The organism is Carnobacterium divergens (assembly GCF_900258435.1).
Classification (GTDB): Bacteria; Bacillota; Bacilli; order Lactobacillales; family Carnobacteriaceae; genus Carnobacterium; species Carnobacterium divergens_A.
The window spans coordinates 1,574,286-1,957,889 of the sequence record NZ_LT992558.1; the positions used below are offsets into that span (position 1 = coordinate 1,574,286).

At 35.9% G+C, this 383,604-nt stretch carries 361 protein-coding genes, 1 other RNA gene, 3 riboswitches and 3 other annotated features (1 of these 368 cut by a window edge); of the genes, 90 read left to right on the plus strand and 272 right to left on the minus strand.

Annotated features, from left to right (window positions below):
• The 11 genes from CDIMF43_RS07985 to addA form a co-directional block, all read left to right on the plus strand.
• On the plus strand, positions 1 to 94 hold the 3' portion of the coding sequence (locus CDIMF43_RS07985; RefSeq protein WP_074402793.1) for a hypothetical protein. It extends 140 nt beyond the left edge of the window; only the last 94 of its 234 coding nucleotides appear in the window; its start codon lies beyond the left edge, outside the window; its stop codon occupies positions 92 to 94.
• Positions 95 to 109: 15 nt separating this feature from the next.
• Complete coding sequence (locus tag CDIMF43_RS07990; protein WP_074402792.1) at positions 110 to 829, plus strand: DUF1003 domain-containing protein; 720 nt, start codon at positions 110 to 112, stop codon at positions 827 to 829.
• Positions 830 to 1,056: 227 nt separating this feature from the next.
• On the plus strand, positions 1,057 to 1,623 hold the full coding sequence (locus CDIMF43_RS07995; RefSeq protein WP_109841699.1) for a hypothetical protein: 567 nt from the start codon (positions 1,057 to 1,059) through the stop codon (positions 1,621 to 1,623).
• Between the two features lie 29 nt (positions 1,624 to 1,652).
• Positions 1,653 to 3,131: a glucosaminidase domain-containing protein gene (locus tag CDIMF43_RS08000; protein ID WP_109841700.1), complete on the plus strand. Its 1,479-nt coding sequence runs from the start codon at positions 1,653 to 1,655 to the stop codon at positions 3,129 to 3,131.
• 343 nt (positions 3,132 to 3,474) lie between these two features.
• Entirely contained in the window at positions 3,475 to 4,176 is a 702-nt protein-coding gene (locus tag CDIMF43_RS08010) for a tRNA (adenine(22)-N(1))-methyltransferase (protein ID WP_109841701.1), read from the plus strand.
• Positions 4,173 to 5,297: a Nif3-like dinuclear metal center hexameric protein gene (locus CDIMF43_RS08015; RefSeq protein ID WP_109841702.1), complete on the plus strand. Its 1,125-nt coding sequence runs from the start codon at positions 4,173 to 4,175 to the stop codon at positions 5,295 to 5,297. Before CDIMF43_RS08010 ends, CDIMF43_RS08015 begins: the two co-directional genes overlap by 4 nt.
• A gap of 25 nt (positions 5,298 to 5,322) precedes the next feature.
• Complete coding sequence (gene pepT / locus CDIMF43_RS08020) at positions 5,323 to 6,549, plus strand: peptidase T (RefSeq protein ID WP_109841703.1); 1,227 nt, start codon at positions 5,323 to 5,325, stop codon at positions 6,547 to 6,549.
• A complete protein-coding gene (locus CDIMF43_RS08025) occupies positions 6,546 to 6,836 on the plus strand; it encodes a DUF1294 domain-containing protein (protein WP_311778080.1) in 291 nt (96 codons plus the stop codon). The genes pepT and CDIMF43_RS08025 overlap by 4 nt, the downstream gene beginning before the upstream one ends.
• Positions 6,837 to 6,868: 32 nt before the next feature.
• Positions 6,869 to 7,411, plus strand: coding sequence for a DUF1697 domain-containing protein (locus CDIMF43_RS08030; protein WP_109841704.1), 543 nt, complete (start codon positions 6,869 to 6,871; stop codon positions 7,409 to 7,411).
• 95 nt (positions 7,412 to 7,506) lie between these two features.
• Positions 7,507 to 11,121, plus strand: coding sequence for a helicase-exonuclease AddAB subunit AddB (gene addB / locus CDIMF43_RS08035; RefSeq protein ID WP_109842357.1), 3,615 nt, complete (start codon positions 7,507 to 7,509; stop codon positions 11,119 to 11,121).
• Positions 11,114 to 14,908: a helicase-exonuclease AddAB subunit AddA gene (addA, locus tag CDIMF43_RS08040; RefSeq protein ID WP_109841705.1), complete on the plus strand. Its 3,795-nt coding sequence runs from the start codon at positions 11,114 to 11,116 to the stop codon at positions 14,906 to 14,908. Before addB ends, addA begins: the two co-directional genes overlap by 8 nt.
• 87 nt (positions 14,909 to 14,995) lie before the next feature.
• Here addA and CDIMF43_RS08045 read toward each other — a convergent pair whose 3' ends face one another.
• Positions 14,996 to 15,751 (minus strand): C39 family peptidase, encoded by a 756-nt coding sequence (locus tag CDIMF43_RS08045; RefSeq protein WP_109841706.1) that lies wholly within the window; start codon positions 15,749 to 15,751, stop codon positions 14,996 to 14,998.
• Between the two features lie 189 nt (positions 15,752 to 15,940).
• On the minus strand, positions 15,941 to 17,407 hold the full coding sequence (locus CDIMF43_RS08050) for a peptide MFS transporter (RefSeq protein WP_438356982.1): 1,467 nt from the start codon (positions 17,405 to 17,407) through the stop codon (positions 15,941 to 15,943).
• A 286-nt stretch (positions 17,408 to 17,693) separates the two neighbouring features.
• Here CDIMF43_RS08050 and CDIMF43_RS08055 point away from each other — a divergent pair, with 286 nt between their 5' ends.
• From CDIMF43_RS08055 to CDIMF43_RS08085, 7 genes are all read left to right on the plus strand, one after another.
• Positions 17,694 to 17,993, plus strand: a complete 300-nt coding sequence (locus tag CDIMF43_RS08055) for a hypothetical protein (protein WP_109841707.1) — start codon at positions 17,694 to 17,696, stop codon at positions 17,991 to 17,993.
• Between the two features lie 90 nt (positions 17,994 to 18,083).
• Positions 18,084 to 19,064, plus strand: coding sequence for a LacI family DNA-binding transcriptional regulator (locus tag CDIMF43_RS08060; protein WP_074402779.1), 981 nt, complete (start codon positions 18,084 to 18,086; stop codon positions 19,062 to 19,064).
• Positions 19,061 to 19,966 carry a ribokinase gene (gene rbsK, locus CDIMF43_RS08065; protein WP_109841708.1) on the plus strand — a complete coding sequence of 302 codons (906 nt, stop codon included), beginning with the start codon at positions 19,061 to 19,063 and terminating at the stop codon, positions 19,964 to 19,966. The genes CDIMF43_RS08060 and rbsK overlap by 4 nt, the downstream gene beginning before the upstream one ends.
• The gene (gene rbsD, locus CDIMF43_RS08070) at positions 19,941 to 20,336 is read left to right on the plus strand and encodes a D-ribose pyranase (protein WP_074402777.1); all 396 of its coding nucleotides are present in this window, start codon (positions 19,941 to 19,943) and stop codon (positions 20,334 to 20,336) included. The genes rbsK and rbsD overlap by 26 nt, the downstream gene beginning before the upstream one ends.
• An 11-nt stretch (positions 20,337 to 20,347) precedes the next feature.
• Positions 20,348 to 21,829, plus strand: a complete 1,482-nt coding sequence (locus CDIMF43_RS08075) for a sugar ABC transporter ATP-binding protein (RefSeq protein WP_109841709.1) — start codon at positions 20,348 to 20,350, stop codon at positions 21,827 to 21,829.
• A gap of 1 nt (position 21,830) precedes the next feature.
• The gene (locus CDIMF43_RS08080) at positions 21,831 to 22,781 is read left to right on the plus strand and encodes an ABC transporter permease subunit (RefSeq protein WP_109841710.1); all 951 of its coding nucleotides are present in this window, start codon (positions 21,831 to 21,833) and stop codon (positions 22,779 to 22,781) included.
• Between the two features lie 14 nt (positions 22,782 to 22,795).
• On the plus strand, positions 22,796 to 23,728 hold the full coding sequence (locus tag CDIMF43_RS08085) for a D-ribose ABC transporter substrate-binding protein (RefSeq protein WP_074402774.1): 933 nt from the start codon (positions 22,796 to 22,798) through the stop codon (positions 23,726 to 23,728).
• Positions 23,729 to 23,746: 18 nt separating this feature from the next.
• On the opposite strand, the gene CDIMF43_RS08090 is transcribed toward CDIMF43_RS08085, so the two are convergent.
• Complete coding sequence (locus CDIMF43_RS08090) at positions 23,747 to 24,616, minus strand: alpha/beta hydrolase (RefSeq protein ID WP_109841711.1); 870 nt, start codon at positions 24,614 to 24,616, stop codon at positions 23,747 to 23,749.
• Between the two features lie 218 nt (positions 24,617 to 24,834).
• Here CDIMF43_RS08090 and allC point away from each other — a divergent pair, with 218 nt between their 5' ends.
• The 9 genes from allC to arcC all read left to right on the plus strand — a co-directional run bounded on the left by allC (position 24,835) and on the right by arcC (position 35,309).
• Positions 24,835 to 26,064 (plus strand): allantoate deiminase, encoded by a 1,230-nt coding sequence (gene allC / locus CDIMF43_RS08095; protein ID WP_109842358.1) that lies wholly within the window; start codon positions 24,835 to 24,837, stop codon positions 26,062 to 26,064.
• Positions 26,065 to 26,078: 14 nt separating this feature from the next.
• The gene (locus CDIMF43_RS08100; protein ID WP_074402772.1) at positions 26,079 to 27,332 is read left to right on the plus strand and encodes an MFS transporter; all 1,254 of its coding nucleotides are present in this window, start codon (positions 26,079 to 26,081) and stop codon (positions 27,330 to 27,332) included.
• A gap of 67 nt (positions 27,333 to 27,399) precedes the next feature.
• Positions 27,400 to 28,185 (plus strand): (S)-ureidoglycine aminohydrolase, encoded by a 786-nt coding sequence (gene allE / locus CDIMF43_RS08105; protein WP_109841712.1) that lies wholly within the window; start codon positions 27,400 to 27,402, stop codon positions 28,183 to 28,185.
• 22 nt (positions 28,186 to 28,207) lie between these two features.
• Positions 28,208 to 29,284 carry an ureidoglycolate dehydrogenase gene (gene allD, locus CDIMF43_RS08110; RefSeq protein WP_109841713.1) on the plus strand — a complete coding sequence of 359 codons (1,077 nt, stop codon included), beginning with the start codon at positions 28,208 to 28,210 and terminating at the stop codon, positions 29,282 to 29,284.
• 21 nt (positions 29,285 to 29,305) lie between these two features.
• Positions 29,306 to 30,355, plus strand: coding sequence for an ureidoglycolate dehydrogenase (allD, locus tag CDIMF43_RS08115; RefSeq protein WP_109841714.1), 1,050 nt, complete (start codon positions 29,306 to 29,308; stop codon positions 30,353 to 30,355).
• A gap of 40 nt (positions 30,356 to 30,395) precedes the next feature.
• Complete coding sequence (gene fdrA, locus CDIMF43_RS08120) at positions 30,396 to 32,150, plus strand: acyl-CoA synthetase FdrA (RefSeq protein WP_109841715.1); 1,755 nt, start codon at positions 30,396 to 30,398, stop codon at positions 32,148 to 32,150.
• A gap of 58 nt (positions 32,151 to 32,208) precedes the next feature.
• A complete protein-coding gene (locus CDIMF43_RS08125) occupies positions 32,209 to 33,471 on the plus strand; it encodes a YlbE family protein (RefSeq protein ID WP_074403102.1) in 1,263 nt (420 codons plus the stop codon).
• Between the two features lie 18 nt (positions 33,472 to 33,489).
• A complete protein-coding gene (locus tag CDIMF43_RS08130) occupies positions 33,490 to 34,365 on the plus strand; it encodes an oxamate carbamoyltransferase subunit AllH family protein (protein WP_074402767.1) in 876 nt (291 codons plus the stop codon).
• Positions 34,365 to 35,309 (plus strand): carbamate kinase, encoded by a 945-nt coding sequence (gene arcC, locus CDIMF43_RS08135; RefSeq protein ID WP_074402766.1) that lies wholly within the window; start codon positions 34,365 to 34,367, stop codon positions 35,307 to 35,309. Before CDIMF43_RS08130 ends, arcC begins: the two co-directional genes overlap by 1 nt.
• 50 nt (positions 35,310 to 35,359) lie before the next feature.
• On the opposite strand, the gene CDIMF43_RS08140 is transcribed toward arcC, so the two are convergent.
• Complete coding sequence (locus tag CDIMF43_RS08140) at positions 35,360 to 36,985, minus strand: PucR family transcriptional regulator (RefSeq protein WP_074402765.1); 1,626 nt, start codon at positions 36,983 to 36,985, stop codon at positions 35,360 to 35,362.
• A gap of 191 nt (positions 36,986 to 37,176) precedes the next feature.
• Here CDIMF43_RS08140 and CDIMF43_RS08145 point away from each other — a divergent pair, with 191 nt between their 5' ends.
• Positions 37,177 to 38,388 (plus strand): pyridoxal-phosphate-dependent aminotransferase family protein, encoded by a 1,212-nt coding sequence (locus tag CDIMF43_RS08145; protein WP_074402764.1) that lies wholly within the window; start codon positions 37,177 to 37,179, stop codon positions 38,386 to 38,388.
• A 75-nt stretch (positions 38,389 to 38,463) separates the two neighbouring features.
• Here CDIMF43_RS08145 and allB read toward each other — a convergent pair whose 3' ends face one another.
• From allB to CDIMF43_RS08160, 3 genes are all read right to left on the minus strand, one after another.
• Positions 38,464 to 39,816 carry an allantoinase AllB gene (allB, locus tag CDIMF43_RS08150; RefSeq protein WP_109841716.1) on the minus strand — a complete coding sequence of 451 codons (1,353 nt, stop codon included), beginning with the start codon at positions 39,814 to 39,816 and terminating at the stop codon, positions 38,464 to 38,466.
• On the minus strand, positions 39,813 to 41,279 hold the full coding sequence (locus CDIMF43_RS08155; protein WP_109841717.1) for an allantoin transporter: 1,467 nt from the start codon (positions 41,277 to 41,279) through the stop codon (positions 39,813 to 39,815). The genes allB and CDIMF43_RS08155 overlap by 4 nt, the downstream gene beginning before the upstream one ends.
• A 199-nt stretch (positions 41,280 to 41,478) precedes the next feature.
• Positions 41,479 to 42,297 carry an LssY C-terminal domain-containing protein gene (locus CDIMF43_RS08160; RefSeq protein ID WP_227001164.1) on the minus strand — a complete coding sequence of 273 codons (819 nt, stop codon included), beginning with the start codon at positions 42,295 to 42,297 and terminating at the stop codon, positions 41,479 to 41,481.
• Positions 42,298 to 42,537: 240 nt separating this feature from the next.
• Between CDIMF43_RS08160 and lspA the strand changes: the two genes are divergently transcribed.
• From lspA to CDIMF43_RS08225, 13 genes are all read left to right on the plus strand, one after another.
• Positions 42,538 to 42,996 (plus strand): signal peptidase II, encoded by a 459-nt coding sequence (lspA, locus tag CDIMF43_RS08165; RefSeq protein WP_074402760.1) that lies wholly within the window; start codon positions 42,538 to 42,540, stop codon positions 42,994 to 42,996.
• Positions 42,997 to 43,017: 21 nt separating this feature from the next.
• A complete protein-coding gene (locus tag CDIMF43_RS08170; protein WP_074402759.1) occupies positions 43,018 to 43,926 on the plus strand; it encodes an RluA family pseudouridine synthase in 909 nt (302 codons plus the stop codon).
• Between the two features lie 186 nt (positions 43,927 to 44,112).
• Complete coding sequence (gene pyrR, locus CDIMF43_RS08175) at positions 44,113 to 44,664, plus strand: bifunctional pyr operon transcriptional regulator/uracil phosphoribosyltransferase PyrR (RefSeq protein WP_034569745.1); 552 nt, start codon at positions 44,113 to 44,115, stop codon at positions 44,662 to 44,664.
• A gap of 237 nt (positions 44,665 to 44,901) precedes the next feature.
• Positions 44,902 to 46,203 carry a uracil permease gene (gene uraA, locus CDIMF43_RS08180; RefSeq protein ID WP_074402758.1) on the plus strand — a complete coding sequence of 434 codons (1,302 nt, stop codon included), beginning with the start codon at positions 44,902 to 44,904 and terminating at the stop codon, positions 46,201 to 46,203.
• 45 nt (positions 46,204 to 46,248) lie between these two features.
• Positions 46,249 to 47,160 carry an aspartate carbamoyltransferase catalytic subunit gene (locus CDIMF43_RS08185; protein ID WP_109841718.1) on the plus strand — a complete coding sequence of 304 codons (912 nt, stop codon included), beginning with the start codon at positions 46,249 to 46,251 and terminating at the stop codon, positions 47,158 to 47,160.
• Positions 47,161 to 47,250: 90 nt separating this feature from the next.
• Positions 47,251 to 48,537: a dihydroorotase gene (locus CDIMF43_RS08190; protein WP_109842360.1), complete on the plus strand. Its 1,287-nt coding sequence runs from the start codon at positions 47,251 to 47,253 to the stop codon at positions 48,535 to 48,537.
• 3 nt (positions 48,538 to 48,540) lie between these two features.
• Positions 48,541 to 49,629, plus strand: a complete 1,089-nt coding sequence (locus CDIMF43_RS08195) for a carbamoyl phosphate synthase small subunit (RefSeq protein WP_109841719.1) — start codon at positions 48,541 to 48,543, stop codon at positions 49,627 to 49,629.
• Positions 49,622 to 52,804: a carbamoyl-phosphate synthase large subunit gene (carB, locus tag CDIMF43_RS08200; protein WP_109841720.1), complete on the plus strand. Its 3,183-nt coding sequence runs from the start codon at positions 49,622 to 49,624 to the stop codon at positions 52,802 to 52,804. The genes CDIMF43_RS08195 and carB overlap by 8 nt, the downstream gene beginning before the upstream one ends.
• 23 nt (positions 52,805 to 52,827) lie before the next feature.
• Positions 52,828 to 53,601, plus strand: coding sequence for a dihydroorotate dehydrogenase electron transfer subunit (locus CDIMF43_RS08205; protein ID WP_109841721.1), 774 nt, complete (start codon positions 52,828 to 52,830; stop codon positions 53,599 to 53,601).
• Positions 53,601 to 54,518, plus strand: a complete 918-nt coding sequence (locus tag CDIMF43_RS08210) for a dihydroorotate dehydrogenase (protein WP_109841722.1) — start codon at positions 53,601 to 53,603, stop codon at positions 54,516 to 54,518. Before CDIMF43_RS08205 ends, CDIMF43_RS08210 begins: the two co-directional genes overlap by 1 nt.
• A gap of 1 nt (position 54,519) precedes the next feature.
• On the plus strand, positions 54,520 to 55,236 hold the full coding sequence (gene pyrF / locus CDIMF43_RS08215) for an orotidine-5'-phosphate decarboxylase (protein WP_109841723.1): 717 nt from the start codon (positions 54,520 to 54,522) through the stop codon (positions 55,234 to 55,236).
• Positions 55,237 to 55,866 carry an orotate phosphoribosyltransferase gene (gene pyrE, locus CDIMF43_RS08220; RefSeq protein ID WP_109841724.1) on the plus strand — a complete coding sequence of 210 codons (630 nt, stop codon included), beginning with the start codon at positions 55,237 to 55,239 and terminating at the stop codon, positions 55,864 to 55,866.
• Between the two features lie 204 nt (positions 55,867 to 56,070).
• Positions 56,071 to 57,258, plus strand: coding sequence for a multidrug effflux MFS transporter (locus tag CDIMF43_RS08225; protein WP_074402751.1), 1,188 nt, complete (start codon positions 56,071 to 56,073; stop codon positions 57,256 to 57,258).
• A 68-nt stretch (positions 57,259 to 57,326) separates the two neighbouring features.
• Here CDIMF43_RS08225 and CDIMF43_RS08230 read toward each other — a convergent pair whose 3' ends face one another.
• Positions 57,327 to 58,079 carry a glycerophosphodiester phosphodiesterase family protein gene (locus CDIMF43_RS08230; RefSeq protein ID WP_162532927.1) on the minus strand — a complete coding sequence of 251 codons (753 nt, stop codon included), beginning with the start codon at positions 58,077 to 58,079 and terminating at the stop codon, positions 57,327 to 57,329.
• Between the two features lie 314 nt (positions 58,080 to 58,393).
• Here CDIMF43_RS08230 and CDIMF43_RS08235 point away from each other — a divergent pair, with 314 nt between their 5' ends.
• Positions 58,394 to 58,975: a GyrI-like domain-containing protein gene (locus CDIMF43_RS08235; protein WP_152877031.1), complete on the plus strand. Its 582-nt coding sequence runs from the start codon at positions 58,394 to 58,396 to the stop codon at positions 58,973 to 58,975.
• Between the two features lie 23 nt (positions 58,976 to 58,998).
• On the opposite strand, the gene CDIMF43_RS08240 is transcribed toward CDIMF43_RS08235, so the two are convergent.
• The gene (locus tag CDIMF43_RS08240) at positions 58,999 to 60,705 is read right to left on the minus strand and encodes an NFACT RNA binding domain-containing protein (protein WP_074402748.1); all 1,707 of its coding nucleotides are present in this window, start codon (positions 60,703 to 60,705) and stop codon (positions 58,999 to 59,001) included.
• A gap of 232 nt (positions 60,706 to 60,937) precedes the next feature.
• Between CDIMF43_RS08240 and CDIMF43_RS08245 the strand changes: the two genes are divergently transcribed.
• The 10 genes from CDIMF43_RS08245 (at position 60,938) to CDIMF43_RS08290 (ending at position 69,285) form a co-directional block, all read left to right on the plus strand.
• On the plus strand, positions 60,938 to 61,645 hold the full coding sequence (locus CDIMF43_RS08245; protein ID WP_109841726.1) for a carbonic anhydrase family protein: 708 nt from the start codon (positions 60,938 to 60,940) through the stop codon (positions 61,643 to 61,645).
• A 449-nt stretch (positions 61,646 to 62,094) separates the two neighbouring features.
• Complete coding sequence (trpX, locus tag CDIMF43_RS08250) at positions 62,095 to 63,078, plus strand: tryptophan ABC transporter substrate-binding protein (RefSeq protein ID WP_109841727.1); 984 nt, start codon at positions 62,095 to 62,097, stop codon at positions 63,076 to 63,078.
• Positions 63,079 to 63,099: 21 nt separating this feature from the next.
• Entirely contained in the window at positions 63,100 to 63,990 is an 891-nt protein-coding gene (locus CDIMF43_RS08255) for an ABC transporter permease (RefSeq protein WP_109841728.1), read from the plus strand.
• Positions 63,990 to 64,799: an ABC transporter ATP-binding protein gene (locus tag CDIMF43_RS08260; RefSeq protein WP_109841729.1), complete on the plus strand. Its 810-nt coding sequence runs from the start codon at positions 63,990 to 63,992 to the stop codon at positions 64,797 to 64,799. Before CDIMF43_RS08255 ends, CDIMF43_RS08260 begins: the two co-directional genes overlap by 1 nt.
• 93 nt (positions 64,800 to 64,892) lie before the next feature.
• Positions 64,893 to 65,321 (plus strand): MarR family winged helix-turn-helix transcriptional regulator, encoded by a 429-nt coding sequence (locus CDIMF43_RS08265; RefSeq protein WP_109841730.1) that lies wholly within the window; start codon positions 64,893 to 64,895, stop codon positions 65,319 to 65,321.
• A gap of 120 nt (positions 65,322 to 65,441) precedes the next feature.
• Positions 65,442 to 66,371, plus strand: coding sequence for an LCP family protein (locus CDIMF43_RS08270; protein WP_109841731.1), 930 nt, complete (start codon positions 65,442 to 65,444; stop codon positions 66,369 to 66,371).
• Positions 66,372 to 66,497: 126 nt separating this feature from the next.
• On the plus strand, positions 66,498 to 67,016 hold the full coding sequence (locus CDIMF43_RS08275; RefSeq protein ID WP_109841732.1) for a type 1 glutamine amidotransferase domain-containing protein: 519 nt from the start codon (positions 66,498 to 66,500) through the stop codon (positions 67,014 to 67,016).
• An 87-nt stretch (positions 67,017 to 67,103) separates the two neighbouring features.
• Entirely contained in the window at positions 67,104 to 67,964 is an 861-nt protein-coding gene (locus CDIMF43_RS08280) for an LD-carboxypeptidase (protein ID WP_109841733.1), read from the plus strand.
• Between the two features lie 51 nt (positions 67,965 to 68,015).
• Entirely contained in the window at positions 68,016 to 68,612 is a 597-nt protein-coding gene (locus CDIMF43_RS08285; RefSeq protein ID WP_074402740.1) for an ECF transporter S component, read from the plus strand.
• 85 nt (positions 68,613 to 68,697) lie between these two features.
• Complete coding sequence (locus CDIMF43_RS08290) at positions 68,698 to 69,285, plus strand: ECF transporter S component (protein ID WP_109841734.1); 588 nt, start codon at positions 68,698 to 68,700, stop codon at positions 69,283 to 69,285.
• A 124-nt stretch (positions 69,286 to 69,409) separates the two neighbouring features.
• Here CDIMF43_RS08290 and CDIMF43_RS08295 read toward each other — a convergent pair whose 3' ends face one another.
• Positions 69,410 to 69,817, minus strand: coding sequence for a VOC family protein (locus CDIMF43_RS08295; RefSeq protein WP_109841735.1), 408 nt, complete (start codon positions 69,815 to 69,817; stop codon positions 69,410 to 69,412).
• Positions 69,818 to 70,196: 379 nt separating this feature from the next.
• Between CDIMF43_RS08295 and CDIMF43_RS08300 the strand changes: the two genes are divergently transcribed.
• The gene (locus CDIMF43_RS08300) at positions 70,197 to 70,796 is read left to right on the plus strand and encodes a disulfide bond formation protein B (protein WP_074402737.1); all 600 of its coding nucleotides are present in this window, start codon (positions 70,197 to 70,199) and stop codon (positions 70,794 to 70,796) included.
• Positions 70,797 to 71,132: 336 nt separating this feature from the next.
• Here CDIMF43_RS08300 and CDIMF43_RS08305 read toward each other — a convergent pair whose 3' ends face one another.
• From CDIMF43_RS08305 to parE, 12 genes are all read right to left on the minus strand, one after another.
• The gene (locus CDIMF43_RS08305; RefSeq protein WP_109841736.1) at positions 71,133 to 72,101 is read right to left on the minus strand and encodes a SpaA isopeptide-forming pilin-related protein; all 969 of its coding nucleotides are present in this window, start codon (positions 72,099 to 72,101) and stop codon (positions 71,133 to 71,135) included.
• A 453-nt stretch (positions 72,102 to 72,554) separates the two neighbouring features.
• Entirely contained in the window at positions 72,555 to 73,484 is a 930-nt protein-coding gene (locus CDIMF43_RS08310) for a hypothetical protein (RefSeq protein ID WP_109841737.1), read from the minus strand.
• 181 nt (positions 73,485 to 73,665) lie between these two features.
• Positions 73,666 to 74,349, minus strand: coding sequence for an antiholin-like protein LrgB (gene lrgB / locus CDIMF43_RS08315; RefSeq protein ID WP_109841738.1), 684 nt, complete (start codon positions 74,347 to 74,349; stop codon positions 73,666 to 73,668).
• A gap of 1 nt (position 74,350) precedes the next feature.
• On the minus strand, positions 74,351 to 74,794 hold the full coding sequence (gene lrgA, locus CDIMF43_RS08320; protein WP_109841739.1) for an antiholin-like murein hydrolase modulator LrgA: 444 nt from the start codon (positions 74,792 to 74,794) through the stop codon (positions 74,351 to 74,353).
• A 165-nt stretch (positions 74,795 to 74,959) separates the two neighbouring features.
• The gene (locus CDIMF43_RS08325; RefSeq protein WP_109841740.1) at positions 74,960 to 75,691 is read right to left on the minus strand and encodes a LytTR family transcriptional regulator DNA-binding domain-containing protein; all 732 of its coding nucleotides are present in this window, start codon (positions 75,689 to 75,691) and stop codon (positions 74,960 to 74,962) included.
• A gap of 4 nt (positions 75,692 to 75,695) precedes the next feature.
• A complete protein-coding gene (locus tag CDIMF43_RS08330) occupies positions 75,696 to 77,444 on the minus strand; it encodes a sensor histidine kinase (RefSeq protein ID WP_109841741.1) in 1,749 nt (582 codons plus the stop codon).
• Positions 77,445 to 77,580: 136 nt separating this feature from the next.
• A complete protein-coding gene (locus CDIMF43_RS08335; RefSeq protein ID WP_109841742.1) occupies positions 77,581 to 78,495 on the minus strand; it encodes a manganese-dependent inorganic pyrophosphatase in 915 nt (304 codons plus the stop codon).
• Between the two features lie 53 nt (positions 78,496 to 78,548).
• Positions 78,549 to 79,502 (minus strand): LysR family transcriptional regulator, encoded by a 954-nt coding sequence (locus tag CDIMF43_RS08340; protein WP_074402731.1) that lies wholly within the window; start codon positions 79,500 to 79,502, stop codon positions 78,549 to 78,551.
• A gap of 106 nt (positions 79,503 to 79,608) precedes the next feature.
• Positions 79,609 to 80,367: a pyruvate formate-lyase-activating protein gene (gene pflA, locus CDIMF43_RS08345; protein WP_074402730.1), complete on the minus strand. Its 759-nt coding sequence runs from the start codon at positions 80,365 to 80,367 to the stop codon at positions 79,609 to 79,611.
• A gap of 64 nt (positions 80,368 to 80,431) precedes the next feature.
• Positions 80,432 to 82,678 (minus strand): formate C-acetyltransferase, encoded by a 2,247-nt coding sequence (gene pflB / locus CDIMF43_RS08350; protein ID WP_074402729.1) that lies wholly within the window; start codon positions 82,676 to 82,678, stop codon positions 80,432 to 80,434.
• Between the two features lie 419 nt (positions 82,679 to 83,097).
• On the minus strand, positions 83,098 to 85,566 hold the full coding sequence (parC, locus tag CDIMF43_RS08355; protein WP_074402728.1) for a DNA topoisomerase IV subunit A: 2,469 nt from the start codon (positions 85,564 to 85,566) through the stop codon (positions 83,098 to 83,100).
• Positions 85,556 to 87,583, minus strand: coding sequence for a DNA topoisomerase IV subunit B (gene parE, locus CDIMF43_RS08360; RefSeq protein ID WP_034569676.1), 2,028 nt, complete (start codon positions 87,581 to 87,583; stop codon positions 85,556 to 85,558). Before parE ends, parC begins: the two co-directional genes overlap by 11 nt.
• 387 nt (positions 87,584 to 87,970) lie before the next feature.
• Between parE and plsY the strand changes: the two genes are divergently transcribed.
• A complete protein-coding gene (gene plsY / locus CDIMF43_RS08365; RefSeq protein ID WP_269845361.1) occupies positions 87,971 to 88,579 on the plus strand; it encodes a glycerol-3-phosphate 1-O-acyltransferase PlsY in 609 nt (202 codons plus the stop codon).
• 48 nt (positions 88,580 to 88,627) lie between these two features.
• On the opposite strand, the gene CDIMF43_RS08370 is transcribed toward plsY, so the two are convergent.
• The 19 genes from CDIMF43_RS08370 to CDIMF43_RS08460 all read right to left on the minus strand — a co-directional run bounded on the left by CDIMF43_RS08370 (position 88,628) and on the right by CDIMF43_RS08460 (position 106,633).
• Entirely contained in the window at positions 88,628 to 89,506 is an 879-nt protein-coding gene (locus CDIMF43_RS08370; protein WP_109842361.1) for an aldose 1-epimerase family protein, read from the minus strand.
• Between the two features lie 133 nt (positions 89,507 to 89,639).
• On the minus strand, positions 89,640 to 90,437 hold the full coding sequence (codY, locus tag CDIMF43_RS08375) for a GTP-sensing pleiotropic transcriptional regulator CodY (protein ID WP_074402725.1): 798 nt from the start codon (positions 90,435 to 90,437) through the stop codon (positions 89,640 to 89,642).
• An 18-nt stretch (positions 90,438 to 90,455) separates the two neighbouring features.
• Entirely contained in the window at positions 90,456 to 91,874 is a 1,419-nt protein-coding gene (gene hslU / locus CDIMF43_RS08380; protein ID WP_109841743.1) for an ATP-dependent protease ATPase subunit HslU, read from the minus strand.
• Positions 91,875 to 91,889: 15 nt separating this feature from the next.
• On the minus strand, positions 91,890 to 92,432 hold the full coding sequence (hslV, locus tag CDIMF43_RS08385; protein WP_074402723.1) for an ATP-dependent protease subunit HslV: 543 nt from the start codon (positions 92,430 to 92,432) through the stop codon (positions 91,890 to 91,892).
• Positions 92,433 to 92,470: 38 nt separating this feature from the next.
• Positions 92,471 to 93,370: a tyrosine recombinase XerC gene (gene xerC / locus CDIMF43_RS08390; protein ID WP_074402722.1), complete on the minus strand. Its 900-nt coding sequence runs from the start codon at positions 93,368 to 93,370 to the stop codon at positions 92,471 to 92,473.
• 64 nt (positions 93,371 to 93,434) lie between these two features.
• On the minus strand, positions 93,435 to 94,757 hold the full coding sequence (gene trmFO / locus CDIMF43_RS08395) for an FADH(2)-oxidizing methylenetetrahydrofolate--tRNA-(uracil(54)-C(5))-methyltransferase TrmFO (RefSeq protein ID WP_109841744.1): 1,323 nt from the start codon (positions 94,755 to 94,757) through the stop codon (positions 93,435 to 93,437).
• Between the two features lie 74 nt (positions 94,758 to 94,831).
• Entirely contained in the window at positions 94,832 to 96,910 is a 2,079-nt protein-coding gene (gene topA / locus CDIMF43_RS08400; RefSeq protein WP_109841745.1) for a type I DNA topoisomerase, read from the minus strand.
• A 223-nt stretch (positions 96,911 to 97,133) separates the two neighbouring features.
• Positions 97,134 to 97,997 (minus strand): DNA-processing protein DprA, encoded by an 864-nt coding sequence (gene dprA, locus CDIMF43_RS08405; RefSeq protein ID WP_074402719.1) that lies wholly within the window; start codon positions 97,995 to 97,997, stop codon positions 97,134 to 97,136.
• Positions 97,998 to 98,085: 88 nt separating this feature from the next.
• Complete coding sequence (locus CDIMF43_RS08410) at positions 98,086 to 98,868, minus strand: ribonuclease HII (protein ID WP_109841746.1); 783 nt, start codon at positions 98,866 to 98,868, stop codon at positions 98,086 to 98,088.
• A gap of 2 nt (positions 98,869 to 98,870) precedes the next feature.
• Positions 98,871 to 99,734, minus strand: a complete 864-nt coding sequence (gene ylqF, locus CDIMF43_RS08415; protein WP_074402717.1) for a ribosome biogenesis GTPase YlqF — start codon at positions 99,732 to 99,734, stop codon at positions 98,871 to 98,873.
• A gap of 86 nt (positions 99,735 to 99,820) precedes the next feature.
• Positions 99,821 to 100,477: a signal peptidase I gene (lepB, locus tag CDIMF43_RS08420; protein ID WP_109841747.1), complete on the minus strand. Its 657-nt coding sequence runs from the start codon at positions 100,475 to 100,477 to the stop codon at positions 99,821 to 99,823.
• 27 nt (positions 100,478 to 100,504) lie between these two features.
• On the minus strand, positions 100,505 to 101,044 hold the full coding sequence (gene lepB, locus CDIMF43_RS08425; protein ID WP_074402715.1) for a signal peptidase I: 540 nt from the start codon (positions 101,042 to 101,044) through the stop codon (positions 100,505 to 100,507).
• Between the two features lie 157 nt (positions 101,045 to 101,201).
• Positions 101,202 to 102,668 (minus strand): S41 family peptidase, encoded by a 1,467-nt coding sequence (locus CDIMF43_RS08430; RefSeq protein WP_109841748.1) that lies wholly within the window; start codon positions 102,666 to 102,668, stop codon positions 101,202 to 101,204.
• Between the two features lie 21 nt (positions 102,669 to 102,689).
• Positions 102,690 to 103,400, minus strand: a complete 711-nt coding sequence (deoD, locus tag CDIMF43_RS08435; RefSeq protein ID WP_109841749.1) for a purine-nucleoside phosphorylase — start codon at positions 103,398 to 103,400, stop codon at positions 102,690 to 102,692.
• 15 nt (positions 103,401 to 103,415) lie between these two features.
• Positions 103,416 to 103,655: a YozE family protein gene (locus CDIMF43_RS08440; RefSeq protein WP_074402712.1), complete on the minus strand. Its 240-nt coding sequence runs from the start codon at positions 103,653 to 103,655 to the stop codon at positions 103,416 to 103,418.
• Between the two features lies 1 nt (position 103,656).
• The gene (gene msrA / locus CDIMF43_RS08445) at positions 103,657 to 104,169 is read right to left on the minus strand and encodes a peptide-methionine (S)-S-oxide reductase MsrA (protein ID WP_109841750.1); all 513 of its coding nucleotides are present in this window, start codon (positions 104,167 to 104,169) and stop codon (positions 103,657 to 103,659) included.
• A gap of 13 nt (positions 104,170 to 104,182) precedes the next feature.
• Positions 104,183 to 104,812: a YpmS family protein gene (locus CDIMF43_RS08450; RefSeq protein WP_074402710.1), complete on the minus strand. Its 630-nt coding sequence runs from the start codon at positions 104,810 to 104,812 to the stop codon at positions 104,183 to 104,185.
• A 27-nt stretch (positions 104,813 to 104,839) separates the two neighbouring features.
• Positions 104,840 to 105,709 carry an SGNH/GDSL hydrolase family protein gene (locus CDIMF43_RS08455; protein ID WP_109841751.1) on the minus strand — a complete coding sequence of 290 codons (870 nt, stop codon included), beginning with the start codon at positions 105,707 to 105,709 and terminating at the stop codon, positions 104,840 to 104,842.
• 81 nt (positions 105,710 to 105,790) lie between these two features.
• Entirely contained in the window at positions 105,791 to 106,633 is an 843-nt protein-coding gene (locus CDIMF43_RS08460) for a DegV family protein (protein ID WP_109841752.1), read from the minus strand.
• A 195-nt stretch (positions 106,634 to 106,828) separates the two neighbouring features.
• Here CDIMF43_RS08460 and trhA point away from each other — a divergent pair, with 195 nt between their 5' ends.
• A complete protein-coding gene (gene trhA, locus CDIMF43_RS08465) occupies positions 106,829 to 107,488 on the plus strand; it encodes a PAQR family membrane homeostasis protein TrhA (protein ID WP_109841753.1) in 660 nt (219 codons plus the stop codon).
• 55 nt (positions 107,489 to 107,543) lie between these two features.
• Here trhA and CDIMF43_RS08470 read toward each other — a convergent pair whose 3' ends face one another.
• The 5 genes from CDIMF43_RS08470 to CDIMF43_RS08490 all read right to left on the minus strand — a co-directional run bounded on the left by CDIMF43_RS08470 (position 107,544) and on the right by CDIMF43_RS08490 (position 113,405).
• Entirely contained in the window at positions 107,544 to 108,032 is a 489-nt protein-coding gene (locus CDIMF43_RS08470) for a dihydrofolate reductase (RefSeq protein ID WP_074402707.1), read from the minus strand.
• A gap of 24 nt (positions 108,033 to 108,056) precedes the next feature.
• Positions 108,057 to 109,004: a thymidylate synthase gene (locus CDIMF43_RS08475; protein WP_109841754.1), complete on the minus strand. Its 948-nt coding sequence runs from the start codon at positions 109,002 to 109,004 to the stop codon at positions 108,057 to 108,059.
• Positions 109,005 to 109,036: 32 nt separating this feature from the next.
• Positions 109,037 to 110,923: an ABC-F family ATP-binding cassette domain-containing protein gene (locus CDIMF43_RS08480; protein ID WP_109841755.1), complete on the minus strand. Its 1,887-nt coding sequence runs from the start codon at positions 110,921 to 110,923 to the stop codon at positions 109,037 to 109,039.
• 103 nt (positions 110,924 to 111,026) lie between these two features.
• Entirely contained in the window at positions 111,027 to 111,671 is a 645-nt protein-coding gene (locus CDIMF43_RS08485) for a uracil-DNA glycosylase (protein ID WP_109841756.1), read from the minus strand.
• Positions 111,672 to 111,728: 57 nt separating this feature from the next.
• Positions 111,729 to 113,405: a formate--tetrahydrofolate ligase gene (locus CDIMF43_RS08490; protein WP_109841757.1), complete on the minus strand. Its 1,677-nt coding sequence runs from the start codon at positions 113,403 to 113,405 to the stop codon at positions 111,729 to 111,731.
• 233 nt (positions 113,406 to 113,638) lie between these two features.
• Between CDIMF43_RS08490 and CDIMF43_RS08495 the strand changes: the two genes are divergently transcribed.
• Complete coding sequence (locus CDIMF43_RS08495; protein ID WP_074402702.1) at positions 113,639 to 113,839, plus strand: cold-shock protein; 201 nt, start codon at positions 113,639 to 113,641, stop codon at positions 113,837 to 113,839.
• Between the two features lie 40 nt (positions 113,840 to 113,879).
• On the opposite strand, the gene CDIMF43_RS08500 is transcribed toward CDIMF43_RS08495, so the two are convergent.
• Positions 113,880 to 114,359, minus strand: a complete 480-nt coding sequence (locus tag CDIMF43_RS08500) for an EbsA family protein (protein WP_074402701.1) — start codon at positions 114,357 to 114,359, stop codon at positions 113,880 to 113,882.
• 103 nt (positions 114,360 to 114,462) lie between these two features.
• Here CDIMF43_RS08500 and CDIMF43_RS08505 point away from each other — a divergent pair, with 103 nt between their 5' ends.
• Complete coding sequence (locus CDIMF43_RS08505; protein WP_109841758.1) at positions 114,463 to 114,876, plus strand: ribonuclease HI family protein; 414 nt, start codon at positions 114,463 to 114,465, stop codon at positions 114,874 to 114,876.
• Positions 114,877 to 114,912: 36 nt separating this feature from the next.
• Here CDIMF43_RS08505 and nagA read toward each other — a convergent pair whose 3' ends face one another.
• The 7 genes from nagA to CDIMF43_RS08540 all read right to left on the minus strand — a co-directional run bounded on the left by nagA (position 114,913) and on the right by CDIMF43_RS08540 (position 121,190).
• Positions 114,913 to 116,052 carry an N-acetylglucosamine-6-phosphate deacetylase gene (nagA, locus tag CDIMF43_RS08510; protein ID WP_233218307.1) on the minus strand — a complete coding sequence of 380 codons (1,140 nt, stop codon included), beginning with the start codon at positions 116,050 to 116,052 and terminating at the stop codon, positions 114,913 to 114,915.
• 5 nt (positions 116,053 to 116,057) lie between these two features.
• Complete coding sequence (locus tag CDIMF43_RS08515; protein WP_074402698.1) at positions 116,058 to 116,819, minus strand: DeoR/GlpR family DNA-binding transcription regulator; 762 nt, start codon at positions 116,817 to 116,819, stop codon at positions 116,058 to 116,060.
• A 144-nt stretch (positions 116,820 to 116,963) separates the two neighbouring features.
• Positions 116,964 to 118,463: a carboxypeptidase M32 gene (locus CDIMF43_RS08520; protein WP_109841759.1), complete on the minus strand. Its 1,500-nt coding sequence runs from the start codon at positions 118,461 to 118,463 to the stop codon at positions 116,964 to 116,966.
• A 14-nt stretch (positions 118,464 to 118,477) separates the two neighbouring features.
• Positions 118,478 to 119,623: a THUMP domain-containing class I SAM-dependent RNA methyltransferase gene (locus tag CDIMF43_RS08525; protein WP_074402696.1), complete on the minus strand. Its 1,146-nt coding sequence runs from the start codon at positions 119,621 to 119,623 to the stop codon at positions 118,478 to 118,480.
• Between the two features lie 198 nt (positions 119,624 to 119,821).
• An RNA gene (gene rnpB, locus CDIMF43_RS08530) (RNase P RNA component class B) lies at positions 119,822 to 120,201 on the minus strand.
• A 22-nt stretch (positions 120,202 to 120,223) separates the two neighbouring features.
• Positions 120,224 to 120,553, minus strand: coding sequence for a cell division regulator GpsB (gene gpsB, locus CDIMF43_RS08535; RefSeq protein ID WP_074402695.1), 330 nt, complete (start codon positions 120,551 to 120,553; stop codon positions 120,224 to 120,226).
• Positions 120,554 to 120,653: 100 nt separating this feature from the next.
• Positions 120,654 to 121,190, minus strand: coding sequence for an SLOG family protein (locus CDIMF43_RS08540; RefSeq protein WP_109841760.1), 537 nt, complete (start codon positions 121,188 to 121,190; stop codon positions 120,654 to 120,656).
• 72 nt (positions 121,191 to 121,262) lie between these two features.
• Between CDIMF43_RS08540 and recU the strand changes: the two genes are divergently transcribed.
• Positions 121,263 to 121,910 carry a Holliday junction resolvase RecU gene (gene recU / locus CDIMF43_RS08545; protein ID WP_109841761.1) on the plus strand — a complete coding sequence of 216 codons (648 nt, stop codon included), beginning with the start codon at positions 121,263 to 121,265 and terminating at the stop codon, positions 121,908 to 121,910.
• A complete protein-coding gene (locus tag CDIMF43_RS08550; RefSeq protein ID WP_109841762.1) occupies positions 121,897 to 124,494 on the plus strand; it encodes a transglycosylase domain-containing protein in 2,598 nt (865 codons plus the stop codon). Before recU ends, CDIMF43_RS08550 begins: the two co-directional genes overlap by 14 nt.
• A gap of 66 nt (positions 124,495 to 124,560) precedes the next feature.
• Here CDIMF43_RS08550 and nth read toward each other — a convergent pair whose 3' ends face one another.
• The 22 genes from nth to CDIMF43_RS08660 all read right to left on the minus strand — a co-directional run bounded on the left by nth (position 124,561) and on the right by CDIMF43_RS08660 (position 146,861).
• Positions 124,561 to 125,205, minus strand: a complete 645-nt coding sequence (gene nth, locus CDIMF43_RS08555) for an endonuclease III (protein ID WP_074402692.1) — start codon at positions 125,203 to 125,205, stop codon at positions 124,561 to 124,563.
• Between the two features lie 21 nt (positions 125,206 to 125,226).
• Positions 125,227 to 125,946 carry a DnaD domain-containing protein gene (locus CDIMF43_RS08560; RefSeq protein WP_109841763.1) on the minus strand — a complete coding sequence of 240 codons (720 nt, stop codon included), beginning with the start codon at positions 125,944 to 125,946 and terminating at the stop codon, positions 125,227 to 125,229.
• Positions 125,947 to 126,080: 134 nt separating this feature from the next.
• The gene (asnS, locus tag CDIMF43_RS08565; RefSeq protein ID WP_074402690.1) at positions 126,081 to 127,379 is read right to left on the minus strand and encodes an asparagine--tRNA ligase; all 1,299 of its coding nucleotides are present in this window, start codon (positions 127,377 to 127,379) and stop codon (positions 126,081 to 126,083) included.
• Between the two features lie 32 nt (positions 127,380 to 127,411).
• Positions 127,412 to 128,605 carry a pyridoxal phosphate-dependent aminotransferase gene (locus CDIMF43_RS08570; RefSeq protein ID WP_109841764.1) on the minus strand — a complete coding sequence of 398 codons (1,194 nt, stop codon included), beginning with the start codon at positions 128,603 to 128,605 and terminating at the stop codon, positions 127,412 to 127,414.
• A gap of 15 nt (positions 128,606 to 128,620) precedes the next feature.
• A complete protein-coding gene (locus CDIMF43_RS08575) occupies positions 128,621 to 129,097 on the minus strand; it encodes a cell wall elongation regulator TseB-like domain-containing protein (RefSeq protein WP_109841765.1) in 477 nt (158 codons plus the stop codon).
• A gap of 101 nt (positions 129,098 to 129,198) precedes the next feature.
• Positions 129,199 to 132,000, minus strand: a complete 2,802-nt coding sequence (gene dinG / locus CDIMF43_RS08580) for an ATP-dependent DNA helicase DinG (protein WP_233218308.1) — start codon at positions 131,998 to 132,000, stop codon at positions 129,199 to 129,201.
• Between the two features lie 135 nt (positions 132,001 to 132,135).
• On the minus strand, positions 132,136 to 132,609 hold the full coding sequence (locus CDIMF43_RS08585) for a hypothetical protein (RefSeq protein ID WP_034569586.1): 474 nt from the start codon (positions 132,607 to 132,609) through the stop codon (positions 132,136 to 132,138).
• Between the two features lie 182 nt (positions 132,610 to 132,791).
• On the minus strand, positions 132,792 to 133,391 hold the full coding sequence (locus CDIMF43_RS08590) for a nitroreductase family protein (RefSeq protein ID WP_074402687.1): 600 nt from the start codon (positions 133,389 to 133,391) through the stop codon (positions 132,792 to 132,794).
• A gap of 203 nt (positions 133,392 to 133,594) precedes the next feature.
• Complete coding sequence (locus CDIMF43_RS08595; RefSeq protein ID WP_074402686.1) at positions 133,595 to 133,957, minus strand: thioesterase family protein; 363 nt, start codon at positions 133,955 to 133,957, stop codon at positions 133,595 to 133,597.
• A complete protein-coding gene (locus tag CDIMF43_RS08600) occupies positions 133,954 to 135,165 on the minus strand; it encodes a CCA tRNA nucleotidyltransferase (protein ID WP_109841767.1) in 1,212 nt (403 codons plus the stop codon). The genes CDIMF43_RS08595 and CDIMF43_RS08600 overlap by 4 nt, the downstream gene beginning before the upstream one ends.
• Entirely contained in the window at positions 135,162 to 135,953 is a 792-nt protein-coding gene (gene dapB, locus CDIMF43_RS08605; RefSeq protein WP_109841768.1) for a 4-hydroxy-tetrahydrodipicolinate reductase, read from the minus strand. Before dapB ends, CDIMF43_RS08600 begins: the two co-directional genes overlap by 4 nt.
• Complete coding sequence (locus CDIMF43_RS08610) at positions 135,946 to 136,284, minus strand: nucleotide pyrophosphohydrolase (RefSeq protein ID WP_109841769.1); 339 nt, start codon at positions 136,282 to 136,284, stop codon at positions 135,946 to 135,948. Before CDIMF43_RS08610 ends, dapB begins: the two co-directional genes overlap by 8 nt.
• A 128-nt stretch (positions 136,285 to 136,412) precedes the next feature.
• Entirely contained in the window at positions 136,413 to 136,970 is a 558-nt protein-coding gene (locus CDIMF43_RS08615) for a ReoY family proteolytic degradation factor (protein WP_074402682.1), read from the minus strand.
• A gap of 74 nt (positions 136,971 to 137,044) precedes the next feature.
• Entirely contained in the window at positions 137,045 to 138,310 is a 1,266-nt protein-coding gene (locus CDIMF43_RS08620) for a tetratricopeptide repeat protein (RefSeq protein WP_109841770.1), read from the minus strand.
• Positions 138,307 to 139,362, minus strand: coding sequence for a dehydroquinate synthase/iron-containing alcohol dehydrogenase family protein (locus CDIMF43_RS08625; RefSeq protein ID WP_109841771.1), 1,056 nt, complete (start codon positions 139,360 to 139,362; stop codon positions 138,307 to 138,309). Before CDIMF43_RS08625 ends, CDIMF43_RS08620 begins: the two co-directional genes overlap by 4 nt.
• 103 nt (positions 139,363 to 139,465) lie before the next feature.
• Positions 139,466 to 139,741 carry an HU family DNA-binding protein gene (locus tag CDIMF43_RS08630; protein ID WP_074402679.1) on the minus strand — a complete coding sequence of 92 codons (276 nt, stop codon included), beginning with the start codon at positions 139,739 to 139,741 and terminating at the stop codon, positions 139,466 to 139,468.
• A gap of 262 nt (positions 139,742 to 140,003) precedes the next feature.
• Positions 140,004 to 141,317 (minus strand): ribosome biogenesis GTPase Der, encoded by a 1,314-nt coding sequence (gene der, locus CDIMF43_RS08635; RefSeq protein ID WP_034569559.1) that lies wholly within the window; start codon positions 141,315 to 141,317, stop codon positions 140,004 to 140,006.
• Positions 141,318 to 141,600: 283 nt separating this feature from the next.
• On the minus strand, positions 141,601 to 142,821 hold the full coding sequence (rpsA, locus tag CDIMF43_RS08640; RefSeq protein ID WP_109841772.1) for a 30S ribosomal protein S1: 1,221 nt from the start codon (positions 142,819 to 142,821) through the stop codon (positions 141,601 to 141,603).
• 105 nt (positions 142,822 to 142,926) lie between these two features.
• Entirely contained in the window at positions 142,927 to 143,601 is a 675-nt protein-coding gene (gene cmk, locus CDIMF43_RS08645; protein ID WP_109841773.1) for a (d)CMP kinase, read from the minus strand.
• Positions 143,602 to 143,674: 73 nt separating this feature from the next.
• Entirely contained in the window at positions 143,675 to 144,283 is a 609-nt protein-coding gene (locus tag CDIMF43_RS08650) for an SAG1386/EF1546 family surface-associated protein (RefSeq protein WP_109841774.1), read from the minus strand.
• A 48-nt stretch (positions 144,284 to 144,331) separates the two neighbouring features.
• Positions 144,332 to 145,792 (minus strand): RecQ family ATP-dependent DNA helicase, encoded by a 1,461-nt coding sequence (locus CDIMF43_RS08655; RefSeq protein WP_109841775.1) that lies wholly within the window; start codon positions 145,790 to 145,792, stop codon positions 144,332 to 144,334.
• Positions 145,785 to 146,861 (minus strand): YpbB family protein, encoded by a 1,077-nt coding sequence (locus CDIMF43_RS08660; protein WP_109841776.1) that lies wholly within the window; start codon positions 146,859 to 146,861, stop codon positions 145,785 to 145,787. Before CDIMF43_RS08660 ends, CDIMF43_RS08655 begins: the two co-directional genes overlap by 8 nt.
• Positions 146,862 to 146,893: 32 nt before the next feature.
• Between CDIMF43_RS08660 and CDIMF43_RS08665 the strand changes: the two genes are divergently transcribed.
• Positions 146,894 to 147,124, plus strand: a complete 231-nt coding sequence (locus CDIMF43_RS08665; protein ID WP_074402673.1) for a ferredoxin — start codon at positions 146,894 to 146,896, stop codon at positions 147,122 to 147,124.
• A gap of 115 nt (positions 147,125 to 147,239) precedes the next feature.
• On the opposite strand, the gene CDIMF43_RS08670 is transcribed toward CDIMF43_RS08665, so the two are convergent.
• The 15 genes from CDIMF43_RS08670 to dnaE form a co-directional block, all read right to left on the minus strand.
• Positions 147,240 to 147,815: an ECF transporter S component gene (locus CDIMF43_RS08670; protein WP_074402672.1), complete on the minus strand. Its 576-nt coding sequence runs from the start codon at positions 147,813 to 147,815 to the stop codon at positions 147,240 to 147,242.
• Between the two features lie 123 nt (positions 147,816 to 147,938).
• Positions 147,939 to 148,064: riboswitch (FMN riboswitch) on the minus strand.
• Positions 148,065 to 148,188: 124 nt separating this feature from the next.
• Entirely contained in the window at positions 148,189 to 150,012 is a 1,824-nt protein-coding gene (locus CDIMF43_RS08675) for a HAMP domain-containing sensor histidine kinase (protein WP_109841777.1), read from the minus strand.
• A 7-nt stretch (positions 150,013 to 150,019) separates the two neighbouring features.
• Complete coding sequence (locus CDIMF43_RS08680) at positions 150,020 to 150,742, minus strand: response regulator transcription factor (protein WP_109841778.1); 723 nt, start codon at positions 150,740 to 150,742, stop codon at positions 150,020 to 150,022.
• A gap of 100 nt (positions 150,743 to 150,842) precedes the next feature.
• Positions 150,843 to 151,580: a pseudouridine synthase gene (locus tag CDIMF43_RS08685; RefSeq protein WP_074402669.1), complete on the minus strand. Its 738-nt coding sequence runs from the start codon at positions 151,578 to 151,580 to the stop codon at positions 150,843 to 150,845.
• Between the two features lie 13 nt (positions 151,581 to 151,593).
• Positions 151,594 to 152,181: an SMC-Scp complex subunit ScpB gene (gene scpB / locus CDIMF43_RS08690; protein WP_074402668.1), complete on the minus strand. Its 588-nt coding sequence runs from the start codon at positions 152,179 to 152,181 to the stop codon at positions 151,594 to 151,596.
• Complete coding sequence (locus CDIMF43_RS08695; protein ID WP_074402667.1) at positions 152,174 to 152,956, minus strand: segregation/condensation protein A; 783 nt, start codon at positions 152,954 to 152,956, stop codon at positions 152,174 to 152,176. The genes scpB and CDIMF43_RS08695 overlap by 8 nt, the downstream gene beginning before the upstream one ends.
• 28 nt (positions 152,957 to 152,984) lie before the next feature.
• Complete coding sequence (locus CDIMF43_RS08700) at positions 152,985 to 153,347, minus strand: GNAT family N-acetyltransferase (RefSeq protein ID WP_074402666.1); 363 nt, start codon at positions 153,345 to 153,347, stop codon at positions 152,985 to 152,987.
• A 20-nt stretch (positions 153,348 to 153,367) separates the two neighbouring features.
• A complete protein-coding gene (gene lysA, locus CDIMF43_RS08705; RefSeq protein WP_109841779.1) occupies positions 153,368 to 154,687 on the minus strand; it encodes a diaminopimelate decarboxylase in 1,320 nt (439 codons plus the stop codon).
• Between the two features lie 113 nt (positions 154,688 to 154,800).
• Entirely contained in the window at positions 154,801 to 155,691 is an 891-nt protein-coding gene (gene xerD, locus CDIMF43_RS08710) for a site-specific tyrosine recombinase XerD (RefSeq protein WP_109841780.1), read from the minus strand.
• Between the two features lie 83 nt (positions 155,692 to 155,774).
• Positions 155,775 to 156,233, minus strand: coding sequence for a ferric iron uptake transcriptional regulator (gene fur / locus CDIMF43_RS08715; protein ID WP_074402663.1), 459 nt, complete (start codon positions 156,231 to 156,233; stop codon positions 155,775 to 155,777).
• A gap of 121 nt (positions 156,234 to 156,354) precedes the next feature.
• Positions 156,355 to 157,242, minus strand: coding sequence for a CvfB family protein (locus CDIMF43_RS08720; RefSeq protein ID WP_109841781.1), 888 nt, complete (start codon positions 157,240 to 157,242; stop codon positions 156,355 to 156,357).
• A gap of 85 nt (positions 157,243 to 157,327) precedes the next feature.
• On the minus strand, positions 157,328 to 157,786 hold the full coding sequence (locus tag CDIMF43_RS08725; protein ID WP_074402661.1) for a DUF441 domain-containing protein: 459 nt from the start codon (positions 157,784 to 157,786) through the stop codon (positions 157,328 to 157,330).
• A 162-nt stretch (positions 157,787 to 157,948) separates the two neighbouring features.
• Positions 157,949 to 159,706, minus strand: coding sequence for a pyruvate kinase (gene pyk, locus CDIMF43_RS08730; RefSeq protein WP_034569508.1), 1,758 nt, complete (start codon positions 159,704 to 159,706; stop codon positions 157,949 to 157,951).
• A 72-nt stretch (positions 159,707 to 159,778) separates the two neighbouring features.
• On the minus strand, positions 159,779 to 160,741 hold the full coding sequence (gene pfkA, locus CDIMF43_RS08735) for a 6-phosphofructokinase (protein WP_074402660.1): 963 nt from the start codon (positions 160,739 to 160,741) through the stop codon (positions 159,779 to 159,781).
• Positions 160,742 to 160,978: 237 nt separating this feature from the next.
• Positions 160,979 to 164,320: a DNA polymerase III subunit alpha gene (gene dnaE, locus CDIMF43_RS08740; RefSeq protein WP_109841782.1), complete on the minus strand. Its 3,342-nt coding sequence runs from the start codon at positions 164,318 to 164,320 to the stop codon at positions 160,979 to 160,981.
• Between the two features lie 124 nt (positions 164,321 to 164,444).
• On the opposite strand from dnaE, the gene CDIMF43_RS08745 reads away from it, so the two are divergent.
• Positions 164,445 to 164,663 carry a YjzD family protein gene (locus CDIMF43_RS08745; RefSeq protein WP_404989835.1) on the plus strand — a complete coding sequence of 73 codons (219 nt, stop codon included), beginning with the start codon at positions 164,445 to 164,447 and terminating at the stop codon, positions 164,661 to 164,663.
• A 40-nt stretch (positions 164,664 to 164,703) separates the two neighbouring features.
• Here the strand turns inward: CDIMF43_RS08745 and clpB are convergent, their stop codons facing one another.
• The 3 genes from clpB to CDIMF43_RS08760 all read right to left on the minus strand — a co-directional run bounded on the left by clpB (position 164,704) and on the right by CDIMF43_RS08760 (position 169,443).
• Complete coding sequence (clpB, locus tag CDIMF43_RS08750) at positions 164,704 to 167,337, minus strand: ATP-dependent chaperone ClpB (RefSeq protein ID WP_109841783.1); 2,634 nt, start codon at positions 167,335 to 167,337, stop codon at positions 164,704 to 164,706.
• Positions 167,338 to 167,492: 155 nt separating this feature from the next.
• Entirely contained in the window at positions 167,493 to 168,374 is an 882-nt protein-coding gene (locus tag CDIMF43_RS08755) for a YitT family protein (RefSeq protein ID WP_051915630.1), read from the minus strand.
• A gap of 205 nt (positions 168,375 to 168,579) precedes the next feature.
• Positions 168,580 to 169,443, minus strand: a complete 864-nt coding sequence (locus CDIMF43_RS08760) for an SPFH domain-containing protein (RefSeq protein ID WP_074402656.1) — start codon at positions 169,441 to 169,443, stop codon at positions 168,580 to 168,582.
• A 210-nt stretch (positions 169,444 to 169,653) separates the two neighbouring features.
• On the opposite strand from CDIMF43_RS08760, the gene CDIMF43_RS08765 reads away from it, so the two are divergent.
• Both CDIMF43_RS08765 and CDIMF43_RS08770 read left to right on the plus strand, forming a co-directional pair.
• On the plus strand, positions 169,654 to 170,655 hold the full coding sequence (locus tag CDIMF43_RS08765; protein WP_109841784.1) for an exonuclease domain-containing protein: 1,002 nt from the start codon (positions 169,654 to 169,656) through the stop codon (positions 170,653 to 170,655).
• Complete coding sequence (locus tag CDIMF43_RS08770) at positions 170,652 to 170,972, plus strand: hypothetical protein (RefSeq protein WP_109841785.1); 321 nt, start codon at positions 170,652 to 170,654, stop codon at positions 170,970 to 170,972. The genes CDIMF43_RS08765 and CDIMF43_RS08770 overlap by 4 nt, the downstream gene beginning before the upstream one ends.
• Positions 170,973 to 171,287: 315 nt before the next feature.
• Here the strand turns inward: CDIMF43_RS08770 and CDIMF43_RS08775 are convergent, their stop codons facing one another.
• The 8 genes from CDIMF43_RS08775 to CDIMF43_RS08810 all read right to left on the minus strand — a co-directional run bounded on the left by CDIMF43_RS08775 (position 171,288) and on the right by CDIMF43_RS08810 (position 177,265).
• Positions 171,288 to 171,995, minus strand: coding sequence for an MBL fold metallo-hydrolase (locus CDIMF43_RS08775; RefSeq protein WP_109841786.1), 708 nt, complete (start codon positions 171,993 to 171,995; stop codon positions 171,288 to 171,290).
• A 95-nt stretch (positions 171,996 to 172,090) separates the two neighbouring features.
• Entirely contained in the window at positions 172,091 to 172,459 is a 369-nt protein-coding gene (locus tag CDIMF43_RS08780; protein WP_109841787.1) for a VOC family protein, read from the minus strand.
• Positions 172,460 to 172,479: 20 nt separating this feature from the next.
• The gene (locus CDIMF43_RS08785) at positions 172,480 to 173,562 is read right to left on the minus strand and encodes an L-dopachrome tautomerase-related protein (protein ID WP_109841788.1); all 1,083 of its coding nucleotides are present in this window, start codon (positions 173,560 to 173,562) and stop codon (positions 172,480 to 172,482) included.
• Positions 173,563 to 173,646: 84 nt separating this feature from the next.
• Positions 173,647 to 174,399, minus strand: a complete 753-nt coding sequence (locus tag CDIMF43_RS08790; protein ID WP_109841789.1) for an SDR family oxidoreductase — start codon at positions 174,397 to 174,399, stop codon at positions 173,647 to 173,649.
• A gap of 79 nt (positions 174,400 to 174,478) precedes the next feature.
• Entirely contained in the window at positions 174,479 to 175,129 is a 651-nt protein-coding gene (locus CDIMF43_RS08795) for an SDR family NAD(P)-dependent oxidoreductase (RefSeq protein ID WP_109841790.1), read from the minus strand.
• A gap of 49 nt (positions 175,130 to 175,178) precedes the next feature.
• A complete protein-coding gene (locus CDIMF43_RS08800) occupies positions 175,179 to 175,613 on the minus strand; it encodes a MerR family transcriptional regulator (RefSeq protein ID WP_074402650.1) in 435 nt (144 codons plus the stop codon).
• Between the two features lie 42 nt (positions 175,614 to 175,655).
• Positions 175,656 to 175,886 (minus strand): alkylphosphonate utilization protein, encoded by a 231-nt coding sequence (locus tag CDIMF43_RS08805; RefSeq protein ID WP_109841791.1) that lies wholly within the window; start codon positions 175,884 to 175,886, stop codon positions 175,656 to 175,658.
• Between the two features lie 62 nt (positions 175,887 to 175,948).
• Positions 175,949 to 177,265, minus strand: a complete 1,317-nt coding sequence (locus tag CDIMF43_RS08810) for an MFS transporter (RefSeq protein ID WP_109841792.1) — start codon at positions 177,263 to 177,265, stop codon at positions 175,949 to 175,951.
• 364 nt (positions 177,266 to 177,629) lie between these two features.
• Between CDIMF43_RS08810 and CDIMF43_RS08815 the strand changes: the two genes are divergently transcribed.
• On the plus strand, positions 177,630 to 178,016 hold the full coding sequence (locus CDIMF43_RS08815; protein ID WP_109841793.1) for a hypothetical protein: 387 nt from the start codon (positions 177,630 to 177,632) through the stop codon (positions 178,014 to 178,016).
• A gap of 166 nt (positions 178,017 to 178,182) precedes the next feature.
• On the opposite strand, the gene CDIMF43_RS08820 is transcribed toward CDIMF43_RS08815, so the two are convergent.
• The 3 genes from CDIMF43_RS08820 to CDIMF43_RS08835 all read right to left on the minus strand — a co-directional run bounded on the left by CDIMF43_RS08820 (position 178,183) and on the right by CDIMF43_RS08835 (position 180,415).
• Positions 178,183 to 178,485, minus strand: coding sequence for a hypothetical protein (locus tag CDIMF43_RS08820; protein WP_109841794.1), 303 nt, complete (start codon positions 178,483 to 178,485; stop codon positions 178,183 to 178,185).
• A gap of 749 nt (positions 178,486 to 179,234) precedes the next feature.
• Positions 179,235 to 179,576, minus strand: a complete 342-nt coding sequence (locus CDIMF43_RS08830) for a metal-sulfur cluster assembly factor (protein ID WP_034569488.1) — start codon at positions 179,574 to 179,576, stop codon at positions 179,235 to 179,237.
• Between the two features lie 77 nt (positions 179,577 to 179,653).
• Complete coding sequence (locus CDIMF43_RS08835; protein WP_109841796.1) at positions 179,654 to 180,415, minus strand: prolyl oligopeptidase family serine peptidase; 762 nt, start codon at positions 180,413 to 180,415, stop codon at positions 179,654 to 179,656.
• Positions 180,416 to 180,549: 134 nt separating this feature from the next.
• On the opposite strand from CDIMF43_RS08835, the gene CDIMF43_RS08840 reads away from it, so the two are divergent.
• On the plus strand, positions 180,550 to 181,362 hold the full coding sequence (locus CDIMF43_RS08840) for a Cof-type HAD-IIB family hydrolase (protein ID WP_109841797.1): 813 nt from the start codon (positions 180,550 to 180,552) through the stop codon (positions 181,360 to 181,362).
• 57 nt (positions 181,363 to 181,419) lie between these two features.
• On the opposite strand, the gene CDIMF43_RS08845 is transcribed toward CDIMF43_RS08840, so the two are convergent.
• On the minus strand, positions 181,420 to 182,316 hold the full coding sequence (locus CDIMF43_RS08845; protein WP_233218309.1) for a YitT family protein: 897 nt from the start codon (positions 182,314 to 182,316) through the stop codon (positions 181,420 to 181,422).
• Positions 182,317 to 182,489: 173 nt separating this feature from the next.
• Here CDIMF43_RS08845 and CDIMF43_RS08850 point away from each other — a divergent pair, with 173 nt between their 5' ends.
• Positions 182,490 to 182,981 (plus strand): YajQ family cyclic di-GMP-binding protein, encoded by a 492-nt coding sequence (locus tag CDIMF43_RS08850; protein WP_109841798.1) that lies wholly within the window; start codon positions 182,490 to 182,492, stop codon positions 182,979 to 182,981.
• A gap of 39 nt (positions 182,982 to 183,020) precedes the next feature.
• On the opposite strand, the gene CDIMF43_RS08855 is transcribed toward CDIMF43_RS08850, so the two are convergent.
• The 3 genes from CDIMF43_RS08855 to CDIMF43_RS08865 all read right to left on the minus strand — a co-directional run bounded on the left by CDIMF43_RS08855 (position 183,021) and on the right by CDIMF43_RS08865 (position 184,301).
• Positions 183,021 to 183,443, minus strand: coding sequence for an OsmC family protein (locus CDIMF43_RS08855; protein ID WP_074402641.1), 423 nt, complete (start codon positions 183,441 to 183,443; stop codon positions 183,021 to 183,023).
• A 13-nt stretch (positions 183,444 to 183,456) separates the two neighbouring features.
• Complete coding sequence (locus tag CDIMF43_RS08860) at positions 183,457 to 183,876, minus strand: hypothetical protein (RefSeq protein ID WP_074402640.1); 420 nt, start codon at positions 183,874 to 183,876, stop codon at positions 183,457 to 183,459.
• Between the two features lie 80 nt (positions 183,877 to 183,956).
• The gene (locus tag CDIMF43_RS08865; RefSeq protein WP_074402639.1) at positions 183,957 to 184,301 is read right to left on the minus strand and encodes a hypothetical protein; all 345 of its coding nucleotides are present in this window, start codon (positions 184,299 to 184,301) and stop codon (positions 183,957 to 183,959) included.
• A gap of 306 nt (positions 184,302 to 184,607) precedes the next feature.
• Here CDIMF43_RS08865 and CDIMF43_RS08870 point away from each other — a divergent pair, with 306 nt between their 5' ends.
• Positions 184,608 to 185,141, plus strand: a complete 534-nt coding sequence (locus CDIMF43_RS08870; RefSeq protein ID WP_109841799.1) for a hypothetical protein — start codon at positions 184,608 to 184,610, stop codon at positions 185,139 to 185,141.
• Between the two features lie 49 nt (positions 185,142 to 185,190).
• On the opposite strand, the gene CDIMF43_RS08875 is transcribed toward CDIMF43_RS08870, so the two are convergent.
• From CDIMF43_RS08875 to CDIMF43_RS08980, 22 genes are all read right to left on the minus strand, one after another.
• Complete coding sequence (locus CDIMF43_RS08875) at positions 185,191 to 185,589, minus strand: DUF1801 domain-containing protein (RefSeq protein WP_074402637.1); 399 nt, start codon at positions 185,587 to 185,589, stop codon at positions 185,191 to 185,193.
• A gap of 79 nt (positions 185,590 to 185,668) precedes the next feature.
• A complete protein-coding gene (locus CDIMF43_RS08880; RefSeq protein WP_109841800.1) occupies positions 185,669 to 186,586 on the minus strand; it encodes a helix-turn-helix transcriptional regulator in 918 nt (305 codons plus the stop codon).
• A 109-nt stretch (positions 186,587 to 186,695) separates the two neighbouring features.
• Positions 186,696 to 187,043 carry a 50S ribosomal protein L19 gene (gene rplS, locus CDIMF43_RS08885; RefSeq protein WP_034573490.1) on the minus strand — a complete coding sequence of 116 codons (348 nt, stop codon included), beginning with the start codon at positions 187,041 to 187,043 and terminating at the stop codon, positions 186,696 to 186,698.
• Positions 187,044 to 187,198: 155 nt separating this feature from the next.
• Positions 187,199 to 187,633 (minus strand): VOC family protein, encoded by a 435-nt coding sequence (locus tag CDIMF43_RS08890; protein ID WP_074402602.1) that lies wholly within the window; start codon positions 187,631 to 187,633, stop codon positions 187,199 to 187,201.
• Between the two features lie 295 nt (positions 187,634 to 187,928).
• Positions 187,929 to 189,026, minus strand: a complete 1,098-nt coding sequence (locus CDIMF43_RS08895) for a family 20 glycosylhydrolase (RefSeq protein WP_109841801.1) — start codon at positions 189,024 to 189,026, stop codon at positions 187,929 to 187,931.
• A gap of 177 nt (positions 189,027 to 189,203) precedes the next feature.
• The gene (gene trmD, locus CDIMF43_RS08900) at positions 189,204 to 189,941 is read right to left on the minus strand and encodes a tRNA (guanosine(37)-N1)-methyltransferase TrmD (protein WP_109841802.1); all 738 of its coding nucleotides are present in this window, start codon (positions 189,939 to 189,941) and stop codon (positions 189,204 to 189,206) included.
• Positions 189,941 to 190,456: a ribosome maturation factor RimM gene (gene rimM, locus CDIMF43_RS08905; protein WP_074402599.1), complete on the minus strand. Its 516-nt coding sequence runs from the start codon at positions 190,454 to 190,456 to the stop codon at positions 189,941 to 189,943. Before rimM ends, trmD begins: the two co-directional genes overlap by 1 nt.
• 150 nt (positions 190,457 to 190,606) lie before the next feature.
• A complete protein-coding gene (locus CDIMF43_RS08910; protein ID WP_034569457.1) occupies positions 190,607 to 190,846 on the minus strand; it encodes a KH domain-containing protein in 240 nt (79 codons plus the stop codon).
• A gap of 14 nt (positions 190,847 to 190,860) precedes the next feature.
• Positions 190,861 to 191,133 carry a 30S ribosomal protein S16 gene (rpsP, locus tag CDIMF43_RS08915; RefSeq protein ID WP_034569454.1) on the minus strand — a complete coding sequence of 91 codons (273 nt, stop codon included), beginning with the start codon at positions 191,131 to 191,133 and terminating at the stop codon, positions 190,861 to 190,863.
• A 139-nt stretch (positions 191,134 to 191,272) separates the two neighbouring features.
• Entirely contained in the window at positions 191,273 to 192,691 is a 1,419-nt protein-coding gene (ffh, locus tag CDIMF43_RS08920) for a signal recognition particle protein (protein ID WP_074402598.1), read from the minus strand.
• A 17-nt stretch (positions 192,692 to 192,708) separates the two neighbouring features.
• On the minus strand, positions 192,709 to 193,053 hold the full coding sequence (locus tag CDIMF43_RS08925) for a putative DNA-binding protein (protein ID WP_034569450.1): 345 nt from the start codon (positions 193,051 to 193,053) through the stop codon (positions 192,709 to 192,711).
• Between the two features lie 212 nt (positions 193,054 to 193,265).
• Positions 193,266 to 194,267 carry a signal recognition particle-docking protein FtsY gene (ftsY, locus tag CDIMF43_RS08930; protein WP_074402597.1) on the minus strand — a complete coding sequence of 334 codons (1,002 nt, stop codon included), beginning with the start codon at positions 194,265 to 194,267 and terminating at the stop codon, positions 193,266 to 193,268.
• A 63-nt stretch (positions 194,268 to 194,330) separates the two neighbouring features.
• Positions 194,331 to 195,161, minus strand: a complete 831-nt coding sequence (yidA, locus tag CDIMF43_RS08935) for a sugar-phosphatase (RefSeq protein WP_109841803.1) — start codon at positions 195,159 to 195,161, stop codon at positions 194,331 to 194,333.
• Positions 195,162 to 195,271: 110 nt separating this feature from the next.
• On the minus strand, positions 195,272 to 198,850 hold the full coding sequence (gene smc, locus CDIMF43_RS08940) for a chromosome segregation protein SMC (protein WP_109841804.1): 3,579 nt from the start codon (positions 198,848 to 198,850) through the stop codon (positions 195,272 to 195,274).
• A gap of 19 nt (positions 198,851 to 198,869) precedes the next feature.
• Complete coding sequence (gene rnc / locus CDIMF43_RS08945; RefSeq protein WP_034569440.1) at positions 198,870 to 199,565, minus strand: ribonuclease III; 696 nt, start codon at positions 199,563 to 199,565, stop codon at positions 198,870 to 198,872.
• Between the two features lie 207 nt (positions 199,566 to 199,772).
• Positions 199,773 to 200,030 carry an acyl carrier protein gene (gene acpP / locus CDIMF43_RS08950; RefSeq protein ID WP_051915626.1) on the minus strand — a complete coding sequence of 86 codons (258 nt, stop codon included), beginning with the start codon at positions 200,028 to 200,030 and terminating at the stop codon, positions 199,773 to 199,775.
• A 113-nt stretch (positions 200,031 to 200,143) separates the two neighbouring features.
• Complete coding sequence (plsX, locus tag CDIMF43_RS08955; RefSeq protein WP_109841805.1) at positions 200,144 to 201,157, minus strand: phosphate acyltransferase PlsX; 1,014 nt, start codon at positions 201,155 to 201,157, stop codon at positions 200,144 to 200,146.
• Positions 201,158 to 201,262: 105 nt separating this feature from the next.
• A complete protein-coding gene (recG, locus tag CDIMF43_RS08960; RefSeq protein ID WP_109841806.1) occupies positions 201,263 to 203,311 on the minus strand; it encodes an ATP-dependent DNA helicase RecG in 2,049 nt (682 codons plus the stop codon).
• Positions 203,312 to 203,314: 3 nt separating this feature from the next.
• The gene (gene sdaAA, locus CDIMF43_RS08965) at positions 203,315 to 204,187 is read right to left on the minus strand and encodes an L-serine ammonia-lyase, iron-sulfur-dependent, subunit alpha (protein ID WP_074402592.1); all 873 of its coding nucleotides are present in this window, start codon (positions 204,185 to 204,187) and stop codon (positions 203,315 to 203,317) included.
• Positions 204,188 to 204,263: 76 nt separating this feature from the next.
• A complete protein-coding gene (gene sdaAB, locus CDIMF43_RS08970; RefSeq protein ID WP_034569430.1) occupies positions 204,264 to 204,929 on the minus strand; it encodes an L-serine ammonia-lyase, iron-sulfur-dependent subunit beta in 666 nt (221 codons plus the stop codon).
• Positions 204,930 to 204,955: 26 nt separating this feature from the next.
• Positions 204,956 to 206,590, minus strand: coding sequence for a DAK2 domain-containing protein (locus CDIMF43_RS08975; RefSeq protein ID WP_376711512.1), 1,635 nt, complete (start codon positions 206,588 to 206,590; stop codon positions 204,956 to 204,958).
• 95 nt (positions 206,591 to 206,685) lie between these two features.
• On the minus strand, positions 206,686 to 207,048 hold the full coding sequence (locus tag CDIMF43_RS08980; protein WP_034569426.1) for an Asp23/Gls24 family envelope stress response protein: 363 nt from the start codon (positions 207,046 to 207,048) through the stop codon (positions 206,686 to 206,688).
• 320 nt (positions 207,049 to 207,368) lie between these two features.
• Between CDIMF43_RS08980 and rpmB the strand changes: the two genes are divergently transcribed.
• Complete coding sequence (gene rpmB, locus CDIMF43_RS08985) at positions 207,369 to 207,557, plus strand: 50S ribosomal protein L28 (protein ID WP_034569423.1); 189 nt, start codon at positions 207,369 to 207,371, stop codon at positions 207,555 to 207,557.
• Between the two features lie 92 nt (positions 207,558 to 207,649).
• Here rpmB and CDIMF43_RS08990 read toward each other — a convergent pair whose 3' ends face one another.
• The 17 genes from CDIMF43_RS08990 to CDIMF43_RS09070 all read right to left on the minus strand — a co-directional run bounded on the left by CDIMF43_RS08990 (position 207,650) and on the right by CDIMF43_RS09070 (position 225,174).
• Positions 207,650 to 208,303, minus strand: coding sequence for a thiamine diphosphokinase (locus CDIMF43_RS08990; protein WP_109841807.1), 654 nt, complete (start codon positions 208,301 to 208,303; stop codon positions 207,650 to 207,652).
• Positions 208,300 to 208,953 carry a ribulose-phosphate 3-epimerase gene (gene rpe / locus CDIMF43_RS08995; protein WP_109841808.1) on the minus strand — a complete coding sequence of 218 codons (654 nt, stop codon included), beginning with the start codon at positions 208,951 to 208,953 and terminating at the stop codon, positions 208,300 to 208,302. Before rpe ends, CDIMF43_RS08990 begins: the two co-directional genes overlap by 4 nt.
• Before the next feature lie 14 nt (positions 208,954 to 208,967).
• Positions 208,968 to 209,864 (minus strand): ribosome small subunit-dependent GTPase A, encoded by an 897-nt coding sequence (gene rsgA, locus CDIMF43_RS09000; protein ID WP_109841809.1) that lies wholly within the window; start codon positions 209,862 to 209,864, stop codon positions 208,968 to 208,970.
• A 139-nt stretch (positions 209,865 to 210,003) separates the two neighbouring features.
• Positions 210,004 to 212,004, minus strand: a complete 2,001-nt coding sequence (gene pknB / locus CDIMF43_RS09005) for a Stk1 family PASTA domain-containing Ser/Thr kinase (protein WP_109841810.1) — start codon at positions 212,002 to 212,004, stop codon at positions 210,004 to 210,006.
• Positions 212,005 to 212,009: 5 nt separating this feature from the next.
• Positions 212,010 to 212,753: a Stp1/IreP family PP2C-type Ser/Thr phosphatase gene (locus CDIMF43_RS09010; RefSeq protein ID WP_074402586.1), complete on the minus strand. Its 744-nt coding sequence runs from the start codon at positions 212,751 to 212,753 to the stop codon at positions 212,010 to 212,012.
• A gap of 31 nt (positions 212,754 to 212,784) precedes the next feature.
• Complete coding sequence (gene rsmB, locus CDIMF43_RS09015) at positions 212,785 to 214,164, minus strand: 16S rRNA (cytosine(967)-C(5))-methyltransferase RsmB (RefSeq protein WP_109841811.1); 1,380 nt, start codon at positions 214,162 to 214,164, stop codon at positions 212,785 to 212,787.
• Positions 214,157 to 215,107, minus strand: coding sequence for a methionyl-tRNA formyltransferase (gene fmt, locus CDIMF43_RS09020; RefSeq protein WP_109841812.1), 951 nt, complete (start codon positions 215,105 to 215,107; stop codon positions 214,157 to 214,159). The genes rsmB and fmt overlap by 8 nt, the downstream gene beginning before the upstream one ends.
• A gap of 1 nt (position 215,108) precedes the next feature.
• The gene (gene def / locus CDIMF43_RS09025; protein WP_109841813.1) at positions 215,109 to 215,600 is read right to left on the minus strand and encodes a peptide deformylase; all 492 of its coding nucleotides are present in this window, start codon (positions 215,598 to 215,600) and stop codon (positions 215,109 to 215,111) included.
• Between the two features lie 29 nt (positions 215,601 to 215,629).
• A complete protein-coding gene (gene priA, locus CDIMF43_RS09030) occupies positions 215,630 to 218,044 on the minus strand; it encodes a primosomal protein N' (RefSeq protein WP_109841814.1) in 2,415 nt (804 codons plus the stop codon).
• Between the two features lie 15 nt (positions 218,045 to 218,059).
• The gene (coaBC, locus tag CDIMF43_RS09035) at positions 218,060 to 219,265 is read right to left on the minus strand and encodes a bifunctional phosphopantothenoylcysteine decarboxylase/phosphopantothenate--cysteine ligase CoaBC (RefSeq protein WP_074402581.1); all 1,206 of its coding nucleotides are present in this window, start codon (positions 219,263 to 219,265) and stop codon (positions 218,060 to 218,062) included.
• A gap of 181 nt (positions 219,266 to 219,446) precedes the next feature.
• Positions 219,447 to 219,662 carry a DNA-directed RNA polymerase subunit omega gene (rpoZ, locus tag CDIMF43_RS09040; RefSeq protein ID WP_034569396.1) on the minus strand — a complete coding sequence of 72 codons (216 nt, stop codon included), beginning with the start codon at positions 219,660 to 219,662 and terminating at the stop codon, positions 219,447 to 219,449.
• Positions 219,663 to 219,668: 6 nt separating this feature from the next.
• On the minus strand, positions 219,669 to 220,283 hold the full coding sequence (gene gmk, locus CDIMF43_RS09045; RefSeq protein WP_034569395.1) for a guanylate kinase: 615 nt from the start codon (positions 220,281 to 220,283) through the stop codon (positions 219,669 to 219,671).
• Positions 220,284 to 220,322: 39 nt separating this feature from the next.
• Positions 220,323 to 221,204 (minus strand): YicC/YloC family endoribonuclease, encoded by an 882-nt coding sequence (locus CDIMF43_RS09050; protein ID WP_074402580.1) that lies wholly within the window; start codon positions 221,202 to 221,204, stop codon positions 220,323 to 220,325.
• A gap of 17 nt (positions 221,205 to 221,221) precedes the next feature.
• Positions 221,222 to 221,440, minus strand: a complete 219-nt coding sequence (locus tag CDIMF43_RS09055; RefSeq protein WP_034569391.1) for a YdbC family protein — start codon at positions 221,438 to 221,440, stop codon at positions 221,222 to 221,224.
• A 77-nt stretch (positions 221,441 to 221,517) separates the two neighbouring features.
• The gene (locus CDIMF43_RS09060) at positions 221,518 to 222,879 is read right to left on the minus strand and encodes a patatin-like phospholipase family protein (RefSeq protein WP_109841815.1); all 1,362 of its coding nucleotides are present in this window, start codon (positions 222,877 to 222,879) and stop codon (positions 221,518 to 221,520) included.
• Positions 222,880 to 222,906: 27 nt separating this feature from the next.
• Positions 222,907 to 224,268 (minus strand): TrkH family potassium uptake protein, encoded by a 1,362-nt coding sequence (locus CDIMF43_RS09065; protein ID WP_074402578.1) that lies wholly within the window; start codon positions 224,266 to 224,268, stop codon positions 222,907 to 222,909.
• A 33-nt stretch (positions 224,269 to 224,301) separates the two neighbouring features.
• On the minus strand, positions 224,302 to 225,174 hold the full coding sequence (locus CDIMF43_RS09070) for a DegV family protein (protein WP_109841816.1): 873 nt from the start codon (positions 225,172 to 225,174) through the stop codon (positions 224,302 to 224,304).
• Positions 225,175 to 225,331: 157 nt separating this feature from the next.
• Between CDIMF43_RS09070 and CDIMF43_RS09075 the strand changes: the two genes are divergently transcribed.
• A complete protein-coding gene (locus tag CDIMF43_RS09075) occupies positions 225,332 to 225,658 on the plus strand; it encodes a hypothetical protein (RefSeq protein WP_034569382.1) in 327 nt (108 codons plus the stop codon).
• An 80-nt stretch (positions 225,659 to 225,738) separates the two neighbouring features.
• Here the strand turns inward: CDIMF43_RS09075 and CDIMF43_RS09080 are convergent, their stop codons facing one another.
• The 16 genes from CDIMF43_RS09080 to CDIMF43_RS09155 all read right to left on the minus strand — a co-directional run bounded on the left by CDIMF43_RS09080 (position 225,739) and on the right by CDIMF43_RS09155 (position 242,507).
• Entirely contained in the window at positions 225,739 to 226,653 is a 915-nt protein-coding gene (locus tag CDIMF43_RS09080) for an osmoprotectant ABC transporter substrate-binding protein (RefSeq protein WP_109841817.1), read from the minus strand.
• 85 nt (positions 226,654 to 226,738) lie between these two features.
• Entirely contained in the window at positions 226,739 to 227,404 is a 666-nt protein-coding gene (locus CDIMF43_RS09085; RefSeq protein ID WP_034569378.1) for an ABC transporter permease, read from the minus strand.
• 4 nt (positions 227,405 to 227,408) lie between these two features.
• Positions 227,409 to 228,332, minus strand: coding sequence for an osmoprotectant ABC transporter substrate-binding protein (locus CDIMF43_RS09090; RefSeq protein WP_109842364.1), 924 nt, complete (start codon positions 228,330 to 228,332; stop codon positions 227,409 to 227,411).
• 23 nt (positions 228,333 to 228,355) lie between these two features.
• Positions 228,356 to 228,991 (minus strand): ABC transporter permease, encoded by a 636-nt coding sequence (locus CDIMF43_RS09095; RefSeq protein ID WP_034569376.1) that lies wholly within the window; start codon positions 228,989 to 228,991, stop codon positions 228,356 to 228,358.
• 16 nt (positions 228,992 to 229,007) lie between these two features.
• On the minus strand, positions 229,008 to 230,198 hold the full coding sequence (locus tag CDIMF43_RS09100; RefSeq protein ID WP_176713121.1) for a betaine/proline/choline family ABC transporter ATP-binding protein: 1,191 nt from the start codon (positions 230,196 to 230,198) through the stop codon (positions 229,008 to 229,010).
• Positions 230,199 to 230,389: 191 nt separating this feature from the next.
• The gene (gene cls / locus CDIMF43_RS09105) at positions 230,390 to 231,838 is read right to left on the minus strand and encodes a cardiolipin synthase (protein WP_074402574.1); all 1,449 of its coding nucleotides are present in this window, start codon (positions 231,836 to 231,838) and stop codon (positions 230,390 to 230,392) included.
• A 142-nt stretch (positions 231,839 to 231,980) separates the two neighbouring features.
• A complete protein-coding gene (gene thiT, locus CDIMF43_RS09110; protein WP_074402573.1) occupies positions 231,981 to 232,562 on the minus strand; it encodes an energy-coupled thiamine transporter ThiT in 582 nt (193 codons plus the stop codon).
• Positions 232,563 to 232,634: 72 nt separating this feature from the next.
• Positions 232,635 to 232,741, minus strand: a riboswitch (TPP riboswitch).
• A gap of 66 nt (positions 232,742 to 232,807) precedes the next feature.
• Entirely contained in the window at positions 232,808 to 233,320 is a 513-nt protein-coding gene (locus CDIMF43_RS09115; RefSeq protein ID WP_109841818.1) for a phosphoribosylanthranilate isomerase, read from the minus strand.
• A gap of 14 nt (positions 233,321 to 233,334) precedes the next feature.
• Positions 233,335 to 233,754: a hypothetical protein gene (locus CDIMF43_RS09120; protein ID WP_109841819.1), complete on the minus strand. Its 420-nt coding sequence runs from the start codon at positions 233,752 to 233,754 to the stop codon at positions 233,335 to 233,337.
• An 82-nt stretch (positions 233,755 to 233,836) separates the two neighbouring features.
• A complete protein-coding gene (locus CDIMF43_RS09125; protein ID WP_233218344.1) occupies positions 233,837 to 234,685 on the minus strand; it encodes an alpha/beta hydrolase in 849 nt (282 codons plus the stop codon).
• 32 nt (positions 234,686 to 234,717) lie between these two features.
• Entirely contained in the window at positions 234,718 to 235,743 is a 1,026-nt protein-coding gene (locus CDIMF43_RS09130) for a nucleoid-associated protein (protein WP_034569364.1), read from the minus strand.
• 137 nt (positions 235,744 to 235,880) lie between these two features.
• A complete protein-coding gene (locus CDIMF43_RS09135) occupies positions 235,881 to 237,926 on the minus strand; it encodes a heavy metal translocating P-type ATPase (RefSeq protein WP_109841821.1) in 2,046 nt (681 codons plus the stop codon).
• Positions 237,927 to 238,063: 137 nt separating this feature from the next.
• Positions 238,064 to 238,543, minus strand: coding sequence for a GNAT family N-acetyltransferase (locus CDIMF43_RS09140; protein ID WP_034569361.1), 480 nt, complete (start codon positions 238,541 to 238,543; stop codon positions 238,064 to 238,066).
• A gap of 112 nt (positions 238,544 to 238,655) precedes the next feature.
• A complete protein-coding gene (locus tag CDIMF43_RS09145) occupies positions 238,656 to 239,993 on the minus strand; it encodes a M20 family metallopeptidase (RefSeq protein WP_109841822.1) in 1,338 nt (445 codons plus the stop codon).
• A 39-nt stretch (positions 239,994 to 240,032) separates the two neighbouring features.
• A complete protein-coding gene (locus tag CDIMF43_RS09150) occupies positions 240,033 to 241,502 on the minus strand; it encodes a YfcC family protein (RefSeq protein ID WP_109842365.1) in 1,470 nt (489 codons plus the stop codon).
• Between the two features lie 342 nt (positions 241,503 to 241,844).
• Entirely contained in the window at positions 241,845 to 242,507 is a 663-nt protein-coding gene (locus CDIMF43_RS09155) for an HD domain-containing protein (RefSeq protein ID WP_074402566.1), read from the minus strand.
• 426 nt (positions 242,508 to 242,933) lie between these two features.
• Here CDIMF43_RS09155 and CDIMF43_RS09160 point away from each other — a divergent pair, with 426 nt between their 5' ends.
• Genes CDIMF43_RS09160 through CDIMF43_RS09170 form a run of 3 tightly spaced genes read left to right on the plus strand, consistent with a single transcriptional unit; the run spans position 242,934 to position 245,869 of the window.
• Positions 242,934 to 244,127 carry a quaternary amine ABC transporter ATP-binding protein gene (locus tag CDIMF43_RS09160; protein ID WP_074402565.1) on the plus strand — a complete coding sequence of 398 codons (1,194 nt, stop codon included), beginning with the start codon at positions 242,934 to 242,936 and terminating at the stop codon, positions 244,125 to 244,127.
• The gene (locus CDIMF43_RS09165; RefSeq protein ID WP_074402564.1) at positions 244,120 to 244,968 is read left to right on the plus strand and encodes an ABC transporter permease; all 849 of its coding nucleotides are present in this window, start codon (positions 244,120 to 244,122) and stop codon (positions 244,966 to 244,968) included. Before CDIMF43_RS09160 ends, CDIMF43_RS09165 begins: the two co-directional genes overlap by 8 nt.
• Positions 244,969 to 244,981: 13 nt before the next feature.
• On the plus strand, positions 244,982 to 245,869 hold the full coding sequence (locus tag CDIMF43_RS09170; RefSeq protein WP_109841823.1) for a glycine betaine ABC transporter substrate-binding protein: 888 nt from the start codon (positions 244,982 to 244,984) through the stop codon (positions 245,867 to 245,869).
• A 61-nt stretch (positions 245,870 to 245,930) separates the two neighbouring features.
• Here CDIMF43_RS09170 and CDIMF43_RS09175 read toward each other — a convergent pair whose 3' ends face one another.
• From CDIMF43_RS09175 to CDIMF43_RS09200, 6 genes are all read right to left on the minus strand, one after another.
• A complete protein-coding gene (locus CDIMF43_RS09175; protein WP_109841824.1) occupies positions 245,931 to 246,461 on the minus strand; it encodes a PadR family transcriptional regulator in 531 nt (176 codons plus the stop codon).
• 15 nt (positions 246,462 to 246,476) lie between these two features.
• Positions 246,477 to 247,325 (minus strand): sialate O-acetylesterase, encoded by an 849-nt coding sequence (locus tag CDIMF43_RS09180; RefSeq protein WP_109841825.1) that lies wholly within the window; start codon positions 247,323 to 247,325, stop codon positions 246,477 to 246,479.
• 191 nt (positions 247,326 to 247,516) lie between these two features.
• Positions 247,517 to 248,839: an immunoglobulin-like domain-containing protein gene (locus tag CDIMF43_RS09185; RefSeq protein WP_109841826.1), complete on the minus strand. Its 1,323-nt coding sequence runs from the start codon at positions 248,837 to 248,839 to the stop codon at positions 247,517 to 247,519.
• 150 nt (positions 248,840 to 248,989) lie between these two features.
• Positions 248,990 to 250,672 (minus strand): ribonuclease J, encoded by a 1,683-nt coding sequence (locus CDIMF43_RS09190; RefSeq protein WP_109841827.1) that lies wholly within the window; start codon positions 250,670 to 250,672, stop codon positions 248,990 to 248,992.
• A gap of 37 nt (positions 250,673 to 250,709) precedes the next feature.
• Positions 250,710 to 251,582, minus strand: coding sequence for a 4-hydroxy-tetrahydrodipicolinate synthase (dapA, locus tag CDIMF43_RS09195; protein ID WP_109841828.1), 873 nt, complete (start codon positions 251,580 to 251,582; stop codon positions 250,710 to 250,712).
• Between the two features lie 53 nt (positions 251,583 to 251,635).
• Positions 251,636 to 252,679, minus strand: a complete 1,044-nt coding sequence (locus CDIMF43_RS09200) for an aspartate-semialdehyde dehydrogenase (protein WP_109841829.1) — start codon at positions 252,677 to 252,679, stop codon at positions 251,636 to 251,638.
• Between the two features lie 225 nt (positions 252,680 to 252,904).
• On the opposite strand from CDIMF43_RS09200, the gene CDIMF43_RS09205 reads away from it, so the two are divergent.
• Positions 252,905 to 253,657: an alpha/beta hydrolase gene (locus CDIMF43_RS09205; protein WP_376711528.1), complete on the plus strand. Its 753-nt coding sequence runs from the start codon at positions 252,905 to 252,907 to the stop codon at positions 253,655 to 253,657.
• Between the two features lie 17 nt (positions 253,658 to 253,674).
• Here CDIMF43_RS09205 and CDIMF43_RS09210 read toward each other — a convergent pair whose 3' ends face one another.
• Positions 253,675 to 254,496: a Cof-type HAD-IIB family hydrolase gene (locus tag CDIMF43_RS09210; protein WP_109841830.1), complete on the minus strand. Its 822-nt coding sequence runs from the start codon at positions 254,494 to 254,496 to the stop codon at positions 253,675 to 253,677.
• 140 nt (positions 254,497 to 254,636) lie between these two features.
• Between CDIMF43_RS09210 and CDIMF43_RS09215 the strand changes: the two genes are divergently transcribed.
• Positions 254,637 to 255,629: a biotin--[acetyl-CoA-carboxylase] ligase gene (locus CDIMF43_RS09215; RefSeq protein WP_109841831.1), complete on the plus strand. Its 993-nt coding sequence runs from the start codon at positions 254,637 to 254,639 to the stop codon at positions 255,627 to 255,629.
• Positions 255,630 to 255,676: 47 nt separating this feature from the next.
• On the opposite strand, the gene pnp is transcribed toward CDIMF43_RS09215, so the two are convergent.
• From pnp to CDIMF43_RS09305, 18 genes are all read right to left on the minus strand, one after another.
• Positions 255,677 to 257,809, minus strand: coding sequence for a polyribonucleotide nucleotidyltransferase (pnp, locus tag CDIMF43_RS09220; RefSeq protein ID WP_109841832.1), 2,133 nt, complete (start codon positions 257,807 to 257,809; stop codon positions 255,677 to 255,679).
• Between the two features lie 224 nt (positions 257,810 to 258,033).
• Positions 258,034 to 258,303 carry a 30S ribosomal protein S15 gene (rpsO, locus tag CDIMF43_RS09225; protein WP_010054155.1) on the minus strand — a complete coding sequence of 90 codons (270 nt, stop codon included), beginning with the start codon at positions 258,301 to 258,303 and terminating at the stop codon, positions 258,034 to 258,036.
• A 153-nt stretch (positions 258,304 to 258,456) separates the two neighbouring features.
• Complete coding sequence (locus CDIMF43_RS09230) at positions 258,457 to 258,984, minus strand: GNAT family N-acetyltransferase (RefSeq protein WP_109841833.1); 528 nt, start codon at positions 258,982 to 258,984, stop codon at positions 258,457 to 258,459.
• 62 nt (positions 258,985 to 259,046) lie between these two features.
• Positions 259,047 to 261,131 (minus strand): HTH domain-containing protein, encoded by a 2,085-nt coding sequence (locus CDIMF43_RS09235; protein WP_109841834.1) that lies wholly within the window; start codon positions 261,129 to 261,131, stop codon positions 259,047 to 259,049.
• Between the two features lie 101 nt (positions 261,132 to 261,232).
• The gene (locus CDIMF43_RS09240; protein WP_109841835.1) at positions 261,233 to 261,952 is read right to left on the minus strand and encodes an L-ribulose-5-phosphate 4-epimerase; all 720 of its coding nucleotides are present in this window, start codon (positions 261,950 to 261,952) and stop codon (positions 261,233 to 261,235) included.
• A complete protein-coding gene (locus CDIMF43_RS09245) occupies positions 261,942 to 262,808 on the minus strand; it encodes an L-ribulose-5-phosphate 3-epimerase (RefSeq protein ID WP_074402551.1) in 867 nt (288 codons plus the stop codon). Before CDIMF43_RS09245 ends, CDIMF43_RS09240 begins: the two co-directional genes overlap by 11 nt.
• A gap of 1 nt (position 262,809) precedes the next feature.
• Entirely contained in the window at positions 262,810 to 263,451 is a 642-nt protein-coding gene (locus CDIMF43_RS09250; protein ID WP_109841836.1) for a 3-keto-L-gulonate-6-phosphate decarboxylase UlaD, read from the minus strand.
• Between the two features lie 16 nt (positions 263,452 to 263,467).
• A complete protein-coding gene (locus tag CDIMF43_RS09255; RefSeq protein ID WP_074402549.1) occupies positions 263,468 to 263,935 on the minus strand; it encodes a PTS sugar transporter subunit IIA in 468 nt (155 codons plus the stop codon).
• A 33-nt stretch (positions 263,936 to 263,968) separates the two neighbouring features.
• The gene (locus CDIMF43_RS09260) at positions 263,969 to 264,250 is read right to left on the minus strand and encodes a PTS sugar transporter subunit IIB (protein ID WP_109841837.1); all 282 of its coding nucleotides are present in this window, start codon (positions 264,248 to 264,250) and stop codon (positions 263,969 to 263,971) included.
• 24 nt (positions 264,251 to 264,274) lie between these two features.
• A complete protein-coding gene (locus tag CDIMF43_RS09265; RefSeq protein WP_074402547.1) occupies positions 264,275 to 265,699 on the minus strand; it encodes a PTS ascorbate transporter subunit IIC in 1,425 nt (474 codons plus the stop codon).
• A gap of 74 nt (positions 265,700 to 265,773) precedes the next feature.
• Positions 265,774 to 266,838 (minus strand): L-ascorbate 6-phosphate lactonase, encoded by a 1,065-nt coding sequence (gene ulaG / locus CDIMF43_RS09270; RefSeq protein WP_074402546.1) that lies wholly within the window; start codon positions 266,836 to 266,838, stop codon positions 265,774 to 265,776.
• A 159-nt stretch (positions 266,839 to 266,997) separates the two neighbouring features.
• A complete protein-coding gene (gene uvrB, locus CDIMF43_RS09275) occupies positions 266,998 to 268,980 on the minus strand; it encodes an excinuclease ABC subunit UvrB (protein ID WP_109841838.1) in 1,983 nt (660 codons plus the stop codon).
• 42 nt (positions 268,981 to 269,022) lie between these two features.
• Complete coding sequence (gene proC, locus CDIMF43_RS09280) at positions 269,023 to 269,811, minus strand: pyrroline-5-carboxylate reductase (protein ID WP_074403090.1); 789 nt, start codon at positions 269,809 to 269,811, stop codon at positions 269,023 to 269,025.
• A 175-nt stretch (positions 269,812 to 269,986) separates the two neighbouring features.
• Positions 269,987 to 270,241 (minus strand): 30S ribosomal protein S20, encoded by a 255-nt coding sequence (rpsT, locus tag CDIMF43_RS09285; RefSeq protein ID WP_034569326.1) that lies wholly within the window; start codon positions 270,239 to 270,241, stop codon positions 269,987 to 269,989.
• A gap of 181 nt (positions 270,242 to 270,422) precedes the next feature.
• Positions 270,423 to 271,448 (minus strand): DNA polymerase III subunit delta, encoded by a 1,026-nt coding sequence (gene holA, locus CDIMF43_RS09290; RefSeq protein ID WP_109841839.1) that lies wholly within the window; start codon positions 271,446 to 271,448, stop codon positions 270,423 to 270,425.
• A 71-nt stretch (positions 271,449 to 271,519) separates the two neighbouring features.
• The gene (locus tag CDIMF43_RS09295; RefSeq protein WP_109841840.1) at positions 271,520 to 273,853 is read right to left on the minus strand and encodes a DNA internalization-related competence protein ComEC/Rec2; all 2,334 of its coding nucleotides are present in this window, start codon (positions 273,851 to 273,853) and stop codon (positions 271,520 to 271,522) included.
• An 11-nt stretch (positions 273,854 to 273,864) separates the two neighbouring features.
• The gene (locus CDIMF43_RS09300) at positions 273,865 to 274,362 is read right to left on the minus strand and encodes a ComE operon protein 2 (RefSeq protein ID WP_074402543.1); all 498 of its coding nucleotides are present in this window, start codon (positions 274,360 to 274,362) and stop codon (positions 273,865 to 273,867) included.
• A 63-nt stretch (positions 274,363 to 274,425) separates the two neighbouring features.
• Complete coding sequence (locus tag CDIMF43_RS09305) at positions 274,426 to 275,109, minus strand: helix-hairpin-helix domain-containing protein (RefSeq protein WP_109841841.1); 684 nt, start codon at positions 275,107 to 275,109, stop codon at positions 274,426 to 274,428.
• 160 nt (positions 275,110 to 275,269) lie between these two features.
• Between CDIMF43_RS09305 and CDIMF43_RS09310 the strand changes: the two genes are divergently transcribed.
• The gene (locus tag CDIMF43_RS09310) at positions 275,270 to 276,031 is read left to right on the plus strand and encodes a TspO/MBR family protein (protein ID WP_074402541.1); all 762 of its coding nucleotides are present in this window, start codon (positions 275,270 to 275,272) and stop codon (positions 276,029 to 276,031) included.
• Between the two features lie 46 nt (positions 276,032 to 276,077).
• On the opposite strand, the gene CDIMF43_RS09315 is transcribed toward CDIMF43_RS09310, so the two are convergent.
• From CDIMF43_RS09315 to gdhA, 22 genes are all read right to left on the minus strand, one after another.
• Positions 276,078 to 277,112 (minus strand): SepM family pheromone-processing serine protease, encoded by a 1,035-nt coding sequence (locus CDIMF43_RS09315; RefSeq protein ID WP_074402540.1) that lies wholly within the window; start codon positions 277,110 to 277,112, stop codon positions 276,078 to 276,080.
• 22 nt (positions 277,113 to 277,134) lie between these two features.
• Positions 277,135 to 277,620, minus strand: coding sequence for a pantetheine-phosphate adenylyltransferase (gene coaD, locus CDIMF43_RS09320; RefSeq protein ID WP_109841842.1), 486 nt, complete (start codon positions 277,618 to 277,620; stop codon positions 277,135 to 277,137).
• Positions 277,617 to 278,183 (minus strand): 16S rRNA (guanine(966)-N(2))-methyltransferase RsmD, encoded by a 567-nt coding sequence (rsmD, locus tag CDIMF43_RS09325; protein WP_074402538.1) that lies wholly within the window; start codon positions 278,181 to 278,183, stop codon positions 277,617 to 277,619. Before rsmD ends, coaD begins: the two co-directional genes overlap by 4 nt.
• A 151-nt stretch (positions 278,184 to 278,334) precedes the next feature.
• Positions 278,335 to 278,679 carry a YlbG family protein gene (locus CDIMF43_RS09330; protein ID WP_074402537.1) on the minus strand — a complete coding sequence of 115 codons (345 nt, stop codon included), beginning with the start codon at positions 278,677 to 278,679 and terminating at the stop codon, positions 278,335 to 278,337.
• An 11-nt stretch (positions 278,680 to 278,690) separates the two neighbouring features.
• Complete coding sequence (locus tag CDIMF43_RS09335; protein ID WP_074402536.1) at positions 278,691 to 279,125, minus strand: YlbF/YmcA family competence regulator; 435 nt, start codon at positions 279,123 to 279,125, stop codon at positions 278,691 to 278,693.
• 53 nt (positions 279,126 to 279,178) lie between these two features.
• Positions 279,179 to 280,237, minus strand: a complete 1,059-nt coding sequence (locus CDIMF43_RS09340) for a CAP-associated domain-containing protein (RefSeq protein WP_074402535.1) — start codon at positions 280,235 to 280,237, stop codon at positions 279,179 to 279,181.
• A 46-nt stretch (positions 280,238 to 280,283) separates the two neighbouring features.
• A complete protein-coding gene (locus CDIMF43_RS09345) occupies positions 280,284 to 283,715 on the minus strand; it encodes a pyruvate carboxylase (RefSeq protein WP_074402534.1) in 3,432 nt (1,143 codons plus the stop codon).
• A gap of 137 nt (positions 283,716 to 283,852) precedes the next feature.
• Positions 283,853 to 285,028 carry an FtsW/RodA/SpoVE family cell cycle protein gene (locus CDIMF43_RS09350; RefSeq protein WP_109841843.1) on the minus strand — a complete coding sequence of 392 codons (1,176 nt, stop codon included), beginning with the start codon at positions 285,026 to 285,028 and terminating at the stop codon, positions 283,853 to 283,855.
• Positions 285,029 to 285,071: 43 nt separating this feature from the next.
• Complete coding sequence (locus CDIMF43_RS09355; protein WP_074402532.1) at positions 285,072 to 285,359, minus strand: Fpa/YlaN family protein; 288 nt, start codon at positions 285,357 to 285,359, stop codon at positions 285,072 to 285,074.
• A gap of 141 nt (positions 285,360 to 285,500) precedes the next feature.
• A complete protein-coding gene (gene typA, locus CDIMF43_RS09360) occupies positions 285,501 to 287,345 on the minus strand; it encodes a translational GTPase TypA (RefSeq protein ID WP_034569297.1) in 1,845 nt (614 codons plus the stop codon).
• Between the two features lie 382 nt (positions 287,346 to 287,727).
• A complete protein-coding gene (gene icd / locus CDIMF43_RS09365; RefSeq protein WP_074402531.1) occupies positions 287,728 to 289,011 on the minus strand; it encodes an NADP-dependent isocitrate dehydrogenase in 1,284 nt (427 codons plus the stop codon).
• The gene (locus CDIMF43_RS09370) at positions 289,011 to 290,150 is read right to left on the minus strand and encodes a citrate/2-methylcitrate synthase (RefSeq protein ID WP_109841844.1); all 1,140 of its coding nucleotides are present in this window, start codon (positions 290,148 to 290,150) and stop codon (positions 289,011 to 289,013) included. Before CDIMF43_RS09370 ends, icd begins: the two co-directional genes overlap by 1 nt.
• A gap of 23 nt (positions 290,151 to 290,173) precedes the next feature.
• Positions 290,174 to 292,876 (minus strand): aconitate hydratase AcnA, encoded by a 2,703-nt coding sequence (gene acnA, locus CDIMF43_RS09375; protein ID WP_109841845.1) that lies wholly within the window; start codon positions 292,874 to 292,876, stop codon positions 290,174 to 290,176.
• A 354-nt stretch (positions 292,877 to 293,230) separates the two neighbouring features.
• The gene (locus tag CDIMF43_RS09380; RefSeq protein WP_109841846.1) at positions 293,231 to 294,010 is read right to left on the minus strand and encodes an inositol monophosphatase family protein; all 780 of its coding nucleotides are present in this window, start codon (positions 294,008 to 294,010) and stop codon (positions 293,231 to 293,233) included.
• Between the two features lie 126 nt (positions 294,011 to 294,136).
• Positions 294,137 to 294,409 carry a UPF0223 family protein gene (locus CDIMF43_RS09385; RefSeq protein ID WP_074402527.1) on the minus strand — a complete coding sequence of 91 codons (273 nt, stop codon included), beginning with the start codon at positions 294,407 to 294,409 and terminating at the stop codon, positions 294,137 to 294,139.
• A 23-nt stretch (positions 294,410 to 294,432) separates the two neighbouring features.
• Positions 294,433 to 295,380 (minus strand): lactate/malate family dehydrogenase, encoded by a 948-nt coding sequence (locus CDIMF43_RS09390; protein ID WP_074402526.1) that lies wholly within the window; start codon positions 295,378 to 295,380, stop codon positions 294,433 to 294,435.
• Between the two features lie 324 nt (positions 295,381 to 295,704).
• A complete protein-coding gene (gene lpdA, locus CDIMF43_RS09395) occupies positions 295,705 to 297,111 on the minus strand; it encodes a dihydrolipoyl dehydrogenase (RefSeq protein ID WP_074402525.1) in 1,407 nt (468 codons plus the stop codon).
• A 7-nt stretch (positions 297,112 to 297,118) separates the two neighbouring features.
• On the minus strand, positions 297,119 to 298,762 hold the full coding sequence (locus CDIMF43_RS09400) for a dihydrolipoyllysine-residue acetyltransferase (protein WP_109841847.1): 1,644 nt from the start codon (positions 298,760 to 298,762) through the stop codon (positions 297,119 to 297,121).
• A gap of 138 nt (positions 298,763 to 298,900) precedes the next feature.
• On the minus strand, positions 298,901 to 299,878 hold the full coding sequence (locus tag CDIMF43_RS09405; RefSeq protein WP_034569284.1) for an alpha-ketoacid dehydrogenase subunit beta: 978 nt from the start codon (positions 299,876 to 299,878) through the stop codon (positions 298,901 to 298,903).
• 2 nt (positions 299,879 to 299,880) lie between these two features.
• The gene (gene pdhA, locus CDIMF43_RS09410) at positions 299,881 to 300,993 is read right to left on the minus strand and encodes a pyruvate dehydrogenase (acetyl-transferring) E1 component subunit alpha (RefSeq protein ID WP_074402522.1); all 1,113 of its coding nucleotides are present in this window, start codon (positions 300,991 to 300,993) and stop codon (positions 299,881 to 299,883) included.
• 598 nt (positions 300,994 to 301,591) lie between these two features.
• Positions 301,592 to 304,219, minus strand: coding sequence for a magnesium-translocating P-type ATPase (gene mgtA / locus CDIMF43_RS09415; RefSeq protein WP_289847131.1), 2,628 nt, complete (start codon positions 304,217 to 304,219; stop codon positions 301,592 to 301,594).
• Positions 304,220 to 304,555: 336 nt separating this feature from the next.
• Positions 304,556 to 304,721, minus strand: a riboswitch (M-box (ykoK) riboswitch).
• A 214-nt stretch (positions 304,722 to 304,935) separates the two neighbouring features.
• Positions 304,936 to 306,282, minus strand: coding sequence for an NADP-specific glutamate dehydrogenase (gene gdhA, locus CDIMF43_RS09425; protein WP_109841848.1), 1,347 nt, complete (start codon positions 306,280 to 306,282; stop codon positions 304,936 to 304,938).
• Positions 306,283 to 306,536: 254 nt separating this feature from the next.
• Between gdhA and def (CDIMF43_RS09430) the strand changes: the two genes are divergently transcribed.
• The 3 genes from def (CDIMF43_RS09430) (at position 306,537) to CDIMF43_RS09440 (ending at position 309,103) form a co-directional block, all read left to right on the plus strand.
• On the plus strand, positions 306,537 to 307,097 hold the full coding sequence (gene def / locus CDIMF43_RS09430) for a peptide deformylase (RefSeq protein ID WP_074402519.1): 561 nt from the start codon (positions 306,537 to 306,539) through the stop codon (positions 307,095 to 307,097).
• A 282-nt stretch (positions 307,098 to 307,379) separates the two neighbouring features.
• Positions 307,380 to 308,231, plus strand: a complete 852-nt coding sequence (locus tag CDIMF43_RS09435) for a glycosyltransferase family 8 protein (protein WP_109841849.1) — start codon at positions 307,380 to 307,382, stop codon at positions 308,229 to 308,231.
• The gene (locus tag CDIMF43_RS09440; RefSeq protein WP_074402517.1) at positions 308,228 to 309,103 is read left to right on the plus strand and encodes a glycosyltransferase family 8 protein; all 876 of its coding nucleotides are present in this window, start codon (positions 308,228 to 308,230) and stop codon (positions 309,101 to 309,103) included. The genes CDIMF43_RS09435 and CDIMF43_RS09440 overlap by 4 nt, the downstream gene beginning before the upstream one ends.
• Positions 309,104 to 309,200: 97 nt before the next feature.
• Here CDIMF43_RS09440 and CDIMF43_RS09445 read toward each other — a convergent pair whose 3' ends face one another.
• From CDIMF43_RS09445 to CDIMF43_RS09460, 4 genes are all read right to left on the minus strand, one after another.
• Positions 309,201 to 309,980 carry a Cof-type HAD-IIB family hydrolase gene (locus tag CDIMF43_RS09445; RefSeq protein WP_074402516.1) on the minus strand — a complete coding sequence of 260 codons (780 nt, stop codon included), beginning with the start codon at positions 309,978 to 309,980 and terminating at the stop codon, positions 309,201 to 309,203.
• A gap of 114 nt (positions 309,981 to 310,094) precedes the next feature.
• Positions 310,095 to 310,274, minus strand: coding sequence for a hypothetical protein (locus tag CDIMF43_RS09450; RefSeq protein ID WP_074402515.1), 180 nt, complete (start codon positions 310,272 to 310,274; stop codon positions 310,095 to 310,097).
• Positions 310,275 to 310,381: 107 nt separating this feature from the next.
• On the minus strand, positions 310,382 to 312,160 hold the full coding sequence (locus CDIMF43_RS09455; protein WP_074402514.1) for an ABC transporter ATP-binding protein: 1,779 nt from the start codon (positions 312,158 to 312,160) through the stop codon (positions 310,382 to 310,384).
• Positions 312,157 to 313,887 (minus strand): ABC transporter ATP-binding protein, encoded by a 1,731-nt coding sequence (locus CDIMF43_RS09460; RefSeq protein ID WP_074402513.1) that lies wholly within the window; start codon positions 313,885 to 313,887, stop codon positions 312,157 to 312,159. The genes CDIMF43_RS09455 and CDIMF43_RS09460 overlap by 4 nt, the downstream gene beginning before the upstream one ends.
• Before the next feature lie 591 nt (positions 313,888 to 314,478).
• Between CDIMF43_RS09460 and CDIMF43_RS09465 the strand changes: the two genes are divergently transcribed.
• The 4 genes from CDIMF43_RS09465 to CDIMF43_RS09480 all read left to right on the plus strand — a co-directional run bounded on the left by CDIMF43_RS09465 (position 314,479) and on the right by CDIMF43_RS09480 (position 318,363).
• Positions 314,479 to 314,691 carry a DNA-directed RNA polymerase subunit epsilon gene (locus tag CDIMF43_RS09465; protein ID WP_074402512.1) on the plus strand — a complete coding sequence of 71 codons (213 nt, stop codon included), beginning with the start codon at positions 314,479 to 314,481 and terminating at the stop codon, positions 314,689 to 314,691.
• A 3-nt stretch (positions 314,692 to 314,694) separates the two neighbouring features.
• Entirely contained in the window at positions 314,695 to 316,365 is a 1,671-nt protein-coding gene (rnjA, locus tag CDIMF43_RS09470) for a ribonuclease J1 (protein WP_034569261.1), read from the plus strand.
• 344 nt (positions 316,366 to 316,709) lie between these two features.
• On the plus strand, positions 316,710 to 318,008 hold the full coding sequence (locus CDIMF43_RS09475; protein WP_162532929.1) for a Y-family DNA polymerase: 1,299 nt from the start codon (positions 316,710 to 316,712) through the stop codon (positions 318,006 to 318,008).
• Entirely contained in the window at positions 317,998 to 318,363 is a 366-nt protein-coding gene (locus CDIMF43_RS09480) for a hypothetical protein (RefSeq protein ID WP_074402511.1), read from the plus strand. The genes CDIMF43_RS09475 and CDIMF43_RS09480 overlap by 11 nt, the downstream gene beginning before the upstream one ends.
• A 180-nt stretch (positions 318,364 to 318,543) precedes the next feature.
• On the opposite strand, the gene CDIMF43_RS09485 is transcribed toward CDIMF43_RS09480, so the two are convergent.
• The 16 genes from CDIMF43_RS09485 to CDIMF43_RS09560 form a co-directional block, all read right to left on the minus strand.
• Positions 318,544 to 318,831, minus strand: a complete 288-nt coding sequence (locus CDIMF43_RS09485; RefSeq protein ID WP_074402510.1) for a HesB/YadR/YfhF family protein — start codon at positions 318,829 to 318,831, stop codon at positions 318,544 to 318,546.
• Between the two features lie 108 nt (positions 318,832 to 318,939).
• Complete coding sequence (locus tag CDIMF43_RS09490) at positions 318,940 to 319,599, minus strand: potassium channel family protein (protein WP_034569249.1); 660 nt, start codon at positions 319,597 to 319,599, stop codon at positions 318,940 to 318,942.
• Between the two features lie 105 nt (positions 319,600 to 319,704).
• Entirely contained in the window at positions 319,705 to 320,337 is a 633-nt protein-coding gene (locus tag CDIMF43_RS09495) for a response regulator transcription factor (protein WP_034569248.1), read from the minus strand.
• A complete protein-coding gene (locus CDIMF43_RS09500; RefSeq protein WP_109841850.1) occupies positions 320,315 to 321,403 on the minus strand; it encodes a sensor histidine kinase in 1,089 nt (362 codons plus the stop codon). The genes CDIMF43_RS09495 and CDIMF43_RS09500 overlap by 23 nt, the downstream gene beginning before the upstream one ends.
• Positions 321,400 to 322,143 carry a cell wall-active antibiotics response protein LiaF gene (liaF, locus tag CDIMF43_RS09505; protein WP_074402508.1) on the minus strand — a complete coding sequence of 248 codons (744 nt, stop codon included), beginning with the start codon at positions 322,141 to 322,143 and terminating at the stop codon, positions 321,400 to 321,402. The genes CDIMF43_RS09500 and liaF overlap by 4 nt, the downstream gene beginning before the upstream one ends.
• Positions 322,144 to 322,318: 175 nt before the next feature.
• Complete coding sequence (gene greA, locus CDIMF43_RS09510) at positions 322,319 to 322,792, minus strand: transcription elongation factor GreA (RefSeq protein WP_074402507.1); 474 nt, start codon at positions 322,790 to 322,792, stop codon at positions 322,319 to 322,321.
• Between the two features lie 156 nt (positions 322,793 to 322,948).
• Positions 322,949 to 323,578, minus strand: a complete 630-nt coding sequence (gene udk, locus CDIMF43_RS09515) for a uridine kinase (RefSeq protein WP_074402506.1) — start codon at positions 323,576 to 323,578, stop codon at positions 322,949 to 322,951.
• Positions 323,579 to 323,649: 71 nt separating this feature from the next.
• On the minus strand, positions 323,650 to 324,801 hold the full coding sequence (gene mltG, locus CDIMF43_RS09520) for an endolytic transglycosylase MltG (protein WP_109841851.1): 1,152 nt from the start codon (positions 324,799 to 324,801) through the stop codon (positions 323,650 to 323,652).
• Positions 324,802 to 325,025: 224 nt separating this feature from the next.
• On the minus strand, positions 325,026 to 325,334 hold the full coding sequence (locus tag CDIMF43_RS09525; RefSeq protein WP_034569232.1) for a DUF1292 domain-containing protein: 309 nt from the start codon (positions 325,332 to 325,334) through the stop codon (positions 325,026 to 325,028).
• Between the two features lie 65 nt (positions 325,335 to 325,399).
• Positions 325,400 to 325,822 (minus strand): Holliday junction resolvase RuvX, encoded by a 423-nt coding sequence (gene ruvX, locus CDIMF43_RS09530; protein ID WP_074402504.1) that lies wholly within the window; start codon positions 325,820 to 325,822, stop codon positions 325,400 to 325,402.
• The gene (locus CDIMF43_RS09535; protein ID WP_034569227.1) at positions 325,819 to 326,088 is read right to left on the minus strand and encodes an IreB family regulatory phosphoprotein; all 270 of its coding nucleotides are present in this window, start codon (positions 326,086 to 326,088) and stop codon (positions 325,819 to 325,821) included. Before CDIMF43_RS09535 ends, ruvX begins: the two co-directional genes overlap by 4 nt.
• A 205-nt stretch (positions 326,089 to 326,293) precedes the next feature.
• Positions 326,294 to 328,942 carry an alanine--tRNA ligase gene (gene alaS, locus CDIMF43_RS09540; protein ID WP_109841852.1) on the minus strand — a complete coding sequence of 883 codons (2,649 nt, stop codon included), beginning with the start codon at positions 328,940 to 328,942 and terminating at the stop codon, positions 326,294 to 326,296.
• A 410-nt stretch (positions 328,943 to 329,352) separates the two neighbouring features.
• Positions 329,353 to 329,835, minus strand: coding sequence for a tetratricopeptide repeat protein (locus tag CDIMF43_RS09545; RefSeq protein WP_109841853.1), 483 nt, complete (start codon positions 329,833 to 329,835; stop codon positions 329,353 to 329,355).
• 122 nt (positions 329,836 to 329,957) lie between these two features.
• Positions 329,958 to 330,794, minus strand: a complete 837-nt coding sequence (locus CDIMF43_RS09550) for a YitT family protein (RefSeq protein WP_176713132.1) — start codon at positions 330,792 to 330,794, stop codon at positions 329,958 to 329,960.
• Positions 330,795 to 330,967: 173 nt separating this feature from the next.
• Positions 330,968 to 332,818, minus strand: coding sequence for an FtsX-like permease family protein (locus CDIMF43_RS09555; RefSeq protein WP_109841854.1), 1,851 nt, complete (start codon positions 332,816 to 332,818; stop codon positions 330,968 to 330,970).
• Positions 332,819 to 332,836: 18 nt separating this feature from the next.
• The gene (locus tag CDIMF43_RS09560) at positions 332,837 to 333,595 is read right to left on the minus strand and encodes an ABC transporter ATP-binding protein (protein ID WP_034569217.1); all 759 of its coding nucleotides are present in this window, start codon (positions 333,593 to 333,595) and stop codon (positions 332,837 to 332,839) included.
• 320 nt (positions 333,596 to 333,915) lie between these two features.
• On the opposite strand from CDIMF43_RS09560, the gene CDIMF43_RS09565 reads away from it, so the two are divergent.
• Positions 333,916 to 334,323 (plus strand): hypothetical protein, encoded by a 408-nt coding sequence (locus CDIMF43_RS09565; RefSeq protein ID WP_074402499.1) that lies wholly within the window; start codon positions 333,916 to 333,918, stop codon positions 334,321 to 334,323.
• A 71-nt stretch (positions 334,324 to 334,394) separates the two neighbouring features.
• Here the strand turns inward: CDIMF43_RS09565 and CDIMF43_RS09570 are convergent, their stop codons facing one another.
• Positions 334,395 to 335,795, minus strand: coding sequence for a glutamate decarboxylase (locus CDIMF43_RS09570; RefSeq protein WP_109841855.1), 1,401 nt, complete (start codon positions 335,793 to 335,795; stop codon positions 334,395 to 334,397).
• Positions 335,796 to 335,953: 158 nt separating this feature from the next.
• On the opposite strand from CDIMF43_RS09570, the gene CDIMF43_RS09575 reads away from it, so the two are divergent.
• Complete coding sequence (locus CDIMF43_RS09575; protein WP_109841856.1) at positions 335,954 to 336,904, plus strand: diacylglycerol/lipid kinase family protein; 951 nt, start codon at positions 335,954 to 335,956, stop codon at positions 336,902 to 336,904.
• A 52-nt stretch (positions 336,905 to 336,956) separates the two neighbouring features.
• Here CDIMF43_RS09575 and recD2 read toward each other — a convergent pair whose 3' ends face one another.
• From recD2 to CDIMF43_RS09640, 13 genes are all read right to left on the minus strand, one after another.
• Complete coding sequence (recD2, locus tag CDIMF43_RS09580; RefSeq protein ID WP_109841857.1) at positions 336,957 to 339,485, minus strand: SF1B family DNA helicase RecD2; 2,529 nt, start codon at positions 339,483 to 339,485, stop codon at positions 336,957 to 336,959.
• Between the two features lie 36 nt (positions 339,486 to 339,521).
• Positions 339,522 to 340,202: a tetratricopeptide repeat protein gene (locus CDIMF43_RS09585; protein ID WP_109841858.1), complete on the minus strand. Its 681-nt coding sequence runs from the start codon at positions 340,200 to 340,202 to the stop codon at positions 339,522 to 339,524.
• An 80-nt stretch (positions 340,203 to 340,282) separates the two neighbouring features.
• A complete protein-coding gene (locus CDIMF43_RS09590) occupies positions 340,283 to 340,909 on the minus strand; it encodes a histidine phosphatase family protein (RefSeq protein WP_109841859.1) in 627 nt (208 codons plus the stop codon).
• 121 nt (positions 340,910 to 341,030) lie between these two features.
• The gene (gene mnmA / locus CDIMF43_RS09595) at positions 341,031 to 342,167 is read right to left on the minus strand and encodes a tRNA 2-thiouridine(34) synthase MnmA (RefSeq protein WP_109842369.1); all 1,137 of its coding nucleotides are present in this window, start codon (positions 342,165 to 342,167) and stop codon (positions 341,031 to 341,033) included.
• 211 nt (positions 342,168 to 342,378) lie between these two features.
• Entirely contained in the window at positions 342,379 to 343,665 is a 1,287-nt protein-coding gene (locus tag CDIMF43_RS09600; RefSeq protein WP_109841860.1) for a sensor histidine kinase, read from the minus strand.
• A complete protein-coding gene (locus CDIMF43_RS09605; protein ID WP_074402492.1) occupies positions 343,662 to 344,345 on the minus strand; it encodes a response regulator transcription factor in 684 nt (227 codons plus the stop codon). The genes CDIMF43_RS09600 and CDIMF43_RS09605 overlap by 4 nt, the downstream gene beginning before the upstream one ends.
• A 138-nt stretch (positions 344,346 to 344,483) precedes the next feature.
• Positions 344,484 to 344,828 carry a DUF1831 domain-containing protein gene (locus tag CDIMF43_RS09610; protein ID WP_034569195.1) on the minus strand — a complete coding sequence of 115 codons (345 nt, stop codon included), beginning with the start codon at positions 344,826 to 344,828 and terminating at the stop codon, positions 344,484 to 344,486.
• A 366-nt stretch (positions 344,829 to 345,194) separates the two neighbouring features.
• Complete coding sequence (locus CDIMF43_RS09615; RefSeq protein WP_109841861.1) at positions 345,195 to 346,340, minus strand: cysteine desulfurase family protein; 1,146 nt, start codon at positions 346,338 to 346,340, stop codon at positions 345,195 to 345,197.
• 140 nt (positions 346,341 to 346,480) lie between these two features.
• On the minus strand, positions 346,481 to 348,784 hold the full coding sequence (gene gshAB / locus CDIMF43_RS09620; protein WP_109841862.1) for a bifunctional glutamate--cysteine ligase GshA/glutathione synthetase GshB: 2,304 nt from the start codon (positions 348,782 to 348,784) through the stop codon (positions 346,481 to 346,483).
• A gap of 12 nt (positions 348,785 to 348,796) precedes the next feature.
• Positions 348,797 to 349,309 (minus strand): pyrophosphohydrolase domain-containing protein, encoded by a 513-nt coding sequence (locus CDIMF43_RS09625; protein ID WP_109841863.1) that lies wholly within the window; start codon positions 349,307 to 349,309, stop codon positions 348,797 to 348,799.
• 196 nt (positions 349,310 to 349,505) lie between these two features.
• Positions 349,506 to 350,819 carry a V-type ATP synthase subunit I domain-containing protein gene (locus tag CDIMF43_RS09630; RefSeq protein ID WP_074402488.1) on the minus strand — a complete coding sequence of 438 codons (1,314 nt, stop codon included), beginning with the start codon at positions 350,817 to 350,819 and terminating at the stop codon, positions 349,506 to 349,508.
• 253 nt (positions 350,820 to 351,072) lie between these two features.
• Positions 351,073 to 351,789 carry an LrgB family protein gene (locus tag CDIMF43_RS09635; protein ID WP_162532930.1) on the minus strand — a complete coding sequence of 239 codons (717 nt, stop codon included), beginning with the start codon at positions 351,787 to 351,789 and terminating at the stop codon, positions 351,073 to 351,075.
• Positions 351,755 to 352,168, minus strand: a complete 414-nt coding sequence (locus tag CDIMF43_RS09640) for a CidA/LrgA family protein (protein ID WP_074402486.1) — start codon at positions 352,166 to 352,168, stop codon at positions 351,755 to 351,757. The genes CDIMF43_RS09635 and CDIMF43_RS09640 overlap by 35 nt, the downstream gene beginning before the upstream one ends.
• Before the next feature lie 190 nt (positions 352,169 to 352,358).
• On the opposite strand from CDIMF43_RS09640, the gene CDIMF43_RS09645 reads away from it, so the two are divergent.
• Positions 352,359 to 353,636 (plus strand): replication-associated recombination protein A, encoded by a 1,278-nt coding sequence (locus CDIMF43_RS09645; protein WP_109841865.1) that lies wholly within the window; start codon positions 352,359 to 352,361, stop codon positions 353,634 to 353,636.
• A 383-nt stretch (positions 353,637 to 354,019) separates the two neighbouring features.
• On the opposite strand, the gene CDIMF43_RS09655 is transcribed toward CDIMF43_RS09645, so the two are convergent.
• Positions 354,020 to 355,321, minus strand: a complete 1,302-nt coding sequence (locus tag CDIMF43_RS09655; RefSeq protein WP_074402484.1) for an Nramp family divalent metal transporter — start codon at positions 355,319 to 355,321, stop codon at positions 354,020 to 354,022.
• 148 nt (positions 355,322 to 355,469) lie between these two features.
• Here CDIMF43_RS09655 and CDIMF43_RS09660 point away from each other — a divergent pair, with 148 nt between their 5' ends.
• The gene (locus tag CDIMF43_RS09660; RefSeq protein ID WP_074402483.1) at positions 355,470 to 355,748 is read left to right on the plus strand and encodes a hypothetical protein; all 279 of its coding nucleotides are present in this window, start codon (positions 355,470 to 355,472) and stop codon (positions 355,746 to 355,748) included.
• A 32-nt stretch (positions 355,749 to 355,780) separates the two neighbouring features.
• On the opposite strand, the gene CDIMF43_RS09665 is transcribed toward CDIMF43_RS09660, so the two are convergent.
• Positions 355,781 to 356,026 carry a hypothetical protein gene (locus CDIMF43_RS09665; protein WP_109841866.1) on the minus strand — a complete coding sequence of 82 codons (246 nt, stop codon included), beginning with the start codon at positions 356,024 to 356,026 and terminating at the stop codon, positions 355,781 to 355,783.
• Between the two features lie 139 nt (positions 356,027 to 356,165).
• Here CDIMF43_RS09665 and CDIMF43_RS09670 point away from each other — a divergent pair, with 139 nt between their 5' ends.
• The gene (locus CDIMF43_RS09670) at positions 356,166 to 356,639 is read left to right on the plus strand and encodes a universal stress protein (protein WP_074402481.1); all 474 of its coding nucleotides are present in this window, start codon (positions 356,166 to 356,168) and stop codon (positions 356,637 to 356,639) included.
• Between the two features lie 86 nt (positions 356,640 to 356,725).
• Here CDIMF43_RS09670 and CDIMF43_RS09675 read toward each other — a convergent pair whose 3' ends face one another.
• The 25 genes from CDIMF43_RS09675 to CDIMF43_RS09795 all read right to left on the minus strand — a co-directional run bounded on the left by CDIMF43_RS09675 (position 356,726) and on the right by CDIMF43_RS09795 (position 381,418).
• Positions 356,726 to 357,916 carry an acetate/propionate family kinase gene (locus CDIMF43_RS09675; protein ID WP_034569171.1) on the minus strand — a complete coding sequence of 397 codons (1,191 nt, stop codon included), beginning with the start codon at positions 357,914 to 357,916 and terminating at the stop codon, positions 356,726 to 356,728.
• A 26-nt stretch (positions 357,917 to 357,942) separates the two neighbouring features.
• Entirely contained in the window at positions 357,943 to 358,950 is a 1,008-nt protein-coding gene (locus CDIMF43_RS09680) for a class I SAM-dependent methyltransferase (protein WP_074402480.1), read from the minus strand.
• Between the two features lie 229 nt (positions 358,951 to 359,179).
• Entirely contained in the window at positions 359,180 to 359,512 is a 333-nt protein-coding gene (locus tag CDIMF43_RS09685) for a hypothetical protein (RefSeq protein WP_109841867.1), read from the minus strand.
• Between the two features lie 68 nt (positions 359,513 to 359,580).
• Positions 359,581 to 359,868: a 50S ribosomal protein L27 gene (gene rpmA / locus CDIMF43_RS09690; protein WP_034569165.1), complete on the minus strand. Its 288-nt coding sequence runs from the start codon at positions 359,866 to 359,868 to the stop codon at positions 359,581 to 359,583.
• A gap of 33 nt (positions 359,869 to 359,901) precedes the next feature.
• Positions 359,902 to 360,234 (minus strand): ribosomal-processing cysteine protease Prp, encoded by a 333-nt coding sequence (locus tag CDIMF43_RS09695; protein WP_034569163.1) that lies wholly within the window; start codon positions 360,232 to 360,234, stop codon positions 359,902 to 359,904.
• Between the two features lie 17 nt (positions 360,235 to 360,251).
• Positions 360,252 to 360,560, minus strand: coding sequence for a 50S ribosomal protein L21 (gene rplU / locus CDIMF43_RS09700; RefSeq protein ID WP_034558575.1), 309 nt, complete (start codon positions 360,558 to 360,560; stop codon positions 360,252 to 360,254).
• Between the two features lie 15 nt (positions 360,561 to 360,575).
• Positions 360,576 to 360,651, minus strand: a sequence feature (ribosomal protein L21 leader region).
• Positions 360,652 to 360,703: 52 nt separating this feature from the next.
• On the minus strand, positions 360,704 to 361,402 hold the full coding sequence (locus CDIMF43_RS09705) for an amino acid ABC transporter ATP-binding protein (RefSeq protein WP_074402478.1): 699 nt from the start codon (positions 361,400 to 361,402) through the stop codon (positions 360,704 to 360,706).
• Positions 361,403 to 361,417: 15 nt separating this feature from the next.
• Complete coding sequence (locus tag CDIMF43_RS09710) at positions 361,418 to 362,053, minus strand: amino acid ABC transporter permease (protein ID WP_074402477.1); 636 nt, start codon at positions 362,051 to 362,053, stop codon at positions 361,418 to 361,420.
• Positions 362,054 to 362,066: 13 nt separating this feature from the next.
• The gene (locus CDIMF43_RS09715; RefSeq protein WP_109841868.1) at positions 362,067 to 362,864 is read right to left on the minus strand and encodes an amino acid ABC transporter substrate-binding protein; all 798 of its coding nucleotides are present in this window, start codon (positions 362,862 to 362,864) and stop codon (positions 362,067 to 362,069) included.
• A 94-nt stretch (positions 362,865 to 362,958) separates the two neighbouring features.
• Positions 362,959 to 363,215 (minus strand) — a binding site (T-box leader).
• Between the two features lie 29 nt (positions 363,216 to 363,244).
• Positions 363,245 to 364,033, minus strand: a complete 789-nt coding sequence (gene minD / locus CDIMF43_RS09720) for a septum site-determining protein MinD (protein ID WP_034569156.1) — start codon at positions 364,031 to 364,033, stop codon at positions 363,245 to 363,247.
• Complete coding sequence (locus CDIMF43_RS09725) at positions 364,033 to 364,725, minus strand: septum site-determining protein MinC (RefSeq protein WP_074402475.1); 693 nt, start codon at positions 364,723 to 364,725, stop codon at positions 364,033 to 364,035. The genes minD and CDIMF43_RS09725 overlap by 1 nt, the downstream gene beginning before the upstream one ends.
• A gap of 63 nt (positions 364,726 to 364,788) precedes the next feature.
• A complete protein-coding gene (mreD, locus tag CDIMF43_RS09730) occupies positions 364,789 to 365,310 on the minus strand; it encodes a rod shape-determining protein MreD (RefSeq protein WP_109841869.1) in 522 nt (173 codons plus the stop codon).
• On the minus strand, positions 365,311 to 366,162 hold the full coding sequence (mreC, locus tag CDIMF43_RS09735; RefSeq protein ID WP_074402473.1) for a rod shape-determining protein MreC: 852 nt from the start codon (positions 366,160 to 366,162) through the stop codon (positions 365,311 to 365,313). It lies immediately after the preceding gene.
• Positions 366,163 to 366,343: 181 nt separating this feature from the next.
• Entirely contained in the window at positions 366,344 to 367,357 is a 1,014-nt protein-coding gene (locus tag CDIMF43_RS09740; RefSeq protein WP_074402472.1) for a rod shape-determining protein, read from the minus strand.
• A gap of 314 nt (positions 367,358 to 367,671) precedes the next feature.
• The gene (locus CDIMF43_RS09745) at positions 367,672 to 367,872 is read right to left on the minus strand and encodes a cold-shock protein (RefSeq protein ID WP_034571318.1); all 201 of its coding nucleotides are present in this window, start codon (positions 367,870 to 367,872) and stop codon (positions 367,672 to 367,674) included.
• 167 nt (positions 367,873 to 368,039) lie between these two features.
• On the minus strand, positions 368,040 to 368,729 hold the full coding sequence (gene radC / locus CDIMF43_RS09750) for a RadC family protein (RefSeq protein ID WP_109841870.1): 690 nt from the start codon (positions 368,727 to 368,729) through the stop codon (positions 368,040 to 368,042).
• A 57-nt stretch (positions 368,730 to 368,786) separates the two neighbouring features.
• Positions 368,787 to 369,452: an HAD family hydrolase gene (locus CDIMF43_RS09755; RefSeq protein WP_074403129.1), complete on the minus strand. Its 666-nt coding sequence runs from the start codon at positions 369,450 to 369,452 to the stop codon at positions 368,787 to 368,789.
• 14 nt (positions 369,453 to 369,466) lie between these two features.
• Positions 369,467 to 370,774: a bifunctional folylpolyglutamate synthase/dihydrofolate synthase gene (locus CDIMF43_RS09760; protein ID WP_109841871.1), complete on the minus strand. Its 1,308-nt coding sequence runs from the start codon at positions 370,772 to 370,774 to the stop codon at positions 369,467 to 369,469.
• Positions 370,775 to 370,921: 147 nt separating this feature from the next.
• Positions 370,922 to 373,567: a valine--tRNA ligase gene (locus CDIMF43_RS09765; protein WP_109841872.1), complete on the minus strand. Its 2,646-nt coding sequence runs from the start codon at positions 373,565 to 373,567 to the stop codon at positions 370,922 to 370,924.
• A gap of 95 nt (positions 373,568 to 373,662) precedes the next feature.
• Positions 373,663 to 373,889: a binding site (T-box leader), on the minus strand.
• A 58-nt stretch (positions 373,890 to 373,947) separates the two neighbouring features.
• Complete coding sequence (gene tpx, locus CDIMF43_RS09770; RefSeq protein ID WP_109841873.1) at positions 373,948 to 374,448, minus strand: thiol peroxidase; 501 nt, start codon at positions 374,446 to 374,448, stop codon at positions 373,948 to 373,950.
• 92 nt (positions 374,449 to 374,540) lie between these two features.
• The gene (locus CDIMF43_RS09775; RefSeq protein WP_074403401.1) at positions 374,541 to 375,197 is read right to left on the minus strand and encodes a redox-sensing transcriptional repressor Rex; all 657 of its coding nucleotides are present in this window, start codon (positions 375,195 to 375,197) and stop codon (positions 374,541 to 374,543) included.
• Between the two features lie 138 nt (positions 375,198 to 375,335).
• Positions 375,336 to 376,940 carry an amidohydrolase gene (locus CDIMF43_RS09780; RefSeq protein ID WP_109841874.1) on the minus strand — a complete coding sequence of 535 codons (1,605 nt, stop codon included), beginning with the start codon at positions 376,938 to 376,940 and terminating at the stop codon, positions 375,336 to 375,338.
• Positions 376,941 to 377,119: 179 nt separating this feature from the next.
• Positions 377,120 to 378,337, minus strand: coding sequence for a tRNA uracil 4-sulfurtransferase ThiI (thiI, locus tag CDIMF43_RS09785; RefSeq protein ID WP_074403134.1), 1,218 nt, complete (start codon positions 378,335 to 378,337; stop codon positions 377,120 to 377,122).
• A 32-nt stretch (positions 378,338 to 378,369) separates the two neighbouring features.
• Positions 378,370 to 379,509, minus strand: coding sequence for a cysteine desulfurase family protein (locus CDIMF43_RS09790; protein ID WP_074403135.1), 1,140 nt, complete (start codon positions 379,507 to 379,509; stop codon positions 378,370 to 378,372).
• A gap of 193 nt (positions 379,510 to 379,702) precedes the next feature.
• Positions 379,703 to 381,418 (minus strand): septation ring formation regulator EzrA, encoded by a 1,716-nt coding sequence (locus CDIMF43_RS09795; RefSeq protein WP_109841875.1) that lies wholly within the window; start codon positions 381,416 to 381,418, stop codon positions 379,703 to 379,705.
• 249 nt (positions 381,419 to 381,667) lie between these two features.
• On the opposite strand from CDIMF43_RS09795, the gene CDIMF43_RS09800 reads away from it, so the two are divergent.
• From CDIMF43_RS09800 to rpsD, 3 genes are all read left to right on the plus strand, one after another.
• Positions 381,668 to 382,150 carry a hypothetical protein gene (locus CDIMF43_RS09800; protein WP_109841876.1) on the plus strand — a complete coding sequence of 161 codons (483 nt, stop codon included), beginning with the start codon at positions 381,668 to 381,670 and terminating at the stop codon, positions 382,148 to 382,150.
• A 13-nt stretch (positions 382,151 to 382,163) separates the two neighbouring features.
• On the plus strand, positions 382,164 to 382,631 hold the full coding sequence (locus CDIMF43_RS09805) for a GAF domain-containing protein (RefSeq protein WP_109841877.1): 468 nt from the start codon (positions 382,164 to 382,166) through the stop codon (positions 382,629 to 382,631).
• A gap of 286 nt (positions 382,632 to 382,917) precedes the next feature.
• Positions 382,918 to 383,523, plus strand: a complete 606-nt coding sequence (gene rpsD, locus CDIMF43_RS09810) for a 30S ribosomal protein S4 (protein WP_074403139.1) — start codon at positions 382,918 to 382,920, stop codon at positions 383,521 to 383,523.
• Positions 383,524 to 383,604: the final 81 nt, after the last annotated feature.

Consider the following 383,604-nt stretch of genomic DNA (forward strand, 5'->3'; position numbering starts at 1 on the left):
GATTATTTATTTAAATCCAAGTCAGATTGTAAAGATTGCGTTTACCTCTAAAGAAGATACAAGTGCATTTAAAATTGATTTATCAAATTCATAAGAGGTGGGAAATAAGATGAATGAAAAAGATCAGCGATGTTTTGTTTGTCAAAAAAAATATGCTTCAAATGAAGGGACGCAAATCAGAAATATTGAAGAAAAACTGAGACAATTTATTTTAAAAGAGCATCCAACATTAAAAGAAAAAGATTTTATTTGTTATCACGATTTAGTAGAATATCGATTAAGTTCAATAGAAAAAATGATTCAAAATGATTCTAAGGAAATGGATTTGTTGAATGCAAAAGTAGTCAAAAGTATTAAAGAAGGCCAAACAGTTTCAGAAAATATCAATCAGCAACTAAGTAGTAAATTAACCTTAGGACAGAAAGTAGCAGATTCGATTGCAAGATTTGGTGGTAGCTGGATATTTATTTTTTCTTTTATTGGCGTTTTAGTTATTTGGATTATTGTTAATTCAATTGCGCTATTTAAACCTACTTTTGATCCATACCCGTTTATTTTGTTAAATTTAGTGTTGTCTTGTTTAGCCGCAATTCAAGCACCAGTCATTATGATGAGCCAAAATCGACAAGAATCCCGCGACCGTGCGCAATCAAACAGTGATTATCAAGTCAATTTAAAATCTGAAATAGAAATCAGATTGTTGCATGAGAAAATGGATTATATGCTAAATGAACAATGGCAACATCTCCTTGAAATTCAAACGGTACAAGTAGATCTTTTAAATGAATTGCATGATCGAATTGATGAACTTGAAAAAATTAAATCTTAAAATCCTAATCTGCGATGGGTTAGGTTTTTTTTTTACCTTAAAAAAAGAAAAAATAAGAATAGAAGTAACGTTTATTATTTAAAAATTTATGGTATAATAAAGAAGGTATAATTTATAGAGATCATTAAAATAACTGTTAATTTATTATCTTCATAAGTTGAAAAAAGTACATAAGATTATGTAAGGTCTATAGATTCACAGTTTGTTTAAGGGAGTGGACCGTCACTATGTCAGATTTCTCAGTGGATAAAATAACAATATTAGAAAAAGAAAATCGTAAAGTAAGACAGCAATTAAAAATTCTGAATGAAAGATATAAAGCATTAAAACTAAAAAATGCTCAAATGGAAGAAGAGAGTTATAAAGAAAAAGCATTACCATCACATTATCAAACCATTGAACAGGATTATTTTCAACTGCAGGAACGTGCTCAACAATTAATTCATGAAAACCGTCAATTAAAAGAACAAAATCCAAATCTTAGAGATACTAGTACCCTTGAGTTAGAAAAAAAACTTAAATTAAGTCAAAAAAAGATTCAAGAACTAGAAAAACAAAATCAAAAAATGCACGTAGACTTAAGAAATTCAAAAACAGAAATTGCGGAAGTTTTGATTGATGCCAGACGAAGAGTAAGGCAAAATAGCGAGGATGTAGCTGTAAATCATACCCAATTGGAAGAACGTTTAAAAAAAGAACTATCAGATTTAAGACACGGGCTACAAATTTCAAAACAACAGATAGATTCTTTAGTAAACCAGCTGAGTGTTGCAATTGATTCAACGGTAAATTAAAAAAACATAAAGTACTAGGGGGAAGTAAAATGAAAAGTAGAAAGACAAGAATTTTAAAAGAAAAAAAAGCACAACAATTAAAAATCATCAAAAAAAGTTCAGGATTATTGAATACATCGATTGTTGTCGCATCCCTTGCGCTACCAAGTTTCTCGGTTTTAGCAAGTGCGGAAGAAAATGCATCTGCTAGTCAACGAGCGATTGAAGAAATGCTAGATCAACCAAACACATCTAAATCAGCTTCATCTGAAGACGTTAGCGTTAGCACTACAGATAGCGAACAACTGGTAGAACCAACGGAACCAGTGGCACCACCAGTTGAAGAACAACCAACGGAAAAACCCCAACCAGAGCCGGAGCCTGTATTGCCACCAGTTGAAGTAGCACCTCCTGTTGTAGAAACACCGGCACCTGCTCCAAAAACTGAAGTTGAAACAACTCGCCCATTTACGAAAGAAGAAGTTATCAACCAAAATATTGTAGAAGTTCAAGTACCTGAAGCGAATCGCGAAAAAGCGGAAAAAATTATGTTTGTAAAAAATCAATCCACTCAAGAATTTATTGATAAAATTTCAGAATCAGCTTCAGAAATTGGCGCCGAACAAGATTTATATGCTTCTGTAATGATTGCACAGGCTATTTTGGAAAGTGGGTCAGGAAACAGTTCTCTTTCTAGCGAACCAAACTATAACTTATTTGGAATAAAAGGTACATTTGAATCGGATTCAGTTGCAATGTTAACGTTAGAAGATGATGGTTCTGGGAATTATTATCAAATTACCGGTCAATTCAGAAAATACCCTTCATATAAAGAATCATTAGAAGATTACGCAAAACTTCTAAAGGGAGGCACTTCTTTCAACGAAACTTTTTATGCAGGAACTTGGAAATCAAAGACAACCTCTTTTCATGAGGCTACTCAATTTTTAACAGGAAAATACGCAACAGATACACGTTATGCAGAAAAATTGGATCAATTGATTGAAACCTATGATTTAACTCAATACGATGATGGTGTTGTTAAAAAGTCAACTGAAAAAGAAGTTGATGTGATGCATACTATTGCTAAAGGGGACACGTTATGGGATTTAGCCAATACGTATGACGTTACAGTTGCTGAATTAATGGAATGGAACGAACTAACATCGGATATTATATTTGTTAATCAAGAACTAATTGCTAAAAAAGGAATGGCGACCGAAGTAGTGGTTGAACCAACTGGAAATACTCTAAATGGCGATAGTACTAACGTAGCCACAGATGAACAACCCTCAAAGTTTCAACAAATTCAACAGGGGTCACTTGCTTTTGATGAAGCAGCCTCGTCGGTAAGTATTGCTCAAAGTAGCAAAGCAACTACAACCATTCATTATCAAGTAGCGGAAGGAGATTCTCTTCATAGTATTGCTTTAAAACATCATGTTTCACCCATTGAAATCAAAAAATGGAATGGTATGAAACAAAACTTATTATATATCGGTCAACAATTAACGATTCAAAGTGTTTAATTTTTAATACCAAAAGACAAAGAGTGCTCCTTCTTTGTCTTTTTTTTGTGTTCCTCGTGTGATAGGGGGATGAAGATAAAAAGCCAAGGTTCTAATGATTATAAGTAGAACGTTTAAAATAGCACTATTGCCACTGAAAAGTTCAACCTTAAAAAAAGCGAAGAAAACATTAAATTCAATGACTAGAATCGACATACCTATAATGGACGAGATCCTTAAAGCCGAATCAAAAGAAAGAGTAAATCAAGCCAACTTTAAAGAAACTTCTCTTTTAAACTAGAAGAAAAATAAATGGATTTGTTGTATAATAGAAAAGAAGTCTGAAAGGAATGATAGCGAATTTATGGATGAAAAACAATTATCGATGCGGTTAGCAAAAGCAGCTGCATATGTACCTAAAAAAGCGAGATTAGCAGATATTGGTTCAGATCATGCCTATTTACCTTGTGCATTGACTTTAAATCATCAAATTGATTTTGCAATTGCTGGGGAAGTTGTAATAGGACCGTTTCAAACAGCCAAAGAACAAGTAGAACGATTAAAATTAACGAATACAATTGATGTACGGTTAGGGAATGGTCTAGACGTATTGACTTTAGAAGATAAGATTACCGCCATTACTATTTGTGGAATGGGAGGTTCATTAATTGCTTCTATATTGGAAAATGGTATTCAAAAAAAGCAACTTTCAGGAAAAGAGCGCTTAATTTTACAACCAAATATTGGGGAATATACGTTACGAAACTGGTTGATGAATCATAGTTATCAAATTATTGCAGAAGAGTTAATTGAAGAAGATCAAAAAAAATATGAAATTATTATTGCTGAAAAAAGCGAACAAGTACAAACTTATACCGATCAAGAGTTAAAATATGGTGTCTTTTTAAAAAACACGCCTTCCACTATTTTTATTGACAAATGGCAAAGTGAGTTAGAAAAAAAACAAACTATATTAGCAAGTTTAAAAAAATCATCCACAGACCAAAGTGAAAAAATTCAGCGAGTCGAAAGAGAAATGAAGGAAATTGAGGAGTTGATCCAATGAGTATAGTGACGGGGAAAGAATTTATAGCAAAATTTGAAGAATTTGCACCTGTGGAATTAGCGGAAGCAGGAGATCCAGTAGGCTTGCAGATCGGAACGTTAGACAAGCCAATCAAAAAAATACTGGTGACATTAGATATCCGCCCGGAAGTCGTTGAAGAAGCCATTTCCCAAGGGGTTGATTTGATTTTTGCTCATCATCCAATTATGTTTAGACCAGCGAAAAATTTAATCACTGATAATCCTCAAAATAAAATGTATGCTGATTTATTAAAACACGACATTGCAGTCTATGGCGCCCATACTAACCTAGACGTTGCAACGAATGGATTAAATGATTGGCTAGGACAAGCCATTGGGATAGAAAATACAGAAATTATGCATATTACCAATCAAACAGGGTATAAAAAATTAGCTGTTTACGTTCCTAAGTCAGATGAAGAACGCGTTCGAGTGGCGTTAACCGAAGCAGGAGCAGGTAAAATTGGTCCGAATTACGAAAATTGTAGTTACACACTTGAAGGAACTGGAAGATTTACACCCATTAACGGTGCAATGCCAACAATTGGAACATTAAATCAAACAGAAGAAGTTGAAGAAGCTCGTATTGAAGTGATTTTTCCTGAACATAAAACAGCTAAAATTGAACGTGCTTTATTTGAAAGCCATCCATATGAAGAGCCTGGATATGATTTATATACCATTGAGAATTTTGTCGATGCTTATGGATTAGGAAGAGTTGGAGATTTACCAGAACCGATTTCAGTGAATGATTTTTCAGAAAAAATAAAAACTATTTTTCAACTAGAGGGGTTGCGACTTGTTACAACAGATCCTTCAAAAATGATTCAACGGGTGGCTATTTGTGGAGGAGATGCTGGCAAGTACTATCCAAGTGCTTTAAAAAAACAAGCGGATGTCTATATTACGGGGGATGTGTATTACCATACAGCTCATGATATGTTAGCAGACGGCTTGACAGTGATTGACCCCGGGCATCATATCGAAAGCATTTGTAAAGAAGGATTAGCTGATCTATTTACTCAATGGAAAGCTAGCGAATCCTGGGAAATTGAGATTATTCAGTCCGACTTAAATACTGATCCGTACCGTTTTAAATAAACCAAATTTGAGAGGAAGTTTTCTTATGTATCAAAATTTAGTGCCACGTTTTATAAGCTATGTTCAAACCGAAACTCGTTCAGATGAAACCAGTACAACTGTTCCTTCAACGCAAACACAAGTAGCGTTTGCAAAAGTTTTAGTAAAGGAACTACAAGATATTGGCATGAGTGATGTTGCTTATAATGACCAAAATGGTTTTGTAACAGCGACACTGCCAAGTAATATCGAAAAAGAAGTTCCAACCATTGGGTTTATTGCGCATATGGATACAGCAGATTTTAATGCTGAAAATGTTTCGCCACAATTTCATGAAAATTACGATGGCTCAGAGATTAAGTTAAATGAGGCTGAAAATATTGTTCTTTCGCCAATTGATTTTCCTAATTTAAAAAATTATCTTGGTCAAACTTTAATTACAACAGATGGAACAACCCTATTAGGTGCTGATGATAAAGCAGGTATTGCTGAAATTATGACAGCAATGGAAATTTTAATGAAGGATTCCTCCATTCCTCACGGCACAATTCGCGTAGCTTTTGGACCAGATGAAGAGATTGGTGTTGGAGCAGATCGTTTTGATGTTGCAGGCTTTCATGCAGATTTTGCATATACGATGGATGGCGGTCCTGTGGGTGAATTGGAATATGAAAGTTTTAATGCAGCACAAGCAATCGTGACGATTCAAGGGAAAAATGTACATCCGGGAACAGCCAAAAATACCATGGTTAATGCGTTGAAAATTGCGTTAGCATTCGATGCTGCTTTGCCACAAAATGAAGTACCTGAGGAAACGGATGGAAGTGAAGGGTTCTATCATTTATATGATTTAAGTGGAGAAGTAGAAGAAGCTAAAATGGTTTATATTATTCGTGACCACGATCATGATAAATTTATAGCACGTAAAGAAATGATTCAAGGAATAGCAACGAAACTTAATGAAAAATATCAAACAGAACGCGTAACAGTTGAATTAAAAGATCAATATTATAACATGAAAGATATTATTGAAAAAGATTTATCAATTGTTACTTTAGCGAAAACAGCCATGGAAAATCTTTCTATTAAACCTATTATTGAACCAATTCGTGGTGGAACAGATGGATCAAAATTATCCTTTATGGGTCTGCCAACACCAAATATTTTTGCAGGTGGCGAAAATTTCCACGGTCGATATGAATTTGTTGCGGTTGAAAGCATGGAGAAAGCGACAAATGTAATTGTTGAAATCGCTAAGTTAAATGCCCAATGATGATGGAAGATCGTTTAATCGCACTTCTCTATTTTGGATCGGTCAATGCAATTTTATTTGTTTTAATGGGCATTGATAAATACCGTGCAAAGAAAAAAATGTGGCGTATACCTGAAAAAACATTGCTTTCATTTGGTATTTTAGGCGGCGGTTTAGGTGGTATTTTAGGAATGGTTCTCTTCCATCATAAAATCCGAGTGACAAAATTTAAAGTTATTTATTTATTAGGGTTAGTCCTAATGTTAGGCATGCTTTATTTTTTATTTGACCGTCTTACTTTTAGATAAGGGCTTGTGATTGAGTTTAAGGATGTGTTTTTTTGGAGAATTATGTCGTTTTATTACGAGGAATCAATGTCGGGAAAGCTCATCAGCTTAAAATGAGCGATTTGAAAGAAGCACTTGAAACATTGGGTTTCAAATCTGTCAAAACAGTATTGCGCAGCGGAAATGTTGTGATGCAAGGAGAACTGCAAGAAGTTAAGGGGATTGCCAAAAAAATTGAAGAAAAATTAGCAACGATTGTTGATTTTCCTATTCCAGTGATGGTAGTAGAAGCACAAACTTTTATTCGGAATTTAGAAAAGTGTTCTTTTGATACGTTTGAACTAAAAGCTCATGAAGAAATACTTATGGTGTATCGGAAATCACCATTTTCAATAGACGAACTGCCCAATTTTCAATCGCCTAATGAACAGTGGGAAATAATCGGAAATTGTTTATTTATTCAAATTTATGGCAATCAATTAACGTCTCCGTTGTTAAAGAAATTAACGCCATACTTAAACAAAGAGCAGGCTACTACGAGAAACTGGCGAACAGCGACAAAATTAAGAACGTTACTTGATGAATGGACAAAATAAAACGTGATTTGGGATAAAAGGAGAAGAGGTAAGTTGCTTCCTTTTATCCTCTTTTTTAGAAAAGACATTTTTAAAGAAAGGATGTGATGATTGCGATGCGTTTACAGTTTGTGTTAGGAAGAGGCAATACAGCAAAACAAAGCTATTTACTAGACGAGATTGGTGAAACGTTAACAGCAGATCCCACAGCCAAGCTACTTTATTTGATTCCAGAGCATATGTCTTTTCAAACAGAAATGTCTGTACTTGAAGGATTAGGTAAAATGCCTGCTTTTCAAGATCAAAAATTAATCGGGATGATGAATTTACAAGTCTTTAGCTTTAGACGTTTAGCTTGGTATTTTTTACAAGATTCATCCCTTTACCACAAGCCTCAATTGACGAATACAGGATTAACGATGCTTGTCCGAAAGTTACTGTTACAATATGAAAATGAGTTAACCATTTATCGTGGAGAAGTCAAAAAAAGTGGTTTTGTAGAAAAATTAACGGAATTATTTTTGGAATTACGAAGTGGGAAAATTACGGAATCTGATTTACAAGAGTTATTAAAACAGCCAGGAAATTCACCAAAAGAAGCAGATTTAAAATTAAAATTGCAGGATATTGTGTTACTGTATCATGCTTTTGAGAATGCACTATTAGGTAAATACTTGGAAAAAGAAGATATTTTAACGGCTTTAGCAACTAAAATTGAAACGGTTGATTTATCAAATACATCCATTTATATTGACGGGTACACAAGGTTTAATGCTCAAGAGCAAGCATTAATAGTAGCTTTAATGAAAGCTTCTAAAAAAGTGACCATCGCTTTGACTTTAGATAAAGGCTATCCAACTGAAAAACCGTCTATGTTTGAACTTTTTCAAGCAACGGGAGAAACTTACTATCAACTTTATCAAGCTGCCAGAGGACATGGGATTCAAGTGGAACACGATAAGATTTTAAAAGAGTCAGATGCCCGCTACAGTGAAGAAATCAATCAATTAGAAGATTTTTGGATTGAAACAAGTAAACTCTTACCGATAGATTACCGAAAAAAACAAGAACGAATTCCGATGGCTAATTGTGTGGAGGTTTGGCAAGCGAGCAACAAGCAAGTTGAAGTGACACATATTGCTAAAGAAATCCGTCGTTTGATTGCTTCAAAAGAATATCGTTATCAGGATATATTAGTATTGGCAAGAGATATGAGTGAATACCAATCTATTTTGGAACCTATTTTTAAAGAAAATGAATTAGAAGTATTTACAGATGATGCGGCGGTGATGAGTCATCACCCTTTAGCTGAATTTTTAGTAGCGATGCTAGCAATTAAGAAAAACAATTGGCGTTACCAAGACGTGATGCGCTTACTTCGAACTGAACTATTGTTGCCATTTCAACAAGTAGAAGAATCAGTGGACCGTACAACTAGGGTATTGATGAAACAAAACCACATAAACAACTTTCGAAATAAGATTGATATTACTGAAAATGTGGTTTTAATGTATGGTTACGAAGGTTTTTATTGGACGCAAAAAAAACCATGGCATTATAGTCGCTTTGTACAAGAAGAAACAGCAGGACAAACGACGGAAGATCAACGGATTGAAGGCATTGCCAATGAAGTTAGAGATTTTTTACAAAAAACCTTATTGCCGTTTTTTAAAAAATTGGATCAAGCAACAAATGGCTTAAGCTTTGCTAAAGAGCTTTATGAATTTTTAGAAAAAAGTGGCGTTAGCCAACAGCTTTCTTTTTGGCGTGACCAAGAAATTGAAAAAAATAATTTAGAAGTAGCCAAACAGCATGAGCAAACATGGGATGTTTTACTACAATTATTAGATGAATACGTTGAAATTTTAGGTACTGAATCTGTCGATTTAGATGCCTTTAATGACATTTTAATTGCTGGATTTGAGGGAGCAAGTTACCATCTAGTCCCCCCTACAATTGACCAAATCATGTTCTCTTCTTTTGATACAACCAGAAGAAATGCAACCAAAATCACCTTTATTTTAGGAATGACGGATAAGAATTTACCAGCAAAAATTGAGAATAAAAGTGTTTTAACGCAAGAAGATCGCACTTATTTTTCTGAATTTTTACCAGAAGATAAATTTTTAGCGCCATCGGTTGAGTCTTTAACAGCAACAGAACCGCTGCAAGCTTATCTTGCCTTTCTTTCATCAACAGAGCGCTTGATTTTTTCTTATTCAAAAAATGACGATTCAAAACAGAGTGCGCAACTGTCTTCTTATATTCAACGAATTGTCACAGGCTTAGACATTCCTATTCAAACGAAAGTAGAAGATAGTACAACTGTTTTAGAAGAGCAAGAAGAAGCCTTAACGTTTATTGGTTCAAAAAGAAGTACCTTAAGTCAGTTGTTAGTTGTTTTAAGAAAATCTCAAGAAGATAATAGTCCTTTAAATCATTTTTGGTATGGCATCTATCACTATTTAATGGGCTCTGAAGGAATGAAAGAGCTAACCAAACAGGTGTTAAAAAGTTTAACGTATAAAAATGTTCCTAAACCGTTAAAGCCAGAAATTGTCTCGGAGTTATACGGAAAAGAGCTCTATACATCTGTTTCACGAATGGAAAATTTTTATTCTTGTCACTATAAACATTTTGTCACGTATGGATTAGGTTTAAAAGAGCGTGAAGTTTTTGGACTCTCGCCAGCAGGAACTGGGGAATTTTTCCATGATGCGTTAGACCAACTTTTTAAATCCCTTCATAGTCAAAACCTATTGTTAAGTGAATTAACAGAAGAAACTCTAAGTAAAGTTACCGATGATGTGTTGCAAGTGATTTATGGAAAACCAAAATTTTCGATTTTAACTGTTTCTAACCGAATGAATTACATTCGATACCAACTCAGCCAAACGATTCAACGGGTGGCTTGGGCGTTATCCAATCAAAGTCGGAAGACCGGTATGTCTACAATTGAAACGGAAGTTTTATTTGGTCAGATTGCCAGTCAAAAAGGAATTGAAGGATTAGAAATACCACTAAAAAATGATGGGAAACTTCATGTACGTGGGAAAATTGACCGAGTTGATGGTATGGAAGTTGATGGCAATCATTATTTAAGCGTTGTTGATTATAAATCAAGTGCCCATACATTTGATTACCGTGATGCGTATTATGGTTTAGCAATGCAAATGATTACTTATTTAGATACTGCATTAATGAATGCAGCAAGTTTAGTCGGTCACGAAGCAAAACCAGCAGGAGCGTTTTATTTACATGTAAAAAATCCATTTATTACTGACGAGGATGCCATTGATGAGGAACACTACCAAGACGCTCTTTTAAAAAACTTTAAGTTAGATGGCATTTTATTAGAAGACGATCCCATGTTGCGAAAATTAGATCAGTCATTAGAGCCAACGAATAGTTCTCTGGTCTATCCTTACCGAGAATTAAAGGATGAAACTTTAAAATCAGCTAAATTTGTAACAAACGATGAGATGGCAGCTTTAAGAAATCATAACAAACGTTTGTTTAAAAAAGCAGGAGATAAAATGATTAGTGGGGACACCGATTTAAATCCCTATTACAAAGACAAACAGCGAATTGCGTGTGGAATGTGTCCGTTTCGTTCGATTTGTGAATTTGATGTGATGTTACCAGAAAATAATTACCACCGTGTCGATCCTTTAAGTCAAAAAGATGCTTTGGAACGGATGTTAAAAGAAGAAGGTGAAAAAGATGAATAATGATTTACCTGTCAAGCCATTAAACAGTCGTTTTACAGATGGTCAATGGCAAGCTGTCTATGAAGAGGGACACAATATTTTAGTTTCGGCTTCCGCTGGCTCAGGAAAAACCACTGTCTTAGTGCAACGAGTGATTGAAAAAATTAAAAGTGGAGTGAATGTAGATGAACTTTTAATTGTCACCTATACGGAAAGCGCTGCAAGAGAAATGAAAGAACGTATTCAAATAGCGATTCAAAAAGCCATTACACAAGAAGGCGAAGCGGAATTAAAACGTCACTTGGTTAAACAGGTTTCCTTACTTTCACAGGCTTCTATCAGCACGTTACATGCTTTTTGTTTACAAGTAATTAGACGCTATTACTATCTAATTGATTTAGATCCGGTGTTTCGTTTGCTAACGGATGAAACAGAAATGTTGTTATTGAAGGAAGATGTTTGGGAAGAACTTAGAGAAGAACTTTACGGAGAAGAAAAAAATGCTTTTTATGAGCTAACAGCGAATTATTCTGGAGATCGAAATGATGATGGGTTAACAAAGTTGATTTTTTCTTTATATGAATTTTCAAGAGCAAATCCAAACCCAGCTTTATGGTTAACTCAATTATCTGATTTGTATCGGATCACTTCAACTGATATTGGAGAATCTAAACTTTTCTTAGAATTACTAAAGCCACAAATTCTTGAAATTCTTAAAAGCTTGATTCAAGTAAGCCGTTCAGCGGTCGTTTTAGCCGATGGAACGGAAGAATTAAAAAAACATTACGACTTAGTAGCAAGTGAAGCAGTCTTTTTTGAAGAGTTAGTTGAATTAGTTGATACCAATAACTATAATGCTGCGTTTCAATTTATCTCTGACTTTAGTTTTGGTCGGATTCCTACTGTTAAAAAATCAGCAGATGAGGCGATTAAAGAAGTTGGGAAAGAGATAAAAATATTACGGGATCAGTATAAAAAAAGGTTTGGCGAATTAAAAGAGAGCTATTTTTACACAAAACCGATTAATATGTTGGAGATTATGGCAAGTGCAGCACCGTTAGTTGATGAAATGGCACGAGTAACCCAACTATTTACAGATGCCTATCGCAAAGAAAAAGCGAAACGAAATGTACTGGATTTCAATGATTTGGAACATTTAACACATCAAATTTTAGCGACATTTACGGATGAACAGTGGACAGGGACAACAGCTTCTGATTATTACCGTGAGAAATTTCAAGAAGTCTTAGTAGACGAATATCAAGATGTCAATAAGTTACAAGAAAGTATTGTTTATTGGTTGACGAAGCATGGCGAGGAAGATGCGGGAAATTTATTTATGGTAGGAGACGTTAAACAATCGATTTATTCCTTCCGATTAGCAGATCCGTCCTTGTTTTTAACTAAATATGAACAGTTTGGTCAACATCAAAATGGAGAGCGGATTATTCTAGCAGAAAATTTTCGTTCACGAGGAGAAGTACTGCATTTTACCAATTTGATTTTTCAACAATTAATGGATAAAAGCGTTGGTCAAATGGTTTACGATGAAGCTGCAAAATTAATTCACGGTTTTCCAAATTTTCCTGAAAGCACGATTCATCAACCAGAGGTATTAATTTTTGAAAAAGGCGCAAGTACATCAGAAGAAGAGGAAACAGAAGTTGAATCCCTTGAATGGAACATGCGAATTGATGATAAAACAGAAGGGGAACTATTAATGGTTGGACAAAAAATCCAGCAATTAATTGCTAGTGAATTTCCAATCTATGATAAAGAGTTAAAACAAAATCGCCCAATTCATTACCACGATATTGTTCTGTTAACCCCAACGAAAAAAAATAATTTAGTATTACTTGATATTTTTAAGCGTTTAGCGATTCCTATTCATGTCAATGATACACAAAATTATTTTCAAACAACTGAAATCAAGATTATGATGTCTTTACTAAAAGTGATTGACAATCCTTATCAAGATATTCCACTGGCGGCTGTTTTAAGATCACCAATTGTGGGGCTAGATGAAAATGAATTGGCGTCCATCCGGATTACCAAGAAAACAGGCGAGTATTATGAAGCGTTAGAATCTTTTTATCAACAGTATGAAGGACGAGATAAAGCTAGTCATTTTACGACTGAACTTTATGAAAAAATTGCGAAGTTTCGTAGCCAATTGCTAAGCTGGCGAGAGATGGCGAGACGAGAAGAATTGGTTCGCTTAATTTGGCGTATTTATGAAGAAACTGGCTTTTTAGATTACGTTGGTGGGATGAGTGCCGGAAAACAAAGACAAGCCAATCTTCATGCTTTGTATGAGCGGGCAAGTCGTTATGAGGCAAGTAGTTTTAAAGGACTCTTTCAATTTGTCCGTTTTATTGAAAAAATGCAAGAAAAAGATAAAGATTTAGCGGAGCCGACGGCTGTTGCACCAGATGAAAAAGCAGTTCGTGTGATGACGATTCATGCAAGTAAAGGGTTAGAATTTCCCGTTGTATTTGTCTTAGATTTAACCAAACGTTTTAATTTACAAGATACAAGAAGCGCTTATGTATTCAATGAGGAATACGGTGTTGGGACGAATTATAAAGATTTAGAAAAACGCATCACCTATCGAACCTTGCCAGAAGTCGCTTTGAAAATAGAAAAAAAGAAAAAGCTTTTAGCAGAAGAAATGCGCAAGTTATATGTAGCCTTAACAAGAGCTGAAGAAAAATTATTTCTGGTGGGTTCGTACGCGAGTCAAGAGGCCGCTTGGAAAGAATGGGGAGCGGTCAGTAGCCATAAGGAAACGGTTTTACCTGGGGATATGAGATTGACTGCCAGTCATATGATGAAATGGATTGGTTCAGCGCTTGTTCGCCATCCCAATAGTCAAAATGATTACGTAACAGAGATAGCCCCCATTGGAGATATTAGCCAGCATCCAGCCTCTTTTTCGATTGAATTCAAAAATGAAGAGCAAATTCAAGCCTCAATGAATCAAAAGGAAAATGAATCTGAAGGGAATATTTTAATCGAGTTGGCCAACCAAACGTATAAAAGTCAAGAAGGTGATGAGGATCAAAAACTCCAAACTGCCATCCAATTAATGGCGTTCAATTATCCATATGAAAGCGCAACTAGGACAACTAGTTACCAATCAGTTTCAGAAATCAAACGACTATTTGAAGAACCAGAGGACACTCGAATGGTTAAAATTGATATTAACCAACCACGAAATCGATTTGTCGAACAAAAATTGGCTCGTCCTAAATTTATGCAAGAGTTAACAGAACCAACAGCAGCTGAAATCGGAACTGCGACACATTTAGTGATGCAATCAATTGATTTGACGGAAAAACCAACAATTCAATCTTTAGAACTGCTCATTAAAAAATTAGTTAAGGAAGAGTTGCTAACGCCTCAACTTGAGCAAAAGCTATCGCTTAATCAACTGGTGCAATTTTTTGAGACGGATCTGGGACAGCAATTAATTACACATCATGATTTGGTGCGACGCGAACAACCTTTTTCATTGCTAATGAAAGCAGAAGATATCTTCCAGGATATGGAAGAACACGGGGAGGACAATATTTTAATTCACGGAATCGTCGATGGATTTATTGAATTTCCTGACTATATTGTATTGTATGATTTTAAAACAGATTCCGTTCCTAAAAATGGAACGGAAAAAATAATTCAAAAATACCGGGGTCAGTTAAATTTGTATCAAGAAGCGTTAGCTTCAATTTTAGGAAAACCCGTTAAGGAAAGCTACATCTGTTTGTTATCAATTGGAGAAGTTTTTCAAATTAAAAAGAGTGTTTGAAAACTTTTGAGCGATTACTAGGATGTCTGTACTAAAAATTTCAGAAGAAAAAAAGCCTAAAAATCAATTGATTTTTAGGCTTTTGGTTTATAAATCAAAATAAACGGCTTGGCTTCCCATTTGCTCGTAGGCAGCAACAAATGTTTCTCGATCCATTGCTGAATCTTTTTCACCATAGGGGTCATTGAAATAAATCATTTCACTATCATAACCAGTAATTGCAACGCTATGCATACTGTAAGTCACATCTAAGTCACCTTCTGTTGTGTCCCATGTTACAAAGTCATCAACCGGCCCAAAGCTAGCTGTTGTAATCGTCCATACAGGGTGGCCACTAGATAATGCTGCAAGAACTTCGTTAAAGTCACTGCCACTTAAATCAATTATCTTATCTTTTGCTACATATTTTTTTGCAAGTTTCACAATTGGCTCGTGGTAAACACCTAAGCCTGGTTCTTCGCCACTGATACTTCCAACAAATCCCTTATGAGGATTGCCATACTCATCCTCGTCGTTTAATAAAGGAACTGTTTTAATCTCATCAGCTAATTCGTTTTTGGTGACGTCTATATCATAGTAATTTAAAATCATTGCTAATGAAGTCACCTCACATCCATTATAAAGACTAGGCTCATCAAACTGGTACAATAAAGGAACATCCAGCTGGATAGATTCTTTTATCGGTACAGCTAAAGCCGATGGCTTCTTTTTTTGAAGGGACTCATTTTCAAGAACATCGTTTTTTTGATCTGCCTTGATGTAACGTTCATTGATAAATAAGATTCCAATAATGAGTGTTGCTAATAGTAAACCTAACTTTATCCATCTTTTGCTAAAAGGCATATTTATTCCTAACTTTCTGTAAGTATTTTTTTAACTATAACACGCTAGAAATGTAAATAGGGGGATTGGTAGAAACTTTAATGTTTTATTAACGGAACTGTTACTTTGTAATGATTACATAATTTAATTATGGTAAACTAAATAATCAAGTAAAAAAAGAGACCTTATTAAAAGGCCCTCTTTTTTTACTTAATTTAACCCACGCATTAATGTTTTGATTCTCGGATTCATAAAGGATAACAATAATCCAACTACTACCGTAAAGCCACCCACAGCTGCAAAGTAGACAATTTCATTGTTTGGATTATAGAGTGATACGATTTGAGCATTAATTGCTTGCGCTGCAGCATCTCCAAGGAACCACATGCTCATCATTTGAGATTGGAAAGCACGAGGAGCTAATTTAGTAGTAACACTTAAACCGACAGGAGAAAGGCACATTTCCCCGATAATAACTAAGAAGAAACTTAAAACTAACCACATTGGATTTACACGTGTATCAACGCCATGCATCATAGCAGGAATCACCATAACGACGAATGACAGTCCGGCAAAAACAATCCCTACTGAAAATTTAATTGTCGTAGAAGGTTGACGTCTACCCAACTTGGTCCATAACCATGCGAAGATAGGTGACATTAAAATAACAAATAATGGATTTAACGATTGGAACCAGCTTGACATTAAGTGAACACCCATAAAGTCTAAGTTTGTACGTTTATCTGCATAAATTGCTAAAATAACTGATCCTTGTTCTTCAATTGACCAAAAGAAAATACTGGCAATGAATAGTGGGATATAAGCCCATATTCTTGAACGCTCTGTATCGTCAACATCTTTACTGCGAATCATCTTCGTAAAGTAAAAGACAGGTAAAGCAACACCCATAATACTTAGTAATAAGATAACGAATTCAATCGTAAGTTGTCCCGTTAAGAACGCTATAACAAAGACTGCAACTACCACAATCCCGCCAATAACAAGATTTTTAAAAAGTTGTTTCTTTTCGTTTTCATTGATAGGATTCGTTGGTTTCATTCCTAACTCACCAAGATATTTTTTTCCTTGGAAATGGAATTGAATCAATCCTACAAACATTCCGACTGCAGCAATGGAAAAACCTAGATGATAATTATACGTTTGACCGATTGTTCCTACAATATAAGGAGCTAAAAATGATCCGATATTGATCCCCATTACAAAGATACTAAAACCTGCATCACGGCGATTGTCTTTTTTATCGTAAAGACCGCCAACAATCTCTGAAACATTTGGTTTTAACATCCCGGTTCCAAGAACGATAATGGCGATTGAGGCAAACAAAGCACCGGCACCAAATGGCGTTGCTAAGACAATATGACCAACCATAATTAACACACCGCCATAAAAGATGGTCTTACGGCTACCTAGAAGTCGATCGCTTACCCAACCTCCAATGACACTGGACATATAAACTAACGACCCATAAATGGCCATAATCGAAGCAGCTAGTGTTTGAGAAAACCCAAGTCCACCATTTGCAACAGTATCGTAAATATAATAGATTAAAATTGCACGCATGCCATAATAACTAAATCGTTCCCACATTTCAGTAAAGAAGAGAGTGGATAATCCTCTTGGTTGACCAAAGAAGGTCTTTTCTTTTTTCACTTGAATTCATCCTCCAATATCGCTTGAATTTGAAATATTCTAACAATTCATTCTTATCAAATCTAAGCGTTCTATAAAGTAAGATTATACTCTAAAATTTCAATAATTGAATAGTAAAACAACGATTGATAGCGTTTTCCACATAATAAATTAATAATTCGAGATTATTTTAATTTTTTTTTAATCTAAAGTATTAAATTTACTTCAAGATTTTCTTAAATTTGTAAAGTTGTATCATTTGAAATGGTATACTTAACAGGATTTGGAATGCAATGTTAGGAGTTGTTTTATTTTGAAAAAAGATTTAAATGTGAGCCAATTTTCAACTGCCACTTTTAAAGTACGAAAAATTGAATCAGTAAGCGAAGAAACAATGAATATGCGTGTTAATTTTTATCATAAAAGTATTGTAGATGAAAACAATGAAGGAAGCGTACGTTTGACGATTCCTATAGATTATTTAGAAGAAATAGAAGAAATTGCCATCGATCAATTAATAGAATGTTATTTTGAAGAAGGGCCTTTGCTCACGACACGCTCTTATCCATGCCAAGTGATTAATAAATTGATGGGTATTCAATTACAAGATTGATTTTATAAAAAAACTTGCTAATCAAAAATATGCGTGTTACTATAGTTGTGTAATCGGTTACATGTTTTTGATAGAAAGGAGAATCCAATGATGACAACCATTAAAGATGTTGCAAAATTAGCAGGGGTTTCAGTCGCGACTGTATCAAGAGCCATCAATCAAAGTGGCTATGTCGGAGTTGACTCGGCAAAAAAAATTGAAAAAGCCATCAAACAATTGGATTTTCACCCAAGCGAAGTAGCTCGGTCTCTCTATCAAAAAAAATCGAAATTAGTTGGATTGTTGTTGCCAGATATCTCCAATCCTTTTTTTCCATTATTAGCAAAAGGCGTAGAAGATAAAATGAATGAAGCTGGCTATCATTTAATTCTAGGAAATGTTCAAGAAGACATGGCAAAAGAACAAGATTATTTAAAGGCGTTTATGCAAAATAATGTGGCGGGTATCTTATCGGCTGTTGACGGAGGGGCAAGTAACTTAAAAGAAATCCCTTTTGTTTTACTTGATCGCGTAGCAACAAAAAAGGAATATGTCGTTCATGGCAATGATTTTGAAGGAGGAATTCTTGCAGCAAAAGCGATTGCGGAAGGGAACCCAAAAGAAATCGTTTTATTAGTAGGACCAAAGTCAATCAAAGGGTCTTTAGAACGATTAAGAGGCAGTGTTTCTATTTTGAACGAGAAGAATTTAACGTATCATCTACTACAAACAGACTCTTTTCAATTTGATTCAGCTAAAAAAGCTTCTTTAGAATTATTTGAGCAGTTTCCAGCTGTTGATAGCGTGATTGCTTCAAATGATGTTCATGGGTTAGCTATTTTAAAAGAAGCTTTACGTCGTGGAATTAGGGTTCCAGAAGAACTTCAAATTATTGGATATGATGATATTCCCTTTAGTCAAATGGTTTATCCCAGTTTAACTACAATTGCTCAGCCAGCCTATGAGATGGGCTACCAAGGTGCTGAATTATTATGCCGTTGTATGGAAAATCAACCAATAGACAAAAAAATCATTCAATTACCAGTTTTATTAAAAGAAAGAGAAACTTTAAGAAAGAAGGAATCATTGTGAAACGAATCGTTGTTATTGGAAGTGCCTCAACCGATTTTGTTGTAAAAACCGAAATACGTCCCAAAAGTGGCGAAACCTTAATAGGACAAGACTTTCAAACTACATTTGGAGGGAAAGGAGCGAATCAGGCTGTTGCTGCTGCAAGATTAGGCGCAAATGTTAAGATGATTGGAGCCGTTGGAATAGATAGTTATGGAAATGATATAATTGCTAATTTAATCAATGAAAAAATTGATGTATCAAATGTGGAACGGGTTACACATTTAGGAACAGGATCGGCTCACATTACGTTAGCTGAAGGGGACAATAGCATTGTTGTAATTCCTGGTGCTAACAATGGGGTGAATGAACAGATGATTCAGCCCTTGCTTGCTACAATTCATAAGGAAGATATCGTGATAGTACAACAAGAAATTCCTAGTCAAACAGTGGAGATTATTATAGATTATTGTTTTGATCATGAGATTCAAACCATTTTAAATCCAGCTCCTGCTCGCCAAATTGCAAAAAAAACGATTGAAAAAGTCACCTATCTTACACCCAATGAACATGAATTTGATTTACTATTTCCTAATCAGACTCTTGAAGCAGGGTTGGCAAAGTATCCCAATAAATTACTGGTTACGTTAGGAAGTAAAGGGGTTGCGTACAACAATGGGGAAGAACAACTAATAGTTCCAGGTTATCAAGTTACTCCAACAGATACAACCGGTGCGGGGGACACATTTAACGGGGCATTTGTAGTGGGATTGATTAATCAACTGTCGATTAAAGAAAGCATTCGTTTTGGAAATTTGGCAGCATCATTATCAATTCAAAAATTTGGTGCACAAGGTGGAATGCCTACGTTAGAAGAGTTGAAAGGAAGTGAACATTATGAAAAAGAATGGGATTTTAAATAGCGAGATTGCCAAAGTATTGGCCGATTTAGGGCACACCGATCAAATTGTGATTGCCGATGCAGGACTTCCGATTCCTAAAGGAGTTGCTAAAATAGATTTAGCTCTTAGTCTACAAGACCCTCCTTTTCAAAAAATACTGGCGCTTCTTCTTCAAGAAATGGAGGTGGAATCAGCTATTTTAGCAGATGAGATTCAACAAATGAATGTGCCACAGTTAAAGTCAATCCATGCTTTAATGTTAGACCGACCACTGACATTTGTAAGCCATGAAGCGTTTAAAGAACGAACTAAAGAAGCAAAAGTCATTATCAGAACTGGTGAAGCCACACCATATTCAAATATCATACTAGAAGCAGGGGTTATTTTTTAGGAGGAATCAGAATGAATATTTTATTACAAGGAATATCAAAAGCATTTGGAGAAAATAAGGTACTTGTCAATGTTGATTTTGATTGTGTTGGCGGAGAAGTCCATGCGCTGATGGGAGAAAATGGCGCAGGAAAATCCACATTAATGAATATTCTAACAGGACTGCATAAAAAAGATCAAGGGACTATTTTTATAGATGGCAAGGAGCGTTACTTTAGTAATCCTAAAGAAGCAGAGGAATACGGCATTAGTTTTATCCATCAAGAGATGAACACATGGTCAGAGATGACCGTTTTAGAAAATCTTTTTATTGGAAAAGAGTTAAAAAATAAATTTGGAATCATTCAAAACAAGAAAATGGAAGCGTTAGCAAAATCTATTTTTGAAGAATTAACCATCGAATTAGATTTGTCAGAAAATGTCAGCGAGTTATCTGTCGGTCAACAGCAAATGATTGAAATTGCTAAGGCCTTAATGACAGATGCTAAAGTACTCATTATGGATGAGCCAACTGCTGCTTTAACGGAACGAGAGATTCTTGCTTTATTTAAAATGATTGAGTTGCTAAAACAAAAAAATGTCGCAATTGTTTATATTTCTCATAGAATGGAAGAAATTTTTCAAATTAGCGATCGCATCACAGTGATGCGAGATGGTTTGACAGTTGGCACAATGCGAGTGGCAGAAACGGACGTTGACGATGTGGTGCGTAAAATGGTTGGTCGTGAGTTAAGTGACTATTATCCCCAAAAAAATGCACGAATTGGCGAAGTTCGATTTGAAGTTAAAAATATCTCTAGTAAAGGGAAATTCGATCAGATTTCTTTTGCTGTAAGATCAGGTGAAATAGTAGGGTTTTCCGGTTTAATGGGAGCGGGACGAACTGAAATTATGCGAGGTATATTTGGGATTGATCCCATCGACTCAGGAAAAATTTATATTGAAAGAAAAGAAGTCGCATTGAAGAATCCAAGCACGGCTATTTTAAATGGCGTTGGCTTTTTAACGGAAGATCGTAAATCAGAAGGGTTAATTTTAGATTTTTCAATAGAAGACAATATTAGTTTACCAAGTATTGACGGTTTTACGGTGAAGGGAATTATTGACGAAAAAGCGGAAGATGAATTTACAGAGTTACTAATGAAGCGATTAACGGTAAAAGCACAAAATAAAGACATCTCTGTAGGAAGTTTATCTGGTGGGAATCAACAAAAAGTGGTATTAGCCAAATGGATTGGCATCGGTCCTAAAATATTGATTTTAGATGAACCTACTCGTGGCGTGGATGTGGGAGCTAAACGCGAGATTTATCAGTTAATGAATGAACTAGCAGAACGTGGTGTTGCCATTGTGATGGTATCCAGCGATTTACCTGAAATACTGGGTGTAAGTGATCGCGTTATTGTGATTCATGAAGGGAAAATTGCCGGAGAATACCCAAAATCAGAAGCGACTCAAGAAAATATTATGAAACTTGCAACTGGAGGCTATTAAAATGGAAAATACAATGAAAAAAAATCAGTTAAAAGAGTTATTAGGAAAACTAGGTCCGGTTCTTGCACTACTTGTTTTAATGGTCATTGTCACCATTTTAAACCCGAATTTTATAGCACCTATTAACTTGTTGAATTTATTACGACAAGTATCGGTAAATGCGTTGATTGCTTTTGGTATGACCTTTGTCATCTTGACAGGAGGGATTGATTTATCTGTTGGGTCAACATTAGCATTAAGTGGAGCATTAGTGGCTGGCATGATTGCCAGCGGTTTAGATCCGATATTAGCGATGATTATTGGAGTAGTTATAGGTGGCGTTTTAGGTGCAGTCAATGGCTTGTTAATTACTAAAGGCAAAATGGCTCCTTTTATTGCAACGTTAGCAACAATGACGATTTACCGTGGGGCAACACTAGTCTATACCGACGGAAACCCAATTACGGGAATTGGCGATAGCTTTATTTTCAAATTTATTGGACGTGGTTACTTATTTAATATCCCAGTTCCTGTTATTTTAATGGCAATTGCTTTTATTCTATTATATGTCTTATTACACAAAATGACATTCGGTCGTAAAACCTATGCAATCGGTGGGAATGAAAAAGCTTCTTATATTGCGGGAATTAAAATTGATAAAGTTAAAACATTGATTTATTCATTATCAGGAATGATGGCTTCAGTTGCTGGAATTATCATCACATCACGTTTAAACTCAGCCCAGCCTACTGCGGGACAAGCCTATGAAATGGATGCTATTGCTGCAGTCGTATTAGGAGGAACCAGTCTTTCTGGCGGGAAGGGACGTATTTTTGGGACATTGATCGGTGCGTTGATTATTGGAACGTTAAATAATGGTCTGAATTTGTTAGGTGTTTCTAGCTTTTACCAACAAATTGTTAAAGGTATTGTGATTATCATCGCGGTTTTATTGGATAGAAAGAAAAAATAACGGAGGGATAACAAATGAAAAAAACAATCGCATTATTCCTTGTCAGTATGCTGGTTTTGTCAGGTTGTAAAATAGCAACCTTAGAAGGCGAAAATGTGAAGGAGCTTAAACCTGTAAAGAAAGCTGAAAATCAATTGGTTGTGGGGGTTTCTTTATCAACCTTGAATAATCCGTTTTTCGTTTCTGTTAAAGAAGGGATTAGTGACTTGGCAAAGGAACATGATACGACAGTAAAAATAGTCGATGCCCAAGATGACTCAGTTAAACAAAGCAACGATATTACCGATTTGATTCAACAAAATGTAGATGTCCTTTTGATTAATCCCGTAGATTCTTTTGCAATTGCTCCAGCTGTTGAATCTGCGAATCAAGCCAATATTCCTGTCATTGCTATTGATCGAAGCAGTGAATCAGGCAAGTTGTTAAGTCTTGTGGCTTCGAATAATAGCGAAGGCGGCAAGATGGCTGGGGAGTATCTTGAAAGAGTGAGTGGCAAAAAAGCATTAGTTGGAGAATTACAGGGCGTGCCAGGAGCTTCAGCGACCAGAGAGCGAGGCAAAGGGTTTGAAGATTATGCAAAAGAACATTTAACCGTTGTTGCCAAACAAACAGCTAACTTTGACCGAGCAAAAGGGTTAACGGTTATGGAAAATATGCTCCAATCAAATCCTGAAGTAACGGCTATTTTTGCTCAAAATGATGAAATGGCGCTAGGAGCAATCGAGGCGATTGAAGCAGCAGGAAAAAAAGAGATTAAAGTGATTGGTTTTGATGGAACAGAAGATGGTTTAAAAGCCATTAAATCTGGAAAATTAGATGCGACCGTCGCTCAAAAGCCAACTGAAATGGGGCGTCTTGCCTTGCAAACGGCCTATGATTTCTTTAATTTAAAAGACGTTCAAGCAAAAGTAGACTCACCGCTTGAATTAATTGAAAAAAGTAAATAAGATTCAAAAGGATTCTATTCAGTTAGAATCCTTTTTTATTTCATGAGAGGTTAACCATTGAATCAACTGATGATAAACCGCTAATGCTTTTGAATTTTTAGGGTTTTTATCAAAATCATGAGGTTCATTTTCAACAGATACAAATTGATTTATTGGGATTTTTTTAGCTAAGGATTCTCCAATTTCATAAGGAACATCCTCGTCAGTAGTACTTTGAGCTAAAAAGGTCGGAGGCAATGACAGAAGATCCGTATCGGTTAGAGAATAGTTTTTTGCTTGTAAAATTGCTGGTAAAACCATGTCTAACCAACGACCAGACTGTCTTGCGTACATATAAATTCCATAACGCTCTTCAATTGCACCAAAAGCAAGAGGTTTATTTCCAATAATTGCATTTTTTAGTTCCACTGAAACTGTAGGGAAATGCAAATAGTACGGGCTTGGTTTTGAGTAAAAAGAAGCATTAATTGATTCATACCCGTAAAAACTAATTAACGTTTTAGGCTGAGGGAGCGTTTGATCTTTGCAAACTAAAAAAGCTAGATAAGCGCCGGCTGAGCGACCGAATAAATGAAAATCCGAAAAAGAAAGCTTTAACTCTGAAGCTGCAACCTTATGGAACCATTGAATTCCTTGCTTGATGGAGGCTACTATTTCAGGTAAAGTGGTTTCAGGTGCCAATGGATAGTCAAAAGTTAAAAAATTGTATCCAGCTTTATGAAAAAGGTCGATATAATCAGCAGGCAAATCCTTGCGACTGCCCCAAACAAGCCCACCACCATGAATGTAAAGAATGGTTTGACTGTCTTTAGAATGTGTTGCTGGGTAGAAAGTAGCCATTAAAGGAAGTCCTTGTAAGGTACTATACGTAAATTCTTGATAATCCATTTATTTTCCTCCTTAAGAATCATTCTATCTTTATTGTAAAGGATGGGAGAAAAGGAATGATATAGCAACAATATCTAAAAAAGAGAAGATAATTGTTTGTTATGAACAAAAAGACATAAGACTATTTAGCGTGTTTATACAATGTAATTCAATTGATAAGCGCTTACAATAAGAAGTGTAGTAAGAAAGCTTATAAAAGAAAGGATAGATGATAGATGATGGATTTAACAAAAGAAGTGGCAGAAAATGTTAAATGGCTTTCAAATATAGGAGCAGATCCAACTGGAGGAACCACGCGCTTGTTGTATTCTGATTTCTGGTTAGAAGCTCAAAATGGTGTAAAACAAAAGCTTTCTGATATTGGAATGGTCACAAGTTTTGATGCAATAGGCAATCTTTTCGGTCGTTTGGAAGGAAGCAAGTATCCAAATGAAACCATTTTAACAGGCTCACATATTGACACTGTGGTAAATGGTGGGAAATTAGATGGACAATTTGGTGTGATTTCTTCTTATTTGGCAGTTAAGTATTTAAAAGAACAATACGGAACACCTCTTCGTTCGCTTGAAGTGATTTCAATGGCAGAAGAAGAAGGAAGCCGTTTTCCATTTGCTTTTTGGGGAAGTAAAAATTTGATGGGTCTTGCAAAAAAAGAAGACGTATCTGAAATAGCCGATTTTAATGGAGTGAAATTTGTTGAGGCTATGAGAAACGCTGGTTTTGATTTTAAAGATGAAGAAGAAACGCTTCGTAAAGATATTAAAGCCTTCTTGGAAATTCATATCGAACAAGGAAATGTATTAGAATTAGAAAATAAATCAGTCGGCGTGGTGACAAGCATCGTCGGTCAAAAGCGCTATACAATGATTTTAAAAGGTCAAGCAAATCATGCCGGAACCACTCCAATGAAGTATCGAAAAGACGCGATTTATGGATTTAGTAAAATCTGTTCCCAATCCATTGATAAAGCACGATTAGTTGGAGAACCATTGGTACTGACTTTTGGAAAAGTAGAGCCAAAACCCAATACTGTGAATGTTGTTCCTGGAGAAGTTTTGTTCACAATGGATTGCCGTCATACAGATCAAAACGTTCTAAATGACTTTACAGCGGAGATTGAAGAAGATATGCACCAAATTGCTGATGAATTAGGTTTAGAGTTAACCGTGGATTTATGGATGGACGAAACACCGATTCCAATGGATAAAAAAATGATTGAGGTTATTAAAAAGGTAGCTGAAAAAGAAGGCATCAATTATCGTATGATGCACAGTGGCGCGGGTCATGATTCTCAAATTATTGCCCCTCAAATACCAACAGGTATGATTTTTGTACCAAGTATTGATGGCATTAGTCACAATCCAGCAGAAGACACGAAATTAGAAGATTTAGTTGAAGGTGTTAAAACAATGGCGTTAGCTTTGTATGAGCTAGCTTACGTAGATTAAAAGGAGTGAAGGGTATGGAGAATAGTCAAGCAATCAAACAAAAAGGAATGGAATACTGGAAACAAATCATTGTCATGTTGTGTTTAGGGTGGGCCATTATTTGGGTATATCGTTCAGCACTATCCCCAATTTTCCCAGAGTTAAATGCTTCATTAGGTGGTGGAATTAGTGATGCTTCACTAGGAGCCATCTCAAGTTTTTATTTCTTTGGCTATACAGGAATGCAAATTCCAGCTGGGATTTTAGTTGATAAATTTGGTAAGAAAATGGTCTTGATTCCAGGGTTTACGTTATTTGCTTTAGCAGCTATTTTAATAGCAAATGCCAATGGGATTACGATGGTTTATGCAGGTAGTTTGTTAGCTGGGATTGGTTGTGGCTCTTACTATGGGTCAGCATACTCGTTATCATCAGAAAGTATCCCCGCAGAACGTCGTGGTCTTTCAACCGCAATTATTAATAGTGGTTCAGCAATCGGAATGGGTATTGGTTTAATTTTATCAAGTTTACTAGTAAAACAATTGCATTTGCCTTGGCAAATTATGATGTATTTAGTGGCTGGTCTTGTTATTTTAATTATGATTGCCTTTGTTAAAGTCATTCGTTCAACACCAGATGAGGTAATTCAAAAAAGTTCTAAAACAAAAATTGAACATGCACCAGAAGACAAAGTTTCAATGAAACGTCTATTTGCACCTAATATGATTGCTTCTTATATTTTATATTTTGCAACTTGTTATGGTTACTATATGGTTGTTACCTGGTTGCCATCTTTCTTACAACAAGAGCGCGGATTCCAAGGCGTTGCAATTGGTTTTTCAGCAGCATTAGTGGCTTTTTCAGCAATTCCAGGAGCGCTATTTTTCAGTCGCCTATCCGATAAGTTTCAATCTAAAAAAATTCATTTTATTGTTGTGTTGGAGTTATTAGCTGCAGTTATGCTTGTTTTAACTGTTTTAGCACCAACTTCAGGGATTTTATTAGTGGGCTTAATTTTGTATGGATTACTTGGAAAATTAGCTGTAGAACCCATTATTATTTCGTATATTGCGGATACAGCACCTAAAAAAGGCTATGGAACAACTTTTGGCGTCTTCAACTTCTTCGGAATGAGTTCATCTGTACTAGCTCCTTGGGTAACAGGATTGATTTCGGATGCTACTGGATCTAAAGTAAATGGATTTTATTTATCAGCCTTAATCATGGTTGTAGGAACTGTTTTATTCTTAGTAGCTAATTTAATGATGCGTAATAAAGAAAATGCTTAACTGGAATGGATGACTAAAAATAGTCGTCCATTTCCTAATCAAAAAATAACAAAGTGAGGTTTTTAAAGTGGGTTATAAAAATAATCGGATTGGTTATAGTGATGAATTATTAGCATCACGTTCAATTATTAGAAGAGGAAATTTTGCATTGATTCCACCAGACGGACTAGTAAAAAATACAGTTCCTGGTTTTGAAGACTGTGAGTTATCTATTCTTTCAACACCAAAATTAGGCGCAACCTTTGTAGACTATATTGTAACAATGTTGCCAAATGGTAGAAATGAACTAGGATTTGGAGAAGAAGGTGTTGAAACCTTTGTTTACGTGTTAGATGGAAAAGTTAAAATAAGCGATGGTGAAACCGAATACATTCATACAACTGGTGGTTATGTTTATCTACCAGCGGGTAAAAAAATGTATTTAGAAAACGTAAATGGAGCAAATAGTGAATTATTTTTATATAAAAAGCGTTACGAAGCGATTGCTGGTCATACAGCCCATGTGGTGAGTGGCAATACAAATGAAATGGCAGCAGAACATTATGAAGGAATGTCAGATGTTTTATTAACGGATTTATTGCCAAAAGAGTTAGGTTTTGATATGAATTTCCATATTCTTTCATTTAAACCAGGAGCAAGTCATGGTTATATTGAAACGCATGTTCAAGAACATGGCGCATATATGTTATCAGGTTCAGGTGTTTATGTACTGGATAATGAATGGATTCCAATTCAAAAAGGCGATTATTTATTTATGGGCGCATACGTGCCACAAGCAACATATGCAGTAGGACGTGACGAAAGCTTTAGTTATTTATACTCAAAAGATTGCAATCGTGATGCACAAATTTAATTAAAGAAGGCGGATTTTTGACATGACAGAATTAGAAATGGTAAAAATAACAAAAGAGGAACTTCACCAGTTGATTCAAAAAAAATTAGAAAAAGCAGGCTTATCCAGTATTCATGCGGATACTGTAGCAGATACACTAGCTTTCGCTGATTCAAGAGGAATCCATTCTCATGGCGCAGTTCGTGTCGATTATTATGCAGAACGCATTGCAAAAGGTGGGACGAATTTAGCGCCTAAATTTAAATTTAATCAAACCGGACCAAGTGTCGGTGTTTTTGAAGCAGATAATGGAGTCGGTCATTTTGCAGCAAATGAGGCTTTAAAAGAAGCGATTACTCTTGCAAAAGAAACAGGTATCGGAGTTGTCGGTGTCCATCAAATGGGACATAGTGGGGCCTTAGCTTATTTTGTTAAACAAGCTGCTGAACAAGACATGATTGCCCTATCTGTTTGTCAATCCGATCCGATGGTGGTTCCTTTTGGCGGGGCAGAGCCGTATTTTGGAACAAATCCGATTGCATTTGCAACGCCGCGCTTTGGTCATTCACCAGTCGTATTTGATATGGCGACAACCGTTCAAGCGTGGGGTAAAATTTTAGATGCTCGTTCAAGAAATGTTGATATTCCAGATACGTGGGCAGTGGACGGTGAAGGAAATGCGACAACAAATCCACATGAAGTGAAAGCGCTATTGCCAATTGCTGGACCAAAAGGCTATGGCTTGATGATGATGGTGGATATTTTATCGGGTACATTATTAGGTTTGCCATTTGGGAAACATGTTTCGTCGATGTATACCGATATTACCGCGGGTAGAAACTTAGGTCAACTCCATATTGTAATCAATCCAAGCTTTTTCACTGACTTAGAGCAATTTAAAAAAGACATTAATCAAATGGTGGAAGAACTTCACGAATCAAAACCAGCTAATGGTTTTGATCAAGTGCTTTATCCAGGTGAATTGTCAGAAATTATTGAAGCTAAATATGAAAAAGAAGGCATTCCAATCGTTAAATCGATTTATGATTATTTACAAAGTGATACGATTCATTTTGATCAATACAACAAAGCAAGTGCTTTTGGTGAAAAAGTCCAATAAAAGGACTAAAGGAGGGTTTCTTTGAAACTATCAAAAAAAGAACTACATCAATTGATTCAAACTAAAATTCAACGAGCGGGTTTAAGTAAAGAACAGGCTGAAATTGTTAGTGATGTTTTAACCTTTGCAGATGCTAGAGGCATTCATTCTCATGGAGCAGTTCGGGTGGAATATTATGCGGAACGCATTGCAAAAGGTGGGATTACCAATCAACCTCATTTTGAATTCAAAAAAATAGCTCCGAGTTGTGGGATTTTTGAAGCAGACAACGGCTCAGGTCATGTAGCTGCTACTAAAGCAATGAGTGAAGCAATGAAGATGGCAAAAGAAACTGGCATAGGTGCAGTTGGTATTCGTAATATGTCTCATAGTGGGGCCTTGGCTTACTTTGTTGAAATGGCGGCTCAAGAAGATTTAGTTGCTTTGTCAGTCTGTCAGTCAGATCCAATGGTGGTTCCTTTTGGTGGTAGTGAAGCCTACTACGGGACTAATCCAATTGCATTTGCAGCACCATCAGCAGATGAACGGATGATTACTTTTGATATGGCGACAACGGTTCAAGCATGGGGAAAAGTGTTACATGCTCGATCTAAAAAAGAACCGATACCCAATACGTGGGCAGTAGATGAAACTGGCGAACCAACCACAGATCCAACCAAAGTCAATGCTTTGCTTCCAATTGCTGGACCAAAAGGATCTGGCTTAATGATGATGGTAGATATTTTATCAGGTGTTTTATTGGGTTTACCTTTTGGCAAACATGTTTCATCAATGTATCATGACTTATCCAAAGGGCGTGAATTAGGACAACTGCATATAGTGTTCAATCCAGCATTTTTTACTGATTTAACAGAATTTAAGCAAAATATCTCACAGATGTTAGATGAATTAAAAGAAATCCCTCCTGCTAATGGCTTTACTGAGGTGAATTTCCCAGGAGAACGTGGTCGTTTAAGAGAAGCGCGCTATGAAGAGTTGGGAATTGAATTAGTAGATGACATTTACACTTATTTAATCAGTAACACAATCCATGAGAATAAATACGACCATAAAAATAAATTTGCTGAGTAACTCACTCAATTAAAATGATAAGATTGCGAGGAAATAGGATATGTTACACACAATAATTAAAGAAAATGCTTATCAAGATTCAGTTGTATTAATGCTATTAACGAACAAAATCAATACGATGGACGGAATCAACCGTGTGTCCATAATGATGGCAACACCAGCGAATAAAGATATTTTTGGTGGCAGCGGTCTTAGAACCCCAGAATTAGAAGCAGCATCGGCTAACGATATGGCAATTGTATTAGACATTGAAAGTGAAGAAATTGTTCCTACTGTTTTAGAGGAAATCGATGCCTTCCTACTTTCTCAAGCAACTTCAAGCAATGAGGCTGCAGAAGAAACGATTCATACATGGGATAAAGCCATGAAAATTGGTAAGGATGCAACTATCGCAATGCTTTCTATTCCTGGAACCTATGCTGCTCTTGAAGCAGAAACCGCTCTTGATGAAGGACTAAACGTTTTTATTTTCAGTGATAATGTATCGATTGAAGATGAATTGCATTTAAAACAAAAAGCCCATGAAAAAGGCCTACTTGTTATGGGGCCAGATTGTGGTACAGGAATTATCAATGGTGTACCAATGGCATTTACAAATATTGTTCGACCAGGAAAAATCGGGATTGTTGGTGCTTCAGGAACAGGTATACAAGAAGTATCTACTTTAATTGATAAATTAGGTGCAGGTGTTACAAATGCAATCGGAACAGGTGGACGCGATTTATCAGAAAAAATTGGCGGCATCACGATGTTAGATAGCATTGCAGCTTTAGAAAAAGATGCTAATACTGAAGTAATCGTAGTTATTTCAAAACCGCCTGCAAAAGCTGTTCGTGATAAAGTTTTAGCAGCCCTTCGTAATGTGACAAAGCCTGTTGTAACGATTTTCTTAGGTGAAAAACCAACGTATCATGAAGAAAATTTATATCATGCTTATACATTAGAAGAGACCGCAAGAATTGCTGTGGACCTCTTAAATCATCAACCAATCGAAGTGATGTCTGAAGAAATTGAAATTCCAACGGTTCACTTACAGGATAGTCAAAAACACATTAAAGGGTATTATTCAGGTGGAACATTGGCTAGTGAAACCGCAATGTTGATTGCAGATGCAATGAAATTAGAAAATGGCTTAATTAAAAAAGATGGTTTTGTATTAAAAACGGATGGAAATGAAGTCATTGATTTAGGAGATGATATGTACACTCAAGGGAAACCCCATCCAATGATTGATCCAGAAAAACGAATTGAAATGATTCAGCAAGCAGCCGATGATGAAACAACTGCGATTATTTTGCTAGATGTTGTTTTAGGCTATGGTGCTCATGACGATATGGCGACAGCCTTAGCACCGACCATCAAAGAAACAATTGCAAAGGCGAAAGCAAAAGGTAGAGAATTAATTGTAATTGGTACTGTTGTGGGTACTACAAGTGATCCACAAAATTTCTTCCATCAAAAACAACTCTTAGAAGAAGCTGGCGTTTTGGTATGTGATAGCAACAATCAAGCTGTTCGTACGGCACTTGGCATCTTAGGCTTAAAAATTAATGATAGTCATAAAGAAATAAAAACAATAGAAAAAGAAACAACAAGTGAAGAATATACGCCATCTGAAAGAGTGTTAGACATGTTATCTGAAAAACCATATGTTATCAACTTGGGTTTAAAGAGCTTTTCAGATGCAATTCGTGAAAAAGGTGGGCAAGCACTTCAATTTAATTGGAAACCAGTTGCTGGTGGCGATCTTAAATTACAAAAAGTATTATACTTCTTAAATCATTACCATGCATAAGAAAAAGAAACAATCAAAAATGAATCTAGGTTAAATTATTTAGGAGGTAAAGGATATGATGACTTATCAAACAATTGACGAAGCAAATAAAGCAGTTGCTGCTAAAGTAGTGGCATCTTCTCCCTTTTTATTAGATGTGGTACCAGCAAAAGAAGTGATTCCTGTATTAAATGGGAAAGTATTGTTACACGCAGGGCCACCAATTAAATGGGGAAATATGCCAGATCCAATGAAGGGTTCTTGTATTGGAGCTGTTTTATTTGAAGAATGGGCAACAACGGAAGACGCAGCTCGCACCCTATTAGAAAGCGGACAGATTGAATTTATTCCGTGTCATCATGTGGACGCAGTAGGACCAATGGGGGGAATTACTTCTGGAAATATGCCCGTTTTTGTAGTCGAAAATAAAACGGATCATAATGTTGCATATTGTACGATGAATGAAGGCATCGGAGCTGTTTTACGTTTTGGCGCGTATTCAGATGAAGTAATTACTCGTTTACGTTGGATGCGCGATGTGTTAGGTCCGATTTTAGGCAAAGCCATTCGCACTATTGACAACGGAATGAATTTAAATGTTTTAATCGCTAAAGCGATTGCAATGGGAGATGAATTCCATCAACGTAATATTGCTGCATCCCTTGCCTTCCTTAAAGAAATGGCGCCGATTATTGTCGGTTTAGAGATTGATGAAAAAGAACGTCAAGAAGTCATCAAGTTTTTAGCAGATACGGATCAATTTTTCTTAAATATCATGATGGCTGCTAGTAAAGCAATTATGGATGGTGCCCGAATGATTCAAGAAGGTACGATTGTAACAGCGATGTGCCGAAATGGTGAAAATTTTGGTATCCGAATTAGTGGTATGGGAGATGAATGGTTTACAGGACCTGTTAATACCCCGCAAGGTCTCTACTTCACTGGTTTTTCAGGAGAAGATGCCAGCCCTGATATGGGAGATAGTGCGATTACTGAAACATTTGGAGTAGGAGGAATGGCAATGATTGCTGCTCCAGCAGTAACTCGTTTTGTCGGAACAGGTGGTTTTAACGACGCATTGGCCATCAGTAATGAAATGTTGGAAATTGTGATTGACCAAAACCCTAATTTCCCAGTACCAACTTGGGATTTCCAAGGGATTTGTCTCGGAATCGATGCTAGAAAAGTTGTTGAAACAGGGATTACTCCTGTAATTAATACAGGCATTGCAAATATTAAAGCTGGAGCAGGTCAGATTGGAGCGGGTACCGTTCATCCACCCGTTGAATGTTTTGAAAAAGCAATAGTTGCCTATGCTAAAAAACTTGGGATGGAAATTTAAAAAAGCGAGGTTCTTTAGATGAATGTAGTTTACCCACAAAAAAAATCAAGTTATCTAGGAACGTTCTTACATGAACCCTCCGTTTGGTATGTTCATAGTCTGTTTAAAAATGGTGTTAATCTATCAAATGGGACGGATCTCCTTTTTATTGGAACGGATAAAAATGGAGAATTGCCCTTTGCAGTTCATTTGAGCCAGTTTCAACTTCAAAATTTGATCCCTAAACTACGTTTAAACCAAGCTTTTACATTTCAGCAGAATGAATGGTTTAGTGAAGATCAGACCATTAGAATTTCCTTAGATTTTGCCATTGATTTTTGCTCGACAGGTACAGTACAGCCCTTCTTTAGTTCCAAGCGGTTCACTGAGTTGATGGGTAAAGCAACATTATTGACAGCGTTTAATGGTTTTGAATGTCCTCTTCCTGACACTAAAGAATTAACAGGCTACAATCAAACTTTTATCCATGCGTTTAAGCAGCTACAAACAAATGAAGAAAAGGAAATAGAATCAGGTTTACGTTATTTTATAGGTCGTGGTAAAGGGGAAACGCCATCTGGAGATGATTTGTTAGTGGGATTATTAAGTGTTGATACCGCATACCCAATCTTATCCACTAAGGTTAGAAGGATGCTAATGAAACTAATCATGAATGAAAACCTAACGACGGATATTAGCAACGCCTATTTAAAGGTGGCGTTATCTCATCAATTTAGCACCTCAATAAATGGCTTGCTAAAAGAATTGACAAAAAACAAAACAACAACATCTGAAATGGGACATTTCCTAACGGCGTTATCTAAAACAGGACATACCTCTGGTTTGGATACACTTACAGGAATGATCCTTGGTTTATTTATTAAAGAAAAACAAGTATCTGAGGAGGAAAAATAGTGGGGAAACGCGTAGTCATCGCTCTTGGAGGAAATGCTATTTTACGTCCGAATCAAGAAGCAACTTATGAAAATCAGTTAAAAAATGTACAGATTAGTTCAGATTTAATTGCAAAAGTTAAAAAAGCAGGACATAAGGTAATCGTGACTCATGGAAATGGTCCACAAGTTGGGAATATTTTGCGCCAAAATGAAGAAGCAAAAGAAGTTGTTCCTGCGCTACCAATTGATGTATGTAGTGCTGAATCCCAGGGGTTTATCGGATATATGATGGAGCAAACATTGAAGAATGCATTGCAATCAAGTGGTGAAACGGCTGGGGTTGTAACGCTGGTTACTGAAACAGAAGTGGATCCTAAAGATCCGGCATTTAATGATCCAACGAAACCGATTGGAGTCTTTTTTACAAAAGAAGAAAGCAAGCGATTAATCGCAGAAAAAAATTGGGTTATGGGAGAAGATGCGGGTCGAGGGTATCGTCGTTTAGTTCCTTCACCTAAACCAATGACTATTCATGGGGTTGAGGCCATCAAAACACTTGTTGAGCAGAATCAAATTGTTATTTGTGCAGGTGGCGGTGGAATTCCAGTAATTCGCAATCAAGATCATTTACTGGAAGGTGTCGAGGCAGTGATAGATAAAGATCGTTCTGCATTGACCTTGTCTCAACAAACCAATGCAGATGTATTTATGATTTTAACCGATGTTCCAAATGTTTATTTACATTATGGAAAGCCAAATCAATTGAAATTAGAAGAAGTAACGTTAGCAGATGCGGAAACGTATATGAGCGAAGGGCATTTTGCAGATGGCAGTATGGGACCTAAGATGGAAGCAGCGATTGCATTTGCTGCTAGTGGAAAAGAAGCCATTATTTGTTCCTTAGATGAGGCAGTTGCAGCATTAGCAGGAAATGCGGGAACTCGAATTTTACCAATTAAATAAACGTTAAAACCTCCATCATCTTTAATGGAGGTTTTAACATTTTTCTAGAACTACTCATTTTTAGGTTCAGATAAGACGAGAGCAAGACGCACCTTTAAGGAAAAGTCAGGATCATTAATCGGCATTTGAAACAAATCTTCACATTTAGCAATGCGATATTTAACAGTATTTCGATGAATAAATAAACGTTTTGAGGTTTCCGTAATTTCACATTGACATTCTAAATAAATCTTTAAGGTTTTTCGTAGTTCAATCAAGGTGTCTTCCTTAGGGAAAGCCAGAGTCTTCAAGTAAATAGTACAAAAATGGTCAATTTCATTTTTGGGAACATAGTCTAACAACTTATTGATTCCTTTTAATTGATAATAGTTCAATATGGAAGAATGTGGTCGTGCCCCGTCCTGTTGTTGAAAAATTTCTAATGCTTCGTTGTAAGAAAAATGGAGTGCGTTTAGATCAGAGACAGTATTGCCAATAAAGAAATGAAGCTCTAGAGGCAAGAGTTTTTTTAAGTGATAGTGAATTTCTTCTAGTTGCTTTGTTAGTAGATTCGTGGAGTCTTGTAAGAGAATTCCATAATAATTAGAATTTTTAATAGGAAATAAAAGTGCATTAGGAATGAGGTTTGAAAGTTGTTTTTCTAACCATTCATAAGCTAAATAGGACTGATTTTTTAGTGGCGTCTGGTTTTCAAGCGTTAGTTGAAGCGTAGCTAGTACGACTTGGTAGGCATTCGAGTCCTTAAGACCGTAATCATTTCCATAGTCTAATACATTTAAGCGTTTCTCCTCAGAAGTGGCTTCAAGAAGTTGCTGAAAAAAGTCTTCCCGCAATAGAAGGTTGCCTTCTAATAATTTTTGGTTTTTATATAACGTGTAAGATAGTACGATATTGGCTTGTTCGATTGCAAACTGAGAAAAAGGATAAGGGATTTGGTCGGCCTTAAAAATCACTAGCAAATAAGGAAAATAAGAACCCGTTTGAACAGGAAAGACTGAGACTAACAGTTGTTGTTCGGCATCGCTCTCTAAAATAAATGAGTATTCTTTTCCTAATTTTTGAGCTTCTTTAAGCTTTGGAATCATTTTCTCAAAATGAGCCGCCAAAATATGAGGCTGTTGTTTTAAATGTCTTGATTCTGCAACAACTTCCATAAAAGAGTCTACCAATAAAACCGGACGCTTTAAAATGGAGCCTAAATGTCGAATTAAAGAAGACAGCGTGGCATCTTTAATCATCATATTTGCAAATTTCTTTTGAATATCTAAGGCATAATTCAGCTTTTCTGTTTGTTGATCCCAAATGTAAGACAGCAGTTGATGGGAAATCGTTCCCAACGTAACCGTACTTGGAATTTGAAGAATTGGAAATTGAAGGTTGTCTGCAAAGGCTAAGACCATTGGATCAATATCATCTAGAAAACGACCTAATTTAATTCCAATTCCAGCAGCAGGAAGATCGTGTAGGCTTTGAATCATCTCACATAGACCAACAGGGTCATTTTCAAAGACCATTGCGGTTGTAAGTAAAAAAGAATTTTTAGGTAAAAAAAGCGCCACATCCGGCGTTTCTGAAATTTCAATGGTATCCACTACTTTGGATAAATCGGCTTGTTTATTTAATGTATGAATGGTTGAAAAACGTGGAATCGTCAAAATTTCTCCAAGAGTCGTCATAAAAGTAGTCCTCCAATCGTAAATGAATCCGTAATTTCATTCTAGCGATAGTAAATTAAAATGTCAATCGTTATTTAGTTGTTTTGAATATAATGAACACGATTGATTGTATACTTTGAATAAAGAATCACAAAGTAGGTTGTTTTATAATAGAAAGTAGTTAATCTTGTCTAAAATCGGGAGGTAGAACAATGATGAATGAAATTACAGTACCAAAAAGGACCATTATGACACCAGGTCCTGTTGAAGCAGAGCCAAGAGTTTTAAGAGCGCTTGCAACACCAATTTTAGGGCAATACGACCCTGCTTTTTTTGAAATTATGGGGGAAGTATCCACATTATTAAAATATCCTTTTGAAACTAAAAATAAACAAGCCTTTGTTGTAGATGGCACTTCAAGATCTGGTTTGGAAGCAGCGATGTTTGGCTTAATTGAAAAAGGAGACCGCGTATTGATTCCAGCATATGGTCGTTTTGGCTATTTATTTGTAGAATTGGCGGAACGCGCTGGGGCTGAGATTCAACTGATTGAAAAGGAATGGGGAGAAACCTTTGAACCCATTGAAGTTATTGAAGCCATTAAAACATTTAAGCCTAAGATTGTGGCGATGGTTCATGGGGAAACGTCAACAGGTCAAATTCAAGAATTAAAGGAAATAGGTCACTTTTGTCGAAAACAGGGCTGTCTGTTTTTAGTAGACGCAGTTGCCACCTTTGCAGGAGCGCCTGTTAAGGTAGACGAATGGTGTATCGATGTTGCCATCGGGGGTACGCAAAAATGTTTAAGTGTTCCATCAGGAATGGCTCCTATTACCTATAATAAACGAGTGGAAGCATGTTTAACTAAGCGTTATCAAATGGAACTGGGGTTGTCAGACCAATTTAGAAATGATCATTTTATTCAAAGTAATTATTTGGATTTAAGCCAAATTCAACGGTATTGGGGAGCAGAACGAATCAACCATCATACAGAAATGACTTCTATGATTTATGGGATTCATGAAGGCTTGCGAATTGTACAACAAGAAGGTCTTACTCAACGTTATGCACGACATCAATTAAATGAAAGAGCGATGATGGAGGGCTTGGTTGCAATGGGGCTTACTTTATTTGGCAACCCGAAAACGAAGATGGTCACTGTGACTTGTGTGGAAATTCCTTTTGGAGTCGATGGGGAAGCAGTTAGGGAAACGTTACTAACAGATTTTGGTGTTGAAATTGCCAGTTCGTTTGGTTCATTAAAAGGAAAAATTTGGCGGATTGGCAATATGGGTTACAGCAGTCAAAAAGCTAATGTACTTCAAACGCTAGGAGCCCTTGAAGCAGCAATTCTTTTACACGGGGGCAAGATTGAGGTCGGAAAAGCAGTTGCAAAAGCATTAGAAGTTTATCACCAATCGTAATAAAAGAAGAGCCTTTTTAAGGCTTTTTTTTTTGAAAAAAAGAAACACTTTATAAAAAGTATTTCTTTTTAACTCTTATTTTAATAGAAAATGACCAGTCGCTTCTTTAAATTCTTTTGTTTGTTTGTCATAAATGGTTTCACCCCGTAAAATGGTACGTACTACTTGGCAACCAATTTCTCGTCCAATATAAGGACTGATTTTATTCTTATATTCCAAGTCTGATTCCTTTAAGGTATACGGTGCTTTTGGTTTAATAAAAGCAAAGTCGGCGTCTTTTCCAATGGCGATGCTGCCTTTTGTTTTCAGTTGATACAAAGCTGCAGGAGCTGTCGCAATTAAATCAGCAAATTGCGTTAAAGACATCCCTCGCTTTTGTACTGCTTCATCAAAAAGGATGTCTACATTGTTTTGTAGACCAGAGATTCCGCCCCAAGCAGTAAAGGCATTTCCTATTTTCATTTCAGGAGGACAAGGGGAGTGATCCGAAGTAACAAAATCAATTTCTCCATTAAAAAGCTTTTCCCAAAGCAATTCTTGATTGGTTTGATCTCTTAATGGAGGGGCGCATTTAGCACTCATTCCAATTTCAGCAAATTGTGCTTGATTAAGAGCAAAATAGTGAGTGCAAGATTCACAAGTGACACGTTGTCCCGCTTGTTTGGCTTTTGTAACTTTGGAAATGGCTTCAGGGGTACTTAGATGACAAATATGAATTTGACAATCAGCAATTTTGGCTAAATAAATTGCTCTACGAACAGCTTCAACTTCAGTAAAAGGAGGTCTTGAAGCTACATAATCATCTGTTGAAGTTTGTCCCTGTTCTTGTAAAACTTTCCCCAACTCATCACAGATTAAGGCATTTTCTGCATGAATAGCCAATAAACTATCCATTTTTGCAATTTTTTTCATTCCTGCAAAGAAGGAATAATCGTCGACATTTTGAAAATCTGTTGGTTCATCAGGAAAGCCGCAAGTTGCTAGAAAACATTTAAAAGCAACAACGCCTTCTTCATTTAAATCCTCCAAGTCGTCTAAATTATAAGGGACAAGACCTCCAAATAACGCAACATCCATTGAGAGTTTGCCTTTTGCTGCATCAAACTTTAACTGCAAGGTATCACGACTAGTTGTTGCCGGCAATTGATTTAAGGGCATTTCAATAAAGGTAGTCACGCCTCCTTTTGCAGCAGCTTTAGTTCCTGTTCGATAACCTTCCCAGTGAGTTCTACCTGGTTCTGAAATATGAACATGCGCGTCGACCATGCCAGGAGAGACAATTAACGTTCGTGCATCAATCGTTTCTCTTGCTTGCGACAAATCGGCTCCGATGGCAGCAATTTTACCATCTTTAACGGCAATAGTTGTTACAATTGCTTGGTCTTCTAAAATAACCGTTCCATTTTTGATTAATAAGTCATAATTCATTTTGTTTCCTCCTTTAGAGTAGATGATGATTTAAATAATAAAAATGCTAAACAATAAAGAATAAAGGCAGAGAAGCTGCCAATCATCCATGAAAAACCAGATAGAACAGCTAAGCTTGGTATTAATTTTCCAATAAATGATAACAGTGTAGCAACTAAGGTTACGGCTAAAGCGAACCAATTCACGCCATTTTTGTAATAGCCTGTTTTTCCTTTTGCAAGATATAATTTATCAAGAGACAGTGTCTGTTTCATTGCTACGAAGTAATGAGCCAACATCACACCTAAAACAGGTCCTAAAATTCCACCGATAATTTCTAAAAAAGTATAAATACTTACTTGATTTTCCATTAATTTCCATGGACAAATTAGAAAGCTGAGTACACTTGCAATTAAAACACCTTGCTTATACGAAATTTTTTTGGGAAAAGTTGCCGCTAATTGGTAACCTGCTGGAATAATATTACCAGTTGCATTTGTTGAAATCGTCGTCAATAGCAAGACAAGTGTCGCAAATGCAGTTGCAGCTAGATGATCCCATTTTGTAACGATATCTAAAATATTCCACGTATCCACACCATAATGAATGCTTGCACCCGCTAAAATTGTCACACTTGAAAAGGCAAATAGACTATAAGAAAGAACTAAGCCAGTAAATTGCCCCAGCGCTTGACTTTTAAAATTTTTAGCATGTTGAGTAAAATCCGATGCACTTACCCCAGGTGCTGCCCAAACGGCCAAATTCGCATTGACAATCATAAAGAAAACAATCAAAGAAGAATGTTCGTTTGAAATTTGTTGTGGAAGATACATTAAAATAGCCCGTAATCCACCACCAATTGACAATGCCCAAATCGTCATCCCACCAAACAAAATATAAATCAATGGATTAAGCAGAGCCGTAAATTTAGTTAAAATGGAACCCCCACCTAAACCGATTAGTAAATTTAAGACCCAAAAAATAATAAAAGCAATCAACCCTGGTAAGGAAATGCCTAGAAACTGAAAATTACCACCGATGTGAAGAGAAGCAGGCCAAATTTTTCCAATTAAAATCAATAAAGCAAGAGAACCTGTGTAAGTTTGCAATCCATACCACATAATTGCTGCGATACATCCTCTTAAAATTCCTGGTAGTAGAGCTCCTTTTTCTCCATAAGAAGCACGAAGCGACATAGCAAATGGAATGCCATAACGAGAACCCGCTTTCCCATTTAAAATCATTATTCCTGCAATCATAATTGAGCTAAAGAAAATGGCCAATAGAATATATTGAGGAGCAATTCCTAAAAAGAAAAAGCCGCCGACTGCAACATAATTTGGGACATTATGTACGGATCCCATCCATAATGTAAAATAATTAAAGGTTCCCCATGTTTGTTGTTTTTTCGTTTTAGGTAGTAAATCTGCTTGATAGCCTCGATCTTTAAAACGTTGCAACTGTTTATCTTGTTCAATTGACATAGCATCCCTCCTAAGTAAGCGTTATCATCCTAAATATAGCATGCTAAATCGCTGAATTCTTTAGATGAAGCGAACAAAAGAAAAAAAACACTTTAGTTAGAATGAATAGTTTTTATAAAAAGAAGAGGTAGGTATAAAAGGTTAGTGACGTATCCATAAAAAAAGCCCCTAACTGAATAGGGGCAAAGTTATACGCTAATCACACACTAGAGGAGTCAACTTGTTTAGAGGCAACGGTAACAAAAGGCAATGCGCCATCGGTATGAATTCGATCGCCACCACCATTACGAGCATGATAACTACTTGTAAAGTGAGGAACGATATCTACCTTTTGAACAAAAGAGCCTTTCTGCAATTCAGCAATCACAAAATCTCTTTCATGATCGACATCTGCATCAATTTTATGGGTAATTTGACCTGTAAACAAAGACAAACCAACGTGCTTGTCATACGTAGCAGCAGCTAACCAATCTGTTCTTCTACCACCTGGTAAATGCCAACCATCAGGTGTTTGCCAAATACGAATATGATGTCTTTTACGAGGATTTCCATCAATTTCCATTTCAAATGCAAGATCTTGCTTCCTTGAAAATAAAAACAAAGAACTAACAGGTGCAGTGGGGTACGATTTTCCAAAGACACTTGAATAGGTGATTTTCCACGAGCTATTTAAGGAAAGAGGATCCGCAATATGCCAACCACATTCTTTAAAAGCGTTTATAAGAGCTTCTTTAGATCCGTCGAAAGCTAAATTAATGGGATCACCTAATAGACCATCATTTGTTTTAGTCCGGCCAATAAAATAATCTGGGACATAAAATTTGGTTAACAATCGATTTAACCAAGGTAAGAAGAAATAGGCGGTAAACACCCAAAAGACAATGTAAATAAAAAAATGGATTTTTTTCGTAAAGATAGTTGCAAATAAATTTTGATAAATCAAAAAAGCCAGCACACATACAAGCATAAATTTAATTGCTCTAAGGCAACTATTTAGACTATTTTCAGACCATTTCAATTTGAAAACCTCCTATGGAATTGTCGTCTTGTTATCATTTAGTATACCTCATTCTACGAAGCATTTAAAAGCAATAGCCCATCACGCATTTTGACTGAAACTTAAAAAGGCCACAAAGAAACTAAGAATTTTAATCTCTTCCTGATAAAAAACTATCCCTAAGGCAATTAATAAGGTAGAATAAGGAGGATAGAAACAAATTAACGTTTTAAATGAGCGCTTATAAAGTGAGGTTAAAAAATGATTTATTATTATCTATTAGCCCTTGTGGTCCTGATAGTAGATCAAGTGACAAAATATTTGGTCGTACAAAACATTGAATTATACCAAGTAAAAGCTTTTTTACCCGGTGTTTTATCTTGGATGTACATTCAAAATACAGGAGCTGCATGGAGTATTTTAGAAGGACAAATGTGGTTTTTTTACGTGATTACAACCGTCGTGATCATTGGTGTTCTCTATATCATGCAAAAGTACGCTAAAGAAAGTCGCTTATTTTCAATGGGATTAGCCTTGATATTAGCAGGCGCTTTAGGAAACTTTATTGACCGCATTCGATTAGGATACGTAGTGGACATGGTTCGTATTGAACTAATTGATTTTCCGATTTTTAATGTAGCGGATATGTCGCTTAGTATTGGAGTAGCCTTGATTATCGTCTATGTTTTATTAGATGAGAAAAATAAAAAATTAGCTTAATGGAATGAGGAAAAGAAGCACATGACACAAATTTATACATTTACAATTAACGAAGAAAAAGGTAGAATCGATAAAGTTTTAGCAGAATTACTTCCCACTCATAGTCGTTCACAAATCCAACAATGGGTAAAAGAGGGAGCCGTTTATGTAAATGATGAAGCGGTAAAACAGAATTATAAAGTCAAATCAGGGGACCTTATTCAAGCAACAGAGCCAGATGCGGTTCCTTTAGAGATTATTGCAGAAGATATTCCTCTTGATATTGTCTATGAAGACGAAGATGTGATGGTTGTGAACAAACCTCAAGGAATGGTGGTTCACCCATCAGCAGGCCACATGACAGGAACCTTAGTAAACGCCTTGATGTATCACGTAAAAGACTTGTCTGGAATCAATGGTGTGATTCGTCCAGGGATTGTCCACCGTATTGACAAGGATACCTCTGGCTTGTTAATGGTTGCTAAAAACGATCAAGCTCATGAAAAATTAGCTGCACAATTAAAAGATAAAACTTCTCTGAGAGAATACGTAGCGTTGGTTCATGGCGAAATTCCACATGAAAAAGGAACCATTGATGCACCCATTGGCAGAGCAAAGGAAGATCGTAAAAAGCAGGCAATAATTGACGATGGCAGACCAGCTGTGACCCATTTTACAGTTATTGAACAATTTAGTGATTTTACTTTAGTCACATTGAAATTGGAAACAGGAAGAACCCATCAAATTCGTGTTCATATGCGTTATATTGGGTACCCTATTGCAGGAGATCCAACTTATGGGCCAAAGAAAACCTTAAAAGGGAACGGGCAGTTTTTACATGCGAAAACATTAGGCTTTAAACACCCTACAACAGGTGAATTTTTAACCTTTGAAGCACCGCTACCAACAATATTTGAAAATACTTTAGAAGAATTAAGAAATAACAATTGACATCTCCTTTAAAATTAGGTATTCTTAATTCAGTTAAAAATTTAATACTTTCCTTTAACAATAGTCCTGTGAGGCTAAGAAGGAGCATAAGTAAAACTAGGAATAGTTTTACACCTCAAAGATAACATTGTGCCCTCTTACTCTAACTAGGTAAGAGGTTTTTTTTTGGGAAAAATTAAGGAGGCGATGAACGTGATTCAAAAGGAAGTTGAAGTAGTAGATGAAGCAGCGATGAAACGGGCCTTAACTCGTATCACCTATGAAATCATCGAACGGAACAAAGGAATAGAAGATTTGGTTTTAGTCGGAATCAAAACAAGAGGGATTTATGTGGCTAAACGCATTGCAAGTCGATTAAAACAACTGGAAGGCGTGGAAATTCCAGTCGGAGAACTAGACATCTCATTATATAGAGACGATGTTCACACAAGCGATGGACGAGATCCAGAGCTAAATGGCTCACACATTCCGGTTTCAATTGAAGGCAAGCAAGTCATTCTAGTTGACGATGTTTTGTTTACTGGTCGTACGATACGCGCCGCTTTAGACGCACTGATGGATATCGCAAGACCACAAAAAATCTCATTAGCAGTCCTTGTAGACAGAGGACACAGAGAATTACCGATTCGAGCTGATTTTGTTGGGAAAAATATTCCAACCTCATTAGACGAACAAATTAAAGTCGAAGTCGAAGAAATCGATGGATTAGATAAAGTATCCATTAAAAAAATTAACTAACAAATCGAATAAAAAAGAATCGTGAAACTTTAACTGAGTCCAGAGAGGCACAGAAGGTCACCATAATGAATTGAATGTTTTGGAATCTCTCGTTTTAGATGAAAACAGGGAAACTTTAGCAAATTCAATGATTTAAAGAACCTGGAAGTCTCACATAGACTTTCAGGTTCTTTTTCTTTACAAAAAATGCATTGAAGTCACTTAATGTTGACTTTTAAAAACGAGGAGCAATTAAAAATGTCAGTTAAAGAAGTTAAAAGAAATCCAGATGTTGTCTTAGATATTCATGAAAAACCACCGGGGATTCAATGGTTTGGGTTAAGTTTGCAACACTTGTTTACCATGTTCGGAGCAACCGTATTAGTGCCCATCTTAGTTGGCTTAAATCCAGGAATTGCTTTAGTAACATCAGGATTAGGAACGTTACTTTATATCGGAATCACAAAAGGAAAAATTCCTGCCTATTTGGGAAGTAGCTTTGCTTTTATTACACCTATGCTTATGGTAATTAAAAATGGAGGGGGCTATCCTGCAGCCTTCCAAGGAGCCCTTTATGCTGGACTCGTTTACTGGATTGTTGCTTTAGTCATCAAAATGATCGGATCGGATTGGTTAGACAAAGTTCTACCACCAATCGTTGTAGGCCCTGTTGTGATGGTAATCGGATTAAGTCTTTCAGGTACAGCGGCAAACCAAGCCATGTATATTGGAGCCACAGCTGCTCCTGAAAATTATAGTGTGACTTACATTTTAGTCGCACTTGCAACACTAGCGATTACCATTATTTGCAACATGTATTTAAAAGGATTTCTAAGTTTAATTCCGATTTTAATCGGTATTGTTTCAGGCTACGTCATCTCGTTAATGGTTGGAATTGTCGACTTATCAGGAGTCGAAGCAGCCGCATGGTTCCAAGTTCCAAATTTCCAAATCCCATTTGTTTCATATAAACCAGCCTTTTCACTAGCTGCTCTAGCTACGATGGCGCCAATCGCCTTTGTCACAATGAGTGAACATATCGGTCATCTGATGGTATTAAATAAAATCACCACACGCAACTTTTTTAAGAAACCAGGATTATCAAGAACGATCTTTGCTGACGGTTCTGCAACAATTCTAGCTTCACTACTTGGTGGACCACCTGCAACGAGTTATGGAGAAAACATTGGTGTCTTAGCATTAACAAGAGTGCACAGTGTCTTCGTTATCGGAGGAGCTGCAACTTTAGCCATCCTCTTTGGATTTATCGGCAAGGTTAGCGCCGTTATCTTAAGTATACCGGGGCCAGTTATTGGCGGCATCAGCTTCCTATTATTCGGAGTCATCGCTTCAAGCGGCTTAAGAATCTTGATTGACAACAAAATTGATTTTGATAAAAAACGCAACTTGATTATCGCTTCAGTTATCTTAGTCATTGGAATTGGCGGTGCGTTCCTAGAATTTGGTTCGCTAACCCTTTCTGGTATGAGTTTAGCAACAGTCGTAGGAATTATTTTAAACTTAGTATTGCCACATCAAGCAAAAAGTGAAACCAATTAATACAGTCTAACAGCAAGCAAAACATTTAATGGAGGGGAAAATCATATGACAACAACTATTCAAAAATTACATTTAGAGAATCTTGTATCTGTTGAAGCACTATCAAATAAAGAGGTAATGGCCTTAATCAAACGCGCTGGAGAATTTAAAAAAGGTGCCGTATACGCGCCGCCAGAGCAAAAATATGCAGTCAACCTTTTTTTTGAAAATAGTACCCGAACCCATAAAAGTTTTGAAATGGCTGAAAAAAAATTAGGCATCGATATCATTGATTTTGAAGTTTCTACTAGTAGTGTGAATAAAGGAGAAACGCTGTATGATACCGTCTTAACAATGGATGCCTTAGGAGTGGACGTCGCTGTTATTCGACACGGAGACGAAGCTTATTACGAAGAATTGATTGCTAGTACTGGAATTAAATTAGCCGTCGTAAACGGCGGTGATGGAAGTGGACAACACCCAAGCCAGTGTCTACTAGATTTGATGACAATTTATGAAGAATTCGGTCGTTTTGAAGGATTAAAAGTAGCCATCGTAGGCGATTTAACGCATTCAAGAGTAGCCAATTCTAACATGCAAATGTTAAAACGACTAGGAGCAGAAGTCTATTTTTCAGGTCCAGAAGAATGGTATGATCCAGCTTTTGACGAATTTGGCACCTATCTTCCAATAGATGAACTTGCACCACTTGTTGACGTCATGATGTTGTTACGTGTTCAACACGAACGCCATGAATATTATGGCAACTTTTCAAAAGAAAAATACCTTGCAATGCACGGATTAACAGAAGAAAGAGAACAAAAAATGAAAGAAATGGCGATTATCATGCACCCAGCGCCTGTTAATCGCGATGTTGAACTGCAAGGAACGTTAGTCGAGTGTGAGCGTTCACGTATTGTTCAACAAATGACTAATGGTGTATACACAAGAATGGCAATTTTAGAAGCAGTTTTATAAAGAGATGAATCAGCAACAGGTTCGATGGTTGAATTTGTTGCTGATTTTATGCGAATAAAAAAATTTGGAATGGAAAGAGGCGGTTTAAAAATGATCACATGGATAAAAAATGCAAAAATGCTAACTCATAAGGATACATTAGAACCTATTGAATTGCTAATTAAAGACACTAAAATCGAGGCAATCGGGCTAGAGTTAGAAAAAATAGGCTTAACAGCCGATAAAATCATTGACGCTAAGGGAAGTCTAGTGACGCCCGGCTTAGTAGACGTCCATGTTCATTTAAGAGAACCAGGATTCACGTATAAAGAAACCGTTGCCTCAGGAAGTTTAGCGGCTGCACGAGGAGGATTTACAACGGTGTGTGCCATGCCGAATACCAATCCGGTTCCAGATACACCAGGAAAATTCGCTGCCATACAACAAAAAATTAAAGACGATGCGGTCATAAAGGTGTTGCAATATGCACCCATTACAACCGGTTTAAAAAGTGAAGAGCTTGTAGACCAAGCAGCATTAATTAAAGAAGGCGCATTTGCCTTTACAAATGATGGCGTTGGAGTTCAAACGGCAGGTACAATGTATTTAGCCATGCAAGAAGCCGCCAAAAATAACGTAGCCATTGTCGCTCACACAGAAGATGATTCCTTATTATTTGGAGGCGTCATGCATCAAGGTGGCATGTCTGAAAAACTAAATTTACCAGGGATTTTAAGCATTACTGAAGCGTCTCAAATTGCTCGAGATGTGTTATTAAGTGAAGCAACTGGGGCTCATTATCATGTCTGTCATGTTTCAACAAAAGAAAGTGTGCGGGTTATTCGCGATGCTAAACGAGCAGGAATTCACGTAACTGCAGAGGTTACTCCTCATCATTTACTACTCTGTGAAGACGATATCCCTGGAGACACTGGCATTTATAAAATGAATCCACCACTGAGAGGTGAAGACGATCAAGCAGCTTTACTTGAAGGATTATTAGATGGAACACTTGATTTTATTGCAACGGACCATGCCCCCCACGGCAAGGAAGAAAAAGAAGCTTCTATGTTAACTTCCCCCTTTGGAATTGTCGGTATCGAAACGGCTTTTGCTTTAATGTATACCCATTTTGTAAAAACGGGAATTGTAACCTTCACTCAACTGATTGAATGGATGAGCACCAAACCAAGCGACGTTTTCCAATTAAATTCAGGAAGAATCGCTGTTGGCGAAACAGCCGACTTGGCCTTTTTCAATCTTGAAGAAGAAGAAGTCATCGATGCAGCTGATTTTAAATCACTAGCAAGCAACACACCATTTATTGGATGGACGGTATCAGGCTTAACAGAAATGACCATAGTTGACGGAAAACTAGTCTATTCGAAAGGGGCATAATCAATGGATCGCTTATTATTACTAGAAGATGGCACAATATTTAAAGGCAAAGGATTTGGAGCACCGCAAGAAGTAACCGGAGAAGTAGTCTTTACAACCGGGATGACAGGTTACCAAGAAACGATTACGGATCAGTCCTACAATGGTCAAATGATTGCTTTTACATTTCCACTTGTAGGCAATTACGGCATTAATCGGGACGATTTCGAGTCCATTGAACCTACTTGTAAAGGTGTTATTGTAAAGGAGCATGCGCGAGTTGCATCGAATTGGCGTAACCAAATGACCCTAGACGAATTTCTAAAAAAACGCAACATCCCAGGGATATCTGGAATTGATACAAGAAAATTAACCCGACTTCTAAGAGATAAAGGAACGATTAAGGGCATGATTACGAATGATACAAAAGACCTAGAACATGCTTTTGATCAGTTAAGAGCGATTGTCTTGCCAACGAATCAAGTCGCTCAAGTGTCAACTACAAAAGCATACCCAAGTCCAGGGAACGGTCGAAATATTGTTGTAATTGATTTTGGCCTAAAGCACAGTATTTTAAGAGAATTAAGCAACCGAAATTGTCACTTAACGGTTTTACCCTACGATACAGACAGCCAAACTATTTTAGATTTACAACCGGATGGCGTGATGTTAACAAACGGTCCTGGAGATCCAAAAGATGTCCCAACAGCGCTAGAGATGATTCGAGGGATTCAAGGAAAGGTGCCGATTTTCGGTATCTGTTTAGGGCACCAACTGATTGCACTGGCAAATGGAGCCGATACGTTTAAATTAAAATTTGGTCATCGTGGTTTTAATCATCCAGTAAAAGAGATTGCGACTGGACGCATTGACTTCACCTCTCAAAATCATGGGTACGCAGTAGATCATAAAACAATAGCGGGAACCGATTTAATTGTGACTCATACTGAATTAAACGATGGAACCGTTGAAGGAATCAAACACCGGGATCATCCAGTTTTCAGTGTTCAATTTCATCCAGATGCAGCACCGGGCCCACATGATGCGGTTCATTTATTTGATCAATTTATGGAATTAATCGACGCTGGAAAGGAGCAACAATCGGATGCCTAAAAGAAGTGATTTAAAGAAAATATTAGTAATCGGTTCCGGACCAATTGTCATTGGACAAGCGGCCGAATTTGATTATGCCGGCACACAAGCCTGTTTAGCATTAAAAGAAGAGGGATATGAAGTTGTTTTAATCAACTCAAATCCAGCAACTATTATGACGGATCAAGAGATTGCAGATAAAGTTTACATTGAACCGATTACCTTGGAATTTGTATCTAGTATCCTTAGAAAAGAGTTGCCTGACGCAATCGTACCAACCTTAGGAGGGCAAACGGGCTTAAATATGGCCATGGAATTAGCCAACTCTGGCATCTTAGAAGAGTTGTCCATCGAATTGTTGGGGACAAAATTAAGTGCAATTGACCAAGCGGAAGACCGCGATTTATTTAGGCAATTAATGCATCAACTTGGCGAGCCCGTTCCTGAAAGTGACATTGTTCATACGGTTGCTGAAGCGGTTAAATTTTCAGAACAAGTTGGATTTCCATTAATTGTTCGACCTGCTTTTACCTTAGGGGGAACAGGTGGCGGAATTTGTGACAACTTAAAAGAACTGGAAGAAATCGTAGCTAATGGATTAAAGCTTTCACCTGCTAATCAATGTTTAGTCGAAATGAGCATTGCAGGCTTTAAAGAAATCGAATATGAAGTGATGCGAGACAGTCATGACAATGCGATGGTTGTGTGCAACATGGAAAATTTTGATCCAGTTGGGATTCACACAGGGGATTCGATTGTGGTTGCTCCAAGTCAAACGTTATCTGATGTCGAGTACCAGATGTTACGAGATTCTTCCCTAAAAATTATTCGTGCCTTGGGAATTGAGGGAGGATGTAATGTTCAGTTAGCCCTTGATCCAAATAGCTTCCAATATTATATTATCGAAGTTAATCCAAGAGTGAGTCGTTCTTCCGCACTTGCAAGTAAAGCTACGGGTTACCCAATTGCTAAGCTAGCAGCCAAAATTGCAGTTGGCTTAACATTGGATGAAATGAAAAACCCAGTGACTGGAACAACCTATGCGCAATTTGAACCGGCTTTAGATTATGTGGTAACCAAAATCCCAAGATGGCCTTTTGATAAATTTGAAAATGGCGATCGTAAACTAGGAACCCAAATGAAAGCAACTGGCGAGGTAATGGCGATTGGTCGAACAATTGAAGAGTCCCTTTTAAAAGCCGTGCGCTCTTTAGAAATTGGAGCCCTTCATGTTTCAATCCCTGCTGCCAAAAAAGTCAGTGATGAAGCATTAGTTGAAAAAATGATTAAAGCTCAAGACGATCGTTTGTTTTATTTAGTAGAAGGAATTAGACGAGGCTACACAATTGAAGAATTAGCCGAATTAACAAAAATTGATTTGTTTTTCTTAGACAAATTGTTGCATATTGTAGAAATTGAAAACGAACTACAAGCCCAACCAGAAAATATCGCTACTTTGAAAATGGCAAAAGAGTATGGTTTTTCAGATAGCGTCATTGCAGAGTTATGGCAGAAAAAAACGAATGAAGTAGCCGAATTACGCTACCAAAATGAGATTGTTCCTGTTTACAAAATGGTTGATACTTGTGCAGCGGAGTTTGAATCTACAACGCCTTATTTTTACAGCACCTACGAAGAAGAAAATGAGAGCATCGTTACTGAAAAAGAATCCATTTTGATTATTGGATCAGGTCCCATTCGAATTGGGCAAGGAGTTGAATTTGACTACGCTACCGTTCATTCGGTTAAAGCTATCCAGAAATTAGGCTATGAAGCCATTATTATGAATAGCAATCCCGAAACCGTTTCAACAGATTTCTCAATTTCAGATAAATTGTATTTTGAACCCTTAACAGTCGAAGACGTGATGCATGTTATTCGGTTGGAAAAACCAAAAGGCGTTATCGTTCAATTTGGCGGACAAACGGCCATTAATCTTGCTGAACCCTTAACCAAATTAGGCATTCATATTTTAGGAACAAGTGTGGAAGATCTAGATCGAGCTGAAAATCGAGATTTATTCGAGCAAGCCCTACAAGAACTAAACATACCACAACCACTTGGTGCAACTGCCTTAAGTACAACGGAAGCTGTCACGATAGCCAATGAAATTGGGTATCCTGTTTTGGTTCGACCAAGCTACGTCTTAGGTGGACGAGGAATGGAAATTGTTGAAAATCAAAAAGACTTAGAAAACTATATGGGAAATGCTGTAAAATCTTCTCCCGAGCATCCCGTTTTAATCGACCGTTATTTACTTGGAAAAGAATGCGAAGTCGATGCCATTAGTGATGGAACAGACGTATTGATTCCAGGAATTATGGAGCATATCGAGCGAGCTGGCGTCCATTCTGGAGATTCGATGGCCGTTTACCCGCCACAACAATTAAGCGAAGAGCTAAAACAAAAAATCGTTGATTATACCAAGCGATTGGCACTTGGATTAAATTGTATCGGCATGATGAATATCCAATTTGTTATTTTTGAAGAAGAAGTTTATGTCATAGAAGTAAACCCACGAGCAAGCCGAACCGTGCCTTTCTTAAGTAAAGTCACAGGTATTCCGATGGCACAAGTAGCAACCCATTGTATCTTAGGAGAGTCCTTAGCTAAACAAGGCTACCAAAGCGGTTTATACCCAGAATCGAATCGCGTCCATGTAAAAGCGCCTGTCTTCTCATTCGCCAAATTGCTTAGTGTGGATACAAACTTAGGACCTGAAATGAAATCTACTGGCGAAGTAATGGGAACAGATAAAACACTAGAAAAAGCCTTGTACAAAGCTTTTGAGGGAAGCAACCTTCATTTAGCTGATTACGGAACCGTCCTATTCACCATTGCGGATGAAGACAAAGAAGAAGCTGTCTTATTAGCCAAACGTTTTAATGCAATTGGGTACCAAATTATGGCAACTACAGGAACTGCTAATTATTTCAAACACAAAGGCATTCAAGTAAAAGAAGTGGATAAAATCTCAGCAAATGAAGACGAAAAAAATGTGTTAAATGCCATCAGACAAAATCGTTTGCAAGTGGTTGTAAACACAATGGGACGGGATAAAGAAGTGCAAACCGACGGATTTTTAATTCGCCGTGAAGCAGTTGAACATGGTGTACCGTTGTTCACCTCGTTAGATACAGCGAATGCGATTTTAAAAGTCTTAGAATCACGCTCATTCGATACAGCACCCTTATAGTCAAACTTGTTAGGAGGAATTTTATGTTACAAGAACTCATGACGGTTGTTGATCAAAAACAACTTGCACCTAAGATTTTTGAAATGCGTTTAACAGGTGATCTCGTTAAAGAAATGCATATTCCTGGTCAATTTTTGCATATTTTAGTTCCACAAGCTGACCTTCTCCTTAGAAGACCCATCAGCATTGCAGAAATTGTACCTGAACGAAATGAATGTTCCATTATTTACCGAATTGAAGGGGCTGGGACAGAAAAGTTAAGTCTTTTAAAAGGTGGCGATTCCCTTGATGTAATGGGACCACTTGGCAATGGCTTTTCATTGGAAACTGTTGAAAAAGGACAAACAGCTTATATTATTGGTGGGGGAATTGGCGTTCCTCCTTTATATGAACTTTCAAAACAACTTGTTAAAAAAGGCGTGGAAGTGAAACATATTTTTGGTTTTGCAACTAAAGACGTCATTTTTTACGAAAAAGAATTTTCTAAATTAGGCGACATTCATTTAGCAACAGATGATGGTTCTAAGGGGAAACATGGACATGTGGGTCACTTATTGGATACCTTGCAAGAAAAACCGAATGCTGTCTATGCTTGCGGTTCAAGAGGCTTATTAATGGCTGTTGAAAATCGTTATGAGAATCAGAATGCCTTTTTATCCTTAGAAGCGCGCATGGCTTGCGGGATGGGGGCATGCTATGCTTGTGTTTGCCCTAAAAAATCAGATCCTACTGGTCAATCAAGTTTTAAAGTATGTGACGAAGGACCCGTTTTTAAAGTGGGAGAGGTGGTTTTATAATGAATCGTTTAGCTATTAGCTTACCTGGGTTAGAGTTAAAAAATCCAATTATGCCGGCAAGTGGATGTTTTGGTTTTGGTGAAGAATATGCCAAATATTTCGATTTAAATCAATTAGGCTCTATCATGGTGAAAGCTTGTACCCTAGAACCTCGTTTTGGTAATCCAACGCCGCGTGTTGCTGAAACGACAAGTGGCATGTTAAATGCCATCGGCCTCCAAAATCCAGGATTAGAGGTGATTTTAACAGAGAAACTCCCTAAACTAGAGCAATACGATGTCCCGATTATTGCCAATGTGGCAGGATCAACAAAAGAAGATTATGTAGAAGTATGTCGAGAAATTTCAAAAGCACCGAATGTAACGGCAATTGAACTAAATGTATCTTGTCCTAATGTAAAACATGGGGGGATTGCCTTTGGAACAGATGAAAAAGTCATCTTTGATTTGACTCAAGCAGTTAAAGCAGTATCCAGTGTGCCAATTTATGTCAAACTCTCACCAAATGTAACCGACATTGTACCAATTGCAAAAGCAGTAGAAGCAGCTGGAGCTGATGGGATTTCAATGATTAACACATTATTAGGCATGCGCATCGATTTAAAAACAAAGCAACCCATTTTAGCAAATAAGACAGGCGGTTTATCAGGACCAGCCATCAAACCTGTTGCCATTCGCTTGATTCATCAAGTGAGTCACAGCGTGAACATTCCTATAATCGGAATGGGAGGCATTTATACAGTTGATGACGTGCTAGAAATGTTTATGGCGGGAGCAAGTGCAGTGGCTGTTGGAACAGCCAACTTTACAGATCCTATGATTTGCCCTAAACTGATTGAAGAGCTGCCAAGACGAATGGATGAACTTGGAATATCTTCGCTAGAAGCACTCATTAAAGAAGTAAGGGAAGGAAGATAACATGCAAACAAAACCAATTATCGCATTGGATTTTTCAACAAGCGAAGAAATAAAAAATTTTTTAACCCATTTTAAGGATGAACAACTATTTGTTAAAGTTGGAATGGAATTGTATTACCAGAACGGACCAGAAGTCGTTAAATGGATGAAAAGCTTAGGTCATCAAATTTTCTTAGATTTAAAATTACATGATATTCCAAATACAGTTGAACGTTCAATGAAAGGTTTGGCCGCATTGGATGTCGATATGATTAATGTCCATGCTGCTGGAGGAAAACAAATGATGGAAGCTGCTATGAGTGGGATAATAGCTGGTACGCCGACTGGAAGCCAACGCCCTAGTTTGATTGCCGTAACACAATTAACCTCTACGACACAAGAAGCTATGCGGACAGAACAATTAATTCAAGTACCCTTGCTTCAAAGCGTGATTCATTATGCTAAATTAACTCAAAGTGCAGGACTCGATGGCGTGGTTTGTTCAGCTTTAGAAGCTCAACTGATTAAAGAAAATACATCAAATGAATTCTTATGTGTAACACCTGGAATTCGTCCAAGTGGGGATGAAAAAGGCGATCAAAAACGTGTTGCAACACCAAGTCGTGCAAGGGAAGCAGGTTCGAGTTTTATCGTGGTAGGTCGCCCTATTACCCAAGCAGCAGATCCTGTTAAAAGCTATCATACAATAAAAAATCAATGGAATGGAGTCGAAGCATAAATGTCGATTGAAAAAAAGATTGCCCAAGATTTATTAGAAATAAAAGCAGTAAGTTTAAGTCCAAATGAACCATATACATGGGCAAGTGGGATTAAAAGCCCTATTTATTGCGATAACCGAATTACGATGAGCTACCCAAGCGTACGACGTGAAATTGCAAGGGGCTTAGCAGAACTGATTAAGCGTGATTATCCTGAAGCAGAAGTAATTGCTGGTACGGCTACAGCTGGAATTCCTCACGCTGCATGGGTTGCAGAGCTATTAGATTTGCCAATGGTGTACATTCGTGGCAAAGCAAAAGACCACGGCAAAGGCAATCAAATCGAGGGACGCATTACTAAAAACCAAAAAATGGTCATCATTGAAGACTTGATTTCCACTGGTGGAAGTGTGATTGATGCGGCTGTGGCTGCAAAAAATGAAGGTGCAGATGTAATAGGGGCAGCCGCCATCTTTACATACGAATTGCCAAAAGGGATTGAAAATTTTAAAAAGCATCAATTATCCTTTGCAACCTTAACCAATTATTCTACTCTGATTGACGTTGCGTTAGAGCTTGGAACGATTGAAGCGAATGACTTAAATTTATTAAAAGAGTGGAAGCAAGATCCAACTAATTGGAAAAAATAAGAAGAGCCCGTCACTTAAATTAGTTGAGATACTAGATTGTTCCTGATGAAAAAATATGGTAAACTAGCTAATAATTAAAATAAAAAGAGCAAAGAGGTGAGTGAGATGATGAATACCTATAAGTTAATATTAATTATGCTCCCGCCGCTTCCCGCAGTGAGATGTTTTTTTTCAACCCTTTAATCATTATTAGGAGGAGTTATTTTGAAAAAAAGCATCACAACTCAAGCACCATCTTTATTATTACTCATTGTTTTAGTTGGTTTTCCACAAATCAGCGAAACGATTTTTACACCTTCCTTGCCAGACATCGCAAGTGATTTTGAGACGACACTAGGAACGGTACAGCTAACCTTAAGTATTTATTTTTTAGCTTTTGCCTTAGGAGTCTTTTGCTGGGGAATTGTTTCTGATTTTATTGGACGTCGCCCTGCAATTCTATATGGTGTGATTCTTTACGGAATTGGTAGTTTGCTATGTTTTCAAGCAAAATCAATTGAATTCTTATTAGCTGCCCGTTTTATACAAGCTTTTGGAGCAAGCACAGGTTCAGTTGTTACCCAAACCATTTTAAGAGAAAGCACAAATGGTTTGAGACGACATACTTTATTTGCTCAAATTTCTGCAGCACTAGCCTTTACACCTGCTATTGGTCCTTTAATTGGTGGAGTAGTAGACCAATTTTGGGGATTTCGAGCTGTCTTTTTTGGATTGGTTATAATGAGTCTTTTCGTTTTTAGCTATGCTTATTTTCGCTTAGGCGAGACCTATGATGTTAAGCAACGATCAAAAGTGAAATTGCTTCCTATTGTAAAACGCTTTTTAAAAAACCAACACGTTTTGATTTATGGTTTTTTGATTGGAACAATCAATGGCATTTTATTTAGTTACTATGCAGAAGCGCCATTTATTTTTATTGAGTATTTTCATTTTTCAACAGCTAGCTATGGCTTCCTTGGAATGATTGTCGCAGTAGCAAGTATTTTAGGTTCACTTTTGTCAAAGCGTTTAGTCACAAGTAGACAACCAGAAAAAATTATTTTAGATGGAATCAAAATAATGCTGGTAGGCATAAGTATTCTTTTAGCTGTTAGTGTGTCAACTTTTTTTGTTCCAGAATGGCAATGGATCATGTTGCTAGTGGGGATTTTTATCACGTTACTTGGAACAGGAACGGCTTTACCTAATTGTTTAAGTCTTGCGTTAGTGGATTTTCAGGATGTCATTGGATCTGCTGGTGGATTGTTTAGTTTAGGATACTATCTATTGGTCAGTATGGTTACGTTTGGCATGAGCTTTGTTCACAATGGAACGCTCTGGGCAATGCCTTGCTATTTTTTGCTAATTGGTCTCATGATGTTGAAATTAGCAAAAAAGTTGACTAGCAAGTAGTTTAGATTATGTTTTAAGAATAACTAAAAAACGATCGAAATCACCTAAGATTTTGATCGTTTTTTCTATCATATTTCATTTTTTTGAATCACATCAATATAAGAAGTCATCATAGCATTCATCGTCCCTCGCTGTTCCATCGAATTAGCCATCAACGCATTGTCTGTAATGATGCCATGGGCCGTAGTTGATAAATACTGATTAAATTCAGCTGGTTCGTCAACAGTCCACAAAAAGATCGGTTGTTTGCTTTCAAAAAATTCAGGAGCTGCCATAGTATGTTTTAAGGTTAAAAATTGGAAAGCTGGATATTCTTTACTAGGTAACATTGAAACAATCATGCCAACTTGTATATCGTGATTGACTTCTTTAACCTGATTCAAAAAAGCTTCATTGGTGGATTGGATCAAATAGGAATCAACAACGTCTTTTTCTGCCAATAAATCAGCTAATTGTTTAGGCATATCTAAACTGTCTTGTTTACTTGTTTTAATATCTAATAAAAGAGGTTGCTTCGCAGTTTTAGCTAAGTCAATTGCTTCTTCCAATGTTGCAATCGGCGCTTGAAAATTATTTTGTTTCAACGTCAGTTTATTTAATTCTGCAAGTGTTAATTGATGAACTTTTTTCTTTTTACGCGCTAACCGTTTCAAACTTGCATCATGCATTAAAATAAAATGTTCATCTTTTGTTTGCCGAACATCTAATTCAATATAGGCAGGCTTATAAGGGAGGGCTGCTTGAATGGATGAAAGTGTATTTTCAACGCCTCCAGCTTTGTAGCCCCTGTGGGCAATTATTTTCGAATTGGATTTAGGCACGCCCAATACTCCTTGTGGAAAGCTAAGTGGGGCAGTGTTGGACGGAATCCGAGATTCAATTTTGACATTTTTCGATCTAGGACCATCTAGAGGTGAAAAAAAGAAACATAAGAAAAAAAATAAAAAGAGTAGCTTTAAAATAACAAGCCCCCAAGTGTAAAATAAGACTTTCATTTGATCACCTTCCATTAGAATAGTGTAACAAAAAAAAGATAAAAAAAGAAGTTACTGTTTTTTAAATAAAAGTTAAGTATACTGGTAAGAGTTATTCTTCGATAAGAAATAACCCATTTAACCAAAAAGGAGACGATAAAGTGACCTACTACGACTGGCGTAAGGTAGAAAAACAATTTTATTTCCCAACAACGGATCCCTATATTCTAAAAAAACCTGCTTTTCAATATTTGATAATTAAGCGATCAAACCCACTTCAAAAAGAAAGCTTTATTGAAGAAATGGAATGGGTGCTTGCCGTTTCAAAAGCAATCAAATTGAAATCAAATCAAACAAATAAAAATCCAGATTATCAACTTTTTCCAATTGAATGTCGTTGGATTCAATCGGATGTTGGCGAACAAATTGATTTTCAATTGATGATTCGTCAACCTCGGTTTATCAATGAAAAACTACTTCAGCAAGCCGTGTTAAGTAAAAATAATTTAACGCATCAGTTCTTTTTAGAACAACCCGAACCCACGTTACGTGTTTTTTGTCTACATAAAGGTTCTTACCACACAGAAGAAGATTGTTTAAACAAAATGACACACTATTGTCAAAGTAAAGGATACCAACGAGTTGGAAAAGATTACGAAGAGATTTATGTAGCTGATTTTAGAAATCATACTCCTGAACAATTAAAAACCGTTCTATCTTTTGAAATAGAAAAAACGACCTAATTTAACTAATTAGGTCGTTTTTTTTAATTTACACGCAATGATTCAACCAGTTCCTTATCAGGCGTTACATAGACCGTCTTTTGACCTTCGTAAATCACAAAGCCAGGTTTGGCTCCATTTGGTTTCCGAATGGCTTTAACGGGTACGTAATCGACTGGTACAAGTGCTGAAAGTTGTGACTTCGAATAGTAAGCCGCAATATTGGCAGCTTCAAGAATGGTTTCTTCACTAGGGTCTGCATGTTGAATAATGACATGAGAACCGGGAATGTTTTTTGTGTGAAGCCAAATATCACTTTTTCTTGCCAATTTAAGTGTTAATTCGTCATTTTGTAAATTGTTTTTCCCGACTAAAATGACGGTTCCATCTGTTGCATGGTATTTTTCAGGCTTGCTTTTTTGTGCTTTCATTTGTTTTTTCTTAGTTTTTTTCTTTTTAAGATAACCAACCTGCGTCAATTCTTCCTTAATTTCAGCCACATCTTTTGGCGTTGCTAAAGATAACTGAGTAGAAACCGATTCTAAATAATCAATTTCTCCCATCGTTAAATCAATTTGCTCGGTCACATAAGCAATGGCATTTTTAAGTTTTTGATATTTTGCAAAATATTTTTGTGCATTTTGAGAAGGATTTTTTCGAATATCCAATTTGATTGTAATAGGAGCATCTTCTTCATAGAAGTTGGGCAGTTTAATCTCTGGTGCCCCGCGTTTAAATTCATGAAGATAGGCGGTTAAAATTTCACCTTTAATTCGATAATCATCTGCCAATTCCGTTTCAGCCATTGTTTTATGCAATTTTTCTAACTTTTTCACATTTTTTTGCAATTCATTGTTTACCAATCGAATCAATTCAGATCCTTGCTGGTGAACACGATCCTTTTCAGCTTTCCCGCCATAGTAAGCATCTAATAATTCACTTAGTAACGGAAAGGTTTTTTGTTCCCCCTCCAAACTTAAAAATGGGGTAGGGGTAAAGAAATCTTTTTGTGTGTTAGTCGTTAATGTTGGTGTTGCATTGCCATCTTTAACTTCGCTAATTAAACTTACAAAAACCTCCGGTAATAAAGCTAGATTACTTTCACTTCGAAAAATTATTTCAGCGGCTGTATCTCCGCCAATTCCTTGATACGTCGTTTGAAGTTGTCTTTGAATGGACAATTCTGAAGCTGAATCTAACGTTTCGCTAATTTCTTGTTTCGTAACGGTAAAAGGGTTTAATTTATCTTGATGAGGTGGATTTAGATAGGTAGCACCCGGCATAACAGATCGGTAGCTATTTAAGCTTGCTGGGACATGTTTAATACAGTCAATAATACGTTTTGATTCTTGGTCGATTAAGAAAATATTACTATGGCGTCCCATTAACTCAACAATTAAAACAACGTTATGGATATCGCCAATTTCATCCCGACTTTTAAAGGTAAAATGAATAATCCGGTCATTGCCAATTTGCTGGATATCCTCTAAAATTGCTCCTTCTAATTGCTTTCTCAATAACATACAAAAATTAGGCGGTGTATTTGGGTTTTCATATGGAATCTGTGTAACTTGTATTCTTGCGTAACTTGGATGAGCAGACAATAACACACGGTGGTTTTTACCGTTTGCGCGCATCACTAAAATAATTTCACTTTGATAAGGTTGATGAATTTTTGACAAGCGTCCGTTTTTTAACAAACTCTTTAATTCATCGACCATGGCATGAGTGAAAATTCCATCAAATGACATAGGATTTCCTCACTTTCATTAATTGAATAGGCATAAATAACAATCAAAAAAAATTTCTTTTTTTGTCGCCAACACTCTTATTATAACGTTTATTTCACTAAAAGTATATGGAGGATAAAAATGCCTTACTTCTTATGATAAAGAAAAAATAAGAGAGTCTTCAAACAATATTAGTTGACTTTTTTTTTGTAAAAAAGGTAAAATAAACGAAAGTTTGTGTATTTTAGGAGGAATGATTTTGGATTGGTTCTACGAAGAAGGCCCCAGAGGTCCTGAAAATTGGAAAAATATCTGTGCGATTTTTCATAAAGCTGAAAATGAAAGTTTACAATCGCCTATTAATTTAAAAGAAGCAGAGGTTACAGCTGCGATGGATGGAAATCTACTTGATTTTGATTACCACGCAACAAATTTTAGATCCTCCTTTTTTAATCATACGGTCCATTTAAATCCTGTGGCAGGAGAAAAAATCAATCACGTAGTCTTTAATCATAAACGTTATACATTAGAAGATATCCATTTTCATCTACCTAGCGAACATTTGATTAACAGTCAGCAATTTCCTTTAGAAATGCACCTTGTTCATCGTTCAGCAAAAAACGAGTTGCTCGTTATTGGCGTCGTAGCAGAACCTACTCAAGTGCCCTTAAATAAAAAATTAGCGAAAATTGATAACATTGCATTAAATCCAAGAAATGCAGCTAGAGGATTTATAGTTCCTATTCTGTTAACACAATTGTTGCCTGAAAAACGTACTTTTTTTAATTATAGTGGGTCCCTTACAACACCGCCAACAGAAGGTCCCGTTGAATGGCTTGTATTTAAAATGCCCGTTTACATGCGCCAAGGACTTTTAAAAGCTTTTGAGGAGCAGATTGGCAAAACCAATCGTCCTGTTCAAGAAAGAAAAGGGCGGCCCGTTTATTTAGCAGACAACTAGCCTTAATTAGTGAAATCTGCTTGACAAATAAGATTGAAACATAGTAAGATTGATTTATCAAAGAAAACAAAGGAGTGCCACACATGAAAACAACACCAACGAATCTAAAACAATTAAATCGCAATTGGCAAAGCCAAAATAGATAGGTTGGATTTCATGAGAGTACTCATAGATGCAGCCTTCAGACAGACTTTCTGAACTTGTATCTATGTTGGTTTATTTGAGAATTTACATTAAAATTCCACCGCATAGAAACGGATACCCTGATTCTATGTGGTTTTTGTTTTGCTAAAAACAGCTTCCACAATGGTTCTATTCATTGGGAAGCTGTTTTTTTATTCATAAAATAGGTAGAGGAGTTTTATAAATGAGACAATGGACTAGTCAACGATGGCAAAGCAAAAAGACGATATCAAACAATGAAATAATAATTTATTGGAGGAAAAACAATGAAAAAAATGATTGGTTTTATTACCGTATTGGTTATTCTGTTAAGCGTTGCGTTTGTAACAGAAACTAAAAAACAAGCAACAAAAGAAAAAGAGATTCCAATTGTAGGAATTTTACAACTAACGAGCCATCCAGCACTGGATAAGATTTATGAAGGCATCATGGATGCTCTAAAAGAAGAAGGGTTTGTCGATAAAAAAAATATCAAAATTGATTTTCAAAATGCACAAGGAGATCAAAGCAATTTAAAAACAATGAGTGAACGTTTTGCCAATGAACAAGCTGCTGTAATGGTAGGAATTGCTACACCTTCAGCACAAGCATTAGCAAATGCTTCAAAAGAAATCCCAATTGTTTTAGGTGCTGTAACAGATCCAAAAGGTGCAGGATTAGTGGCAGACAATCAGCATCCAGGAGGTAACATTACTGGTGTAAGTGATTTAACGCCAATCAAAGCACAGTTTAACTTAATCAAAACCCTTCTTCCAAACGCTAAAAAAATAGGCATTATCTATTCATCAAGTGAAGATAATTCAGTTGTTCAAGGCAAACAAGCAGAAGAAGAAGCCAAAAAATCGGGTTTAGAACCTATTACAGCAACGGTTTCTTCAACTAATGATGTTAATCAAGTAGCCACTAACTTAGCTGAAAAAGTTGATGCTATCTATGTTCCCGCTGATAATACCGTGGCTAGTGCCATGAATACTTTAATTTCAGTCACAGATGCCAAAGGAATTCCTGTATTTCCAGCTGTCGATACAATGGTAGCTGAAGGTGGGTTAGCAACCGTTGGATTAAACCAATACGAACTAGGAAAAATGACGGGGAAAATGACGGCTGATTTATTAAAAGGGAAGAAAAAAGCAGCAACTACACCGATTGAATATTTAAAACATGGAGATACCATTATTAATCCTAAAAAAGCAGAAAAACTAGGCATCACCATTCCGAAAGAAATGTTAGATCACGCAATCATCAATTAATGAGTATTGGAGGAAGAATAAATGAATTTAATCGTTACAGCAACTTCACAAGGATTATTATGGGGCGTAATGGCGCTAGGAATTTTTATTACCTTTAGAATTTTAGATTTACCTGATATGACAGCAGAAGGGTCCTTTCCTTTAGGTGCTGCCGTTTGTACCAAGTTAATATTATCAGGTGTTCATCCAATAGTGGCAACACTAGTCGCATTTATTAGTGGCATGTTGGCAGGGGCCATCACAGGATTTTTAATTACAAAATGCAACATTCCAGGATTACTAGCTGGAATTTTAACGATGACGGGTTTGTATTCCATTAATCTTCGAATTATGGGACGTGCTAATTTAAGCCTACTTGGCAAGGAAAAGCTTAATGATCTGCTTCGCCCCTTACAGTTACCAGCGCAATTTGATACGATTTTAATTGGTTTGATTATCGTAGTGGTCGTTATTCTTTTATTGATCCTCTTTTTTAACACAGAATTAGGTCAAGCCTTAATTGCTACTGGAGACAATGAAATCATGGCTCGTTCACTAGGTGTTTCTACAAATAAAACTAAAATTTTAGCGTTAATGTTATCCAACGGCATGATTGCTTTTGCTGGCGGGTTAATCACACAAGATAACGGCTATGCAGATATCAGCATGGGGATTGGGACCATAGTTATTGGATTAGCTTCAGTTATCATCGGAGAAGTCGTTTTTGGCAACCTCTCATTAGGAAATCGATTGATTTGTGTGATTCTTGGAGCGATTATCTACCGTTTGATTATTACTTTCGTGTTAGTTATTGGCTTACAACCAAATGATTTGAAACTCTTTTCAGCTATCATTTTAGCTGTTTGTTTGGCACTCCCAAGCCTACGCTTAAAACTAAACTTAAATTTCTTTGCTAAAAAGGAGGAAGCCTAATGACTCAAGAAATTCTAACCTTATCACATATCGAAAAAACATTTAATAAAGGAACGATTAATCAAAATCAAGTTTTAAAAGGCATTGATTTAACTGTTAATGAAGGCGACTTTATCACCATTATCGGTGGAAACGGTGCTGGTAAATCCACACTGCTTAATAGTATCGCTGGAAATTTTTTACCTGACGCAGGACGCATTTCTATCGAAGGCAATGATGTAACAAAATTAAAAGAGCACCAACGAGCAGCATTGGTTGGTAGAGTATTCCAAGACCCAAGAATGGGGACAGCTTCGCGAATGACGGTTGGAGAAAATATGTCGATGGCTTACCGCAGAGGTCAAAAAAGAACGTTGCGTAAAGGCAATACTCAAAAAGAGCGAACTTATTTTAAAGAGCAACTAGCCCAATTAGGATTAGGTTTAGAAAATAGAATTGATAGTGAAATCGGATTGCTTTCAGGTGGGCAACGACAGGCGATTACGTTATTGATGGCTACTTTGAAAAAACCAGCTATTTTACTATTAGATGAACACACAGCCGCATTAGATCCAAAGACAGCAAAAGTAGTACTGGACTTAACGAATCAACGCATTCAAAATGAGGGGTTAACTACGCTGATGATTACGCATAATATGAAAGACGCGTTGACCTATGGCAATCGTTTAATTATGTTAGACTATGGCAAAGTAGTTGTGGATATTACTGGGGATAAAAAATCCCAACTTTCTGTAAATGATGTGATGAACCTGTTCCAAACGGCGACGAAAGATGGGCATTTAAAAGACGATATGCTTTTAGGAAGTTAAAAAAATTGTATTTAAAGAGGTTTTAGAATATAGTTGCATAATACAACGGATATCGTTGTGTTATGCAACTATATTTTTATTAGGAGGAATTTCATGCCAAATCAATCTCAAAATAATGAAATTAAAGCGCAATTGGAAGATTTTCATACGCTCTATAAACAATTTGAAACAAACGTGTTAAAAAAGCATATTCTAACAAAATCATCCCTTTCATTGCTGAATCACCTAGATAGTAATCCAAAAACAATTAAAGAACTCTCTCATGACACAAATTTAGATAAATCAACTTTAAGCCGTCAAGTAGACACTTTAATCAAAAAAAATTTAGCGATGGAGATTGAACATCTTGATCGTCGTTTAAGGACTGTTCAAATAAGTGATTATGGTCAAGAATTACAAAAGCAAATCCATCAACAATTGGATGAAAAATGGGACACTCTCTTTCAGTTATGGTCTAATGAAGAAAAACAATTATTAATGGTTTTATTAGGCAGAATGAACCGGTCTTTTCAGTTAAATTAAGAGTCATTGTAAAATATTTTAATTTCCTTTAAGATTCCTTAATCTCTTTATGTTTTAATAAGAAAGGATTATGAAAAGAAACTACTTATAAAAACAAAAAAAGATGAAAGAAGGCAAACTATGAGAAATCAACACAAGAAAAAACGCCATATTTTTCGAAATAGCGTACTTATCCTACTAATTTTATTGATAGCAGGAGGCGGCTTTGCTTATGCAAGCTATCGCAATAGCTTGAAAGAAGCTCGATCTGATCAAAATTTACCTGATAAATCGGATATTACTTTTAATGGAGAAAAAGCAGAAGATTTAAATGACGTCAATATTTTATTTATTGGGAGTGATTCTAGGGGCGATGACCAAGGTCGTTCTGATTCTTTAATGATTGCCCATTACGATTCAAAATCAAAGCAACCCAAATTAATTTCTCTAATGAGAGATATGTATGTAGATATCCCCGGTCACGATAAAGATAAAATCAACGCTGCCTATTCATACGGCGGACCTGAATTATTAAGAAAAACTATCAGCGAAAACTTTGGCATTGGGATTGAGTATTTTGTAATTGTTGATTTTGATAGTTTCCCCAAAATTATTGATACATTACTACCAGACGGTGTTCAAATTGACGCCGAAAAAGATATGTCTGAATATATCGAAGCTTCTATTAAAAAAGGACCTCAAAAAATGGATGGCGAAACCTTACTTCAATACGCTCGCTTTAGACATGATGCTGAGAGTGACTTTGGACGTGTAAGAAGACAACAACAAGTATTGAATGCTGTTGCTGAACAAGGTGTTAAAGTCACAAATCTTACTAAGTTACCAAGTGTGTTAGGGAAAATCGAAGGCTATTCGGTTACTAACTTGCCAAGTAGCTTGTTGCTATCTGCAGGAACAGACTTTGTATTAGGGAAAACAAAACCGATTGAAACCTTAACCTTACCTGTTGAAGGATCATGGGAAAATGGCTACTACGAACATGCAGGAAGCGTTCTTGAAATTAATACAGCCAAAAATAAAACAGAATTAAATAAATTTTTAGAAGATTAAAAAGTTCCTTGCACTGTTAGAAATTAGTCTAATAGCTGCAAGGCTTTTTTTATAAAAGCAAATAAGTTTACAGAGGAATCCATTCACTGTTAAACTGAGGGTAATCTATTTTAGGAGGGCATCCCATTGACAGTAAAAAATAAAATAATTATTGCGTTAGTTAGTGATGATTTTGAAGATTTAGAATTATGGTATCCGGTTATGCGTGTGAGAGAGGCCGGTGGAATCGTGCATTTGGTTGGAGAAGAAAAAAACCACACCTATATCGGAAAATATGGCGTTCCAGCAACTAGTGATTACGCATTTGAAGAAATTGACTTAGCGGACTATGCTGGAATTTTAGTTCCAGGTGGTTGGGCACCTGATAAATTGAGACGTTTTCCAAAAGTAATTGAATTCGTCCAACATTTTAATACGAAACAACAACCAATTGGACAAATTTGTCATGCGGGATGGGTGCTTGCTTCAGCAGGGATTCTAACAGGCATCAATGTTACCAGCACACCTGGTATTAAGGACGATTTAACGAATGCAGGGGCAATTTGGCACGATACTCCGGCAATTACCGACGGACATATCATTTCAAGCCGTAGACCACCTGATTTGCCAGAATACATGATTCATTTCTTAGCAGCATTTGACTAAAAAAAAGTCTCAGTTAAACTGGGGCTTTTTTTTTATAGGAAGAAAACCATAAAAATGGTAAAATGAACAATAGAAGTAGGTGAGAAGATGTTAAAAATTGGCGATTCAATCGGATTAATTGCTTGTTCAAATGGGAAATCACAAGCAGAGCGTCCATTAATTGAAGCTTTAAAAACAAAATTAAACCATCAATTCGGTATTCAAACGATAGAAGCGAGTACACTTTACCAAAAACCCTCTTCGCTCTTTAGTGGTACCAAACAAGAACGAAGCAACGCATTAATGAAGCTCTACATGGATTCGACTGTTAAAATGATTTTTGATTTATCAGGTGGAGACGTAGCAAACGAATTGCTGCCTTTATTAGATTTTAACTGCATTCAAAAATCAAATAAACCCTTTGTTGGTTACAGTGACTTAACTGTTTTAATAAATGCAATTTTTCATAAAACTGGTGTACCTGGTTATAACTATCAATTATTAAACCTAGTAGGCAAAGAGGCTGATTTACAAGAAGAGTATTTTTCACAAGTATTTATTGAAAATAAATCAGTTGGGATAAATTTAACCTGGGGAACAGTCGACAAAATAGCGCTAGATGAATCCTTGATTGGTGGAAATATTCGCTGTTTATTAAAATTAGCTGGCACACCCTTTTTACCTTCCGTCAAAGGCACATGGTTATTGCTAGAAGCTCGTAGTGGCGACATCACTACTATTAGCAGTTATTTTGCACAATTAGAACAAATTGGTTATTTAGAAGATTGTAAAGGCCTATTGTTAGGCGAGTTTACTGAGCTAAAGGAAAAACAACAACTTTATCAATTGAAAGAATTGATTTTATCGTATATGTCTCACTATTCTTTTTTTGTTGCCCAAACTGAAGAAGTGGGGCATTCTAGCATTTCAAAGCCTATTTTCATTGGAACACGATCAAAAGCGTTGTGAATCTCTTTAAAACATGCTATTCTTTAAAAAATAAAAGAGAGTAGGAAGACTATGTTAAATCAATCAAAAAAAACCTATCAAATTGCAATTTTAGGGATGCTAACAGCTATTGTGCTGATTCAAAATTTTGTGCCGGTTGTAGGCTATATTCCGATTCCGCCAATTAATCCTACGATTATCCACATTACCGTTATTATTGCGGCGTTAACATTGGGGTATAAAAACGGGATGATTTTAGGTCTAGTGTGGGGCGTTGCTTGTATTATTCGTGCCTTTACAACACCTACAAGCCCATTAGATATTTTATTTTTCACAAATCCTGTTATTGCGATTGTTCCTAGAATATTAGTGGGTTTTGTTGCTGGATATGTGTATCAGTTACTCAAAAAAACGAAATTATTGGATAGCTTCTCAATGATTATTTCATCCGTATTAGCCTCATTAACGAATACCATTTTTGTATTGTTGTTCATTTACCTATTTTACCGTGGGGAATACGCAAGTTTCCTAAATGTTGATCAAGGGAAGTTAATTGGTATTATGGGAATTATTATCATTACTAGCGGATTAGCGGAAGCTGTTGCTGCAGGGATTATTGCTCCTATCGTTGCAAAAGCACTAAAACGATTTGTTCCTACTAAAAATTAATTTGTCAGAAATAAAAAAGCATGCTATTCTTTTAAAAGCATCTTGCTCGTCGAGATGTAATTGATATTCGGAGAGTGAACCTTTTATGCAAAATCGTCCCAATAAAACTTATCGTATTGCAATTTTAGGAATTTTAACAGGAATTATATTGATTCAAAATTTTGTGCCATTTTTAGGTTATATCCCAATTCCACCTTTAAATCCTACCATTATCCATATTACAGTAATTGTAGCAGCCTTAACTCTAGGAGTAAAAGATGGTATGATTGTCGGAGCAGTGTGGGGTGTTATTCGTTTGATAAAAGCCTTTATTATGCCAAGTAGCCCATTAGATTTATTACTTTTTACCAATCCGGTGATTTCAATCGTACCAAGAATTTTAGTCGGTTTTGTAGCAGGGTATGTTTTCTTTAAGCTGAAGAAGCGTTTGAAAACAACAACAGCCATGACGATTGCCTCTGTTTTAGCTTCGTTAACGAATACAATTTTAGTGTTGTTTTTCATTTATGTTTTTTATAAAGAAGACTACGCTACTGCAATGAAAGTGGATATGTCAAATTTAGTTAAGTTCTTAGGTACCATTGTTTTAACAAATGGGGTAGCAGAAGCCATTGCTGCGGGTGTGATTGCTCCTTTTATTGCTAAATCTTTAAAAAAGTTTAGCCGAAATTAAAACTAAATAAATTTAGAAATAAAAAAACACCTCCATTCAATTCATGTAAAATGAAGAAAATGGAGGTGTTTTTTTATGGTTATTTTATGGTTAAATGAATGGAACGTCGGAAAATTTAATCAACTTATGACCATACAAGTTGCCAAGTAAGGCCAAATTGATCGGTAATCCAAGCAACTTTTCGCATTGGAGGAACAGCTTCTGGACCCATCATTACAGATCCTTTATTAGAGAGTGAGCTAAAAAGAGAATCAAATTGCGCCTCATCATTGCATAAAATAAGTAAAGACATTGCCCAACTAAAATCTGGTGGGTATTGAGGATCCATATCCATTACCATCAATGAATGTCCTTTTATTTCGAATGTCCCGTTCAATACTTTTCCAAGAGGGCCATTTTGACCTTCTTCAAATTTAACAAGCGAATGGATTTTCGCATCATTTGGAAAGAGAGAAACATAAAAATTCATTGCTTCTTCAGCATTTCCTTTAAAAGTTAAAAAAGTTGCCAGTTTATTCTTTTGTTCCATCATCTTCAATCACTCCTTTCAGATAGCTAAACGATACAAGAAGCAACGTCAAAAGTCCATTAAAACGCTTTCTCACATGGTTATAAAATTAAAATAAAAGGAAATAATAAAAATGAACGAATGAGAAATTACAAATATAATTAAAATATTTCAAAAAACATAATTATTTATGTTATATTTGTAATTATGAAAGGAGTGATCTTTTGGATATTCTAATTACATTGCTGATTTTAATCTTATTTTTCTTACTCATTGTGAAAAAAATAACAAATTTTAAGATTATAGGATTATGGGCCATTATTTGTCTACTGTGTGTAGTACTTTATTTCCTACATGCTACAAACGCACTAAACATATCATTATAAGATAAGGAGAGAATAATATGATTCAGAATTTATTAAAGAAATACGGTTCATTGCTAGGCTTATTAGCGAATACAGCAGTTGTAGGAGCCTTTCTCCTTGTTTTATGGGGAAGTTTAAGTGCACAATTTTTATTACATGAGTTGCCTTGTCCGTTATGTGTATTGCAACGTTATTCAATGTTATTAGTTTGTTTAGGTCCTATTTACATTCTTATAAATAGAGAAAGAGGGGAGTTAGATCTCCAAAAATATATGATTGGACATGGTATCTCAATCATCAGCGCCCTTTTAGGAATGGTATTTTCAGCAAGACAAATATTGCTGCATATTGGTCCCAACGACACTGGATACGGTGGAGTATTTCTAGGTTACCATTTTTATACATGGTCATTTATTACCTTTGTCATCGTCATTATCTACGCAGCTATCATGTTGCTATTTTCAGATAACTTAATGCCACTTAATACTAAACCGAACAAAATAATTGATTTTGGAATCAAAATTGTCTTATATGTATTTTTATTTACGGTTGCAGTTATTTTCTTAGCAATTGTTGCTGAATTAGGTTTTAATTTTAAACTACCAGATGACCCAATTTATTATGAGTTGTTTAGATAATTCCAAAAAGAACTAAATTCCGAATGGAATTTAGTTCTTTTTTTATGTTTTAGACCGAATAAGGATGTGACTAATCTGAGAAATCATTTTATTTAAAACTCAAACAAGGTAAGGACGCGATTCCTTACCTTGCAAAAAGTTTTTAATTCTAGTTTACATAATATATATTATTCAAAGTATTATCAAGATAACAAAATCATCTCACAAGCTTAAAACTTGCCCTTTTCTAATCTTTTATTATAAAACAGTACAAAACTAGTCAAAAATAATTCCTATCGTGGTTGCTTTAAAAATTTTTTCATTTTTACTCTCACCTGTTTTAGGAAGATTATTTTTTTATTTTTTTGACTTAATTGATTGTTTCTGATTTTCAGCTTTACTAACATCAACTAGTTGTATTGGTTTTGTTGGATTCACTGGTTTAGCTGGACCAATTGGTTCTAATGGTTTAACTGGATTTACTGGATCAATTGGTTTAATTGGATCTACGGGCTTAACTGGTATTTCTTTCTCATTATACATCATGAGCTTAATTGCTACTGTTTGACCTTCTGATACCGAAAAATCATTTGGTTTTGGATCTAGGACATAACCTTCAGGAGCTCTAGTTTCAATAAATGAATAGTTCCCAGGTTTTAACAAACCAGCACGAACTATTCCGTTAGAGTCAGTAACTAAGTTATCGACAATTAAGTTGCCAAAACTGTCAACAATTTTAAAATGTGCTCCCTCTAGTGGATTGTTGTTTTCTTTATCAAGTTTTTGTAATTCGGCAGATCCAGAAATTAAAGTAGTGGCATCATTACTATATATGTCAGTACCTGCATAGGTATAACTAGCTTTATTCACTACAGATGGACCAATTTGTGCATTAGAATCATCGTAATCAACGGTGAACTCAATATCTCTGCTCTCTCCAGGAGGAATATCTTTTAATAACGTGTAAGAAATGGTATTTTTTATCAAATCATAGGTAGCATCTGAAAAATCATCGTGTTTCTGAGTTGCTAAATAACTTGTATTCACGGGCAATGGATCTGTCACAATTGTACCAGCTTTTAATTCTCCAAAATTATTAGTTTCTGGTTTATCCTTAGACATAATGTATTGTTTTTCATTGTTTACGGTTACGGATGAAGAATTACTATACTTAGTAAATATAGGTTTCCCAGTTATATGAGGAATTGTAATTGAAGGAGATAAATCCTCACTAACAATCTCACCATTAACGTTTAAATTTACTTTAAAATCTAAATTCTCAGGTACTTTGGAATGATCCGTAAACAATGGCGTTCTAAATTTCACTGTAAAAGTATACCCATTAGCTTCAGTAGGGTTAATTTTTGAACTATCATAGTTGATAGTTATCTTTTATGGAATTTTTTTTCTGTAATCAAAAATATAAAAATCAAAAATCCACTGAACTATCTTATATAGTTCAGTGGATTTTGTATAAAAAAACTTAACACAATAATGGATAAAGGATCACTATATCTCTATGTAAGGGCAATACCTACCTGGGACTCCTAATGTGTGTCCACTTTTTCCTAAATCCTCCCATCTTCTCTCCGCATCGTTCCCAAATTAATTGTACTTTTTAGCACTAAAATTTATCATTTTAACTATTTCTTTGGTTTCAATTAAAAAAACATCGCTTCTCCAATTCGTTTTAATCGAATTCAACGAGCGATGTTTTTGTGTGGTCACACTTTTCTAGGTTAGTTTTCTACAGTTAACTAGTCAGTTATTTTTCTTATGTTAATTCGTGTATGTTGTAAGAATTTCTTTTAACTTTTGTTGTGCGTCTTTATCCTCAGATACTTTAAAGGATTTTTGAGTATTAGGTTCATATAGTGCAGTCAGATTACCCGTATTATCTGCAACGTAAAAGCAGTCAGAAAAGGCTCCATTACTAGCAGTTTCATAGACTACCCCGTTATCGCCTAAGAGATATTTAATGATGGGTTTTTCACCATTGGCAACTACACTAAATCCAGTTGCAGTAGATGGGTTATTTTCAGGATTATCAACTTCATTCGTATTTCCAGTTGTACCAAAATTTGAATAATAAAAAATAACTCCTCCTAAAGAATGAATTGGAAAATGATCATATCCTGGTTTGCCTTCTAAATCTTGTTGTTGTACTTGAATGTACCCATCAGGTGAAATTGCATACCAATCCCCAATCCCACTAGCTCCATGATTAAAATAATTTCCATTAACTGCCATACCACCAATTTTCGCGCGCCCGTCTGCCCACTCAATAAATTGATTGCCTATGCTTTGTTTTTCTGCTTCTGTATAGACTTTCCCTGAGCTCTTACTACTACTTGAAGAATTAGAATTTTCTTTTTTCTGAACACTTTCATTCGATGACTTCGTTATATCAGACTCATTTTTTGATTCGCTGGATGTTGATTCATTTGCTACTGAATCAGACGCAGCATTCTTTTTGCCATCTTTTTTATTATTTTTTGATGTTTTTGATTTTTCAAAGGATACTTTTTTTTGTTGACTACTACTTTTTTCAGTGCTTGTTTTATTACTATCACTGCTACTTTGTCCAGTATATAAATTGATGATAATTGCTCCAAGTGCCACAACCACAATTGCCAATCCTAGGTAAATAAATTGTTTCTTAGTACGTTTTGTTTTCTTTTCCACTCTCGACTTTTCTTTTTTTTTCATGAGCATTTTTCTCCTTTTTATTACTAAATTTTCAGATGGAAATAACAGTATAAGTTTAAAGGGAATATAAATAGAATATACTTACTTTAATCTATATAACGCCCTTTAAGTATACTCTATTTATGCAAGTTACTCTATATTTTATTTAATAATTAAATGAACTAATTTCTATTCAAGACCATTATAGTCCAATAAAAACAGCAAATGCGGGTACAACAATAACTGTTACAACCCCTACTACAACAACCGCAATACTTGCCATCGCAGCTTCAACTTCACCCAATTCAATTCCAACAGCAACTCCTAAAGCATGTCCACTTGCTCCTAATGCCAAACCTCGTGCAATCGGATTTTTAATGTTGAATTTTTCTAATAAAAAACGTCCTAAGGCATAGACAATTACCGCGTTAAAAATAACAGCAAAAGATGTAATTGCAGCAATGCCTCCAATTGATTCTGATAAAGGGACTGCAATTGCTGTAGTTGACGCTTCTGGCAACAGTGAGGCCATAATGGAATGATCGACATGAATGACACCTGATAAAAGATACACAACAACTACGGAACCAAATGAACCGACAATGATTGCTGAAACAATTTGTACCCAATATTTTTTCAACACATCTACTTGTTTATATAGAGGAATTGCAAAAGCGATGGTTGCAGGCTCTAAAAAGAAACTGATCATTTTTCCTCCGCTGCTATACTCTTCATAACTAAAATGACCTACTTTTAAAAAGAGAATCCCTAACACCATTGCTACAAATAATGGCGTAAATAAAAAGAATCCTTTTGATTTTTTAAATAAAAAAGTACCTATTCCAAATGCACCCATTGAGACAATAATACCAAAATAAGGAGTCATTCTAATTCACCTCTTCTAATTTTTTAGAGTGTTTCTTAACGGAAAGACGCCGTTTCAATCCGTTCCAAGAAAATGTTTGTTTCTTTTTTAAATTCAATAACGCAGTTGCTGTCCAACCAGTAATGGCTAATAAAATCGTAGTTGCAATAATAATAATCAAAACAATCTGTAGTCCATATTGACCCATAATTCCCAAAGAATTTATAACAGAAATACCAGATGGAACAAACAAAAAGCTAATCAATCCAGTTAAACTAGTTCCTAATGCCTCTACTTGTTCTAATTTAACAATTTTTAAACAGAGTGCAATAAATAATAAAATTAACCCCATGACTGAAGCCGGCATTGGAAATGGTAACACTCCCACAATAAAGTTGGCTAGTAACATAATAAGTGCAAAAACAAAAGCTTGTTGTAAAAAGGAATAAATTTTCTTAGTTTCCATATCTTATCGCTCCCTCACGTTCTTTTGATAGGTTTATTATACTAATTTCAAAGGTTTGTGTACGCTTTCAACGCTGAAATGACAGTATGTTAAGCTGAGTTACCAAAATCACTAGCTGACTGACCGTAAACAAAAAAGAGAAGTCCAATTGACTTCTCTTTTGATTTAACTTAATCCAATTTGCTCCTTAAGCTGTTTAACATAAGATCGACTTACGGGAATCTTATCCCCATTCTTAACCGTAATCTGATACGTATGATTAAACCAAGGTTGAATTTCTTGAATAGCTTCACGATTTACAATAAAGCTACGATGCGTTTTAAAGAAACGATTGGAGTCCAATCTATTGGCCAAATGAGTCAATGTTTCACTTGTATCATACTGTTGATCTGTTGTAAAAATATGGCTAGCCCCATTGTCTACACTTACATATAAAATATCCGCCACGCTCAGGATAAAAATACGCTCCTCTACCTGTACAGCTAACGTTTCCCTCCCCTCTTTTTCCTGTAAATGTGTTGTTTCTTTTGTTGAATTGGTTAATTTTAAACACGCCTTTTCTACTGCTTGCTCCACACGTTCTGCTTCAAACGGTTTTAAAATATAATCAATCGCATCTACTTCAAACGCTTTTAATGCATACTCATCATATGCTGTTGCAAATACAATTTGTGGAGGATGCTGCATTCTTTTGAATTTTTCAGCCAAGTCAAATCCACTTTCGTCTGTCAAATGAATATCAAGAAAGACTAAATCCGGTTTTTGATTGACCATTTTTTCTAAAGCTTCTTCAATCGATTCTGCTTTGTCAATTGATTCTACATGACCGTGTAGTTCAACTAAGTAGGCTAACTCATCGCGAGCTAATGGTTCATCATCAACAATTAATATACGCATCTTTTTACCGCTCCTCTTCAATGGGAATAGTTAATAACACGGTTGTACCACCTGTTTCATTTTGAAAAAAATGCAACTGTGATGCTGAACCAAATAAGCCAACCAAACGTTTATTTAAGTTGTCTAAGGCCGTTCCAGTTCCCTTTTCTGACTCGATTGCCTCTTTCCCAATTTTTTCTAAACGATCTGCTGAAATTCCAATTCCATTATCGCGAACCTCGATTGCCACAGTATGGACTTGCTTTGTTAACTGCACCACTATTTGGTTATCTACTTTTCGATTTCCAAATGCATGATGAATCGCATTTTCGACTAAAACTTGTAGCAAAAATGGAGGCAATAACAAGGCATCTAAATCCGAATCAATCTTAAAATTTACTTGGTAGCGTTGTGGAAAACGTGCTTGTTCTAGTGATAGATAGGCTTCCACATGTTTTAATTCAGCGGTTAAGGGAATTAACACTTGTCTAGCTCCTTGTAAATTCGCTCTAAAATAGGTGCTTAATTGAAGTAGTAAGACCCTAGCCTGTTCTGAATTTTGTCTCATTAGAGCGGAGATCGTATTCATGGCATTAAAGAAAAAATGTGGGTTCACTTGAGCTTGCAACGATTTAATTTCAGCATCTTTTAATAATTTTGATTGAATTTCTGCTTCACCTAGCTCCAATTGACTTGAAAAAATAGCACCTAGTCCCTCTGCCAACTGTTCTTCCACATGGGTTAATTTTGTTGGATCCGTAAAGTACATTTTTAAGGTGCCTACAACCTCCTCTTTTGAGGTTAATGGAATAACAATTGCCGCACTTAACTGACAAGTAGGATTGCTACAGCCTATTTGATTTTTTGATTTGGCAATGGCCAGTTGGCCAGTTTTTAAAACATCTCTTGAAAGTTCGGTGATTACTTCTAATTCAGGAATATGGTGATCACTTCCAGCACCTACATGAGCTAAAATTTGATGCGTATCTGTCATACTAATAGCGGCTACTTTTGTGTATTTTTTTATAATCTTGGCTACTTCACGACACGAATTTTCTGTTAGCCCTTCTCTGAAATAAGGGAGCGTTTTTGCTGCCAATTCGAGAACATCATGGGTTTGAACTGCCCTCATTTGTTCTTCTTGTTTAAGTGTCGAGGTAATAATAGATAAGAAAATAAAGGTCCCTATGCTGTTTAACAAAACCATTGGAAAGGCAATAAATTTTACTAATAGCCATCCTTCAGCAACTGTTCCGCTAAAAATAAAAACAAAAAGCATTTGAACTAACTCCATTAGTGCCCCAATCCCGGCTGCTTGTAAAGGAGAAGGAAATTGATTTTCCCTTGAAAAATGAGCACCTACTAAGCCGGAAAAAATACCAACTAAACTAGATGAGAACAAATAAAATAAGGAAGTTCCCCCACCCTGTATGACGCGATGCATCCCAGCAATCAATCCGACTCCTATTCCAACAAACGGCCCTCCAATCAATCCTGAAACGCCAATCGCTAATGTTCGAGTGTTGGCAATGGAAGCATTATCCGATAGAACCGTCAAAAAATCAGTAGAAATAATTTTATTTTCTGTGATTTCAACACCTGTAAAATTAGAAATAATAGCAAATAAAGTAAAAACAGCCATTAATTGAAACTTGGAACTCAACCATTCTCGATTCAATAAAATTGTTTTAAAGTATCTCACATTTACTAATAAATAAGCAAGTAAAATAATTAAACCTACTCGTTCCATCATCATAATAAATAAATTAAACATCGATTACGTCCTTTCATAAAGCGTTCTATTTAGTTTATCATGATTTATAAGAAATAAGCAATTGTACGATTACTTATATAATTACCTCTTAACTAAAAAGAAGTCCCTACTAAAAACTAGTAGGGACTTTTTTTAATTAACTTAAAGCTTCTGTTAATTGAGGAACAACTTGTTTTTTACGTGATACAACACCTTTTAATAGAGCTTTATTATTTTCTAAAGTAACATTAAAGGCTTTTTCAACAGCGGAAATAGGCTCCCCAACTGCTAAGATAACCGAATCGCTATCTAAAATATTGGTTACCACTAAGATAAATAAGTCAAAATCTTCTTTTTTCATAGCGGCTTCTAAATCTGGTTGTTTGATAAAAACATCATTGATATCGACTGTATTGACTTGCGCGATACGAACATTTTTATCCCCCATTGGGAAACTTTTAGCATCCATATTTAATAAGTCAGCTGCTGATTTATCTGCTAAGTTAGTTCCTGCTTTTAATAAATCCAAGCCATAGGTTTCTAAATCGATCTCAGCGATCGTAGCAAGCTCTTTAGCAGCTGCAATATCTTCTTGGGTACAAGTAGGGGATTTAAACAATAAGCTGTCTGAAATGATCGCAGAAGCCATTAAACCAGCAATTTCTTTTGGAATAGTGATTTGATGTTCTTTGTACATTTTCAAAATGATTGTATTGGTACAGCCAACTGGCTCAGCACGGTAATACAAAGGGTTTGCTGTTTCAAAGTTTGCGATACGGTGGTGATCTACTACTGCCAACACTTCAACTTCACGAATATCTGAGACACTTTGTTGAAACTCATTGTGATCCACTAACATTACTTGATTGGTTTCATTTGCAACGGTTTCAACTACTCGTGGTGCTGCTACATTAAAATAGTTTAAAGCAAAGGCTGTTTCTTCACTAACATTTCCTAGCACAACGGCTTCAGCTTCCACACCTAATTGCTTTTGTAAATACGCAAATGAAATTGCGGATGTGATGGCATCTGTATCTGGATTCAAATGCCCAAAAATTAACACATTACTCATATAAAAAATCTCCTTTAAATTCATTAATAGCACTACTTCTTAAATTTAACCGATTAGTCCTCTGATTTCAAGCGTGAATTGTAATCAGATTCAATTAAGTGGGCATCAAAACTGCTTAAAAAGTTTTCAATACGTGGAATTTGATCCTTATCGCTTCGATAAACAAAGGCCATTTTAAACTTAATCGCTGGATCAAAAGGGATGGCTTGAAGCTCTGCCTCACGCTCATGAGCTTTAACGTAAGAATTTGGTAAGGCTGTGTAACATTCAGTCGCATTACTAAATTTATAAAGCTGAGAAGGTGTTGTGTATTGGCCCGCAACTTCAGGTAAATCAGCTAATTGATTTTTGTAACTTTCTTTAATGACTTCATTCATATAGTAAGATTCAGGATAAGTCACCCAACGATTTCCTGTTGTATCTTTCATTTTGATTTTTTTCTTTTTTGAAAGAGCTTCATCATGATGTAAGAAAAGGATTTCTTCTTCCATAATTTTTTTAGATTTATAGGGTTTCCAATTTTTAATGCTTTCATCAGGTAAGTACATAATTGCAAGATCAATTTTGTTGTTTTCTAATTTTTCCCATATTTCTTTACGAGATAGCATTAACAGTGTTATTTCCACGTCGGGATTTTCATGATAGTAATCAATAATAAAGTTAGTGAATACTTTATCTTCAATAGATGACAATAAGCCAATTCTGATTTTTCCGATGGTTGCGCTGGTTGTCTGTTGAATCTCATCCGTTGCGGCATTTAAAATATCATAGACTTCATGTGTCGTACGCAACATGGTTTTCCCAGCATCCGATAAATGTAATTTTTTTCCAACTGAATAAAATAGAGGTGCTCCAGCAATACGTTCTAATTTTTTAATCTGTTGCGTTAAAGCAGGTTGAGTAATTCCAAGTAATTGAGCTGCTTGCGTATAATTCATCGTTTCAGCAAGCTGTAGAAAGTAATTTAAAGTTTTGGATGAAAAAATATTATCCGACTTTGTTTTCATAAAGTATTCTCCTTTAGGATTAATGATAATAACTAATCTTATCATAATCAAAAAATAGAAAAAGAGCAACAAAAAGTTGCTCTCTTCATTATTTTTTACTTATATGTTAATTTAAATAGCCTGTATAGTCCGCTGTTTGTAAAATTTTCTTCGCGTTTTCTACTCGTTCTGTTGCAGGCGTTTCAATTCCTTCTAATGGATAAGGAATGCCTAATTCTTGATACTTATATAACCCCATTGTGTGATAAGGCAATACTTCGACTTTTTGAACATTAGAAAGTGTTTTAATAAAATCAGATAAACGAATTAAATACTCATCATAATCGGTTCTTTGCGGAACCAAAACGTGTCTGATCCAAACAGGTTGATTAATTTCAGATAGATACTTCGCCATTTCTAAAATATTAGAATTTCCTAAACTAGTTAGCACTTTATGTTGTTCATCGTCAATATGCTTAATATCAAATAAAATTAAATCAGTATACTTCATCAGTTCTTCAAATTGGCTAAAGAAAGGTTCTTCACGGGTAAAAGGTTTTCCGCATGAATCAAGGGTTGTATGCACACCTGCTGCTTTGGCTTTTTTAAACAAATCAATTAAAAATTCCATTTGCAATAACGGTTCTCCACCACTGACTGTTATACCGCCATCTTTTCCCCAGTACGTTTTATAACGTAAAGCTTCTGCAAGAATATCGTCTGTCGAACGTTCTTTGCCACCGCCAATTTTCCAAGTATCCGGATTGTGACAAAATTGACAACGCATCCGACACCCTTGTGTAAAGACGATAAAACGAACACCGGGTCCATCCACCGTACCAAAATTTTCAGTTGAATGAATATTACCTATTACAGCTTGTGTCATAACTGCTCCTCATTTCTTTGAATAAAAAGAGATGACGACTGCCACCTCTTTTTATCTAATTTAATTATAGATGATCGTGTGAAGTTCTTGCAATAACATCCGCTTGTTGTTCTGGAGTTAAGTCACGGAATTTAACCGCATAACCAGATACACGAATGGTTAAGTTTGGATATTTTTCTGGATGCGCTTGAGCATCTAATAATAATTCATTTGTAAATACGTTCACGTTTAAATGGTAGCCGCTGTTATCGAAGTACCCATCCATTACGTTACGTAAGTTGTCAATTCTAGTTTCTTCATCTTTACCTAAACCAGTTGGGTTGATTGTTTGAGTATTTGAAATCCCATCTAATGCACAACCATAGTTTAAGCGAGCTGTTGAATTAAGTGAAGCTAATAATCCGTTCTTTTCACCTAAGAATGCGCCATCTTGATAAGATGGATTTGCTCCTGGTGCTAAAGGTTTACCAGCACGACGTCCATCTGGAGTATTCCCAGTAGCTTTACCATAAACAACGTTTGAAGTAATTGTTAACAATGATGTTGTTGGTGTTGAGTTACGGTAAGTGTGTTGACGTTTGATTTGTGTCATGAAGTAATCAAGAATCCAGTTAGCTGTTGCATCTGCTTCTTCTTGATCGTTTCCGTAAGTTGGGAACTCTTGAGTTGGTTTGTAATCAATTGCTAACCCATTTTCATCACGGATAACTTCAACGTTACCATGTTTGATTGCCATTAAGCTATCAGCAGCATGAGAAATACCTGCAATACCAGTTGCAAAAGTACGTTTCAAGTTGCTATCCATTAAAGCTAATTGAGGTGCTTCATAAGCATATTTATCATGCATGTAGTGGATAACGTTTAATGTATTTACATACAATTCTGCTAACCAATCCATAATATCTTTATAACGATCAATAAATTCGTTGTAGTCTAATTTATCACCAGTCATTGGTCTAAATTTAGGTCCAACTTGTGCTTTAGTCATTTCATCTACGCCACCATTGATTGCGTAAAGAACCGCTTTAGCTAAGTTTGCACGAGCTCCAAAGAATTGCATGTCTTTACCAACTACTGTTGCAGATACACAACATGCGATTGCACAGTCATCTGATCCCCAGTTAGCACGTAACAAATCATCATTTTCAAATTGGATTGAAGAACTTTCTTTTGCAATTTTAGCTGCAAATGTTCTGAATCCAACTGGTTCTTTAGAAGAATATAAAACAGTTAAGTTAGGTTCTGGAGAAGGTCCCATATTTGTTAATGTATGAAGAATACGGAAGTCATTTTTAGTAACTAATGAACGGCCATCTAATCCCATACCAGCAATTGATAATGTTGCCCAGATTGGGTAACCAGAGAACAATTGGTTGTAATCAGGTGTACGAGCAAATTTAACCATACGTAATTTCATAATTAAGTGGTCAATTAATTCTTGTGCTTCAAATTCAGTAATTAAGCCAGCTTCTAAATCACGTTGGATATAGATATCTAAGAATGCTGAGATACGTCCAATTGACATTGCTGCTCCATTTTGAGATTTGATTGCTGCAAGGTAACCAAAGTATAACCATTGGATGGCTTCTCTAGCATTTTTTGCTGGTTTAGAGATATCAAAACCATATGAAGCTGCCATTTCTTTAAGTTGACCTAATGCTCTGTATTGTTCTGAAATTTCTTCACGTAAACGAATAACGTCATCTGTCATTACTTTATTCCCAGTATTTGCATGATCCTTAGCTTTTTCTTTCATTAAGAAATCAATACCGTATAAAGCGATACGACGGTAGTCACCGATGATACGGCCACGGCCATAAGCATCTGGTAAACCCGTAATGATTTTGTTTTTACGAGCGGCACGCATTTCAGGAGTGTAAGCATCGAATACACCTTGGTTATGCGTTTTACGCCAATCAGTAAAGATATTTGTCATTTCGTCGTCAACTTCGTATCCATTTGCTTTCAATGCGTTGTTGGCCATGTTGATTCCGCCAAAAGGCATGAATGCTTGTTTCAAAGGTACATCTGTTTGTAATCCAACGATTTTTTCTTCTTCTTTAATTAAATAGCCTGGTTTGTGTGAGGTAATTGTTGCAGGAATATTGCGATCCATGTCGTAAACACCGTTTTTTTCGTGTTGCACATCGAATAATTCTTGCAATTTAGTCCATAGTTTGTCAGTACTTGGTGCGATTGGCTCTAAAAATGAATCGTCGCCTGTGTACTCTGTGTAGTTTGCTTGGATGAAATCTCTTGTGTTAACCGATGTTCTCCATTTTTCGCCTTTAAATCCATTCCATTGTTCCATAATAAAATGAGCCTCCTATGATAACTGTTTTTTTGTTTTTTAATGAACTTTTAACTAAATGTAACAGTTCTTACAAAGACAGTATAACACGCCGATTTAAAAAAACAAGGTTTTTATTCGTATTTATTTTACAAACTTTCGTTTTATCTAGTTAAAATACGTATAAATGTTAATTTAACAACGTTATAAGTATGTGAAATAGTTATTTAACTTTCTGTTTATTTTATAATTCTCCCTCTTTTTTTTGTTCTCTGTTACACTTAACACTCTTTATCTGTACTATAATAGAGCGCGTTTATCCTCATATAATAAAGAAAAAATAATACAGATGAGTCGATCAAGTTCATCTTTGAACTAATTTTTATACAAAAAAAAAGCGCCAAACTCAGAATTTCTTCTTAATTTGACACTTTCTATTTTTATTTTGGCGCATCTTTTGATACTACTGGATACGGTAAGACTACTTGAACAAGCACAGGCTCCCCATCCACTGATTCATCCAAAACAAATGAGCCATTTGAGTAGCGATCACTTACTTGATAGTTTTGACTACTTAATAAAATCTCTTTATCTTTTGTCGTCTGGATAACAATTTCAGTTTCTTTCGTTACTTCAACCATTGCAACAAGACGATGGGGCATTTTCTTAAGTTCTCTTAGAACCATCAGCCCACGTTTTGCTCGACCTAATGTGTCAAAATCGCTAAGATTCATTTTCTTCACACTGCCACGTTGAGTAATCATCATGACGTCAGTTTTAGCTTGATTACGATTAATCAGCAATCCGCCTATTACGCTATCTCCGTCTTTAAGATTAATGGCTTTAACCCCCGCTGCTTTTGCACCTACAACAGGAACTTCAGTAACTGGGTATCTTAAACCAAAACCACGGTTCGTTGCTAGGAAAACATCTTGATTGGCAGTGTCCGTTGAGTAAATAACATTCACTAATTCATCTGTTGCTTGTTTTAACTTAATCGCAACGGAAGCTTTCGTTTTATAACCACGGCCAGCAATAAAGTCTTTGGCTGCTGTTTGTTTGATCATTCCATCTTTGGTAATAAAAGTAAAGGTTGCTTCTGGAAGAAAGTCCACTAATCCAACGGTTTTAACGATAGTTTCGTCAACCGCTAAACCAATTGTTTGAGAAATATGCTCCCCAATATCTTTCCAACGTAAATCTGTGATTTCATGGACTGGACGATAAATCAAGTTTCCTTTGCTTGTAAACATTAAAACGTGATTTAAGGTGTTCATTTGCTTCACAAAGATAGGGAAGTCAGTATCCTTAATACCTAGTTCTTCTGGCTTCGAAGCACTGTAAGAACGTAAACTACTGCGTTTTAAATAGCCTTCTTTTGTAACAGAGACCATTACTTCTTCTTGCGCCACTAAAACTTCGGTATCAATTTTCAGTTCTTCAATTTCATTTTGAATAACTGTTTTTCTAGGATTCGCGAATTTTGTCTTGATTTCCGTTAATTCTTCTTTCATGACACGAGCCATTTCAGAAGGGTCTTTTAAAATTTTTGTCAATTGGCTAATGGTTGTTGCTAATTCTTTCGCTTCTTTTTCAAGTGCGGTAATATCTGTATTCGTCAAACGGTATAACTGCAAGGAAACAATCGCTTCAGCTTGTAATTCTGAAAAATCAAAAGCTGTGATTAAATTTTCTTTCGCATTTTTTTTATCCGTACTGCTACGAATCGTTTCAATTACTTTATCTAGAATTGAAAGAGCTTTGATTAAACCTTCAACAATGTGTTGTCTTGATTGAGCTTTGTTTAAATTGAAAGTCGTTCTTCTAGTTAAGACTTCAATTTGATGATCAATATACGCTGTAAGCATACGAACAATTCCCACTTGTTGTGGGCGTTTTTTATCGATTGCTACCATATTAAAGTTATAAGAAACTTGTAAATCGGTATTTTTTAAGAGATAGTTTAAAATTCCCTCAGCATTTGCTTCTTTTTTTAATTCAACAACAATTTGCAAGCCTGTTCGATCGGATTCATCACGAACTTCTGCAATGCCATCAATTTTTTTATTTAAACGAATTTCGTCCATTTTTTTCACAAGGACAGCTTTATTCACTTCATAAGGGATTTCGCTAATAACAATTTGTTGTTTGCCACCACGCAAATCTTCAAAATGTGTTTTAGAGCGCACAATCACTTTGCCTTTACCCGTTTCATAAGCTTGTTTGATACCATCCAAACCTTGTAAAATTCCACCAGTTGCAAAATCAGGGCCTTTTAAATACTTCATTAAATCTGCCACACTTGCTGAGCGATTATCAATCAAATGAATAGTTGCGTCAATTACTTCACCTAAGTTATGAGAAGGAATATCCGTTGCATATCCGGCTGAAATACCAGTAGCTCCATTAACCAAAAGGTTTGGGTAACGAGCCGGTAAAACAGTTGGCTCTTCGTCCGTGTCATCAAAGTTTAATACAAAATCTACCGTCTCTTTGTCAATATCTTTTAAAAGTTCCGCCGAAATTTTAGAAAGACGGGCTTCTGTATAACGCATCGCAGCTGGAGGATCGCCATCCATACTTCCGTTATTCCCGTGCATTTCAATTAAAACTTCGCGTAATTTCCAATCTTGACTTAAGCGAACCATTGCTTCATAAACACTAGAATCTCCATGTGGATGATAATTCCCAATAACATTTCCGACTGTTTTAGCAGATTTTCTAAACCCTTTTTCTGCAGTATTGCCTTCAACATTCATCGCGTATAAAATTCGTCTTTGAACGGGTTTTAAACCGTCGCGAATGTCTGGGAGTGCACGTTCTTGGATAATATATTTAGAGTACCTACCAAAACGATCCCCCATCACTTCTTCCAGGGTTAATTCCTGAATATCCGATCTAATCTCCATTTTCGCCACTTCCTTCTAGCTCATCTAATAATTCAACTTGCTCAATTTCTGGTTCAAGTGAATCCATCATTTGATTATTTTCTAAGATACTTCCGCCTTCTTCTAATGAGAATTCAACGTGGGATTCAATCCACTTACGACGTGGTTCTACTTTGTCTCCCATCAAGGTGGAAACACGACGTTCTGCTTGAGCAGCGTCGTCAATTCGAACACGAATTAAAGTTCTTGTTTCTGGATCCATCGTCGTTTCCCATAATTGGTCAGCGTTCATTTCACCAAGTCCTTTGTAACGTTGTAAAATATATCCTTTACCAAAGGTTTTGGTCTTAGCTTCTAATTCTTCATCTGTCCAAGCGTATTCAATCACTTCTTTTTTACCGGTTCCTTTTGACAGTTTGTATAAAGGCGGTAATGCGATATAGACTTTTCCAGCTTCAATCAGCGGTTTCATATAACGATAAAAGAACGTCAATAACAGCACTTGAATATGAGCACCATCAGTATCCGCATCGGTCATAATGATGACTTTGTCATAGTTACAGTCTGCTAAATCAAATTCAGGACCAACACCTGCACCGATTGTATAGATCATGGTATTGATTTCTTCATTTTTTAGAATGTCTTGTAGCTTCGCTTTTTCAGTATTAATTACTTTTCCACGTAAAGGTAAAATCGCTTGGAATTTACGATCACGGCCTTGTTTAGCAGAACCTCCGGCTGAGTCTCCTTCGACTAGGTAGATTTCATTCCGTTTTGGATTTTTGCTTTGTGCAGGCGTTAATTTCCCTGATAAAAGTGATTCATTCTTTTTACGTTTTTTCCCGTTACGACTTTCTTCTCTGGCTTTTCTCGCCGCGTCTCTGGCTTCTCTCGCCTTAATGGCTTTACGAACCAACATTTGACTGACTTCGCCATTTTCAATTAAATAGAAACCAAGTTGTTCCCCAATCACGGCATCAACAGCAGCTCTAGCTTGCGGAGTACCTAGCTTGCCCTTTGTTTGTCCTTCAAATTGAAGAAGATCTTCAGGGATACGCACAGAAATGATGGCCGCTAAGCCTTCTCTAAAGTCGCTTCCTTCTAAGTTTTTATCTTTTTCTTTTAATAAACTTACTTTGCGAGCATATTCATTAAAGGCTTTTGTTAAAGATGCTTTCATACCCGATTCGTGAGTCCCACCATCTTTTGTACGCACATTATTAACGAAGGACAAGATATTTTCTGAATAGCCATCATTGTATTGAAAAGCAAATTCAACTTCGATTTGGTTGTTTTCGCCAGAAAAATAAGCAACTGGATTTAATGTATCTTTTTCTTCATTTAAATACTCAACAAATTCTTTGATGCCTTCTTCGTAATGGAAAATCTCTTGTTTTTCAGTGCGCTCATCAATTAGTTCAATTTTTAAACCTTTTAATAAGAATGCAGATTCTCTTAAACGTTCAGATAAAATATCGTATGAATACTTAACTGTCGAGAAAATAGTTTCATCTGGTTTAAAATGTACGATTGTTCCATTTTTTTCTTTTGTGGTTTTAACTTTTTTTAATGTATCTGCGGGAATTCCGCCATTTTTAAATTTTTGTTGATACATCACACCATCACGAACGATGGTAACAGTTAGCCATTCTGATAGAGCATTTACAACGCTGGCACCCACACCGTGAAGTCCACCTGACGTTTTATAACCACCTTGTCCAAACTTTCCTCCCGCATGTAGTACAGTAAAAATTACTTGTACGGTTGGGATGCCTGAAGCATGCATTCCAACTGGCATGCCACGTCCATTATCCTTAACGCTGACACTATTGTCCTTGTGTAACGTCACAGTAATTTCAGTTCCATAACCGGATAAAGCTTCGTCTACTGAATTGTCTACAATTTCATAGACTAAGTGATGCAACCCTCTACTATCGGTTGAACCGATGTACATACCTGGGCGTTTTCTGACCGCTTCCAGTCCTTCTAGAACTTGGATTGCTTCGTCGTTGTATTCCATATTTATTTTTTTGGGCATTCTCAAAACTCCTTAGACCATAGAAAATAGGCGCATATTACTTGTATAAGTGGCGCATCTACACAATGATACTCTATCTTTCAAGCAATGGAAAGCGAAAATCATCTTTTTTACTAAACTATCGAAAATACGTTCGCTTTATTTGAGAAAACTTTTATTTTCAGTTTTTATGTAATTTGATTTAAATTTCCATTTCAAAATAAGGATAAAGCACAGTGTTTTTATACGTTCATCTAACATGAACTGCTTCTTTAATCTAACGCATTCTTTTGAAAAAAGCAAATCTAAATCGTGAATTTCAGTAATTTAACTAGTAAAGACTACGCTAAAATGCTAAAATATTGCGAGTGAAGGATATTTTGAAGTTATAAGGAGCGAATTCATTTGCTGAAAATCATAATTATGTTTGTTATCGCCTATTTATTAGGTTCGATTCCGTCTGGTGTCTGGATTGGAAAATTATTTTATAAAAAAGACATTCGCCAATTTGGTAGTGGCAATTCTGGAACAACGAATACGTACCGCGTTTTAGGGAAAACGGCTGGAACAATCGTTTTAGCGATGGATATTTTAAAAGGAACGTTGGCTGCAAGTTTGCCTTATTTCTTTCATAGTGACATTAACCCATTGATTATTGGACTAGGCGCCATTATTGGTCATACATTTCCAATTTTTGCTGAATTTAAAGGTGGCAAAGCCGTTGCGACAAGCGCTGGTACATTGCTAGCTTATAATCCACAATATTTTATTATCTGTGCTTGCCTATTTGTCACACTGATTTACCTGACTCGAATGGTGAGCCTATCAAGTATGTTAGGAATGTTGATTATTGCCCCACTTAGTCTCGTATATCACGATTGGATTTTAACAACCATTGCTTTTATTTTATTATTTTTCATTACGTATCGGCATAAAGACAATATTAAACGCATTAAAAATGGCACTGAAAATAAAGTACCTTTTGGCTTAGGCTATAAGAAAACAACTAAAAACTAGCAAAAACCTCTTATCGATTGAACCATTCAATCGATAAGAGGTTTTTTATTAATTTACAGTTATTTCAAAAGCTGCTTCAAATGATTTTTGAGGAGCCAATGTTTGCATGCCTAATTTTTCTTCAATCTTTCCGGTAGCATTCATATCATCTGCAATTCCAAACCATGGTTCGATGCAAACAAAAGGAGCGTCCGTTTGAGGTGGCGACCAAATGCCCACATACGGAAAGTCAACGAATCGAACAGCTACAGAATGTTCTGTTTTTTCAGATTTAATGGTAAAAATATTTTCACCTTTCGTTTCATAAATCATTGCATCATTATCGAATAAACTACGGGTCAACGCAATATCGGTATTCGTTTGAGCCAATGTTTTACATGGTGTATTTAAATATGCTCCTGACAACGGAATCGTTGTTCTGGTTTTTCTTGGTGAAAAAGAAAAATAATAGTCTTCAAATATCGTATCCGTTGTTAATGGAATATTAAATCCAGGGTGTGCGCCAATTGAAAAATAAAGCGACTTATCAGAAGCAGGATTTTCAACGCGATAGGCTGTTGTCACAGTATTGTCAGCTAAAGTATACGTAATCAGCAAATGAAACGCATAGGGGTAGCGCTCTTTAGTACTTGGACTATCTGACAATTTCAATGTCACGGTGCTAGCTGTTTGATGCATTATTTCAAATTCACAATCTCGTGCAAATCCGTGTTGACCCATTGGGTATGTTTTTCCATCCACTTCGTAGCGGTCTTCTTTTAAACGTCCAACAAATGGGAAAAGAACAGGAGCATGTCTCCCCCAGTATTTGGGATCTGCTTGCCATAAATACTCAATCTTGTTGTCTTTTCTTTTAATACTGGTAAGTTCTGCGCCTTTAGTTAAAATAGTAACGGTTAATGTCTCATTTTCAAGTTTGATCATGATTCTTTCCCTCCTTCTAATGCATTCAATAAAGTTGATTATATCATATTTTAAGTCTTTATTTGAAACCATTTTCAGCTTTTAGGTAAATTTAAATAAAAATGATTTCGATAAACTTTATCGAAATCATTTTTGTTTAATAAACAGATTCTTTAGCAAGGGCTTCTATAAATTTCGGATTGTTCACCCGAATATAGGTCCCTTTCATTCCAAGTGAACGAGATTCAATAATCCCACCTGATTCAAGTTTTCTTAACGCGTTAACAATAACTGAACGAGTGATGCCAATTTTATCGGCAATACTAGACGCTGTTAGACGTCCTTCTAAGCCATCTAGCTCATCAAATATCGCTTTAACAGCTTTTAACTCACTATATGAAAGGGTTTTAATCGCCATTTGAACAATTGCCAAACTTCTTGTTTCTTCTTCAATTTGATTTGATTTGTGGTATAAAATTTCCATCCCCACCACAGTTGCACTGTATTCTGCTAAAACTAAATCTCCATCGTCAAAGGCAGAATGCAAACGTGCTAATATAATGGTTCCTAATCGTTCACCCGCAGCACGTATTGGAACAATCGTTGTCAGCCCTTCAGCAAATAAGTCGCGATTTTCAATTGGAAAAGCAGTATAATCACTTTCTACACCTATATTCGCTTTGGTTTCCGTGATACCTAGCATGTTTGCTGTATAGTCTGCTGGAAATCTTTCATCAACAAGCATTTGTTTCACTCGTTCATTGTTAATCCCATGTTTTTCGTTGTATCCAAGCAATACCCCATTTTCACTAATCAAATAGGTATTCGCATCTAATGTGTCCCCTAGTATCTCTGCCATGTTGTTAAATGGCAACCGATCAGAAACCGACGCTACACCGCCTTTTTGTTGCAGCATACTGCTGATTTTACGCATTTTAAGAAGTAAATTGTTCACTCGTTTTTCCTCCAGCTCTTATAAGATATAACGACTTAAGTCTTTATCTTGGACAATATAGTCAATTTTATCGTTCACATAGTTTTCTGTAATTGTAATTTCTCCCATATGCATATCTGGAGCTTCAAATAACAAATCTTCTAATAATTTTTCTAAAATTGTATGCAGACGGCGTGCGCCAATATTATCGGTTTCGTGATTCACCTTAAAGGCAATCTCTGCTAAACGCTCAATTGCTTCAAAGGTAAAGGTTACTTTGATATTTTCCGTTCCAAGCATTGCAATATATTGTTTAATCAATGCGTTATTAGGTTCTGTTAAAATCTTAACAAAATCACTTGCATCTAAATCATTCAGTTCTACACGAATTGGAAATCGTCCTTGCAGTTCTGGAATCAAATCACTTGGTTTAGACACGTGGAACGCACCTGAAGCAATAAATAGAATATGATCTGTTTGGATTGTGCCATATTTTGTGTTGACTTGTGATCCTTCAACAATGGGTAAAATATCGCGCTGCACACCCTCACGAGAAACTTCTCCAGACTGACTTGCTTTAGAAGTTATTTTATCAATCTCATCAATAAAGATAATCCCTGTATTTTGAGCAAGTTTAATGGCTTGTGAATAAATGTCTTCTGGGTTAACGAGCTTTTCAGATTCTTCTTGGATAAAGATTTTAATTGCTTCTTGAACAGTCACTGTTCGTTTGATTTTACGTTTTGGAGTTAAGGCTCCTAAGGTATCATTCAAATCAATCCCCATTTGCTCTAGACCCGCTCCCATTGGAGAATTGACTGTTTTTTTACTTTCATTCACTTCAATCGTTAATTCTCTTTGATCTAGCAAGCCATCGCGAATTTGTTGTTTCATTGTTTCACGGTTAGATGAAATCGTTTCGGTCACTTCTTCTTCGACTTCTTCTTGGTTAAATTGAGACATATCAACGCCCATATTTTGAAACATATTTTCAAAAGGATTTAAATTAGCCGCTTTTTTCTTTTCTTTTTTTATTCCTGGAACAAGTAATTTAGCTACTCGATCGATTGCACGTTTTTCTGCTTGTGAGTAAACATTCGAATACTGTTGCTTTTGAACAATTTGAATACTAACTTCAACTAAATCACGAACCATCGACTCGACATCACGTCCAACGTAACCTACTTCGGTAAATTTTGTTGCTTCTACCTTGATAAAAGGTGCGTTAACAATTTTTGCCAAGCGACGCGCAATTTCTGTTTTACCAACACCTGTTGGTCCAATCATTAACATGTTTTTAGGGGTAATTTCTTGTTGCATTTCTTCTTCTAACTGTAGCCGACGGTAACGATTACGTAAAGCTACCGCAACTGATTTTTTAGCTTCATTTTGTCCAATAATGTATTTATCAAGTTCTTGAACGATTTCTCTAGGAGTCATATTAATAGTTGTATTCATTGTAGACACTTCCTTTTAAAGTTTTTCAACGATAATATTGTGATTGGTAAAGACACAGATATCGGCTGCAACAGTTAAACTTTCTTTAGCAATTTCACTTGCACTTAAATGTTGACCGTGTTTTTTTAATGCGCGACCTGCTGATAGGGCATAATTCCCACCTGATCCAATCGCTAAGATGCCATCATCTGGTTCAATCACTTCACCACCACCACTCACCATTAACATTTCATCTTTATTCATGACAATTAATAAGGCTTCCAGCTTTTGCATCGCACGATCTGTACGCCATTCTTGAGCTAATTCTACAGCAGCTCGTTTTAAATTGCCTTTGTACTCATTTAATTTCGCTTCAAATTTTTCTTCTAATGTAAAAGCATCCGCTACACTTCCAGCAAAACCAACTAGCACTTCACCGTTATAAATACGACGAACTTTGCGCGCTGTGCCTTTCATGATAACAGATTCTCCCATCGTTACCTGACCATCGCCAGCCATCGCACATTCTCCTTTGTGGCTCACAGCAAAAATCGTTGTTGCATGAAAAGTTGTTGTCATTGTTTATTCCTCCTATTAATTCATTTCTTCTTAAAGCTCTAGGCTCTTGGATGAAATTGTCGGTAATTTTTTTGTAAATGCTCCTTTGTTACATGAGCATAAATTTGTGTTGAAGAAAGACTTGCATGACCTAATAATTCCTGAACTGTTCGCATATCTGCCCCGTTGTTCAATAAATGAGTGGCAAAGGTATGACGCAACATGTGTGGGTGAATATTCGAGGTTAAGCTGCTTTTTTTAATTACCTGATTTAATACATATTCAATTCCAGTTGGCGTAATTTGATCGCCATAATGATTTACAATTAAATAAGGATGTTCTTTATGGTAGGTTGTCATTAAAGGTGTGCGGCATTTTTCAAGGTACTCGGTGATTGCAATTGCCGCATAGTGCCCAAATGGAACATACCGCTCTTTATTGCCTTTTCCATGTACCAGCAATACACCTAATTCAAAATCTAAATCTTTAAGTTGGATATTGCTACATTCGCTGACCCGAATGCCGGTTCCATACAGCACTTCTAATAATGCTTCATTTCGAAAATCTAACGGTTTATCCCCTTTTACAGCTGTAAACAGTGCGTCCATTTCCTTTTCATAAAAAAAACGTGGCAGTCTCAGTGATTTCTTTTTCAAATGAATGTATGAAAAAGGATTGTCCTCTACTAGTTGATCTTTCAATAAAAATTGATAAAATGCTCGCATACTTGATATTTTTCTTGAAACCGAGTTGCGGCTTAATTGTTTTTCATTTAACAAACCTAGATAAATTCGAACATCCGCAAGCGTCACCGTTTTAAAAGAGGCTTCTCCAGTTGCTTCAAGAAATTTTTTGAATTCTAGAATATCTTCTTCATAGGCTTTTTTTGTTAATTCAGAGTAATGTCTTTCAATCATTAAATACTGTAAAAAAATAGACATCCATTGTGACTCCTCCAAAAAAATCCCCCCTGTTAATACGACAAAGATACTTTATCATATCAACAAAGAGAATTCAATCTATTCAGGTCTCTATTGAAAGAATTTTCTTTAAATTTAAAATACTTTCTAACGCCCGATTTGCATAGGCTTCGTTTCGAAGTTTCTTGTCTCTAATTTTTTCTGGTAAGGGTGGAAATAACCCAAAGTTTGCATTCATTGGTTGAAAATAGTTGCTATCGGCATGGGTAATGTAATAAGCCATACTGCCAAGTGTCGTTTCTAAAGGAAAAGTAACCAGTTCTTCGCCTAAAACAAGCTTAGCCGCATTCATTCCCGCAATTAAACCACTGGCGGCACTTTCTACATATCCTTCTACGCCAGTCATTTGTCCTGCAAAAAATAAATCCGAACGTTTTTTTGACTGATAGGTTGCTTTTAATACGTCAGGTGATTTAATAAACGTATTTCGATGCATAACCCCATATCGAACAATCTCTGCTTGCTCTAAACCTGGAATCAATTGCAAAATTCGTTTTTGCTCTCCCCATTTTAAATGCGTCTGAAAACCTACTAAATTATAAAGAGAACCTGCCGCGTTATCTTGTCTTAATTGCACAACTGCAAACGGACGCTTATCAGTCTTAGGATCTTCTAATCCAACGGGTTTTAACGGACCAAATAACAGTGTCTTACGTCCACGCTTAGCCATCACTTCAACAGGCATACACCCCTCAAAGAATTTTTCTTTTTCAAATGATTTTAACGGTGCTACTTCGGCTTCAATTAATTCATCGTAAAAGCGATTAAATTCTTCTTCATTCATTGGACAATTCAAATAAGCCGCTTCACCGTTATCATATCTAGATTTTAAATAGACTTTATCAAAATCAATGCTATTCTTTTCAATGATTGGTGCTGCTGCATCATAGAAATAAAGACCATCTGATTCCGTAAATGTGGCAATCTCTTTTGCTAAGGGAGCTGACGTTAAGGGACCGGTTGCAATAATCGTTGGTCCATTCGGTAACGCTACCATTTCCTTAGAAAAAATTTTTATGAATGGATGATTTTTAATTCTTTCTGTTACACCTTGTGAAAATTTATCTCGGTCAACAGCTAATGCACCACCTGCAGGTATTGAATGTCGATCTGCTTCACTAATAATAAGTGAAGAAAATTGTCGCATTTCTTCTTTTAATAAACCAGCAGCGTTTGTTACTTGATTCGCTCTTAATGAATTGCTACAAACCAACTCTGCAAAATCTGACGTATGATGAGCTTCTGTATTTTTTGCGGGACGCATTTCGTATAGATGAACGTTTATTCCTCTTTCAGCAATTTGAAAGGCTGCTTCACTACCTGCTAATCCGGCTCCGATAACGGTTACAAAATTTGTTTTACTCAATAAATTCCCCTTCTTTCTTTGTATATCATTAAAAAATTAAAGAAAAAAGGAGAATACCCCCTTTTTCTTTTGTCTTATTTTTGAACGGCTTCTTGGTAATCACAATTGCTACAAACAACTTGTTTGCCGCCTTTTAATTTTTTCTCAACTAAATAATGTTCACATTTAGGACAATCGCGTCCAACTGGTTTATCCCATGAAACAAATTCGCACTCTGGGTACTTGTCACACCCATAGAACAAACGATTTTTCTTCGATTTACGTTCTATGACATTGCCTTTTTTACATGTAGGACAAGTTACGCCAATTTCCTTAACGATGGCTTTTGTGTTTCGACATTCAGGGAAATTACTACATGCATAAAATTTTCCATATCTGCCTAATTTAATCACCATCGGATGTCCACATAATTCACAATCAAATCCTGCTGGTTCATCTTTGATTTGAATTTTTTCAATTCCTTCTTCTGCTTTTTCGACTTCAATCGCAAAAGGTTTATAAAATCGATCAATTACGCCAACCCAGTTTTCTTTGCCTTCTTCTACATAATCTAGCTGTTGCTCCATTTCAGCAGTGAAATGAATGTCCACAATTTGTGGGAAAAATTCCACAATCATAGTATTAACAATATCTCCTAGTTCAGTTGGCTCAAAACGTTTGCTTTGTAATTTTACATAGTAGCGTCGTTGAATCGTTTCTAAGGTAGGGGCATAAGTAGACGGTCTTCCTACTCCGTTTTCTTCAAGAGAGCGGATCAAGGTTGCTTCAGTAAAGCGTGCAGGGGGTTGAGTAAAGTGTTGTTTTGGCTCAATATCAACCGATTTAACCGTGTCGCCTTTTTCCATTTCAGGAAGAATATTGTCTTTTTCTTCTTTGCCTTCGTCATTTCCTTCAATGTACACTTTAGTGAATCCTGCAAATTTAATTTTTTGACCATTTGCTCTAAATAAGACATCATTTTGAACCAAGTCAACTTTCATAGTGTCAAAAACTGCTGGTGTCATTTGACTAGCTACAAATCGTGACCAAATTAACTTATAAAGTTTTAATTGATCTTTTGAAAGATGCTTTTCTAATTCTGTAGGTGTTCTAAGCACGCTTGAAGGACGAATCGCTTCATGGGCATCTTGGGCACCTTGAGCATTTTTTGATTTTTTAAATTTGGTTGCAGAATATTCCTCACCATATTCTTTTACGATAAATTCAGCTGCTTCGGCTTTAGCACTATCTGCAATCCGGGTTGAATCGGTTCTCATGTAAGTAATTAAACCGACCGCACCACCACGACCAAGGGAAATTCCTTCGTATAATTGTTGGGCAACCATCATCGTTTTTCTTGTTCTAAAGTTCAATTTACGTGCAGCTTCTTGTTGTAAGCTACTTGTTGTAAATGGAAGTGCTGCATTTCGTTTGCGTTCTTTTTTTGTAACATTCGTAACTTCAAAATCAGGACCATCTAATCTTTTAATGACTTCTTGCACTTCTTCTGTATTTTTCAAGGCAACTTTTTTGTTTTTTAAGCCATAAAAATTCGCTTTAAACTTTTTCGTTCCTTTTTTGAAATTCCCACCAATCGTCCAGTATTCTTCTGGTTTAAAAGCGATAATTTCTTTTTCACGGTCAATAATCAACTTCAATGCAACCGATTGAACACGACCTGCACTAAGTCCTTTTTTTACTTTTTTCCATAAAATAGGGCTGATTGTATAACCTACTAGTCGATCTAAGATACGTCTAGCTTGTTGTGAATCGACTAAATCCATATTAATCGAACGCGGTTCTTTAAAGGCTCCTTTAACCGCCTCTTTAGTGATTTCATTGAAAACCACTCTATTTTTATCTTCAATATCCAGATTTAGTAAGTGTGAAAGGTGCCACGCAATGGCTTCCCCTTCTCTATCTGGATCGGCTGCGAGATAAACTTTATCTGCTTTTTTAGCAAACTTTTTTAATTCCTTGATTAAGTCACCTTTACCTCGAATTGAGATATAGTGAGGTTCATAGTTATTTTCAACGTCAACACCCATTTTACTTTTTGGAAGATCTCTAATATGCCCTAAACTAGCGACTACTTTATAATTTTTTCCTAGGTATTTTTCAATGGTTTTTGCTTTTGCGGGTGATTCAACAATCACCAAATATTTATAGGCCACAAAGTTGCTCCTTTCGAATGAGCTTTTATTTAATGATAAATCAAAAACTGAAATCGTTTATCATCTTATGCCATCTGGTAGCACTTTGTCAACTAACTGTTCTAAAATTTTGCTATTTATATAGTAGGAAAAATTAAAAATAAAGAGGTTCTAATAGATAACAACGTTGATATTAAAGTGTTTCTAGTCAATTTTTAATTTTAAAAAATTTTTTTAATTATTTTTATAAATCTTCTAAAATTTGATCTGCATCTACAACACATTTTGCACCATTTAGCAGAAGTTCATTCGTTCCTTTTGAATAAGAACTTAAAATACTTCCGGGAACTGAAAAAACTTCGCGCCCTTCTTGCAAAGCTAAGTTAGCAGTTATTAAACTGCCACTTCTCTTTCTTGCCTCCACAACTAATGTTCCTAAACTTATCCCAGCGATTATTCGATTTCTTAATGGAAAATGATGTCTTTTTGGCTGTGCTCCTATTGGATACTCTGATAGCAATAAATGATTCTTTGCAATCTCACACTGTAAGTCTTTATTGATTTTTGGATAAACTAAATCCAATCCTGTTCCAATAATCCCAATTGTTTTTCCTTGTAGGTGAATTGTTTTTTCATGGACTTCCGCATCAATTCCTTTAGCCAATCCACTTACCGTAACCACTTGCTGCTGAATCAATTTGGGTAAAAGAGCATTTAAAACAGCACTTCCATAGGCCGTTTTTAAACGGGATCCTACAATTGCTAATAACCTTTCTTTTAATAAAGTCTTATCTCCTTGATAAAAAAGTAACGCTGGTGGGTTATAAATTTCTTTTAAAAAACTTGGATAATCAGAATCTAAGATGGTAATCCAGTTAATTTTTTTCTCTTTATAGTGATTTAGAGCTGCTTGACGATCTATTTTTTCATAACTTTCATAAAATAATTTTGTGTTTTTTGTACTTAGGTTTGTAGTAAAAGCTAAATCAAATAAGGATAAAGAGGGGTTGTCAATTAATTCTGCAATCATTCGAATCCGACTACTTGCTCCGACTCCCTGGCAATGCGCCAAATGAAATAGCCATTCATTTAATTCTGTAAGATTCATTTGTCTATCTCCTTTTGTTCGTTAGGGTTAGTATGACTATCCGCAAAAAGGATGGATTTCATGAAAAAAAGATAAAGAGAATTTCTCTTTATCTTTTTTTCATGATTTGATCTTTAACTGGAGCAAAGGTTTTTCGATGAATTGGAGTCACGCCGTATTTTTCTAATCCTTCTAAATGAACTTTTGTTCCATAACCCGCATTTTTAACAAAGCCATAGCCGGGATATTGCTTGTCGTAATCTTTCATCATTCGATCTCTGGTCACTTTTGCAACAATACTCGCAGCTGCAATTGATAAACTTTTTGCATCCCCTTTAATGATGCTTGTTTGTGGAATATCTAATTCTAATTTCATCGCATCAATCAATAGGTGTTGGGGATCAATTGATAAATTTTCAACTGCTTCAATCATTGCCAATTTAGTAGCTTGATAGATGTTCACCTGATCAATGATAGATTCGTCTTTAATGCCTACCCCAATTGCTAATGCTTCCTTTTTAATTTTATCAAATAGCGCATCGCGTTTTGCTTCCGATAATTGCTTGGAATCATTGATTTCTAAGACATGGAAATCTTTAGGTAAAATCACAGCCGCCGCAACAACCGGACCTGCTAATGGACCACGCCCTACTTCATCGATTCCTGCAATATACACACAGTTTTGTTGCCACAATTTTTCTTCAAACTGTAGCATTTCTTGATGTTTTTGCTCTAATTTAAGGGCATCTGCTTGTTTTTTATGCCAAGCTTTAATTGCGGTTTGCACCCCTTTACGTTCATCCATTTTTATTTGTTCAAATGCAGGGTCATCAATAGAATGGATGGATTTTAAGCGTTCTTTTACTTCTATAATCGTTAATTTTTTATCCATATTTACGCCTCTTCTGTTGTTTCAAGGTGGATTGGAGCGTGATCCAATGTGTACCGCCCTACTTTACCACTTCTAATTTCATAAACAACCATTTCACTTGCTCTAGAATAGTCATCTCTAAAACCTCGTTTTTCGCTGATAAGCATCAATAGTTCTGGCAATCCCAACGTTAATTCTTCTGAATTGATTTTAAATCGTTTCATTAATTGTTGTGGATAATAGGTTCTCATAATGTCTAGACCGTATAGTGCTATGTCATCCATTTGTAACAAATTGTCTTTAATGGCTCCTGTTAAAGCTAATTTTTTACCGATTTCAGGATCTTCAAATTTAGGCCAAAGAATTCCTGGTGTGTCTAACAATTCCAATTCTTTTCCTAATTTCAACCATTGTTGCCCTTTTGTGACTCCTGGTTTATTCCCTGTCTTTGCAATATTTTTTTTGATAAAACGATTGATTAATGTTGATTTCCCAACGTTTGGAATTCCAATACTCATTGCACGAATCGCTCTTGGATTAATCCCTTTGCTTTTCATGCGATCAAATTTTTCTTTTAATAACAATTTTGCTTCCGCCATTACTTTTTGCATGCCTTTTCCTTCTTGCGCAATAATGGGAACAGCAGAAATCCCTTGTTCTTTAAAATACAAAACCCATGCTTTCGTTTGTCTTTCGTCAGCTAAATCACTTTTATTCAAAATAATAACCCGCGGTTTTTGTCCGATTAATTCATCTAAAATCGGATTCCGACTTGAAAGTGGCAGTCTAGCATCTACTAGCTCAAAAACCACGTCTACTAACTTTAATTTTTCAGATACTTCTCTTCTTGCTTTGGCCATATGACCAGGAAACCATTGGATTGTCATGTTGTTGCTCCTCTTTACTTAAAATTTATCAGTTAACGAACATCAGTAAAAGAAATGACCTAAAAGCTGTCATTTCATTCACTAAATTATTCAGTTTTTAGTGTTCCAAAATGAGTGAAAGGCCAAATACGAAGATCTGTCGTTCCAGAAATCGTATCAATGTGAACAAAACCAAAAATACGACTATCTTTTGAATTGCCACGATTATCTCCCATTACAAAATATTCGTTTTCTGGGACTTTTGCAACACCGGTTTTCCCCATTAATGTGAAATCGCCTGTCAACAATTGTCCCTTGGCTTTCAATTTTGCTTTATATTTATCAAGATAAGGTTCTTCCACTGCTTTGCCATTTAAGTAAAGTACATCATCTTGCATTGAAATTTCATCTCCCGGCAAGCCAATCACACGTTTGATGTACTGTTTATCAGGAGCATCTGGTGCTGGAAATACAATAATATCAAAACGATCTACTTTTTCAATTTTATTTAAAATTAAACGGTCGTGATTTTCTAGTGTTGGCATCATTGACTCACCATCTACACTTACAGGTGCAAATAAAAATTGACGGATTAACAAACAAATAGCCAATGCTACCACGACATATACAAAGGTACTTAGAATTTCATTTTTTTTGCCTTTTTTTGATTTCTTTTTCCGCGTTTTAGAGTGATGCGCTTTACTTCGTGGCTCAAAAACTTCTGCTGATTCATCTCGTCCATCTGAATAATTTGTTCTACTCATATTCTTTCCTACTTTCTTTTATCATCGTTAATAAACATTTATTCTGTTAAATGGAAAATAAACTAAAATCGTTTTCCCAATGATCTCCTCTTTAGCAACGGATCCAAAAACACGACTGTCGTTGCTTGATCGACGGTTGTCACCTAAAACAAAATACTCGTTAGCAGGAACGGTTTCTTCTCCTGTTAATTGCTGCAAGTCAAAATCGGATGTCCATGTTTCCCCTGCTTGCATTACTAATTTATTTTTTAAGAAAGGTTCGCTTATTTTATGATTATCAATATAAAGTTGATCGTTGCGGTAAGCAATTGATTCGCCAGGCAGTCCAATAATTCTCTTCACTAAGGTTCGGTTAGATGCGTCCTTAAAAACAACAATATCAAAACGTTGGATTTTTGAAAAGGATTCAACCACCATTTGATCGCCTTGATGAAGTGTTGGAATCATAGACGATCCTTGTACATTCATTGGGATAAAAATAAAATTTCTTAAGATAGCGGTGAGGACAATCGCTAAGACAGCGGCTTTAAACCAGTCCCATAAATGATCTCTCCAAGATTTTTCCATGTCCTTTCGCTCCAAACTTGTAAACTATACTACCTTCTATCATACAAGAAAATGACTGAAATAACTATTATTTTGCTAAATTTCATTTAATTTTTTTTTAATCCACAAAAAAAGACCTTATTTTCTAGAAATTAAGTAGAAAATAAGGTCTTTTTGATTAGTTTGTTTGTAAATAAGAAACAGCTTTTTCATATTGTGTGTCATTTTGTTTCATTCGTTCTCGTAAGGCTTCAATTAATGCGGTAGAGGTTTTATCTGTCACAATGCCATCAACAGGCAAATTATGGGCAGTTTGAAAGGCCTTAACCGCTTCGGTTGTTCCTGTTCCAAAGTATCCATTTGCGTCATTAGAAGTAAAATCTAGCGCATTTAAAACGCTTTGTAAGTTCTTCACTTCATCTGACACATCATTTTGTTGATAGGTTTTCTTTGGATCAATTAGCAATAATTTTGTATACGCTGGTAGATCAACGGCAATTGTTGGTTCAATTCCTTTTTTATTGATCCATTGTCCTGAAGGCGTTAACCATTTGGCAATTGTCATTTTCAATTCACTCTTATCATCAAACGTTGCTACAGTTTGAACAGTGCCTTTACCAAATGTTTTTGTTCCAATGATAGTGGTGTTTGCAGATTCTTTTAAAGCACCTGCTAAAATTTCAGAAGCACTGGCGCTTCCTTCATCTACTAACAATGTGATAGGCTCTGTTACTTTAAAGTCACCTAACGTTGCATCAGCTTTCATAATATCGGCTTTTTTATCTCGTTCTTTTGTTTGCATTAAGACTTTGCCATCTTCTACAAACATGTTAGAAATTTTTAATGCTTGATCTAATAGCCCACCTGGATTTCCACGAACATCTAGGATAAAGGATTTTGCACCTTTTTCACGTAAATCTTTGACTGCTTTTTCAACTTCAGAAGCAGTTGGTTGTGAAAAATTCGTAATTTGGATATATCCAATTGTTGGATCTGTTTCATCCAGACGACTTTTTACTGTTTCAACTGGAATCGTATCACGTTTTAACGTTACATCAAAGGTAGTGGTTCCTCTTTGGATTTTCAAGACAACATCGGTCCCTTTTTCGCCACGAATATACGAAACTGCTTTATTTAAAGTCAGACCAGCCATGTCATGATCGTCTACTTTTAAAATAACATCATTTGGCAAAAGTCCTGCTTTTTCAGCTGGCGAACCCGCAATTGGAGAAACAATGGTGATGGCGTCATTTTGATTCATTACTTCCGCACCAATTCCTTCAAAAGAAGCTGAAATCGTGCTGTCTAAATCCGTTGCCTCTGCAACATCTAGGTATTGCGTATAAGGATCCCCTGTCGCATTTACCATGCCAGATAAGGCTCCTTCTAATAATTTAGTACTATCAACTTTTTTATAAAATTGAGTTGATAATTTTGAATAGACTTCTTGTAATTTGTTGAAATTTTGATCGACTTTAGCTGTGTTAGAAGAATCAACGGCTACTTGATTTTGATTTTTTGAAGTCAGCAGATAGGTTCCGCCAATAGCGAATACCGCGACCGCGATCAGTGATGCGATATACACACTTAAAGTAACGTTCTTTTTAGTTTTCTTAGATTTTAAATCATCCGGTTCTTGATTCAAAGGAACACCTCCACTATTCTATTATTTTTGTCTAAGAGCTGTTTCCAATGCTACGATCATCATGTCACTAAATGTACGTTCACGCTCGTCTGAAGAAGTTTCTTCACCTGTGAAAATATGGTCACTAATTGTTAGAATCGCTAACGCTTTGCGGTTGTATTTTGCTGCTAAAGTATATAACCCTGCTGCTTCCATTTCAACAGCCAAAATGCCGTAATCCGCTAATTTTACTTTATCAAGTTCAGCGTTATAGAAGCGATCGGCTGATAAAATATTCCCTACTTTAACCGATAGACCTTTTTGCGTACTAATATCATAAGCTGTTTTTAAAAGATCAAAATTAGCCAAGGGTGCAAAATCTACTTTCCCATCAAATGCTTGACGGTTAATAAAAGAATCCGTTGTTGCCCCTTGTCCTAAAACGATATCTCGTACTTTAACGTCTGCTTGCATTCCACCAGCCGTGCCTACACGGATTAGATTTTGAACATTGTAACTATTCATTAGCTCATCCGCATAAATCATCATCGACGGAATGCCCATCCCCGTACCTTGAACAGAAATACGTTCGCCTTTGTATAAGCCTGTGTAACCAAACATATTTCTAATGCGGTTGTATTGCTCTACATCTGTTAAAAAAGTTTCTGCAATGTATTTTGCACGTAATGGATCCCCTGGTAATAACACTGTTTCTGCAATTTGTCCTTGTGACGCTTCAATATGAATACTCATTTTTTTATTTCCTCCCTAATTTGAACTGCTTAATGTTTGATTTCGTTCAAGATATCGCTCCCACGCGTGGTCAAAAATACTCATTGAACTTAAATAGTCCCCATAAAACTCTAAATAATCACTTACTTCTTGATAATTTTCTGATTGTTTTGGAAAGCTGACATCCAGGTAAACATCATTTGCAAACTTTGTGACTTCGTCATTTTTATGAGGATCTCGTTCGGTCATTAAAAAGTGAAAGAAAGACTGCCTCATTTTAATTCAGCTCCTTTGATTGATAACGTTTGCGTTCTTCTTGTTCTGCCTGATAACGCTCTGGATTTTTTTGATAAAAACCTTGATGTTCTTCTTCTGCAGGATAAAAAGGCATCGCCAATTGAATTTGCGTTACAATCGGCTTTGAATAGACTTTACTTTTGATTAATTGTTGCTTTGAAGCCTCGGCTATTTTCCGTTGGGACTCATCCTTAACAAAAATAACAGGTCGGTAATTATCTCCACGATCTTGAAATTGTCCCATTGCATCTGTAGGATCGGTTTGATTCCAATAAATAGCCACTAACTCTTCATAACTAATAAGGGATGTATCAAACGTAATTTCAACTGCTTCGGTATGCCCAGTTGTTTTTGTTAAAACTTCCTCATAGGTAGGATTTTCAACATGTCCACCGGTATACCCCGAAATGACTTTTTCAATTCCTTTCATCTGATCAAAAGGCGCTACCATGCACCAAAAGCAGCCCCCAGCAAAAATCGCTGTTTCCTTCATGTAACAATCCCCCTTATTTCTTAACAAGCTCTTCTAATGGCAAATAGACACTAAAACGAATGTCGTCATTTTTTAAATCGAATTTTTTAGCTTTTATTTTCAAGCCATTTTCTAACTTATACTCATCCAAGTTTAAAACAATTAATTGTTTTTTACTATCGATTTGTACCCATTTAGGTAAGTTGTATTGTTTAGCAATTAAATTCATCACATAACCAATAGGTAAATTCAATTTCCCGATGCTTATATTTGTCGCTTTTAACTGAACGTTGCCATTTTCCATTACAAAAGGATCTAAATAGAGGTAAAAATGAACATCGTGATTAAAGAGTTTAAAGGTGCCAATGACTTCAGCTTGTTCATTGAATACTAACTGATATTGGATATCTCCTTTTTTTATAAAACGATCAATTCCATGTGCGACAATTTCATTAACCTCTTTTTTATGAGTACTTACTTCAAAAGAAACATCTTCCGTTTTCTGTGCTTTTTTTTGTTCAGCTACCGTATTAACAGGCACAAAAATCTTCGTACCACCCCAAATACCAAATCCTAATAATACAGCTACTAAAATTAAAAATGACCATTTCCATGGATTATTAGGACGCTTGAATTGCTTTCTTTGTTTGGTTTCTTCTACCATTTTCTCACTGCTTTCTCTAGTTACTTCTTACGGGAGCCACTCTGCTTTTGTTGCTTGCATTTTTTCGTAAAGTGCTTTTGCCATCCGATCATAGCCTTCATCATTAGGATGGAAACTGTCTTCTTCAAATAATAAATCATTTACTATTTCAGGAGTTTGATCAGAATTTTTGGATGCTTTTTCTTCTTTTTTAGTTGTTTCCACTTGATTTCCTTTAGAGAGCAAGTCGTTTATTGGAATGAAATGAGCTTTATTTTGTTCATCAACAACAGAAGTAGTTGCCTCATTCCATGAATCTACTACTGCTTGCATTTCAGGAACATCTGAAAAATACAAATAAAACGGATTGTAAATGCCATAAACATAAATTGGTGCATGTTTGTTTAGATTTCGTATTTCTGAAAAAATCGTTTTTACTCGTTCTTTATATTCAGCTTCTGGCTTTGTAAAACTATCTTCTGTTACTTTTAGTAGTTGAGATTTAATCACTTTCATTAAATCATTGCCACCAAAAGTCAAAACGATGACATCTGCTTCTTTCAGAGAATCTTGGATGTCCGTTTTCGTTTGAATTCGTTTTAGAATTTGAGTGCTGGTATTGCCTGAAATTCCATAGTTAGCCGTTGTAATATCGTTGATTTTTTTATCTTTTGCGTATAAGTCCGCTATTCGTGAAACGTATCCCCCAGTCGCAGTCCCGTCACCAATGCCTTCTGTTAAAGAATCGCCTACTGCAACAATGGAGATGTCCTTTTTGGGTACTTTCTTTGTGATCTTTGTTACTGCCTTTTGAGTTGCTGTCTCATTGCCACTAAAAAAATTTAATACTTGAAACACAACAAATGTGGCTATTGCCAAAAAAAGAACTATTCCTACTAGTGATTTTAACTGTTTCATTGATTTTTTCCTTTCTTAATTTAAAAAGAACAGTTCTACTTATAGTAGAATCTGTCCATAAATAATTATGCAGAATACTTACTAATCGGTATAGTACATGACTGCAAAAGCACCTTTACCAGCATGTGTTGAGATAATTGGGCTGGTTAATCTAACCCGCATTGGTACGTCAGGTAATGCTGCTTGAAATTGATTTTTAATTTCTTCGCAAGCCTCTTCATCGTCTGCATATGAAAAAGATACTTCACGAATATTAGGTGTTTCTTTTAATTTCTCTTGTAATTCAACAAGCCATTTATTAACTGGTTTCATTCCGCGTCCACGAACACGTAATTCTAATTGTCCTTTTACTTGCTCCATCATCACTTTTACATTTAAAAAGCTTGACAACGCTCCTGCCAGGCGACCAATTCTACCACCTTTTACAAGATTTTCTAATGTCACAACACAAATATATAATTTAGTATTGGCTCTCACTTCGTCAATTCGTTTTAAAATAGCTTCTTTATCGGCGTTCGCTAACGACATTCTGGCTGCTTCAATTACTTGGAAAGACAAGCCGCGATCCGTAAAATCACTATCGATAACCGTAACTTCTGTTGTCGATAATTGCGCTGCTTGACGAGCGGTATTAACGGTTCCACTAAGATTTTCTGTCATGTGAATAGAAATAACTTCACTGCCATCTTTTCCTAACTCATCATACAATTCAACAAACTGCCCAATTGGCGGTTGACTTGTTTTTGGTAAGGCTTTGGCTTGTTGCATTTTTTCCATAAATTCTTCTTTTTGCAATGTGACTCCGTCAACATATACAACGTCATCAATCATCACTGTTAAAGGCAAAACATGAATTGCTAATTCTTTAATTTCATCTGGTCCTAACTCAGCGGATGAATCTGTTACAATTTTAAATTTCTTCATTTTTTATTAATCCCACTCTTTCTTCTGCAAAAATAGATAGGTTCATGTTATAATGATTAAAACAAATAAGTGACTCACTTAAAAGTGACCTAGCGCTATTTTATTCTTATTAAAATAGTATAACAGATTCTCATATTTTCGTACACTAGAGAAACGTGAGATTTTTTAAAGTTTTAACTTATCGGGGGGATTTAATTGAAGGAAACAACAAACACAACACAACATTTTTCTAAAAGTTACTTAATTGTCAACGAAGTTTTCAATGCGATTACTCATGGGATCGGCGTTGGTTTAAGCATTGCTGGTTTAGTTTTATTATTAATCAAAGGAACCCAAAATGGTTCAGCACTAGAAGTTGTCTCTTACGCAATTTACGGCACAACCTTGATTTTACTTTACCTTGCTTCCACTCTTTTTCATAGCCTAATGTTCACAAAAGCAAAAAAGATTTTTCAAATTTTTGATCATAGCAGTATTTACCTTTTAATTGCTGGAACCTACACTCCTTACTGTTTGGTTACTGTTGGCGGTCCACTAGGTTGGTCATTGTTCGGTGTGATTTGGTTGATGGCTATTCTAGGGGTGGTTTACAAATGCATCTGGCTAGGAAAATATCAAAATGCATCAACGGTCATTTATATTATTATGGGATGGTTGTGTTTGATCGCAATGAAACCTTTGTATAGTGGTCTAGGCCCAATCGGTTTTTGGTTATTAGTAGCTGGTGGCGTTTCATTTACCGTTGGCGCTCTAATTTACAGCATGCGCTCCGTTCGCTTTATGCATGTTTTATGGCATCTGTTCGTGATGCTCGGCACAGGATTTATGTATTTTTCAATTCTGTTGTATGCTTAAAAAAATAAAATCAATAAGAAAACGGCAACTTCAATAATTTGAAGTTGCCGTTTTCTTATTTTCTAACGTATGTTTCAAACACATGAGGATAACGATTTTTTTCATCTAAAATTCCTGGAGTTGCTTCTGTAATTTTCCATTCTTGCCAATTTAAAGGTGGAAATTGAGTATCTCCTTTAAATTCCCCTTTAATAATTGTGCGATACAACACATCAGCGTCATCCAAAAAGTCTTTAAATACTCCTGTACCGCCAGTGATAAACGTATCTTTTTCATAGGATTTAGCAAAATCCAGTACTTCTTGGCGACTGTGCATCACAGTCACACCAGCTGCTTCATAAGTCGGATCTGTAGTTAAAATAATGTTTATGCGATTTGGTAAGGGGCGTTTCCCCATACCTTCAAAGGTTTTTCTTCCCATCACAACGGCATTATGAATTGTTTTTTCCTTAAAAAACTTTAAATCATTCGGCAAACGCCACGGTAACGTGCCTTGATACCCAATTGTACCATTTTCATCTTGAGCCCATAAATACGCAATCATGAGTTTTCCCCTCTTTTCTATCGATTAAACTGCAATTGGTGCTTTGATTGCTGGATGTGGATTGTACTCTTCAATTTGAATATCTGCTACATCAAATTCAAAAATACTTGTTTTTTCTTGATTTAATTTTAACGTCGGAAATTCGCGAATACTTCGAGTCAATTGTTCAGTCATTTGATTCATATGATTCGAATACAAATGAGCGTCTCCGATTGTATGCACAAAATCCCCTACTTCTAAACCTACTTCATGCGCAATCAAATGAGTCAACAACGCATAACTTGCAATATTAAAAGGAACGCCTAAAAAGATATCGCCACTTCGTTGATACAATTGACAACTTAATTTTCCGTCTGCTACATAAAATTGAAACATCGAATGACATGGAGGCAATGCCATTGATGGAACGTCTTCTGGATTCCAAGCGGAAACAATCAAACGTCTTGAATCAGGCGTTTCTTTGATCATTTGAATCACATCTTTTAATTGATCAATGGTTTCTCCTTGAGTTGTTTTCCAATGACGCCACTGAGAACCGTAAATATTTCCTAGTTCACCATATGTTTTGGCAAAGCCATCATCTGTTAAAACGCGTTCGCAGAATTTTTTTAATTCTACTTGGTAGATTTCATTAAAATCGGCATCTGTAACTGCACGACGACCAAAATTTGTCATATCTGGACCAGAATAATCTGCACTTTTTACAAAGCGTTCAAATGCCCACTCATCCCAAATATGATTATTATGCTCTAATAGATACCGAATATTGGTATCGCCTTTAATAAACCATAACAATTCACTTTTAATTAATCCAAAAGGAACTCTCTTAGTTGTAAGCAATGGAAACCCTTTTGACAAATCAAAACGCATTTGATGGCCAAAGATGCTCTTTGTTCCAGTTCCAGTACGATCTGTTTTGACATTTCCTGTTTCCAATACTTTTTTTCCTAATGCTAAATACTCTTTTTCCACATGAACGCCTCCAGTTAATCGATCTTTCTTTTTTATGCAAATTGACTTAAAAACTCCCAACGGGCCATTTTCACTTCAAGTTCTTCCTCTAATTGAGTAACGTTTTCTTGTAATTCTTGTAGTTTTGTAAAATCGCTGCTTGATTTTACCATCGCTTCTTTTAAAGTTTCAATCTCTTTTTCTATTTTAGCGATATCGTCTTCAATCGTGTCCCATTCTTTTTGTTCTACAAAGGTTAATTTCTTTTTATCTTTTGTTTCATTTTCTGTTGAATCAACTTGATTGTTATTTTTTATTGGCATATCCGTTTCCACTTTACCTGTTCGATCTTCTTTTAAAAATTCAGTGATACTGCCGTAATAAGGCGTCACTTGCCCGTTGCCTTCAAACATTAGTAGTTTATTCGTTGATTTATCTAAAAAGTAACGATCGTGAGAAACAGAAATCACAGCACCAGGGAAGGTTTCAATATAATCTTCCAAGACTGTTAATGTTGCAATATCCAAATCATTTGTTGGTTCATCTAATAATAACACATTTGGGCGCTCCATCAATAATTTCAATAGATACAAACGACGTTTTTCGCCACCTGATAATTTTCCAATTAACGCACCGTGCATGTGACGTTCAAACAAGAATTGCTCCAACAGCTCCGTCACACTTACTCGCTCTCCATTAGTAGTTTCAATTTCTTCTCCTACTTCTTGGAGATACTGAACAAGACGTTTGTTAGGATCCATGTCTTCTGTCATTTGAGTATAATAAGCAATTTTAACCGTTTCGCCAACTACTAATTTCCCACTATCCAGCACCATTCTGCCTGCCAACACATTTAATAACGTTGATTTCCCCGCACCATTTAGTCCACTGATTCCAATTCGATCTTTGGTTTGCACTAATAAATTAAAGTTATTTAAAATAACATGATTTTCAAGAGTTAACCCCGCATCTACTAATTCAAAAACACGTTTTCCTAAACGACTGCCATCCATTACAATCTCAACAGATCCGTCTGTTTTAGTTTGATTTAAATTGCCTTCTAAGTCATGGAAGCGATCAATCCGGGCTTGTTGCTTAGTTGTTCGAGCTTTTGCTCCAGCGCGCATCCAATCTAGTTCTTTTAAATAAAGTTGTTTTCTCTTTTGGTCTTGTTTTTCCATTTCAAGCATTCGCTCTGCTCGCTCTTTAACGTACACTTCATAGTTTCCTGTATACGTAGTTATTTTTCCGTGGGCTAATTCAATCATACGATTGACAACACGATCTAGAAAATAACGATCATGGGTCACAAGAAGCAACGAGCCTCTGTAATTACTTAAATACTTCTCCAACCATGTAATTGTTTCAAAATCAAGATGGTTGGTTGGTTCATCTAAAATCAACAAATCTGGTGCTTGGATCAATACTTGAGCTAATCCAACACGTTTCTTTTGTCCCCCAGAAAGTGTGGCTACTTTTTGTTCTAAATCATGGATACCCAACTGATTTAAAATTGTTTTAGCGTTTGTATCTGCTGTCCAAGCATCTTCTCGGTTCATTTCTTGTTCCGCATTTGAATAGGCTCTTTGGTAGGCTTCATTCATTGAATCTAGCATTAGATTTTCTAATGCGATTTCATAATGACGTAGTGCCTTTAAAATTGGCGTATCGCCTTCGAAAACTGCATCAAACACTGATTGTTCTGAGTTTAGTTGTGTTTGTTGTTCCAAATAACCGATTCGATAGTCTTTTGGCATTTGAATTTCGCCTGATTCACTGCCATCGCGTCCTGTTAACACTCGTATTAAACTTGATTTTCCAGTTCCATTCGTTCCAATCAAGCCGACTCGGTCTCCTTCTTTTATAGTAAAGGAAATATCATCAAAGAGAACTTTTTCTCCATAAGTTTTCGTTAAGCCAATTACTTTTAAATCTTTCATCTCTATTCGCCACTTCCTTTATTCATTTCCAAAATTCAGTCTTTCTCATTCTAACATGGATCTTCATCGGTAAATAGTCTAAATCTGATTGATGAAGATTTCCTCAATGAATCAGCCTTTTAAATGTGGTTAAATCTTCCATTATTAGCGACTGCAACTGGCGGTTATAAAAAATGGCAGCAGGATGAAACGTTGAAAAGACTCGATAGTTTTTTTCTGTCCATATAAACTGGTTTGAATTTAGCGATTGTAATTTTTGAATGGGTCCCGTATAGAGCTGGCCATGAAGCTCTGTAATCGTCCCTACATTCCCAAGGATTCTTTTTAATCCGATATTCCCCATAGTCAAAATAATCGGCGGATTTACAGTTTGAATTTCTGCATCTAACAATGGGGCGTGCGCAATGATTTCTTTTTTTGTTGGAGGTCGATTGTATTTTTTAGTTCGTTTTTCTCCTGTTTTCACACTCACTTTTTGTTTAATTGTATAAGGTCTACTTCGCACGGTACTCGTTATATAAACATCTTCTCTTGAAACTTCTAACCTATCAAAAAATTTCATTAATTCTTTCCCTGCACGCCCACTAAACGGAATTAAATTTCCAATTTCAGTTTCACCAGGTGCTTCACCAATCAACATAAACAATGGATGTAAGGATCCTTGCCCTGGTACAAAACCTTCAACTGGTAAATGCTTAACACGCTCTTTTCCTAATATTATCAGCTCTTTCGTTAATGCTGTTTCCATTTTTTCACTCCTGACCTAAAAAAGATATGAGACACAGTTACGTCCCATACCTCTTTTTTAGAATAAACCCGAAACTTTTCCATCTGCATCAACATCCATATTTAATGCCGCTGGGCTTTTAGGTAAGCCTGGCATCGTCATCACATCTCCTGTTAACGCAACGATAAAGCCCGCTCCTAGTTTAGGTACAAATTCTCGAATCGTCACATCAAAATCAGTTGGTCTACCTAAAAGAGAAGGATCATCTGATAATGAATATTGTGTTTTCGCCATACAAACAGGTAATTTTTCCCATCCATAAGTTTTAAATGTTTTTAGTTGAGTTAAGGCTTTTTTAGAAAATAGCACTCTACGTCCACCATAAATTTGTTGAACAATTTTGGTGACTTTTTCTTCGATTGACGTTTCTTCTGCGTTGTACAATGGTTGGAACCCTTTTGAACCTGATTCAATCGCCATTAAAACAGCGTTTGCTAGCTCTACACCACCTTTTGACCCCTTTTCCCAGACAGCTGTCAACGCTGCCTCAACGCCTAATTCACGGCATAACCCCTTAACTAATTGCGTTTCATTTTTTGTATCCGTACTGAATTCATTAATTGCTACAACTACAGGCAAACCATAAGACTGCATATTCTCAATATGCTTTTGTAAATTACTAAACCCTGCTTTTACAGCTGCAACATTTTCAGTAGCTAATTGATCCTTAGAAATACCACCATGCATCTTTAGTGCGCGAATTGTTGCGACAACAACAATTGCATCTGGTGCTTTTTCAAGTTGCGGAACTTTAATATCTAAAAACTTCTCAGCACCTAAATCCGCACCAAATCCTGCTTCAGTAACCGTGTAATCGGCTAATTTCATAGCTGTTTGTGTGGCTAATACGCTGTTGCAACCATGAGCAATATTGGCAAAAGGACCGCCATGAACCAGAGCCGGCGTGTGTTCAATTGATTGTACGAGATTTGGTTTTAACGCATCTTTTAATAACAACGTTAACGCGCCTTCTACTTTTAAATCCGCAACCGTCACAGGGTGTTTTTGAAAGGTGTAGCCTATTACAATTCGAGCTAAGCGTTTTTTTAAATCGGTTAAACTTGTTGCTAAACATAAAATGGCCATAATTTCACTTGCAACCGTAATATCAAATCCATCTTCTCTTGGAACGCCTTGCATTGGGCCACCTAAACCAATCGTCACATGACGCAACGCGCGATCATTTAAATCAACAACGCGTTTCCATATCACTCTTCTTGAATCGATTTGTAAGAGATTTCCTTGAAATAAATGATTATCAATAAAAGCTGATAACGCATTATTTGCTGTTGTAATAGCGTGCATATCCCCTGTAAAATGCAAGTTAATATCTTCCATTGGAATCACTTGAGCATATCCACCACCACAAGCCCCTCCTTTTACGCCCATTGTAGGCCCTAGGGACGGCTCACGTAAAGCAATCATTGTTTTCTTCCCTAAAGATGAAAGTGCATCTGCTAATCCAATCGTTACAGTTGATTTTCCTTCACCAGCTGGAGTTGGGTTGATTGCTGTTACCAAGATTAACTTACCATTTTTTTGACGAGCAAGACGTTTCATTGTGTTAAAGTCTATTTTTGCTTTATATTTACCGTATAGTTCTAAGTCATCCGAATCTAATTTTACTTTTTCTGAAATTTCTTGAATTGGTTTTAGTTTAGCTGCTTGCGCAATTTCAATGTCTGTTAATGTCAATTTATGAGTTCCTCCCTATTATATCCGAACATTAAACCGATTAATGTTCAATTCGTTCTTATCTTACTTTAATTATACAACAATTGTGACCGAAAAAGAAACTTAATTTTTATTAGTTGATGTTATTTTAGCTATTTATATTTGACGGATTCATAGAATATTTCTATAATAGGAATAAGCCATGAATTAAATTTTGGTGACGTTGGATTCTAAACTAGAGGGGGACGTTACATATGGAAACTGGGACTGTAAAATGGTTTAGTAATGACAAAGGATACGGATTTATTGAATACAATGATGGGGAAGATATTTTCGTACACTTCACTGGAATTGAAGGCGATGGATTTAAAACATTAACTGAAGGACAAACAGTCGTCTTTACGATTGTTGAAGGAACTAGAGGTCCTCAAGCTACTAAAGTAACGATTGAATAAAAAAACGATACCCTTTATCAGGTATCGTTTTTTAAATCACTTAATCTCTTTGATCGTTTTGAAAGACCGATGTATCCAAATACGTTGGGGTTTTAATAAATTCTTCAGATAAAGAAATCGCTGGATAATCCGTTGCGAAACGGTGATAAAATTGCGTTTTTATTTTTTTATTAAAGAAATAAAACCAAAACTTCGGACGTTCTGTTTTAAAATCAATTTGTTGACTTAAATGATGCCCCTTAATTTTTTTAATCGATTCAAGTGGAATACTTTCTTTTTTCATACCTCTTAAATATGAAAATTCCATATTCGTATGATTGATCGTTAGATAAGATCCTAGTCCAATGTAGGCTGTTAAAATAAAAATAATTGCTGCAAGAATACTTACTACATTTAGCCGTTGAACCTCTAAAATACCTATTAAACTAATAAAAAAAGTAGTCCAACTAATAGACCAATAAATAATTTGATAAGCAGGTTCCAAAGAAAGACGATACCTTATTGTTGCTTCGTTCTTCAACCAGGATTCCTCCTTTTATTGTTAGGATGATTCTATAGTATCATAGATTAATTTGGGAAGCTATTAAGAAACTTATAAAATTGAAAAGGAGACTCTTTTTGTCATGCTTAAAATTTATACAGATGCTGCAACAAAAGGCAATCCCGGTCCAAGCGGCGTTGGCATTGTCATTTCTGGCCCCAAACAATTCTATCAACAATTAGCCATCCCTTTACAAGAAAACTGTAGCAACCACGAAGCTGAATTCCAGGCTCTTTTAATTGCCTTACAACATATAGAAAAACAACATCTTTTAACTGAAACGGTCATGATTTATACCGATAGTAAAATCGTAGCGAATTCGGTTGAACGTAATTATGCTAAAAATGATCAATTCGCGACTTATTTAAAACCCATTCATCATATTTTAAATCAAATAGAACTATCCTTTATTAATTGGATTCCTGAAGCACAAAATAAAGGCGCTGACCACTTGGCTAGACAAGCTCTGCAATTAAAGTTAAAAGAAAAAGCTTAGTAGATAACTACTAAGCTTTGCAATACATGTGCCTGTTTACGAATAAACCACTCCATTGATAATGGTTTGCGATACGTCATAAGCATCGTCTAATAGTACTAAATCTGCAATATACCCTTCTTTAATTTCCCCAATACGATTGAGTCCTAGTATATTTGCTGGCGTAGTAGAGGCCATTTTAATACCATCAGAAAGCGGAATGCCAAAGTCAACGCTTAGTTTTAGTGAACGATTCATTGTAATGGTACTAGAAGCTAGCGTTCCATCTTGAAGTCTGGCAATGCCCTCTTTAACGGATACTTGATGTCCACCGAATACATAATCACCATCTCCCACACCCATTGCCTGTAAGGCATCTGTAGTCAACACGAGTTTATTGGGCCCTTTGATTTTATGCATCAAGCGAATAATACCTGGATGTAAATGTACGCCATCAACTATGGCTTGCAAACTAACACCATCATTTTCTAAAGCGGCTGCTACCAAACCTGGGGCACGATGATGAATTGCGGGCATTGCATTGAAACAATGAGTAATATGACTAGCACCTTCTTCAAAAGCTTGCGTTGCTTCTTCATAAGTCGCATTTGAATGAGCAATTGCCACTACTACATTGCGCTTTGTTAAATAGTGAATCAAGTCAATTCCTCCTGGCAATTCTGGAGCGATGGTTACCATTTTAATTAAGTCTCCTGCTTCTTTAAAAATAAGATCCATTTCTTCAAAATTAGGATGGCGTAGATACTTTTCATTTTGCATGCCTTTTTTTAATACATTTAAATAGGGACCTTCTAGATGGATTCCAGCAATTTTAGCCCCTTCTTCTTTTCCAATCACTTCTTTAGTACTACGAATCATCTTAAGAAGAGATTCTAGTGAGGAACTAACTGAAGTAACTAAAAAACTGGTACAGCCTGTCTCAGCACATTTTTTCGAAACTGCCTGAATGCTTTCGGTTGTGCCATCCATCATATCAAAATTATTGGCACCATGAATATGGACGTCCACCATTCCAGGAATAAGAAGTTGATTTTTACCATCTAGGACAACCGTATCTTCCAGACATTCAATATTTCCGGTAGAAATTTGCTTAATACGTTGGTTTTCAATCCCAATGGTTACTTTTTTTCTTGTCCCATCTTCAATAATGTGTGCATTTTTTATTAGTAAATTCAATGAGCTCACTCCTCTGTAATGATTATTTCAATATTCTGATCTTCTAGTTTATTTTTTAATTCTTTTGAGAACGGTTGATTTGAAATAATCAGATCAATTCCGCTAAATGCTAATTTGAAAGAAGTTTCAACAGCTATTTTTGAAGAGTCAACAACTAAACATACTTTTTTAGCATTTTTAATAATGGCCTTTTTCATTTGAATATCGGTTAACTCCGAGTAAAAGATACCGTTAGTGGAAATCCCCGCAGCACCAATAAAGGCACAATCAAATAAAAAAGTAGACAATTGTTCAATGGTGGCTTCTCCATGAATCAAGTGTGACTGAGCATCAAATAAGCCTCCTAGTAAAAAAACGTCACTTTTTTTATTTTTTTTAGAAAGAGCAAAAGCATTGTCAACTGATTGAGTGACCATCAGTAATTGCTCGTGGTTTAAGTGCTCTGCAATCATTTGAACCGTGGTGGAGACATCAAAAAATAGAACTTGATGTGGTTTTATTTCCTCAATTGCTTTTAAGGCAATTGCATCTTTTTCTTTAGCGTTTGCAATCATTCGATCAGTATAGGTTTGAATTTTTTCTTTCATAACGGGTAAAGAAATCCCTCCCCGATAGCGCTCAACTAATTCTTGATTGAGTAAAACTAAAATATCACGCCGAATGGTATCTTTAGAAACCGATAATTCTTCCATCAGCTCTTCTGTTGAGAGTTCTTTTCTTTCTTCTAATAACTCAAGAATAGTTTTCAACCGATCTTTTTGATTCATTTATACCACCTCTTTTTAAGTTTTATTAAGTTTTTTACTATTATTTTTAAGTTATTTTAAGTTTAACCCTTTTTTTAAAGAAAGTCAATGCCAATATTGTTAAAAAAAAGATACTAAGAATCATCGATTCTTAGTATCTTCTACTTAATAATCATAAACCATTTGATAGATTTTATCTTGTAATTCCAGTAAATAGCGAGGATTTAAGGCTTCTTCTGTTGCTTCTAAAATCAATTCATTCGGCTCTTTAAAGGCACCGTATTGATGGATGTGCGCCGTTAACCATTGACGAATGGGTTCATAGTCGCCCGTTTTATAAATTGCTTCTAAATCAATTTCTTTTGCCATAGTATGTTGCAATTGCGCTGCATACATAAAGCCTAGAGCATAGGATGGGAAATAACCAAAGCTACCGCCACTCCAATGGACATCTTGTAAAATCCCTTCAGCATCATTGGTTGGTGTTACACCAAGGTATTCCTGATATTTTTGATTCCAAATTTGCGGCAAGTCCTTCACATCAACCTCATCATTAAAAATCATTTTTTCAATTTCATAACGAATAATAATGTGAATTGGGTACGTTAATGTATCGGCTTCAATTCGAATCAAGGAAGATTTCGTTTCATGTAATCCCTTGTAAAATGTTTCAAAATCAACATCATCTAGCTCGCCATCTGCATAGCGTTGCAACAATGAGTAGTTATCTAACCAGAATCGTTTATCGCTACCCATAACAATCTCATAAAATAAGGATTGTGACTCATGAATTCCCATTGAAACACCACCACTCAACGGCGTGTAATCATATTTTTCAGAAATATTTTGTTCATAAATGCCATGTCCAGCTTCATGAATAATACCAAAAATTGCCATTTTATAATTATGTTCATCCCAACGAGTCGTAATTCGAGCATCTTTGCGATTCATACTTTGCATAAACGGATGAATCGTATCATCCAGTCTTCCAGCTTCAAAACGGTACCCCATTTTTTTAACGACTGCTGTAGAAAAAGCCTTTTGATTTTCTTTACTCATAAAACGAGTTAAAAAATCAGTTTTAGGAGGTGTCCCATTTTCCTTGATTTTAGCTAAAATTGCCAGAATGCCTTCTCTTAGTTCAAAAAATAATTTATCTAACTTGGCAACCGTCATGCCTGGTTCATATTGGTTTAATAAAACATCGTAATTTGTGGCTTCGTCTTTTTTCCAATAGGTAATAAATTTCTTTTCATAAGCAATAATTTTTTCTAACGATGGCAAGAATACCTTAAAATCTTGGGTTTCTCTTGCTTTTTTCCAAGTGGCATCCGCTTCACTCGTTACTTTGATGAAGTCTTTGTATTCATTTTGTGGAATTTTATGATTTAAATCATATTCTTTTTGAACTTTTTCCACCATTTTTTTTAACTCATCAGACAGTTCACTTTGATTTTTGTGAAGTTCACTTAAATAATGAACCATTTCAGTGGAAGTTGATTTTTCAAATGCTTGACTCGCTAGATAACTTACCAATTCGCCACGGTAAGAACTGCTTTCTTCAGGCATTCCAGTTAATGAATCCCACTCTAACAGCGCAACGGCTTCATTTAATAAAGCAATTTCTTTAGTTAATTCTAAAAAACCTTTTTCTTGTTCCCCCATCTAAATTCACTCCTTTAAGTTCTTGGTGCTCTTGGTGGACGTTCGCCCCAATACTGGAAGAAATCGGTACGAAGTGCGCCATTGTAAAGCTTACGTTTTTTCGTTGCTCGTTCTCCATAGTAACTTTCAAATGTTAAATCGCTTGTTAAAATATATTTACTCCATGTTTTTAACGGACGATAGGTTGTCCCCATTTGTTTGTATAGCGTTTGAACGGCTTCTTCTTCTCCTAAACGCTCACCGTATGGTGGATTTGCTATAATTACGCCATATTCTTTATCTGTGGTAAAATCACTTAACTGCATTTGTTTAAAGGTAATGCTGTCTCCTAGACCTGCTTCAATCGCATTTTCTTTTGCAAATTCAATCATTTTCCCATCAATATCGCTTCCCACAATATCTAATTCAATATCGTAATCTGCTAAAGATTCAGCTTCTGTACGAACTTCTTTAAAAATCTCCTCGTCAAACCAATCCCACTCTTCACAAGCAAAACTGCGATTGAATCCTGGTGCAATGTTATGACCAATTAATGCTGCTTCGATTGGAATTGTCCCACTCCCACATACAGGATCATAAAATGGACGGTCTTTTCTCCAAGATGTTAGCAATACTAAAGCAGCCGCCATATTTTCTTTTAGCGGTGCCCCACCTTTTGAAGTACGGTATCCTCGTTTAAATAAACTTGGTCCCGTTGTATCTAATGTAATTGTTACTTTATCTTTTAATAAAGCCACTTCTAACTGATACAATGCACCTGTTTCTGGCAAACGCGTATTACGATGGTACACGTCACTTAGTCGGTTTACAATGGCTTTTTTTACGATAGCTTGGCAATCTGAAACGCTATATAATTTAGATTTGATTGATTTACCAGCAACTGGGAAACAGGCATCCATTGGCAATAAGTCTTCCCAAGGCAATGCTTTTGTTTTTTCAAACAACTCATCAAACTCATAGGCATTAAATTCACCAACGATAATTTTCACACGATCGGCCGTACGCAACCATAAGTTGGTTTTAGCAATATCACGCATGCCACCTTCAAAAAATACTTTCCCGTTTTCCACTTGACATTCATACCCTAAATCTTTGATCTCTCGGCCTACTAAAGCTTCGATTCCACTAGCTGCAGTCGCAACAAGTTGAAAATTTTTCATTCTATTTCCTCACTTCTATTTATTAGTTTTGAACAGTCTCTACATTTTAAACGAACCTTAAAAAATAGTCTTTTTTAGTATACCATTAAATCCTTTAATTTTCATAAAAATACAGAGTGTCTGTTAAATTTTTTAGTTTAAATAGTAAAAAAATTCCACCTTCAAATGAAGATGGAATTCTTACCTGAATTTGTAAATTTCTGTAAGCCATGTTCTGTCAGGGAATGCGAGTCAGGTGACTGCACACTCCCGAGGTAATTATCTGTCTGCAATTACTTGCCTCTTTCTCTCGTTCATTTCCTTAGAAAGAGTGCCCCTACCAAAGTTTGGGTTGCTCGCTCGAGGGGTTTACCGCGTTCCACCCATTACGTTTCCATAATGGCTTCGTCACTGTGGCACTTTTCAGGAATACTCAAGCATAGTTTTACAACCTTAGCCATTTTTTCCGCCGTTACTTTATCATTTGATAAAGGCCTTAGCTTATGGTTTCGCTAAGCACGAACACTACAAGCATCTCAGCTTGTGCGAGCATGGACTTTCCTCAGCCTAGTCAAGCTAGACCGCAATTACCCAAAATTTACAAATAGTTTCTATCTAAGCTTAGACTTCTTCATTTTCATCTAATTTTGAACCAAACACATGTCGTTCTAGATTAGATAAACGTTTCAGAATGTCAAAGTTTGTTACAGTATTGTTAGGTTGTGAAGAATACGTTGGTTTTGCAATTGTTGCTTGTTTTGTCAACTCATCTACTTTACTTAAAAGACGTTCATGTTCAGCTTTTAACTGCGTGATTTCTTTATTGTAAGATTCATAATCTCGAATCACATTATCCAAAAATTCATCGACTTCTGCTGGACTATAGCCACGCATGCTTGTTTTAAATTCTTTTTGTAAGATATCTTTAGTTGTTAAGTTTCTATTTGCCATGGTTACACCTCATTTTTATACTGTCGCTATTTCATTATAGCATAAATTCAATGCTTTTTCCTATTGTATCAAAAATTATCGAAAAAAAAAACTAATTTCTTTATTCAAATGTCTGATTTTGCAATTGATCGAAGTCGATTAGCAAACATTCGTACGTTGTTTTTTCTTGTTTTCTTTGGATTGCTTCATATAAGTATTTTGTTTTCCCTTCAAATTCAGGGTCGTAAACAAGTAACGCTAACTCACTGTGATCTAATAAAAATTGTTGATGGTTTTTTAATTGCACGGGACTTTCATAAGGTTTGTGAGAGGTGCTGTCTGTATAATCAGCTGCTTGTTTAATTTTTTGTAATTTTAATTGGTTGGTTTCATTCCAATTTGATCCAAATTCATAAAATGGAAAAATAACGCTATATTTTATTTGAGGATAGTCTTTTTTTAATTCCTGTACAACTTCAGCTGCCCATTGTTCCACACCTGATTGACCTCCAATTAGAATCCATTCAACTTGATTGTTTTCAATTAGTTGTGTTATTTCTTGTGATAAACATTTTTTGATGACGGCAACCTTAGGATCATCTTCTTTAAAAACACCTAATTCAAAAGAACGATAACCGCTAATTACTAAATTTGCCATAAGCATGCTCCTTTCTACTTTCCAATCGCCTACTTTTTTTGATATAATGAGCTACTAGGAGTGTGATGACTATTGGCTATTGGATATCCAAATGGTAAAAGCTATTCTCATAGTGCCGAAAATAACAAAAAAAATCAAGTAAAAAAGACATCCCATTCTTTTTCCAAAAGAGGAATGACTTTGGAAGATGACATTAACGCCAGTAATGAAAGTTATTTATCTCGAAATAAAGCGGTGATTCATAAAAAACCAACGCCTGTCCAAATTGTACAAGTTGATTACCCAAAACGCAGTGCCGCAGTTATTAAAGAAGCCTACTTCAGACAAGCTTCTACTACGGATTATAATGGTGTTTATCAAGGGTTCCATTTAGACTTCGAGGCAAAGGAAACACAAAACAAGCAATCCTTTCCATTAAAAAACTTTCATGAACATCAAATTTTGCATATGAAACAATGTCTAGCTCAGCAAGCCATTTGTTTTGTAATCATGAAATTTACCAGCGTTAATCGGCTTTTTTTATTAGAAGCTCGCTTTTTGATTGACTATTGGGATTTAAAAAACAATGAAGGTAGAAAGTCAATTCCATTAGAAGAACTTGAAAAAAATGGTTATGAACTGTATTATGGATTATCTCCACGTATTCCATTTTTAGATGTGGTAGATATTTTAATAGAAAAAAGCTTTTCAAAGGAGTCGAACAATCATGACAAGCGATAATGAAGAAATGTCACGTGTAGCAAATAAAAAACCAAAAAAAGGTGGAAAAATGAAATTATGGAAGAAAATCCTACTTTCACTGATTGGAATTGGCGTTCTTGTGCTACTAGCAGGAATCGGCTTGTTTGCCTACTATGCTTCTTCTGCACCTAATTTAACAGAAAAAGAACTAAACGGTTCCTTTTCAACTAAACTTTTAGATAGCAAAGGAAATGTTTTTAAAGAAATCGGTGGCGAAAACAGAGAAATTGTTGACGGAGACCAAATTCCTCAATCGTTAAAAGATGCGGTCATTTCAATCGAGGACCGTCGTTTCTATAAACATATCGGAATCGATCCAATTCGTATTGGTGGTGCTGTCCTTGCTAACTTTAAAGGCGGTTTTGCTTCACAAGGCGGGAGTACTTTAACCCAACAATTGGTGAAACTTTCTGTCTTTTCAACAAAATCTTCTGATCAAACGTTAAAAAGAAAAGCTCAAGAAGCATGGCTATCACTAAAATTAGAACGTAAATACTCAAAGGAACAAATTTTAGATTTCTATGTCAATAAAGTTTACTTGGCAAATAATGTTTACGGCGTTGGAAAAGCCAGTCAATATTATTTTGGGAAACCATTGAATGAAATCAGTTTATCTCAAGCTGCCCTACTTGCTGGAATGCCTCAAGCTCCAAATAGCTACAACCCTTATACCAATCCAGATGAAGCTTTGGCTCGTCGAAACATGGTACTGGACGCTATGGCAAGCAACAACAAAATTACTACCGCTGAACGTGATGCTGCTAAAGCAGAACCTATTAATAGCGGTTTAGTAGATCACACAGAAGAAACTTCTGATAATCTAGTAATTGACGCATATTTAAAAGAAGTAATTGAAGAAGTATCAAAGAAAACAGACGTTGACATTTATACTGATGGTGTCACGGTTCATACCAATCTTGATATGGATGCACAACAACATTTATATGACACCTTAAATACTGAAAACTATGTTAAATACCCCGACGATCAAATTCAAGCGGGTGTTTCAATGGTTGATGTGAATACAGGTCAAATTAAAGCTCTTGGTGGAAGTCGCAAACAAACTGCTGAACTAGGACTGAATCGTGCAACTGATTTGCAACGAAGTATTGGTTCAACCATGAAACCACTAGCAGATTATGCTCCAGCAATTGAAAATTTAAATTATTCAACTTACCAACAAGTCGTTGACGCGCCTTACACTTATTCAGATGGAAAAACACAAATTAGAAACTATGACAAGGGCTATAAAGGTCAAATGTCTATCCGAGAAGCACTAATTGATTCTCGTAACATCCCTGCCTTAAAAACATTGCAAGCAGTTGGCTTAGATAAATCAAATGAATTTTTGAAAAAAGTCGGCATCAATATTAAACAGCCTGACGGTTATGAAGGGCTTGTTGAATCAAATGCAATTGGGGGCGATGTTTCTCCTGTTCAACTATCTGCATCCTACGCAGCTTTTGCAAATGGTGGTACGTACTATAAACCATACGCCGTGAACAAAGTCGTTTTACAGAATAAACAAGAAATTGATTTAACCTCCAAAGGCGAAACCGCTATGAAAGATTCCACTGCCTATATGATGACGGATATGTTAAAAGATGTCATTAAAAAAGGTACGGGTACAGCCGCTGATATTCCTGGCTTAGCTCAAGCTGGTAAAACGGGTACAACGAACTATGACGATAAAATCGCAGATAAGTTTCCTAGTACTTCCTCACCAGACGCTTGGTTTAGTGGGTATACAACGAACTACTCTATCTCGGTTTGGGTTGGTTATGATGATCCAAATGCGGATAATCATGATTTAAATCCAAATTCTCAAAAATTACCTGCTCGTATTTATAAAGAATTAATGACTCATGTTTCAAAAGATATTGAAACAAAAGATTGGAAGAAACCTGCAACGGTTGTTTCTTCACCCGTTTTAAATGGTAGTAACCCTGCTGCTAAACCTGGTCCGAATGTTTCAAGTAGCAACATTGTAACTGAATTATTTGTTAAAGGAACCGCACCGACAAATACGTCAAATGGGACAAGTAATACACCTGAATCATTGCCTGCTCCAACTGGTTTGTCAGCAAGTTACAATCAAGGAACAGATGCCATTTCTATCTCTTGGGATAGTTATAAAGCTTCAAGTAAAAATGCTAAAGTTAGTTACCTCTTAAATGTTAATGGACAGACTTACGAAACAAGTGATCTCTCCTACACCGTTCAAAAACCAGCAAGTGGTACGAACGCTATTTCATTGGTAGCTTCCGTTGGAGGACAAAGAAGCGCGGCCGCTTCAACTAGTGTTCAAGTAGATTCTAAAGCTGCTGAAAGTTCCAGTGAATCTGTAGTAGAATCCATTGAGCCACCTGCAAGTAGCGAAGCTAGCTCAGAAATTGTACCTCCTGAATCAAGTAGTAGCGAAGCAAGTTCTAGCACACCACCACCAGATACCAGCTCTGGTGGCAATGGTTCTGAATCCTCTTCGACAGAAATTCCAACAGGTACTCGAAATAAAAATTTTAGTGCACTAGGAAAATTTTTATGGATTTTCAACCGAAATTAATGCAAACAAAAGAGCGTTTTAAGAATGAATCATTCTTAAAACGCTCTTTTTAGTTTCGTTGGAACCTTAAAGCCCCATACGTTGTTTTCCTTCTCTACATTGGGTTAGTAATGGACATATCTCACATTTTGGACTTCTTGCAGTGCAGTGGTAACGCCCAAAAAAAATCAAACGGTGGTGGGCATCTACCCACATTTTAGCCGGAAGTTTTTCCATCATCGTTTCTTCTACTTGCAATACACTGTCCTTAATTCGGCATATCCCTAATCGTTTTGTCACACGTTCTACATGAGTGTCAACAGCGATTGCAGGTACGCCAAAAGCATCTCCTAAAACTACGTTAGCTGTCTTTCGACCGACACCTGGTAAACTCATAAGTTCTGCTCTCGTTTGCGGGACTTCCCCATTGAATTCTTCCAATAGTTTCCGACAACATCCTTGAATATGTTTGGCTTTATTTCGATATAGACCAATTGTTTTAATGTCATTCATTAGTTCTTCTACAGGAACCGATAAAAAATCAGCTGGGGTAGGATATTTTTTAAAAAGATTTGGTGTAACCTTATTCACTGAAATATCCGTTGCTTGAGCACTTAGCATTACTGCAATTAATAAGTGAAACGCATTATCATGTACCAATTCACACTTTGCGTTTGGAAACATCTCCCCCATCACATCAATTGCATGAATGGTTTTTACTTTTGAGTACAAACGGGATCCTCCTTTTTATTTCTAAAATGAGTCGTTATTCAACCAATTGTGCAACGGTACTTTTGTTGTATTTTTTGCAGATTCATTGGTTGGATTCTGGCTTGGTTTAACTTGATTTTGTCGATGTTTTGTCGATTCTTTTACTACTTGATCTTTTGTTCGAATATTTTTTCGTTCCCAATTTAAAAGAATTCGATCAACATATTTTAAATTGTACACTTGGCTGAGGACGGCTTCTCGAAGCGCCAGCTCAATTAAATCGATTGGATAATGATCCTCATCAAGCCACATGCCGATTGTTTCAATTTCAATAGGAGATAAGGGTCTGCCAAATTCGGATTCAAATTGCTGGAACAACTCTTTTTCATTTTGAACTTCTTTCACTTTGACGGTTTCTGTTTCCGTCTTTATAAGTAGCCATGCTAATTTATCCCAAAGTTGCGTTAAACTATAGGCATCTTGTGTTTTTCCATCAGCTGTTTTGTCTGTTTCAATGGCAAGAACTTTCTTTTGAATCAGTTGGTGAACCCCATGAAAAACGCTATCTGTGGACTCATTCATGCGCATTGCGATTTCTTGTGTGTCTGGAAATAAGACGCCTTCATCCATTAATGATTTTAATTGAATGACTAAAATCAGTTCGTTATTCGTTAAGCCAATTTTATGATAGTGCTTTAATAAGAGATTCGAAATAGACGTATTTCCCGCCTTTAACCAACTCTGTAAAATATAATTATCCATGTTATCAAACTCCTTACGTCACTTATTATAGTACGCTATTTTATTAAGGAAGACAATCCTAAATCAATCAATAAAAATAGCAATTTCCAACACTTCTTATGGAAGCCTGGAAATTGCTAGATTTAATTTTTAGATTAAGGGTAGATACGGTTTAATAGACGTGGGAATGGAATTGATTCACGAATATGCTCTGTGCCACAAATCCAAGTTACCGCTCTTTCTAAGCCTAAGCCAAAACCAGAGTGAGGAACTGTTCCATATTTACGTAAATCTAAATACCAAGAGTAATCTTCTTCTGCTAAACCAAATTTTTTGATAGCTTCTTGAAGTTTATCAAAATCAACTTCACGTTCACTCCCACCAATAATCTCACCATAACCTTCTGGAGCGATCATATCTGCACATAACACAACATCATCACGATCTGGATGTGGTTTCATGTAGAATGGTTTAATTGCTTTTGGATAGTTTAAAATGAAGACCGGTTTGTCAAATGAGCTAGCGATAAAGGTTTCATGAGGCGAGCCGAAATCATCTCCCCATTCAATGTCTTCAAAACCATTTTCTTTTAATAAAACGACAGCATCGTCATAAGAGATACGTGGGAATGGCAGTTCTGTATATTTTTTCAGTAATTCAACGTCACGATCTAAGACATGCAATGCGTGTTCACAGTTATCTAACACTCTTTGAACTAAGAAAGCGACATATTGTTCTTGAACTTCAAGACTTTGGTCTTGGTCCATAAAAGCCATTTCTGGTTCAATCATCCAAAATTCAATTAAATGACGACGTGTTTTTGATTTTTCTGCTCTAAAAGTTGGTCCAAATGAGAAGACTTTCCCAAAGGCCATTGCTGCAGCTTCCATATACAATTGGCCACTTTGAGAAAGAAATGCATCTTGGTCAAAGTATTCAGTATGGAATAGCTCTGTTGTGTCTTCAGCAGCATTTGCTGTTAAGATAGGTGGATCAATTTTGATAAATCCATTGTCATTAAAGAAGACATACGTCGCAAGAATGATTTCGTTACGAATTTGCATAATGGCATGTTGTTTAGATGAACGCAACCATAAATGACGATGATCCATTAAGAATTCAGTGCCATGTTCTTTTGGTGTAATTGGGTAATCTTGACTTTCTCCAACAACTTCCACTTCTGTAACCGTCATTTCATAACCAAATTTTGAACGGCTGTCTTCTTGGATAACCCCTCTTACTAAAATCGATGTTTCTTGGTTTAGTCCTTTTGCTAGTTGGAACATATCATCTCCAACTTCACTTTTTACGACAACTCCTTGAAAATAGGCAGATCCATCACGTAATTGTAAAAACGCAATTTTCCCGCTTGAACGTTTGTTGGCAACCCATGCGCCAATTTCAACTGTTTCGCCAACATGGTGTTTGGCTTCGTTAATTGTAATTCTTTTCACGTTTTGTATACTCCTTTTAGTTAAACTATAGTTTAGTTATTCATTTTTTTTAGTACATATTGATGAATTCTTGCAATTCCTGTTTTGAGTGTTTCTAAATCCGTTGCATAACTGATTCTAAAATTATCTTTTGCGCCAAAGCCAGAACCTTGTACCACGGCTACATGAGCTTCTTCTAGTATGCCGTCAACAAATGCATCTACTGAATCAAAACCACAGGCTGTTGCTGCTTTTTTTACATTTGGAAACAGATAGAAGGCGCCTTGAGGTTTGATTACTTCAAATCCTGGAATGGCTGCTAATAAAGGATACGCGGTATTTAAGCGTTCTTCAAAAGCAAGACGCATTGTTTCAACAATTTCTTGACTGCCATTTAATGCTTCAATAGCCGCATATTGACTAGCTGCTGTCGGATTGCTAGTAGAATGGCTTGCAACATCAATCATTCCTTTGATGATGTCTTTGTCTCCTAGAGCATAACCAATGCGCCAACCGGTCATTGCATAGGTTTTAGAAACGCCGTTAATCAAAATAGTTTGTCGCTTGATTTCATCAGATAAAGTCGCAATTGAAATGAACTCATGTCCATTATAAATGAGTTTACCATAAATTTCATCAGAAATAATAAGAATTTTATGTTTTACTGCCCAATTGCCAATTTCTAGTAGTTCTTCTCTCGTGTAAATCATCCCTGTAGGATTTGAAGGAGAATTTAAAATAAGTGCTTTTGTCTGATTTGTTCTCTTTTCTTCTAACTCAGAAACTGTGATTTTATAGTCTTTTTCAGGTTGTCCATTGACCAAAACGGGCGTTCCTTCTGCTAACTTGACTTGTTCCGTATAGCTCACCCAGAACGGCGCAAGAACCAACACTTCATCTTTAGGATTGAGGATAGCTTGAAATAGATTATAAAGTGCATTTTTTGCTCCATCGGTTACAATAACTTCTTCATCAGCATAAGTCAATCCTGTATCTTGCTGTGTTCGTTTTCGAACGGCATCTCGTAAAGCAGGCAACCCTGCTGTTGGTGTATAATAACTTGCTCGTCCATTTTGAATGGCTTCAATAGCGGCTGCTTTAATCGTATCGGCTGTTTGAAAATCAGGTTCCCCTACTCCTAAACCGATGATGTCAATGCCTTTTGCAATTAACTTTTTAGACTTAGCTGATGTTGCTAAGGTAATCGATTCTGTAATCTGTTCCATTCTTTTAGCCAATTTACTCATGTCTGTTCCCCCTAGTTAAATATTGCCGATATCACGAATGTATTCGCCATCTTCTAAGGTTATCACATGATAGCCTAGTCGACCATTTTTTTCTTGATAAGCTACTTCCCAAATTGGGACTTTTTTATCCATTCCAATTCGTGATTCTAATATTTTTTCTGGATTTTTAGCTTCTCTTGTCATGCTTCGAGCTTGCCCTTCAGAAATTGCTTTATCTGCATCGATTACCGTTGTTTTTCCACCTTTTTTTGCAATAATCACAATAATCGCTTTATTTTTATTTGTTTTCCCCGTTACCGTAAAATAGGTTTCTTTGCCATTATACCAGTAGAAATCATCCACTTCTTTTAAATCTGTTTCACTTTTAGCAATCTCGATTGCTTCTGATTTTGCCTTTGACATGGGGTGATTGCCTTGATAATAAATCGTTGCAGCACCCACTACAATCGTCGCCATTATAATGGTTAAAATTAAAACAAACCATTTTTTCATTTTTTTCACCTACTTTACATTTAGAGAATCTGTCTTCAGTCGTTTTATTATACCAAACTTTTTTCCTTTTGCGGTTTGAAAATGCTAAAAAATTCTTTAATTTAGCTTAAGAAATCTTGAATTTCAGTTATAATCTCAGCCATAGGCAATTCTTTTTTAGGCAAGTCTGTCGGCAATGAGTGCAACATTTGTTTGCCGTAATTTGTTTTAAATAAGCGGTCATCTAAAACCAACATTATTCCTCTGTCGGTTTCTGAACGAATCAAACGACCTAACCCTTGTCTTAGACGTAACGTAGCTTTGGGCAATGCTTCAACTGAAAAAGGATTTTCACCTAATGTTTCAAGGTAATGGTATTTTGATTTTACAAAAGGTTGTTCTGGTGAATCAAAAGGCAATCGGGTCACAATGATGATTCTTAATGACTTCCCTGGCAAGTCCACGCCTTCCCAAAAACTATCTGCACCTAATAAAATACCGCCATTTGCATGAAAGAAGCGTTTTAAAATTCGTTCTCGGCTTCCTGAAATTCCTTGAGCTAAAATTTCACGTTGATTAAATAAATGGTTTTGTTGTAACAAGCGATACACATCCTGCAAGGGTTCCAAGGCATTAAATAAAACCATAATATTTTCTTGGCTATTTTCAATCAATTGCGTTAATTGCGCTACAATTGATTCCACGTAATGTTTCTTCGACATTGATTTAATGCTCCCCATTTCAGTGGGTAAATAGAGTCTCGCTTGGTTTTTGTAATCGTAAGGAGAAGCTAGTATTAATGTATCTAACTCTTTTTCACCAATTTGTTCCTCAAAATAATCAAATGCTCCTCTGACTTCCAGTGTTGCGCCTGTATAGACAATCTGTTTGGCCTGTTCAACCAAATGTTCTTTTAAAAATTCCGAACTATTGATAGTAGAGCGTTTGATTTTAAAACTATTTTTAGGACTCTTTTCCTTATAAGAAAACCAAGTAACTGCATAGGGATTTTCATTGTTAAAAATAGTTTTAAACATTGTTCCTTGTTGCTCTATAGTAGTTAACAGCACATTGAAATCTTCAACAAAATAACTTTCTGCTAAACTCAATGTCTCTGGTTCACGTATTAGCTGCTGAACCAATTCAAAACCAAGCTGACAAATTTCCGTAAATTCTGCACTAATTTTTTTGATTTTCCGTTTATTTTCAAGAGACCACTGGATTGTGTCACTCAGCATGACATTAATTTCTTCACTTTTATCCATTTTTTTTGTAGCCATTTGATGACAAATCAATAACAACTCATCTAAAAATTCTGCTAGTTCTTCACTTAAAGACAACCCGCTCATTTCTAAATTGCTTAATTGATACGCATAAATACTTTTTACTTTTTTTGACAAATTTTCAAATTGATTTAAGTAACTATCTTCACTATCCATACGTCCGATCAACTTCAAAGCGTGGTGCACTTGGTAGTAACTAAACGTCTCACTAGAAGCAGCAACTGCTACATCCGATAAATGATGCGCTTCGTCAATAATAAATCGATCTACTTCAGGAAGTTCCGGTACCTCTCGTTTAAAATCATGGCATAAAAAAGCATGATTGGTGATAATAATGCTCGCCTGTTGCATAACTTTTTTGGCAAATAAATAAAAATCTTCTTTATACCAAGGATCCTCTTTAGGATCCTTTAACCAGCCATGGTGACAAACTTTCTTCCAAAAGGTTCCGTTAAAGTTGGTCATATTTAGTTCATCTAAATCGCCAGTTACTGTTTGTGTTAACCAAGTTAGTAAACGCATTTTTAAAAGAGCATCATTCTTGTTTAAGGTTTCTGATTTTATTTCCTCAGCAAAACGTGATAAATGAAGGTAATGATTTTTACTTTTCAAAATAGCTGCATTTACGTTAAAAGGCACTAACTTATTTAATTGAACAATATCTTTTTCAATCAGTTGTTTTTGCAACAATGTCGTATAAGTGCTAATCACAACTGGTCTTTTTTGATCGGCTAAATACGCTAATGGAATTAGGTAACCTAACGTTTTCCCCACGCCAGTAGCGGCTTCAATTGCTAGATGTGCATTCGAATCTTTTTGAAAAGTATCGTAAACTCGGTCCATCATAGTCACTTGGCTTTCACGAATAACCAAATGATCGGAAAATAATTGCTCCTTTTCTACTAATGAAAGTGGATAGTTTTTTGGTTCTTCCCAGTTGCCAACTTGTTCCAATTGAATCTCTTTTTTTTGAAGTGCTAACCCATCCTTAATCATCAAAGCTTCCGGTAAAGGAGGAATTTCACTGCGGACTTTTTCAAGACAATCAATAAAAAATTCATTTGTATTCATTGAACAAAAAAGAGCTAATTCCACCATTTTTTCCAATGTAACCAAGGGCAAATTCATCGCTATTTGCTGCAGCATTAAAAATAACTCTCCCGTCACATAAGCATCACTATCTGCTTGATGAGGGTTCCTATGTTGAAAATGAAATTGATTCGCTAAATCGGTTAATCTAAAACTAGGAGCTGTCGGCAATAAGATTTGAGCTAGTTCAACTGTATCCATTCCTTTTAGCGTTAGGGAAGGATAACCCGCTTGTTGAAATTCATTATTTAAAAATTGATAATCAAATTGAATATTATGAGCAATAAAAATACAACCTTCTAATAAATTGTAAATCGTTGTTGCAACATCTTCAAAATACGGCGCGTTTGCTACCTGTTTTGTTGTAATTCCAGTTAAATGCTCAATTTGTTTTGGGATGCGAATCAAGGGATTAATATCTGTTGCAAATTGTTGAACAATTTTTCCATCTTCTATTAAAACGCAGCCAAATTGGATAATTTTATCTCCATTTAAGGCATTTCCACCAGTTGTTTCAATGTCCACAACTGCATATGTTGTCTTCGTTTTCACTTTTTTCACCTAATTCTTGATTCGTTATGTTTTCGTCATCTCTCATCATACTATGAAGCGAAGAAAATTACAAAAACGCGTTCACTTTAAAACAAAAAAACAACTAAGCTTTTCAGCTTAGTTGCGAATACAGAATTAAAGTTTGTCAGAATAAATTTCTTTTGCTGTTTTAGTTGGATCAATCACAACATATAAATTTTTATTTGCAATAAATGCACTTTGGAATTCATTGTCATTTCCATCCACATCTTTTGCTTTATATGGGAAATAGACACGGTCTGTTGCGACGATCACATTTGATAATGGGTGATCCGCATCTTTATATAAGATGTCCATCATTTCAATATCAGGATACTGTGTTGCACGCTCGAACATGCCTAATTCCAAACCACCTAAGTTGATATCATCGGTATGAACGTGATCAGCTTCTTGAGCAATTTCAATTCTTAATGATTCACAAGGATGAATTTCTTGGAAATCACTGTCTCCAATACGTCCAAAACTTGTTGTAATTTGTTTGATCCAAAGATCCCCAATGTGTTGCTTTTCAATTGTCCAAGTTTCACCATTGCGGAAAATAAATTTAAGTGCTGTTACTTCTTTTTTCATAAGTCTGATCTCCTTTGCTTTCCAGCTAGAATTAGAGTGTTAGCGTTAACGAATTAAGCTTCCTCACATTATTATTTTAACATACCTTAATGAAAATTGCTTCAGTAAAAACAATTCATGAATAAATCCAAAAAAACACCTTCATAACAATTCCGTTATGAAGGTGTTTGAAAAATTATTTATTAGTTAAATACACGGAAACGTGCTGCATCATCCATATATTCTTTTTCGCCAGCGGCTTGTTCAATTGAACCAAATGGCATTTGCGCTCTTAAATTCCATGAAGCAGGTAAATCAAATTCAGCTCTAACAGCGTCATCGATTAGTGGGTTGTAATGTTGCAAGCTAGCACCAATGTTTTCTACTGCTAATGCAGTCCAAACTGAATGTTGTGCAATGCCGCTTGATTGTTCAGACCATACTGGGAAGTTATCCGCATATAATGCAAATTGTTCTTGTAGGTTTTTAACAATATCCATATCTTCAAAGTAAAGGATCGTTCCTTTTCCAGCACGGAATGAAGCAATTTTATTAGCAGTTGCTTCGAAAGCATCTGCTGGTACTTCTTTGCGAAGTGCTGCTTCAACGATATCCCATAATTTATCATGCGATTCATTAAATAAAACAACCACTCGTGAAGTTTGTGAGTTAAATGAAGATGGACTTTCTTTTACTGCTTCTTTTACTAATGAAACGATGTTGTCATTTGATAATGAAACATTTTTACCTAATCCATAAATTGAACGACGATTTTTTAATAATTCTGTGTATTGGTTTGACATAATGTGTTTCCTCCTCTTAGTTACTTACAAACAATATATTAACATCTTTCTTTTAGTAAGTAAAGTGTTTTTACTTATTTTTTGTAATTAAATTTTCAAAAGATCTGAAAACCTTGTTAATCCAAAGAAAAAACCTCTTTTTTTAAGATTAAAAAAACAGAGCTGACCGTTAAAAGAACAATCCACTCTGTTTTCAATTACATTTAAATTTTTTCCATAAAACTCTGTCTCGATACGATTGCTCGAATATGAGTACCCGTTGCAATCATTTCCTCATCAACAACGGCCTTTACATCAAAAAATAAAATTGATTTTTTGATTTCTGTTAGTTTTACAAAGCATGTGACTTCTTTTCCGACTGGCGTAGCTTTCACATGTTTTAAATTCATTTCAATTCCCACTGTCGTCTCGTCATCACTCAAACGTTCTGAGGGAATTTCTTTGGCCGTATTCTCTAACATTGCAACCAAACGTGGCGTTGCTAAGACTAAGAGATCTCCTGAACCTAAATGTAAAGCTGTATCTTCATTTTTCACCATAAATTGTTTACTTTGTTCCTCTATCATAATGCGTCTTCTCCTTTATCAGCCACTAACGCCCATTCAAGAATCGCTTGTTTTTGATTTGGAATCGCCCCAATTAATACCTGTTCCTCAATGTTTGCTAACAATTCTCCTAGCCAAGGTCCAGCAGGTCGTTTTAAGGCTGTTATTAAGTCACTGCCACTCACTTGCATCTCTTGACGGTCTTTGATTGGCAAGTCCTCATACAGCTCTTGAAGGGTCTTTAAATGACTTTCTTGTTGAAAGCCTTCAATTAATGATTCAACTTCTAACGCAATTTCAAGACCAGCTTGATAAAGTCCTTCTTTAGTCCAAAAAGAGTCTAGTCGTTGATCAAAAGCAATCCGTTCTTTGATTACATGCTTAATTTCCTTTTTAGAACATTTCCAATTTCTTAAAAAGAGCTCAATTTCTGCCACAGGAAGTTCTATAAAGTACGTTAACAAGGTCCACGCACTCGTTGCTGTCCCTAAGTGTGTTTCTAAAGTTGCAAAAGAAGTCAATCCCGCTTTTTTAGATGCTAGTCCTGGACAAAATTGATACAACTCTGTTTCAATCATTTTTCTTAACCCAATTTGTCGACCCTGTCCCAATAATAATTTGACAAATTCAACTTGAATCCGTTCAACTGCAATTTTTTCTAAAAGAGCATGGTGCTCTTTTATAGCCAATTCAGTTTTAGTTTCCATTGAAAAATTTAATTGACTAACAAAACGAACGCCTCGCATCATTCGTAACGCATCTTCATGGAAACGCTCCGAAGCAGACCCAACCGCTTTGATTACTTTTTTTTCAATATCTTTCAAACCGCCAAAGTAATCAATTAGCTCTCCTTCACTGTTCATGGCTAATGCATTTACCGTAAAGTCTCTGCGTTTTAAATCTTCTTCTAATGAACGAACAAAGGTAACCGCATCTGGTCGTCGATAATCTTGGTAAGTCGACTCTGTTCTAAACGTGGTGACTTCATAGCCTTCTCCTTCAAATAGAACCATCACCGTACCATGTTCAATCCCAACATCTACCGTTCTAGGAAAAATTTCTTTGACTTCCATAGGAAATGCACTTGTTGCAATATCCACATCCGCAATGGGCTTTTTTAAAATCCTATCCCGCACACTTCCGCCTACAAAATACGCTTCGTATCCTGCTTCTTGAATTTTTTGGATAACGGGCAAAGCCTTCATAAATTCAGAATCTAATTTTCTCATAAAAGATTTTCCAACCCATAAACTAACTGATCCAATTCCATCACTTTTTCACAACCTAATGCGACACCTGTCATAAAGGACGCGCGGTCATAGGAATCGTGACGAATCGTTAACCCTTCACCTGCACTACCAAATTGAACTTGTTGATGGGCTACCAAGCCTGGTAAGCGAACACTATGAATTTTCATGCCTTCAAAATCTGCTCCACGTGCTCCTTTAATTAATTCTTTTTCCGCCGGATTTCCTTGTTGATGGTACCCTCGAACTTCCGCTATCATTTCTGCTGTTTTAATCGCTGTTCCACTTGGGGCATCTAATTTTTGGTCGTGGTGTAGTTCCATAATCTCAACATCTGGAAAGTATTCTGCTGCTTTTGCTGCAAACTGCATCATTAAAATGGCTCCAATGGCAAAATTAGGGGCGATTAGTCCACCAAGTTTTTGTTCTTTCGTCTTTGTGATTAAACCAGCTACTTCACTTTCTGTAAACCCAGTCGTTCCTACAACTGGACGAATGCCATTTTCAACGGCAAACAAGGTGTGTTGATAGGCTACTTTTGGGATTGTAAAATCAATCCAAACATCAGGTTTCACTTGTTTTACTAAGTCTTCTTTTTCATGAAATACAGGAATATTCAATGAAGGAAACTCCGGCAACTCATTTAAATTCGCTTCTGTTGCTGTTGGATCTAGAACACCTACTAATTCAAATTTTTCATTTTCTATGACCATCTTAGTGGCTGTTAATCCCATTTTCCCTTTAAAACCTGCTACTACTATTTTAATCATTGTTCTCTTCTTTCCTTTCAAAACGGTTTTTATCCCGTTGATTAAATTTTTCCATCACTTGATCGAATGAACACGTTAAGTCAATCTCTAAGGAATTCGCCATTGAGATGGTCACAAATAATAAATCGCCCAATTCTTCTGCAATTTCTTTTGTTTCTTCACTGACTTTTTTTGGTTTTTCACCATAATAATGATTGACTTCTCTAGCCAATTCACCTACTTCCTCCGTTAATCTTGCCATCTGGCCTAGCGGAGAAAAATAGCCGGTCTTAAATTGAGTGATGTATCCATCCACCTCATCTTGCATTTGTTTTAATGTTTTATCCGTCATCGTTATCACCTCATTTAGGATACTGCTACTCTTTTATAGTAACAAACTATTTCATGTTTTCAAAGACTAAAAAAGCTACCTAGCAAACTTCCCAAAAGGCTCGTTAACTAGATAGTTTATTTGGATGATTAAAAACGACTGATTTCTTTTTCAAGTGAATTTAATGCAGCAGATAACTCTATAAAGTCCTCTTTATTTTGACTTTCTAACGCATCATCAATTTTCTTTAACAATTCTGTTTTTTGCTTAGCTAGCGTCAACGTAAGGAGGGCTTCTTCTACATCGGTTTTTATTTGATCGCTAATCGTATCATTCCAACGATGAAATGGATTGTCTTCTAAAACAGCTAAATACTCTGGTACTTGCCACTGATCTTGGAAAAACAATTCAACGTATAAGTCATCATTCCAATTCAAACGAACTTCATGAAACGCTTGTTCTGGATCATTAAAAATCGTGCCTTCTTTATAAAATTGAAATGGCGCTTCTTGCGTTCCAACAGTTGACAGCGCCATCCCTCTTGGAGTCGTTTCAACTGCTTCAACAAAATGTACGCGACTCAAAATAACATCGTGGTTAAGGAGATAGTTAATGATCCACATAGATTCTCTTCGCTTTAATTGATAGCGATCTAAAAATAAACTTAAAAAAGCTTTTTTGGTTTCTAGCGATATTTTGATACTCATCTTGGACTTCCCCCTATTCTTAGCAATCGTATAGGATAGTCATTGCTTGATTCCATTTATTATAACGTATTTAATTAATATTCGCTATTGATTTCATCTAAGAGTAACACCATTTCTTCATCCGTTGGTTCAAGTGCAAGGTATTCAGATAATACTGTTTTTGTTACATTCAGATTGCCTTCTTCTCTCAAGAAAAGGGCATATGCTTTAAGGAAATCTCTATTTTGTTTGAAGGCTTCATAAGCTTTTTGATAAGCTTCATTTGCTTTTGAATATTCTTCAAGATTTTCATAGGCAATCGCTAAGTTCCAATAAAATTGTGGATCAGCTTCTTCATTAATCAACGCTTTTTTAATGGCCGCTACACTCTCTTCAAAACGGTCTTGTTTAATAAATAAATTAGTCAACTCAAGTTGAATCACTTCGCTCTCAGGTTCTAGAGCCAATGCTTCCTCTAAATACGTTTCTGCTTGCTCTTCATTGTCTAATTTTAAGAAGATTTGAGCAGCGTAGTAGAAAAGCTCATGATTAAACTGATCAACTCGCAAGCCTTCTCGAATGACTTCTGAAGCTTTATCTAACTGATTTTCTTCTTCTAAACTTTTAGCTAAATATGGATAAAGCGAGGTATAACTTGGGTCTAATTCTTTTAACTTAAATAAGGTTTCACTTGCTCGACGGAATTCTTTATTTTGCAAATAAGTAAAGCCTAGCTCAAATAATAAATTCGTAGATTCATTCTCTTCAACTCCAGTTTCTAAATAAGGAATCGCTTGTTCAAAATCACCAACCGCGCTATGGGCACTTCCACAACGAGCAGATAGATTAATTCCTGTCATATCGTCAATTCCTTGGGCTAATAACTCTTCATAACCGTGAATTGCTTGCGCATATTTCCCCATTGTAAAGTAAAGCTCCGATAGCGCAAATGTTAGAATAGGCTCTTCAGGAAGGATTTCCTTCGCTTGTAAGAGTTTTTGCTCGCTAACCTCGTACAATCCTTGAACTTGATACAAATCAGCAGAGACAAGTAATGCTTGCGGATATGCTGGGCTATCTTCCTCAATTTCTAACAACCAGTCCATCGCTTCATCAATAGCGTCCGATTCAATTGAAATTTCAGCTAAACCGATTTTTAATTCATCATCTGTTGGGAATTCTTTTAATAGTTGTTCATAGATTGCTTTTGTTTCATCTAAAAATCCCAATTCGTATAATGTATCTGCTAGAAGATACAACTCATCTGGTAAATCCTTTGCTAAAGCTTCTTGAAAATAATCTTGTGCTTCCATTAACTGATTGTCTTGTAATGCCGCAATCATTTGTTCTCCATAGCTCATTTATAAAAACTCCTTTTTGATAATTCTTGATACTCTATGATTAGTGCTAACAATTCTGATAGTGGGATCGTCTCGCTTACTAATTTACCATCTTTTGATACTAAATAAAACTGAGATGAATGCTGATGTAGTGTTTCAACTATATCTGTCACTAACCAATCTTCTGGTAACGCTAGTTGATAACCTAGCTGTTGCATTTTTTTTAGCCAACTCTCTAATGCCATTGTACATCCACTTCGTTGCTGAGACGCAATCAAAGCCAATGTTATTCCAATAATCGTATCACTAGTTGTTGTGAGGTTTTTTCCATCAGTAAGAGTGGTTAATGCTCTCTGAAAATCTTGTCCTAATAGCGTTGCTACATGTTTTTGCTGATGCACTTCATTTACAGTAGTTACATACGTTGATACATAAGGAATCATGCTTTTGTCTTGCAAATCTTTTACATCGTTAAAGTCTTTCAGTAATTGGAGATACAAGTCATGGTTGTGGCTAACTGCTAGTTGTAGCCACGTAGCAAATCCTCTTTGAGTCGTTGCTAAATCATTGATTGATAGAAATCGACCATCTAAAAAAATAGTCGCAATTGTTTGATTCACTGAGCCCATCACTTTTCCTGTTTGAGTTAACTGCGCGTTTCCGCTGATGCTCACATGAAATGCTTCTAAACTTGTTGGAATGGCTACTAGTGGGTATTTTTTGTAATAAAGATGGGCAAAAAAACTGGCTAGTTGAATAACGGGTTCCGTACCAAATGCAATAATGAATGACTTTTTTTTCAAGTGAATCTCACCACAATACGTCATCAAGGCTAAAAGCTCTTTGAAACTTTTAGCCTCGATTGAATTCGGACAAATATACCAGAATAATTCTTGCCGTTTAAAGAGGAGACTGAGCTTCTCGTAGTATCGCTCATATGTTTTTTGGTTCGTAACAATCAATACCTGTTCCGTGTCTTGAAAGAGTGACATTTGGTCGATAACTAGTTTATTCAGCGTTTCTCCGAAAAAAACTGTTGATGCCTCATCGGCTTGATGAACTTGCTGTTGCAAATGACATCCATCCTTTCATTTTTTGATACTATTAGTCCTATGTATAATAAAAAAATAGAATAAAAGGCTACCGTACAAGTACAGTAACCTTTCACTTTTAGTCTTATTTAACTGCATCTTTAAGAGCTTTACCTGGTTTGAATGCAGGTACTTTGCTTGCAGCGATTTGGATTTCTTCCCCTGTTTGAGGGTTACGACCTTTACGTGCAGCACGTTCGCGCACTTCAAAGTTACCAAAACCGATTAATTGAACTTTTTCACCCGCACTTAGAGTAGATTGGATAGTTTCAAATACTGCATCAACTGCTGCAGTTGCATCTTTTTTAGTTAAACCTGTAGAAGTTGCAACGCTTTCGATTAATTCTGCTTTGTTAGCCATGTGTATTTCACCTCCCTCGAAAAGAAGAATAAATGCTTTGTTTAATATAAGCAAATATACATCGATAATACCAAATTTGAGTGGTCCAAAATTGGCTTGAAAGAAATTATTGAACTGAAATTCAGAAACAACATTTCTTCTAAAAAGATATCATACAAATGCTGATACTGCAATGATTTTTACTATTTTAAGCGTATTTTTTAATCATTTCTTCCATTTTTTTCAAATTGTTTGAAATGACGTCCCGAATGTGTTAAAATGCTTATTTTCTTTGTCTAGCAATGATTCTAATCGGTGTTCCTTCAAAAGTGAAGGCATCACGAATACGGTTTTCTAAGAAACGTGAATATGAAAAATGAAGCATTTCAGGTTCATTAACAAAAATGACAAAAGTAGGTGGTTTTACAGCAACTTGAGTTGCATAATAAATTTTCAAACGTTTGCCTTTATCTGTTGGCGTCGGATTCATTGCAACAGCATCCATAATAACATCATTTAAGACTGCTGATTGGATACGTAAGTTTTGACTCATGCTAACGCGTTCAATAACTTCTGGCAATGTGTGCAGACGTTGTTTTGTTTTTGCAGAAACATAAACAATTGGTGCATAGCTTAGGTAAGCAAATGATTCACGAATGTCTTCTTCGAATTTTTTCATTGTACTGTTGTCTTTTTCTAGGGTATCCCATTTATTTACAACAATAATAACCCCTTTACCCGCTTCATGGGCAAATCCTGCTACCTTCTTGTCTTGCTCTCTAATGCCTTCTTCTGCGTCTAACACACAAAGAACCACGTCTGAACGTTCAATCGCTCTCAATGCACGTAACACACTGTATTTTTCAGTCGATTCATACACTTTCCCACGTTTACGCATACCTGCTGTATCGATCATGACAAATTCTGTTCCATCAGCTGATTCAAATTTTGTATCAATCGCATCACGGGTAGTTCCAGCAACGTCAGATACAATCACACGCTCTTCACCAAGAATTGCGTTAACAAGTGATGATTTACCTACATTTGGACGACCAATGAAGCTGAATTTAATAACAGATTCATCATATTCTTCTTCTTCTTCCGTTGGAAAATGGCTGATTGCCGCATCTAGTAAATCCCCGATACCTAAACCATGACTTCCTGAGATTGGATAAGGATCGCCTAATCCTAATGAATAAAAGTCAAAAATATCATTTCTCATTTCAGGGTTATCCACTTTATTAACAGCTAATAACACTGGTTTGTGAGTACGATATAAAATTTTTGCAACATTTTCATCTGCGTCAGTTGCGCCTTCTCTACCACTTGTAATAAAAATAATAACATCGGCTTCGTCAATTGCAATTTCTGCTTGTTGTTTAATTTGTTCTAAAAATGGTTCGTCTCCAATATCGATTCCACCTGTATCAATAATATTAAACTCTTTACCTAACCATTCTCCTTGCGAATAAATACGGTCACGAGTCACTCCTGATACATCTTCTACGATTGAAATACGTTCACCTACGATACGATTAAAGATTGTTGATTTTCCTACATTTGGACGACCCACAATGGCGATAACTGGTTTTGCCATAGATTTAGCCTCCTTCTTTTTCTTTTATTTTATTGGATCAAAATGAGTGCTAAGCAATTATTTAATGTTCCCTTGTTTCCCACATGTCCATTGAAAGACACTTTTCAAAAGTACGAATTCTCTTTCAAGGATAAACTTCTAGCTTAGTTTTTTTACTGTTCCATCTAGTAGTTTATAGAATAACCCTTCAACATGCAAGCTTTTCTTATAGGAAGTACTCGCTTCATTAGAACTTTTCCATTTAAAAAAAGAGAAGCGCTTTTTAACGCTTCTCTTTTTTTAATTATTGATCGTCTTCAGTTGTCATATCAGAAAGTTGTTCCCCTAGAATATCTCCTAAAGTAAAACCTGTATCTTCTTCTGGCAATTCATAATCTACTACTTCTTCTTTTTCTTTAAGTCCAGCTGGTTTTTCTTGTAACGCTTTAATACTTAAAGATAAACGTTGATCATCAGGATTAACATCTAAGACTTTCACTTGGATTTCATCCCCCTCATGTAACACTTCATGTGGTGTTGCAATATGGTTATGTGAAATTTGTGAAATATGAACCAAACCTTCCACTCCTGGATAAACTTCAACAAATGCACCAAAGCTTGTTAAACGCTTCACTGTTCCAGTTAATGTCATTCCAATAGCTGCACGTTCTTCAATGTTGTCCCAAGGTCCTGGTTGAGTATCTTTGATTGATAATGAGATGCGTCCAGTTTCAGTATCAATGGAAAGGATTTTCACTTCGACTGAATCGCCAACAGTTAAAACATCTGCTGGATTTTTAACGTGGTCGTAAGAGATTTGTGAGATATGAACCAACCCGTCCACGCCACCTAAATCAATAAACGCACCAAAGTTTGTTAAGCGTGCAACCGTTCCAGTTACAGTATCGCCTTCAACTAATTTAGCTAATACTTCTTTTTTAGCAACTTCTTTTTCAGCTTCAACAACTGCTTTATGAGATAAAATCAAACGGTTTTCACTTGGCTCGATTTCAACGATTTTGAAACGTAAGGTTTGACCTTTATATACTGAAAAATCATCAACAAAGTGTGCATCTACCATTGAAGCTGGGACAAATCCACGTACACCAGCGTCCACTACCAATCCACCTTTAACTGCATCTGTAACAGGTGCTTCGATAATTGTTCCATTTTCAAAGTCTTTTTGGATGTCTTCCCATACTTTTTTAGCGTCGATGCGACGTTTAGAAAGTAAAAAGCTTCCATTTTCTTTGTCCATGATTGGTTTAATAACAACTAAATCAACAACGTCCCCAACATTCACAATATCTGTTACATTTTCAAAGGGTGAAGCTGATAATTCGTTGAAAGGAATGACGCCTTCAACGCCTCCTCCAATAATTCCAACAATTGCTTGTTTGTTATCTTGGATTTTTAGGATTTCACCTTTTACAATATCCCCAATATTAACTTCTTGGACACTGTTCATTGCATCCATCATTGTTTCTGTTGCTTCTACTTCTTGTTTTTCTACATGTTCTGTCATCATTAAATCCTCCTAACAGCTATTAAAGTCCTTCTTACCTATTTTAACGAATAATTTAAAATAATGCCACTAAAACATCACTATTTTACAGCATTTCTTTTGATATTACTGCTGTTTTGTGATAATTTCTTTAATTTTAGCAACGACGCCTTCTATTGATAGACTAGTTGTGTCGACTAAAAAGGCATCTTCTGCCTGAATTAAAGGGGAAACGGCTCGTGTTGAATCCTTATAATCGCGTTCTGCAATTTCTTTTTCGATAGTTTCAAGAGGGGTCATAATGCCTTTTTCAGTATTTTCTTTAAACCGACGTTCTGCTCGTTCAGAAACACTTGCAACCATAAATATTTTCACTTCAGCATCAGGTAAAACTGCCGTTCCAATATCGCGTCCATCCATTACGACACCACCGTCAGCGGCAATGAGTTGTTGGTACTTAACCAATTGTTTTCGAACTTCTCCATGGGCTGCAACGGCTGAAACATTATTCGTCACATCTGGTTGACGAATGGCGTCTGTTACTTCTTCATTGTTGATAAATACTTTTTGAATGGTTGTGCTTGGATCGAAACGTAGCTTCATTTTTTTTAATAGCTCAATAAGTCCTGCTTCGTCTTCTGGCGTAACACCATTTTGCAACGCATAGTAAGTCAACGCACGATACATCGCTCCTGTATCGCAATAAACATAACCTAAATCTTTTGCTACTATTTTAGCAACGGTACTTTTCCCCGCAGACGCAGGTCCGTCAATTGCAATTCTTAATTTTTTGGATTCCATTATTTGCCTTCTTTCTCTTAAAAATTACCTTTTTTACAAAATTAAAGCCGCCATATCTGACGGCTTTAAGCAATTAATTTAGTTTTAAAACGGTGCCAACTGGAACATTATCTGAACTTAAACCATTTAATGTTTTTAATTGTGCCACGGTTAATCCATTGTTAGTAGCAATACGATATAATGTATCTCCTACTTGAACGGTATGGGTTTTTGATGTTTCTGTTGCAGGTGGTTCTGTTGCAGGTGGTTCTTCACTTGCTGGAGGTGGCGTTGATTCCTCTGGCGGGGTTACTTCTTCTGATGAAGATTCCGCTGGTGGCTGTTCTTGTGAAACAGGTTCTTCACTTGAAGATACTTCTTCCTCTTTAGAGCTTTCTTCTTTTGAAGAAGAGCTTTCTTTTTTACTGCTTTCGCTGCTACTGCTACTACTCATTGTTACTTGATCATCATTAGATTTTGGATCTTCCGATGAGGCTGCATTTGTATACCACCAATAAGTTGCAATTGGCAAAATAATTAATAAGGCCAAAAATACACATAAAGTAGTTAAGATTGGAGAAATTCCACCCTTAGATTTTTTACGCGCCGTTCTAGAATAATTGCCTTCAGTCGTTCCTTCTTCTTCACTGAATTTACGCGACCACGCTTCTTTTGATGGGTCATTTGATTTATTTTTACTCATTTAGACTTCCTCCTAAAAATAGTTCGTCTTTATTGTACCATATTTCAGTTAGTCTTGTCTTTTAAAAGTTTCTAACGAAAACATCTCTTTTAAAATTTTTTCCCAAGAATCTACGCTTGAAAACGGTCTGTTTTCAAGACTTTTTTCATCTATTTGATAAATTTCTTCATCAATGCCACAATTGCTACAACAATTTCCTACCTTTTTATTAAGTTTTTCTTCAAAATAATGAAGAAGTACTTTTCGCTTGCATTGCTTTGTTTCTGCGTAAGTGACCATATAGCGCAATTGCTCTTCTTTACGGAACATGCGGGCTCTTAGTTGCTGTTTCGCATATGCGAGCGGAATGTCTGAAGCTAAATAATTTTCAAGCAACCGTTGTTGACTCTCACTACAGCTTCCTTCAAGTACGACTTGCTTACGGTAAACATACTCTAACATTGCTTCAGTAGGAAGATCATTTTCTTGTAAACGTACTTGAATATAGCTGTCACCTGCCTCATAAAGTAAAATAGCGATACTAGGTTGCCCATCACGACCGCAACGCCCAATTTCTTGCAAATACGCTTCTACACTCGCAGGCATATGATAGTGAATCACAAAACGAATATTTTTTTTATTGATGCCCATACCAAAGGCATTGGTCGCACAAATCACGTCAATTTCATCGTAAATAAACTGTTGTTGCAATAAGATACGGTCCGCTGTTTCTAAATCAGAGTGGTAGCTGGCAACACGAATGGTTAGGTTTTTTCTTAAAAAATCAGCCATATTGTCGGCCATTTTTTTACTTGAAAAATAGATAATTCCAGGTTTTTTTAACTTTCTAACTTGTTGGATCAGTTGTTCTTTTTTATCTTTATCACACGGAATGGTCACAAGTGCAATGTTTTTGCGATCAACAGAATGAACAATTTGGGTTGTTTGAAGTGGATCTAATTTTAAACTGACTAGAATGTCCTCTTTGACTTGGTGATTCGCCGTTGCTGTCAATGCCATCGTCAAAGGATTTCCTAATGCTTCTCGGATGCTTCCAAGTTCTAAATAATCCGGTCTAAAATCCATCCCCCATTGTGAAATACAATGGGCTTCGTCAATTGTAAACAATGCAATTTTCAACTGTTTCAAAGCTGTCAGAATGCGTTCATTTTGCAGCATTTCAGGAGATAAAAATAAAAATTTATATTCGTTTAGATGGCGAATAATGAACTCTTTTTCTGAATAATCAAGTAAACTGTTTAACGCTGCCACTCTTTTTTCTTTTAATAATTGCAATTGTTCTACTTGATCTTGCATCAACGATAGCAATGGCGAGACAATAACAACCGTCCCTTCTAATAGATAGCCCGTTAATTGGTAACAAATTGATTTTCCGGTGCCTGTTGGCAATAAAACCAGTGTGTCTTGTCCTTTTAATGCTGCTGTAATCGTTTCTTCTTGTCCATCTCTAAATGAATCATAGCCAAAATAAGTTTTCAACTTGTTTTTTAAGTTCTGTGAATCAACCATTTACCCGCCTTCTTTCAATTTGAAGTAAACGATAGATATAAAAAGGAACTTGATACCCTTGTTCTTCTATCTCATAATAACCAATTGTTGGATTTAGTTCAAATAATCCCATTATTTGTTGGTAAGTACGCTCTGCTATAAGGTCTTTAATGGGGTATGTTTCATCCATAATCGCTAATTCAATTAAGTGCTCTGAAACAGTACTAAGCTTTAATCCACGAGAATTTGCTACTTCTTCAAGAGCCTTTCCTTCGTCCATTAGTTTTTTAGTTGCCAATGTGCTTTGATTGAATAGGCTAATGTCATGAATGCTTTCTTGATAGAGTTCAAAAAAAAGTGGAAATTGATTTGTTTCTTTAATTTGCTTAATGCATTGAAACAAGGCATCAGTTAAAATCACCTGAACTTCGTCTAACTCCAGTTCTAAAAGGTTTGAGATTTGTTTGGTTGTTTTACCATAGGTTTTATAACCTGTTAGTTTTAAACTAATAACCGTTGCGCCACTCGGCTCTAACAGTGCTAGCAAATCCATCCATTCACTTGCAAACCGTTGACTTAACAGTTCTTTTGAAAGATTTTTTTTATGCATTTGCAACCATTTTTTAAGCCATAATTGCTGCTTCCATTCTTTTTCAATGGGTAAATACTGGACATTTTCGTGGCTCATTTCTGAAAGCACTTGAGTAACAAATGTCAACAACCGCCAAAATGATTTTAAACTTCTTCCTTCTAATAAACCATTAAAATGGCTAGGGTAATAATGCGTTTCAAAAAAAGTAGTAACTGACTGTTCGCCTTTTGGAGTCAAATAAACATGATTGTCTGATGCTTCTTCCAACTGATTTTTTTTCAATAGACTGTCAATTTTTTGGAGATAGTCCTCTTTTTCCAAGTGACGAAAGCAATTAAAAAAATGTTTTAATTGGTAACTTTCTGCTACATATAAAATTGAAGCCGTACGCTTGCCGGTTAGAATATGAAAGACTGATAGCGGTTTTTTTGCTTCTTTTCTTGAAAATAAACTTAAGAAGAGGTACTCTAAATAAAGTGATGATTCCAATCGACTCATTCCTTCCAAGTAAAATAAAAAGAGGTTAAACTATGTACTACACAAAAGTGGATCAAGAAAAATGCATTGCTTGCGGCTTGTGCCAAATTAAAGCACCCCAAGTATTTAATTATAATGAAGAAGGAATTGCTTATACAATTTCAGATAACAACAAAGGGATTCTCCCTTTACCTACCGACGTAATCCCCCATTTTAAAGAAGCTTATCAAGCTTGCCCAACTGGTGCGATCGTCAGAAGGACCACTCCGTTTTCTATAGAGTAATGCTTAGATCCTAGAAATACAGTAGAATGATACGTTGGGTTCTTTGTATCTTTAAACTTCATAAAAATAGAAATGTTGTTAAATCGATTAAATTTAACAACATTTCTTTAGTATATTAATAGTTTCGTAATTGATTTCTTAAAATCCATGGTTTTAATTTTGCAAATAATCCAATAAAAACAATTCCTACCACTAATCCTTTTAAAATATTAAAAGGCAATACGCCATACAATACTATTTCTTTCACAGGACCTAAATTAAAGCCCATGATTTTAATGTACAACGGTGTAATGACAAACCAGTTTGCAATTGATAAAACCGTGGTTAAAGAGACGGTTCCAACAATATTCGCCATCACGAGCGTTTTCATATCGTAACGTTGTTGCTTTGTAATAATAAAATAAATTGGTAGTCCATAGGCTAAACTCGCAATAAAGCTTGCAATATCGCCAATTGGATACCCCATATCGCCACCTGTTTGAATATAGTGAAGGACGGTTCTAATTAACGCCACTAGTACACCTCCAACAGGTCCGTATAAAAACATCCCCATCAAAACTGGCACATCACTAAACTCGACTTTCATAAAACTGGCACTTGGTAAGATTGGAAAAGCAAAAAACATCAGCACAAAGGCGATTGCTCCTAGCATTGCGATTCCGACTAACCTTTTGGTATTACTGGTTTTCATAAAAAATCCTCCTAAAAGGATTCATCTAGAGCGATTATGGAATATTCGAGAAAAATAAAAAACCCGCCTAACTTTTTCTTCAGAAAAAAAGTTAAACAGAGCCATTGAATTCACTCAAATAAGCCCCATCTTCTTTATCCAGACTTTACTGTCGGTATTGGAATTACACCAATTCAACCAATTGTCGAAACAATCAGTTCGTGGACTTTACCACCGGTCGGGAATTTCACCCTGCCCCTGAAGACGAATCATTATATTATTTTGTACACTCTCATGTACAACTAATAGTATACACAAATTTCATTTAATAAGCAATAGATATGCTAACAAATAGTAAGCAAAAAAACAATTCCTATAAAATAGGAATTGTTTTTTATTCATGTTTGTCTTGCTCATCCAAGTAAGGCAAATGAATGATAAAACGTGTCTTTGTATTAACTTCGCTTTGAACTTCCATATAGCCGTCATGTTCTTCAACGATATTTTTAACGATTGATAAGCCAATTCCAGTTCCTGTTTGATTTTGTTTATTCATCACTCGGGCTTTATCAGCTTTGTAGAAACGTTCAAAAATAAATGGTAAATCTTGTTTTGAAATTCCAGTTCCGTTATCAATAATTTCAATTAACAATTCGTCCATCACTTCATCTAAATGAATCGATAATTTCACATATCGAATTCCATCTGTTGGTTCAGCTAAACTGGTATGGCGAATAGCATTATTGATTAAATTAAATAAAACTTGGTTCATTTTATCTTCATCCATCCAATAACTCGTCATATCATCTTGAATCTCTAGGTCTAGCCGAACCTGATTGGATTCTGCTAATTGACCAAATCGAGTTAAAAGATCTTTGAAAAATTCATGTAAATCCACTTCGGTTTTTGTTAACTCAATATAACCTGCTTCCATTCTCGAAAGATCTAACATCTCGTTAACCATCCGGCTCATTCGTTCAGATTCTTCCCAGATAATTTTTGCCATTTCATGTTTTTCTTCATTCGTTTCAGCAACATCGTCTAATATTGCTTCACTATAGCCTCTTATCATCACTAAAGGCGTTCTTAATTCATGAGACACATTGTTAATAAAATCCACTCTCATCGTATCCAAACGACGTTCTTTTGTCATGTTTTGAATCGTTATCAGCACACCACGAACAATATAAGGAGCTTCACTGAAAAGCGGCACCAAGTTTAAATTGAAATACGCATCATCAATCTCTAATTCAAAACTCAACCCGTTTCTTTTTTCGATTACTTCATCAATTTTCCCATCTAACACATACGGAAGAATCTCACTTTCATGATATTGACCGTTTAACCGCCAACGGCTTAAAAAATCATCCCCTGTTAGATTAGAAGTTAAAAGCGTTTTATCTCGATTGTAATACAAGATCCCCGTCGTCATAGAAGACACAATGTGCGCCAATAATTCTTTTTCTTGTTTGGTAGACATTCCAATGGCTTCTAAAGATTTTCCCATTTTATTCATCGCTAGTGCTAACTGTGACAGTTCATCTTTAGAGTTGACAGGCACTTGATGTGAAAAATCATTTTTTGCGTATTCAAAAGCAACATCCCGCATATTGGCTAGCGGAGTTCCAATTCTATATTTAAGGAATTGATAAAACAACACTGATAAAATAAGAAGCATCACAAAAATAAAAGCTGTCCACTCCGTCATTTTTTTAGCTATTTTTGTTAAAAAAGATAAATCACCATATGAATACAGAACCCCCCGCTTGCCATCGTGTTCAAAGAAATTTACTTTTAGAATAAACGAACCATTTTTATTCTCTTCGTTGCTTTCCTCTTTTAACAACACGCTGTCTTTGCCAGAATGAATAATTTCTTTGACATCTTTACGATTCAATAATTGTGTCAAATAATTTTTAGGGAGTTCATTGTAGAAATCATTGTAAAAGACCGCTTTTTGATCGTCATATTCAAGATAAAAAAATAAATGTGAATCATAAGAAGTAAATTTATCTGTATTTTCTAAAACAAAAAGCGGATCAGTGATTACCCGCTTTTCAATACTTTTTATTGAGTCTTTAAAATCACTTAAATAGATTTCTTGAACATGTTTTTGATAGATATATGAATAAATTACTGTACTAGAAATCAAACAGAATGCAACAATCGCCATCGTGACTAACCATGTTCGAAATACAATACTATTTAGTTTAGTCATTCGCTTGTTACTCCTTATTTTCGTAATGAGAATTAAACTTATAACCTAATCCCCAAACAGTAACGATCATTTTAGCGGCTACTTCTGATTGTTGTGCTAGTTTTTCACGCAACCGTTTCACATGGGTATCCACTGTTCTTAAATCACCAAAAAACTCATATTTCCAAACTTCTCTAAGCAATTGCTCTCTGCCAAAAATTTGATCCGGCGCTTGGGCTAAATAAAGAAGTAAGTCGTATTCTTTTGGTGTTAAATTGACTGGCTTTCCATCTGATAAAACCCGATGTGCTTGATTGTCAATTTCTAAATGAGGAAAAACAATTAAGTCTGGATTTTCTTGTTTTTTAGGTTTTGCCAGTTGTGTTCGTTTCAAAATCGCTGCTACTCGCAAGACAACTTCTCTTGGACTAAATGGCTTTACAATATAATCATCTGCTCCAACTTCAAAACCTTGAACACGATTGGTTTCTTCACCTTTTGCTGTCAACATCATAATAGGGGTTTCTTTTTTTTCACGCAGTTGTTTAGCAACTTCAATACCATCCATTTTAGGTAGCATCAAGTCAAGTAAAATTAAGTCATAATCATTTTCAAGCGCTAGAAAAAGAGCATCTTCTCCATTGTCTGTTTCAGTAATGATAAAGTTTTCTCGCTCTAAATACATTCTTAATAAACGACGAATTCGATCTTCATCATCAACAACTAGTATATTTATTGCATCATTATTCATTTGGTAAACACCTCTTTCTCCAACTCCATCTAAAAATCGTTATTATATCATTAATTATACACAACAACTGTTTCATTTATCAACCAAAAAGGGTTTTATCTTATTTTTTCTTTTGTTGACTTTCTTTAGCAAGAACGCGAAGTTGGTTCACTTCAAAGCCTTTTAATTCACGCCATTCTCCTGGTTTTAATCCTTCCAAAGTCAAACCGCCGTATGTTTCACGTTTTAATTTTTGAACGGGATGGTTAATCGCCATAAACATATTTTTAACTTGATGATTACGTCCTTCAAAGATTGTAATTTCAACAATTGACGTTTGTTTTACTTTATCCACTGAAATAATTCTAGTCTGTGCTGGAGATGTTTTTTTACCGTCAATGACAATTCCCTTGTCTAATTTACGCGTGTCTGTCGGATAAATAACACCTTTTACTTTAGCCACATACGTTTTTGCAACGTGGTATTTAGGATGCATTAACATTTGAGAAAGTTCTCCGTCATTTGTCATCAGCAATAATCCCGTTGTGTCATAGTCTAAACGGCCAACCGGATAAATACGTTGTTTTACAGAACCAAAAAAGTCCGTTACAACAGGTCGATCTTTATCGTCACTCACAGCAGAAATCACATTTCTTGGTTTGTACAGTAAAAAGTAAACCGGTTCTTCACGATCGATTGGAACACCATCTACTTCAATATTATCTGAGTTTCCAACTTGAACACCCATATCTGTTACAACTTTTCCATTCACTCTAACGTGCCCTTTTGCAATTAATTCTTCTGCTTTTCTTCGAGAAGCTACACCTGCGTGTGCCATTACTTTTTGTAAACGTTCCATTATTTTATCCCCTTTATTCTTCATTATTTAGTTGAAATTGCTGGTTAAATTTTTCAAAGAATAAATCTGATTCGCTTTCATCAGGACTTTGTTCTAATTCATCAATTGTTGGCAATTCTTTTATATCTTTTAAGCCGAAATAATCCATAAAATAAGCAGATGTCCCATATAAAATGGCTCTTCCGGGTCCATTAACTCGGCCTTTGTCTTCAATTAAACCTCTTAAAAGAAGCTTTTGCAAAGCTCCACTTGTTTGCACGCCTCTAATTTCATCAATCTCCATCCGTGTTAACGGTTGTTTGTAGGCAATAATCGCAAGTGTTTCTAACGCAGCTTGTGATAAATTTGTGGATAGCGGAGACACTGCATATTTTTTAATTAAATCAGCATATTCTTTTTTAGTAGCCAATTGATAATGATTTCCTACTTCTAGAAGCATTAAACCATTTGTTTTAGACTCAATGTATCGCTGTTGTAATTGCATTAATAATTGATAGGTGAATTGCGTAGATGCATCAAGTAGCGAAGCCATCTCCTCTAAAGATAACCCTTCATCTCCCGACACAAAAAGCAATGCTTCAATTGCTGCTATTTCATTCATTGTGACCTTCTCCTTGATTAACGGACTCTTGATTTTCAAACACTAAAATATCGCCGCAAATTTCGGTTTGATTGATTCGAATAGTTCCTTCTTTAATCAATTCTAGTAAGGCCATAAAAGTAGTTACTAGTTCTGACTTCGTTGCAACATCAAAAAGATCTTCAAATAATAACCCATTTCGACTTTTTTGATTCGTTAATTTCTTTAAAATCAACTTCATTTTGTCGTCAATCGTCATTTCCTCTGCTTTAATTTTAGTTTGCATTGGGATTTTACGATTCTTTTTAGTTAGCATTTCATGAAAAGCCATAAATAAATCAATTGTTGTGATTTGCTCTGATTTTAAAGGAACTTCCGTTTGTAAATGTTGTAAATTTGTCGGCGTTTTAGTGTAATAGTGACTCCGTTCTTCTTCTTTATCTTTTAGTACCGTTGCTGCATATTTGTATTTACGATATTCTAATAGTTGTTCAACAAGAGCATCCCGTGGATCTTCTCCATCTTCATAGAACGCTTCTTCTTCGTCATCTAAAACAAGTTCTTGTTTAGGCAACAACATTTTACTTTTAATCGCCATTAATGTAGCGGCCATCACGAGATAATCGCCGGCAATATCCAGCTCTAATTCTTTCATCGTATGAAGATACGCCAGGTATTGAGCTGTGACTTCAGCCATTGGAATATCGTAAATATCCAACTCTAATTGTTGAATTAAATGAAGCAACAAATCAAGCGGCCCTTCAAACACATCAATTTTCACATTAATTTCAGCCATTCATTGATTCGCTCCTTCAATCTAGTTTCTATTCACTTCTTTGTTGCTCCCATTTTGCTATAATTGGAGCGGTTTCTAACGTACCAATTATTTTTTTATCTGGTGCTTTTTGTTGAAGTTCGTTGATCATTTTATAACTAATTCCTTCTTTACGGTAAGAAGGATTGATTGAAATATGACGAAGCAAAACCATCTCATCACTTATTTCTACCCCTAAAACGGCAATAATATCTGCACTTTCTTCACTGCGCCATAAATACAGTCGACGATGCTCGTCCGCTTCATACCATTCAATTTCTGATTTCAAGCGACTCACATCTTTTAAGTCTGGAATAAAAGATAGCAGCCCCATCATGATTTTCTCGTAATCATTTTTATAACTAATTAGCATCGATGACCCTCCATTCATATCTATTCTGTTGGAAAAGGAATATCAAGTTGCATTACATCTGCATAAGTTTCCCGTCGAATTGCTAGAAAATCAACATTATTTTCCACGAATACAACGGCTGGCCGAGGAATTCGATTGTAATTACTCGCCATTGAATAGCCATATGCACCGGTGCTAAAGACAGCCAACACGTTTGGTTCTTGAACTTTAGGAAGAGGCAAGTCCCAAATCAACATGTCGCCAGATTCACAACATTTCCCTGCAATAGAATAGGTTGCTGTTGGTTGTTCTGTGGCGCGGTTTGCTAAAATGCCTGTGTATTTCGCGTCATAAAGAGCTGGACGGATGTTATCAGACATTCCACCATCAACGGCTAAATAGTTTCGCACGTTGGGAACTTCTTTTTGTGAGCCCGTTTCATACAAAGTCGTTCCCGCATCTCCGACTAAACTGCGTCCTGGTTCCAACCATATTTCAGGCATCGGAATGCCTAATTCAGTTGTTTTCAAAATAACTTCATCAATAATAGATACCATCAGTTCTGGAATTGCTAATGGTTGATCCTCTTTTGTATAGCGAATGCCAAATCCGCCACCTAAATTCAGCACACTTAAATGAAAGCCAAAAGCCTTTTGCCACTCAATTGTTTTTGAGAGTAGTTTATCAATTGCCATTAAAAAACCATCTGATTCAAAAATCTGTGAGCCAATATGACTGTGAAGTCCAATGAGTTCGATGTTTGATAAGTTCATCGCTTCAATGACTGCTTGTTCTGCTTGCCCATTCATTAAATCAAATCCAAATTTTGAATCTTCTTGTCCTGTTGAAATATAGTCATGTGTGTGTGCTTCTACGCCAGGCGTGACACGGATTAAAATCTTAACAGTGTGCTCTTTTTGACTCGCTAACTGATTCAATAACGTCAACTCATTGAAATTATCAACAACAAAGCACCCAATTTGGTAATCTAAGGCTGCGTTCATTTCCGTTTTGGTTTTATTGTTTCCATGAAAATGAATTTTTTTACTCGGAAATCCTGCTTGGATAGCCGTATATAATTCTCCGCCTGAAACCACATCAAGAGACATTCCTTCTTGAGCCATTAATTGATAAATCGCTAAACATGAAAAGGCTTTGCTAGCATAAGCTACTTGTGCATTGATTTGTTTACGTTCGAAAGTTTCTTTAAACTCTCGGCAGCGTTCTCGGATTAAGGCGATATCGTAAACAAATAATGGTGTCTGGTACTTATCAGCAAGTAAAACTGTATCAATTCCTCCAATCGTTAGATGATCTTCAGTATTGATTGTCATTGTACCTGGTAGTTTAGTTAAATTCATTTATTTTCCCCATTTCAATCCCCGTAAATTGCTCATTTAACTTTACCATAATCTGGACATTTTCACAATCTAACTAGCTAAAAGAATGTGTTATTTCCAATGATTTTATATTTTTAAGCTCTCGGATGATACGTTTTATAAACTGAGGTCATGCGTTGTTTGGTAATATGTGTATAAATTTGAGTCGTGGAAATATCCGCATGTCCCAGCAATTCTTGTACAACTCGCAAATCTGCACCATTTTCTAATAAATGAGTTGCAAATGAATGGCGTAAAGTGTGTGGCGTAACCTCTTTTTCAATTCCTGCTTTTTTGACAATCGCTTTTAAATTTTTCCAAACGCCTTGTCTTGTTAAGCCTTTGCCATGATGATTTAAAAATAAATTAAGTTCACGTCTTCCTGGTTTTTCAAGTTTCACTCGGCTATATTTCATGTATTTCTCAATCCATTCAATTGCCAAATCGCCAAGGGGAATAATCCGTTCCTTGTCCCCTTTACCAATGGTCTGAATCAACCCTAGCGATAAATGCAAATCACTTAGTTTTAGCTCTGTCAATTCGCTAACCCGCAATCCAGTTGCATACATCACCTCTAACATTGCTCGGTCTCTTAAACCTAGAGTAGTGTTGGTATCAGGTGTTTCAATCAGGCATTCGACTTCTTTCATCGACAGCGTTTTAGGTAAGGTTTGAGCTTTTTTAGGCGTGTCGATGTGCAACATGGGATCCGTATCACATAATCGTTCCTGTTTTAAAAACTGATGGAATCTTCTTAGACTAGAGACCATCCGAATCACAGTACCCGCTGCTTTTTCTTCGTCTTTTAATTGCTGTAAAAAAGTCAGAACTAAATACCGATCAACTTCCGACCAGCTTTTGACTTGATTCGTAGTTAAAAACTCAATATAGCTTATTAAATCGCGACGGTAGCTTTCTATGGTATTTTTGGAAAGACCTCGCTCAATTGTTAAATAATGCAGATACTCCGTTAAATCGTTCTCCACTTTCGTCACCTCCAACAGTGTTTTGTTAAGAAAAAAAAGAAACAACCAACAAAGTCAATTGTTTCTCCTTCTTTAATTGTTAATTAGTGTTTCCCGTTTTCTTGGCATTCTTGACAAATCCCATGAAAAGTTAAACGATGATCTTTTACGATAAAATGGAAACGACTTTCAACAATTGGTTCAATTTCTTCAAGCAAATCTTCATGAACTTCTTCAATACTTCCACACTCAATACATAATAAATGGTGATGGAAATGTTTCGCGCCTTCTTTACGAACATCATATCGAGCTAAACCGTCATTAAAACTGATTTTATTGATAATGTTTAATTCTGTTAAAATTTCTAGCGTCCGATAAACCGTTGCTAAACCGATATCAGGGCTTTTTTCTTTAACAAGCATGTACACTTCCTCAGCACTTAAATGGTCTTTTTCTTTTTCAAGTAAAACCGCTACAGTTGCTTCGCGTTGTGGCGTTAATTTGAAACCTGCTTCGTGTAATTGATTTTTGATTTTTAGTAAAGGAGATTCTGTTGTTTTCACGGTAATAGCCTCTCTTATTTATAATCTTTATAATCTACTTATAAACTCTTCTTATCTAGTTTATAAAAATTACAATCTAATTGCAATCAATTTAAGTGTTATTGAACATTTTTATGAGACTTTACTCACTTTCATTCTCAATTGGCGAGTCAACTAAGCGAGTCTCACCATCCACTTGAACAATTTTACGTTGTCTCATTAGATTTCCTAACGCACGTTTAAATTGACCTTTACTGATACCAAAACGTTCTTTAATTTCTTCTGGATCGCTTTTATCTGTGTAAGGGAAACTGCCTGTACGGGTGCGTTCTAAAATCGCTAGTAACATACCCGCGTCGTCTTCAATTGCTTCGTGAGCACGAGGCATCAACGAAATATTTAAAATCCCATCTTCACGAACTCCAATAACACGACCTTCAACGACTTCACCTAAACGTGGCTCATCTTTTCGCTCACTAGGATGTACAAAGCCTAAATAATCGTCTTCCATGATTAAATAAGTGCCTACTACCTTCAAACGGAACGCAGTACCTTTAATATTTTTATTTTTTAACGCTTCTTCGTCTGTCGCTTTTTTAGCGATTGAGTAGTAAAATTCTTCTGGCGCTAACGTTCCCCACATACGGTCTTTTGCATCAACATGAATGCCAATCAATAACTGATCGCCTTTTTTAGGCCATAAATGTTTTTCAGTTGGCAGTTCATCTAAAGAAACGACCATTTCCTTGTCCGGCAAACCAATATCTACAAAGACACCTAAGTCTTTTCTCGTGTCTATAACCATTCCCCAAGCAAACTTTCCAACTTGAACGTTAGGAGTCGTCTGAGTCATAACAAAGTCTTTATTCATTGAAATGTATACAAAACCTTCTACTGGGTCACCTAATTCATAGTTTATTTCTTCTGTTTTAGCTAATTTGTATGTTACACCATCTTTTTGGATAAAATAAGATTTATCATTTTCATCTGTTACGATTCCCGTAACAACTGTACCTAAGGATTGATTCATTATTGTGCCTCCATCATTTTCTTCTTGTTCTATTATAGCGTAGAATGGCTCTCTTGCCTATCGAATCCTTTTAAAATCTGAGTCATTACTTCGTAAAAGGCAAAATTTGTAAAATACAATAGGTCAAACCTGCTGCAATAACAGGTCCTGCTGCAACCCCTTTTAACAAAACAACACCCATGATGGTTCCAAACACCAAGGCAATTGTTACTTCTGGACTAGCAGACAGTAAGCCCACTCCTTTGCTTGATAGTAATGATACTCCGATTCCACAAAGGATTGCTACCCAACCCACGGGGGATTTAAACGCTTCAAGTAAATCTTTAAATCCTATTTGACCTGTTGCAATTGGGACTAGTATAGAAGCAGTAATAATCGTAACTCCCCAATTTATCCCCTTCAATTGAACCATTTCTAATAATTTATCTGTTTGAGGAATTAATTTAATTAGTAAAATAAATGCTGTAGCAATAATCAACGATTGATTTTTTGCAATGAATGCAATGATTAAAATAATACCTAAAAATAACCAACTTTCTAACAATACTCTCACTCCTTTATTCTCTCTAACTAGTTTAACGAAAAAATCAAAAGAAGGAAAGAAAAATAATTAGTTTACCATAATTTTATTATGTGAATTGTATTATTACTAAAAAAACTCATAAATCAGAAATTCCTGATTTATGAGTTTTCAACTTTTTAAAATTTAGATAGCTGTTGTTGCGCCACGGTAGATAATCCCACGACGAGAATCAACAGTGATTAATTCATCATTTTTAATTAATGACGTTGCATTTGTTGCGCCAACGATAACCGGAATGCTCATAGCAATTCCAACTACTGCAGCATGGCTAGTTAAGCCACCTTCTTCAACTACGATAGCAGCTGATTTTTCAATTGCAGGAAGGTAATCTTTGTCAGTTGTTTTAACAACTAAAATTCCGCCATCAATTGCATTTTTGTTTGCTTCTTCAGCAGAAGTTGCTACAACTGCTTTCGCAATAACTGAAGTCGTACCAACACCGTGGCCAGTCGCTAATTTAGAACCAATTAATTGGATCTTCATTAAGTTCGTTGTTCCACGTTCACCAACTGGAACACCAGCAGTGATAATGATTAAGTCGCCTTCTTTAGCAAATCCTGATTCTTGAGAAACACGAGTTGCAAGGTTGAACATATCATCTGTTGAGCTTGGTTTTTCAGCTACTTGAGGATAAACACCCCATGAAAGAGCTAAACCGCGCATTTGACGTTCTGTAAATGTAATTGCAACAATATGTGATTTAGGACGGTATTTAGAAATCATACGTGCAGTGTGACCAGATTCAGTAGCAGCTACAATTGTTTGAATTCCTAAGTTACGTGCAGTGTGACCAACTGATTGACCAATTGCTTCCGTCATATCTGTTTTGCTATATGCTTTTAATGCAAATGCATCTTGATTTACTAATGCTTCTTCCGTACGGATTGCAATACGGTTCATTGTTTGAACGGCTTCAACTGGGTAATCCCCAGCAGCTGTTTCACCTGAAAGCATGATTGCATCTGTTCCATCAAAAATCGCATTGGCAACATCACTGGCTTCAGCACGTGTTGGACGTGGATTTTTTTGCATAGAATCAAGCATTTGAGTTGCAGTAATAACAGGTTTACCTAAAGCGTTACATTTTGAAATCAATAATTTTTGAGCGATTGGAACTTCCTCAGTTGGGATTTCAACTCCAAGATCTCCACGAGCAACCATTAAACCATCAGAAATTTTTAGGATTTCATCAATGTTGTCCACACCTTCTTGGTTTTCAATCTTAGGAATGATTTGAATGTGTGTTGCATTGTTTTCTTCTAAAATTTGAGTGATTTCTAAAACGTCACTTGGACGACGTACAAAACTTGCTGCGATAAAATCAACATCGTTTTCAATACCAAAACGAATATCTGCTGCGTCTTTTTCAGTGATTCCTGGTAGATTAATTGATACGTTAGGTACGTTCACACCTTTTTTATTTTTCAATGTTCCAGCATTTTTAACAACTGTTACGATTTCATTTGCTGCTTTATCGATATCGGTTACTTCTAAATCGATTAAACCGTCATCTAACAAAATGTGTGAACCTGGGTTTACATCGTTGATTAATTCTGGGTATGAAATTGAGAATTTTTCTTTTGTTCCTTCGATTTGCGTCATTGCAAGACGAACAACATCGCCAGTTGAAAAATCAATTTTTCCATCTTTCATGTCATGCGTACGGATTTCAGGACCTTTTGTATCTAAAAGAATCGCAACCATTTTACCCGTGATTTTTGATGCTTCACGAATGTTTTTGATACGGTTTCCGTGCTCTTCAAAATCACCATGTGAAAAGTTTAAACGACAAACGTTCATGCCTGATTCAATCAATTTCACCAATGTTTCTACTGATTCACTTGCTGGTCCAATTGTACATACAATTTTTGTTTTTTTCATAATTTAATTATCTCTCCCAAAATTTATTTTTAACCGCTCAGTATAAGTAAGAGGTTAGAAGTTATGCTTCGTTTAATAAGAAATTTCTTGATTTAATTGGTATAAAGATAAATCTGCTCTGTGTTTGCCGTTTTCAAGAACATCAATAATGTCGTTTTCGATTAATTTGTTATCACGAATTCCAACACAAAGTCCGCCTTTTCCGGTTTTTAACAAATCAACAGCATGTGCGCCGAACGTACTTGCTAATACACGGTCACGAGCGCTTGGTGCTCCACCACGTTGAACATGTCCTAAAACTGTTACACGTGCATGGTAATCGCCATGTTTTGCTAATTCATCAGCAAATTCATTGCCGCCCATTACGCCTTCTGCAACTACGATTAAGCTGTGTTTTTTACCACGATCGCGGCCTTTTTGAATTGTTTTAGCAACTTCTGCCATATCAAAATCTTTTTCAGGAATAATAATTTGTTCTGCTCCACCAGCAACACCAGCCCAAAGAGCGATATCCCCAGCGTCACGTCCCATTACTTCAATAATAAAAGTACGAACATGACTTGTTGCAGTATCACGAATACGGTCAATTGATTCTAAAACCGTGTTTGTGGCTGTGTCAAATCCAATACAAAAATCAGTTCCTGGAATATCGTTGTCAATTGTACCTGGTAAACCGATTGCAGGATAACCATGTTTTGTTAAAGCCATCGCTCCATGATAAGAACCATCGCCACCAATCACAACTAATCCTTCAATGCCAAATTTTTTCAATTGCTCGATCCCTTTTAATTGGCCTTCCTCAGTGGCAAATTCAGGATAACGTGCAGAATATAGGAATGTTCCTCCTCGTTGGATCATATCTCCTACATCACTAATTGATAGTTTACGAATGTCGCCTGCTACTAAGCCAGCAAAACCATAATTGATTCCATAAACTTCCATACCTTCGTAGATTCCTTTACGAACAACCGCGCGAACGGCAGCGTTCATACCAGGAGCGTCTCCACCACTTGTTAAAACAGCGATACGTTTCATATACCTCTCACCTCATACGTTATTATTGTAAAAAATAATACCTAAACGGCCATTGTTATTTTTTACGGCTTCCTAAACCTTTTCATTTGTCATTGAGTTGCCAAAACCTGTTGTTTCATGACAAACTTAAAAGCTCACATCAACATTCTAACACTTTTCTTAGCAATTGTCTTTTCAAAATGAGCAATTTTCAAAAAAAGTCCGTTTTTTCTTTGTTTGAACCGTTTTCTTTGAAAATCAGGTCCCTTTTTGCCAAACAATATTTTGTTTTCCTAATAATTCTTCTAATCGAGACAATAAGCCTTCTGAAATAGTTACCCATTCAGTGTCATTTAAAACGATTTTTTTATTGGATTCAACATAAAATAAAATAACAGGTACATTTCCAGCTTCAGCCTTTAAAATGTGATGCATTTCAGTCAACGTTTCGGTTTCTTCTTTATCTGTTTGAACACGTATAAAAAGCTTATCGAAACTACTTTTCTTACTTAACTCACTCGCATCTTCTATTTTATTAACGATTAATTGTTTTTCTTCTTGCAGACCCTCTTCTGCTTTCCCTTCAATATAAAGAACATTGTTTTTCTCTAAATATTTCGCGTATTGACGATAAGTTTTTGGGAAAAGTGTAATTGAACATTCGCCTGATTGATCGTTAACGACCACAAAAGCCATTTGCTCGCCTTTTTTAGTTCGAATCAAACGACTGCTTTTCACAGCACCTATAATTTTAGCCAGTTGGTTGCTTTGCAAATCTTTAATATAGCCTGCTTGTTTTAAAAAACGAACATTTTCAAAACGTTCAACCGGATGCCCTGAAAGATAGGCACCTAAAAATTCTTCCTCTTTTTCTAAGCGTGTATCTAATGTCAGATCTGGTGCTACTTCATATTTTGGCTCTAACGATTTTATCAGAGTTTCGTTGTTGCCACTAATTTTAATGTTATCAATGATCCCTTCCAAAGACGCAATTAACACGCCTCTAGGGTACTCAAATGAATCAAAAGCTCCTGCGTAAATAAAAGGTTCAATCAGCTCAAATTTCAACCACTTTGGATCAATTTTTCGTAAAAAGTCAATTAAATCACGATAAGGTCCATATTCTTTTCTTAAGCGAATCACTTCTAAAATCATATCGCGTCGCACACCTTTAATACTGCCTAGCCCAAATTGAATCGCGCCATTTTTTAATGAAAAAACATAAAAGCTTTTATTGATATCTGGAGCGAAAACGGCAATTTTACGTTTTTTTGCTTCTAGTAGATATTCTTTAATTTTTGTTGGATTATTCATAGCCGAATTTAATAAGGCGGCAAAAAAGGCATGAGGGTAATGCGCTTTTAAATACGCAAGCTGATAGGCAATAAAAGCATAGCCTACTGCGTGTGAACGGTTGAACCCATAGTTTGCAAAACGTTCAATATATTGATAGACGGTTGCCGCTGTTTCTTCACTGTAGCCTTTCGCCAAAGCACCTTCAATAAAATGTCCTCGTTCTCTGTCAATTACTGATTTTTCTTTTTTACTCATGGCTCTTCTTAAAATATCTGCTTGCCCAAGAGTAAACCCCCCCATTTTCGAAGCGACTTGCATCACTTGTTCTTGATAGACCATCACGCCGTACGTGACTCCTAAAATATCCTTTAAACTATCATCTGGATAAGCAATCGCCACTTTGCCTTTTTTACGGTCAATAAACAGGTCGATTTGTTCCATAGGACCTGGACGGTATAAAGCATTTACGGCGGCAATGTCTTCAAGGGAAGTTGGGCCTAATTTTCGAAGGACATTTTTAATACCTGTCGATTCAAATTGAAATACCCCTGATGTATCTGCTTTTCTAAAAATGGTTAAAGTCTCTTCGTCATTCATCGGAATTTGATGCAGATCGATTACGACACCTTGTTCTTGTTTGATTAATTGAATCGCGTTATCAAGGATTTGAAGGTTTCGTAAACCAAGAAAATCCATTTTTAATAAGCCGATTTCTTCGACATTTCCCATCGCATACTGAGTTAAATGAATTTCTCCACTTCCTAATTGTAAAGGAATCAGTGAAACGAGAGGCTGATCACTAATGACCACACCCGCAGCATGAGTTGAAACGTGGCGCGGCAAGCCTTCTATTCTTTTTGCTGTATCAAAAAGCAATTTGTTTTTGTCATTTTCTGCAACCAGTTGTTGGAGTGCTTTTGATTGTTTGTAAGCTGATTCTAACGTAATTCCTAAAACTTTTGGGATTGCTTTTGACCAAACATTGGCTTCGTTTTGGTTTAAACCAAAAACACGTGCCACATCGCGCAAGGCCATTTTAGCAGCTAAAGTTCCAAAGGTGGCAATTTGTGCGACATGATCCTGCCCGTATTTATTTTTAACATATTGAAGCATTTCTTCTCGACGGTTATCTGGGAAATCCAAATCAATATCAGGCATTGTATAACGTTCTTCATTCAAGAACCGCTCAAATAATAAATCAAATTCGATTGGATCGACGTCGGTGATTTCCAGCACATAAGAAACCAAGGAGCCCGCTGCTGAACCACGACCAGCACCTGTGATAATCTTCGACCGGTGGGCGTATGCCATTAAATCCCAAACAATCAGAAAGTAATCTTCAAATCCCATTTTATGGATGATGGTTAATTCATGCTCTAATTGTTTTTGATAACGTTCATCTGCTGCTGGAACGCGTTTTTTTAACCCTGCAAAACAACGTTCTCGTAAAAAGCCAGCCGTTTCTTGCCCCTCTTTTAGTGGGAATTTTGGTAATAAGTGTTGATGTAGTGGAATCTCGACTTGAATGGTATTGGCAATTTTTTCTGTTTCTTGCGCCGCTTCTGTCAACCCGGCTTCACTAAATTTCGCTTCGATGGTCTCAACTGTTGGCAAATAATAAGGGCCACTTGTTGAAGTGATGCTTAAATCTAATTTGATGCCTTCGTCAACTGCACGTAAAACTTTTGTGCTAAAATCATCATTTGGTGATAAATAACGCACATCGTGCATGGCAACCGTTTTGATTTGATGTTGATGTGCCAGTCCTTGCAGTTCCTCATTAATATCCCTTAACGTTTGATGCAGTTGAACGCCAAGATAAAATTGATCTTTAGCAAAAATAGTTAACCAGTTAGATACCATTTGCTGGGCATCTTCAAGGTGATGGTTTAAAAGAGCTTGTTCGATTTCACCTGTTTCTCCTGGGGTGATTGCGATTAAGTCTTCTGAATAGTCTTTTAATAGTTGATACTCCACAACTTCATGACCTGCTAGGAGCATTTTTTTTGTTGATAAGGCCATTAGATTTTGATAGCCTTGGTAATTTTTTGCCAATAAAACTATTGGATAGGTTGTTTCTGGATGCGTTGCACCGGTTACTTCTAAAGTTAATCCAATGATCGGTTTTATTTCATGTTTTAAACAAGCTTTATAAAAATCAACAACGCCGTATAAGACATTATAATCGGTTAGGGCGATTGCTTGGTAGCCATTTTTTTTCGCACAAATAACAAGCTGTTCAATAGAAGTGGTACTTTTTAATAAACTGTATGCGCTAATTACTTGTAACTGTACAAAAGACATTTTTTTCACTCCTATTCGCTTTTCTCCTGTTTATTATACCCTGTAATAGGAAGGATTCGCAATCGAACATCTTCTTTTTTCCAACTTCGAGATAATTCTTTACAATTAGGGAGAATGTGATAAAATGAAGGCGAATGAAAAGAGGTGCAAAACTATGAAATATTTAACCACTTTTTTCTGGGCTTTCGCTGTTGGACAAGCTGTCAACTACATCGGTAGTGCGCTTGTAAATGGTACCTATGATTTCAAAACAGCTACAATCATCGGTTTGATTGCTGGACTGATTTGTCTTGGAATCGGTGCGGTTGTCAACGAATCTGCCCCTGCTAAAACTGAGAATTAACGAAAAAGACCTAGAGCAAATTCCTCTAGGTCTTTTTAATTTAACTATTTTCTGAAAATTCTTCATCACTTAACGCAATGTTTTCAAAAACCAAATGATTGTCTAACAAACTTACAATGACTTTGGTTTTTGGTAAAACGCGACCTGCGATGATTTCTTTTGCAAGCGGCGTCTCCACTTCTTTGGTTAAGAAACGTTTCAATGGTCTTGCGCCATAGATTGGGTCATAGGCATTTTCTGCTATCCATGTTTGAGCTTCTTCAGAAACTTCTAATAAAATTTCTTGATCCGCTAAACGTCGGCTTAATGTTTTCGTCATTTTAACGATGATGCCCTTCACGTTTTCTAGGCTAAGTGGCGTAAATAAGACGGTATCGTCAATTCGATTTAAAAATTCTGGTTTGAAGGAGCCTTTTAGTAAGGACATCACTTCATCTTCCACCGCTGGTTCAATGTGACCCTCTGCATCAGTTCCTTCTAATAATAGGTTAGAACCGATATTGCTTGTCATAATTAAAACAGTATTTTTAAAATCAACGACGCGTCCTTTTGAATCTGTTAAGCGACCATCGTCTAATACTTGTAATAAAATATTGAAAACATCGGGATGAGCTTTTTCAATTTCATCTAATAGTACGATAGTGTAAGGACTTCTGCGAACTGCTTCTGTTAATTGTCCGCCTTCTTCATATCCTACATAACCAGGAGGCGCACCAACTAAACGGGAAACGCTGTGTTTTTCCATATACTCACTCATATCAATTCGAACCATATGGTCTTCTGAATCAAACAAGTTTTCTGCCAAAGCTTTTGCTAATTCTGTTTTCCCAACACCTGTTGGCCCTAAAAATAGGAATGAACCTAACGGACGACTAGGGTCTTGTAAACCTGCACGGGCACGAATAACCGCGTCTGTTACGCTATCAACAGCTTCATTTTGACCAATCACGCGTTTATGCAAGGTTTCACCTAGTTGCAATAATTTTTCTCGTTCGCCTTCAACTAGTTTAGAAACTGGAATACCGGTCATTCTGCCGATTACTTCTGCAATTTCATTTTCAGTAACCGATTCTTGTACTAAACGGCTATTTTCTTGTTTGTAGCTGGCTCCTTCTTGTTCGATTTCAGCTAGCTCTTTTTCTAGAGCGGGAATTTGACCGTGTCTTAAGACTGCTGCGCGTTCCAAATCGTAGCTACTTTCTGCATCTTCAAGTTCGCGACGTGCTTGGTCTAGTTCGGCACGTTTATCACGTAATTTAGATACTTCTTCTTTTTCGGTTTCCCATTTCATTTTCAATTGGTTGGCTTGTTCTCTTAAATCTGCCAATTCTTCTTGTAACAAGTTTAAACGTTTCTTACTTGCGTCGTCATTTTCTTTTTTCAAAGCCGCTTCTTCAATTTCTAGTTGCATTAAACGTCTTGTCACTTGATCTAGTTCCGTTGGCATTGAATTCATTTCAACTCGAATTGTTGCGCAAGCCTCATCAACTAAATCAATCGCTTTATCTGGTAAATAACGATCTGTGATGTAACGAGTTGATAAAGTAGCGGCTGCAACTAAGGCGTTATCATGGATATTCACACTGTGATGGATTTCAAAGCGTTCTTTTAACCCACGTAAAATACTGATTGTATCTTCAACAGTTGGTTCATTTACTAAGACCTTTTGGAAACGACGTTCTAAGGCTTTGTCTTTTTCCATGTACTCACGGTACTCATCTAATGTTGTTGCGCCAATACAGTGCAACTCACCACGAGCCAGCATTGGTTTTAATAGGTTCCCAGCGTCCATACTGCCTTCTGTTTTTCCAGCACCTACGATTGTATGAATTTCATCAATAAAGAGAATAATACGACCGTCGCTTTTTTTCACTTCTTTTAAAACCGCTTTTAAACGCTCTTCAAATTCACCACGGAATTTAGCGCCTGCAATCAACGCCCCCATATCTAATGAGAAAATCGTTTTATCTTTTAAGTTTTCTGGTACGTCTTTTCGAACGATTCGTTGCGCTAAGCCTTCAACAATCGCGGTTTTACCAACCCCAGGTTCTCCAATTAAGACTGGGTTATTTTTTGTTTTACGAGATAGAATCCGAATCACGTCTCGAATTTCCTCGTCACGTCCAATAACAGGATCTTGTTTTCCTGATTTTACGGCTTGAACTAAGTCTGTTCCATATTTTTCTAGTGCTTGGTATTGTTCTTCTTGATTTTGAGATGTCACACGCTCTCCTCCTCTCATTTTTTCGATTTCTTCTTTTAAGGCTTTTTCAGTAATTCCTTGTTCTTTCAAATATTTTGTCAAAGAATAATTTTTTAATTTCATTAAACCAAGGACTACTGTTTCAGTAGATGTGTATTCATCTTTAAAGCTTTCTCTGATTTTATCTGCTTCAATTAGTAAATTGTATAAATTTTGGCTAAGACCTTGTCCATATTGAACATTTCCGCCTTCAATCGATGGGTAACGATCTAACTCTGCATCAACTTTTTGTTCAAATTGGTTCATATTTAAACCAAGATCTTGATACAATCCTCTTGCAAAATGATCAGGTGTTAAAAAGATTTTCCATAGATGAACAATGTCGATATCTTGATTGTGTCTTGTAATCGCAATTTCTCTAGCGTCTCCTAAAGCTTGTTGCATCGTTGATGTTAATTTTTCTAAATCCATATGTTTGTAACCTCCCTTAAATTTATCTTTGAGTCAATTATACACCTATTGGTCAAAAAAGGTCAATAAATAACCCTTGAAAAATCTAAAAATTTTTTACAAAAAAAACCTGATTTAAAAGGATCGTCTTCTCTTAAATCAAGTTTCTTATTTTTTTATATTTGCCTAAAATTACCGACTAGGTCTGTTGTTTGTTGCACATTTACAAAGGCCTTAGAATCTGCTTCTTGAACGAGTGCTTCCAAATAAAACAATTCATATTTTGAGACAACAGTAATGTACATTTTTACAGGTTCTTTTGTATATAAGCCATAACCATGATCAATAACTGTCACCCCGTGAATAAACTTCGAAGTCAGCGCCTCTTCTAATTCTTCTGATTTTTTCGTAATAATCGTCACGGTCATTTTTTGTTGTCGTGTATGGAAAAAATCAACCATATGTGCATTAACATAGATGGCAATAATACTATATAAGGCTAATTCCCAACCGTATAAAAAGCCTGCTACAATCAAAATCATCCCATTAACTAGAAAGCCTAATTGCCCGACTTTACGACCTGTTGCTAGCTGAATGACAACCGCTATAATATCAACGCCACCTGTTGAAAGTCCATAGCGCAAACAAATTCCAACACCCATTCCACACAATCCACCACCAAAAATTGCGGCGACTAATGGATTTGTGGTAATCGTCATAACCGGAACGATCTTCAAAAAGATGGAAGAGGCAATCACCGAAATCAAACTATAACAAGTAAAACTGCTGCCTAATTTTTTCCATGAAAGGAACACTAAGGGCAAATTTAATAAGAGGATTAATGTTGAAATAGATAAATTCAAGTGGATATAATCTGTTAAAATTTTTGATAATAATTGCGCTAAACCGGTGATTCCACTTGAATAGACTTTAGCGGGTACTAAGAAAAAATTAATTCCAATACTTGCTAGCATTCCATATAAAATAGCTGCTCCAATACGACGAATTGATGTTGCTTTAAAATCTGGTTTTTCAGTTGCTTCTTTTCCTTTTAACATACATGCGCTCCCATTTGATGGATTTCTACATTTCTTAATCTTGCGTTTATTATAACACTTTCCTTCTATATTAAAAGGAATTATCAGCGGTTTTAACAGCGTTCTTTAAAAATACTTATGAATCGATTACAAAAACATGATAATCCTTTTATTTTCCTTGAACTGCAACAAAAAAAGCATGGAAATGACTCCCATGCTAAAAGATTTATTCGACGTCTCCAGTATTGATAACCGGTTGCGTTCCTTTATCCGTAATAATAGACACTAATAAATTGTTAACTAATTGTAGGCGACGTTCATCCGTTAATTTTAAGACAGACTGCTCTTCTAATTGGGCAATAGCTAGTTGTGTCATGCCTACCGCTCCCTCAACAATAATTTGACGGGCACTTAAAATGGCCTTTGCCTGTTGACGTTGCAGCATGGCACTAGCAATCTCAGTTGAGTACGCTAAATGTGTTAAACGTGCTTCAATAATTTCAACACCCGCCACTTCTAATCGATTTTGCAATTCTTGGGCTAGTTCTTCCGATACTTCAGAAGCATTTCCTCGCAATGTAATGTCTTGATCGGTAAATGAATCATAAGGATATTTTGTTGCTACGTGACGGATCGCCGTTTCACTTTGGATTTCAATAAAATTTTCATAGAAATCAACATCAAAAGAAGCTTTGGCAGTGTCTACTACTTTAAAAACGACCACTGCTGCTATTTCAATGGGATTTCCATCCACATCATTCACCTTAAGCTTGGCGCTATTGAAATTACGAACACGTAACGAAATCATTGCTTTTTGAGTTAAAGGAACTGTGATAAATAAGCCATTTGCTCGAATGGTTCCTAGGTATTTTCCAAAAAAGGTAATGACTTTGGCTTGATTGGGTGCTACGATCGTTAGCGATGTGAAAAATAAATACGCAATAATTAAAAAGAAAGCTCCTGCGACAATTAAGCCGATATTTTCATTGACAACTCCATTAAATCCTAAAAATGCTCCAAACAAACCTAGTAAAATAAGTAAAACAATTCCTAAGTAACCGTTTAAATAAAATGTTTTCTTTTCTTGCATTTCTTTTCCCCCTTATGAATGTACTTTTACATTCATATTATAACATAATCACCATTTTTTTATGAGTGTTTATCAACTCTTTAAATAATCTCATTTTAACAAAAGATGGAAAATAAATAGAATTTTTACAAATCATCATTATTATTAAATTTAATTCTTTATCATATGTTATACTGAGATTAAAATACAAACTCAAAAGGAGTTATTAACATGGCTACCTATGATGAAATTACTAATCGACTAGCACAAGACGAAGTTGTAAAAGAATTTTTTAAAGACACTTCCTATTCACATAAAGAAGTATATGATTTATTATTTCATATCACAGCTTCCGTCAAGCACGCACAACGAGTGCCTAAAAAATTTTATACGAAATCATCCTTGCCAACAACGTATGTTTCACTTGATATTGAAACAACTGGTTTTACTAAAAGTGATGAAATCATTCAAATAAGTGCATGCAAATTCGACAAGGGAAAAGAAATTGATTTTTTTGATACATTTATCAAACCAAAAAACGCTCAACTTTCTACACAAATAATTTATCTTACAGGTATCACTGAAGAAAATCTATCTCATGCACCTGATATTGAGGAAATATCAGGCAGCTTAATTTCGTTTATTGATAACCTACCTATCATCGGTCACAATATTGCAAGCTTTGATTTACCATTTCTTTCTCGTTCAGGCATTGAGTTAAAAAATAATTTTGGAGTAGATACATTAACCTTTTCAAAAAATTTAAATCTAGGGATTGAAAACTACAAATTAGAAACATTAAAAAAAGGTTTCAATATCTCATCAATTAGCCACAACGCACTGGAAGATGCTCGAGCTACAGCGATTATATTCGAAAAATTAAAAAAAGGTGAACTACCTACTAGTGGAATTTCAGAAGAATATGAACGAACCGAGCTTCTAGCTAAAAAGCAATTTTCCTTCACTGGAAATTTCAAACAATTATCTAGAGACGAGCTAAAAGCGTCAATTAAAGTAAATGGTGGTAAATTTGTTAAAAAAGTTAGTACACGAACCGACTTTTTGATTGTCGGTGTACAAGTTGCTAAAAATCTAAAAGATGGCATTCATAGTTCCGCTGAATTAGATGCAATGGAACTTCAGAAACAAGGATATGACATCTCGATGATTACCGAGGAAGAATACATTTCAATGATTCACTCCAAAAAAAAACGAATAGGAGTATCCGAATGATTCAAAAAATAAGGACATCTAATAATGGTATTTGGTTAATTGAACATTTAGCTACCAAAGATGACACGCTTATTGGAAACGCTGTTGTCCTCTCAAAAAAAGTAGTTGTTTCAGAACTTGGTTCAAAAATGTATGATCATTATTACTTTAGCCAAAATATTAAGCTGATTTATTTAAATAAGATTGTTGCGTATCTAGCTCCTACAAAAAAAGAACTTGAGTTTTTTGAGTTATTGAGAACAGAAAGGGAACTTCCTTTTACTAAAAAATTAGCTCATCAATTTCATATTACTGAGTATGTAATCGATAGTTTATAGCTCATCAGTCCATTAAATCCATACTTGAGTAAAAATCTACTGATTGAAATACGAAATTAATTACTCTTGATAATAGGATAGTCACTCTATTTTCTGTTTCTTGTTGTCTTATAGACATCTCCAATTTTTGATTCATCTCAATTGAGCTACCCTCTTACGAGGACAAATTAGTTTCATCTACTATTATGTCTATAAAAAATCTCCTTTCAATATATTGAAAGGAGATTTTCATCATTTAACTAAAATTTATCGCACAATAGTGTTAAAGTGAACAACAATTAGTCTATACTACAAAAGCTCTTTACTCGTATTGGTTCACTTATTTTTTGATGCGGCAAATCCCCAGTACATATCTCTGTACATCCCTTCCTTGTATTCCATAAATGGAACTCTTCCATGACCAGTTGAAATGTATTTTGGTTTTAAAACATCTAAAATTTTAGCACTATCTATCGCTTCATCCATATTAAGTGTATAGCGTTGTGCAGGTGGCAATAAGATATCTTCAGAATTAGAAATCATATCTCCTGCTAGTAGAACGTTCTCTTTCTCATGATAAAAAACAGTATTTCCTACACTGTGACCCGGAACAAAATAGGCTTTTAAACCAGCTCTTTTTAACATTTCTTCATCTAAAGGTTCATAGAGATCAGCCATCCCTTCTTCTTTTGAAGTATAAGGGGAATGCCCTTCTTTAAGAGCTTCAATCTCTCTGGAATCAATGTACGCAGGAATGTCCCACGCTTTTTTATATACCTTCACTCCTAATACATGGTCTAAGTGGCCATGAGTTGCGAAAACCGCTGTAGGAGTCCCTAAACTTTCTGTGTAGCCTACAATAGATTCCGCTAAGTTATCGAATCCTGTGTCGATAATAAATACCTCTTTTTTTTCATTTACAACTGCCCAAAAATTAATGGGTACGACTGTTCCTGGAACGTCCATATTTACGTCACCTTCTGGATTTGAAAACACATAAACTGATTCTGAAATTTGAATAACATCTGTAAATTTTCCTGCCATTTTGAATCACTCCTTTTCTTTTTTTATATTACCAACTTAGAGTAACTATCAGTCAACTAATAGTTTTCTTTTTTTAATCTCTTTAATAAAATTAATTACTCAGCAATAATCTCGATTTTGTATCCGTCTGGATCTGTAACAAAATAGTAATCGGATGCACCACCGAAATTTTTAATTTCAGTTAATTTAATTCCTAGAGATTGATGTTTTTTATATAAATCTTGAATTTTTTTCACTTTCATGCCTATATGACCATATCCATTACCTAACTCATATTCTTGGTAGTCATGGTTATACGTTAACTCAAGTGTAACCTCACTATTTGGGAAACTTAAAAAAACTAACGTAAATCCGTACTCTGGGAAATCTTGAATTTTTTCTTCTGTACAATCAAAAGCTTGTTTATAAAAAACAATCGATTCTTCTAAATTTTTTACACGAATACAAATATGATCTAATTTCATCCTAAATTCTCTTTTCTATTCTAATTAGATGGTACTTTGTTAATTTTTATTTTTAAAAGCAAGTAAGATCGTTCTCTCATATCAAAGCCACCGTTAAAGCCTGGTTGTCGGTGAACTTGATTTGCTGTTACATAAAGATACCCGTCCATACCAATTGACATAGAGTCTGGCCACATTACTAAATCATTTTGAACAACTGTTTCCATTACTCCATTGCGATCAATCGCTACTATGGAATTATTTTCATAGTCACCCGCATATAACGTCCCATCGCTGGCCATAATAAGACCATCGGAAGAACCTTTTTCAACTACTGTTTTCACCTTGCTTTCCAACTGTTCGTCTGTAAAATCTAAAAATAATAAATCAGTTTCAATAGAATACAAATATCTTCCTACCAATGAACAGAAATAAAGTGTTTTTTTATCTGGTGATAATTCAATCCCATCTACCGCTACGTGAAATTTAGAAATAGTTCCATCTTCATCCTTATTTTGCAACGGAATGCCTTCTACTTTAGGAATAATGGTTTCATCAACAGCTGTGGAACGAACACCATCCAAAACTCTTCTGGATTCGCCACTTTCTAAATCTAAAATAATGATCGCTCCTGGACCAGTTACAGATGAATCTGTTATATACGCAGTACCTGTGTTTCCTCGTTCCCAATCAAAGCGCATATCGTTTAAATAGGTAGTATCCAATAAAACATCCTTTGGAAATGTATAACTAGTAAGAATTTTATTTGTTTTTAAATCAATGGACACTAATTTAGCTGCTTCTCTATTTGGTGCATCAAAAAATGGAGCTCCTGTATCTAATACCCATAGACGATCAAGATAATCCGCAAAGAGTGCTTGAACACTTAAAAAAGTTTCTTTTGGTTGGCTAGAATTGTAGGTATTCATTTGTTCATTAGGATAAGGTTCTTCCATGTTGTTATCTTTTAATTCAACAACAGATGCCACCACATCGTCGCCCCATTTAGGAAAATTAATGAAAATGCGTCCACTATTTGATACCGCTACTCCCGTTGGCATAGCGTTACTAAACGTAGCTGCGATTTCTAATTCCCCAGTATCTCTTCTTTTTGGAAAATTCATAGTACCCCTCCTTCATATAAGGTTAAATATTCATAATTAAGCAAATGGTCATGCATAAAAAATTTCGTGAATTTTTATATTCTTTTACAGTGCATGTTTTGAAGAACGCATCAGAACTTCACTAATTGAAACAGTATCTGGTGTTGATAAAATGTAAGCTACTGCTTCTGCTACATCTACAGCAGTTAACGATTTTGTTCGATCTTGAACTTCACCAGCAATCCATGCTTCAATATCCGTATTTCCAACACTATTAATTAATTCAGTTTCTACAATCCCTGGTGAAACAATAGATGAACGAATATTGTCTTCTAAATGTTCTTGACGTACACCTTCCATAATTGCTCTTACTGCATATTTTGTTCCACAATATACCGCTGAGTTGGGATAAACTAGATGACCTGCTACAGAGTCCATTGCAATCATATGTCCAAATTTTTGTTTCACCATTACAGGTAAACATGCTGCTAACCCATTAACAACTCCCATAATATTAACACTTACTGCTGATTCCCATTTCGCCACTTCTTGTTCATTTGAATCCGCTAAGGGTCCCATTGGCATCACACCTGCATTGTGGAACATCGCATCAATTTTACCAAATTTATCTAGCGTGTACTGAACTAATTCTTTCATATCTGATAAGCTTGTAACGTCTCCAACTTTATATTCCACGCCATATTCAGCTAATTCTAACTTCAATGCTTCTAATCGCTTTCCTCTTCGTGCAGACATTACAATTTTTGCGCCTGATTGTGCTAACTTCCTTACAGTCGCTTCCCCAATACCACTAGATGCACCTGTTATAATCACTACTTTATTTTGAATAGCTGTCAATTTTATCATTCCCTTCAATTTTCTTAATGTCAATTTATCACTTGATAGTTACTATCAGTCAACTGTTATCTTTTTTTATTTAACCTTCAAATAATAGTTCTTTATTTTTCCTGTTTAGAAACATTTCCCAATATAGCGGAGCAATTTTAGCTGGGTCCGACTGAGTATTTCGTTTGATGGTTGCAGAAACCGTAATTGTCCCAACAAACACTCCAACCGATTGTAATTGATCGTGCAATAAAAAAGTAATCAATCTTAAAACTGATTTATCGATTGATAATGTCGCTTTATGATAATCTGGATTAATCCCTAATCCTCCCCCTGTTGTAATAATTGCTCCAGAATTTTTCTTCAAATGAGGCACTAACGGATTAATAAAATTTTGGACACTTGTTGCATTTGTTTCAAGTGAGCTTAATAGTTCTTCGGAGGACAGTTCAACAATATCATCTGGTTGTCTAACACTAACATTAAATACGACGAGTTCTATATCATGTAATACAATTATTTCTGCTAAGCATTGATTAACAGCCTGTTTATTTTTGATATCAGAAACCCAATAAGCATTATGAATATTTTCTTTCGCAAGGCTATCTTTAAATTTCTGAAGTTTTTCAACATTTCTAGATAGTGTTAAAATTTTAAAACCTTTATTACCAAATACTTTAGCTATTTCCATTCCTAATCCATCAATGCTACCTGGTCCAATAATTAAAACACTTTTTATCATATAAACCCCTCCTAAGATATTCAGAAAATCAATAGATTAAGTCAACTAGTTATTTTAAATTGATTACTTTATTCTCTAAATTTTTAGATAGCTTTTCCTCAAAAGGATTAAAAATCCTATCTGTTTTATTATTCATTCGGTTCTCATAACTTACTATTTTATAATCGACCATATCCAACATTTCTTGAGTTTCAACCAATTGCATCTTGACCACGCATCTTTGTTTTTTTAATAATGTTAGTCTGTCAGGAATCGTTTGATCGCCTTCCACACACAGTTCAATATAATTTCTTATCTTTGAAATCGAAAGACCCGTGTCTCTCAAGCACTGCACGACATATACCCACTCTAAATCGTTTTCTGTAAAAATACGGATGTTTCGATCGTTTCTTTTTACAAATGGAAATAGCCCTTTCTTGTCATAAAAACGCAATGTATAGGGTGAAATATTCATAATTTCAGAAACATCCTTAATTGTTAACATCTTTTTATCTCCTTCTATTTTTTATCTTAACTATTTAATAAATTAATTGATTTTTTTTACTGATTCGGTTTTAAGCTCTATTTTTCCGATACTATCTACAAAACATTGAATACTAAATATTCCTTTGTTTAATTTTATATTTTTTAATTTTGTGCCACGTTTTAACTTAGATTTTGTCCCTTTTACTTTTAAATCCTTGGTCACCACCACATTATCGCCAGCAAAAAGTTTGTTTCCCATCGAATCATAAATAATTAACTCACCTTTTTCCATAGTTCGTCCTCTCACCTCTTTTTATCATGACTCTTTTCAAGAACTCAAATGATAGAACCAGTCTAAACAGATCCTTTTTGCTTTTTTTTAAAGATAGAAATCAAATAGACATTTCCTAATGTCATCAGAATGCATAATCCGAATCCAAAGCTGTAATGGGTTGAATCTGTTAGTAGTTTACTCATTAGTGCAGGTCCAAATGCCATTCCGACAAAGTTTAAAACATTGTATAATCCTAATCCTGTTCCTATGTCATTTTTATCTAATGTAGTCGGAACAAGCATATTTAGTACAATTTGAATTGGAGAATAGCCTATTGCAATAAAGATAAATGAAAAACAGATTGCCATAAAACTCACATTCCATAACAGTAACAGCCCTGAGAACCCCACTAATAAACTTGCTACAGCTAGATAAAAAATGAGTGTCGAATTCTCTTTAGTTAGTTTCTTTCTTGTAACAATACTAGAAAGTACGCTAAAAATGCATGCTAAGAAGAAAATACACCCCACTATATTTGGACCTAATTGATAGTAATCAGCAAATAATAGTGGCAAGATAAATAAAGTTGCTAAATGACAAGCATTAATCACAAACCCAATGCAAATTAAAGAGACAAATGAATTGTTTTTTAAAAGTTTAACTTTTATAAAGGGGTGCGTTCTTTTTCTTTCCCATGATAACAAAATAGAATAAGTTAACACTGCTAAAACTAGTAATGGACTAGAGACGTTCACACCAAGAAGAAATAAGATGATGACTAAAAATATTAAAAATCCTCCCAAATAATCAATCGGTTCTTTAACTGCCCTTTCTTTCTCATTAGGAAATAATTTCAATAAAAAAATAATTAAACCCATGCTTCCTAACATAAAAACAAATAAATAGCGCCATCCAAGATACGTTGTAATAATCCCTCCTAATAACGGGCCTATACCCAAAGCTAGTGCAATCGCAATACTGATAAAAGCTAATGCATTCCCTTGCATTTTCGTAGGAATGTATTGATTAATTGCTACCATTGCTAATGTGACAAAAGAAGCTCCTCCACTTGCTTGAATTACACGTCCTACAAGAATAATAGCGTACGATTTATACCCTATAAACCCAATAATTGAACCTATACTAAATAAGAGTACTCCATAAATTAATAATTTTCTTACCGAGTAACTTTCCGATAATTTCCCATACGTTACCGCTCCTACGGCAATAATTGAGGTATACCCTACTGATATCCAACTAGCCATAGCAGGGGAAATGGATAAATCGGTAGAAATGGACGGCATCGCTACATTGAAAATAACAGAGTTCATAGCCGCCAATAGTGTTAATGTGCAGAGCACCCCTATCATTTGAATTTCACTTTTCTTAAATTTCATAAAATCCTCCTTTTGGTAAACGAAAAGATAACTAATTTAATACATTTCTATCCTAATCTATTAGAGTTACTATCAGTCAAATATAAATATAAAAAAACAAAAATCTAGTTTAGATTTTTGTTTTTATCTACTATTTATTTGAATGAAATTAACAAAAAACGAAAGCATACAGCAAGTTTCGTTGATAATTAAATAGACACTAATTTTAATTTTTTATTTAGTTCCATGAAAAAGAACCACATAAAAAAACAAACTCCATTATTTATATGATGCTGAATCATTAAAAAAACCTTAAATTAATATTTATTATATTGATTAGTTTTTTATTATATGTAAAAATTGTTCAAAAGGAGGAGATTTTTTTATGAAATTATTTGTTATGTTCGGAACCATCTTTTTAATTAGTCTATTCGCTATTTCAGGTTGTAATAGAAACCAGCCAGAAGAAAAGAACAACGGTCTAGTTTTTAAAACTAAATTAAGAGATCATCCTCAAAAGTTCAAAGATACGGATACTTATATTTTAGATTTTGATACGATTGATATTGTCCACGACAAAGACGATATTTTAAAAAAAAGTTTTAATAACGGCGGGACTTTAAACTTATCAGCGCACCAGTTACCAGCAGATGCATCCATAAAAAAAGGAACAAAAATAGTTGTTCATTTGAAGAAAAATTTTGCAACCACAAGGTCTATTCCACCTCAAGTTCTAGAAGACGGTGTCATAAAAGTAGAATTTAATTTGTAAAAAAACGCTTTGCTTAATAAGCATGATGTGACCTCTAAAAGTTAGATTTTTTGTCTAACTTTTTGGGGTCAATTCATTTTTTATCAGATTTTTTCCTATTGAAAATATCCGTTTTTCGAAACTTAATATCCGCAAAAAAATTCAGAATACTTTTCTTTTTATGTTTTTAAGGATTAACAGAAAAATAATTGTCAATACACGTTTTGATTTTTTCAAAATCCTTTTCCATAAATAAGATTGCTGGTACTTCGATTATTGGAAGATTATTTTCATTATCAAAAGGCGTAAAGGGTTTAGGAACGATCAAATAATCAACGGAGTCTTTATCCCTAATATAGTTAATTGAAACGTCGTAATCCTTAGAAAAATACTCTTTTAAATCATCGTGATTCTTGATAAGTGGTAGAGAAAATATTGAACCATAATTTATTCCAGTGCTGACTGTTAATACAAAGCCGATTTTCTTCATGATGAACCTCCTTTTACATTAATACTAATCTACACGACTCTCTTTTGTAAAGCGGTTTCAAAAAAATATTAGAAATACTAACGAATCTTACTAATAAGAGAAAAACATAAGCTTTAAGTTCATCAAATATAAAAATTTAGCTAATATGCTTCCTCTCTATTGTACCAATCGAACTTATCTAAGCTCTTTAGTTTAGGGAAAATATTAAGTTTTTGGCATTCAGCTACAAATTCTTTTTCTGTTTCAAAAGAAACTACTTGTTGATTTGTCTTTTTCACGATATAGTACCGATATTTTTTATTAAAAAAACTGTAAAAATTATCAGAAACTGACCTAATTATTATATAAGTTTTATCTGAATTCACCTGATTGACATGTTCAACAATATTAGGAATAGAGCTTGCTGTGCCGCTCTTGTAATACAAGCTTGAAGTTATTGCACTCGTCGTATTTATCGTGTACTCCTCATCCATTCTGATAAAATTTCCAGTTGCTGACGTTCCATGCTCACGGAAACGATCTGGTGGATCAAAAAATAATGGAGAATGTAAAATAGTGTAGATTGTTACTATTACTAGCGTTGTTAATAGACTGGTTAGACTAATTAATTTTTTATATTTTTCAATACCATGTCCTCCAAACCATTTGCTTGCTTAACCAATTTTATTTTTCAAAAAACTCTTTCACTAACAACTAAATGTTAGTGAAAGAGTTTTTTGACACTATGAAAGGATTAATCTTCAATTAAATTATCGAATCCCCAAAGCAATCCGTGCATAACGGCTCATTCTATCCGTTGTCCACGCAGGATACCAAACCAACTGCACTTCTGATTTGGTTACTTCTGGTACGTCTTTTAAGGCTGTCATAATTTGATCAGTGATAACGTCTGCTAATGGGCATCCCATTGTCGTTAACGTCATTTTTACAATACAGTGACCGTTATTTTCTAATTCTACTTCATAAACCAAGCCTAGGTTCACGATATCAATCCCTAGCTCTGGATCGATTACTTGTTCTAATGCTTGAATAATTCGTTCTTTGATTCCATCTATTTCTTCTTGCGACCAATTTTTATTTTCATCTGTCATAAACGTCACCTCCACGTAAGTTCCACACTATCATACCGTGTTTTAGAAAAAAAGTAAATCTCTCAATAAGATAATTCTTAAAGGTGTTTCGCAAAGAATGTCGCCATTTCAACTGAGCTTTCATACGGTACTTTATGGCCTGCACCTTTTGTGGAGGTAAAGCTAACATGTTTTGCTGCTTCAGGCTGCTCATTGATCACTCTTTCGTAAAAATCAAGGGTTGGTTGGTATGGAACGGTATTGTCTGCTGTTCCATGCCAAAAATGCAAGTATCGACCGGCTATTTTTTCTGGCTGTAAGCTTAAATCAATCGGCTTTAATTGCTCTAATTCTGCTTGATAGTTCGCTTCATCAATATTTAACCCCTCGGCCCATGAAGAGTTTAATAACCATCTTGAAAATAAAACGGGTGCCGGACTGCCCATCAAACAAACGGCTGTTTTGATGGAAGGATAGTGTGTGAGTAAGGCACAGGTTGTAATGCCTCCCATTGATAAACCCGTTACACCTATTCGATTAGGGTCTGTTAAACCTTTTGAAATATAATAATCAGTTAACGTTGTAAATTCTTCGATACTATGTGCCACAACGTGCCAAAATTCCATATACGCTTCCTCATTCAAGGTGCCTTCTTTTCGTTCACCATGTAAATACGCTTCTGGTAATACCGCGCGAAATCCCTGTTTTGCCAGTTCATACCCATTTACCATCGCACTTTCCTTACAGCTTCCCCAACCATGATAAAACAAGACAGTTGGGAGCTTTTGGTGGTCGATATCAGATTCAACCATTTCTAACAAAGGAATTTCTGCTACAACGACATGTTTTACTACAATCATTTTCTTTTCCTCTTTTCTTTTATGAAAGTACGTCACAAATGTTTTCATTTTATGGTACACTATTAGTAGTTCTCTTAGTTGATTTTAACATAAGAGTACTCTTTTTTGTGAAAATTAATCTTCTGGAGGTATGTATGGCTAAAAAATTAATTACCATCGATTTAGATGGCACGACACTAAACAACGAATCAAAAATTACCCCTAAAACAATCGAAGTCTTTAAAAAAGCTCAACATGCAGGACATATGATTTCAATTGTAACAGGTCGTCCGTACCGTATTAGTAAACAATATTACCAACAATTAGGCTTAGACACACCGATTGTCAATTTCAATGGTGCGCTTTGTCACATGCCACATGAATTAGAATGGTCTGCTCAATACCATAAAACGCTCCATCGTGATATCGCTTTAGACATGCTTTCGCTAAAAAAACATATGGAAATTGACATGATTGCAGCTGAAGTAAAAGACAGTGTTTATGCGGATCAATTTTATATGCCTAACAAAGATTTTTTCCCAGATGGAAAAAAAGGAACGAACCCATTAACTGCTAAAAATTTAAAAGACGATCCAACTTCTGTTTGTGTCTTTACTAAAAAAGAAAACCAAGCTTCCATCACTAATGAATTACTTACTCGCTATGGCGATTCGATTGAGATTCGAACTTGGGGCGGCGACACACCTTGTTTAGAAATTGTTTCTGCTGGTGTTCAAAAAGCCCTTGGTGTTGAATGTATTGCTGATGCATATGGCTTTAAACAGCAAGATATCATCGCTTTTGGAGATGAGGACAACGATTATGAAATGATTCAATATGCTGGACATGGCGTTGTCATGAAAAATGGAATTGACGCATTAAAATCGATTGCGAATGATATCACTCAAAAAACAAATAATGAAGATGGTCTTGCCTCTTATTTAGAAAATTACTTACACTTAGCTTAAATTTAGAAGTGTCACATAAAAAAGGTTCAAAGGAAAATTCCTTTGAACCTTTTTAATTTATAATTGCTCTTTTTGACGTTTTTGCTGATCTGTATCCCAAAATTCGCCAATCAATTTATTCGTTTGTAAAATATTAACAAAAGCACTTGTATCGGTTTCTTTAACTGCAATTTCTAAATCGTACAATTCATAACGCGTAATAACAATCATTAAAACGGCACTATCGTCTCCAGTATAGCCGCCTTTAGCTGGTATCACTGTAATGCCACGAATTAATTTATCATTAATGGCTTTGATCATTTCATCGCTATGTTTTGTGACAATCATGGCTGTTACTTTTTGATGACTCGTATGAATCGTATCGACAACTTTAGTCATCACATAGATGGATAATAACGTATATAATGCATATTCCCAGCCATAAACAAAACCGGCTGTTGATATAATAATCAAATTAATGCCAAACATTAAACTTCCAATCGAGCGTCCAGTTGTTTTAGACAATACCATTGAAATGATATCCATTCCGCCTGTTGAAAAGCCGTACTTCAACGCACAACCAATCCCCACGCCACTCATTACGCCACCTGCAACGGCATTCATAATAGGATCTGGAGTTAATTCAATAATAGGAAAAATCATTGAAAAAATCGACATTAACGCAACCGTCATAAAACTATACAGCGTAAAATCACGCCCAATTTTGTACCAACCAAGTAAAGCAATCGGTGCATTGAACAAGATAATTAAAAGCCCTGTACTGACATGTATCTGAGCAAAGTCAAAAAGAGACGAGGAAATCAACTGTGAAACCCCGTTTAAACCAGCGCCATACACTCTTGCTGGAATCAAAAAATTATTTAACGCAATTGCATTTGTTAGTGCTGCAAAGAAAATAAAGAACATTTTTTTTGAAAACTCTGCCCACATATTGGGAACTTTTAATTTTGCCACTAAAGAAACCTCCAATCGATTTATCAGATTAAAATATAACAAGTTTTTCAACATAAAGAAAGAAAAATTTACTGAGTTTTTTCGTTTTCTTAGCTTCTTCACATTTTGACTGTAAAATGGTAGAATGTAAGCGTTCAATGAATTGTGAAATAAAGGAAGGAAGTGACTTTTTAGTGGCAAAAGAAGCTAGTTTTGATATTGTATCGGAAATCAACCAAGAAGAAGTAAAAAATGCAATTGCACTTGCAAAAAAAGAAATTACCAATCGCTTTGATTTTAAAGGGTCTATTAGCGAAATTAAGCTGGAAAAAAATCAATTAGTTCTGGTCTCTGAAGATGAGTATAAGATTGGTCAAGTTAAAGATATTTTAACGAGTAAATTAATTAAACGTGACGTCCCAACTAAAAATATTCATTATGGTGAAAGCGAAAAAGCCTTTGGCGGAAATGTTCGTCAACATGCTGATTTAATTAGTGGGATTGATAAAGAAAATGCAAAAAAAATCAATACCTTGATTAAACAATCTGGTATTAAAGTTAAAAGCAGCATTCAAGATGACCAAATTCGCGTCACAGGTAAAAGTCGTGACGATTTGCAACAAGTCATTTCATTACTTAGAGATGCTGATTTAAAAGTTGAGTTGCAATTTACGAACTTTCGTTAAGCAAAATAGCCCTTCAACCATTTGGTTGAGGGGCTATTTTTATGGAGTCGTTGTTGCCGTTACAGTGACTGTCTGACTGCCCTTCATAAGTTTTGAAATGGGGCATCTTTGATCGGCTAATTCAACTATTTTCTGTATTTCAGCTTGACTAAGTGAATCGATAAATACTTTTGCTGTTACATTAAAATGATAGCCAATCGTTTCAGGGATTAATCCAATCGTTACTTTGACTGAGCTTTTTTTGGATTGTTGTTGCTCTTTTAAAATTGTTTCAACCGTTGCATTCAAACAGGTGCTATAGGCCAATGCCAGCAATTCTTCTGGGTTCGTCCCAGGCTCTTTACTGACTGGACTAGACACGTTTACTTTAAATCCTTCACTGCCTTCAATGTACGCACTCCCAGCAACTCCTGTCTCGTTAATGGCTGTGGTTTGGTAAATACTTTTTTCGTTTTGAGTCATTGAAGCAACACTCCTAAACTAAACCAAATTTTAATTCTCGCATCAAATCACTTAATAATGAAGAGCCTACTAATAAAATTTCATAAAGTGGTAAAATCTCTTCTCCCGTTCGACCTTCAAATACTAAAGAAACTTCTCCTTCATTTGTTAATACTAGACGATAGTAAGCGGTTTTTTCTTGATTTAATTGATTGATTAGCGTCACTAGTTGAAGGCGGTTGTCTTCGCTAGAACACGCTATTAATTGATGGTATGTGATTGTAACATCCGTTTGACTTGTCGCTTCTTTGAAGACAACATCAAAAAGAATTTCTTTTTCAGAATTCACTTGAAAACTGCCACTGTAAGAAGTTTCATTGCTACTTGTTGTTGCTTTAACTAATGGAATTTGTTTTGCTCTAAGTAATTCTTCAAATGCTTGGATGGCAGTCATTGGTAAACTCCTTTTTATCGTCAATTATTTAAGAAAAAAAGGAACATTTGTTAAAAAAACGAAATGTTCACTCTCTATTTTTAACCTTTAAGTGTTTCTTCTTTTAAAAGTTGTACATGCTCTAATTCAGTAAACCATTTTTTAATCGTTTCAATCTTGTTTATTTTTTCTTTGTCTCGTCCTTCAACGAAACTGATCGCAACAATGGTTTCATACTCTTTATGTTCAGGGTATTGCCATTCTTCGCCGTATAAATTCTGTTTAATCAACATTTGGTCAGCGTACTTTCCTGAATAATTAATACAGCTTCCTAATAGGTGATCGCCATGCTTATTGAACTCTAATTTAAAGCGTTCTTCTAAGTCATTTTCTACCACTGAAACACATTTTGAACTGCCGTATTCCAAAAAATAATAATTTCTCATTTTTACTAGACCCCTTCATTCATAAAAAGCTGTTCTTTCATAAAGAATTTAAAACTATTATAGCACCGACTTTGGATAAAAACTAGGGTTCTGTTTATTTCTTTGAATTTTAGCTTGAATTTTTACCTAACACTAAAAAAAGACTCGTTTATTGCCTATTTCTATCCATTATTTTTGGTCTGAATCCCCCAAAAAAAAGTCAACTTTTTAAAAACAATTGTTTTCAAAAACTCTTGACAATATATAACTTTAGGTATATATTAATCACAAATAATTCACTTAGGTGGAAAAAAGGGAGAGTTTTAAATGACAAAATTTAAATTATTAACCGTTGGATTAAGTTTATTTTCTGCACTCGTATTTGCCCACACTTCTATTGCTCAAGAAACACCCGTTGAAGCAAACCAATTGCGCCCTACCCCTCGAATTTCAACAGACGTCAAACTTATTACTCTTGAAAATGGAGAGTCCTATAACTTGAAAAAAACCTTATTTAAAGATAAGAATCACTCTACTCTTTTAGCTTTTCAAGTAAAAACTCAAGAAGATACTACTGAGGCAGTTGTCAAGACAATAAGATATGAAGATGGACAAGATTTTATCCCTCCATATGTAGGGACTGTAGGCTATGTTTCCTCACAATTTTTAAAAAATTTAGACAGTAAGCACCGTCTTGGATTTAACAAAATTAATCTTTGCCTCACCAATATGTCTGGTGGAACCGTAACTTACCGAGTAGCTTATAATTCAAAAGTAGTAGAAAATTCTTCTATAACAGGTAATACGAATGATGACTATTTAGATATTATGACTTGGAATCCTTATTTTAACTTCGAATGATACAAAGAACTTGTAAAACCTCCATCATGATGGAGGTTTTCTTTTTTCTTCAAAGTAAGTGATAGGTTAACGCTTTTTTAATAAAAATAGTCAACTCTTGGACGGGAAGTTCTTTTTCTGGGTCAAGAAGAATTGCTCGATTTTTAGAAAAGGAAAATTGATTGCTAAACAGGGGTTTAAACTCTTCAATTAAAGTTGTTTGGCAATGAACAAAAAGAGCGATTTGATTTTCACCAAAACGATCTAGTCGAATTGGTGTACCTGATTTTGTTTGATTCGTGGCATAACTCACTTGATTCCACTTTAAACTTTCTTCAATTTCGCCTACTTCTGCCAATTGATTGGCTGTATCAAAAATAAGCTGTCTAACTTCTAATAACGAATTGCGATAGTTTTCTGGATACTGTTTAAAAACCGTAGCAACTGCTTCATTTTTAATCGGTGTCATTTTTATTTCTTCCTTTCTTTATTGAATGACTCTCTTTCTATCATTAGTATCGCTTTTAAACAGTGACAACAGTTAGTCATTATTTGGAGTACGTTTTTTGTAACCGGTAAATAGCTTCTTGATGTTGTTTTTTTAAAGAGAGTGGTGTAATCACTTGTGCTTCATTTCCAAACATAAGTAAAAAGGGAATCAAGTAATCTTGATGCTTTGAAAAAAAAGTTACCTCAATGCGATCTTCGACCATTTGAATTTCATTTTCGGTGTAGTAATCATAAAGTTTGCCTAAATCATTCTTTTTAAAGGATAATTTTATCCATTCACCTGTCACTTCTTCTTTTTTTGTTGGGATCCTTTGTAACTCAAAAGTTTGTTCTAAAGTGGACAGCTTTCGTATTCTTGTCACTTTAAAATGTCTAAAGGCGCTTCTTTTTTCACAATAAGCATGGATATACCAACTTCCATTTAACAGCATCAATTCATATGGATGAATGATTCGTCTCGTTCGCTCTCCTTGGTTGCTAACGTATTCAATAGTCATTTTGACGTGTTGCTGTAAGGCATTGCTTAAGTGTGTATTTTTATGTTTTGTCTCTTTTTCAATTTCAATACGATGAAGGGTTGGAGAAATAAATGAAATAAGAGGGCTTGTTGCTGTTTTTGATTGATTTAATTGCATTAAATAAATTTTTTCTTTAATGGTATTTTGGTAGTCTGTTGGTTCAATAAAATGTTCTTTCATTTGCAACGCACTTAAAATATCTTGTTTTTCAGCATCGGTGTAGGTGTATGTACGAAGTTTAAATGAATTTAATAACGAATAGCCGCCCTTTCTTCCAGTAAATGAAACAATCGGAAAGCCTGCCCTTTCAATCGTTTCTATGTCTCTAAAAATGGTGCGTTTGGTTACGTTAAAGCGCGTAGCCAATTGTGTAGCTGGTATGACTTCATTTTCTAACAGCAATACAATGATTGAGAGAATGCGTTCAATTTTTTTCATATTCTGCTCCTTTCGTTTCTTCCTATTTATCGTAGCATCCTAATCACTATTCAGCAACTTTTTGGACAACAAAAAAACCCTTGAATACTCAAGGGTCTCAACACTCATCTTAACGACGAGCTTCTTTGATACGAGCTGCTTTACCATGTAATGCACGTAAGTAGTACAATTTAGCACGACGTACTTTACCATGACGAATAACTTCGATTTGTGCAACACGTGGAGTGTGAACTGGGAATGTACGCTCAACACCAACACCGCCAGAAATTTTACGAACGGTATAAGTTTCGCTGATTCCAGCACCACGACGTTTAATTACTACGCCTTCGAATAATTGGATACGTTCTCTAGTACCCTCAACTACTCGTGCGTGTACACGAACTGTATCTCCAGGACGGAACGTTGGGATATCAGAACGTAATTGTTCGTTTGTGATTGATTCCATTAATTGACTCATGTTTTTTTCTCCTTCCAACAACCATTCATAAGCCTCCAATTGGGCTTAGCGGAATACCGTTTATCGAGTAAAGTTTCTCTTTACTCACCTCAAATAGTTTATCATATCTCTACTTTGGTGTAAAGGGGTTTTCCTTGATAATTTTATTTTTGACTTTATTCAATAACCAACATGTCTTGGTCATCAAATTTCCAACTATCCGCGTAGGCAACTTCCCAATGATAGCCATCTAAGTCTTTAAAGTAACCGCTATAACCACCCCAGAATACTTTTTCAGGAGGCTTAACGATTTCCCCGCCTACTGCTTTGGCTTTTTGGATCAATTCATCTACGTCTGCTTCACTTTTTACATTGATTGCGAACGTAATCCCATTAAAGGAATTTTTTTCTTTAGTAGATGGCTCTGGAAGGTTCATATCTTTAGCTAATTCTGCAATTGGAAATAATTCTAATTTGGTTCCTTTGTTATTAAAAAACACAATTTGTGGATCTTCTGATTTTTCTGGCGTTTGAAACCCCAACTCTTTGTAAAAATGCAATGCCGCTTTTAAATCAGCAACTCCTAGACAAATTAAATTGATTCGATTCATAATGATTCTCCTTTTTTATAGTAGTTTTAAAAAATGATTTTCCCAAATTGCTTCGTGATGAGCGATGATGGCTGGCGCCATTCATAATGGACTGTCCACTGTCGTATACAAGCCGCTTTTCATCCAACAGTGATAGCCTAAACAATGAGCAAGTTGTCTAATTGATAGCGTTTTTTTGTTAGAGAATGCAAGCCTTTTTGTAAATCAATCATCACTAAACTATCTGCCCTATCGAACACTCCCTTTACAGTTTGATGGATGTATTCGTTTATACCTCTTCACACGAACCGTTTTTCTATTCTTTTAAGTACTTATCAGAATAAAGATGCATCAATTTAAACAACTCTGCCAAATCAAGTGGCTGGTTAGGTTCATCCGACCAGATACCTTGCATATTCCCGATAGTAGCAAGTGGACCTTTGGCTCCTTTAACCATTGAAGCTTCTAAATGCGTGATGCCTTCTATTGCTTGGTTAAAGTTGTAATACCCATCTGCTATTGTCTTTCTCCCAATCACCCAATACCATTCGTCATTTGTATTTAAAATTGGATGCCCTTTTTCCACTAGATATTCAGGCGTAGCCACGTCGTAATTTTCCCAACCAGATGTCCAGTAAGCAATTATAAAGTCCTTATCAAAATGACCACAAGTGTCGTCATTATTGTAATAGACCCCATCATTGAAGATCATGGGTTTCATTTTATAGGTTTTAGCCATTAGGGCTAATTCATTGGCATAGGCTATAAACTTTTGATACGTATCTTGTTTTTGAATGGCTACCCAGCCGCCATCTTCCACGACATCGTTGGCGTATTCGTCACATCCAAAATTAATGATTTCAGCATAAGTTGAAAAATAAGCCACATAGTTTTTTACAATCGCTTTGGTAAAGGCCACAGCTAAGTCGTTGTCTAAATCAATGGTACTTTTTGACGTTTTAAATGCTGGATTTAAAATCTTTAATTCCTTCATAATTGCTATGATTGTATCCATATGCCCCGGACTATTAATAACAGGGATGATTTCAATCTTTTTTTCTGAGGCAAATTGCAGCAACTCATCCATTTCAGCTTGAGTTAACGCATTTCCATTTGGGTCATCGTAGTAGTGTCGATTCCCCTTAAGTAGAGCTTTCCTTACTTCATCACTTTTGTATACCTTTTCATTTATTGTGACTGTCATATCTTCTAACAAAAACCGTAAACCGTTATTCCCCACGATAAGCTCCATACCTGTATATCCCAATAAATTGGCTTGATTGATGATTTTTATCAACTCAGCTTTAGAAATGTATTTTCGCCCTGCATCAATAGAAATGATTTTTTTCTCATTGCTAACATGGGGATCTTGCTGTTTTGATTGACCATACAACTTATTTTTACTCTTTTCCATTCACATTCCCCCCTGTGATGTTTTTTATGTCCATTTTCTATCCTTCAATTTTTATCATTTCTTTTGCTTGAATATCTATCTCTAGATTAACATAAAACTCCTTAAATTCCGTCCCTTTTGATTCATTTTTTTGCCAATAAAAAAAAGACAACTAATCCAGCTAGTTGTCTTCATTCGTTATTTTTCTTCTTCTTTTATTTCAGCTAACCATTGTTCTTGCTCTTTTGTTAAGCTTAATACTGCCAGCATATCCGGACGGCGCAAATAGGTTCGACGCAACGATTCTTTTTCTTGCCATTCATGAATCAACTTGTGATTGCCGTTGGTTAAAACTTCAGGAACTTTCATTCCTCTGAAATCGGCAGGTCTTGTGTATTGAGGGTGCTCTAATAACCCTGTTGAGTGAGAATCTGTTTGAGCTGATAAGTTATTCCCTAGTACATCTGGCAATAAGCGTACAGTGGCGTCTATCATCACCATAGCGCCTAGTTCTCCTCCGGTTAACACATAGTCCCCTAATGAGATTTCATCGGTTACAAGCGTCCGGATACGTTCATCATAGCCTTCGTAATGTCCACATATGAAAATTAGATGCTCTTCATTTGCCAATTCTTCTGCGACCGATTGGGTAAAAGGGACTCCAGCTGGATCTAACAGAATCACTCTTTTTTTAGTCGTTGGCGTTTCTGCTTCAATTGCTTCGATTCCGCTAAAAATAGGTTGAGCAGTCAGCAACATCCCTGCACCACCACCATATGGATAATCATCAACATTTTGATGTTTGTTTTCAGAAAAATCGCGAAAATTGGCAACATTCACTTCTAACAATTTTTTTTCAATTGCTTTTCCTAAAATCGACTCTGTTAACGGGCCTTCAAACATTTTAGGAAACAGCGTCAAGACATCGATTCTCATTAATCCAACAATCCTTCCATTAAATGAACGATGACTAATTGTTTTTCTAAATCGACTTTAATCACAACATCCTCAATGTAAGGCACTAATAAATCTTTGCCCTTTGGACGTTGAATCACCCAAACATCATTAGCTCCTGGTGATAAAATTTCTTTGATTTTGCCAAGTTCATTTTCTTCTTCATCTATGACAGTTAAGCCAATAATTTCATGATAATAGAATTCATGCTCCGGTAATTCTTGTAATTGTTCTGATGTAATTTTTAAAATAGCATCGCGGTATTTTTCTACATCGTTGATATTGTGATGGTCAACAAATGAAATAATATCAAAATTCTTATGTTTACGATGACTGTTAACCGTCACTTCTAATGGCGCTTTATTGTCTTGACAAAGCAATAATTTTGCTCCTTTTTTATAGCGTTCTTCTGGAAAATCCGTTCTTGAAATCACTCGAACGTCTCCTTTTAACCCTTGTGTATTGACAATTTTACCTACGTTATATAATTCAGACACATTAATTCCCTCATTTTCATTTATTTAATCTTATTTATTGTACCATATTCTAGCATCATTTCTGTCATTTTCAATGATTTCTTTGGAAATAGTGGAAAAATAAAAAACCATCTCAGTTGAAATGGTTTTTTCGTTATTATTTTGGATTTACTATTCGACAATCGATAATCGTACACGTTTAGGTCCATTGACCCTCACACTGTACACGATGGTACGAATTGATTTAGCTACGCGACCTTGTTTGCCAATTACTCTACCAATATCATCTGGATGAACCGATAATTGATACTCAAGATACTCATTAGATTCCTCAATCACAATATCCAATTCTTCCGGATGGGTGACTAAAGGACGAACAACTGTAAGAATTAATTCTTTCATGTCAGCCATAGAAAACATCCTTTTTATTTAACGTTTTTTGAATCATGGAATTTTTTCATAATACCTTCTTTTGAAAGGATGTTACGAACTGTATCAGAAGGTTGTGCGCCTGTAGCTAACCAGCTTAATACTTTTTCTTCTTCCACTTTAACTTCTGCAGGGCTTACAACTGGGTTGTATGTTCCTACTACTTCGATGTAACGTCCGTCACGTGGAGAACGTGAATCAGCGACTACCATACGATAAAATGGGTTTCTTTTAGATCCCATACGTTTTAAACGAATTTTTACTGCCATGTCTCTTTACACCTCCAATAACTATCTCACATTTATATATATTACCAGTAAATCACTCCCCTGTAAAGTGTTTTTTCTTTACAGGGTGATTTTTTTTTCAAATCAGAGTGAAACACTTTGGTTGCAAGCTTTTTAACGCTTATTTTTTACGCTTGTTTTTCTTTTTCTTTTTGTTTTTTTTCACCATTTGGTTCATGGCCATTTTGCCTAGCTTGCCTTTAATGCCACTACCAAACATATTGTCCATGCCATTAAAATTGCCTTTTGACATTTGATTCATCATTTTTTTAGATTCATTAAACTGTTTGATCATGCGGTTCACTTCAGCAATTGGGCGACCTGATCCACGAGCGATACGACGACGGCGACTTTGAGATAAAATATCTGGATTTTCGCGTTCTTGTGGGGTCATTGATAAAACAACGGCCTTCATACGAGCGGTATCTTTTGGATCGATTTTAATTTGATCTAAGCCTGGTGCGTTGCTCATACCAGGAATCATTTTTAAAATATCTTCTAATGGTCCCATGTTATTTAATTGATCCATTTGATCGATAAAGTCGTTAAAGTCAAAGCTATTTTCTTTTAATTTTTTTGTCATTTCTTCGGCTTTTTGTTCGTCAAAGTCCAGTTGCGCTTTTTCAATCAGCGTCAACATGTCTCCCATGCCTAGAATACGACTTGCCATCCGTTCTGGATAGAAGGGTTCTAAAGCGTCTAACTTCTCACCTTGTCCCGTAAATTTAATTGGTTTCCCTGTTACTGAACGGATAGAAAGGGCTGCCCCACCACGAGTATCGCCGTCTAATTTAGTCAAGATGACTCCTGTGATGTCTAATTGTTCATTAAAGGATTCCGCTACATTAACGGCATCTTGCCCTGTCATGGCATCTACTACTAAGAAGATTTCGGTAGGATTCGTCAATGCTTTAATGTCGGTTAATTCAGTCATTAAGGTTTCATCAATATGCAAACGACCGGCTGTATCGATAATAACAAAATCGCGGTGCTCTTCTTTGGCTTTTTCAATCCCTTTTTGTGCAATTTCAACGGGGCTAACTTGATTGCCCATTGAAAACACGGGAATATCCAATTGTTCCCCAATCGTTTCTAATTGTTGGATTGCGGCAGGACGATAAATATCCGCTGCTACAAGCATTGGTCGACGGTTTTGGTTTTTCCTTAGATAATTAGCTAATTTCCCAGCTGTTGTTGTTTTACCTGCCCCTTGTAACCCAACCATCATAATAACAGTTGGTGACTTTGGTGCCGTTTGAATCGTTGATTGTTCTCCGCCCATTAAAGCAGTTAATTCTTCGTTTACAATCTTAATCACTTGTTGTGAAGGAGATAGACTTTCCAACACTTCTTCCCCAATAGATCGCTCGCTGACCGTTTTTACAAATTCTTTTACTACTTTAAAGTTTACATCGGCTTCTAGTAATGCAAGTCGAACTTCACGCATCATTTCTTTTACGTCTGCTTCAGAAATCTTCCCTTTGCGACGCATTTTATTCATTGCTGCTTGGAGACGTTCTGATAATCCTTCAAATGCCATATAAATTCACCTTTTCCTTATTTTTCATCTTTTTCATCTTGAAGTTGCTGGATAAGTGTTGTTAACTTTTTATCAGTTGAGTAGTTGGCCTCCACATAGCTTGCCAATTCTTCTACAATCTGTTCCGTGCGTTTAAAATCAGCTACGATATGCAATTTTTTTTCATATTCTAACAAGATATGTTCGGTTCTTTTGATGTTGTCATACACTGCTTGACGGCTGACACCAAATTCTTCAGCTATTTCGCCTAATGAAAAATCATCTGCATAATACAACTGCATATAATTTTGTTGTTTTTCAGTTAGTAAGGACTCATAAAATTCAAACAAGCCATTGATACGATTTGTTTTTTCAATTTCCATTTCTGATCCTTCTTTCTTATTAGACGTTCTGTCAAGTGATTTTAGTTTACACACTTCACTAGCGTACCTATTTTTCAGTCTTTAGTCAATAGTTATTCGTTATAAAATAGGAATTTATCAAAAAAGAATAGGTTGCTTTGGTAAAGGTTGAAATTGACTCTCTTCTTTAAAATGAAAAATAAAGCTCTAAATAAATTTAGAGCTTTACTTTTTTACTTTTCTTCATTTTTTAGTAATAACTGACTAAACAAACCGTAAACGTATTCGCTTGGATCGAATTCTTGTAAATCATCCATTCCTTCGCCAAGTCCGACTAATTTAACTGGAATGTGCAGTTCGTTACGGATTGCTAAAACAATTCCGCCTTTTGCTGTACCGTCTAATTTTGTTAAAACAAGACCTGTGACGTCAGTTGTTTCTTTAAATTGTTTTGCTTGAATCATTGCGTTTTGACCTGTTGTCGCATCTAGTACCAGTAATACTTCATGAGGCGCTCCTGGGACTTCTCGTTCAATAATGCGTTTCATTTTTTCAAGCTCGTTCATTAAATTGACTTTATTCTGTAAGCGACCGGCTGTATCTACCATTAAGATATCCGCATGCTCGCTTTTAGCCTGTTTTACTGCGTCGTAAACGACTGCTGCTGGATCTCCCCCTGGTACGCCATGAACCACATCTACCCCCACACGCTCGCCCCAAACGACCAACTGATCGATGGCGCCTGCTCTAAAGGTATCCCCTGCAGCTAATAATACTTTTTTGCCTTCTGATTGGTATTGGTGGGCTAACTTTCCAATTGTAGTTGTTTTTCCTACTCCGTTTACGCCAACAAAAAGCATAATCGTTAAACCATCAGGATTTAAGTTGATTTCTGGTTTTTCAGGTTCGCCTTTTTCATAAATTTCGACTAATTTTTCAATAATCGCTTCTTGAACGGCTCCTTGATTTTTAGCATTTCTTAATTTTACTTCTTGACGTAGGGCATCGGTAATTTCCATTGTGGTATCAAAGCCTACATCCGCGCCTATTAAAACCTCTTCTAGTTCGTCAAAGAAGTCTTCATCCACGGTTCTAAAGTTGGCAAATAATTCATTCATTCGTTCTGAAAAGCTTTTACGTGTTTTTTCTAAGCCCTTTTCGTATTTCTCGGTGACTTCTGTTGTTTCGACTTCTTCACCTGTAAAAGCTTTTTTTATTTTATCAAAAAATCCCATATTATTTCCTCATTTCATTGCTTTCTTTGTTCTTATTGTAACACAATTTCAAACTAGATTCTGTTAGATATTCTCCAGTGTTTTTCCAGCAAGAACGAATTCTTCAACAGCGTAGGCAACGCCTTCTTCTTCGTTTGTTTTTGTGACAAATTGGGCTGCTTTTTTGACTTCATCTGTCGCATTCCCCATTGCAATACCTAACCCTGCGAATTCAATCATTGCCAAATCATTTTCTTCATCGCCTAAGGTCATTACTTCATTGGCGTCAATATTTAGCAACTTGCAAAGTGAGGCGATTCCTTGACCCTTGTCAACACCTTGTGGCAATAGTTCTAGTAAAAATGGTCTTGATTTCATGATGGTATATTTTTCAGTTAAGCGAGCGGGAATTCTGGTAATAGCTTCGTCTAAAATTACTTGATCGAAACAAAAAACAGCTTTGTTAACCGCAATGTCTGCTGGCACTTCTTCCATCACAACGGAAACCATTGGCAAAGCTTTCATCACGGTACCATATAAAGACGCGCGATTTTCAGGATGTGGCAAAGCATACACCTGTTTTAAATCGATAAAATTCATCGGCAATTCAAGGTCTTGACTCAATTGGTAAAGCTCTTCAATATGGTGTTTGGTCAGCGTTTTTTGAGCTAAGATTTCGCCATTATTGGTTTTTTGAACTAAACCGCCATTATACGTGATTCCAAAATCCCCTTCGTCGCGTAATCCTAGTTCATCTAAATAGTGAACCATTCCAAGTAATGGGCGCCCTGTACATAAAACAACTTTAACGCCTTTTTCTTTAGCACGTTGCAAAGCAAGCTTGGTTCGTGGTGTAATTTGTTTTTCATTATTTAATAGTGTTCCATCTAAATCGATTGCAATTAATTTTATCATTCGTTTGCTCCTTCTTATCTGTCTACTCTTTTAGTATACGTGTTCTTGAAAGTATTGTGAATCAAAAAAAGCAAAAAGACGAAAAACTTCTTGTCTTCTTGCTTTTTTCGTTAACTCGTCGTTGTAATTTCGCCTGTTTCTGCAATTTCTTCTAAGCGAACGGAAACAATTCTGGAAACACCTGATTCTTGCATCGTAACGCCATACAAAACATCGGCTTCTTCCATTGTTCCTTTGCGATGCGTAATGACAATAAACTGCGTATCCCCTTCAAATTGATTTAAATAACGTCCAAATCGCGCAACATTGGCTTCGTCTAACGCGGCTTCAACTTCATCTAAAATACAAAATGGAACGGGACGCACTTGAATAATTGAAAACAACAACGCAATTGCTGTAAAGGCACGTTCTCCACCAGAAAGTAAACTTAAATTTTGTAATTTTTTCCCTGGCGGTTGGGCAATAATCTCGATTCCGGTATTTAGTAAGTCTGACGGATCGCTTAACCTTAGTTCTGCATATCCGCCGCCAAACATTTTTGGAAATACATCGGAAAATTTTTCACGAATCGCTTCAAACACTTCAGAAAAACGTTTTTTCACTTCTTCATCCATCTCGTCCATCGTTTCAAATAAGCTTGATTTTGCTGTTAATAAGTCGTCTCGTTGCTCGGTTAAGAATGTAAAGCGTTCGTTTACTCGATCAAACTCCTCAATTGCACCTAAATTTACAGAACCTAATTCTTCAATTCCTAATTTTAATAGTTTCACTTTTTGGCGCGCTTCTTCCAGAGTCAGTGTAAGCGGATGATTGGCTTTGGCAAAGTCAAAGCTTAAACCATATTCTTCGCTTAAATGAGTTAAGCGATTTTCAATCTCTACGTCATGACGATTCATTGTGACCTCAGCTTTTGATTTTTGCTCAAAAACAATGTGTTGTTGTGTGTTTTGTGCTGAAATGGAACAATCCAGTTCGTCAATCTCCGCTTCGATGACTTGTCGTTTTTCTTTCCCTTTGGACAGTTGATTTTCTAAGGTTTCTTTTTCTGATAGCAATTCAGCCACTTTGACCGCTAATTCTTCTTTCGTCAATTGATGGTTGCCGTTGTTTTCATCAATGGCTTGAATTTGCAATTGAATGCTATTCAAGTTTTCTTCTTCTTGCTGAATTCCGGTAAGAAGGTTGTTTTGTTCTTTTCTTAGACCGGCAAGTTGTTCTTTAATAACCGCAACATTAGCGGTTAATTGTTGAACTTTTTCGCCTGCTTCTTTTTGTAGTTCTGTTCGTTTTTCATTTTCAGAGGAAAGCATCTCAATCTGACGATTGATTTTTTTCATTTCAGCTTCAATTAAAAGCATTTCAGCTTCAATTTCAGCAGTTCTAGAATGATAATGGTCTGCTTCTTCTTTTGCTTCTTGAAATTCAAAACTATGGGCCTTTAGTTCCCGTAAAAGACGTCGCTCTTTTTCACTATAAAGTTCACAATCATTTTTTAGTTGCTGTTCTTCCAGGCGTTTATGTTCCCCAGCCATACGCAATTCTTCCAATTGTTGCTCTGATTTTTTAAGAGATTGTTTTAAACTACGTACGTCAATTTCTTTTTCAGTAAGTGTTTTTTCCATTGCTTGAATTTGTTGGTTTAATGTAGCTAGTTCATTTTTTCTCGCAAAAATGCTGCCTTGATTGCCTTTTTTACTTGCACCACCTGTCATTGAACCCCCTGCATTCATTACGTCCCCTTCAAGGGTAACTACACGGTATTTAAATTGAACAAGACGGGCAATCCCGTTAGCTGAAGTTAAATCTGATGCAATAATCGTTGTACCTAATAAATTTTGAATAACGGTCGCCACTTCATCTGAATAGCCAACTAATTGGCTTGCAATGCCGATAAATCCGGAATGCTCTCGAACCGTAGCTTCGATATTGCTTGGCAAATGTCTAGGTTTAATGGTTGTTAAAGGTAAGAAAGTCGCTCGACCTAAGCGTTTTTGTTTTAGGTAGGTGATGCCATTTCGTCCACTTTCTTCATTTCTAACAATAATGTTTTGGCTTTGAGCCCCTAATGCGATATCAATCGCTAATTCGGTTTGTTTGGGAACCTGAATAACTTCTGCAACAGCACCAATAATGCCACCAATCTCCGCTTTTCGTTTTAAAACTTCTCGAACGCCTTGGTAGAATCCAGCGTAATCTTCATTTAAATCAGATAAGCTGTCGCGTTTTGCTTTAGCTTGCTGAAGCAAACGCATCGCATCAAACATATTGTTTTCGTATGTTTCTAAGGTGCTTTGATTTTTTTGGCATTCTGCTTGCAACTCTTGATGATTGAATAACTTAGTGGCTAAATCTTGTTGTACAATTTTTAATTCCTCAGTTACTGCTTCTTTTTTGGTCACAGCTTCTGCTAGTTCTTCTTCAAGTCGCTTGCCTGATTCATCGGATTGCTTGTTTTTTTGAGAACTATGAAGAAAACTCTTTTCTAAGTAACTTTGTTCATTTCTTAGTGTGGTTTGCTTTTGCATCCATTCCACATAATCATCTCGTAAAGTTTCTATGGTATAAGTGCTGTCTTCTAAAAGTAAGTTTCGTTCTTGTTCTGCTTTTGCAAGGTCCGCTTTTAGTTGCTTTTCTTCCTCTTGTTTGCTTACAATTCGGTCTTTAAGTTCGTGATGTTCTTGCGTTAATTGGTTTAATCTTGCTTCAATTTTTGCTTTGTTTTGTTGGTACTGTTCCAAATTTTCTTTGGTATTTTTGCTGCGTTCACTTAATACTTTTTTTGAGGCTTCTGTTTGTTCGTATTGCTGAATAATCGTTACTAACTGTGCTTGAGTGTGATCTAAGGTGCTGTCTAATTCTTGTCGTTTTTCTCGCAATGCACTGACAGCTTGCTCATTTTGTTTAAGTTGTTCTTTCATTTCAGAAAGTTCTTCTTGAAACGCCGTTAATTCTTTTTGACTGGTCTGCCACTTTTCTTTTAACAATTCTATTTCAACTGCTGTTAAGGCAATTTCGACTTCACTTAGTTGTTCTTTTTGTGATACGTAATCTTTAGCAATACTACTTTGTTCCCGTAGTGGTTCGACTTGATCTTCTAATTCATAGACAATGTCTTGGACGCGGTTTAAATTATCTTCTGTTTCAAATAATTTTTGTTCTGCTTTTTTCTTACGCGTCTTGTACTTTAAAACACCTGCCGCCTCTTCAAAAATAGAGCGTCGATCTTCTGGCTTGCTGTTGAAGATGGCTTCTACCTTTCCTTGAGAAATGATAGAAAATGATTCCTTTCCTAAGCCTGAATCCATAAACAAGTCAACGATATCTTTTAATCTGCAGCTTTGTTTGTTTAAATAAAAATCACTATCTCCATTGCGATTTAAGCGTCTTGTAATGCTGATTTCACTAAAATCTAGCGGTAAAAAATGATCTTCATTTTCTAAGACAAGAGTCACTTCAGCGAAGTTTAAGGGTTTTCTAGATTCAGAACCTGCAAAAATCACATCGTTCATTCTGCCACCACGCAAACTTTTAGCTGAAGTTTCACCTAGTACCCAACGGATAGCTTCTGTAATGTTACTTTTCCCACTACCATTAGGACCAACGACTGCAGTAACGCCGTCTACAAATTCAATGGTCGTTTTATCTGCAAAGGATTTAAATCCAGTAATGTCAATTCTTTTTAAATGCACTGTAGTCGTGGCTCCTTTCTTATCTTGATTGGATTGTTTTTAAAGCATTTTCAGCAGCGGATTGTTCTGCTGCTTTTTTCGTTTTTCCACTTCCTGAACCTAGTACTTTACCTTTGGCACTGACTTCTACAATAAATTCTTTTTCATGGGCTGGACCAACTTCGTCAATCAAACGGTACTCAATGATGATTTCACCGTCTTGTTGGAGCCACTCTTGTAAGTTTGTTTTGTGATCCATCACATGTGAGAAAGCACCGGTTGCAATTTTAGGGAACATGGTTTGTCTTAGAAAGTCTAAAACAGCCTCAATTCCTTGATCCAAATAAAGCGCGCCAATAAAAGATTCGTATAAATCGCAAAGTAGAGCGGGTCTATTTCTGCCATTCATTCTTTCTTCTCCGCGGCCTAAACGAATGTATTTGTCAAATCCATATTCTTTAGCAAATAAACTTAAACTGGCTTCGCAGACAATTGTTGCACGCAGTTTAGTTAGTTTTCCTTCAGGTAATTCTGGATAATGATCAAATAAATAGCGAGAAACTGTTAATTCTAAAACTGCATCTCCTAAAAATTCAATTCGTTCGTTGTCTTGAATTTTGCAATCCCTGTGCTCATTCACATATGATGAATGGGTAAATGCTTCTTGTAAAAAAGCTAAGTTTTTAAACGTGATGCCAAATTTTTCTTTCAGTTCGTTTAAAAATAATTCATTCATTTCGACACTCCTTTTTAAGTATAACAAGTTAAACCTATTCTATTATACTTGGTTTTTCTGTAAAAATAAAATTTTTCCGCTGAAAAAAAAGGTTTTCTTAATAATAATGGGGTTTTCATCTTTTAACTCTCATTTTCCACTATAAAAACCCAGTCTGTAAAATCTAAAAGATCCTACAAGCTGGGTTTTGTTGATTTTCATTCATTATTATTGAAGATGAGCGTCGATGTATTTCACTGCATCGCCAACGGTTTCGATTTGTTCGGCATCTTCATCGGAAATTTCAGTACCGAAAACATCTTCTAATTCCATTACAAGTTCAACGATGTCTAATGAATCTGCTCCCAAATCGTCTTTAAAAGTCAATTCACTAGTGACTTTTTCATTGTCCACGCCAAAACGTTCTACAATAATTTTTGCAACTTTTTCAAAAGTTTCATTTTGAGACAACTGCTCCACCTCCATCTACTTACTGGATCATTTTGTTTGATAGTCTTTAACGTATGTTCCATTTGTATCACAATTATTTTACTGATAAAGAATGCTTTTGTCTAGTATTTTTTGATTTTATACTAAATTTAATCTTCAATTGGTGTCTCTTTTGTTTCAAAATACGTCACTAAATCGTCGATCACATGTGATTCTAGCATTTCGTGAATTTGCTTGATGGTAAAATAAACAGATTCTTTTTCAGTAGAACCATGTGTTTTCACAACAGGGGCTTTTACTCCAAATAAAACAGCTCCGCCATATCTTGAGTAGTCTAATTTTTCCTTCATATCCATTAGACCATTTTTTAACAATGCACCACCAAGTTTTTCTTTCACACCATTGTCATAAATTGCTGCTTTTAACAATTTCATCATGGACATTGCGGTTCCTTCGATTGTTTTTAACACCGCATTTCCAGTAAAACCATCCGTAACCACCACGTCAGCGACGCCATTTAATAATTCACGCGCCTCAACATTTCCAATAAAGTCAATTTCTGGTTCTGCGGCTAACAATGCATAAGCACGTTTTGTCACATCATTGCCTTTATTTTCTTCTGTTCCGTTATTTAAAAGTCCAACAGTTGGTTTTTTAACACCTCGAACAAATTTTGCATAATAGCTAGCTAAAATGGCATACTGATGAATGTTTTCAGGTTTTGTATCTGCATTCGCACCTACATCCATTAAGTTAAAGACTCGTTCGTCATTTCCTACAACAGGTAATGTCGGCATCAAGCCTGGACGATCAATTCCTTTAATTCTACCAATGATTAATAAGCCAGCTGTTAACAAGGCGCCCGTATTCCCTGCTGAAAAAAGAGCATCGGCTTCTTTATTTTTAACGGCTTGCGCAGCTAAAACCATGGAAGCATTTTTTTTTCTTCTAACAGAACGAACAGGGTCGTCATCACTTGCGATTTTTTCATCGGTATGAACAATCTTAATATTTGTTTCATCCGTCATATAGTTACGAATCGCATCTTCTTTTCCATATAATATAAATTCAATATCGTTAAATTCTTTTGCTGCCATCACAACACCTTCTACAATGGCCTTAGGAGCGTTGTCGCCTCCCATTGCGTCTACTGCAATTCTCAAAAGTTACCCTCCTTAATTGGTACCCTAAAACTATGTTACTTGTCTATTATCTCATATTTTTTTTAGATGGCAACTGAATTTCATTAATTCACTGGATTCTTTCGGTTAATCAAAGCCAAGGGAATCCATATTTTCAATCCCAATTTCACGACGCAAACTTTGATAGTCAGGTGAAACGTAAAATGCTTCTTGGTTCACTAAAAGAGCCGCTTCATTTCTTGCTGCTTCTAACGCACCAAAGTCACCGATAATATCGCCGACTTTAAATTCTGGAGCACCTGACTGTTTTGAACCGAATAAATCACCGGCGCCACGTAATTCTAAGTCTTTTTCACTTAAAACAAAGCCATCTGTCGTTTCTGTCATGATTTTCATCCGTTCGATGCCGGTATCATTTTTAGGATTGGCCACTAAAATACAATAAGATTCTTTCGTTCCACGTCCAACACGTCCGCGTAATTGGTGCAGTTGTGATAATCCAAAACGATCGGCATCATAGATCACCATTGTAGTCGCATTTGGCACGTTTACACCTACTTCAATAACAGTTGTTGAAACTAAAACTTGCAATTGATTCTTTTTGAAGCGTTCCATTACAGCTTCTTTTTCAGCAGGTTTCATTTTCCCATGTAACAATCCTACTTGAAAATTAGGTTCGTAATACGCTTGTAGCTTTTCATAAATATCGGTAGCATTTTTTACATCTAAGCTTTCTGATTCTTCAATTAAAGGACAAATCACATAAGCTTGTGAACCTTTTCTTAACTGGGTTTCAATAAAATGCAAGGTATGTTCAAAGTTTTTCGGTCGGGTCCAAGTTGTCTCAATAGGTATACGACCGGCTGGAAGTTCATCAATAATCGACACATCCATTTCGCCATATGCTGTAATTGCAAGGGTTCTAGGAATAGGTGTCGCAGTCATAAAGAGAACGTCAGGATGATCGCCTTTTTCTCTTAAAATTTTTCGTTGATTCACGCCAAAGCGATGTTGCTCATCCGTAATGACTAAACCTAAATTTTGAAAGGAAACATCTTCTTGAATTAACGCATGGGTACCTATTAGGACATCCAATTCCCCATTTGCTAATTCAGTTAAGATTTCACGACGCATTTTAGTTTTTGTGGAGCCAGTCAACAGGGCAATTCGCACTTCTAATGGATCAAAAAGCTGTACCAAACTTTCCATATGTTGTTCTGCTAGAATTTCAGTTGGTACCATTAGAGCGGATTGAAAGCCTGCGTTGCTTGTTGCAAAGAGAGCAATGGCAGCTACGATGGTCTTTCCACTCCCTACATCTCCTTGTAATAAACGATGCATATGTAGGGATTTTCGAAGATCTCCGCAAATTTCATTGACAACTCTTTTTTGAGCATTTGTTAATTCAAAGGGCAATGACGCAATAAATCGCCTTAAATCTGCCACGTTGTAGGTTAATGCTGTCCCTTTGCCAACCGCTTTTTCCTGTTTTCTTAACACTTGCATTTTCATTTGAAAAACAAAAAATTCTTCAAAAACAACTTCACGTCTCGCTTGTTTCGTCTGTTCTTCGCTTGTTGGAAAATGCATTGCATAGATGGCATCTCGATGACTGATTAATCGGTATTTTTCTTTTAAATAAGCTGGGATAATTTCTGGAATTAACTCTTCGTAGCGGGCAAAAGCTTCAGTTACTAGATTTAAAATCGTTTTTTGCTTAATCCCTTTATTTGCGCTATAAATTGATTCAAAACCGGCTTCTTCTTGTTCTATTTGTGCGCCAAGAATTTTCATTCCCGTTAAACTTTTTCGTTTGTCGTCCCATTTTCCGAAAACCGCAATTTCCTCGCCTGCATGAATTTTACTTTTTAAGTAGGGTTGGTTAAAGAACGTAACTGCAATTACAGCGTGATCGATGGCCATGCGAAAAACAAGGCGATTTTTTTTTGGTCCAAATCTAGTTAAAACAGCTTCTGAAACAACATCGCCTTTTAAAGTTACTTTTTCTTGGTCTTCAATTTCTGATAAGTCTTTGACTTGAATGTCTTCATAACGGAAAGGATAGTGAGAAAGTAAGTCTAATACGGTAAAAATACCAAGCTGATGAAGTGCCTCCAAGCGTTTAGCGCCAACTTGAGGAAGCACGGTTACTGGATCATAGATTGATTTCCCCATAATTTATGCAGGATTGCCAAAAATACGCATTTTAATTTCACGTCCTGTTGGCGTATCTGCCAACCCTCCCTCTGCAGTTTCTTTGAAAATAGACGGCATTTGACGTCCTACTTTATACATTGCTGCAATGACTTCATCCGTTGGAATCACACTTGTAATCCCAGCTAAGGCCATATCTGCTGAAATCATGGCTTGGGCTGCACCTAAAGCGTTCCGTTTGACACAAGGGACCTCAACTAAACCTGCAACAGGATCACAAATTAAGCCCATCATGTTTTTCAACGTCATAGCAATCGCGGCGCTACACATTTCTGGCGTGCCTCCACTAGCATCAACTAAAGCCGCACTGGCAATGGCGCTAGCACTTCCGATTTCAGCTTGGCAACCACCTTCTGCACCACTGATGGAAGCATTATTGGCAATTACTAACCCAAATGCCCCTGCAGTAAATAAAAAACGTACCATCGCTTCTCTATCCATGTTTAACCGTTCTTTAGCTGCAAAGAGTACTCCTGGAACTACCCCAGCGCTACCTGCAGTTGGAGTTGCGCAAACTAAGCCCATCGCTGCATTAACTTCATTTGTAGCCACAGCGTTACGGACAGCAGTTAAAATGGTTTCTCCACTTAAAAAATTGCCTTTTTCGATGTATTCTTTTAATTTGGTCGCGTCTCCGCCTGTCAAACCAGTTGCTGAAGAGACACCATTGACACCTTTTTCAACAGCGTTTTCCATTACTGTCAATTGCTGTTCCATTTTTTTTAAAATTTCGGTGCGCGGCATGCGTGTGGTTTCCATTTCTAGTGCGATCATTACTTCAAAGACACTGCCAAATTGGTTGGCTTGTTCTACTAGCTCACTTACATTTTGAAACATAATTGAAATCCCCTTAAATTAAAATAATTAACAGAAAAGCTGAACAAATACTACTTGTTCAGCTTTTCTAACGTATCTATTTGAAAAAGCTCACTTGCATAATATGCGGAACTTCTTTTAATTCTTTTAGTGTTTCGCCAACTTCAAACTGATCCACTTCGATTATCATAATGGCTTGCTTGCCTTTTGATTCTCGCGAAACAGTCATCGTTCCAATATTAATCGCTTGTTCTGCTAGAATATTAGAAACTTTTGCAATCATACCTGGGACATCTTGATGAACGATTAAGAAAGTTGGTTGATTTTCTTCCAACTGAATTTTAAACCCATTCACTTCAGAAATTTGAATTTTACCGCCACCGATTGAAGCCCCTACGACAGATAATGATTTCGTTTCATTCGAAACGACCATTTTAACTGAATTTGGGTGATCTGCTTCATCATTTGTTGGAATAAAAACCACTTTCATCCCATTTTCGTTTGCAATTTCAATGGAATCCGCCAAATGTTCATCATCTGGATCCATTCCTAATAAGCCGCCAACTAACGCAATATCCGTTCCATGTCCACGATACGTTTTGGCAAATGATTCATACAAATAAATATCGACTTGTGTTGGCATTGAACCAAAAATTTTTCTTACTACCTTACCAATTCTAGCAGCTCCTGCAGTATGAGAACTGCTAGGACCTACCATAATTGGACCGATAATATCAAACACGCTGTGAAAGCGATTTGCCATAACTATCCCTACTTTACTAAACCCTTCTACTCAACAGAAAGAATGTATGGGTAAACAGGTTGATTTCCTTCATGGATTTCTACTTCAACATCTTCAAAATCGGCTTCAATTGCTGCAGCAATGTTTTCTGCTTCTGCTAATTCAGCATCTTCACCAAGAATAATCGTCACGATTTCGCTATCTTCTGAAATCATTTGTCTCAATGTTTCCACTGTTACTTCTTCACGACTTGGTTTAGCAATTTTAATTTTGCCTTCGATAATCCCCATGTAATCGTCTTTACTAATTGAAACACCGTCAATTGCGGTATCTCTAACAGCGACAGTTACTTGACCACTAACAACGTTTTCAAGTTCATTCGTCATTTCTTCTTTATTTGTTGCCAAGTCGTTCATTTCATTGAAGGCTAACATTGCTGTCATTCCTTGTGAAATGGTTTTACTTGGTACGACAACAACTGGCGTTTCGCTTACTTCTGCAGCTTGATCGGCAGCCATAAAGATGTTTTTATTGTTTGGTAAGATGATCACTTTTTCAGCATTTACTGCTGCTACTGCTTTTAAAATGTCTTCTGTACTTGGATTCATTGTTTGGCCGCCACTAATAATATAGTGAGCCCCTAAACTCTTGAATAAGTTTTGTACGCCTTCACCTGCTGCGATTGCAATAATGCCATAAGGAATTTTTTTAGCAGGCGCTGCTGGTGTTTCTTTTTCATGTTCTAAAATGGTTTCATGTTGTAAACGCATATTGTCTACTTTGATCTTCATTAATGAACCGAATTTTTGACCATAATTCATGACTTCGCCTGGGCGTTCTGTATGAACATGAACTTTGATAATTTCATCATCCGCAACAACTAATAACGAATCGCCAATTTCATTTAAATGATTTCGGAAAGTGTCATAATCAAATTCGCTGTCGACTGTTTCGCCTTCGCCAATTTTAACCATGATTTCAGTACAGTAACCAAATTTGATTTCTTCTGTCGCAATATGGTTGGATACGCTACGGTGATGTTCTGCATTCACCATTTCGGTCATCTCTTTTTGGTTTGGTTGATGGTAGTCTTCTTCCACAACATTTCCTGATAACACTTCTAGGAACCCTTCATAAATAAAGAGTAAACCTTGACCACCACTATCTACAACGCCCACTTCTTTTAAGACGGGTAATAAATCCGGCGTTTTAGCTAATGATTTTTTTGCGCCACGAACAACGGCTTCCATCACTTCGATGACATCAGTTGTGTCCTTTGCTTTACGCTCACCTGCTTTTGCTGATTCACGAGCTACTGTTAAAATGGTCCCTTCAACGGGTTTCATAACTGCTTTATAAGCTGTTTCAACACCATTTGTAAAGGCTGCTGCAAATTCACTGGCTGTTAATGTTTCTTTTCCAACAATTGCTTTTGAAAATCCTCTAAATAATTGCGACAAAATAACACCAGAGTTTCCTCTAGCTCCCATTAATAATCCTTTTGATAAAGCTTCAGCTAGTTCTCCAATACTTTCAGAAGTTGAAGAATTGACAGCTTTTGCACCACTTGTCATTGATAAATTCATATTCGTTCCAGTGTCTCCATCTGGAACTGGGAATACGTTTAATGAATTGACAAACTCAGCATTTTTGTTTAGACGATTCGCACCAATTGCGACCATTGCCTGAAATTGTTTACCTTCTAATTTTGTTACTTCCACCGATATTATCCTCCTTTGTCACTCTTATTTTAATGAGCGACATTGACCATTTGTTATTAGTCTTTCATTACACGAACGCCTTGAACATATACGTTCACTGCATTTGCTGATACGCCTAACATTGTTTCTAAGTTATACTTCACTTTTTCTTGTACGTTACGGCAAACTTCAGAAATTTTTGTTCCGTAGCTGACGATAATAAAGACATCTACTGCTACTCCATTTTCTTCTTGTTTGACTACAACGCCACGTGAATAGTTTTCTTTTTTTAGAATATCGTTTAAGTTATCACGAATTTGGTTTTTACTTGCCATACCCACGATTCCGTAGATATCTGTTGCGGCACCACCAACTACAGTTGCAATAACTTCATTAGTAATGTCGATTGTTCCAAATTGTGTTTTGATTTTAACTGCCATGTTAAAAATCCTCCCTTTGGCTAATTAAGCCGTAAATTACTATTCTATATTTTAGCATAGCTCCCTCGATTTTAAAAGGTTTATCAGCTAAACTCTTATAAACATGCCATTTACTTAAAATAATATAACTAATTTTTTAGAGTTTGACAATCAAAATAAATCATTTCTCGCTAAGATTTCATGGATTTACGGATTCAATTAAGTGTCAAGTAAAAATACTTGAAAGAAAACTATTGCAAAGCATCGCTAATTATGATAAATTATTGAGGTATGAATTATTGAAGCTTTGCTTCGAGATATCGGCAAAGGAGGAAAGAATAATGGCAAAAGTTTGTGTAATTACTGGACGCAAGAGTAAAAGTGGTAACCGTCGCTCTCACGCGATGAATGCTAACAAACGTACTTGGAAAGCTAACTTACAAAAAGTTCGTATTTTAGTTGACGGCAAACCTAAAAAAGTTTGGGTTTCAGCTCGTGCACTTAAATCAGGTAAAGTTGAACGTGTTTAATTTAAAGCATTGAAGAACCTGCTCTTATCAGAGATAGGTTCTTTTTTTATCTGAAAAATCCCAGCTAACGATGTGTTAGCTGGGATTTTTTCTCAGTCTTTACTTTGGATGACTGCAATGATTCCTGACTCAAAAGAAAATTCACCCGTCTCTTTTAGGAATTCATTGCTTCCTAATGATGTTGGATACGCAAAATCTGCTTGATCTAATTGATATTTTTCATCGTACAAAGATAACTTAGTAACAGGCGTCAGACACGTAAAACCTAAATATTTTTTATCTGGCTCTTTTGTCAGTTGATAATGTCCCGGTAGATAATAACGAATGGAATTATTTTGATCGACTAATTGAATTTTAGCTGCATTTTTTTTAAAGCGTGGCTGTAAGACCATCCATAGATTGGAAAGGAAATGATCTAAACGACCGCCTGTTGCTCCTAATAAAATGACTTCTGTAGCTTCTAGTTCATCTAATGCTAATGATAGAGCCAACTCTGCATCTGTTTCATCTTTTTCAGACTGGCATCGTCGAACATCTTTGACACGCTCTTGAATAAGTTCGTAATCCTCTGCTGTAATGGAATCGAAGTCGCCTAACGCAATTAATTGATTGATGCCAGCGGTTACTAAGCGTAATGAGCCACGATCGACACCAATCCAACCATCTACTTTTTTCGACCACTCCATAAGATCAGGAACTGATTCTAATGGCCCACCCAGCAAAATAGCAATTACTTTCGAACTCATTTAGCAAGAGCCTCCTTCAAATGTTGAATTTGTTTTTGAGGATCTTCAGCATTGTAAACGTAAGAACCTGCTACAAAAACATCTGCCCCCGCTTGCTTACATTGTGTTGCTGTTTCTGGCACAATGCCACCGTCCACTTCAATTTCATAATGATAGTGGTTTGCTTCTTTTAATTGTTTTAGCTTTTCAATTTTTTTCAATGTTTCTGGAATAAAGCTTTGGCCACCAAAACCAGGATTAACGGTCATGACTAAAACCATGTCACATTCTGAAAGAACGTATTCAACAGCTGTTACTGGTGTTCCTGGGTTTAATACAACACCCGCTTTAACTCCTGCATTTTTAATCATTTGAATAGCACGATGAATGTGTGGCGTACTTTCAACATGAACGGTAATAATATCAGCTCCTGCTTTTGCAAAATCTTCAATGTATTTTTCTGGATTTTCAATCATTAAATGGCAATCTAGCGGAAGTTTGGTTACTGGACGAATCGCAGAAACAATGTTTGGTCCTAGCGTAATATTTGGCACAAAATGACCATCCATTACGTCCACATGAATATAATCCGCGCCTCCTTCTTCGACTATACGGATATCTCTTTCTAAATTAGCAAAATCTGCACTTAAAATAGATGGTGAAATTTTCATAGTGATGCTCCTTTTTAATGTTTTTTTGTGTATTTAGGTTTGCGATTTTCAATTTCTTCTAAAAATTGCAAGTAATGTTGGTAACGATACGCTTCAATTTCTCCAGTTGCCAGTTCTTCTTGAACTTTGCAGCCAGGTTCTTTACGATGCATACAGCCTCTAAAACGACATTCTGCTTGAACCTCAACAAATTCAGGGAAAAGTTCTGGGAGTTCTTCTGATTCGATTTCAGCAAATTCAATTGAACCAAAACCGGGTGTATCTGCTACAAGTCCACCAAATAGCGGCAACAGTTCCACGTGCCTTGTGGTATGCTTTCCACGACCTAACGCATTCGAAATGACCCCTGTTTCCAAATCAAGTTCTGGTGCGATTTGATTGAGTAGCGTTGACTTTCCTGCTCCTGATTGCCCCATAAAAACGGTTAACTTATCTTTAAATGCGGCAGTTAATTCCTCAATGGCTTGGCTAGGATTTTTTGGATCAGGTAAAATAACTGGATAACCAATTTTTTGATAGGCTTCTTTGAAGGCAATCATTTGTTGGTAGGTGGTTTCATCAAGTAAATCTGTTTTCGTAATGTAAATAATGCCTTTAATTTTCTTACTTTCCAATGTGACTAGAAAGCGATCTAATAGGTTGGTTGAAAAAGTTGGTTCAATCGCTGACATCACCACAACACCTAAATCAACATTGGCAACAGCTGGTCGAATCAGTTCATTTTTCCGAGGCAAAAGTTTTTTTAAAATTCCATCTGTGAGGTTGTCACTTTCAAAAAGGACTTCATCCCCAACTAGCGGGGTTAGATTTTGATTTCTAAAATTCCCTCTTCCTCTTGTTTGGTAGGTTTCTCCTTCATGATAGACATAATAAAACCCACTTAATGCTTTTCGAATTTGACCAATTGTCAAAAAATCCACTCCTTTTACTAAATAAAAGTTCTCTTATTTTACTCTACTGAAAGAACGCTTAGATTGCAACTATTTTCTGATGATTTTTGAGATATTTAAAAAGCCAATTCATTTATCAAAAAATGAATTGGCTTTTAACTTATTTCACAACATTGTTGTCTTCGAGAATGGTAACCCCATCACGTACTACTTTATATTTTCCTGCTGTTCCTTCTTTTAGTTTAAAGGTCAAGTCAATAACGGTATCTTTCGTAATCGTTAGTTTTTGATAGACTGTTCCGTAACTATGCTCATCGTCTTCAATATAAATTTCAATTGTATTTGGTGTAAGCGTACTGCTTGATGATGCTGAACTTTCTGAGCTGTTACTATCGCTTGAACTGCTGTCGCTGCTTACTGTACTATCCATTGATTGAGACGTCTTGTAAGGGACTGTAATTGATTTGGTAAAGGTGTTGACTGGAACTTCTTTAGGGCCTTTTGAAATAACTGCTGAAATAGAGTTGCCACTATAAACGGTTGAACCGGCTTTTGGTTCTTGAGAGATTACTTGTCCAGTCGTGATTTCATCTGAAAACTCTTCAGTAAAGGTTACTTTGAGACCTAAACTAGTGGCATAATCTTGAACGCCTTTTTTCGAATAACCAGCAAAATCAATCAAGGTTTGGCCTTGTTCGCCAGAACTGACGACAAAGCTAACTGTCGTTTCACTTGGAATCACTTCTGAATCTGAATCAAGGTCTTGGCTAATAATTGATCCTGAAGTTACAGAGTCGCTGCTTTCTTCAGTATAGTCCACTTTGTATCCTTGACGTACTAACTTCGCTTTAACTTCTTGGTAGTTATCACCTACGTAATTCCCAAACTTCACTGTTTTTTTACCGGAGCTAATAAATAAATCAACAGCTGAATTTTCTTTTACTTCCTTATCTTCTTTGGGATCGCTTCGAATCACTTTGCCTTCTGCAATTTTTTCATTGGCTTCTTCTGTTATTTTTCCGACCTTCAACTTAAGCTTCGTTAATTCCCGTTCTGCTTGGGATTCCGTCATCCCTGATAAATCAGGAATCGTTACTTCTTTTGGGGCGCTTAAGGCAATCGCAAAAAAGCCAATCACTGCTAATAAGAAGATGCCTAAAATTGCGAAGAGAATCATTTTTTTCTTTTTCTTTTTTTTCTTCTTTTCATTATCTGGAGTCGTTTCTTCTTTACTTGGAGAAATTGGTTTTTCCTCAACTGGTGGTTCAATTGGCAGTTGTTCATGAATTCTAGTCACTTCCAACATGCTCGCTGGTTCAAATTTAGGTTCATCAAGTCGTTGCGGAGACAAGGACGTTGCTAAATCACTCGCCATTTCTTCTGCTGAAGCGTAACGATCTGTTGCTTCTTTAGCAGTTGCTTTTAAAACAACATTTTCTAAAGCTTGCGGAATTCTTGCATCAAAGTCTTTTACTGATGGAACCGTTTCTTGAAAGTGTTTTAGTGCAATTGAAACGGCTGATTCGCCTTCAAATGGAACACTGCCCGTTAACATCTCGTACAAGATAATCCCCATGGCATAAATATCTGATTGCTTCGTCGCCATGCTGCCTCTTGCTTGTTCTGGTGATAAATAATGAACAGAGCCTAATAAGGAATTTGTTTGTGTAATGGAAGTTTCAGATAGTGCAACCGCAATTCCGAAATCAGTAATCTTTACGACACCATTTTCATCAACTAAAATATTTTGTGGTTTTAAATCACGATGAATAATCCGATTGTGATGGGCATCAGCCACGGCGGATAGAATTTGTTCCATCATATCAATCACTTTTTGATACGGTATTGGAAAATAGTTATGGATGTATTTTTTTAAATCCGTCCCTTTAACATACTCCATCACAATATATTGCGAATTATCTTCTTCACCCACATCATAAACGCTCACGATATTTGGATGAACCAATTCTGTTGCGGAAAGGGCTTCTCTTTGGAAACGGCGGATAACATCTTGGTCTTCTCTAAAATCATAACGCAATACTTTAACAGCAACATCACGATCTAAAATTAAATCATGTGCAAGATAGACATTTGCCATCCCACCGCCACCAACAGTACCAATGATTTTATATCTTCCACTTAACTTTTTTCCTATTTCCATGGATATTATTGCTCCTCTCTTGTGGCAAAATCAGCTAATAATACGGTTATATTATCAATTCCACCTCGTTCATTAGCTAATGATACTAATTTTTCAACTTTTAAATCAACTGAAATTGGCTCTTTTAGGATTTCTTTGATTTCATTATCTGATAACATGTTTGTTAAACCATCTGAACAAAGTAATAAACTGTTTTCAACTCCAACAGGGAAAATCGCAATATCGATATCAATTTCTGCTGAAACACCCAACGAACGAGTTAACACGTTTTTTCTTGGGTGGTTAACGGCTGCTTCAGATGAAATTTCACCACTTTTTAATAGTTCATTTACTAGCGAATGGTCTTCTGTTAGTTGCAACATTTTGTCATTTCCATATAAATAACCACGACTATCACCAATATTGGCAATCACGATTTCTGAATCGAATAATGCAGCTGCGACTAATGTCGTTCCCATGCCATCTAAATCAGAATACTGGTTAGATTTCCCTACAATGCGCTCATTTTCGATACTAATATGTTTTAACATCCATTTTGTTACTTCCTCAGAAGTCGTTAGCTGACTTTCTTCCCAAGCATGCCCTAAGTGAGAGACTGCCATTTCACTGGCAACATCACCAGCTTTATGCCCGCCCATGCCATCACAAACAACAGCTAACGTAATGCCTTTTTTATTTTTAAAATGTCCAGCGTAGTCTTGATTATTTTTTCTTATTTTTCCAATATCACTATGAAATACAATTTGCATTTCTCCACCTCGTTTATGTCTTCATGATTGATTATTCTGCTATTTTTTTGATGCAACTAATAAAAAATCCATCTGTTTCAAAATCATGAGGATAAATTTGTACAAAACCATCTGCTGTTACACAAGGCTGTAAGTTTTCACCAACGGCTACTTCAATTTTCTCGAATTCTGGATGATTTTTCAAAAATGCTTCAACGGTTTCAGTATTTTCTTGTTTCGTAATCGTACAAGTACTATAAACCATTATACCGTAAAGTTTCAACTTTGGCGCTACACTTTCTAAGATTTCTAATTGAATTTTTTGTAAATTTTTGAAGTCTGCTGCTTTTTTCGTGTATTTAATGTCTGGCTTGCGACGCATTAAACCTAAACCTGAGCAAGGAGCGTCAACTAAAATACGATCAAATAAGCCATCTTCAAATACCTCATCAACTTTTCTAGCATCTAACGTACGGCCTTCTATGACTTCTGAAACGTGTAAACGAGCTGCATTTTCTTCTACTAGTTTAACTTTATGGGCATGTAAATCTAAGGCAATTACTTTTCCACCTGCTTCTTTATCTAGATAAGATGCAATATGAGTCGTTTTTCCACCTGGAGCTGAACAAGCATCTAAAACTAAATGATGGGGTTCGATTTGAAGCGCAGGTGCGACAAGCATTGAGCTTTCATCTTGAATGGTTAATTGACCGGATGAGAATAACGGCGAAGAAGCAAAATGCCCACCATTGCTAATGATGCCCACAGGTGATACTTCGCTTTTACGAACGTCAAAGCCTTCTTCTTCCATTGCTTCAATCGCTTCATCAACAGTTAAAAAGCGTTCATTTACTCGAGCACTCGCATGACTTGGTTGTAATAAGGAAAGTCCCATCGCTTTTGTTTCTTCTAATCCAAGTTCTGCAACAAAATTTTCTACCAACCATTCTGGCATGCTGATTTCAAGACTAAGACGTTTGATGTCGTCTTTGATGTCTGCAATATTTTTAAAGCCACGGCGTTCAGCGTTACGCAAAACTCCATTGACAAATTTGCTAACTCCAACGTGTCCTTTTTTCTTTGCAATTTCTGCGGCTTCAAAAAGAATCGCGTGTTGTGGAATTTTGTCTAAGTAAATCATTTGATAGATCGACAAACGCAATAGATTTTGCACCCATGTATCCACTTTTTTTGCAGGGTCAATAAAATCTGACAGATAGAAATCCAAGGTGATTTTACGTTGTAAAACGCCGTAAACAAGCTCGGTTAACAACCCTGCATCTGGTCCGCTTAGTTTATTTTTTTCAATTGCATCATTTAGCAATAAATTTGAATAGGCATTATTTTTTTCAGTCTTATCTAGGATAGACATTGCAATGTAACGGCTTGTTTTTTTAGTATTACGTTTTTCTTTTTTCACTTCGTTAGTCATTCGTTCCCACCATTTCTCCAACTTCAAGTTTATGGCCAACACCGCGTAGGTAATCTTCTACTGATAATCGTCCTTTTCCTGCTGGTTGGATTTCATTTAATTCTAAAACTGTATTTGCGCCACAAGCAACAGCGATACTTGTCGGTTCAATTGTAATAATCGTTCCTGGTTCAGCCTTTGTTTCTTTTTTAGTCGGGGTTACTGCCCATATTTTAAGCCGATTCCCACCAAGTGTTGTGTAAGCTCCTGGCCACGGACGCATGCCTCTTACTTGGCAATCGATTTCACTAGCGGTTTTAGTCCAATCAATCACTTCTTCTTCACGGGTGATGTTAGGTGAGTACGTTACTTTTTCTTCATCTTGCTTAATCGGTTGGATATTCCCTGCAATGAGTTCTGGAATGGTTTCTAATAGTAAATCACGACCTAGTACGCTTAAGCGGTCAAATAACGTCCCTACATCATCGGCTCTTGTTATTGGCAAGGAACGCTGCTTTAAAATATCTCCTGCATCCATTTTCTTTTCCATATACATAATTGACACACCGGTTTCTTTTTCGCCTTTTATTAATGAATAATGTACTGGAGCGCCCCCACGGTATTTTGGCAATAATGAAGCATGGACATTAATCGCACGATATTTAGGCACTTCTAATAATTTAGTTGGTAGAAATTGACCAAAGGCAGCTGTCACAATTAAATCTGGTGCTAACGCGATGATTTCTGCCATTTCAGGAGAACCACTAATTTTTTCAGGTTGTAAAACTTTTAAATGATGCTTCAATGCCGCTGCTTTGACTGGCGGAGGAGTTAAGATTTTTTTACGACCGACTGGGCGGTCTGGTTGCGTAACTACTGCAAGAATTTCATAGTTTTCCTCAATTAAAGCTTCTAATATTGGAACTGAAAATGCAGGCGTTCCCATAAAAACGATTTTTGTCATCTTACTCTTCTCCTTCCATATAGGCTTCCAAGTCTTCAGGGGCTATTGGATCAATAATTTTATCGGTAAATAATTTGCCATCTAAATGTTCGATTTCATGTTGAAAAGCTCTTGCGAGATAATCATCGGCTTCAACTTCGTATTCTTCACCTGTGCGGTCAAAGTAACGAACGACCACGCGGTCAGCTCGCTCAACCGTTCCGTAGACTTCCGGGAAGCTTAAGCACCCTTCTACATCAATGCTGCTACCAGATGATTCAATGATTTCTGGATTGATCATTTCAAATAAACCCGTATCTTCGTCTAATTCAACAATAGCGATTCTTAGCTCTTGATTGACCTGAGGGGCTGCAATACCAATGCCATCATGTTGAATCATTGTGTCGTACATATCTTCAAGTAGTTGGATGATTTCATCTGTAATTTCTTTGACTCTCTTCGTAGGGGTTTCTAAAATTTCATCTGGGTATTTCACTACTGGTAAAACGGCCATTATAGATTCCTTCTTTCTGCTAATTCGCTTTAAATAAAGTGCATGGGTTCAGAATCAATACTGACTTGTAACCCTTTTGCCATTTCTCGTTGCGATTGATTTAAAAGTTCATGTAACGTTGTAAACAACTGGGGTTCATTTTTATATTTGATAATCGTTTGATAATAGTAGCGATTATTAACACGAGCCACTGCTTTGGGTGTTGGTCCTAAAAGAATTGTCTCGGGCTTTATAACAGGTTTAATCACCTGAATAATGTCTTGCATTTTTTTGGCTGCCTTTAGCTCTTCTTCATGACTTGTGGTAATGAGAATTGTAAAGTAGTAAGGCGGATAGCCGCCACGATGTCTTAAAAGCATTTCATGTTGATAAAAATGATCGTAGTCATGTTCTTTTGCGAGTTGTATTGCATAATGTTCTGGATTGTAGGTTTGGACAATGACTTCACCAGTCAGTTCAGCACGTCCTGCTCTTCCACTAACTTGAGTGAGGAGTTGGAAAGTTCGTTCGCTTGCTCTAAAATCGGGTAACCCTAGTGCTGTATCAGCATTGATAACACCCACTAAGGTAATGTTAGGAAAGTCGAGTCCCTTTGCAATCATCTGTGTACCCAATAAAATATCTGCTTCGCCATTGCCAAAGGCCGTTAAAAGCTTTTCATGAGCCCCTTTTTTTCTAGTTGTGTCGACATCCATTCGAATCACAGAAGCTTCTGGAATCAGCGTTAGTAACTCTTCTTCAATTTTTTGAGTCCCTGTGCCGTAATAACGGATTTTGTGCCCTTTACAGCTTGGACACGTATGGGGAATTCCTTCTTCATGCCCGCAATAATGGCATTTCATTGTCTTCGTGTCCATGTGAAGCGTTAATGAAATATCACAATTTGGACAAGGCAATACAAAGCCACAATCGCGACACATCACAAAGGAAGAATAGCCGCGTCTGTTCAACAATAACACGATTTGTTCTTTTTTGGCAATGCGTTCTCGGATTTTTTCTTGTAAAACTAATGAAAAGCTACTGCGATTTTGTTTTTTGACTTCTTCTCGCATATCCACAACTTCAACTTCCGGCAATGCTTTTTGATTTGCTCGCTCAGTTAGTTCAAGCAATGTGTATACTTTTTTTTGCGCTCTAGCACGGGACTCCAAGGAAGGCGTCGCGCTTCCTAAGATTACTGGGCAGTGATGATACTCACTACGCCATAATGCGATGTCTCGTGCATGATAACGAGGGCTTTCATCTTGTTTGTAGGTAGCTTCGTGTTCTTCATCTATAATAATAACGCCGATATTTTCAACTGGTGCAAAAATAGACGATCTTGCCCCGACTACAACCTTCGCTTCGCCTCGTTCAATCTTACGCCATTCGTCATACTTTTCACCCACTGATAATCCGCTATGCAAAACAGCTACCGCTTCGCCAAAACGCCCTTTGAAATGATTGACCATTTGCGGAGTCAATGCGATTTCAGGTACTAGCATTAATGCACTCTTACCTCTTTTAAGTGTTTCAGCAATGGTTTGTAAGTAGACCTCTGTTTTGCCACTACCTGTGACGCCTTTTAAAAGGAAGGTTTCGTTGCGATCTTCTGTAACAGCTTTTAAAATCGGGGCTAACGCTACTGCTTGACTTGACGTTAACGTAAATGCTTCTGTTTGTGCAAACTCTTTATCTTTAAATGGATCACGGTACACTTCAGTTTCAAAAATTTCTATCCATTTTTTATTAGCGCCTTCTCTTAAAACAGCAGAAGTCAACTCTGTTAATTGGGTAATTTCTTCCACACTGGTTGTTTTCTCACCTAAAGTTTCAAGAAAATCTAGTAATTGATGTTGTTTAGGTCCTCTTTTCCCTAGCGTATCATGGGCTTCTTTGATTTCAGTGAATGTTAATAAATTTTTGACCATCCGCTTCTTCTTCGTTCGGGCTTGATTTTTTACAACATAAATCACTTCAACAAGTTGTTGTTGTTTTAACTTCATTAGAGGAACTAGCAACTCTTTTTCTTCGGCTTCTTCCCAGCTGATTTCTAGGTTGTCTTTAAAGAATTTTTGAATGTCTGGATCGATTGATTCTGAGACTAGACGAATTTTTTTCTCGTATTTCGCCTTCATCACGCTTGGCAACATCGTTTGCAAACAGGTAATTTGAAACGCAAACGTAGTGGCTGCCATATAGGTGCCTAGGGATAGCATTTCTTCGTTCAAAACGGGTGTTAAGTCCATCACGTTGTCAATAAATTTAAGGGTGCCTTCATAATCTGTTGAGTGTTGAATTTCCACTACAAACCCTTGAACTTTTCTGCCACCTTTACCAAATGGAACTTCTACTCGCATTCCACGTTTTAATTGACTTTCAAATGCTTCTGGAATGCCATAATCATAAGGTCGATTTGTTTGCATTGTTGGCACGTCAACAATCACTTTTGCAATGGAAACCATGTTTTCTCACACCCTTTATTTCTTGATTTTTGATAATGCCACTTGTAGAATTTCATCAGCAATTAAGTCTTTGCTACGTACGGAAATAGGAACCGGTTCTTCATCGTTTGAGAAAATGATTACTTCATTGGTGTCTGAATTAAATCCCGTGTCACTTTTTGAGACATCATTTGCAACGATCATATCCGCTTTCTTTTTAGCTAATTTTCCTTTGGCGTATTCTTCTAAATTGGTTGTTTCTGCTGCAAACCCAATTAGTAATTGGTGGGTCTTCATTTTGCCTAACGTCGCTAAAATATCGGTGGTCTTTTCTAATTCTAAAGTAAGCAAGGACTCCGTTTTTTTTATTTTTTCTTTCGCTTCTTGAATTGGTCGATAATCTGAAACGGCAGCTGCCATAATTACGATATCGCTTGTTGCAAATCGTTCTAGGACGGCTTGCTCCATTTCCTGTGAGGATTCAACAATGACTCTCGTCACATTAACGGGTAAAGGCAACTTGCTTGTTGTGCTGATTAAAGTTACGTCAGCACCTAATAAGCTCGCTGATTTTGCTAAGCTGTATCCCATTTTCCCTGAGGAATCATTAGTAATAAATCGAACTGGATCAATTCGTTCTTTGGTCCCACCAGCTGTGATGATGACTTTTTTAGTTGATAATGGCAAATCCATTTGTTGTTCCAATAATCCAGCTTCAATAAATGCTAAAATTTCATCTGGTTCAGGTAGGCGACCTTTTCCAACATAGCCTTCTGCTAAAAAACCAGTATTTGGTTCAATAATCATTCGTCCATCAACTTGTAAGGTAGTTAAATTGCGGACAGTTGCCGGATTTTCAAACATGTGTTGATTCATTGCAGGTGCGATAAAAATCGGGGCTGTTGTCGCTAAAAGAGCGGTTGAAACGAAGTCATCTGCAATTCCGTTCGCCATTTTGGCAATGATATTAGCGGTTGCCGGAGCTACGACAGCTAAATCACACCAATCAGCCAAGTGAATATGTGCGACTTCTGAACTCACCTTTTCATCAAAAGTATCTAGGTAAACGTCATTTTTACTTAACACTTGAAAAGTCAATGGTGTGACAAATTCAGTGGCAGAAGCAGTCATGGCTACTTTTACATCTGCTCCTGCTTTAATAAATTTCCGCACCAAATCACAAACTTTATAAACAGCAATGCCACCTGTAACATAGACGGCAATTTTTTTGTTTTTTAACATACCCAACAACTCCCTTGTTTGAACTCATTCTTTTCTATTTTACTAAAAAAAAGTTGTTTTGTCTTTGGAATTCCGTTAAAGTCTTGGTTAAACTTTTTTAGCATGGATTTAGAATAGAAAAGAAGCAAAAGCGCACAAACTCGCCTTTGCTTCTTCTCGTTGAATTTCTTTATTTAATCGTTTATTCTTCTGGTCCAACAGTTGTTGGATCAATGACTAAGTCTCCTGCTTCTACTTCTTCCAAAGCGCGGCCGACATTTTTATAAGATTGGTACTCTTCTAACATTGGCATTGCGTTGTCATGTAACTCATGAGCGCGTTTGCTGGCTAAAATCACCAATGAATATTTTGAATCGATTTTTTCTAGTAAGCTATCAATAGACGGATGTAACATCATAATTTCCTACAACTCCTCAATCATTTTTTTATAGCGGTGAAGCACTCGTGAAACTTTTAAGTGTTCACTTTCAATAATTTGTTTGATATTGCGTACGGCATTTTCCACTTCGTCATTTACAACGGCATAATCGTATAAACGCATCATTTCAATTTCTTCTACCGCTTTTTTCATACGTTCTTCGATCACAGACATCTCATCTGTTCCTCGTCCTACGATTCTAGACTTTAATTCGACTAAGTCTGGTGGCGTTAAAAAGATAAAAACACCTTCTGGCATTTTTTCTCGAACTTGCAACGCTCCTTGAACTTCAATCTCTAAAAAGACATCTTTTCCACTTGCTAATGTTTCTTCAACATATGAAAGTGGAGTCCCATAATAATTGCCGACATACTCAGCATACTCTAATAAGCCGCCATTTTCAATCAAAGTTTCAAATTCTGCTCTTGTTCGAAAGAAATAATCAGTTGCATCAACTTCGCCAGCACGTTTATTTCGCGTTGTCATGGAAATTGAATATTCAAAATTGTTGTCTTCATTTTCAAAAATTGCTTGTCTTACTGTTCCTTTACCAACACCTGATGGTCCTGATAAAACAATTAACAAACCGCGTTCTGTCATAATGTCTCCCACTCCATTGTCTCATTTAATTCGTTTCTATTATTCAATGTTTTGTACTTGTTCTCTAATTTTTTCAAGTTGTGTCTTCATTTGAATGACCGCATCTGTCAATTGAATTTGAGTTGCTTTTGAGCCAATTGTATTTACTTCACGGTTCATCTCTTGAATCAGAAAATCAAGCTCACGTCCAATAGGAGTATCTTTTCCTAATAATACACGCAATTGAGCAAGATGGCTATCAAGTCGCTCTAATTCTTCGTGAATGTCGGCTTTTTCTAACAACAAGGCTAATTCCGTTAACAGTCTTGGTTCATCAACGAATCCTCCTGCAACTTCCATTAACTTGGTACTCAAACGTTTTTGATAATAGGCTTCAAAGCTCTCCGTATGGGTGGCAACTTCTTGAACTCCTTTTTCAAATTCAAACAAGTGATTCGTTAAGTGTTGTTTTAATCGCTCGCCTTCCGCTTTACGACTAGTGACCAATTCAATTAACGCTTGGTACATGGCTTCTTGAATCAAGTTCATCAAATCATCGTTGGCTATTTTTTTCTCTTCAATCGCTAAAAAATCACCTGTGGCAATTAATTGAGTTAAGCTAGGTGTAAAATCAATTCCTTGTGCTTGGTATTTTTTATTCGCTTCTGCAACAAATCCAACAGCTTCTTCAATCAACGACCAATTAACTTGGAGTTGTTTTTGATTTTCTGCGGTTTGTTTTAAATTGATGTAAACTTCAACACGCCCTCGTTTCAAAGTAGCTGTAATTTGTTTACGAATCTCACTTTCAAAGGCATTTAATTCTTTTGGAAAACGACTAATGACTTCTAAAAATCGATGATTGATAGATTTAATTTCAATATCAATTTGGTAAGCAGCTGAGTGAATTGAATGCCTGCCAAATCCTGTCATACTTTTCATAAAGAACCTTCTTTCTCTTACATATCTTTTAAGTGTTCTTTTAAAACAGTGATTTCTTCGTTGGTTAAGGTCAAGCCTTTTCCCATTTTTTCATGATCTGGCGCCCAGTCACGAATATCAAACTTAGGAGGATTGCCATTCCAACTGACCAAATTAAATTCTTTTCGCCACCCTTTTGCATTTTCAGAAAGTACAGCGATTTCTTCCATTATTTCATATGAAAATTCTTTTGCCATCCTTATCACCTCAATTAAAATCAAGCTTTATTACAGTTTCCTTGAATTTGAAACTCACCAAATAGTGTACCATAAAATCAATGCTGGTGACAGTTCTTTTTTAGTTGGTAAAGGTAGACTGCCATTAAGAACGCGATTGGTTTGCGCTCAATTAAAAATTGTTTGCGTTTTGACTGTAGCAAGCTGGCTTGATGTTGTTCTAATTGTTCTAAAAAGTAAACGGTCATTTTGACATTCGAAATAAAGGGCAACATTTCAGAATAAGCTGCTAGCCATTCGTCTCCACTATAAATACGATTGCTTTCGTCTAGCTCAAAGAGTGTTGTAGAATCGATTTGACTGGCAATTTTTTCAAATTTAGTGAGTACGGCTTGGTTAAACTCGTCAAAAGAATAAATTTTGACGGGATTAATGCGTAGCATTTTACCTGTTAATTCGTGAATGGCAAAGCTTAGCTCACGTTTACCTACTCGCCCTTTAAAACTTAACCGTAATTTTTTTAATAAGAAGCGTTGGGTATCTTTATTGGTAAGATACGTCTTTAAAAAAGGTTCTTGGTCGCTGTGTATTAGTTTACGCGTTGTTTCATAAAATTTTTTTTCGTGGCCTTCAAAAGAATCATTCTCAAATGCGTACCAACTGCCTTGTAGTTTGTCATAGGCTTTCAACGTTTCTAGATAGCCTAATCCAATATTCAGTTCAGATCGAGCACCATCAAAAAGCAAAATCGTTCCTAAGGACCATTTGCTAGACAGTTCGCAAACCGTTGCTTCCGTTGGAACTTTCACTTTTTTCGTTATTCCTGGACCTTTGACATCAACGATAATAAAATCTGTCGCACCTTTTTTTATCGCTAAATCAATGGGAATATTGTCATGATAACCACCATCTACATAGCTTTTGTCTCCAATTTTAGTAGGTTGCATCATTGGGAAAAATGAGGCACTTCCTAGTAAATAAAGATTGACGTATCCTTTAGGAATCTCATCTAAAAAGAATGACGCTGACCGCATCGTTGGAAACTCCGTCAATGCAATACCAAACTCAATCCCTCGATGACGCATTCGTTCTTCATCTAATAAAGGATCAATAATATTGGTTTTCAAAGGATTCGCACTAATACCTTTGTTTCTAAAGGCATCTAATAAAAATTGACGAACTACTTTACGATACCCTTTGAAATCATCAATATTTCCTGAAAAATCAATGTCTAGTACATGATTGGTTTCAATAGCTTCCCACATTTCACGAGCCGCTTCATAATCTCCTTGAACAATCAGTCCGCCGTTTAAGGCACCAACTGAAGTACCTGTTACCACTTGAAAGTCGATTCCTAATTCCAATAAGCCTTGCCAAACGCCAATTTGATAAGATCCTCTTGCACCACCGCCGCCTAAAACAAGCGCTGTTTTCCGATTTTCTTGGCTTTGATTTTTCATTAGTTCTCCTCATTTCTTAAGTGACATTTATCCTATAATTGTTGTTTCCTCTGGATATCGAATTTTCCCAGTGTGGGTTGTGTCTTTTTTGATAAGCGATAATAAGATTGTAAAAATACCCACTCGACCAATAAACATCAGTCCCATAACTAAAAACTTGCCAATATCGGTCAATTCTGACGTTAATCCTAGCGTTACCCCCACCGTTCCAAAAGCAGAGAAAACTTCGAAAATAATGTATTCAATCCCCACATTTTCTGGCAAAGTTTCTGTAATACTCAACAATACAATCGCCGTTGTAATGATTGACATTGTTGTAAAAAGTAGAACAAATGCTCGATTGACAATTTTTATATTAATCGTACGTCCTAAAAATTGCGTTTCTTCTTTTCCTTTAAAAATCGAGAGGGCATGAATAACCAACACACCAAAAGTGGATGTTTTGAGTCCGCCTGCGGTTGAACCAGATGAACCACCGATATACATGAAAAAGCAAGTTAATAAAATACTCGCGTAACTTAGATCGTTATACGAAATACTGTTAAAGCCCGCGGTTCTAGGTGTAATGGCTAGAAATAACGTATTCATCATGCGGTCGAACCAATTTAATGAGCTCATTTGACCTAAATTGCCTTCTATTAATAAAAATAAAACAAAGCCACTCATAAGCAATAACGATGTTACGATTAGTGTTAATTTGGTGTGAAAGGAAAAGCGCTTATTTTTTTTATAGGTCAACAAATCACGCCAGACAATAAAACCTAGTCCACCTGCCACAATTAATAAACTTAAGACCAGTAATACATAGGGATTTTTTTGAAAAGATTCCAAACTGTTGCCAAATAAATCAAATCCCGCATTACAAAATGCCGAAATAGCATGAAAAACGCTGTAAAAAATGCCTTTTCCAATACCATACTTAGGGATAAAGTCTATCATTAAAAGTAGTGCTCCTAATAGCTGAACACCAATAGAGAATTTCAAGATATAAATAACTAAATTAATACCACCTGATAGTTCGTCAATGTTTAACGCTTCTTTCATAATAATGCGCATTTTTAAATTGACTTTTCTTTTTGATAGAAAAAGAATAAAAACGGTAAAGGACATGAACCCTAGACCGCCAATCTCGATTAACAACATGATAATTAATTTACCTGCCAAACTCCAATGAAGCGCAGTGTTTAGCGTAACTAAACCTGTTACACAAACAGCTGAAGTTGCGGTAAACAGGGCATCAATTAAATTGGTGGGTTGATGATTGCTGGCTGCAAAAGGCAACGACAATAAAAAGCCCCCAATCAAAATGGTACTTAAAAAACCTAATGATAAAAATTGAACAGGAGATAATTGCCAATAAGAGTGTTTTAATTTATTTTTTCTTAACATTTAATTGCTCCTTGATTAAAATGATGAACTTAATTATTCGACTCTTTTTGAACCGAATGAAAAAATAGCAATCGAACCAAATCCCGTATGACTTGCAATGGTTGGACCAAAAGAATAGACAAGAACGTCTTTAACATCCAGACGGTTTACTAATTCTAATTTTACTTGCTCAGCTTCTTCCGGCACACCTACATGACCTACTAGAATCGTTTGCTCAGTTGGATTTTGAATGCCTTCAACGGTTTTATCAATCAAATAATTCAACGAACGTTTCCGTCCACGAACTTTGCTAATTGGAACCAGACCGCCTGCTTTATTGACGATAATAATCGGCTTTACGTTTAATAACGAGCCCATTGTTGCTGCTACCGATGAAATGCGGCCCCCTCTTTCTAAATGTTTCAAGTCGTCCACAGTCACCCATGAATGGAGGTTCATTTTATTTTCTTCTACCCAACTAGCAACTTCTGACAAGCTTTTTCCTTGATCTTTTAATAAGGCTGCTTGGTAGACTAATAATCCTTCTCCTAGACATGCTGCTTTTGTATCGATTACAGTGATATTGACTGTTTGAAACTCTTCTTTCAGCATTTCGACAGCAGCTAATGCGTTATTATAGGACCCACTTAAAGCTGAAGAAAAAGCTAAATATAGAACGTCCTGTTGTTTTTCAACAAATGGTTTAAACCTTTCATAGTAGGTTCCAATATTGATTTGAGATGTTGTCGCTAGTTTCCCGTTTTTTAAATCTTGAAAAAAAGCTTCCTTATCAAACGTTTTGCCTAAATCATCCACTAATTCTTTCCCTTCTAATTGAATGGTCATACTAATAATGGCTATTTGATGTTCTTCAACAAATGATACTGGCAAGTCTGAACACGAATCGGTTATTAATTGAAAACTCATTTCTCTCACTCCTCTAAACACTTACAAAATTTACCTCTATTATTGCATGTTTTCGCCTAAAATTATACTCTTCCAAAAATAAAAAAGAAAAAGCTTGCAAAAGTGAACATTTGTTCGTATAATAGATTTAACAAACAAACGTTCGGAGGTTTTAATCATGGAAAACTATTTTGCAACAAGTCAGCTTCGCCCTTTTAGTTTTTTACAAAAGAAAGTCACTGTCGGTCATAAGGAAACTCTTCAAGTTCACTCACAAATGCCACAAGCACAAATTCTTTTTTTCTTAAACCAAGCCTATCAAAAAAGAAAACCGATCGTCATCCAAGTTAATAAAACCAAACACATTCTTGCAATTAATGAACATACAGGTATTCTTCGTTATTCTCCAACGGAGCAACATCGTGCTATCTTAGAGAGCTCAAACCAAAACACAACCTATATGATTGATTTTAAAGACATCCGTCATATACGTATAGCAAATTAAAAACCTGAGATTGAAGTGGGTCATACAAAAACTAGATCTTATACGCTAGCTTTTCGTATCCACGTCTTTCTCAGGTTTTTTTATTTAAAATAATCATGTTCTTTTAAAAATTTTTCTGCGACTACACTTGGTTCCATTAAATCATTGTCTACTTGATAATTCAATTTCTGCATTGTTTCAGTGGAAATTTTCCCATCCAATCTTTCTAAAACTGGCGCAAGTTTAGGATATTTTTCTAAAATTTGTTTTGTTGCAACTAAACTGGCATCATAGGGTGGGAAAAAGTGCCGATCATCTTCTAAAATCTGTAGATTGTAACTGCCAATTCGGCCATCTGTTGAATAGCCGAGGACAACATCCATTTTACCAGCAGCTAATGCGTCATAAACTAACCCGATTTGCATTGGATACACTCGCTTAAAGTCAAAACCGTATTCTTTTGTAAAGGCAGGATAGCCATCTCCTTCACGTTTTAGCCAAGTGGTATCAACACCTGCTTCTAGTTGGTTCGCCACCGCTTTTAAATCACTAATTGTTTTTAACTGGTATTTTTCAGCGGTCTCTTTCGTGACCATAAAAGAAAAACTATTCGCAAATCCATAAGAAGGAAAGTAAACATGATCATATCGTTTAGCAAATTCTTTTTTCACAATTTGGTAGGCTTTTTTTGGATCTTTTTCAGCAGGGAGTTGCAACAACGTCGTTAAATCTGTTCCTGAATATCGAGCAGCGGCAATGTCTGCATCTCCATTTAATAAGGCTTGATGGTTAATATTTGCAGAACCAAGATTATTGATTAAAATGACCGGTTCCTTTAATTCATGTTCAATCATGCCCCCAACAATACTCGCTAAAATCTGTGACTCTGAGGTTACGCCACCTGTCACTCTAATAGCTTCCCCATTTTTTCCATTACTAGATAAACCTGGCAAGCCACAACCACCTATTAGCAACATCAATAGTAATAATATACTTATTTTTTGATTTTTTTTCATTGTTTCACCTCCTAAGGTTTCACTCTTTTAATTTCAAAATAAAAAACGAATTCAGATCAGAATGAATCTGGTTCGTTTTTTATCACTATATTTTACTAGTTGCCTGTACGGGATCTAATTTCCGTTCGAAAAAGCCTAATACTAAGTCACTAATGATGGCCATAAAGGCAGTTGGCAATGCTCCTGCTAAAATAATGGCCGTTCCATCAGTAGCGTTGGTTCCTCTTGTAATGATATCTCCTAAGCCACCTGCTCCAATAAATGAACCAATTGCGGTAATTCCGATTGCGACTACGAGTGCATTTCGAATCCCTGCCATAATTACGGATAGCGACAGTGGCAATTCTACCATATAAAGAATTTGGAATTTCGTCATTCCCATTCCTTTTCCTGAATCTAAAATATTACGATCAACGCTTCTCAAACCTGTATAAGCATTCTTGATAATTGGCAGTAATGAATATAAAAAGACGGTCACAATAACAGTGTTGACGCCTAATCCTAAACCTAACATCAAAATAGACAACATTGCTAATGAAGGAATCGTTTGAATCACATTTGCCATACCAATGACCCAACTAGCTAATTTCGTATGACGGGCAATCCATATCCCAATGGGTATCCCAATCACGGCTGCAAATAATACACCATAAATCGAGATTAAAAAGTGGCGCATAAATTGGCTGAAAACATAGGAGCCATTTTGATTAAAATAATAAATCAATTGCTCAAATAAATTCATATTTTCCATAATTTTAGTTGTCTCCTTTGCTAAAATAATCGTGTTCTTTTAAGAAGTCTTGCGCAACAACTTCTGGTTCAATCAAGTCATTGTCTGCTTTGTAATTTAATTGTTGCATGGTTTTTGTATCGATTTTGCCTTCAAGCTTTTTTAAAATCCCGTTTAACTTAGGATAGGCTTTTAAAATAGCATCTGTTGCAACAGGACTGGCATCATAGGGTGGGAAAAATTTTAAGTCATCTTCTAAGACAACTAAATCATAACTTGCAATCCGACCATCTGTTGAATAGCCTAGTACCGCATCCATTTTTCCAGCAGCTAGTGCATCGTAAACTAACCCAATTTGCATTGGATAGACACGTTTAAAATCAAAACCATAGTCCTCTTTAAATGCACGATAACCGTCACCCTCTTTTTCTAACCAAGAGCTGTCTACACCTGCATTTAATTGATCGGCAACTTTTTTGAAATCGCTAATTTTTTTCAACTGATATTTTTCAGCAGTTTCTTTCGTGACCATAAAAGCATAGGTATTCGCAAAGCCATAAGAAGGGTAATATTTTTGTTTGTAGCGTTCTTCAAATTCTTTTACAACAATGTCCATTGCTTTTTTAGGATCTTTCTCGGCTGTCATTTGCAACGTTGACGTTAAATCCGTTCCCGTATAACGGGCAGCTGAAATATTCGCATCTCCATTTATCATTGCTTGATGGTTAATTGTTGTTGATCCTAAATTATTGATGACTTGAACGGGTTGATCGGTATAGTGTTCAACCATCCCTTTGACAATACCTGCTAAAATTTGTGTTTCCGTCGTTACGCCACCCGTCACTGTAATGGCATCTTTTCCCGCATCGCCACCTAATCCTGGCAAACTGCAACTACTCAGAACAAGTGCAACCAAGAAAAGTGCCACAATGTTCTTAAATTTTCTCATTGTGTTCATTTTTGGTTTTCCTCCTAGTCATTTGTACGTAGTGAAATGGGTGTAATCCAGTGTTCGAGTTTTCCAAGTAAGAAATCAGCTAATAAGGCTAAGATTGTTACCGGAATTGTCCCACCGATAATCAGTGCTGGTTTATAAAGATTTAATCCATTGAAGATAAAGTCGCCTAAACCACCTGCTCCAATGTACGAAGCTAAGGTTGCCCAAGCAATGACGTATACGGCACCTAAACGGATACCTGCCATAATCACAGGTGCTGCTAGTGGCAATTCAACCATTCGAATGGACTGAAAATTTGTCATGCCCATTCCCTTAGCAGCATCTTTTAAATTGGGATCAACATTTTTTACTCCTAAATAAGTATTTCTTAAAATAGGAAGCAAGGAATAGATAAAAAGTGCTACGATAGCGGGAAACTTCCCAATCCCAAAAATTGGAATCATTAAGGCTAATAACGCTAGCGATGGTACCGTTTGTAATACACTTGCAATTCCAATAACAACGGAAGCTGTTTTCTTTGTTCTAGTTAACAAGACGCCTAATGGCACTGCTACAATAATGCCTAGCCCGAGAGCCACTGCAGAAATATAAAGATGTTCCCACGTTTTAAGCAACAGCTCTGAGCCATAGGTATTTAAAAATTCAATCATTTTTTAGTTCCCCTTTCTACTCATTGCTTTCCTTAACTTCGACATTCTTTTCATTAGCTGGTACCGTTTCTTCTGAATCATCGTCTCCCCAAATAGTATCGTAAACGACATCTACTAGACTTGCTCTTGTAACAATCCCTACTAATTTTCCTGCTTCATCTACAACGGGTACATATTTAAGTCCACGTTTTAAAATGCGTTGAACCGTATCACGTAATAAGGAATCTTTGCGAACAAAGAAAACGTTCTTACTCATAATATCCCCTACACTTGTAGCTGTACGATGGTTGTAATCAATACTTTCAATATCAATATACCCTTTTAAAATCCCCGCATCGTCGGTTACCAACAACGTATCCACTCGTTTATCGCGCATCAAACGAATGGCTTCTGTTAATGATTTGCCTGGTGTAATGGAGATTGGTGTTTTCAACATCACTTGTTCAACGGTTTGAATATTCGGACGTGCTTGAATCAAACGATCATGCCCAATAAATTCTTCAACAAATTTATCAGCTGGTTCGCGTAAAATATTATCTGGCGTGTCAAATTGAACCACTCGACCTTCTCGCATAATCACAATTCTGTCTGCAAGCTTAAGGGCTTCATCCATATCATGGGTTACAAATATAATGGTTCTTCCCATTTCTTGTTGCAACTGTTTGACTAAATCCTGTAAGGCTTCACGGGTAATAGGATCTAGCGCACCAAAAGGTTCATCCATTAAAATGATGTCTTGATCGGCTGCTAACGCACGAACAACTCCAATCCGTTGTTGCTGTCCACCAGATAATTCAGATGGGTAACGTTCAAGAAAGTCATTTGGTAAATCAACCAGCTTGATTAAACGATCTGCAATCTCTTTACGTTTATCTTCTGGCCATTTTAATAATTTAGGAACAAGAACAATATTTTCACGAATTGTCATATGTGGCATTAATCCGATTTGTTGAATGACGTACCCAATCTTGCGGCGCAATTCCACTGGATCTATCTTGGCAATGTCTTCTCCATTGATTAAAATTTGTCCCGATGTTGGTTCAATCATCCGGTTGATCATTCTCATCGTAGTTGTTTTCCCACTACCACTGGTACCGATAAACGCAATAAATTCGCCTTTTTCAAAATTTAAATTGACGTCATCAACTGCTTTTTTTCCACCTTTATAAATTTTTGAAACATTCTTGAATTCTAACAATCGATTCACCCCATTAGTTTTTTATTATTTTTGCATAAATAAACAAAAAGAAATATGTCTTCTCTTCCATTATCCATGAAAAAGTCCTATCTTTCAAATCAGACACACTGAAATCACTAAATTTTATCAAAAAAAACGCATAAATCAACTCTTTTGTGAAGTAAGATTTATACGTTTTCGGTAGAAAATTATGCAATTTTTTATAAGATGGGTGACAATAATCTGGAGAATTCTTGTTTAAATTTCATCCAGCGACTTTGCTGATCTAGTAACTCTTTTGTTAATAAATGACATTTTTCAATGTCTTTTTCGTAAATTTGTTTTAAATCTTGTGCGATTACAGGATCATAAATGAAGGCATTGACTTCAAAGTTTAATTTAAAACTTCTAAAATCAAGGTTTGCTGTACCAACTGAAGCAATTTCGCCATCAATTACCATTGTCTTCGCATGTAAAAAGCCGTTATCATAAATATACACCTTCGCACCCGCATTTACCATCTCGCCTGCAAAATAAGTGGTTGCTCTGTATACGAATGGATGATCTGGCTTATTTGGAATCATAATCCGTACATCAATTCCAGACATCGCAGCTATTGTAATAGCATCTAACACACTGTCATCTGGAATAAAATAGGGCGATTGGATATAAATCGATTCTTTTGCCATACTAATCATCTTTAAATAGCCTTTTTTAATTTGTTGCAATTCTGAATCTGGTCCGCTAGAGACAATTTGCATATTGGTTTTTCCGTGATTTTTGCTTAATGGAAAGTACTCTTCTTTGTAATCAAATTTTTGTTTGACGACAGCTGCATTCCAATCCATTAAAAATCGACTTTGTAAAGCCAAAACGGCATTCCCCTCAATGCGAAGATGCGTATCACGCCAATAACCAAATTTTTTCACTTTCCCTAAATATTCATCTCCGATATTAAAGCCGCCAATATAGCCGACTTTCCCATCAATAATCACAATTTTACGATGATTTCGATAATTCAAACGCAAATTGATAATCGTCCAATGAGAACCAAAGAAGGGTTCTGCTTTGCCACCTAATTTTTCTAAATTCTTAAAAAAGCGATGCTTGGTTGAGCGAGAACCCATCGCATCATAGATAACTAACACTTCAACACCTGCTGCAGCTCGTTCTTCCAATGCTGCTAAAACTCGATTTCCTAGCTCATCTTGATGAAACGTATAATACAACAAATGAACATGGTGTTTGGCTTGTTGGATATCCTGAATCAAATGATCAAATTTTTCTTTTCCATCGGTAAAAATCTTCAATTCATTTCCTTTGGTTAAAATCGATTCATCGCTTTCCAAAAATAAACTTGCCATTTCTTTTGTGTTTTCATTACTTTGTTTGCTTGACAGCAATTCATCTTCCGCAAGCATTTCTTTTTGAGCCAAAACAAGCTCACTCATTCCAATGCTCTCCTGCGTCTTAATATCAAAAATTTTCTCTCGAGAGATTTTTTTACCAACAAAAAGATACGCAATAAACCCAATTCCCGGTAATAAAACAAGAACCAGCAACCATGCCCACGTGGCTGCAATATCCCGCTTTTCACGAAAAACTGTAATGATAGCTAAAAAAATATTAATCAATGTCACAAGTGCGATAACAAGTAAAATCGTATTCATAAAACCCTCCTTTAAACGAACTTAATTCTTTATTATCTTACTATGAAGTTTTTCTTTTAGCTACTAAAATCTTATCTCATTTATAAAAATAATTCTTTTTCTAATAAAAAAAGGACCCGTTAAAAGTCCCATTTTTTACCCTTTATTTTTTTACCCAACTTGTTTCTTTTGAAAGAAATAGATGAGGGGCTGTAGCAGCCACAATCACTAAAACAACACTGGTGACAATTGCTGTTGCCAATGCGCTTCCCCCATTCATAATAAAGGAAAACCAAACCGCACTCATTCCCTTAGGAGCATAACTTCCCCAAAAATAAAATCCTGCTACGAAATGCCAAAAGAAGCGGGCGAATGTTCCAATAAATGTTCCCACTATAATATAGCTTACCATTTTCCCACGTTGCCTAGTCACGATTGATTCTCTTACTTGACTGGCTACTACGCCTGCAAATCCCGTAAACATAAACGCGATAAAATATTCGATAAAGCCTTGTAGTAAATTTAAAATAGCCACATTTCCAACTAAAAAATGCAGAACGCCCCATAAAAATCCAGCAACAATTCCTGCTGCTACTCCCCTTCTAAAACTAAAAAGAATAAGCGGGATCATTCCTAATGAGACGGTAAAATTTGCTCCGATATTTGTTGGTAAAAATGACAAAACGATTGCAAGTGCCGCACAAATCGTTCCTTCAATCCAGACATTTAACTTTGTTTTGGACATGAAAAACTCCTCCTTTGAGTGTGTTGAACAGTGCCACACAACAAAGGAGGAGCTGAATGATCATTTCTATCATCATCGCCCCGTCACAATTCCTACGCTCGTACTAACGAACAGGTTCGAAGGGTTAGAATCCACTTGATTCAATCTCAGCCGCATTTGCAGCACCCCTTTGTGATGGGTGTTCTATTAATTTAGTTTACGTTCTTTATCATACCAAGCCTTTTTTCATTCGTCAACTTTTGAAGTTATTTTAAGTGTCCAGCTAAATAAGCTATTTTTGCAAAATCCTTTTGATTATTTTTCTGATTTCGGTAGCTATCTTTAGAAGAAGCTTGATATAGTTGATAATATTGAGTGGCATTTAACAGTCCATAACGTATCCCTTGATCTTCTATTTGCTTAATATCATCTAAGGCAATTCCTGCAAATTCAGGCAGTGTATCAATAACTGCAAATTCAACTCGCAAGGTTCCTTTTTCAAAAGCATGCTCGTGTAAATCAACCAATGAAAAACCTAATCCTTCAAGTTGTTTTTTTACTTCTTCCCATTGGTAAATGATTTCTTCAACCGGAGCTGACCATCCCCTGCTATCTCCTGGAATATGTATATCAATATCGCCAACATCCCAATTTTTAGTTGTTACAATCTCAAGACCTAGGGAGCCCATTAAAACTGGAACAATTCCACAGTCATTTAGTTGTTTGGCAACGGATAAAAACACTGAATATTTTGGATTTTCATAACCATACGCTTTCATTCTATCCTCTCCTATTAAATAATTTTTCCCAATTGTTTTTTGCGTTGATACAAGCTTAACAAGGCTATTAAAAACCAATAAATACTTATTAAATAAATACTCGCAACAAATTGTAATTTGCCGTTTACCATGATTGGTTCTATTTTATAGTGGGTTACCGTTACGGCGAAGGCTGTGATACTCATAACAAAATAAAATAAAATCATGCTTTTTTTAATACTCGCTTCATGACCCAGCGCACCTTTCCAACTCGTCATTACACCAAAATAAAAGGAACTAAACAACAATAAAATCCATGTTTCTAAACGATTGGTTTCCGCCCATTGAAAGCCAATTCCAGTCAGAAATTGACTCACAAAAAACAACCCAATAAACATTAAAAATGAATAGTAGCCATATTGATACCTTAGATTTTTACGATCTTTTCTCAACAATTCACATCACTCCTTTTATTCAGTATAAGGAAACAGAAAGGAAAATACAATGCGTTTTTTAATAGCTTTATTCGCTACAATGCTAATTCTCATCTTGATAAATAAATGCCTTCACTTGATTTTGTACCTTTGAATTATCTAACAAGTCACTATGACCGGTTTGTTTGCCAGTAATGATGCTTTCTTGATAGCCTGCCACTTGCTTTTTGATAAATAGCCGACTCGCAAATGCGCTTTGTACAGGAACTACGCCATCACTATGCGTCTCATTTTTTTCTTGATCTCCAGCTAGTGCCAAAACTTTTAACGACGAAGGCAATTGCGTTTGTTTTTCAATAAAATTAGTTAATAGATGGCTCGCTTTTTTCACTTCTGTAAAGGCTAGATTATTGTCGTTATATTCGGATTTTGTATCATTAAATGGCGTTGCAATGGTTATCAAGCGATTCATTTGGGGCTTTGAGGTTGTTTGATAGTTCTCTAAATAAGTCGCTAAGACTAATCCTCCATTTGAATGACCCACAGCATCAAAAGTCGAAAACGGGTATTTCTTTTTGACGTCTAGCACTACGTTTTGAAACCATTTCGCTTCAATATCTACTGCTTTTTCGGTATTGTCTTCAAAACCGACAACGATAAAAGGGCGCTCACTCCTTTTTTTCAATTGATTTAAATAGTGAATCCCGCCATCTTTTTTAACTTGAATTTTTAGGACTGCGTTGCTAGTCACCTGTTCCTCCATCAACGATTCCGTAAAGCTATTAAAACGTTTATTCGTTGCATTCGTTCCTGGTATCAAAAAAACAGGATTTTTTGCAGGTTGTGCTTCAGTGGGAACTTTAGGAAGTTGCTGTTGTTGGTAAAATCGAATTCCAAAATAGCTTGTTGCAAGGAACGTTATAAGGACAAGGGCAAGCCCTTTGAAATTCATCTTCACCCACTAACCCCTCCTTTTGCTTCCTGCTAATAATAAATTTTAAGGTATTTTCGTTTTTCCACTTCATCGAAGCCTTCCACCATATCCTTTTCCGTTAACTGATTGACATCTTTTACAACAATTGAAATGTTGTTATTGATTTTGATTTTATTTTTGACTTTTTTAGAAAAAGCTTCTTTATTTTTCTCATTTACTTTAAAATTATCAGGAAACGTCACTGCATGGGTTTTTTCATAGTTTGCAACGACTGTCTTAAATTCTTCTTGCTTTGATTCTTCTACCAGCGTATCTGCAAAGTCTTCCAAATTGATTTCTGGCTGAACTTCTAAATATTCTTGCGCTTCTTTAATAAAAGTTGATTTTCCAACTAAGCTTTCATCGTCTTTTTTGACAAATTCCGCACAGATATTCACAAAACTTTCTGCTAATAGCGTGTCGTCTAGGACTTTTTCAATGCCTAAAAAATGTTGTTTCCAATACACACTTTCTCCCCTCGTTAAATTGTCTAATGCAACAACGCGGTAGCCATCTTTTTCCTGCAGGTTAAACACAATACAAGCTTTATCGATGTCTTTTTTAGTGATTCCTTTTTCATACCCAATCGTAACCGATTGCTGATTAAATTCGTTTTTTAAGAAAACTTCCTTATTTTCAACTTTAAAAATGCCAATCGCATCGGTTAATTCCCCTTCAATAATGCATTCGTTTAAATAAATCAACCACAAATCCCCTGATTTGACATTGGGATGGCTAGACGCTTCATACAGTTGCTTTAATAAATCAACCGACCCTTCAAAAAAAGAAGTTTCTTCATTAAAAATTTTACGAATGTAATTGTACGCTTCGTTATAATCTAAGCTTGTTGAGTGTGAAAAATGGTTTGTTGTTTCACTTTTAAAAGGAGATAAAAAAATCTCATTTAACACGGCGGTCATTTCTTCATCCAGTTCTTCAATAATATTATCTGCAATTTCATACCCTTGCTCTTGGGCTTTATTGCCTACAAAATGGACAATTATTTGACGCATTTTGGCATAAGAAAAATCAATCATTTTGTTATACACCTATTTCATTTGGATTCCCATTCGGGTTCAAAACTATTATACTCTATTTCTTTGCAGCTCGCTTCTACTTCAATAAAAAAATCAACTTTCCAACAGAGTGTAACTGTCAGAAAGTTGATGCTTTATTAATCCATCTTTAATAGTAAAGCGTTAAGTGCTACCACAACCGTACTCAATGACATTAAGACTGAACCGACCGCTGGGCTTAAAACGATGCCAATTGGAGCTAGAATTCCCGCAGCTAAAGGAATCGCAATAATATTGTATCCTGCGCCCCACCATAGGTTTTCAATCATCTTCCTAGTGGTGTTTTTGGCTAAGGATAGAAAATGTAGGGTATCTAGCGGATCACTTTTCACTAAAATCACATCTGCTGAATCAATCGCAATATCCGTTCCTGCACCAATTGCGATGCCAACATCTGCCTTGGCTAAGCTAGGGGCGTCATTTACTCCATCCCCTAACATCATCACAGTTTTCCCTTTTTGTTGATACGTTGCCACCATTTTTTCTTTTTCCTCTGGCAGGAGGTTCCCGTAGAATGTTTGAATTCCAACTTTGTCTGCAACCATTTTGGCTGCTGCTTGGTTATCGCCAGTCAACATTACTGGTTGAATACCTCTGTCCAATAATTCCTTAATAAATTGATAAGCATTTTCTTTGATTTTATCTCCTTGAGCAATTAACCCTATGACTGTTTCTTCAATCATGACATAACTAACAGAGTTTCCCTCCCCAGCTAATTGATTGAACTGTTCTTGATTAAATGCAACTTTTTGTTTCATCAAATAGGATGCGGTCACTATTTTTATATTTTGGTGATTGATTGTTCCTGATAATCCAACACCTGATATCGCTTGAACTTCACTAGCTGTTGGAAGTTTCACTTTTTCTTCCTCTACTCTTTTTAAAATACCCGTTGCTAAAGGATGACTCGATTTTTGTTCTAAAGCTCCTGCTATTTTTAAAATATCTAGTCTTGAATAGTCTGATTTGAAGCTTTCAATTGCAGTCACGCTAAAATCCCCTTCTGTTAAAGTTCCGGTTTTATCCATTAAGATGACATCCAATTTTTTCGCAGATTCAAGTGCATTTTTATTTCGGATCAATAACCCATTTTTAGCACCCAGTGACGTAGAACGTGCGGTAACTAAAGGAACTGCTAGTCCTAGCGCATGGGGACAGGCAATCACCAATACCGTCACCATTCGTTCTAAGGGCGTGTTGATTTCTTTCGTAATAAACAACCAACTTACAAATGCTAAAATCCCTACGCTCAGCGCTACATAAAACAACCATTTTGCTACTCGATCAGAAAGCGACTCTACGGCTGATTTTTCTTCTTTTGCACTACCAACTAAAGCCATTACTTGAGCTAGATAACCAGACTCACCCGTTCCAGTAACCCTAATGGTGATCGTCCCTTCACCGTTAACCGAACCGCCAATCACTTTATCTTTCACTTGCTTTTTAACAGACTTCGCTTCTCCTGTAACCATCGCTTCATTAATACTAGTCGTTCCTGCTTCGACAATTCCATCTGCTGGTATTTTTTCGCCTGCCTTCACTTGCAACAAATCTCCGATTGCAACTTCTGATAAGGGAATTTGTTTTGTCTTTAAAGAAATTGAGTCAACGATCGTCGCCTCATTTGGCAACAATTCCGCCATTTTTTTTAAGGCATCTCCAGCGTTGCTAATGGCTCGCATTTCTATCCAGTGCCCCAATAACATAATGACGATTAACGTGGCCAATTCCCAGAAGAAATCCATAACATGTGGCTGATTTGGTAAGAAGTGATTGCTGATAAAAGCATAGACACTATAAAAGTAAGAAACTGAAATTCCTAAAGCAATTAACGTCATCATTGCCGGACTATGAGCCTTTAGCTCCATTTTAGCTCCACTTAAAAAAGGCTTTCCTCCGTAGAAAAATAGGATCGTTCCTAATAACAAAACAAGCCAATCTGATCCTTTAAGCGTAATTTGAAAAGGCAATTCCAGCCCCATCATTGGAGACAATAGGATAATCGGAATAGCTAACAATAGTGAAACTAAAAATTTTTGTTTTAAATTCCCCATGTGTGCCATATGTTCCATTCCGCTCATTTCTTCGTGATCCATTCCTTTCATATCGTGTGAGTCCATTGAATGATTCTTCATCGAATCCATAATACTCCCTCCTTCGTTCACGACTACATATGTAATCGTTTTGATTTATCTTTACAATACTGCGCCTTTGATTAAAAGTCAATTCATCCAACTTAAAAAGAAACTTGCTACTAATCATCAGCAAGTTTCCTTTGTTGTTATAAATCCATTGAATAGATCAATTGAACGCCCAATTCACCGTTAATTCTTCTTTTAGTATCATAAAATCCTGATTTTAAATAAAGCATCTGTGCCCCTATATTCATGTGATTAACAGCAAGTACAACTTCATTTACTTGTGGAAAGTGTTCATTAATAAAGGGTTTTAAAGTAGACATGGACTCTTTTCCATACCCTTTTCCTTGATAGCGATCATCAATGGAATACGCTCGCAATAAAATGGCATTTGGATTATCAGTGTAAGGCTCCACTCCAATACCAACCTGCAAAATAAAAAAACCAACGAATGCCTCCTCTTTTAAAATCATAATAGGATGCTTTTCAACTTCATACAAGGTCTGAGTCATTGCGTCCATTGGCAACGAAGTAAAATGACTGTCTTCTAAGAAATAACTTGCTAGCAACTCTCCATCACTCACCCGTGCTTCCCTTAACCAAACGCCAACTTCCTTTTTCATGCCTTACACCTCTCTCCATACGAATTGCTTTTATTTTAGTATATCATGTTGCCTTAAATTAGAAAATTTTTATGAAAAAAGACTAGAAGAAAAATCTTCTAGTCTCAAAAGTTTACTTGCCTGCCAAACGATAAATTGCCTCCGCGTAAATGTCCATAGCTCCATAGATATCTCGCAAGGACATTTTTTCATTTGCTTCATGAAAAGTAATCGGAGAATCTGGGAAAACCGCACCAAAGGCCACACAATTATCCATTGTTCTAGCAAAAGTTGCTCCGCCTGACGTCATCGAATCTGAGAAATCCCCTGTTTTATCACGATATACGCCTAATAATGTTTCAACTAATGTTGATTCTAACGGTACATAAAGTGACGCTAGATAATCAAATTCTTCATATTTGAGATGATACTTTTTCGCTACTTCCGTAAGTGTTGCAACGATCTCGTCTTTGTTAACAGTCACTGGAATGCGAATATCAATACCAATTACGGACTCGTTTTCATCTACTTTTAAAGAAGCAACGTTGAAGGTCAAAATACCAGAAGCGTTATCTTCTACTTCGCCAAATAGCTTGATTCCACGTGCATCTTCCTTGACTTCATTTGCAATAAAATCAATGGCTTCTGACTTTGTAATCATTTGAAGAGCCATTGCTAAACGAGTAACGGCATTGATTCCTTGATTTGCATCTTTTGAATGAATGGATTTCCCTAAAACCACCACAGTTTCATTTTCCATCTTATAGTTAAACCCTAATTTTTCAAGTTCGGATTTCAATGCTTCTTTAAGTGGGCCTTTGTATCGTGCTTCTGCTGGAACAACATTTAATGCATCTCCACACGCCACTGCGACGCCTTTTGATCCTTTGCCTTTTAGTTTTACTTGTAACAAACCTTTTTCAGCAAATGTTAAAGGAAATTCAGCATCTGGTGCAAATCCCATGACTGCTTTTTCTTCTTTTTCATTGTATTTATCCATACAACGCCATAAGTTTTCTTCATCCGTTCCAAAGATAAAACGAATTCGTTTATCAAATTCAACTCCAGCATCAATCAAGGCTTTCATTCCATAAAGAGCAGCCATCGCTGGCCCTTTATCGTCTTGTGAACCACGTCCAAATAAAAACTCATCGCGAATCACACCTTCAAATGCTGGTGTTTCCCATAACTCTTCATTGCCAGGTGGCACAACATCTAAATGACAAAGAACGGCTAAAATTTCTTTTCCATCTCCATAATCTGCATATCCATAATAACCTTCTGGATCTAGATAGGTTTTAAACCCTAGATCTTGACAAATCTCCAATGTTTTTTCTAATACCTTTTGAATGTCCTTACCAAATAAGGTGCCATCAGTATTCGTTTCTCTTAAATAAGAGGGGTAACTAATTAATGTTTGAATGGTTTCAATACAAGCTGCTTGGTGTTCTTTTGTAACAAATGATTTCACAATTTAGCCCTTCTTTCCATTATTTTTTAAGATTCGTACTTACATCACTGCTGCAATGCCTAGTACGAGACAAGTCAAAATAAACAAGATGACAATTAATTTTACCATAAATTTCAACCAAATCGTCAAGTCAACCCTTGCTAAAGCCAAACCGCCCATGACAACCCCTGACGTTGGTGTAATTAAGTTCACGATACCTGAACCTGCTTGATACGCCGTTACAACCAAATGCTCTGGCACACCTGCAAAATTCCCCATTGGTCCAATAATTCCCATTGTAGCTGCTGCTAAGCCAGAAGTAGAAGGAATTAAGAAAGACATTGGAATATAGAAAATAAAGGTTAGCACAATAAAGACAACAGAAGATAAGCCACTTAGTCCTTGTTCGCCCCAATGTAAAACAGTCGCTGTTATCATTCCGTCGTTCATTACCACTTGAATCCCTCTTGCAATCGCACAAATTAAAGCGACCCCTAGTAATTCTCCTGCACCGCTAATAAAAGTTGAAACAAAATCTTCCTCTTTCATACGATAAACAATTCCAATAATAACTGCCATTAAAAACATCAGCATTGTAATTTCTGTAAAATACCATGTTCCAAAAGGAGCCATATCTTTCCCGATGAGTGCACCTAGAAATGGAATGTTCGTTAACCACGTATTAAAGGTTTCGAAAATGGTCCATTTTGGATTAATCGATGACCACGGAATCAGACCAAAAATCATAATAACAAAAGTTAAAATAAAAAGAGTTAATACTTTTTTTTGTTTTGGGGTAATACTTTCCATATTTTCATTGATTTTAAAATGTTCTAAATCGGCTTCACGTTGATGATACATTAAAGAAGCTTCTGGATTTTTTTCGATTTTTGATGCGTAGCGATACACATAGATAATGCCTGCAGACAAGGTTACTACCAATAAAAGAATCCGCCAAATAATGCCATCTCCTGGACTAATTCCTAGAGCCTGCGAAGCCACACCCGTTGCAAAGGGGTTTGTTGTTGAAGCCAAACACCCAATTTGCGAGCCAATCAATACAATTCCAACCGCTACAATGGAGTCAAATCCGACGGCAATCATAACTGGAATCAACAATGGATAAAACGCCATTGTCTCTTCTGCCATTCCAAATGACGTTCCGCCTAATGCAAATAAAATCATTAAAATGGGAATAAGACGTTTTTCACGTCCTTTATTATTTTTTACCACTGAACTGATTCCCGCGTCCAATGCTCCTGTTTTTGTAATAACTCCTAAAAAGCCACCAATCACAATAATGAAAAATGAAATTTCCATTGCTCCAGGTGTCGTTTCAGTGCCTAACATCCCTCGAATGGGGGCCATAAAAACATCCCAGATTCCTTGAGGGTGAGAAGCCGTTTGATGATAGGTCCCTGCAATAATATTGCCTGCTTTAGTTGTTTCATAAGCGCCAGACGGGATCAACCAAGTTAAAATAGCAATTGCCACAATAATGAAAAATAAAACAGTGTACGATGTGGGCATCGTAAATTTCTTCTTATTCACTTGCCTTCCTCCTTTTATGATTCGGAATTGATTGAATGAGTATGCATATTCTACTCATGTTTATTGTATCACAACCCATGAAATAACTAGTTTATTAACCTTGTTTTCTAACTAAAAACCCATCATATTGTAAGCCTTTACTTTTGATTTTTTTAACGTTTTAACAGATTTTCATAGCTGAGTCATTGATGAATAAAGCTTTTCAATTTCTGGTTAAGTCCAACCAGTTGATATGTATACTCGTTATATTTATTCACTCTCACTATAAAATAAAAAACTTGCTTCTATATTAATGATAGAAACAAGCTAATTGAGGTCGTTCTATTTTTCTCCTTGCCATTCTGCAAAAAACTCTTTTAAATAATCTTCCATAAACAAATGCCTTTCATTCGCTAATTTTTTTCCAGTAGTTGTATTCATCGTATCTTTTAATTTTAATAATTTTTCATAAAAATGCATAATGGCCGTGTCTTCATTAGAGCGATACTCTGCTAAGGTCAGGTTCGTCCTTGGTTTTTTTGCCGGATCATGCATCGGTCTGCCATGATTCCCTGAATAAATCATTGTTCTTGCTATTCCAATAGCCCCCATTGCATCCAAGCGATCCGCATCTTGGACAATCTTTCCTTCAATGGTTTCTAACTGTACGTTATTGGTTCCGCCTTTATAAGAAAGGTTTAAGACTATTTGCAAAATAGCCGTTTGATCTACTGCAGCTAAGGATTGACTCTCCAACCAATTTATAACTCGTTGTTCCCCGATTTCTGGCGTCGGATTTAGTTTTTCATCAGGTATGTCATGAAGTAGAGCGGCCATTTCACAAATAAAGGCATCTACTTGCCCTATTTCTTGCTGTGCAATTTGCTTAGTCAAATTTACAACTCGTTGAATATGAAACCAATCGTGTCCACTTTTTTCGTTATTCAGCGTTAGAAAAACAAACTCTTTGGTGTTATTTAAAATTTGTTTTTTCTGTTCATTCATCAAAGTTGATTCCACCCCCACCTATTTATTAAGAGCATCCTTTCTTTCTAGAATACAATTTTAATAGTAGAAAAACAACTTTTTCTTTCTAAAAGTAAGCGGTCTCTTTGTGAAAATAAAATTTTTTTCAAATTCTTTCTAACGACTACTACGAAGGGGATAACCCGACTTTTCAAGCTTTTTTTGAAAACAAATCAGTTTTCATTTTCTTTTATTTAATGTTAGAATAATAGACATGCTTTTTAAATCAGGGCATTTTCAATGTACAAAACAGATTAATTGAAACCGAAATAACAAAAAGAGCTTAATCATTTTGATTTACTGCAGGGAAATACTTCCTTGTCTTTTAGATCATTGTCATTTCATTTTGTTCGTATCGTGTTTTAATTAAACTACAGTGTTTGATTAAAAAAGGAGGAAATTGTTTTGTCAAAAATTAAAGTTGAACATCTTACCAAAGTATTTGGGAAAAAAAGCGCTAAAGCACTTTCGATGTTAAAAGATGGTCAGTCTAAGAAAGACATCTTAAAAGAAACAGGCGCTACTATCGGGGTTGATAACGTAAGTTTCAACGTTGAAGAAGGCGAGATTTTTGTAATTATGGGCTTGTCAGGTAGTGGGAAATCAACCTTGATTCGTCTGCTAAATCGTCTGATTGAACCAACATCTGGCGATATTTATTTAGATGATGTTGACTTAGTCAATATGGATAAAAAAACTTTACGCGAAACTCGTCGTAAAAGTATGAGTATGGTTTTCCAAAACTTCGGTTTGTTTCCAAATCGTACCATTTTAAAAAATACAGAATACGGCCTAGAAATTCAAAATATTGATAAAAGCGAACGCACACAACGTGCCAATGAAGCGTTGGATTTAGTTGGCTTAAATGGCTATGGGGAACAATACCCCGACCAATTATCAGGTGGAATGCAACAACGTGTTGGTCTTGCAAGAGCATTAGCAAATAACCCAGATATTTTATTGATGGATGAAGCCTTCTCTGCCTTAGATCCATTAAACCGAAAAGAAATGCAAAATCAATTGCTAGAATTACAAAGTACTGTTCAAAAAACAATTATTTTTATCACTCATGACTTAAATGAAGCCTTAAGAATCGGCGATCGTATTATGATTATGCGCGATGGTGCTGTTGTACAAACGGGTACTCCTGAAGATATCTTAACGAGTCCTGAAAACGACTATGTTGAGAAATTTATCGAAGATGTAGATCGCTCTAAAGTCTTTACAGCAAGCAATGTGATGATTCGCCCTTCTACTATTTTAATCGAAAAAGATGGCCCTCGTGTTGCCTTAAAACGCATGCGTGAAGAAAGCATCTCAAGTATTTTCGTTGTCAATCGTCATCGTGAGTTAATTGGAATGGTTCATGCTAAAGAAGTCTTAGACTTAATCAATGAAAAGAAAACGTCACTTGAAGAAATCATTCACCGTGACATCGTAACAACTGAACCAGATACACCTATTGCTGATTTGATGGACACTGTTTCTACGATGGCTGTTCCAATGGCCGTTATAGAAAATAACAAACTTAAAGGAATAATTGTGCGCGGTTCTGTTCTGGCTGCGTTAGCAGGAAATGAGGTACCACAACATGTCTAATATACCAATGATTCCAATCGCTGATTGGATTGACTCGCTCGTTGAAAACTTAACAAAATTTGAAGGATTCTTTAATATCATCTCTGTGATTATCGCAAGCATCGCTAGCGTTTTCCAATGGGTCTTTGATATTTTACCAATTTGGCTGTTTATTGTTCTCGTTGTAGCCTGCGTTTACTATGTTAACCGTAATGGAAAAAAATGGGGCCTCATCGCCTTTTCGCTCTTTGGTTTATTGTTTATTTGGAACCTAGGGTTTTGGCGTGATATGACTCAAACCTTAACATTAGTGTTAACGAGTAGTTTTGTTGCCTTAGTAATCGGCGTACCTCTTGGTATTTGGATGTCAAAAAGCAAAATTGCTGAAAAAATCATCCGTCCGATTCTTGACTTTATGCAAACAATGCCAGCTTTCGTTTATTTGATTCCTGCTGTTGCCTTCTTTGGTATTGGAATGGTGCCTGGGGTTGTTGCTTCTGTTATTTTTGCAATGCCTCCAACTGTTCGTATGACAAATCTAGGTATTCGCAGTGTTCCAACTGAATTAGATGAAGCTGCCGATTCCTTCGGATCTACTGGTTGGCAAAAACTCTTTAAAGTCGAGTTGCCAATTGCCAAATCAACTATTATGGCTGGGATTAACCAAAGTATCATGCTAGCTCTTTCAATGGTTGTTATTGCTTCCATGATTGGAACAATGGGACTTGGAACAAAAGTTTACTTTGCTGTTGGTCGTAATGACGCTGGTAACGGATTTACTGCTGGTTTAGCAATCGTTATTTTAGCTATCATTTTAGACCGTTTGACTCAAGCATTTACAAAAGATAAACGAACTCGCTAAGGAGGAATCAATGATGAAAAAATTAATGACGCTATTATTAGCTGCCTCCTTTTTGATTCTATTAAGTAGTTGTGCTACTGGTCTTGAACCTTATGATGCAAAAAAACCACTTGGTGAACAAATCAATTACACGATTACAGGAATCGATGCAGGTGGCGGTATTATGTCTGCAACGGATAAAGCGATTGAAGATTACAAATTAACAAATTGGCAATTGCAACCAAGCTCTTCTGCTGCCATGACAAGTACACTTGAAAAAGCAATCAAAGACAAGCGACCAATTGTTGTAACAGGTTGGACGCCTCACTGGATGTTTACTAAATATGATTTAAAATTCTTAAAAGATCCTAAAGAATCTTTCGGTACTGCTGAAAGCATCCATACGATCGTGCGCCAAGGGTTAAAAAAAGATGAACCTTCTGCTTACACGGTGCTGGATCGCTTCCACTGGACCCCTGAAGAGATGTCTGACGTGATGTTGGATGTCAACAACGGAATGGATCCTGAAAAAGCTGCTGAAAAATGGATTAAAGCAAATCCTGATGCAGTCGCTGAATGGACAAAAGGTGTTTCAAAAGTTGACAATCGTAAATTAAAATTAACTTATGTTGCTTGGGATTCTGAAATTGCTTCTACAAACGTGGTTGCTCTAGTCTTAAACCAATTAGGCTATGACACAACGATTCAGGCAATGGAAATTCAACCAATGTGGGCATCTGTTGCAACGGATGCTGCAGATGGTATGGTCGCTGCATGGTTGCCACGTACTTCTGGAGCCTTTTACAAAGATTATAAAGATAAAGTCGATGACTTAGGACCCAATCTTGAAGGAGCGCAACTTGGTTTAGTTGTTCCAACATATATGGAAAATATCAATTCGATTGAAGATTTAAAAAAATAATAAAAAGCTTGCTGCATTTCAATTAGTTTGAAATGCAGCAAGCTTTTTTTGTATAATTTAGTCAGCTTTCATTTATTTTTTCATTAGCCAACATCTCTTCAAACCATTCTAAATTCACCATATGATGAGACCTAGAATTTTCTAGCATCTTTCTAAAATAGGTTGGCAACTCCTGCTGGGTTGTAAGTGACTGTTCTAATAAATTAATTCTGTTCTTTGTTTCAGTTAGTTGCTCTTTTACAATTTCTTCAAACTTTTCGCTAGGATATTCCTCAACAAATAGCATCGCACCAAAAAATGATAGTTTAACATAATCGGTTTTTGTTCCGTACTTATGCATTAGTTTTTCAAATTCTTTCTCGCCTAATTCAGTAATTACGTAGTGCTGAGCCTCACGCGTATTTTCTGAGGCTATCGCTTCAATCCTATTAATAAGTCCTTTTTCTTCCATTTGTTGTAAATGATAATAAAACGAACCTTTAGTAAAGTTCACGATATATTTATAGTGGCGTAAATCCATAAGTGCTAAAAGTTCATAACCATACGAACCTGGATTTTGTTTTAATAGACCTAAGATAATTAATGGAATCAAAGGTAGCTCCTCCTCTTAATCTTGGAAAAGAGTTCCAAATTTTTCTTCAAATTCAGGATAACTAATCGCTCCTAACGCCATTTCCATACTTGCTAGATAGATTTTTTCCCCTTGTGTGTAGCTTCTTTTACTTAAATTTTCTAATAGCCATTCTTCATTTTCTAGAGGTTCCATTACATGTTGCTTGTTGGCAAAGGCCTCAAAGTAACGTAAACCAAAGCGACGTTGTGAAAGAGCGTTGATATGAATTCCATCAGGATTTGCTGTCAGTTCTTTTGCAGTCACAAAGTAACATTCTTCCTGCTCAAAAGCAACTTTTTGCAAGGCTTGATTGACAGCTTGGTGTTCAGTACAACTAATTCCAAAACCACTCTCCCCTAAAAAATCAGGCATGCCGCCAATCATTAATGGCAGATTAGGAGCATTAAGCTCTGTTCTAAATGCTTTGATAACATGCAATAACTTTTCATAATAATCTGAAAAACGCTCTGGAGTGCTATCGCTTTCTCCTTGGTGCCAAAGGATTCCTGTTAATTGACTATTTTCCATCGCAAATTTTGCTTGGCTAATGGCATGACGAAATAGTATTCCATCTGGATGCCATTCGTCTATTATACTGCCGCCTTCAGCGCAAGGAATTAAACCTAGTTGATCTTCTTTATTCTTCTCACACCAAGCTTCAGCGAATGAAGCTGCTAATCCAACTCCAGCAACAGGACGATCATAGTTAATTGGCTCAGTCATCATTTGCCAACGTCCATTACGAAGCATTTGGATTCTTTCGTTATAAATAGGTTGTACCTCTTTGATAAAGCCTCGTCCAGCCATATTGGATTGTCCCAACATTAAAAATGAGTGTATCATTAGTTCATTCCTTCTTTCAATCATTAGATAAATATAGTCTAATTAGACCTTCTTCGCCATTATAGTCTAATTAGACTATAAATCAAGTTCTAAACGTTTATTCTTTCTTTATTTTAATCAAAAAACTTCAGAATGGATAAATTTATATTCATTCTGAAGTCTTTTATACTTAGTCATCTTTTTTGCTGCTTTTAAGCAGAGGCCTCAATCACCCAGTCTACACTCCCACTACTATTCTCACAGGTTTGAAGAGTAATTCGTTCCCCTCCCCCAGTTCCAATCATTCGATCCCAATAATTAACACCATCAACTATTCCAACGGCGTTTTGTGTCACTTGATAGATACGCTGAATATGATAGGCTGTTGGATGATTAGCAGCATCCGTAACTATGATGATACTTCCAACCCCTAAATTCCAAATTCCTGAAAAAGCTCCTGGGTTATGACCGATAATATGGGTATTTAATCCATCTGTTCCTGATTGTACCGCAGCGCCACCCCAAGTTGATGCATTTGCCGAATTCGTATCGATATAATTTTGTCCCCCACTTTGTCCAGCATTTTCATAATGAATTGATTCACCCATTAAATTCACTGTTTTTGGTTGATATTGTCCTTCTTGAGGAACTGGTGATGGTGTTGATTCACTGTCCTCCTTTTGGTTGACTTGACTTGAAGAATGGCTAGTAGCTTGATTTTCTTTTGTTTGAGTAATCGTTGCTTGCGGTTCTTTAATTTTAGGAGCTTTATCTTTTACTGTTACTGTTTTAGTCAGAATTGTTTGATTGCCTGATTGATCTTTCACTTCATAATTCACAGGATATTTGCCTACTTTATTCCAATCAACTTTTCCTGTCTCAGTGACCTTACTAGTTAAATCGCCATCGTAATTATCTTTTGCAGTCACTAATGTCATTACGTCTATCGATTCACCTATATTCGTTATTTTATCTTCTGCACTCAAGACTGGAGGGATTTTATCAACTACTTTTATTTCTGTTATTTTATTAATTTTATTTCCGCTTTCGTCATTTGCTGAAATCGTTACATGATTGACACCTATTTTATCTATTTGATAATCAGATATTGTCGATACATTCGTAATGTCTCCATCCAAGTTATCTGTAATAGTAATTTTTTTTCCTAGTTGAAAAGGCTGATGAACTTCTACTTCATAAGAATCTTTAGCACTAATTACTGGTGGTGTTTCATCTTTTACAAGAATAGTAACTACCTCTTCATCAATCGTTTTTCCGGATTCTTTCAAAGCAACAGTTACTTTGTAATCGCCTATTTTATTCGTATTAACGGTTCCTTTTACAACACTCAATTTTAGATTTTTTTGTGAATGTTCAATTTTTATTTTGTTCAAGTTTAATTTTTGATGGTAAGGGGCTTGGATAGCATTTGAAAGTATTTCAGGATTGGTTAATTCTTTATTTACAAATAAACCTAGACCTCCAACTGAAATTGAACAACTTGTAAGTAAGAGTAAAGCAGTTTGATAAGGCATATCCAACACCTTCCATTTCCATTATTTTTTTATTTAAACAGACCATATTCTCTTTGTTATATAATACCTCTTTTTGTTATTTAATAATAATTTAATGCTCAAAAAAGACAAAAAAAAACACTAATTCAATTAAATTAGTGTTTTTTTGACTTATTTTCTTTTTTTATTACGGTAGCTTGATTCCATAATAATTGGTAAAATAACTGGTCTGCGACGAGTTTTTTCAAATAGATATTTGCTTAGAGCTTCTCTAATCTCTTGTTTTAGACGGCTCCACTCAAATTCTTTACGACTTAAATTTTCTTCAACAACTGTTCGAACAATTTCATTGCTTTCTTTAATTAAGTCTTCATTGGCTCTTACATATACAAAACCTTTTGTTGTTACATCTGGGCCTGAAATAATCTTGCCTTGTTTACGGCTAATCGTTACAACTGCAACAAAAATACCATCTTCGGATAACAATTTACGATCGCGTAATACGATATTGCCAATGTCGCCAATTCCAATTCCGTCAATCATTGTATTGCCCGCTTCAACTTGTCCAGCCATTCTCATACGTCCATCTTTATATTCCATAACATCGCCTTTACCTGGAATAAAAATGTTTTTATGAGGAATCCCAACTTCATTTGCTAATTCAGCATGAGCTGATAATAAACGGAACTGTCCTTTAACTGGAATGAAATAAGTGGGCTTCATCAAGTTAATCATCAATTGTAAATCTTTTTGTGATCCGTGACCTGAAGCTTTTAAATTATCTGAAATTTGTTTTACAGTACCACCCGCGCGGTAAATCATGTCTTCTGTTTTAGCAACCGTCGTTTCCATCGCTGTTGACGTAGTCGTTGTGATATAAATTAAATCGCCTTCTTTAATGTTCACTTGACGATGTCTGCCAAGTGCCATTTTTTGTAGGGATTGAATGGGTTCGCCTAAGTTCCCTGTTTCAAGTACGACAATTTCATTATCTGGATAATTATCGATGTCTTTGACAGGAACGATTAACTCATCACTTGGCAATTCAATTTTATTTAATTTCATTGCTGTTTTAACAATTTCTTCCAAGTCTTTACCGGTAATAAAGACTTTACGTTTTGATTTTTCAGCAGCATTTAAAACTTGTTGAACTCTTAGGATATTACTTGCAACACAGGCTGCAATAATACGACCTTCTGTATTTCTAAAGGTATCTAAAACTTCTCCGGCAATTTTCAAGTCACTTGCGTTTTCGACGGTACTTTCAGCACCTTCGGAATCACTTAGCAAAGCTAAAACATTGTTCTCGCCAATTGAGCTGATTTTTGCAAAGTTGGTTTGATACATTGGAATCGCGCTTTGATCAAATTTAAAGTCTCCTGTATAAACGATACTGCCTTCATCTGTTTTAACAGCAATACCGACAGAGTCTGGAATCGTATGGGTTGTTTTAAAGAAACTCACCACTGAATTTCCAAATTCAATCTCTGTATTTTCGTCAATAATATGATAGTCGTCAAAGCCTTTTGAAATATGATCTTTTTCAACAAAGAGTTTTGCTAAGGCAATCGTTAATTCTGTTCCAAAAACAGGAACACTGAATTTTTGTAAGAAATAAGGAAGTGCTCCGATTGCATCGGCATGTCCATGTGTTAAAAAGACACCTACAATACGGTCACTATTTTCTTCCAAATAACTAAAATCAGGAATCACAACGTCAATTCCTAGCAATTCATTTTCAGGGTAGATGAGCCCACAGTCTAAGATGTATATTTCTTCTTCCACTTCAACGATGTATAAATTTTTACCATTTTCACGAACACCGCCAAGTGCGATTATTTTAATGTCGCTCATTTTTTCACCTCTATTACTTTCTTTTATATTGTTCTTTTTAAATTTCTAATGCATTAAAAATAGCTTGCTCTTCTTCCATAGTACAAGGAATTAACGGCAATCTTAGGGAACCTACAGAAATACCTAACTGATTTAAACTCGCTTTAACGGGCGCTGGGGACGAAACGGTAAACAGGCTGTTCATTTTAGGAACAAGGTTACGATGAATTCTTGCTGCATCTGCTACTAAACCTTCTTCTAATAAACGATACATCTCTGCCATTTCATTTCCTAAGACATGACTTGCAACCGAAATAATTCCTGTTGCTCCGATACATTTAGCAGGAAACGTTAAATTATCTTCTCCAGAATAAACTAAGAAATCAGCTGGCGCCCCTTCAATAATTTCACTCATAGCATCAAGTCCGGCACATTCCTTTGTCCCAATAATTGAATCAAATTGAGCTAATCGAATCGTTGTTTTTGCATCCATTGAAATTCCAGTTCGTCCTGGAACGTTGTACATCATAATTGGCAAGTCACTTGCATTCGCAACGGCTTTGAAATGTTCATATAACCCTGCTTGACTTGGTTTGTTATAAAATGGAACCACTACTAAAGCAGCATCAATGCCTTTTATGTTTGACACTTCTTCGGTAAATGCAACGGTTTCTGCTGTATTATTCGAACCCGTTCCAGCAATAATTGGCACGCGTCCTGCCACAAATTCAACTGTTTTTTGATAAAGTGTCAATTTTTCATCATGAGTTAACGTAGGAGATTCTCCTGTAGTGCCACCAACGACTAGACCTTGGGTACCATTAGCTAAAAGATAGTCTATCAAAGCTTTTGTCTTTTCATAGTCAATGTCTCCTCTATCGTCAAATGGAGTTACCATTGCTGTCATTATGTTCGCCGTTTTGATTTCCAAAATCAATCATCCTTTCTTTCCGTTAACGAGTTCCCTTTTCTTACATCTTTACTTTAAACTTTAACTAAATCAAGTTTGTGTAAACTTTCAGCGATTTGGATTGAATTCCAAGCAGCACCTTTTAGTAAGTTATCTGATACAACCCACATATGGAAGCCTTTGTCTTCATCTAAATCTTTACGGATTCTGCCTACAAATGTCTCTTTTTTACCAACAGCTGTTAATGGCGTTGGGTAAGTTTGCGTGTCTGGATCATCTTGTAAAACCACACCAGGAGCCGTTGTGAGTTCTTGTTGAATTCCAAAAACTGTTGCTAATTCATCCTCTACTTCAAAATAAATCGATTCAGAATGTCCTGAAACAACAGGAATACGAACACAAGTAGCAGCAACTTTAATCGTTTCGTCTGCCATAATTTTTTTCGTTTCATTCATCATTTTCCACTCTTCGTAGGTATAACCCGCGTCACTAAAGACATCGATTTGAGGCAATGCATTAAAGGCGATTGGAAAATGTTTTTGATCGCCACTACAAGGTAAAATATTGGCTTCATAACCTTCTTTGTTTAACATGTGTTGCGCTTGGTCTTCCATTTCTTTGATAGCTGAAATTCCTGCTCCACTAACAGCTTGATAAGTAGAGACAATAATTCTTTTTAAACCGTATTTTTTGCGAATAGGTTCTAACGCTACCATCATTTGAATCGTTGAACAATTTGGATTTGCTATAATTCCTTGATGGGTTCTTAACGCTTCTTCATTCACTTCTGGCACAACTAGAGGCACGTTTAAATCCATTCGATAAGCACTTGTATTATCAATCACTACTGCTCCACGCTTCACTGCTTCTGGGGCAAATTGTTTTGAGATGCCTCCACCTGCACTAAATAATGCAATATCAATGCCTTCAAAAGAGTCCGGCGTTGTTTCTTCAATGACTAATTCCGTTCCTTTAAAGTTCTTTACTTTTCCAGCAGATCTTTTTGATGCTAGTAATGTTACACTTTCAATTGGAAAAGTTGCTTCTTCTAACATTTCCATCATTTTTGAACCAACGGCTCCAGTTGCACCTACAATCGCAATATGATATCCACTCATACAGACAACTCCCTATTTTTTTGTTTATAGTTTATACATGACTTTTAAAACGTTCTTACTTTTGTCGTTTCTCATTCAAGGAATTAAAACTTGAATCAGACAAATGTAACCATCTCATATTTTACCATAAAAGCGCCTTAAATCATACCTAACTTGCCTTTTTGTGTTAAAATACAAACAGCTTTATTTATTTTTAAGAATTAATTTGAAAAAGGAAAGGAATTTATGATGAAACGTACAACAAAAATCGGACTAATTAGTATCCTCATTTTGACTATTCTAACATTAGGTGGTCTTTTAACACTAAATCTCCTAACATACTCCCCTAGCCCACAAGCTGAGTCTGCTTTAAAAAGTAACCCTGCCGTCAATGTAAAATCAACTTCTAATGCAACTGTTTTTACTCCAACTAAACACAAAAACGATCTCAGCGTTTTATTTTATCAAGGTGCTTTAGTAAAAGAAGACAGTTATAGCATTTGGGCTAAAAATCTTGCTGTTAAAGGAGGTTATACTGTTTACCTCATTCACCAACCGTTTCATTTAGCCGTTTTAAAAAGTGGAATTGCTGCTGACATTATTCAAGAAAATAATATTAAAGAGTACGTTATTGGCGGTCATTCGCTAGGAGGCGTTATGGCGAGCCGTTTTGCAGAAAGCCATCTTTCACCCAACCTAAAAGGTGTTTTCTTTTTAGCCAGTTATCCTGATGAAAAAGGGTCGCTAGCAAAAACAAATTTACCCGTTCTTTCAATTGTGGCAGATCATGACGGTGTTTTGAATTGGGATCGTTATAAAGACGCAAAAAAAGACTTACCTCCCACAACGACATACCAGACAATCACAGGAGGCAATCACGCTGGATTTGGTAGCTATGGACCACAAAAAGGAGATACTTCAGCTTTAATCTCCAACAATGAACAGCAAGCGATTATCTCTGATTTACTGCTTAACTGGTTAGATGCACTTCCTAAGTAATCCGAAAAACAGGTGATTCAGTCACCTGTTTTTTTTAGAATCAACTCATGGATAGCATGGGCAACCCCATCTTCATCATTTGATTTCGTAATAAAGGTTGCTAGTGCTTTCATTTCTTCTGTGCCATTTTCCATTACGACTGCATGTCCGGCATACTCTAGCATACTCCGATCATTTTCCGCATCTCCAATCGCCATCACTTCATCTACTTGCAATTGCAACGATTCCGCAAGGCTTTGTAGTGCCTTTCCCTTACTGGCTTGTTTATTTAAAAATTCAAAGTTATAAGGTACGCTTCTAACCATATAAAAGTCATCCTTAAACAAAGCTGGAAGTTCTTGAATCAATGTATCCATTTCTGTTGGATCTCCTAAAAACATTCCTTTTGTCACTAAGGTATCTGGCGTTAATTTATCCACATCAAGATACGTTAAGTGCGTATGTAGCAATTTAGCATCATCTACTACAAGCTGTGATGGTTTAAGGGCTGTGTGGTACATTTCCGACTCATCAAAAAAAGTTAATTGGGCTTTTTGATTGTTCGAAAATTGATAAATGCGCTTCACTTGATCGGCTGTTAGAGTTAAGTGATTCAACACTTTTTTTGATTGGGTCTCTTGTACTAAAGCACCGTTTTGTGTAATGGCTATTGTTGTTGAATCGAGTAAACCCAATTTTTCCAAATACGGAGTAATTCCGACAAGCGGTCTGCCTGTACATAATACAATTGTAACACCACTGTTTTTTGCTAATTCGATTGCCTCACAAACATTTTGAGTTAAGCGATGGTCACTCGTTAAAAGTGTTCCATCAATATCAATAGCTACTAATTTGATCATTTTAATTATCCACCTTTTGATTGTTTACTCTTAGCATACCATAAAATCAATTTATTTAATTCTTGAAATGATTGCATTTATGTAGTTAGAATGCTATTTTAAAAGTAATCAATTTTCAGTTATGAAGAAAGGATGTTTAAATGTCCACTACAAAAGAAAAAGTACTTAGTTTTATTCAAAAAGCGTATCCAAATCCAATTTCTGGTCAATTAATTAGTTCAGAATTAGCGATTTCTAGAACAGCTGTCTGGAAAGCAATTCAGCGATTAAAGGAAGAAGGGTATGAAATTGACTCGATTGGTAGAAGCGGGTATCAATTTAAAGAGCCGCCAATTAGTAAAGCTTTACTTCAAGAACAATTAACAACTACCCTCATTGGAAAAGAACTTTTAGTTTTCCCTACCATTTCTTCTACAAATACGAGAGCTAAAGAATTGGCAGATCAAGATTTAATTGGAGATGGCGCTGTTTTAATTTCAGAAGAACAAACAGCTGCCAGAGGACGCATTGGCCGAACATGGAATTCACTAAAAGGAAAGACTATCTCTCTTTCCATCGTTTTAAAACCAGATCTTCAACCAGCAAAAGCCAGCCTACTTACTCAGTTAATGGCAGCCGCTTTTATCAATTCATTGCCTGAAAATGATTCTGTCAAAGTGAAATGGCCAAATGATATTGTGGTGAACGGCAAAAAAATCTGTGGGATTTTAACAGAAATGAGCTCTGAATTAACAAAAATTCATTATGTAGTTGTTGGCATTGGCATCAATACCAATTTATTAGTCGAAGATTTTCCAGAAGATATTTCAAGCAAAGCTACTTCTTTAGCTATTTTACAAAATCAAACAATCGAACCGAATCATTTGATCTCTCAGTTTTTAAAAGAATTTGAAACCTTATATTTAAATTTTATTGAATCAGAAGATCCAACGCCTTTTTTAGATAGTTGTCGTAAGGCTTCTGCTGTTATCGGGCAAGATATTTATCTTTTAAAAGGAAACCAGCGGCAATTAGCCCATGCTGTTGAAATTGATGATGAGGGACAGCTGTTGGTTCAATTAGCTGGGGAAACTGACTTAACTCCTGTTTTTGCTGGGGAAATTTCAATTAGAGGCTTAGATGGGTATATTTAAAAATAGCAAAAAGCACTGAATTTAAAAATTCAGTGCTTTTTTATTACCTATTTTGTTTCTTTATCTGTTGTTTCTTCTTCGTCTTTTTTAAGCAAGGCTTTACGAGAAAGGTTGATACGTCCTTGGTTATCGATTTCAGTAACTTTAACCATTACTTCATCATTTAATGCAAGAATGTCTTCTACTTTACCAACGCGCTCATTTGCAAGTTCAGAAATATGAACTAAGCCATCTTTTCCTTTAATAATTTCTACAAAAGCACCGAATTTTTCAATACGTTTTACTTTACCATTGAAAATTTCACCAATTTTAATTTCTCTTGTTAAATCTTCAATAATTGTTTTCGCTTTTTGAATCATAGCGGCATCCGTTGAAGCAATGCTGACATTTCCTTCTTGATCGATATCAATTTTAACGCCAGTTTCTTCAATGATTGCATTGATTTGATCGCCACCACGACCAATAACCACTTTGATTTTTTCTGGTTTAATTTTAATCATTTCAATCTTAGGAGCATATTCGCTAAGCTCTAAGCGTGGTGCAGAAATTGTAGAAGTTAATTCATCTAAAATTTCTAAACGGGCTTTTTTAGCTTGTGTTAAAGCTTCTTCTAAAATTTGTTGAGTAATTCCGTCAATCTTAATATCCATTTGAAGAGCTGTAATTCCAGCAGTCGTTCCAGCAACTTTAAAGTCCATGTCGCCTAAATGATCTTCCAATCCTTGAATATCCGTTAACACCGTATAGTTTTCGCCATCTTTAACAAGTCCCATTGCAATCCCTGCAACTGGTGCTTTAATTGGAACACCTGCATCCATTAATGCTAACGTTCCAGCACAGATACTTGCTTGAGAAGAAGAACCATTTGATTCTAATACTTCAGCAACCAAACGAATAGTGTAAGGGAAGTCCTCTTCACTTGGAATTACTTGAGACAAAGCACGTTCTCCTAATGCACCGTGACCGATTTCACGACGACCAGGACCACGACTTGGGCCAGTACTTCCTACTGAATATTGAGGGAAGTTATAATGATGGATGAAACGTTTGCTCTCTTCAATTCCTAAGCCATCAATAATTTGATGTTCTCCAAGAGGTGCTAATGTTGCAATGGATAAAGCTTGTGTTTGTCCACGAGTAAACAATCCAGAACCATGAGTACGCGGCAACATGCCTACTTCAGAAGCTAAGTGACGAATCTCATCAATTTTACGGCCATCTGGACGGACTTTATCAACTGTGATTAAACGACGTACTTCATTTTTTTCTAAATCTTCCACAATTTGTTTCACTTCTTTAAAAATACGGGCCGCTTCTTCATCTGCAGCATATTTTTCTTCAAAATGAGCAATCGCTTCTTCTTTTACTGATTCAATATTTTCTTCACGAGCTAATTTTTCTTCTGTTTGAATAGCGTCAATCATTTTTTGTTTAAAGGCAGCATTTACTTCTGCATCTAACGCTGCATCAATTTGTAACAATGCTATTTCCATTTTTTCTTTGCCAACTGCTTGAGCAATTTCTTCTTGGAAAGCAACTAATTCTTTAATGGCGTTATGACCAAAAAGTAACGCGCCTAACATATCTTCTTCTGAAACTTCTTTAGCACCACTTTCAACCATGTTAATAGCGTCTTTTGTTCCTGCAACGGTTAAATGAATATCTGATAATTCGTTCTGTTCAACTGTTGGGTTAATCACGTACTCGCCATTAATACGACCAACATCAACACCTGCAATTGGGCCATTAAACGGAATATCTGATATACAAAGTGCTAATGAAGAACCAAACATTGCAGCGAATTCTGGTGAGCAATCTTGTTCTACTGACATCACAGTATTCGTAATTTGAACTTCATTACGGAAACCTTCTGCAAACATTGGACGAATTGGGCGGTCAATCAAACGAGCAGTCAAAGTTGCTCTTTCACTTGGACGCGCTTCACGTTTAATAAATCCTCCTGGAATTTTACCAACTGCATACATTTTTTCATCATAGTTCACTGTTAATGGGAAAAAGTCAACATCTTTTGCTTTTTTACTAGCTACTGCGGCTGTTAATACAGCAGTGTCGCCATAACGGATTAAAGCAGCTCCATTTGCTTGTTTTGCTAATTGGCCCACTTCAACCTTTAACGTGCGGCCAGCCCACTCTTTTTTAAAAATTTGTTTTTCTGTCATATTTTATAGTTCTCCTTTGTTGTTCAAAGTCGAAAATCTTATTATCACACAGATACACACAAGCTACTAAACAAATGTGAACACCTAACTTAGTTTAGATACTCGCATTTGCATAGTAGGATACCTTTTTTTAGACAATCGATTTCTTCCTTGACAAGTTGATTTGATTCCAAACAAAATGAAGCGAGATTCCTATGAACCTCGCTCCAAAAGATACACGAAAATTAACGACGTAAGCCTAGGCTTTGAATTAATTCACGGTAACGAGCTACATCTTTGTTACGTAAGTATGCAAGCAAGTTACGACGGTGACCAATTTTTTTCATTAATCCACGGTATGAATGATGATCTTTTTTGTGAACACGTGCATGCTCATTTAAGTGATTGATTTCTGCAGTTAATACAGCAATTTGTACTTCTGGAGAACCAGTATCTCCTTCGTGAGTTGCATATTGTTTCATGATTACGTTTTTGTCTTCTTTAGAAATTGCCATTTCTAAACACCTCTTCCTATTAGATTTGCCGCTTACTGAGTAATCCGTTGGTGACTCGAGAAACCAAGTAAGGGTCATGTGTTATACACAATTTAAACTTTACACGATTTCACTTGAAATTGCAAGAGATTTCAAGCTACTTTCTGCTTCTTTTTAAGGGAGTGGAATCCAATATCTTTGAACGATATTTCCGTTATTCTCAACCACTTCATTTTCCATCTGACCACCATTATGCTGAATCGTTTTTCTTGACCCTTCATTTTCTTTATCACAAGTGATTAACATTTTTTTAAGACCTAATTTCTGACATTCTTCTAGGCTCAGATTCAGTAAACGAGTCGCATGTCCTTTTCTTCTCATACTAGGCTTAATGCCATACCCAATATGTCCACCTGTTTGAAGCAACTCCTCAGTTAAATAATGGCGAATAGTTACAACCCCAATGAGTTCATTTTCAGAACTACAGTACCAAAAGGTTGATGCCGGTACCCAGTTTTTCGGAATATTTTCACCTCGTACCTCTTCTTCAAAAAGACTAATCATTTCTTTAAAATGAGTTGGATCTCTTTCAATCACCCATGGAACCATTTTTTTTTTCGATTTTTCCCAATCGTTTAAAAAAGAACAATAACTCGATTCTAATGCTTCGATCGGTTTCGTTAAGTAATAGTGTTCTTGCATCCTTATCATCCCTCTATTTTAAAACTAAATGATCCTAACTTTACATTAACGGAAAATGAAAATCAAGATTGAAGTTGCTGAGTTGCCGCTTGAAAAGAGGCTGTTTTTATTAGTATTTCATAAAAATTAGATTGCAATAAATGATCCAATTCAAATAATAAGGGGACATGTGCCATTGTTTCTTCTGTTGCCAAGAAAACAATCAACTGGACCTCTTTATTATTCTTCACTATAAGTGGCGATTTTAAAAATAGAAAACTACACCCCGGTTTGATTGAACCAAAACGATAATCTGTATGCACTAGTAAGATTTTGGAATATAAAAAAATAAGCTGTCCTTGATTAAGCTCTTCTTTTATTTGTTCTCTATAACTCACTTGAATATAATGCTCTTCAATTAACGGCTTACTCATTTTATCTAATAAAGTAGGCAAACTGTCCTCTTGATCTTCCACAAAACAAAACTCTGAGTTCTTCAAAAAATCAACCAGCTTTACTTGATATTTTTTAGGCAACTCTCTTTTTGGACTTTTTACTAGTTTTTCCAATTCCAAGATAAATGCATCTTGATTCTCTATATACTGAAACTCAGTCAGAAGCAATTTAATCTTTTCTCTTTTTTTCAACGTCAAAGGTCGCTTCTTTCCTAATTCTTTCATCCGTTTTTTATCCTCAATTGTTAAAATTGGCGAAACATAAACTGTTTCTCCTTGAGGATGAACATAATTTAGATTGGTTGAAATGCAGTAGTCTACTTTGCCAGGATAATAATACGCACTTTTTGATTTTAAATTTCCAACAACTAAACTTTCTGGTAATAATTGTTGTAAATGAGCCTCAATCACGTTATTTAAAACAGTTGAACAATCAGAAACAACCAATACTTGTAAAACATCTCTTCTAGTCTGTTCCTTTAAAATCGCTTCCTCAAAATAAATGGCAATTTCAGTGATTTCTGTTTTCGTCAATCCTTTTGAAAAACTTGTTTGAAAAACAATATCCGATTTCATAATAATACTCACTTTTTCAGTTAACTTAAATGCTTTTTCATAACGATCGCTTAGATCTTTTACTAAATAATTAGGCATCTGAACCTCGAAAACATGTCGATAATAGAGTACTTTCATATGGGTTTGAATTTTTTCAATCAAGCGATCGCGGTTATGAAAATGAATCCCTGCAATTTGTTCAAACAAACGGACAAAATTTTTGGTTACATAAACTAAATTTTCAAAGGGATTGCTTAGAAAATGAGCATCCACATTCTTTTCAATACATAACAGTAAGACACTGTAGTAATAAGCTTCTTTTTCAAGGTGGTCTATTCCAAAATATCCATTAAGCTGTTGCAAAAGTTGAACAACAATTTTAAATTCCAAACGTTCTTCTATGAGTGCCGCTTCTTTTTTTGTCCATTCTACAATCCAACCATTTTTACTTCTATTTTGTACGATCACTATCATTTTTGCTAAAATATGAGTGTCTAATTCCGTAATCTCCTTGGCTAAAGAAGTTTTTGTTTGATAAATAGCTGCTTCAATAGCCTGAATAGCTTGATTTAGTTCTTGAGGTGTTTTTACTATTTCCAATTCGTGTACCAATAAATAATAAATTGCATCCATCTGAGCAATTTCCATTAGATAAAGTTGTTGATAAATTAACTGTCTTCGATTTAATTCACTAATTGTTACAAAATAGCCTCTTTTTTTATTGCTTTCAATCGTTACACCAAAAGTTAATAACCATTCTTTAACTAATTGAACATCCTTTATAACAGTATTCCTAGAGACATGAAAAAAATCTTGTAGATGTTGCAACTGCCATTTTTTATTTTCAATTAAAATAAGCAACCCTATTAATAAATGCCGTTCATTTTGAGTTAATACATAATCTGTCGTTTCTTGAGCCTTCATCCATAGTTGAATTTCTTGCTGTTGTATTTTTGAAATTTCGAATCCTTTTCTTTTTTGTCTTTGAAGAGTTGGTCTTTTTTTTTCTTTCAAAAAATCATTTAATTTATCAACATAATAATAAACCATTCTTCTAGAAACACCTAAATTGAGAGCTAATTCTGTTATACTTCGAATTTCTTTTTGTCTACTAATCATACTTAAAAATTGAATGAACTTTGTATCCAGCTGCTCCATGTTCTCCAACCTACTTTCTTCAATTATGTACAAAAAAGTAAAGAAGTTAAACAACCTCTTTACTTTAAGAATATCAAATTTATAAAGTTGATTACAGTTAATTATTGACTTTGCCCATAGTATGCATTTTCACCATGTTTTCTTAAATAATGTTTTTCTAACAAATACTGGGATAGATTTGGGGCTTCTTGACGAGTAAAATATGCTGTTTCCGTATGCATAGCCATCTCTGCTACTTCTTCTAAAATCAAACTATTTTCCACCGCTTTTTTTGAATCTTCTCCCCAAGTAAATGGACCATGCCCTTTGACAATTACCCCTGGAATTGCATGAGGATCTAGCTGATTTTCTCGAAAAGTCTCAATAATGACGTTTCCGGTCTCAACTTCATAGGCTGATTCAATTTCTTGTTTGGTCAATTCTCGTGTACATGGGATACTCCCATAGAAAGCATCTGCGTGAGTCGTCCCGTAAGCAGGAATTGATCTGCCTGCTTGTGCCCAACTAACAGCCCATTTTGAATGAGTATGCACCACCGATTTAATTTCTTTAAAAGCTTGATACAAAATAATATGAGTTGGCAAATCAGAAGAAGGATTTAGCGTGCCACTGATTTTATTGCCTTGTAAATCCGTAACGACCATATCTTGCGCCGTCATCATATTATAAGCAACTCCACTAGGTTTAATGACTACGACACCTAATTTTCGGTTAATTTGACTAACATTTCCCCAAGTTAATTTTACTAACCCATGCTTTGACAATGCTACATTAGCTTTGTAAACATCTTCTTTCATTTTTTTTATCACATCATTCGTCATCTATACAGAAACCTCCTTCTTTTAACAACGGCCGTAAGAACGTTTGCGCTTTTTGAATATCTGAAATGAAGTCCAGCTTATCCTCACTCCACATTTCAATTAAAAAAACCCCTTTATAATCTAAGCGATTTAGCGTTTTAAAACAGCCTTTAAAGTCAACGCATCCCTTGCCAAACGGAACTTTTTTAAACTTACCAGGAAATGTTGGCGTTACGGCTAATGTATCTTTTAAATGGATGGCAACTATCTCTGAAATTCCTATTTCCAATTCAAGACCAACATCATTTTCTGCCCATGCTGTTAAATTCCCCAAATCAGGATAGACTTTTAACCAAGGGGACGAAATCTCTTTTTTTATTTCTAAAAAGCGAGTGATTGAATTGATAAATGGATCATCCATAATTTCAATCGCTAAAATCACTTGTTTTTCGCTAGCAAAAGTGACTGCTTTTTTTAGATTTCGAATAAAATTTTCTCTTGTTTCAACACTTTTTTCTTCATAATACACATCATATCCCGCCAGTTGAATAACACGAACTCCTAAGTCAAACGCTAAATCAATTGCCTTTTCCATCATAATTAATGCCTTTTCTTGCACCATAGGGTCTTTTGATCCTAAAGGATAGCGACGGTGGCCACTTAAACAAATGGACTTAATCGAAACACCACTTTCCCAGATAGATTTTACTATCTCCTGGCGTTCAGCAACACTCCAATTTAATCGTGATAATCGCTCATCGGTTTCATCAATCGACATTTCTACAAAATCAAAGTCTAGTTGTTTGGCAAGCGTTAAACGTTCTAACCAAGTTATGTTTTTTGGCAATGCTTTTTCATATATTCCTATTTTCACCATTTTATTCACCCCAGATACGCTGGATTTCTGCTTTAAATTCTTTTGCTGCAGTAGCAGGGTCCTCAGCTTGCGCAATTCCTCTTCCTGCAATAAAGGTGTACACATCAATCCCTTTAAATAAGTCTAATGATTCTTTCGTTAAACCACCAGTAACAGATACTTTAAATCCCATTCTACTTAATTTACGAAGCTTTAATAAATCTTCTTCTCCCCAACTCTCGCCAGCTAAAAGCGCATCACGACTTTGATGGTAAATGACTTGACTAATTCCCGCTTCCAACCATTGACTAGCTTCCTCAAAAGTCCAATTCCCGTATAATTCTACTTGCAAATCATGAACTTCTTTTAAAGCTGCCTTCATGGTTGGAATCGTTGCACAGCAGATTACTGTCATCCAGTCAGCTCCGGCATCCGTACAATTTTTCGCTACTGTTCCTCCAGCGTCCGCACATTTTGTATCAGCTATAATAATTTTTTTAGGAAACAATGCTCGTAAACAACGAATGGCTTCTACTCCTTCTTGAAGACAAAGAATTGTTCCTACTTCTACAATATCAACAAACGGTCCTGCTTTCGAAATAGAAGAAATAGCTTCGCTTAATGAATTGTTATCTAACGCTATTTGTAAATTGGGTATCGTCATGACATTCTCTCCTTTTTTAAATGTACTGACTAAAATCAGCTTCATCAATTAATTCCAAAACTTCCTCGCTGGTTTCGACTTTTAGCAACCGTTCAACAATATTAGGCAACTCAAAGACTGCAATAATTTGCGGAATTGCTATACTAGTATGAATGGCACTTGAGGTTGCAGCTAAGGTGATTAAGATAGAAATTTCTTTCCCGTCTGAAAAAACAACAGGTTCTTTTAGGACTACTAAACTAAAAGCATCCTGATTCACTCCGTCAGAGGGTCTAGCATGAGGCATTGCAAGACCTGGCATTAAAATATAGTAGGGTCCGTAATGTAAGGTGGAGGCAATAATTGCATCGCTATATTTTTCTTCAACAGCATGACTGTCTACCAATGGTGCTGTTGCAATCTTGATGGCTTCTTGCCAATTTTGAGCATGTTGATTTAATCTAATTGAATTATTTTCTATTAAAGAATTTTTCAATGAAAGCACTATTCTCCACTCCCCTTAACTGGATTCACTTATCTATGAGACAAGTGGCATTAATTTATTTTTAATTTCTATATCGTCCATTAAATTATCTAAACCTAACAAATGCCCTTTCGTTCTGCCATCTAATTCATGAATCAAATGATTAGAAGCCACAATGATGTCGTATCCTCCTGCTTGTGATTTAGCTTCCCCTACGCTACAATACTCTACTTTAAAATCTGCAACTGCTAATTCCTTCAATATTTTTTCAATTTTCATTTTAATCACCATACTTGAGCCCATCCCATTTCCACATGCTGCTAAAACGTTTAACATTCTATTCACTCCATTTCTATTTAATTACTCTAACCCATCGTTATAATCCTTTTTATTTTTTGAAAAATGATACTGTAGTTGCGGAATTGCTAAGAAAAAGAAGCAAATAATAACAAAACCAATGAATCCAAGATATTTCATTAAAACACCTGCCCACGGCCAGAAAAGTTCAAAATCTATGTTTCCATGCCATCCTCCATACTTATATAGCCCAAATAACATTACAGCAAAAGCGCTGATTGAAACTTGTAATACCCCTGAGACAAAAGAGCAAATCATTGCAGCTTTGGTTCCACCTCGTTTATTTGCAAAAACGGCAATCGTCGCATTGTCAAAAAAAACAGGTACAAATCCTGTAATAATTAACACAGGTGATTTAAATACAACTAAGCTTAAAATTGTTATAAACTGACCTATAGCTCCAAAGATAAAACCAAATAATACCGCATTATTAGGCGCAAAATTGTAGGTTGCTGCGCAATCAACTGCTGGCAATGACCCAGGTAAAATCCGATTGGATATCCCTTGAAAACTATTAGTTAATTCCGCTACAAACATCCGAACGCCTTGCATCAAAATGGCTAAATAAACAGCAAAATAGAGAGATTGAGAAATAATATACATTGGGAAAGAAGTCGTTGCTGTAAACGCTGGATTGATTTCCCTTAAATAATCTTCTCCAAGGATTGTCATAATCACACCAAAGAAAAAAAGCATTAACGTTCCTGTTGCTACGATATTATCATGAAAAATAGACAACCATTTTGGCAACTTAATATTCTCTAAATTCTTCTCAGGATTTCCTAGTTTCCCTGCAACCTTGTCAGTTAACCAAACAGCAAACATTTGTTGATGACCGATTGCAAATCCAGCATTTCCTGTAAGTCGCTGAGTTGGTCCCACTGTTAAGTTGGAAGATACTGCCCAATAAAGACCAACAAGAATCCCGACCATAATTCCTCCAGTTAAATTACGAAACTCAGGGAATAAGAAAAAGACAATCCACGTAACAGTCGTTGCTTGTTGAACCATAATATGACCGGTAATAAATAAAGTTCTTAACTTTGTTAACTTTCTAAATAAAACCAATACAATATTTAACGAAAATCCTAGAAGTAATGAAATCATAGTCCATGATGTTGAAATCCCAATATTTTCTAAAGCTGCATTTACTGCATTTAAACCAAAATAGGGGTCAATAACCGCAGCATCCAAATTAAAACGATCATTCAAACCTGCTAATATTGGTCTAAAAGTTGTCACTAAGCCTCCAGCACCTACATTCAAAATCATATAACCAACGGTTGCTTTAACAAAACCTGCAAAGCATTCATAAAGAGGTTTTTTTAATAATACATAACCAATAAAGACAATTATCCCAATAAAAAATTCTGGTTTTTGCAATATATTATTCGCAAACCATTCAAACAGTCCTAAAAATAATGTCATCTTTTTTTCTCCTTTTGTTAGATTTTAAAAGAAAGACTTAATTTTACTATCCGCCATTTTTGAAGTTTTCATTTTTATAAGAAGGAAGGAAATGGTAAATCTGGTTCTACGGCAAAAACATCTTGAAATCCCCTATTAAAATTAAACTCTAACTTATCCTGATCGTCTGGGTAGACAAATTTCCCACCCACTTGCCAAATAAACGGTTTAAATTGATAATTCAGGCGGTTCCTTTTACTGTTCCAAAGCAACATAATTTCTTTTGGATCTGCTTGGAAATTAGACCAAATATCATAATGGACTGGAATCACAACATTCGTGTTCAACGATTCAGCCATCCGAAGCATGTCAACAGAAGTCACTTTATCCGTAATCCCTCTAGGATTCTCGCCATATGCTCCTAATGCTACATCAATTTGATACTCATTTCCATGCTTTGCAAACTGATTGGAATAATGCGAATCGCCTGCATGATAAAGTGTACCGCCTGATGTCACAAACAAATAATTTACAGCAATGTCATCCATATCTTGCGGAAGTTGATTTTTCAACATCATCTTAACTGGTGCCGTGATTAATGCAGTTCGATCAAAAGCTTCTAACGCAATAATTTCAATGTCTTTTACTTTTACTCGGTCCCCTGGTCTCACAACAACACAACGTTCACTTGGCACTCCCCAAGAAATCCATAAATCAACTACACCTTGCGGACCAATAAAAGGGACTTCGTTTGAACAATTTTGTAAAATAGCAGCAGCAGTGTTAATATCTACATGATCTGAGTGAATATGAGTGACAACTAGAGCATCCAATTCTTTGATAGCGAATGGATCGATAACAAATGGTTGTGTTCTTAAATTGGGTTGTAATTCTTCACACCCACTCATTCGTTTCATTTGATGGCCGTCTTTCATTTTTCCATTTCCGTGACTTCGTTTGCCACTTCCACACCATAAATCACAAAGTATATTAGTGTTCTCATGACTTTTCAACCAGATTCCCGTACACCCTAACCACCACATCGCATAGGTTCCTTGTTTAACCTTTGTTTGTGAAATTTCCTCGTTTAACCATGTGCCCCATTCTGGAAAAGTGTCCAAAATCCATGATTCTCTTGTGACTGAATCAATTTTTTTCATAGTACCAATCTCCTTTGTAAGCGTTTTATCTTTCTTCCTTTACTATACTGAGAATTAAATAAGTTAAAAAGTCCATCTTTAGCACATTGATTATGTACAAGAATGGACTGGATCAAAAAAAAACAGAACTAGGATGTTTCTTCTAGTTCTGCTCGGCTATTATTTTGCTTTTAATTCAAGAACAATATCTCTTAGATTTGCTGCTTTTTCAAAATCCAATTCTTTTGCTGCAGCTCGCATTTCCATCTCCATTTTAGTAATCAACTCTTTGCGTTCAGCTTGAGTCAGTTTATCTACCATTGAAGCGGCAATATCGTAATCTTCCGGATCATCCACTGATTTCGTAATTGAAATCAAATCGCGAATCTCTTTAATAATCGTTTGAGGTTCAATGCCATGCTCTTTATTGTACGCAATCTGAGTAGCCCGACGTCGTTCCGTTTCACCAATCGCGCCCTTCATTGATTCCGTCATATTGTCTGCATACATAATAACTTTTCCGTTTGAATTCCGTGCTGCTCGGCCAATTGTTTGCACAAGAGAACGTTCACTTCGTAAAAAGCCTTCTTTATCTGCATCTAATATTGCTACTAATGAAACTTCTGGGACATCGATTCCTTCACGTAATAAATTGATTCCAATCAATACATCAAATTCACCTAAACGTAAATCACGAATAATCTCAGTTCGTTCCAATGTTTTAATATCACTATGCAGATATTTTACTTTGATTCCTACTTCTTTTAAATAATTTGTTAAATCTTCTGACATTTTTTTAGTTAATGTCGTGATAAATACACGTTCATTTCGTTCACTTCGCTCATTAATCTCACCGATTAAATCATCAATTTGTCCAAGAATTGGACGCACTTCAATCACTGGATCAAGCAATCCAGTTGGACGAATAATTTGTTGAACAACCTCTGGGGTACGTTCCAGTTCGTACGGACCTGGTGTTGCCGAGATGTACATAATTTGATTAACATGTTCTTCAAATTCTTCCAATCTCAATGGACGGTTATCTAACGCACTTGGTAAACGGAAACCATAATCAATCAAACGTTGCTTTCTAGCTTGGTCCCCATTAAACATTCCTCGAATTTGCGACATCGTGATGTGTGACTCATCAATCACAATTAGAAAATCATCTGGGAAGAAGTCAATCAACGTATAAGGTGGCTCACCTTTTTCACGACCATCCATATGTCTAGAGTAATTTTCAATTCCTGAACAATAACCCATTTCCAACATCATTTCAATGTCATACTTTGTTCGTTGCTCTAAGCGTTGAGCCTCTACTAGCAAATCTTGACTTCTTAATTCGACTAAACGTTCTTCTAACTCTGCCTGTATTTTTGCAACGGCCTCTCGTGTTTGATCTTCATTTTTAATAAAATGAGTTGCTGGAAAAACAGGAACGTGCTCAATATCCGCTTTTACTTCTCCCGTTAACACATCTACTTCACGAATCCGTTCAATTTCATCGCCAAAAAATTCAACCCGAATGGCTTCACTATCTCTTGAGGCTAAAAAGATTTCGACTACATCACCCCGCACTCTAAATCTCCCACGTTGAAAGTCGATATCATTTCGTTCAAACTGCATTTCTACTAAACGGCGTAACAATTCGTTGCGGTCCATTTCAGCACCTTGTCTTAGCGAAAGAACATGCTCCTTATAATCAACAGGATTTACTAGTCCGTAAATACAAGAAACTGAAGCCACCACAATAACATCTCGTCGTTCTAATAAAGCGCTCGTTGCTGAGTGACGCAACTTATCAATTTCATCGTTTACACTTGATTCTTTTTCAATGTAAGTGTCGCTTGAAGGTACATACGCCTCTGGTTGATAATAATCATAGTAGCTGACAAAATATTCAACTGCATTGTTGGGGAAAAACTCTTTAAATTCTCCGTATAATTGCCCCGCTAATGTTTTATTATGCGCAATTACCAACGTAGGCTTGTTTACTTCTTGAATCACATTGGATACAGTAAATGTTTTTCCTGTTCCTGTTGCCCCTAGTAATGTCTGCTCTTTTTTTCCAGCATGGATTCCTTCTGTCAACAGTCGAATCGCTTCGGGTTGGTCCCCACTAGGTTGATATTTTGAAACTAATTCAAATGTGTCTTTTGGCATTAAAATGAACCTCCTTTTATCTGTACATGGTTCTATCTGGGGTTAATGTTTATGATTTGTTGAGGCACTAATTGCTTTAATAACAGCATTTCTAAACCCATATTCTTCTAAGGCTACAACGCCTTGAATCGTTGTCCCACCTGGAGAACAAACATCATCTTTAATGGCTCCTGGATGTTTTCCAGTTAACAATGCCATTTTGGCGGTTCCAATCAATGATTGTTCTGCTAATAAATAAGCTTCTTCTCTAGAAAGGCCATTCAATACACCTGCATCCGCTAATGCTTCAATAAAAATAGCAATGAAAGCTGGCGAACAACCCGATAATGTGCTGGCACTATTGATTTTAGATTCCTCTAATACTACCGTTTCTCCAACTGACTGGAACAAACGATTGACTACTTCACATTCAGCTTCTGTTAGATTTTCTCCAAAAGTAATTGCTGTCATTCCTGCTTTGATAGACACTGGTGTATTAGGAATGGCTCTTACAATTTTTTTATCTGCACCTAGAATAGCTTGATATTCTTGCAATTCCATGGATGCTGCTAAACTAATAACTAATGTATTTTCAGAAATGACGTCTTTAATTTCAGTTAAAATAGTTGGCATTACTTTAGGGGTAACGGCTAAAATAACCATATCCGCTTGAGCAACTTCTACATTGGATTCTCCCAATACAAAATGTAATTCTTCTTGTAATGCTTGTGCCGTTCCACTTTTCCCACCACTCACAATAACTTCTTCTGGTGAAATAGTCTTTGTTTCTAATAATCCTTTTAATAGCGCTCCACCCATTTGCCCTGCACCAATCAATCCAATTTTTTTCATAAAAGAACCTTCTTTCATTATCGTTTATCTATTCCTCCATTTTAACACAGAACATTTGTTCCGTAAATAAAGACTGACTATTCTTTTAACATAAAAAAACACCACTCATAAATGAATGGTGTTTCCCAAAAAATAAAGCGCCCATCTTATAAAAGAATGAGCGTTCCAAGTCTAATTATTTAGCTAATTTAGCAGTTAAACGAGATTTGTCACGGTTAGCTTTATTTTTATGAATCAATCCTTTTGTAGCAGCCATGTCTACAGATTTGATTGCTTCGTTGTATAATGTTGTTACGTTTTCAGAACCAGCTTCTACAGCTTGTTCGAATTTTTTAATTGCAGTACGCATTGCGCTTTTTTGAGCACTATTTTGTACAGCTGATTTTTCGCTTGTACGTACACGCTTGATTGCAGATTCGATATTTGGCATTTGATTCACCCCACTTTCAATTATTTATAACTAAAATAGCTTTTATTTCAGTTATCTCCAACATGAACTATTATACATAATGCAGAGCGTCATTGCAATATAAAGTGTAAAGTTTTTTTACTTGATAGCTATAAAATTTGAACTAGTTTACGTTACTTATTAAAATTACCGTCTGATGATTCTATTTTAATGCCGAAAACTGTAAGACAAATAGCTCAAATTGCATTTCTTTATCGCCTTTTCCTGTCTTTAAACGATACTCCGTTTCAATCAACCCATGAAACGCATCCTTCAATCCTTTTTCTTCAAATTTTCTAGCTTGTTGTATCGCCAATTTTACTCGGTAGGGGTGGACTTTTAATGCACTCGCAATATCTCCTTGCTGATAGCCTTTTTTTTCTAAAATTTTAACTTGAACTAACAACCGAAATTGGGTCATTAAAATGGCGTTGATTTTGATTGGATCTTCTTTTTGCAATAACAAATCTTGGTATAAGCTTAATGCATCTGAAACTTTCTTATTTAGCACGTATTCAACTAACGCAAAAATATTTTGTTCCAATGATTTTGGTACCAAATCGTTTACTGCTTGTTTCGTAATGGTTTGACTGTCACCTGCAAATAAAAATAATTTAGGTAATTCCCCCATTGCCAAGGAAAGTTTGGCATCTGTCAATTGAATAAATAATTCAAAGGCTTCAGGGCTAATTTGGAAGCCTTCATTAGCAATCGTATCTTTTAAAAAAGCACGCGTTTCTTTTTCAGAAAGTGCTTTTACATCAATCGTTGTTGCGACTTTTTTTACAAGTTTTGTTATTTTTTTTCGTTCATCTAATTTTTCATAGGGAGCAAAAAAAGCAAGAACAGTAAATTCAGGTGGATTTTTCAAATAATTTTCCAACCATACTAAATCATGTTCTAATTTTTGTTTGTTTTTTTCAGCTGTTAAAAAAGTTGGTCTATCAATCATGACCAAACGTTTTTCGCCAAAAAACGGAACGGATTCTGCATCGTCTAATGCTACGCCGACTAAAACTTCCTCCATGTCGTAATTCCCGAAATTCAAATCCATTTCATCTGGTTTTAATACTGCATCAATAAGTGTTTGTTTAGCAGAATCAGCTAAATAAGATTCTGTTCCTAAAAACAAATACACTGGAGCTAATTTGCCTTGTTTTAATTTTGCAATTTCACTTGCATAATTCACGCCTATCCACCACTTTCTTATCCTACACTTATGTTACAAATCCTCTCTATCAATTGCAAGCTAAATTTTATTTATTTTAAAATCGTTTCGAATACATTCGCTCCAACGGTCTTGCCTTTCTTGTTAAATTGATAGTGAATTGCTCCGCTTTTATCAGTTCGGTAAATGTTGACTTTATATTTTTCAAGTCGCTGTAACACTTCTGGTCTAGGGTGTTTAAATCGATTGTTTAGGCCACAAGAAATTAACCCGTATTGCGGGTTTAATTGGTGTAAAAAAGGGTCATGACTTGATGTATTGCTTCCATGATGCCCGATTTTTAATACATCAACTTTTAAAGATGGGTACATCGCAATTAACTGCTCTTCCCCTTCTTTTTCCAAATCTCCTGTAAAAAGCCAGTGAAATTCTCCAATTTTCCCATATGCTACAATGGAATCATTATTTTCGCCAATCCCTTTTTCAAATGGATACACTACTTTTAAATAAGTAGTTTTGGTTTGAAACAAGACATCCCCCTTTAAAGCTTCTGTCACTTTAACCTCTTTTTTTACCAACTGATGGACTATTTCTTTAAACGCTTTTTTTGCAGTTCCGCCCTTTGGAAAAACAAGCTCTTTTATTTTAATTTCTTTCGATAAATCTATTAAAGCCCCCATATGATCCATGTCACTATGAGTGATAATTACTTTTTCTAAGCTTGAAACTCCTTCTGCTTTTAAGGTAGGAATCACTATTTTTTCAGCTATTTTCTGATTGGAATCTTTTTTTTGTTTCCATTTTTCTTGTTTAAAATGAACAGCACCACCAGTATCAATTAAATAGTTTCCTTTATTAAAAGGGTGCTTAATTAGCAAGGAGTCCCCTTGCCCCACATCGATGATTACTACTTTACCATAGGGTTGCAAGAACGGTTGTAGGCTTAGTAAAAGGAAACTACTTAACACTAAAAGACTTGTGGTCAATGTCCATTTTCGACTTTCCCAAGCTAAGAAAAACACTACTAAGCTACTAAACGTAATTAAAATCAAATAAAAAGAAGGAACACCTGTCACAATTAAATAAAAAGAACGAAAGCTAACTTCATCAATTAGTCTTTCAAATGTCACTAAAAAAAATTGAACTATACTAATAAACCCCGTGTAAAGTAACGTACGCCCTATCAAAAATAAACCAACTAATAAAACAACTAAAAGAGGAATTAACCCATGTACTACTAGTGGAACCAACATGATATTCGCAAAGATACTGAACCAGGAAAACTCATTAAAGTGACAAACTAAGACAGGAACTGAAACCAGCATCGCAACCAAAGAAATCCAAATGGATTCAATAATAGGTGTCTGTTTCTTCTTAAGTGGATTTTGATTTAATAAAATCATCACAAAACTAAGCAAATAACTTAATTGAAAGCCTAACGTCATTACGGAATTAGGATTAAGCCAAATTGCAAAAAGCACAACAATACTCCACGAATCTAAAGATGACCATTTTAATCTTAATTTTTTAGCAATCAACGAGATAAGAAGCATCAAAATTGCTCTAAAAACACTTACCGTCCATCCTGCAAAATAGCCATAAATTGGAATAAATGCAATCAAACAATATCCTGTTGTCTCCAACGTAAAACCAAGTCTCACTAAAAAATAGTTCACTCGACTCAATAAAAATTGCAAATGGACACCTGAGATGCTTAACAAGTGCACGACACCTAATGCTTTTAAATTCTTCACTACATCCTCTGATAATTCAGTCCTCTCAGAAAATAACAACGCTTTTAAATAACTCGCTACCTTTGTAGGTAGCCTTTGATCTATAAAACGAAATAACTTTTTTCGATAGCTAATCGTTCCAATGTTCTTTTGTTGCAAGCGACTCTCTTTTTGGGCGCTTATTCGCAAAATCCAATGACACTTTTCTTGAGCTAGATAGCGACGATAGTTAAATTGTCCAAGATTTCGATTGTTTTCAGGGACAATCAATTCTCCGTCAACCACGAGCCTTAATTTAGACACAATTCCCAGCCAATAACGTTGTTCTGCTTCATTTTTCAAACGATAAAACGCCATTACTTTTTCTGTTTTCTTCGTTTGATCACAAGCTAATTCCCCATAGAATTGGACTTGATCCCCATTGATTCGAATAGTATCTGGTAATACAGTTAATTGCGCATGCTTTTCTCCCCCAGAAAGGAATGTCTGATTCGCACCTTCATATAAATAAAAAAACGCGATTGTTAACACTCCTATCATGCAAGATGTTAAAAAAAGCGTATTTTTTTTTAAGAAATACAGACGTATTAAAAAAATTAAACTTAGTACTAGACTAAGCCAATTGAACTTCGTCACTAAAACAACTTCGATTAATAACGAGAAAATAGCAATAAAACACAGATATCCCCTCATCAATACCTAACTTAATGAAGTCTTTCTGTTGAAGAATTTGAATCTGTTTCACCAAAATGGAGTTGAGAAAAATAAGATTTATCTAATGTCACTTTTTGACACTGTACCTGAGCTTTTTCAATTAAATTTAAAGCATAAGGATCATTATGGTAATCTTCTAAATAGTGGATTTTTTTAATTCCTGCTTGTAAAATCATTTTAGTACATGGTAGGCACGGAAAATGGGTTACATAGATTTCTGCATTTTCAGTTGCAACACCAAATTTGGCACACTGTAAAATGGCATTCATTTCAGCATGAATGGTTCTGACGCAATGTCCATCAATCACATAGCAGCCTTCATCGACACAATGAGCGTCTCCAGTCACTGAACCGTTGTACCCACCTGCAATAATTCGCTTGTCACGCACAATCGTTGCTCCTACTGTTAATCTAGTACAAGTGCTTCTTAAAGATAACAATAAACTTTGTGCCATAAAATATTGGTCCCACGGAATTCTTTCTACCATAGTCTCTCCCCCTAACGCTAATTTCTTTAAGTATACAAAAGCCTGTATAAACTTTCAACGCTTTTATTCATCCACTGTTAGTTGATCTTTTAATGCCTCGTAGGTTTTTTCTCCAATTCCTGAAACTTTTTTTAATTCTTCAATTTGTTGAAATGAGCCATTTTCTTCGCGATACCGAACGATGTCTTCTGCTTTTTTCGCTCCAACACCAGCCAGCGTTTGCAATTCTGTACTACTTGCCGTGTTTAAATTAACTTTTGTTTCATTATTGCCTCCTTCTTCATTCATTTCTCCACTTGATTTAGCAGATTCTTTTAATCGTTGTTCCATCGTTAGTTCTTCACCTTCTTTAGGAACATAAATCATTAATTGATCCGTTAAACGTAAGGCTAAATTCATCTGGGATTGGTCTGCTTCTTCATTAAATCCTCCTGCTAAATTAATGGCATCAATCAAACGCATATCGCTTGTCACTCCGTAAACACCTGGGTTCTTAACTGCTCCTTTTATATCGATTACTGCTTTTTCTGGTGAAGCTAGATTCTTTTTTGCTGGGTCTTCTTTTTTTGATTTAAGTTCTTCTTTACTGACAGCTTCCTCAAGTGATTCTGTCACTCTACTTTCAGAGGATGGTGTAGCAAGTAATAAAACAATTATGGTACAAACAATAAGTACAATCGCTAAACTTGAAATTAAAACCGTTAAAAACACCCGATTTTTTTGCAGCCATTCTTTTACATCGTTCATCTTATTTCTCCCTTCTTCTTCCCCCCTTATCTTTATTATTTGCAAAAACGTTCTTTTTTCTTTTTTTAAGGGTTATCTTTATTCATTTTTTTTAAAATAAAGTATAGTGATAGTATAAAATGTTACGTTACACGGCTATAAAAAAAGAGGAGGAATTAAAATGCGTTTAACAAGAATCATTAAACTGTATTTAGCATTTGGGGTTACGTTACTAATTAATGCTTTAGCAACTATTATTCCAATCAATGGGTTAACTACTGGTGAAATTTCGAATCAATTTACGGTTTATTTTACACCGGCAGGGTATGTATTTAGCATTTGGGGCATTATTTACTTGGCTTTGTTTTTATGGCTTTTAAGTTTTTCACTAAAACGACAAGTTCTCACAACGAACCTTTACTGGGGATTTTTAATGAGTTCTCTTGCCAATAGTTTATGGATTTTATTTTGGCAGTATCGCTTTCCTGGCGTTTCAATTTTAGTTATCCTATTTTTATTCGTTTCATTATTATGGTTGTACCGTAGTCAACTGGAAACAGGGAATTCTTGGATTTACCTTCTTCCAATCTCAATTTATCTTGGTTGGGTCAGCGTTGCAACTTTAGCAAATATCAGTTATTGGTTGGTTGCCGTTGTTGGAATCCATCCCTTCTTCCAAGGAATTGTTGCTTTGATTTTCTTAGTTTTAACAACCGTGATTGGTTTTGGTGCACTTCATTATTTACGAAATTGGGCAATCGTTGGCGTTTATTTATGGGCCTTATACGGAATCTTTATTCACAACCTAGCAATCAATTGGTTTATCGCTATTGTAGCCTTAGGTTTAACAATTCTCTTGGCTGTGGTAACGATTGGTTATGTGATTGAAGCAATAAAAAAACGACCTAAAGAATCTTCAAAAAAAGAAAAAAGAGTCCTTTAGCATAAAAAACCTCGAAAAAATGAGTGCATCATTTTTTCGAGGTTTTTTATTTTTCTAAATACGTAATGGCATCTTGGAACGTTTTAATTGGTACGATTTTCATTTTTGTATTTATTTTCTCAGCTGCGAGTTTAGCTTCTTCATAGTTTGTTTTAATTTCGGGATATTTCTTTTTGATTGCTGGATCAATCTCGTCGTTTGGAGCAAAAAAGATGGTAGCACCTTCTTTACTTGCTGCTACAACTTTTTTATCAATTCCTCCAATACGCCCAACTGTTCCATCAGGTGCAATGGTTCCAGTTCCTGCAATTTCTCTGCCTCTCCGCAAGTCTTGTTGTTTTAATTGGCTATAAATTTCCAAAGTAAACATCATTCCTGCTGAAGGTCCGCCAATTTTATCCGTGTTCACATCGACTGGAATAGCTGTTTTAATCGTCGTATCATCGACTAAACTAATTCCAAGTCCAGCCTTTTTATCAGCTTCCATTTCAATTAAGGGGGCTTTTACTGTTTTTTCAACACCTTGACGCTTAAATTTAACTTGAATCGTTTCGCCAATTTTCTGTTTTTTTACATAATCAATGAATTCTTTAGAACTTTTGAATTTTTGATCATTTAAAGAAACAATTGTATCTCCTGGTTGCAACAACTCTTTAAATTTAGAATTTTTAGTAATGGACATCACATAAACACCGTTGTATTCCGTTTGATAGCTTTCCCCAGCCGTTTTAAAGGCTAGCTCTATCGCGGAATTAACGGAACTTGTCATATAATACTGTTGCAAATTGTTAAATTCTTGGTTCGATTCGACCTCTCCGTATAATTCCGCCTTCGTTACGCCTTCATGAAAAGGCAAGAAGCGCATAAAGTATAAAAGTGGCGTAGCCCGTCTAATAGCAACGGTTGTCAACATAAAACGACCTTTTTCTTTATCCTCTTGATGATTCACCGTCACCATTTTTGATAAACTGACCGCATCTCCTGGCGATTCAATATAATAAGGAATCGGCACTGCTACACCAAGAACAAGAACTACTAAAATTAATGGTAAAACCCAATTAAGTCGCTTCTTTTGTTTCATCTCATTTCCTCCATCAAGCCTTTTAAGGCTTATATTTCAGTTTAATGGCTTGATTAATAGCCGCTGGTACAAGTTCTGAAACGTCCCCACCAAATTTTGCAACTTCTTTGATTAAACTTGAACTCAAAAAACGGTAGCGTTCATCTGCTAGTAAAAAGACTGTCTCAATTTGACTATTTTGTAATTTATTCATTGAGGCTATACTAAATTCATACTCAAAATCAGTCACATTACGCATGCCACGCACCATTGCACTGACTCCTAGTTTCGTAGCCAGATCAATTGTTAAACCACCTACATGCGCAATCACCTCAACATTAGGAATGTGTTTTGTTGCTTCTTTAATCAACGAAATTTTTTCATTTGAATCAAACAGGGATACTTTAGATGTGTTGGTCAGTACAGCTATAATTACTGTATCAAAAAGCTTTGCCGCGCGTTCAATCGTGTCGACATGTCCATTGGTCAATGGATCAAAACTCCCAGGAAATAGGGCCTTATTCGTCATTCTTTTTCACCTGCTTCAATTTCATAAATCATAATTTTTGTAATGCCGTATCTTTCTTGACGAATTAACGTGGCGGTTTGAATTTTATCTGGTAAATCGACTTTTTTTTCTACTTCACAGATAATTAAGCCCTTATCTACAATCAAATGACCTGTAATTAATTTTTCGATTTGATTCACAATTTCTTGTTTTAGATAAGGTGGGTCTAAAAAAACCAAATCAAACGTTTGTTGTTTGGAACGGAGTAAATCAATGGCCCGATTGGCATCGTTACGATAAACCGTGAATTTATGACTTTCTTTCGTCATCTCAATATTTTCTTTAATTGTTTTTAATGCTAAAGGGTCTTTGTCAATCAAAACGGCCGTATCCATCCCTCTTGAAACCGCTTCAATAGAGAGCCCTCCGCTTCCTGCAAATAAATCTAAACAACTTCCACCATCAAAGTAAGGGCCAATAATATTAAATAGCGATTCTTTGATTTTATCGGTTGTCGGTCTGGTATTAGTACCAGGGACTGCTTTTAAACGTCTCCCACCATATTCTCCTGAAATTACACGCATTGATTGTGACTTCCCTTCTTATTTAAACATTCATTTATCAACTTTTTTCTTTACTTGTTTAGTTTAGTTGACTGGAGTTGTTTTTGTCAATATTGTTTTCAGCTAAACCAAAAAGAGGCCACCGAAATGGCCTCCTCTTTTAATCTACTTATCACACGACTTCTAGTGGGTCTTTTAACAACAACTCATTTTTCCCTTCAATCATGTTGATTTCTTCAATTTCTTCTACTTCTTTACGTGTTTTTCGGTGACCAATTCGTTCACTGAAATTCATATTAATCAACGGGCGGTATGACACTTCCACTTTGCGAACAAAGTGCAACCCATTTAACTTTTTCTCAGCAACTTCCACATCGTCACGATCAATGTAAATCACAACATACTTCATTTTTTTTGACACGTAATGAATTAAACCAAAGCGCTTCAAGGTTTTGAGATGGCGGAGGCTATATACCCAAACAATCATTCCTTGTCGTTCATTTAGAGTCAATTCCATTCTTCATCCTCCTATCCACAACCGCAACTTCCCCCACTACTACAACCACTTTTGCCAGTTGTAAAAAACGGATTGCCTGCAGGAACTTTTATTGTATCAGAAACTGCTTTAGCAAGCGTTAGACTAATTTCATCTAATATCGTTTGTAAATCCGTTTCTAGTAAACGATAGCGATACACAGCTTCATCTGTATCCATTTCTCGCTTTAGACGTCGTACTTCACGATTCAATTCTTTGTAATCTGGCGCGTACTTTCCATATGCTTCAATCGCTTCAAAAGCTGATTTTGCTTTATTAAATGCATGTATTTTTTGTTGAGCTATCGTGTCTTCTTTCAGAGTAACTTTTGCTAAACAATAATCGATTCCAATTTTACTTTCCATAATGTTTTTCACTAAAGTCAATGCCTCTGTTTCTACTTCTAGATATTCTTGAGTTACAATCATTAGACTCCTTCTTTCTACATTATTACTTATAGTATAATCGGAAATACAATTCGTTACAAGTCGCTATTCAATAAAAGTAACGCTTCATGTTTCTGGTAGCCCATTCCTATCGAATTAAATTGTTTGCTCATCAATAGCTCTCTTTGACTTTCTATGCTAAATAGCGAACCTATCGCCCAAGTAACATCGGTGGTTTGATTGAAATAGATTGGTTGAAGTTCTTTAACATCGGATTGGTTTTTTGATAAAAATTCTCCGATTTTCTTTTCGGATAACGTATTACTGGTTGTTGCTTCTTCTAAAGGTTTGGTGTATGTTGCAAAAATCTGACTAGCCAACGCATTTAAATCAGGATTCATTTCTAAAATTGGTACTTTATTTCGCCTTCTCAATACATTAATAATTTCAAAGGCTTCTTGTTGGTTGCCTTGATTTACTGCATTCCAATCTAAATTATCTTGACTAACTGAAGGGGTAGGTGTTTTTGACACCACTTCATAAAGATTTAAATACATCAGGATGGATACATCTAAATAACGTATCCCAATGACTTTGTTTGTAAATTGATCCAATATCAAAATAGCAAAAGTACCGTTGTCAAACGCAATCAACGGATGATTGTTCATGTCGCTTTCAGATAACTCTAGCTCGTAAGTATCTTCATTATATTCCACTTCAAAGTTAGGGTAAAGCGTTGCTGTGCTATAGATAGAATCAATCGTCATTCCTATTTTGAAAGGCGCGACATCTAAGTTGGTTCCTAAAGCAAAAATAGTCACAATTTTTCCATCTTTAACGCCTACTTGTAGATAATCTTTATCTTTTTGATTGTAAATCCACCACTGAAAATCGTACGCCGTCTCATCTTTACGAACGGGCTCACCAAATTGTTGCGTAAATAAGTCGATTGATATTCCAATGTAATCTGCCAAGCCATCAACAGGAACCGTTTTTTGAACCATTCCTGTTTTGGTTTTTTTCGCAACTTGTTCGTTCGTTTTTTGTTGATTTTTATTCGTCGGTGTTTGTGTAGCAGAGTTAAAAACAGGTAAAGCATAGACAATTACCATGGCAACAATAAATAGTGGAATTGTTCTTAAAAATGTCTTCATGTGTTTTTAACCCTCATTTCTTTAACCCGTTTCTTCTATTATCCACTTATCTGGCTTTCATTTCAATCAATAAATCACCAGTCTCAATCAAATCACCATTTTGAACGTAAATTTGATCAATCACGCCCTCAAAGTTTGCTTGAATCGTTGTCTCCATTTTCATCGCTTCAGTAATTAAAATAGGTTCTCCACTCTTAACTCGATCCCCTTTTTTAACTAATACATCTAAAACAGAACCAGGCATTGTTGCTCCCACATGTTCCTTGTTAGTTGGCTCCGCTTTTTTACGAAGAATTGCCGTACCGGTTACACTCATATCTTTAACAACAACTTCTCGACCTTGACCATTTAATTCAAAGTAAATAATGCGCATCCCTTCAGAATCCGGTTCACCAATTTGAATCAGTTTTACAATCAGTGTTTTTCCTTTTTCAATTCGAACTTCAACAGATTCTCCTGTCCGCATTCCATGGAAGAATGTTGGCGTATCTAATAACGTCACATCTCCAAACTGATCGTGCATTTTGCAATAATCTAAGAAAACTTGAGGATACATAATATAACTTAGAACATCTTCTTGAGTAGGTTCACTGCTTATTTTTTCAGCTAATTCTTTTTTCACAGCTTCAAAATCAACTGGCGCTGCCAAGGCACCTGGACGTACAGTGATTGGTGTCCGATCTTTAACAATTATTTTTTGCAGCTCTTTTGGAAATCCTCCTGTTGGTTGACCTAAGTCTCCCATAAAGAAGCCAATTACAGAATCAGGGAAATCAATTGTTGAACCTTTTTCATAGACATCTGCTTCACTTAGCTCATTTTGAACCATAAACAAGGCCATATCTCCAACAACTTTTGAAGAAGGTGTTACTTTAACAATATCCCCAAACATTAAGTTAACGGTAGCATACATGGCTTTAACTTCTTCCCAACGCTCGCCTAATCCTACTGCTTTAGCTTGCTGTTGAAGGTTTGAATACTGACCGCCTGGCATTTCATGCTGGTAAACTTCTGTTTGCGGCGCGCTGATTCCATTTTCAAAATCACTATAATAAGTACGCACGTCTTCCCAATAATGATTTAATTGTTGCACATTTTCAATAGCAATGTCTGGTGTTCGATCGCCATTTACTAAAGCATAATACAAACTACTCATACTAGGTTGACTAGTCGCACCACTCACAGCACTCATCGCAACGTCAACAATATCTACGCCTGCTTTAACTGCTGAAGCGTAGGTGAAAATACCGTTACCACTAGTATCATGAGTATGCAAGTGAATCGGTAAATCAATGGCTGCTTTCAGCTCACTGATCAATCGATAGGCAGCTTGCGGCATCAATAACCCTGCCATATCTTTCAACGCAATAATATGCGCTCCTTGTCGTTCTAATTCTTGTGCCATATCAATGTAATATTGCACGGTATATTTATCTCTGGTTGGGTCATTGATGTCCCCCGTATAACAAATAGCCGCTTCTGCAATTTTACCCGTGTCACGCACAACTTGAATGCTTTTTTCCATTTGTGGAATCCAGTTTAAGCTATCGAAAATACGGAATACATCCACACCATTTTGAGCCGCTTGTTGGATAAAGGCTTCAATGACATTATCTGGATAATTTTGATAACCCACTGCATTTGAACCTCTAAATAACATTTGGAATAACGTATCTGGCATTCTACGACGTAATTTTCTTAATCGCTCCCAAGGATCTTCTGTTAAGAATCGGTACGCAACGTCAAATGTAGCCCCACCCCACATTTCTTCTGAGAATAATTGTGGAATTCCAGCTTGAGTTTCTTCTGCAATCGTTACAAAATCCTGCGTTCTCACTCTAGTTGCTAATAAACTTTGATGGGCATCTCTAAAGGTTGTATCTGTTAATAACACTTGATTTTGCTCTCTAACCCAATCAACGACAGCATCTGCCCCATCTTTATCTAGAATATTTTTAGCACTGACATAGGGTTCATTTGGTAAAATCAATTTTTGTGGTTTACGAGCTGCTGCTAAGAATTTCTTCTCATTTTTTTCAATTCCAGGAAACCCATTTACGGTAATATTGCTAATGTATTTCATCGTTTTATTTCCACGGTCACGAATTTTTGAAAATTTAAATAGTTCAGGGGTTGTATCAATAAATGTTGTTTTGGCATTTCCAGATAAGAATATCGGGTGTGAAATAACATTTTGCATAAACGGAATATTTGTTTTAACTCCACGAATTCTAAATTCTTTTAGTGAACGTTCCATTTTTTGAACCGCTAACTCAAACGTCATTGCTTGCACACATACTTTGACTAGTAATGAGTCAAAAAATGGCGAAACTACACTCCCTTGGAACCCGTTTCCTGCATCTAAACGAATGCCAAAACCACCTGGTGAGCGATACGTGTCAATTTTTCCAGTATCTGGTAAGAAATGATTCATCGGATCTTCCGTTGTAACACGGCATTGAATTGCTGCGCCGATGATTTTAATATCTTTTTGTTGAGGCAACTGCATTTCTGTGAACAGATTTTTGCCCATCGCAATTTGCAACTGAGATTGAACGATATCAATTCCAGTAATCATTTCAGTAATGGTATGTTCTACTTGAACACGTGGATTCACTTCAATAAAATAGAATTTTTCGCCTTCCAACAAAAATTCAACGGTTCCCGCATTGACATAGTGAACATGTTCCATTAATTGTACGGCAGCTTGACACATTGCCTCTCTCAAATTATCTGGAATGGATACACAAGGAGCTACTTCTACTACTTTTTGATGACGTCTTTGAACCGAACAATCACGTTCATATAAATGAATGACGTTTCCATGTTGATCCCCTAGAATTTGAACTTCAATATGTTTTGGATTGGAAATGTAACGTTCTACATAAACTTCGTCACTTCCAAAAGCCGCTTTAGCTTCACTTTTTGCGCGATCATAACTATCTTTTACTTCTCTTTGAGAATGAGCCACACGCATTCCTCGACCTCCACCACCTAAAGCAGCTTTAATCATAATAGGATAGCCATGTTCGTTAGCGAATTCTTCTACTTCTGCAAGACTTGAAACAGGTCCATCTGTTCCTGGAATGGATTGAATATTGGCAGCAATAGCTGCTTCTTTTGCTTTTATTTTATCACCAAAAATGTCTAAATGATGTAAGTCAGGTCCAACAAAGGTAATGCCTTCTTCTTTACAGCGTTTTGCAAATGAAAGATTTTCTGATAAAAATCCATATCCCGGATGAATGGCGTCTGCTCCAGCATATTTAGCAATGCGGATCATATCTTCAATATCTAAGTATGCTTCAATAGGTTTTTTCCCTTTTCCTACTAAATATGCCTCATCTGCTTTAAAACGGTGAACAGAACTTGCATCTTCTTGTGCATAAACTGCTACTGTATCTAAATGTAACTCCGTACAGGCTCTAAAAATTCGAATCGCGATTTCTCCACGGTTAGCCACCAATACTTTTTTCATGACCCCACTCCTTATCCATTCATTATTATTTCCCTTAAAAAAAAGACTTCAAAAACAGAAGTCTTTTCTAATCATATTTTCATTATACACAATCCAGCAGGAACTTAATATCAAAATTGTTTAAATTTACAATATTTCTATCTCGCTAATTTTTCTAAACGCATTTTTTCACGTTTCATTTTTTCAGTCGCGCTGACGTTCAACACTAAACCGATTGAAATCGTCAAAACAAGGGTACTAGAACCACCGTAACTAATAAATGGGAATGTAACCCCAGTGATTGGTAAAAGCCCTACAACGCCTCCTAAATTAATGAATCCTTGCACTAATAACATTGTGGCAATTCCAATACAAAGCAATGAACCAAAAGCATCTTTTGCACGAATACCAATTAAATAAATTCTTAAAATTAAAAAGACAAAGAGTGTCACTACAACAAAAATTCCCAAAAGACCAAACTCTTCACCTAAAATAGACATAATAAAATCCGTGTAAGGCTCTGGTAGATACCCTGTCTTTTGAACACTTTGACCAATTCCTACACCAAAAAGTCCGCCGCGACTTAACGCATAGTAAGAATTTACAAGTTGATTCCCTACAGTTTCAGACACTGAAAATGGATCCCAAAAAGCTACAAAACGTTGGTATTGATATTTATCTAAAAAGGGAGTGTTCTCTCCAAGTTTTTGAACCATTTCTAAAACACCAAAAATAACACCAATCCCCAGCAAACCGGATCCAATCCCTAAAGAAACGGACACCCCACTTGCAAAAATCATGACAACCCCGATAACTAATATAATTCCAGCGCCACCAATATCAGGCTGCATGGCAATCAATAGTAAGAAAAATAAGAAAATCGTTAATGGCGGGGTTACTGTATTTCTAAAATCATGCACAATACTTCGTTGTTTTTTAGAAAAAATAAATGCAAAATACCAAATAATAACAATTTTACAAAATTCAGCTGGTTGTAAATTAAATCCAAAAATACTTAACCAACCTGCTGCTCCATTTAAAGCTTTTCCAAAGAAAAACAAGTACAATAAGGAAAGTGCAATTACTAATAGAGCAAACATAACTAAACGTTTATTTTTTAACATTTCATACTTAAAGGACATCACCAAAAATGAAACGAAAAGCCCCATCAGCACAAATGCACTTTGTAATTTAAAAAAATGATCTGGCGTACTACTAATTGGTGGAATAGTTGCCACAAAACTACTGGCACTGTATACCATTAAAATGCCAAGTACGGATAGGATTAAATATGGTATAAAAATATAATAATCAAGATATTTTAATTTTTTCATATAGTTGGCTAAATCTCTAGTAGCCCATAACCTCCCTTATGAACTAAACTTGCTCTCTTTTTTCGTCATACATTTCAGTGTAAACGTCATTTAGTGTTTTTTCTAAGTCGCTTAATATCCGATGGCCTTCATCCTCTGAAACAATGCCAATTTTACTAGCATAGGCGATTTCTCTGGAAAAACCATACATTTGTGTATCAACAACTTCTTCAAATGCAGGACATTGCGCTAAACATAAATGCTTTTTTTGACTACTTATTAACGTATATATTCGTTCTGCGTCTTCCATCAATGCAGTTAATGCCATCTCTTTTTGGACAAATTCTGACATGCCTTAATCCCTCCCATAAACTTACTCATTGTTTATTATAGCATAAATTAAGCAAACACAAAGACTAAAGATGATTAAATTTAGCTTTTAAATAAAAAAAGTTAGCTAAGTAAAATTCCCTTAGCTAACTTTTTAAAACTTTTATTCTGTAGCAGTTAAACGGCTTTTCTTAGCTGCTTTTTCACGTTCGTTTTTGTTTAGTACTTGTTTACGTAAACGAATGCTTTCTGGTGTAATTTCACAATACTCATCATCGCCTAAGAATTCTAATGATTCTTCAAGAGATAATTTACGAGGACGTTTGATGACATTTGTTTGGTCTTTATTAGCAGAACGGACGTTAGTCATTTGTTTTGCTTTTGTAATATTAACCGTAATATCATTTTCACGTGAGTTTTCACCAACAATCATACCTTCATAAATTTCAGTACCTGGTTCAATAAAGATCGTTCCACGGTCTTCAACACCCATTGTTCCGTAAGTTGTTGTTTTACCTGTTTCAGTTGAAACAAGTGCACCATTACGACGTCCGCCAATTTTACCACTTAATACAGGTAGGTATTGGTCAAATGTGTGGTTCATGATTCCGTATCCGCGAGTCATTGATAAGAATTCTGTTGAATACCCAATCAATCCACGAGCTGGAGCTAGGAAAGTTAAACGAACTTGTCCGTTTCCGTTGTTTTGCATATCTTGCATTTCGCCTTTACGTTGGCTTAATGATTCGATAATTGAACCCATGTACTCTTCAGGTGTGTCGATTTGAACTAATTCAAATGGCTCACATAATTTTCCTTGGAATTCTTTAACGATTACAGATGGACGTGAAACTTGTAATTCATAGCCTTCACGACGCATGTTTTCAATTAAGATTGATAAATGTAATTCGCCACGTCCAGAAACAACCCAAGCGTCAGGAGACGGAGTGCTTTCAACACGTAATGAAACATCTGTGTGTAATTGAGACATTAAACGTTCTTCGATTTTACGAGAAGTAACCCATTTACCTTCGCGTCCTGCGAATGGTGAGTTATTTACAAGGAAAGTCATTTGTAAGGTTGGTTCATCAATGTGTAACACTGGTAGTGGTTCTTGATGGTCAACAGGTGTTACTGTTTCTCCAACGAAGATATCTTCCATACCTGAAACAGCAATTAAATCGCCCGCTTGTGCTTCTTGGATTTCTAAACGTTGCAAACCAAAGAAACCGAATAGTTTAGTGACACGGAAGTTCTTAACAGAACCATCTAATTTAGTTAAGGCAACATTATCGCCAACTTTAATGGTTCCACGGAACACACGTCCAATACCGATACGTCCAACGTAGTCATTATAATCTAATAATGATACTTGGAATTGTAAAGGCTCATCGCTATTGTCAATTGGAGCAGGAATTGTTTTAACGATTGTATCGAAAACATTATCCATTGTTGCTTCTTGATCATTTTTATCATCAGACATACTAGAAGTTCCGTTCATAGCTGAAGCATAAATTACTGGGAATTCTAATTGATCATCATCTGCGCCTAATTCGATAAATAATTCTAAAACTTCATCAACAACTTCAGCAGGGCGAGCTGCATCACGGTCAATTTTGTTTACAACTACGATTGGAATTAGTTTTTGTTCTAAAGCTTTTTTCAATACAAAACGTGTTTGAGGCATTGTTCCTTCATATGCATCTACAACAAGGACTACTCCATCAACCATTTTCATGATACGTTCTACTTCACCACCGAAATCGGCATGTCCTGGTGTATCCATGATGTTGATGCGTGTACCTTTATAGTCAACAGCAGTGTTTTTAGCTAAGATAGTGATTCCACGTTCTTTTTCAATATCGTTAGAATCCATCGCTCTTTCTGCTAGTTCATTATGAGAATCTAATGTACTTGATTGTTTTAATAATTCATCAACTAATGTTGTTTTACCATGGTCAACGTGGGCAATAATTGCGACGTTTCTGATATCATTTCTTCTTTTCATAAATATATTCCTCCGAGACTCTTTGAGAGTTATTTCAATGCTACTGATTCGCTATCCACTCTACGTGTAAAACAGTTCACTTATCAAGTTGAAATTCAACTTGCGGAACTTTTCTCATAAGTTTTTTGCAAAATCCGATTTGAAAACGCACTGAAAACTTATGACGACAACTATCAACTTATCTAGTCTAACACTATTTTGCCTCTTTGAAAAGAAAAAAATCTTGGTTTTTGCAGTTTTTTTTAAGAAAACGTTTCAAATTGAAGAATAGCGACACTCATTCTCTCTGAATGTTTTCTGTAATTGTTATTTTTCAATTAAAAACAGCGTCATTTTACATCGTTTTCTACTTTGTCGTTTCAATTTTTTAGTTATTCTATTTTTATTGAACAGCCTTTTTTATTTCTTGAATCACTCCATTAGCAAATGCTGAACAACTCACTTCTTGGCTTCCTATCATTAAACGATGAAAATCAAAGGTCACTTGTTTTTTTTCAATCATCTTTTCAATCCCTATTTCAATTAATTTTGCTGCTTCCTGCCAACCTAGGTACTCAAAAAGCAACGCGCCTGATAATAAAACAGATGACGGATTCATTTTATTTAGCCCTTTATATTCAGGCGCCGTTCCATGGGTGGCTTCAAAAATGCCGTGTCCCGTTTGCAAATTATAATTCCCTCCAGGAGCAATCCCAATCCCTCCAACTTGTGCTGCTAAAGCATCTGAAATATAATCTCCATTTAAATTAAGGGTTGCGATGACATCATACTCTTCAGGATTAATTACTATTTCTTGTAAAAAGATATCCGCTATTCGATCTTTGATTATTAATTTTTTTTCATCAAGCGCCATTTGATATGCTTTAGTTGCTGCCTCAATTCCTTTTGATTTTTTTATTTCATCATAGCTACGCCACGTGAAGACTTGTTCTTGAAACTCCTCTTCAGCAAGATCATATCCCCATTTTTTAAATCCTCCCTCGGTAAATTTCATAATATTTCCTTTATGAACGAATGTAACTGAGGTTCTTTGATGTGTTAAAGCATAGGTGATTGCCGCTCTGATCAGACGTTGTGAGCCTTCAATCGAAACAGGTTTAATGCCAATGGCAGACGTTTCAGGAAACCGAATTTGAGTCACGTGAAATTGCTCTTTTAAAATCGAAATCAATTCTTTAACAGCTGGACTTCCTGCTTCAAATTCAATGCCTGCATAAATATCTTCTGTATTTTCTCTAAATAGTATCATATTTGTTTTTTCAGGATGTTTTAGTGGCGAAGGAGCCCCTTTAAAATAACGAACTGGTCGATAGCAAACATACAAGTCTAATGTTTGTCGTAACGAGACATTAATGGACCGAATTCCTTCTCCTATCGGTGTCGTCAAAGGGCCTTTAATTGCAATTAAATGTTCTTTTAAAACCTCTATCGTTTCTGTTGGCAACCATTCCCCCGTTGCAAGAAAGGCTTTTTCACCTGCCAGCACTTCAAGCCATTGGACTTCACGTTGCCCATCATACGCTTGAAAAACAGCCTCGTTAAATACGTTTACCGCTACTCGCCAAATTTCAGCACCAATTCCATCTCCTTCTATAAAAGGAATAATTGGTTTATCTGGTACCACTAATAGCTGGTTTTCAAAACGAATTTTCATTCCTAACTCCATCAATATCCCTCCTTTATCGTTGATTCTTTCATTTCTTGATAGGTTTGATTTTGTAAACCGACATAACTAGACTGTGGCCGAATTAAGCAGTTCTCGTTTTTCTGCTCGTTGATATGCCCTAACCAACCCGCTATTCGGCTCATTGAAAAAAGTAAAGTAAACAAATCATGATTGATTCCTAAAGAATGGTACACCGTTGCCGAATAAAAATCGACATTCGGAATCAAACCTTTTTTTTCTTTTAAATAATGCTCTACCTCACAAGATTTTAGATACCATTTTTCTTGCTTTGTTTTATCCGTCAATTCTTTTGCTAATTTCTTTAAATGTTTTTTACGCGGGTCTTCTGTCTTGTATATTCGATGACCGAACCCCATAATTTTTTCTTTACGATCAAGTTTTTCATCTAAATAGGTTGAAACCGCACAATCTTGACGATCCATTTCCAGGAGCATTTCAAAAACCTGCTCATTAGCCCCACCGTGAATTGGGCCTTTTAAAGTTCCAATTGCTGCTGTGATACACGAATACACATCTGATAAGGTTGACGCACACACGCGACTAGCGAAAGTAGACGCATTTAACTCATGATCTGCATGAAGAATCAGCGCTTGATTCATAGCAGCTACCTCGACTGAATCCGCTTCTTCTCCTGTTAACATATATAAAAAATTCGCCGCAATAGAAAGGTCTTTACGTGGAGAAATTGGATCTAGCCCAACCCGCAGTCTCGAAAAAGCCGCTACGATTGTTGGTATTTTTGCTTGCAACGATAAGCTTTGTTCATAGTAAGCACGTTTGTCAATCGCCTCAGCGTGTTCATCAAAAACGCCCAATAATGAAATCGTACTTCTTAGCACACTCATGGGATGCAGCTTTTGGTGACACTGAATTTTTAAACAGGTAATAATCGTATCAGATAGTGCCATCCGATCGCCTAATTCATAAATAAAGTCGTTGTATTCAGTTAAGTCAGGCATTTTTAAATGCCATAATAAATAAATAACTTCCTCAAATGAAACCTTTTTTAAAATTAATTCATCAATATTGTAACCTGCGTATAACAATTGATTATTCACAATCGAACTGATTTTTGTTTCACTTACAACAACGCCTGCCAACCCCTTATGAATTTCCATCTTCTGATTCCCCCTTCTTGACGCTACGTTCCCTCTTTTGAAGCAAGTTTCTTCCGTACAACCATAGGCAAAATCCCGCCATTTTGATAGTAGGTAAGATCCATGGGTGAATCAAAACGAACAATAGCTTTAAATTGAATTATTTCTCCAGCTTCATTCGTAGCTGTTACTAAAACTTCTTCTCCAATCTTTGGCTCATCACTCAACGCAACCTCGTAGCGTTCACTCCCCGTTAACCCTAGTGAATCTGCATTTTCCCCCAACCTAAATTGCAAAGGAAGAACACCCATCATCACTAAATTAGCGCGATGAATCCGCTCAAAACTCTCCGCTAATATGACTTTCACGCCCAACAACTGAACACCTTTTGCTGCCCAGTCTCTTGACGAACCCATCCCATAATCTTTTCCTGCTAAAATAATTAAGTTTTGCTTTGCTGCTTGATACCGCATTGCTGCCTCGTAAATAGACAATTGCTCCCCAGTAGGCCAATAAATCGTGACGCCACCTTCAATCGATGGTACAAGCTGATTTCGAATTCGAATATTCGCTAAAGTCCCTCGTAACATGACTTCATGATGGCCTCTTCTTGCTCCATAAGAATTAAAATCTGTTACAGCCACTCCTTTTTCAAGCAAATAGCGACCGGCTGGTGAATCTGGCGCAATACTTCCAGCAGGTGAGATATGGTCGGTTGTAACAGAATCTCCAAATTTCCCTAAGACTGCTAAATGGGTTAACTGAGTCGGATTTTCTAGTTTTAACGGTAGATCATTAAAGTAAGGTGGCTCTGCAATATAAGTTGAGTCCCCCCATTGATACAGAGGATTTTCCGAGGTTTCAATCTGATTCCATTCCAAATTATTGGTAAAAATATCTTGGTATTCAGTTTGAAAAATAGCGGGAGTGACATACTTATTAATAAGGGTTTCTACTTCTTTTCGAGTTGGCCATAAATCTTTTAAATACACCGCTTGCCCGTTTTCTCGGTAGCCAATAGGTTCTGCTGAAAAATCAATTTCAACCGTACTAGCTAAGGCAAAAAGAACCACTAAAGGGGGTGCTGCTAAATAGTTGGCTTTTACCAATGGATGAATACGACCTTCAAAATTCCGATTGCCACTCAATACAGCCGAAACGACTAATTTTTCTTTTTCGATTCCTTCACCAACAACTGGCAATAGCGTCCCTGAATTCCCAATACAAGTCGTGCAACCGTACCCAACTAAATGAAAACCTAACGCTTCAAGGTAAGGCATTAGACCCGCCTTTTCTAAATAGGCTGTGACTACTTTTGAACCTGGCGCCAAGGATGTTTTGACGAATTTAGGAACTTGAAGACCGGCTTCAACTGCTTTTTTGGCAACTAGACCTGCACTAAGCATGACAAATGGGTTCGATGTATTTGTACAACTTGTAATTGCAGCAATCGCTAAACTACCTGTTTTCATCACCACTTGTTCCCCATCAATTGTAATCTGCGCATTCTTTTTAAGATCATCCTCTGTTAACCCAAACCCTTGACTGCCTTCTTTTAATCTTAATGATTTTTGAAAAGACTCTTTTATATGCGAAAGAGGAATCAAATCTTGAGGTCTTTTTGGTCCTGCTACGTTGGCCTCAATTAAACTCAAATCTAATTCAATTACATGTGTATAGGCTGGTTCTATTTGATTCTCTTGGTAATACAATTGATTTTCTTTAAAGTAACAATCCACTAATGCCACCTGCTGTTTTGTTCGCCCTGTTAATTTCAAATAACGAATGGTTTCATCATCTACTGGAAAATAGCCACAGGTTGCTCCATATTCTGGCGCCATATTAGCGACTGTGCCTCGATCAGCTAAACTAAGGTTTTTTAAGCCTTTTCCAAAAAATTCAACAAATTTTCCAACCACATTTTCTTTTCGCAACAATTGCGTTACTTTTAAAGCTAAATCTGTTCCAGTTGCCCCATTAGCTAGATCGTTAATAAGTCGAACGCCAATGACTTCGGGAATTGGAAAATAAGAAGGCTCCCCTAACATACTCGCTTCTGCTTCAATTCCGCCAACGCCCCAACCCAGCACCCCAAGGGCATTAATCATCGTTGTATGAGAATCCGTCCCCACCAATGTGTCTGGATAAATTAGCGCATTGTTTTCATCCAGCGGCTGAGTCCTTACAACCGTTGCCAGATATTCTAAATTGACTTGATGAACAATTCCAGTTGCAGGAGGGACAACACGATAATTGTCAAATGCTTTTTCTGCCCACCTTAAAAATTCATACCGTTCCTGATTGCGGTAAAATTCCATTCGCATATTCGTTAGCATGGCGTTGTGACTACCAAACGCATCCACCTGCACGGAGTGATCAATCACTAAGTCTACAGGTATTTGAGGGTTAATGCTTGTTGGATCCCCACCAAAATCTGCAACCGTTTGACGAATTGAGGCCAAATCAACAAGCGCTGGTACACCAGTAAAATCTTGCAGCAAGACTCTTGCTGGAAAAAAAGGCACCTCACCTTTATTTTTTTTATCACTAGCCCACTGTGTTAAGCGATACAACTGGTCAGCCGTAACTCCCGTTCTTCCTTCTTGTCTTAAAAGAGCCTCTATTAAAATCCGAATGGTATATGGCAATCTGTGTACGTTAATTTCTGCCTCTTCTTCTAGTGCTTTCAGTGAATAATAATGATAAGTGACTCCCTCTAATTGAAAACAGTTTTTAGTTGTGTTCATTCCACTCCTCCTAACACTTCATATTCCCAGAAATTATACAGACAATCAACCTAGTTGTAAACAATATCGTTTGCTTTTGATTAGTATTCACCCTGTATAATAGCTACTTGAGAATGTAACGTTCATGTTACATACATTTTTTAGTTTTTAATCCGATTAAATGAGAAAACTCTCATTTTTATTATGTTTTTCTATCCATAAAATGACTGTACTGACTTAGACCTATTTTACACACCTTCTTTAAAAAAAAATTTAGAACCTTGCTAAAGCTTTACAAATCACATTCTCCTGTTATTTGTGACAAAAATAAAAAAACATCAAAATAAAAGAAAAATTCTCTTATTTTGATGCCTTCTATTTTTTTAATAAGTATTCGGTTAAAATTTCTTGATATGCTTTTGGCGTTGCTACAATAATGCCGTTGTTATTCAATAAATCAACGGCTTCTCCATTTAACTTTTTGTAGACTAACCCAACCTCTTCTGCAATGACTTTTCCTGCTGCGATATCCCACGGACAAAGTGAATAAGAAAGATAGGCGGCTAATCGCCCACTGGCTACATGAACTGTTTCAATCCCAGCAGACCCAACCATTCTTACACCAGAACTAGCTAAGCCCATTTCTGTTGTATGGTAGCGATTTGTAGCAAACATTCCACTGTTAATCGCAACCAATCCTTCTTTTAAGGAAACATCTTCTACCACAGGTAATTTTTCTTCGTTGCAAAAAGCCCCCTGGTCCTTCATTCCCCAATAAAGTTCCTTTTCGATTACATCATAAATATAACCCATTTGGCCTATTCCATCATGGTAAACGGCTAGCATAATCGCAAAATTTCGTTTTTGTTTCACAAAATTTAGCGTTCCATCTATCGGATCTAGTATCCAAATAGTTCCTTTTAAATCTTGAAATTGATTGCCAAAACCTTCTTCACCCATAATTCTTTCAGATGGAAAAGATTGCTGAATTTTCTTGATTAAAAACAGTTCAATTGCTTTGTCCATATTTGTCACTAAATCATTACGATGGGTTTTTACTTCCACCGTTAGTTCCTCTTGAAATGACGCTAAAATCATCGAAGCGGCTTCTCTCATCCATTCTTTGATTAAAGCATGTCGTTTTTGAAAATCCATTGGTCCTCCACTCCTTACGTTATGCACTAACTCCATTGTACCAAATGAAGCGCTAAATAAGGAACAAAAGACTAAAAAAAGAACCTCATTACAGTAAATCGTAATGAAATCCTTATGCAAATTGACTTATAAACGTATATTTTTTTTTGTACTTTTTTTCGCCTCTTGAACGACTGCATACAAGGAATAAGAGGATAATTGCTGAAATTCACGACTCCATTTTTTTTCTTCACCTGTTGCTGGAATCACTTGTTTAAATGCTTGGTATTTAGTTAAAAACTCTTCTCGGTTAATGCCTGTTTCATATGCCAATTCCACTGCTCGCCAAAGGTCAATTACTTGCACCATTTCGGCTCTAGACCACTCTAAATCAATGGGGTAACTGTAACTTTTTTCCATGTTTTTCCACCTATGTCTTTCGATTATTTCCCTTGTTCAATAATGTCTAATTGTTCTCTAATTTGTTTTGCAACACCTAAAATCTCTTGGCGTTCATCATCTGAAAATCCAAGTTCATAAGAAGCACTAATCCCGTTCTCACCTAGTAAAATCGGTAAAGATAGCGGAATGGCTTTGTAATCGTCCATATCTACTAGATGAACTAATGGAACGATTGCTTCTTCATTGTTGCTGATTAGTTGAACTAATTTTGCCAATGTCGCAGCGTTTGTGTACCCTGTTTGGCAAAGCATATTGTCGTCATAACGTTTTAATATCATTTCTTCCATTTTAAACATTGCTTCTTGATTGAACGCATTTTCGGAATTAACTGTTAAACCTAAGACAGGCGTTCCACCAACGTAAGAGCGACTCCAAATCGCTATTTTCTGGTTTTTTTGACTGCCCCCAACAATATACCCTTTTACATCATGAACTGAAATTTTAAAAAATTTACTCAACATATTTTGGAAATAAATTGTATCAAAATAAGTACCCAATCCAAATATGCGCTCTTTTGGCAATCCTGAAAACTTCCAAATCAAATAGGTGAAAATATCCGTTGGTTCCGTTGCAATAATCACCATGCCATCAAAACTGTTTGCCATGGCTTGATTAATGATTTTTCGAACTAGTTTAATGTTACGCTTGAGATATTCTTTATCCGTTTCATCTTCTTTGCGCTCTTCGCACGCTGTAATAATTAATAAATCGGTATCGTGAAATTCTTTTTCATTGCCAATCTTTAAAGTAGTATGTGGAAAAATGGCTTCTGTATAAGTTAAATCCTTAAAAATCGCCATATCCAGCTCAGGTACATCTAATAAAACCAACTCCTTGATTTTCATGCGTAACATACTTAAAAAAGTAAAATCATACGCGGTTCGATTGTTACCGGCTACCATTACTTTACTTAGATGACCTCTACCCATCTAACACCCTCCTGTATTTCAACCACTGTTGCAAAGTTTTTTTGTAGCTAAAAACTTTACTCTCCATCTCTTATTATACTAAATTTGCTGTCCGATACTTCTTTTTGTAACAAAGTCATCAATTTGTCATTATAATGTAATGAATCTGTTTTTTTAAATCAGTTCATAAAAAAAGAACTTCTACAAAATTAATGACGAATCATTAATTTTTAGAAGTTCTTTCAATAAAATCAAATTGATTTTCAGTATAAGCACGTCTCCTTATAAAAGCAGACGACTTAGCGTCTGTGCGCCAAGATTTTTATATTTTGTAGAATGCTCTAATTAAATGTGGATTGGCATACCTAATGCTAATTCAGCAGCATCCATAACTGTTTCAGCTAATGAAGGATGAGCATGAACTGTAAGAGCGATGTCTTCAGCATTCATACCTGATTCAATTGCTAAACCTAATTCAGCAATAATATCACTTGCGCCAACGCCGGCAACTTGTGCACCAACAAGAACGTTATCTTCTTTAGTCGTTACTAAACGTACAAAACCTTCAGTAGCATCCAGAGATAAAGCACGTCCATTTGCTTGTAGAGGGAATTTAGATGCTTTAACATCCATTCCTTCAGCTTTTGCTTCTGCTTGAGTAAGACCAACAGATGCTAATTCAGGATCCGTGAAACATACTGCAGGCATTGCTTTATAATCAACTGCTACTTTTTTACCAGAAATAGCTTCTGCAGCAATTTTAGCTTCATAGCTTGCTTTGTGTGCTAATGCAAGACCAGGAACGATATCGCCAATTGCATAAATATTTGGTTTATTTGTACGGCCTTGTGCGTCAACTGTGATTAATCCACGTTCGCCAACTTCAACACCCGCTTGTTCTAAACCTAATTCATCTGTATTTGGACGACGACCAACTGTTACCATCACATAGTCGGCATCAATTGATTTTTCAGCACCATTTACTTCATATTTAACGGTTACGCCATCTGCAGTTTCAATTGCTTCTTTAGCCATTGCACCTGTTTCAATTGTAACGTTTTTCTTTTTGAAGTTATCTGTTACAAATTTAACCATATCTTTTTCAAAGTTAGGCAAGATAGAAGGAGAACCTTCTAAAATGGTTACTTCAGCGCCTAAGTTTGCGTAAGCTCCAGCTAATTCGCTTCCGATATATCCGCCACCGATAACCACTAATTTTTTAGGCACTTCTTGAAGTGCTAAACCACCAGTTGAATCAATGATACGTTTGCCAAATTTAAATCCTTTGATTTCAATCGGACGGCTACCAGTTGCTACAATTGCGTTGTTGAATGTATAGCTTTGTGCACTTGTTTCAGTCATTACGCGTAGGTCATGCTCATCAACGAAGAAAGCTTCACCACGTAAAATTTCAACTTTGTGTTTTTTCAATAACATTTCAACACCACTAGTTAGTGATTTGACAACTTTATTGTTTTTCCATTCTTGAGTTTTAGCAAAATCTAAAACCACATTTTCAGCTGTTACACCAAATACTTCTGAGTGCATAGCGTCTTGGTAGTGATGTCCAGCACTGATTAGTGCTTTTGAAGGAATACATCCAACGTTTAAACAAACTCCACCGATATTTTCTTTTTCAACGATTGCTACTTTTTGGCCTAGTTGAGCTGCACGAATAGCGGCAACATATCCTCCAGGGCCTGAACCAATAACAACTGTATCTAATTCGATTGCGAAATCTCCTACTACCATTTTATGATCATCCTTCCATTAATAATAATTCTGGATCTGCTAGTAATGCTTTCATATCGTTCATTGCTTTTTGAGCAGTCGCTCCATCAATGATACGGTGATCAAAGCTTAATGATAATTGCATAACTGGTGCTACAACAATTTCATCATCAGCATTTACAACTGCTTTTTTAGCGATTTTACCAACACCTAAAATAGCAACTTCTGGGTAGTTGATAACTGGAGTGAACCAGCCGCCACCGATTGAACCAATGTTGCTAATTGTGCAAGATCCGCCACGCATATCTGCTGCTGCTAATTTACCTTCAGCTGCTGCTTTTGCATGAGTTGTAATTTCACCTGCAATTGAGAAAATACTTTTCGCATCTGCATTTTTAATGTTAGGAACAAATAGACCGTGATCTGTATCTGTTGCGATTCCAACGTTTACATAGTGTTTGTAAACAATTTCTTGAGTCGCATCATCAATTGAAGCATTTAATGCTGGATATTTGCGTAAAACAGATACCAATGCTTTTACAACATATGGTAAGAATGTTAATTTAACGCCTTTATCTGCTGCGATATCTTTGAAACGTTTTCTGTGAGCCATTAATTTAGTAGCATCTACTTCATCGAATAGCGTAACGTGTGGTGCTGTTGCTTTACTGTTAACCATTGCTTTAGCAATTGCTTTACGAGTTGGAGACATTTTTTCTCTTGTTTCCATTTCGCCCATTGTTGAAGTAAATGGTTGTGCTGGTGCAGCTGGTTTAGAAGCTGGAGCTGATGCAGTTGTTGTTGAAGCTGCTGCTTCTTCTTTAGCTGCAGGTGCTGCTGTTGCGCCACCCGTTGTAAAGTTTAAGATATCTTCTTTTGTGATACGTCCGCCTTTACCAGTTGCTGATACTAAACTGATATCAATTCCTTTTTCACGTGCTAATTGACGTACTGAAGGCATTGCTAAAATGCGTTTTGATGGATCACTTGTTGCAACGACTGAACCTGCGCCAGTAGCAGCAGGTGTTGCTGTAGTTTCACTTGTTGGAGTTACTGCTGGGCTTGCTGGAGTTTGTTCAGTTGCAGGTGCACTGTGATCAACGAAGTCTGGTGCATCAATTTCAACTAAAACATCACCAACATTGGCAACTGTTCCTTCTGAAACAAGAATGTTTTTAACAGTACCTGTTACTGGAGATGGAATTTCTTCAACTGATTTGTCATTTTGTACTTCTAATAACGTATCGTCTTCATTGATTGTATCGCCTGGAGCTACAAACCATTTAACGATTTCGCCTTCTGCAATTCCTTCCCCAATATCTGGTAATTTGAATTGGAATAAAGCTGAAGCACCACTTGCTGCAGGTGCAGCTGTTGGAGCTGGAGCTGATTCTTTAGCAGGAGCAGGAGCTGCTGCTTCGTCTTCTTCATGCCCTGGAGCGTCGATTTCAACTAAAACATCACCAACTACGGCAACTGTTCCTTCTTCAACTAAGATACTTTTCACAGTACCTGTTACTGGAGATGGAATTTCTTCAACTGATTTGTCATTTTGTACTTCTAGTAAAGTATCATCTTCATTGATTGTATCGCCTGGTTTTACAAACCATTTAACGATTTCACCTTCATGGATTCCTTCACCGATATCTGGTAATTTAAATTTAAAAGCCATTTTCGATAACTTCCCTTCTATATTAACTAGTCTGTCTTTTACAAAATAGTTTGTTCAAGTGCTTTAGAAATGAAACAAATGCAACCAATCCATAACTCTCAGAGATGTGATTGCATTCGTTTTAATCTTGGAAATAAATTAGAAGTTGTATACTTCTTTAATTTTTTCTTCAATATCTGTTGCATTTGGTAACCAGATGTTTTCTGCTTGACCGAATGGGAAAATTGTATCAGGAGCTGCAACACGTCCAATTGGAGCTTCCAATGAAAGAATTGCGCGTTCTGAAATTTCAGACATAACCATTGCACCAACACCTGCTTGACGTTGTGCTTCTTGAACCACTACTACGCGACCAGTTTTTTCAACTGAAGCAATAATTGTTTCAATATCTAATGGTGAAACTGTTCTAAGATCCACGATTTCAACTGAAATGCCTTCTTTTTCAAGTTTTTCAGCTGCTTTTAACGCTTCACGAACCATAGCGCCATAAGTGATAACTGATACATCTGTACCTTCTTTAGTGATAGCTGCTTTGCCTAGTGGAACAGTGTATTCGCCATCAGGAACTTCATCACGGAAAGAACGGTATAATTTCATGTGTTCTAAGAAGACAACTGGATCGTTATCGCGAATAGAAGAAATCAATAAGCCTTTAGCGTCATATGGGTTACTTGGAATAACAATCTTGATACCAGGAGATTGAGCAATCAATCCTTCTAAGTTATCTGAGTGTAATTCTGGAGTGTGAACTCCTCCACCAAATGGTGCGCGGATTGTGATTGGCATATTACGAGTGCTACTCATACGGTAACGTGTACGAGCTGCTTGTCCTACGATTGAATCCATTACTTCAAATACGAATCCGAAGAATTGGATTTCTGGAACTGGACGGAAGCCTTCTAATGCTAGACCTACTGCAAGTCCACCAATACCTGATTCTGCAAGTGGTGTATCGAATACGCGGTCTTCACCGAATTGTGCTTGTAAGCCTTCAGTAGCACGGAATACCCCACCATTGTTCCCAACGTCTTCACCGAAAATCAAAACGTTTTCGTCTTTGCCAAGTTCAACTGCAAGCGCATCTGTGATGGCTTGGATCATTGTTTTTTGTGCCATGATTATTTACTCTCCTTTGCTTCAAAGATTGCAATTTGTTCTTTAAGTGTTTGAGTTGGTTCTTCAAACATGTTTTTCAAGAAATCAGAAACTTTTTGTTTTGGTTCTTGGTCAGCTTCTTTAATTGCGTCTTTAATTTCTTCTTTTGCTGCTTCAATTACTTCGTTTTCTTTTTCTTCAGTCCATAAGCCTTTCTCAGTTAAGAAAATACGCATACGTACTAATGGGTCACGTTTTTCCCAGATATCGTCTGTTTCTTTTGTACGGTAACGAGTTGGGTCATCTCCTGAAAGTGTATGTGGACCATAACGGTAAGTTAAAGTTTCAATTAAAGTTGGGCCGTCGCCTGCAATTGCACGCTCTCTTGCTTCTTTTGTTACAGCGTAAACTGCTAAAGCATCCATTCCATCAACTTGTACTCCTGGGATTCCAGCAGCTACTGCTTTTTGAGCCAATGTTACAGCTTTAGTTTGAACTGAACGTGGAGTTGAGATTGCATAGCCGTTGTTTTGAACGATAAAGATTGCAGGTGCATTGTATGCTCCAGCGAAGTTCATTCCTTCGTAGAAATCTCCTTGTGATGAACCACCATCACCTGTATAAGTTAAAACGACATTTTTCTTGCCGCGTTTTTTAAGACCTAAAGCGACACCAGCAGCTTGAACGATTTGTGCACCAATAATGATTTGTGGTGGCAATGCTTGTAAGCTAGCGTCATATTTGTTACCAGAAGCATGTCCTCTTGACCATAAGAAAGCTTCTTTTAAAGGTAAGCCGTGTTGAATCAATTGAGGAACATCACGATACCCAGGCAATAATACGTCTTCTTTTTCAATTGCATAATGACTTGCTAATTGACTTGCTTCTTGTCCAGCAGTTGGTGCAACGAATCCTAAACGTCCTTGACGGTTTAAGGCTGTTGAACGTTGGTCTAACACACGTGACCATACCATTTTAGACATTAAATCAACTAACTCTTCATCAGATAAATCTGGCATTAGATCAGGATTAACAATCTTCCCATCCTCATCTAAAATTTGTACTGTTGGAAATTCCGCATTCACGCCGTGTAGTAATGCATCAAAATCGACAGGTTTATTCTTTTTTGTAGCCATCTTTAACCATTCCTCTCTTCATCACAATCTATTTTTGTTTGTAAGATGCTGTTTTATACAGTTATTGAAACTGTATTAGTGTAATCTCTTTACTCATTTAATTTAACACGCTTTCATAGGATATGCAAGGGATACGAGTCATTTTTGATGTTAGGAAATCGTAAAAAGTCTAGGGTTCACATAGAAAATATGCTTAACACGCTATCATAGTGAAAACATTCACTTTATACTTTTTTAAGAAGAATAATGAATAAATCAAGATTTAAAAATGACTTGATTTCAATGAATTGCGTCGAATCAAGTTCAATCTGTTACATTCTAATTGAAAAACTGTATTATTATTTCGCCTTTTTCATGAAACAGTTCCCGCATAATATTTTTTTCACAATTCAAAAAAAGTTGATTAGATTTTTCTCATAATACGTTTTTGCCAAAAAATCTAACGAATACTTCTTTTTAGCAAACAATATTGTTTTTATCTTTCTTTTACTACGATAACTTTTTCCCTATGCTTTCCCTATTCAAAAATTTGTCTTTCTTCCTATAATATAGGAAGCACAAAAGAAGACTTTATCTTATCAAAGATAAAGTCTTCTTTTTAAAGCCACTCTTTATTTATTTTAATATAAATTGTTTTAACCAGTTGCACTGCAATCCCATAAGCCAATACAATCAGAACCATCCATTTCCAATAAGCTGTTGGCAAGGCTACAAAATTAAAGAACCCACCTAAAGCTGTATCAGGAATAAGAATTGCAATCACAATCACACAAATTGTCGAAATGGTTACAGGGATGCTCGCCATACTTTGAATAAACGGAATTTTCTTAGTTCGAATAATATGAACAACTACTGTTTGAGTAATCAATCCAATAACGAACCATCCAGAATGGAATAGGGCTTGATTGCCTATTGTATTGGCGTGGAAGACAAAATACATTAACAAGAACGTCAAAATATCAAAAATCGAACTAATCGGTCCAATGGATAAGGTGAACTTCATCAAGTTTCCAGTGTTCCATTTAGCTGGCTTCATTAAGTCTTCTTCATCCATTCGATCCCATGGAATCGTTAATTGCGCAACATCATAAATCAAATTTTGAACAAGAAGTTGGATAGAAAGCATTGGTAAAAAGGGTAAGAACGCACTTGCTACTAACACACTAAATACATTCCCAAAGTTCGAACTAACCGTCATTTTAATGTATTTCATCATGTTACCAAAAACCGTCCGACCTTCTAACACACCATCTTCTAAAACCGTTAAGCTTTTTTCTAGTAAAATAATTGAACTTGCTTCCTTCGTAATGTCTGCTGCCGTATCCACAGAAATGCCGACATCTGCTTTTCGTAAAGCAGGAGCATCATTGATTCCATCTCCCATAAAGCCAACAGTGTGACCTTTTTTCTGAAGAAGAGCAATAATTCGTGCTTTTTGCATCGGGTTTAACTTAGCAAAAAGATTGACTTTTTCTGAAGCTTCCATTAAGGCTTCGTCACTCATTGTTTCGATTTCATTGCCTAATAAAACTTGTCCTACTTCAATACCGACATCTTTACAGACTTTTTGTGAAACAATTTCGTTGTCTCCAGTTAAAACTTTTACCGTTACACCATGCTCGTGTAGCGATTTAATAGCTGTGATGGATGATTTTTTTGCTGGGTCAAGAAATCCCATAAAACCAGCTAAAATCATTTCATTTTCATCTTCAATACTATAGATGGCTGTATCATGAACCTCTTTTTTATAGGCTACACCTAGCACACGCATGCCATCTTGATTCATATCCACACTAACGGTCAACATTTTTTCTCGCAATGAGTCGGTTAAGGGAATCACTTCATCGTTAATTTCCACATGGGAACAGATTTTCATCATTTCTTCTACGGCGCCTTTTGTAATCATTAACTGATGACCTTCGTTATTGACTGCTACTGTTAAGCGCCGTCTAGAAAAATCAAATGGAATTTCATCGATTTTTTCAACATGTCCTATTTTCTGTGCCAAATTGTTTTCTTCATAGTAATTAATAACTGCGTGATCCATTAAATTCTTCCAACCTGTTTGATAATTGGAATTCAAAAAGGCTAAATCTAGAACTTTTTTACAGTTATCACCAATTGGACTAACGTGTTTAACAAGTACAACATGGTCTTCTGTGATTGTTCCAGTTTTATCTGTACAAAGAATATCCATTGCCCCTAGATTTTGAATAGCATTGAGTTCTTTAACAATTACTTTTTTCTTAGACATTTTAATGGCGCCTTTTGCTAAATTACTTGTAATAATCATTGGCAACATTTCAGGCGTCAAGCCAACTGCTACAGCAATCGCAAAGAAAAATGCTTGGCCCCAATCGCCTTTAGTCAAACCATTCAGTAGAAAAACAATCGGAACCATGATAATCATAAAACGAATTAACACTTTACTGACGTTCTTTACTCCGCGATCAAAACTAGTCTCTCCTCTTTTTTCAGAAACATTAGACGCGATATCGCCAAAGAAGGTATCATTTCCTGTTTTTAAAATAATTGCTCGACCTTGTCCACTTAAAACATCGGTTCCCATAAACGCTAAATTGGCCAAATCTAAAGCCGTATCTTCTGCTGTTGGTTCTTCTACTTGAACTAATTTTTCAACTGGCATTGACTCGCCGGTTAAAGATGCTTGATTCACAAACAAATCTTTTGTCCAAATGAAACGTGCATCTGCAGGAATCATATCCCCCGTTGATAAATTAACAATATCACCTGGAACAACTTCATCAATTGGGATTTCAGTTGTTACTCCGTCTCTTGTGATTCCACATGTTGTTTCAATTAATTCTTTTAAAGCTAAACTGGCTTTTTGTGAGCGGTATTCTTGAATAAAACGAATGCCAACACTCAGTAAAATCATCACACCCATTACAAGACTTGCTTCAAAGTCATTGGTTAGTGCAGATACTACCATTAAAAGAGCTAACACATACACAAAAGGATCTTTAAAAGCTTCTATTAATAGAATAAACCATGGGGTTGGTCTTTGTGTTGCCACTTCATTTAGACCGTATTCTGCTAACCGCTTGCTTGCCATTTCTTCACTTAAACCATTTGGGCCTGTTTGGTAATTTATCATTACTTTTTTTTCAGATAAACGAGCTAATTTTTTTAAATCGTTATCTTTTGATTTTTTTTCAATTTGAATTTTTTTTTTTCGATTCATCATCATTTTCTTTGCCTCCATTTCTTGTCAAAAGAAAAGAGGAACAGTTCCTAATCAATCCAACTTCGTTAAATGGTCAGTATCACTAGGAGGTTTATTCACCTTTTCCTTCGACTTCTGACTTCCAGGGTCACTATTTTCACTTGCTTTAGTCGTACTTTTCATGATACTCACCTCACTTTGAATGGTTAGGAACCCAGAGAACAAGAGATCTACTTGAACTGATTTCCATTGAAAATTAAACCCGTTTTGTTTAGATGCATGCAAAAAAGCACATACTCAAAGAACAGAGTATGTGCTTGGAAAGTTTCATCTAAACCATCACATCACAAGATAAGCGCAACAAAATAAGCTACTTATACTTTCTCCATCATCGAGCTTTAGCACTATATGGCGTAGATTATTCATCAGCTACGTTAAAAATGACCTTAATTCGATCAAACTTGTTGACCCATTGGCATCTCTCGATGTTTTTGGGCAGCAGCATATTTCCATATAGGAGCCTCACCTAACAGAAGCGTGTATTTAATTTTCTTTACGTGCTCAGTATAGTGTTCAGAAATTGATTCGTCAAGACATTTATTAATTTTTTAGAATCAACTTCAACTTTTAGTGAACCTTTTGACACTCGTACAATAATAGCTAAAACTTGTCGTGACAACTTTTTAAAGGTTCAATTAGGGAACAGTAGCAAGGCAAAAATAAAACCAATTGCTAAAAGCAATTGGTTTTATTTTTTAAACTACGCCTTGAGAAATCATTGCATTTGATACTTTTAAGAAACCAGCGATATTAGCACCACTTACAAAGTCCCCAGGAATGCCATATTCAGCAGCCGTATCACGACAATCTAAGTAAATTTTAGTCATAATTTCTTTTAATCTCGTATCAACTTCTTCAAATGTCCAGCTTAAACGCAAACTATTTTGACTCATTTCCAAAGCTGAAACGGCTACGCCTCCTGCATTTGCTGCTTTGGCAGGACCATATAAAATACCCGCATTTTGGTAAATTTCTATTGCTTCTAAGTCACTTGGCATATTTGCGCCTTCTGCTACTGCATATACCCCATTGTCAATCATTTTTGTAGCAATTGTGCCATCGATTTCATTTTGAGTTGCTGATGGCAACGCAATTTGATAGTTTTCGTCGATTTCCCAAACAGATCCTTCGTTATATTGCGCTGTTGGATGTTCAAGAACATACTCAGAAATGCGCTTGCGCTCAACTTCTTTTAATTGTTTGACTGTTTCAATTTTAATACCCTCTAAGTCAACAATATAACCATTCGAATCTGAGCACGCAATCACGGTTCCACCTAATTGATGTACTTTTTCAATTGCGTAAATCGCCACATTTCCACTTCCAGAAACGACTACTTTTTGATTTTTAAAGCTTTTCCCCGTATCTTTTAACATTTCTTCTGTAAAATAGACCAACCCATAACCTGTTGCTTCTGTTCTTGCCAAACTCCCACCCATTGGAATAGGTTTTCCTGTTAAAACACCTGCATGGGAACCATTTAAACGTTTATATTGACCAAATAAATAACCGATTTCTCTTCCCCCAACACCAATGTCCCCTGCTGGAACATCCGTATCCGGCCCGATGTATTTTTGAAGTTCTGTCATAAAACTTTGACAAAATCGCATGATTTCATTATCTGTTTTACCTTTTGGATCAAAATCACTGCCACCTTTTCCGCCACCAATCGGTAAACCTGTTAAACTATTTTTTAAAATTTGTTCAAAGCCTAGAAATTTGACAATACTTTGGTTGACACTTGGATGTAGTCTCAATCCGCCTTTATAGGGTCCAATTGCTGAACTAAATTGCACTCTAAAACCTCGGTTTACTTGAGTTTTCCCTTTTGCATCGGTCCAAGGAACTCTAAATTGAATAATTCGTTCTGGTTCAACGATTCTCGACAAAATATTTTCTTCCATTAATTGCGAATGTCGTTCTAAAACAGGTTCAATTGAGTTGAAAAACTCTTTGACAGCTTGTAAAAATTCAGTTTGATGCGGATCTCTTTCCATTACTTCTTGATAAACTGCTTGAATATACTGTTTTGCTTCTCCCATCAAATCACTCCTAAATAGAATTTGTCACGTTAAATTTTAATTATTATCTCACAAAAAACTCATTTTTAAAAGAAATTTATTGTTTTAAAAAAATGATTTCGCTTACATTAAAACCATCGTCTTACCCTCTTTAAATTTCATTAAAATTGTTCTTGAAGTTCGTGCAATTTAATGACAATACTGTTAAAATGGATAGGACGAAAGAAAATAATTGATGCAATTTAATTAAACAAGATTAGTAGGAGTGACGATTTATGATAACAATGGATACTATTATTAGGGAGGGCAACCCTACGTTACGTGAAATTGCTGACGAAGTAACTTTTCCTCTTTCTAATGAGGAACAAACTTTATGCAAAGAAATGATTGAATTTTTAAAAAACAGTCAAGATCCTGAATTAGCTGAAAAATATAATTTACGGGGTGGTGTTGGTTTAGCCGCACCGCAATTAGACATCAAAAAAAGAATTATCGCTGTTCATATTCCTAGTGATGAACAAGATGCAGAGCCGATTCTTAGTAGTATTATGATTAATCCTAAGATTATTAGCCATTCTGTTCAAAGCTCTTGTTTAGCAGAAGGCGAAGGCTGTCTTTCAGTGGATCGCGAAGTACCTGGTTACGTTGTTCGTCATAGTAGAATTACATTGACTTACTTTGATACCGAAGGAACTTCCCATAAAATTCGCTTAAAAAACTACCCAGCAATCGTTGTGCAACATGAGATTGACCACATCAATGGCATTATGTTCTACGACCATATTAATTCACAAGAACCTTTTAAGGTTGAAAATGATGTTACAGTCATTTCTTAACAACTAAGACGAAGCGCGTTTCTGGCTTTGTCTTTTTTTTTATTTCAAAATATAATACTTAGATTCTCACTCTCTTCGTACATTTATCAGATTTTCTTTTATTTACTTATAACTTTCTCCTTGCTCTCTTCACCTATTTACTATTTTTTTAGATTAAAAGCCTTTTATCAGAAAGTTGTTTAAGTTGACTTCACCATTAAAAGAGAATATGATTAAACAAATAGATGTTCTTTTAATCTAATTTTAATAATTAAAAATAAAATTAAGTGGAGGTGAATTCTAATGACTAACAATACCGTTATTCCAATAGTTTCCGCGTCAGATGAAACATACGCTCCTTACCTTGGTGTAATGATACAGTCATTACTCAACCATCTTCCTGATAAGTACTCTGTTATTTTTTATATCATTGACGATCATATTTCAGAACAAAGTAAAGAACACTTAAGTTCACTTGGTCAAATTCAGTATCTTTCAGTTAATAAAGCTCTTTATCAACATTTTTTGGAAAGCGATCATATAACCAAAACTGCCTATTATCGAATCTCTATTCCTGATTTATTCGTTGATTTAGATTATGAAAAAGTGCTTTACTTGGATGCTGACATGTTGATATTAGATGATATTTCAAAGCTCTTTCAGACTGATATAGGAAATGCCATTGTTGGCGCCGTGATTGATCCGGGACAAGCTAAAACTTCTTCTCGTTTAGGCATCACGACAAACGATTATTATTTTAATTCTGGCACACTCTTAATTCAGCTCCAACAATGGCGTAAAAGTCATATTACAAAAAAGACAATTAACTATTTAACCAACTTTCCTGATAAAATCATCTATCACGATCAAGATGCTTTAAATGCCACTCTTTATGAAAACTGGTTCCCCCTTCATCCAAAATGGAACATGCAAACTTCTCTTATTTTCAGAAAACACACACCCCCTGATGCCTATTACGCACAAACTTATGAAGAAGCCATCGCACTCCCTTCAATCATTCACTTTACCGGACACGACAAACCTTGGAATACCCTGAAAAATCACCCGTATACCCAAGCTTATTTAGCGCAACTTCATGCAGGACCTTTCAAAAGAACGTTATACCAAACTAAAGAAACGGAGGAAATACTATGACATCGTTAACTAATCATGATAAACCTATTTCGATCGTTTCTTCAACAAATGAAAATTTTGCTCCTCACTTAGCAACACTACTTTGTTCCTTATTAGATAAAAACAATACTCCTTTTCATTTTTATATCATTGATGACGGACTGAGTTTGCGTTCGAAACTTCTTTTAAACCGAACCATCAGTGCCTACAATCAAGCGGTTATTTCTTATATTTCAGTAGATGCCAGCCTTTTTGAAAATATGGTAGAAAGCAACAGAATCCCTCAAACAGCATATTATCGCATTGCAATACCCAATTTAATTACAGATCCAGACGTGGAGCGTGTGATCTACCTTGACTGTGATATGTTGGTAATGGATTCTATCAAAGAATTATGGGAAATGAATTTAGGCGAACATTTAGTAGGGGCCGTTGAAGATGCCGGATTTCATCATCGACTTGAAACTATGGGAATTCCATTTCAATCTAGTCGCTATTTCAACTCTGGTTTAATGGTCCTAGATTTAGCAAAATGGCGACAAGAACAAATTTCAGAAAAAGTGTTACAATTTGCCCATGATTTTCCTAAAAAATTAAAATTTCATGATCAAGATGCTTTAAATGCCATTTTGCATGATCGCTGGACGCCACTTCATCCAAAATGGAATGCTCAAACCTACATGATGTTAAAGGAAAAAGTTCACCCCTCCTTACTTGGTCATTTACAATATCGCGAAGCTAGAAAAAGCCCAAGCATCATTCATTTTTGTGGACATGAAAAACCTTGGATGGGTATTTCTCGTCACCCATTTGCTTCTTATTACCATCACTATCGCAGTAAAACAGCTTTTGACTATGAACCCATAACAATCCAAGACTATGTGGAGGGCTAATAAACGTGGCTACCAATCAGGTACTTCTCGCAACTAAAAAAGAATGAAAACGACGATTTCTACCATAAAAGGGAAATCGTCGTTTTTTATTGTTTCATTAAATTAAGTTTAATTTCGTCAACGCTTTGGCAATCCCATCTTCATTGCAATTATCAGTTACGTAGGTTGCTTGTGATTTTACCAATTCTACAGCATTTCCCATCGCAACTCCTGTTCCAACCATCGTTAACAATTCTAAATCATTTAGACCATCACCAAAAGCAATGGTGTCTTCTACTGAAAAGCCTTGCATTTTAGCAATCTTTAAAGCTGTATTTGCCTTAGAACCATCATAGGGCAAAATATCTACTCCCACATCGTGCCAACGCACAAAACGAAACTTAGGAAATTGCCCTTGTTCATAATGTTTTTTTTCTAGTTCTGAATAAAAAATCAAACTTTGGTACAACTTATTTGACTGATAGAATTCACGGTCATAGTCTGGAACGCCAAAATCTATGCTATTCATCGCTTCTTCAATCGATTTTTTACTGACTTCATCACGACTTCTTAAAAGATCAGCTGATTGATAGACAATTTGATGTCCTTGTAAATCGGCTACTTGTAGCAGTTCTTCATATGCCACTGGATCTAACGAATTTTCAAAGACTAATTCATGATGATAATAACCAGCTGCTCCATTACATACAATATAACTATTAAAATCCAACTCTTCAATTACTTTTTGTGCTAAGAATAAATTTCTACCTGTCGCAATTGCAAGCTCATGCCCATTCTTTTTAAGCGTTTTCAAAGCATCCCTTGTACTAGCTAAAACTTCTTTATTCTCATCCAACAACGTACCATCAATATCGAAAAAAATCATTTTTTTGTTCATTTGCTTCTCTCCTACTTTCAACTCTTCTTTACCTCTATTAGTTTACCGATAATTGAAGCAAAGTGCAAAACAAAAAAAAGAAATTCAACGAAATTGAATTTCTTTTTTTGTTTCTTAACGAGGCTGGCTCCATTTTTTAGGACTCCAAATCTCCCCTTCTAAAGCCACTTGTAAGCTTTCGTTATCTGAATTTAATTCATTTATATATTCAATTGTAGCATCTACAATAAACTGATCTTGATCACTTTTTACTAGTTTTTGTAACTCTTCCTTGACCCATTCTCTCGTTTCCATTTTCTATTCCTCACTTTCCTTGCCAATTCAGTTTACTACATGAATTAAAAAAAGAATACTAAAGTGGTTTAAAACAAAAAAGACAACCTGTTAAGGTCGCCTCTTTGCTATTCTGCTTCTTCGCTGAATTGGCTATTGTATAATTTTTCATAGAAACCACCCTCAGCTAAGAGGCTTTCATGGGTTCCTTGTTCGATAATCTCTCCTTGATTCATTACAAGAATTAAATCAGCATCACGAATGGTTGATAAACGGTGGGCAATTACAAAACTTGTTCTGCCTTCCATTACGCGCTTCATCGCTTTTTGTATCAACGCTTCTAAACGGGTATCCACAGAACTCGTCGCTTCATCTAAAATGAGAATTTTAGGATCAGAAATGATCGCTCGTGCAATTGTTAGCAATTGCTTTTGTCCCAGTGAAATATTGGATGCTTCTTGGTTTAACACCATCTCATACCCATCTGGCAACGTACGAATAAAATGATCCACATTGGCAGTTTTAGCTGCATCCACCACTTCATACTCAGTCGCATCAAGCTTACCAAACCGAATATTGTCTGAAATACTCGCATTATACAACCAAGCATCTTGCAACACCATACCAAATTGAGATCGAACATCTGCTCGTGACATTTCTTTTGTATCAATGCCATCAATTTTTATAGCGCCATGATCCACATCGTAAAAACGCATTAGTAAATTAATCAAGGTTGTTTTCCCTGCCCCAGTTGGACCAACAATTGCAACTGTTTGACCGCTTTTTACTTCCACATTTAAATCTGTAATCAATGGATTTTTCTTATCATAACCAAACCCTACATGTTCAAAGGTAACATCACCTCGAACTTTTTCAGGTAAAGGGTATTGAACTAAATCTGGTTTTTCTTCTGGCTCATCTAAAATTTCAAAAACTCGACCGGTTGCTGCTGCTGCACTTTGTAAGACACCAGACAACTGTGTAATTTGTGAAATAGGTTGATTGATTTGCCAAATGTATTGGGTGAAGGCTTGTAAATTCCCTAGAGTCAACATACCATGAATCACAGAATAACCACCAAAAACAGCAATCCCAACATAAGCTAAATTTGAAGCTAAACCAACTAATGGCATCATTAAACCTGAAACAAAAGCAGCTTTAAAACCAAAACCTGCTAATTTATGGTTGATTTCTTTAAAGTTGGACAACGTGTCCGCTTCTTTACCGTATAATTTAATGACCGAAAAACCGCTATAACTTTCTTGAACAAAACCGTTTAGTTCACCTAACGCTTTTTGTTGGCCTTTAAAATAAGGTTGTGATTTTTTGACAACTGCTTTTGAAATAAAAATCGAAGTCGGAATAATCAACAAGATAATAATCGCCAATGGGATAGAAATATATAACATCATTCCTACTGCAAATACAATTCCCATCACTGAATTCACAATTTGAATCAAGCTTTGTTGCATTGCATTACTAATCGCATCCACATCATTCGTCACTCGACTTAAAATATTCCCTTGTTGATTTTTATCAAAATAAGAAACTGGCAAGCGATTGATTTTATTGTCAATATCACTTCTTAAATCACGCATCGTATGTTGAACGACATTCGTCATAATGAAACTTGCTGACAACATTGTTATTTGGTAGATCGCTGCAGCCCCTAGCATATATAAAAGCACTTTTTGAACATAAGGGAAGTTCACCGCTGCTGCTGGCACATGGTTAGCGATATCTTTCATATTGTTTCCAACTTCTGTAATAATCAGTCCCATAATAAAAGGCTGTAAAGCATTGGCCATCATACAAATGATCGTAAGAAGGATAGCTGAAATAAAACCAATTTTATAGGGTTTTACATAAGCACTTAAGCGTTTAATTGATTGAATCGAGTCTCTCATGCTAACTCCTCCTTCGATAATTGTGAAGCCGCAATATCATAATAAACGTCACATGTTTTTAATAATTCTTTGTGGGTACCCATACCGATAACTTCTCCTTCATTTAAGACAAGAATTTTATCTGCATGCATAATCGTTCCCACTCGTTGTGCTACAATCAACACGGTAGCTTCTTTTGTTTCAGATTTTAGACGCGCACGTAATTTTGCATCGGTTTGATAATCTAATGCAGAAAAACTATCGTCAAAGATATACACATCTGGTTTTTTAACAATTGCACGCGCAATAGACAAACGTTGCTTTTGACCACCTGACATATTGCTTCCACCTTCGGCTAAAAGCTCATCGTATTGAGCTGGTTTTAATGAGATAAACTCTTTTGCTTGAGCAATATCAGACGCTTCTTCTAATTCTCCAGTTGTCGCATTCCATTTTCCATAGCGCATATTTTCAGCAATCGTCCCTGTAAAGAGCAAGGCTTTTTGTGGAATATAACCAATCTTCTTACGTAAAGCACTTAGTTTATAGTCTCGTACATCCACGCCATCTAATAAAATACGCCCTTTTGTTACATCGTAGAAACGCGGAATCAATTGAATTAAAGTTGATTTCCCACTTCCGGTACTTCCGATAAAGGCAATTGTTTCACCTGGTTTTGAAGAAAAACTAACATCCCGAATAATCGGCGTTTCTGTATTTCCAGGATAAGCAAACGTCACATTTTCAAAAGTTAAATACCCATGCGTTTCTGTTTCTGTAATGCCATTTTCATTTTCTGTAATAACTGGCTCCGTTGCTAATACTTCTTCGATACGGTGAGCAGAAACAGCCGCTCTTGGATACATCATAAAGACATTTGCAAATAACATAAATGAGAATAACGCGTGGAAAATATATTCAATAAATGCTATTAAATTTCCAACTTGTAAATCACCTGTATTGATTTGACTTACACCTAACCAAATGACAACGGCAAAAATGATGTTGAAGACAACCGAAAATCCTGGTTGCGCATAGGCCATTAATTTAAAGAGCTTTTTTGAAACAGTTGCATAGGCATCGTTGACTACTTTAAAACGTTTTTCTTGAAATTTTTCATTTACAAAAGCTCGAATCACTCGTAGACCTGTTAAATTTTCACGTAAATTTAAGTTAATCGCATCCAAATTCGATTGCTGACTTTCAGAAAGTGGTTCTGATTTCTTTCCTATTAATAGAACCCCAATCAATAAAAATGGAATGGCTGCAAAAACGACCCAAGATAATGAGGGGCTTGTTCGTACAATCATGATAAAGCTCGAGATGAACATTAATGGCGTCATCATTCCCATTCTTAAAATCATCTGCATAAATTGCATCACTTGAAACGCATCATTTGTTGTTCTAGTGACCAACGAAGACACGCCGAACTGGTCATATTCACGATGCGAAAACGATTGCGTTTTTTCAAAAATATCGTCACGAATATCTCGTACAATACTTGTTGTGATCTTACTTCCACAATAAGCTAGAAACATCAGTGCGACTAAACCAATCAAGCAAATCGCAATCATAATCAGGCCATAATATTTAACCTCGCCAAAATCATTCACGGCGATGCCATTATCGATCATTTTTGCCAATAACGTCGGCAGTCCTAACTCGATTAAAATAAAGCCAAACACACTTAAAAAATTTAAAAATACCAATCCCTTATATTTCATCGTGTAACGCCACATTAATTTCAATTTATCATCTCCTTTTCCCCGTAACCATTGTGTTTTAATATTATAAAACACAAAAAAATTGAATAATTTCACTATACCATAATTTTTGCGGATATGTCAGATTTTTTTCTCTTTAATCAGTATTTATTGAAACAAACCATTCATAAAAACTTATTGTCCATTAGAAAACGCCTTTTATTTTTATCGCTACTCTTCCCTAATTTATCTTGATTTCATGGATTCTTCCAATTTGATTGTTTTAGAACCATTTACTTTCTATACTTCACTCAATAATTATGGTAAAATACAGTTACAATGTTGTGATTAAAACACAGCCACCTGTTCGGGAAAAAATAACAACTTTTCAAAGTTTGTTATTAAAAGTATCGTTAACACTAGTTGAACCTTATTTTAACAATGGTACCTTTCTGTTTTCATTTAGTCAGCTACTTCTTGTTCTCAAAGGAACCTATCTGATTACCGAATAAATCAATTTACAGGGCAAATCTGGCCCTTTATTTTGTATGGTTATGACTATCACAACAATTGAATTAAGTTTTAGCTTATTTAGATAAATTCACTGCATTTGCAGTTATATAAGGAGAGAAAAATATGATTTTTAAAGTCACTTATCAAGTAACAAAAACCAGAAATCCAAAACGTGAGGACACTCAAGCCCTTTACGTAGAAGCAGAAACAGCGGTAGCAGCCCGAAAACTAGTTGAAGAAAACACCCCTTACAATATTGAATTTGTTCAACCAGTAGAAGGAAAGCACTTAGCTTACGAACAAAAAAATCCTGACTTCAAATTAACGGAGTTTTAAGCAATGAAACCAACTATAAAAAACAATGAAGCTGCTGTCTTTGGTATCGGGGGGCTAGGGGAAATTGGGAAAAATACGTACGGTGTTCAATTTCAAGACGAAATTATCATTGTAGATGCTGGTATTAAATTTCCTGAAGACGACTTATTAGGAATTGATTATGTGATTCCTGATTATAGTTACATTGTTCAAAATATCAATAAAGTAAAAGCACTCGTGATTACTCATGGGCACGAGGATCATATCGGTGGGATTCCCTTCCTATTGAAACAAGTAAACATTCCAGTCTATGCAGGTCCGCTTGCACTAGCTTTGATTCGTAATAAATTAGATGAGCACGGCCTTTTACGTGATGCGGAACTACATCAAATTGGTGAAGATTCTGTATTAAAATTCCGTAAAACAAGTGTAAGTTTCTTTAGAACCACACATAGTATTCCAGACGCACTAGGAATCGTTGTTAAAACACCACCAGGTAACATTGTTTTAACGGGTGACTTCAAGTTCGATTTCACACCTGTTGGTGAACCTGCTAACTTGCACCGCATGGCAAAAATTGGAGAAGATGGTGTATTAGCACTCTTGTCTGATAGTACAAATGCGGAAGTTCCAAACTTTACTCAATCTGAACAAGTTGTTGGCGAATCCATCACTAGTATTTTCCAAAAAGTAGAAGGTCGAATTATTTTTGCGACTTTTGCATCAAATATTTCACGTCTCCAACAAGTTGCAAATGCAGCGGTAAAAACCGGTCGTAAAATTGCTGTTTTTGGTCGAAGCATGGAAGCTGCTATGGTCACTGGGCGTCAATTAGGTTATATCACTGCACCTGAAGATACATTTATCGATGCTCATGAATTAAATCGTTTGCCTGCAAATGAGGTAACGATTTTATGTACCGGCTCTCAAGGTGAACCAATGGCAGCGCTAAGCCGTATTGCCAACGGAACTCACCGTCAAATCTCCATTCAACCTGGCGATACAGTTGTCTTTTCAAGTTCACCTATCCCAGGCAATACAACTAGTGTAAACCGCGTAATCAACTTGCTTTCTGAAGCTGGTGCCGAAGTGATACATGGAAAAGTAAATAATATCCACACTTCAGGACATGGCGGACAACAAGAACAAAAATTAATGCTTCGTTTAATGAAACCTAAATATTTTGTTCCTGTCCATGGTGAATTTAGAATGCAAAAAATTCATACGACACTTGCCGAACAAGTTGGGATTCCAAAAGAAAATTCCTTTATCCTTGCAAATGGTGATGTTTTAGCATTAACGGCTGATTCTGCTCGCTCTGCTGGTCATTTCAATGCAAGTGATGTTTATGTTGATGGAAAAGGAATTGGCGATATCGGCAACGTGGTCTTACGTGACCGTAGAATCCTCTCTGAGGAAGGTTTGGTTGTGGTCGTTGTGACCTTAGATTATAAAACAAAAGACGTTTTAGCTGGTCCAGATATCCTTTCTCGTGGTTTTATCTACATGCGTGAGTCTGGTGATCTAATCAATGAAGCGCAACGTGTTATCTTTAAAAACTTAAAAGAAGCATTAAAAGAAGAAAATGTAACTGAACAATATATTAAAGAAACGATTATTGGCAGTTTGCAACCTTTCTTATTTGAAAAAACAGAGCGTCATCCAATGATTTTACCCATCATTATGCCTGTTTAACCATTCTATAAAAAGGATTGTTCTAATTACTTAGAGCAACCCTTTTTTTGTTGCGTTTTCGAATAAAAAATTGAATGAGTTAACAAAATTAAATTTATTCAGATAAATTTAATTTAACCATTTCTACCTTCTCTTCCCACCTTTTTTATGTAATGCATCTCTTTAAAACCACTAATACAACTATTTTATTAGTTAACTATTCACATGAACTATAACAATACATTGATTTTTTTACTAAATTCATTAAAAAAAATAGGCATGCGTATCTGTTCGCCTTTACTTATTGAACGTATGTTCGTATAATAGGATTATCTTATTAAAACGAGAGGTGAACTGTTACGGAATTGGAATTGGACTATTCTAACGAACCACGTTCGGATATGTTATGTATCGACATCAAAAGTTTTTACGCTAGTGTTGAATGCGTTGAACGTGGCTTAGACCCACTTAAAACCATGCTCGTTGTAATGTCTAACGCCGAAAGCAACGGAGGGTTAATTTTAGCTAGTTCACCTGCTGCAAAAAAACAACTAGGGATTTCTAATGTGATGCGTAAATTTGATTTGCCTCACCACCCTCAACTAATCATCGTTCCCCCTCGTATGAGTTTATACATCGAGAAAAACAAACAAATTATCGCTATTTTTAGAAAATATGCAGCTGAAGAAGATATTTTAGTCTATTCAATCGATGAAGCTTTTTTGAAAATAACCCCTGTCAAAAAACTGTTTCATGCTACTCCTTATGAACTTGCGCGAAAAATCCAGTACGATGTCTACCGTCAGCTGGGCTTGTACACTACCATTGGGATTGGGGATAATCCGTTGTTAGCCAAACTTGCTTTAGATAATGAAGCCAAAGATGCCCCCGATTTTAAAGCCGAATGGCGCTATCATAATGTAGCGGATAAAGTTTGGAGGATTCCCTCATTAACAGATATGTGGGGAATTGGTTCCCAAACGGCCAAAAAATTAATTCAAATGAATATCCACTCAGTCTATGACTTAGCACATTTTGACCCTGGAATACTTAAAGAAAAAATGGGGATTATCGGTGAACAACTTTATGCACATTCATGGGGGATCGATCGTAGCGATATTTCAGTTAAATACAAATCCTTAGAAAAATCTTACAGCAATTCGCAAATACTGCTTAAAGACTATACTATTCAAAAAGAAATAGAATTAGTCATTAAAGAAATGGCCGATCAAGTGGCTACAAGGTTACGCAAAAAAAATTGTCAGACACAGTGTATTTCTCTTTTTATACGCTATTCAAATCACGAAGTAACCAAAGGCTTTAATCGACAACTCAAAATTACCGCTACTAACAATACCAAGCAATTAATTGAACACTGTCTTACTTTGTTTCGCAACTATTATAAAGATGAAAGTGTCCGACAAATTGGCATCAGTTGCTCAAAACTAGTTTACCGTACGGATATCCAATTGGATCTATTCAAAGAAATAAACGAACAAGTCAACGAGTACCATTTGGATACAGTTGTTGATAAAGTTCGCACTAAGTATGGTTTTAATAGCTTGATTCATGCAAGTAGTCTTCTTGAAGGGGCTACTGCAATCAAGCGTAGTTCGTTAGTAGGTGGACACGCATCAGGAAAGGAAGAACGTCATGCTAAATAAATTTAACGATCATTATCAAGACCGAGGAACAGTCAAATGGCAAGGTATGTATTTATCTGAACACAGTCAGTCATTGGAGAACGATGCAACTGAATTAGCTGATACTATTTCTCAAAAACCTCAAATGACTTCCCTTGAAATAGCTTCTGTTTTAGATTCGGCTATTGTTAAGAATAAGAAAGTAGCCATTCAAATCGAAGAAATTAATGAAAATGGGGATTACGCTAAAGATACAATCGGGAAAATAAATGGCTATGATGAACTAGGGATTTATATCGATCATATCAAAGTTGGTTATGATGAAATTAGAAATATTCAACTTTATGAAGAACTAAAATGGAGTGCCGTAAATTAAAAAAAATAAAGGATCGTATCGCTACGCTACTTTATTTTTTCATTTTTTAACATGAACTTGGGATTAATATAAATTGACTATTTAAATTATTAACGTTATAATTAATTTAATATTTTGTTTTATAATGTAAAAAAGACGAGTCATTAGTTCCCAAAACCTAATGACTCGTCTTTTTAATTGTTATAGATATTCATAGATCGGCTCATCTTTTGATTCATCATAATCTACTTTTAAATCATGACCACTAAAATACCACTCATCACCGTCTTCAACGAAATACGTTACGCCTTCTTTTTCAGTACTTCCTAGCGGATTACGAGGTTCGACTAATTCAATCCCCAAAGAGAACCCTTGTTGAATGGGACTAGTTCCACCATATTTTCCAAAAAAACGGACAAAGGCTCCATTTGACACACCTACTTCATCTTCAAACCATTTTTTTGCAGTATCTGTAATTTCAATTTTCATTTTATTAATCGCACAAAAGCTTTCTTTCGTGACTCCTCCTCTCCATCAATCATACACCCTCTATTCTACCATAAATAGTAAGAAAACCACATTTTGCTGTTTACACATTTAAGGCATCATTGCTTCTAAACGGTCTAAATCAATCACTGAACCTACAACCATCAAGGTATCGTTTTCTTCAATTGTTTCTGTTGCTTTTGGTGAAATAATCATTTCCTGTCCGCGTCGAATCCCAATGACTGTCAAACCAAATTTCGCTCTAAAATCTAATTCATCAAGTGATTTGCGATAAAATTTTGGATTCGTTACCTTTAATTCTACTAACGAATATTCGTCTGACAACTCCAGATAATCCACCACATTTTTAGAAACTAAATGATGTCCTATACGAATTCCCATATCTCTTTCAGGATGAACAACGTGATCTGCCCCAATGCGTTCTAATACTTTTCCGTGATAATCATTTTGTGCTTTAGCCGTTACAAACGGAACACCCATTTCTTTAATCATTAAAGTAGCCAGAATACTGGCCTGAATGTCTTCCCCAATTGCAACAATAACATGATCAAAATTACGAATGCCTAACGATCGTAACACACTTTCATCTTGAGCATTTGCTACTACTGCATGGGTGGCGATATTCATAAACTCATTTACACGGTCTTCACTTGAATCAATGACTAACACATCTTGACCAGCTTCTACTAACGTACGGCAAATACTACCGCCAAAACGACCTAATCCAATAATCGCAAAGTTCTTTTTCATTCTTTATATCACCTTTCATAAGTGCTTCATTTTAATTTTCGCTCTCTTCCTAGTATAACAAAAAAAAGCAAAACCAACAGCTTTCCATTCGGTTTTGCTTTCCTTTTATTTGATAAGATGGTGTTTAAACGCATAAATCGCTGCTTGTGTTCGATCTTCTACGTCTAATTTAGCCAAGATATTGGATACATGGGTTTTGACCGTCTTCAATGTAATAAACAATTGATCCGCAATTTCTTGATTTGAATTCCCTTGCGCAATCAATAATAAAATTTCATTTTCACGATTAGTCAAATCATCATGCAAGACAGGTTCTTTCTTTTTAGTAAACCGTTCCATCATCTTACCTGTCACTTCTGGTTCTAAAATTGACTCACCAGCGTATGTAGAACGAATGGCATTGGCAATTTCTCCTGCAGTTGATGTTTTAAGCATATAGCTAGATGCCCCTGCCTCTAATGCTGGATAAACTTTTTCATCATCAATAAAACTTGTGACAATGATAATTTTTGCTTCAGGCCAATCTTTTAAAATCGCTTTTGTAGATTCAATCCCATCCATAACATCCATCACTAAATCCATCATGATTACGTCAGGTCTTAATTCTAATGCCTTTTCATACCCAATCAAGCCATTTTCAGCTTCACCAATCACTTCAATATCCGGTTGAATCGACAAATAAGCTGAAACCCCTAATCTTACCATTTCGTGATCATCAATCAGCAACACTTTGATCATTCTCGTCACTCCCTTTTATAATTGGTATCTTGATTTCAATACTCGTTCCTTGTCCAGGGAAACTAATAAACTTACAAATTCCACCCATGCCTGCTACACGCTCTTTAATATTTTGTAACCCATAATTTCCAGCTTTACTTTCTTTCGTATCAAAACCAACACCATCATCAATCACACGCAATAAAATGGATTGATCGACTTTCTTTAAATAAACTTCTAATTCATTTGCTTTTGAGTGACGCAATGTATTAGACAACAATTCTTGCACAATTCTAAATAAGTGATCTTCAATGCCACTTGGTAAATACACATCTTCTATTTCCCAAGTCAATACAATTTGGACTTTTGATTTTAATTCAACAAGCAGTTGTTCTATCCCTTTTTTTAACGTTTTTCCTTCTAAACTAATCGGGCGTAAATGAAGCAACAACGCTCTCATTTCAGATTGCGAATCATTGATAATGCTTTCCACCATTTTTAGTTGCTTTTGAAAAAGCTCACTAGAATCAACAGATGCTTGTTCATTTAAAGCAGATAGTAACATCATAGCTGCAAATAATTGCTGACTAACTGAATCGTGAAGCTCTCTTGCCAAACGATGACGTTCCTGGGTTAAAATTTCTTCTTTTGTTTCCCCATCAACAAATTTAGGCTGATTGCCGTTCAATTGTACTTCTTTAGACAGCTCTACAAGTTTGTCTTTGACAACGCCTATATGCTTATCAATATCTTCTTGGTAAATGGACGCACTATAAAGATCGGTTTGTTCCTTAAAAATACTCGCTTCATAATTTCCATCAGCTAAAGCTTGTAATTCTTCCTCAATGTGTTCCCATTGGGCACGCCCAACAAAGTACATAATTGTAGCAACTACCACTCCAATAATAAGCGAAAAAGCAACTAAATAAACTAAAAAAGGGATGGCTAAAATCTTAACTGAAATCAAGTCAATATACCATCGATTTTTAGATGTTGCAGAACTAAATGCAATTGCTATTAAAAGCATGACAATAAATGAAAAAAACGAAACGGTAAAAAAGGTACGTTGATTGACTATTTTCTTCATACCTCAATCACCTCAATATCACCAATTAACACATTTGTAATGATCTTGATTTTTCGAATGCTTTCTTCATATTGGTCACTGTACATTTTAACGGTCTCATTTTTTAGTGTATAGCTATCGCCTTCAAAGCTTATTTTACCACGAATTGCGCTATGTTCAATCATAACACCTACACCAACTGGAACTAAAATACGGGTTTTGCCAAATCCTTTACGGATCACAACAAAACTCTCATCTTTAGGCAATAAGGTATTTCCTAAATCAATGATGGTGTCTCCTGCAAGAATAGAAAAATTAATGTCATCCCATTCATAAATTGCATTCCCAATACGCTCATTCCCAATCCACGGACGCTTCATACGTTTACTATTTTTTTCAGTTGTACTACTCGTTTCCACTACAACCAGTGATTTGCGTTTCCACGGAGCATTTGAAAAATTTTTACGCTTCATATTCGTAAATAATTGATTGCCACTAATGGAGAAGAAGAAAATGGCAAAAATTAACATCAACCAAATTGAACTCGTTGAAAGTAACACAAAAACTACGAGTAGACCACCTAAAACTAAAAAGAAACTATTATTATGGCCTTTTGTAAATTTATTTTTAAGACTCCAAATGCTCATAACTAAACCTGCTACAAACGCAATCATTAAAGGTACAGTTGAAAAAATTTGGAAAATAAGATAAACAAATAATAAGCTTTCAATAAGGATGAAAAATTGCCAATTGTTTTTCATAGTCACCCTCCTCTATATTTTACTCTTTTCTAAGTATAGCATCTTTTGTAAGAGAAACAGTGTGCTTAAGCATGAATTCTCTCTAAGACTAAAGACTGATATTTTACTTTTAAACGCTATAAAGAAGGAAAAGCCACTCAAAAGAGCAGCTTCTCCATTTTAGTTCTTCATTTAATTAGGATACACTAATAATTTTCACTTGCATGTCTCCACCTGGAGTTGAAATCACTACTTCATCATCAATCCGTTTTCCAATAATTGCTTTCGCAATTGGTGAGTCGTTAGAAATTTTACCAGAAAATGGATCTGCTTCTGCGCTTCCAACAATTGTGTATTCTTCTTCTTCACCATCAGGCAATTCAATGAATTTCACTGTACGACCTAATGAAACTTCATCTTTAGCCGTATTTTTATTGTCGATAATTTCAGATAAGCGAATCATATTTTCTAATGTTGTAATACGACCTTCAACGAATGCTTGCTCATCTTTTGCTGACTCGTACTCTGAGTTCTCTGATAAATCTCCAAAACTACGAGCAATTTTAATTCTTTCAACGATTTCTTTTCTTTTAACAGTTTTTAGTTCTTCTAATTCATTTTCTAATTTTTCTTTACCTTCTAAAGTCATAGGATAAACTTTTTCTACCATGTTCGTACTCTCCTTCTAAATAATCTGTTTAGTACAAATTATTTCAGCGCTATTCATTTATTTTTTATGAAAGCGTACTATTTATTTTTCAATATTGACAAGATACCACGAAGCAAGGGAATTGTAAATAGTAAAATACATTATTTATGAATTTTCTCACTGATTATTCAATATCGAACTAATCTTTGTAGTCATCAAATCAATCGCCACTTGGTTTTGTCCACCTTCAGGAATAATTAAGTCTGCATATTTTTTAGTTGGTTCAATAAATTGATGATACATCGGCTTTACAACACTTAAATATTGTTGAATAACAGAGTCTAAGGTGCGGCCACGTTCTTCCATATCTCGTTTGATACGGCGAATAATTCGGATATCATCATCGGTATCAACATAAACTTTAATATCCATTAAATCACGTAATCTAGCGTCTTCTAAAATTAAAATACCTTCGACAATAATCACTTCTTTTGGTTCTTGTAAGACTATTTGACTGCTTCTTGTATGAGCTGCATAATCGTAAACTGGTTTTTCAATCGAACGATACTGAATCAACTCCTCAACATGTTGAATCATTAACTCTGTATCAAATGCAAAAGGATGATCGTAATTTGTTTTTAAGCGTTCTTCAAAACTTAAATCACTTTGATCCTTATAATAAAAATCTTGCTCTAATAATAGAATGGAATGTCCTGAAAATTTGTTGAAAATTGCGCGACTGACACTTGTTTTTCCGCTACCTGAACCACCAGTAACCCCGATTACGATTGGCTTATTCTTACTCATTATGCTAAATTCCGCTCCTTATTTAAAAGCATTGAATCAATTGATTCAATGCTTTTTTTCTGTTTCTAATTTTAATCAAGGTATTTTGCTTTTAATCTTAGATGTTCGTCATAGGTTTCTGCAAAATAAACTTTTCCTGTTTTGGTATCTGCTAAGAAATACAAATAACTTGTATCCGCTGGATTTAGTGTTGCTTTAATTGACTCTAACCCTGGGTTATTAAATGGCCCCGGTCCAAAGCCTTTATTTTGATAAAGGTTATATGGAGAATCTACTTCTAAATCTTTTTCAGTTACTAGTTCTTTATGTGTATCTAAAGAGTATAGAACACTGATATCCGTTTGTAAGGGCATATCTGCAACTACACGATTGTAAAAGACATTGGCAATTTTTGTACGATCGTCATAAGAAACGCCTTCTTTTTCAACAAGAGAAGCTACTGTTAATACTTCTTGAACGGTTTTCCCTTGTGCTTGAATCGTCCCATAGAATGGTTTCATCACTTCGTCGGTTTTCTTAATCATATCTTCAACAATTTCTTCTAATGTCATTTTCTTATCATAATCGTATGTTGCTGGGAAAAGATAACCTTCCAAACGATAGCGTACATCTGTGGCGTTCATTGCACTGTCTAGTAATTGCGGATATTTTTGTTTCATGTTGTTTAAGAATGATTCATCTTGAACTAATTTCAAAAATTCGGTTTTTTTGTATTTTGTTGATTTTTCAACAGATTGTGCGATCTGTTCCATTGTTAAACCTTCTTGAACCAAAATTTTATTGGCCCCTTCACCAGCGGTTGCACTGCCACCTTTTTGTAGATCTTTAATAATTTGATTCAAGGTCATTGATGGTTTTAACTCATAATAACCGGCTAAAAAATTGGCTGCATTATTTGTTTTTACATAATAACTAAAAACAAAAGCACTTTTGATGATTCCCTTGTCTTCCAAAATTTTGGCAATTTCTTTTGTAGTGGAGCCAATTGGTACTTCAACTTGTATTTTTTCTTCACTTGATGGATTTAACGGTTGTAAGGAACTCGTTACATAGCGATAACCTACTAAGCCTAAAATAACCACTAAAATAACTAATACACCGATAATACTAAGAACAACTTTTTTTACCACAGTTGATTCTTTTTCTCTTTCTAACATTCTTGAGCGTGACTCAGCCATTAATTTTTCCTTTTTACTTGGCTGTTCCTCGTTATTATTTCCCAAGAAAAAACCCTCCTAACTCCCATTAAAGAAAAACAACTGCTTTCTTTAATTTCATAACTAACTTCAATTATTATACATGATATCTACAGTAATGAGAACAATAATCTAATGATTTTTTTGATTATTCTGCTAGTTTTAGACTTTCTTAAAAATTACGATAAAGCCTTTTCCTATTTTACGCCTACAAAAAAAGCTAACAAGTACAATTGTTAGCTTTTATTTGATTATTCTTCTTCGTCATCTGCCATGAATGTATTTAAAACTTCTTCAATCATGTCCCACTCTTCATTTGTTTCGATTGGTTTCAAGTCGCCTTGGTTGCCATCTTCTTGCTCTACATATGAAAAAGCTTGTAATTCGATTTCTTCTCCTTCTGGGATTCCAGCTGGGTAAACCAAAACATATGATTTTGCGTAATCGTCTGAATCAAACGTGAATAAGATTTCATATAATTCTTCGTTGCCGTTTTCATCAATAATTGTAATATGTTCGTGATCGTGATGATCCTCTTCGTGATTGTGATCGTGTGTCATTCTAAACACTCCTTTAAATATATATCTTTCGTCTGTTATATTCTACCGTATTTAAGATAAAAAAGCTAGTTTCGGTTTCCATCTAAAAAATTTTGAAGAATCATCACTGCGGCTACTTTATCAATTACTTTTTTTCTCTTACTACGAGAAGTGTTTGCTTGCTCGATTAACATTCGTTCAGCTTGAACGGTTGTCAATCGCTCGTCTTGAAATTCAATGGGCAAATCAAGTTCTTTTTTTAGCAACTCGGCATAGTACATGGAAGCCTCTGCTCTAGGTCCAATCGAATTGTTCATGTTTTTTGGCAATCCAACAACAAATTTTGACACTTCGTATTCTTTAGCCAATTCAACGACTCGATCAAGGCCGTATTGTTCTTCCGCTTCGTTTATTCTAATAATCTCAATGCCTTGTGCTGTCCAACCAAATGGATCGCTGATTGCAATTCCAACAGTTTTTGAACCGACATCTAATCCCATTATTCTCATTTAATTACGGGTCCACTCTCTTTCAAATAAGTTTTTACCAACTCTTCAACAATTTCGTCGCGTTCATGGCGTCTAATTAAATTTCTAGCATCATTATGACGAGGAATATAAGCCGGATCTCCTGAAAGTAAGTACCCAACGATTTGATTGATTGGATTGTATCCTTTTTCTTCTAATGCTGCATAAACTAAAGTTAATGTTTCTTTGACATTTTTCTCACGATTATCCCCAAAATCAAAACGTACTGTTTCATCAATTGAACTCATTTTCTTACACCCCATTCTTTATTACTTATTCTTATATTCTACAAGAAAGAGGTGGAAACTACAATGCTTATTCCAGATTCCTTTCTTAATTTTTTCTTTTATTTCCTTCGTTTTTACTTTATTAAAAAAAATGATAGCGTTTACGCGGTTTCTAAGTAAAAACAGCTAATCGTAAAAAAGAGTAGCTGTTTTACTAGAGTGATTATTACGCCTTTTCTTCAACCCATTTTGTAACGTGTGCTAAGGCATCTGATAAACCTGCTGGATTTTTACCACCAGCCTGAGCCATATCTGGACGTCCTCCGCCGCCTCCACCAACAAGGGGCGCAATTGCTTTAATTAAATCTCCTGCTTTTAGACCTTTTTTGATGCTCTCTTGATTCACTGCTGCAAGTAAGCTGACTTTATCTTCTTGGGCAGTAGCTAATACCAAGATATCCGAAACATTATTTTGTTTCCATTGATCCGCTAATTGACGCAAGCCGTTCATATCTTTCACATCAACTTTTGCAGCAATTACACTAAATCCTGCTACGTCGTTTATTTCTTTAAAGATATCTCCTGCTTGATCGTTTGCTAATTTCGCTTGTAACGAATCATTTTCTTTTTGAGCTTCTTTTAATTCTGCTTGTAATTGAGTGACTTTTGACACCACTTCTTTCGTTTGTGGTGCTTTTACTAGCGACGCTACTTCGTTTAAGCGTGTTTGCTCTGTGAATAATGCAAGGTAAGCTTCTTCGCTTGTTACAGCTTCAATACGGCGAACACCTGCTCCGATACCCGATTCTGAAAGGATTTTGAATACACCAATCTCACTTGTATTTTGAACATGAACCCCGCCACAAAGCTCAATTGAGTAGTTATCAATATTGACAACACGAACAACTTTGCCGTATTTTTCACCAAACAAGGCCATTGCGCCCATTTGTTTTGCTTCTTCAATTCCTGTTTCAACAGTTTCAACTGAAAGTGATTCCCAAATTTTTTCATTGACGATTCGTTCCATTTTAGACAATTCGTCTGGAGTGATTTGACCGAAATGAGTGAAATCAAAACGCAAATAATGGGGTGCAACTAATGAACCTGCTTGATTTGCATGATCGCCTAATACGTCCTTCAACGCTCGATGCAATAAATGCGTTGCTGTATGATTACGTGTTATTTTACGACGAGCTGTTTGATCGACAGCTAACTCATATGTTTCCCCTACGGTTAGTGTTGTTAATACTTCAACTGCATGCAATGGTTGGCCATTTGGCGCTTTTTTTACATCGATTACTTTCGCTACAACGTCACCATTGGCATTCTTAACGACACCAGTATCGGCAACTTGTCCACCCATTTCAGCGTAAAATGGTGTTTGATCAAAAATAAGTTGTGCTTCGTGGTCAACGTTAATGCTCTCTACAAGCTCGTCTGAGGTTGCGATAATGCTTAAAACACCGGTAGCATCTGTTTCATGGTAGCCTACAAAATGACTTGGTACTTTTACTTCTGAAAGCAAGCCTGTTTGAACAGCCATTGATTTCGCATCGCTTCTTGCTGCACGCGCACGGTCTTGTTGTTTTTTCATTTCGACTTTAAAGCCTTCATGGTCGACCTTCAAGCCTTCGTCTTCTGCGTATTCTTCAGTTAATTCAACAGGGAATCCGTAAGTGTCATATAGTTTGAAAATATCAGCACCTGTGATAGTGTCTTCGCTTTTTTCTTTTAATTCTTTTACGATGTTGTTTAAAATTGTCAGCCCATCATTGATGGTCTCGTGGAAACGTTCTTCTTCCGTACGGATAACTTTAACGATGAAATCTTCTTTATCTAGAATTTCTGGATAGTAGCTGTTCATAATACGACCAACAACTGGAACTAATTTATACATAAAAGCTTCATGGATTCCTAATTTTTTACCATGCATTACAGCACGACGTAATAGACGGCGAAGAACATAACCACGCCCTTCATTCGATGGCAACGCACCATCTCCAATAGCAAAGCTGACTGCACGAACGTGATCGGCAATTACTTTAAATGAGATGTCTAATTGTGGATCAACTGCATACTTTTTATTTGCGCTCAAGCTTGCTACTTCTTCGATAATCGGCATAAATAAATCCGTTTCAAAATTTGTTGGAGCGTCTTGTAAGATAGATACAACACGTTCTAATCCCATTCCTGTATCAATATTTTTATTTGGTAACGGCTCATAGGTATGATCTGGTTTGTGGTTGAATTCAGAAAAGACTAAATTCCAAATTTCAAGGTAGCGTTCGTTTTCGCCACCAGGATAATTTTCTGGATCATTTGCTTCCAAATCATTAAATTCTTCGCCACGATCATAGAAGATTTCTGAATCTGGACCACTTGGACCTGCTCCTATATCCCAGAAATTATCTTCAACGTCAACGATATGTTCATCTGTTAATCCAACTTTTTCCTTCCATAGACGTCTTGCTTCCTTATCTTCTGGATAGACGGTTACATATAATTTTTCTGGGTCTAAAGCTAACCATTTTTCATCTGTTAAAAATTCCCATGCCCATACAATGGCATCTTCTTTGAAGTAATCTCCAATCGAGAAATTCCCTAGCATTTCAAATAGGGTGTGATGGCGAGCTGTTTTCCCAACGTTTTCGATATCATTTGTACGAATACTTTTTTGAGCGTTTGTAATTCTTGGATTTTCTGGCACAATGGTTCCATCAAAATATTTTTTTAATGTAGCAACGCCTGAATTAATCCATAGTAACGTTGGGTCTTCAAAGGGAACCAATGAAGCACTCGGCTCGATTTTATGTCCTTTTGATGCAAAAAAATCTAGAAATAGTTGACGTACTTCAGCACTTGTTAATCTTTTCATGATTGTCTTCCTCTCATCTGTTCATTTTTTTAATGGGTTGTTTCTTTTCAGAAACAAAAAAAATCCAATAAACTCGTTGCATACAAGGACGAAAAAATCGCGGTACCACCTTGTTTGCAATGAAATCCATTGGATGTATCATTACCTCTTAAGTCTTCGATAACGCGAAGAATGCGATAGTATTGCTACTATAAGTTTAATTAAAAGGGAGCATCGATGTTAGTTTAGTGATTTTCTTTCAGCCGTGGAAAATCTTTCTTTAACTAAGAGCTACAAACAATATATCCTTTTACTGTGATTTTAGTATAGGAGAAGAATCTTATTTTGTCAATTGTTTCTCGCTAGAAAAACAACTTTGATTTAAATCCTTTCTTCAATAATCAACAGGCTTCTCCTCCATTCGTTCTTTTTCACCACTTTTCTTCAAGTCTCGTTGAATAATAAGTAATTGCTTTTTGGTACAATTGTATATTGTTATCCGAGGAGGTCGTTGCTAAGAGCTGTAAAAGCAACTCCATGCCTTTTTGATATTCCCCTAGATTATAATAAACCATCGCTAAGAAGACACGATAGGCATTGTTTTCTGGAAAGCAGTCAATTCCTTTTATGAAGGTTTCTTTTGCTAAAATATACTCACCGATTGCTCGATAGGTGCTGCCCAATCCTAAATAAGCTTCTTTTAAGTCCGTCGGATTCAGACCTAACTTAATGGCTTTTTGATAATAATCAATGGCTTCGTTCTCAAGGCTTAAATTATCACAACACCATGCAGATTGATAATAAATAGTTCCATTTAGCGGTTCATCAATTAAGAGCTTTTCTAACATGCTTAATGCTTCTTTGGCTTGATTATTTTCTCTCAAAATAATGGCTTCTTGTAGTTTTAATTTCATAAGCTTCTCCCCCTCAGTCGAAATCAATTCTTTTTTAGTATACGTTATTATGGAAGGGTTTCAAATTAATTTCATAAAAAAGAAGCCACTTTATAAAAAGTCACTTCTTAGTAGTTTTACTCTTATTCTAGTTCTTTTAATAAACTAAAGCCTCGTCCCATTACTTCACTAGCACTTGTTACAACCACAAAGGCATGAGGATCAATGACTAATACCGTTTCTTTTAAATGATTAAATTCTCGTTCAGGAATCACACACATTAGCATCTCTTTATCTGTATTTCCGTAACCACCTTTAATAGTTACATTCGTTACACCACGATCAACTTCGTTTAAAATCGCTAAACGAATCATCTCTGATTTTTCTGAAATAATAAAAATGTTTTTTGATCGATTCACACCAACTTGAACTAAATCAATGACACGGCTGATGATAAACAATGAGATTAACGAGTACATTACGGTGTTTAAATCAAAAACAAGTAACGCACTTAAAACAACCATACCATCGATAATTCCAACACATGCTCCCATTGGAATTTTTAAGTATTTGTTCATAATTTGAGATAAAATAGCTGTTCCACCAGTTGAAGCATTGCCTCGAAAAACAAGACCTAGACCAATTCCAATCATCACACCGCCAAAAATAGCAGCTAGTAACGGAACCTCTGTCCAAGGCTCAATTCCGTGTAGCAAACCTACAAAAGTTGGTAATAACAGACTTCCCAAAATTGTTTTAATCCCTGATTGATACCCTAATGTAAAAAAGCAAAGGACTAATAATGGTACGTTGACAACATATAAAATAGCTGAAGGTGACCAACCAAAAACACTATTTAACGCAATACTCAGACCACTTACGCCACCTGAAACAATTTGATTAGGAATTAAAAAAACATTCATAGATAAGGCAATAAAAAAAGCTCCTACAATGACTAATAACACATCAACAAACTTCATTGTATAAGGACTTTCAACAATTTTCTTTTTCAAAACTTCCACTCCTTTTTAACTCGACAAAATTCATTCTAACATCCAGATGTAGTATCTACAATTTATTTTTTTATGGAAACGGTTATTTTCATAAAAAAACTCTCCAAGTCTTAACATCGACTTTGGAGAGTTCCTTGTTTTTAGTTTTCTTCTTCGCCTTTTAATACAATCCCTTTATAAAGGAATACCGTAATCAAATAGTAAATTCCATAAATGACTGCAAATATCGCAAATGGTACCCAAATTTTATAATAAGGCTGTGGCAATAAAAATTTAAACATTTGCATGCCAATCAGTACGTGAATCGCTCCAATAATAGCTGGGAAAATAAAGATCATCGCCATTTCTTTATAAATGGAAGCGACTAATAAACTTTTACGCACGCCAATTTTCCCTAACATCGTGTAGCGCTTCGTATCGCTTGTAGCACCAGTCAGAACTTTAAACATGAGACAGCTTGCCATCATTGCTAAAAAGGCAAAACCTAAGAATAATCCCATAAAGACTGTTCCGCTTGATAAACTATTCAAGCTTGCATACATTTCATATTTACTTGAAGTATAGTCTGTTTTTGGGTATCTTGTTTTTTCAATCAAGTAAATTGCTTTAAACTGTTTCAAATAGCCTATATAATTATTTGTATTGCCAACTACGAGTTGATTTTCTTTTTGTGGAAGCGCAGCAAAGGTTTCTTTGGATACTAATTTAATCGGAAGTTGTTCGCCACTTGTATCGTACCCGTTACTTATATTGCCTAACGCATTTAACCAGTTACTGTTTTCAGTTGTCGTTTCTTTTGGGTCTAAGAGTTGGTTTTCTGGAACAGCTTCCTTGATTTTTGAAAAAGTTGTTTTAAAACTTCCATCTTCCATTTTTCGACTCTCGCTAACCAAAGGAGGATGCTCTTTCATTTCATCCGCAACAAAATAAGTGACGTGATCATCTGTTTTGTAATGGTAAGTTGTTTTTTCATCAAATTGAATCTCGTCCATGATTTTTGTCTCTTTTTTTGTTGGATTATAGGTGACAATATCATATGCACTTACTTGATTTAAAGCTAATTTTGTACTATTTTGAAAAGCAAAACCAACAGTAATTGCACCAACTGCCAGCGCAATCAACATCGCCACCATAGCTAAAACCTTTGTTAAATCATTTACTCGGAAACTTAATTGTGAGAAGGTAAAAATATTAATTTTTTTCTCACTTATTTTTTTGTTTGCCTTTAATTTTTCAACTAAAAATGGCAACGCTGTTTTGAAAAACAAGAAGGTTCCAGCTGTGATTGTAATCAAGGCTACAATAATCCCAATAAATTGGAACGTCGCGATTTTAATCATCATAAAATACCCAATTGCTAATAAAATTAATGAACCAATTGATTGAATCGTCATTTTTTTAGGATTCAACACGATATGATCGGCTTTAGTTTCACCATGAATCAACGTCAAGGCGGATAGTTTTGATAATTTGATTAAATTTACAAAAGCTGAAACAATAAATAAAACTACGTAAAAAATAATCGTTACCATCATTGCCGGTAGATATAAAGCACGATAATCTGGTGAATTAAAATCAAGTTGTTGCATTAAAAGCTGACCGACAACTTGTGACAATCCGATTCCAATAACAATCCCAATGATGATTGAAGCTAATCCTAAAATCATCGTTTCAATAAACATCATCTTACCAATTTTTTTCTTTTTAGCGCCTAAAGTCAGATACATCCCATACTCTTTTTGACGTAAAGAAAGCAAAAATGTGTTTGCATATAAGATGTAAACAATGGTAATAATACCGAGTAAAACAGAGCCTGCCTGAAAAACAAATGAAACCGCACTAATCATTGAATTTTGCTTTAAAAAGGCATCGTTCATCGCTAACGTTTCAAACATATAAAAAATGGAACTTGACATTACTAATCCAACTAATAATACAATATAGTCTTTTAATTTACTTTTAATTCCTGATAAGGATAATTTTAATAACACAGTTTTTCAACTCCCACTCTACTCTTTTGTTCCAAAGCTTGCTAGAACATCCAAAATTTCTTGATAAAATGCTTCTCGTGTATCAGTACGATGAATCTCTTTAAAAATCTCGCCATCTTGAATAAATAAAATTCGTTTACAATAACTTGCACTGTATGCATCATGTGTTACTAGTAAAATCGAAACGTCAAAATCTTCATTTAGTCCTTTCATTGATTCAAGTAAGCTTTTCGCGTTTTTAGAATCAAGTGCACCTGTTGGTTCATCTCCTAAAAGAATAGCTGGCTCATGAACAAGTGCTCTAGCTGCTGCTACTCGTTGTTTTTGTCCGCCTGAAACTTCAGCAGGATAATGATGCAAAATTCTGGTAATGTCTAACGTTTCTGCAATTTTTTCAACTTTTGGTTTGATTTGTTTTGAGGGCACATCTTGTAACGATAAGGGCAACGCAATATTTTCATACATTGTTAAGTTCTCTAATAAATTAAAGTCTTGGAAGATAAAGCCTAGTTCTTTTGCTCGAAAATCAGATAATTGATCCGAGGTTAAATGCGTAATGTCTTTACCGGCTATTTTAATGGAACCAGAAGTGGTGGTGTCTAATGTGGATAATACATTTAGTAATGTTGTTTTTCCTGAACCAGAAGGTCCCATAATTCCAACGAAATCCCCTTTCTTAACGTCAAAAGATACATCTTTTAATGCTTCATATTGATTTTCATTTTTTTTACCGTATACTTTTCGTACGTTTTTTACATCTACTACTGTCTCTTTCATGCTTCTTCCTCCTACTAACTCATCTATTGATTTCAGTTCTTTTTACTACTTCTTTAGTCTAGCACGCATTTTTCTCACTAGCCTGTGTTAAAACTTACAATTTCAACTAGCGTCTTACAGTTTTGTCATGTAGCCAAAAGAAGAACGTGTCGAATTTTAATTGTATATTCGTCCGTTACTATTTCATTTTTTCTTCGTTAGAGTGATTAAATTTGTTTTTTTAGGTAACTAGTTGAGGTCATTCGTTTCATTAGACTTCTAGTTGCTTATCCATTAGAATTAGAGTGTAGGAACTAAAAAAATTGAAAGTAGGGATAAAGATGACAAACTATGAAAAAAAAGAAGAACATGCTATTGAAAAGATTGCAGACACACTTTTAAAGTTAGAGAAAACGTTATCGAAGCTAGACAGTACTGAAAACAAAGTTACCGTTTTTATTGAACAAGAAAAAGCGATCCACGAAATCAAAAAAATAGTAAAAGAAGCTAAAAAAATTGATAAACTTAATGATAAAGAACTTGAAAAAGAAGAAAAAAGAGACGTTGCTTCCATTGAAAAATCCCAAGTCGCATTGGCAGATATCGAAAAAAACTTTGACCATTTAGATCGTACACTTGAAAAGCTGGATGATTCTAATACACGAGTAAAAAGTTATGTTGAACAAGAAAAAGCCATTCATGAAGCTAAAAAAATACTAAAAAGCATTGACAAATATAACGCTCTATAACATAAAAAGGATTGAATCCACTAGATTCAATCCTTTTTAGTTGAAATAAGTTAACAACACATAAAATTCGCTTAATGTGTAAAACCATGAACACTTTTATCAGATGAATCATGAAATAGAATGCTTGCTTCAGCTAATTCTTGTAATGACATCTTAAAGTCTTCCATAAAGGCTTCTGCACTATTCAATCCAAAATCACCTCGACAAACATATCGTTGAATCACAATAGGACTTAACTTTTCAGGCAATGGGTACGCTGGAACTTGCCAACCTTTCATTTGCAAGCGATCTGCTAAGTCATAGAGTGTCCATTTTACTTGATCTTTTTTTAACGTATAGCAAACGATTGGCAAATTACTTCCATCATTGTAAATCTCAAAAAGACCCGTTTTCTCGACTTCATTGGCTAAATAAAGGGCAACATCCTTTGTTCTTTGATGAATTTCTCGGTATCCTTCAAAACCAAAACGTAAAAAATTATAGTATTGACCAATAATTGGACTAGCGCTTCTTGAAAAATTAATTGCCATCGTTGGCATCGAGCCGCCTAAATAACTCACTTCAAAAATTAATTCTTTTGGTAAATATGCCTCATCTTTCCAAACAATCCAACCAATTCCTGGATACACTAACCCATACTTATGACCAGATGTGTTGATGGAAATCACATTTTTTAATCGAAAATCCCATTCTAGCATTGGATCAATAAAAGGAGTGAATAGTCCTCCAGATGCAGCATCAACATGAATAAAAACTTTAAATTCAGTTTTTTGGTTATACACTTCTAGTTTATCGTCTAAGGATTTAATATCATCAAACTTGCCAGTATAAGTGATTCCTAATATTCCAACTACTCCTATCGTATAGGTATCAATTTTGTCCATTACCTGCTCTACATCAATACTCATATGCTCTAAATCCATTGGAACTACCCTCATTTCAATGTCCCAATAGACACAAAATTTTTCCCAACAAACTTGATAACCAGATGAAATAATCAAGTTGGGCTTTTGCTTGTTTAGATCTAATCCTAATTTTTCAGCACGTTTGCGCCAGCTAAACTTCATCGCCATTCCACCTAACATACACGCTTCAGACGAACCGACCGTTGAGGTACCAATATACTTTTGATCTTTTGGGGCGTTCCAGAGGTCTGCTATCATGTTGACACACCGGTTTTCTAATTCTGCTGTTCTTGGGTACTCGGATTTATCAATTGCATTTTTTTCTAATGTTTCAGACATTAATTTAGTCGCTTCGTCTTCCATATATGTTTGACAAAAAGTGGCTAAATTCTGCCTAGCATTGCCTTCGTCTAATAATTCATCTTTCACAAGACGGTATGCAATTCTTGGCTCAATCGGGGATTTTCCTAAGACATATTTGGGGATTTCCCGATCTTCTTCCCGCGTTCCAAAAATGGGTGCTAGTAATTCTTTACTATTTTCCTTATCATTACGGCTATATAACATTCTTTTACCTCCCCTAGTTTCTCTGTTAACTACTTAAATCATAGCAAATAAGTACCGTATATGATAACAATATCCCTTTAATTGAAGCCTAGCTCTTTTACTATCTGAATTTTTACGATATAATAAATCATTACTGTAAAAAGGGAGTTCAGTCTATTTTGGAAAAATCAACCTATTACGTTGTTATTAATCTTCAATCTGGAAGTGGCAACGGTGCTAAAGTTTGGCAGATTGTTGAAAAGACTCTGCTTGAAAAAAAGAAAAACTATCAGCTCTTTGTTAGTGAATACGCAGGACACACCATTTCGCTTGTGAATCAGCTGGCTAAGGATATTCATACTACTCAACAAAAGGATGCTTTAATTTTAATTATTGGAGGAGATGGCACCCTTCATGAAGCTGTTCGTGGTCTTGGAGAAGAATACAAAAAAACGCCTTTAGGTTACATACCCGCTGGCTCTGGCAATGATTTCGCTCGTGGAGTTGGCATTTCAAGAAAACCATTAGTTGCATTAAACCAAATTTTAAAGGCTAAATCAGCCTCAGCCTTTGACATTATTGAATTTCAAGAAAAAGAGCAACCCGATGGTTATTTTGTTAATAATGTCGGCGTTGGTTTTGATGCATTAGTTGTCAAATTAACAAACAACTCTAGTACAAAAGCCACATTAAATAAATACAATTTAGGTTCTCTGGCCTATGTAGCTTCTCTCGTAAAAGCTTATTTTAAACAGCGGAGCTTTCCCATCCAATTGACTGTTGACGGCAAAACTACAGCGTTTAAAGATGCTTTTCTAGTTACAACTACGAATCATTCTTATTTTGGCGGTGGGGTCAATATTGCGCCTATGGCTGTTCCAACTGATGGATTAATTGACGTCATTGTAGTTTCTAAATTGCCTCTTCTAAAAATAATTAGTTTGTTCGTCATGATGTTACTTGGTGGACGTCATACTCGGTTTAAATCTGTGCACCATTTTAGTGGAAAAAAAATCCATTTAGAAACGCTCCATGCTGTCGATGGACAAGCCGATGGAGAAGAATTGGGAAACCAGCTTTTTGACCTTGATTTCAATCCTGCTACTCGTTATTTTTGGTTTGCGAACTAAATTTAAAAGCCTTAATTGCCCTTTTTCATAAAATAGGGCAATTAAGGCTTTTTTAATTAAAATCATAAGGGGAGCAGTTTTCCATGCCAATCATAGGATTTATTTGGTTGGATGTGACTAATTTTAAAGTTAGATGATAAGAAATAGGTTCATTTGATGGATCTGTCGTTGTTTCCTCAGCTTCAAATAAACTTAATTCTTCTGTTTTCGGTTGCTGTTCTTCTTTAATCGGTTCAGCATGTTGTTTTTCTTCGACTTCTAAAGAATCAACTTTTTTTGGTGTGAATGGTTCAAAATGAACTTCTACCTCATCCGTTTCAACAATACGCTCTTTTAAAGTTGTTAAGCGATCATCTGATGATTTTTCCACACAAGTCTCAAATGCCTGTGGTTCGCCACATAAAATCAGCAAATCGCGACTTCTCGTAATCGCTGTATAAAGTAAATCGCGACGTAGCATTCGATGGTAATTACGTACCATGGGTAAAATCACCATTTTAAATTCGCTACCTTGTGATTTATGAATGGAACAACAATAGGCTAACGTTATTTTATTCCATTCATTCCGCTTGTAAGTCACTTCATTTGTATCGAACTGAATAATTATTTCATCGACTTTATCTTCCGTTTCCTTAGCTAATTGAATGCCTACAACCTCACCCATATCGCCATTAAAAACATTCGATTCAGGATTATTTACCAAATGTAAAATTTTATCGCCAATTCGATAGACTTTGTCATTGAATTTTACTTCTTTTCGTTTGCCTGTATCATTTGGATTAAAAATTTCTTGCATCATTTTATTTAGTGCGTCAATTCCCGCTGGTCCTCGATACATGGGAGCCAATACTTGAATGTCTTGTGACGTAAAGCCTTTTGCTTTCGCTTTTTCAACGACCTGCTTAATGACGTGCTCAATTTGTGGGGATTCACACCTGAAAAAGGAGCGGTCTTTTTTGTTGCTAGTAAAGTCAGCAGGTAATTTTCCATCTTTGATTTCATGAGCTAATTGAATAATCGAAGAGCCGTCTTCTTGACGGTAAATTTCATTTAATTCCATACTGGGAATCATCTGTGATTTTAATAAGTCATGTAACACTTGTCCCGGTCCAACTGAAGGCAATTGATCTTTATCGCCCACTAATATTACCTGCATGTTGCTTGGAACTGCCTTTAGCAGGCTATTGGCAAGCCATGTGTCCACCATTGACATTTCATCAACAATTAGTAAGCCACCTTCTAGTTCCCGTTCAGATAAAGCGTCTGTGTTTTTCTCTCGCCCATTTAAGCCTAGCAAGCGATGAATCGTACTACTTGGCAGCCCTGTAGATTCGTTCATTCGTTTAGCTGCTCGTCCTGTTGGTGCTGCTAGTAAAATGGGAAAAATAGCATTGTGATAATCGTTAATATCCAATGAAAGTCCATTTAATTCTGCAAACAATTCGACAATACCGTTTAAAACTGTGGTCTTTCCTGTCCCTGGTCCACCTGTTAAAAGAAACAAAGGCGAGGTCAGCGCTTCTTCAATTGCTTTGACTTGAGAATCTCCATAAGAGATGTTCAAGCGTTTTTCTAAGCGACGAATTTCTTTTGGAATATCGTGCCCTTTATAATGAATCTTCTTTTGACGCTCTAATAAACGCTTTACTGAATTAGCAACGCCCCATTCTGCATGATACAGCGTATTGATATACAATTTTTCATCATTTTCAATCAAACGCTGTTCTTCTAATAAGCCGATCAATTCATTTGCAACAAAATCTGGTTCGATCATAAAGGGACGACTGTCTTCTAAAATGCGAATGGTTTCTGCTAGTAAAGGTTCTGCTAAAGTATACGTATCTCCTTGACTTAGGCAAATCTCGTTTAAGGTGTATAAAATGGCTGCTCGCAAACGCGCTGGAGAATCGGCTGCAAAACCAAGCTGTTCTGCAATACTATCTGCTTTTTTAAACCCAATATTTTCAATATCTTCAACAAGTTGATACGGATTTTCTTGAATAATCGATAAGGTTTCTTCTTGGTAAGTTTGGTAGATACTAAATGCTAACTGGCTCCCAAAACCAAACCCATTTAATCCGATGATAATTTGCTCCATACCGTCTCCAGCTTGTAAGGTTTCAGAAATCAGCGCAATCTTTTTTTCGTTTAAACCAGGAATTCCTTTTAAAATTGCTGGATTTTGTAAAATTTCATCAATTGCATATTCTCCTAGCGCATCGACAATACTTTCAGCTGTCTTTTTCCCAATACCTGGGAATTTGTCGCTAGAAAGATAGGAAACGACTCCTGCAGCTGAGGTGGGACGCTCTTGTTGGTAACGTTCTGCGTTAAATTGAAGTCCGAATTTTGGATGGTCTGTCAATTTCCCATAAAAGCGATAGACTTCCTCTTCTTGAATCTGACCAAAGCTCCCTGTTACCACAATTTCTTTTTCTTTAAATGTTGAATTTGTCTCTACGACTCGAACCAAGACTACTTTGTAAAAATTGGTTGGATTTTGATAGAAAATAGCCGCAACTTGCCCAACAACAAAAGGGTCATCTCCTGCAAATAGATTTAAATTTTCTTGCATTCCCATTTTCTATAGCCATCCTTTCTGAATTAGTTTACATCGCTACTCTTGACGATTCGCTTGTAAAAAAGCTTCTATTTCTTGTAATTGATTTAAGTTTTGTTGATAGTATATTGGATTGAGTTCTTGGGATCTTTGAAAGTCCGCTTCTATTTTTTCTTTATCTTTTGCTAGTACCATTCCCATCAACCCTTTTTTAAACCATGCTTCACTGTTTTCTTGGTTTAATTTCGATGTGTGGTCATAGTAAGTATAGGCTTCTTGAAAAGCTTCGGTTTGTAAAAAAACATTGCCTAAAAGTAACGCAAGTTCACTATCGGTTTCATCGAGTTGAAAAGCCGTCAATAGGTAAACCAGTGCTTTTTTAGGTTGTTCTAGTGCTAAATAGCTTTGACCTAACATGATGGCAGCATCTTTTTTGAAGGTTTCGGATTGGGTAAATACTTGTGAAAAATAATAGATGCCTTGTGAATAATCTGCTGTTTGATAATATAAATTGCCAAATCCATAAAGAATTTTGCTTTGATTGGCCTTTTTTTCATTTGCTAAGGTTAAAACAGCTTTTGCATCTTCATATTTTTGAGCAAGCATCAGCATGGTTGCTAAATTATAGTAGCTATCCATATTTTCTGGGTGAGTATCAATTTCTTTAAATAACAATTCAATTGCTTCTGTCGGTTGTCCTTGCTCCCATAGTTGAAAAGCTTTTTGATTGCGATCCATCTTAACACCTCGTTTAAGTTAGTAACTCTATTAATTTTACAATAAACACAGCATGGATGCTAGCTTTTCTGAGAGCTTTTTTATGAAGTTAAATGACTCTTATCATTCCATAAAATCAGCTTCATTTCTAATGGTGTTGCTTCTAGCACAGACAAACTAGTGTTGTCTAACCCTCCTGCTTCTCGAATATCAGATAAGGGTTTGCCTAATAACGTTTGAATCACTGCAACTAAGGTAACGCCGTGACTAATAAATAGTAGATTTTGTTCGGGATAGTTTTCCATGGCTTCATGAACAACTGCTAGACTTCTGTCAATTAAAGCTTGATAGGTTTCACCTTGAAATTCAATTGGATTATATTCATGAGCGTTATTGCGAAGATGATGCATTTGTTCAGGAAATGCATCAATTGCCTCTTCAATCGTTTGCCCTTCTAATGTTCCCAAACCAAACTCTTTTAAACCATCTACATACGTAACGCCAGGTGCTTCAACAAATTCTGATAACAGCATTTCACAGGTTTTTACAGCTCGTAGCTGGGTGCTGACAAATACTTGTCCAAATGCAACCTCTTTTAATTGCTCTCCAAGTAATTGAGCTTCAATTAAACTATCTTCTAACAACGGAGAATCAGCCTGTCCACCTTGTAATTTTCGTGAAAGATTCCATTCCGTTTTACCATGACGGACAAAATAAAGTTTTGTCATTTTTTTCACCTAGTTTCATTTTAATGTTTCCCATATTATCCTTGAAGTTTGTCGAAATATCAAGGAAAGACTGATAATAAAAAAACAGCAACTGGAAATCAGTTACTGTTTTTTTATTTAATTAGACATATTGTAAGATTTTAGCGTCATTGTAAGCAACGTCAATAGTTCCGCCGCCTAAGCATTCCATACCGTCATAGAAAACAACAGCTTGCCCTGGCGTAATCGCTCTAACAGGCTCATCAAATTCAACACGAGCAGTTGTACCATCTTCGTTTAAATGAACCGTCACACCTGTATCTGTTTGGCGATAACGAAATTTAGCCGTACATTTAAAGGTTTTTGGCATTTCTTTATAGGTTGTAAAATGAATATCTGTTGCATCTAAGTGAGTAGCATATAAATGTTCATGATGGAAACCTTGTCCCACATAAAGCGTATTGGTTTTTAAATCTTTTCCAACAACAAACCACGGTTCACTTGATTCACCGCCACCACCAATGCCTAACCCTTGGCGTTGTCCAATAGTATAATACATTAAGCCATCGTGTTGTCCTTTGACTTCACCATCAATTGTCACCATGTTTCCTGGTTTTGCTGGTAAATAATTCATTAAAAATTGTTTAAAATCACGTTCGCCAATAAAACAAACACCTGTCGAATCTTTCTTTTTAGCAGTTGCTAAGCCAGCTTCTTCAGCAATTTTGCGAACTTCTGATTTTTCCATGCCGCCTAAAGGAAACATTGTTTTAGCTAATTGTTCTTGTGACAATTGATTTAAGAAATAGGTTTGATCTTTATTTGTATCGATTCCACGTAACATATGCGTTACGCCATCCTCGTCTCTTGTTACTTGTGCATAGTGCCCAGTTGCTACATAATCAGCGCCTAAACTCATCGCATAATCAAGGAAGGCTTTAAATTTAATTTCCTTGTTACACATTACGTCTGGATTTGGCGTTCTTCCTAGCTTGTATTCGTCTAAGAAGTATTGGAAAACTCTGTCCCAATATTGTTTTTCGAAATTCACTGAATAATAAGGAATTCCAATTTGATTTGCCACTTGGATCACATCGTTGTAATCCTCTGTTGCTGTACATACGCCAGCTTCATTTGTGTCATCCCAGTTCTTCATAAAAATCCCCACCACGTCATAACCTTGCTCTTTTAAAAGCAATGCTGTAACAGATGAGTCAACTCCGCCACTCATGCCAACTACGACACGTGTTTTGCTGTTGTCTGTCATGCTTTTCACCATCATTTCAAATAGATTCTGAAAATCTTTACGATTTGAAGGTCGTATTTTTCCCAGTCTTACTAATTATAACCATTTTAAGGGATAAATCAAGGGGATGGGATTGAGTTCAAGATTGCTTTTAGAAAATTACTTAGATATCCCAATACACCTTGTTCTTACTTCTAAAAAAAGAACAGGTTCTTACCTTTTACAAACCTACAAGTAGTCAATTTTACGTTAAGGGAATTCGTACTTTAAACAAGCAACCCTTCGGTGTGTTCTCTACTAGCTCAATTTTCCCTTGATGCAACTCTACTATCCATTTAGCAATAGGAAGTCCTAATCCTGTCCCACCAGTTCCTCGATTTCGGGATTTTTCTTCTCTAAAAAAACGCTCAAAAACCCGTTCTTGATTTTCCTTCGCAATTCCTGACCCTGTATCGCTAATCATGAGTTCCCAGTAGTTCCCTTCAACGAAGCTACCTAAGCCGATTGTTTCCTTTTCTTTTGTGTATTTTAACGCATTATCTAATAAAATCACTAAAACTTGTTGGATTCTTGTTTTGTCTACTTCGGCAATCATTGGCGAAGCTAGTTTTGTCCAAAAGTACTTTCCTTGACTAGCAGCGATTTCTTGGTATGGAGCTAAGCATTCTGCTAAAAAATCATTTAAGAGGACAGGTTCTTTTGTTAATAGTGTTTGATTGGAATCTGCTCGTGACAGCCATAACAGATCACTCGTGAGTTTGCTTAAATGGCGAATTTCAGAAAGAGAGAGCGCAATTGGTTCGATTTCGTCTACAATCCGCTCATTTGGTTTTGTAAGTAAGCCTTCTAATTTATTTTGGATAATTGTTAATGGCGTTCGCAATTCATGAGAAGCATTTTCTACAAATTCAGTTTGTTTTTGCCATGAAAGTAAGATAGGGCGCATTGATTTTCTAGCTAACACATAACTGGCTAGAATTGATAAAATCCAGAAAACAATAGAACAAACAATTAATATTTCACCAAAACTAGCAGCCAACTGCTCTTCTGCTTTGACACTTATAATAAATTGAATGTATGCGGCATCTTGGTTGATACTATTTTTTGCTTTAAAAACAATGTAGCGATAAGAAGAATCTCCCACTGTCACACTTTTTACTGTTCCTAGTTTTGTTGTGTCTAGGGTTAATTGGTTGAATAACGCATAATTTAATTCTCCAATGGCATCTTGATTTAAGATTTCTCCCTTTTTATTCCACTCTATTGGTAGAATACCTGGTCCTGATCCTTGTCGTTTTTGTTCCATATTTTTTGGTAAATCAGGCTGATTTTCTATAACCTCTTTACTGACAGGAGGCACCTTATCTAATCGTTCCTTTTGTTTTAATAACTCACTATTAACAGATGAATAGAGCGAATTTTGAACTTGTTGGTAAATGATTAAACCAAAAATTAAAAAAATAATGGCAAAGGTCACGACATTGTAAATAAAAAAACGAATTTGTTGTTTTTGCTGAATGGTATTTTTCAATTTAGCTCTCCTTTCGTCAACATATAACCAACGTTGCGTAAGGTTTTTATCTTAATTTGATTGTGATATTTTTTTAATTTTTTACGTAAATTACTCATATAGACTTCAACAACCGTAATGGATGTTTCTGAATCAAATCCCCAAATTCGGTCAAAAATTTGTTCTTTTGTAATAATCATTTCTGGATTCTGGATAAAGTACTCCAGTAGATCATATTCTTTTCCATTAAGCGGAACATTTTCTTCTCCCACTTTAGCTGTTTTTTGTTGAAGATTTAAAACTAAATTTTGATGAGAAATTTGATTTTCTTGAAAACCACTATGAGTTCTTTTTAAGAGAGCTTTTAGGCGCATTAATAGTTCTTCCCTGTGAAAAGGTTTCACTAGATAGTCATCTGCTCCTACTTGAAAGCCCTTGATCTTATCATCCATTCCATCTTTTGCAGTTAGCATTAGAACCGGTGTTTCGATATGCTGTTTTCGTAATTGTTGCAACACTTGATACCCATTCATTTCTGGCAACATTAAGTCTAGGACGATAACGTCATAAATGTTTTGTTCTCCTTGATAAAGACCCTCTGCACCATCGAATGCTTGCGTACCTTGTAAAAATTCTTTTGTTACTTCAACGACATTATCAGATAATCGTTGGTCATCTTCTATTACCAGTAACCTCAACACAGCTTAACCCCATTTCAACTTTATTCTTCATTATCATAGCTTGAAGCCGTGAATTAAACCGTAGCAATTGATGACTTTTTTATGATTTTTAGACAAAAAAAGAGAATCGTTTGTTAACGACTCTCTTTTTCTTGTTATTTATTCCGCTTTTTCTAATACGCCTCGCTCAACTAAACCAGCCATAATAAAGTTATACTTGTCAATACTCATTTTAAACGCATCGCCTTTAAAAAGATTGACTGCTCTAAGTCCATTGCTTGTAGTTGTTGAAATTTTTAATTGTGTTAAATCTCTAGAGATTACAATTTTCAACTTGATTCCTTGTTTGTTTTCTGGTGATGCATCTAATGGACGAATAAATTGAAAATTCCCTGAACTTGTTTCTTCAAATCCATTGTCTCGAACTGTGTATTTTTTTACGGTTGGACTCATTTGATAGCTATCTGGTGAGCCTGCTAAACTTGCAACTGTTTCAAATGCCATTTTATTTCACCTCATCGAATTATTCTAACTCTTTAAGCGCTTTAAAGCCTTCTTTAACGCCTCTTCTCCTAAATACTATACCATATATTCCAGTCGTTCTTCCAGTCTTATTAAAAATTAAGTTGGCTATTTATAAAATGACAAGGTTGTTCGCAACCTTACAGTTTCGTTCGTATTTATTTTATTTGTTATCCTTTATGATGAAATTAGCTAAACTAATTCGCTATAAAGGAGGACAACAATATGAAATGGGAAAATTTATTTCAATACCAAGGACTCATAGGAGCGTTATTTTTTATCGGTATGATGGTGCTTGCTTTGTGTGCCGCTCGTTAAAAAAAGATACTAAGATTGCTCTTACTATCTTTATGAATGTTTTAATCGTTTTACTACAACACTTAATTGTTTTACTGCTTCGTCAATCATTTCAGTTGTTGTACCTAAACCAAAACTGACACGAACAGATTCTTTTACTCGTGGACTCTTTTTGCCAAACATAGCACTTAGTACATGACTAGGCTCCATATTTCCAGCGGTACAAGCTGATCCTGCTGAAATACCAATTCCTAATAAGTCTAAATTCATTAATAATTGTTCAGATGAAACGCCCTTCATCCATATATTTAGAATATGTTTTAAATAATGCGTCTCGTTGCCATTGATTTCAAAATCAATTTCAGCTTGCTTTAATCCTTCAATTAATTGATTTCTAAAACCATCATAGGTTTCACGACGCTTACTCCGTTCTTGTTCTGCAATTTCAACGGCTCTTTGAAAACCAACGATTGCAGGAATATTCTCTGTGCCTGCACGCCGTTTTGTTTCTTGCTCGCCACCTCGCATAAAGCTTGGCAAATGAATTTCTTCATTAATATAGAGAAAGCCAATTCCTTTTGGTCCATTTATTTTATGGGCAGAGACCGATAGTAAATCAATTGCATCTTGCTTTACATCAATATCTTCTAAGCCATATGCTTGAACTGCATCGGTATGAAAATAAGTTTCTGTTTCTGCTAGAAATGCTCCGATTTCTTGAATGTTCATAATGGTGCCTACTTCATTATTGCCATACATAACCGATACTAAACTTGTATCTGGACGAACAGCAGCAATTAAATCCTCTACGTGAACCAAGCCTGTTTCATCAACTGGCAAATAAGTCACTTCAAACCCGATTGATTCTAAATACTCCATCGGCTCTAAAACAGCATGATGTTCCACAGCGGTTGTAATTAAATGTTTCCCAAAATGGGCTCTTGATAAAGCCGTCTCGATAATTGCAGTATTGTCACTTTCAGTTCCGCCACTTGTCATGACGATTTCAATAGGCTTAGCTCCAATACTTTTAGCAAAAACACTTCTTGCTTCATCTAATAATTTTCTTGCTTCTCGACCGAATCCATGAATACTAGAAGCATTTCCGTAATGTTCTTTCATTGCATGAAACGTTACTTCCAAGACTTCTGGATGGACTGGACTTGTTGCAGCGTGATCTAAATATATTTTTTCCATCGGGTTACTCCAATCTACTTTGGCTAAAGCTTCTATTTTCTTTTAAATTCTATCATGGATTTCTTCAATCAACAATTAAGACTGGTTATTTTCTACAAAAAGAAACAAATAGTGAACACTATTTGTTCCTTTTAATTCTTTTATAGATAAGCCTCTGTGTCCTTTTTCTTTCTAATCTCTAGCTCTGGGAAAAGTAAATCTAATACGTCTCTTGTCAATCTGCGTCCTTTTCCTTGATAAGGATAGGTATGCATGTGCATTGCGGGGTTAAAGTTCGCTTCAATCACAGCATATCCTGGATTTTCCGGTGTGCTTGGCTGACTTCGATCTGGAATGATTAAATCCACACCACTTATTGTTGCTCCAAGCGCTTTTGTCATTTCAACAGCTGCTTTTTTATAACTTTCATCCATTTCATCTGTTAAATCAAAGGAATCCCCACCGGTACTGATGTTGGAATTTTCTCTTAGATAAACAATTGTACCCGTTGCTGGTATCGAATCTATTGTAAATCCTTGTTCTTTCAACATCAACTGCTCAATTTCACCAAGTTGAATCAGCTCTAATGGTGAGCGGTGGTGCGTTCCTCTTAATGGGTCTTGATTTTTAATTGCCACTAACTCTTGAATTGTTCGTTCTCCGTCGCCAACCACGTTAGCAGGCATTCTCAACATAATTGCGCGGGTTTCGTTTCCTAAAACAAAGAAGCGATATTCAGTTCCGTCAATAAATTCTTCCACTAAAATGGCACGGTCTTCTTTGAAGGCAATGTCTACTGCTAATTCGTAATCTTCTTTTGATGCTCCATCTTTAAAAATTGAAATTCCTAGTCCATAATTGGTTGATTTTGGCTTAATTACAATTCCCTTGTCTTGATGATTCCAATAATCGAATTTTGCTTCTTCAGGAGTTTCGTATTCCGCTCCCACGGGTACATGGAAACCTGCTGATTCAAGAACTTTCTTTGTGACTACTTTATTCTCCATAATTAAAGGAGCAATGTATTGGTCTTTAGAAGTCATATTGGCATTTTTAACATACTCTATATGATCTTCATGAGTCAGTTTTAAAAACTGCTCGCTTTCATCTAGAATTTCTACTTCAATTCCTTTTTGAATACTATCAAACATCAATAGTTGAGTAGATAATTCCATTCCTTCAAAACCTCTCAAGTTATAGCTTTTTTCTAAGGCTTCTGCTTTATATTGTTTTGCCAACGCTAGACCTACCTTTTGGTAAGAGCCTTGTTTTTCAATATCCGTTACTAAACGTCCAGCGATGGTTTCTTTAGGTTCAAGCAATTGTCTTTTAGCTTCTTCAACTAATGCTGCTTGTGCAGTTGATAGTGAAAGTGTCGCAATCATTTCTTGCATCTTCTCAACTAACGCTAGACCTTCTGCTTGGTAGGCTGAAATTTCATAAGGATGAGCTAAGGCTGTTGCTTCATTGTATTTTTTACCTTTTTCAATATCTGAAACCGTCGCCGTCTCATCTAACCAAAGTAACGTCATTAAAAAGAGATGAACAAATTCCATATCCTTTTCTGTCATTCCAAAGGCTGCATACGGATTTAAATCAAATATCCGAAATTCTAAATATTGAATCCCTTTTGAAGCCAATTCCTTAACTTCTTTTGTCCCGCGAATTCGAACTGGAGAATAGAATTCTTTTTCTTCACTTAGCACACCTGTTGCTACAAGCTGCTGAATATCGGAAATATACGTTTCTAATGATTCAAAAGACACTTTGACATCTTCTGAATTCACATAACCATAATGGCTGCTACGAATACTTCGAACATAGGTATTCAAAGGCTGTTCTTTATCAGTATAAAAATCATCGGTTGCAACTGGGGAGGCCCCTAATAAATACGTCAATAACCACCGGTAACGAAGAAAGTTTTTTGCTAATTTCATGTAGACATGCGACTTAAATTCAATTAAAGAAGTAAAGGCGGTTTGTTGTTGAAATAAGGCTGTCAACAATTTTTCATTGATTTCATAGTTATAATGAATGCCACAAACCATTTGTTTTTTCTTGCCGTATTTTTCAGCTAAGTGTTCACGATAAGCCACCGCTGTAAGATCGTCAAATTGAGCTACTTGAATATCACGTTCTGCTGGCAATCCGATGGGCATACTCATTGGCCAAATATATTCGTTTAGTGGTAATGAGCGTTCAACGACATCATGAATCGCCATTAACCAACGATTCATTGTCTGAGTCGATTCAGTTGGTGCGGTTACCAATTCTAATTGTGACTCACTAAAATCGGTTTGAATATAAGGGTTGTAGCTACGATTTCCAAAAATCGTTGGATGGGGAGTCAAGGCTAATTTGCCTGATTCTGTCACTCGTAGTCCTTCTTTTTCAATCCCAAACTTTCCTTCATTGAAAGCCGGTCCAAGTGCTGCTTTTTTTAATAGTTCTGATAGTTGAGTCATTCGTTTAAACCTCTACTTATTATTTTTTTGATTGATAATTTCAGCTTTAATTTTTGGTTCTGGTGCAAAATCTTGTTCCCAATTATCAGGTTTCATTACTTTTCCGTTGTCAGGTCGATAATGTGCCCGACCATCTGGAAATAATTTCCCCATATTGGCTTTATGAACAATATTAAAAATAGGTGTTGGGTTCACACCCATTAATACAAATGATCCATAGTTAAAATAAGTTGCATCCGTTAAGGCATCTACTTGTCCAATTAAGATATCTTCAACTGGTTTTTGCTCCGTTTTTATTTTTGTGAGTGTTTTTTCAATCTCACCTTTCCACTGATTTATTAATTGATCGAAGTCTGCTTCGTTTCCGCCTACACTCGCATATAAAAACTCAATCATTTCTTCTGTCGTAAATGAGGCTCTATGTAGTGCTTCTTCTGGCGTAAAAGCCGTTGGCTCCATATTTTTAGCAGGATGAAATACGTCATGAAATTCTTTTACTTTTTCATAGGAAGATTGTTCCGTCATATCCCTAGACTCCTTTTAATAAATTTATCACTTACTTATTATAACTTACTCGTTTCTAATTTCAAAAGTATTGAACTTATATCTATCTAATAATTACAGGATTTAATTAAATTGTTGAAAAGTTGTCACTTATCTTGGTTGACATGTAAGATAGAAAAAATCCCTTAAATTGAGTTTAAGGGATTTAAAGTATCGGTTATTTATTTTCCATCAATCGTTGACGTAGAGTCATATTTTCAGATTCTATTAATTTGCGATCTGTCTGTTCTTCTTCCAGTTGCGTTTCTAATAATTGAACGGTTTTAATTAATTCAGCATGTGTTTGAATATTTTTAGCTAATGAGCTATTTTCATCCGTTACGTCAGCTAATTGACTTTCTAATTGTTGAATTTGTTTTTTTAATTGATCGTTTTTTTCAATCAACCATTCATTTTTCTTAGCAACTTTTTTCGTTTTCTTTTCAAAACGGCCATCTGTTAATGTCGTGTAAATTAAGTAACATCCTAAAATGGCTGTTAAAATAGGTAAAATAACTGTAGCTTGACGAAAGACGCTCAATAAAATGACATTGATTGCTGCTATCAAACAAATGTATAAACCCGTGGAAAAAGATTTTTCTTTACGCTGTTCGTCAATGTCTTGATAAAAGTCCGTTTGATTTTGTAATTCATGAACTTTTAATTCTAATTGATCCAGTTCTGCTTGGGTTTTTTGATAGAGTTTTTGTTCCTTGTCAGCATATCGTTCTTCTACTTGCTCTTGGTACAATGAGAACCACTCTTTCTCTTTATTCAGACGTAAAAAATCATCTGAGACTTTGGCTTGATGAGCTGCTTTATCAGATATAATTTCAGAAGTTGCTAATTCTTTTAAATCTTGCACTTCAACTTTTGTTTCATCCAATAATTCCGTTGACTCTTTTTTTGCTTTATTTTTTGTTTTTTCTGCTTCTAATTTAGCATCTTGCAATAGCGCTTGTTCTCTTTCCACAAGTTCTGCTTCTAATTGACGGTGTTTAGCTTCGTAGATTTTATTTAATTCGTCTAATCGGTTTGCTAATTCACTGTCTTGCCGAATTTTTTCTTGTTCCATTTCTTTTTGATACACAATTAATTGATCTTTTAGTTCTGTTATTTCATCTTGAACAAAACCGTACATTTCATTGGATTCATCAAAGGCTTTTTGTAAAATTGATTCGGCCTGTAATTTAGCATCTCTTAAAATTTCTTGTTCCTTAATTGCTATTTGTTTTTCTAGCCTACGTTTTTTTTCTTCATATTCCATTACGAGTTCATTTAGCTCTTCTTGGTATTCTCTTTCAAGAGCTGCTTCCTTTTCTTCAAAGCGTTTCAAATTTTCTGAATTCACTTTAGACACGGAGTCGGTAATCAATTCATTTAAGGTCTCTTTTACATGGTCCACCATTTGATCGGTAATTTCTTTCGTTTCTTCAAGTGGAACCGGGTTAAAGGACAACTTTATATTCGGTCTTTTCGATGAATCGGTCATGGACGAGCTCCTTTCTGCATCACACAGTTTTTATTATACGCTTCTCTTAATCGTTTATTTGACAAGATGCGAGTTATTTTTGATTAAAGTCACTCCTTATTATCTCAAAAATCCCGCAAAATTGCACCTTATTTTAATCAATTCTTTAGATAATCTCAAAAAAATTAAATTTGAAAGAAAGTCGAGTTTTAGTCAGCAAATAAAAAACAAGACTTTTAGCCAAAAAACAGCTTCAAATCTTGTTTCCTTACTCCTAAAAAATAGCTAAAACGAATTGGGTCATTAACGGCGCCACAAAGACCGTCACTACCCCTGTCACTCCAATGGCCAAACCAGACATCGCACCTTCAACAGGTCCTAATTCTAAGGCTCTTGAGGTGCCGATTGCATGAGCTGCACTTCCTAGAGCAACGCCTTGCGCGACAGGGTCGGTTACTTTCAATACTTTTAAAATTGAAGGTCCGATAATTGAACCAATAATTCCAGTAATGATAACAATTACTAAGGTAACTGTTGCGATTCCATGCATTTTCTCAGAAATGCCTAAGGCAATCGCTGTTGTAACAGATTTTGGCATAATAGATACCATAATGTCTTTTTTTAAGTTAAATAAGATTGCTAAAATTCCAGTGAAAAAGGTACTTGTAACCGTTCCAAGTAGAATTCCGGTCATAATTGAACGAACATGTTTTTTTAATAAATGAAAAGTATTATACAAAGGTATCCCTAACGCCACAGTAGCAGGAGTAATTAAAATATTTAAAATATCCCCACCCTTGTAGTAATTTTCATAAGGAATTTTTGTAATTTTTAAAAATAAAATAATAAAAATAGTGGATAAAACAAGTGGATTTAATAACGGAAACGGGAACCTTTTAAAAATGGCCAATGCGCCTAAATACATCGCAATTGACAAAATAAGGCCGAACATCGGATTACTTGTAAGTTCTTGATACACTTTTTGCGTCATCCTTTCTATCTTTAGGTAAGTCAACACTGTTGTCTTCAAATTTTCGTTTTACTCCTTGTACAATTAATCCCACAAAACCAATTGTAAAGGCTGTTGTTAGCAACGAAATAATCAGCAACAACCACCAGGTATCTTTGATTACTGGAAAGTAAACCATAATACCAACTCCTGCTGGTAAAAATAAAATACTTAAATTCCCAAGTAAAAATCCTCCTACTGTCTCTACATCTTTTACTTTTAATACTTTAAATTGCAACGCTAAAAATAAAAGCAACATTCCGATAACACTTCCTGGAATTGGTAGAGTAAAAACTTTTGACAACACTTCTCCTAAAAACGAAAAACTTAAAATGTACAATAACTGTTTGTAAATATCCATTTCTATCCCTCCATACATCAATTACTATATCATAGTTTTTCATAAACGTAAGGAAAAACATTGATTTAACCGCTTTCCTTTGAATATTTTTATCTTTCCATCTCAAACTAAACGTATGTTCTTATTTTGTGGAAGCTCTTGATAGAAAGTGGTATAATTAATGTAAGATTAGGTTAAGAAGGAGGTTATTATGAATCAACCTTTAGCTTTTAGAATGCGCCCAACAACTATTGAACAAATTGTGGGTCAACAACATTTAGTTGGAGAAGGGAAGATTATTAGACGAATGGTGGAAGCAAAAATGCTTTCTTCAATGATTTTATATGGCCCTCCTGGCATTGGAAAAACAAGTATTGCTAGCGCAATTGCAGGCTCTACTCAATATGCCTTCCGTACATTAAATGCCGCTACTGATTCAAAAAAAGATTTACAGATTGTTGTTGAAGAAGCGAAAATGAGCGGAACTGTTATTTTATTATTGGATGAAGTTCATCGTTTAGATAAACCAAAACAAGATTTTTTACTACCCCATCTGGAAAATGGGCGTGTCATTATGATTGGTGCAACAACCGAAAACCCTTATATTACTATCAATCCCGCGATTCGAAGTAGAACGCAAATTTTTGAATTAAAACCTTTGCAAATTGAAGAGATTGAATCTGCATTAGAACGCGCTCTGACAGACACTGATAAAGGCTTAGGTCAGTTAACAGTCGAGGTAACCCCTGAAGCGATGCTTCATTTTGCCAGAGGGACAAATGGCGATGTTCGAAGTTCCTTAAATGGACTCGAGTTAGCCGTTCGCTCCACGAAGCCGAATGAAGACGGTGTAATTGTGATTACCCTTGACATTGCCGAAGAATGTTTGCAACGAAAAGCTCTTACACACGATAAAGATGGCGACGCCCATTATGACGTCATTTCCGCTTTACAAAAATCCGTTCGAGGGAGTGACGTGAATGCCGCCCTTCACTACATGGGGCGTTTAGTTGAAGCAGGCGATTTACCTATTATTGCTCGCAGACTGATGGTGATTGCTTACGAAGACATTGGTTTAGCAAACCCAGCAGCGGCAGCTAGAGCGGTAACGGCTGTACAAGCTGCTGAGAAACTTGGCTTTCCGGAAGCCAGAATTCCTTTAGCAAATGCGATTGTTGACCTGTGTCTTTCTCCTAAATCAAATTCGACTTACGTAGCGATTGATGCCGCCTTGAGTGATATTCGAGCTGGTAAAAGTGGCGATGTTCCAGATCATCTAAAAGACTCACACTACAGCGGTGCAGAAAAGTTAGGACGCGGGATCAACTATCAATACCCTCATTCTTTCCCTGGCGCTTGGGTGAATCAACAATATTTACCTGATAAATTAAAAAATGCAGTGTACTTTGAACCTAATCACACAGGCAAATACGAAGATAGTTTGGCTAGACAGTACGACAACATTAACGAGATGAAAAAAAAAAGGTAAGAACGCGTTGAAAAATATTTCCATTAAAAACGCTCCGCTTTTTAAGCGTTGATGCTTGAAAATAAAAAAATCCTGTGCTACTATAAAGATAAGAATTCTGAGATGTACGAATTGTTCAATAAATGTGCTGACCGAACAAATAGTACGACCTCGGGATCCAAACTGATTCAAATGGATAACAGGCCTTTACCTTTGGTAGTTAGATATTTGACAGCGGAGCCCACCTGCATGTATGCGGGATCAACACTACCTGAACGTGAAAACGGCATCACCGGATTTCTTTTTTAAAATTTATCATTTTGGGGTCATCTTCTAGCAATAGAAGATGGCTTTTTTTGATAAAAAAAAACAAGCAATGCCCTCTTCGCATCACTTGCTCATTGTTAAAAGAATGTAGTTAATAAATATAGATTTAATCCGGTAATTAACAGACCGATAAACCACGCCAAACCATTCACGACCTTGCCATTTTTTAATTCTCCCATCAGGCGTTCATTGCTTGTAAATTGAATTAAAGGAAAAATAGCAAATGGCAATTGCATAGACAAGACAACTTGACTTAACAGCAACAGTTCATCAGTACCCTTTTGTCCAGCAATAATGGTTACAATCACAGCTGGTACGATGGCAAATAAACGCGTTCCAAGACGACTTAACCAGGCAGGTATTTTCAAATGTAAAAATCCTTCCATGATAATTTGACCTGCCATCGTACCTGTTAACGTTGAATTTTGTCCACTTGCTAATAAAGCTACTGCAAATAAGGTACTGGCAATACTTGATCCAAGTGTTCCATTCAAAAGCTGGTAGGTGTCTTCAATGCCCACCACATTGTATTGCCCTGTTTTATAAAATGTGGCTGCAGCAAGAATTAAAATAGCTGAATTGATTAGTAACGCAAAGGTTAAATTAATTGTTGAATCAAGAAAAGCAAACTTTGTCGCTTCTTTTTTTCCAGCGGGAGTTCGCTCGTAAGCTCTACTTTGAACAATTGAAGAATGCAGATAAAGATTGTGAGGCATAACGGTTGCACCTAATATTCCTAAAGCTAAATAAAGTACTTTAGGATTGGTTACAACTTCTGTATGAGGTAAAAACCCTACCATTACTTCTCTAAATTCCGGTTTACTTAAAAAAAGTTCAATTGCAAAACAAATAAAAATAGTCGTCATTAATGTAATGACAATTCGCTCAATCCATTGAAATCCCTTGTGTTGTAAAAATAAGAGCAATAAAATATCTAAAGAAGTAATCAACACACCGTATAATAATGGAATTCCAAAAAGTAATTTCAATGCAATTGCTGCCCCAATTACTTCGGCTAAATCCGTAGCAATAATTGCTAACTGAGCTAAAACCCATAACAAAATCGCCCTTTTTTGACCATACTCGTCACGACATAATTCAGCTAAATCTTTTTCTGTTGCAATTCCTAATTTCGCACTTAAAGACTGAAGCAACACGGCCATTAAGTTTGATAATAGAATAACCGATAACAATAGATAACCAAAAGAAGAGCCTCCAGCAATTGAGGTTGCCCAATTTCCCGGATCAACATACCCAACAGCAATCAGTGCCCCTGGTCCCATAAATGCAAGCAATTTTCTAAAGGAAGAAGCATTCTTAGGAATCGCAACTCGCTTTCCAAATTTCTCCTCTTTTTGTTTGTTTTGATTTAAACTCAACCCATCTCCTCCATTCACACACTTTTAGGTTAACCTAATTTTACTATCTACCTTTACGTAAATCAAGAAAAACTATGAATTATTCAAATCTTAGCGATTTTATGCTATGCTAAAGAGGAAAACAGAATGTTGGAAAGGACTACTATCCATGATTATTTTAATGAGTGTTTTTGCATTGATTTTATTTGCCATGGCATTTTTCTTATTAAGTGGAAAAGCCAGTGTTTTAATTATCAATGAACATGAAAACCAACACCAAATGAATCAAAAATTCTTTAAATTTTACGGCTATTTACTGCTATTCTTTGGAATTTTTGCTTGTTTCCTAGTCTTCAATCACATACAATGGCTTTGGCTTACCTTCCTTGGGGCAACCAGTTTTATAATGGTATTTTTTGTCATTGGTTTAAATCGAAGAATTAACTAAAAAGAAGTAAACCGTCTTCCTAACTGGATGGTTTACTTCTTTTTTAATGCGCTACTATCTAACAATTCTAATTGTAAATTTCCCACGGGTCCTGCCAAACGTTCAATAATAGCAGCCATTTTTACGCCACCAATCCCCTTAACTTCTGCAAATTTTTCGATTACTTCACGGTCAATATCTTTTAAATAGAAAAGTTGTTGTTCTTCACAATAGGTTTTAAAGAGTCTAAATTTTGACTCTGTAAAAGCTTCGTTAATTGAAATATCTCCTTTTTGCATAACTGAACTTCCTTTCTTTTCATTAAAATCAACTTTACAAAGGTTTTAAGTTCCAAGTTTTAGGTTTTTGTTGTAAAATAAAGGTAGAAGAACATAGTTAATTCTTATTATATCACGAATTGAAGAGGAGTGGATGAACATGTTACAACAATACAAACGCATTTTAGTCGCCGTTGATGGATCTGAAGAAGCTGAGTTGGCTTTCAAAAAAGCTGTTTATGTAGCAAATCGTAATGAAGCTGCATTGGTTTTAGTTCACGTTATTGATACAAGAGCTTTCCAAAGTGTTTCGAGTTTTGATGGTGCAATGGCTGAACAAGCTACAGAACAAGCGAAAAATACGATGGAAGAATATCAACGTTACGCAAAAAATCATGATGTTGAAGATGTTCGTTATACAATTGAGTATGGTTCACCAAAAGCAATTATTGCTAAACAAATTCCAGAAGAACAAGACATTGATTTGATTATGGTGGGTGCTACTGGTCTTAATGCAGTGGAACGAATTTTTATCGGTTCTGTTTCAGAATACGTTATTCGTCAAGCTACTTGTGATGTTTTAGTCGTACGTACAGATTTAGAAAACAAATTACCTGATAAAAAATCAAAATAAAAAAGAAGCGTCATGCTTCTTTTTTTTATCCATTTTAAACAAAAACCCTCCCTTCAAAAATTGAAGAGAGGGTTTTCGTTATCTTTTTATTTTGATAAACGTTCTACATCGCGAGCGATCATTACTTCTTCATCTGTTGGAATTAAAAGTACTTTAACTTTTGAGTCAGCAGTTGAAATAACACGTTCATCACTACGAACATTGTTTAATTCTGCATCCATTTCACAACCAAAAACAGTAATACCGTCAATGATTTCTTTACGCATATGGATATCGTTTTCGCCGATTCCTGCTGTAAAGATGATTGCGTCAACACCATTCATTGTCGCAATGTATGAACCAATGTATTTTTTAATGCGATCTGCAAAGATACGTAATGCAATGTTTGCATTGTCATCTGTTAATTGAGCTACTTCAAGATCACGCATATCGCTTGAAATTTCAGATAAGCCTAGTAAACCAGATTCTTTATTTAAAATGTTGATGAATTCGTTGATATCTGTAATGTTTAATTTACCCATTAAGTAGGCAATTAATGAAGGATCAATATCGCCAGAACGAGTTCCCATTGTTACACCTGCAAGTGGTGTGAAGCCCATTGATGTATCAACTGATTTCCCACCGTCAATAGCAGTAATTGAAGCGCCGTTTCCTAGGTGACAAGAGATTAATTTTAACTCTTCAAGAGGACGACCTAACATTTCTGCTGCACGTTCTGAAACAAATTTATGTGACGTTCCGTGAGCACCATATTTACGGGCTGCAAAATCTTCATAATATTTCATTGGAATGCTGTATAAATAGCTCTTCTTAGGCATTGTTGTATGGAAAGAAGTATCAAATACTGCAACACTTGTAATTTCTGGTAATAATTTTTTAAATGCACGGATTCCTGTAGCATTTGCTGGGTTGTGTAACGGAGCTAATTCTGATAAGTCTTCAATTTGTCCTAATACTTCATCTGTGATTAAAGCTGAATCTTTAAAGATTTCTCCACCAGCAACGACACGATGTCCTACGCCAGTAATTTCGTTAAAACTTGCGATAATGTTCAATTCTAATAATTGTTTTAGTAACATCTCTACTGCAAATTCATGATCATTAATGTCTAATACTTCTTCGAATTTTTGACCTTCGCCATATTTGATTGTGAAAATTGATTCTGGCAACCCAATTCTTTCTACGATTCCTTTAGCGATAACTGTTTCTGATGGCATTTCGAATAATTGCCATTTTAAACTTGAACTACCGGCGTTGATTGCAATTGTTTTTGACATATAAATGACTCTCCTTTTGGGTTATATTAAATATTCTCTTTTTTCCAAGTATCGACTTCGTTCATAAAATGAACCATCGCTTTGGGATTCTTAAAGTCTGGAATTTCTGCTAGTAACACTTGTTTTGCCTGTTTAGCAGCTCCACCTTTTTTCTGAATCAAAAGAATTGATTTACGTGAATTTTCAGACTTGAATAACTCTTTAGGAAGATTCAACATTCCTTGTAAGTAACTGACGTCTTGAATCAGTTTTGTTAATGCAGGGGCTTCTTCTGTTTCAAACAGTTGTGTAGGGACTAAAAAGACACCTACGCCACCTTCTTTTAAATACTGTAAGCTTTGTTCAATCATTAAATGATGAGCGTATGAGTGACCTGTTTTAGCCGCTGTTTTAAACGCGCTTGCACGTTCATCTACTGGATAATAACCAACTGGCAAATCGCTTACGACAACATCAACTGGATCTACTAATAGATCTTGAATCGCATCTTGATGTGTCAATTTGATAGTTTGACCTTGTAACCCTGTTAAAACAGCTGCCAACGAAAGCAATAAATCATCGATATCAATGCCTTCTGCATCTAGTTCTACATTCTTAAGTTTCAAACTATTACTGATTGTGGAAAGTAAGTTTCCAGTACCAACAGCGGGATCAAGAAGTCGAATTTTTTTTGTTGTGTCTCCTGTCATCTTCTCGATTAAGTAACTCATGATAAATCCAATCGCATCAGGAGTCATTTGATGATTTGCTTGCAGATTGTCTGTTTTTGCTCCTTTTAATAAAGCTAACTGAAAGGCTTTACGAATTTCTTCTGGCTCCATAGAATCAATGGGCAATGTTTGATACAAGTTTGTTAATTTTTCAATTACTGTTTGAGTGGGCAAACCATCAACTTGTCTTGCAACACGTCCATCAAGAATATTTTCACCCGTTTCTAAAAGGGCTTCTAAGTACGAAACATCCAGCTCTGATTGTATTAATTTAACCGATGTGTCCAATTTATTGAACAAAGTTTCAATCTCGATTTGGGGCACTTTTCCAACCTCATTTCATTACTATATCGCTATTTCATCTCACTTGGGTTAGTTATTTCCACTAATAACATAACTGTTTTGTGAAGTAGTATTCCCTGTACCATTTTAACGAATAACGAGCAAGGTTTCAAGCGCAATCCTCATCTTTCGTTAAATTTTTGAAAATAATCGTTTTTTTTCAATGTTTGTTTATTGTTTTCTTAGAAAAGGAAAACAATAACTGACTTTTTTATTTCATCATCGCAAAAACGCTTATTAAACTAGCCATTAAAAGACACACACCTAAAATACCATAATATTTTAACGAAGATTTCCATAACTGGCTATTTCTTGAATTTTGATACCCAAAATTGCGAATTGGTTTTCTAAGTAAAAGGTAAACTAACAGACCTGGAATAAGCTGGAATAGCATCACAAGTATCACGATTAGCGTTCCATTCATGTTTCGTGCATTCGCATCATAATAAACCCACATTAATAATTTTACATATGCTACTACGCCGATAATGAAGATTCCAAAAACAACAGTTAAGCCAACAATTCCTATTAATAAATCACTCATATTTTCCCCTCCCAAAATTGATAAAAAAAAGCTCTTCTAGCAAGTAGAAGAGCTTTTTGAGTTCGTGCTTATTGAGCAACTGCAGGGTATACAGAAACTTGTTTTTTGTCGCGACCTTTACGTTCGAAACGAACGACACCATCACATTTAGCGAATAATGTATCGTCTCCACCAATCCCAACGTTAACACCTGGATAAATTTTAGTACCGCGTTGACGGTATAAAATTGAACCACCTGAAACTGTTTGACCATCTGCACGTTTAGCGCCTAAACGTTTAGAGTTAGAGTCACGTCCGTTAGTAGTAGAACCGCCCCCTTTTTTGTGGGCGAAGAATTGTAAATTCATTTTCAACATATGAGTTGCACCTCCTGGTAAATTAATTGGTTGTTAATTCATTTTGACATACTCAGGGTACTCTTCTGTAATCCCTTGAATCGAAAGACGCAAGCTTTCAAGAAGAATCTGAGCAATATGAAACTGTTCGCCGGTAATGTCTTGTAGAATTTCAACATATAAATGTCCACCATTCACTGCGTCATCCATATCCACTAAGGGTTGGAAACCAGCTAAAGCTTCAATACTATTTGTTGCTCCAAAAGTCAATGCCGAAACAGCTGCACAGACAATGTCGCTGCCTTCGGGTCCTGACTCTGCATGTCCAGTTACTTCAAAAGAAACTAGATTCCCATCGCTATCGCGATTGAACAATGCTTGAATCATATCGAACACCACTTTTCTTAAGCGTTAATTGCATTAATAACAACTTTTGTATACGGTTGACGGTGACCTTGTTTACGGTGAGTATGTTTTTTAGGTTTGTATTTATACGTAGTAACTTTCTTTTGTTTACCATGTTTTTCTACAGTACCTTCAACAGTAGCTCCGGCGATTGTTGGAGCTCCAACTTTTGTTTCTTCGCCACCTACCAAGATTACTTCATCAAAGCTTACAGTTTCACCAGCTTCAACGTTTAATTTTTCAACGTAAATTGCTTGGCCTACCTCAACTTTAACTTGTTTTCCACCAGTTTTGATAATTGCGTACATTTATTCGCACCTCCTTATTAGACTTAGACTCGCCGTCGTGAGCGTCACAAGTGTGAACTTAAGACTCATTCCCGCGCGGTTGTAGTTGTGGTGCTACACATTTACAACAGTACCATCATACCAAAAATGATTCCATAGGTCAATCATTTTTCGTGAATCTCACGATTATCTAAAAATTCATCTGATGAAACGACTCTTGTTCCGATATCTTTTGCAAATTCATCGTCATGGGTCACAATTAAGATACCAGTACCATTTGCAGCTATTTTTTGAATCATTTTTCCAATTTCGATAGTTGATTCACGATCAAGGGCTGAGGTTGGTTCGTCAAAGCAAAGGATACTCGGATTAAGCATTAAAGCTCTTGCAATCGCAACCCGTTGCTGTTGTCCTCCGGATAATTCGTTAGGCATCGCATTGGCTTTCTCATTTAATCCAACTTGCTCTAATAATTCCATTGCTTTTTTTTGTAAATATTGGTTGCTCTCTCTTTTTTGAGCGACAGGCGCTTCCATACAATTTTCAAGCACCGTTAAATTAGGAAACAACTGATAGTTTTGAAAAACCATCCCAATTTGATTGTGGTACTTTCTAAGTGTTCCCTTGTTTGCATAATCAACCTCTCCCTTTCGATTGGTTTTGCATAGCGTGATATCCCCCAACCGAATTTCCCCTGCATCAACTGTTTCCAAATGATTTATTATGCGCATTAAAGTTGTTTTCCCTGTTCCTGATTTTCCAATGAGAGTAACAATTTCACCTTTTTCAAGAGTAAAATCAAAGGCTTTTATCACTGGTTGTCCATTAAATTTTTTTGTTATTTTTTCGACAGTTAACAACATTCCTATTCTCCTCCTTTAAAAGTGAATTCTCTTTTCAATAGTAGTTAAACCAAGTGTTACCAAACCTGTAATCAGCAAATAGATGATTCCTACTGCTACAAAGGGAATAAGAGAAGCATAGGTATTAGAAGCAATTTGACCTGCTCTTAGTAGCTCACCTAATCCTAAAATGTACACTAATGAAGTGTCTTTTACTAACGAGATAACTTCGTTGCCTACAGAAGGCAATACAATTCGAGTAACTTGTGGAATAATAATTCGACGGTATCCTCTAATCTTTCCAATCCCCAAAACTTGTAACGCTTCAAATTGCCCTTTAGGAACAGCCAAAATCCCACCGCGGAAAATTTCTGCATAATAGGCTGTATAATTTAATGCAAATGCAATGACCGCTGCTGGAAAACGATCTAGCGTAATGCCAATATGAGGAAGTCCAAAGAACACGACCATTAATTGAAGAAGTAACGGCGTTCCACGCATGATATAAATATAAAATTGTACGATTAAGGAAATGCCTTTTGGTGCGTATACTCGAACAATCGCTACTAAAAACCCAAGAGGAATTGTTACGATTAGAATGATGCTAAACAGGAATAAAGTTGTTTTTAAACCCTCTAATAACGCAGGTAGTAATTCTGTTATCATTGTCATTTCAATCCATCCTTTACTCGGCAAACCATTTTTGATAAATCGTATCGTAAGTGCCGTCTGTTTTTAATTCCTTCAACGCTTGATTTAATTTTGTTTTTAATACTTTATCTTTTTTTCGTAAACCAACACCGTACTCTTCTTTTCCAAAATTATCTTTTAGTGTTCGGTAGGTGTCTACCCCTTTTAATTTGATGTAGTAGCGCGCCAACACTTCATCAACAACAATGGCCTCGCTTCGTTTGCTAGCTAAATCATTAAAGACGTCATTGTTAGATGGAAATTGTGTGAGTTCTTGATTTTTAAAAGTTGCTAGTTCTTTTTTTGAAACAGCATCTACTGCACTAGAAGCTTGTTGCGCTGCTATGGATTTCCCTGCTAGCTCTTTTTTTGTTTGAATTTCACTGTTTTTTAAAACAACAATGGATTGGCTATTTTCTAGATAAGGATCTGAAAAGGCTACTTTTTCTTTTCTTTCAGGGGTAATTGTATAACCATTCCAAATGAAATCAATATTCCCCGCATTTAATTCTGTTTCTTTCATTGCCCAATCTATCGCTTGAAATTCTATTTTTAACCTTAGTTTTTTTCCTACTTCTTTTGCTAAGTCAACATCAAACCCCACGATTTCGCCTTTATTGTCTCGATAACTCATTGGTGCAAAGGTATCATCTAATCCTACAACCAGTTTCCCTGATTTTTCAATTTCTTTTGTTGCATCCGTTTGATTTTGTTCATTTTTGCTATTTCCGCAACCAACTAACAATAAACTAAATCCAACAATACTTAGAACGATACTCATTTTTATTTTCATCTTTATTCTCTCCCTTTTTTTATTAGAATGCTGTTTTCAATTGGCTGCAGTCCGCTGGAAAACAAAAAAAGTCCTTTGATTTTCAATTTGAAAATCAAAGGACGACTATACAAGTATCGTGGTTCCACCTTTTTTTGCAATCTCCTCACGGAAAATTGCCTTATCACGTTCAAAACGACTAAACGTTAGTACTGTAACGGGTACACCCGAGTCAGTTTACAACTCCCATATAGGTGAGGTTCAACTGCTAGCTCAGAGATGTGTGTTCAGAAACTAGTTCTTGATTGCTTTCACCACCCGCAACCTCTCTAAAAAGTCCTAATTCTTACTTTTTCTCTTCAAAGCTTTTATTATTTTTTATCACTATACCATAGAATTTTTTATTTGCCAAATAATTTTTGGAAAAAGTTTTTCTTTTCTTTTTTTAATGACATCAGTGGCACCGTTTCGCCTAAGACACGTCGCGCAATATTACGGTAGCCTAATGAAGCAGGATTTTTTGGATCTAAGACAATTGGATCGCCTTTATTCGACGAACGAATAACACTATCATCATCAAATACGATTCCTAGTAATTCAATTGACAAATGTTTTGTAATTTCATCAATATCTAACACTTCGCCATCTTGCATCATTCGTTTACGAATACGATTAATAATTAGACGCGGGGGTTCCATTTCAGTTTGTTCTAGTAAGCCTATAATTCGATCTGCATCTCTCACTGCAGAAATTTCTGGAGTGGTGACAACAATTGCCATGTCGGCAGCTGCAATGGAATTTTGGAAACCTTGTTCAATTCCTGCTGGACAATCAATTAAAATATAGTCATAGTCTGGACGTAAGCTATCAACAATTTCTTTCATTTCTTCTCCATTAACGGAGCTTTTATCTGCATTTTGAGCAGCTGGCAATAAGTATAAATTATCATTAAAACGCTTATCTTTAATAATGGCTTGATGCAACTTAGCTCGTCCTTCAACTACATCAACAATATCATAGATGATTCGGTTTTCTAGTCCCAGAATCACATCTAAATTGCGTAATCCGATATCCATATCAATCAGACAAACTTTCTTTCCTTGTAAGGCTAACGCCGTACCAACATTGGCAGTTGAAGTCGTCTTTCCTACGCCACCTTTTCCTGATGTGATGACAATCGCTGTTCCCATTACATTAATCCCCCTGTCACTTTGTCCATTTTAGGCCGCAGCACTTTTAGTTTTTCTACAGGTGCAAATTCAAGAATGTGCAAATCATTGATGTAAGCAAATTCTTTCATATTCGCGCCTTTATTTTCATGTGTTTTATTTTCGATAATTTGAATATTATCTGCTATTCGAATCTGTGCATCGGTTTGGAAATCGGCTACGACAACAGCACTGTCGTCCCCACTAAAACCAGCATGAGCAACGCCTAGCAATTCCCCGATAATAAAAATACTTCCATCTGCACGAACACTGCCGCCTGGATGAACCTTTCCAATTAAAAGAATGTCCCCTTTAGCCGTTAATGTTTGACCACTTCGAATCGTTTGAATTTCCATTTGCAAACTGTTGGCTTCATGCCACTCGTTGGCTTCTTTGTACGTCAACACGTTAGATTTAAGCTGCTTGATTTGAAATTGGCTAGTAGTTGAAATTTTAGTTGTCAATTCATCGACTTCCGTTTCAGATAATAAACGATTCCCTGTTTTAATTTCAAGAGAAATGGATTTTTTATCTGTTTTAGTAGATTTATTTTCAGCTAATAGATTCGCTAACAGTTGATCTAATTCTTCATGAATCGTGCTCATTGCAGCTGTATCATCTAATGTTAAGACGAAACCATCTTTTGTTCCTTTTAACGTTACACTTTGTTTCACTTTAACAACTCCCAACGCATTTCATTGATTGCTCATTCTTTCGTTATCAACCAAAAACCGAACTTACATTTTTTCTAATTTCATCATAAGTTTTTGTAGTGGGTAGTATAAGAAAATAAAGATTACCACATTTAAGAGTAAAGTTGGACCTAATCGTTCTACCATAAAAGTATTAAAATCCATTGTTGTTTCCTTCAAGATTGTATAGAAAAAATATAACGTTGTTTCAATTAAACTCAAATCAATGATAAACATCATTGCGACTACGATTGGATTAGGGTGAAGCACTTTTGTTAATTTTTCAGTGATGTACACAATAATTGGAAACAAGGCAACATATATCCCTAATATTCCAACGTAATAACTATCAAATAAGAGACCAAATACGATTGCAAGTACCAACATTTTATTTCGAGGTAAATAAAAAGACATCATTACGAGTAAAATAATCGTAAGTCGAGGAACAAGCACATAGTCGCTCCCGTATAGCGTTTCTGAAAATAAAGCTGCTAAAACTCCGTCTAACAAGAAAAAAACAAAAAGAATCAGTGGTGGTAAAAATGAACTTTTTAAATTTGAATTCATTTACTCACCACTTTCAGCTTCACGTTGAACGATGGTTACATAGCGGATGTCATTGGTATCTGCAGCCGGCGTAATATACGCTACTTTTGATAATCCATGAGCGTCTAATTTCACTTCATCAACGGTACCAATAAGTAACGTTGACGGTGTAATTCCACCTAAGCCAGATGTCACAACTTTGTCGCCTTTTTTCGGTTCAGCATCTGTTGTAATTTGATTCATTTTCAAACGTTTTGTTTCTTTATCATAGCCATTGATAATTCCATGAATTTGTCCTGACTCGCTTTGTACCAAAGCTGCCACACGGTTCTTTTTAGAATCAACTGTCGTAATTAATTGAACTTTAGAACTTGTAGGACTCACTTCTACGATTCGTCCAACTAACCCATTTCCAGCCATCACAGACATGCCTTTTTCAATACCGTTTTTGCTGCCTTTATCCACGACGATTTGATCAATCCAAGAATCAGGATTGCGGCCAATGACACTGCCTGTAATTTGGTTGTAATTCGATAAAGTTGAAGTTAATTCCAACTGTTCTTGCATTTTTTTATTATCTTGTTTTAGATCTGCTAGTTCAACTTGCGTTTCATAAAGTTTATCGATTTTTGATTTTAACAACTGGTTCTCTTCGTAAGTATTTTTTAATTCTTCAACCGAATCAATAAAACTTACAATTCCATTGGCTGGCTTTGAAAAAACGCGCCCAGTAATGGCAGTAATGTCATTGGTGAATTGTTGGACGATTGGCAACTTTGCTCTTTCTTTAATTGAATAGGCAATTAACCCCATACAAACAATTACACTGACTAATAAAATGATTAATTTTTTATTTGAAAAAAATTGATGCAACTCGTCACCCCACTTTGCCTTGAAGGCCTTCTCTATTTTACCATATTTCATTTGAAATACTAATATTATTTTACATAAACTTATTTTCTTAGGAAAATTGATTGATTTTAACTTATTAAATAGAAAAGAAGCGGGAAGTTTGTAGACTCCCCGCAGTTTCTAAACATATTTTGGTGTCTGTTTATCGATTTGCTTTTTTCTTAAATAAATCAATATGTTTCAATGATTCGCCTGTTCCAATCGCAACACAATCTAGTGGCTCATTTGCTACAAAAACTGGAACTTGTGTTTCATCTGCAATTACTTCTGATAAGTTTTTTAATAACGCACCACCACCAGTTAAAACGATTCCGTGATCGATGACGTCAGAAGAAATTTCAGGTGATGTTTCTTCAAGCGTTTCTTTAACTGCAACGACGATTGCTTCCACCACTTCTTGAAGTGATTGAGAAACGTCAACAGCAGAAATTTCGATTGTTTTTGGTAGACCCGTTAACAAATCGCGTCCTCGAATGCTCATTTCGCCATATTCTCCAGCTTTTTCTACAGAAGCACACCCAATTTCGATTTTAACGGCTTCAGCTGTTCTTTCACCAATTAGTAAATTGTATTTTTTGCGTACATAATGAATAATGGCATCATCTAATCGGTCTCCGGCCATTCTAATAGAACGGCTACTCACGATTCCACCTAGTGAGATAGTTGCAACGTCTGTTGTTCCACCACCAATATCTACAACCATGCTTCCTGTTGGGTCCATAACTGGCAGTCCTGCACCGATTGCTGCTGCAAATGGTTCTTCAATAATGAAGGCATCTTTTGCTCCAGCCATTCTAGTTGCGTCGATAACAGCGCGTTTTTCAACTTCCGTTACGCCACTTGGTACACAAACCATGACATATGGTTTTGAACTCGTTTTTCCAATTGTTTTTTGGATATAATATTTCATCATCGCTGCAGTTGTTTCATAATCTGCAATTACGCCGTCTTTCATTGGGCGAATGGCTACGATTGAACCTGGCGTACGACCTATCATATTTCTAGCTTCTTCACCAACAGCAACAATTTCTCCTGTTGATGTGTTTTTTGCTACGACTGAAGGCTCTCTCAAGACAATCCCTTTGCCATCTGCATAAACCATGGTATTTGCGGTTCCTAAATCAATTCCAATATCCTTACTTCCTAATCCAAACACATTACTTCATCCTCTCAACTATATATCCATGATTCATCATCAAAAATCTTATTATTTTTAGATTCATTTAACAGTATATCAAAAAAAATCCAATTATGCTGTAACAGTACTTATCATACTGCAAAAACATTGATAAAACATTAATATTGTATGTATTTTAATAGAATTTTAAATATTTATACGCTTTGTAAACCTTTTGATACTGAATTCACCTTTTTGACACATAAAAACACTCTAACAAAACGACTTTTTTTAAGAAACAAAAAAAAGAACTGAGTATAAATACTCAGTTCTTCAAAATTTTTAAGTTAAGCTTACGCTTTTTCAACGTTAGCTGCTTGAGGTCCACGGTTGCCTTCTTCAACTTCGAAAGAAACTGCTTGTCCTTCTTCTAAAGTTTTGAATCCGTCTCCGCCGATAGCTGAGAAATGTACGAATACATCGTCACCGTTTTCGCGTTCGATAAAACCAAAACCTTTTTCTGCGTTAAACCATTTTACTGTACCTTGTTCCATAATGAAATTCCTCCTCGTGCGTTTTGCACATAATATTTGATATTCTTGCTTAACGGTACGAATTGGAATGTTTTGAAACAATCTTTTCTTTACCTAACAAAAACACTAAATTAATTATAACACGTTCATTTTTTTTACACAAGGAAAAAGCATGATTTCTTTTAAATTTAAATCGCTCCCATTTCTTTCAGGCTAATATACGTGTTGGATCCGATAACAATATGATCCAATAATTCAATCCCCATCAACTCGCCACAAGTTGCCATTCTTTTAGTAAACGTAAAATCTGCATCAGACGGAGTTGGATTTCCTGATGGATGATTGTGTGCCACGATAATGCGTGCAGCTGCGTAGCGTACCGCTCCTCTAAAAATTTCTCTTGGATGGGCGATTGACTGGCTCAATCCGCCTACAAAAATGGTTTCTTTTTTGATAATTTCATTTTTTGTATTAAGAAATAGCGTGATTACATGCTCTTGTTGCAAATCTTTCATTTCCTTAATTAACATTTTGCCAATCGTATGGCTTGAAGTCACTTGTCCCTTTTTTTCTTGTGTCGCAGCTGCAATGCGACTTCCTAATTCAATTGCAGCTCTGATTTCAATTGCTTTTGTGCGACCAATTCCGTTGACACACATCAATTCTTCTATGGAAACTGTTTTTAAATAATATAAATCTTCAAATGCTGCTAAAAGGTTCAATGATAATTCCACAGCGCTGCTGTCTTTTGGACCTGTCCGGAGTAGAATCGCTAATAATTCATGGGTAGACAATGATTTTTCACCATCCTTTTCCAACCGTTCCCGTGGTCGACTTTGCTTTGGCATTTTTTTTACTAAACTGTGAGTTACTCTCATAAAAAAACCTCCCTTTTCGAATAACTATTCGCAAAAAAGAGAGGGTTCATTTATTCATTAGTTTTTATTTTGTTGATCGATATAAGCTTTGACAATCGTTAAATCATCATAAATTTTAAGTGTTTTTTCCAAGGCTTCTTCCCCTGGCGGAATTAAATCAGGAATCATAATAACGTCAATTCCAGCGTCAAAAGCTGCTCTGATCCCGTTGATTGAATCTTCCAAAATCAGTGTGTTTTCTTTTGCAATACCTAATCCTGACCACGCTTTTTCAAATATTTCTGGGTCTGGTTTTGCTCGTTTCACTTCATCGCCTGAAACAATATAATCAAACCGACCTGTCAGCTTTTCTCTTTCAATAAAGAGATGAATCATTTCTTTTAAATTACTAGAAGCGACCACCTTTTTGATGTTTTTTTCCTCTAAATAATTTAACAAATCCATAAATCCTTCTTTAATAATTAAGCCGTCACGTTTGACAATTTCTTCCACGCGCTTGCGTCCTTCTTGAATTAAATGAGCCACTTTTTTTTCATCATCAAAATCACGGTAAAGATTTTCATGCAACTCTTCATCAGAGGTTCCAACATATTGTAAATAATAGTCATACGTAAAATCCAAACCAATTTCATCGGCAATCTCTTGATTTGCTCGGTAGTAAAGGGTCTCTGTATCAAAAATTAAACCGTCCATATCAAAGATTACTGCTTCTATTTTTTTCAAAAATTTCCACTCCTCTAATTGTTTTCTTCTGATTTAAAATATTGACGAACTTCAGAAATAAAATAAAGTGAACCTGTAATCAACAACACATCGCTACTGTCCATTTCGTTAATGGCTTTGACTAATCCTGTTTGCCAATTTTCTACTATTTCAACTGGACCTGCAACTTGATTAGCCAGTTCTTCACCTGTAGCCGCTCTGGGGTAGTCGAACGTTGCCACCATTAAATGCATGTTTTGAACCGTTTGTAACTGTGCCATCATGGTATCTACTGACTTGTCTTTTAATGCGGCAAATAAAACATAAATATCTTGGTTAGGGAAATCACGTTTAAGAGTTTCCACTAAACGGATCATCGCAGGTTCGTTGTGAGCGCCATCCATCACAATCAATGGCTGTTCATTTATTTTTTCCATTCTACCTGGCCAAAAAGCTTGTTTAAGTCCTCGTAGCATGTGCTCATGCCCGACAGCTAGTCCCGTTTCATGACTATAAATACGCAGTGCTTCAAGGGCAACCGCTGCATTTTCTACTTGATGCTCGCCTAACATTGAGATTTGAGCTTGTCGTAGGCAAATATAGTCATCTTCAAAGGTGAATTGCTCTCCCCATGTCGGTAATGTTTGCCATTTGGAAACAAAAAAATCTTTGCCAAATTGACTTTGCAGACTATCTTGTTCAATCGCTATTTTTTCAATAACTGTTAAGGCTTCTGATGGGATTTTTCCAGTAACAACAGGAACACCAGCTTTAATAATTCCCGCTTTTTGGTAGGCAATTTCAGCAAGGGTGTTCCCTAAAATGTGCATATGATCGTACCCAATAGTCGTAATCACCGATACTATTGGCGTCACAACATTTGTTGAATCCACTAATCCGCCTAAACCGACTTCAACAATTACAACGTCCGCATGCCCCTCGCCAAAATACTGAAACATCATACTGTTAACGACTTCAAATTCAGTTGGACCTCCAAGTGGGGTTTCGTCTAATTCCATCACATACGGATAAATTAAATTCGCTAAACGTAAAATTTCTTCATTTGAAATCGGTTCTCCATTCACACTAATCCGTTCGTTAAAGCTTTCAATATAAGGTGAAGTAAATGTCCCGACGGTTTGACCCGCTGCTTCTAACATACTTCTAAGGTACGTAACAGTTGAACCTTTTCCATTTGTTCCTGCGACATGAATCGATTTAAATTTCCGTTCTGGATGACCTAATTTTTTCATCATCCATTCCATTCTTTTCAAGCCCGGTTTGATTCCTAAGGCTAAACGACTGTGAATCCAAGTCAACGCTTCTTCATATGTGTTAAACAAATCGATCCCACCATTTCTTTTCAGTTAGTTCTTTACTATGAATACTATTATACCGTTCTACTCGTCTGGTGACTATTGATTTTATTTTTTAATAAAAAACTTGAACAGCTTTTCCTTATTAAAAAAGGAGGCTGTTCAAGTTGATTATTATGCTTGTGCTTTTAAGACATTAATGCGTTCAGCTACTGCTTCACGTTTTTCAAGGTAATCTTTTTCTTTTGCTCGTTCGCTTTCAACAACTGCTTCAGGAGCACTTGAAACAAAACGTTCGTTAGAAAGTTTTCCTTGAACACGTTTCACTTCGCCATCCCATTTCGCCATTTCTTTTTCAAGACGTGTGATTTCTTCTGCAATATTGATTAGACCTGCTAGTGGCAAGTAAATTTCAGCGCCTGTAATGACTGCACTCATTGCTGTTTCAGGTGCTGTTACGTCACTTGCAATCGTCAAAGTTTCAAGGTTACAAAAACGTTCAATATAATGTTGATTTTCAATTAAGAAGGATTCAATCGTAAGATCATTTGTTTTAATCAACAATTCTACCTTTTTAGACATCGGTGTATTCACTTCTGAGCGAATGTTACGAACAGAACGAATCAACTCCATTAACACTTCCATTCCTTTTGCAGCTGTTTCATCGTTAAATTCAGGGCGCACAACTGGGTACTCGGCTACCACTAATGATTCACCGTGATGCGGCACACTTTCCCAGATTTTTTCAGTTACGAAAGGCATAATTGGGTGCAACAAGCGTAAGGTTTGATCTAATACATGAGCTAAAATACTTCTGGTTGTTAATTTAGCTGCTTCATCTTCCCCATTTAACACACCTTTACTCATTTCGATATACCAATCACAGAAATCATCCCAAATAAAGTTGTATAGGTGACGACCTGCTTCACCAAACTCAAATTTTTCAGATAAATTCGTTACGTGTTCAATCGTTTCGTTTAAACGAGTTAAAATCCAGCGATCTGCAATCGTTTTTGGTCCAGTCAAATCGATTTCATCCACTGTTAAACCGTCCATGTTCATAATAGCAAAGCGACTAGCGTTCCACACTTTATTAATGAAGTTCCAGCTAGCATCCATCTTATCGTAGCTAAAACGAACATCTTGACCAGGTGCTGAACCATTGGATAAGAACCAACGTAAGGCATCTGCACCGTATTTATCAATGACTTCCATAGGGTCAATTCCGTTCCCTAATGATTTACTCATTTTGCGACCTTGTTCGTCACGAATTAATCCGTGAATCAAAACATTTTCAAAAGGACGCTCTTCTGTAAATTCTAAACTTTGGAACATCATTCGACTTACCCAGAAGAAGATAATATCATATCCTGTTACTAAAGTATTTGTTGGGAAATAACGTTTAAAATCTGGCGCTTCTGTATCTGGCCAACCCATCGTTGAAAATGGCCATAAAGCTGAACTGAACCACGTATCTAATACATCTGGATCTTGAATCCAATTTTCCGCATCTGCTGGTTCTTCCATGCCCACATACAATTCTCCTGTTTCTTTGTGGTACCATGCTGGAATACGATGTCCCCACCATAACTGACGAGAAATAACCCAATCATGAACATTTTCCATCCAACGCATATACGTATTTTCAAAGCGTTCAGGAACAAAGTTTACAGCTTGATCCGTAGCTTGATTGTCCATTGCTTCTTTTGCTAATGGTGCCATTTTAACAAACCATTGGGTTGATAAACGTGGCTCTACGACAACTCCTGTGCGTTCAGAATGTCCTACACTATGAACCATTTTTTCAATTTTAATTAAACGACCGATTTCTTCTAATTCTTTAATGATTTCTTTACGTGCTTTAAAACGGTCCATGCCTTCATATTTACCTGCAAGTTCATTCATTGTTCCATCTTCATTCATTACATTGATACGTGGTAAATCATGACGATTTCCAACTTCAAAGTCATTTGGATCATGAGCTGGAGTTATTTTAACAACACCTGTTCCAAAATCCATTTCAACATACTCATCTGCAATAATCGGAATTTCTTTATTGACGATTGGCAACACCAACATTTTTCCAATTAAGTGTTTGTAACGATCGTCTTCTGGATGAACTGCAACGGCTGTATCGCCTAACATCGTTTCAGGTCGAGTAGTAGCAATTTCTAAGACGCCACTGCCGTCAGCTAAAGGATAGCTCATATGATAAAAAGCGCCTTCTACGTCTTTGTGGATTACTTCGATATCCGATAAGGCAGTTTTTGCTTTTGGATCCCAGTTGATAATGTATTCTCCCCGATAAATTAACTCTTTTTCAAACATGGTCACAAAAACTTTACGAACAGCTTCTGATAACCCCTCGTCAAGGGTAAAACGTTCACGGCTATAATCAACAGAAATCCCAACTTTTGCCCATTGTTCACGAATAAAAGTTGCGTACTCTTCTTTCCATTCCCAAACGGTGTCGATAAATTTTTCGCGTCCTAAATCATAGCGTGAAACACCTTCTGCAGCTAGCTTTTCTTCTACTTTTGCTTGTGTTGCAATCCCCGCATGATCCATTCCTGGCAACCAAAGAGTGTCGTATCCTTGCATGCGTTTTTGACGAATGATGATGTCTTGTAAAGTTGTGTCCCAAGCGTGTCCTAAATGTAATTTACCCGTTACGTTTGGTGGTGGAATCACGATTGAATACGGTTTTTTGGTCATATCTCCACTTGGTTTAAATAAATCCTTTGCTACCCACTCATCATAGCGCCCCGCTTCAACTTCTTGGGGATTGTATTTTGTTGGCATTTTTAATTCTTCTGTCATTTGTACAACCTCTTTTCTTAATTTGATTTAACTCAGCCTATGAAGGTTTGAAATCAAGGCAAACTAAAAAGCACCCACCCTAATAACAAACTACTTATTAGGACGAATGCTTGAATTCGCGGTACCACCTATTTTGCGCGTCTCTTTGTGACACACCTCTCAACTTTCAGTCGTTAACGGATAACCACCCGAGATAAGCTACTCCTACTTCACCTATCCAGCTCCCAAGCTACCTTTTCTGTCCGTCGATTAAGAACTCTCAGCAACTGTTCTATTCTCTAAAATCTAAGGGGCAGATACTCCTCTTGTTCAAAGCTTTTTTCTTTTCTTAATTCTAGCATTGAAGCTGACGAAACTCAATCTTTTTTTACAAATTTGGCTTATTTGGCAGCAACTGCTGCTTTGGCTGCTTCAATTGCTTTTTCGTAATTTGGTTCATGGCTCATTTCTGAAACAATTTCTTCATATACTAAGACCCCTTCGCGATTAACCACAAAGACGGAACGTGCTAGTAAATCTAATTCAGGCATATATAATCCGTAGCTTTTAGCAAACGTTAAGTCCGTATCGTGAAGCATTTCCATTTCAACGCCATTCCCAGCACACCAATCTGCTTGCTCTTCTTTTGTATTGTTTGAAATGGTCATCAACTGTACGCCTTCAAGTTTTCCAGCAATTTGGTTAAATTGTTTGGTTTGAATTGCACAAACGGATGTATCAATATTTGGAATCACACTGATTAACGCCACTTCTCCTTGGTAATCAGATAATGAAATGACTTGATCGTTTAAGTTTTTTAATTGAAATCCAGGTGCTTTTTCTCCAACTTTTGGTTGTGTTCCTTCGACTTTTATCACGGTGCCTCGTTTAGTAATTTCCATCATTATAATCTCCTTTTAGTAAAAAACATTGTTTGTCTTCTTCTAGTATACGAAAAAAAACAAAAGCGACGCAACCATTCTGCTTCAACTACTTAAATCTCTACTTTTTCACGAAGGTGTTCGTTGAAATAGATCAAGGTTAATAATTCTGTTGTTAAATCGATGTAGCGGATGTCGACTTCAGGAGGGGCTGACACACGACCTGGCGCGAAGTTTAAGATAGCCGTCACACCGGCTGCAACTAAGGAGTCAATTGCTTCTTGCGAGTATTTACTTGGCACTGTTGAAATAGCAGTGTTTATCCCTTCTTCTTGAATAATTTCCGCCATTTTGTCAATGGAATAAATCGGAATACCTGAAAGGACTTCGCCACATTGCGTCTCATCTTTTTCAAATCCGCAGGCGATTTTCAGGTTTTCATCTCGTCGGAAATTATTTGCTAATAAGGCTTTCCCTAAATTCCCAACGCCAACTATTGCTACTTTCGTTAACTTATTCACATTTAAAATTTGATCAAAAACTTCAATTACATGATCGACATCATAGCCGTACCCACTTCGTCCAAGTTCTCCAAAATGGGAAAAATCTCGTCGAATGGTTGTAGAGGGAACTTGGGTTAAGGCACTGAATTCTTTTGATTTAATTCGCTTCACTCCAGAATCTTCTAATGTTTTTAAATAGCGATAATAAAGTGGCAAACGTTTTGCCGTTGCTTTTGGCAACTGTACTGCTTCTAATTTTTTTACCAACAAATTCACCTTCCTGTTTTCACTCTTATCCCCATATTACCATTGTCATACCGGACATTCAATTAAATTGTGATTTTTTTCACAGTCGTAACAAAAAAGCTAATTAGCGTATTTTTTTTACACTAACTAGCTAGGTTCTTATTTTGTTGAAAAAACGATTTGATTGGCAATGACTGTTTTCAGTACTTTTATTGTTCTTAATTCTTTTGTAGAAATAGTGAAGGGATTGTCTTTTAAAATCGTAAAATCACTAACAAATCCGGGTTTTATCATCCCTCTGGTCGTTTCGTGATAGCAAGCTTTTGCACTTCCAACCGTATATAATCGAATGGCTTCAAATCGTGACAATGCTTCTTCAGGAAAATAGTGTTTTCCATCTAAATCAGAGCTAACCGTTCTCGTTACGGCTGCGTGAATGCCGTAAAAAGGATTTGGGATTTCAACAGGGGCGTCACTTCCTCCTGCTGTTGCAAAACCTGCTTTTTGGATGCTTTTCCATGCAAAAGCAAGAGGTGGATGTGTCTCCCCTAAAACTTCAAGAGCCCAAGGTAAGTCGCTGCTCATAAATTGCGGTTGTAAATCAAACAACAACGGCATACCACTTGCTTTTTCCAATAAATCAGGTCGAAGCCACGGTGTGTGAATCATTCGGTCTAGTTGACCTGCTTTTGGAGGATATTTTTTTAATGTAGTGATGACATTTTCAAAAGCTTGATCGCCTAAAATATGAATCGCTACAGGCAGTTCTGCTTTTCTTGCATCCTTTACCATAGTCTCGAAAACTTCGTCGGTTTGGACTTGTAAACCAAATTGAGTCGGTTCATTTGGATATGAATGGGACATCAACGCCGTTTTAGAACCGACTGTTCCATCATAGAAGATTTTCATTGCGCCTAATTCCACCCACGGATGATTGCTTAAAAAGGTTTCATTCGATTGATTGAAGTTCGCTAATTCAGCATTATGAATCAGTAAATGAGATCTAAATGGCAGTTGATTTTCTTGATTTCCAACAACATCAGTAAAGGTTTTAAACGTGCCTGTAAAGCCATTAAAGTAATGCAAATCTTCTGAATGTCCACCTGTTATTCCTTTTGACCATAAATCTTCAATTGCCAATTTTAAATAATTTTCCATTTCTGTGGGTGTTGCTAGTGGAAAGGCATCGATGGCTAAATTGGTCGCCTCGTCTTTTAAAATACCCGTTAGTTTGCCATCTGGTGTTAGGTCAATTTCACCGCCACCTTCAAATACTTGATGATTTTTTAACTGAATTTTTTTGATAAAAGGTGAATTAATGACTACATTATGATAGTCGATGCGTCTCACTAAAATAGGCTGTCGCGTTGAAATTTGATCTAAATCTTGATAAGTAAGTCCACGTCCATCGTCTTCCCACATGTTCTCATTGTAGCCTTCTACAAATAGCCATTCATCTGGCTTTAACGTCGCTACTTTGTCAGCTATCATTTTTAATGCTGCTGTTCTTGAGGTTTGTTGGTTTAAATTTAAGCGGGCTAAGCTTTGTCCGTACCATAATAAATGCAAGTGACTGTCCACCAAACCAGGTAGCACAGTTGCTCCTTTTAAATCGATTTCTTCTTTAATTAGCTCCCCATACTGCGCTTTTAATTGGGCTTCTGAACCCGTTGCTATAATTTCAGTTTCATTTGCTAGCACACTTTCGACGGTTGCTCCCTCGTTTTCCATTGTATAAAAAAGACCATTTGTCCATAATTTCATTTAAAACCCACCATTCTTTTTCGATTACTCATTTATTATAGTCCCATTATAATAAAAAACAAGTTCTAATTCCTTCATTTTAACTGACTTTATTGCTTCTTTTTGTTGTTCTTCCCCTTGTAAATACAATCAAAAAAGTGATTCAGCACCAACGGCTAAATCACTTTGTTCTTTCATTATTATAAGAAATCAGAAAATTCTTCTTCTTGCATTTTTTCCAAATTGTCTCCGATTTTGATTTCGCTAATCACAAGCCCTGCCATTGCGCGTTCAATTAGTCCTTCAACATCCAATCTTGCTTCAAAGCCTTGTGCTTTGTCTAGTTTTGGTTTTGTTTTTGGTGCTGGCGGAGCAAAAATAGTACAGCAATCCTCAAAGGGTTGAATCGACAAATCAAATGTATCGATTTTTTGGGCAATTTCAATGATTTCATTTTTATCCATTGAAACCACCGGACGGATAATTGGCGTATTGGTTACTTCATTGATAGCTACCATGCTTTGTAACGTTTGAGATGCTACTTGACCAAGAGACTCTCCATTAATAATCGCTAGACCTTTTTGTTGTGCTCGAATTTGATCGGTTAAACGCATCATCATTCTTCGGGTCACTGTCATTAAATAGCCTTCTGGTACTACTCGTTTAATTTCTTCTTGGATTTCAGTAAAAGGGACTTCAATAAACTGAATACTGCCAACATATGCTGTTAATTTAGCCGTTAAATCTTTGGCTTTTTGTAAGGCGCGTGGACTTGTATAAGGCGGGCTGTGGAAATGAACCGCTTCAATTTCAACACCACGTTTCATTGCTAGATAACCTGCTACAGGAGAATCAATTCCACCTGATAACATTAACATCCCACGCCCACCAGAACCAACTGGTAAACCGCCTGCGCCTAAAATCGTTTCACAGGATAAAAAGAGCCCTTCTAAGCGAACTTCCACACGTAATTCAATATCTGGTTTTTTCACTTGAACTTTGATACCTTCGATGTTTCTTAAAACTTCGCCACCTAGTAACTGGTTAATGTCATTAGTATCTAATTCAAATTTGTGGTCTGCGCGTCTTGTTGTAATCTTGAAGGTTTGACCTTCTTGATATACATTCCGAATCATCTCTACTGCTGCAACTTTCAAAGCTTCAATATCGCGTTCTACTTTAACTACTGGAGAATAGGTTTGAATTCCAAAAATCGGTTGTAGACGATCCATTACTACCTGACTATCTGCCCCATTTAAAAGCAAATACATCCGATCCCGTTCACCATAAATTTTCACTTCTGGGTAATCGTGAAGGGCGTGACTCACATTTTTCACCAAGCGACTAATAAAGGTTCGTTTATTTTTTCCTTTTGTTGATAATTCGCCGTAACGAATCATAATTTCACTGTATTGCATCTTTTTGTCATCTCTTTTCTTTGAGCTTTCGATTAGTGGATATCGCGAAACTGACGGTATAGTGCATCAAATTCTTTGATAAATTGTTGAGCTTCTTCTATTGTATTAGTATCATTTAAGCTAACTCTGACTGCACTTGTAGCAATATTTTCAGGCACATGCATTGCAGACAAGGTACTTCCGCTTGTTTGACTTCTACTTGAACACGCACTGGTGGTGGAAATGTAGATGCCTTTTTTCTCAAAAGCATGAACCATTACTTCACCACGGATTCCTCTTAGTGCAAAGCACAAAATATGAGGCGCGCCTTCTTTCGTTGAAAACAAGGTTACTTTAGCATAGCTGTCTAACTGATCCATCAAGTATTCTTTGATTTCAAGTTGACGCAATTGTTTTTCTTTTGGATCAGTCAATACTAGACGTAGTGCCTTTGACAGTGCCGTAATCCCAGCAACATTTTCAGTTCCGCTTCTCTTGCCCGACTCTTGCCCACCGCCATTTAAAAGAGGCGCGAGTTTTTTCCCTTTCTTCAAATACATAAAACCTGTTCCTCTGGGAGCATGGAATTTATGCCCAGAAAAGGTAGCGATATCGATTCTTGAGTTTGTCGATAAATCAAGTGGAATTTTTCCAATTGCCTGTACTGCATCGACGTGAAAATGTACTTTTGGATAAGCTTTTAAGACTTCGCCAATTTCTTCTAACGGCTGAACGCTCCCTATTTCATTATTAACAGCCATGATTGAAACTAAAGTAGTATCTGAGCGAAGTTCTTTTTTTAACGCCTTAACGGAAACAACCCCTTCTTTGTTAACGGGCAAATAAGTAATATCAAATCCAAGCATTTTTAATTGTTCCATCGATTCTTTTACAGCCGGGTGTTCAATCGCCGTCGTAATTAGATGTTTTCCAAATTTACGTTTTTCAATTGCCGTTCCTTTAACAGCCCAGTTGTCGCCTTCTGTTCCGCCACTTGTAAAGTAAATTTCTTCCATTGAAGTGTTTAAAAGTTCAGCAATTTGCTTTCTTGCTTGCTGAAGTAAACCTGTAGAAGCGTCTCCTAGACCATGTAAGCTAGATGGATTCCCCATTATTTCTTCACTAACTTTTAAATAGGTTTTCAAAACACTGTCGTCTATTTTAGTCGTTGCACTATTATCAAAGTAAATCATTTTCTCACGCCTTCTTTTTAAAGCGAAACAATTCAACTTGTTCCTTATTTTCTTGTTAAAAACCTTTATAATTATAGCAGACTTTAGCCAAATCACAAACGTTCCATTTAAAAATTTTAGAATCCCCTCATTAGATGTTACAAAATTAAGAATAAAAAAGCTGACAATCAACTTGATTGTCAGCTTTTATTAATTAATGTTTTGCTTCTTTATCTTCAAAGTATGAAGACTCAACTTTTTTGTACGCACCAGGCTCAGCCGTTTCAAGCGTTGTTGAAATAGTTTCTAGAGCTTCTTTATATTGAAATTCATGATTGAATAATTTCAATGTATCATCAATGGCTTGTGCGATTCCTTCATTTGAATGACGGTAACGGTTTGCATACTGCATCATGTACTCAGTTAATAAAGCACTATCCACAATCTCTTCTGTTTTTTCCTTGATTAACGTAACATCATCTTGACATAGGAAACACAGACGTGTGATTTCTTTCATGTCAATTTTTAATTTGTTTAGTTCTTTAGCCAATTGCTCAATTCGATTCGTTGTAGCAAAGAACAATTCTAGGTAGTCAGGGGGCAGTCCTGGTAAATGTTGTTTTTCAACATAACGTTTAAGACCACGCATTTCAAATTCAAACTCATCTAATTTTGCTTGCGCATCCATCTCTTCTTTGCGTAAATGAAGCAAGTTGCTGTTTAGTTCTTGTTGTGTTTTTTCAATCTCTTCTAATCGATCGCCCATTTTTTCATAGCTTTCTGCAATGACTGAATAAATGGCTTCATCTTGTTCAATCTCTTGTGAAGATAACTCAAATGCCGTTTTTAAATCTTCTAGTTCAGATTCAATTTTATTCGCACTTCCTGTTTCATCTTGATTTAAAGTGTAGCTTTGAGAGACACGATCAATTTCAATCAATAATTTACGGTTGTTGACAATTACATGATCTAAATATTCAGAAACTAATTGTTTTTGGCTTATTACAAAGGCTTTTGAATCAATTTCATTTTCCATGACATCATATAAGTGGTCAATCTTTGTGTCCAACTCTGCTAAATGTTCTTTCGCTTCGTCAACTTCAACCTTTTCAACAAACTCCATGCCCACTTCAATAGCACGTTCAATCTCTTGAATTTCTTTTGGAATATCAATGTCTAAAAAACGATAATTTTCAGCTACTAATTGCTGATACCCTTCTTTAATTTCTTTCACTTGATCAGTATCTTCAACCGTAAGCTCTTTGTAAATCGTTGGAACCAGTTCTGCTACCCGATGTAACTCGTTGGTATCTTGCGACACACGATCTAAAACTTCTTTTGCTTCAATGTGGTCTCCTGAAGAAGTTAGTTCTGTAAATTTAGAAAAATCCAATTCTAGAAAAGTTAAACGACGCTCTAAATTTTCCAATGCCGGTCCAAAAGAAAAACTTTGAGTCAACAACTTCTTACGAATGTCTTGATATTTTTCTTGTACTTTTTTGATCTCTAAGCGGTTTTTTTCTTCACTTTCAACCAATTTTTTTAATGCTAATTGAATTTTTTTGATACTTTCTTCTGTTTCATTAATTATGTGTAATGCAGCATCTTCAGCTTTTTGCGCTTTAATTAGCTTTAAGCGATCCGTTGCTTGTTCAGCATCAAATAAGTAATTTTCAATATCTGGAAAGCTAACCGTGGCAATGTTCTCCCAAGCTGCATTCCAATCTTTAAATGATTTTTCAGTTTGACCTGTTAACTGCAATTTTTTTATTTTGTTGATTTCATCGATTACAGGTTTATCCATCAATGCGATTTTTCTTGTTTCAAGTTCGTCTATTTTGCTGAAATGTCGTTTCTTTAAAATAAAACCTACCCCGTAAATGAGTAATGCTAATAAAATAATGCCGATTAATACAAATATAAAATTCATTCTAAAACCTCCACTTGAATTGATTGTAGCAAAATAATGGTATGTAACAAAATATAATGTTTGTCATTTTGAATTTCTTTTTTTATGAGAAAAACTTTAGATTTTTATTAGCTGAATTTCTTGCTTTTTTTTAATAAAACACCTATTGTAGATTATACCACAGTGATAAAAAACTAACACTAGAAATCAATTAATTTCAGTTATTTTTTATCCAAATTTAGTGAAGAAACAAACGTTTGGGGAGATAATATGTTCTTATTGCTTAAAATTGTGGGTATTCTTGGCTTGATATTTTGTGCTATATTGCTTTTTGCTGCGATTAAAATGCACAAATTAAATTCAAAAAAATTCCACCGAAAAGCTGGATTAATCTTGTTAGTTAGCCTTTTCTTCGTTTTATTTAGCCAAATGAAGATCAACCAAATCAATCAAAAACAAAAAGCAGCCTATACGATTGCTAGTAAATCCACTTTAGATGGATCACAGACCTTTTTACGAGTATTAGTTTTCAGCCGTAATAAAGAAGATATTGAACAAATTTTTAAAAAACTGCAAAAAAGTGAAAAAAATGAACGAACAGATTCACTATTTGTTCGCTTTAATGTCGACAATGGAGGCGAAATTGGTGAATTTATTGCCAACGCTAAAATTGCTTGGACCCTTAAAGGTGAAGAACAAGTTGATTTAAAAAAAGATCAGGAAAAAATCGAATTTAATAATCTGAGCAACTAAAGGAGTGACTCTTATGTCAAAAAAAGGGATTTATCAATTAACCAACGCGCAGCTAGAGGCTATTATTGGCGATGAGACTAATTTAATTGCTAATTTAAGCAATGCTTCCGCTTTGCTTTTTGAAAATCTGCCAGATATCAATTGGGCTGGCTTTTATTTGTATGAAGTAGAAACGGATGAATTAGTATTAGGTCCATTTCAAGGGAAAGTCGCTTGTATTCGTATAAAAAATGGAAGAGGCGTTTGCGGAACAGCTTTTGCTAAAAATGAATCTGTTGTTGTTGATAATGTTCATGATTTTCCAGGTCATATTGCGTGTGATGCTAAGAGCCAGTCTGAGATTGTGATTCCTTTGATGAAAAATGGAAAAACAATTGGCGTATTAGATGTTGATGCTCCGATTACAAATCGCTTCGATGAAATCGATCGTGGCTATTTAGAAGATTTTGTACTGATTTTACTTGCAAATAGTTCCATTTAAATTCTAGAGCAATGTTGGTTTCCAATCATTGCTTTTTTTGTTGCATCAATAGGCAATTTAAGCAACTATTGATTGACGTTAGATTGGCAATAAGGTATACTAGACATTGTGTAAAATAATGCAGCGTGAAAGTGGTATTCACGTCAACAGTTTATTGCCTACAAGGTTCAATTGTGTAACCTGCGGCTGCAAAGGTGAAGATTGAAATAATAAACTGCACGAAATACTGAACTCTCTACTTATTATTTTACTCCAAAAAACATTTATTTATTGGAGGAATTTTATTATGTCACGTTATACAGGCCCAAGTTGGAAAGTATCTCGCCGTCTAGGCATTTCACTTTCAGGAACAGGTAAAGAAATCGAACGTCGTCCTTACGCTCCAGGTCCTCATGGTCCTAACAGCCGTAAAAAATTATCAGAGTACGGTTTACAATTACAAGAAAAACAAAAATTACGTAACATGTACGGCATGAACGAACGTCAATTTAAAAACTTGTTTGTAAAAGCTGGTAAATTAAAAGAAGGTAAGCACGGTGTTAACTTCATGATCTTACTAGAACAACGTTTAGATAATGTTGTTTACCGTTTAGGTCTTGCTACTACTCGTCGTCAAGCACGTCAATTAGTAAACCACGGTCATATTTTAGTTGACGGCAAACGCGTTGATATTCCATCATACAGCGTTTCAGTTGGTCAAGTAATTTCAGTTCGTGAAAAATCTAAAAACCTAGAAATCATCAAAGCTGCCGTTGAAGCATTATTTGGTCGTCCAGACTTCATTAGCTTTGACGCTGAAAAATTAGAAGGTTCTCTTTCTCGTTTACCAGAACGTGAAGAATTGTATGCTGAAATCGATGAGTCTTACATCGTTGAATTCTACAACCGTTAATTGAATTAGCTCATGTAGAGTGATGTCAAAAGTCGTCAAATCCTTATTATAAAAGGGTTTGATGGCTTTTTGCTTTTTATT

What these genes read in the sequence shown, in the direction of transcription:
- CDIMF43_RS07990 (WP_074402792.1), top strand. Translation starts at nt 110, where the DNA reads ATGAATGAAAAAGATCAGCGATGTTTTGTTTGTCAAAAAAAATATGCT.
- CDIMF43_RS07995 (WP_109841699.1), top strand. Translation starts at nt 1,057, where the DNA reads ATGTCAGATTTCTCAGTGGATAAAATAACAATATTAGAAAAAGAAAAT.
- CDIMF43_RS08000 (WP_109841700.1), top strand. Translation starts at nt 1,653, where the DNA reads ATGAAAAGTAGAAAGACAAGAATTTTAAAAGAAAAAAAAGCACAACAA.
- CDIMF43_RS08010 (WP_109841701.1), top strand. Translation starts at nt 3,475, where the DNA reads ATGGATGAAAAACAATTATCGATGCGGTTAGCAAAAGCAGCTGCATAT.
- CDIMF43_RS08015 (WP_109841702.1), top strand. Translation starts at nt 4,173, where the DNA reads ATGAGTATAGTGACGGGGAAAGAATTTATAGCAAAATTTGAAGAATTT.
- pepT (WP_109841703.1), top strand. Translation starts at nt 5,323, where the DNA reads ATGTATCAAAATTTAGTGCCACGTTTTATAAGCTATGTTCAAACCGAA.
- CDIMF43_RS08025 (WP_311778080.1), top strand. Translation starts at nt 6,546, where the DNA reads ATGATGATGGAAGATCGTTTAATCGCACTTCTCTATTTTGGATCGGTC.
- addB (WP_109842357.1), top strand. Translation starts at nt 7,507, where the DNA reads ATGCGTTTACAGTTTGTGTTAGGAAGAGGCAATACAGCAAAACAAAGC.
- addA (WP_109841705.1), top strand. Translation starts at nt 11,114, where the DNA reads ATGAATAATGATTTACCTGTCAAGCCATTAAACAGTCGTTTTACAGAT.
- CDIMF43_RS08045 (WP_109841706.1), bottom strand. Translation starts at nt 15,751, where the DNA reads ATGCCTTTTAGCAAAAGATGGATAAAGTTAGGTTTACTATTAGCAACA.
- CDIMF43_RS08060 (WP_074402779.1), top strand. Translation starts at nt 18,084, where the DNA reads ATGACAACCATTAAAGATGTTGCAAAATTAGCAGGGGTTTCAGTCGCG.
- rbsD (WP_074402777.1), top strand. Translation starts at nt 19,941, where the DNA reads ATGAAAAAGAATGGGATTTTAAATAGCGAGATTGCCAAAGTATTGGCC.
- CDIMF43_RS08075 (WP_109841709.1), top strand. Translation starts at nt 20,348, where the DNA reads ATGAATATTTTATTACAAGGAATATCAAAAGCATTTGGAGAAAATAAG.
- CDIMF43_RS08080 (WP_109841710.1), top strand. Translation starts at nt 21,831, where the DNA reads ATGGAAAATACAATGAAAAAAAATCAGTTAAAAGAGTTATTAGGAAAA.
- CDIMF43_RS08085 (WP_074402774.1), top strand. Translation starts at nt 22,796, where the DNA reads ATGAAAAAAACAATCGCATTATTCCTTGTCAGTATGCTGGTTTTGTCA.
- CDIMF43_RS08090 (WP_109841711.1), bottom strand. Translation starts at nt 24,616, where the DNA reads ATGGATTATCAAGAATTTACGTATAGTACCTTACAAGGACTTCCTTTA.
- allC (WP_109842358.1), top strand. Translation starts at nt 24,835, where the DNA reads ATGGATTTAACAAAAGAAGTGGCAGAAAATGTTAAATGGCTTTCAAAT.
- CDIMF43_RS08100 (WP_074402772.1), top strand. Translation starts at nt 26,079, where the DNA reads ATGGAGAATAGTCAAGCAATCAAACAAAAAGGAATGGAATACTGGAAA.
- allD (WP_109841713.1), top strand. Translation starts at nt 28,208, where the DNA reads ATGACAGAATTAGAAATGGTAAAAATAACAAAAGAGGAACTTCACCAG.
- fdrA (WP_109841715.1), top strand. Translation starts at nt 30,396, where the DNA reads ATGTTACACACAATAATTAAAGAAAATGCTTATCAAGATTCAGTTGTA.
- CDIMF43_RS08125 (WP_074403102.1), top strand. Translation starts at nt 32,209, where the DNA reads ATGACTTATCAAACAATTGACGAAGCAAATAAAGCAGTTGCTGCTAAA.
- CDIMF43_RS08130 (WP_074402767.1), top strand. Translation starts at nt 33,490, where the DNA reads ATGAATGTAGTTTACCCACAAAAAAAATCAAGTTATCTAGGAACGTTC.
- CDIMF43_RS08140 (WP_074402765.1), bottom strand. Translation starts at nt 36,985, where the DNA reads ATGACGACTCTTGGAGAAATTTTGACGATTCCACGTTTTTCAACCATT.
- CDIMF43_RS08145 (WP_074402764.1), top strand. Translation starts at nt 37,177, where the DNA reads ATGATGAATGAAATTACAGTACCAAAAAGGACCATTATGACACCAGGT.
- allB (WP_109841716.1), bottom strand. Translation starts at nt 39,816, where the DNA reads ATGAATTATGACTTATTAATCAAAAATGGAACGGTTATTTTAGAAGAC.
- CDIMF43_RS08155 (WP_109841717.1), bottom strand. Translation starts at nt 41,279, where the DNA reads ATGTCAATTGAACAAGATAAACAGTTGCAACGTTTTAAAGATCGAGGC.
- lspA (WP_074402760.1), top strand. Translation starts at nt 42,538, where the DNA reads ATGATTTATTATTATCTATTAGCCCTTGTGGTCCTGATAGTAGATCAA.
- CDIMF43_RS08170 (WP_074402759.1), top strand. Translation starts at nt 43,018, where the DNA reads ATGACACAAATTTATACATTTACAATTAACGAAGAAAAAGGTAGAATC.
- pyrR (WP_034569745.1), top strand. Translation starts at nt 44,113, where the DNA reads ATGAACGTGATTCAAAAGGAAGTTGAAGTAGTAGATGAAGCAGCGATG.
- uraA (WP_074402758.1), top strand. Translation starts at nt 44,902, where the DNA reads ATGTCAGTTAAAGAAGTTAAAAGAAATCCAGATGTTGTCTTAGATATT.
- CDIMF43_RS08185 (WP_109841718.1), top strand. Translation starts at nt 46,249, where the DNA reads ATGACAACAACTATTCAAAAATTACATTTAGAGAATCTTGTATCTGTT.
- CDIMF43_RS08190 (WP_109842360.1), top strand. Translation starts at nt 47,251, where the DNA reads ATGATCACATGGATAAAAAATGCAAAAATGCTAACTCATAAGGATACA.
- CDIMF43_RS08195 (WP_109841719.1), top strand. Translation starts at nt 48,541, where the DNA reads ATGGATCGCTTATTATTACTAGAAGATGGCACAATATTTAAAGGCAAA.
- carB (WP_109841720.1), top strand. Translation starts at nt 49,622, where the DNA reads ATGCCTAAAAGAAGTGATTTAAAGAAAATATTAGTAATCGGTTCCGGA.
- CDIMF43_RS08205 (WP_109841721.1), top strand. Translation starts at nt 52,828, where the DNA reads ATGTTACAAGAACTCATGACGGTTGTTGATCAAAAACAACTTGCACCT.
- CDIMF43_RS08210 (WP_109841722.1), top strand. Translation starts at nt 53,601, where the DNA reads ATGAATCGTTTAGCTATTAGCTTACCTGGGTTAGAGTTAAAAAATCCA.
- pyrF (WP_109841723.1), top strand. Translation starts at nt 54,520, where the DNA reads ATGCAAACAAAACCAATTATCGCATTGGATTTTTCAACAAGCGAAGAA.
- pyrE (WP_109841724.1), top strand. Translation starts at nt 55,237, where the DNA reads ATGTCGATTGAAAAAAAGATTGCCCAAGATTTATTAGAAATAAAAGCA.
- CDIMF43_RS08240 (WP_074402748.1), bottom strand. Translation starts at nt 60,705, where the DNA reads ATGTCATTTGATGGAATTTTCACTCATGCCATGGTCGATGAATTAAAG.
- CDIMF43_RS08245 (WP_109841726.1), top strand. Translation starts at nt 60,938, where the DNA reads ATGATTTTGGATTGGTTCTACGAAGAAGGCCCCAGAGGTCCTGAAAAT.
- trpX (WP_109841727.1), top strand. Translation starts at nt 62,095, where the DNA reads ATGAAAAAAATGATTGGTTTTATTACCGTATTGGTTATTCTGTTAAGC.
- CDIMF43_RS08255 (WP_109841728.1), top strand. Translation starts at nt 63,100, where the DNA reads ATGAATTTAATCGTTACAGCAACTTCACAAGGATTATTATGGGGCGTA.
- CDIMF43_RS08260 (WP_109841729.1), top strand. Translation starts at nt 63,990, where the DNA reads ATGACTCAAGAAATTCTAACCTTATCACATATCGAAAAAACATTTAAT.
- CDIMF43_RS08265 (WP_109841730.1), top strand. Translation starts at nt 64,893, where the DNA reads ATGCCAAATCAATCTCAAAATAATGAAATTAAAGCGCAATTGGAAGAT.
- CDIMF43_RS08270 (WP_109841731.1), top strand. Translation starts at nt 65,442, where the DNA reads ATGAGAAATCAACACAAGAAAAAACGCCATATTTTTCGAAATAGCGTA.
- CDIMF43_RS08280 (WP_109841733.1), top strand. Translation starts at nt 67,104, where the DNA reads ATGTTAAAAATTGGCGATTCAATCGGATTAATTGCTTGTTCAAATGGG.
- CDIMF43_RS08285 (WP_074402740.1), top strand. Translation starts at nt 68,016, where the DNA reads ATGTTAAATCAATCAAAAAAAACCTATCAAATTGCAATTTTAGGGATG.
- CDIMF43_RS08290 (WP_109841734.1), top strand. Translation starts at nt 68,698, where the DNA reads ATGCAAAATCGTCCCAATAAAACTTATCGTATTGCAATTTTAGGAATT.
- CDIMF43_RS08295 (WP_109841735.1), bottom strand. Translation starts at nt 69,817, where the DNA reads ATGATGGAACAAAAGAATAAACTGGCAACTTTTTTAACTTTTAAAGGA.
- CDIMF43_RS08300 (WP_074402737.1), top strand. Translation starts at nt 70,197, where the DNA reads ATGATTCAGAATTTATTAAAGAAATACGGTTCATTGCTAGGCTTATTA.
- CDIMF43_RS08310 (WP_109841737.1), bottom strand. Translation starts at nt 73,484, where the DNA reads ATGAAAAAAAAAGAAAAGTCGAGAGTGGAAAAGAAAACAAAACGTACT.
- lrgB (WP_109841738.1), bottom strand. Translation starts at nt 74,349, where the DNA reads ATGACTCCTTATTTTGGTATTATTGTCTCAATGGGTGCATTTGGAATA.
- lrgA (WP_109841739.1), bottom strand. Translation starts at nt 74,794, where the DNA reads ATGGAAACTAAGAAAATTTATTCCTTTTTACAACAAGCTTTTGTTTTT.
- CDIMF43_RS08325 (WP_109841740.1), bottom strand. Translation starts at nt 75,691, where the DNA reads ATGCGTATATTAATTGTTGATGATGAACCATTAGCTCGCGATGAGTTA.
- CDIMF43_RS08330 (WP_109841741.1), bottom strand. Translation starts at nt 77,444, where the DNA reads ATGTTTAATTTATTTATTATGATGATGGAACGAGTAGGTTTAATTATT.
- CDIMF43_RS08335 (WP_109841742.1), bottom strand. Translation starts at nt 78,495, where the DNA reads ATGAGTAATGTGTTAATTTTTGGGCATTTGAATCCAGATACAGATGCC.
- CDIMF43_RS08340 (WP_074402731.1), bottom strand. Translation starts at nt 79,502, where the DNA reads ATGAAAACAAAGTCGGATAATATTTTTTCATCCAAAACTTTAAATTAC.
- pflA (WP_074402730.1), bottom strand. Translation starts at nt 80,367, where the DNA reads ATGACACAAGCTGTAATAGGTAATATTCATTCAACTGAAAATTTTGGT.
- pflB (WP_074402729.1), bottom strand. Translation starts at nt 82,678, where the DNA reads ATGGAACAATGGAATGGATTTAAAGGCGAAAAATGGAGAACATCGGTT.
- parC (WP_074402728.1), bottom strand. Translation starts at nt 85,566, where the DNA reads ATGGAGATTAGATCGGATATTCAGGAATTAACCCTGGAAGAAGTGATG.
- parE (WP_034569676.1), bottom strand. Translation starts at nt 87,583, where the DNA reads ATGCCCAAAAAAATAAATATGGAATACAACGACGAAGCAATCCAAGTT.
- hslU (WP_109841743.1), bottom strand. Translation starts at nt 91,874, where the DNA reads ATGAATACAACTATTAATATGACTCCTAGAGAAATCGTTCAAGAACTT.
- hslV (WP_074402723.1), bottom strand. Translation starts at nt 92,432, where the DNA reads ATGACAACAACTTTTCATGCAACAACGATTTTTGCTGTGAGCCACAAA.
- dprA (WP_074402719.1), bottom strand. Translation starts at nt 97,997, where the DNA reads ATGAATCTTACAGAATTAAATGAATGGCTATTTCATTTGGCGCATTGC.
- CDIMF43_RS08410 (WP_109841746.1), bottom strand. Translation starts at nt 98,868, where the DNA reads ATGGATAAAAAATTAACGATTATAGAAGTAAAAGAACGCTTAAAATCC.
- ylqF (WP_074402717.1), bottom strand. Translation starts at nt 99,734, where the DNA reads ATGACAATCCAATGGTTTCCTGGTCATATGGCCAAAGCAAGAAGAGAA.
- lepB (WP_109841747.1), bottom strand. Translation starts at nt 100,477, where the DNA reads ATGAGTAGAACAAATTATTCAGATGGACGAGATGAATCAGCAGAAGTT.
- lepB (WP_074402715.1), bottom strand. Translation starts at nt 101,044, where the DNA reads ATGGAAAAATCTTGGAGAGATCATTTATGGGACTGGTTTAAAGCCGCT.
- deoD (WP_109841749.1), bottom strand. Translation starts at nt 103,400, where the DNA reads ATGAGTATTCATATTGAAGCGTCACAAGGACAAATTGCAGAAACAGTG.
- CDIMF43_RS08440 (WP_074402712.1), bottom strand. Translation starts at nt 103,655, where the DNA reads ATGAGGCAGTCTTTCTTTCACTTTTTAATGACCGAACGAGATCCTCAT.
- msrA (WP_109841750.1), bottom strand. Translation starts at nt 104,169, where the DNA reads ATGAAGGAAACAGCGATTTTTGCTGGGGGCTGCTTTTGGTGCATGGTA.
- CDIMF43_RS08450 (WP_074402710.1), bottom strand. Translation starts at nt 104,812, where the DNA reads ATGGTAGAAGAAACCAAACAAAGAAAGCAATTCAAGCGTCCTAATAAT.
- CDIMF43_RS08455 (WP_109841751.1), bottom strand. Translation starts at nt 105,709, where the DNA reads ATGAAACAGTTAAAATCACTAGTAGGAATAGTTCTTTTTTTGGCAATA.
- CDIMF43_RS08460 (WP_109841752.1), bottom strand. Translation starts at nt 106,633, where the DNA reads ATGAAGAAATTTAAAATTGTAACAGATTCATCCGCTGAGTTAGGACCA.
- CDIMF43_RS08470 (WP_074402707.1), bottom strand. Translation starts at nt 108,032, where the DNA reads ATGATTGCGTATTTATGGGCTCAAGATGAAAATGGTACAATTGGGTAT.
- CDIMF43_RS08480 (WP_109841755.1), bottom strand. Translation starts at nt 110,923, where the DNA reads ATGAAAGATTTAAAAGTAATTGGCTTAACGAAAACTTATGGAGAAAAA.
- CDIMF43_RS08485 (WP_109841756.1), bottom strand. Translation starts at nt 111,671, where the DNA reads ATGGAAACAGCATTAACGAAAGAGCTGATAATATTAGGAAAAGAGCGT.
- CDIMF43_RS08495 (WP_074402702.1), top strand. Translation starts at nt 113,639, where the DNA reads ATGGAAACTGGGACTGTAAAATGGTTTAGTAATGACAAAGGATACGGA.
- CDIMF43_RS08505 (WP_109841758.1), top strand. Translation starts at nt 114,463, where the DNA reads ATGCTTAAAATTTATACAGATGCTGCAACAAAAGGCAATCCCGGTCCA.
- CDIMF43_RS08515 (WP_074402698.1), bottom strand. Translation starts at nt 116,819, where the DNA reads ATGAATCAAAAAGATCGGTTGAAAACTATTCTTGAGTTATTAGAAGAA.
- CDIMF43_RS08520 (WP_109841759.1), bottom strand. Translation starts at nt 118,463, where the DNA reads ATGGGGGAACAAGAAAAAGGTTTTTTAGAATTAACTAAAGAAATTGCT.
- CDIMF43_RS08525 (WP_074402696.1), bottom strand. Translation starts at nt 119,623, where the DNA reads ATGAAAAATTTTCAACTTGTTGCGACTGCAGCTAGTGGAATCGAAGCT.
- gpsB (WP_074402695.1), bottom strand. Translation starts at nt 120,553, where the DNA reads ATGGCAAATAGAAACTTAACAACTAAAGATATCTTACAAAAAGAATTT.
- CDIMF43_RS08540 (WP_109841760.1), bottom strand. Translation starts at nt 121,190, where the DNA reads ATGGCAAATTTAGTAATTAGCGGTTATCGTTCTTTTGAATTAGGTGTT.
- CDIMF43_RS08550 (WP_109841762.1), top strand. Translation starts at nt 121,897, where the DNA reads ATGACAAGCGATAATGAAGAAATGTCACGTGTAGCAAATAAAAAACCA.
- CDIMF43_RS08560 (WP_109841763.1), bottom strand. Translation starts at nt 125,946, where the DNA reads ATGGATAATTATATTTTACAGAGTTGGTTAAAGGCGGGAAATACGTCT.
- CDIMF43_RS08570 (WP_109841764.1), bottom strand. Translation starts at nt 128,605, where the DNA reads ATGAGTAAATTGGCTAAAAGAATGGAACAGATTACAGAATCGATTACC.
- CDIMF43_RS08575 (WP_109841765.1), bottom strand. Translation starts at nt 129,097, where the DNA reads ATGAAAAAATGGTTTGTTTTAATTTTAACCATTATAATGGCGACGATT.
- CDIMF43_RS08585 (WP_034569586.1), bottom strand. Translation starts at nt 132,609, where the DNA reads ATGAAAAAAGAAGTAACAGCACTTAAATTTATTTTCCGCAATGGTGAA.
- CDIMF43_RS08590 (WP_074402687.1), bottom strand. Translation starts at nt 133,391, where the DNA reads ATGTCAAACCAATACACAGAATTATTAAAAAATCGTCGTTCAATTTAT.
- CDIMF43_RS08595 (WP_074402686.1), bottom strand. Translation starts at nt 133,957, where the DNA reads ATGATAGAGGAACAAAGTAAACAATTTATGGTGAAAAATGAAGATACA.
- CDIMF43_RS08600 (WP_109841767.1), bottom strand. Translation starts at nt 135,165, where the DNA reads ATGAGAAAATTAGATTCTGAATTTATGAAGGCTTTGCCCGTTATCCAA.
- dapB (WP_109841768.1), bottom strand. Translation starts at nt 135,953, where the DNA reads ATGATTAAAATAGTAGTAGCAGGTTTTAAAGGGAAAATGGGATTAACA.
- CDIMF43_RS08610 (WP_109841769.1), bottom strand. Translation starts at nt 136,284, where the DNA reads ATGACGGATAAAACATTAAAACAAATGCAAGATGAGGTGGATGGATAC.
- CDIMF43_RS08615 (WP_074402682.1), bottom strand. Translation starts at nt 136,970, where the DNA reads ATGAGTATCAAAATATCGCTAGAAACCAAAAAAGCTTTTTTAAGTTTA.
- CDIMF43_RS08620 (WP_109841770.1), bottom strand. Translation starts at nt 138,310, where the DNA reads ATGAGCTATGGAGAACAAATGATTGCGGCATTACAAGACAATCAGTTA.
- CDIMF43_RS08630 (WP_074402679.1), bottom strand. Translation starts at nt 139,741, where the DNA reads ATGGCTAACAAAGCAGAATTAATCGAAAGCGTTGCAACTTCTACAGGT.
- der (WP_034569559.1), bottom strand. Translation starts at nt 141,317, where the DNA reads ATGGCAAAACCAGTTATCGCCATTGTGGGTCGTCCAAATGTAGGAAAA.
- rpsA (WP_109841772.1), bottom strand. Translation starts at nt 142,821, where the DNA reads ATGACAGAACATGTAGAAAAACAAGAAGTAGAAGCAACAGAAACAATG.
- cmk (WP_109841773.1), bottom strand. Translation starts at nt 143,601, where the DNA reads ATGGAATCCAAAAAATTAAGAATTGCAATTGACGGACCTGCGTCTGCG.
- CDIMF43_RS08650 (WP_109841774.1), bottom strand. Translation starts at nt 144,283, where the DNA reads ATGAGTAAAAATAAATCAAATGACCCATCAAAAGAAGCGTGGTCGCGT.
- CDIMF43_RS08655 (WP_109841775.1), bottom strand. Translation starts at nt 145,792, where the DNA reads ATGGTTGATTCACAGAACTTAAAAAACAAGTTGAAAACTTATTTTGGC.
- CDIMF43_RS08660 (WP_109841776.1), bottom strand. Translation starts at nt 146,861, where the DNA reads ATGAGTCGATTGGAATCATCACTTTATTTAGAGTACCTCTTCTTAAGT.
- CDIMF43_RS08665 (WP_074402673.1), top strand. Translation starts at nt 146,894, where the DNA reads ATGTACTACACAAAAGTGGATCAAGAAAAATGCATTGCTTGCGGCTTG.
- CDIMF43_RS08670 (WP_074402672.1), bottom strand. Translation starts at nt 147,815, where the DNA reads ATGAAAACCAGTAATACCAAAAGGTTAGTCGGAATCGCAATGCTAGGA.
- CDIMF43_RS08675 (WP_109841777.1), bottom strand. Translation starts at nt 150,012, where the DNA reads ATGACTAAACTAAATAGTATTGTATTTCGAACATGGTTAGTCACGATG.
- CDIMF43_RS08680 (WP_109841778.1), bottom strand. Translation starts at nt 150,742, where the DNA reads ATGAATAATGATGCAATAAATATACTAGTTGTTGATGATGAAGATCGA.
- CDIMF43_RS08685 (WP_074402669.1), bottom strand. Translation starts at nt 151,580, where the DNA reads ATGGAACGTTTACAAAAAGTAATGGCACACGCAGGTGTAGCTTCTCGA.
- scpB (WP_074402668.1), bottom strand. Translation starts at nt 152,181, where the DNA reads ATGAATGAAATAGCAGCAATTGAAGCATTGCTTTTTGTGTCGGGAGAT.
- CDIMF43_RS08695 (WP_074402667.1), bottom strand. Translation starts at nt 152,956, where the DNA reads ATGGCTGAAATTAATGTGAAAATTGATGTGTTTGAAGGGCCGCTTGAT.
- CDIMF43_RS08700 (WP_074402666.1), bottom strand. Translation starts at nt 153,347, where the DNA reads ATGCTAATTAGTTATAAAAATGATTACGAGAAAATCATGATGGGGCTG.
- lysA (WP_109841779.1), bottom strand. Translation starts at nt 154,687, where the DNA reads ATGAATTTAACTAAACTACCAGGTACAATGACAATCAATACTGAAGAT.
- CDIMF43_RS08720 (WP_109841781.1), bottom strand. Translation starts at nt 157,242, where the DNA reads ATGAATCAATCCTTAGGTACAGTTGTTACGGGAATCGTAACAGATGAA.
- pyk (WP_034569508.1), bottom strand. Translation starts at nt 159,706, where the DNA reads ATGAAAAAAACAAAAATTGTATGTACAATTGGACCAGCAAGTGAATCA.
- pfkA (WP_074402660.1), bottom strand. Translation starts at nt 160,741, where the DNA reads ATGAAACGTATCGCTGTTTTAACAAGTGGTGGAGACGCTCCTGGTATG.
- dnaE (WP_109841782.1), bottom strand. Translation starts at nt 164,320, where the DNA reads ATGTCTTTTGTACAGTTACAAGTAATTAGCGCATACAGTTTATTAAAA.
- CDIMF43_RS08745 (WP_404989835.1), top strand. Translation starts at nt 164,445, where the DNA reads ATGAAGGCGAATGAAAAGAGGTGCAAAACTATGAAATATTTAACCACT.
- clpB (WP_109841783.1), bottom strand. Translation starts at nt 167,337, where the DNA reads ATGGATTTAGAAAAATTAACATCAACGATGCAACAAGCTTTAGGAGAC.
- CDIMF43_RS08755 (WP_051915630.1), bottom strand. Translation starts at nt 168,374, where the DNA reads ATGTTAAAAGGAAAAGAAGCAACTGAAAAACCAGATTTTAAAGCAACA.
- CDIMF43_RS08760 (WP_074402656.1), bottom strand. Translation starts at nt 169,443, where the DNA reads ATGCAAGAAAAGAAAACATTTTATTTAAACGGTTACTTAGGAATTGTT.
- CDIMF43_RS08765 (WP_109841784.1), top strand. Translation starts at nt 169,654, where the DNA reads ATGGCTACCTATGATGAAATTACTAATCGACTAGCACAAGACGAAGTT.
- CDIMF43_RS08770 (WP_109841785.1), top strand. Translation starts at nt 170,652, where the DNA reads ATGATTCAAAAAATAAGGACATCTAATAATGGTATTTGGTTAATTGAA.
- CDIMF43_RS08775 (WP_109841786.1), bottom strand. Translation starts at nt 171,995, where the DNA reads ATGGCAGGAAAATTTACAGATGTTATTCAAATTTCAGAATCAGTTTAT.
- CDIMF43_RS08780 (WP_109841787.1), bottom strand. Translation starts at nt 172,459, where the DNA reads ATGAAATTAGATCATATTTGTATTCGTGTAAAAAATTTAGAAGAATCG.
- CDIMF43_RS08785 (WP_109841788.1), bottom strand. Translation starts at nt 173,562, where the DNA reads ATGAATTTTCCAAAAAGAAGAGATACTGGGGAATTAGAAATCGCAGCT.
- CDIMF43_RS08795 (WP_109841790.1), bottom strand. Translation starts at nt 175,129, where the DNA reads ATGATAAAAAGTGTTTTAATTATTGGACCAGGTAGCATTGATGGATTA.
- CDIMF43_RS08800 (WP_074402650.1), bottom strand. Translation starts at nt 175,613, where the DNA reads ATGTTAACAATTAAGGATGTTTCTGAAATTATGAATATTTCACCCTAT.
- CDIMF43_RS08805 (WP_109841791.1), bottom strand. Translation starts at nt 175,886, where the DNA reads ATGGAAAAAGGTGAGTTAATTATTTATGATTCGATGGGAAACAAACTT.
- CDIMF43_RS08810 (WP_109841792.1), bottom strand. Translation starts at nt 177,265, where the DNA reads ATGAAATTTAAGAAAAGTGAAATTCAAATGATAGGGGTGCTCTGCACA.
- CDIMF43_RS08815 (WP_109841793.1), top strand. Translation starts at nt 177,630, where the DNA reads ATGAAATTATTTGTTATGTTCGGAACCATCTTTTTAATTAGTCTATTC.
- CDIMF43_RS08820 (WP_109841794.1), bottom strand. Translation starts at nt 178,485, where the DNA reads ATGAAGAAAATCGGCTTTGTATTAACAGTCAGCACTGGAATAAATTAT.
- CDIMF43_RS08830 (WP_034569488.1), bottom strand. Translation starts at nt 179,576, where the DNA reads ATGACAGATGAAAATAAAAATTGGTCGCAAGAAGAAATAGATGGAATC.
- CDIMF43_RS08835 (WP_109841796.1), bottom strand. Translation starts at nt 180,415, where the DNA reads ATGATTGTAGTAAAACATGTCGTTGTAGCAGAAATTCCTTTGTTAGAA.
- CDIMF43_RS08840 (WP_109841797.1), top strand. Translation starts at nt 180,550, where the DNA reads ATGGCTAAAAAATTAATTACCATCGATTTAGATGGCACGACACTAAAC.
- CDIMF43_RS08855 (WP_074402641.1), bottom strand. Translation starts at nt 183,443, where the DNA reads ATGACTCAAAACGAAAAAAGTATTTACCAAACCACAGCCATTAACGAG.
- CDIMF43_RS08860 (WP_074402640.1), bottom strand. Translation starts at nt 183,876, where the DNA reads ATGACTGCCATCCAAGCATTTGAAGAATTACTTAGAGCAAAACAAATT.
- CDIMF43_RS08865 (WP_074402639.1), bottom strand. Translation starts at nt 184,301, where the DNA reads ATGAGAAATTATTATTTTTTGGAATACGGCAGTTCAAAATGTGTTTCA.
- CDIMF43_RS08870 (WP_109841799.1), top strand. Translation starts at nt 184,608, where the DNA reads ATGACAAAATTTAAATTATTAACCGTTGGATTAAGTTTATTTTCTGCA.
- CDIMF43_RS08875 (WP_074402637.1), bottom strand. Translation starts at nt 185,589, where the DNA reads ATGACACCGATTAAAAATGAAGCAGTTGCTACGGTTTTTAAACAGTAT.
- CDIMF43_RS08880 (WP_109841800.1), bottom strand. Translation starts at nt 186,586, where the DNA reads ATGAAAAAAATTGAACGCATTCTCTCAATCATTGTATTGCTGTTAGAA.
- rplS (WP_034573490.1), bottom strand. Translation starts at nt 187,043, where the DNA reads ATGAGTCAATTAATGGAATCAATCACAAACGAACAATTACGTTCTGAT.
- CDIMF43_RS08890 (WP_074402602.1), bottom strand. Translation starts at nt 187,633, where the DNA reads ATGAATCGAATCAATTTAATTTGTCTAGGAGTTGCTGATTTAAAAGCG.
- CDIMF43_RS08895 (WP_109841801.1), bottom strand. Translation starts at nt 189,026, where the DNA reads ATGGAAAAGAGTAAAAATAAGTTGTATGGTCAATCAAAACAGCAAGAT.
- trmD (WP_109841802.1), bottom strand. Translation starts at nt 189,941, where the DNA reads ATGAGAATCGATGTCTTGACGCTGTTTCCTAAAATGTTTGAAGGCCCG.
- CDIMF43_RS08910 (WP_034569457.1), bottom strand. Translation starts at nt 190,846, where the DNA reads ATGGCTGACATGAAAGAATTAATTCTTACAGTTGTTCGTCCTTTAGTC.
- rpsP (WP_034569454.1), bottom strand. Translation starts at nt 191,133, where the DNA reads ATGGCAGTAAAAATTCGTTTAAAACGTATGGGATCTAAAAGAAACCCA.
- ffh (WP_074402598.1), bottom strand. Translation starts at nt 192,691, where the DNA reads ATGGCATTTGAAGGATTATCAGAACGTCTCCAAGCAGCAATGAATAAA.
- CDIMF43_RS08925 (WP_034569450.1), bottom strand. Translation starts at nt 193,053, where the DNA reads ATGGAAATTGAAAAAACAAATCGTATCAATGGCTTGTTTGAATTTTAT.
- ftsY (WP_074402597.1), bottom strand. Translation starts at nt 194,267, where the DNA reads ATGGGATTTTTTGATAAAATAAAAAAAGCTTTTACAGGTGAAGAAGTC.
- yidA (WP_109841803.1), bottom strand. Translation starts at nt 195,161, where the DNA reads ATGATAAAATTAATTGCAATCGATTTAGATGGAACACTATTAAATAAT.
- rnc (WP_034569440.1), bottom strand. Translation starts at nt 199,565, where the DNA reads ATGAATGAATTATTTTTAAACGAACTGAAAGAAAAATTTGGCATCACG.
- acpP (WP_051915626.1), bottom strand. Translation starts at nt 200,030, where the DNA reads ATGGAGGTGGAGCAGTTGTCTCAAAATGAAACTTTTGAAAAAGTTGCA.
- recG (WP_109841806.1), bottom strand. Translation starts at nt 203,311, where the DNA reads ATGGGGAAATCAATCTATGATCCAGTAACCGTGCTTCCTCAAGTTGGC.
- sdaAA (WP_074402592.1), bottom strand. Translation starts at nt 204,187, where the DNA reads ATGTTTCAAAATGTAAGTGAGCTAGTAGAACAAGCCAACCAATTTGGC.
- sdaAB (WP_034569430.1), bottom strand. Translation starts at nt 204,929, where the DNA reads ATGGCAAATCGCTTTCACAGCGTGTTTGATATTATCGGTCCAATTATG.
- CDIMF43_RS08975 (WP_376711512.1), bottom strand. Translation starts at nt 206,590, where the DNA reads ATGGTCGCAATTGGTGCGAATCGTCTAAACAAAAATGCTGAGTTTGTC.
- CDIMF43_RS08980 (WP_034569426.1), bottom strand. Translation starts at nt 207,048, where the DNA reads ATGGCAGTTAAAATCAAAACACAATTTGGAACAATCGACATTACTAAT.
- rpmB (WP_034569423.1), top strand. Translation starts at nt 207,369, where the DNA reads ATGGCAAAAGTTTGTGTAATTACTGGACGCAAGAGTAAAAGTGGTAAC.
- CDIMF43_RS08990 (WP_109841807.1), bottom strand. Translation starts at nt 208,303, where the DNA reads ATGAGTTCGAAAGTAATTGCTATTTTGCTGGGTGGGCCATTAGAATCA.
- rpe (WP_109841808.1), bottom strand. Translation starts at nt 208,953, where the DNA reads ATGAAAATTTCACCATCTATTTTAAGTGCAGATTTTGCTAATTTAGAA.
- pknB (WP_109841810.1), bottom strand. Translation starts at nt 212,004, where the DNA reads ATGGAAATAGGAAAAAAGTTAAGTGGAAGATATAAAATCATTGGTACT.
- CDIMF43_RS09010 (WP_074402586.1), bottom strand. Translation starts at nt 212,753, where the DNA reads ATGCAAATTGTATTTCATAGTGATATTGGAAAAATAAGAAAAAATAAT.
- rsmB (WP_109841811.1), bottom strand. Translation starts at nt 214,164, where the DNA reads ATGACTAACGAAGTGAAAAAAGAAAAACGTAATACTAAAAAAACAAGC.
- fmt (WP_109841812.1), bottom strand. Translation starts at nt 215,107, where the DNA reads ATGACAAAAATCGTTTTTATGGGAACGCCTGCATTTTCAGTTCCAATA.
- def (WP_109841813.1), bottom strand. Translation starts at nt 215,600, where the DNA reads ATGGCCGTTTTACCAGTAGTGAAATACCCAGATGAAATTTTAGAAACC.
- priA (WP_109841814.1), bottom strand. Translation starts at nt 218,044, where the DNA reads ATGGTTTCCATTGCAAAAGTGATTGTTGACGTGCCAACAATGCAAACA.
- coaBC (WP_074402581.1), bottom strand. Translation starts at nt 219,265, where the DNA reads ATGTTAAAAAACAAAAAAATTGCCGTCTATGTTACAGGTGGCATTGCT.
- rpoZ (WP_034569396.1), bottom strand. Translation starts at nt 219,662, where the DNA reads ATGATGTTACATCCGTCTATTGATAGCTTACTAGAAAAAATCGATTCA.
- gmk (WP_034569395.1), bottom strand. Translation starts at nt 220,283, where the DNA reads ATGACAGAACGCGGTTTGTTAATTGTTTTATCAGGACCATCAGGTGTT.
- CDIMF43_RS09050 (WP_074402580.1), bottom strand. Translation starts at nt 221,204, where the DNA reads ATGAAAAGTATGACAGGATTTGGCAGGCATTCAATTCACTCAGCTGCT.
- CDIMF43_RS09055 (WP_034569391.1), bottom strand. Translation starts at nt 221,440, where the DNA reads ATGGCAAAAGAATTTTCATATGAAATAATGGAAGAAATCGCTGTACTT.
- CDIMF43_RS09060 (WP_109841815.1), bottom strand. Translation starts at nt 222,879, where the DNA reads ATGAAAAATCAAAGCCAAGAAAATCGGAAAACAGCGCTTGTTTTAGGC.
- CDIMF43_RS09065 (WP_074402578.1), bottom strand. Translation starts at nt 224,268, where the DNA reads ATGTTAAGAAAAAATAAATTAAAACACTCTTATTGGCAATTATCTCCT.
- CDIMF43_RS09070 (WP_109841816.1), bottom strand. Translation starts at nt 225,174, where the DNA reads ATGAGTTTTCAATTAATAACCGATTCGTGTTCAGACTTGCCAGTATCA.
- CDIMF43_RS09075 (WP_034569382.1), top strand. Translation starts at nt 225,332, where the DNA reads ATGGAAAACTATTTTGCAACAAGTCAGCTTCGCCCTTTTAGTTTTTTA.
- CDIMF43_RS09080 (WP_109841817.1), bottom strand. Translation starts at nt 226,653, where the DNA reads ATGAAAAAAAATCAAAAAATAAGTATATTATTACTATTGATGTTGCTA.
- CDIMF43_RS09085 (WP_034569378.1), bottom strand. Translation starts at nt 227,404, where the DNA reads ATGGAAAATATGAATTTATTTGAGCAATTGATTTATTATTTTAATCAA.
- CDIMF43_RS09090 (WP_109842364.1), bottom strand. Translation starts at nt 228,332, where the DNA reads ATGAGAAAATTTAAGAACATTGTGGCACTTTTCTTGGTTGCACTTGTT.
- CDIMF43_RS09095 (WP_034569376.1), bottom strand. Translation starts at nt 228,991, where the DNA reads ATGATTGAATTTTTAAATACCTATGGCTCAGAGCTGTTGCTTAAAACG.
- cls (WP_074402574.1), bottom strand. Translation starts at nt 231,838, where the DNA reads ATGAATACGATTTTACTTGTTATCGCACTTGTGACATTGATTAATATT.
- thiT (WP_074402573.1), bottom strand. Translation starts at nt 232,562, where the DNA reads ATGTCCAAAACAAAGTTAAATGTCTGGATTGAAGGAACGATTTGTGCG.
- CDIMF43_RS09115 (WP_109841818.1), bottom strand. Translation starts at nt 233,320, where the DNA reads ATGAAAGCGTATGGTTATGAAAATCCAAAATATTCAGTGTTTTTATCC.
- CDIMF43_RS09125 (WP_233218344.1), bottom strand. Translation starts at nt 234,685, where the DNA reads ATGAATTTCAAAGGGCTTGCCCTTGTCCTTATAACGTTCCTTGCAACA.
- CDIMF43_RS09130 (WP_034569364.1), bottom strand. Translation starts at nt 235,743, where the DNA reads ATGATTGATTTTTCTTATGCCAAAATGCGTCAAATAATTGTCCATTTT.
- CDIMF43_RS09135 (WP_109841821.1), bottom strand. Translation starts at nt 237,926, where the DNA reads ATGGATTCGATGAAGAATCATTCAATGGACTCACACGATATGAAAGGA.
- CDIMF43_RS09140 (WP_034569361.1), bottom strand. Translation starts at nt 238,543, where the DNA reads ATGAAAAAGGAAGTTGGCGTTTGGTTAAGGGAAGCACGGGTGAGTGAT.
- CDIMF43_RS09150 (WP_109842365.1), bottom strand. Translation starts at nt 241,502, where the DNA reads ATGCCCACATCGTACACTGTTTTATTTTTCATTATTGTGGCAATTGCT.
- CDIMF43_RS09155 (WP_074402566.1), bottom strand. Translation starts at nt 242,507, where the DNA reads ATGAATGAACAGAAAAAACAAATTTTAAATAACACCAAAGAGTTTGTT.
- CDIMF43_RS09165 (WP_074402564.1), top strand. Translation starts at nt 244,120, where the DNA reads ATGTCTAATATACCAATGATTCCAATCGCTGATTGGATTGACTCGCTC.
- CDIMF43_RS09170 (WP_109841823.1), top strand. Translation starts at nt 244,982, where the DNA reads ATGAAAAAATTAATGACGCTATTATTAGCTGCCTCCTTTTTGATTCTA.
- CDIMF43_RS09180 (WP_109841825.1), bottom strand. Translation starts at nt 247,325, where the DNA reads ATGATACACTCATTTTTAATGTTGGGACAATCCAATATGGCTGGACGA.
- CDIMF43_RS09185 (WP_109841826.1), bottom strand. Translation starts at nt 248,839, where the DNA reads ATGCCTTATCAAACTGCTTTACTCTTACTTACAAGTTGTTCAATTTCA.
- CDIMF43_RS09190 (WP_109841827.1), bottom strand. Translation starts at nt 250,672, where the DNA reads ATGAGCGACATTAAAATAATCGCACTTGGCGGTGTTCGTGAAAATGGT.
- CDIMF43_RS09200 (WP_109841829.1), bottom strand. Translation starts at nt 252,679, where the DNA reads ATGAGTGGATATCATATTGCGATTGTAGGTGCAACTGGAGCCGTTGGT.
- CDIMF43_RS09205 (WP_376711528.1), top strand. Translation starts at nt 252,905, where the DNA reads ATGATGAAACGTACAACAAAAATCGGACTAATTAGTATCCTCATTTTG.
- CDIMF43_RS09210 (WP_109841830.1), bottom strand. Translation starts at nt 254,496, where the DNA reads ATGATCAAATTAGTAGCTATTGATATTGATGGAACACTTTTAACGAGT.
- CDIMF43_RS09215 (WP_109841831.1), top strand. Translation starts at nt 254,637, where the DNA reads ATGTCCACTACAAAAGAAAAAGTACTTAGTTTTATTCAAAAAGCGTAT.
- pnp (WP_109841832.1), bottom strand. Translation starts at nt 257,809, where the DNA reads ATGACAGAAAAACAAATTTTTAAAAAAGAGTGGGCTGGCCGCACGTTA.
- rpsO (WP_010054155.1), bottom strand. Translation starts at nt 258,303, where the DNA reads ATGGCAATTTCTAAAGAAGACAAAAACGTAATCATGAAACAATATGCA.
- CDIMF43_RS09230 (WP_109841833.1), bottom strand. Translation starts at nt 258,984, where the DNA reads ATGCAAGAACACTATTACTTAACGAAACCGATCGAAGCATTAGAATCG.
- CDIMF43_RS09235 (WP_109841834.1), bottom strand. Translation starts at nt 261,131, where the DNA reads ATGGAGCAGCTGGATACAAAGTTCATTCAATTTTTAAGTATGATTAGT.
- CDIMF43_RS09240 (WP_109841835.1), bottom strand. Translation starts at nt 261,952, where the DNA reads ATGACGAATGATGTGATAAAAAAAATGAAAGAAGATGTTTACAAAGCT.
- CDIMF43_RS09245 (WP_074402551.1), bottom strand. Translation starts at nt 262,808, where the DNA reads ATGGTGAAAATAGGAATATATGAAAAAGCATTGCCAAAAAACATAACT.
- CDIMF43_RS09250 (WP_109841836.1), bottom strand. Translation starts at nt 263,451, where the DNA reads ATGACGATACCCAATTTACAAATAGCGTTAGATAACAATTCATTAAGC.
- CDIMF43_RS09260 (WP_109841837.1), bottom strand. Translation starts at nt 264,250, where the DNA reads ATGTTAAACGTTTTAGCAGCATGTGGAAATGGGATGGGCTCAAGTATG.
- CDIMF43_RS09265 (WP_074402547.1), bottom strand. Translation starts at nt 265,699, where the DNA reads ATGACATTATTTTTAGGACTGTTTGAATGGTTTGCGAATAATATATTG.
- ulaG (WP_074402546.1), bottom strand. Translation starts at nt 266,838, where the DNA reads ATGAAAAAAATTGATTCAGTCACAAGAGAATCATGGATTTTGGACACT.
- uvrB (WP_109841838.1), bottom strand. Translation starts at nt 268,980, where the DNA reads ATGCCAAAAGACACATTTGAATTAGTTTCAAAATATCAACCTAGTGGG.
- proC (WP_074403090.1), bottom strand. Translation starts at nt 269,811, where the DNA reads ATGAAAAAAATTGGATTGATTGGTGCAGGGCAAATGGGTGGAGCGCTA.
- rpsT (WP_034569326.1), bottom strand. Translation starts at nt 270,241, where the DNA reads ATGCCAAATATCGAATCTGCAATCAAGCGTGTACGTACAAGCGAAAAA.
- CDIMF43_RS09295 (WP_109841840.1), bottom strand. Translation starts at nt 273,853, where the DNA reads ATGAGGGGATATCTGTGTTTTATTGCTATTTTCTCGTTATTAATCGAA.
- CDIMF43_RS09300 (WP_074402543.1), bottom strand. Translation starts at nt 274,362, where the DNA reads ATGGTAGAAAGAATTCCGTGGGACCAATATTTTATGGCACAAAGTTTA.
- CDIMF43_RS09305 (WP_109841841.1), bottom strand. Translation starts at nt 275,109, where the DNA reads ATGAACGATGTAAAAGAATGGCTGCAAAAAAATCGGGTGTTTTTAACG.
- CDIMF43_RS09310 (WP_074402541.1), top strand. Translation starts at nt 275,270, where the DNA reads ATGCGTTTAACAAGAATCATTAAACTGTATTTAGCATTTGGGGTTACG.
- CDIMF43_RS09315 (WP_074402540.1), bottom strand. Translation starts at nt 277,112, where the DNA reads ATGAAACAAAAGAAGCGACTTAATTGGGTTTTACCATTAATTTTAGTA.
- coaD (WP_109841842.1), bottom strand. Translation starts at nt 277,620, where the DNA reads ATGACGAATAAGGCCCTATTTCCTGGGAGTTTTGATCCATTGACCAAT.
- rsmD (WP_074402538.1), bottom strand. Translation starts at nt 278,183, where the DNA reads ATGCGTGTAATTTCAGGAGAATATGGTGGGAGACGTTTAAAAGCAGTC.
- CDIMF43_RS09330 (WP_074402537.1), bottom strand. Translation starts at nt 278,679, where the DNA reads ATGGAATTGACTCTAAATGAACGACAAGGAATGATTGTTTGGGTATAT.
- CDIMF43_RS09335 (WP_074402536.1), bottom strand. Translation starts at nt 279,125, where the DNA reads ATGATTGTAACTCAAGAATATCTAGAAGTAGAAACAGAGGCATTGACT.
- CDIMF43_RS09340 (WP_074402535.1), bottom strand. Translation starts at nt 280,237, where the DNA reads ATGAAGACATTTTTAAGAACAATTCCACTATTTATTGTTGCCATGGTA.
- CDIMF43_RS09345 (WP_074402534.1), bottom strand. Translation starts at nt 283,715, where the DNA reads ATGAAAAAAGTATTGGTGGCTAACCGTGGAGAAATCGCGATTCGAATT.
- CDIMF43_RS09350 (WP_109841843.1), bottom strand. Translation starts at nt 285,028, where the DNA reads ATGAAAAAATTAAAATATCTTGATTATTATATTTTTATACCATATTTA.
- CDIMF43_RS09355 (WP_074402532.1), bottom strand. Translation starts at nt 285,359, where the DNA reads ATGTCAGAATTTGTCCAAAAAGAGATGGCATTAACTGCATTGATGGAA.
- typA (WP_034569297.1), bottom strand. Translation starts at nt 287,345, where the DNA reads ATGAAAAGAAGAAATGATATCAGAAACGTCGCAATTATTGCCCACGTT.
- icd (WP_074402531.1), bottom strand. Translation starts at nt 289,011, where the DNA reads ATGGAGTTAGGAATGAAAATTCGTTTTGAAAACCAGCTATTAGTGGTA.
- CDIMF43_RS09370 (WP_109841844.1), bottom strand. Translation starts at nt 290,150, where the DNA reads ATGGAAATTCATAAGGGGTTGGCAGGCGTTGTTGTAAGTGAAACAAAA.
- acnA (WP_109841845.1), bottom strand. Translation starts at nt 292,876, where the DNA reads ATGAACACAACTAAAAACTGTTTTCAATTAGAGGGAGTCACTTATCAT.
- CDIMF43_RS09380 (WP_109841846.1), bottom strand. Translation starts at nt 294,010, where the DNA reads ATGGATTTTCAAAAACGACATGCTTTAATCAAAGAATGGATGAGAGAA.
- CDIMF43_RS09385 (WP_074402527.1), bottom strand. Translation starts at nt 294,409, where the DNA reads ATGGAAAAAAGTTACAGTTACCCCATTGATTTAGAGTGGTCTAGAGCC.
- CDIMF43_RS09390 (WP_074402526.1), bottom strand. Translation starts at nt 295,380, where the DNA reads ATGGGTAGAGGTCATCTAAGTAAAGTAATGGTAGCCGGTAACAATCGA.
- lpdA (WP_074402525.1), bottom strand. Translation starts at nt 297,111, where the DNA reads ATGGTAGTAGGAGATTTCGCAATCGAATTAGATACAGTTGTTATTGGT.
- CDIMF43_RS09400 (WP_109841847.1), bottom strand. Translation starts at nt 298,762, where the DNA reads ATGGCTTTTAAATTTAAATTACCAGATATCGGTGAAGGAATCCATGAA.
- CDIMF43_RS09405 (WP_034569284.1), bottom strand. Translation starts at nt 299,878, where the DNA reads ATGGCACAAAAAACAATGATCCAAGCCATCACAGATGCGCTTGCAGTT.
- pdhA (WP_074402522.1), bottom strand. Translation starts at nt 300,993, where the DNA reads ATGGCTACAAAAAAGAATAAACCTGTCGATTTTGATGCATTACTACAC.
- mgtA (WP_289847131.1), bottom strand. Translation starts at nt 304,219, where the DNA reads ATGGAGGCAAAGAAAATGATGATGAATCGAAAAAAAAAAATTCAAATT.
- gdhA (WP_109841848.1), bottom strand. Translation starts at nt 306,282, where the DNA reads ATGGGAGAAGCAAAACAGTATATTCAAGCAGTTTATCAAGAAGTAATG.
- def (WP_074402519.1), top strand. Translation starts at nt 306,537, where the DNA reads ATGATAACAATGGATACTATTATTAGGGAGGGCAACCCTACGTTACGT.
- CDIMF43_RS09435 (WP_109841849.1), top strand. Translation starts at nt 307,380, where the DNA reads ATGACTAACAATACCGTTATTCCAATAGTTTCCGCGTCAGATGAAACA.
- CDIMF43_RS09440 (WP_074402517.1), top strand. Translation starts at nt 308,228, where the DNA reads ATGACATCGTTAACTAATCATGATAAACCTATTTCGATCGTTTCTTCA.
- CDIMF43_RS09445 (WP_074402516.1), bottom strand. Translation starts at nt 309,980, where the DNA reads ATGAACAAAAAAATGATTTTTTTCGATATTGATGGTACGTTGTTGGAT.
- CDIMF43_RS09450 (WP_074402515.1), bottom strand. Translation starts at nt 310,274, where the DNA reads ATGGAAACGAGAGAATGGGTCAAGGAAGAGTTACAAAAACTAGTAAAA.
- CDIMF43_RS09455 (WP_074402514.1), bottom strand. Translation starts at nt 312,160, where the DNA reads ATGAGAGACTCGATTCAATCAATTAAACGCTTAAGTGCTTATGTAAAA.
- CDIMF43_RS09465 (WP_074402512.1), top strand. Translation starts at nt 314,479, where the DNA reads ATGATTTTTAAAGTCACTTATCAAGTAACAAAAACCAGAAATCCAAAA.
- rnjA (WP_034569261.1), top strand. Translation starts at nt 314,695, where the DNA reads ATGAAACCAACTATAAAAAACAATGAAGCTGCTGTCTTTGGTATCGGG.
- CDIMF43_RS09480 (WP_074402511.1), top strand. Translation starts at nt 317,998, where the DNA reads ATGCTAAATAAATTTAACGATCATTATCAAGACCGAGGAACAGTCAAA.
- CDIMF43_RS09485 (WP_074402510.1), bottom strand. Translation starts at nt 318,831, where the DNA reads ATGAAAATTGAAATTACAGATACTGCAAAAAAATGGTTTGAAGATGAA.
- CDIMF43_RS09490 (WP_034569249.1), bottom strand. Translation starts at nt 319,599, where the DNA reads ATGAAAAAGAACTTTGCGATTATTGGATTAGGTCGTTTTGGCGGTAGT.
- CDIMF43_RS09495 (WP_034569248.1), bottom strand. Translation starts at nt 320,337, where the DNA reads ATGATCAAAGTGTTGCTGATTGATGATCACGAAATGGTAAGATTAGGG.
- CDIMF43_RS09500 (WP_109841850.1), bottom strand. Translation starts at nt 321,403, where the DNA reads ATGAAGAAAATAGTCAATCAACGTACCTTTTTTACCGTTTCGTTTTTT.
- liaF (WP_074402508.1), bottom strand. Translation starts at nt 322,143, where the DNA reads ATGAAAAACAATTGGCAATTTTTCATCCTTATTGAAAGCTTATTATTT.
- greA (WP_074402507.1), bottom strand. Translation starts at nt 322,792, where the DNA reads ATGGTAGAAAAAGTTTATCCTATGACTTTAGAAGGTAAAGAAAAATTA.
- udk (WP_074402506.1), bottom strand. Translation starts at nt 323,578, where the DNA reads ATGAGTAAGAATAAGCCAATCGTAATCGGGGTTACTGGTGGTTCAGGT.
- CDIMF43_RS09525 (WP_034569232.1), bottom strand. Translation starts at nt 325,334, where the DNA reads ATGACACACGATCACAATCACGAAGAGGATCATCACGATCACGAACAT.
- ruvX (WP_074402504.1), bottom strand. Translation starts at nt 325,822, where the DNA reads ATGAGAATAATGGGATTAGATGTCGGTTCAAAAACTGTTGGAATTGCA.
- CDIMF43_RS09535 (WP_034569227.1), bottom strand. Translation starts at nt 326,088, where the DNA reads ATGAGTTCAATTGATGAAACAGTACGTTTTGATTTTGGGGATAATCGT.
- alaS (WP_109841852.1), bottom strand. Translation starts at nt 328,942, where the DNA reads ATGAAAAGATTAACAAGTGCTGAAGTACGTCAACTATTTCTAGATTTT.
- CDIMF43_RS09545 (WP_109841853.1), bottom strand. Translation starts at nt 329,835, where the DNA reads ATGAAATTAAAACTACAAGAAGCCATTATTTTGAGAGAAAATAATCAA.
- CDIMF43_RS09550 (WP_176713132.1), bottom strand. Translation starts at nt 330,794, where the DNA reads ATGAAGTTTGTTGATGTGTTATTAGTCATTGTAGGAGCTTTTTTTATT.
- CDIMF43_RS09560 (WP_034569217.1), bottom strand. Translation starts at nt 333,595, where the DNA reads ATGAAAGAGACAGTAGTAGATGTAAAAAACGTACGAAAAGTATACGGT.
- CDIMF43_RS09565 (WP_074402499.1), top strand. Translation starts at nt 333,916, where the DNA reads ATGACAAACTATGAAAAAAAAGAAGAACATGCTATTGAAAAGATTGCA.
- CDIMF43_RS09570 (WP_109841855.1), bottom strand. Translation starts at nt 335,795, where the DNA reads ATGTTATATAGCCGTAATGATAAGGAAAATAGTAAAGAATTACTAGCA.
- recD2 (WP_109841857.1), bottom strand. Translation starts at nt 339,485, where the DNA reads ATGGGAATGCAAGAAAATTTAAATCTATTTGCAGGAGATGACCCTTTT.
- CDIMF43_RS09585 (WP_109841858.1), bottom strand. Translation starts at nt 340,202, where the DNA reads ATGGATCGCAATCAAAAAGCTTTTCAACTATGGGAGCAAGGACAACCG.
- CDIMF43_RS09590 (WP_109841859.1), bottom strand. Translation starts at nt 340,909, where the DNA reads ATGACAAAACTTTATTTTGTCCGTCATGGTAAAACGGAATGGAATCTT.
- mnmA (WP_109842369.1), bottom strand. Translation starts at nt 342,167, where the DNA reads ATGGTGAAAAGCATGACAGACAACAGCAAAACACGTGTCGTAGTTGGC.
- CDIMF43_RS09610 (WP_034569195.1), bottom strand. Translation starts at nt 344,828, where the DNA reads ATGGCATTTGAAACAGTTGCAAGTTTAGCAGGCTCACCAGATAGCTAT.
- CDIMF43_RS09615 (WP_109841861.1), bottom strand. Translation starts at nt 346,340, where the DNA reads ATGGAAAAAATATATTTAGATCACGCTGCAACAAGTCCAGTCCATCCA.
- gshAB (WP_109841862.1), bottom strand. Translation starts at nt 348,784, where the DNA reads ATGACTCAACTATCAGAACTATTAAAAAAAGCAGCACTTGGACCGGCT.
- CDIMF43_RS09625 (WP_109841863.1), bottom strand. Translation starts at nt 349,309, where the DNA reads ATGACGGAACAATCTTCCTATGAAAAAGTAAAAGAATTTCATGACGTA.
- CDIMF43_RS09630 (WP_074402488.1), bottom strand. Translation starts at nt 350,819, where the DNA reads ATGACCGATTCATCGAAAAGACCGAATATAAAGTTGTCCTTTAACCCG.
- CDIMF43_RS09635 (WP_162532930.1), bottom strand. Translation starts at nt 351,789, where the DNA reads ATGACGCAAAAAGTGTATCAAGAACTTACAAGTAATCCGATGTTCGGC.
- CDIMF43_RS09640 (WP_074402486.1), bottom strand. Translation starts at nt 352,168, where the DNA reads ATGGATATTTACAAACAGTTATTGTACATTTTAAGTTTTTCGTTTTTA.
- CDIMF43_RS09645 (WP_109841865.1), top strand. Translation starts at nt 352,359, where the DNA reads ATGAATCAACCTTTAGCTTTTAGAATGCGCCCAACAACTATTGAACAA.
- CDIMF43_RS09660 (WP_074402483.1), top strand. Translation starts at nt 355,470, where the DNA reads ATGATTATTTTAATGAGTGTTTTTGCATTGATTTTATTTGCCATGGCA.
- CDIMF43_RS09665 (WP_109841866.1), bottom strand. Translation starts at nt 356,026, where the DNA reads ATGCAAAAAGGAGATATTTCAATTAACGAAGCTTTTACAGAGTCAAAA.
- CDIMF43_RS09670 (WP_074402481.1), top strand. Translation starts at nt 356,166, where the DNA reads ATGTTACAACAATACAAACGCATTTTAGTCGCCGTTGATGGATCTGAA.
- CDIMF43_RS09675 (WP_034569171.1), bottom strand. Translation starts at nt 357,916, where the DNA reads ATGTCAAAAACAATTGCAATCAACGCCGGTAGTTCAAGTTTAAAATGG.
- CDIMF43_RS09685 (WP_109841867.1), bottom strand. Translation starts at nt 359,512, where the DNA reads ATGAGTGATTTATTAATAGGAATTGTTGGCTTAACTGTTGTTTTTGGA.
- rpmA (WP_034569165.1), bottom strand. Translation starts at nt 359,868, where the DNA reads ATGTTGAAAATGAATTTACAATTCTTCGCCCACAAAAAAGGGGGCGGT.
- CDIMF43_RS09695 (WP_034569163.1), bottom strand. Translation starts at nt 360,234, where the DNA reads ATGATTCAAGCATTGTTCAATCGCGATAGCGATGGGAATCTAGTTTCT.
- rplU (WP_034558575.1), bottom strand. Translation starts at nt 360,560, where the DNA reads ATGTACGCAATTATCAAAACTGGTGGAAAACAAGTTAAAGTTGAGGTA.
- CDIMF43_RS09705 (WP_074402478.1), bottom strand. Translation starts at nt 361,402, where the DNA reads ATGTTGTTAACTGTCGAAAAAATAACAAAAAAATTTAATGGACAACCA.
- CDIMF43_RS09710 (WP_074402477.1), bottom strand. Translation starts at nt 362,053, where the DNA reads ATGACAATGATAACAGAATTACTACCTGCGTTATTAGAGGGTTTAAAA.
- CDIMF43_RS09715 (WP_109841868.1), bottom strand. Translation starts at nt 362,864, where the DNA reads ATGAAAATAAAAATGAGTATCGTTCTAAGTATTGTTGGATTTAGTTTA.
- minD (WP_034569156.1), bottom strand. Translation starts at nt 364,033, where the DNA reads ATGGGAACAGCGATTGTCATCACATCAGGAAAAGGTGGCGTAGGAAAG.
- mreD (WP_109841869.1), bottom strand. Translation starts at nt 365,310, where the DNA reads ATGAATTCAAATTTAAAAAGTTCATTTTTACCACCACTGATTCTTTTT.
- CDIMF43_RS09745 (WP_034571318.1), bottom strand. Translation starts at nt 367,872, where the DNA reads ATGGAACAAGGTACAGTAAAATGGTTTAACGCAGAAAAAGGTTTTGGT.
- radC (WP_109841870.1), bottom strand. Translation starts at nt 368,729, where the DNA reads ATGAGAGTAACTCACAGTTTAGTAAAAAAAATGCCAAAGCAAAGTCGA.
- CDIMF43_RS09765 (WP_109841872.1), bottom strand. Translation starts at nt 373,567, where the DNA reads ATGACAGAAGAATTAAAAATGCCAACAAAATACAATCCCCAAGAAGTT.
- tpx (WP_109841873.1), bottom strand. Translation starts at nt 374,448, where the DNA reads ATGGAAATTACTAAACGAGGCACCGTGATAAAAGTCGAAGGAACACAA.
- CDIMF43_RS09780 (WP_109841874.1), bottom strand. Translation starts at nt 376,940, where the DNA reads ATGAAATTATGGACAAATGGTCTTTTTTATACAATGGAAAACGAGGGA.
- thiI (WP_074403134.1), bottom strand. Translation starts at nt 378,337, where the DNA reads ATGCAATACAGTGAAATTATGATTCGTTACGGCGAATTATCAACAAAA.
- CDIMF43_RS09790 (WP_074403135.1), bottom strand. Translation starts at nt 379,509, where the DNA reads ATGATTTACTTTGATAATAGTGCAACGACTAAAATAGACGACAGTGTT.
- CDIMF43_RS09795 (WP_109841875.1), bottom strand. Translation starts at nt 381,418, where the DNA reads ATGAATTTTATATTTGTATTAATCGGCATTATTTTATTAGCATTACTC.
- CDIMF43_RS09800 (WP_109841876.1), top strand. Translation starts at nt 381,668, where the DNA reads ATGTTCTTATTGCTTAAAATTGTGGGTATTCTTGGCTTGATATTTTGT.
- CDIMF43_RS09805 (WP_109841877.1), top strand. Translation starts at nt 382,164, where the DNA reads ATGTCAAAAAAAGGGATTTATCAATTAACCAACGCGCAGCTAGAGGCT.
- rpsD (WP_074403139.1), top strand. Translation starts at nt 382,918, where the DNA reads ATGTCACGTTATACAGGCCCAAGTTGGAAAGTATCTCGCCGTCTAGGC.